The following is a 448,879-nucleotide window of genomic DNA, read 5'->3' as shown; positions in this document are numbered from 1 at the left end:
CCACCTCGGCCGCGCGGGCGGGCTCGATCGCCAGGAAGCAGAGGTCGGCCGCGCCCGAGGTCAGCGCCTCGAACGACTTCCGGGCCGCGTCGAAGCAGACGAACTCCACCGGCACGCCCAGCCGCGCGGCCGCTTCGCGGGCGATGTCGACGGTGACGCCGCCCGGCTGCTCCGGCGTGCCGTGGGCGAGGACCGGGTTGCCGAGGTTGACCGCGGCGCGCAGCGTGCCCGTGGGCGCGAGGTCGGCGGCGACGGCGGAAAGGTCTCCCATGATCGCGAGCGTATCGGGCGCGCGCTCAGGCCGCCGGTGGCTCCTCCGCCGTGGCCAGGGCGAACACCGTCTCCTGGTGGTAGACCTCGCCCGGCCGGAGCACCGTGCCGGGGAAGTCCGGCCGGTTCGGCGAGTCCGGGAAGTGCTGCGCCTCCAACGCGAATCCCGCCCCGCGGTGGTACGGGCGGCCGCTGGTGCCGGTCAGGTCCGCGGTGAGGTAGTTACCCGAATAGAACTGCAGGCCCGGTTCGGTCGTCTGCATCGTGAGCAGCCGCCCGGACGCCGGGTCCCACGCGCGGGCGGCGAACGGCGCGCCGTCGTCGAGCACCCAGTTGTGGTCGTAGCCGTGCCCGATCACCAGCTGGGGGTCGGGCTCGCCGAGCCGGGCGCCGATCGGCACCGCCCGGCGGAAGTCGAACGGCGTGCCCTCGACCGGGACCGGGGCGCCGGCCGGGATGAGGTCGTCGCCGGTGGGGCAGTACCGGCTCGCGGCGAGCTCCAGCCACTGCTCGTGGACGTCGCCGGTGCCTTCGCCGGCCAGGTTCCAGTAGGTGTGGTTGGTCAGGTTGACGACCGTCGGCGCGTCGGTGGTCGCGCGGTAGGTGATGCGCAGCCGGTCACGGGTGTCGACGCGGTAGGTCACCTCGGTGTCGAGCCGGCCGGGGTAGCCCTGGTCGCCGTCCGGGCTGACCAGGGTGAGCCGCAGCGCCACGCCGTCGGCGTCGCGGAGCTCCTCCGCCGACCACACGCGCGTGTCGAACCCGGCGGGGCCGCCGTGCAGGCTGTTCTTGCCGTTGTTGAGCGGCACCCGGTACTGGACGCCGTCGAGGGTGAAGGTGCCGCCGGCGATCCGGTTGGCGAACCGGCCGATCACCGCGCCCAGGAACACCCGGTCCACCCCCGGCCGGTTGTTGGCGACATACCCGCCGAGGTCCGGGAAGCCGAGGACGACGTTGCCCGGCCGGCCGGCGCGGTCCGGCGCGTCCAGCGACTGGATGACCCCGCCGTAGTCGAGGACGCGCACGGTCAGCCCGCCGGGACGGCCGAGGGTGTACCGGTGGACGTCCGTGCCGTCGGCGCGGCCGAAGAACTCCCGGGTCAGTTCGGGTGCGGGCATCGGCAGCTCCTCCAACCGGCTGTTAGCGCTAACAGCATCGGGAAACCCTAGGCTCGGGTGTCCCGCGCGGTCAAGCGCGGTCGGCCGGGGTGCCCAGCAGCCGGTGGGCGGTCAGCGCCATCTGGATCTCCAGCCGTTTCGCCGGGTCCGCCAGGCGGTCGCCGAACAACTCGCCCAGCTGGCTCACCCGGTAGCGGACCGTCTGCGGGTGGATCGCCAGCGCCTGGGCGATGTCCGGGGTGTTGCCGTTGTGCTCCAGCCAGCACAGCAGCGTCTCGGCCAGCCGGGTCCGCTGCTTCACCGTCAGGTTCGCGAGAGGGGCGAGCGCCTTCGCCGACAGCTCGTCCAGCAGGAACCGGTCGGCGAGCAGCCAGTGCGTCGCCAGGTGGTCGGCCGTGTGCGTGACCGGGTGGTCGCCGGCCAGGCCGCGGCGGACCAGGTCGAGCGTGCGGCGGGCCCACCGCAGCGACGTCGCCGCGTCGGCCGGGCGGACCCGGGGGCCGACCGCCGCGCGCCAGCCCGGCAGCCGGCCTTCGAGGCCGCGCAGGTCGCGGTCCGGGTTCGGGGTGAGCAGGCACGGCTCGGGACCTTCCAGGTCCAGCAGCACGTCGGCGGCGACCTGTGGGGTCGGCGGCTGCTCGCCGCGCGGATCGAGCGCGACGACCGCGACCCGGTCCGGGAGGGGCCACTGCGCCGCCTCGGCCATCGTCGCCAGCGTGGCCGGGGACGACGGCGGGGTGGCGAGCAGCAGTTCGAACAACCGGCGGCGGCGGCGCTCGAGCGTGCCCGTCGCCATCGCCTGCGCCAAGGTGTACCCCTCGACCGAGTAGGAGGAAATCTCCTCCACGTAGGCGAAAATGGCTTCGGCGCCGACGCACAGCACCGCCGCCGGGAACCGGTGGGCCTGGCCCAGCTCGGCCACGTACCGCCACGCCGCGCGGCCGCCCGCGCGGTAGGCGGCCTGCAGGGAATTGAGGCTGCCGCCGTCGTGGTGGACGCGCTTTCCCACCTCCACGAACAACTTCGGCCAGGTGTCCGGTGTGGACACCGGATCGCCGATGCTGTCGATGCAGCTGAGCACGGCCTGCTCGATCGCCAGCACGATCATCTTGCCGAACTCGCCTTCGAGGGGCTTGGCGTATTCCGGCACGGCGCGCTGGACCTCTTCGAGGATCCGCCGGGCGAGCGGGTCGGCGTGCGGCCGGAACCGCCCGGCGAGTTCCGTCGGCAGGGAGCACCACAGCTGCCGCGCCCGGCCGGTGCCCCGCGGCTGCGGGATCGCCGCCTGCGTGATCGTCCCGGTCATGGCACACACCCCTTGCCGCGCCTCGTGGGAAGTTCGCGCCGCCGTCGGCGCGGACGCCATGTACTCACACGGGATCGGGATTGGCAACCGCCACCCCTGCCCCGGGATCGGGTTCTGTCACCGCGGGACCAACGGCCGCGCCGGGAATTGTCACCTGCCCGACAAAGGCCGGAACGCTCACCGGGGAAAGGGTTTCCGCGATCCGATTTGTGAACCGGGACGGTATCTTCGCGCCCCCGCTGGTTGTTAGCGTGATCAACCGGCACGCGGGAGGAGAACACCGATGACGGCGCTCGTTTCCTGGTGCTTCCGCCGGGCCGGCGTCGTCGCCGTGCTCTGGCTGGTGGCACTCGGCGGGCTCGCGGCCGCCGCGGTGCACACCGGCGCGGCCTTCCGCGACACGGTGGAGCTGCCCGCCGCGGACAGCACCGCGGCGGCGCACCGGCTGGGCGGGGCCGGTGCCGCGGAACGGGTCGTCGTCCGTGCGCCGGACGGGCCGGTCGACACCGGCCCGGGCCGCGCCCGGCTCGACGCGCTCGCCGCCCGGCTGGCGGCCCTGCCGCACGTCGCGTCCGTCGCGCCGCCGCCCGGCGAGGTGTCGGCCGACCGGCGGACCGCGGTGCTCACCGTGCGGTTCGACGCACCCGCCGCGGACCTCGGGCAGCCGGCGGCCGACGCGTTCGCCGCCGTCGTCCGGGGCGCCGCGGGCCTGACCGCCGGGGCGTCCGGCGAGCTCGCCGCGATGACGGCCGCCGCGCCGGACCTGGGCAACGCCGGGATCGGCCTGCTCGCCGCGGCCCTCGTGCTGCTGCTGACCTTCCGCTCGGCGAGCGGCGTCCTGCTGCCGATTCTCACCGCGTCGGTCTCGGTCGGCTGCGCGCTGGCCGCGGTGACGCTGTTGTCGCACGTCATGACCGTCCCGAAGATCAGCACCGAGATCGCCGCGCTGCTCGGGCTCGGCGTCGGCGTCGACTACGCGCTGTTCGTGCTCACCCGGTTCCGGCAGAGCCGCCGGGAGGGCGCCGGGCCGGCGGCGGCGCTGGCCGTGGCGGCGGCGACGTCCGGCCGCAGCGTGGTCTTCGCCGGCGTCACCGTGTGCGTCTCGCTGGCCGGGATGGTCACCGTCGGCCTGCCGTTCCTGAACGGGATCGCGGCGGCGGCCGCGGTTTCGGTGCTGCTGACCGCGTTCGCCGCGCTCACCCTGCTGCCCGCGCTGCTGCGGCCCGCCGCCCGCCGGATGCGCCCGAGACCGGACGGCGCCGACGGCCGCTGGGCCCGGATGGCGCGTTCGGTGACCGCGCGGCCCGGCCCGTACACCCTCGCCGCGCTGGTGCTCGTGGCCGTGCTCGCGCTGCCGGCGACCGGCCTGCGGCTCGGCGTCCCGGGTGCGGCCCTCGACCCGCCCGGCAGCGTCACCCGGACCGCCGCCACCCTGCTGGCCGAGGGCTTCGGGCCGGGTGCGGACGCACCGCTGCTGGTGACCGGAACCGACGGCGCTTCGGTGGGCCTGCTGCGGGACGCCCTGCTCGCGAGCGCCGAGGTCGGGCCGCCTGCCGCCCTGCCCGGCGGCGGCTGGGTGCTCACGGTCATCCCGCGGACGGCCCCGGACGACCCGGCGACCGAGGCGCTGCTGGCCTCGACGCGGGTGATGGCCGACGTCATCGCCGGGCCGGGCACGCACGTCGGCGGCGTCGTCGCGGCCCGCGCCGACTTCTCGGCGGCCATCACCGGACGGCTGCCGCTGTTCCTCGCCTCGGTCGTCGGGATTTCCGTGCTGCTGCTCGCGTGGGTGTTCCGCAGCGTGCTGATCCCGCTGACCGCGGCGGTGATGAACCTCCTGACGGCGGCCGCGACGGCCGGCGCGGTGGTGTTCGCCTTCGGCGGTCCGATCGAGCCGTACCTGCCGGTGTTCCTGTTCGCCGGGCTGTTCGGCCTGTCGATGGACTACGAGGTGTTCCTCATCGCCCGCATCCAGGAGGCGTGGCGCCGCCACGGCGACACGCGGGCGAGCTGTAACAGCCGGGGGCTTCGCCACCCGGACCCCCTGAAAGGGGCCATCGTCGACGGCGTCGCCGCGACCGGCCGCACCATCACCGCGGCCGCGCTGATCATGGCGCTGGTGTTCGTGTCGTTCGCCTTCGTCGACGCCCGGGTGGTGCGCGAGGCCGGCGTCGGGCTGACGGTCGCCGTGCTGCTGGACGCGGTCGTGGTCCGGTGCGTGCTCGTCCCGGCGGTGATGAGCCGGCTGGGCGCGGCGAACTGGTGGTTCCCGGGACGGCGCGCGGCCGCCGTGCGCGAGCCGGTGGGGAGCGTGCGGTGACGCGGCGGACGTTGACCGTGCTCGCGCTGGGCGCGTTCGTGACCACGCTGGACAACACGATCGTCGCGGCGGGCGCGCCGTCGATCGCCCGCGACCTCGCCCTCGAACTCGGGGCCCTGCCGTGGATCGCGCTCGGCTACATGCTGCCGTTCGCCGGGTTGCTACTGGTCGCGGGCGCGCTGGTGGACCGCTGGGGCCGGCGGCGGACGCTGACCGCCGCCCTGCTCGCGTTCGGCGCCGGGGCGGCCGCGGGCGGGTTCGCCGGGACGCTGTGGCTGCTGATCGCCGCCCGCGTGCTGCAGGGCATCGCGGCCGCCTTTCTCGTGCCGGGCCTGCTGAGCCTGCTGCGCACGAATCTCGACGCGCGCGGCCGGACGCTCGGCGCGGCGGTGTGGACGGCGTGCCTCGCGGCGGCGCTGGCCCTCGGCCCGGCGCTCGGCGGGGTGCTGAGCGAATACCTCGGCTGGGGCTGGATCTTCTTCGTCAACCTCCCGTTCGTGGCGGCGATGCTCGTGCTGCTGCCCTCGACCGTGCCGCCCAGCGGGGCGGGAGGGACCCGGGCGCCGCCGCTCGGCGCGATGGCCGCGGTGACGGCGAGCCTGGTGCTGCTCACCACCGCGCTGGCCGAACCACGGTTCGCGCAGCCGCTGTTCGCTGCGGCCGTGGTGCTCGGCCTGGGGTTCGTCATCCGGGAACGGCGGGCGCGGGAGCGGCTCGTCCCGGCGGCCCTGACCGGCAACCGGGTGTTCGCAGGCTCGCTCGCGCTGCAGCTGTTGTGGGGTCTGGGGATCTCCGGGATCTTCTTCTTCACCCCGTTGCTGCACCAGGAGTTCCTGGGCCTCGGCCCGGTCGGCGCCGGGCTGCCGCTGGTGCTGGTCGCGGTCGCGGTGGCGGCCGCGACCCCGCTGGTCCCGGCGGCCGCCGCCCGCGCCGGTCCACATCGGACGGTCGCGGGCGGGCTGGCCGTGGTCGGTGCCGGGCTGCTCGCCCTCGCCGCGGTGGACCACGTGCCGCAGCTGTGGCCGCGGGTGCCGGGCATGGTCCTGATCGGGGCGGGCTCGGCCTTCACCGTCCCGATGACGTCGCACGCGCTCGACGTGGTGGCCGAGCGGTACTCCGGCACCGCGTCGGGCCTGCTCACCGCGGCGCGGGAGCTGTCGAGCGCCCTCGGCGTCGCGCTGATCGGCGCGGTGCTGACCGCGGTGCGCGGGGCCCGGCTGGAATCCGGCGCGCCGGCCGGGGCCGCGCTGGCCGGTGGCTACACCGCCGGGCTGCTCACCGCGGCCGGGCTGACGTTCGCCGGTGCCCTGCTGGCCGCCCGCGTGTTGCGGGAGCGGTCCGCGGACATCTCGTCGCCACATGACAAACACGCTGTCCCGTAACCCGTTTCCCGATGAGTATCCCGGATCGATCCGTTGACAACCGCACGGGCGCGGCTATTCACTGCGCCGGTAAACGCTCTCTGCGAGGACGCATGGAAACCATTTCCCAGCCGGTTCCCGTCACCGGCGGCGGTTCGTTCGCGACCCTGCTGGGTCACTGGGCGCGCCGGCTCGGCGACCGGACCGCCGTGACCCACCTGGACCACCGCGGCGGCGGGGACGGCCGCGCGCTCACGCTGACCTGGCGCGAGCTCGACGACCGGGTCGAGGCCGTCGCGGTGCGACTGTCCGAAGTGGCCGTTCCCGGCGAGCGGGCCGCCGTGCTGGCGGGGCAGTCCGCCGGCTACGTCGTCGCCTTCCTCGGGGCGCTGCGGGCCGGGCTGGTCGCGGTGCCGCTGTTCGCGCCCGGCCTGCCCGGGCACGCCGGGCGGCTGGCCGCGGCGCTCGCCGACTGCGGCCCGCGCGTCGTGCTGACCACGGCCGGGGAGCACGACGAAGTCACCCGGTTCCTCGCCGGTGCGCCGGTCGATCCGGTCGTGCTCGCCGTCGACACCGTGCCGCCGGCCGCCGGGGCTCGCGAGTGGCCCGAGCCCGATCCGGACTCCCCGGCCTACCTGCAGTACACGTCGGGGTCCACGCGCTCGCCGGCCGGGGTCGTGCTGACCCACCGCAACGTGCTCGCCAACGCCCGCCAGGCGTGCGCGGCCTACGGGGCCGAGAGCGGGACGACGTCGGCGGTCAGCTGGCTGCCGCTGTTCCACGACATGGGCCTGATCCTCGGCATCGGCGCGCCGATGGCCGGCGGGCTGGAGTCGGTCCTGATGGACCCGCTGGCGTTCCTCGAACGGCCCGCGCGCTGGCTGCGCGCCCTGTCCGCGAGCCCGGGCGCGATCAGCGCGGCGCCCAACTTCGCCTACGCCTACTGCGCTTCCCGTGTGACGGAGGCCGAGAAGGTCTACCTGGAGCTCAGCCGGGTCGTTTCGTTGATCAACGGCAGCGAGCCGGTGCTGCCGGCCACGATCGCCCGGTTCCACGACGCTTTCGCGGAGTGCGGGCTGCGGCCGGAGGTGCACCGGTCGTCGTACGGCCTGGCCGAGGCGACCGTGCTGGTTTCCGTGACGGACGCCGGGAAGGCGCCGCGGCAGGTGACGTTCGACCGGGACCGGCTCGCGGCCGGGTACGCCGTGCCGGCCGGACCCGGCGCGTCCGCCACGACGCTCGTCTCGTGCGGCCGTCCGGCCGGGCAGCGGGTGCGGATCGCCGACCCGGTGACCGGCGAGCCCGCCGCACCGGGGGAGGTCGGCGAAATCCGGGTCAGCGGCCCGAACGTCGGCCGCGGCTACTGGGGACGCGCCGAAGCGTCGGTGGCCACCTTCGGGCTGCCGCCGCTCGACCCGGACACCGGCGAGGGCTGGCTGGCGACCGGCGACCTCGGCGTGCTGTTCGAGGGCGAGCTGTTCGTCACCGGCCGCCTGAAGGACCTGGTCGTCGTCGACGGCCGCAACCACTACCCGCAGGACATCGAGCAGACCGTCGAGGAACACCCGGTCGTGCGGCCGCATTCGGCGGCGGCCTTCGCCGTCGACGCCGGGGACGGCGAAGCCGCGGTCGTCGTCCTGGAACGCGCGAAGGACACCGAGGCCGACATCGCCGCGGCGACGGCGGCACTGCGGGCGGCCGTGTCGGCCGGGCACGGCCTGCGCCTGCACGACGTCGTCTTCCTGCCGCCGGGCGAGGTACCGCGGACCTCCAGCGGGAAGATCAGCCGGGCGCGCTGCCGGAAGTCCTACCTGGACGGTGTGCTCACCGCCCGGCGGCTCGGATGAGCGCGCCCGACGCGGCGGCGATCCGCGCCTGGCTGACCGCCCGGATCGGTGAGGCCGACCCGGACCGGCCGCTGCACGAAGCCGGGCTGTCCTCACGGGACGCGACGAGCCTGGCGGCCGACCTCGGCCGGTTCGTCGGCCGCACCCTGGCCCCGACGCTGGTGTGGCAGTACCCGACGATCACCGCACTCGCCGACCACCTGTCCGAAGTGGACAGGGATACGGTGCACGTGCCCCTGCCGGAGGACGGGGAGCCGATCGCGATCGTCGGCCTCGGCTGCCGCCTGCCGGGCGGGATCGAGTCCCCGGAGGCGTTCTGGCGCTTCCTGGACGCCGGTGGCGACGGGATCGGCGACGTCCCCGAAGGACGTTGGGAGACGTTCGTCCCGGCCGGAGATCTCGCCGGCGTGCCCGTGCGCGGTGGTTTCCTCGCCGACGTCGCCGGGTTCGACGCGGCCTTCTTCGGCATCACGCCGGGCGAGGCCGCGGCGATGGACCCGCAGCAGCGGATCCTGCTGGAGGTCGCGTGGGCGGCGCTGGAGCACGCCGGGATCCCGCCGTCGGCCCTGCGCGGCAGCCGGACCGGGGTGTTCGTCGGGCTGTCGGCCACCGAATACGGCTCGCTGACGATGACGGACGTCGCCGGCGTCGACGTCTGGTCCGGCACGGGCGCGGCGGCCAGCATCGCCGCGAACCGGCTCTCGTACCTGCTCGACCTGCGCGGGCCCAGCCTCACCCTCGACACGGCGTGTTCGTCGTCGCTGGTCGCGGTGCACCAGGCGGTGCAGAGCCTGCGCCGCGGCGAGAGCGAGGTCGCGCTCGTGGCCGGGGTGAACGTGGTGCTCTCGCCCGGGATCACGGCCGGGTTCCAGCGGGCGGGCGTGCTCGCCGCGGACGGCCGCTGCAAGCCGTTCGACGCCGGCGCCGACGGGATCGTCCGCGGCGAGGGCTGCGGGGTGGTCGTGCTGAAGCCGCTGCGGGCGGCGCGCGGCGACCGGGTGCTGGCGGTGATCCGCGGCAGCGCGGTGAACTCCGACGGCCGCTCCAACGGCCTGACCGCCCCGAACCCGGACGCCCAGGTGGCCCTGCTGCGCGACGCGTACTCCGCGGCGGGCGTCGATCCGTCCACTGTGGACTACGTCGAGGCGCACGGGACCGGCACGCCGCTGGGCGACCCGCTGGAGGCCGGGGCCCTGGCCACGGTGCTCGGGTCGCGCGAACCCGGCCGTCCGCTGCTGCTGGGGTCGGTGAAGAGCAACCTGGGCCACCTCGAAGGGGCGGCCGGGATCACCGGGCTGCTGAAGGTGGTCCTGGCGATGACCCACCGGCGGCTGCCGCCGAGCCGGCACTTCCGCGAGCCGAACCCGCACATCGACTTCACGGACCTGCGGGTGGTCGCCACGGGCACGGACTGGCCCCGGTATTCCGGGACGGCCCGGGCCGGGGTGTCGGCCTTCGGCTTCGGGGGAACCAACGCGCACGTCGTGCTCGAGGAGTGGCCGGCGGCGTCGTTCCCGGCGCGGGGCGGGGCCGGCGGGCCACAGGTGTTCGCGCTCTCGGCCCGGTCGGCGGAGTCACTGCGTGCGCGGGCCGGGGAGCTGGCGGACTGGCTGGCGGAGAGTGACGTGCCCCTCGGCGCGGTGGCCTCGACGCTGGCCCACCGGCGGGAGCACCTGCCGGTGCGCGGCGCGGTGGTCGCCGAGGACCGCGACGACCTGGTCGCGGCCCTGCGAGAGCTGGCCGCCGGGCGGGGAATGGCGGGCGCCGACTCGGTGGGCGGACTCGCTGCCGGGCCCCAGCGCCCCGATCTGGCGTTGGGTGCGCTGGACGCACCGAACGACACATGGGGGCGTTCGGGGCCTGTCTTCGTGTTCTCCGGATACGGGTCGCAGTGGTCCGGGATGGGCCGCGAACTCCTCCGCTCCGAACCCGCCTTCCGCGCCGAAATCGATGCGCTCGACCCCGTCTTCCGGGCCGAAGCCGGGTTCTCGCTCGGCGATGCCCTCCAGCAGGACCTCCCGGACCTCGCCGCCACCCAGCTCACCCTCTTCGGGATGCAGCTCGCCCTGGCCGCGCTGTGGCGGGCGCACGGCGTCACCCCCGCCGCCGTGCTCGGGCACTCCATGGGCGAGGTGGCCGCCGCCGTCGTGGCCGGGGCGCTCGATGTGGCCTCCGGGCTGAAGGTCATGGCCGCCCGGGCGCGGCTGCTCGCCGAGGTCGATGCCCGGGGCGGTGGGGCGATGGCCGTCGTCGAACTCTCCGCCGCCGAACTGGCGGACTTCCCCGAGGTCACCATCGCCGTGTACGCCTCGCCGACCCAGTGCACCATCAGCGGGGCCGCCGGCGATGTCGAGACCGTCGTCGCGCACGCCGAGAGCCTCGGGCGCCTCGCCCGGCGGCTGCCGGTCGGCGGGGCCGGGCACTCCGCCGCCGTCGAGCCCGTGCTCGGCCGGTTCCGGGCGGCCCTCACCGGGCTCACCACCCAGCGACCCGGGATTGCCTGCTACAGCAGCGTTCTCGACGATCCCCGCGAGAGGCCCGCCTTCGACGCCGGGTACTGGGCGGCCAACCTGCGCCGTCCGGTGCGGTTCAGCCAGGCCGTCGCCGCCGCGGCCGGCGACGGGCACGCCGTCTTCGTCGAGATCTCGCCGCACCCCGTCGCCCTCGCCGCGATCGAGCAGGCCGATGTGCTCGGCCTACCCTCGGCGAGCCGCCGGGTCGACGAGCGGACCGCGTTCCTCACCAGCCTCGCCCGGCTGCACGTCCTCGGGCTCCCCGGGGTCCTGGCCGCCCGCCCGCAGACGCCGCCGGTCGAGCTGCCCGGCCCGGTGTGGCGGCACGAACGCTTCTGGCCCCGCCGGGCCGTCCGCACCGGCGGCACGCACCCCCTGCTCGGCGTGCACATCGAGGATCCGGGCGGCGGCCACCTGTGGCGCGGTGACGCCGGGACCGCGGCGCTGCCGTGGCTGGCCGATCACACCGTGGCCGGGAAGCCGGTGTTCCCGGCCACCGGTTTCCTCGAACTCGCGCTCGCCGCCGGGCCGGGCCGGCACGTCCACGACCTCCAGCTGCAGGAACTCCTCCCGCTCGGCGAGCACACCGAGGTGACGACGAGCCTGCGCGGGACCGAGCTGACCGTGCACACCAGGACCGCGCAGGGCCAGTGGGTCCGGCACGCCATTGCCTGGATCGGCTCCGGCGGCACGCCGTCGGCGCCGTTCGGGGCGACGCACGGCGAGCCGGTCGACGTCTACCGGGCGCTGGCCGGTCTGGGCCAGTCCTACGGCCCGGCCTTCCGCGGCCTGCGCCGGGTGACCGCCGCGTCCGGCCGCGCGTCGGCGTCGATCGCCCTGCCCGAGGCCGACCACCCCGCCTACGTGCTGCACCCCGCGCTCGCCGACGCCTGCCTGCACGCGCTGGCCGCCGCCGTCGGCGAGGCGGACACGCTGTACCTGCCGCTCACCGTCGGCGAGGTGGTGGTGGCCGGCGATCCGCGCCGCGGCGTGCGGGTGGACGCCGTTCTCCACGAGTCCGGCGACGGCGTGCTCGGCAGCGTCCAGCTGGTCGACGCCGGCGACGTCGTCCTGGCCGAGTTCCGCGACGTCTACTGCCGCCCGTACCGCGACGCGGCGACGACGCGGTTGCTGTACGAGGCGGCCTGGCAACCGGCGGAACTGCCGCCCGCGCCGGACCGGGCACACCGCTGGATCGTGCTGTCCGACGACGACGTCCGCGAGTTCGCGGGCGACGACGTCCGGACCGCCCGGCTCGGCGACCGGGCCGAGCTGGCGAAGCTGCTGCGCGACGGCGAACCGACCGCGGTCCTCGCGCTGCTCGGCGGGGCGGCCGGGCCGGATCCGGCACGCGGCGCGTGGCTGGTCGAGACGGTGGCCGGGATCGTCGCCGAACTCGCCGAACTGCCGGTGGCGCCGCGGTTGTGGCTGGCCGGCGACGGCGATCCCGGCCTGGCTGCGCTGCGCGGGCTCGTGCGCGTGCTGGCGTTCGAGCACCCCGAACTGCGGGTGAGCCTGGTCGAGGGCGGGGCGGACCGGCTGCGGGACGAGGTCCGCGCGGACGGGCCGGACGACGAGGTCGCCTGGCGCGACGGCGTGCGGTCCGTGCGGCGCCTGGTCCGCCCGGCCTCCGGCGACCCGGTGCGGGAGCCGGTCCGCGACGGCGCCTACGTCATCACCGGCGGCCTCGGCGGACTCGGCCTGGCCGCGGCGAGGTGGCTGGCCGAGCGGGGTGCGACGCGGCTGGTGCTCAACAGCAGGCACGCCGCCGATCCCGGGCTCGGCGACCTCGGTGCCGACATCCGGGTGGTGCCCGGCGACATCGCCGCCCCGGGCACGGCCGAAACCCTGGTCGCGGTGGCCGTCGAAGGGGGCGTGCCGCTGCGCGGGGTGCTGCACGCCGCCGGCGTCCTGGCCGACGGCGCCGCGATCAGCCTCGACGCCGAGGCGCTCGACGCCGTCTGGCGGCCGAAGGCGCTGGGCGCCTGGCGGCTGCACGAAGCGACCGCCGGGCACGACCTCGACTGGTGGCTGGTGTATTCGTCGGCGGCCGCGCTGTTCGGCTCGCCGGGCCAGTCCGCGTACGCCACGGCGAACGCGTGGACCGAGGCCCTGGTCGCGTGGCGCCGCGACCGGGGCCTCCCCGCGGCGGCGATCGGCTGGGGCGCCTGGGGCGAGGTGGGCGCGGCGGCCGGCTCGGCCAACCCGGTGCTCGACCCGCTCGGCACCGAAGAAGCGTTGTCCGCGCTGGAGTTCGTGCTGGCGCGCGACCGCGCGGCGACCGGCGTCGCCCGGGTGGACCCCGGGACCGTGCTGGAGCTGTTCCCGCGGCTGGGGGAGCGGCCGTTCTTCACGCTCTTCTCCCCGTCAGCCCCACAGTCCACATGGGACGGTATCGACGCACTGCGCGGCACCTCGCCCGGCGCCGCCCACGCCGCCATCGCCGACCACCTGGCCGGGCTCGTCGCGGACCTCCTGGGGCTGGGCGAAGTCGAGCGGACCGTGCCGCTCACCCGGCTCGGGCTCGACTCCCTGTCGGCGATGCGGGCCAGGGGCGCGGTGGAACGCGACTTCGGGCTGCCGCTGCCGATCCCGCTGCTCCTGCGCGGGGCCAGCCTGGACGAGCTCGCCGGGCACCTGGCCGAGCAGGCCGGTTTCGGGCCGGCCACGCCGGTCGCGACGGTCGTCACCGGGCCGCGGGACCCCGCCGAACGCTGGGTCGCCCGGCACTGGCGGGCCGTGCTGGGCGGCCCGGAACCGGGCGTGCACGACGACTTCTTCACCGCCGGCGGCGACGCCGGACGCGCCCGGCAGCTGGCAGCCGCGTTCGCGGAACACCTGACCGAGATTCCCGGCGGTCTGTTCGCGACCCCCACGATCGCCGCGATGGCCGACCTGCTGCGCGCGGAGCTCGAAGGGCACGGCGGCGGCCCGGTGCGGCTGCTGCGGGACGGCATCGCGGAGCCGGTGTTCCTGTTCCACCCGGCGGGCGGGACGGCCAGCGTGTACCGCGAGCTCGTCCGGCTGCTCCCGGAAGGGCCGCCGGTGTACGGGTTCGAGCGCCTCGACGACGAGGACACCGTCGAGGGCAAGGCGGCCCGCTACGCCGGGCTCATCCGGGACCTCCAGCCCCACGGCCCGTACCGGCTGGGCGGCTGGTCGTTCGGCGGCTGCCTCGCCTACGAGACCGCGCGCTGCCTCGGCGGCGCCGAGCTCGTCTTCCTGATCGACACCATCCTGCCGCTGCCCGCCCCGGGAAAGCCGGCGGACGAGCTGCTGCTGGACCGGTTCGACCGGTTCGCCGAGCACATCTCGCGCACCTACGGCGTGCCGTTCGCGGTGCCCCGCGGCGAACTGGCGGAGCTGGACGAGGACGCTCAGATCCAGTGGGTCTTCGCCAAGCTGACCGAACTGGTGCCGGACATGGGCGCCGGGGTCCTGCGGCACCAGTACGAGTCCTATGTGGACGCGCGGGTCGCCGAGCGGTACCGGCCGGCGCCCTACGACGGGCGCGTGGTGCTGCTGCGCGCCCAGGACCCGCACCCGCTCACCACGGCGCTGGACCCGCGCTACCTGCGCACCGACGACACCCTCGGCTGGGACGAGTACTGCGGCGCGCTCGAAGTCGTGCGGGTCCCGGGCGACCACGTGTCGATGATCGACCCGCCGCACGTGGCGGTGCTGGCCGAGCGGCTCGGGACGGTGGTGCGGTGATGGACGAGCTGACCCCGACCACGGCGTTCCGGATCGCCGACCTCGCCGCCCGGCAGGACGAAGCCGTGCGGATCGCCGAAAAACGGGCCGTCGACCGGCAGCACGCCAAGGGCAAGCTCACCGCGCGGGAGCGGATCGGGCTGCTGCTGGACGCCGGGTCCTTCGTGGAGCTCGACCAGTTCGCCCGGCACCGCTGCGCCGAGTTCGGGATGGACGCCAACCGGCCGTGGGGCGACGGCGTCGTCACCGGGCACGGCACCGTCGACGGGCGCCAGGTCTGCGTGTTCTCCCAGGACTTCAGCGTCTTCGGCGGCAGCCTCGGCGAGGCGTCGGGCGAGAAGGTCCTCAAGCTGATGGACCTGGCCATGACGATCGGCTGCCCGGTCGTCGGGATCAACGACTCCGGCGGCGCGCGGATCCAGGAGGGGGTCGTCTCGCTGGCGTACTACGCCGAGCTCGGCCGCCGCAACGCCCACGCCTCCGGCGTCATCCCGCAGATCTCGATGATCATGGGCCCGTGTGCCGGCGGGGCGGTCTACGCACCGGCGATCACCGACTTCACCGTCATGGTCGAGGCGACGTCGCACATGTTCGTCACCGGTCCGGACGTCGTGCAGGCCGTCACCGGCGAACGCGTCACCGCCCAGGAGCTCGGCGGCGCGGCCGTGCAGTCCGAAGTGGCCGGCAACGCCCACCACCGGGCCGTCGACGAAGAGGACGCCGTCGAGTGGGTGCAGACGCTGCTCGGCTACCTGCCCGCCAACAACCTCGACCCGGGCCCCGAGTACGCCGACGACACCAGTCCGGTGGTCACCCCGGCCGATCTCGAGCTCGACCGGCTGGTGCCCGACTCGCCGAACCAGACCTACGACATGGCCGAGCTGATCGTCCGGCTGGTCGACGACGGCGAGTACACCGAAGTCCACAGTGCCTTCGCGCCCAACATGATCTGCGCGTTCGGCCGGATCCAGGGCCGCTCGGTCGGCATCGTGGCGAACCAGCCGCGGCACCAGGCCGGCGTGCTCGACATCGACGCGTCGGAGAAGGCCGCGCGGTTCGTGCGCTTCTGCGACGCCTTCGGCATCCCGCTGCTCACCCTCGCCGACGTCCCCGGCTACCTCCCGGGCCGCGACCAGGAACGCGGCGGCATCATCCGCCGCGGCGCCAAGCTGATCTACGCCTACTCGGAGGCCACCGTGCCGAAGGTGACCGTGGTCGTCCGCAAGGCCTACGGCGGCGGGTACGCGGTGATGGGCTCCAAGCACCTCGGCGCCGACGTCTCGATGGCCTGGCCCACCGCGGAAATCGCGGTGATGGGCGCCGAAGGCGCGGTGCGGGTGCTCTACCGGCGGGAGCTGGCCGCCCTGCCGCCCGGGGAGCGGGAGGCGGCCCGCCGCCGGCTCACCGAGGAGTACCGCAAGCGCCACGGCGGCCCGTACCTGGCCGCCGAACGTGGCTACGTCGACCAGGTCGTCACGCCGTCGCAGACCCGCCTCCAGGTGGCGCGGGCACTGCGGACCCTGCGCACCAAGCGGCAGACCCTGCCGGCCAGGAAACACGGAAACATCCCCCTCTGAGGAGCTCCCATGAAGCGGATCGCCCTGCTGGCGCTGTCCGTCGTCCTGCTGGTCGCCGGGGCCGGCGTGACGCCCGCCCAGGCGAGCCCGGCCGTGGCCGACGACGGCGCGAAAGTCGTCCAGGAGACCTGGCTGGACGCCCGGACCGCCGACCTGCAGATCAGCTCGCCCGCACTGGGCACGACCGGGATGGTCCGGGTGATCGTGCCGTCCGGCTGGGCCGCGCAGCCCGCGCGGACCTGGCCCGTGCTGTACCTGCTGCACGGCTGCTGCGAGCCGGTCGACTACCGCTCGTGGGACCAGTTCACCGACGTGAAAGCGTTCACCGCGGCCAAGGACGCGCTGGTCGTGATGCCGACGGACGGCCCGGCGGGGATGTACACGAAGTGGTGGAACTTCGGGCTGAAGAACACCCCCGACTGGGACACCTTCCACACCGCCGAAGTGCGGCAGATCATCGAGCGCGGCTACCGCGGCGGGACGCGCCGGGCGGTCGCCGGGCTGTCGATCGGCGGGTACGGCGCCATGGCGTACGCGTTCAAGCACCCCGGGATGTTCGGCGCGGCCGCCTCCTACAGCGGCGTCCCGAACACGCTGTACCCGGGGATCCCGGTGTGGATCATCGGCATCCTGGCCAGGGCCGGCATCTTCAACTACCTGAACCTCTGGGGCGATTCGTTCGGGATGCAGCCGATCTGGTCGGCGAGCAACCCCTACGACCACGTCGACCAGCTGCGCGGCACCGCGCTCTACGTCTCGTGCGGCAACGGGCAGACCGGGCCGCTCGACCCGCCGGGGCAGGCGGACTTCCTGGAGTCGACGGCGGAGATGTCGTCCCGCAGCTTCACCGACCGGCTGCGGACCGCCGGCATCCCGGCGACCGTCGACTACTACGGGCCCGGCACGCACAGCTGGCCGTACTGGCAGCGGGCCCTGCACCAGTCGTGGCCGGTCCTGGCCGGCGCGCTCGGCCTCCCGGCCTGAGCGGATTCCTTTCCCCGATGGAGGTTGTGGTGAAGCACGCCCGTGTCCGCGCCGTGGTTTCGGCGCTCCTGACCTGCTGCCTGGTGGCCTTGGGGATCGCGGCCGCGAGCCCGCCCGCCGGTGCGGCGCCCCTGCTGCCCGGGCCGTTCGACGACTCCTTCTACACCCCGCCCTCTCCGCTGCCGGCCGGGAACCCGGGTGAGGTCATCCGCTGGCGGCCCGCGGTGCCGCTGCTGAACGCGCTCAACGCCGACGCCTGGCAGGTCATGTACCTGTCGACGAACGCCCTCGGCAACCGGGACGCGGTGACCGGGACGATCCTGGTGCCCAAGGGTGTCGACCCGGCCAAGGCGCCGATCGTCGGCTACGCCGTCGGCACACAGGGCCCGGCGTTCAAGTGCACGGCGTCCAAGGCGATGGAACGCGGCACGCTCTACGACCAGCCCGCCATCAACGACTCGCTGTCCAGCGGCTACGCGGTCGCGGTGACCGACTACGAGGGCTACTCGCCGTCGACCGTGCCGACCTACATCACCGGGCAGTCCATGGGGCCGGCCGTGATCGACTCGGTGCGGGCGGCGCAGGACCTTCCGTCCGCGCGGCTTTCCAAGAGCGCCAAGGTGATCTTCCAGGGCTACTCGCAGGGTGGCGGCGGTTCGATGTGGGCCGGGGAGAAGCAGCCCACGTACGCGCCGGAGCTGAACGTCGTCGGCGTGGTCGCGGGCGGCGTCCCGGCCGACCTGACCGAGGTCGCCAAGGGGCTCGACGGGTACATCGGCTTCGGGTTCCTGGCCTTCGCCGCGGTCGGGCTCGACGCCGCGTACCCGGACCTGAAGCTCGACTCGTTCCTCAACGACACCGGACGTCAGCAGCTGGCGGAAGCGAAGAAGAACGCGTGCACCGCGGAACTGCTGCTGAACTACTCGTTCAAGAAGATCAGCGACTACACGACGACCAACCCGCTGGGCACGCCGCAGTGGCAGGCGCGGCTGGCGCAGAACAAGCTGGGCGCCCACCCGCCGCGGGTGCCGGTGTTCCAGTACCACGCGAGCACCGACGAGATCGTCAACACCCCGCAGGCGGAGACGCTGCACCGGGCGTACTGCGCGGCCGGCGTCCGCGAGCAGTGGACGACCTACGTCGCCGAGCACGCCAGCGGAATCCTGGCCGGGAACGCGGACGCGCACCAGTGGATCGTGAATCGCTTCAACGGCCAGACCGCGCCGTCGAACTGCTGAGAAAACCGTGAAGGCCACCCCGGGCAATTCCGGGGTGGCCTTCACGGGAATTCAGACCTTGCTCGCGACGAAGGTGGCGGCGTCGCCGGCCTGGTTGCCGTAGCTGAGGTGGGCCAGGATGTTGAGGCCGCCCGCCTGGCAGATCGGGTCGCCGTCGGCGCAGTAGTCCTTGGTGCGGCCGGCGTAGGTGCCGGTGACCGATCGGCCGATCGCACGGATCGGGTTGCCGAACAGCACGATGGCCGCGATCCGGGGCGCCAGGTCCGCCGGGATGGTGGCGACGATCGGGCCGCCGACGATCGCGCCGTCGCTGCTGATGCCGATCGAGTTGTCGACGACGTTGGCGCCCTGCGAGTAGCCGGCCAGGACGAACCGCTGGGCGGGGCAGGCCGCAGCCTGCGACCGCACGTGGTTCACCAGGTCGGTGTTGCCGCGCTGCACCGACGCGGGCTCGCCGAGGTCGGCCGGGTAGTCGACGCGGTAGCTGCTCACCGACCGCGGGCGCAGCCGGTTCTGCACGGCCTGGAAGACCGGGTCGCCGACGATGAGGCCGAGCGTGCCGGGTTCGCCGGTGCCGCGGGCCACCGCCACGTCGATGTCGGTGCACGGGGCGGCCGACGCCGCCGGCGCGGCCGCCACGGTGAGCCCGGCGACGGCGAAGCCGACGGCGGCCACGGCGGAAAGCAGGCGTTTCTGGGGAGCGCTCATCACTGATCACACCTCGTTGTGGGAAAAGGGGGTCGGCAAGCGCTTTCCGGTCAACCGGAAAAAGGGGACGACGCTTGCGGTGAAGGCAGCGTCGCAGCGCTTGCCGACCCCGGCAAGAGGTGATTTCGATTCGGACCGGGAATTGTCCGGCCGGTGACAAACAGTCCCCAGTGGACGCTCAGGTGACGCACTGCCCGGCGGGCTGCGGGCGGTCGACGTGGTCCAGCAGCGCGGGATCCAGGCCGCGCAGGGCGGCCATCACGAACCCGGTGGCCAGTTCGCCCGAAGCGATCGGGTCGAGCCCGGGGGAGTGGGAGACGTGCATCGCGGCCCGTCCGACGAGACCCACCATCATCGCGGCGAGCAGGTCCGCGCTCGGCCCGACCGGCCGGCCGTGCGCGATCAGGTGTTCGCGGATCTGGCCGAGCACCAGGGTGGCGACGGTGTCGGCCAGCGCGCGGCGCTCGTTCGACATCTCGTCGACGGCCGAGTCGAACAGCAGCCGGAAGCTCTCCGGGTGGGCGCCGGCGTAGCTGAACATGGCCATCACCGCCTTCCGGACGCGCTCTTCCAGCGGGCGCGGGCCCGCCGTTTCGTAGGCCTTGACGACCCAGTCGCGCACGGCGGCGACTTCCCGGCTGACGGTGGCGCGGAAAAGGGCCGCTTTGTCGCCGAAATGGGCGTAGAGCGTCGGTTTGGTGGAATCGGCGCGCTCGGCGATCAGCCCCATCGTGGCCTGCGCGTAGCCCCGTTCGGCGAACACCGCGCGGGCGGCGTCGAGCAGTTCGTCGTCGGTGGGCCGGGCGGCCGGGCTGCGGCGGGGGCTGGATCGATCAGGAGGGCTGGGCCGGCTCATGGAGGTGTACTGTACGGTCTCCCTGCTTTACTGTCAGGTAAAGCACGCTCCGTGATATCCGGGGCTTCGCCCCGGGTCGGGGGCTCCGCCACCCGGATCCCCGAAAGAGTTGCGATCGCCGTCCCCGGTGGAGGAACCCTGGTGTCCCGCGACAGTGCTCGGCAAAGCGTCCCGGCTCCCCGGGACGCCGGTGAGGATGTTCTCCGGAGGAAAGAGCTGGCCGCGCTGATGCGCCCGGCGTTGCCGGGGCTGGCCGACGGGATCGTCCGCGAGGTGCTGCGGGCCGTCCCGGTCTACGCCCGGCCGGGCGACGGCGCCTACGGGCGGGTGACCCGGCACGGCGTCGAGTGCGCCGTCGCGCTCTTCGTGGACCTCGTCGAAGATCCGCAGGCCTCGCGCGAGCGGCTGTTCGAGACGTGCCGCCGGCTCGGCGCGGGCGAGGCGCGCGAAGGCCGGAGCCTCGACGACCTGCAGGCGGCCTACCGCGTCGGCACCCGCGTCGGCTGGCGCTGGATCATGCGGCTGGGCCGGCGGCACCGGCTGTCGTCGGCGGTCATGGCGCAGCTGGCCGAGATGCTGTTCGGCTACGCCGACGAGCTCGCCCGGATGTCGAGCCGGGGCCACCGCGAAGCCCGCGCGGAGATCGAGGGCACCCGGGCCGGCCTGCGACGGCGGCTGCTGCGGCTGCTGACCGGCCCGGGTGCCGTCCCGGACGCGGTCCTCGCCGAACTCGCGTCGGCGGCGGGCTGGCCGGTGCCCCGCGAGGTGGTGGCGGTGGCCGCCGAGCGGACCACCGGCACGTCGTGGGGGCCCGACGCCCTCGCCGACCTCGACCCGCCGCAGCCGTACCTGCTGCTGCCCGCGCCGGTGGACGCGCGGACCCTGACCCGGCTCGGCACCCGCGTCGCGGTCGGGCCGCCGGTGGAGCTCGGCGCGGCGGCGCACTCCCTGCGCTGGGCGCGCGCGGCGTTGCGGCTGGTCGCGGACGGCGCGCTCCCGGACACGCCGGTGACGTGGTGCACGGAGCACCTGACGGATCTGTGGCTGCTGTCCGACGCGCCGCTGGCCGAGCAGGTCGCCCTCCGGCAGCTGGCCCCGCTGGACCAGTTCCCGGAGCGCACGCGCCGCCGTCTCGGCGAGACGCTGCTGTCGTGGCTCCAGAACGGCGGGAATTCCGAAAAGATCGCGGTGGAGCTTTCGGTGCACCCCCAGACGGTCCGCTACCGCGTGCGCCAGCTGAAGCAGGCCTTCGGCGACCGCCTCGACGACCCGGACGCGCGGTTCGCCATGCAGGCCGCGCTGCGGGCGTCCGGGTTCCGCTCGTCCGGAGTGTGACCCCCGGCTGCCTTGTCCCGAGCGAGAACATGTTCTAGTTTTGGGGCGGAAGGTGGTGTGCCGGTGAAGACCGATCTCGGGTTGGCCGGCGCCGTGGTGCTGGTCACCGGCGGCGTCCGGGGCGTGGGTAAGGGGATCAGCGCGGTGTTCCTGGCCCAGGGTGCGCACGTCGTCACCTGCGCGCGGCGCGAGACCGCGACCGGGGCCGAGTTCCTCCGGTGCGACGTGCGGGACGAAGAACAGGTTTCGGCTCTGGTCGCCGGGATCGTCTCCCGGCACGGGCGCCTGGACGTGGTCGTCAACAACGCCGGTGGGGCGCCGTACGTGTCCGCGGCGGAGGCGTCGCCGCAGCTGCACGAAAAGATCGTGCAGCTGAACCTCCTGGCGCCGTTGCTGGTCGCGCAGCACGCGAACGCGGTGATGCAGCGGCAGGAGTCCGGCGGGTCGATCGTGATGATCTCCAGCGTCAGCGGGACCCGGCCCTCGCCGGGGACCGCGGCCTACGGCGCCGCGAAGGCCGGGCTGGACAACCTGACCGCCAGTCTCGCCGTCGAGTGGGCACCCAAGGTCCGGGTCAACGCCCTGGACGTGGGGATGGTGCGGACCGAGCAGTCCCACCTGCACTACGGGAGCGAGGCCGCGGTCGAGGCGGTCGGGAAGACCGTGCCGCTCGGCCGGCTCGCCGAGCCGGAGGAAATCGGGCACTGCGCCGCGTTCTTGGCTTCCCCGCTGGCTTCTTATGTGTCGGGAGCGACGTTGCGGGTGCACGGCGGGGGAGAGGTCCCGGCGTTCTTGGCGGCGGCGGATGTCAATCGGGAGGATGCGTGAGCGGGTTGTGCCAGGGCCGCGTGGTCGTCGTGACGGGCGCGGGCCGGGGGATCGGGCGGGCGCACGCGCTGGCGTTCGCGGCCGAGGGCGCGTCGGTGGTGGTGAACGACGTGGACGCCGGCGCGGCCGCGGAAGTCGTCGCGGCGGTCGGGGACCAGGCGGTCGCGAACACCTCCGACGTCGCCGATTGGGCGGGGGCGAAGGAGCTGATCGGGACGGCGCTGGAGCGGTTCGGCCGCCTGGACGTGCTGGTCAACAACGCGGGGTTCCTCCGCGACCGGATGCTGGTCAACCTGGGCGAGGACGAATGGGACGCGGTCGTCCGCGTGCACCTGAAAGGGCATTTCGCGCCCCTGCGGCACGCCGCCGAGCACTGGCGGGCCGAGGCGAAGGCGGGGCGCACACCGCAGGCGCGGGTGATCAACACCAGCTCCGGTGCCGGTCTGCTGGGCAGCGTGGGCCAGGGCAACTACTCGGCCGCGAAGGCCGGGATCGCCGGACTGACCGTGGTGGCCGCGGCCGAGTTGGCTCGTTATGGCATCACGGTGAACGCGATCGCCCCGGCCGCGCGGACGCGGATGACCGAAGGGGTCTTCGCGTCGATGGCGCGGCCGGACACCGGCTTCGACGCGATGGCGCCGGAGAATGTCTCGCCGCTGGTCGTCTGGCTGGGCAGCGAGGAGTCCGGGCACGTGACCGGCCGGGTCTTCGAAGTCGAAGGCGGGAAGGTCTCCCTCGCGCAGGGCTGGCGGCACGGCCCGGTCGTGGACAAGGGCGAGCGGTGGGAACCGGCCGAGCTCGGCCCGGTGGTGAAGGAGCTGCTCGAGCAGGCGCCCGAGCCCGAACCCGTCTACGGAGCGAGCTGATGGGCATCCTGACCAAACGCGACGGGCACATCGAGGTCGTCACCGTCGACTTCCCGCCGGTCAACGCGCTGCCGGTGCAGGGCTGGTTCGACCTCGCCGACGCGATCACCCAGGCCGGCCGTGACCCGGAGGTGCACGTGGTGATCCTCCGCGCCGAGGGGCGCGGCTTCAACGCCGGGGTCGACATCAAGGAGATCCAGCGCAGCGAGGGCTTCGACGCCTTGGTCGGGGCGAACCGGGGCTGTTATGCGGCTTTCGGCGCGGTCTACGACTGCGAGGTGCCGGTGGTCGCGGCGGTGCACGGGTTCTGCCTCGGCGGCGGCATCGGCCTGGTCGGCAACGCGGATGTGATCGTCGCCTCGGAAGACGCGACCTTCGGGGTCCCGGAGGTGGAACGCGGCGCGCTGGGCGCGGCCACGCACCTGGCGAGGCTGGTGCCGCAGCACCTGATGCGCACCCTCTACTTCACCGCCCGCAAGATCACCGCCGCCGAACTGCACACCCACGGCTCGGTGTACCGGGTCGTGCCGCGCGCGGAGCTCGACGAAGCGGCCCTGGAAGTCGCCCGGGACATCGCGAAGAAGGACCCGCGGGTCATCCGCGCGGCGAAGGAAGCCCTGAACGGCATCGACACCCAGCAGGTGCACCGCAGCTACCGGTTCGAGCAGGGGTTCACCTTCGAGCTGAACCTGCTCGGCGCGTCCGACGAAGCCCGCGAGGAGTTCTTGAATGGCCGATAAGCGCACGACCGCCGACGACGTGGCGGCCGAGCTCCGCGACGGCATGACCGTCGGCATCGGCGGCTGGGGGTCCCGCCGCAAGCCGATGGCCCTGGTCCGCGCGATCCTGCGCACCCCCGTGAAGGACCTCACCGTGGTGTCCTACGGCGGCCCGGACGTCGGCCTGCTCTGCGCGGCCGGGAAGGTGAAGCGGGTCGTCTTCGGGTTCGTCACCCTGGATTCGATCCCGTACGACCCGTGGTTCGGCCGCGCCCGCGAGACCGGGGCGATCGAGGTCACCGAGTACGACGAGGGCATGTTCGGCACGGCGTTGTCGGCGGCGATGCAGCGGCTGCCGTTCCTGCCGACGCGGGCCGGGCTGGGCTCGGAGGTGATGCGCGCCAACCCCGGCCTCCGCACCGTGCGCTCGCCGTACGACGACGGCGAGGAGCTCGTCGCGGTTCCGGCGCAGCACCTCGACGTGGCCTTGGTGCACCTCAACCGCGCGGACGCCCGCGGCAACGCCCAGTACCTCGGCCCGGACCCGTACTTCGACGAGCTGTTCGCCCTGGCCGCGGACAAGTGCTTCGTGTCGGCCGAGAAGGTCGTCGAGACGGCGGAGCTGACTTCCGCCGGGCCGGTGCAGTCGCTGCTGCTCACCCGCGGCGCCGTCGACGGGGTGGTGGAGTCGCCGCGCGGCGCGCACTTCACCACGGCGGTCCCGGACTACGGGCGGGACGAGCGGTTCCAGCGGCACTACGCCGCGTGCGCCAAGGATCCCGAGGCGTGGCCGGGGTTCGCGGACCGGTTCCTCTCCGGGGACGAGCGGCGGTATCTGTCCGAAGTGGACAAGTTCGGAGCGGAGGCGGCATGAGCGCGACCCGGGCCGAGATCGCCGTGGTGGCGGTGGCCGAGCTGTTCCGCGGCGACGGCGAGATCCTGGTCAGCCCGATGGGGCTGATCCCGCAGCTGGGCGCGAAACTGGCGCGGCTGACCTTCGAGCCGGACCTGCTGATGTCCGACGGCGAAGCGCAGCTCGTGACGCCGGACGGCGTCGTCGAGGGCTGGCAGCCGTTCCGCAGGATGCTCGACACGATCGTCCCGCACGGACGCCGGCACGTCGTGATGGGCGCGAACCAGATCGACCGGTACGGCAACCAGAACATCTCCGCCATCGGCGACCACGCCCGGCCGAAGAAACAGCTCCTCGGCGTGCGCGGTGCCCCCGGCAACACGATCAACCACCGGACGAGCTACTGGGTGCCCCGGCACTCCACCCGGGTGTTCGTGGACACCGTGGACGTCGTTTCCGGTGTGGGGTACGACAACGCGGCCAAAGCCGGCCCGTCGGCGCAGCGGTACCACGACGTGCACCGGGTCGTCTCGAACCTCGGCGTGTTCGACTTCGGCGGCCCGGACCACGCCATGCGCGCGGTGTCCCTGCATCCGGGCGTCACCCGCGACGAGGTCACCGCGGCGACGACGTTCCAGATCGACTTCACCGGCACCGGCACCAGCCGCGAACCGGACGAGGCCGAACTGCGGCTGCTGCGCGAGGTCGTCGACCCGGAAAGCCTGCGCGACAAGGAAGTCCCGGCGTGAAGACCGCCCTGACCCGGCTGGTCGGCGTCGACCACCCGGTCGTGCAGACCGGGATGGGCTGGGTGGCCGGGCCGCGGCTGGTCACGGCGACCGCGGAAGCCGGCGCCCTCGGCATCCTCGCCTCCGCCACGATGACGTTCGGCGAGCTGGAAGCGGCCATCGCGGAGGTCAAGAAGCGGACGGACAAGCCGTTCGGCGTCAACCTGCGCGCGGACGCGGTGGACGCCGGGGACCGGGTCGACCTGCTTATCCGCGAAGGGGTCAAGGTGGCGTCGTTCGCGCTCGCGCCGCGGAAGGAGATGATCGCGAAGCTGCGCGACCACGGCGTCGTCGTGATCCCGTCGATCGGCGCCGCCCGGCACGCCGAGAAGGTCGCCGCGTGGGGTGCGGACGCCGTCATCGTCCAGGGCGGCGAGGGCGGCGGGCACACCGGGGGCGTGGCCACCACGCTGCTGCTGCCTTCGGTGCTCGACGCCGTCGACATCCCGGTCGTCGCGGCCGGCGGCTTCTTCGACGGCCGCGGGCTCGCCGCCGCCCTGGCCTACGGCGCCGCGGGCGTGGCGATGGGCACCCGGTTCCTGCTGAGCAAGGAGAGCACGGTCCCCGACGAGGTCAAACGCCTCTACCTGGAGCAGGGCCTCACCGGAACGGTCGTCACCCGGCGCGTCGACGGCCTCCCGCACCGCGTGCTGCGCACCGAACTGGTCGACAGGCTCGAACGCACCGGCCGCGTCCGCGGCCTCGCCCAGGCCGCCCGCAACGCCCTGCGCTTCCGGAATATCACCGGCCTGTCCCCGGTTGCGATGTTACGGGAAGGCCTTGCGATGAAGCACGGCAACGATCTGACCTGGAGCCAGCTGGTGATGGCGGCCAACACCCCGATGCTGTTGCGGGCGGGACTGGTCGACGGCCGGACGGACGCCGGAGTGCTAGCGTCGGGACAGGTGGTGGGCATGATCCACGACCTGCCCACGGTGGCGCAGATCGTCGAGGGCGCAGTGGCCGAGGCAGGTGAGATCCTGCGGCGGCTCGGCCGGGAAACGGGAGGATGAGGACGCGGTGTTGAAGGTCGGATACAAGGCGTCGGCGGAGCAGTTCGGGCCGCGGGACCTGGTCGAGTACGCCGTGCGCGCCGAAGAGGTGGGCCTCGACTCGGTGTGGGTGTCCGATCACTTCCTGCCGTGGCGGCACGAAGGCGGCCACGCCCCGTGGGCGCTGGCCTGGATGCCGGCGGTGGCCGAACGCACGAAGCGGGTGCAGATCGGCACCAGCGTGCTGACCCCGACGTTCCGGTACAACCCGGCGGTGATCGCCCAGGCGTTCGCGACCATGTCCCTGCTGTCGAACGGCCGCGTCATCCTCGGTGTCGGCACCGGCGAGGCGCTGAACGAGATCGCCGTGTCGGGGCGGGAGTGGCCGGAGTTCAAGGAGCGCTTCGCCCGGCTGCGCGAGTCGATCAAGCTCATCCGCGAGCTGTGGACCAGCGACAACGTCAACTTCAAGGGCGACTACTACGAGCTGGTGGACGCCAAGATCTACGACCGGCCGGAACAGCCGGTGCCGGTGTACGTCGCCGCCGGCGGCCCGGTGGTGGCCAAGTACGCGGGCCGCGCCGGCGACGGGTTCATCTGCACGTCGGGCAAGGGCATGGAGCTCTACACCGACAAGCTGATGCCGGCGGTCAAGGAAGGCGCGGAGGCGGCCGGGAAGACCGTCGAGGACGTCGACCGGACCATCGAGATCAAGCTGTCCTACGACCGCGACCACGAGAAGGCCCTGGAGAACACCCGGTTCTGGGCGCCGCTGTCGCTGTCGGCGGAGCAGAAGCACAGCGTGTCCTCCGCCGAGGAGATGGAACGGCTGGCCGACGAGCTGCCGATCGACCAGGTCGCCAAGCGCTGGATCGTGGCGTCCGACCCGGACGAGGCCGTCGCCCAGATCAAGCCGTACCTGGACGCGGGCCTCAACCACCTGGTCTTCCACGGCCCCGGCCACGACCAGGAACGCTTCCTGACCCAGTTCTCCGAGGACGTGCTGCCGAAGCTGCGTGCCCTCGGCTGATCGGCGCTGCCCGGCTTCACAGCCGTTCGATGATGGTGACGTTGGCGGTGCCGCCGCCTTCGCACATCGTCTGCAGCCCGTAACGCCCGCCGCGGCGCTCCAGCTCGTGCAGGAGCGTCGCGAGGAGCTTGGTGCCGGTGGCCCCGATCGGGTGACCGAGGGCGATCCCGCCCCCGTTCACGTTGACCCGTTCGGGGTCCGCGCCGGTTTCGTCCAGCCACGCCAGCACCACGCTCGCGAACGCCTCGTTGACCTCGAACAGGTCGATGTCGTCGACGGTGAGCCCGGCGTTGCGCAGCGCGTGCGCCGTCGCCGGGATCGGGCCGGTCAGCATCCACACCGGGTCCGCCGCGCGCACCGACAGGTGGTGGATGCGGGCCCGCGGCGTCAGGCCGTGGGTTTCGACGAACGACGAGGACGCCAGCAGGGCCGCGCTCGCGCCGTCGGAGATCTGGCTGGCCACCGCCGCCGTCAGCCGCGAACCGTCGCCCAGCGGCTTCAGGCCGCGCATCCGCTCCAGGCTGGTGTCCCGGCGCGGGCCCTCGTCGTGCCGGAACTGCTCGACCGGGACGATCTCGGCGTCGAAGCGGCCTTCGTCGATGGCGGCCACGGCCCGCCGGTGGCTGCGCAGCGCGTACTCCTCCATGGCCGCGCGGCTGATGTCCCAGTGCTCGGCGATCATGTCGGCACTGCGGAACTGCGAGACCTCGACGCTGCCGTAGCGCTCCTGCCAGCCCTTCGAGCCGGAGAACGGGTCCTCGAAGCCGTGCTCGCGTCCGGCCAGCATCGCGGCGCTGATCGGGATCCGGCTCATGTTCTGCACGCCGCCGGCCAGCACCAGGTCCTGCGTGCCGGACAGGACGGCTTGCGCGGCGAAGTGCACGGCCTGCTGGCTCGACCCGCACTGCCGGTCGATCGTCACCCCCGGCACGTGGTCGGGGAACCCGGCGGCCAGCCACGCGGTGCGCGCGATGTTCCCGGACTGCGGACCGAGGGTGTCCGTGCAGCCGAAAATGACGTCGTCGACGAAGTCCGGGTCGACCCCGGCGCGCTCGACGACCGCCTTGATGACGTGCGCACCCAGGTCGGCGGAGTGCCACCCGGACAGCGCACCGCCGCGGCGCCCCACGGGTGTGCGGACCGCGTCGAGGAGGAAGGCTTCGGGCACGGGGGCTCCTAGGGGTGCTGGCTGCTGACGGAGACGACTTCGCCGGTGAGGTAGCTGGCGTAGCCGCTGGCGAGGAAGACCATGACGTTGGCGACTTCCCACGGCTCGGCGGCCCGGCCGAAGGCTTCCTTCTTCGTGAGGTCTTCGAGGAGTTCGTCGCTGGTCACCTTGGCCAGGAACGGGTGCATCGCGAGGCTCGGCGCGACGGCGTTGATCCGGACACCGTGTTCGGCGGCGTCCAGGGCCGAGCAGCGGGTCAACGCCATGACACCGGCTTTCGCGGCGGCGTAGTGCGCTTGGCCGGCCTGGGCGCGCCAGCCGATCACCGAGGCGTTGTTGACGATCGCCCCGCCGCCGCCCTGGGCGACGAACTGCTTCAGGGCCGCGCGGGTGCAGCGGAAGGTGCCGGTGAGCGTGATGTCGAGGACCTTCGACCACTCGTCGTCGGTCATGTCCAGGACGGACTTCGTGCCGCCGAGCCCGGCGTTGTTGATCATCACGTCCAGCCGGCCGAACTGCTCGACGGCGCCGTCGATCAGCGCCTGGACCTGGTCTTCCCGGGTGACGTCGCAGGGAATGGCGTGGACGTCGCCGAGTTCGGCGGCCTTCTCCTTCAACCGGCGTTCGTGCCAGTCGCTGATGACGACCTGCGCGCCCTCTTCGAGACAGCGCTTCGCGACCGCGGAGCCGATGCCGGTGCCCGCGGCGGCGGTGACCACGACGACCTTCCCCTGCAGGAGGTCGTGGCCGGGTGGGTAGGACGGGATCACGGGCGGGCCTCCCGGGGCAGGCCGAGGACGCGCTCGGCGATGATGGTGCGTTCGATTTCGTCCGACCCGCCGTAGATGGTGTCGGCGCGGGTGAACAGGAACAGCCGCTGCCACTCGTCGAGGTCGCCGCCGTCCGAGGTGAGGGAGCGTGCCCCGCGGGCGCGCATGGCGAGTTCGCCGAGCCCGCGGTGCCATTGCGCCCACAGGAGCTTGCCGACGGCGACTTCGGGTCCGGCGGCTTGGCCGAGGGTGCGTAACGCGTGGGCGCGCAGGACGCGCAGGCCGATGCGGGCGCGGGTGAGGTCGGCGCGCAGGAGCGGGTCGTCGTAGGTGCCGAGGCGCTGGGCCTCGGCGGTGATGTCGTCGAGTTCGCGGCGGAACCCGATCTGCTGGCCGAGGGTGGAGACCCCGCGTTCGAAGCCGAGGGTGGCCATGGCGATCTTCCAGCCGTCGCCCGGTTCGCCGACGACGAGGTTTCCGGCCGTTCGGGCGTCGTCGAAGAAGACTTCGTTGAACTCGGACGTGCCGGTGAGCTGCTGGATCGGCCGGATCGTCACACCGTCCTGCCGCAACGGCACGAGAAGGTAGGACAAGCCGTGGTGCCGCTGCGAACCGGGTTCGGTGCGGGCCACCACGAAACACCAGTCGGCCACATGGGCCAAGGACGTCCAGATCTTCTGGCCGTTGATCACCCACTCGCCGTCACGCAGGGCCGCCGACGTCGAGACGGCGGCGAGGTCGGAGCCGGCGCCGGGTTCGGAGTACCCCTGGCACCACAGTTCCTCGACCGCAACGATCTTGGGCAGGAACCGGGCCTGCTGCTCCGGAGTGCCGAAGGCGATCAGCGTCGGGCCGAGGAGTTGCTCGCCGATGTGGTTGACCCGCGCGGGTGCTCCGGAGGCGGCGTATTCCTCGTGGAAGGCGACCTGGTCTTCGAGGGACAAGCCGCGGCCGCCGTGCTCGGCCGGCCAGCCCACGCACGTCCAGCCCGCGGCGGCCAGGTGTCGTTCCCAGGCCAGGCGCAGCTCGAACTCCTCGTGTTCCCGCCCCGGCCCGCCCAGCCCGCGCAGGCGGGCGAACTCGCCGGTCAGGTTGTCCGCGAGCCAGTCCGCGACCTCGCGGCGGAATCGCGTCGGTCCCACGCACGCCTCCTTGCTCACCCGCCGGTCCGGCACCTAGGGTAATGAGAACACGTTCTACTTTGCCGGTCCAGAGGAGGGTGTGGTGGGACAGACCACGATCCCGGCCGTCGTCCGAGACGCCGCCGCGAAGTTCGGGTCCGCCGAGGCGCTGGTCGACGGTCCCGTGCGGCTCGGCTACGACCAGCTTCTGGAACGTGTTCGAACCGCCGCGCGGGCCTTCGCGGCGTGCGGCGTCGAGCCGGGGGACCGGGTCGCGGTCGCGCTGCCCAACACCCACCACTGGGTCACCGCGGCGCTGGGCGCGCTCTACGCGGGCGCGACCCTGATCCCGGTCAACACCCGCTTCACCGCCACCGAAACCGTGGACCTGCTCGTCCGCGGCCGGGCCCGGGCCCTCGTCGTGGCCGCCGACTTCCTCGGCGCCGACCGCCACGCCGCGATCGTGGCGACCGGGGCGGCGCTGCCGGACCTCGGCACCGTCGTCCGGGTGCCCCTCGAACAGCCGCACCGGCCGGTCGAGGGCACGCTGGGCTGGGACGAGTTCCTGGCCCTGGCCGAGCGGGTGCCGGTGGCCGACGCCGAGGCGCGCGCCGACGCCGTCCGCCCGGACGACGTCAGCGACATCCTGTTCACCTCGGGCACCAGCGGCCGCTCCAAGGGCGTGCTTTCGGCCCACCGCCAGGCCGTCGACGTCGCCGCGGCGTGGGCGGACTGCGGCCAGGTCACCGCCGAGGACCGGTACCTGGTGATCAACCCGTTCTTCCACAGCTTCGGCTACAAGGCCGGGATCCTGGTCTGCCTGCTGAGCGGCGCGACGATCGTGCCGCAGGCCGTGTTCGACGTGCGCGCGGCCCTGCGGGTGATCGAACGGGAACGGATTTCCGTGCTGCCGGGCGCGCCGGCGGTCTTCACGTCCCTGCTGCACGAGCCGCGCAAGGGCGACCTGTCGTCGCTGCGGCTCGCGGTCACCGGCGCGGCCACGGTGCCGGCCTCGCTCGTGCGCCGGATGTGGTCCGAACTCGGCTTCGAAACCGTCCTCACCGCCTACGGGCTCACCGAGGCCGTGATGGTGACGATGTGCCGGCCCGGCGACCCCGCGGACCTCATCGCCGGCACGTCCGGCCGGGCGACCGCGGGCTTCGAGGTGGCGATCCAGGGCTCGCCGGGCGAGATCGTGGTCCGCGGGCCGAACGTGATGCTCGGGTACCTCGACGACCCGGAGGCGACCGCGCAGGCCGTCGACGAGGAGGGCTGGCTGCACACCGGTGACGTCGGCGAGCTGGACGACGGCGGCAACCTGACGATCACCGGCCGGCTCAAGGACATGTACATCTCCGGCGGCTTCAACGTCTACCCGGCCGAGGTCGAGCACGCCCTGACCGAACTGGCCGGCGTGCGCGACGCCGCGGTGATCGGCGTCCCGGACGAGCGGATGGGCGAAGTCGGCAAGGCGTTCGTCGTCGGCACCGGGCTGACCGAAGAAGCGGTCATCGTCTTCTGCCGCGAACGGCTCGCCAACTACAAGACCCCGCGGTTCGTCGAGTTCCTGGACGAACTGCCCCGCAACGCTTCCGGCAAGGTGCTGAAGCGGCTGCTGAGCGAGGAGAAGGCATGAGTGAACCGGTGGTCCGCTCCGAGCGGCGCGGGCCGGTCGCGGTGGTGACGATGAACCGGCCGGAGTACCGCAACGCCCAGAATTCGGCGATGACCTACGCCCTCGACGACGCCTTCACCGACGCGGTGAACGACCCCGGGGTGAAGGTGATCGTGCTGGCGGGCGAAGGGAAGCACTTCTCCGCGGGGCACGACATCGGCACGCCGGGGCGGGACGTGGACCAGTCGTTCGACCGGCGGGCCGTGGTGTGGTGGGACCACGTCGACCGGGACGGCGGCGACCAGCGGTTCGCCCGCGAGTCCGAGGTCTACCTGGGCATGTGCCGCCGCTGGCGGGAAATCCCGAAGCCGATGATCGCCAGTGTCCAGGGCGCGTGCATCGCGGGCGGGCTGATGCTGGCCTGGGTGTGCGACCTCATCGTCGCTTCCGAGGACGCGTTCTTCGCCGATCCCGTGGTGCGGATGGGGATCCCCGGTGTCGAGTACTTCGCGCACCCGTGGGTGCTCGGCCCGCGTGCGGCGAAGGAGGTGCTGTTCACCGGTGATCGCTTCACCGCCGCGCAGGCCAGGGAATGGGGGATGATCAACCGGATCGTCCCGCGGGCGGAACTGGAACAGCACACCCTGGAGCTGGCGGAAAAGATCGCGGGGATGCCGCAGTTCGGGCTGGCGCTGGCGAAGAAGGCGGTCAACCAGGCCGAGGACCTGATGGGCCTGCGGTCCGGCATGGACTCGGTGTTCGGCCTCCACCACCTGGCCCACGCCCACAACGCGGAGACGTCGGAAGACTCCCTCGGCGGGCAGTCGGCGCGGTCCATGCGCGACGCGAACAAGGGGACGTGATGGACCTCGACATCGACGAAGCCTCCGCCGCCTTCCGCGACGAGGCACGGGACTGGCTGGCCCGGCACGTGCGGCCGTTGCCGTCGATGGACACCGCGGACGGCTTCGCGGCCCACCGCGAGTGGGAGGCCGAACTCGCCGAAGCGCGCTGGTCGGTCGTCTCGTGGCCGCGGGAATACCACGGCCGGGACGCCTCCATGCTGCAGTGGCTGCTGTTCGAGGAGGAGTACTACGCGTCGGGGGCTCCGGGCCGGGTGTCGCAGAACGGCATCTTCATGCTCGCACCGACGTTGTTCGCGCACGGCACGCCGGAGCAGCGTGACCGGATCCTGCCCGCGATGGCCACCGGCGAGCAGGTGTGGGCCCAGGCGTGGTCGGAGCCGGAGGCGGGCAGCGACATCGCCGCGTTGCGCAGCACGGCGGTGCGCACCGGCGGCGGCTGGCTGCTGTCGGGGCAGAAGACGTGGAGTTCCCGGGCCACCTTCGCCGACCGGGCGTTCGGCCTCTTCCGCACCGACCCGGACGCGCAGCGGCACCACGGCTTGACGTACTTCATGGCCGACCTGCGCGCCGAAGGCGTCACCGTGCGCCCGATCCCGCAGCTGGACGGCGAGCCGGGGTTCGCGGAGATCTTCTTCGACGACGTGTTCGTCCCGGACGAGGACGTGATCGGCGAGGTGGGCCAGGGCTGGCGGGTCGCGATGACGACGGCCAACAACGAGCGTGGCCTGTCGCTGCGCAGCCCCGGCCGGTTCCTCGCCGCGGCCGACCGCCTGGTCGCCCTCTGGCGGGAGCACGGCGAGTCACCGTCCACACGGGACAGAGTGGCCGACGCCTGGATCGGCGCGCGGGCCTACCAGCTCTACACGTTCGGGACCGTGAGCCGCCTGCAGGACGGTGGCGAGCTGGGGCCGGAGTCGAGCGTCAACAAGCTGTTCTGGTCGCACCTGGACGTCGGACTGCACGAGACCGCGCTCGACGTCCTGGGCCCGGCCGCGGAGACCGACCGGGCGTGGGTGGACGGTTACCTGTTCTCCCTCGCCGGCCCGATCTACGGCGGCACCGACCAGATCCAGCGCAACACGATCGCCGAACGGCTGCTGAAGCTCCCGAGGGAGGGCCGCCGATGAGATTCCAGCTCTCGCCGGAGCACCGCCAGTTCGCCGCGACGCTGCACGAACTGCTGGGCGGGGCCGACACCGCCACCACCGCCCGGGCCTGGGCGGCGGGGGAGCACGACCGCGGCCTCAAGCTCTGGCGCGCGCTCGCCGACGTCGGGGTCTTCGCGCTCCTGGTCGACGAAGCCCACGGCGGCCTCGGCGCCTCACCGGTCGACCTCGTGGTCGCCTTCGAGGCCCTCGGCTACCACGCCGTGCCGGGCCCGCTCGTCGAGTCGGCGGCGGTCGCCCCGGCGCTGCTGGCCGGCGACCGGCTCACCGCCCTCGCCGAAGGCGACCTGCTGGCCACCGTCGCCGCCCCGCCGGAGGTCCCGCTGGCGCTGGACGCCGACGTCGCGGGCGTGGTGCTGGACCTCACCGGCGCCGAGCTCACCGGAGCCGGAGCCGATCCGGTGCGCTCGATCGATCCGGCGCGGCGGCTGTTCCGGGTCCCCGGCGCGCGGGCGGCCGAATGCCCGGCGTTCGACCGCGGGGTGCTGGCCGTGGCCGCCCAGCTGCTCGGGGCGGGGCAATGGCTGCTGGACACGTCGGTGGCGTACGCGCGGCAACGCCGCCAGTACGGCCGGGCCATCGGCGAGTACCAGGCGGTCAAACACCTCCTGGCCGATGTCGTCACGCGGCTCGAACTCGCCCGCCCGCTCCTGCACGGCGCCGCGGTGGCCACCGGAACCTTCACCCGCGACGTCTCCGCGGCGAAGGTCATGGCCGCCGACGCCGCGTACCTGGCCGCGCGGACCGCGCTGCAGGTGCACGGCGCCATCGGCTACACCGCCGAACACGACCTCGGGCTCCGCCTGACGAAGGTGCGGGCCCTGGCCGGCGCCTGGGGGACCGGGACGTTCCACCGGGCGCGGGTGCTGCGATGACCGATCCCCTGGACACCGAGGAGGCCCGGGCGCTGCGGGACGCGGTGCGCGCGCTGCTCACCCGCCGGTCGGGCCCGGAAGCGGTGCGGGCCGCGATGGCGTCGCCGCTGGGCTACGACGACAAGCTGTGGTCGACGCTCTGCGAGCAGATCGGCGTTGCCGCCCTGGCGGTCCCGGAGCACTACGGCGGCGCGGGCGCCGGCCTCGCCGAGGCGTGCGTCGTGCTGGCCGAGCTCGGCCGGACGCTCACCCCCGCGCCGATGCTGGGCTCGGCGGTGCTGTGCGGGGAGGCCCTCCTGCGCACGGGCAACGACGAAGCCTGCGAACGGCTGCTGCCGGGCATCGCCGCGGGCACGACCGTGGCCGCCCTCGCGTGGTCCGGTGCGGACGGCCGGTGGACCCCGGCGCTCACGGCGTCGGCCGCGGGCCTCGACGGCCGCGCGCACTACGTCCTGGACGGCGACACCGCCGACGTCCTGCTCGCCGTGGCCCGCACCGACGACGGCGCCGGCCTGTTCGAAGTCCCCCTCGACGGCGTCCGCCGGGAACGCGCGACGACCCTGGACCCGACCCGCCGCCTCGCGGTCGTCGAGTGCGCGTCGGCCCCGGCCCGGCGGCTCGACACCGGCGGGTTCACCGGGCAGCTGCGGCACTTGCGCGACACGGCGGTGGTCGCCGTCGCGGCCGAGCAGACCGGGGCGGCGGCGCGAGCGCTGGAGCTGACGGTCGAGTACACGAAGCAACGCCGTCAGTTCGGCCGCGCGATCGGGTCGTTCCAGGCGCTGAAGCACCGGATGGCGGACGTGCACGTCCACGTCGAGGCGGCCCGGTCGGCCCTGTACGCGGCCCTGGTGGACGGTGACCCCGAGGCCGTCATGACGGCGAAGGTGGTGTGCGGCGAGGCCTTCGCGCACGCGGCGGCGGAGATGATCCAGCTGCACGGCGGCATCGCGATCACCTGGGAACACGACGCCCACCTGTACTTCAAGCGCGCCCACGGCACGGCCCGGCTCTTCGGCGAACCGGAGCTCACCCGGTGAGCCGCGCCGCCGAGCCGGGCAGCTCGCGGTTCGCCTCGTCCAGGCCCCGGGCGACCGCCCGGCAGGCGCGGCAGCCGGCGACGTGGTCGGCGATCACGCTCGCCCGCCGCGGCGGCAGCGCCCCGCGGACCCAGGCCCCCATCCGGCGGCGGGGTTCGCGGCAGACCGGCTCCTCCGCCTCGGGCACCTGCACCTGCAGGTAGGCCTGCCGCAGCCCTTCGCGGGCCCGCATCGCCAGCGCCGCCACGCTGTTCGGCGACAGGCCCAGCAGCGGCGCGACCTCCGTCGGGGTGCCCCCTTCGGCCGCGGTCTGCCACAGGACGGTCCGCCACCGGCCGGGCAGCGTGCGGTAGGCCGACCACACCAGCCGCACGTTCGACCGGTGCAGGGCGAGCTCGTCGGCCCCGCCGGCGCCGGGACCGGCGTCGGGCACCGTGGCCCGCAGCTCGACGCGGTTGCGCTGGCTGCTCCACCGCGACACCAGGTGGCGCATCGTCACGACGAGGTACGGCCGCAGGTCCCCGCGCGGCCCGCCGCCCGCCCGCACCACGGCGAGCACCCGGGCGAACGTCTCGGCCACCAGGTCGTCCCGTTCGGCGGGCTGCCGCACCCAAGCCCCGGCGGCCCGCCGCAGCGGCTCGGCATGCCGCCGGAAGAGACTCCCGGCGGCCTCGAGCTCGCCCTCCCGGAGCGCGGCGAGCAACACGGCGTCGGGCCGCTCGTCGTCGGCTGGTTGCATGGACTCTCCCGGGTTCGGCGCTCTGCATAGTGCCGAGTACCCACTGGGCGCGCGATAGGTGCCGCCGGCGGACGAGCGACCCGATCGAGTGTCCCTCCGAGGCGGTGCCTTCCACGGTGGTGTGCAGGGGATGGGCGGGATGTCGTCACACCGCGAAGACCTGTGAGTCGTCCGCGAAAGCCTTGAATTCGAGGGCGTTGCCGGCCGGGTCGAGCAGGAACATCGTCCACTGCTCGCCCGGCTGGCCCTCGAAACGGACGTACGGCTCGATCACGAATTCCGTGCCCGCCGCGCGCAGGCGGCCGGCGAGGGTGTGGAACTCCGGGATCGGGAGGATCAGGCCGAAGTGCGGCACCGGGACGTCGTGGCCGTCGACCGGGTTGTGGATGCGCTCCGGGGCTGCCGGGGACAGGTGCGTCACGAACTGGTGGCCGTGCAGGTTCCAGTCGATCCACGTCTCGGCGCTGCGGCCCTGGGCGAGGCCGAGGACCTCGCCGTAGAAACGGCGGGCGGCGGCCAGGTCGTCCACCGGCATCGCCAGGTGGAAGCGGGGGATGGCGGGCATCGGGTTCCCTTCGCCGGAGATCTTGTCTGAATGTTAACATTACGACATGAGCAGAGTGGTCCCCGCCCGCCGGCGCGGGCTGGCCGACGAGGTCGCCGACCGGGTCCGGGACGCCATCTTCGACGGCGGCTACGCCCTCGGCAGCCCGCTGCGCGAGGTGGAGCTGGCCGAGGCGCTCGGCGTCAGCCGCGGCCCGGTGCGGGAGGCGCTGCTCCGGCTCGAACGCGAGGGTCTCGTCCGCAGCGAGTGGCACCGGGGGACCACGGTGACCGAACTGTCCGATGTGGACGTCGACGAGCTCGGCAGCCTGCGGGCGGCCCTCGACGGGCTCGCCGTCGGGCTGGTCGTCGACCGCGCGCCCGGCTCGGCGCTGGACGCGATCGACGCCGTGGTGCGGCGCATGGAGCGGGCCGCCGACGAACACGAAATGGTCCGGTGCGACCTCGATTTCCACGACGCGGTCTACGCCGCCGCCGGCCACCGCCGGCTGCGGGAGGCGTGGCAGGCGATCCGCTCCCAGGTGCACCTGTTCCTCCTGACCCGGATCGGCGTCGCCACGGACGGCTACCTCGCGGGCATCCCCGCCGAGCACCGCCGGCTCGCGGCGGCCCTGCGGGCCCGCGACCGGGAGACGGCTTCGGCGCTGTTCGCCGAGCATCGCCGCCAGGCGTTCGATGTCCTCAGTGGACGGAAGCGGTAGCCACCGGCAGCACGATCGCCGACGGGTGGGCGGGGTCGTGGTGGACCTCCTGGTCCGCCGCGCGCAGGGTCACCGCGGTGGCGTGCGGCTCGCCCGTGCCGGGATTGCGGGCGTAGCGCGGGAAAGCGCCGCTGGAGACCTGGACCCGGATCCGGTGCCCGCGGCGGAACCGGTGCGCCGTCGGCCACAGCCGGACCGTGACCGCGGTCAGGTCGTCGAGGTCGCGGAGGCTGGTGAGGCCGTCGCAGACGTTGACCGAACGGCCGTCCGGGCCGACGTCGCAGAGGCGGACGAAGACGTCGGCGAACCGCAGGCTCGACCGGAACCAGATCTCCGCGTGCACGTCCCCGATGACTTCGACGTCTTCGCCGAGCGCGGCCGTCGTGTAGGTGAGGACGTCCGCGCGGGCTTCGAGGGCTGCGTTGTCCACGCGGCCCGCGTCGGGGGCCATGCGGACGCCGCCCGCCGCCGGGGTCGGGTCCGCCGGGTCGTAGCGGTAGCCGTCGGGGGCGGACTCGCCGGGGGCGCCGACGGCCAGCACGCCGCCCGCCTGCAGGTGGAACCGTTGCGGCGCATAGCCTTCCGGCGGCCAGGAGGCGAAGTCGCGCCAGGCTTCCTCGCCCATGACGAACAGCCGGACCGGCGCCCGCTCCGGCGGTTCCTCGCCGCGCGCGTGCGCAAGCCCGAACTCCAAGGTCTCCCGGAGCGTTTGCCCCGTGCTGCCGAGCAGGTCGGAGCGGCCGGCGTGGGTCCACGGCCCGACCGTCAGCCGCGGACGGCGGCCCGCCTCCTGCAGCGTGCGGAAGTCGCGCAGCTGGCCGGGCAGGAAGATGTCGTACCAGCCGGCGACCGAGCTGACTCCGACGGTGACGTCCGCGACGCGGTGCCGGTGGCCGATCTCCGCCCAGCGCGGGTGGTGCTCCGGGTGGGCGAGGACGTCCTGGATGTAGTCGGAACGGTGGCCGATCGCGACGACGTCGGCTTGGGCCAGCGGCAGCGTGGCGAACGCCTGCGCCAGCTTCTTCGCCTGGCCGCGCTGCCGGAACAACGCGAACCGGCGCTCCTGGACCGCCACCTGGACGCCCCACCCGAACGGCGTCTCCAGCGAAAGGCCGTCCTCGCGCAGGAACTCCAGCGTCAGCCCGGATTCGGTGACCTGCGGGATCATCGCCTTGACCTGCGGCGGCAGGCGGTCGGCCACCGCCCACTGCACGTAGCCGAGGTAGCTGGCGCCGACGAGCACGATCGCGTCGCCGGCCCACGGCTGCCGCACCAGCCACTCGAGCGTCGCCACGCCGTCTTCGCGCTCCTGCCGCAGCGGGTCGAAGACGCCGCCGGAGCCGAAGCCGCCGCGGGTGCTCTGGACCAGCACCTGGAACCCGCGCTCGGCCAGCGGCCGCGCCAGGATCGCCCCGAAGGGGCCCCGGCGGCCGTACGGGGTGCGCACCAACGCCGTCGGGAGCCCGTCCGGCCCCTCGCGCGGCGCCCAGCGGTCGGCGAGCAGCTCGACGCCGTCGGGCATCGGGACCCGCAGGTCCCGCTGGACGACGAGCCGCCGGGTGGCCGGCGCGGGCAGCTTCAGCAGGTGTTGCACGAGACGGCTGATCACCGGCCGGCCTCCTTCGTGATCATCGCGGTGACGACCGAGTGCATCCGCAGCAGCCGGCCGGCGAACTCGTCCGGGTCGAGCGGGTCCGGCCCGTCGACGACCCACGCGTTGACGACCGCCCCGGCCCCGCCGGTCAGGAAGGTGGCCAGGTCCTCGAGCTCGCCGTCGTCGAGGCGGCCGCCGAAGGCGCGGCCGAGGTTCTGCCGGTTGACCGGGAGGAACAGGCCGGTCAGCGCCTTGTTGAGGGCGAACGCGGACGCACTCGTCAGCAGCGCCCGGTAGAAGCGGCGGTACTGCGCGAAGTGCCGGCCCAACGCGAGCAGCGACGCGTGTTCGCCGTCGGGGGTCGCGAGGTCGGCGAGCTCGCCGAGCAGTTCGCGCCGGACGAGGTCGAGCGCGGCCTCCAGCAGCAGCGCGTCGCGGTCGCCGAACTGCTGGTACAGCACCTGGCGGCTGACGTCCGCGGCTTCGGCGATCTCGGAGACGGTGACGGCCGTCGAATCGCGTTCGGACACGAGCTCGACCGCGGCCCGCATCAGCGCCGCGCGGGACCGCCGCACCCGCCGGTCCTTGGCGGGTGCTTCGGTCGTCCAGTCGGCGGTCACAGCGAAGATAATGGACAGCTGTCAAGAAAATAGCAAGTGTTCGGTAATCGCCGCGTGCGAAGATGCGGCCATGTCTTCGACGATGCGGGCCTTCGTGCTCACCGGCCCGCGGGAGTGCTCGGTGCAGGAGGTGCCCGTCCCGCGGGCCGCCGCGGGCGAGGTCGTCGTCGACGTCGAGCGGGCCGGGGTGTGCGGCACCGACGTCGAGTTCTTCACCGGCGAAATGGCCTACCTGCACCAGGGGCACGCCGCGTACCCGATGCGGCTGGGCCACGAGTGGGCGGGCACGGTTTCGGAGGTCGGCGACGGCGTCGACCCCGCCTGGCTCGGGCGGCGGGTCATGGGCGACACCATGCTCGGCGACCGGACGTGCCGCCGCTGCCGCAAGGGCCACCAGCACACCTGCGAGAACCGGCAGGAGGTCGGCATCCGCGGCGGCCGTCCCGGCGCGCTGGCGGAGCGGCTCGCGGTGCCCGCGTGGTCGCTGCACGCCCTGCCCGATCCGGTGGACGCCGTGCTCGGTGCGCTGGTCGAACCGGGTGGCAACGCCCTGCGTGCGGCCCGCGCGGCCGGCACCGGCGCCGGGGACCGGGCGCTGGTCCTCGGACCGGGCACGATCGGGCTGCTCACCGCCCTGTTCCTGCGGGCGGCGGGCACCGAGGTGCACGTCATGGGGGTCGACGACGGCGTGTTCGCCCGCAGCCTCGGGTTCGCGCACGTCTGGACCCGCGCCACCCTCCCCGACCTGCCTTTCGACGCGGTCGTCGACGCCACCGGCGCGCCCGGCTCGCCCGCGCTCGCCGTGGACCTCGTGGAACCCGCGGGCCGGGTTGTCTACATCGGACTGTCCGGCCGGCGCAGCGAGCTCGACACCCGCGCCTTGGTGCTGAAGGACGTCACGGCGGTCGGTGTGCTGTCCGCGTCACCCGGGCTGGCCGACACGATCGCCGCGTACGCGAGCGGAGCCGTCGACCCCCGGCCCCTCGTGGCGGCGACCGTCGGCCTCGGCCAGGCCGGAGCGGTGCTTGCCGGGGAGCGGATCGGCGGCGCGGGCCCCAAGGTGCACATCGACCCGCGGCGCTGACTCAGCTCAGCCGCGGCGAGGCGAGGGTCGTGGGGCGGTTGCGCCCGCGCAGGGTGACGTCCTCGGTCGCCGTCCAGCGGGCCGCTTCCTCCACGGCGGCCGACTCGACGGCCGTCCACGAGGCGAGGATCCGCCCGGGAGCGTTCTTCGCCAGCTCAGTGAGCCGGGCGGCTTCGTTGACCGGGTCGCCGATCACCGTGTACTCGAAGCGGCGGGGGTCGCCGACGTTGCCCGCCACCGCGTCCCCGGTGGCCACGCCGATGCCGGCCGGGCCGTCCGGCACCTCGGCGGCCAGCCGGGCCGCGATCGCGCGGCCGGCGGCCAGCGCGCAGGTCGCGTGGTCGCCGTTCGGCGCCGGTGTGCCGAAGACGGCCAGCGCGGCGTCGCCGACGAACTTGTTGACCAGGCCGTGGTGCCGGTCGACCTCGTCGACCACCACCGCGAAGAACCGGTTGAGCAGGCCGACAACCTCCTGAGGCGGCCGGCTCGCGGCCAGCGCCGTCGACCCGACGAGGTCGACGAACAGCACCGACACCGTGCGGACCGTGCCGCCCAGCTCGGTGGCCGTCCGCATGGCCTCGACCGCGACGTCGTGGCCGACGTGCCTGCCGAACAGGTCGCGCAGCCGCTCCCGTTCGGCCAGCCCGGCCGCCATCCCGTTGAACCCGGCCTGCAGCAGGCCGAGTTCGGAACCGTCGTAGACCGGGATCCGGGCGGCGAAGTCGCCGGCGCGGACGCGGTCCAGCGCGTCCCGCACCGAGGAGATCGGGTTCACCACCGCGCGGGCGGTGAACACGGTGACCAGCAGCCCGAAGCACAGCACGACCAGCCCGAGCGCGATCACCGACCCGGCGAGCCTGGTGGTGGAGACGTCGCCGCGCACCCAGGCCAGCACCGCGGCGATGACCAGCCCGGCCACCGGCACGCCGGTGCCCAGGCACCAGAACAGCAGCATCCGCAGGTTGACGCCGCCGGTCACCGGCCGCGGCGGCGTGGTGCCGGCCAGGGCCAGCGCCGCGTACGGCCGCAGGGCGAACTCGCCGAAGAGGTAGGCGATCGCGCAGACGACGACGGCGGCGAAGGCGACGACGAGGAACTCGGTGAGCACCACCTTCGGCTGCACGAACGCCGCGAGGCCGCCGAAGAGCAGCGTCGCGATTCCCCAGAGCACGGCCTGGACGTAGGTCAGGCGCAGCGGGACACGCAGGCTCGCGGCGCGCTCGGCGTCGGTCGGGCGGCGGCCCTCGGCGGCCCAGCGCAGGGTGCGGAGGGCGCCGCGGGTGCCCCACAGCGTGCCCGCGATGACCGCCGAAACGACGTACACGGGTACTGCGACCGCGGTGACGCGGACGAGGTCACCGGACATCCCGGGCGTCGGCATGAGCAGTGCCGCGAGCCCGACCACGACCAGCGCGCCGATCACGTTGGTGGCGATCAAAGCGGCGGTGAGCAGGCGCTGGACGCGCCGGCGCAGCACGGTGGCGTCCTGGTCGAGCGGGCCGAGCAGGCCGGAACCGAACGGTCCCGCCGACGAGTCACCGGAGTTCACCCGCTGAGTGTACAGTTGTTCACCGAACTGCTCGCAGACGGCCGCCGAAGTATGTGTTACGGTTGGTAACAGTGAACTTCGGTAACACCTGACGAGGAGGTCGGTCATGACGAGCACCAGTGAATCCGGCGTGTCGGACCGGGAGACCGTGGCGCGGCGGCTGCTCGACTCGTCGGAGCAGCTGTCCTACGACCCGGTCAAGGAGGTCGACTGGGAGACGCCGCTGGACACGGACTACCACGGCGCGAGCCCGGAGTGGAGCACGCTCTACGGCACCTCCTACTGGGCGGACATGACGCCCGGGCAGCAGCGCGAGCTGACCCGCCAGGAGGCGGCGTCGGTCGCGAGCACGGGCATCTGGTTCGAAATGATCCTGCAGCAGATGGTGTTGCGCGACTTCTACGCCAAGGACCCGACCGACCCGGCGTTCCAGTGGGCGCTGACCGAGATCGCCGACGAGTGCCGCCACTCGATCATGTTCGCCCGCGGCGCGGCGAAGCTGCGCGCGCCCGCGTACCGGCCGCGCCGGTTCGTCGTCGAGCTGGGCCGGGTCTTCAAGGCGACCGCGACCGGCGAAGCCGCGTACGCGGCGATCCTCGTCGCCGAAGAGGTCCTCGACGTCATGCAGCGGGATTGGATGCGCGACGAGCGGGTGGTCCCGTTCGTGCGGACCATCAACAACATCCACGTCGTGGAGGAGTCGCGGCACATGAAGTTCGCCCGCGAGGAGACCCGCGAACGGCTGCGCGGCGCCGGGTGGCTGCGGCGGCAGGTCAACGGCCTGGTCGTCGCCATCGCGTCGTACTTCATCGTGACGAGCATGGTGAACGCGAAGGTCTACGAGAACGCGGGCCTGGACGGCAAGCGGGCGCGGCGCGAGGCGAAGGCCAACGAGCACCACAAGTCGATGCTGCGGTCGAGCTGTTCCGGGCTGATGGAGTTCCTGCACTCGGCCGGGCTGCTGACCAAGCCGTCGCTGTGGTTCTACAAGCGTGCGAACCTGATCTGACATGGCGTTCGCGATCACCCAGACCTGCTGCGCCGACGCGACGTGTGTGTCGGTCTGCCCGGTCAACTGCATCCACCCGACGCCGGACGAGCCGGACTTCGGGCGCACGGACATGCTCTATATCGACCCGGCCACCTGCATCGACTGCGGCGCGTGCGCCGACGCCTGCCCGGTCGACGCGATTTTCCCGGCCGGCGACCTGACCGGGCCGCTGCGGGTGTACGAAGAGCTCAACGCGGAGTACTACGCGGGCCGGGACGTGCTGGCGGAGGTGTCGGCGGCACCGAACTTCCACCGCTGGGCGCCGCCGACGTTCGCGCGGGTGCTGCCGAGCGACTTCGCGCCCCTGGACGTCGCCGTGGTCGGCACCGGGCCGGCCGGGATGTACGCGGTGGAGGACCTGCTGCTGCACACGAACGCCCGGGTGACGCTGGTCGACCGCCTGCCCCTGGCCGGCGGCCTGATCCGCTACGGCGTCGCACCGGACCACCCGTCGACGAAGAAGATCGGCGAGACGTTCGCCCGGTTCCACGACCACCCGCGGCTGCGCCTGCGCCTCGGCGTCTCGGCGGGCCCGGAGCTGGCCGACCGGCACGACGCGGTGATCTTCGCGGTCGGGGCCACGGAGGCGCGTTCCTTGGGCGTACCGGGCGAGAACCTCCCGGGCAGCCTGCCGGCCGCGACGGTGGTCGGCTGGTACAACGGCCACCCGGACGTCGAGCCGGACGCCGTGGACCTCTCGGCCGAGCGGGTGGTCGTGGTGGGCACCGGCAACGTGGCGCTCGACATCGCCCGCATCCTGACGGCGGACCCGGAGGAGCTGGCGGCCACGTCGATCGCCCCGGAAGCGCTGGCACGGCTGCGATCGGCCAAGGTGCGCGAGGTGGTGGTCCTGGCCCGCCGCGGCCCGGAGACGGCGGCGTACACGCGCCCGGAGCTCTTGGCCCTGGCGGCGCGCGGCTCGCTGGTGGTGGACACGCACGACCCGCGCATCGCCTCGGCGATCGAGGAAGGGGCGGGCAAGGCGGCGTGGCTGCAGGGGGTGCCGCGCGAGGAGGTGGACTGGTCGGAGCCGCCCCCGGACGGCCGCCGGATCGTGCTGCGCTTCCATTCGGCCCCGGCGGAGTTCCGCGGAGACACGGAGGTCCGCGCGGTGCTGACCTCGGACGGGATGGAGATCCCGGCGGGCCGGGTGGTCCGGGCGGCCGGGTTCCGCGGGGCGGCGGTGCCGGGGTTGCCGTTCGACGAGGGGACGGGAACGGTGCCGAACGAGGCGGGCCGCGTCGCGGGGCGGCCGGGGGTGTATGTGGCGGGGTGGATCAAGCGCGGGCCATCGGGCGGCATCGGCGCGAACAAGGCATGCGCGCGCGAGACGGTGGGGGCGTTGCTGGAGGACGCGGTGGCGGGGCGGTTGCCGGTGCGGCGCAGGGGAGTGGGGGCGTGGCTGCGCGGCCGAGCCTGAGGTGGGCGCGGGGAGTGCGGCGCAGGGGAGTGGGGCGCGACTGCGCAGCCGAGCCTGAGGTGGGCGCGGGAGTGCGGCGAGGCTGGGTGGCGGCCGGGAGGGCGGCGTGGCCGTGCGTGAGCCGAGCCCAGTGCAATGCCGGAGGTTGTGCGGGGCGCCCCTGAGCCGCTCACGGAACCTTTGCGCGACAATGCTTTCCGGCCGCGCGGTTGATTTTTCGGCGGCGTAGCCGCCGAAAAACCAATCGCCGGGGGAGCGCGGGTGCCGGGCCTTCCCCCTGAGATTGCGCGGCCGAGCCTGAGCCAGGCCCGGCCCTTCTTCCGGAAGTGCCGGGCCTTCGCCTACTCCGCCGAGCGGCACCAGTGCCGGCCCGTCGTCCAGCCGAGCAGGCGCCGGCCCGGGCCGTCCGGGGCGAAACCCTGCTCCGTGAACCGGCCGCCCGCCACCACGTGGGCCAGCCCTGCCACCGCGGGGGCGAACCGGCTCTCCGGATCCACCAGCTCGCGCAACCGGTCCACCGCCGCCCGCTGCTGGTCTCCGGTGCAGAAGCTCAAGTAGAAAATCCCCTGCCGCCAGGCGTAGGCGATGTTCTTGAGCAGCTGCCACTCCGTGTACGCGTCGCCGGCCCGCACCGCCAGGCGCCGGACCACCCAGGCGAACGTCCGCTCCGCCAGCTCCGGCGCCGCCGACCGAAGCCGCGCCTGCAGTCCCAGCGTTTCCACCAAAACCGCCAGGTTGTGCGTCGTCAGGATCTGGCTCTGCTCGATCACCATGCCATTGCCCGCCACCGACCATCCGCGGCGGCCCGCCCGCGCCTTGCACACCTCCGCGAAGTCGTCGGCCGTGCGCCGGAAGCCCCGGCGGCGGCGGGGTTCCCACGCAGCGGGCAGGTCGTAGTACCGCGCGTACAGCGTGTCCGCCATGACCCGGCTGGTGATCTCCGCCGCCGTGCGCCACTTCGCGGTGAACGTCCCCATGAAGATGTCCGCCGCCAGCTCCTCCAGCAACGGCATCGGGCGGTCCGCCTGCTTCGCCAGCGCGCCGAGTTCGCGCAGCAGCGTGTTCGGCAGGATCGCCTGCGGGAACGAGCCGAGCGCCAGCAGGACCGTCTGCGTCAACGTCTGCTGCGCGGCGGTGCCGGGACGCCGGGCCCGGAACGGCTCGAGCGCGGCGATCCACGGCAGCTCCTCGAACCGGACCTGGTGCGCCAGGTCGAGCAGCAGCAGCCCGCGGCGACGGCGGAACGCCGCGTACGTCTGCGCGTACAACGCCGCCAGCTGCTCGTCCTCGATGTTCGCCGCCATCAGCTGCGCGGTGATCTGCGGCAGCACCGTCGCCAGGACGTCGCCGGACGTGATGATGCCGCGCTCGACCAGCTCCTCGATCGGGGCCTCCAGCGCCCGGGCCGCCTTCGCGACCAGGCGCGGGGGAAAGTCTCCGCCGAGCGGGTCGGGCGAAGGCAGGCCGCCGTCGCCCGGGTAGGCGTCGAGCCGCCCGGCCAGGACCGCCGCGAGCTCCGCGTGCGTCGGGCGTGCGGCCACCGCCGCCTGCACACTGCGCAACGCGGCCCGCCGCTCCGAACCCGGCTCGCCGTGCTTGGTCACCGTGTTGGCCAGGGCCCGGCGGATCCAGCCGACGTCGCGGCCGGTGAGGGCGGCGCTGTCGTGCTCGCAGGCCAGCAGGGCGTGGTGCAGCCGGGCGAAGTTGCCCTTCGGGTGCGTGTGGGCGGCCGACGCGGTGTGCCGCGCGCTCGCCGTCGCGTAGTCCGCGAGCCACTGCGCCCGCCGGGCCGCCCACCCGTCCGGCCACGTCCGGCACGGCCAGCCGCCGGTGACGGCCGGGCCGGCCAGGCGCGGCAGCTCGCCGTCGACCGTTTCCGCCCAGAGGGCGACCAGCCGGTCGAACAGCGGGTGCCACACCCGCAGCGTCTCCAGCATCGCCGCGATCGCGGGCTTGGTGGCCGCCGACCGCAGGGTTTCGCGGACCTCGCCGACCGTGCTCAGCCGCACCAGCGCCCCGGCCGGCCGCGGCACCGCGCCGGGCAGCGGGGCCAGGCGCAGGCGGTGCAGCAGCGGCCGCAGCTCGGCCAGCAGGTCGAGTGCGGCTTCGGCGTGCCCGTGGCCGAGCAGCCAGGCGACGACCGGCAGCGCGGCGTCTTCCGGGAACTCGACGCGGTAGGACTCGGTGGCCAGCGCGGCCCGCAGGGCGGCGAGCCCGGCGTCGGTGAGGTACCAGGAGTTCAGCGACTCACGGTCGGCGCGGCCCGGCGCGAGCGCGAGCTCCTCCGGGCGCGGCGGCACCTCGGCGAGGTACCGGCCGGTGGCGAACCCGCCGTGCGCGACCTCCAGGGTCACCCACGCCGGGGTGTCCGCGACCGGCGTCCGCGAACCGATCTCCAGCGTCCCGCCGGCCATGCCGTCGAGAATCTCCTGCCACCGCCCGGCTTTCGCGCGGGCGCGGCGGCGGACCGCTGCGTCCTTTGTGGACGTGGCCGTGCGCAGCGCCCGTTCGAGCTGCCCGTAGGCGTAGCCGGGCGACACCTCCTGCGTCATGTGGAACTCCCCCTGGTGAAGAACGAGACTTGGAGGCAGGGTTCGAACCTGCGCCTTCCCGGAGACAGCCGGGTGTTCTGCCTGCTGAACTACTCCAAGCTGCGGGGGACATGGAGGCGGGACTCGAACCCGCGCCCTCCCGGTCCCGAGCCGGGCGATCCGCCGCTGATCCACTCCATGCGATTTCCCGCGGCCCCAGGGTAATCCGCCGCGGGGGAGCGGCGCGACCGGGTTTTTCAGGCGAGCACCGGCGTGGCCGCGGCGAACGCGTCCGCGGCCGCCAGGTCGAATTCGCCGTGGTCGCTGCCGAGGCCCTGCGCCACCAGGCCCGCCGCCGCGCAGCCGAGCACGGCGGCGTCCCGGAGGGACCGGCCCAGCCCGCGGCCGCGGAGGAAACCCGCCGAAAACGCGTCGCCGCAGCCGGTCGTGTCGACCACCGGGACCGCGAACGCCGGCACGGCGATCGTCTCCTCCGCCGTCACCACCAGGGCGCCGCGCGCTTCCCGCGTGACCGCGACGCAGCCGACACCGCGGGCGAGCAGCGCCCGGGCGCCCTCTTCGAGTGTGGCGGCGCCGGTCAGGCCGAGCACCTGCTCCTCGTTGGGCAGCAGGTAGTCCAAAGAGGACAGCGCGGGCGCCAGCCAGGCGAGCACCCCGGGGTCGCCGGGGGCGAGCAGGTCGGCGGAGGTGACCACGCCGGCCGCGCGCGCCGGCCTGAGGATTTCCGCCGCCTTCTCGCCGCCCATCAGCTCCGGGCCGCCCAGGTGCAGGTGGGTCGCGCGAGCGATCTCCGCGTGCGGAGCGTCCGACGGCTCGTAGGTCAGGTTCGCGCCCGGCACGTGGAAGGCGGGCCGGCTGCCGTCGGAGCGGATCGGCAGCACCGACGCCGACGTCTGGACGCCCTCGCGGCGCAGCACCAGACCCGTGTCGACGCCGTGGCGGGCGAGCATCGCCAGCAGCAGGTCGCCGACCGGATCGGCGCCGACGGCACCCGCCGTGCGGACCGCCGCGCCCAGCTTGGCCAGCGTGACCGCGGTGCCGGCCGCGGTGCCCGCCGGCCCGAAGCTGATCTGCTCCACCAAAGCCGCGCCCTGGCCCGCCGGGATCGCGTCGACCGGCCGGACCTGCACGTCGAACACGTGCGCTCCCAGGGTGACCACCGTCTGCGTCATCGGCCGTACCCCCGGCGCACGGCCGCGGCGACGACGGCTTCCTGCTGCTCGGGGTCCAGCGCCCGCGGCGCGCCCAGCGTCGCGGCCCGGACGTACAGCCCGCACGCCCATTCCAGCAGCAGGGCGTTGTCGACCGCCGCTTCGAGCGTCGGGCCGTGGGTGACCGCGCCGTGGTTGGCCAGCAGCGCGGCGGACTTGCCCTCCAGCGCCGTGAGAGTCTCGGCGGCCAGCTCCGTGGACCCGAAGACCGCGAACGGCGCGACCCGGATCGCGCCGCCCAGGGCGAGCTGCTGGTAGTGCACGCACGGCAGTTCGTCCAGCACCAGGGACACCGCGGTCGCCTGCGGCGCGTGGGTGTGCACCACCGCGCCCGCGCCGTAGCGCCGGTAGACCCCCAGGTGCAGTTCCAGTTCCGAGGTCGGGGCGCGATCACCGGCGACGACGGTGCCGCCGGAGTCGACGACGACCACGTCGTCGGCCGTGGCCCGGCCCAGCACCACCCCGGTCGCGGTCACCGCCACGTGCTCGCCCACCCGGACGCTCACGTTCCCCGCGCTCCCGATGAGCAGGCCTTCGCCCGCGAGGCCGTGACAGGCCCTTGCCACCGACCGCCGTGCCTCGTCGAGCGCTGAACTCGCGGTTGCCATGCGCCGAGGCTAGAATAAACCCGAAACAAAGTCACGTTCAGGTTTGGGGAACGGATGACCGAGGGCCGGCTGCGCCGCGTACCGCGCCAGGCGCGTTCGCGCGAGAAGCTGGCCAGGGTGCTCGCGGCCGCCGACCGCCTGCTCGCCGAGGGCGGTGTCGAAGCACTGACGACGACCCGGGTCGCCGCCGAGGCCGGTGTCTCGGTGGGGGCGCTGTACCAGTACCTGCCGGACCGCGACGCCATCACCGAGGCCCTCGCCGAGCTCTACCTCGGCCGTCTCGAAAACCTGATGGACTCGTTCGCCGAGCAGGCGGCGGGGGAGCCCTGGGCCGACCCCGTCGGCCTCCTCGTCGACGCCTTCGCGGGCCTGTACCGCGCGGAACCCGGGTTCCGCGCGCTGTGGTCCGGCCGCGGCCTCACCGACGGCACCCGGGAAGCCGACCGCGCGCACAAGCGCGTGATGGCGACCGGGGTGCACCGCGTCCTCGTCGCGCAGCACCTCCTGCGCGACGACTACGAGGCCGCGGTGGCGTGCCGGACGGCGTTCCTCGCCGCGGACGCGGTGATCCAGGAGGTGTTCCGCGGCGACGGTGCCCCCGAGCTCCTGGAACCGGTCAAGACGATGCTGCGGGCCTACCTGGCCCACCTTCCCCGGCCGTAGCGACGAGGAACTCCTCACCGGGCGCCACGCGGAGCCCGTCGGCCCGGTCCGAGAAGTAGCGTTCGTCCAGCTCGGCGGCCGGCACGTGGACAGGGTCGCGGAAGCCGGCGTCCCGGGCCATCGCCAGCAGTTCCGCGGGCGCGAAGGTGCTGACGAACGGCGTGCCCGCCGCCCGGGCCCGGTCCGCTGTGGCGCGCAGCCGCGCACGGTCGCCCTCGTCGAGCAGCTCGGGCGGCAGCAGGAACGTCATGGCCAAAGTGGACCCCGGGGCGAAGGCGGCGATCCGGCGCAGCGTGGCCGCGTTCGCCTCCTTCGTGAGGTACATGCTGACGCCGGTGGAAGCGACCACCGCCGGCTCGTCCGGCGCGAAACCCGCGTCCGCGAGCCGCTCCCACCACGACGTCGTCTCGAAGTCGACCGGCACCAGGTGCAGCCAGTCCGGGACGCCGAGGCCGAGTTCGTCCAGGCGCGCGCGTTTCCACTCCTGCGGCCCCGGCTGGTCCACTTCGAACACACGCAGCCGGGCCGCGAGGTCCGGACGGCGCTGCGCGAAAGTGTCGAGCCCGGCCCCGAGGATCACGTACTGGCCGACACCCCGGGCGGCCTGCTCGGCGACCAGGTCTTCGACGAACCGGGCTCGCGCCACCATGCCGGCCCGGTAGCGCCCGGCGGCCGCCGGGTCCATGTCGTCGCGGTTCCGCCAGTCCGCTCCCGGATCGGCCAGCCGCAGCCCGAGTTCGTCCGCGAACACGTGCGGCGGCGGATCGACCTCGACGTGCAGTGCTCGCCACAGGGCGGTCCGCACCGCCGTGCTGTCCGGCGCGGCCACCTCAGGCCTTCCCGGGCGCCGACAGCGTCCACTTCCGCCCGTCGGGGTCGCGGACGGTCATTTCCCTGGTGCCGTAATGGGTTTCCTCGAACGGCGTGACGACCTCGACGATGTCGTCGGCGCGGAAGGTGTCCGAGTCCGGGACCTTGAACACGACCTGCGTCCGCGGCTCCTGGCTCTCGGGGACTTCGGCGATGAACAGCCAGGGGCTGTCGCCGTTGCGCAGCTGCCCGGAGTTGTGGTCGGTCGCGAAGTCGATTTCGTAGCCCAGCGCCTGGAAGAACTTCGCCGCCTTGCCCCAGTTGTGCGTCTCCAGGTAGATCGCCTCGACGCCGTCGGTCGTCATGTCAGTGCTCCTCTTCGGGTTCGGTTTCGAGGTAGGCGCGCAGCGCGTCGGCGACGAGCGCCGAGAGCGACCGCCCGGTCTCGACGGCCCGGTGCTTGACCTGCCGGATCAGGCCGATCGGCAGGTACACGTTGAACTGCTTGACGTCGTCATCGCCCACGCATCGAGGCTAGCATGCTAGCAAGCTAGTTCGGCAAGTCCCGCCGTCCGCCCCTTGACGCGGCCCGATCGGACGTCAACAATCCAGGCGACATTGTTAGCGCTAACAATCCACGACGACGAAGTCGGAGCGATGCCATGAAGCTGCGCCACGCACTGTCCGCGCTCCTGTTGCTCGCCGGCGTCGTCCCGGGAGCGGGGGTGGCCGCGGCCGCCGCCGAAGTGGCCGTCCCGCCCCCGGCCATGGGCTGGGCGTCGTGGAACACCTTCGCCGCCAAGATCGACTACGCCACGATCAAGGCCCAAGCCGACGCGCTCGTCTCCGCCGGGCTGAAGGACGCCGGCTACCGCTACGTCAACATCGACGAAGGCTGGTGGCAGGGCACCCGCGACAGCGCCGGGAACATCACCGTGGACACCGCCGAGTGGCCCGGCGGCATGGCGGCGATCGCCGATTACCTGCACAGCAAGGGGTTGCAGGCCGGGATCTACACCGACGCCGGCCGCGACGGCTGCGGCTACTACTTCCCGACCGGGCGGCCGGCCGCGCCCGGGAGCGGCAGCGAAGGCCACTACCTGCAGGACATGCTGCAGTTCCAGCGCTGGGGCTTCGACTTCGTCAAGGTCGACTGGTGCGGCGGTGACGCGGAGGGCCTCGACCCGCAGAGCACCTACCGCGCGATCAGCGACGCCAACCGCGCCGCGACCGCGCAGACCGGGCGGGCGCTGACGCTGTCGATCTGCAACTGGGGCAAGAAGAACCCGTGGAACTGGGGCGCCGGCACCGGCGCGATGTGGCGCACCAGCAACGACATCATCTTCTACGGCCAGACCGCCAACCTCGGCCAGGTGCTGACCAACTTCGACCAGGCGCAGCACCCGGTTTCGCAGCACACCGGGTACGTCAACGACCCGGACATGCTGACCGTCGGCATGCCGGGCCTCACCGACGCGCAGGCGCGCACGGAGATGAGCCTGTGGTCGGTCTCGGGTGCGCCCTTGCTGGCGGGCAACAACCTGGCGACGATGAGCGCGGCGACGAAAGCGATCCTGGCGAACCGGGAGGTCATCGCCGTCGACCAGGACCCCCGTGGCCTGCAGGGCGTCAAGGTGGCCGAGGACGCCGCCGGACTCCAGGTCTACTCGAAAGTCCTCAGTGGATCCGGGCAGCGGGCGGTGGTGCTGCTCAACCGGACGTCCTCGACCGCGACGATGTCCGTGCGGTGGGCCGACCTCGGCCTGACCACCGCCCCGGCCAAGGTGCGCAACGTCTGGGCCGCCGCCGACAAAGGCAGCTTCGCCACCGGCTACAGCGTCGATGTCCCAGCAGGTGACTCCGTGCTGCTGACCGTCCAGGGCACGGACGCCGCGGCCACGCACGGCACGACGATCACCGCGGGCGCCACCGGCCTGGCTGTCGCGACCTTCACCTACAACGCGGCCACCACGCAGACCCCGGCCCTCGCGGTGAACGGCCAGCAGCCGACCGTCGTCGCCTTCCCGGCGACCGGGGGAGCGGCCGGCACCGTCTCGGCGGTGGTCTCACTGGGCAAGGGGACGAACTCCCTGACGTTCTCGGGCACCGCACCGCAGATCACCGACGTCGCCGTGCTGCCGCTCCCGGGCACCGCCGGTGTCGAGGTGGTCGGCACGCAGTCGGGCCGCTGTGCCGACGTGAACGACAACGGCATCGCCAACGGCATCCAGGCCCAGCTGTGGGACTGTGCCGCGGGCCCGAACCAGACCTGGGTGCCGGCCCGCGGCCAGCTCGTCGTCAACGGCACCAAGTGCCTCGACGCCTACGACAGCGGGACGGCCAACGGCACCGCGGTGGTCGTCTGGGACTGCAACGGCCAGCGCAACCAGCAGTGGACGTTCACCGCGAACGGGACCATCACGAACGCGGTGTCCGGGCTGTGCTTGGACGCCAGCGGCGCGGCCACCGCGAACGGCACGAAGCTCATCCTCTGGGCCTGCAGCGGCGGCGCCAACCAGCAGTGGACCCGGCGCTAGGCCGTCGAGTCCCGGATCACCAGCCGGCACGGCCGGGTGTGCCGGCCGGGGGAGGGCTCGCCGTTGATCGCCGCCAGCAGCATGCCGGCGGCGGTCCGGCCGAGCGCCTCCAGCTCCATGTCGACGCTGGTCAGCGGCGGCTGGCAGCCCAGCGCCATGACGTCCCAGTTGTCGAAGCCGACCAGGGCGACGTCGCCGGGCACGCGGCGGCCGGCCGCCTGCAGCGCGTCGGCGGCGCCGCGGGCGATCTGGTCGCTGCCGCAGAACACGGCGTCGAACGGGGTGCCGGTGCCGAGCAGCATCCGCACCGCCTGCCGGCCCCACGCCTCGCTCCACTCGCCGAACATCGGTGCTGCGGCCGGGTCCAGCCCCGCCTCGGCGAGCCGTTCGACGGCGGCGGACGCGCGCACGGTCGCCGAGTGGTGCCGCTCGGGGCCGGTGAGGTGGGCGATGCGCCGCCGTCCGGTGGCCAGGAGGTGCTCGACGGCCTTGCGCGCGCCACCCGCCTCGTCCGGGACGACGGAACAGTCGTGCGGGTCGGTCGAGCTGATGAACGCGTAGACGACCGGGATCGGCAGGTCCGCGCCGATCGGTGGCCGGGCCTGGGTCCGGCGGCCGGTGACGATGATGCCGTCGACCCGGCGGGACAGCAGCGTCCGCAGGTAGTACTGCTCGCGGATCGGGTCGTCGCGGGCGTCGCAGAGGAACACCGACATCTCGCCGGCGCCGAGGGCGTCCTCGGCGCCCATCATCAGCGGGATGCTGAACCGGCCGATCGTGTCGGTGGTGATCATGCCGACGGTGTAGGTGCGCCCGGAGTTGAGGCTCACGGCCGCCCGGTTGGGCTGGAACCCCAGCTGCTCGGCCGCCGACAGCACCCGCTGCCGGGTTTCCGCGCGGAGCGACCCGCGGCCGTTGAGCGCCTTGGACGCCGTGCCGACGGAGACGCCGGCCAGCAGCGCGACCTCGCTGATCGTGGCCGGCTTGGCGGGCGCGCCGGGAGTTTCCGAAAGTTTCCGCGGGGGCATGGTGGCACAGTACCTCCGCCCGGGCCGGGTACCCAAGGTGACCCGAGTGCTACTACGGCAAACGGCCCTTGACGGGCTGCGGGAACGGCCCTAGCTTGAGTCGGCAACCGGTTTCTGAAATTTTCCCGGTTGCTTCTCCGGCACCGTAGGCGGCGGCCTCCCGATAGGAGAGAGTCGATGACTTCGCACATCCGGTCCAGGGCACGGTGGGGGCGTGCCGCAGCCGCCGTCGCCGGCGTGCTGGTCCTCGCGGCCTGCCAGAGCGGCCCGCCGGGGGCGGCGGCGGGGGACACCGCGAGCGTGGACGACGGCACCACGATCACCATGTGGACCCGCTCGCCGACGGCGACCTTCAGCCAGACGCTGATCGACGCCTACAACGCGAGCCACAAGAACAAGGTGAAGCTGACCGTCTTCCCGGCCGACTCCTACCAGCAGAAGGTCGGCACCGCCGCGGGCGCGAAGCAGCTGCCGGACCTCCTCGCGGCCGACGTCGTCTACGCGCCCAACTACGCGGCCAAGGGCCTGTTCCTCGACCTCACCGCGCGCGTGACGCAGCTGCCGTTCAGCGGCAGCCTCGCCGCGGCGCACATGAAGGCGGCCACCGCCGGCGGCAAGCACTACGCCGTGCCGCACGACATCGACCTGTCCGCGGTGTTCTACAACAAGGTCCTGTTCACCCGCGCCGGTCTCGACCCGGAGAAGCCACCGTCCACTTTGGAGGATATCGCCGCCGACGCGCGCAAGATCGCCGCGCTCGGCGGGGACACCAAGGGCTACTTCTTCGGCGGCGCCTGCCCGGGCTGCCAGCTGTTCACCAGCTGGCCGATGATCTGGGCGTCGGGCGGCACTGTGCTCAACGAGCAGGGCACCGCGGCCACCCTCGACAGCCCCCAGGCGGGTCAGGTCTACTCCTGGCTGCGGCAGCTCTACACCGACGGCGTCGTGCCGGCGTCGGCGAAGAACGAGTCCGGGCCCACCTGGACGCAGTCCTTCCTCGACGGCAGGATCGGCATCCAGCCGATGGGCGCCACCGCGTTGCAGGGCATGAAGGAAGGGCCGGGCCTGCAGGTCGGCGTGGCCCCGATCCCCGGGCTGAAGGGCGGCAGCTCGTCGTTCGTCGGCGGGGACGTGCTCGGCATCGGCAGCAACAGCACGCACGCCGCGGCCGCGTGGGACTTCATCGCCTGGACACTGTCCGACCAGGCGCAGGTCGACGTCGTCGCGAAGAGCAAGAACATCACTGTCCGGTCCGACCTCGCGGACAACACCTACGCCAAGCAGGATCCCCGGCTGGGGGTGTTCAACCGGCTCGCGAGCCAAGGCCAGACGCCGATCTCGGTCAACTTCGGCAAGACGTTCAACGACACGAACGGGCCGTGGACGTCGACGGTGATCGACGCGGTCTTCGGCGGCGGCGACGTCGGAGCGACCCTGAAGCAGCACAACGCGGCCGTCACCGAATCGCTGTCCGGCGGCAGCTGACCATGGTCTCCCTCCTGTCCCCACGGGTGCCGGCGCCGGCACCCCGCCGCCGCGGCTCGATCGCCCGCGGGCGGCGCCGGCTCGGGATCGCCTACGCGGCCCCGATGGCCGTGCTGGTCGCCGTCTTCTTCGTCATCCCGCTCGGGTTGATGCTGTGGATGTCGGTCAGCCACTGGCCGCTGGTCGGCGCGTCCTACCCCAACGGCGTGCGGAACTACGGCGCGCTGAGCGACCCGCTGTTCCTGCGCGCGGTCTGGTTCACGCTGAAGTACACGCTGATGACGACCATCGTGCTCAGTCTCGTGGCGTTCGGGCTGGCGCTGCTGGTGCAGCACGACCGTCGTGGCACCGGCTTCGCCCGCACGGTCTTCTTCCTGCCCAGCGCTGTCGGCCTGGCGTCGACGAGCCTGCTGTTCTACGGGCTGTTCAACACCGACTCGTCGGCCCTCAACCACCTGGTGGACTTCCTCGGCCTGGGCCGGGTGGACTGGCTCGGCTCGGGTGGCAGCGCGCTCGGCTCGACGGTCGGGATGATCACCTGGCGGTTCGCCGGGTTCTACATGCTCATCCTGATGACCGGCCTGCAGGGCATCGATCCGGCGCTGTACGAGGCCGCCCGCATCGACGGCGCGAACCGGTGGCAAATCCTGTGGCGGGTCACGCTGCCGCTGCTGCGGCCGACGCTGGCCCTGGCGATGGTGCTGTCCCTGACCGGCTCGCTGCTGGCGTTCGACCAGTTCTTCATCCTCACCGGTGGCCGGCACGACACCGCCACGGTCGTCATCGACATCTACCGCGAAGCGTTCCTGTCCCAGGACCTCGGGCGCGCGGCCGCGGTTTCGGTGGCCACGCTCGCCGTGCTGATCGTCCTCAACGTCGCCCAGCTGCGGCTGATCCGCCGGGAGGGGAAGTGAACCGGCTCCGGGCCGCGGGCCTGCACGTCACGAGCGCCGCCCTGGCGGTGCTGTTCCTGCTGCCGCTGCTGTGGACGCTCTACTCGTCGCTGACCGGGCGGGAAGCAGGGGACTCCGGCACCGACAACTACCGGCGGCTCGCCGACTACGGCAGCGGCCTCGGCACCTACCTGGTCAACACGACCGTCGTCGCGCTGGTCGCGGTGACCGTCACGGTGCTGGCGACCACGCTCGGCGGCTACGCGATGGCCCGGCTCGCCTTCCCCGGGCGCACCCTGCTGTTCCTGGTCACCCTGGCCATCCTGATGGTGCCCTACACGACGATCCTGGTCCCGCTCTACATCCTGCTCGGCTGGCTCGGGCTGCAGAACTCGCTGCTCGGCCTCGGCCTGGTGATGGCCGTGCTGCAGCTGCCCTTCGGCCTGTTCATGATGCGCAACTCCTTCGAAGCACTGCCGGTGGAACTCGAGGAGGCGGCGCTGATCGACGGCTGCTCGATCGGCGGCGCGCTGCGGCGGGTGCTGCTGCGCGGGGTGCTGCCCGGCGTCGTCACCGTCGCGCTGTTTTCGTTCCTGGCGGCGTGGAACGAGTTCGTCGCCCCGCTGATCTTCCTCACCGACGGCGAGAAGTTCACCCTGCCGGTCGCGCTGTTCAACCTCCAGTCCGGCAGCCTCGGCTCGGTCGACTTCGGGGCTCTGCAAGCGGGAGTGGTGGTCTCCGCCCTGCCGTGCGTGGCGGTCTTCCTCGTCCTGCAACGGTACTACGTCCGCGGCTTCACCTCGGGAGCCCTCAAGGGCTGAGACAGGGAGCACTTCGATGACCGAACGCATCCTCGGGCCCGTCCACCCCACGTCCGCCGCGAGATCGGCGCTGCGGCCGCTCTTCCTCGGCGCGGTCGCCTTCGCCCCGGGCAGCCTCTTCGGTGACTGGCAGGAGCGCAACGCGAGCCGGACGCTGCCGCACTGCGTCGAGCAGCTCGACGCGGCGGGCGCGCTGGACAACCTCCGCCGCGTCACGGGCGAGGTCGACAGCGAGCACCGGAACATGTGGTTCGCCGACTCCGACGTCTACAAGACCCTCGAAGCGGCGGCCTGGCAGCTCGGGCGGGACCCGGGTGACGCCGAGCTGCGTGCCTTCCTCGACACGACCGCGGCGCTGGTGGCCAAGGCCCAGGAGGACGACGGCTACCTGAACTCGTACTTCACCGTGGACAAGCCGGAGCTGAAGTGGCGGGAACTGCACTGGAGTCACGAGCTGTACTGCGCGGGCCACCTGATCCAGGCGGCCGTCGCCGCCGCCCGGGCCGGGGTGGGCGCCCAGCTGGTCACCGTCGCCCGGCGCTTCGCGGACCTGATCGTCGAGCGGTTCGGCGACGTCGACGGTGTTGATGACGTCGACGGGCACCCGGAGATCGAGACGGCCCTGGTGGAGCTGTACCGGGTGACCGGGCACCGGCCGTACCTGGACCAGGCGGCCCGCTTCCTCGAGCTGCGCGGGCGCGGGCTGCTCGACGGCGAGCGGTTCGGCTCGCGCTACCTGCAGGACCACGAGCCGGTCCGGACCGCGGACGAGGTCGCCGGGCACGTCGTCCGCCAGCTCTACCTGCTGGCGGGTGTCGTCGACGTCGCCGTCGAGACCCGGGACGACTCGCTGCTGGACGCCGCTCGCCGGCTGTGGGCCGACGCGTTCGGCGCCAAGACCTACCTCACCGGCGCGCAGGGCTCCCGCCACCGCGACGAGGCGTTCGGCGACCCGTACGAGCTGCCGCCCGACCGGGCGTACGGCGAGACCTGCGCCGCGATCGCGAGCTTCCAGTGGAACTGGCGGATGCTGCTGGCGACCGGCGAAAGCCACTACGCGGACGAGATGGAACGCGCGCTGTACAACGCGATCGCCGGGTCGACCGCGCTCGACGGCACGCACTTCTTCTACTCCAACCCGCTGCACCTGCGGACCGGCCACGACGGCTCGCACGAGGACGCGCCGTCGCAGCGCCTGCCGTGGTACTCGTGCGCCTGCTGCCCGCCCAACCTGGCCCGGCTGGTCGCGTCCCTGTCCGGCTACGTGGCGACCACCGACTCCGGCGGCCTGCAGGTCCACCTGTACGCCGCCGGGTCGATCCAGACCACTGTGGACGGTGTGGACGTCCGCGTCGAAACGCGCACGGAGTACCCGTGGGACGGCCGGGTCGAGCTGACCGTGACCACCCGGGCCCCGCTGATGCTGGCCCTGCGGATCCCCGGCTGGGCCGAAGGCGCCCTGGTCGACGGCGCGCCCGCCGAGGTCCGCGACGGGTACGCCGAGGTGCGGCGGGACTGGACCGGCGGGGCGACGGTGACGCTCGACCTGCCGATGCCCGCCCGGATCGTCCGGCCGCACCCGCGGATCGACGCCGTGCGCGGCTGCGTCGCGGTGACGCGCGGGCCCCTGGTCTACTGCCTGGAGCAAGCCGACCTGCCCGGCGGCGTCACCCTCGAAGACGTGCGGATCGATCCGGCCGCGCCGCTTTCCCCGGCCTCGCCGGAAACCGTGCCCGTCGCCCTCACGGCCGCCGGCTGCGTCGAAGTCCCCGCGTCGGCCGAGCTCTACGGCCCCGGAACCAGCGTCACCGGCGAGCCGCTCGACCTCACCATGATCCCGTACTTCCTCTGGGGCAACCGGGAACCGGGCCCGATGCGGGTCTGGCTCCCGCTCGCCCTCACCTGACGGTCGTGAGTGGGAGGCGAGTTCTCACTCGCCTTCCCGCTCACGAGCACGGGAGCGCATCCGGCCGTCATTGTTAACGCTAACAAAACCGAAGATTGCGAGGACCCGATGACGCGTCCTTTGGTATTCCGGCTGGCCGCCGCCGTCGTCCTGTGCCTGCTGGCCGGGCTGCTCCCGGTGGCTACCGCGCAGGCGGCGACCGCGTTCACCAGCACGGTGGTCAACGCCTCGAGCGGCCAGTGCGCCACCGTGCCCAACGGCACCAGTGCCGTGCAGCTGACCCTGTCCGACTGCGACTCCGGCGCCGGCCAGTCGTTCCGGTTCACCCCGGTGTCCGGTGACGTCTACTCCATCAGCACCTTCACCGCCGGCAGTTGTGTGGACATCTCCGGAGCGTCCACTTCGGACAACGCCGCGGTCATCCAGTACGCCTGCCATTCCGGCACGAACCAGCAGTTCCGCCTGCAGGCTACGGGAAGCGCTTTCACGCTGGTCGCGGTCGGCTCGGGCAAGTGCGTCACCCCGGCGGGCACGGTGCTGGTCCAGCTGTCCTGCACCGCGGCGGGGTCGTGGCGGCTGCCCGGCTACTCCTCCGGCGGCGACCCGCAGGTCCCGCCGGAGAAGACCGTGCGGGTGTGGCTCCTGCGGCCGTCCGACGTGCCCTACGACCAGCGCTACCCGGACGGCATCGCGAACGTCATGCGGGAAGCGCAGCGGTACTACCGGCAGGAGCTGGGCAAGACGTTCCGGCTCACCGACCCCGTGGTCCAGGTGGTCACCGGCGAGCACGTGAAGAGCTGGTACGAGAACACGCCCAACGGCGGCGACCGCTACTGGTGGGCCGTGTTCAACATGCAGCAGGAGCTGGTGCGCCGGTTCGGCGTCCGGGACGGGGACAGCCGGTGGATCAACGTCGGCGAGGTCATCGCCGAAGGCCAGGGCGCGGGCGGCGGTGGCGGCAACGGCTGGGTGATCCTCTGCCAGCACGACGCCGACGGCGCGGCGGGCCTCAACGGCCCGATGAACCGCTGGTACGGCGGCATGGTGCACGAACTCGGCCACGCCTTCGGCCTGCCGGACTCCACCTCGACCGACGGGACGCCGATGTCGGCGTCGTTCTACGACTACCCGAACACGCACTTCAGCCAGAGTCAGAAGACCGCGATCTTCAACGGCCCGTACGGCTCCTTCCTCTTCTGAACGGGAGAACCCGATGAGACGTCCGGTATTGCTCACCACCGCCGTCCTGGTGGCCGGCTTCGCCGTGGTGGCCCCGGCCCGCGCCGCGGCCACGTTCACCAGCATGATGGTCAACCAGGCCAGTGGCAGCTGCGCCACCGTGCCCAGCGGCGACAGCGCCGTGCAGCTCACCCAGGCCGCCTGCGCCTCGGGGACTGGGCAGTCGTACACCTTCAATCCCGTTTCGGGCGACGCCTACACGATCGGCACCTTCACCTCCGGTGACTGCGTCGACATCTACGGCGCGTCCACGGCGGACAACGCCGCGGTGATCCAGTACGCCTGCCACGGCGAGACCAACCAGCAGTTCCGGCTGCAGCCGGCCGGGACGAACACGTTCAACGTCGTGGCGGTCAGCTCGGGCAAGTGCATCACCCCGGCGAACAACGCGCTCGTCCAGCTGCCGTGTTCGAGCGCGAGCGCCTGGCGCGTGCCGGGCTACAATCCCGGCACGTCCGACACCTACCAGGGCATCCCGAACCTCGCGCCGAACGCGTGCAAGAACTCCGGCCTGCCGCGGTCGTACGGCACGAACTTCCAGACGCCGGACGACCCGTACGGCCAGGGCTTCCAGAACACCACCGCGATCGGCTGGGACGGCAACTACTGGCCGGTCTTCAGCTACCTGTCCGGTTCGTTCTTCGCCCGCGGCGTGAACACGACGTACAACGGCCTGTGCGGCGGGATGTACTCGTTCAGCGCCTACACCTACGGCGGAAACCCGGGTGCGCAGTCGGTGCAGTGGACCGAGGACAACGGCTACCTGCCCGCGATGACGACGTCCCGGACCTCGGGCAGCGTCGGCATCACCATCAAGAACTTCGCCGACAAGGTCACCATCAACGGGTCCGCCGTCATGCTCGTCTACACGCGGGTGTCGATCAAGAACAACGGCTCCGGCTCGGTGACGGTTCCGCCGGGCGGGTCGGGCCCGGGTCTCGTCCGGTTGACCTCGTCCTCTTTGGACACGGTAGCGGCCGGGCGGACCAGCAACCACGACTTCGTGGTGGCGGTGGACAACTTCGGCAGCGGCGTCGCGCTGCCGACCGGCTCGACACTGTCGTCGAACGCGCCGAACTACGACACCGCCTACGGCCAGATGACGGCGTACTGGAACTCGCGGCTGGCCGAGACGAACACCTTCAGCCTGCCGAACACGACCCTGCCCAACACCGGCAACCTGGCGAACCCGGGTACCGCGATGGCCAACGCCTACCAGGCGGGCACCGTCTACAACCTGATCATGCAGGTGGGCAAGGCGCAGTTCTCCGGCGCGAACAACTACAACTGGATCCTCAACCACGACGTCCCCGGCGAGCTGACCGCCAAGTTCGAAACCGGCGACTTCCGGGACGCGCGGAACCTGCTGCTCACCGCGCGGATCGCCCAGCAGGACAACTGGGACGAGGTGGGCGCCAACTGGTACTGGGACGGCGTCTGGAAGACCATGGGCGCCTGGGCGACGTACCTGGCGAAGACGAACGACACCGCGTTCGTCAGCCAGTACTTCAACGACACCGGCTCGTGGGGACCCAGCCTCCGCACCATCGCCCGGGTGAAGTACCCCGCCCAGCTCGCCTCGGACGGGACGCTGCAGGCCAACTTCGACAACGACTCCACTGGGCGCTGGCTGTTCAGCAACTTCTCGGCGTTGCAGATGCTGGCGTCCTACAAGTACATCGCGACGAAGATCGGCCAGACCGCCGAAGCGACGTGGGCGAACACGGCCTACACGTCGCTGCTGAACAGTTTGAACACCGTCGTGGGCCGCAACCAGTCCGCCAACGGCTTCACCTACCTGCCCTGCGAGGTCGACAAGCCCAACAGCGCCAACCGCTGCAACACCTTCAACGACGCCAACTGGGCCTCACCCGGCTGGGTCGGGCAGAACCAGTGGTCGACGCTGCTGTCCGGCGGCACGCTGACCGGCATCATGGGCGACCCCGGCCAGATCGACCGGATGTACCAGTGGGGCTTCAACCGGTTGTCCGCCAACGGCTACCCGTTCCCGACCTTCGGGGCGTTCAACGGGTACTCGACGGCGTACAACACGTCGTACTCCTCCGACGGGTTGTACTCCAACAACTACCGCGACCTGCCGATCACCAGCTACGCCTGGCAGCTCAAGACGACCACCGGCGGCCCGAACGCCTGGTGGGAGGCCAACGGCAGCGGGCCGAGCCCGGCCAACCCGTGGATCGGCAGCCACGCCGGCCCGCAGTTCGGCGCGTGCCCGTACGCGTGGCCGATCGCCGGGCAGCAGCAGGGCCTGCTGGAGTCACTGGTGGCCGAAGGCCTGGCGTCGAGCGGTTCCGGGCCGTACGCGTTCACCCGGCCGCTCTACCTCGGCCGCGGCGTGCCGAACTCCTGGATCACGCCCGGCCAGACGATCTCGGTCGGCAACCTGACCAACACCTACGACGTGGCGTCGGGCAGCCGGTCCACCTACGGGGTCTCCCTGGCGGTGAGCGGCTCGAGCGGCGCGCGCGTCGTCACGGTCACGACGTCGGGCACGCTGCCCGGCGGCGCGGTCCTGATCCAGCTGCCGGTGTTCCTGTCCACCGGCGTGAACTCGGTCAGCGGCGGCAGTTACGACGCCGCAACGCACACGGTCACCGCGAGCGCGAACACGGTGACCATCACCCTCGCGAGCTGAATCCCCGGGGTGCGCCGTGCCCGCGGCGCACCCCGCCCCAGCGAAAGGCTCGATGATGCGCGAACCCACCTTCGACCGTCGCCTGCTGCTCAAAGCCGTGGGTGCTCTCTCCGCGAGCGCGGCCCTGGCGCCGGCGCTCGCCGGCACTGCCGCGGCTGCTTCCCGGCCGGACATCGGCGTCTCGGTGTTCCCGTTCCCGCTCGGCGCGGTGCGGCTGCAGCCCGGGCCGTTCCTCGACAACATGAACCGGCAGCTGGCGTACTTCCGGTTCGTCGACGCCGACCGCCTGCTGCACACGTTCCGGCTCAACGCCGGCCTGGCCAGCTCGGCCCAGCCGTGCGGCGGCTGGGAAAGCCCCACCACGGAACTGCGCGGCCACTCCACCGGCCACCTGCTCTCCGGCCTGGCCCAGGCCTACGCCAACACCGGCGACACGACGTACAAGACCAAGGGCGACTACCTGGTCAACGCCCTGGCCGCGTGCCAGGCGGCCTCGCCGGGACGCGGCTTCCACACCGGCTACCTCTCGGCGTTCCCGGAGAACTTCTTCGACCGCCTGGAGAGCGGGCAGTCGGTATGGGCGCCCTATTACACGCTGCACAAGATCATGGCCGGGCTGCTCGACCAGTACCTCCTGGCCGGCAACCAGCAGGCCCTCGACGTCCTGCTGCGCAAGGCGGCCTGGACGAAGGCCCGCACCGATCCGCTGTCCACCTCGCAGATGCAGGCGGCGCTGCGCACGGAGTTCGGCGGCATGCCCGAGGTCCTGACGAACCTCTACCAGGTCACCGGCGACGCGAACCACCTCGTGACGGCCCAGCGGTTCGACCACGCCCAGATCCTCGACCCCCTCGCGGCGAACCAGGACCGGCTCGCGGGGTTCCACGCCAACACGCAGATCCCGAAGATCCTCGGCGCGATCCGCGAGTACCACGCCACCGGGACGACCCGCTACCGCGACATCGCGGTCAACTTCTGGCGGATCGTCCTCGACCACCACACGTACGTGATCGGCGGCAACTCGAACGGCGAGTACTTCCAGACGCCGGACGCGATCGCGAGCCAGCTGTCGGACAACACGTGCGAAGTCTGCAACACCTACAACATGCTCAAGCTGACCCGGCAGCTCTTCTTCACCAACCCTGTGCCCGAATACATGGACTACTACGAGCTGGCGCTGTTCAACCAGATCCTCGGCGAGCAGGACCCGAACTCCAGCCACGGGTTCGTCACCTACTACACGCCGCTGCGCGCCGGCGGGATCAAGACCTACGCCAACGACTACGACGACTTCACCTGCGACCACGGCACCGGCATGGAGTCGCAGACGAAGTTCACCGACAGCGTCTACTTCTTCACCGGCGAGACGCTGTACGTCAACCTGTTCATCGCTTCGGTGCTGACCTGGCCGGGCCGCGGGATCACCGTCCGGCAGGACACGACGTTCCCGGCGTCGTCCGGCACGAAGCTGACGATCGGTGGATCCGGGCACATCGCGCTGAAGATCCGGATCCCTCGCTGGACGTCGGGGGCGGTGGTGAAGGTCAACGGCGTCGCCCAGGGCAGCCCGGCGCCGGGCTCCTATTTCACGATCGACCGGACCTGGGCGTCCGGCGACGTCGTCGACGTGTCGCTCCCGGCGTCGCTGACATTCCCGCGCGCCAACGACGACGCGGGCGTCGGCGCGGCGAAGTACGGCGCGATCGTGCTCGCGGGCCAGTACGGCTCGGCGAACCTGAGCGCGCTGCCGACGTTGCAGACCGGTTCCCTGACCCAGGACCCCGCGAACCCGTTGCGCTTCACCGGGACGGCGAGCACGGGCGCGGTCACCCTGCTGCCATTCTACGCCACGCACCACCAGCGGTACACGGTGTACTGGCGGCTGACCGGCACACCGCCCACCGGGACGCCGTACGAGGCGGAGGCGGCCACCCTGGCCGGGCAGGCCGCGGTGCGGAGTTCGCCGGGTGCTTCCGGTGGTGCTCTGGTGGGCTATGTCGGCGGTGGTTCGGCGAACTACCTGCAGTTCAACGGCGTGAATTCCCCTGCGGGCGCCCACCCGGTGACGATCTTCTACGCCTCGGGCGAGGCCCGTTCGCTGACGGTGAGTGTCAACGGTGGTGCCGCGGTACCGGTCGACACGCCGAGCACGGGTGGCTGGGACACGATCGGTTCGGTGCAGGTGACGCTGACACTCGCCTCGGGCGCGAACACCATCCGCATCGGGAACGCGTCGGGCTGGGCGCCGGACCTCGACCGGATCGTCGTCGGCTGAGCGGAAAACCCCATGAACAGCCGATTCCCGGTTTCGGGGATCGGCTGTCCGGTGGTGGGACCGGTCAGGGGCGTGGCCCGGAGGCCACGCCCCTTCGGGCTCAGTAGCCGTAAACGGTTTCGTAGACCCGCTGTTCGCTGTTGGTCGCGACGAGGCCGTTGGCCCACAGCTGGTTCACCCGCGAACGCTCGGTCGCGTTCGGGACCGCGTTGGTGCAGGACGGGCCGGGGCCGCCACCCGACATCAGTTCCGAGCACGGGCCCGAGTAGTGGTCGGGCAGCCCGAGGGCGTGCCCGGTCTCGTGCGCCGCGATGCGGGTCGGGTTGTACTGGCGGGCCTGGGTGTAGTCGATGAAGATGGTGCCGCTGCCGTGCCCGTTGGTCGAGGCGTAGGAGCCGCGAGGGTCGTTGCCCTCGGTGTAGCGCAGGCTGGCGCCGGAGTTGCGCTCGACGAGCCGGACGTTGGTGACGCTGCGGTTCCAGTTGGCGGCACCGGCGTTGATCACCGAGCGGAACGTCGGTGCGCTGGCGGTGCTGTAGTAGACCGTGGTGACGGCGGCTTCCTGCTCGGTGGCGGCCGACGCGGTGCCCGCGGCGAGCGGGGTCACGGTCAGGGCAAGCGCAACGGCGCCGGCCAGGGCGAACTTCCTCGACATCGGAAAGACTCCTCGTGGGGACGGGGATTTGCCGGATTTGCGCGCGCTGTCGAGAATTTACCCGGAAGACACCTTCGCCGGAGCCGACTAACGTAGGGCGGGCAATCTGGTGATTTCCCAATACCGAAGCCGGGTTGACAGCGGCCGGTCAGGTGGTCCGGGTCAGGGCGAGCAGCTGCTGCTCCAGCTTCCGCGCGGCGGCCACGTCGATGCCCACGCCCCACAGCGGGGCCGTGCTCGCGCCGTCGGCCGCCGCGACCACCAGGGTGACCACGTCGGGCGGGAGGCCGTCGTCGTGGAGGTCCCGCTCCCACCGCTGCGCGTCCGCGCGGGCCAGCTCCGCGATCTCCGGGATCGAGATCAGCAGCGCGATCAGGGCGATCGTCTCGCGGACCGCGACCTCGTCGTGGGAGGTGTCCAGCGACGCCCGGACGTACGCGCGGGTCAGCCGGCCCGGGGCGGTGTCGGCCGGGTCGAGCGCCACCTGCACTTCGGCGCGGAACTCGTCGAGCAGGTTCTGGGCGAGCGTGCGGACCAGCGCGTCCTTGGCCGGGAAGTGGTACAGCAGCCCGCCTTTCGACACCCCGGCCGCCCGGGCGATGTCGTCGAGGGAGGCCGAGACACCGCGGGTGCGGATGACCGTCGCGGCGGCGTCGAGCAGGGCCCGGCGGGTTTCCTCCGGGCTGCGTCCGGCTTTGCGCGGCATGTCAGTCCTTTCCGGACGGAATGGTACGCCAGGCGATCACCGCGGCGACGGCGGTGACGGCGGCCGCCGCGAGCGCCGTCACCTGCATGGCCCCGGTGAAGGCCTCCTGTGCGGCCCGGACGAGCTCCGGGTCGCCGTCGAGCACTGCGCCGGCGAGGGAGTCCCGGACCCCGGCGGGGAGCGGGCCCGCCGGCAGGAAGGCGCGGTAGGCCACGGTGACGACCGAGCCGAGGATCGCGATGCCCAGCGCCGCCCCGAGTTCGTAGGCGGTCTCGGAGATCGCCGACGCCGAACCGGCCTTGTCCCGCGGGACGGCGGACAGCACCGAGTCGACCGTCAGCGTCAGCGCCAGCCCGACGCCGAGCCCGACCGGCACCAGCGTCAGGCCCAGCCACCAGTACTGCGGCGCCGGTTCGGCGAGGGCGACGAGCGCCAGCCCGGCCGCGGCCACGGCGAGCCCGGCCGCGACGGCCCGTCCCCGTCCGAGCCGGGCGACGACCACGCCGACGGCGGCCACGACGACGATCGAGGCCAGCGTCGCCGGCATTTCCGCGAACCCGGCCTGCAGCGGCGAGAAGCCGCGCACGAGCTGCAGGTACTGCGAAAAGAAGAACAGCAGGCCCATCAGCGCGAAGACGGCGATGAAGCTCGCGAGGACAGCCCCGCTGAAGGCACCGTTGCGGAACAGCGTGACGTCGATCAGCGGCGCGGCCGCCCGCCGCTGCCGCCGGACGAACAGGATCCCGGCGACCAGCCCGATCCCGGCGGCGACGGCGACCTGCCCGTCGGGGCCGGAGCCGACGGCGTGCTTGACCGCGTAGACCAGTGGCACGATCGCGGCGAGCGAAAGGCCGGCCGAGAGCAGGTCGAACCGGCCCGGCGCCGGGTCGCGCGACTCGGGCAGCAGCCACGCGCCCGCGATCAGGAACAGGACGACGACCGGCACGTTGATCAGGAACACCGAGCCCCACCAGTAGTGCTCCAGCAGCGTCCCGCCGACGAGCGGGCCCAGCGCGATGCCGCCACCGGAACCGGCCGACCAGATCGCGACGGCGCGGGTCCGTTCGCGCTGGTCGGTGAAGAGCGTCCGGATGAGCGACAGCGTCGACGGCATGATCGTCGCCCCGGCGACGCCGAGCAGCAGCCGCGCGAGGATCAGCACGCCGGCGGTGGGGGAGAAGGCGGCGAGGACGGAGGCGAGCCCGAAGGCGGCCGTGCCGAGGAGCAGCACCTTCTTGCGCCCGAACCGGTCGGCGAGGTTACCGGCGGTGACGAGCAGGCCGGCCAGGGCGAGGGAGTAGACGTCGCCGATCCACAGGATTTCGGTGGCGGTCGGCGCGAGTTCGCGGGTGAGCGACGGAACGGCGAGGTAGAGCACGGTGCCGTCGATGGCGAGCAGCAGGACGGCCCCGACGAGCACGCCCAGCGCAGTCCAGCGGCGGCGCGGGCTCAACGTCCGGGCGGAAGCGGGCTGAGTGGCGGTCATGCCGGTTACTATACCGTCCAGACGGTACAGTAACGCTGCTGAGGCCGGTCACGAGTACGCTGAAGGAGCGGAAAGGGGCGCATGTGACGGCGGAAGAACTGATCATCGAGTTCGCCCTGACGCGCCTCGACCACCCGGACCTCGACTTCGAGGAGATCGCGGCCCTGCTGGTCCGCCGGGGCGGCGAGGAGCGTGAGCTGGAGTTCGCGGCCCGCAACCTGGCGGACCGCGGAGAGCTGCGCGGCCCGGCCTTCCGGACGGCGGTCGAGTACGTGCTGCGGGTGGTGCTGACCCTGCGGGGACCGTCGGACTAGCGGGCATGCGCGCCTGACCTGCCACGGCTCGCTCCCGCCGGGCAGGGACCTGAGCACAGGGCGGCCCTGAGGCGCCGCCCGCCGGGCGGCCCGGCCGTGGGGCGGCCCGGCGCCCAGCGAAGGGCGCGGCCGGAACCGCCGCTCCGTCAACCGCTCCCGGCGGCGTGCCGCAGGCCGCGGCGGTCGAACACCAGCTCCCGGGCCGTCCCCAGGGCCGTCGCGATCGCTCCCGCCAGTACCGCGTCCTCGCCCAGCTGGCCCGCCACGATGTCCGGCACCACCGGGATCGTCGCCGCCAAGGCGCGTCGCATCGGGGTGGCCAGCAGGTCCGTGTTGCCGCCGATTCCGCCGCCCAGCACGATCAGGCGCGGGTCCAGGACCGCCGTCACCGCCGAGACCACGTACGCCAGCTTCTCCGCTTCCTCCTCGACCACCCGCAACGCCCGCTCGTCGCCCGCGCGGGCCAGGCGGAACACGTCCTTCGCCGATCTCGCCTTCGCCAGCCCCAGCGCGCGGGCCGCCTCGACCACCGCCTGGCCGGCCGCCGCCGTCTCCATCGGGCCGGGGCGCCGCGCCGCCGCGCCCGCCGGCATCGGGCCGTACGGCAGGTCCGCGACTTCGCCCGCCGCGCCGTGGGCGCCGCGGAACAGCCTGCCCTCCACCAGCACGCCCAGGCCGATCCCGGTGCCGACCGTCAGGCACACCAGCACGTCGGCACCGAGCGCCGCGCCGAGGGCGTGCTCGCCGACCGCGCACAGGTTCGCGTCGTTCTCCACCACCACGTCCGAGCCCGCGGCGGCCAGCGCCGCGACGAGCTCGTGCAGCACTCCGCGCCGCTCCCAGCCCGGCAGGTTGGGCGCGCGGTGCACCGTGCCGGTCGCCGGGTCCGGGACGCCCGGCGTGCCGACCACCGTCGACACGACTTCCTGCGGCCCGAGGCCGGCCGAAGTCACCGCGCGTTCGACGGATTCGCTCACCGTGCGCACCAGCACGCTCGCCGAGCGGCAGCGGTTGGGCTCGTCGAGCCGCGCGACGATGCTGCCTTCGAGATCCGCGACGGCCACCCGGATCACGCGCCGGCCGATGTCGGCGCCCACGACGTACCCGGCGTCCGGCGCCGCCTGGTAGACCACCGCCGCGCGGCCCGGGCCGGCCATGGTCCGCCCGGTGGTCCGGACCAGTCCGTGCTGCTCCAGGTCCAGCAGAGCCTGGCTCACCGTGGGTTTCGACAACCCGGTGTCGGCCGCGATCCGGGGCCGCGTCGCTTCGCCGTGGGTCCGCAGCCGGTCCAGGACGAGCCGCTGGTTCAGGGCCCGCATGTGCGCCGGAGTTCCGGCCGGTGGCCCGTTTTGCCCCACACGTCCTCCTGAGTTGCCGCAACTTTACCGGCGGAACCCTTTCGACCCCGCTCGTTCTATGTTAAGAAACTTTACTAACTACTAGTCGGAGGCACGTCGTGAGTTCACCCACTCGGTCCGGGGAACCGCCCGCCCTTGAACGCAAGATCGGCCCGCTGCAGGCCACCGCGATCAACATGACGCAGATGTGCGGGATCGGCCCGTTCGTCACGATCCCCGCCATGGTCGCCACCATGGGTGGGCCGCAGGCGATGTTCGGCTGGATCATCGGGGCGATCGTCGCGCTGGCCGACGGGCTCATCTGGGCCGAACTCGGGGCCGCCATGCCGGGGGCCGGCGGCACCTACCTGTACCTGCGCGAGGCGTTCCAGTACCGCACCGGGCGGCTGATGCCGTTCCTGTTCGTGTGGAGCGCGGTGCTGTTCATCCCGCTGATCATGTCGACCGGCATCATCGGGCTCGTCCAGTACCTCGGCTACCTGATCCCGGGGGTCACCGACGACGCGGGCACGACCCCGCTGGGCAAGCTCATCGGCGTCGGCATCACGCTGGTGATCATCCTGGCGCTGTTCCGGAAGATCGGCCAGATCTCCAAGCTGACCACGGTGCTGTTCGTGATCATGCTCGCCGCGGTGCTGACGACGATCGTCGCGGCGTTCTCGCACTTCAGCGCGGCGCAGGCGTTCGACTTCACCCCGGGCGCGTTCAGCTCCTTCGGCGACGGCACGTTCTGGGGCGGCCTCGGCGCCGGCCTGATCATCGCCATCTACGACTACCTCGGCTACAACACCTCCGCCTACCTCGGCGGCGAGGTGCGCACCCCGGGCCGCACGCTGCCCCGCTCGATCATCTTCTCCATCCTGGGCATCATGGGCCTGTACTTCCTCCTGCAGGTCGGCGTGCTCGGCTCGATCCCGCTGGACCAGCTGAAGGACGCGAAGTCGGTGGCGTCGTCGGTGCTGGAACAGGTGTGGGGCACCGGCACGGCGAAGGCCATCACCGTGCTGATCGTGATCGCCGCCATCGGGTCGGTCTTCGCCGGGCTGCTCGGCGGCTCGCGCGTGCCGTTCGAAGCCGCGCGCGACAAGGTGTTCCTGCCCGTGTTCGGCAAGCTGCACCCGAAGCTGCACCTGCCCACCGCCGGCGTGCTCACCATGGGTGTCATCACCATCGTCGGCTCGCTGTTCACCCTGACCACGGTGATCAACGCGGCGGTCGCGACGCTCGTCATCATCCAGTCGCTGGCCCAGGTCGCCGCGATCTTCGTGCTGCGGTACCGCCAGCCCGCGCTGCGGCGGCCGTACCGGCAGTGGCTCTTCCCCGTGCCGACCCTCATCGCGCTCGTCGGCTGGGTCTACATCTACATCTCGGCCGACTGGCTCTCGATCGGGCTGTCGCTGGGCTGGATCGCCGTCGGCGCGATCGCGTACCTCGTCTACGCCAAGGCCGAGCGCACCTGGCCGTTCGGGCCCAAGGAGATCAAGGAAGCGTTCGCCACCGAACCGGAAGGGGTTCAGGCATGACCCGGAAGCTCGCGGTCCTCGCCGCGCTGCTGCTCGTGCCCGGCGTGCTGAGCGTGGCCGCACCGGCGTCCGCGCAGCAGGACTTCGCCAAGCCGCACGGGCACAGCACCATCGGCCTGCAGGGCTGGCAGGTCCTCACGACGGCGAACGTCAAGGACGGCGGCGAGAAGGTGTCCACGCCCGGGTACGCCACCCGCGGCTGGCTGCCGGTGAAGGTCGACGACGCCGGCGCGCCCGGCACCGAGATCAACGCCCTGGTCCAGAACGGCAAGTGCCCGGACGTCTTCTACTCGGACAACATGCGCAAGTGCTTCGGGTACGTCGACAAGCTGGGCCCGGTCGTCACGAAGCCGTTCTCCGACCCGTGGTGGTACCGCACCGACTTCACCCCGGACATCCGGCCGGGGCAGCACGCGAAGCTGACCATCCCCGGCATCGTCGGCGAGGGCGACGTCTGGGTGAACGGCACGCTCGTCGCCACGAAGGACGTCGTCAGCGGCGCGTTCGCGGGGCACACCTTCGACGTCTCGAAGCTGGTCAAGCCGGGCCGGAACACCCTGGCGATCAAGGTGTACCCGAACAACCCGCTGAAGATGTACACGCTCGACCAGGTCGACTGGAGCCAGATCCCGCCGGACAACGACACCGGCATCCAGTTCCCGCCGACGCTGCAGGTCTCCGACGCCCTCACCGGTGACAACGCGCACGTCGTGCAGGACAACGCGCCCGACCTGTCCAGCTCGAAGCTGACCGTGAAGGTCGACGTCACCAACAACGCGGCCACGCCGCAGACCGGCGACGTCGCCGCGACGATCACCTCGCCCTCGGGCGCGCCGGTCGTCGTGCAGCAGCGCGTCACGATCCCGGCGAACACCAAGCAGACTGTCGTGCTCGCGCCGGTCAGGATCGCCCACCCGCAGGTGTGGTGGCCGTACTCGATGGGCGCCCAGCCGCTGTACACCCTGACCACCGCGGTCTCGCAGGACGGCGTGCTCTCGACGTCGTCGAAGAGCACGTTCGGCATCCGCACGGTGACCTCGCGCCTGGTCGGGAAGTCCGCGCCGCTGCCCGAAGGCGCGCGGCAGTTCACCATCAACGGCAAGGACTTCGTGTTCCGCGGCGGCGGTTTCGCGCCGGACCTGTTCCTGCGCTACGACAAGGCCGACACCGCGCACCAGATCGCGCTGATCAAGAATCTGGGCCTGTCCGGCGTCCGCCTCGAAGGCCACGACATGCCGCAGGACTTCTACGACCAGGCCGACCGCGCCGGCCTGCTGGTCATCGGCGGGTTCCTCTGCTGTGACGCCTGGCAGCCCGACACCGCCGAGCAGCTCGGCGAACGCGACCTGCGGATCATCCACGACTCCTCGGTGAGCATCGCGCAGCGCGAACGCCACCACCCGAGCGTGTTCAACTACGGCTGGAGCGACAACGAGCCGTTCCCGAACCAGGAGCAGGCCGTCCTCAGCGCGTTCCGGCAGGAGGACTTCCAGGTCCCGGTGATCGCCTCGGCGGAGTACAAGAGCACGCCGACGCTGGGCAATTCGGGGGAGAAGGAAGGCCCGTACGACTGGGTCCCGCCGTCGTACTGGTACGACAGCACCCACTTCGACGCTTCCGACGACAGCCGCACCAACGCGGGCGGCGCCTGGGGCTTCGCGAGCGAGCAGAGCGCCGGGCACACCGTGCCGACGCTCGACTCCGTCAAGCGGTTCCTTTCGCCCGCCGAGCAGGCGAAGCTGTGGCAGGACCCGGCGTACAACCAGTACCACGCGAACTTCGAGCCGGACCACGGCGGGTACGCGTTCGGCACGCTGTACACGCTGGACCAGTCGATCCTGCAGCGGTACGGGAAGTGGACCTCGCTGAAGTCCTATGTGGACCTGGCGAACATCGCGAACTACGAGAACACCCGCTCGCAGTTCGAGGCGTTCCTGCACCACTCGACCGACAAGGCCAACCCGTCGACCGGCGTCGTCTACTGGCAGCTGAACAAGGGCTGGCCGACGCTGCTGTGGTCGCTCTACAACGACGACGGCGACCAGCCGGGCGCGTACTTCGGCGCACAGAAGGCGAACAAGCCGCTGCACGCGATCTACGGCTACGACAACGGATCCGTGACGCTGGACAACCTCGGCGCCACCACGCAGTCCGGGCTCTCGGTGCAGGCCCGCGTGCTCGACACCACGGGCAAGGTCCTCGACGACCGGACCGTGTCCGGCCTTTCCCTGGGCAGCCAGGGCGTGCGCACCGGGATCCTGAAGCCGAAGGTGCCGGCCGAGACGAAGGCACCGGCGCCCGCGCAGGTCTACTTCGTCGAGCTGCAGGTCAAGCAGGCCGGGAAGGTCGTCGACCGGAACGTCTACTGGCTGTCGACGCAGAAGGACGTCGTCGACTGGGCCAAGACGCTCGGCAACCCGCAGGCGACGCTGTCGCAGTACAGCAACCTGCAGGCGCTGCAGAACCTGCCGAAGTCGCAGGTCGGCGTGACCGCGTCGACCTGTGCGCAGGGCGGCGGCCTCGTCACCACGGTGACGGTCACGAACACGTCGAAGACGCCGGGCGCGGCGTTCTTCCTGCGGGCCGACGTCCGCCGCGGGACGCCGGACGGGCGCGAGGCGCCGGGGGACAACCAGCTCGCGAACGCGACCTGGGACGACAACGACATCACGCTGTGGCCGGGCCAGTCGCAGACGCTGACCGTCACCTACCAGGCGGCCGACCTGCGCGGGGCGGCCCCGGTGATCAGCGTCGACGGGTTCAACACCGGCCGGGTCGTGGTGCGGGGGACGGGAGGGACCCACGCGTGACAGAGGAACGGATTCTCGGGATCGACTTCGGCGGCACGAAGGTGGCGCTGGGGCTCGCCGGCCGCGACGGCACCCTGCTGGCGACGCGCCGGCTGGACACCGACGCGCAGGCGGGGGCCGAGCAGGTGGTGGTGCGCGCGCTCGCCGCGGCCAGGGCCCTCCTGGCCGACGAGGGCGCGGTGCCCGCCTGCATCGGCGTCGTCAGCCCGGGGATCGTGCTGCCGGACCGCATCCTGCTCGCGCCGAACGTGCCGGGGTGGGAGCAACTGCGCCTGGCGGAGCTGGTGGCCGCCGAGTTCCCCGCCGTGTCGATCTCGGTGGGCACGGACGCGAAGGCGGCGGCGCTGGCGGAATGGCGCTGGGGTGCGCTGGCCGGGGCCGACCCGGCGGTGTTCCTGTCCCTGGGCACCGGCATCGCGGCGGCGGTGCTGATCGGCGGCCGGGTGCTGACCGGCGCCAACGGAGCTGCCGGCGAGATCGGGTACAACCTGCTCTCGCCGCAGGACACCGAAGGTTTCGCGAGCGGAGCGGCGCCGCTCGAGGAAGCCGTCGGTGGGCGTGGGCTGGGCGGCCGGGCGAGCGAACTGCTCGGCCGCCCGGTCACCGCCGGGGAACTGTTCGCACTGGCCAAGGAGAACGTCGAGGCGAAGGAGCTGGTGACGGCGGCGCTCGACGAGCTGTCGATGCACGTGGCCAACCTGGCGATCGCGCTGGACCCGGAACGCATCGCGGTCGGCGGCGGGCTGGTGCGCTCGGCGGACGTGCTGCTGCCGGCGCTGGCGGACCGGCTCGCGCACGCGGTGCCGTTCCCGCCGCAGCTGGTGGCGGCCCGCTTCGACCAGGACGCGGCCCTGCTGGGCGCGGTGGCGCTGGCACTGGGCGGCTGAGTTTCCGGGTGGTGTGCCGGTGCCCCGACCCGGCACACCACCCGGCTTCACGCCCGGGCGGCGGCGGCCTCTTCGGCCTGCCGGAACGCGGCGGGGGAGAGGGTCAGCCAGACCAGCACCGCGCTGACGGCCTGGATGGCCGCGGCCATCACCCAGACGGCACGCAGGCCGTAGTGCGCCGCGACGAGACCGCCGGCCAGCGCGCCCAGCGGCGTCAATCCCCAGGCCAGCGTCCGGTGGCTGGTGAGCACCCGGCCCAGCAGCGGCGCCGGCGTGAAGCGCTGGCGGCTGGACTGCGAGCAGACGTTCCAGATCAGCACGGTCGCCGTCAAGGAGATCAGCACGACCCCCACCAGCGGCGGCCACGGCGGGACGAAGGCGATCAGCAGCTCCGTCACCACGCCGAAGCTCTGCGCGAACCGCATCGACCACGAGTAGCCGAGCCGGTCCACCACTTTCTGCACGACGAACGACGACGCGACCCAGCCGACGGCGAGACAGGCGAGCAGCAGGCCGTAGCCGACCGGGCCGACGTGCAGGATCTGCGTCGCGTAGAGCACGAACATCGCGTTGCCGGCGCTCGCGGCGAACGAGCCGAGGGCGACGTTGATCGTGATCGACCACAGCAGCGGCGTCCGCACGAGGTGCCGCAGCCCGCCGGAGAGGTCCCGCATCGGGTGCGTCGTCGCGGCCACCACGGACTGCGAAGGGATCCGGCGGGCGAGCAGCATCGCGAGCAGCGCACAGGCGGCGGCCAGCCAGGCGGGCGCCCCGGCCCCCACCGCGATCAGGAACCCGGTCAGCGGCGGCACGACGAACTGCACGACACCGCGGTCGATCACGGTGAGCCGCGCGTTGGCGTGGGCGAGCCGGTCGGCGTCGACGAGCTCCGGGACCAGCGCGCCGCTGGCGCCGTCCCCGAGCACTTGCGCCGAGGTGACGACGAAGGCGACCAGGAGCAGCACGGGCAGGCTGAGCAGCTGGGCCGAGGTGACGGCGGCGAGCAGCACGGCGGCCCCGGCCTGCACGGCGTAGGCCCAGGCCAGCACGGTGGTCCGGCGCACCCGGTCGATGAGCACCCCGGCGAACAGCGAAAGCAGCAGCCACGGCGCCTGCCCGGCGATGTTGACCAGCGAGACTTCGCGCGGATCGGTGGTGACGGACACCGCGAGCAGGGGAAGGGCGGCCAGCATCAGGCCTTCGGCGGACGAACCGGACACCGCGACGGCCTGCAGCCGCACCCACCTCGACGCCATGATCCCGAGCTTGCCGAAGCGATCGGTGAATTCCAACCGATTTCCCGGCCGGGGCCGGGAAAAGGTCAGCGGCGCACCCGGGTCGATTCGCGGACGACCAGCTCCGGGGTGAAGACCACGGCCTGCCGTTCCGGTTTCGTGTCCGACGTCTCCGCCAGCAGCAGCTCCGCCGCCGTGCGGCCGAGGCGGCGGGCCGGCTGGCGGACCGAGGTCAGGGGAACCGCCGCCGCGCCCGCGAACTCGATGTCGTCGTACCCCACGATCGCCATCTCCTCCGGGACGCGGACGCCCGCGCCGACCATCGCCTGCAGCACGCCCAGGGCCAGCAGGTCGTTCGCGCAGAACACCGCCGTCGGGCGGGGGCTCATGCCGAGCAGGCGCGCGCCCGCGTCGCGGCCGGAGGTGACGTCGAGGCCGATTGCCTCCAGCACGGTCAGCTCCGCCCCCGAGCCGGCCAGCGCGGTGCGGAGGCCCTGCTCGCGGTCGCGGCACTGGGCGAGGATGGCGGGGCCGTTGACGAACGCGATCCGCCGGTGGCCGGTCTCCAGGAGGTGCCGCCCGCCGAGCGCGCCGCCGGCGACGTCGTCCACCGACACCGAACTCGCCTCCGACGCCGGGGCCTTGCGGTCGACGAAGACGTACGGCGTGCCGGTGCGCCGGAACGTCCGCAGCGCCTCGCCGGAGGTCGCGACCGGGCTCAGCAGCACGCCGCGGACCCGCTGCTCGGCGAACATCGCCAGGTACGACGCCTCCAGCTCGGACCGCTGGCCGCTGTTGCAGGTGATGATGTTGAGGCCCTCGGCGTGCGCGGCCTGCTCGGCCCCGCGGGCGACGTCGACGAAGAACGGGTTGCCGAGGTCGAGCACGAGCAGCCCCATGACCCGGCTGCGGCCCGCGCGCAGCTGCCGCGCCGACTCGTCGCGGACGTAGCCCAGCTCCTCGATCACCGACAGCACCCGGCTGCGGGTGGCCGCCGCGACCACGTGCGGCCGGTTGACCACATTGGACACCGTGCCGATCGAGACGCCGGCCCGTTTTGCGACGTCCTTGATGCCGACCACGGAACCCCCTCGCTGAGAGGCCGTGAGCCTATCATGATCTGAAACGTTTCAGGCGCGCGTCACGACTGCTCGGCGAGCTTGCTGAACCGGAGCAGCGCACCGAGATCGTCGACGACGATGCGTCGATACTCGCTGCGCAGGACACCCAGCCGGTGGAGGCGCTGGGTGGTCTTCTCGAACGTGCTCAGCGCAACGCCGGTGAGGGAGGCGATCTCGGCCTGGGTGAGTGACAGGTCGAGGATCCAGCCGTGGGCGGTGTGGCGGCCGTGGCGCCGGACGATCTCCGCCAGGACGCGGCCGACGCGTATCGGTGCCGGGCAGCTGAGGATTTCGGCGCGGCGGCTGTTCGCCCAGTGGAGCCGGGTGCTCAGGGAACTGGCCACCGCCCGCCACACGTCGGGATGGCGGTCGAGGAACTCGTTGAACTGCGCCTTGCCGACCAGCTTCGCCTGGACGGGCGTGCAGGTCTGGACGTTGGCCGAACGCCGCCGCTCCTCGAAGACGGACATCTCGCCGAGGATGTCGCCCGGGCCGCGCAGCGCGAGCAGCACCGGGCGGCCGAACTCCGTGTCTACGACGACCTTGAGTGCCCCGGTCAGCGGGATCACCACGTGGTGGCTCGGCTCGCCCTGCCGGATCACCGTCTGCCGCGGGCCGTAGGCCACCGGGGTCCCGAGGTCGAGCAGGGCGTTCGCGGTGCGCGCGCCGAGCAGCCCGAGCACCGAGTCGGCCGGCCAATGTCGTTGCTGGTTCAGCGCTACCCCCGTGGTCCGAACGCTGCAGTCGCGGCGCGCGTGTGGGCTGTTACGCCAGGGAAGCCCGGACAGGCGCCGGTGAACCCGTCGTGCGATGGGGTGCGGGCGTCCGGATCGCGGAAAACTGGGTTTGGGAGACGGGAGAGGCCGATGAGCCCGAAAGCGGTGAAACGCGCGCCGGCGCCGGATGCCGGGCTGGTGCGGGAGCTCGAAACCGCGCTGAGCACCGTGACGTCGTTCCAGGGCGCGGTCCAGCACGCGGACGACAAGGTGCGGACCGTGGTCGCGGTGCAGAGCACGATCACCGCGCTCGTCGCCGCGCAGCTGGCCTTCCTGCCGGCGGTCCAGCCGGGCACCGGGCTGCGGACCGCCGTGTTCGCGATCTTGGCCTGCTTCCTCGCGGGCTACGGTTATTCGGCGTACCAGCTGTTCCAGGCGCTGCGGCCGCGGACCGAACGCCTCACCGTGCCCAACCGGTTCGCCTTCCCGACCGTCGCGGGCGGCGCCGGCCCGCCCGCACCCGTCCCGGTGCACCGGCAGTGCGCCGAAGCGCACCAGCTGTCGAGGCTGCTGGCGGACCTGGCGATGGTCAAGCACCGGCACGTCCGGCGGGCACTGGCCGGCACCGGCGTCCTGTTCCTCTGCGGCCCGTTGCTGCTGCTGGTCATCGCCTTCGGGTGAGCCTCAGCCGTCGGCGACCGCCTCCAGCCGGGCGCGGTCGACGACGGTGATCCGCCGGTAGCCGGTGCCGACGACGCCGGCGTGCCGGAACCCGGCGAGCGCGCGGTGGACCGTCGGCTCGGCGGCGCCGACGAGCGCGGCGAGCTCCGGCTGGGTGAGGTCCACGCCGATCTCGACCCCGCCGCGGCCGGGCGTGCCGTAGGCCGCGGCGAGCTCCAGGAGCACCCGCGCCAGCCGGATCCGCACCTCGCGGCTCCCGAAGTCGACGCGCCGCCGGGTCGCCCAGCGCAGCTTGCCGGCCACGCTGCTGCCGACCTCGAGCGCCACGTCGGAGTGCCCGGCGAGGAAGCGGCGGAACTCCGCCTGCGGGACGAGCCGGGCGCGCACCCGGCCGGCGCAGGTGACCGTCGCGACCCGGGGCTGCCCGTCCATGCTCGCGAGCTCGCCGATCAGCTCGCCCGCGGTGCGGATGGCCAGCAGCGCCAGCTGCCCCTCGGGCGTCGTGGCCGTCACCTTGACGAACCCGCTCACGAGCACCAGGACGTGTGCGGTCGTTTCGCCTTCCCGCAGCAGCACCTTGCCCGGCGCGTACTCGCGGAGGGTGCCCAGGCCGAGCAGGCCGGCCCTCGACGTCTCGGGCAGCTTCGCCAGGAAGCTGCCCGGGGGAAAGTCCCCGGTCAGGCTGCTCACGGCCGTCCTCCTCACCCGCCGTGCATGCTACGGACCGGCCCGGCCGCCGGCCAAGGGCGGCGAGCCGCGTGACCGGGCTTTGTCCTGTTGATGTCCAGCCGTTCGTCGGGGCGGCACCGGGATAGGGTGGCCCGCGTGCGCAGACGACTGGTGTTGATCGGTGCGGTCCTGTCCCTGCTGCTCCTCCCGGGCGTCGCTTCGGCTTCGCCGGTCGTGGAAGGCGACACCGACGATCCGGTGACCGCCGCGCCCGCCGTCTCGCGGCCGGACACCCCGCACTGCACCGTGACGCTCGCCGATGCCTTCCGCTCCAACGCCGCCGACGGCAGCCCGCGGTTCTACGAGGGCACGCTCACCCCGCCGAAGGCCTGCCCGGGGCCGTGGGCGAAGGTTGTCATGGACCAGACCGTGACGGTGAGCGGACGGCAGTACGACCGGATCGGCGACCTGCGGATCGGCGGCACCGAGGTCTGGTGGGGGACCACCGAGGAGCCCAGTGGCGAGGGCCACCGCGCGATCACCTACCACTTCGCCAAGGACCTCACGCCCTACAGCGCGCTGCTGCGCACCCCGCAGCCGTTCCACGGCGGCATCGAGAACTACAACTCGCCGATCTACACCGGTGTCTACGCCCAGACCGTGACGCTGACCTACTACCAGGCGGACCGCAAGCATCCCGCGGCCGTCACCCCCGACCACGTCGCCGGGTTCGGCCACGCCGACGCCACTCCCGCCGCGCCTGCCGTGCACTTCACCGCGCAGGGCCTGCCGCGCAACATCACCCGCGCCTACCTCGAGGTGACGCTCGAAGGCCACGCCTGCGACGAGCAGTGGTTCGACGACGTGCCCGACGCCGTCGCGGCGAAGTACCCGGCGGCCGGCCTGTGCGGGAAGGGCCCGTACCGCGAGGCGAACTTCGCGATCGACGGGGTTTCCGCCGGGAGCGCGTTCACGTTCCCGCACATCTACTCCGGCGGGATCGTGCCGCAGCTGTGGCGGCCGGTCGTCGCGATCGACACCTTCAGCCTGCACGCCGAAACCTACGACGTCACGCCCTTCGCGGGCCGGCTCGTCGACGGCGGTACCCATGACCTCTCCTTCTCCTTCCCGGACATCGGCGGCGAATTCACCGTCGTCCCGACGCTACTGCTCTACACCGACAAAAACGCCGCGCAGACGTCCGGCGCCCTGACCCAGCACGACGTCGCGGCCGCGCCGGCCAGGCAGACGACGGTCAAGGACATCCCCGACGGCGTGAACGTGACAGTGACCGCGAAACGCCACGACGTCACGGCCGGCTACGTCGACACCTCGGCCGGGCGCGTGTACACCCGTGTCGAACGCACCCGCGACTACCGCAACAGCGACGACGTCACCGGTGGTGGCTTCACCCAGCACGTCGTGCAGGCGGACTCCGGGCAGCAGACGTCGGTGTCCACAGTGGACGGACGGGTGCGATCGGCGGACCGGCACACCTGGTCCTACCCGCTGACGACCGACGCGACGGCGAACATCACCGACGACCAGAACCTGCGGATCTCCGGCGCGGTGGACATGACGAAGACCCTCGCCGACTTCACCGGGGACGGCCGGAATTGGCGGCCGGCGGGCGCGTCACGGGAGTGGCTGGCCTCCTCCGGCGTGCTCGCCCGCACGAACGGCGTGAACACCGAAGCCGACGGCCGTTCGAAGACACTCTTCACCGGCACCGACGACCTGGGCCGGCCGTACTTCCACTACATCGCCAGCGAACACGGGCGGATCACCGAGAACCGCGAGCTGCCCCGGCGCGGATAGGCTCCGGGTCCATGACCGAACCCGCCTTCGTGACCGAGACCCGGACCGCCTACGACACCGTCGCCGACTCCTACGCCGAGCAGCTGCGTGACCTGCTGGCCGAGAGTCCCTGGGACCGGGCGGTGCTGACCACGTTCGCCGAACTGGTCGGGAACAGCGGCCCGGTCGGTGACCTCGGCTGCGGCCCGGGCCGGTTGACCGGGTACCTGGCTTCGCTCGGGCTCGACGTGTTCGGCGTCGACCTCTCGCCCGGCATGGTCGACGCGGCCCGCCGGGCGCACCCCGGGCTGCGCTTCGAGGTCGGTTCGCTGGCCGCCCTCGACCTGGAAGACGGCGGCCTGGCGGGGGCGCTGGCGTGGTACTCGCTGATCCACACGCCGCCGGAGGAGCTACCGGCGGTGGTGGCGGAGCTGGCGCGGGTGCTGGCGCCGGGCGGGCGGCTGCTGACCGGATTCCAGGTCGGCGACGAGCGCCGCCGCATCACCCAGGGCTACGGCCACGACGTCGCCTTCGACGCCTACCGGTTGCAGCCGGACTTCGTGGCCGGGCTGTGCGCCGCCGCCGGGCTCGTCGTGGAAGCGCGGCTGGTCCGTGAGCCGCAGGGCCCGTACGAGAAGACGCCGCAGGCCTACCTGCTGGCCCGCAAGCCGGGGTGAACCCCGTCTCGCTTCCCGTCACCCGATCGGGCTAGTACGGTACTGTCGGGTTCATGGGGAGTCTCCGCTCACGGGTCCTGGGCTGGGTCGGCCGTCGCTACCTCGCCCGGCAGTCGAAAAAGGGCTTCGACCTCGAAAAGATGTCGGCCATCCTGCCCGATTCGGCGCTGCTGCCGCTGAAGCGCGACGGCCTCGACCCGGTCCCGGCGATGGCCGCGCAGCGAAGCGACGCGCCGATCGGCAAGCTCGACCTGCCGTTCGGGATGAACGCCTGGCTCGTCACCGGCTACGACGAGGCGAAGGCCGTGCTCGGCAAGGCGACCGGGTTCTCCAGCGACTTCGGCAACCTGGTCGGCAACGCCGGGGTGACCGCCGACCAGAACCCGGGCGGCCTCGGCTTCGCGGACCCGCCGGTGCACACGCGCCTGCGGAAGCTGCTCACCCCCGAGTTCACCATGCGCCGGCTGAGCCGGCTGGCCCCGCGCATCGACGAGATCGTCGCCGAACAGCTCGACGCGATGGCCGCCGCGGACGGCCCGGTCGACCTGTGGCAGGCGTTCGCGCTGCCGATCCCGTCGCTGACCATCTGCGAACTGCTCGGCGTGTCCTATGAGGACCGTGAGGACTTCCAGCGGCTGAGCACCGCGCGCTTCGACCTCTTCGGCGGCGCGGGCGCCTCGCTCGGCGCGATGTCGGAGTCGCTGACGTACCTGCTCGACATCGTCGAGAAGCAGCGCGAACAGCCCGGCGACGGCCTGCTCGGCATGCTGATCAAGGAGCACGGCGACGAGATCGACGACCGCGAGCTGGCCGGCCTCGCCGACGGCGTGCTCACCGGCGGCCTGGAGACGACGGCGAGCATGCTGGCCCTCGGCGCCCTGGTGCTGCTGCGCGACGAGAAGGCGATGGACGCCGTCCGCGGCGACGACGAGTCGGTGCACCGGTTCGTCGAGGAGCTGCTGCGCTACCTGACGGTGGTGCAGATGGCGTTCCCCCGGTTCGCCAAGGAGGACATGGAGATCGGCGGCGTCCGCATCGCCGAGGGTGACATCGTCCTGGTGTCGCTGTCGGCGGCGGACCGCGACCCCAAGCTGGGCCCGGACATGGAGACGTTCGACGCGACCCGCGAGCCGACGTCCCACCTGGCGTTCAGCTACGGCATCCACCGCTGCATCGGCGCCGAACTGGCCAGGATGGAGCTGCGCACGGCGTACCCGGCGCTGATCCGGCGCTTCCCGAACCTGCGGCTCGCCGTGCCGGAGGACGAGCTTTCGTTCCGCAAGGTGTCCATTGTGTACGGTCTGGACGAGCTCCCGGTCCTGGTGGACTGACGGCGTTTCAGTGCGGGATGGGCCGCCGCGGCCGGCGCGCGACGCGGTCCCGGTGCGCTTCGATGACCAGGGCGACTTCGGTGGCGGTGTTCGTCGCCGCGAGTTCCGGCAGGTAGCCGACGCCGGCGGCCAGGGCCGGCAGGTCCACGGCGAAGTAGACCCCCATCAGCGGGTTCACGAACAGTTCGCTGCCCGCGGTGCGGGTGGTGCCGTGCACGTCCCCGAACTCACCCCGCAGCGCGGCGGCGATCTGTCCCTGGACGATGCTCGGCCGCTCCGGGGTCGCGCGGTTCGCGTCCGCGACGGCGTCCAGATAGGCCGCGGCTTCCGGTGACGCCGACGGGATCGACAGCGCGCCGAGGTAGCCGCCGGCCCGGTCGAGGGCGGCGAGGTTCTCCAGCACGTGCGCGTGGCAGACGCCGTGGAAGGCGTCGATGCCGAAGCCGAGGCTGACGACGATGCGGTCGACGCCCTCGAGCGCGGCCACCGCGGCGAGGCTGGCCATGTCCTCCTCGGGCGTGCCGAGACCGGACTCGTCCCCGCGCAGCAGGATGTCGGTGCCGCCGTCGACGAGCACCACCGCGTCGACCGCGAGCTGCGCGGTCAGGGCCTCGTACGCCTCCCGCAGCGGCCAGGCGCCGACGCGCGGGAAGGCGTGGACGACCGGTGGCCACCCCTGCCCGGCCAGCCACCGGGCGAGGGTTCGCTCGGGGAAGTAGCCGTCGTCGCCCGCGCTGCCGGGCCGCACCCGGGCGACGTCCGGCGCGATCCAGTCGTCGAGGTCGAGCCGGTTCAGGTCGCTGAACGCCAGGTTCGCGAAGTGGACCTCCTTGCCCTGGGCGCGCAGGGCGAAGGCGAGCGGGAGGCCGGCGTAGACGTCGAACCCGCCGCCCGCGCCGGCGATCAGGACCCGGCGGGCCGGCCGCAGCCGGGTGAACAGCGGGGGTTCCGCGAGCGTGAACACCCGGCCATCCTACGGGGGGTGCGGTGTCTGTCCTCTGTGGATTTTCAGCGCACCCCGCGCGGCCGGAACTGGATGCTGATCCGCGGCCCGGCCGCCCGGTTCGTCTTCGGGATCGCGTGTTCCCACGTGCGCTGGCACGAGCCGCCCATCACGATCAGGTCGCCATGGCCGAGGGCGTACCGGTGCGACTCGCCGCCGCCGCGGGGGCGCAGGGCCAGCTGGCGGGCCGCGCCGACCGAGACGATCGCGACCATCGTGTCCTCGGTGCTGCCGCGGCCGATCGTGTCGCCGTGCCACGCGACGCTGTCACGGCCGTCGCGGTAGTAGCACAGGCCCGCTGTGCGGAACGGCTCGCCGAGTTCGCCGGCGTAGTGCTCGCTCAGCGCGTCACGGGCTTCCGCCAGCACGGGGTGGGGGAGGGGCGCCGACTCGCGGTAGAAGCACAGCAGCCGGGGGACGTCGACGAGCCGGTCGTACATCCGCCGCCGCTCCGCCTGCCACGGGACGCCGGTGACGAGACCGGTGAACACCTCGTCGGCGCCGTCGAGCCAGCCGGGCTGGACGTCGATCCACGCGCCGGAGCCGAGTTCGGTCCGCCGGGGTGCCAGCGCGTGCAGCGCGACGGGGCCGGATTCGCCGAACAGCGATGCCTGCCGAGCCGGGGTCGTCATGGGTCCGACCGTACACGATGTTCGAACAGATGTTCTACGTGAAACATCGGCCGGACCCGTGGCGATCAGTGCACGACGTCGTAGACCACCTTCTGGATCCCGTTGCCGTAGGACTCGCTCTCGACGAGCTTCAGGTTCTGCTTGTCCTTGTCGGTCTCGCTGAACAGCCGCTTGCCCGCGCCGAGCAGCACCGGGAAGACCAGCAGGTGGTAGCGGTCGATCAGGCCGGCGTCGGCCAGCGTGCGGTTGAGGGTGGCGCTGCCGGCGACGATGATCGGGCCGCCCTCGGTCTCCTTCAGGGCGGCGACCTCGTCCAGTGAACGCAGGATGGTCGTCTCGCCCCAGTTGTCCACCAGGTCCGCCTCGGCGAGCGTGGTCGACACCACGTACTTCGGCATCGCGTTGTACCCGGCGAACTCCTCGGTCATGCCCGGCCAGACCGGCGCGAACGCCTCGTAGCTGACCCGGCCCATCAGCAGGGCCGTGGCTTCCTCCTGTTCGCTGCCCTTGATCGCGTAGGTGGCCGGGTCGAACTCGATGTCCTTGAACGTCCAGCCCGCGTTCCGGTAGCCCGGCTCGCCGCCGGGGGCTTCGACGACGCCGTCGAGCGAGACGAACGAACTGGAGATCAGGGTGCGCATGGGGTGCTCCTCGGTGGTCGATCTTGCTTCTGCAAGTCTGTCGAACGGGGCCGGCCGGATTCGACAGCGGTCCCGAGGAAAACTTCCGACACACCCGGCGAGCGGGACGTGGGTCTTGCCCGGGCGGCCCCGGGCTCGTACAGTCACAGCCACGCCGGATAGAGGTCTGGACCTTTATCCGAGCCACCGCCGCCTCGAGTGACAGGAGGTTGACGGTGCGCAGACTTCACGGTGCGGGCGTGCTCGCGGCGGTCGTGACCGGGCTCGCGGTGGTCACCCCGGTGGCGGAGGCCCAGGTCGGGACGGGTCCGTGGATCGCGGACTCGCCGGGCTACTCCGAGCAGGAGCGGGGGTGCGGCGACATCTCCGGGCTGACCTTCAAGCTCACCTGCTCGACCGGCAGCGGTGACCAGCGCGCGGAACGCCGCTACACCACCTACACCGGCGGCACCCACCAGTTCGAGGGCTCCTTCAAGATCACCAGCATGGGCGGCAGCCGGATCAGCCTCAAGCAGACGTTCCGGGACGGCTCCAGCGCCGGGCCGTTCTTCCTGCTGGCGGTGGAGAAGGGCGGCCGGCTCTACGCCGTCCACGGCGGCGAGACGATCGCCACCGGGGCGACCGTGGGCACGAGCGTCCGGGTCAACACGATCAACCAGGTCGGCAGCACGCACAAGGTGTACATCAACGGCTCCCAGAAGGACTCGGTGTCGAGTCCGGGCGGCAGCTACTACGACAAGTTCGGCAGCTACCGCACCGCGAGCGGCAAGGGGCCGATCACGGTGGAGTGGAGCGGGATCCGGTTCTGGCACAAGTGAAGCCCGCGGCGGCGTCCCCGGTTCACGCCGGGGGCGCCGCCCAGGCGGCCGGATCGTCCCAGGCCGTCAGCCGCCGCCGGCTGGTGAAGCGGCGGTGGGCGCCGGTCAGCGGGTCGTCGAAGTCGAGGACCTTGGCCAGCAGCTGCAGGGGTTTCGTGAAGTCGCCCAGCGGCTTCTCGTGCAGCACCGGGTAGAAGTCGTCGCCGAGGATCGGCACGCCGAGGCCGCTCAGGTGCACGCGCAGCTGGTGGGTCCGGCCGGTCGACGGCACCAGCCGGTACCGGCCCAGGCCGTCGCGGTGCTCCAGCAGGTCGACGTAGGTTTCGGCGTTCGGCTCGCCTGGCACCTCCTGCGCGGCCAGCACCCCGCGGTCCTTGACGATCCGGCTCCGGACGGTCCTCGGCAGGGTCAGCTGCGGGTCGTACGGCGCGATCGCCTCGTACTCCTTGTGCACCCGGCGGTCGCGGAACAGCGTCTGGTACTTCCCGCGCAGCTCCGGCGTGATCACGAACATCACCAGGCCCGCGGTGACGCGGTCGAGGCGGTGCGCGGGGGACAGCTGCGGCAGGCCGAGGTCCCGGCGCAGCCGCACGAGCGCCGTCTCGAGGATGTGCTGCCCGCGGGGGATGGTGGCCAGGAAGTGCGGCTTGTCGACGACCAGCAGGTGCTCGTCGCGGTGGACGACGTCGATCGCGAACGGCACTGGCACCTCGTCCGGCAGGTCGCGGTGGAACCAGATGAACGAGCCGGGCGCGTAGGGCGTGTCGACGCCGAGCGGGCCGTCGGTGCCGTGGATGCGTTCTTCGCGCAGCATCTGCTCGATGCGGTCCGGGGCCACGCGCGGCAGCCGGTCGACGAGGTGCGCCAGCAGCGTCGGCCACTCGCCGTCGGGCAGTTTCAGCCGGGCGGGGTCCAGCCCGTGGCGGGGCGGGATCGGCGGGCGGAGCTTGCGTCTCATCGTCCCCCGACTGTAGCTAACCCTCCGACGGCGTCCGGTAGCGCGCGAGATAGCGGGCCGTGGCTTCGGCGTTCTTCGCCTCGGCGGCCTCGGCGCGGAGGCGGCGTCCGGTGTTGTGCGGGAAGCCCTGCCGGCCGAGCCGGTGCTCGACGCTCTCCTCCATGTACGCGCACGAATAGAAGTACGCGACGAGCGCGGCCATGAGGACCAGCGAAAGCCGCAGCCAGATCGAACCGGGCAGCAGCAGCCACACGGCGCACAGCGGCACGATGCCGACCGAGCGCTGCAGCACGTACCGGGCCCGCCAGTGCTTCGACGTCGCGTCGTGCAGCGCCCAGTCGTCGAAGCGGGCCGGCAGCTTGACCCCGACCGCGTAGCCGAACCAGCGGAGCACACCAGGTCGTTCCATGGCTCCTAGAGTACACTAATAGTTAGCGTACTAATTGTTTCGTGGGCCACGTTAGGATCGCGCCATGATCGACCTGGGTGAGGATCCCCTGAAGCTGGACCGGCAGGTGTGCTTCGCGCTGTCGGTGGCTTCGCGCAGCGTGATCGCGATCTACCGGCCGCTGCTGGAGCCGTACGGCCTGACCCACCCGCAGTACCTGGTGATGCTGGCGCTGTGGGAGCAGTCCCCGCGTTCGGTGAAGGAACTCGGCGCGGCTCTGCGCCACGAGCCGGCCACGCTGTCGCCGCTGCTCAAGCGGCTGGAGGCGCTCGGGTACATCACGCGCAGCCGCAGCCGCTCGGACGAGCGCAAGCTGACGGTGGAGCTGACCGGGACCGGCCGCGCGCTGCGGGCGGAGGCGGAGAAGATCCCGTACAAGGTGGTCGAGACGCTCGGCATGGAGGTGTCCGAGCTGGAGGCGCTGCACGGCGTGCTGAGCCGCGTCATCGCCGCGACGGCCTGAGGAATGCCCCGCCGCCGGGCGGGGTTGGACAGGACGTGCTGAAGATCAGGCTGGGCGTCGCTCCCGCGGCCGGCACCGGGCCGGCGGAGTTCGCCGGGCTGGCGCAGCGGCTGGAGGAAGCCGGCGTCGACTCGCTGTGGCTGTCCGAGCTGGTCTACTCGCCCGAGGTCGACCCGATGATCGGGATGGCGCACGCGCTGGCCCGGACGTCGAAGCTCAAGGTCGGCACCGGCGTGGCGATCCTGCCGGGCCGGCACCCGGTCCTGGTGGCGAAACAGCTGCTCACCCTGGCGGGCCTGGCGCCCGGACGGGTCCTGCCGGTGTTCGGGCTGCGCCCGGCCCGCACCGCGGAAAACGCCCTGTTCCCGGTGCCGCCGGGCCGCCGCGCGGCGGTGTTCGACGAATCGCTCGTGCTGCTGCGCCGGCTGCTGGAGGAGGACGAAGTGTCCTTCCACGGCGAGTTCTTCGACGTCGACGGCGTCCGCCTCGGCCCGCGCCCGGCGAAGCGCCTCGACGTCTGGCTGGGCGGCTCGGCGCCCGCGGCCCTGCGCCGGACGGGCCGGCTCGCGGACGGCTGGCTGGGCAGCTTCCAGACGCCCGCCCAGGCGCGGGCCGCCCGCATCGCCATCCAGGAAGCCGCGGCGGACGCGGGCCGCGAGATCGAAGAGGACCACTTCGGGCTCAGCCTGGCGGTGGCCGACCGCGGCATGCCGGACGAGCTCGCGGCCGCTGCGGGCCGCCGCAGTCCCGGGGTGCCGGTCACGGATCTGGTCGCGACGAGCTGGCCGGAAGCCCGGCGGCTGGTGGAGCAGCACATCGAGGCCGGGCTGTCGAAGTTCGTCATCCGGCCCGCGCACGGCGATTTCGCGGGCTTCCTGGAGCACTTCCAGGCAGAACTGGTGCCGTTGCAGAACTAGCCGTGGTTGAGGTTGCCGTGCACGTGGCCGACCTGGATGGCGGTCCCGTTCTGCGTGCCGCTGATGACGTTGGTCGTGCTGCCCGGCGCGGGCACCGGCTCGATCGTCGCCTTGGCCGTCGCCAGCTCTTCGGCGTAGTCGCCGGCCCCGTGGCGCAGGAGGTCCCCGCTGGGGTTCGGGACGTAGAGGTAGACGGTGCCGCGGTACTCCTTGATCGCCACGTCCGCCGGGACGACCTTCGTCGCGGGCAGCGTCGCGTATTCGCTGGCCAGCACGTCTTCGAAGACCCGCTGGGAGAGCGCCACGGCGAGGAAGGTCTGGTCGGGGTCCGAGCGTTCCAGCACGGCCCGCACCGGAGCGGCGTCGAGCAGCCGGTGGGTGGTGATGACGGCACTGCCGATGGCGGCCGCCGAGGTGGTACCGGCCGCCGGTTCGAGGACGGGACCGACGTTCAGGCTGGCCCGCATCCGCAACCGCACGGACCGCGCGGCGGCCCGCAGCCGCGCATCCCGCTCGGCGAGCACGTCCTGGAGCTCATCGAAGAACCGGCTCACGACGGCGGGCAGGAACCGCGGATCGAAGCCGAGGCCGTAGCCGTCCCCGGTGCCGTGCGGGAAGAGGGCGGTGTCCCAGACCTCCCGCAGCCCGGCCCGCTCGAAAGCCTGGGCGAGCACGTCGGGGATGGCGGCGGACACCGCGGCCTGGGTCGTGTCGGGATTGCTCCCGAACCCCTTGGTGTCGACGACGAGCAGAGCACGGTACGGCGGGAGTTCGGCGAGCACGGTGAGCCTTCCTGATCGCGGCCGCGGCCACCCGATTCTGACGGACGGGACGAGCCGGCTCGCTCAGAACTCCAGCTGTTCGGTCTTCCGCGGCATCAGCAACAGCGCCCCCACCGAAAGCACGGCCACGGCCAGCAACCCCAGAAAGACGTAGTGCGTCGCATCCGCCAGCGCGCCCCGCACGAACACCGCCGCCGGTGAGTCGTCGTGCCCGCCCAGTACCAGGCTCGTCGCGTCCACCGAAGCCGGCAGCTTGCCCACTCCCTCCGGCGGGTGAGCGAACCGGGACGCCAGCGTCGCGTTCGCGATCGCCCCGAACACCGCCGCCCCCACCGCACTTCCCAGCGACCGGCTGAACAGGTTCGTCGCCGTCACGACTCCGCGCCGGTCCCAGCCGACCACCGACTGGATCGCCACCAGCGTCGGGCTCGCCGCCAGGCCCAGCCCCACCCCGAGGACGAATGCCGCGAACGCCGCCGCCCACAGCGACGAGCCCGCGCCCAGCAACGCCACCAGCACGCCGCCCGCGATGATGAACACGCTGCCGATCAACGCCGTGTCGCGGAAGCCGATGCGCAGGTAGATCTTGCCCGCCAGGGACGCCGAAATCGGCCAGCCCACCGTCAGCGCCGCCACCGCGAACCCGGCCACCAGCGCGCCCGCGCCGAGCACCCCCTGCGCGTACGTCGGCAGGTACGACGTCAGGCCCATCAGGACCGCGCCCACCACCACCGCCACCAGGTTGCCGCCCACCAGCACGCGGCGGGTGAACACCCACAGCGGCAGCACCGGCTCGGCCGCCCGCTTCTCCACCAGCACGAACGTCACCAGCAGCACCGCGCCCGCGACGAAGATCGCCACGCTCGGCAGCGAGCCCCACGCCCACGCGACGCCGCCTTCGAGCAGGCCGAGGATCACCAGGGAGCAGCCGATCGTCAGCAGGGCCGCGCCCAGGTAGTCGACCTTGTGCGGCTTGCGCTCCACGCGCTCGCTGAAGTTGCGGTGCAGCATCAGCGCCGCGATCGCGCCCAGCGGCAGGTTGATGAAGAAGATCCAGCGCCAGTCCAGGTACTCGGCGAACAGGCCGCCGAGCGTCGGGCCGACCACCGAAGCCGCGCCCCAGACGCTGGCCACGTAGCCCTGCACCCGCGCGCGCTCCTCCACCGTGTAGAGGTCGCCGATCACCGTCATCGACATCGGCTGGATCGCGCCCGCCCCGATGCCCTGGACCGCCCGGGCCGCGATCAGCACCGGCATGCTCCACGCCGCCCCGCACAGCACCGAGCCCACCAGGAACGCCGCGATCCCGAAGAACATCACCGGGCGGCGGCCGAGGACGTCGGCGAACTTGCCGTAGAGCGGCACCGTCACGGCCTGGGTGAGCAGGTAGATCGAGAACAGCCACGGGAACTGCGCGAACCCGCCCAGGTCCCGCACCACCGACGGCACCGCGGTGGCGATGATCGTGCTGTCCAGCGCGACCAGCGCGGTGCTGAGCATGACCGCGATCAGGACCGGGCCGCGGTCCGACCGGAAACCGACCCCTCTCGCGGCGGCGGACGTCGTCATCGGCGGGGTGCTCCTCGGGACCGTCATGACCGGAGTCAACTGCTTTGCAGTCCTAAGCATTCCATCCGGGCGGCACCGGCCCCAGCGAATTTCCGCGCCGCCGTGGCGCAAGATGGGCAGGATGAGCGACTGGATCCGGCCGATCGGGCGGGGCTGGGTGGTCCGCGACGCGGTCCCCGGCCCCGACGTCGACGAGTTCGCCGAGCCCGACCGCGTGATCGCCGCGCTGGCCGCGCCCGGTGCCGCGGACACCCTGCTGGCCGTGCAGCACCCCGCCCGCACACCCGCGGCCCTGGCGCGCGGCCTCGACCTGGCGGCCGCCGTCCCGGTCGCCCGCGCCGCGCTCGAACGGCTGCGCCGGCGGTTCTACCGGCCGGTGCACGACATCGTCGCGCCCTACCGCGTGGAAGGGCCGGACGGCGTGGCGCTCGGCCTGCTCTGCCTGGTCGACCCGGCGGCGGTGACCGACGACGGCGCCGCGCGCGTGCGCCACACCGAGGACGTCTACCCCGACGTGGTCGCCGAACGGGCCGCCGTCCTCGCCGGGCTGGGCTGCGCGACCAGCGCGGCGCTGCTCGTCCCGGCGACCGGCGGCCGGGCCCTGACCGAGCAGGTCGAGCAGGCGTGCGCCGGGCTCGGCCTGCCCGATCTGTCCACTTCGGACGCGGCAGGCCGGCGCCACGACCTGTGGCTGGTGCCCGCCGGCCCCCTGCAGAGCCGCCTGCTGGCCGCGGTCGCGGACGCGGATCTGCTGGTCGCCGACGGCAACCACCGCGTGGCCGCCGCCGCGGCCGCCGGGCACGGCGCGCTGCTGGCCCTGGTCACGGCCGGGCCCGCGCTGAAGATCGGCGCGATCCACCGCGTCCTCACCGGCACCGGCCTCGGCCCGGAAGACCTGGTGGCGCGCTGGTGCGCGGCCGGCCTGGACGTCCGCTACGACGAACACGCCGTCCCGGTCACCGGCGAGGCCGTCGTGCGCGCGGGCTCGGCGGTGCTGCGCGTGCCCCTGCCGGCCCCGGACGGACCCGGCCCGGTGATCGACCACGAACTCGTCGAGCAGGTCCTGTTCGCCGGGGCCCTCGGCATCGATCCCGACGGCCCGTGCGTCCGCCCGCTCCCGGCCGGGCGCCCGCTGCCCCCGGACGCGGATGCGGTGGTCCTGCTGGCCCCGGTGCGCTACGCCGACGTCCTCGCCGTGCACGCGGCCGGCCGCCGGATGCCGCGCAAGGCGACCTACTTCACGCCGAAGCCGCGCAGCGGGCTGGTGCTGGCGGAGCTTCAGCGGGCGCCCCACCCGGGCAGCTCCCTCAGGCGCCCGTGACGCCGTCGATGGCCTCCCGCAGGAAGTCGGCGTGGCCGTTGTGCCGGGCGTACTCGTGGATCATGTGCAGCATCACCAGCCGCAGCGAGACGTCCTCGCCCCAGCGCGGCTGGTGGCCCGTGACGTCCAGGGATTCGGCCGCTTCTTCGATCTTGCGGGATTGCTCCACCTCGGCCTCCCACACCGCGAAGGCTTCCGAACGCGTCGACGAGCTCGCGTCGTAGGCGGCCTGGTAGTCGCCCTCGGCCGACCACACGAGCGGGACGTCCTCCGCGTTGATCACCCGCCGGAACCAGGTGCGCTCGACCTCGGCCATGTGCCGGACCAGGCCCAGCAGCGACAGCGTCGACGGCGGGCTCGACGCCCGGCGGAGGTCCTCGTCGGACAGTCCTTCGCACTTCATCGCGAGGGTGGCGCGGTGGAAGTCGAGGAAGGTGCGGAGCATTTCGCGCTCGCCGCCGGTCAGGGGCGGTGCGGGACGTTCGGTGGTCACGAAGGAGTGTGTATCACGCCGAGCTGAGTCTTTCTCCGGAGAATGTCGTACCCGTGTCTTAAGCTCTCGCCGTGGACTTGCCCGTCATGCCGCCGGTGCGGCCGATGCTCGCGAAAGCGGTGCACGAGGTACCTCGTGCCCCGGGGCTGCTGTACGAGCCCAAGTGGGACGGCTTCCGCTGCGTCGTGTTCCGCGACGGCGACGAGATCGAGCTCGGCTCCCGCAACGACCGCCCGCTGACCCGCTACTTCCCGGAGCTGGTGGAGCTGCTGGCCGCGGCGCTGCCGCCCCGCTGCGTCGTGGACGGCGAGATCGTCCTGGTCACCCCCGCCGGGCTCGACTTCGAGGCGCTGCAGCTGCGGCTGCACCCGGCGGCCTCGCGCGTGCGCAAGCTCGCCGAGGAGACGCCCGCCAGCTTCATCGCCTTCGACCTGCTCGCCCTGGACGACACCGACCTCACCGAGGAGCCCTTCCGCGAGCGGCGCAAGCAGCTCGAAAGCATCCTGACCACCGCGGCCGAAGGGCTGCAGCGCGTCCACCTGACCCCGCTGAGCGAGGATCCGGCGCAGGCGCAGGACTGGTTCACCCGGTTCGAGGGCGCGGGCTTCGACGGCGTCATGGCCAAGCCCGCCGACCTGCCCTACGAGCAGGACAAACGGGTCATGCTGAAGGTCAAGCACGAGCGCACGGCCGACTGCGTCGTCACCGGGTTCCGCTGGCACAAGGACGGCGCCGGCATCGGTTCGCTGCTGCTCGGCCTGTTCGACGACGACGGCGTCCTGCACCACGTCGGCGTGGCCAGCAGCTTCACCAAGGCGCGGCGGGCCGAACTGGTCGAAGAGCTGGCGCCGCTGCGCGAGAACGCCCTCGAGAACCATCCGTGGCGGTCCTGGGCCGAGTACGAGCCCGAGCCGGGGCGGCAGCCGGGCGTGAACAGCCGGTGGGCCCCGCAGAAGGACTTGTCGTGGGAGCCGCTGCGCCCGGAGTGGGTGGCGGAGGTCCGCTACGAGCATCTGCAGGGCGGCCGGTTCCGGCACGGCGGGCGGCTGGTCCGGTTCCGGCCGGACCGCACACCGGAGTCGTGCACCTACGCCCAGCTCGACGAGGCGCCGCCCGCCGAGCTCGCGAAACTGTTCGGGGAGGCGCGGTGAGCGGGGCGGTCCTGCTCGACGTCGACGGCGTCGAGGTCAAGATCAGCAGTCCGGACAAGGTCTACTTCCCGGAACGCGGGGAGACGAAGCTCGACCTCGTCGAGTACTACCGGGCGGTCTCCGGGCCGCTGCTGGACCGGCTTGGCGGCCGTCCGCTGCTGCTCGAGCGCTACCCCGACGGCGCCGGCGGCAAGAACTGGTACCAGAAACGCGTGCCGAAGGGCGCGCCGCCGTGGCTGACCACCACGGTCGTCTCGACGCCGAACGGCACGACGAGCGACGCCCTGGTGGCGAAGGACCTGGCCCACATCCTCTGGGCGGTGAACCTCGGCTGCCTCGGCTTCCACGTCTGGCCGTACCGCGCGGACACCCCCGAGGTCACCGACGAGCTGCGCGTCGACCTCGACCCCTCGCCGGGGATCGGCTTCGACGAGCTGCGCGAGGCCGCCGTGCTGACGAAGGAGTTCCTGGCCGAACACGGCATCGAAGGCCAGCTGAAGACGTCGGGCTCGCGCGGGCTGCACCTGTACGTGCTGCTCGAGCCGCGCTGGGACGGCTTCCAGGTGCGGGCCGCCGCGGTCGCGCTGGCCCGCGCGCTCGAACGCCGCCATCCGGAGAAGATCACCGCGCAGTGGTGGAAGGAAGAGCGCGGCTCGCGCGTGTTCGTCGACTTCAACCAGAACGCCCCGCACAAGACGGTGTTCGGGACGTGGTGCGTGCGGCCGCGCGTCGGCGGCCAGGTGTCCACCCCGATCGGCTGGGACGAGCTGGACACCGTGGAGCCGGACGAGCTCACCCTGACCACGGTGCCGGCGCGGCTCGCCGAGCGGGGTGATCCGTGGGCCGGGGCGGGGGAGCGGCCGCAGTCGATCGAGCCGCTGCTGGCGATGTCCGAACAGGACATGGCGAACGGGCTGATGGACGCGCCGTGGCCGCCGGTGTACCCGAAGATGCCCAACGAGCCGCCGCGGGTCGCGCCGAGCCGCGCGAAGAAGGCGTGATCACGGTGGCCCGAGGCGGTGGTGGAGCTGGCCCCACGCGGTGAGCGCGAGCAGGGCGGTCAGCCCGAACACCGCCGCGGACCCCACCCCGGCGGCCAGCGCGCCGGCCAGCGGTGAGGCCACGGTCTGGCCCACGCCGAGCCCGGCGAACGACCACGTGATGCCCCGGGCCGGCCGCTCGGGGACCAGGCGCGCGGCCCACAGGATGCACAGCCCGGTCAGGGCCATGTAGGTGCTGCCGAACAGGGCGCTGGAGAGCAGGGCGAAGGGGACACCGGGATCGGGCAGCGCGAGGAGGGCGATGCCCGCGGCCGCCAGCGTCCACGTCACGAGGTTGACCGGCCGCAGGCCCGCGCGCTCGGCCGCGCGTCCGGCCAGGCCGCCGAGCAGCCCGGCCACGCCGATCGTGGCCCAGCACCAGGTCGCGACGACCGGACTCAGCCCGGCTTCGGCGAGCCGGGAGCTGGAGAACGTCCAGTACGGCGCACTCGTCACGCCGATGAGGACGGAGTTCACCACGAGCGGCGCCACTCCGCGGACGGGACCGGAGGCCGCGGGGACGCCCGGCGATCGCGGCAACAGCCGCCAGGCGGCCACGGTCACCGCCACGCCCAAGGCGGCGAACGCCGACCAGATCACCGGCCAGCCGAGCGCGAGCAGGGGCGTGAACGCCGACGCGGCCAGCCCGAGGCCGGTGCCGGTGTTGGCCCAGGTCTGCGCCCGGGCGCGGGTGCGTGCCGCGACCGTCTCGCCGACCAGCTGGGCCACTCCGGGCGAGACGAGGCCCGCGCCGGCCCCGGCGACGACGATGCCGGCGCCGAACACCGTGACGTGCGGCGCGAGCGCCATCAGTCCCAGCCCGAGCGTCGCCGACACCGCCGCCAGCAGCACGGTGCCGCGCGCCGACCGCGCGGACGTCCTCGGCGCGAGCAGCAGCCCGGCGCCGTACCCGGCCGTGGACAGCCCGCCGAGCACGCCGACGCCGACCGGCGTCAGCCCGAACGTCTCGCTGAACCGCGGCACGAACGGCCCGTACGCGTAGCGCGCGAACCCGTAGCAGAGGGCGATCACGACCGCGCCGGCCGCGGCCGTCGCCATCCACCGGTCCGGCTTCGTCTGGATCACCACTCCACCTACCAAACAGACAGGTCTGTCTGATGTCAAGTGATGCTAGGATCACTGCAGGTGAAAAGCCATACCGATCTGTCCGGAAGGAGCGCTGTGGGCCGGACTCGTCCCGGGGACGCGGGTGCGAAGGTGCTCAAGGCCGCGTCGAGGCTGTTCTACCGCGACGGCATCCACGCCGTGGGCGTCGACACGGTGGCGGCCGAAGCCGGCGTGACGAAGGCGGCCCTCTACGGCAACTTCGGCTCCAAGAGCCGGCTCGTCGTCGCGTACCTGCGGGAACGCGACCGGCGGTGGCAGGAGGAGATCGACCGGATCACCGCCGCGCACGCCGATCCGCGGGAGCGGGTGCTGGCGGTGTTCGACGCCTACGAAGCCTGGTTGTCGGCCGACGGCTACCGCGGCTGCGCGTTCCTCAACGCGACCTCGGAGTTCCCCGATCCGGCCGACCCGGTCCGCGAGGTGGTCCGCCACCACAAGACCGCGCTGCACGGCTACCTGCGGGCGCAGCTCCGGCCCGGCGATCCCGATCGCGCCGACGAGCTGATGCTGCTGCTGGAAGGCGCCGCGGTCACGTCGGTGGTCGCGCAGAGCGCGCAGCCGTTCCACACGGCGAAGCGGCTCGCGGGGACCTTGATCTAGACCGGCAGGTCGAGGGCCAGCTGGCCGCGGTCCTCGCCGACGCCGGACAGCGTCGCGACGCACGCCGGGCACGCCGTGATCTCGGACGTGGTCAGGTCCAGGGGCTTCCAGCTGCGCGATTCCCGCTCACCGCAGGCCGAGCGCCGGTACCGGAGGTCGCCGGAGCGGGTCATCAGGTGGGCCAGGGGGACGTCTTCGGGCAGCACGCCGACCAGGTACCAGCGTGGTGCGCTCACCGCGGTGGTCGTCATGGCCGACAGTGTCCGCGGGCCGGCCGGGACCCGGGCGCATTTGCCGGTCTTCGGCGTGGCGGCGGGTCAGGCTTCGCCGGGCAGGTAGCGGAGGATGTGCAGCAGGCCGCGCTCGTCGACGGTCTCCGGGTCGTCGGCCAGGCAGCCGGCCAGGTCGGCGAGGACGGCGTCGGTGTCGAGCCCGGCGCCGATCAGCACCAGCTCGGTCCGCCGCGGCGTGCCCGGCGGCCACGCCGACCGCTCGAGCTGCACGAACCCGCCGACGGTGTGCAGGTGGAAGCGCGACTTCGGGCCGGCCGGACCGAAGTCGGCCTGGCCCTTCATCCGGTAGAGCCCGGCGGGCCGCCGTTCGAGGAAGCCGACGAAGGCGCGGGGCGCGAGCGGCGTGTCGGCGGTGAACGTGACCGTCTGGTACCCGGCGTGCAGGTGCTGCGCGTGGTCGTGCTCTTCGCGCAGGTCGTCGAACGACAGCTGGCCGACCCGCTCGCCGCGCGGTTCGGGGTCGAAGAACAGCCTCGGGTCGACGCGGCCGTGCGCGGTGACCAGCAGCGGACGGCCCGGCGCCAGCTCTTCGACGGTCGCGGTGAGCTTCGCGAGGGCCTCGGCGGTCACCCGGTCGGCCTTGTTCAGCACGACGAGGTCGGCCAGGCGCAGGTGATCGGCGAGTTCGGGATGGCGCTCGCGGGCGGCCTCGAACTCGGCGGCGTCGACGACCTCGGCCAGCCCGCCGTAGCGGATGTCGGGGTTCTCGCTGGCGATCATGAGCCGGATGAGGTCGCGCGGCTCGGCGATGCCGCTGGCTTCGACGATGATCACGTCGATGCCGGCTTCCGCGCCGGACAGCTTCGCGAGCATCGCGTCCAGCCCGCTCGCGTCGACGGCGCAGCAGAGGCAGCCGTTGCCGAGCGAGACCATCGTGTCGACCTGGCCCGCGACGGCGAGCGCGTCGACGTTCACCTGGCCGAAGTCGTTGACCACGACGCCGACCCGGGCGCCCTCGCGGTTGGCGAGCAGGTGGTTGAGCAGGGTCGTCTTGCCCGCGCCGAGGAACCCGGCGACGAGGACGACGGGGATGCGCCTGGTGCTCACGAATCGTCCCTCCCTCTGCCGATCACCGCGACTCTAACGCGGGCGCGCGTACACGGGCGGCCGCCCCCGGTGAAGGCCGTTCGCCGAATGCCCACGAAAAGACGAAGACGGCCGGGCGGGAAAGGATCACGCCGGTTTTGCCGGGCGCAGTGATCGATTGACGGGAAATGCGCAGTGCCATGTCCGGATAACGCTTGGTAGCAGTTATTTTTTCAGTCCTTCCGCTGGCGGAGAGCGAATTCCGGGGCGGCCGGGACGGCGGTCACGACCGGCGGAGTGCGTGTCGCGAAACGTGAGGTATCCTCCCCCGCCTGGCCGGAGTTCCCAGGGCAGTGGGAACTTCCGGCCGTCAGTGTCGACGGCGACCTTCGGAGGAACGGTGGATCTTTTCGTGGGGATGCGGATCGCGATTTCGGAGAGTGGGGTAACGCGGTGACTGTTACACCCGAGCGGGTGACGCCCCCGCTGCCGCTTTACCCTCAGCGTGTCTCGGGGGAGCAGAGCGTCGATTCCGCGGCGGCCGAAGAATTCCTGGACCGGATGTTCGCCGAAGGTGCCGCGGAAGAGGGCGACCGGTTCGAGACCCGGCTGGCCGAGGTCCGCGCGGAAATCATGGAAACCGGCACCTACCGGCACACCGCGGCCGAACTGGCGTACGGCGCGCGCGTCGCGTGGCGCAACTCGGCGCGCTGCATCGGCCGGCTGTACTGGCGCAGCCTCCGGATCCGGGACCGGCGCCGGGTCACCGGGCCGGCCGCGATCGCCGGCGAGTGCGTCGCGCACCTGCGTGAGGCCACCCGGGGCGGCCGGATCCGCCCGACGGTCACCGTCTTCGCCCCGGACACCCCGGACACGCCGGGGCCGCGAATCCACAACGAGCAGCTGATCCGCTACGCCGGGTACCGCCTCGACGACGGATCGGTCCTCGGTGACCCGCGGTACGCCGAGTTCACCGAGCAGGTGCGAAGACTCGGCTGGCGGCCACCGGAGCGAAGAGGGTCGTTCGACGTCCTTCCCCTGCTGATCGAGGCCGAGCCGGGCGAACCGAGGCTGTTCACCATCCCGCCGGACGCCGTCCTCGAGGTCCCGCTGACCCACCCCGACCACCGCTGGTTCGCGGGACTCGGGCTGCGCTGGCACGCCGTGCCGGCGATCAGCAACATGCCGCTGGAGATCGGCGGCGTCACCTACCCGGCGGCGCCGTTCAACGGCTGGTACCTCGGCACCGAGATCGGCGCCCGGAACCTCGCCGACGAGCAGCGCTACGACCTGCTGCCGGTCGTCGCCGAGCTGATGGGCCTGGAAACGACGTCCGAGCGCACGCTGTGGCGCGACCGGGCGCTCGTGGAGCTGACGCTGGCGGTGCAGCACTCGTTCGACGCGGCCGGCGTCACGCTGGCCGACCACCACACCGAATCGCACCGGTTCCTGTCCCACCTGGAGCGGGAGGAGCGGGCGGGCCGCCGCTGCCCGGCCGACTGGAGCTGGATCGTGCCGCCGGTGTCGGGCGGGCAGACGGCGGTGTTCCACCGCTACTACGACGAGCCCGACCCCGCGGAGCGCCCGGCTTTCCTGCCGCCGGGGTGAGGAACGGAGAGTAGCGTGGGAGCGCCCGTTCGGCGGATCGTGCGAAACCCACGGGGCGGACCGGCTCCCGAAGGCCGACAATGGACGCATGACCGCAGTCCTCGTCGCCTACGCCGGGCGTCACGGCGGAACCCGGCAGATCGCCGAGGTGATCGCCGCCGAACTCGGCGCGACGGGCCTGTCCGTCGACGTGCGCGACGCCGCCGACGTGGCCGGGGTCGAGGACTACGCGGCCGTCGTTGTCGGCAGTGCCCTGTACTACCACCGGTGGCGGCCGGAGGCCGTCCGGTTGCTGGAGCGCAACGCCCGGGCGCTCGCCGAGCGTCCGGTGTGGCTGTTCCACAGCGGACCGTGCGGTCCCGGCGCGGCCACGCACCAGGTCAGCCTGCCGGCGAACGTGGCGCTGCTGGCCGCGCGCATCGACGCGGAGCGCACCGCCACGTTCGGCGGCAAGCTCGACCCGGCGACCGTGCGCGGCCTGATCCCGCGGCTGCTGGCGTCCGGCAGGCGGGCCGGCGACTTCCGCGACTGGGACCGGATCAAGGCCTGGGCCCGCGACGTCGGCCGCCGCGTCCGCACCCGCGTCTCGCTCTGACGCTCTTGCCCGCCCGGGGCGGTGGATGCTAAACCGTGCCTGAGGTCTTCCGGTGGGAAACCGACGGAACGGGGCGAACGTGACGGAACGGCAGCCGAAGAAAGCGCTTACATCGGACCAGCGCAACGCGTTCCTCGCGGCGCTGCTCGGCTGGAGCATGGACTCGTTCGACTACTTCCTCGTCGTCTTCGTCCTGGCGGACATCGCGAAGGACAAGTCGTTCGGCGCGACGGCCACGCAGCTGGCGTTCATCACGACGGCGACGCTGGTGATGCGCCCGGTCGGCGCGCTCCTGTTCGGCCTGTGGGCCGACCGGGTGGGCCGCCGGATCCCGCTGATGGCCGACGTCCTGCTGTACTCGGCGGCCGGCCTGCTCTGCGCGTTCGCCCCGAACTACACGGTGCTGCTCCTGCTGCGGTTCGTCTACGGCATCGGCATGGGCGGCGAGTGGGGCCTCGGCGCGGCGCTGGCGATGGAGAAGATCCCGGTGGCCCGCCGCGGGTTCTTCTCGGGCCTGCTGCAGGTGGGCTATTCGATCGGCTACCTGCTGGCGGCGCTGGCGTACCTGCTGTTCCACTCGGCCCTCGGCCTGCAGTGGCGCTGGATCTTCGTGCTGAGCATCTTCCCGGCGTTGATCACCCTGCTGATCAGGGCCAGGGTCCGCGAGTCGGAGGTCTGGGAGGCGGCGCGCGAGAAGCTGCGGGTGACGCGCACGTCGGTCAAGGACATCCTGCTGAACCCGAAGGTGATCCGCCGCTTCGGCTACCTGATCCTGCTGATGACGGCGTTCAACTGGATGAGCCACGGAACCCAGGACGTCTACCCGAGTTTCCTGAAGGCCCACGAAAACGGCGGCGCGGGCTTGAGCGCCTCGACGAGCACGTGGATAGCGGTGCTGTACAACATCGGAGCGATCATCGGCGGGTTGACGTTCGGAACCCTGTCGGAGAAGCTCGGCCGCCGCCGGACGATCGTGACAGCGGCGGTGCTGGGCCTGCCGGTGATCCCGATCTTCGCGTTCGACCACGGCGCGGGAATGCTGGCGCTGGGATCGTTCCTGATGCAGATCATGGTCCAGGGAGCGTGGGGCGTGATCCCGGCGCACTTGACGGAGATGTCCCCGGACGCGATCCGCGGCTTCTACCCTGGGGTGACGTACCAGCTGGGCAATTTGCTGGCGGCGTTGAACCTGCCGATCCAGCAGGCGATCGCGGAGTCCCACGGGTACACGTCGGCTCTGGTGTGGACGGTGGTGCCGGGCTTGGTGGCGGTGGCGGTGCTGACGGCGATCGGGAAGGAGGCGAAGGGGATCAAGTTCGGCGAGTCGGCGGTGGCCACGGCGCCGGCGGGTTCGAAGTAGCTACGGCGTCACAAGGGCTGCTTCATAAGCGAAAATCGTCAACTGCACCCGGTTCGAAACATCCAGCTTCGCAAAAGCCCGCGTGATATGCGTCTTCACCGTAGCCTCGCTCAAAAACAACTCCTCGGCGATCGAAGCATTCGGCTTCCCCTGAGCAACGGCAGTGACGATCTCCCGCTCCCGCTCACTCAGCAACCCGAGCTTCACCTGAGCCCGTGCCCGCCGCGGATTCGCCCGCGCCGCCACGAACTCCCCGATCAGCTGCTTCGTCATCCGAGGCGACAACATCGCGTCGCCGTTCGCCACCACCCGGACGCCCTCGATGATCTCCTGCGGTGAGCCCTCCTTCAGCAGGAACCCGCTCGCGCCCGCCGCCAGCGCCTCGAACACGTACTCGTCCAAGTCGAACGTCGTCAGGATCAGCACCTTCGGCGGGCGGGGCTGGGCCAGGACCGCCGCCGTGGCCACCAGGCCGTTCATGCGGCGCATGCGGATGTCCATGATCACCACGTCCGGGGCGTGCCGGGCGACCTGCTGGACCGCTTCGTCGCCGTCGCCGGCTTCTGCCACCACCGAAATGTCCGGGGTGCTGCCCAGGATCATCGACAGTCCGGTGCGGACCAGCGGGTCGTCGTCGACGAGCAGTACGCGCACGCTCACCCGCCCATGCTAGGGGGCCGGTGCCACCCACGGCAGCCAGGCCCGCAGCGCGAACGTCCGCTCGTCGGCCGGGCCGGCCGTCAGGGTGCCGCCGAGCAGGGAAATGCGCTCGTTGACGCCGGTGAGCCCGGTGCCGGACCCCGGTGACGGCACCGGGTGCGGCGGCAGCGGGTTCAGCACCTCCAGCGACAGCCCCGCGCCCGGACCGCCGCGGACCAGCACCTCCGCCGGGGCTCCCGGGGCGTGCCGCAGCACGTTCGTCAGCGCCTCCTGGAGGATGCGGTACGCCGCCGTGCCCAGCGGGGCCGGAGCCGTCGACGCCTGGTCGAGCAGGATCGTCACGTTGACGGCCAGGCCGGCCTGCCGGGCGCCGGTGACCAGGTCCGGGATGTCCGCCAGCGTCGGCTGGGGCGGCTCGGCCGGGCCGCCCGGGGCGCGGTCGGCGTAGCCGGTGCTGCGCAGCACACCGATCACCTGACGCAGGTCGTCGAGCGACTGGCGGGCCGTCGTCCGCACCGTCTTGGCCGCCTCCGCCGCGTCCGGGGTGGTGGCCGCGGTGACCTCCAGCGCGCCCGCCTGCAGCGAAAGCAGCGACAGCCGGTGCCCGAGGACGTCGTGCATCTCGCGGGCGATCCGCGCCTGCTCCTCCCGGCGGGCCACCTGGTCGCGCAGCGCCGCCTGCTCGGCGACGCGGCGGCGCGTCTCGGCCAGGCTGTGCCGGATGATCCCGGTGGCGAGCGGGACCGCGGTGAACAGCATCGCGGTCAGCAGCACCCCGATGAACTCGGCCGTCGTCTCGGTCGACAACCAGGCCCGGGCGATCGACAGGTCCGGGTGCCGCCCCGCGTCGCGCCAGACCGCGAGCCCGGTCGCCGCGAGCACCAGCGTCGCCGCGCCCCACCGCCACCAGCCGGTGTACCGCGCGGTCAGGGCGGCGAGGGCGATCAGCGCCGCCATCGAGTCGCCGGGCAGCAACACCGGCGGAACCAGGGCCAGGCCGGTGACCAGCAGCGGCCAGCGGTGCCGCCAGACCAGCATCACGGCCGCGCCGATGCCGGCGAACCAGCCGAGCATGCCCAGCAGCGTGGTGTTCGTGGCGTCGCTTCCCGGCACGGAGCTGTCCAGGGCGACGTTGACCGTGCTGCTCAGCACGCCCGTCGCGACGGCCAGCACGGTGTACAGCACGCGAAGCACGGACCGTCCCATGCGGGAAGCCTACGAGGCGGCATCCGCCGGACCATCAGCCGTTCCGCTCGTCCGCCCGGACGGCGGCTCAGCCGAAAGTCGTACCGGGTCGAGGCTCGCGGATGACGCGGGGCACCCCGCGGCGCTGGTTTCCTTCTCGCCGTCAAGCAGAGGTGAAAGGACAACCCCGATGACCGACTACACCCCGATCCAGCAGTACCCCGCGCCGCAGGCCGCGCCGCCGCGCAACGGCCTGGGCACGGCCGGCTTCGTCCTCGGCCTGGTCGGGTTGGTGTTCTCGCCGATCCCGCTGGTCGGCGTGGTCGCGTGGCCGCTCGCGGTGCTCGGCCTGATCCTGTCGGCGGTCGGCATCGCCAGAGTGCGGTCCGGGAAGGCGACCAACAAGGGCCTCGCGATCGCCGGCGCCGTCGTGTCGCTGCTCGCCCTCGTCGTCAGCATCCTGTGGCTGGTGGTGATCGGCAAGGCGATCAGCGACGTCAACGAGCAGGCCACCCAGCACCACACCATCGTCTACGAGGTCAGCGGCGACGCGAAGGCCGCCGACATCGACTACAGCACCTTCGACCGGAACACCATCCTCATCAACACCGAGGCGTCGGCTCCGGTGCCGTGGACGAAGACCGTCGAAGCCACCGGGTTCCTGGCCGGCGCCCAGTTCACCGCGACCACCGGGCCGGACGGCGGCTCGGTCACCTGCAAGGTCGTGGTCGACGGCAAGGAGGCCAAGACCGCGACCGCGGCCGGCCCGTCCGCCGTCGCCAGCTGCACCGGCTTCTGAACCGCCCGTGCCACCCGGGCGAGGGGGCCGGGTGGCACGGGGAGGGGTGGGACCCGGCCCGGGGGCGGGTCCCACCCCCGCGGGGTCAGCCGCAGTGCTCGAACTCGCTGTCGTAGGCCTGGCCGCCGGCCGAGCCGCCCCACTTCACGCACTTGTCCGCCGCCGTGGCCTTGACCGGGCCGGCGAACCAGGAGAACGACCCGGAATCGGTCTGCCGGGCCGAGCCCTTGACCTCCAGGTAGGCCGAGGTCGCGGTGGCCGTCCCGGCGGAGGCGTTCTTCATCGTGCTGACGCAGTTCTGGCCGTTGGCCGCGTTGTAGGACAGGTAGACCGTGCCGGCTGCGCCGCCGGTGCCCAGCGGCGCCGAGTCGATGACGCTGTAGCCGCCACCGCAGGCCGGGGCGCCGAGCGCGGCGTCGCTGACCGCAGCGAACCGGATCGTGTCGTTCGCATGGAACTCCGGGCCCGCCTCGAACAGCACGCCGACCGACGACTGGGACAGCTGCACCATGTCGGAGTACGCCGCGTCCTGGCCCCACACGAGCACACTGCCGGCGGTCCCGGTCCAGTTGGCACCTTCGTCGAAGGACGAGTGGATCCGCAGTTCCTTGCGGCGGTCGCAGACCGACGGGGCCGCGAAGACGATCCGGTTGTACTTGCCACCGGTGTCGGTGGCGCTCATCCGGGCCGTCGAGCCCTCGACGACCGGCGTGACGAGGTCGGTGGCGAAGGCGAACTTCGAGCTGAAGGTCGCGCCGCCGTCGGAGCTGATCGCGAAGGCGCGGTTGTGCGTGCCGTCGGACAGGCACTTGTCGTCGTCGTTGGCGTCATTGCGCGCGGCGGCGTAGACCCGGCCGTCCTGCAGTTCGGTGACGCTGATCTCCTGCGGATTCATCAGGTCCGAAGTGGACGTGTCGGTCGCGCCGCGGTGCCAGGTCACGCCCTTGTCGTCGCTGTAGACCAGCGAACCGGTGTTCTTGCCGCTGAGCGTGTAGCTCATGCCGGCGACGAGCCGGCCCGCGTGCGCGCCCCGGGTCAGCACGATCCCGTGCGACGGACCGGTCGCGAGCCAGCCGGGAGCGCTCGCGAAGCCGAGCTCGGTGGTCAGCACCTTCGGTGCGCCCCACGTCTTCCCGTTGTCCTCACTGATGGACACGCGCGGGATCCGGCCGCAGGACGGGTTGGTGAAGCACTGCATCGTGGACAGCAGCACGATCCGGTTGCTGCCCGGGATGACGATCGGCGCCGGGTTGCCCTTCACGTCGCCGAACGCCTCGATGACGGTGGACAGCGCACCCCACGTCTTGCCGCCGTCGGTCGAGCGCTTCATCACCAGGTCGATCTTGCCGAGGTCGTTGCAGAACGAGGCGCCGCCGTTGCGGCCTTCGGCGAAGGCGAGCAGGTCGCCGTTGTTCGCCTTGACGATGGTCGGGATGCGGTAACAGTCGTGGCCCTCGGTGTTCTTGGTGAACACCAGGGTGCTGGCCACGTCGGCCTGGGCGGTCGCGGTGCCGATGGCGGCCGGGACGGCGACGGCGGCGCACCCCAGCAGCCCGGCGAGCAGGCCGCGGGCGAGTCGGGTGATCTTCACGGTACGAGCTCCCTACGGGTTTCTTTCACGTCGGCGACAGCGTCGACGCGGCCCGTACAAGAGGAGTACAACCTCGCGTATAACGAACTATACGTGACCGGAAGATGGATTTCAGGTGAACGCGGCCAGCGTGCCGAACCCGGTGGCCAGCACCAGCAGCGTGGACAGGAACCCCAGGAGCAGCGCCCGCCCGCCGCCGCGCAGCAACGCGCCGAGCCGGACAGCGCAGCCGAGGCCGAACAGCGCCCCCGCGAGCAGGAGCGTCGACGCGGTTTTCGCGATGTCGAGCGCGAACGCGGGGACGAGCCCGGTGCTGCGGACCGCGACCATGGCGAGGAAGCCGAGGACGAACAGCGGCACCAGCGGAGCGTGCCCGCCGCGGCGGCCGCGTTCGGTGGCGCCGACGAGCGCGACCACCGGGGCGAGCAGGACGACCCGGCTGAGCTTCACCACGACGGCGATCCCGACGGCCGCGGCGCCCGCCGGCCCGGCCGCCGCGACGACCTGGGCGACCTCGTGCACGGAGATCCCCGCCCAGCTGCCGGTCCGGGTCGCGTCCAGGCCGAGCGCGCGGGCGATCAGGGGGAGGACGGCCAGGGCGAAGCTGCCGTAGCAGGTGACGAGCGCGACGGCGGTCGCGACGTCTTCGTCGTCCCGCTCGACCACCCCTTCGACGGCGGCGATCGCGGAGGCGCCGCAGATCGAGAACCCGGTGGCGACCAGCAGGGCGAGGCTGCGCGGCACCCGGACGAGCCGGGCGAGGCCGAGCGTGCCGAGGAAGGTGACCGCGACGGTCAGCACCACGGCGGCGAGGGTGCCGGTGCCCAGCGCGAGCACCGTGGGCACGGCCAGCTGGAGCCCGAGCAGCACGACGCCCGCGCGCAACAGGCGTTTCGTGAGGCGGGCGACGGCCTGGCGCTGCTCGTCGGCCAGGACCGGTGTGCTGCCGAGGACGACGCCCAGCACCACCGCGACGGTGAGGGCGCCGGCCACCGGCCAGGCCGAGCTGAGCGCGTACGCCGCGGCGACGCCGAGCCCGGTGATCGCGAGGCCGGAGGTTTTCGCCGTCGTCAGTGCCATGCTGCCAGCGTCGCCGCTCGCGGGCGTGCGCGGTAGCCGGTGGTGTGTGCCGAGGTCATAGACTGAAGCTATGACCGGACCCGATCTGGACTCGTTGCGCCTGCTGGTGCTCGTCGACGACCTCGGCAGCATCGGCCAGGCCGCCGGAGCGCTCGGCATCGCCCAGCCGTCGGCGAGCAAGCGGTTGTCTACTTTGGAGCGTCAACTGGGACTGTCCCTGGTGGACCGGACGCGCCGCGGCTCGGCCCTGACCCCGGACGGGCGGGTGATCGCGGGCTGGGCCCACCGCGTGCTGACCGAAGTGGACGGACTGCGCACCGGCGCCGAGGCCCTGCGCACCCAGCGCGGCGCGCAGCTGCGGGTGGCGGCGAGCATGACGCTCGCCGAGCACTTCGTCCCGGCGTGGATCGGCGAGGTGAAGCGGCGAGAGCCGGACACCTACGTCGGGCTCGAGGTGGTGAACTCCGAGCAGGTGGCCGACCTGGTCGCCCGCGGCCGCGTGGACCTGGGTTTCGTCGAGTCGCCGGGGCCGTGGCCGGGCCTGGCGACACGCCGGGTTGCCGCGGACCGGCTCGTGGTCGTGGTGCCGGCCGGGCACCCCTGGGCCCGGCGCCGCCGCCCGCTCACCGCCGCGGAACTGGCTGCGACGCCGCTGGTCGTCCGGGAACCGGGGTCCGGAACGCGCGAGACGGTGGAGGCGGCGCTGCGCCGGGCCGGGGCGGGGCCGGTGCAGCCGCTGCTGGAGCTGGGTTCGGCGTCGGCGGTGCGCAACGCGGTGACGGCGGGCGCGGGGCCGGCGGTGATCAGCGACCTCGACGTCGTCCGGGAGGTGGCGGGGCGGCGGCTGGTTCCGGTGCCGGTGGACGGCGTGGAGCTGGGCCGGGTGCTGCGGGCGGTGTGGCCGGCGGGCCGCCGCCTGACCGGTCCCGCGGCGGAGCTGCTGACCCTGGCGGTGAAGTCCGGATGATGGTTGCCGCCGATCGAGCGGCGATATATCGTGTGAATGTCGCCGATACGACAGGGAGGCAGTCATGGAGATAAGCGCGGGAGCGGACCGGATCTTCGCCGGGTTCGGCGGGCCCTTCGGGCACCACCCGGGGCACGCCGTGCCGGGCCACGCCGTGCCGGGCCACGGCGTGCCGGGCCACGGCGTGCCGGGGCACGAGGACTGGCACGGTGGTCCCGAGCTGGCGCGCGGCGGGCCGCCCGGCGGATTCCCGCCGCCACCCCCGCACCCGCCGCACCCACCGGGGATGCCCGGGTTCCCGGGTGGCCCCGGCTCGTTCGGCGGCCCCGGCGGCTGGTTCGGCGGGCCGGGGGCGTTCCAGCGGGTGCGCGAGTTCCGCGGCGGCCGCCCCGCGGCGCGCCCGGTGCGCCCGGCGGTGCTGGCGCTGCTGGCGGAGGAGCCGATGCACGGCTACCAGCTGATGCAGGAGATCCGGCGCCGCACCCACGACCGGTGGCGCCCGAGCCCCGGTTCGGTGTACCCGATCCTCCAGCAGCTGGAGGACGAAGGCCTGGTCCACACGGCCGAGACGGCAGGGCGCCGCGTCGCCGAGCTGACCGACGCGGGCCGTGAGCACGTCGCCGGCCGCGAGGCGGAGTTCGCGGCGCTGTGGGAGGAGCCGGAGGAAGACCCGGGCGCGGACCGGTTCGCGGCCCTGTGGCACGCACTGGGCGAACTCTCGGGCGCGGCGGCCCAGGTGGGGTACAGCGGTACGGAAGCGCAGGTGGCGGAGGTGAAGAAGATCCTCGCCGACGCTCGCCGCCGGGTGTACGCGGTACTGGCCGACGCGGGCCTGGAGGAAGAGGACGCCTGAGGAGGGGGTGGGCCGGCCGGGGCAGGCCGCGCGCCTGCGGCCGCGGCCGGCCGACCCGCCCGCCACCCGGGCTGGCGGCCGACCCGCCCGCCACCCGGGCTGGCGGCCGACCCGCCGAACCGAACCGCCCGGGCCCGGTTGGCCGGCGAGCTCGCTGGCATCCCGGCTTCGTTGGCCGGTCGGCGGATCCCACGATCGTCCAGATGCCGGATCCACCCGGGGAAGCGAGGCGCCGAACCGCCCCGCAGCCGGCGTCCGTCCGTCCACATCGGACCGTCCCGCCGCCGGGTAAGCTTCACCCATGGAGGCCAAGGACTTCGCCGCCCACCTGACCGCGACCATGACCGGCAGCGCCCTCACCATGCTGATCGGCGTCGGGCACCGGACCGGGCTCTTCGAGGCCGCCGCCCGCGGCCCCGCCACCAGCGCCGAACTCGCCGAACGGGCCGGGCTGCAGGAGCGCTATGTCCGCGAGTGGCTCGGCGCCATGGTCACCGGCGGGATCTTCACCTACGACGACCCGCACTACACCTTCCCGCCCGAGCACGCCCGGTTCCTCCTCGGCGAGACCGCGGCGAACCTGATGCCGTCGCTGCTGACCCTGTCCGCGTTCACCGCCATCCTCCCCGACCTCGAACGCGCCTTCGAACACGGCGGCGGCGTTCCCCGCTCGGCCTACGGCCCCCACCTCGAAACCCTCGGCGCGAAAACCGGCGACAGCTGGAAGCACGTGTACCGCGAGCACCTGGTGGACGGCTTCTTCGGCGCGGTCCCCGGGCTCAAGGACCGGCTCACCGCCGGCGCCCGCGTGCTCGACCTCGGCTGCGGGACCGGCCACGCCATCGCCGTGGCCGCGCGCGCGTTCCCCGCCTCGCACTTCACCGGCCTGGACATCAACGCGGGCGTCGTCGAGCAGGCACGGGAACACCACCTCCCCAACGCCGAGTTCGCCGTCGGGGACGCCGCCGGCCTGACCGCCGATCCGCCCTACGACGTCATCACCGCCTTCGACGCCGTCCACGACCAGGACCGGCCGGACGTCGTGCTGCGCCGGGTCCACCGAGCCCTCGCGCCGGACGGGCTGTTCTTCATGGTGGACACCAACTTCTCCAGTCACCTGGAGCAGAACGTCGGCAACCCGCTGGCCGCCCTCACCTACTCGATCAGCCTGATGTACTGCACGACGACGTCGCTGGCCGAGGGCGGGGCCGCGCTCGGTGCGGTGTGGGGCCGGGAAAAGGCGGCGGAAATGCTCGCGGACGCGGGGTTCCGGCACGTCGACGTGCTGGATTCCCCGCGTCCGCAGAACTGCATCTACGTCTGCCGGCCGTGACTCACTGCTGGTACGGCGCCGCCGCGGCCTGGGCGGCGGTGACCAGCGCGCCCTTGTTCTTCGGCCAGAACGTGCTGTCCACGCAGGTGTAGCGCGGCAGGAAGCCGCCGCACGTGCCGCTCGAACCGCCGACCTCGAACGTCACGCTCGCGACGCCGAGCACGCCGTAGGTGAAGTCGTCGGTGGTACCGGTCGTGTCGTAGCCGACCGTCTCCTCGTTCGTGCCGACGAGGTAGCCGTTGGACGCCGCGTACTTCGCGCCCAGCCGGCGGTACTGCGCGTCGTTCGGCGAGGTCGCCTGGGTGAAGCCCCACGGGATGATGATGTCGTTGCCGTAGCTGTGCAGCGTGATCATCGTGCCCTTGGCCGTCGACGGCGCCGGGTCGTTGTCGCCGGTGCCGCGCTGGTCCGGGAAGATCGCGCGGGCCAGCTTCTCCAGCGCCTGCACCTCGGGCTCGGACCCCGCGCTCACGCCCTGGTAGGTCTCGGAGCACGCGGAGTTGGAGTCGCCGCCCCACTTGAACGTCGAGTTCCGGTTCAGGTCGACGCCGATGTTCGTGCCGGTGCAGCTGCCGCGGGAGTTGTTCGCGTTCTTGCGCTGCAGCTTCGGCGAGTTGCCGCCCGAAGCGACGATGTCGACGCCGTCGGGGTTGGCGATCGGCACCACCCACACCTCGGTCGTGTCCATAATGGACTTCGCGGTGGTGTCGGTGGCGTAGCCGTCGGCGAGGTAGTCGATGAAGCGCCACGCCAGCTCACCGGTCGACAGCTCGCGCGCGTGGATCTGGGCCATCAGGAAGAACTTCGGCTTCGGCGACGTCGTCGACAGCGTGCAGTCGCCGGCCTGCTTCTTCGTCAGGCAGATGGCCTGGATGTCGTGGCCGCCCTGGCCCTTCGTCTTCTTCCAGGACTGCCCGATCGTGTACTTCGTGGCCAGGTCCGGGTGCGCGGCGGCGACCTGCGTCAGGTGGTTCTCGTGCGCGGTGACGGTCCGGTACCCGCCGTAGAACGTGTCCGCCGCCAGTGCTTCGGTGCGGGCGGGCAGTTCCTTGTAGACGGTGTCGAAGAACGACGGCCGGAAGCCGAGCGCCCGCAGCTTCCCGGCGACGGCCTGGCCGCCGACGACGTTGACGGTGCCGGCGTCCCCTTCTTCGACGTCGAAGCCGGCCGCGGCCAGCGCCTGCGCCTGGGCGGCGGTGGCGGGGACGCGCCAGAACACCGGGGTGTCCGCCGGCTGCGCGCCGGCGGTGCCGCCGAGCAGGGAGGTGAGCAGGACCCCGGTCGCCGCGAGGGCGAACCGGGACAGGGACCTTGACGCCATCGGGGGATCTCCTCACGCCGCACGGATGGAGGTCCGGTCGGAACCCGTGGTCACCGTACCGGCACGCACAGTGTGTCGGCCCGGCACAAACGGGTCATACCCCCGAAAGTCGCGAGTCTGCCGCGGCCCGGTCGTGAGTGGGAAACAGGGTTCTAACCCTGTTTCCCACTCACGAGAGCCGCGGCAGACCTCGGGCGTTACTTCTTCAGGCCGTGTTCGATGGCCTCGATGATGCGCGGGCGCAGTTCCGCGGCGCTGATGATCGCGTCGACCGAGCCGACCTCGACCGCGCGCTGGATGCTGTGCACCCGGTCGAACTCCGCCGCCACCTCGCTGACCTTCTCCGCCCGGACCGCCGACTGGACCTCCGCCAGCTGGGCGCTCAGCGCCGCCCGGGACGCGCCGCTCGCCGCCGCGACCTGAGCCTGCAGGTCCGTCACGCGGGAGTCGTTCGCCGTGCGGTTGTTGACCTCGCCGGCGAAGACCACCGCCGCCGCCGGGGCGCCGCCCAGCACCGAGGCGAACGAGCCCTCCAGGGCCAGCACCGTCATGTTCGGGTTCAGCGCCTTGGAGAACACCACGAACGCGCCGCCGTGGTAGCGCGAGATCACGGTGAACACGATCGGGCCCTCGAAGTTGACGATCGCCCGGCCGATTTCCGCGCCGTACTCCAGCTGCAGCTTGCGCAGCGACTCCGGCGAGCCGTCGAAGCCGGACAGGTTCGCCAGCACCACCAGCGGCCGGTTGCCCGACGCCGCGTTGATCGCGCGCGCCGTCTTCTTCGACGACCGCGGGAACAGCGTGCCCGCGGTGTAGGTGTCCGGGCCGTCGGTGGGCGGGAAGCCGCGGCGGGGGACCGACCGCGATTCGATGCCGATCAGGCAGACCGGGCGGCCGCCGATGTGCACGTCCTGCACCGCCGCGGTCTCCGCGTCGGCCATGCCCGCCCAGCGCTCCAGCACCGGGTGGTCCTGGTCCGACAGCGCGCGCATCACCGTGCGGATGTCGAAGGGCTTCTTGCGGTCCGGGTTGTGCTCGGCCGAGAAGATCTCCCCGACGGTCGTGAAGTCGCTGCCGGCGATCGCGTGCGGGAACGACGAGACGTCCCGGTCGGCCGGGTCGCTCGTGCCCACCTTGCGCGGCCCGGCCTCACCCGGCACCACGTACGTGTGGTCGTAGTGCGCCATCAGCACTTCGCGCGCGGCCGGCAGGTTCGGCGCCCAGTACTGCGCCTGGCCGTTCGGGCCCATCACGCGGTCGTAGCCGCCGATGCCGAAGTTGTCCTCGGCCGACACGCCACCGGAGAAGTCGAGCGCCTGCTTGCCGGTGAGCACCATCGCCGAGTCCGGCGTCATCACCAGGATGCCCTTGGTGTGCATGAGCATCGTGGCTTCGGCGTTCCAGTACGGCTGGGCGCCGACGTTGATGCCGTTGACGACGATGTTGATCTCGCCGCCGTCCTGGGTGAACGTGACGATCCGCTTGAGCGCCGCGGCCACCCAGTCCATGTTCTCGGTGCCCGAGGTCATCGAGATCCGCGCGCCCGACGAAAGCGCGAACCACTCGAGCGGCACCTGCATCCGCTCGGCCAGGTCGAGCGCCGCGATCACGCGCGAGCACTCCGGTTCCGACAGCGCACCCAGCGACTTCGTCGGGTCGCCGAGCAGCACGACGCGGGTGACGCCCTCGGGGTGCCGCTCGGTCGGCGTCGTGACGACGCCCGCGATGATCGCCGCGGTGTTCTTGCCCTTCGGCCGGTCCACCGGCACCAGCACACCCGAGCCGTCGAGGTCGTGCTCGGTGAACGTGCCCTCCGGACCGGACAGCAGGCCGGTGATCTCGTACGGGTAGACCGTTCCGCGCCGCGCCGCGCGCAGCACCTTCAGGCGGTAGTCGTCGAGGGGCTTGACCGGCTCGGTCGACGGCGCCTCGACGTGCAGCCGCGCGCCGTGCCCGGGGTCGAGGGCGATCCGGACGGCGAGCTCGGTCAGCTTGCCCGCGTCCGTGCGCCGCCGCGCCAGGAACTGGACCTCCTCCAGCCCGGCACCCACCGACGTCGGCAGGATGCGCTGGACGAGGGTGTTCAGCTCCTCGGTGGTCAGGTCGGTCGGCGGCCAGACGTACATCATGATCCGGTTCGTGTCGAACCGCTTGTTCGGCGGCCGCTGCGCCTGGATGTTGCGGATCGCGTCGAGGCAGGCGGTGACCGCGTCCTCGAGCGCCGGCAGCGCGACCAGGCGGCCGTCGGCTTCGCGCAACGGCGTCAGGTCGCGGACCTGGCCCATCGCGATGAGCCGCTCGTCGGCCGGGTTGGTCTTCGCCGCGGCCTTGAACAGGTAGATCTCCTCGTCCGCCGACGGCAGCCGGGTGAGGTCGAACTCGCGCAGCCGCTGCAGCTGCAGGCGCTGGGCGATCTGCGGGTGCAGGCCGCGGATCAGCCTGTCCTCGGTGAAGCCGTCACCTTCGCGTTCGTAGGTGAAGTGGTGGTGCATCACCGCGCCGCCGGTGCCGGCCACGGTGACCACGACCCGGCGCACCCCCGCGGGCAGCGGGTGCTCGGCCAGCAGCGTGCCGAGCCGCTCGGCGGTCGCGTCGACGTCCGGCTGGTCCTCCCAGCGCAGGTACAGGTCGGCGATGACACCGTCGGTGGCGACCTCGCCGAGCGCGCGGAGGGCGCCGGGCAGCTCGGCGATGTCGACGGCCGTGGTGACCAGCGGCAGCACGCCTTCGGGGGCGTTGAGCTCGGCGGTCAGCCACCGGTGGCCACCCGCGTCGCGGACGGCGACCGCGGACAGCCGGCGGTTGCCGTAGTACCGGCGGGTCAGCACCTCCAGCAACGGCGCGTGGTCGCGGCCCGGGCGCCCGATCCGCTGGCCGATCAGCCGGACCAGGGGCTGCGAGCCGGTGATCATGGCCTGGATCCGCTCGGCGCGGTCCGGCGCGTCCGGGTGCTGGTCGAGGTAGGACAGCTCGGTGCGGACGGCGGCGTAGACGCGGGCGCGGCTGCGGCGCAGCAGCGGCTGGGCGAACCAGCGGAAGACGACGCCGCGGGCCAGGTCCGACACCACCGGGAAGCGCACCTGCGTGGCCTCGACCAGGTGCTCCAGGGTGAGCCCGGCGCGTTCGCTGAGCGCCTCCGGCGGCGGCGCCCCGGTCAGCCACTGCCGCAGCAGCTCGGAGACGACGGCGACGTCGGCCGCCATCCGCTGCTGGGCCAGGAAGATCCGGAAGACCGCGGCCTCCAGCTCCGGCGTGCGCTCCAGCTCGGTGACGCCGTAGTGCGCGAGGACGCGCTTCAGCTTCGCCTGGAACCCTTCGGTGACGCCGGCGCGTTCGACGTCGAGGCTCTGCAGGTAGCTGTGGAAGAACTCGCGCGGGCTGTGCACCGCGCCGTTCGGCACGGTGTCCTCGCCGCCCGGGGTGTTGCGGCTCAGCTCGGACAGGTCGGCGAAGACGGTGAGCAGCTCCAGCTCGCCCTCGACCGGCCGGCCGCCGAGCTCGGCGCGGGCCTCCAGGTACGCGGCCAGGACGCGCTTGCGCTCGGCCGGGTCGACGTCGAAGCCGAGCAGCAGGCTGCGCAGGTCCTGGCGGCCGCGTTCGACGCGGTCGGCCGCGGACACGCCGTCCGGCACCGACGGCAGCTCGATCTCGACGGTCTCGCCGGTGTCGGCGGCTTCCTCGGCGGCGTCGTCGGCGAGGGGTTCCAGGCGCATCAGCGGCGCACCGGTCTCGACCTGGCTGCCGACCGACACCGGGCACTCGCGGACCCGGGCGCGGAACGGCGCGCGCAGCACCGTCTCCATCTTCATGCTTTCCAGCACGAGGATCGGCGCGTTCGCCTCGACCTCGTCGCCGACGGCCAGTGGTGTCGCGACGACCAGCGCGGGCGCGGGGGAGCGGACGACGCCGCCTTCGTCGCGGCTGATGCGGTGGGTGACGCCGTCGACCTCGACGAGGTGGATCGGGCCGTGCGTGGCCGAGACGAGCCGGAAGCGGCGCCCGTTGACCAGGATCTGGCCGCTGTGGGCGTCGAAGCGATCGATCTCGATGTCGGCGTGGTGGACGTCGGACGCGCCGGCCGAGATGCCGACGCGGAAGCGGGTCCGGCCGGCCCTGGCCACGGACACGCGGTAGGCGCTGCCGCGCAGCTTGAGGTCGAGCGGGCGGCTCTCGTGCTGCACCTGCGGGCGCCCGCCGTGCGCGGTCGACAGCAGCCGCTGGACGGAGACTTCTTCTTCGTCCTGGTAGGCCTCGATGGCGGCCGCGGCGAGCGCGATCGCCGAGTGCCGGTGGGTGACCAGGCGGCCTTCGGCGCGGACGCGGTCGATCCAGCCGGTGTCGGCGCTGGCGTCGATCACCTCGGGCTGGTCGAGCAGGTCGAGCACGAAGCTCTTGTTGGTCGCGCCGCCTTCGATGATGACGGTGGTTTCGGCCATCGCGCGGCGCAGCCGGCCGAGCGCCTCGTCGCGGTCGCGGCCGTAGGCGATGATCTTGGCGATCATCGAGTCGAAGTCGGCCGGGATCGTGTCGCCCTCGCTGACGCCGGTGTCGACGCGGATGCCGGGGCCGGCGGGCAGGGCCAGCCGCGCGATGCGGCCGGGGGAGGGGGCGAAGTCGCGGTCGGGGTCTTCGGCGTTGAGGCGCGCCTCGACGGCGTGGCCGCTTTCGGCGGGCTGCTCGCCTTCGAGCTTGCCGCCGTTCGCCACGTGCAGCTGCAGCTTGACCAGGTCGGTGCCGGTGGTGATCTCGGTGATCGGGTGCTCGACCTGCAGCCGGGTGTTGACCTCGAGGAAGGCGAACAGCTTCTCGCCCGGGTGGTACAGGAACTCGACGGTGCACGCGCCGCGGTAGCCCACCGCCACCGCGAGCCGCTCGGCCGACGCCTTCAGCTCGGCGGTCTGCGCCGGCGCGAGGACCGGCGACGCCGACTCCTCGATGATCTTCTGGTTGCGCCGCTGCACCGAGCAGTCGCGGACGCCGAGCGCCCACGCCGTCGCGCCGTCGGAGATGACCTGCACCTCGACGTGCCGGGCGCCGGTGACCAGGCGCTCCAGGAACACGACGCCGGAGCCGAACGCGCGCAGCGCTTCCTGGCTGGTGCGCTCGTAGGCGTCGGCCAGCTCGTCGGCCGAGGACACCTTGCGGATGCCGCGCCCGCCGCCGCCCGCGGTGGCCTTGAGCATCAGCGGGTAGCCGATCTGCGCGCCGGCCTTCAACGCGTCGTCGAGGGTCGCGACCTCGCCGCGGCTCCACGGCGCGACCGGCACCCCGACCTCTTCGGCGATCAGCTTCGCGCCGATCTTGTCGCCGAGCTTGCGCATCGCGTCGGCACTCGGCCCGACGAAGGTGATGCCGACCTTCTCGCACAGCTCCGCGAACGCCGGGTCTTCGGCGACGAAGCCCCAGCCGACCCAGGCGGCGTCGGCCTTCGTCTCGACCAGCGCCTTCTCCAGTTTGGCCAGGTCGAGGTAGGGGCGGGCCGAGGCGGGGCCCAGGTCGTAGGCCAGGTCGGCTTCGCGGACGAACGTCGCGGTGCGGTCCGCGTCGGTGTAGAGGGCGACCGTCTCGATCCGCGTCCCGGTTTCCGCCGACAGATCCCGGACGGCGTGGATGAGCCGCATCGCGGCCTCTCCGCGGTTGACGATGGCGACACGACTGAACACCGGCTGAGCCTCCCAAGTACGCACGCGCAGAAGGCGACGCACCTGTCCTGGAACGTCGCCCGCACCTGTCTACACCCTCGCGGATTACCGCGGGGTAGACCAATGTCCGCCATGGCGCATGCCGGGGCGGCTGCGTTGTGGGGACCCCACAAAAAGCGACCCGCACCACATCGCCTCGACCGGCTCTCACGCGAGGTCTGCCACAAAACCCCTACGGCCGGAAAACAGGGGGTGACGGGCGAGCGATCAGGAGGCGAGCAGGACGTCGGACTCCAGCACCTGGCCGAGCTCACGGCGTTCGGCTTCCGACAACGGCACGGCGGCGACCTCGCACCGGCCGTCGGGCCCGGGCGCGGTGGTGACGGCCAGCACCGGCCGCCCGTCGATCTCGCGCAGCGTCACCCGGCCCCCGCAGGACAGGTCGACGGTGACGCCGGGTCGGTCACGATGCCTGCCCAGCCAGCGGCCGACGAAGTCGAAGGTCATCGCGGTCTCCCCTCGGTACAGCGTGCTCCCCTCGGAACACAGGTGGTCCTGACAGATGCCCCGGATACGGCGGGTTTACACCCGATCGGGCAACCCGGCGCCACGACCAGGGCGTCACCGCTTCGGCCCCTCCCGGTCCCGGCTTTCGAGCTCTGCCGGGTGTGCCAACGCCGGAAGCGCCGCCACCAGGGCCTCGACCTCGTCGCCGGCGAGTCCGTCGATCAGCCCGGCCTCCTCCGGCACCCGGACCACGGCGGTCATGGCGGGCTGGGTGACCCCCTCGATCGCGGCGCGGGAAGGGGTCTCACCGCCCTGGTGGCCAGCCCGTAGAGGGCCGACCCGATCAAGGTGGAAGTCTTATGCATCCAGTCGCGAACGCCGCGCGTGCATCGAGGAGGTTTCCATGGCCAAGGGCTACTGGGTCAGTGTCTACCCCGCCATCTCCGACCCGGAGACGCTGACGGCCTACAACCAGCTGGCCGGCCCGGCCGTCCGGGCCGGGGGCGGGCGGGTCCTGGCCCGTGGTGGCGGCCGGGTCGTCGCCCACGAAGCCGGCATCACCGAACGCGTCGTGCTGATCGAGTTCGACAGCTTCGAGCAGGCGGTCGCGGCCTACGAGAGCGAGGCCTACAAGAAGGCGCTGGCGGCCCTCCCCGACGGCTTCCGGCGCGACTTCCGCATCGTCGAAGGCATCGGCTGACCGACGCGGCGCGCGCCGCCGACGATCCGGAACCGGGCTGCGCGGAGTTGTCCGCCACCCATGAGGCGCGCCCGGTGCCGGTGCGCCGCCATGCTGGCCGGATGAAGCTCGGGCAGTTGGCCACCGCCGCGCGGGAGATGTTCTCCGCGCGGCTCGTCTACGGCGAACCGGTCGAACGTGACGGTGTCGTCGTCATCCCCGCCGCGACTGTCATCGGGGGCGGCGGTGGGGGTGAGGGCGACGTGCAACCCGTCCGCGAAGGCGCCGGGTTCGGCGTCCTCGCCCGGCCCGCCGGGGCCTTCGTCGTCCGCGGGGAAAGCGTCACCTGGGTGCCCGCCGTCGACGTCACGCGGCTCGGGCTCGCCGCCGCCGTCACCGTTGTCGCGCTCGCCAGGATCCTGGGGAAGCGCTGAGGCGAGAATTCACCGCCGGTTTGCTTGTCCGCGTTCGCGGGGCGCGCCTAGCGTCGGCTCCGGAGGTACGCATGAATTCTGGGGACTTCAGCCGCCGGACGCTGTTGCGCGCCGGTGGGGTGGCGGCCGCCGCGGGGATGCTCCCCGGCGTCGCGTTCGCCGCTCAGCCGGACGGCAGCCGGACCAGGACCGTCACCGGCACCCTGAAGCCGGACGTTCCGGACTGGTACTACCTGCCCGTCGACGTCCCGCGCGGCGTCCGGCAGATCGACGTCGTGTACTCCTACGACCGGCCCACCGTGCCCGCCGGTACCCGCGGGAACGCCTGCGACATCGGCATCTTCGGCCCCGAGGGCCACGAACTGGGCAACGCGCGCGGCTTCCGCGGCTGGTCCGGCGGCTTCCGCGACCGGTTCTTCATCAACGCGTCGGAGGCGACGCCGGGCTACCTCGCCGGGCCCGTCAAGCCCGGCCGGTGGCACGTCATCCTCGGCCCGTACACCGTGGCGCCGCAGGGCCTGGACTACCGCGTCGACATCACGCTCACCTTCGGCCCGGACGGTCCGCCCTTCAAGCCGGACCCCGCTCCGGAGACCGCTCCGGCGCGGGACAAGGGCCGCGCCTGGTACCGCGGTGACAGCCACCTGCACACCGTCCACTCCGACGGCCGCCGGACGCCGGAGCAGCTGGTCGCCGACGCCCGCGCCGCCGGTCTCGACTTCATCGTCTCCACCGACCACAACACGTCCAGCTCGCAGCTGCAGTGGGGCGCGCACGCCACCGGCGACCTGCTCATCCTCAACGGCGAAGAGGTGACGACCCGGTCCGGGCACTGGCCGGCGATCGGCCTGCCCGCCGGCACCTGGATCGACTGGCGCTACCGCGCGGCCGACCCGCGCGACTTCCGGCGCTTCGCCGACCAGGTGCACCGCGCCGGCGGCCTGGTCACCGCGGCGCACCCGTTCGCCAACTGCTTCGGCTGCACCTACGAATTCGCCTACGAGCTCGCCGACCTGGTCGAAGTGTGGAACGGCCCGTGGACCCAGGACGACGAGGCGAGCGTCATCCACTGGGACGGCCTGCTGCGCGGCGGCCGCTTCATCCCGGCCATCGGCGACTCCGACGCGCACAACCCGGACCAGCGCGTCGCCCTGCCGCACACCGTCGTGCTCGCCGACCGCCTGCGGCGCCAGGAGCTCCTCGCCGGGCTGAAGGCCGGGCGGTCGTGGCTGGCCGAATCGGCGTCCGTGCAGCTCGATTTCACGGTCTCCGGCGGTGGCGCGGTCGCGGGCATCGGCGACCGGCTCGCCGCGGGCACCGGGACGCCGGTGACCGTCAAGGCCGTCGTCGCCGGCGTGCCGGGCACGACGGTCACCTTCCTCGACCAGCTCGGCCCGGAGCACAGCGAGACCATCGGGGACTCGGGCGCGGCCACCGTCACCTGGACGACCTACCCGCGGTACAGCCGGTGGGTGCGGGCCGAGGTCCGCCGCCCGTCCGGCGGTCCGAACACGACGGTGCCGAACGCGATGGTCGCGATGTCCAACCCGATCTTCCTCGGTCCCGATCACTGAACCCCGCCCGGCGCACCGCGTCCTCCCATTGGGCAGACTGGTGCGAACGGGTGACGGGGAGGCAGTGTGCGCGGTTGTGGCCTGAAGGTGGCCATGGTCCTGGGTGCGGTCGTGGTGCTGACCGCGGGGATCATCGTGGTGGTGGTGCTGACGCGCAGCCCGGTCCGGACGCCGGGGTGCACGGTGGCGCTGCCGGGCGAAAACGCGACCGCGTACACGTTCACCCCGGAGCAGATGAACAACGCGGCGACGATCTCGGCCGTCGGGACCAAACTGGGCCTGCCCGCGCACGCGGCTACGGTGGCGCTCGCCACCGCGTTGCAGGAGTCGAAGCTGCGCAACCTCGAAGGCGGTGACCGCGACTCGGTCGGCCTGTTCCAGCAGCGGCCGAGCCAGGGCTGGGGCACGGTGGCGCAGCTGCGCGACCCCGTCTACGCGGCGACGGAGTTCTACGAGAAGCTCGAGAAGCTGCCGAACTGGGACACGTTGCCGATCACCGAGGCCGCCCAGGCGGTCCAGCGGTCGGGCGTCCCGGACGCGTACGCGCAGTGGGAGCCGCAGGGCCGGGCGATGGCGGCGGCCTTCAACGGCCAGTTCCCGGCCGCGCTGACCTGCCGCAACCTGACCTTGGCCGCACCCGGCGACCTGGCCGGAGCGGCCACGGAGGAGCTGGGGACGGCCGGCTTGAGCGGAGCCCACCCGGCGGCCCAGGGCTGGACGTACGCGACCTGGCTGGTGGCTCGCGCGGAAGCGCTGGGCGTGGACAAGGTGAGCTTCGCGGGCCAGACCTGGACGGCGGAGTCGGGCGCCTGGACCGCCGACCCGGCGGCCGGCCAGGACCTCTCGGTGCACCAGGCCCCGGCGGCCAAGGTCAGCGAGTAGCCGGCCGGGTGGCGGCCGCCCAGCGGACGGCCGGGCCCATCGCCCAGCCCGCCGCCAGGAACACCGCCCCCAGCAGCAGCCACCCGGGCAGGCCCCACCCGACGACCACCGTGCTCAGCAGCAGCGGGCCCACCGCGCGGGCCACCGAAATGCCGCTGCCGAAGAACCCCTGGTACTCGCCCTGCTTGTCCGCCGGGGCCAGGGCGAAGCCGATCTCCCACGAACCCGCCGACTGCAGCATCTCGCCCAGCACCTGCACCAGCGCGCCCACCACCAGCACCGCGAAGGCGACCACCGGTGACGTCCCGAGCGCCGACGAGGCGAACGCCACGCACGACGCCAGCAGCAGCACGCCCGACCGGCGCACCATCCGCGCCGCCGACCCCAGCGTCGTCAGCCGCGCCGCGACGCGGACCTGCAGCAGGACCACCACGACCGTGTTCAGCACGAACAACGCCGACACCGTCCAGCCCGGCGCCGCCGTGCGCTCGACTGTCCACAGGGGAATCGCGACGCTCAGCAGCGGCATGCGCAGCAACAGGATCGCGTTGAGCAACGTCACCAGCGCGTACGGCCGGTCACGCAGCACCGCGGACTTCCGCGCGCTGCGGGGCGAGAACGTCCGCGGACGCAGCGGAAGCGCCTGCAGCAGCGCCGCCGTCACCACGAACATCGCCGCGTCGAGCACGAAGACCGTCAGGTACGCCGACGCCGTGTCGGCCGACAACGCGAGGCCGCCCAGGCCGGCGCCGACCGCCAGCCCGGCATTGCCCGCCGACTGCAGGTGGGCCCGGATGCGCGTCCGCCGCTGCGGGTCGGCGAGGTCCGCCAGCAGCGCCTGGCGGACGGCGGCCAGCCCGGTCTGGCAGCTGCCGTAGAGGCACGCCGCGAGGACGAACAGCCCCGGGGACCGCACGAGCGGGAACGTCAGGATCGACGCGCCCGTCGCCAGGGCCAGCAGCACCGCCGAGGCGCGGGTGCCGTGGCGGTCGGCGAGCCTGCCGAGCGGCACGCCCGCGACCGAACCGGCCGCCCAGCCGAGCGTGAGCCCGAGCCCGACCTGGGCCGGCGTCAGGCCGGCGATCCGCGTGAAGAACAGCACCGAGCAGGTCAGGAACGCGCCGTCGCCGAGCGAGCCGGCCAGCTGCGCGGCCGCGAGCAGCCGGCCGGCCCGGCGGGTCCCCGGACGTTCGAGAAGCCCTGTCATGGGAAGTACGGTAAAGATGGCTTTGGCCCGATCCCAGATCCAATTCCGCGCCCGCCGATTGGGCCAATGTAGGGTCGGCCGATGGACTTCCACGTCAGCCTGGCCGGGCGCGGCGACCTCAGCGTCCGGATCTACCGGCAGCTGCGGGACGCCGTGCTGGACGGCAGGCTGCGCGCGGGGGAGCGGCTGCCGCCGACCCGTGAACTCGCGCGGCGGCTGGCCGTCTCGCGCAACACCGTCGCGGTCGCCTACGACCGCCTCACCGCCGACGGCTTCCTCGCCGGCCGCGTCGGCGCCGGAACGTACGTCTGCGCCGAGCTCCCGGCGCCGAAGCCGCGCGCCGCGCCGTCGGGCCACGGGCCGCAGCCGAAAGCGGTCTGGCGGGAGCTGCCGCCTCCGGCCGCCGACCCCGGGCCCCCGCCGGTGTTCGACTTCCGCGTCGGCATCCCCGACGCCGCCCTGTTCCCCCTGGAAACCTGGCGGCGGCTGCTCGCGCGCGAACTCCGGGACACCGCCGGGTTCGCGCACTACGCCGAACCCGGTGGCCACCCCGGGCTGCGCGCGGCGATCGCCCGGCACGCCGGCGTTTCGCGGTCGGTGCGCGCCGGCGCCGAGGACGTCCTCGTCACCCAAGGCGCGCAACAGGCCCTCGACCTGCTGTGCCGCGTGCTCCTCGAGCCGGGCGACCGGGTCGCAGTCGAGGAACCGGGCTACCGGATGGCGCGGCTGCTCTTCGCCTCGCACGGCGCCGAAGTCGTCGGCGTGCCCGTGGACGGCGAAGGTCTCGACGTCACTGCGCTGCCGCCGCGGACGAAACTCGTGTACGTCACGCCGTCACACCAGTTCCCGCTCGGCACGCCGATGTCCCTCGCCCGGCGCACGGCCCTGCTGGCGTGGGCCGGGCGCACCGGCGCGGTCGTCGTCGAGGACGACTACGACAGCGAGTTCCGGTTCTCCGACCGGCCCCTGGAACCGTTGCAGAGCCTGGATCGCGACGGCCGGGTGGCGTACGTCGGCTCGTTCTCCAAGACGCTGCTTCCCATGCTGCGCCTGGGTTTCCTGATCGCCCCGGCGTCGCTGCGGGACGCGTTGCACCACGCACGGCAGCTGTCCGGCTGGCACGGCGACCTGCCCGCGCAGGCCGCACTGGCCCGGTTCGTCGACGAAGGGCTGTTCGCCCGTCACCTCCGCCGCGCGACGAAGGTCTACGCCGAGCGCCACGAGCGCATCACGACGACCTTGGAGAAGGTCTTCGCCGGCCGGCTGACCCCGGTGCCGTCGGCGGCGGGCCTGCACCTGTGCGCCCTTGCCGGCGACGGCACGGACCTGGACCCGGTCGTGGCCCGGGCGGCCGCGGCCGGGGTGGCGGTCCAGACGCTTTCCGATCTCTGCGGCGGATTTCCCCGGCCGGGCCTGGTGCTCGGCTACGGTTCGATCGCCTCGGACAGCATCGGCGCCGGGCTCGCGGCGCTGGACGCCGCCTGGGGTTCGGCGTAGTGGTCCCTCCGGCGGCGGCCCGCGATCAGCAGCCCGCCCAGGCCGGTCGCCACCGCGGTGACCAGGACCAGCAGCCAGCCGCGGCGGAAGGCCGTCAGGTCCGGCGTCCCCGCGAACACCGCGACCAGGACCGCCGTGCCCAGCACCGTGCCGATCTGCCGCATCGTGTTGACCATCGACGACCCCGCGCCCCAGCGGGCCGGGGGCAGGACCGTGCCGACCACACCCGACAGGCTCGGCAGGATCAGCCCGACTCCGAGCCCGGTGAGCAGCTGGCCGGGCAGCATCGACGCCGCGTAGTCGGGCGTGGAACCCATGCGCAGCAACCAGACCAGCGCCCCCGCCCCGAACGAGACGCCGCCGAGGGCGACCACCGGGCCCGGGCCGAAGCGGTGCACGAACCGGCCGCCGAGGATCGACACCGGGACCACCACCAGCGGCCCCGGCGCCAGGGACAGGCCGGCGACCAGCACCGAGTCGTGCCAGACCGAGGTCAGGAACAGCACGTTGCCGAACAGCATCGCCGCGAACCCGGCGGCGAACACCCCGGTCGTCACGCAGGCCAGCCACAACGTCGGCACGCGCAGCGCCGGCAGGTCGAGCACCGGCACCGCGTGCCGCGCCGAGCGCAGCGGGACCCCGGCCAGCGCGACCGCGGCCACCGCGAACGCCAGCAGCACCGGCCCCGCGCCCCAGCCGTCGTCCGACGCCTCGACCAGCGCGTACGCCAGCGCGCCGACACCCACGAGCAGCCCGGCGGCGCCGAGGACGTCCGGGACACCGGTGGAGCTGTCGCGGGACTCGCGCAGCACCCGCGGCCCGGCCAGCAGCGTCACCGCGCAGATCGGCAGGTTCACCAGGAACACCCAGCGCCAGGACGCCTCGACGAGCAGGCCGCCGACCGGCGGGCCGAGGGCCGCGGCCGCCGCGCCCACCGACGCCCAGACCCCGACCGCCGCCGGCCGCCGGTGCGGCGGGAACGCCGTCAGCAGCAGCGCCAGCGACGTCGGCATGACGAGTGCGGCGCCGATCGCCTGCACCGCGCGGAAGGCGATCAGCACTCCGATCGTGGGCGCGGCCGCGCACGCCGCCGAGGCGAGGGTGAACACGGCGACACCGATCAGGAACAGGCGGCGGCGGCCGTACCGGTCGGCCAGCCGCCCGGCCGGGGCGAGGCAGGCGGCGAACAGCACGGTGTAGCCGTTGAGCACCCACGACAGCGTCGCCAGGCCGTCGCCGGGGAAGGCGGCCCGGATGCCGGGGAAGGCGATCGTGACGATGAACGTGTCGAGGCTCGCGAGGAACGCGGCCGTCGAGACGACGAGCAGCACGAGACCGGGCTTCGGTGGGGCGGCAGGCATGGTCCTCCTAGGTTCGATAAAACAACCTAGCTGGAAAGAGGGAGTTTTAACAAGAGACTCAGGCCGCGGCGCGCTCCTCGGCGCGAGCCTTCAGCGCCGCGAGGGTGTGCTCGATCGACCGGACGTTGTAGCCGGGCCGGTCGGCGCGGCCGGTGACGCGCGGCCCCATGAACTTCCGCACCACCCAGCTGCCGATCCGGTACCAGTTCTCGGTGACGACGCAGCCGCCCGCGGCCGGCGCCAGCACGTACTCCCACCGCGAAACCCGCGAGCCGAGCGGCGTGCGCACGTCGAAGGCGAACCGGCGGCCCGGCTCGAACGCGACCACCCGCACCCGCGTCCACCACTGCAGCTCGCCGTTGCGGTTGCGGCCGCGGAACCGCGCGCCGAGTGCGGGGCCGGTGCCGTCCAGCCAGCGCCCGCCGACGTTCTCCGGGCTGAGCTCGCCCATCCGCGGCAGGTCGGTGACCCACGACCACACCGTGCCCGGGGCGGCCGGGACGGTGACACTGCGCGAAATCGTCGGTTCCACGCCCCGACGGTGACAGCGGTTCCCGCGGCCCGGCAAGGCAATCCGGCGTTGTCCGCAGCCGAGAAGAGGCCGCCGGGGAAATCCGCCCGGCTCGGCTGGGTTGCAAAGTCCTGGATGTGGGTACTACGCGCGCGGAGGACTCCCACGACACGGAGGGTGCGGTGGTCAGCGTGATCCCGATCGAGGTGGTGGGGATGGCCGTCCCGGTGCCCGGCGAGGCGCCCCTGATGCTGCTCCGCGAGCCGGAAGGGGCCCGCCGCTGGCTGGCCATCATGATCGGCTACGGCGAAGCCGAAGCCCTGGTGCGGGCGCGCGAGCAGATCGCGCAGCCACGTCCGGGCACGATCGAGCTGCTCGGCGACGTTCTCGCCGCGTTCGGCCAGGGCGTCGCCGCGGTCGAGCTGACCGAGGTGCGGGACGGCATCTTCTACGCCGACCTCGTGCTCGCCTCGGGCACCCGCGTGTCGGCCCGCCCCAGCGACGCGGTCGCGCTCGGCCTGCGCCAGGGCGCGCCCATCCGCGTCGCCGAAGAGGTGCTCGACGTCGCGTCCGTGCAGCTCGAGGTCGAGCAGGAGACCGAAGGACCGGCCGCCGACGTGCTGGACACCGAGGCCGAGGTGGCCCGGTTCCGCGCCGAGCTCGACGGCCTGCGGCCGGAGGACTTCGGCGACCTGTGAAGAATCTTCTCCCGGACCGATGAATCCCGGCGGTGGTGCCGGTACACCCACCGCCACCGGCCGACGGGAGAACGATGCAGGACTTCGCGACGCGCACCGAGCCGCACCGGCGCGAGCTGCTCGCGCACTGCTACCGCATGCTCGGCTCGGTCCACGAAGCCGAGGACCTGGTGCAGGAGACGCTGGTGCGCGCCTGGAAGGCGTGGGCGGGCTACGACCCGGCCCGCGCGTCGGTGCGCACCTGGCTGTACCGGATCGCCACCAACGCCTGCCTCACCGCGCTGGAAGGGCGCGCCCGGCGGCCGCTGCCGTCCGGGCTCGGCGCGCCGAGCGGTGACCCGGGCGCGCCGCTGACGCCGTCGTTCGAGATCCCGTGGCTGCACCCGTTCCCGGACGTGCGCCTCGACGACCCGGGCCTGGCCCTGGCCCGCCGCGGCACGCTCCGGCTGGCGCTGCTGGCGGCGATGCAGACCCTGCCGCCGAAACAGCGTGCGGTGCTGATCCTGCGGGACGTCCTGGAGTTCAGCGCGGCGGAGGTGGCCGGCTTCCTGGACACGACCCCCGCCGCGGTCAACAGCGCCCTGCAACGCGCTCGCGCCGGGCTCGGCGGCCTGTCGGCGGAGGAGGTGCCCGAACCGGACGACCGCGCGGTGGAGGCGGTCCTGGACGCCTACGTCCGGGCGTTCGAACGGGCCGACGTCGCGGGCCTGGTCGAGCTGCTGACCGAGGACGTCGTGATGGAGATGCCGCCGGTGCCGCTGTGGTTCCGCGGCCCGGACGCCTACGGCCGGTTCCTCGAGCGCCTGTTCGCGATGCGCGGCCCGGACTGGCGGATGACCCACGCGAACGCGAACGGCCAGCCCGCGCTCGTCGCGTACTGCCGCGACGACGCCGGGGGGTACCGGCGGCACACCCTGCAGGTGTTCACCGTGCGCGGGGGACAGGTGGCGCACAACGTCGTGTTCGCCGACCCCGCCGTCCTGGCGCTGTTCGATCAGCCGGCGACGCGGGCCTCCGAAGGACGGCCGTAGCTCCCGCCGTCGTTGCTGCGCTGGAGCAGGCCGTCGTCGACCAGGTAGCGGCGCAGTGTCGCGTGGTCGTCGTGGACCATGGAGAGCTTTTCGCGGACGTCCTGCTCGGTGTAGAGGCGCCCCGGTTCGAAGCGCTCGGCGAGGGATTCGAGCAGCAGCTGCCGCCGCTTGCCCGAATGCGGGATCGAGACGAGCCGGCCGCGACGGAAGAGCGCGTCGAGCGGGTCGGCCGGGGCCTTGGTGAGCGCGTCGCGGAACACCCCGGGCACCGCGCGGTAGCGGCCGCCCTCCGCGGTGACCAGTCCCGCGTCGACGAGCCGCTTCGCGAGCTTGGCCGCGGCCGCATCGGCGGGGAGGCCGTCGTCGGCGGTGCAGACGCGGGCGAAGAACTGCAGGCGGGCGGGGTCCGCGAGGGCGGAGACCAGCGCTTCCGGTGAGGCCATGGTCTGCGACCGTACCCGCGCCCGCCCCGGCGGTGAACCGCTTTCCCGCACCGGGCGCACGCGGCCGCGGCGGTCCCAGTAGGTTGCTTTCGTGCCCCGTCCGCCGGTGACCGTGCCCGAGGCGGTGCTGCGCGTCTCGATCGTGGACCGGCTGTTCGCCCGCGCGGACGATGATCGGCCGCTGTTCACCCACCAGGACCACACACGCAACGCGGAGCACACCTGGACGTGGGCGGAGTTCGCCGCCCGGGTCCGCGTGGTGGCGGGCGAGCTGCGGCGGGTGACCGAGCCGGGGGAGCGCGTCGCGATCCTGGCCGGCCAGGAACTCGCCTACCCGCTGGCGTTCTTCGGTGCGCTGGCCGCCGGTCTCGTCGCCGTCCCGCTGATGGCGCCGTCGAGCCCGGCGCAGGCCGACCGGCTCGCCGGCGTCCTGGCCGACGCCGGCGCACGGGTGTGGCTGACGTCGGCGGCCGCGGCGGAGCGGCTGCCCGCCCACGACCCCGTCCTCGTGGCCGACGAGCTGGCCGGGCCCGGCGCCGATCCGGTGCCGGTGGCCCCGGAAAGCCCGGCGTACCTGCAGTACACGTCGGGCTCGACGCGCGAGCCGGCCGGCGCGGTGATCCCGCACCGTGCGATCGTCGCGGCCTGCTGGCAGGGCAGCCTCGCCTACGCCGTCGACGAGGGCACCACCTGCGCCGGCTGGATCCCGTTCTTCCACGACATGGGCCTGATCCAGCTGCTGTGCCTGCCCGTCTTCGGCGGCGGCCGGTCGGTGTTCATGGCCCCGGCCGAGTTCGTGCACCGGCCGATGCGGTGGCTGCGGCAGCTGGCGGCGTACCCGGCGGTGTTCACCGCCGCCCCGAACTTCGCCTACGACCTCGCCGCCGACGCCGACACCGGGGAGGAGCTCGACCTGTCGGACGTGCGGGTCGCGCTCAACGGCAGCGAACCCGTCCGGCCGCGCACGATCGAGCGCTTCCAGGAGGTGTTCGGGCCGCGCGGTTTCCGGCGCGAGGCGCAGCGGCCGTCGTACGGCCTGGCCGAAGCCACGGTGTATGTCGCGAGCGCGGGCGAGGACGGCCCGCGCAGTGCGGTGTTCGACCGCGAAACCCTGGCGCAGGGCCGGGCCGTCGAAACCGCGGGCGGGCAGGAGCTCGTCTCCGTCGGCCGCCCGGTCGGGCAGCTGGTCCGGATCGTCGAGGACGGCCGCGAACAGCCCGGCGGGCACGTCGGCGAGATCTGGGTGCACGGCCCGAACGTCGCCACCGGCTACTGGGGCCGCGGCGACGCGGCCGCGTTCGGCGGCGAGCTCGACGGGCTCGGCGGCTGGCTGCGCACCGGCGACCTCGGTGTCGTGCACCGCGGTGACCTGTACGTCACCGGCCGGCTCAAGGACCTCATCGTCGTCGACGGCCGCAACTTCCACCCCCAGGACATCGAGGCGGCGGCCGGGGAGGCCCACCCCGCGGTCCGCCGCGACCGCGTTGCCGCGTTCGGCGTCGCCGATTCCGGCGGCGAGGGCGCGGTGGTGGTGGCCGAGTGGGCCCGCGGTGCCGAGGCCGACGTCCGGGAGGTGACCCGCGCGGTGCTGCGCGCGGTGTCGCGGGAACACGGTCTCACGCTGCGCGCGGTACGTCTGGTCCCTTCCGGTGGCCTTCCGCGCACATCGAGCGGCAAGGTCGCCCGGTCGGCCGCCAAGGCACGTTATGGTGACTTCCGTGGGTGATCACCGCGCCGAGGTCACGAAGGTCGTCTGCGACACCTTCCGGCTCGACCCGGCTCTCGTCGAGCCCGACGCGCCCCTGGAGGAGCTGGGCATCGACTCGAAGGGGCGGATCAAGCTGCTGGCGGCGCTGGAGATCGAGTACGGCGTGACGATCGACCTGGACCGGCTCGACCGGTTCACCGACGTGGGATCCGTGGCTGAGGTGCTCGCGGAAACCCTGGGAACTCGCGGAACTTCAGGAGAGGCGCTGAGATGAGCGGCGGGGGGTACACCGCGACGACCGAGGCGTTGTCGACGGCGGCCAAGACCATCGGTGACCTGGCGGAACACCTGCTCGACGACAACCCGGACCTGCAGACGCCGCAGGTGACCGCGGAGAAGTTCGGCCGCGCGCACGGCGCGCACGCCACCAAGTACACCGCGGGCGCGCAGGCGTTGTGGGCCGCGGTCTCCGGCTACAGCAGCACCCTCGGCTCGTTCGGCACGAACCTGAAGACCGCCGGGACGAGCTACAGCACCAACGAAGACAACCAGGCCGGCGCGATCACGAACGCCGGAGGCTCGCTCTGATGGCCGAGAAGAAGAAGTGGTCCGACGTCAAGGCGATCCTGGACGACCCGAGCGTGCCGCCGGCGCAGAAGAGCGCGCTGATCAGCAGCTGGCTGCGGGAAAACCCGCCCCCGCCGCCGTTCCTGGCCGACCAGGAACCGGACGAGATCAAGCAGAAGCGCCAGGAAGCCGAGAAGTACGCGAACGCGTACAACGCCAACCCGTTCTTCGCCGGGCAGTCGGTCGACGAGGCCTACGACAAGGCCAAGAAGAGCGGTGACCAGAACAGCTACAACGAGGACCAGGAAAAGAAGGCCGTCGACGACGGCAAGAAGAAGCTCGACGACACGAAGCCGCCCGCGGCCGACAGCACCAGCGGCACCAAGACCTCCGACGAGATCTTCGACGCCGCCGCGCCCGCGCTGAAACTGTTCGAGACGTTCGGTTCCCTCCTGGCGAAGATCCCCGCCGACTGCCGCGGCAACACCCGCGCGCTCGACCTCGACAAGGACATCCGGGCGCCGTTCGACGAGCAGCGCGGGATCAGCTTCGCGGACTTCGTCGCCGACGCCGGGCACTTCAAGCACGGCGCGGAGACGGTGGACCGGACGCTGCAGGACACCGGCTCGCAGCTGGGCAGCCTGTACCAGAGCTGGAGCGGCGCGGGCGCGGACGCCGCGTCGGACACCTACAACGACAAGATCCAGCCGAAGGCGGCGAAGCTGTCCCAGACGCTCGGCAACGCGAGCGAGGCGACGCTGAACACCGCCACGACGGTGTTCCAGCTGTGCAAGGGCAAGGCCGACGCCGTCATCGGGATGTACACCGACCTGGTCGGCAAGGCCGACTACACGATGGCGCAGAAGGTCGTCGCCGTCGCCAACGGCGAGCACGGCAACGAGCAGGACCTGGCCCAGATCGCCGGCTGGATGGACCTCAACTTCGGCACGAACCTGGTCAAGACGCTCAACGACCAGGGCTGCTGCGACGGCGACGAGATCAAGAAGCACGGCCAGGACCTGGCCAAGCAGTGGGTGCAGAACCAGTTCAACCCCGACATGTGGGACCGGCTGTACCAGGGCTTCGCGAAGACCTGCAAGGACACGAAGGACCTGGTCGACCAGGCCTACGACGCGCTCGACAAGGTCATGGGCGGGATCCGGAACGAGTTCGAGGGCGTTTCGACGCCCGGCGGGCCGGAGACGACCGGAGGCACGGGCGGCGGCCCGGGTGGCACGGGCTCTGGTTCGGGCTCTGGTTCCGGTGCGACCGGTGGTCCGGGCGCGACGGGTGGCTCCGGCGGTGGTCCGGGTGGTTCCGGCAGCGGGTCGGGTTCGGGGGCGTCCGGCGGCGGTTCGGGCTCGGGCGGCGGTGGCGGCTCGGTGCCGCCGATTCCCGACACGACCTCGGGGTCCGGTGCGGCGGGCGGGGGCTCGGGAACCGGTGGTGGCTCCGGCGCCGACCTGCCGAGCGACGCCGGCTCCGGTTCCGGCGGTGGCTCGGGGACCGGCGGTGGTGGCTCGGTGCCGCCGATCCCGGACGGGTCCGCGGGCTCCGGGGACGGTTCCACGGGCGGTGGCTCGGGCGGCGGCTCCGGTTCTACGGGCGGCCAGGACGACCAGGCGGCCGCGGCGGAGGCGGCCAAGCAGCAGGCGGCACAGCAGGCCGAGGCGGCGAAGCAGAAGGCCGCCGACGCGCTCAAGGAGTTCAGCGGCCCGGGCATCCAGACGGACTCCGGCGCCGGCCTCGGCTCCTCCGGCGGCTCCGGTTCGGGTGCCCCGGGATCGGACAGCACGGCGCCGTCTTCCGTGCCCCCGCCGTCCGACACCGGTCAGGACTCGGCCGCGGCGGCGGCGGAGGCGGCCAAGAAGAAGGCTGCGGACGCGTTGAAGGAGTTCAGCGGTCCCGGCATTCAGACGGACTCCGGCGAGGGTGCCGGCAGCCTGGGTGGCGGCTCCGGTTCGGGTGGCGGTTCGGGCCCGGGTTCCGGCGACACCGGCCAGGACGCCGCCGCGGCGGCGGCCGAGGCGGCCAAGAAGAAGGCTGCGGACGCGTTGAAGGAGTTCAGCGGTCCCGGTATCCAGACGGACTCCGGCGGGGGAGCCGGCAGCCTGGGCGGCGGCTCCGGTTCGGGTGGCGACTCGGGCGCGGGTTCCGGCGACGACGGCAAGGGCGCGGCCGAGCAGGCCGCGGAGGACGCGAAGAAGAAGGCCGCGGATGCCCTGAAGGAGTTCAGCGGCCCCGGCATCGCCACCGACCCCGCCACCGGCGACGGCCTGCCCGGCGCGGACACCGACCACGACGGCAAGCCCGACAGCCTCCTCGGCGACGACGGCAAGCCCGGCGAGCACCACGGCGACGACGATCCCGACGTCCTCAAGGTCAAGCAGGGCGACAAGACCTTCGAGATGACCGAGCCGGACCACGACGGCAAGATGGACATCAAGGTCGGCGACGGAACCGGCGACCCGAAGGACTTCAAGCTCGACTGGTCCGCCGACGGCAAGCCCGGCGACGGTCCACAAGGGACGGACAAGGACACCTACTGCCCCGGCCCGGACGGCAAGATCCACATCAAGGACGGTGACCTCCAGATCACCGCCGAGCGGCCCGACGGCCCGGACGGGCCCACCGTCGTCACCGTCGACGACGGCAAGGGCACCCCGACGACCTACACCCTCGGCGAGGACGACAAGCCTTCGGGTGCCCTCGGCGACACCCCCGAGAAGAAGATCGACGACCTGCCCACCCACCGCGGCACCCTCGAGGACCTCAAGCCGCACGACGGCGGCGACCCGGGCGCACACCACGGCGCCGACTCCGGCTCGCACCACGGCGGCGGCGGCGCGCACCACGGCGGCCCGTCGGCGGCCGGGATCGGCGGCGGCTCGCACGGCGGGGCCGGCTTCTCGAGCGCGGGCTTCGACCCGGGCGGCGCGGGGCTGGGGGAGACGCCGATGTCCGGCGGCGCCCACACCGGTGCCGGGGCCGGGCAGCCGCAGCCCGCGCCCGCGTTCGCGGCGGCGGCCGGGGCCACCGGTGCGCCCGGCTCGTCGATGGCCGGGATGCCGGGGATGGGCGCCATGGGCGGTGCCCACGGCGGTGGCGGTGGCGGCGACACCGAACGCCGTCCCGCGTACCGGATCGAGGGCGCCGTCTTCGACAACCTCGGTGAACCCGGCCGCCGGATCATCGGCTCCCTCAACGACGACGAAGATCCGCCGTCCGCCCGGACCTGGTAGGAGGACCCGTGACCGACATCGCCGGGATGAAGGCCGAACTCGACGCCCTCGTCCGCGAACAGGCCGATCGCCGGACCCTGCGGGAACAGCAGGGCGAGGAGATCAAGGCCCGCTCGCAGGAGTACATGACCAAGCAGGTCCAGGCGGCCGAACGGTACGTGCAGCACGTCCGCGAAATGGCCCAGCGCAAGACGAAGTCGGGCTGGAGCACCGACCGCTCGCACGCCGGTCCGGCGTCGGCCTTCGACGCGGAGGAGTACCCCGGCCCGGCCGGTTTCGAGGCGGCGCCGTCCCCGCGGCCGGTGCGGGACGAGCCGCGGGCCGCCCGCCGTCCCCGTGCCGCCGCCGAAGAGGACGAGGACTTCAACAACCCCTGGTGAACCACAGGTCGACGGCGATCTCGGGCAGTGTCATGGTGAACGTCTCCGCCGGGGCCAGCCGCCGCCGCAGTTCCGCCTCGAATTCGGCCCGCCGCGCGCCGAACAGGTGCGGCGCCGAGCTCGACAGCGAGAACACCCCGGCGACGACGTCGTCGACCGTGCGGGTCACGACCCGGCCCGGCACCGCGAACCGCCGCGGGCCGTGGAAGCCCGCCGCGCGGTAGATCCCGGCCTCGCCGCCCGCCGTGCCCCCGGGCAGCCGGCTCTGTCCCGCGCGCCGCACCGGGCCCAGGTACTCGCGCACCAGCTCGGCGATCGCCGGGTGCACGGGCTCGAGCGTCGACGCGTGCACGTGGGCGCAGACCCCGTCCGGCGCCAGCATGCCGCGCACCGCGGCCGCGACCCGCGGCCGGTCGAACCAGTGGAACGACTGCGCGAAGGTGACCAGCCGGAACCGGCCCAGCCCGGCGGGCAGGTCCTCCGCCCGCCGGCGCACCCACCGGCAGTTCCCGGCGCCCGCCTCCGCCGCCAGCCGCGCCGCTTCGGCGAGCATGTCCCCGTCGGCGTCGAGCCCGGCGGCTTCCTCGAAGAAACCGGCCAGCGGCAGCGTCAGGGACCCGGGCCCGCAGCCGACGTCGAGCAGCCGCCCCGACCCGTCCAGCCCGAGTTCGGCGGCGAAGGCCGTGGCCAGCTCCGCGGGGTACGCCACCCGGCCGCGCGGGTAGTACTGCGCGCTGCCCGAATAGAGGGTCGGGTCCCATTCCCACGCGCCGGTCACGTCCCCAGCGTAGTTACGCAGGAGCCGAGCGGGGACCACCGGGTTCCCTGCCGGTCGCGAGCCCGGGTGAGCACGGCTCGCCGGGAGTTGAGCGGGCCCCACCCGGAAGAGTTCGGTGGGGCGTGTGAAACCCGGCGCGGCGGGGTACCCGGTCGCGTTCGTTCCGCCGCCGAATGAGCCCGGAGGTCTTCCGATGCCCGTGCGCACCGCCACCCCGCCCGCCACCGACGTCGTCGGTCTGGCCCTGGAAGTCCTTGCCGCGCAAGGGTTGAACCGCCCGGCGGCGAACGCCGCCCTGGTTTCGATGGCGAAGGAGAGAGGCGTGAGCGTGGCGCGCTGCGCCGCCCTGGTCGTCGCCGCCGTCGACGGGCGGGTGGGCTGATGGCCTTCACCGCGCGGGCCGGGAACGGGGACACCGCCTCGGTCGGCGGCGGTGTGCTGCTCGCCGTCGGGCTGGTCGTCGCCTTCTTCGGCTGGTGGTCGTGGTGGACCGTGGCCGGTCTCGCCGTGGCCGCCGCGGGTGCGCTCTGGCTCACCTTCGCGAACCGCGACGAGTAACCCGCCGGGGACGGGGAACGCTGCCTCCACCTGACGAACAGGAGGAGGCCGTCCATGGCGGAACACGACGAGGACGTCATCGAACTGCTGCAGCGGCAGCACCGCGAGATCCGTGAGCTGTTCGACGGGCTGGAGACCGCGGAAGGAGACCGGCGCCGGGACCTGTTCCACGACCTCGTGCGGCTGCTGGCGGTGCACGAGACGGCGGAGGAACTGGTCGTGCACCCGGAGATCCGCGACCTCGAACCGGCCGCCGCGCCGGTCGTCGACGCGCGGCTGGGCGAGGAGCACCGGGCCAAGGAACTGCTGACGAACCTGCAGAAGCTGGGCCCGGAGGCCGACGGGTTCGACACGCTGCTCGTCCAGCTGCGCGACGACGTGCTCGCGCACGCCGAGCACGAGGAACGGGAGGAGTTCCCGCTGCTGCGGGCGCACCGCCCGCCGGAGCGGCTGCGCGCGATGGCCGCGACCGCCAAGCTGGCCGAAGCGGTGGGGCCGACCCGCCCGCACCCCGGCGTCGAGAGCGCGAAGGCCAACCTGCTGCTGGGCCCGCCCGCGGCGATCATGGACCGGGCGCGCGACCTCATCCGCGGCGCGCTGGGAGGCCGAGGATGACCGAGCCCGGCGAGGACACCGACCCCGAGGAGTTCGCCGAGGAGGCGGGCACCGACCCGACCCCGCAGGAAGTCGCCGAATACGAGGAACTCGCGCGGAAGAACCCGCCCTGGTCGGCTCCGGACTGAGTGGGTACCCCCACGGCATGGCAGGAGCCCCGGCCCGCAAACTGCGGCGCTACCAGGAGATGCGCGACTTCGGCCGTACCGCGGAGCCGGCCGGCGGAGCGGCGGCCGGCCCGGACCGCCACCGGTTCGTGGTGCAGCGGCACCGGGCGCGCCGGCTGCACTACGACTTCCGCCTCGAGCTCGACGGCGTGCTGGTCAGCTGGGCGGTGCCGAAGGGACCCACGCTGGACCCGAAGGCCCGCCGGCTGGCCGTGCACGTCGAAGATCACCCGATCGAGTACGCCGACTTCGAAGGCGTGATCCCGCGCGGCGAGTACGGCGGCGGGGACGTCATCGTCTGGGACCGCGGCGTGTGGCGGCCGGTCGAGGCCGACCCGGCCCAGGCGATCGAGGCCGGGACGCTGCACTTCGACCTCGAGGGCGAGAAGCTGGCCGGGCGGTTCGTCCTGGTCCGCACCAGCCGCGGTGAGAAGGACCAGTGGTTCCTCCTGCACAAGCAGGACGAGCACGCCCAGCCCGGCTGGGACGCCGAAGACCACCCGCGGTCGGTGAAGAGCGGCCGCACCAACGACGAGGTCGCGGCCGCCCCCGACGCCCTGTGGCACGGCGACCGGCCCGCCGCCGAAGCCGAAGAATCCGTCGGCGGCTGGCCGGCGCCGACCGAAGACGAACTCGCGGCGCTCGACGCCCTGGGCGCCAAGGGCCGCTGGACGGTCGCGGGCCGCGAGCTGGCCCTGACCAACCTGGACAAGGTGCTCTTCCCGGCCGCCCGCGGCGGCCGGCCTGTCACCAAGAGGGACCTCATCCGCTACTACGTCACCGTCGCGCCGGCGATGCTGCCGTACCTGGCCGGCCGCCCGCTCAACACGCACCGGTTCCCGCAGGGCGTCACCGAGCCGGGCTTCTGGCAGAAGGAGGTCCCGCAGCACGCCCCGGACTGGCTGACCACCTGGCGCAACGAACGCGCCGATCCGGGGGAGAGCCAGCGGTACGTCGTCGCCGACAGCGTCGCCACCCTCGCGTGGCTGGCCAACTACGGCGCGCTGGAGCTGCACGCCTGGACCTCCCGCGCCGCCGACGTCGACCACCCGACGTGGGTGCTGTTCGACATCGACCCGGGCCCGGAGACGACGTTCGAGGAGGTCCTGGAGCTGGCGCGGCTGCACCGCACCGCACTGGAGCACTTCGGCCTGACCGGGCGGCCGAAGGTGACCGGCCAGCGCGGGATCCAGGTGTGGGTGCCGATCGCGCCGCGGTGCACGTTCGAGCAGACCCGCGCCTGGGCGGAGACGGTGTCCCGGACCATCGGCCGGGTGCTGCCCGACCTGGTCAGCTGGGCCTGGACGAAGGACAAGCGCCGCGGCCGGGCCCGGCTCGACTACACGCAGAACGTGCTCAACAAGACCCTCGTCGCGCCCTACAGCGTGCGTCCCCGGCCCGGCGCCCCGGTTTCGGTGCCGCTGGACTGGGACGAGCTGGACGACCCGGACCTCGCGCCGGACCGCTGGACGGTCCGGGACGTCCCGGACCGGCTGGCCGAGCGGGGCGACCCGTTCGCCGTCCTGCTGGGCCTGGAACAGAAACTGCCCGGCCTGTAGCTCTCAGGCCCGGACGGTCTCCAGCTGCCGGGGCTGCAGCCGGTCGAGCTCCGCGCGGGACAGGTGCGGGCGCCCGCCCGCGTGCTCGGTCGTCGCCGCGGCCGCCGCCACGGCCAGGCTCGCCGCCGTCTCCAGCGGCCGCCGCCGGGTCAGGGCCGCGGTGAGGGTGGCGACGAGCGCGTCGCCGGCGCCGGTGGGGTCGACGACCTCGGTCTCGACGTGCGGCACGAACCAGGTCCCCTCCGGCCCGGCGAACAGGTTCCCCTGCCCGGCCACTTCCAGCACGACCAGCGACGGCCCGCGCTGCCGGAGGTCCACGGCGGCGCGGGCGGCCGAAGCGACGTCGTCGACCGGCTGCCCGGTGAGGAGCTCGGCCTCCTGGCCGTCGGCACGCACGACGTCGGCGAGGGCGAGCAGGTCCGCGGTCAGCGTGTCGGCCTGCGGTGCCCCGTCCAGCACGACCCGGGTGCCCGCGGTGTGCGCCAGCCGCGCGGCGAGCAGGGCCACCGGGGCCGGCTGCTGCAGCTGCACGATCAGCGAGGCGGCGGCCGAAATGGGGGCGGACGCGGCGAAGACGTCGTTCTCGGTGAGCAGCGTCCCGTCCGGGACGTGCTCGAGGTACCGGCGCCGGCCCTCGTCGTCGACGACGTCGACCAGCAGCGCCGTCTCGGTGCCGGCGCGGCGGATCACGTACGAGGTGCCGATCCGGTCGGCCCGGGCCTGGGCGAGCAGCGCGTCCCCGGTGCGGTCCTGGCCGACGACGCCGACCAGTGACACCGACATCCCGAGCTGGCTCAGCGCCACGGCCTGGTTGGCGCCCTTCCCGCCGAGCAGCTCCTGCCGGTGCCGCACCGGCGCCGAAGAGTCCGCGTCGGGTGCGTCGGGGACTTCGATCACCAGGTCGCGGGCGATCTGCCCGGCGACGACGACTTCGCTGAAGGTCATCGGGTCCACCGGTGGGTCATGGCGCCTCCTCAGGTCACCGGAGGGCTACCCGGTCCCCAGCGGCGGGTAAACCGCTCGTTCGGGTCTGTGGTGGCCCCGCGCCGTCGTGAGCAGCCGTGCCGCGTGGGCGGCGACGGGAGTTCCCGCTGCCGAACGCTGCTGACCCCCGGCCGGGTGAGCCGGTTGCGCCGGACGGCGGACCCGGCCGTGTCCCGTGCGTGTCCGCTCCCACAAAGCCCCCCGCTGCCGACGGCGGGCCACCGCGTCTTGGGGTAAATCAAGAGGACCTGGAACCGGTGGAGGGTGCGGTGACCGAATCACTGATGAACGCGGCGGACCGCTGGAGACCGCTGACCGAGCTGCTGCAGGCCCTGCTCGAGCGGGTCGCCGGCGAGCTGCCCGGCTGCCTCGGCGCGGGCCTGACCGTCAGCCACGGCGGCCGGCCGCTGCAGGTGCTGGCCACCGCCGGGGTCGCCGAGCACCTGCTCCCCGCCCAGCTCCGCCACGGCGGCCCGGTCACCGTCGCGGACGCCACCGGTGAGCCGGTGACGGCGGACGAGCTCTTCGGCGACGAGCGCTGGCCCCGGTTGACCCGCGACGACGTGCCGGGCGCCGACGCGGTCCGCGGCGCTGTCGCGCTGCCCGGTTTCTGGGACGAGCACGGGGCTTTCGTGCTCTCGGCGACGCTGGACCGCCCGCCGGGCTCCACCACCCTGCCCGTCCTGCAGCGGTACGCGAAACTCACCGAAATGACCCTGGTGGTCGCCGAAACGGCCACCGCCGGCGACCCCGACCAGATGCTCGACCTGCTGGCCTCCCGCGCCGCCATCGAGCAGGCGAAAGGCGCCATCATGGCCGTCCGGCGGTGCCCGCCGGAGGAGGCGTGGCAGACGCTGCGCCGCGCCAGCCAGGAGTTCAACGTCAAGGTCCGCGAGCTGGCCATCGCCCTCGTCGAGTACCTCGGTGGCCACACGGCAACCCAGCCGGCGGGCACGCCGGCCATCCACCCCGGCGCCCAGGCCCGCCACGCCGCGGAGCGCCTCTGGAGCGCCTTCGCGGCCGTCTCGTCCTGAAGGAGGGCGTTTCCGCGCCGGGCGTTTGGGTACCAAGATCCCGTCCGTGATCACGTCACTGTGCCGCCGGCCCCGGCCGGCGCGGAAGGCCAACCGAACCCGTGTCCCCCACGTTCCCGGTCCCCACCCGGTCCGCGCCCTTGACGGCGCGCCGGACGGAGTACCGCCCCGGTCTCCTCGTGCTGACCTTCGCCGGCGAGATCGACGCGCTGACCCTGCCGATCCTCGAGCGTGAGCTGCGCGCCGCCCCACCGGGGACGACGGTGGTGAATCTGACGCAGGTGGCGTTCGTCGGCCTGGCCGGCGCCCGCGCGCTGGCGGCCGCCGCCGAGCGGGCCCGCGCCGACGGCGGGTGTTTCGGGGTGGTGGCGAACAGCCGCACGCTGGCGCGGCTGTTCCGCATCACCGGGCTGGCGGCGGTGGTGCCGATGTTCGCGTCGCTGTCGGACGCGTTGCGGGAGCTGCTTGCGGCCGGAGTCCAGGACCGCGCCTGCTGAGACCTCTCAGCGAGGGACCCAGCGGGTGATCAGCACGCCGGCATCCTTCCGGAGCTGGTCCTCGCCGTGGACCTGGACGGCGCGGGTGAGCCGGCGGGCGATTTCCGGCGGCAGCTCGCCGGCGTCGCGGCCGAGGTGGCGGGTGATCCGGGCGCGGCCGAACGCCTCCCCGGCCCGGTTCGTCGTCTCGGCCACCCCCCGGGAGTACAGCGCCAGCAGGTCGCCGGGTTCGAGCCGCACCTCGGCAGCCGGGCAACGCCCGACGGCGGCGAACCGCGTCGTGGCGGGATCCGCCGCGGGGAGCGCCTCGCCGTCGCGGACGATCAGGGGTGCGGGCCCCCCGGCGCCGAGGAAGCGCAGGAGACCGGTGTTCAGGTCCAGCTCGGCGACCACCCCGTGCACGGCCGGGGCGCCGGGCAGCTCGTCGAGCCCGGCGGCGACCGCGGCGAACTGCTCGCCGAGGGACGCGCCGCCGTGGCGGGCGGCCCGGTAGGCGGAAAGGGCGGTCACGACCGCGATGTCCGCGCCGCCGGTCCGCACGCCGGCGTCGAACAGGGCCAGCTGCACGCGGTCCTCGGAAAGGGCGTAGTCGAACACCGTGCCGCAGAGTTCGTACGCCGGCTGGACGCTCGCGCCGACGACGACGCTTTCCGTGGCCGCGGTGAGCGGCGGCAGACTTTGCCACAGCAGCTCGGCGGGGGAGCCGCGGCGCCGGTGGCGGCGCCGGCTGTCCAGGCCGTCGCCGTACTGGGTCGTGGCCGTGACGAGGTGCCCGAGCAGCGTCGCCAGCCAGCGGCACTGCTCCCGCAGCACCGGGTCGTCGGGGTCGGCGCCGTCCGGGACGATTTCCAGCACCCCGAGCCGTTCGACGCCGTCGAGCAGGATCGTCCACAGCGTGCCGTCCCGGGTGACGGTGGTGCCGGCCCGGCGGAACACGTCCCCGCCGACGGTGGTTTCGATGTCGAGCGGGGCGCCGCCGGGACGCAGCGGCACGAGCGTGCGCTGGTCGTAGTCGGCCAGGTAGACGCCGATGGTCAGGTCGAGTGCACGGCCTGCCTCGGCGACCACCGCCGGCAGCCGCTCGGGCGGGGCGCGGTGCGCGCCGTCGAGCAGGTCGACCAGGGCCTTCAGCGGGCCGTGCAACGGTTTCACGTCGCGGACCGAGTGGCTGTAGGGCGCGCGGGCGGGCCCGCATTCGTCGAGCCACTCGTTGACGGCGTGGGCGAGCATGTCGCGGTCGACGCGGGGCAGCGTGGTGAGCCCGTTCAGGTAGGCGTCCAGCTCGATCAGGCTCAGGCTGCCGCCGAGCGCGAAGTACCGCATCCACAGCTGTTCCAGCGTGAGGTCGCTGCGGGTGAAGCAGGCCGCGATCCGCCGCCGCTGTTCCTCCTCGGGCAGGAAACGCATCCGCTCAGCCTTCCCGCGCCGGGGTGACGAGCTGCGCGGCGGCCTCGGCCGGGCTGCCACCGCCAGCGCGAGCCAGCGCGAGCAGGCGGTCGAACGCGGCGTCCTCGTCGAGCCCGTCGCGGCCCATGAGGAAGCCTTTCGCCATGGTGATCAGGTCACGGTCGCGCAAGGTTTCCTTGAACCGCTCGCTGAACCGCTCGGCCCGCTCGGCGGCCTGCGCGTTGGCGACCAGCACGGCGGCGCGCTCGCTGAACTGCACCAGCGTCCGCTCGTCGGCGGCCCCGAAGGCGCGGGGAACGGTCGCGTAGAGCTTGATCGCACCGTGACAGCCGTCGCCGGTGACCATCGGCGCGGTGATGACCGACCGCAATCCCGACCCGGCCACGGCCGCACACCACCGCGTCCACCGCCGTTCGGCGGCGACGTCGTCGATCCGCTGCGGCGAACACTCCCGCAACGCGGCCATGCACGGCCCTTCGCCGAGCTCGTACTGCAGCGTGTCGGCCTCGCGCACGAGCGGGCCGGACGCACTGGTGGTGACGAACTCCCCGGTGCCGTCGATCAGCGTCACCCCGACCCCGTCCGCGGCGGTGACGGTCACGCCCGCGAGCGAAACGATCAGCTCCAGCACCGATTCGACGGTTTCCCGCGACAGCAGCAGCCCCGACATCCGGGCGGCGACGGCTGCCAGCTCACCGTCCAGCGGCAGCCTGCCCGGCGCGGCCTCATCCGAAGACATGCGTGCTGATTACCTACCCGGAGCGCCCGGCAAACCTGCCGCGGTCAGCTCCGGCCCGACGCGGGCCAGGCGAAGCGCTGCACGACGGGCAACCAGAAGAGCAGCCCGGCCATGGGCAGGTCCAGCAGGCCCTCGCCGGCCGAGAGGAAGGCGGCCACCCGCCGCGCCTCGGGCGAGCCCGGCGCGGCCGCGACGGCCCGGCGCAACCAATCGCTGAGGGCGACCTCGCCGTCCGGCGCACCGGTGTCGAAGGCACGGGGGACCAGGGTGGGCAGGCCGACTGCCAGCGCCGTCAGCGGCAGCAACCCGGCCAGGTCCCCGGCGCGGAGGTCCACGTCGGCCAGCACGCGGGCCTTGCAGATCCGGTACACGTTGACGAACCGCTTCGCGATCCGCGGCGACGAGCCGACCAGGGGTGCCACCTGGCGGAGCACCGCCAGCTCGGCGTCGTCGAGCTGCAGCGCGGCGGCTTGGCTCGCCGTGTCGGGCCCTTCCGGGGCTTCCCGTTCACCGCCGGCCTGCCGGACCGGCGCTTCTGCGGAGCCGGTCTGTTCGGGGATTCCCGGAGCCGGGCTCGCCCCGGGAGAGCTCCGGTCCGCCACCGGGCTGCCGCTGACCGCGACGTGGTGCAGCAGGCCGGCACACGCCTCCGGCGTCATGGCGGGGAGGTGGTAGGTCAGCTGGAAGATCTTGTCGAGGTAGTCGACCGGCGTGGCGGGGGCCAGGCCGGACTCCGCGGTCTCGATGAGGAGCGGCTGCCGCTGCCGGATCGACCGGACCAGCCACCGGACGTCGACGCCCACGACCACGACGAACAGCGGGAGCGCGAGCAGCAGGTGGACCGCTTCCAGCACGCGGACGACGACCTCGGGCGCGCACCGGTCCAGATCGTCGACGTACAGGACGATCCGGTCGACCTGGCCGTCTTGGCCATCCTGGTCGTCCTGGTCTGCCGGCGACGCCGCGGCCTGCAGGTGCCGGTCGAGGTCCTGCAGGTCCCGGTGCGCCAGCGCCACGACTCCGAGGTACTGGCCGTAGTCGGCGCTGCCGGCCCGCTCCGAGAGGTACCGCTCCAGCAGGCGGGGCCCGGTCAGCTGGCTGAGCTCCGCGTTGGCCGCCGCCTCGGCCGCTTCGGCTTCGGCGAGGAGCCGGTGCGCGGTCGCCAGCCTGGTTTCGGATTCGGCCAGGCGTTGCTGGGCGAGCGCGTGGTCGACCCGGTGTTGCGCCTCGATGGCGGCCAGCCGCTCGTCGATCTGCCGCTGGACGGCTTCGGCCGGCCCGAGCAGCCGGCGCGCCAGGCCCGCCTGGCGGATCAGCCAGCCGGCCGCGCCACCGGCGAGGGCGGCGAGCTGACCGGCCGCGGCCACCATCGGCGCCAGCCAGCTGTGGCTGCTCTCGATGACCGAGCCCAGCACCAGGCCGGCCGCCGACACGACCAGCCCCACGACCAGGCCGAGCACGAGCGGCGACTTCCACACGGGCCCGGTCGTCGCGAGCAGCCGCCCGCGCCGCACGGTGGCGCGCACCTCGTCCACGGCGTGGGCGACCTCCCGCGCGCTCTCGCCGACCGCGGGCAACCCGAGTTCCGTGGCGGCGTCGTTCAGCTTCTGCCGCAACCCGGCATCCACGGTCACCGCGGCCCAGACGTCCCGCCCGGTGACCTTGGCCGCGCTCTTGGTCGCCTCTTGGTACCGCTGTTCGACCCCGGCGAGATCGGTCTTGGCCTCCCGCGCCGCCTGCTCGGCGGCGGCGACGTGACCGGCCGCTTCGGCGGTGACCTGCTGGATCCCCGCCAGGTCGGCCAGCGCCCGGTCGAGCGCCTGCCCGGGGTGCGGGCCGCGGTCGCCCTGCAGGGAGTGGAAGATCTCGTGCACGAGGCTGGCCCACAGGTTCGCGTCGGCGTAGTGCCAGGCGTTGAACCAGACGCTGCGCACGTGCCGCCCGAATTCCGGTGTCCCGGACCCGGTGAGGCGGTCGATTTCCCGTTCGAGGGAGCGCATGAGGAACGTTTTGCCGCTGCCCCATTCGCCGAACATGCCCACGGCCAGGGGTGGTTTCAGGGCGGTGGAGGCGATGAGCACGGCGAGGGCGCTGGCGTCCTGGCGGACGCCGAGGAGGTCCCGGCCACGGGTGAACTCGCCATCGAAGGAAGGCACGAACCAGCGGGGCAGCATCGGCGGCGGCAGCGCTGAGATCTGGTAGGCGGCATTGCGGACCGGGGAGAGACTCCCGGCACTGTAGACGCTACCGGCTATCGGCGTTGGCATGTTGGGGGCGGTCAGCCGCTCGTGAACTTCGTGCCTGAGGATGTCGAGCGAGAGCAGCTCAGGGCCGGCGGGGATGCCCTCCACGATGACATCGAGAAGCGCTTGCGTGAAGGCTGTGTGGTGCGTCCCCACTGAAGCCATCGCAGCGCTGTCGGATTCCGCCGATGCCCAGAAGAACATATTCGGGATCATCGTCATGTCAACCCGCTCACGGACCATCGCGTCGATGCCTCGCCCGTCGAACCTGCAGTCGAGGATCAAGACCCGATTGCGAGCCGGGCTGTCGAGGAACAGCTTCCTGAGCAACGAGACCGGAAGGCCGGTGTGCCCGATCCTGTCAGGGCTCGTCGTGGTCAGGCCGAGGTACAGCTGGCCATCGGGCCCCACCAGCCCGCGGCCCACGTAGTAGATGAGGAGCATGTCGTCGGCATCGTCGACATCCCGGAGCCAAGGATCCACCGATGCCATGTCGGCCGGGTTGGCCAATGCCACGCACCTTGACGGTGACAACCCGCCGAGGCGGGGATCGGTCAGCACGTGCCGCAGATCCTCTACGTTCGCCGACGCAGCGGGGATGTCCTCGAACCGTTCCGACGCATAGCGCCCGACGCCGATCAGCAAGGCCGACGAACGTTCGGGGTCCGGGAGTCTCATCCCCTCCAAGTCGCCGCCCACCGCCCTCTCATTACGGACATGGATCCGCTCCGAACGGGGTACCCGAGGTCCCTTCGCGCCCGAGCGGGAGGAGCAGACATGGAACGGCCCGACCCCACCGCGACGGCTTCGCCGTTGTTCGACGAGGTCACCGGGGCTCTCGAAGCCCTCTCCGCGGTGCTGCGCGAGGAGGACGACTTCCGGATCCTGCTCCAGCACATCTGCCTGCAGGTGCGGCACGCCGTGCCCGGGGTCGACGAGGCCTCCGTCACCCTGGTGACCGGGGAGACGCCGCACACGGCGACCGCCACCAGCAGCGTCATCACCGAGCTCGACGGTGACCAGTACCGGATCGGGGACGGGCCCTGCCTCGCGGCGATGCGGGGCGGCAAGATCGTCCGCACCACGGTGGCCGACGCGCTCGAGCTGTGGCCCGAGTTCGGCCGCGGGGCGCGGGAGGCCGGGTTCGGGAGCTTCCTCGCCGCGCCGCTGGTCGCCGACGCGGAGTTCTCCGGAGCCGTCAACTGCTATGGGCGGCACGACGACGGCTTCGAGGAGGTCGAAGCCCAGCTGCTCGAGCTCTACACCGCCGCGGTCGAAGCGATCCTCCGCGTCTACCACCGGTACCTGCGGGCGCGGGACACCGCCGAGCACCTCCGGGCGGCGCTGACCTCGCGGGCGGTCATCGACCAGGCCAAGGGCATGCTGATGGCCATCCGCCAGGTCGGCGCCGACGACGCCTTCGCGCTGCTCGTCGAGCAGTCGCAGCGGGAGAACACGAAGCTGCGGGAGGTCGCCGAGAAGTTCGTCGAACGAGTCGTCTCGGGGCACCTGCCGCCGCGGTAACGTGGGGCCGTGGCGGGGAGCCGGATCACGGTGCAGGTCGGCGAGCGGCAGCTGACGCTCTCGAACCTCGAGAAGGTGCTCTACCCGCGGCACGGTTTCACCAAGGGCGAGGTGCTCGACTACTACACGCGGATCGCGCCGGTGCTGCTCCCGCACATCCGCGACCGGGCGATGACCTTCGTGCGCTTCCCGGACGGCGTCGGCGGTGGCTCGTTCTTCGAGAAGGACGTCTCGCGGCACGCCCCGGACTGGGTCCGCACCGCGCGGCTGGCCGTCGGCGGCCGGGGCCAGGACCCCGAGATCGTCGCCTACCCCTTGATCGACGGCCTGCCCGAGCTCGTGTGGGCGGCGAACCTGGCCGCGCTCGAGCTGCACGTCCACCAGTGGACCGTCGGGCCCGGCGACGAGCGCCGCACCCCGGACCGGCTCGTGTTCGACCTCGACCCGGGGCCCGGCGCGACGGTGGTCGACTGCGCCCGGGTCGCCGAGCGGCTCTTCGACGTGCTCACCGGGGACGGGTTCACCCCGGTCGCGAAGACGAGCGGCGCCAAGGGCATGCAGCTGTACGCGGGCGTGGTGACCACCGACGGCGGCGAGCCGTCGCGCTACGCGAAAGTGCTGGCCGAGCGGCTCGCCGCGGAGACACCGGACCTCGTCGTGGCGCGGATGACGAAGAACCTGCGCCCGGGCAAGGTGTTCATCGACTGGAGCCAGAACAACCCGTACAAGACCACGGTGGCGCCGTACTCACTGCGCGGGCGCGACGAGCCGACCGTGTCGACTCCGGTCACGTGGGACGAGGTCCGCGCCTGCCGGCACGTCACGCACCTGCGATTCACCGCCGGCGAGGTTTTGCGGCGCGTCGAGGACCTCGGAGATCTTTTCGCCGATCTGGAACGCACCCGGGTGCCGATTCCGGCGATCGGCTGAACTTCGGAAAGCGCCATTCCGCCCGCCGCGGCTGAGGTTTCGCCGGAATTGACCGGAAAACGGCGTCACCTGCGCATTTGATCGTCCACATCGGACCGTTGCACGTGCAGACGGCCGTGTGGCTGCACGGACTCGCCTGGCCGACATCCGGCGGTGGGACGAAGTCGGTGGAGTCGGTACGGTCGACGCACGAACCGCGGCGTCCGCCGTGGTGGTGAAAAGACAATGACACGGCGGCCGTCGCCGTTCTTGTCGAATGAGGCGAAGGGAAACAGGTGTCCGCCCTGATCGACACCGATCTCGAATTCTGGTTCCAGCGTGGGCTGCGCGCGTATCTGGGTGAAGTGGCGCGTGCGCTCGGCTTCGGCTTCGAGTCGTGCACCGTGGACGTCGACGTCCCGGTCTCGGCGTACGTGGCGGTGGACTGGCGCCTGCGGCGGTTCCCCGAGCGCGACGTGGCCCTGCTCTGGGACGAGGTGCACGGCTGGGCGGTCGCGGTCGAGGCGGCGTGCGGCGAGGAGATGATCGTGCTCGCCTACCTCGGCGGCGCGGACATCCTGCCCCCGGCGCAGGAGGTCGTGCGGTTCCTGACCGCGTTGCGGGCCGGCGCCGTGGACCCGCACGAGCCGGGCTCGCCGGTGCTGCGCCGTCCCGGCCGCCACCAGGAACTCCTGCCGCTGCTGCCGGCCCGCTGATCCACAGTGGACGAAGCGGTGCCGCGCCGGCCCGGCGCGGCACCGCGGTCTCCGTCACCCGGCGAAGCTCACCAGGGTGATCGACGGGCGCAGGTCCCGCAGCCCCGGCAGGTCCGCGACCCGCCGCAGGACGCCCGGCCGCCAGGCCCCGCGCCCGGGCGGCGGCTGCCGGTCTTCGACGGCGGCAACGCCGGGGATCCGCCCCAGCACCCGCGCGGCCTCGGAGACGGTCAGGCCGAACGGCATCGGCGGTACGGTGTAGCGCGCGGACAGGCGCAGGCCGGAATTGTCGGTGCCTTCGGGTAGCGTGGAAGACGGGGGGCGCCCCCGCGGCCCGCTCCGCAGCGTCCGCCGGCTGAGCCACGGCGGGATCGCGTCGAAGAACAGCTGCCCGCCCGGGAACCGCGCCGCGCAGTCGGCGATCAGGGCGAGCACGTCGTCGCGTTCGAGGTACATGAACAGCCCCTCGGCCGAGATGAACACGCCCCGCGCCGGATCGGGCCGGTCCAGCCAGCCGCGGTCCAGCGCCGAGCCCGGGATCGACGTCATCCGCGGCTCCGCCGGGAGCAGGCGGCGGCGCAGGTCGATCACCGGTGGCAGGTCCACCGAAAGCCAGTCGACATCGGGCCGGCCCAGGCGCCAGTAGGTGGTCTGCAGGCCTTCGCCGAGGGCGACGACGGTCGCGGCCGGGTGCCGCTCCAGGTAGGCGCGGAGGGCGACGTCCAGCGCGGCCGCGCGCAGCGGGTGGATCTGGCCCGGCTTGCCGAACCGCGCGTAGTCGTAGGAGATCCGCTGCTGGAGGCGCTCGGCCAGCGGGTCGGTGAACGCCGAGCCGGGGTGCCGCGACTCCTCGGCGCGGTTGCGCAGCGTCCACAGGCAGGTGGCCGCGACCCCCTCCAACGCGGCGCCGTCGACGGTCGGCCCGGTCATGCGGCGAACGAGGTCAGGAGGAACGCGAGGATGTCCGCCCGCGCCGCCTCGGCCTGCGGTGTCACGCCCGGCAGGCTGAGGAACGCGTGCCCCGCGCCGGGGTACTCGGCGAGCCGCACCGGGGTGCCCGCCGCGGCGAGCCGCTCGGCGTAGCGACGGCCGTGGTCGGCCAGCGGATCGTGGGTCGGCACCACCACCAGCGTCGGGGCCAGCCCGCCCAGGTCGTCGGCGTGCAGCGGGGAGAGGGCCCGCGTCCCGGTGCCGGCGAGCCGCTGGATCAGGCGCAGCACCGGCACGCCGAGCGTGGGGGTACTGGCGTGCTCGGCGACCGAACCGTGGTCGAGCATCGTCGCGGACACGTCGGTCGCGGGGTTGACCAGCACCTGCGCCCGCAGGGACACTCCGGCGTCCCGGGCCCGGATCGCGGCCAGCGCGCCGATCAGCCCGCCGCAGCTTTCGCCGAAGACGGCGGCCCGCGCCGGGTCGATGCCCGAGGCCCCGGCGTCGCGCACGAGGTGGCGCAGCGCGTCCCAGCCGTCGTCGACGGCGTCCGCGAGCGGCTGGTCCGGCGCGACGAGCCGGTGCTCGACCGAGACGACGACCGCGGGCAGCCGCACGGCGAGGTGGCCGTTGACCCAGTCGCTCTGCGCCGCCGTCCCCACGAACCCGCCGCCGTGCACGTGGACCACCAGCGGCAGCGTCCTGTCCCGTTTCGCCGGCCGGTACACCCGGACCGGCAGGTCGCGGCCGGGCAGCGCCAGTTCGCGCCATTCGATCACGGCGTCCGGATCCGGTTCCCCGGTGAACGCCCGGGCGGCGGCGGACGCCCGGAAGCGGTTCTCGGCCTCGCGGTAGGCGATCAGCTCGCCGGCCGTCATGGCGAGCCAGTCCGGTTCCGGCGGTCGGGTTTCCTGGATCATGAGTCGGCTCCCTGGTTTCGAAACCTGAGGTATCGAAACCTACGGTAGCGAATACCGGTAGGGTGGCGCCATGCCTTCCGCCGCAGCCCGGCCGCCGGGCCGTCCCCGCGCCGGGGTCGACGCCCAGGTGTTCGCCGCGACGCTGCGGACGGTCCACGAGCTCGGCTACGCGCGGGCCACCGTGGAGCGCATCGCCGCGGCGGCCGGCGTCGCCAAGACGACGATCTACCGGCGCTGGCCGTCCAAGGGCGAGCTGATCGTCGACGTCCTGCTGGCCGCGTTCGGCCCGGCGCCGCTGGTGGGCGGGAGCCGGGCGGAGATCCTGGCGTCGGTCATCCGCTGGGGCGCGGCGAAGATCGCCGAACCCGGGGTGGGCGACGCGTTCGCCGGCGTGTTCAGCGACGCCGTCAGCGATCCGGCCCTGCGCGTGGTGCTGTCCTCGCGGCTGCAGGACCCGTACCGGCTCGCCCTCCAGGACGCGCTCGGCGAGCCGGAGCAGCGGGTGCTGTTCTTCGTCGACGTCGTCGTCGGCTCCCTGCTGCACCGGATGGGCATGACCGGCGAGCCGATGGCCGACGCCGACGTCACCGCCCTGGTCGAGATGGTGGTGGCGCACTTCGCGGCCGAGTGACGGGCGTCACGGGCGGGGCTGTCACATCGGCGCGGACCGCGGAGTCGTGGGGGTGACGGGCTCGGCAAAGGGGCCCGCGAAGCCCGAGGAGTTCCGATGTCCACCGCTTACCTGATCGTCACCGTCGCCGCCGCGGCCTGGGTCGGTTTTTCGGCCGTCTCGATGCTGACCCGCGCGAAGTGGGTCGTCGAGCCGATCACCGAATACGGTGTGCCGGAACGGTTCTGGGCGTGGCTCGGCACGGCGAAGGCGGCCGGCGCGGCAGGGCTGCTGGCTGGGCTGTTCTGGCCGCCGATCGGCATTGCCGCGGCGATCGGCCTGGTGCTGTACTTCACCGGCGCCCTGATCACCGTGGCCCGGGCGCGGTCGTACGGGCACCTGGTGTTCCCGGCGCTCTACCTGGCGCCGGTGGTCGCTTCGCTGCTTCTGCTGCCGTGACCGGCGAGCCAGGTGAGGGCGTCCGCGGCGTGGCGCAGCACGGACAGGTGCCCGTCGCCGGGGGAGGGCCGGTACTCGGCGTCCGGGCACCGCCCGGCGAGCCACGCGCTGTGCGCGGCGGGGATCATCCGGTCCTCTTCGCCGTGCACCAGCAGGACGGGCGCGCTGATCGACGCGGGATCGCCGCCCCACGGCGTCACGTAGGCGAGGTCGTCGTCGATCAGCCCGCCGGGCCCGTCCGCGAGCGCCGCGCGGACGACCTCGTCCAGCCACGACCACGATCCCTTCAGCGCGGCGAAGTCGGCGGCGGTGAAGACATCGGGATCGAATTCGGCGGCGGCTTCGTGCTTTTCCTTGGCCACCCGCCCGTCCGCGGCGGCGCGCAGGGAGGCGGCACTCGCCGCGGCCATGCCGCCGAACCAGTCGAGCCCGGGCGCGTCGAAGGGCGCCACCGCGGCCAGCCCCGCGGCGGCGAGCACCCGGTCCGGCAGCAGCGCGGCACAGGCCAGGGCGTGCGAACTCCCGCCGGAGTGCCCGAGCACGGCGAACCGCCCGATGCCGAGCGCGTCGGCCACGGCGGCCACCCACCCGGCGACGTCCCCGACGGTCCGCCCCGGCACCGGCGTGGAGGTGCGGTAGCCGGGCCGGTCGAAGGACACGAACCGCACGCCGAGCTCCCGGGCGAGCGGCAGCAGGGGCCCGGGCGGGGCGCCGGTGTTGGGCGTGCCGTGGTGCCAGAAGACGGTGACCCGGGCGGGGCCGGTGTCGTACACGTGCAGGGAACGCCCGTCCGGCAGGACCACGTCCGTCTCCGTGACCACTACCGCGCCAGCCGTTCCGCCAGCCAGGCCAGGGAAAGCGGGTAGCGGTAGTCGATCCCGCCGTGCCCGGCGTCGAACAGTTCGAAGCGGACGCGGTCGTCCGGCAGGCCCGCCGCCGCCACTTCCGCCCGGAACGCCTCCGCGCCGAGGTCGAGGAACCACTCGTCGCTCGTGCCCGCGTCGATCCACACCGCGTGCAGCGAGCGGACCGCGTCGGTGTGGCGGGCCACCATCCGGACCGGATCCCAGTCGAGCCAGCGCTGCCACTGCTCCGGCCGCAGGGCCCCGGTCAGCGGGTCGAACGGCAGCTCCGGCGTCCCGTCCTCGCGGGCCGAGAAGCACGCCGCGACGCCGAGCAGCATCAGCAGCGTCGAGTCCTCGGGCTTGGTGAACGCCGGACGGCTGCGGAAGTCCGCCCACCACGCCTGGATGTCCTGGTCGTACTCGCGCAGCGCGCGGACCGCCTTGCCGAAGTCGGGGACGTAGCACAGTTCGTAGAGCGAGTCGCCCGCGTGCGTCGCCAGCGCGCCGAACAGGTCCGGGCGCAGCATCGGCGTGATCATCGCGCCGAACCCGCCCGAGGACTTGCCGGCGATCGCGCGGGACGCCGGCGCGGGCAGTGTCCGGTAGCGCTCGTCGACCCACGGCACGATCTCGTCGCACAGGTACGAGTGGTAGCGGCCGGTGCCCGGCGAATCGACGAACTGCGAGCCGCCGTAGGCGGTCCACGCGTCGACGTACACCACCACGCACCCCGGCGCGCCGCCGGCGAAGACGGCGTCGGCCGTCTCCACGAACGGCTGCCGGAACGGGGTCCGGTTGGCCCACATCGTCAGGTGCCCGGTGTAGCCCTGGATGACGTACACCGCCGGGTACCGCTCGTCGCCGTCGTCGTACCCCGGCGGGACGTACACCCAGAGCGGCCGGTCGTGGGGATCGCCGAGCGGATTGCCGCGCAGCAGCGTGGAGGACACCGTGTGCCGGTCGAGCCGGCCGGCGAGTTCGCCGTCCCAGGGCAGCATGCGGCCAGTCAACCACGATCCACCCGCTTGCCGTTGCTAAGCATTACCTCTTTTCCGCGCGTAGCGTTGAGCCGTTTCGGGAGATGCGGGGAAGACCATGAAACGTCCAGGACCGTTGTTCACCTTGCTCGCCGGTGTGGTGCTCGCCGGCGGGATCGGCGTCGCCGACGTGGCCTCCGGGACCGGCGCGCCGGTCGCCGGGAACGCGAGCGCGGTCGGCGCCGCGAGCACCACCGCGCCCACCTCGCCACCCCGGACGACGGCGGAGCCGCCGAAACCCGCGGTGCCCGCGCGGGCCGACTTCGCCGGGCGCGTGACCGGCGGCGGCGCGTCGATCGCAGTGTCGGCGCGCGACGGCCACGCCATCGCCTACCTCTGCGACGGCAAGAAGGTCGAAGCCTGGCTCCAGGGCGTGACCGTCGACGGGAACCTCAACCTCAGGGGCGCCCCGAACGCGAGCCTGACGGGCAGTTTCGACACGGCTTCGGCCACCGGGTCCGTGACGGCGGCCGGCAAGACCTACCGGTTCACCGTGCCGGTGGCGAAGAAACCCGCGGGCCTCTACCGGGCGGCGCCGAAGGTGAAGGGCAAGCCCGCGAAGGCGGGCTGGATCGTGCAGTCCGACGGCAGCCAGGTCGGCCTCCTCACGACGGAAGACGGCCCGGCGGCCGCCCCGGCGCTCGACCCGGCCGCCGGCACCGCGACCGTCGACGGCATCCCGGTGACGGCCGAGTCGATCAGCGGCGTGGCCGGGACGGGGGAATTCTGATGACCGCCCCGGCAGCGGGCCGCCGCACCGCGGTCGCGCTCGTAGTGCCGCTGGTGGCCGGCGCCGCCGTCTCGGTGGCGCTCGGGGTCTACGGCGGCCTGCACCCGCCGACCGGCGTCGCGGTGAACATCGCCGGCTTCTCGAGTCCGCAGTCGGTGAAGGCGTGGCTCGCCACGGTCGTCGTCGTGCTCGCCCTCGTCCAGCTCGTCTCGGCGCTGGCGATGTACGGCAAGCTCGGCCGCTCACCCGCGTGGGCCGGGCCGGTGCACCGCTGGTCGGGCCGGCTGGCCTTCCTCGCGTCGATCCCGGTCGCGATGCACTGCCTCTACGCGCTCGGGTTCCAGGCGTTCGACCTGCGCGTCCTCCTGCACTCCCTGCTCGGCTGCTTCTTCTACGGCGTGTTCGTGGCGAAGATGCTCCTGCTGCGCAAGGACGGCGCGCCCGGGTGGTCGCTCCCGCTGCTCGGCGGCCTGGTCTTCACCGCGCTGGTCGGGCTGTGGCTGAGCGCGTCGCTGTGGTTCTTCACCCGGTCCGGTCTGACCTTCTAGCCGCGGAGGACGAAAAAGTGCGCAACGACGACGTGGACCCGGCGCTGACCCGCCGGACGGCGCTGGCGGTCCTCGGCGGCGGGCTGGCGGCCGGCTGCAGCACCTACAGCGGCGGTGCGGGCGGCACGCCGTCGTCCGCGGCTCCCGGCGGCACCGAACTCGGCGCCACCGGTGACGTCCCGGTCGGCGGCGGCAAGGTGTTCGCGGACAAGCAGGTGGTGGTGACCCAGCCGGTGGCGGGGACCTTCGCGGCCTTCTCGGCGATCTGTACCCACCAGGGCTGCACGGTCGGCACCGTCGCCGGCGGCACCATCGATTGTCCCTGCCACGGCAGCAAGTTCAAGATCGCCGACGGTGCGGTGGCCAACGGCCCGGCGTCGAAGCCGCTGGAGAAGAAGGCGATCACGGTCGCCGGCGGCAAGATCACCCTGACCTAGGCGTAGGCCTTCGTGATCGTCCGGGCCTCGATCGTCCACAGCGGACCCGACGTGTCCGGCTCCTCGTGCAGGACGGTCCGGCCGTCCGAACAGGCGTACCGGACCTCCGGCGCCGCGACGGCGGCGCACTGCAAGCCGTCCGCCAGGACCAGCAGGAAAGGATCGGCCGTGCCGCCGGGCTGCGGTGGCGTCGGCAGCGCGCCGGAGTAGGTGAGCAGGACGGCCCTGGTCGCCGACGTCGGGCACGTGATCCGCGGCCGCGGTCCCGGTCCGGCGAAACACGGGTCATACGTCGTCCCGCCGGCCGAACAGCGGTAGGCGTCGTGGCGGCCGGACACCGCCGACACCGCCGCGCAGGTGCCGCTCGCCCGGACCGCCGCGGCTCGCGGGCGGTACTGGAGAACCTGCGTGAACCGCTGCGCGCGGCTGGTGGTCACCGGGATCTCGAAGGCGGGGCTCGCGCCGGCGACGCCGCTGGTCACCGCCCCGACGTCGGCGGCGACCAGCCGGCGCACGACCACGCCACCGTCCGGGTGGCACGGTTCGAGCGCGGCCCACACGTCGGCCGCGACGTCGGCGAAGGGCCGGTCCGGGGTGTACCGGGCGGCGCCGGCGTCCGCCGCGCAGGCGAGCACGCCCGCCGCCGGGCCGGAGCCGCCGGCCAGGCCGAAGAGCCCGGCCGCGCGGTGGGCGGCCGTGGCGAGCGCCGTCCCGAGGGCGGGCCCGGGGTCGGCCTGGCCGCGGATGCGCGCGGGCAGCAGGCCGAACGGGACGGTGTAGGTCACGCCGGCGCCGGGCCAGAGCAGGTCGCGCTGCCGCGGGCGGCCGAGCAGCTGCACGGCGGACGTGCTCGCCGCCGCGGTCCGGGTGGCCGGCCCGGGCCAGGCCGGCGGCGGGACGATCCGGTAGGGCACCGCCGAGTTCGAGGTCAGCGTGATGTTCGCGTGGCCGTTCCCGGCCGTCACGCAGACCCACACCGGCGCCCGCGGATCCGGCTCGCCGGCGTCGACGGTCACCCCGTCGGCACTCGCCGCGCGCCCGGCGCAGTCGGGCCGGGGCGCCGGCCCGCCTTCGCGGCCCAGCGCGGCGAGGTCGAGCAGCCCGCCCCAGAAGCCGCCCGGGTACGCGACCTGGGCGACGAGGCTGCGGGTGGCGCCGTCGTAGGCGGCGGGCACGAGCCGGGTCCCGTTCGCGGCGATGACGACGGGCGCGAACCCGGCGGGCGGCGCGCCGGGCACCGGGATCCGCACCGGCCGCGACGGGCCGTCCAGGAGCACGCCGCCGCCGAACCGGCGGGTCATCGGCGGCACGACGCCCGGCTCGGCCGCCACAGCGGTCGCCGCGGCTGTGGTGGTCGCGAGAACCTGGTGCCGGACAAGGACTCCGGTGGCGCCCAGCAGGAGCGCGACCACGGCGGCCGCCAGGGCGAGCCGGGCCGGTCGGTCGTTCGCAGCCATCGGCACCTCCTCCGAACTCCCTGCAGTTCGCGAGTCACCGGACCTGCCGTGGTCGTTAGCCGCCGTGGCCCAACCGTGACCCCGGGCCGGCAAACCGGTCGCCCGCGGCCGGGTCCCTCTGGCACGATCGGCGGGTGCGCCCGGTCGAGATCGCCTGCGACGAGTCGGGCTCGGAGGGCGAGAACCTGCTCGGCGGCGAAACGGACGTCTTCGCCCATGCGGGCGTCCGGATATCGGCCGCCGAGGCAGCCGCCTGCGTGGCGGAGATCCGCGCCCGGATCGGCTCGCCCGCCGAGGAGTACAAGGCCAACCACCTGCTCCGCGCCAAGCACCGCGCGGTGCTCGAGTGGCTGCTCGCCCCGGACGGCCCCCTGGCCGGCCGCGGCCACGTGCACCTGACCGGCAAGACGTTCTTCGCGGTCCGGGCGATGGTCGCGCTCCTGGCCGGCGACGGCACGGAGGAGATGGCCCGCACCCTGCACCGCACGGGCCCGGCCGCGTTCGGCGCCGACCGCTGGGCGTACTTCCTGACGGCGTTCACCAGCATCCTGCGCCTGCGGCCCCGCCGCGGCGTGACGACATCGCCGGAGGAGTTCTTCACGCTGGTCGACGAGCTGGCGCAGGTCCCGGGCGAAGCGGGCGAGCTCATCGGACGCTTTCGCGGCGGAGGCGAGCTCGTGGCGGCCTACCGCAGGCGGCTGGCGAGCGACCCGGGCGTGGTCCCGGCGCTGGACCCGCTGGTGCCGGCGGTGATCCACACGGTCCGCCACTGGAGCGCGGACGGCACCCCGGTGGAGCTGGTCCACGACGAGCAGCTGGCCTTGACGGCGGAGCGGGTCCTGCAGCTCAAGAGCATCCTGGGGCACCGCCTGGCGGGAGTCCGGTTCGTCGACTCCCGCACCGACGCCCGCGTCCAGCTGGCCGACTTCCTGGCCGGCGTGGCCCGCCGCATCGCCTCCGACGAGCTCAACGGCCGCGGGGACGCGCGGTTGACCGGGTTGCTGAGGTCCTTCGTGGACGCCGGGTCGGTCTGGGACGGACCCGCGGGTCCTTAGGGGGTGGGGCAGAAGGCGCGTGCCGTCTGCCCCGCCACGGCAGCGTTCTAACCGGCTGCGATGCCCAGCAGGGAGACGATCCCCTCGGGATTCCAGTACGAGGCGATGAGAGCGAATGCGGCGATGGCCGCAGCCGTCAGCGCGCCACGGAATGTAGTCGGTTTCAGCATCTTACCGGAATTGTTCCTTTCCTCGGTATTCGTTTCGGGCCGGGTCCTCGAAGGTGACTTTCGCCGATGTGTGCGGCCGGTCCTTCGAGTCCGCTGTGATCAGTTGCCCGGAACTGTAGAGGCCGCTGTCGGAGACCCCGCGCGCGGGGTGCTACTTAGCGTCGATCGGCGTCCCCCGAATGGGGTCGCTCGGAACGGGGTGGGGCAACTCTACCGAGTGAGTTACATGTCTACCGAGGGTGTATCTGCATAACAAGCACGAGTGATCGATTTACTGGACGGTAGCTACTCCGCTTACTGGATCGCCGCCAGGTCGGCTTCCATGTGTTCGGTGCGTTCGCGGTCGCCCAGGTCGGCGTAGATGGCTGTCGCGCTCAGCCAGCCTTCTTCGGCCGCGGCCATTCGTCCGGTTTCGTGCAATGCGTGCCCGAGAACGTGAAGGGCGTCGGCTTCGACTTTCGCGTTGTGGCTGAGGCGTGCCAGCCGCACGGCTTGGCGGGCGTAGCCGATCGCCGCGGTGTGCTCGCCTTGACGGTGGTGAAGGAAAGCCATCACATAGCACGCCCGGGGGCCCACCTCGAGATCGTGGATGCGCTCGACGATCGCCAGGGAACGCCGGCCGTGGTGGCGCGCGTCGGGGTATTCGTGCAGGTCGCCGAGGGTTGCTGCCAGTTCCGCCAGTGTCTCGGCCTGGCCGTGGTCGTTGCCGATGCTCTCCCGCAGGCTCAACGCCCGGCGGAACAGCGCGAGGGCCTCGTCGTGGTGTCCGCCCGTGCGCAGCGTCATCGCCAGGCGATGGAGGATCGCGGACTTGGCCCCGGCATCGTCCGTTCCTGCCAGCTGGTCCAGTGCCCGCCGGTACAGGTCGCCTGCTGCCTCCAGATTGCCGACCTCGGCTTCGTAGTTGCCCAGGTTCGACAACGAAATCGCGATTCCCATCGCGCTCTGCGTCCGCTGCGCGAGCGCCGCCGCGAGGTGGAACTGCTGCAACGCCGTATCCCGATCCCCCAAAGCAGCGGCGATTTTCCCGAAATCGCTCCTCGTCGCCCCTTCGGATTCGAGATCATGTACCGATTGAACGGAAGACACAGCGACCCGATAGGCGTCATAAAGATCGCTGTAAAAACCGTAACGACGATACAGGCCGTACAGATTATGTGGGATCCGCCAGGCGAATTCGTGATATCCCCGTTCCGCCGCCCACGGAACGAGCTGCGAGAAATTCGTGCGCTCGGTCAGCAGGAAACTCGCCGCCGCGCTCTCGGAGGCGTGCTCCACCGGCGGAGTTCCGCTCATTGCCGTCAGCATCGGCACCGGCGGCCGGAAGGGGAACAGCAGGCGGTCGGCGGCATACCCCGCGTGCAGGTAGAAACTCAGCAACCGGCGCTCGGCTTGTTCCCGGTCGGCGACCTGCTCGGCGAGTTCGCGGGCGAACGCCCGGAGCAGGTCGTGGATGCGGTAACGGCCACGGAACCCCGTGTGGGTGAGGAAGTGCGTGCCGGCGAGCACGTCCAGGGCGTGCTGGACCTCCTTGACCGGCGAACCGGCGAGCGCGGCCGCGGCGTGCGCCGTCAGTTCCCGCGTCGGGGAAAGGCCGATCAGCCGGAACAGGTCCCGCGCCTCCTGCGGGAGGGCGTGGTAGGTGACCGAGAAGGCCGCCCGCACGTTTGCGGGCGGGTCGTCCCCGTCGTCGCCGATGTCGAGCACGCGGCTCTCGTCCTGCAGTTCGTCGGCGAACTCGGTCAGCGCCGCGCCGCGGTGGCTTTCGATGTGGTGCGCGACCAGTTGCAGCGCAAGGGGAAGCCCGCCGCACAACGCGGTGATCCGGGTGAGCGCCGCCTGTTCGGCCACGCCCCGCTGCCCGATGCGGCCGGCCAGCAGCTCGGCGGCGTGCGCATCGTCGAGCGGGGTGACCGAACAGTGCCGTGCGCCGTGCCGGCTCGCCAACGCGGTCAGCCCCTGGCGGCTGGTGACGAGGACCAGCGACGGCGACAGCGGGAACAGCAGCGGCAGCACGTGAGCCGAGTTCGCCGCGTTGTCGAGCACGACCAAAGTGCGCGTCCCCGCAAGGATTTCGCGCAGCTTCGCTTCCCGCCGCGCCCGCGTGGCCAGGCGCGCGATCGGCACGTCGGCGGAGTCGAGCAGCGCGTCGACCACCTCGGCGGCTTCCAGGGGACGGCTGCCGTCGAAGCCGTGCAGGTCGAGGTACAACGCCGTGTCGACCAGGCTGCCGTACTTCCGGTGCGCCCAATGCACGGCCAGCGCCGTCTTGCCGATGCCGGCCAGCCCGTCCAGGACGACCACGCCGGGCCGGAACCGGCCCTCGGCGGTGCACGCCAGGCGATCGAGTTTCTCCAGCAGGTCCTGGTGCCCCACGAAATCCGGCGGTGACGGCGGAAGCAGCGACCGGCCCCGCGGCCGGAACGCCGGGAGCAGGCTGCCCGCCCGGTCGTGGACCGGCCGGTCGGCCGGCGGCCGCGGGCGCGGCAGGGCGGCCAGCCGTTCGGCCGCGCTGCGGGCTCCCGGGCCGCTTCGCCTGCCCGGTTCGGGTGACGCGGTCAGGGCGTTGTAGTACTTGAGCAGGTCGTCGGCCGCGGCCTCGTCGCCTTCGGCCTGGAGGAGCCGGCGGGCGGCGAGGTGGTAGGCGCCCATGTCGTCGGTCCGCCCGAGTTCGCGCAGCACCTGCAGGCGGCGGCGGGCCAGGCCGATGTCGGTCCGGTGTTCCTGCTGCAGTTCGTCGAGTTTCCGCAGTGCGGCCTCGAACCGGCCGAGGGCGATCAGTTCCCCCAGCAGCAGTTGGTTCGCCGGCAGCCACACGTTGTGCACCGCCGCATAGCGCCAGTCCCGGGCGCGCTGGGAGGTCAGGTCCGCGAGCGGTTGCCCGCGCCACAGGCCGAGTGCGGCCGTGACCGCGTCGCACGCCGCTTCGTGATCCGCTGATTTGCTGTGCCGCCGAGCCGTTTCGATCAATTCTCCGGCCGCGAAATAGTCGATTGCGGCCCGTTCGACGTCGAGGAGCAGCGCACCATCGACGGTGCGCAGGGTCGCGGGGACCCCGGCCTCGCGCAGGGCTTTGCCGATGCGCCCGGTGTAGGTGCGGAACGTGGCGACCGGATCGTGGGGTTCACGCTCGTCGGCCGACCACACCCATTCGGCCAGGGTCGTCACCCCCATGCGCACCCCGGGTTGCGTCAGCAACGCCGCCAGTACTTTCTGCAGCTTGGGTGAGCCCCATCGGGTGGTCAACTGCCCGTGCATGCGCATGGTTGTCTGCCCGAGAATTCCGAACGCGATCTCCATCCGCCAGCTTTCCCCCCTCCTGGGATTGCTGTGTAGCACCTCCTCGCGCAATTGATTCTGGCATTTCCCGTCCGCGCCGCGCAGCGCTCTGACCTGTGCTGACCTCGATTTGTCACGTTTGACAGCGGCATGTTGTGCCCCTGACTCCGGCGCGGACACGTCGTTGACAACGCGGGGTTCCATGCTGGCCGGGTCCGATCGGAAATCCGGCAGAGGAGGGTGTGGACTCATGATCGTGTTCATTGAAGTGGAACGGGAAACGACCTTCAGCCACCCGACGCAGCAGAGTTAGCGAGGAGCGGCCGTGCAGCGTCCGATGATCAAACCCGAGCACCTCCCGGTCCGCCACGGCGACGACCGCGTCCGGATCGGCGGCGTCGTGCGGGGCATCGCGGCCGACATCGCCGACCCGGACGGCTGGGTGTGGGCGCTGCTGGCGGCCCTCGACGGTTCGCGGACCACGGACCAGGTCGTCGCCGACGTGGTCCACCGCCACCGCGCCCTTTCGGAGTCCGACGTCCGGACGGCCGTCGGCGACCTCGTCCGGGCCGGGTACGTCGAAGACGCCGCGGAACCGCCCGTCACCGGGCTGACCGCGGCCGAGCGGGAGCGCTACCGCCGCAGCCGGGCGCTCTTCCGCTGGATGGACCGGACCCCGCGCCGCACGAGCTGGGACACGCAGCTGCTGCTGGCCGGCGCGCGGGTCGTGGTGGTCGGGATCGGCGGGGTCGGCTGCACCGCGGCCCAGACGCTGGTGCTGTCCGGTGTCGGGCACGTCCACTGCGTCGAGCCCGACGTCGTCGAGCTCTCCAACCTCAACCGCCAGATCCTGTTCACCGAGCACGACCTCGGCCGGCCCAAGGTGGACGCGGCGGTCGAGCGGCTGGGTGCGGCCAACCCCGGTGTCCGGGTGACCGGCGAGCGGTCGGCCGTCGACGGCCCCGCGGCCCTGCGGACGCTGGCGACCGGCTTCGACGTGCTGCTGCTGGCCGCGGACCAGCCCCCGGAGATCCGCTCCTGGGCCAACGAGGCGTGCGTGGCGACCGGGACGGCCTGGGTGCACGGCGGCTACCACGGACCGCAGGTCGGCTGCGGGGTGTACCGGCCGGGGACCGGTCCGTGCCACGAATGCGCTCGCCTGGCCGAGCGCGAGCGACGCGCCGGGTTGCCGCCGCTGACACCCTCGGCCGCCCGGACGACCCGGCCGCACGCCGCCAACGCCGTGACGGCCGGTGTCGCCGGGCAGCTGGCCGCGCACCTGGCGCTCAGCCTGATCACCGGGGTGCCCGCCGTGCGGACCAACTGCGAGTTCGGCTACAACCTCGTCACCCTGCAGGACAGCTTCGCGCTCGGCCCGGAATTCCCCCGGCCGGACTGCCCGGTCTGCGGCTGACCTCACCCGGCCCCGAGTTCGCGCGCCCGGCGGTGCAGTGCCCCGGCCCGTTCGGCGTCCAGATTTTCGAGCAGCGCGGCGGCCTCCGCCAGCGAGCGTGCCGCCCGCGCCCGGTCTCCGGACTGCTCGAGGGAGATCGCCGCCGTCTCGAGAGCCTCGGCGAGGAGCGTCTCGGTGCCGGCGAGCGTCCGGTACAGCGCGGCCGCCTGGCCGGCGTACTCGATGGCGGTGTCGTGGGCGCCCAGGCCCTGCAGCGCCACGGCCACGTCGCACAGGGCATACGCCTCGCCGACGTGGTCGGCGGCCTCGCGGCGCAGGACGAGTTCCCGTTCGGCGTGTTCGCGCGCTTGCTCGAACTCTCCCAGCCGGACGCTGATCCGGCTGAGGTTGCACTCGATGACCGCTTCGCGACGTCCGCCGCCCGCCCGCGGCAGGGCCCGCAGGTAGAACTCGCGCGCCTCGGCGTAGCGCTCCTGCAGGAACCTGACCTGGCCCAGGCCGGACAACGCCACCTGCTGCCGGGCCGGGTCGCCGAGCTCGTCCGCCAGCTCCAGCTGACGGCGGAAGTCCGCCTCGGCCGCGTCCCAGCGGCCCAGGTCGGCGAGGGTGTCGCCGCGGAACCCGAGCAGCAAAGCCTCGGCGGCCCGGTTCCCGGCCGCTCTCGCGGCCGCGAGCCCCAGCGATTCGGCCTCGAAGCGCACGGACCACGAAGCCTGCTCCCGGAGACCGAGGAACCTCGCGGTACCGGCCAGGACCACCGCGGCCGCATGGGCGTGGTGCCCGGCGGCCGCACGCAGCACCGCCGTCAGGTTCGCCTGCTCGGTGGTCAGCCACGCCAGCGCCGCGGACCGGTCGGCCATCGGGACTTTGGGACCGGACGCCGGCAGCTCGACGGCGGGGGCCTCCAGCCCGGGGAAGACCAGGCGGTCCGCGGCCCGGGCGGTCCGGGCGTACCAGGAGAACAGGCGGTCCCGGGCGGCCCGGCGGTGCTCCGGGTCGTCGTCCAGCTCGGCCCGGTGGGCGGCGTAGGCGTGCAGCAGGTCGTGGAGCCGGTAGCGCCGGCCGCCGACGGCCTCGACGAGGTGCACCTCGGCCAGGGCTTCGAGCTGCCGGTACGCCGTGGTGCCGTCGACCCCGGCCACCGCCGCGGCGGCGGGCACCCCGAATTCGGGGCCGGGGTGCAGGCCCAGCCGGCGGAACAGGCGGGCCTGCTCGCCGGCCAGCCCGGTGTACGACCAGTCGAACACGGTCCGCACGGCGCTGCCTCCGTCCCTGCTGCTGCTCAACACGTCCAGCCCGCTCTGGTCGGCGGCGATGTCCGCGACGATCTCGGCGACGCTGGTGTGGCGCCGGGTGGCGATCCGGGTGGCGGCGATCCGCAACGCCAGCGGCAGCCGGGCGCACACCTCGACGAGCGCCGCGACGGCTTCCGGTTCGGCGGCGACCCGCGCGCTCCCGAGGACCCGCCGGAGCAGGACATGGGCTTCTTCCTGGCTGAACAGGTCGAGGGTGAGCTGGCTGGCGGCTTCGGCGACGAGCAGCCCGGTCAGGCTGGCCCGGCTGGTCACCAGCACCAGGCAGCCGGCGGCGCCCGGCAGCAGCGGGCGGACCTGCTCCGCGCTGCCGGCGTTGTCCAGCAGGACGAGCACCCGGCGGCCGGCGAGCAGGGAGCGGTACAGGCTCACCTGGGCGTCCAGCGCGGCGGGGAGGCGGTCCTCCTCGATGCCCAGGACGCGCAGGAACGACGTGAGCACCGAGCTCGGGTGCACCGGCGCGCTCGGGCCGTAGCCCCGCAGGTCGGCGAACAGCGTGCCGTCGGGGAAGTGGTGTTCCACCCGGTGCGCCCACTGGACGGCCAGTGTCGTCTTCCCGACGCCGGCGGTGCCGTCGACCGCCGAGATCACCGTCGCGGCCGCCCGCGTTTCGCCGGGCAGGAGCTCGTCGAGCCGGGCGAGCTGGTCGTCGCGGCCGGCGAAGTCCCGGACCGCTGGGGGCAGCAGCCGCGGTACCGGCAGCTGTTCCCGGGGCGCGGCGAGCACCAGCTGCCGGATCGAGCCCGCCTGCACCACGGAACCCGCCACGGTGCCGGGCACCTCGTTCCGCACCGATCCCGGGCCGTGCCCGTGCTCCGGTTCGTCGGCCATCGCATCCCAGCCCGCAGCTCGACAGCAGAACTTCCGGTGTACCGCAGATCGGCGGACCCGGGAACGGGATGTGACACGGTCAACGCGCACTGTCACCTGGATGGCCACGTACCCTGGCCTGGTGCGAACCCGGCCCACCCTGTCCTGGACGTCGGCGGACGCGCCGCTGCCGCGGACGTCCAGCCTCGACGAGCTGACCAGCGTCGTCGCGCGCGGCGGGGTGGCCGTGCTCAGCGGGGCCGGGCTGTCCACCGAGTCCGGGATCCCCGACTACCGCGGCGAAAGCGGCAGCCTGCGCCGGCACACGCCGATGACCTACGACGAGTTCGTCTCCAGCGCCGAAGGGCGGCAGCGGTACTGGGCGCGCAGTCACCTCGGCTGGCGCACGATCGCCCGCGCCGACCCCAACGACGGCCACCGCGCGGTGACCGCCCTGCGCGACGGCGGGTACGTGTCCGGCGTCATCACGCAGAACGTCGACGGCCTCCACCAGGCGGCGGGCACCGCGGACGCCGTCGAGCTGCACGGCAGCCTGGACCGGGTGATCTGCCTGGACTGCCGCCGCACCGGCCCGCGCGCGGAGCTGGACCGGCGGCTGCGGGCGGCCAATCCCGGTTTCGCCGGCGCGGCCACCCGCCTCAACCCGGACGGCGACGCCGAGCTGCCCGCCGACGTCGTGCGCGGCTTCCGGACGGTGCCGTGCGAGGCGTGCGGCGGCGTCCTCAAACCGGACGTCGTCTTCTTCGGCGAAAACGTGCCCCGGCCGCGGGTCGAGCAGTGCTACCGGCTGGTCGACGCGGCCGCGGCGCTGCTCGTGCTGGGCTCCTCCCTGACGGTGATGTCCGGGCTCCGGTTCGTCCGCCACGCGGCCGGCGCGGGCAAGCCGGTGGTGATCGTCAACCGCGGCGAAACCCGCGGGGACCGCTACGCCTCGGTGCGGGTCGACCGGCCGCTGGGCGACGCGCTCACCGAGCTGGTCGGCCGCCTCGGCGCGGGTCGCGGCCGAACCGCGTGAGCAGCCGGTCCTGGCGGGACGCGCCGGGCGCCACGGGTGGCGGGCCGGCGAAGACCCGCGAGTTCAGGGCCAGTCCCGCGAAGATCGCGTCGTAGTCCTCGTCGATCCACGCGACCAGGCCCGGGTCGAGGGTCTCGTCGGCGCCGAGGGCGCGGGCGAGGTCCCAGGTGTGCACGGTGCTGTCCGTGGTGCGCACGGCCAAGGCCCGCCGTCCGGTGAGCTTGCCGAGCGGGTAGTCGATGACGCGGTCCAGCGCGCCTTCCCCGGCGAAGGCGGCCGCGCAGGCCCGGACCGAGCCGGTGAACGCGGCGACGGGGTCGTCCCCGAGCGCGTCTTCCTCGCGCAACGCGAGGAATTCTTCCCGGGTGGCCCCGCGCAGCAGGCCGACGTAGTTGAGGTTGCCGCGGGTCATGTGGTTGACCAGGGCCCGGACGTCCCATTCGGGGCACGGCGTCGGCGCGTGCCACCCGTCCGGCGGCACCGCGCGGAGATGGTGTTCGAAGCCCCGGGAGGCGAGGAGGAAACGGTCGAGGAGCATGGCAGCCAGTCTGGCCCGGCCCGCCGCGCCGGCGCTCGCGGAGATCGGACCTCGTGGACGAGCCGGCCCGGGCGAGTGGGGGGAACCCGCCCGGACCGGCTCTGGCGACGGACCTCCACAGCCGGTCGTCGCCTGCAAGACGCGGGGACCGCCCCGGTCGTTACAGCGGCTGCAACCCGTTCCACGACCAGCGCGGCACGGCCAGCCCGGCGGGCACCCCGGCCGGCGGTCCCGGGTAGGTCAGCACTTCCGCCACCGCCCACTCCATGTAGGCCCGCAGGGCGGCGCGGAACTCCGGATCGGCCGGCAGCCCGGCGTCGTCGGCGGCCTGGACGAAGCAGGCGACGAACCGGCGGCCGAGGTCGCTCATGTCGCCGTTGCCGGCGTGCATCCGCAGCACCGCCGAGTGGTCGCTGCACTCGGTGGAGAACCGCGGCGGCCCGCCCAGCACCTCGGCCCAGTACCAGGCGAGCCGGTCGACGTGCTGCGGGTGCTGATCGAGTTTCGAGAACGGGTGGTTCAGCTCCGGGTCGGACAGGCAGCGCCCGTGGTGGGCGGCGGCCAGCGCGCGGAACGCGGGGTCGCCGCCGGCGAATTCGTAGAGCGTCGGGCGCATCCGCGAAGCGTGGCACGCGGGGGCGCCGGACGCCAGGAGGTCAGCGCGCCCCGGCCGCCGCGCGTTCCGCGGCGGGGGAGAAGCCGCCGAGCGCGGCGACCGCGTGCCGGGTGTCCTCGGCGACGAGGTCGTGGTTCAGCGCCCCGGCGGCGGCCGCGCCCTGGGCCGCGGCGATGATCACGGTCGCCCGCGCGTCGGCGACGTTCCCGGCGGCCCACACCCCCGGCACGCTCGTCTTCCCGGACGGGTCGACTTCGCCCTCGACGTAGCCGAGATCCCTCAGGAGCTCGTCGTGCGGGACGGTCCGGGTGCGGAGGAACAGCGCCGTCCGCGGCACGAACCGGCCCCCGAGCTCGACGCCGGTGAGGCGGCCGCCTTCGCGCCGGAGGGCGGTCACCACCCCGTCGACCACCCGGATCCCGCGCGCGTCCAGCCGTTCCCGGTCCTCTTCGGACACCTCGGTGGTGTGCGCGAAGTAGACGACGTCCGGCGACCACTGGCGGACCAGCAGGGCGTGTTCGACGCTGTCGGCGTTGGTGCCGAGGACGCCGAGGGGCTGGTCGCGCACCTCGTAGCCGTGGCAGTAGGGGCAGGTGACGGCGTCGGTGCCCCAGCTTTCCCGCAGGCCGGGCAGGTCCGGCAGGTCGTCGTGGACCCCGGTGGCGACCAGGACGCGCCGGGCGGTCAGCACGCGGCCGCCCGCCAGCTCGGCGGTGAAGCCCGGCACCAGCCGCGTCACCCGGTCTTCGAGGAGTTCCACGCCGTAGCCGCGGAGTTCTTCGCGGCCGATTTCCAGGAGTTCGGACGGCGGCAGGCCGTCGCGGGAGAGGAAGCCGTGCATGTGGGCCGCCGGCGCGTTGCGCGGGGCACGGGCGTCCACCACCGCGACGCGCCGCCGCGCCCGGCCCAGCATCAGGGCGGCGCTGAGTCCCGCGGCGCCGCCACCCACCACCAGTACGTCGAAGCTGTTGTTGTCGGTCATGCCGCCACCATGGCTGCGGCCTCGCGAATCCGACAACTAATGTTGCCGTTTCCGGGACAAGGCGGTTTCCTGGGGAGCATGACGGACGCGATCACCCAGGCCCTGGCCGAGGTCGGCCCCCGGCTCAAGCGGGTCCGCACGCAGCGGCGGGTCACGCTGGCCGACCTGTCGGCGGCGACGGGCATTTCGAAGAGCACGCTGTCCCGGCTGGAGTCCGGCCAGCGCAAGCCCAGCCTGGAGCTGCTGCTGCCGATCGCCCAGGCCCACCAGGTGCCGCTGGACGAGCTGGTGGGTGCGCCCGAGGTCGGCGACCCGCGGGTCCGCCTCACCGCGCGGCGCATCCCGCGCCACAACGGCGCGACGATGACCGTACTGCCGCTGACCCGCCAGCCGGGTGCGCCGCAGGCGTTCAAGATGATCCTCGAGCCGGAGACCGGCGAGCCCGACCCGCAGGTCCACGAGGGGTACGAGTGGCTGTACGTCCTGTCGGGCCGGCTGCGGCTGATCCTCGCCGACCGGGACATGACGCTGGGCCCGGGCGAGGCGGCGGAGTTCGACACGCGGCTCCCGCACTGGTTCGGCGCGGTCGGCGGCCGTCCGGCGGAGATCCTCAGCCTGTTCGGCAAGCAGGGGGAGCGGCTGCACCTGCGGGCGAAGTCCCGTTAGCCCAGCTCGCGCTGCAGCAGCAGGGTGTCGAGCCAGCGGCCGTGCTTGAAGCCGACGCGGCGCAGCACGCCGGCGTCGGTGAATCCCGCCGCGCGGTGCAGGTTCCGCGACGCCGGGTTGCCGGAGTCGACGACGACCGCGATCGCCTGCCGCGCCCCGGCTTCTCGGCACCGCTTCAGCAGCTCGTCGAGCAGCCGGCGTCCGTGGCCGCGGCCTGAGGCCGCAGCGGCGAGGTAAATCGTCGTCTCCACCGAGTAGCGGTACGCCGGCTTCGGCCGCCACGGCGTCGCCAGGGCGTAGCCGAGGATCTCGCCTTCTTCGGCGAGGACGAGGAAGGGCCAGCTGCGGTCGCGGATCTTCGCGCGCCACTGCTCCGCGGTCGGGGGCGTGGTTTCGAACGTGACGACGGAATCGGTGACGTACGGCGCGAAGACGGCCGCGATGCCTTCGGCGTCGGCCTCCGTCGCTTCCGCTATAGTGGACATAGCCGCTATTATAGAGGAATGATCGATCCGGGGGCGCTCGGCCGCCGTCTGCACGAGCTGCGCGCCGACCGCGGCCTCGCGCTGACGGCTTTGGCCCGGCAGGCAGGCGTCAGCGTGAGCATGCTGTCGGCCATCGAGCGCGGCGAGAAGACGCCGACGGTCGTGGTGCTGTCCCGGATCGCCGACGGGCTCGGGCTGTCGGTCTCCCGGCTGCTGGCCGGCCTGGAGAACGACCGCGTGATCGTCCGCCGCGCGGCGGAGCAGGACCACGTCGCCGAACCCGGCGGCTGGCACCGCACGGTCCTGACGCCGGTCGTCCCCGGCGTCAACTTCGAGTGGATCCGCACCACCCTCCCGCCGGGCTGCGACGCGGGCGGGTTCCCGGCGTACGCCCCGGGTTCCCACGAGTTCGTCGCCGTCGAGTCGGGGGAGCTGTGCCTCGGCGTCGGCGACGCCGGCTACGTCCTGACGGCGGGCGATTCGGTGTACTTTCCCGCCGACGTCGGGCATTCCTACGCCAACCGTGGCGAGCACCCGTGCGTGTACTCCGTCGCCGCGTTGATCATGCGCCCGCGCACGGCTTGACTCATCCGATCATTTGCCCTTAGCTGAAGACGCATTCCCGATCCGCCGTCGGAGGCACCTTGACGTGCCTTCGCCGTTGCGAAGTAGGGAGCTGGAGTGGGAAGAGCGTTGAGCCGCCGCCGTGTCGTCGCCTGGGGAGCCGCGGGTGCGGCGGGTGCCGCCCTGCCATGGGCCGGACCTCCGGCCGCCGGCGCCGAGGAACTGTCCGGCGCGCCGGGCAGCTTCTTCGACGTCATGAAGTTCGGCGCGAAGGGCGACGGGCACACGATCGACACCGCCGCGATCAACCGCGCGATCGACGCGGCCGCGGTCCGCGGCGGAACCGTGTACTTCCCGGCCGGGACGTACGCGAGCTATTCGATCCACCTGAAGAGCAACATCGCGCTGTACCTCGGGGCGAACGCGACGATCCTGGCCGCCGCCCCGGCCGGCGGCCGCGGGTACGACCCCGCCGAGCCGGGCGCGGGCAACCCGTACCAGGACTTCGGGCACAGCCACTGGCACAACAGCCTGATCTGGGGCGAGAACCTGGAGAACGTCACCATCGAGGGGCCCGGCAAGATCGACGGCCAGGGCCTGGTCGCCGGTGGCAGCGCGGAATCCGCGCCGCTCAACGGGAACAAGGCGATCGCGCTCAAGCTGTGCCGCAACGTCGCGATCCGCGACATCACCATCGTCAACGGCGGGCACTTCGGCATCCTGCCCACCGGCGTCGACAACTTCCGCATCGACGGGCTGGTGATCGACACCAACCGCGACGGCATCAACATCGACTGCTGCAAGAACGTCCGGATCGCCAACACCACGGTGAACTCGCCGAACGACGACGCCATCGTGCTGAAGAGCACCTACGCGCTGAACCAGGTGCGCGACACCGAAAACGTCACCATCGACAACTGTTTCGTCAGCGGCTACGACCTCGGCACCCTCGTCGGCGGCACGTACAAGACAGCGTCGTCCTACGGCCGCACCGGCCGCGTCAAGTTCGGGACCGAGTCCAACGGCGGGTTCCGCAACATCGCGATCTCGAACGTGGTCTTCGAGCACTGCCGCGGCCTGGCGCTGGAGACGGTCGACGGCGGGTGGCTGGAGGACGTCACGATCAGCAACCTGACCATGCGCAACGTCCAGATGCCGCTGTTCCTCCGGCTCGGCGCGCGGATGCGTGGCCCGGCGGGCATCCCGGTCGGGTTCCTGCGGCGGGTGAGCATCAGCGACGTCACGACGGTCGACGCGGACCCGCGGTACCCGTCGTGCCTGGCCGGCATCCCGGGCCACCCGATCGAGGACGTCAAGCTGAGCAACATCCGCCACCACCTGGCGGGCGGCCTGACCCCGGGCGACGCGGTACCGGACCCGCCGGAGCTGGAAACCGCTTACCCGGAGCCGTCGATGTTCGGCACGCTGCCCGCGTACGGCTTCTTCGTCCGGCACGCGCGCGGGATCAGCTGGGACAACGTGGACGTGCGGTTCGGCAGGCCGGACACGCGTCCGGCGTACGTGCTGCGGGACGTCGCCGACGCCGACGTCCACCACGGCCGCGCGGACCAGGTGGCGGGAACGCCGACGTTCGTCCTCGACGGGGTCGACGACTTCCGGGTGAGCGACGGCCGCCCGGTGCCGGAAGCGCGGGTGGACCACGCGGATCACCGGGAACTGTAGGAACTTCCGGCCGGGCCCCGCCGCCGCCGCGGGACCCGGCCGGGGCCGGCTCAGCGGCCGCGGAGCTTCGGGCGGGCCAGGCCGACCACGGAAATCGCCATCAGCGCCACCGCCGCCACGGCGGCGATCACGGTGAGCACCGGCGCCCGGCCGTTCGTGCCGGTCAGGGTGAGGATGCTGGAGACGAGAAGGACCGCCCCCACGCCCAGGTACAACCAGCACAGCGAAGCCGTGGTCGGGATGATGTGCCAACGCCGTTCGGCCATCGAAACCTCCTCGATCGGGTTGCTTTTCGGGAACTGCCCCGATCCGGAGTCGATCAAACCGGCGGGAATCCGACGTGACCCCGCGCGGCGACGGAGCTGTCGCAAACCTGCCAGCCCGCGCGCTCCGCCCCCGGTTCACTGGGGCACCATGAACGCCTCCCCGCCCCGATGGTCCGCCGTTTTCGCGGTCACCACCGGCATTTTCCTCATCGTCACCACCGAAATCCTGCCGATCGGGCTGCTGACGCCGATCGCGACGGCGTTCGGTGTCCCGGACGGCACCGCCGGCTGGACGATGACCGTGCCCGGTTTCACCGCCGCGGTGGCCGCGCCGGTGGTCACCGTCGCGACCGGCCGGCTCGACCGGCGGCCGATGCTGGCCGGCCTGCTGGTGCTGCTCGCGGTGGCCGGTGTGCTGGCCGCCGCCGCGCCCGCGTTCTGGGTGCTGCTGCTCGCCCGGTTCCTCGTCGGCGTGGTGATCGGTGGCTTCTGGTCGATCGGAGCCGGCCTGGCGCCCCGGCTCGCCGGGAAGGCGGCCGCCGCGCGGGCGACCGCGGTGACCTTCGCGGCCGTGCCCCTCGGCTCGGTGCTGGGCGTGCCGCTCGGCACCCTCGTCGGGCAGCTCGCGGGCTGGCGGACGGCGTTCCTCCTGCTGGGCCTGCTGAGTTTCGGGACCGCCGCCGCGCTCCTGCTCGTGACGCCGTCGTTGCCGGCGGTGCAGGTCACGCGCCTGAGTGTCCTGAGTGGACTTCTACGGCGTCGCCGTGTCCGAAGTGGACTCCTGGTGACGTTCCTCGTCGTCCTGGCCCACTTCGGCACCTACACCTACGTCACCCCGCTGCTGCGGGACGTCGTCCGGCCGGAGATGCTCAGCGCCTACCTGCTCGGGTACGGCGTCGCCGGGATCGCGGGCACCTTCCTGGCCGGGCGGCACCGGGCGGGCTTCGCCGTCGCGGCGGTCCTGATCGCGGCGTCGGTCTTCGTCCTGCCCCACACCGGGCCGGCCGGTGCGCTGGTGACCCTCGTGGTCTGGGGCGTGGCCTACGGCGCCGTGCCGGTCTGCTCCCAGGCCTGGTTCGCGCGCGAAGCGCCCGATGCCCCCGAGGCGGCCACCGTGCTGTTCACAGCGTCCTTCCAGGCCACGATCTCGGCCGGAGCGCTGGCCGGCGGGTTCGTCGTCGACGCCGTGTCGGTCCCGGCCGTCATGACGTGCGGGGGAGTGGCCGCCCTCCTGGCCGCGGCGGTGATCCAGGGCGCACGCCGCACCGCCGGCCTGGCCCGCAGCGTCGTCGAACCGCGCAGCTGACGTTCCGCTGGCCGGAACGCCAGGCTGTCCCGAGGAGACGGCGCGGTGCGACGGTCGGGGCATGGCTCCCGTGATGGCGGCGATCGTCGGCCCCGGCAACATCGGTACCGATTTGCTGGCGAAGCTGCGGCGCAGTGACGTGCTCGAAGTCGGTTACGTGGTCGGGGTGGTCGAGTCGGACGGTCTCGAACGCGCCCGGGCGCAGGGGATCGCGGCGTCGGCCGAGGGCGTCGACTGGCTGCTGCGCCAGGATCCCCTGCCGGAGCTGGTGTTCGAGGCGACGTCGGCGAAGGCGCACGCCGCGAACGCCCCGCGGTACGAAGAAGCCGGCATCCAGGCGATCGACCTGACCCCGGCGCACCTCGGCCCGATGGTGTGCCCGCCGGTGAACCTCGGTGCGCACCTGGACGCCCCGAACGTCTCGATGATCACCTGCGGGGGACAGGCCACGATCCCCATGGTGTACGCGGTTTCGCGGGTGACACCGGTGCCGTACGCGGAGATCGTCGCGTCGGTGGCTTCGCGCGGAGCCGGCCCGGGGACGCGGGCGAACATCGACGAGTTCACGCGGACGACGTCGCAGGCGGTGGCCGAGATCGGCGGCGCCGGGCGGGGCAAGGCGATCATCATCCTGAACCCGGTCGAGCCGCCGATGATCATGCGGGACACGGTGTTCTGCGCGATCGGCCTCGACGCCGACCGCGACGCCGTCACCGCGTCGATTCACGAAATGGTGGCCGAAGTGCAGACGTACGTGCCCGGTTACACGCTGCGGGCGGATCCGCAGTTCGACGACGCGCGCGAAGACTGGGACGGGAACGCGCGGGTCGGCATCTTCCTCGAGGTCCGCGGCAACGGCGACTACCTGCCCGAGTACGCCGGGAACCTGGACATCATGACGGCCGCGGCCGCCCGCGTCGGCGAGCTGATGGCGCGCGCGAAGCAGGAGGTTTCCGCATGAGTGAGCCGGCGAACGAATCGAATGTCACCGCTCGGCCGGAATTGCGCCACGACGTCCGGATCGTCGACACGACCCTGCGCGACGGCAGCCACGCGATGGCCCACCGCTTCACCGAGCAGCAGGTGCGGGACACGGTGCGCGCCCTCGACCGCGCGGGGGTCGAGGTGATCGAGGTGACCCACGGCGACGGCCTCGGCGGTTCGTCGTTCACCTACGGCTTCTCCGCCGTCGACGAGCTCCGGCTGATCGCGGCGGCGCGCGAAGAGGCGAAGCAGGCGAAGATCGCCGTGCTGCTCGTCCCGGGCATCGGCACGGCGGAGGACCTGCAGCGCGCGTTCGACGCGGGCGCGGAGATGGTCCGCGTGGCGACGCACTGCACCGAGGCCGACGTCTCGCCGCAGCACTTCGGCCTGGCGCGTGAGCTCGGGATGGAGACGGCCGGGTTCCTGATGATGGCGCACCGGACACCGCCGGAGGACCTGGCGAAGCAGGCGCGGATCATGGTGGACGCGGGCTGCCAGGCGGCGTACGTGACGGACTCGGCGGGGGCGCTGCTGATGCACGAGGCCCGCGCCCGCTTCGAAGCGCTGGTCGCGGAGGTCGGCGACACGGCGTGGGTCGGCTATCACGGGCACCAGAACCTGTCGCTCGGCGTCGCGAACTCGGTCCTGGCGTACGAGGCCGGCGTCCGGTACATCGACGGGTCGCTGTGCGCGCTCGGCGCGGGTGCGGGCAACTCCCCGACGGAGGTCCTGGCGGCGGTGTTCGACCGCCTGGAGATCGACACGGGCCTCGACGTCGGCGCGTTGCTGGACGCGGCCGAGGAGGTCGTCCGCCCGTACCTGCACCGCTGGCCGAAGATGGACCGCAACGCGATCGTCCAGGGCTGGGCCGGGGTGTATTCGAGTTTCCTCCTCCACGCGGAGCGGGCGGCGGAGCGCTACGGCGTCCCGGCGCAGGCGATCCTGCGCCGCTGCGGCGAACTCGCGCTGGTCGGCGGCCAGGAGGACATGATCATCGACGTCGCGGTGCAGCTGGCAGCGGAGAAATCGGGTTAGATTGGCGGGATGGGGAGATTCGGGGGCGCGTTCGCGGTAGTCGTGGCGGGGGTCTGCCTCGCCGGTTGCTCGACGCTCGTGGCCGGGGTGGCGTCCCCCGCCGTCGTCACGCCGGTCGCGGCTTCGCCGACCACGGCGAAACCCGCCACCAGTTCGGCGAAGCCGCCGCCGTTCACGCCTCCGGCGTCGCCCGCGAAGATCACGGCCGCGTGTCCGTTCCTCGGCCCGGCGGAGCTGCAGGAGCTCCTGCAGACCAGCGAAGACCTGATGGCGACGGAACAGCCGCCCGACCGGACGTACGTCGAGGGCACCGAATTCCAGTGCCGGTACGAGGGGAAGTACGTGCACCCCTGGCTGCTCGACCTGTGGATCATCGCCGCCGCCGACTCGTACCGGCCGGCGAAGGCGTTGGAGAACTACAAAAAGGACTGCAGCGGACCGGCCACCGCGGTCTCCGGAGCCGGCGAAGGCGCGTACTTCTGCGACCGCACCGGCACCGACGACGTGGAGATGGTGATCACCGGCAAGCGCAGCCAGGGCCAGAACCGGCTCGCGATCGCGTACGTGGTCAAGCACCGCAGCGACGTCTACACCCGCTTGGCGACGACGCTCGCCGCACGGCTGTAGGGCGCGCCGGAAGCCCGGCGCGCCCAGCGCGTCACGCGGGTTCGCCGAACCACCGGCGCAGCGCGCCTTCCAGGCCGTCGGCGGAACCGTCGTCGCGGGCCCAGGCGATGTGACCGTCGGGGCGCACGAGCACGCCCGTCGGCGCCGTGTCGCTCACGCACTTCGCCGTCAGCACCTTCACGCGTCCGGCCCAGCCCGCCGCCGTCTCGGCGAGCTCGGTGTTCTCGGCCAGGTCCAGCAGGAGTGCCCGGCCGTCGTGGAGGTGCTCGCCCAGGCGGGTGCCGTCGGCGAAGGCGAAGTCGGGAGCCGCCCGGCCGGTGAGGTCGTGCTCGCCCTCGATCGGGTACCGGTGCAGCACGCCGGAAAGCTTCTTCGCCAGGTAGGTCGCGCCGTCGCCGGTGTGCAGCAGGTCGTCGACGACCCGGCGCAGCGCCTTCGTCCGGACGTCGCTGCGCATCAGCGCGACCTGCGCCCGGGTCCATTCGAGCACCCACTCGCCGATCGGGTGACGCTCGGTCGTGTAGCTGTCGAGCAGGCCTTCGGGTGCCCAGCCGTGGATCGTCGCGGCGAGCTTCCAGCCCAGGTTGACGGCGTCACCGATGCCGAGGTTGAGGCCCTGGCCGCCGAAGGGTGAGTGGACGTGCGCCGCGTCGCCGGCCAGGAGCACGCGGCCCTGGCGGTAGGTGCTCGCCTGGCGCGCGTTGTCGGTGAAGCGCGTCGCGCTGTGGACCTTCGTCACCCGGACGTCCGCGCCGGAGACACGCCGGAAGCTGTCTTCGAGCTCCTGCGCGGTGATCGGCGCGTCCCGGTCCGCGGGCGGCCCGTCGAACTCGACGGTGAGGAACCGGCCGGGCGTCGGCCCGTAGACGTAGAGGCCGCCGTCGCCGTGCTGCCAGCCGCCGGGCAGCACTTCCGCGCCGGTGAGTTCGGCCACCGCCTGCCGCCCGGTGATGGCGGGGTCGGTCCCGGGGAACTCGAAGCCCGCGAGCTTGCGGACCCGGCTCCGCCCGCCGTCGGCCCCGACGAGCCAGCCGGCGCGCACGGATCCGCCGTCGCCGAGGTGCACGGTCACGCCGCCGTCGTCGGCGTCGAACCCGGTGAGCTCGGCGCCCCGCCGGATCTCGACCCCCAGTTCGGCGGCCCGTCCGGCCAGGATCGCCTCGATGGCCTGCTGCTGGATGACGACCACCCGCGCCGCGGGCCCGACGTCCCGGAAATCGGGATCTTCGAAGTCGACACCGGTGGAGGAGACCATGATCCCCGCGAAGTGCCCGACCGGCATCGCGCCCTTCGGCCCGCCCGCCCCGCGCGACTCGAGGAACTTCTGGATCTGCGCGAAGTTCTGCTGGACGACCTCGTCCATGGCGGGCAGCAGCCCGCGCCGGTAGAAGGCTTCGGCCGTGGTCAGGTTGACCGACCCGGCCTTGATCGTCTGGTCCGGCTCGGGCAGCCGTTCGACGACGAGCACGTCCACGCCCGCCAGCCGCAGTTCGCAGGCCAGCATCAAGCCGACCGGTCCGCCCCCGGAGATCACCACATCCCTGTTCATGGCCCCGATGATGCCGCGAAACTTTTACCGAGTCAAACTTTTGGCTCGGTCTATACTCTCGGTTCATGGCGGATCACGGACTGCGCGAGCGGAAGAAGCAGGCAACCCGCCTGCTGATCTCGAACGTGGCCACGGGCCTCTTCATCGAACGAGGCTTCGAGGAGGTGACGGTGGCGGAGATCGCGGAGGCGGCGGGCGTGTCCAAGATGACGGTGTTCAACTACTTCCCGCGCAAGGAGGACCTGTTCCTCGACCGCCACGCGGAGCGCCTGGCGCGGCTGACGGCGGTGATCCGCACACGGCCTCCCGGGATGTCCCCGTGCGAGGCGTTGCGCCGCGACCAGCACGCCTTGCTGGAGTCGGGCAACCCCCTGTCCGGAGCCATCGCGGGCGGACCGGGCTTCTGGTGGGTGCTGACCTCGAGCCCGGCGCTGACGGCCCGCTGGTACGAGCAGGAACGCGAGATCGCGGCGGCGTTCGCCGAGGTGCTGACGGAGGAATCGGGCGAGGCGTTCCGCTCCCGGCTGGTGGCAGGCCTGCTGACAACGGCGATCACGACGATTTTCGCGCACGCGATAGCCCGGATCGCCGCGGGGGACGACGCGGAGGTGGTCCGCCGCGAACAAGCGGCGGTCGTCGACGAGGCTTTCGACCTCGTGGAACACGGCGTGGGCGACTTCCCCGGCTGAGCGACCTGGAATCCGCGCCGGTGCGCCGCTAGGTTTGACCGCATGCCTGCGCCGAGCCCCGCGTTCCCGCTTCTGAGCCAGTGATGGCCGAACACCGGAACGAAATCAAGGACGGCACTTTTTCCGGGCCGGTGGTGCAGGCGGGGAGCATCGGGCGGCTGGACATCCACCTGAGCGGCGAGACGCCACCACCGCCGCCGCTGACGTCCTGGGACGATCGGTCGGAGCTGACGCCCCAGCTCCGGGATCTCCTGACCGCACAGCAGGGTGCGACCGAATCGTTGCCCTACACGCTGCTCGGCGTCCGGCAGCCGGACCTCGTCGACGTCTACGTGCAGCAGACGATGCGAGCGCAGGCCACCGACCGGTCGTCCGAGTCCGAACGGGGATCAGCGGATGCCGAGCGCCGGACCGGTGAGGTGGGCGAGCGCACCCTCACCATGACCGAGGCGCTCAACCGTGGCGGGCACCTCCTGATCACCGGCGAGCCCGGAGCGGGAAAGTCGACCGTCGGCTACATGTACGTGCAGCAGATCTCGAGGTACTGGCTCGGCACCGACCGAGGTGGGCCCCCGATCGACGAGCCGATGCTCCCGGTGCGGATTCCCGCGCGTGCGCTGGCCGAGAACGCGGCTTGGGGTGAACTGCTGGCGTCCGGGCTGCAGGCCGTGCTGGGGCAGCGACTGGACGAAAAGCCCCGGCCCGAGCTGCTGGCGCACCGGGCGCTGGGGGCTCGCTGGCTCGTGTTCATCGACGGCCTGGACGAAATCGTCGAACCACAGACCCGCGCCCAGGTGATCGCGGCCCTCGCCGACCGTAGCCGGCGAAGCATGGATCACCGGCTGGTCATCACCACCCGGCCGCTGCCCCACAACGAACTGCTGCCGCTCGAGCACGCCGACATCGACGCCTTCCAGATCCAGCCGTTCAGCCCGGTCGACCTCGAAGAGTTCGCCCGTGTCTGGTTCCGGGACCAGAACCCGCTCGAGCCGATCGAGCAGGCGAAGCAGGCCGCCGAGTTCGTGCGGCAGATCCGGGACAGCCGGCTGCGCGAACTCGTCCGGAACCCCCTTCAGGCCACCATCGCCGCGATCACCTACACGCTCGAGCCGGGCCGGCCCCTTCCGAACGGCAGAATCGACCTCTACGGCCGCTTCATGGCCTATCTGCTGGACGACGGAGCGAGCCGTCGCGACACCTTCGCCGAGTTGCGACGCGGGGCCCGTGATCACCCGGCCCGGCTGGCCTTGCTGGACTGGCTGCAGGGCCAGCGCGTCGACATCGTCGAACACCTTGCCGTCCACCGACTCGAGACCGAGTCGCCGCTGATCGAAGCCGCTACGCAGTGGGTGACCGACCGGCGCGCCGACCTGCCGGACGGGTGGCAGAACGACCTCCGCGCGATCTTGACCGCAACCGGTGTTTTCGCGCCCCGCGAGGGCGATCTGGAGTTCCGGCACCACTCCTTCGCCGAGTTCCTGGCCGCCCGGTCCCGGGCGGGAGAGATCCCGGCTGATTTCCCCGATCTCGAGGAGTGGATCGAACGCGGGCTGAGCGGCACGAAACGCGTCTTCGCGCTTTTCACCTTTGTGCTGTGGGGACGCGAGAACCACGATGTCGGACGCGTCCTGCAGTCGCTCCTGCAAGGCACCGGCGAGCGAGTACTGCTCGCCGGGCGGCTCGTCGGCGAGGGGATCGACGTCGACGACGAGCTCACCGCGGCGGTCGTCGACCGGCTCCTGGATCTCCTGGTCTGCCAAGGCGTGCGTGACGATCCATGGGACGAAGTGGAATCGGTCGGCGAGGTCCTGCGCTTGCTGATGCCTCAGATGCTGGGGTCTCATGGTCTCGACCGCCTGCGCGCGCTGCGGGACGGCGCCGATCTGGCCGAGGCCACCCGGATCGAAGCTGCCGCCGTGCTCGGCCGCCTCACCGATGCGCAGGCCGCGGCCGACTGGCTCGAAGGCTTTGTCCGGCACGCCGGTCTGGCCGGCGTCAGACGCGGTGTCGAGGTGCTGCGGGACGTAATGCCGGACGGTGCTCGGCGCGTCGACGACGTGGTTGCCCGGATCGCCGCGACGAACGAACAAGACCGTGTGCTCACCATGGCGCTGATCTCGCTGCTCCTGGAGATCGACCGTACGGCATCGGCCGCGAAGATGGTCCGCGAGCTGGTCGGCAATCTGCGGGCCGGTGCTGACGTCGGGGGTGCCGATTTCCAGTACACCGAGAATGACAGCCGCTTGGCGGACTCCTGGGACGAGGGTGCCGCGAGCTGGGGGGTGCTGGCCGATCTCGCCGCTCGGGCAGGCTGCCACGACGAAGCACTGTGGGCCGCTCGCCGAGCCTTTGCTTCGGCCGATCCCCGTGTCGCGGAGTTCCGGGACGCGGTGAACGCGGTGCTTTCGGTGGGACGGCCGGACGCGGTCGCCGAGGTCGTCGGCGCCGCGGCCGGACGGTCGATCCGTCACCTGGTGGAAGCCGCCGTGGCGTTGCAGGCGAAACTGCATTCGGCGGCCGCGCTCGACCTTGCCGGCCGAGCCCTCACCAATCCGCACGCCGGAGAGGTCGAACTGATGGTGGCCGCCGGAGTGTTCAACGCCTGCAACGACGTGGCCAGTCTGCTGAAGCACGTGGAAAAGCTGCCGCGTCAGAGGGCGCACCGGCTGATCAAGGCCGTTTCGCCGTTTTTTCATGAGAAGAGCCATCCGATGGTCCGCGAAACGGCGCGGCTCACACTCACCGACGGCTCGTTCGGATACGCGGATTACGACAACGCTTGCCGTGTCCTGCTCGACGGGGCAGACGAGGAGGATGCCCGGTTCGTCTATGAAACCAGCGTCAACCGTGGGCCCGATTCCTGGGTGAGCGCGGCCATCTCCCTCCGTTCATCCGGCCATCAGGCGCTCGGTGACGAACTCATCGCCAAGGTGCGGGCGGAGGCGGCCGTGAGCAGCTGGATCGATCTCGCTGTCGAGCTCGACGGCAACGAGCACTCCGACCTGGTGACTGAACTGCTCACCGCCGCGGTCGACCAGGGCGCGGAATTACCGGAATACGGGCAGCGCCGCTTCGCCCGTGCCCTGAATGGAGTGGGCCTGAAAACTGAGGCGATCCGTGTGGTGAAGGGCGGTTTCGACAACAGCTTCGGAAATATCGGGCCGGCGGGGTGGGTCGAGCCGTGGATCGAGATCGGCGGTGCAGCCGAGGCGGAAAGCATCTTGACGGAGGTGCTGACGCGCGACGTCAGGGCAGAACAGCGCATGAAGGTCGCGGACGAATTCGCGAAAGCCGGCTTGCTGGTCCCGGCGATCAGGGTCTGGCAGGACGTTCTCCGTCGCCACGGTGAGGCTGTCGATCAGGGCGTACTCGCGGCCGCCAGCCTGGTGAAATGCGGACACCGAGCCGATGCCGCCGCGCTGTTGACCGACACCCTGGCCGGCAAACGGCTTCCTGCCCCGATCCGTGACCGCCTGCGGTCCCTGCACGCCTGGGTCACGGCCGGCCGGCCGTGACCGCCTGGCACCGAACGTGCTCAGCGCAGAGACTGTTTCGCACCCTTGGCAACGGCTTCGGCGACGGCGGCCAGGGCTGGGCTGTCCAGTTTCCACTGCTGCCAGTGCAGCGGGACGTCCAGCGGCTTCTCCGGGGCCAAATCCACCAAGGCGTCTCCGCGGGTGACCGCTTGGAGTTCCGGGACCATTCCCCAGCCCAGGCCGGCTGCTACTGCGTCCACGAACGACTCCGAGGCCGGGATGTGGTGGCGGGTCATGGTGAACGTGCGGCGGCGGGTCAGGCCGCGCAGGAAGCGGTCCTGGAGGTCGTCCTTGCGGTCGAACACGATCACCGGGGCCGCGGGGAGCGCGGAAGGCAGGGGCTCGCCGGACAGCCAGCGGGTGACGAACGCCGGGGAGGCCATCGCCCGGTAGCGCATGCGGCCCAGGCGGTGGGAGGTGCAGCCCTGGACCGGTTGCGGGGAGGCCGTGACCGCGGCCATCACCAGGCCCTCGCGCAGGAGGGCCGCCGTGTGGTCCTGGTCCTCGCGTTGGAGGTCGAAGGCGAGTGCGAGGTCTTCCGGTACTCCGGCCAGGGCCGGGAGGAACCACGTCGCCAGGGAATCCGCGTTCACGGCGATCGTCATCGTGCGGGCGGATGAGCCGAGGCCCAGTTCGGACAGCGCGTCCCGCTCCAGCTGGGCCAGCGAACGGGCGAAGCGGACCAGGACCTGGCCGGATGCGGTCAGGCGGATCGGCTTGGTGCGCAGGAGGAGGACGCGGCCGGTGCGCTGCTCCAGCGCCTTGATGCGCTGGCTGACCGCCGACGGCGTCACGTGCAGCACCGCCGCCGCGGCGTCGAAACTCTGCTCGTCCACCACGGCCAGCAGCGTTCTGACCTGGTCCAGCGGCAAATCGGACATCACGAGCGCTAATGTTACGTAAGAATCTTTAGCTGGAGTAATTCAGCAGGACGGTCATACCGTGAAGAGCGTGGTCACGCTCCTCCTGACTTGACTCAAATTAGTGCGCACCGCGGTCGTGGATGTTGATGGTGCGGTAGCGGCGGGTGGTGCGCACGAACTTCTTGATCGACCAGCCGGTGGTCTGCTCGATCCACCTGCTGACGACCGGTTGCGTTTGACCGCGGTCTTGCCGGCGGCGGCCTGCTCGGCCTTGGCGACCTGTTCGTCGATGCCGTGCAGGGTGCGCCGAGCCCGGTCCGCCCGGTACTGGTTGGCCGCAGAGATCATGCCAGCGTCGGCCACGACCGTGACATCAGCCAGCTGGTGGGCATCCATGAACGCACGGATGGTCGGCAGCATCGTGGTGGTCTCGCCCCGGTTGCCCTCGAATGCGTTAACCATCAACGGAAACCCGCTTGCGTCGGTGAGCAGCCCGATCGTGATCTGCGGCTCCAGGCGGCGTTCTTTGGAGAACCCGGGCTCACGGAACCCGTCCCCGGCATCGGTCTCGGGTCGAAACCTGTTTCCTCGACCACCCGCAGACTGTCCAGCTTGCTGGTCGGCTCGACGATCCGTCCACCAGTACCACTGCCGGCCTGCAACGCCGCGAAGTCCGGGCCAAAGCCGAGCTCGGGCTGCCCCACAGCCGGACGCTGCCTCGCCACCGCCTTGAGCGCCTCCGACGCCGCATCGTCATGCGCCGAGCCGATGTGGTCGATGTCCCGCGACCCGCGACGCGAGGAGTGCACGATCTGCACCGCCCTGGCCCGCGACGCCGTCTTCACCGTGCGCACATACGCCCGAGAGACGGCCTGGAACCGGCCGCTTAATGCGCAGATTTTCGCCGTTCACACGACGAAACCGCAGCTCAACAGCCAGCACCTACCAAGATCAGCGATCTTGAGCCAAAGTCGGGTAAGGTGACGGAATGGTCATGCGGGTGGCAATTCCCGTGCTGCCGTGCCGAGATGTGCAGGCAGCGCGGTCGTACTTCACGGACGCGCTCGGATTCGACACCATATTCACCTGGGAGACCCCACCTAGCTACGCGGCCGTGATCCGCGACACCGCCGAGTTCCACCTGTACGCCGAAAGCAGCGTCGGCCCGGCCAGGGTGACGGTTATCGTCGACGACGTCGATTCCTGCCACGACGAGCTGCGCGCCCGCGGCGCCGACATCGTCGAGCCACCGGCTGACCGGCCCTACGGGATGCGCGACTTCAACGTACGGACACCCGATGGGCACTTGTTGATCTTTAGCCAGCCGCTTACCGAGTCCGGGTGACCATCAGCGGACCAGCCGGAAGAATGACCGGACCTCGTCGACGAACAACGCCGGCTGCTCGAACGCCGCGAAGTGGCCGCCCTTGCCGGGCTCGTTCCAGTACCGGATGTTCGGGAACCGGCGCTCCGCCCACCGCCGAGACGGGCGCTGCAGCTCCTTGGGGAAGACCGAACAGCCGGTGGGTACGGTCACCGGCGCGCCGGCCGACCCGGAGATCCATTCGTTGACCTGCCGGAGGCTTTCCCAGTACAGCCGGGCGGATGAGGCACCGGTGGCCGGCAGCGAGTAGAGCATCAGGTTGTCGAGCAGCTCATCCCGGGTAATAACCCGATGCAGGTCGCCACCGGAGTCGGTCCACGACCAGAACTTCTCGACGATCCAGGCGCAGAGGGCGGCCGGCGGGTCGACCGGCCCGTAGCCGACCGTCTGCGGCCGGGTCGACTGCTGCGCCGAGTATCCGGAGCCCCATTCGTCCGCCTCCCGCAGTGTCGCGAGCGCCGCCCGCTCGGCACCGGTGAGGTCGTCCAACGTGGCCGGATCGGGCGGTGCGAGCGGCGGCATGAGATGGATGCCGGCGACCCGATCGGGTTGCCGTTGACCGATGCTCGTGGCGATGCCGGTGCCCTGGGCGCCGAACCGCCGATAGCCGAGCCGGGCCATCAGCTCGCACCACGCGTCGGATGTCCGCTCGATCCCCCCCCCCGGCGCGGCCGGCTTGTCGCTGAAGCCGTAACCGGGAAGCGATGGGCGGACCCCTGGAACCGGCCGCTTAGTGCGCAGATTTTCGCCGTTCACACGACGAAACCGCAGCTTGACAGCCAGCACCCTGCCCAAGATCAGCGATCTTGAGCCGAGTCAGGCCACGGCCAGCAGCGTCCTGACCTGGTCCAGTGGCAAATCGGACATCACGAGCGCTAATGTTACGTAAGAATCTTTAGCTGGAGTAATCCAACAGGACGGTCATACCGTGAGGAACGTGGTCACGCTCCTCGTCGCCGGGTTCGGTACCGGCCTTTCGCTCATCGTCGCCATCGGATCGCAGAACGCCTTCCTGTTGCAGCAGGGCCTGCGCGGGGGCACCGTCGCTCCGCTCGTCGTCATCTGCGCCGTCTCCGATCTGGTGCTCATCGGGCTGGGGGTCAGCGGGGTCGGGGCGGTGCTGAAGCAGTGGCCCACGGCCATCGGCGTCATCGCCGTCGGGGGCGGGCTGTTCCTGGTCGGCTACGGCGTCTTGGCCGCGCGGCGAGCCTTCCGGCCGTCCGTCATGACCGTCGGTGCGGAACGGACGCCGCTGCGGAAGGCCGTTCTCGCTTGTGTGGCCTTCACCTGGCTCAACCCGCACGTCTACCTCGACACCGTCCTGCTGCTCGGGTCGGTCGCCGTCGCCCACGGTGATGGGCGGTGGCTGTTCGGCCTCGGTGCCGGGGTCGCCAGCGCCGTCTGGTTCAGTGCGCTCGGGTTCGGCGCCAAACGGCTCGCCGGGGTGTTCGCCAAGCCCGTCGCCTGGCGGGTGCTGGACGTCGTGATCGCCGTGACGATGACCGGGCTGGGCGCGACGATGCTGCTCGCCCACGCGTGACTCACCAAAGCTGCCCTCGTTCCGCAGCCGGTGGGCGTTCCAGTTCCAGCAGGAACTCCTTGCGTTCCAGCCCGCCCGCGTAGCCGGTCAGCTTGCCGTTCTTGCCGACCACGCGGTGGCACGCCACCAGGATGCTCAGCGGGTTGCGCCCCACCGCCGCCCCGACCTCGTGCGGCAGGCCGCCGACGGCTCGCGCGAGGTCGCCGTAGGTGGCGGTGGCCCCATAGGGGATCTTGGCGATCTCGGCCCACACCGCGCGGTCGGCATCGGGGCCGGCCGCCTGCATCGGGACGTCGAACGCGGTGCGCCGGCCGGCGAAGTATTCCTCCAGCTGACGGACGGCCTCGGGGAACGCCGTGTCGTCACGCTCGCCGAACGCGCTGCGGTCCGGGCGGGTCCAGTGGTTCGGGAAGTACACGCCGGTCACGGTGTTTCCGGTGCCGACCAGGGTGAGCGGGCCGATCGGGGAATCCGCCACGAGGTGTTTCATCGGGTCTCCCAGGTGGTGCCGTCCGCGCGGGTCCCGCGCAGGCCGGGGACGGGGAAATTCGCCAGTGCCGAGGTGAGAAGAGTCCGGTGCGGACTCCAGGACGTCGAAAGCCGCAGCCGCCGCGCCATTCCGGCCCAGCCCGCCGGGGTGGCGCTGACCACCCAGACGTCCGGCTCCGGCGCCGCGAACCGCCGCGCCTGGCGCAGCCACGACGCCGCCGTCTCCGGCCACGTCACCGTCGCCAGGACGAGGCCGCCCCACGCCGCGGCGATCCGCTCGCCGTCCGCCCGCGCCGCCGGGGATGCCGCCGTGCCGAGCACGATGTGCCGGGCACGGCCGATCAGCTCCACCAGTGCCTCGAGTTCGGCGGAAGTCATGCCGCATCGTGGAAGACGAGGCCGAGGGTGTGCCGCCGTCCCGAGCGGACCACCGAAACGCCGTGGCGCACCGGCGCCGCCGACCAGCCGCGGGCCGAGCGGACCGGCCGGTCGCGGGTGGTGAACACCAGGCCGTGACCCTGCGGGATGAGCGTAGCGGTGCCGCGCGACTGCGCGCGTGGCCGCTGCTCGACCAGCAGGAACTCGCCGCCGGTGTGGTCGGTGCCCGGGTCGTTGAGGTTGATCACGACCTGCAGCGGGAACACCTTGTCGCCGTAGAGGTCCCGGTGCAGGGCGTTCCAGCCGCCCGTCTCGTAGCGCAGCAGGATCGGCGTGGGCCGCCGCTGGCCCGCCGCGTGGCAGACGGCCAGCCACTCGTCCAATGTGGACGGCCAACGGTCCTCCCGGCCCAGCCGCGCCGACCAGTCGCGGGCGATCGGCAGCAGCCGCGGGTAGAGCGCCTGCCGCAGCCGCTGCACCGGTTCCGGGAACGGCGCGGCGAAGTAGTGGTAGTCGCCGTTGTCCCCGAAGCGGTGACGGCGCAGGTTCACCGTCGCCCGGAAGTGCGCCGACTCGTCCCAGAGCGCCACCAGCCGCGCGCATTCGGCCGGGGTGAGCAGCTGCGGCAGGAGCGCGCAGCCGTAGTCGTCGACCTCGGCGGCCACCGTGGCCCAGTCCGCCACGGCCACGCGTTGTTCGAACGTGGTCATGCCGTCTCCAGGGTGAGCAGGGTCCGTTTGGCTTCCTCGCCGCCGGCGTACTGGCCGTACGATCCGTCGGACCGCACCACCCGGTGGCACGGCACCACCACCGGCAGGGGGTTGCGGGCGCACGCCGTGCCGACTGCGCGGACCGCCTTCGGGCTGCCCGCGGCCGCCGCCACCTGGGCGTAGCTTTCCGTGTGCCCGTACGAGATCTCCGGCAGGTGCTCCAGCACCGACAGGCGGAACCCGCGGGCCAGCCGGAAGTCCAGCGGGACGTCGAAGGCCCGCCGCTCACCGGTGAAGTACTCGTCGAGCTGCCGGCTCACCGCGTCGAGGCGGCTCGGGGCGCGCAGGATGCGCGGGCTGATCTCCGCGGCCAGCGCCGCCAGCACCGCGTCGTGGTCCTGGCGGTCGAAGGCCACCTTGACCAGGCCCCGCTCGGTGGCCGCCAGCAGGAGCGAGCCGACGGGGGTGTCGAGGGTGCGGTAGGCGACGTCCAGCAGGCCGCTGCGCTCGGCCGCGGCGGCCAGCCGCTCGTGGCGGACTTCCGGATCGAGCTGGAATTCGAACGGCGGGAAGACGATGTCCGTCATGCGTGCGCTCCTTCCAAGGGGTAGGTGGCCCGCAGGGCCTTGACGCCGTCGGCGGCCGCGCGGCGTGCGGCGTCGGCGGTGCCCCCGGTGATCTCCGCGATTTCGCGGTACGGCAGCCCGGCCAGGTAGTGGTAGGCGACGGCGAGGCGCTGCTTGTCCGGCAGCCGCGCCAGCGCGTCCCACACGTCGCCGGTGAACGGCTCCGCGCGCCCGGGCCGGTCCGGGACCTCGCCGACCGGCAGCGGACGGCGGGCCCGGTCCCGCGTGACGTCGACGGCCTTGCGGTGCGCGATCGTGACCAGCCACGCCTGGACGTTCGCGTCCGCGGGCAGCTCCGGGTACGCCTTCAACGCCGACAGGAACGTTTCCGACCAGGCGTCTTCGGCGTCGGCCGGACCGACCACGGCCCGGCACACCCGGAGGACCATCGGCCCGTGCTCGGTCACGATCTGCTCGAACGGTTTCACGATCACACCTAGTAGACGTCCGGGACCGCCGGAACGTGAGATCAGCTTTGCGCGGTGCCGGTGACGACGGTCGCGCCCAGGTCGGCGGACTCGCGGACGGCCGGCTTCAGCCCGGCCGCGGCGAAGATGCCCGCGAGCACCGGCGCCTGCCGTCCGCTCGATTCCACCAGCACGGTCCCGCCCGGGGTCAGCCACTGCGGCGCACCGGCGGCGACCCGGCGGGCGAGGTCGAGGCCGTCCGCGCCGCCGTCGAGCGCCACCAGCGGCTCGTGCAGGCGGGCCTCCGGCGGCATCGTCGCGACGGCGTCCGAAGGCACGTAGGGCACGTTGGCCAGCAGCACGTCGACGCGGCCGCGCAGCGAGCCGGGCAACGCGTCGTAGAGATCGCCCAGGTGCACCCGGGACACGTTCAGCCGCGCGCACTCGACCGCGGCCGGTTCGACGTCGGCGGCGTGCAGCTCACGCGGCGGCCGCGCCGCGGCGAACGCGGCGCCCAGCGCCCCGGATCCGCAGCACAGGTCGAGCACCACCGGGTCCGGCGGGGCCAGGGAGACGGCGACGTCGACGAGGAACTCGGTGCGCTTCCGCGGCACGAACACCCCGGGCCGCACGGCGATCCGCAGCCCGTGGAACTCCGCCCAGCCGAGCAGGTGCTCCAGCGGCAGCCCGGAGACCCGGCGCGCCACCAGCGACTCGAGCTCGGCGGCGGTCGTCGCGGCCTCGGTCAGCAGCGCCGCTTCGTCCTCGGCGAACACGCAGCCGGCGGCGCGCAGCCGGGAAATGACCGTTGGGGTGTCCACCGGGACGAAGGCTACAAGACCTGCACCGCGTCACCGACGTTCAGCCCGTCGAAGAACGCCGCCGAGTCGGCGTCGGTGAGGTGGACGCAGCCGTGTGACGGCGCGTCCAGCGGACCGGCGTGGAAGGCGATGCCGCCGGCGGCGAAGAACACCGAGTTCGGCATGTCGGTGCCGTACACGCTGCTGCGGTGTTCGCGGTCCTTCCACACGACGCGGAACGACCCGGCGGGCGTCGCCTGGTCCGGCGGCCCGAACCCGGCCGGGACCGGCCCGCGCACCACCGCGCCGTCCCGCACCAGCCACGCCAGCCGCTGCGCCAGGCTCACGCAGGCGCCCGTCGTGACCGCGCACGGCGGGGCGGGCGGCGGAGGCGTGGTCGTCGTGGTGGCGGGAACGGACGTGCTCACGGGCACCGGCTCCGCGAGGGGGGCCGGCGTCGTGGTGCGCGGGGCCGAACAGGCCGCCATGACCAGCGTCGACCCCAGCAGGGCCAGCGCCCCGGTTCTGCCCATCCGTGTCCCCTTCTCGCAGGTGCACCCGCCGGCAGTACGGGTGAGCGGCCCCGAAGGTTGAGCCGCGTGTGCACGCGGGTTGTCCCTGCGTGCAGCGCGGCTGTCCACCGGGGTACCCCACCGGTCAAGGTCGAACCATGACCAAGCTGAGCGCCGGGGAGATCGCCCGGCACGCCTACGCGGCCGGCTTCCGCGGCCAGGGCCTCACCACCGCGGTCGCGGTGGCGCTGGCCGAGTCCGGCGGCCGGACGACCGCGCACAACGCGACCCCGCCGGACGACTCGTACGGCCTGTGGCAGATCAACATGCTGGGCGCGCTCGGCCCCGAACGGCGGCACCAGTACCACCTGAAGTCCGACGACCAACTGTTCGACCCGGACACGAACGCGCGGGTCGCGAACCGCATCTCGGGCGACGGCCACGACTTCACGCCCTGGTCGACGTACACGAACGGCGCCTACAAGCACCACTTGGCCGCCGCGCGCGAGGCTGCCAAGGACGTCACCGCGCACCACGGCAAGCCGCACGCGCACGGAGGCGGCGAGCCGTTGCGGGTGGACGATGCCGTGCTGCACGCGTACGTCCGGCGGACCCGGCACGTCGCGGACACCCTGGACGGCGCGACCGGGCAGCTGCGGGACGTCCGGGACATCGCCGAAGACAGCTTCGGCCGGATCGGCCGGGAATCCGGGTTCGCCACCGCCCTGGCCGGCTTCGGCCTGGCGCTGCAGCGGCAGGTCAAGGGCGTCGGCGCACACGCCGACGGGCTGGCGTCCGCCGCGCAGAAGGCCGCGAAGTCCTATCGCGACCACGAGACGGCCACCGCGGCCGCCCTGAACGGGCGGAGCTGACGTGGACACCGCCGCGCTCGCGCGCTCGTTCGCGCAGGACCTGATCGCCCACCGGAACAAGCTCGCCGGGAAGGCCGAGGACGCCGTCCGCGCCGAATACGCCCTGCACCGGGTGGCGGCCGCGCTCGACGACCAGCACGAGGCGTACCACAAGGAAAGCACCACGGTCCTCGAACACTGGCACGGCCGCGGTGCCGAGGGTTTCCGGCGCGGCAGCGCAAAGCTGACGAAGGAACTGCGGACCACGGGCACGGCCGGCGCGGCGGCGGAGAAGATCGTCGCGCACGCGGCGTCCACAGTGGACAGCGGGCACACGGCCGTGCAGCGGCTGGTCGACGAGTACACCGCCAAGGCCAAGCAGGTCCTCGACGCCGGGGTCGCCGCGGGGACGCAGGCGGCGCTGATGCGAGCCGTCGGGCACGTCGCCGACCTGGTGCCGCACTACACGCGCCAGTCGGCGTCGACGCTGCGGCAAGTGCACGCGGAACTCGAGGCGTCGGCGAAGAAGCTGGACGCGCTGCGGAAGGACCTGACCCACGACAGCGCCGCCGACAAGCCGACGCATCCCGTGTCCACCAAAGGCCAAGAGATCGTGCACGCCGCGCGCAAGGAGCTCGGCACCCGCGAAAACCCGCCGGGCAGCAACCGCAACCCGTACGGGCCGACCGCCGCGTGGTGCTCGTCGTTCGCCACCGCGATGTGGCGCAAGGCCGGAGTGAAGATCCCGGTCCTGCCGTTCAGCGGCGACGTCTTCCACTGGGGACAGCGCAACGGGCACGCGTACGGGAAGAACTCGCTGCACGAGGCCCGGCCGGGGGACGTGCTGATCTTCGGCACCGGCCCGCAGAACACGGCGACCAGCACGCACATCGGCATCGTCGAGAAGGTCGAAGGCCACCGCGTCACGCTGATCGAGGGCAACTCCGGGGACGCCGTCCGCCGGAACACGCACCCGCTTTCGGCGTCGACGTTCTACGGAGGGGTGCACCCGTGATCACCGGAAAAGCCGCCGACCGGACGGTCGCCGTGGAGGTCGCGCCCGGCGGGGCGCTGCAGGAGCTGACCCTGGAAGCCGCGGCGCTGCGGCTGGACCCGGACGAGCTCGCCCGGCGGATCCTGCTGCTCACGGCGGCGGCCTCGGCCCGCGCGACCGCGTCGCTATGGCACACCCTGGACGGCGAGGTCGACGGGCTCGGCCTGCCGGCGCCGGGGGAGGCCGCGGAAGAGACGACGCCGGAAAGCTGGCGGGCGCAATGACGGGCTACGGCGAACGGCTGGCGGCGATCCGCGCTTCGGCAACGGACGCCGGGGTGTCGGTGGTGGTCGACCTGCACGGGGCCCTGGTGGACCTGCGCTTCGAGCGGCGGGCCCTGACCCGGTCGCCGCGCGCACTGGCGGAGCTGATCCGGCGGCTGGCGGGGGATGCCGGGGCGGATGCGCTGCAGCAGGGCCAGGAGGTACTGGGAGACCTGCTGCCGGCCGAGCTCCCGGGCGGCTCGGCCAGGCAGCCGGACTCGTTCGTCCCCGCCACCTGGGCCACCTGAGGTGGCTCAGCGGGCCGCGTCGACGAGCCCGGCGATGCGGCCGGCGAGGCCGTCCACCGGGGTGACGCTCACCCAGGGTTCGCCGCCCGCGTCCTCCGGGGTCACCGCGTACCGGCCCGCCGCGGTGTCGAACCAGGCCAGCACCGGCGTCCGGCCCGCCGGACCGGTCGCCGCCAGCTGGCCCCCCGTGTGGCGCCCCGCCGTCACCAGCGTCGCCAATGGGCGGACCGCCCGGCCGGTGATCCCCGCCGCGGCCAACGCCCGCTCGAACGCGTCGTACCCGGTGCGCGCGTAGGCGTCCATCGCCGCCGCGTACGCCGCTCGCGGAAGCCGCAGCTGCTCGCCGGGGCCGGGTGGCTGGTCGCCGAGCATGCGGGCCACCGACGGCACCAGGTCCGCCGGCCGCAGCGGTTCGAGCACCAGGTCGCGTTCGTCGAGGACGGCGAGCACGCCCGCGGTGTCCCGGACGGCGGCGAGCAGCCGCCACGGCGCTTCCCCGAGCACCAGCGCGTCGACGCTCAGCGACGGCGAACCCAGCAGCGTGACCAGGTCCGCCAGGGCCGGGTCGACGTCGTCGCCGTCGGTCAGCCCGGCCTCGGCGAGCCCGGCGAACACGCGCACGCCCAGGTCGTCGCGCTCGGCGTGGGTGCGGCCGTGCGCCGGCACGTCGAACGGGTACGGCGGTGGCCCGCCCGGCCCCAGATCCTCCCAGAGGAGGTCGAACTCCAGATGCGACAGGATCACTCCCGCCGCCGTCGCGGTGCGGCGCGCCATGGTCCCCCTTCCCGTCGTGGGCGGCCGGCGTCGGGCACGATGGTGCCGATGGCCGAGCCGTACCCGGTGGACGTACCCGCGAGCGGGTACCTCGTCGTCCGCGCTTCGGGCGCCGCGGCGGCGCGCGCGGCGATCCTCGGTGGTGCGGCAAGCGATCCCGAGAGCATCCAGCTGGTGCTGCGCTGCCCGGTGCCGCGCGCGGTGGCCGAGTCCGGCGCGAAGCTGACCTTCGCCGACGCGACGCTGCACCTGCAGGCCTCCGGCGTCGTGATGCTCACCGTCGCGGCCGCGAAGCTGTCGATCGCGTTCGCCGAGCTGCGGCCGCTGATGTTCCGGCCGGTCGAGGTCGACGCGCCGCTGCGGGCCCTGTTCGCCGGCGCGGTGGCGCACGTCCTGGCGGCCGGGCCGCGGCTCGACCCGCACGGACTCGCCCACCACCTGCTGGGCCTGGCCGAGCTGGTGCTGCGAAGCGCGCTTCGCAGCGAGCTCGACCGTGTCGACGCGCTCGCGGCCCGGCGGCGCGAAGCGCTGGAGTACATGCGGGCCCACCTGGCCGACCAGTCGCTCACCGCGGACCGCATCGCCGAAGCGCTGTACATCTCGCGACGGCGGCTGTACCAGCTGTTCGACGACGGACAGGGTGTCTCGGAACGGCTCAAGGGCCTGCGGATCGAGCGGGCGAAGGCGCTGCTGGCCGACCCGGCCAAGGCGGGCCGGGGCATCGCGGAGATCGCGCGTGACTGCGGGTTCACCAGCGCCCCGCACTTCTCGCGGACGTTCCGCCGGGCGACCGGCCGGACCCCGCGCGAATACCGGGAGCGGGCGCTGCGGGGGTGAGGTCGACGCCGGCGACGAGCGTCCCGGCCAGTCCGGCGACCTCCAGCCAGCCCCGGCCGCCGGGGGAGTGCAGGGTGAACACCGCCGCGCGCGGGCGGTCCGGGTCGAGCACGACCGCCTGCAGCTGCGCGCCGGACAGGCCGATCCGTTCGACGATCACCACCGGGTAGCCACGCCGGGTCTGCGCGTGGCTCACCTCGCGCAGGCCGGGCGTGGTGTCGGCGACGAAGTGCCGGAGGTCCGCGGCGTCGCCGGGCGGGCCGGAAAGGGGGACCACCCCGGCGATGAGCAGCGCCGGGTCGGCGTCGCGGTGCTCGACCAGGGCGAGCAGGCCGGCGTGCTGGTCGTGGGCGATTTCCGCGGACTGCACGGCGGCCGCTTCCAGGCCGACGTCCCGGGCGGCGTCGGGTCCGCGCAGGCGTGCCATGTGGGCGTGCAGCTCCGCCGTGGTGCGCTCGACGGAGGCCAGGCTGACCGGGGTGATCCCCGGGACGGCGGGCAGTTTCACCGGCCACCCAGCGCCGCGGTGAACGCGCCCACGGCGCCGGAGGGCGGCGTCACCGGCGCGACGGGGGTGCGCGCGACCGTCACGCCCAGCTCGCGCCCGGCGGCGGAGAAGGTCTCCAGGGCGGTGGTGAGCTGCCGGAAGCCGGGCGCGCCGGGCAGGGGGTCGCCGTCGCCGAGGGCCCGCAGCCGCCCGGCGACGCGCGCGGCCTCGGCGGTGTGGGCGCGTTCGAGGTCGCGGGCTTCGCGGCGGACGCGGTCGAGTTCGTCTTGCCGGGCGGCGAGCCGGGCCCGGGCCGCGGCGGCTTCGGGGGCGGCGGCGGGGGAGAACTGCGCGGTCGTTTCGGCCTGTTCGACGGCATCTTCGGCCTCGACGACGGCCCGCTGGGCTTGCTTGGCCCGGCGGTCGAGGTCTTCGGCCTGCCGGCGGTGGGCGAGGAGGGTCCCGGCCCAGTTTTCGAGGACGGCGGCGGCTTCGCGGAGGGAGTCCGGCAGGGTGGCGACGCCGGCTGCGGACTGCCGGGCGCGCTCGGCCAGCGCCTGCGCGGACGGGCCGGCCCAGCCGGGGATGTCCCCGGGCAGGGGGATTTCGCCGAGCCGCGCGGCGGCCGCGGAACACCGGCGCGCCGCTTCGGCGACGGCATCCGGGCTGCCCGGGGCGGGGTCGAAGCCGAGGCCGCGGAACTCAGCCATCGGCCCGCCCGGGGTGGGGTGGGATCAGCGCCCGCTGCCGCGCGATGCGCTGGCGATCGAGCCGCCCGAGGTGGCGCACGGTGGCTGGGTGGCGCAGGTCCGGCCGCTCTGCGCTGTGGTGGTGATTGGGCTGCGCGGGGTGGTGCACGGTGGCTGGGCAGCGGTGGTCCGGCTGTCTTGCGCTGTGGTGGCGATCGGGCTGGGCGGGGTGGTGCGGCTCGGTATTGGTGGCCGGGTGGCGGTGGTCCGGCTGCCTTGCGCTGTGGCAGCCATCGGCCCGCCCGAGCTGGCGTCCCCGAATCCGCTCGCCTGCGCCGCGCTCAGCCATCGGCCCGCCTCAGCTCCTCCACAACGCCCGCGTCGCCGGTCCGGTAAACCTGCGCCGCCGTCCGGACGCTCGCCGCCGTCGCCGCGATTTCCCGCTGTACCGCGCGGATCCGGTCCGCCCACTCGTCCGTGACCGCCCGGAGCGCGTCCGGCACCAAAGGCCCGAGGTCGCCCGGCCCGCTCGTCTCGTCCGCCGCCGCTCCGTACTCCTCGGCCGCGTCCTCCAGGCGGCGGGCCAGCTCCTCCAGGGCCGCCGGGTCGGCGTGGAAGCCCGTCATTCGCCGAACACCGGCGGGTACGCGGGCGGCAGGTCGTCCATCAGGTCGTAGCCCGACGCGTACTTGTCGTGGTGCTCGGTGTCCTCCTCGCGGCGCGTGCCCTGGCCCTGCGGGTACATGCCGTACCCGCCCGCCGGGCCGCGCCCGCCTCCCGCGCCGGGGCCCGAGCCCGGCGGCGAGCCGCCGAACCGGCCCGCCCCGGCCCGTCCGCCCTCGCCGAGGGCGCCCGGGCCCGCGACGCCGGCCGCCGGAATCCCGCCCCACCCGTACCCCGAAGCGCCGGTGCCCCCGAGCACCCCGCCGCCCGCGCCGATCACCCCGTCGGCGCCGACAGGCAGCCCTGTGCCGGTCAGTGCTCCGGGCACCACCGAAGCGGTCGATGTCGAGTCGTCCTGCGGAGAGCGCGGAGAGTGCGGAGCGTGCGGAGGCCGCGGGACCGGGTCGAACGGCGGGTCGAAACCCGGGCCGGGATCCCGCGCGGGCGGCGCGACCGCGACCCCCGGCTCCGACGCACTCACCGCCGGCGCGGTGTCGAACGCCGGCGGCAGCCGGTGCCGGACGTCGTGGCTCGCGCTCTCGTACTGCTCCATGACGCGGACGGCTTCGGCCTTCGCGTCGTCCGCCTGCTTCTTGGTCGGCAGCTTGTCGTCGAGCAGGTCGTCCAGCATGTAGGTGCCCTCGGGCCCGTCGAGCCGCTTGACCGCGTAGCCCTCCCGGAACCACCGCTCGGCCCAGTAGTGCACGGGTTCCGGCATCTTCCGGCGGGCCTCGCCGATCGCCGCGGTGTAGGTGTCGAGGCCGTCGCCGATCTGCCGGGCGTTCTCGCTCGCCGTGCTCGCCCAGGTGGTCAGCCGCCGCACCGAATCGGCGGCCTGCGCCGCGGACGGGCCGCGCCACGACAGCAGCAGCTTCTGCACCAGCGCGTGGACGTCGCCGGTCGCCGTGTCGACGCCCTTCGCGAGCTCGGCCCACCGGTGCGCCTGCTCGCCGAGCTTCGGCGGCTCGGCCGACTGCACCATGTCCCACAGCTCGCGGTGCTCATAGCTGTCCCAGTGGATCCGGCCGAACGCGGCTTCGCGGGCGTTGGCCGCCTTCTCTCGGCGGACGCGCCGCGTTTTCGCCTGCCCGCGCGCGGTCGGACGGTGGTGCGTGGAGTGGAACTCAGGCACGGCCCTCACCCGCCCGCAGCGCCGCGGCGGCCTCGTCGTCGTTCCTCGCGTGCGTCGCGGCGACGGTTTCGAGCGCCTGCCGCAGCGAGGCGAGTTCGGCCAGGTACGACGTCAGGGCCGCTTGCACACCACCGGCGTCCGCGCCGCCGCGCAGGCCGAACGAGCGGCGCATCCAGTGGGACACCGGCCCCTTGCCGTCGGCGAGCGGGGTGCCCAGCTCGCGCGCGTTCGCGAGGTGCCCGGAAAGCTCCTGGTAGCGCTCGTCGAGGGCCTTCTTGGCCGCTTCGACCTCGGCGTAGTCCAGGGCGAGGACGTCGGTGTCGGCGACCAGCGCGGCCGAACCGGCTCCCTGCGGCTTCTCGACGTCCGACGCTCCGGTACCCGGCTCGTCGGGTCCTTCGCGCCGGCGCTCCGCCTTCAGCTGCTGCCGTGCGTCGGCTTCGTCGCGCACTGTCGCCATGGACGTCCTTCCCTCGCCACCCAGGCGTCCATCCTCGCCAATGCGCGCCGCGATGAGAAGCGGCCCCGCCGCGGCTGCACGGGTGGACACGAAGACTGCACGGGCGGATAGGGCAGGATGTCCGGATGATCCCGCGCCGTTCCTTCGGAGCCGTTCTCGCCGCGCTCATCGGGCTGGTCGTGCTCGCCGGGCCCGCGTCGGCGCACACCGAGCTCGAGTCCAGCTCACCCGCGGAGGGCGCTTCGCTCGCGACGGCGCCGACGCAGGTCCGGCTGACCTTCGGCGAGCCCGTGACGCTGCCGCCGGACCCGGTCAAGATCACCGGCCGCGACGGCACCGCCTGGGCGGTCGGCGCCCCGGCCGTCGACGGCGGCGTCGTGACGGTGCCGGTCACGCCGTCCGGCACCGCCCAGGCCTACACGCTGACCTGGCAGGTGGTCGCGAAGGACGGCGACAACGTCACCGGCACCGTGCACTTCACCATCACCGGGGCTTCCGCCACGACGCTCGACTCCGTCGGCGTCCCGACCTGGATCTGGGCGCTGGTCGCGATCGCCGGGCTGCTCGCGGTGATCGTCGTCGGCGTGCGGCAGCTCCGCGGCCGCCGCTAGTCCTGCGGGACCGTGACGACCCAGCGCCCGGGACGGCGGCGCAGGTAGCCCCACCAGTACAGCGCCGACACCACCAGCACGCCGGCGGTGATCCCCAGGTCGAGCGCGCTCTGCTCGACCAGGACGTAGGCCAGCGCGGCGACGGCGAGCACCGGCAGGAGCGGCCACAGCGGCATCCGCCACACGTCCGGTTTCCGGTGCGCCGCCCGGCGCGCCCGGAGCGTGGCGGCCGCGACGCTGAGGTACAGCGCGACGACGGCGACCCCGGTGACGCCGCTGAGCGTGTCGACCGGCACGAAGCACAGGACGGCCTCGGACAGCCCGGTCACCAGCGTCGCCACCCACGGCGAACCGAACCGCTTGCCCACCACGCTCATCGCGCGGTTCACCGGCGCCGGCCACGCATGGTCGCGGGCGGAGGCGAAGAGCACCCGCGAGTTCTGGATGACCATGACGATGACCGCGTTGACGATCGCGGCCGCGATGCAGAGGCTGATCGCCACCCCGACGGCGCTGCTGCTCCAGCCGGTGACCAGGGCGGACAGGTCGACCCCGGCGAGCGCGGCGGTGTCCGGCACGGCCAGGGTGACGGCCACGACCGGCACCAGGATGACCACGGCGCTGATGCCGAGCGTCCAGAACACCGTGCGCGCGACGGTCCGGCGCGGCTCGCGCATCTCCTCCGCGAGGTAGACGGCGGTGCTGAACCCCTGCACCACGAACAACGCGACGGCGAGCCCGGAGACGACGGCGATCAGCCCGATCCCGCTCGTGCCGAGGGCCGGCTTCAGCAGCACGGCCGGGCTCTGCGTGGTGTGCGTGAAGCCGAGCAGGGACACGACGAAGATCGCGACGATCTCGATGACCAGGAAGATCCCGGTGATCCAGGCGTTGGACCGCAGGTTCAGCAGGCCCATCACGGTGGAGGCGAGCATGACGAGCGCGCCCGCGACCGACGGGCTGACGTCGGCGACGACGGCCAGGTAGTCCGCGACCCCGATGGCGATGATCGGCGGCACGACGAGGATGACGACGAACGACAGCATGAACGTCAGCCAGCCGGCGAACCGGTTGGCCACCGTCGTCACCATCGCGTACTCGCCGCCGGCACTCGGCACCAGCGTGCCGAGTTCGGAGTAGCAGAAGGCGATCCCGACGCAGAGCAGCACCGCGAGCGCGATGGCGAGCGCGGTGCCGGTGCCGAGGTCGGCGAACAGCGGGGGCACGAGGACGAACAGCGACGACGCCGGTGTCACGCAGCTGAGCGTGAGGAGCGTGCCGCCGCCGACGCCGATGGACCGGGTGAGCGTGCGGGGCTGCTTCGTGGCGGCGGCCGCGGCGACGTCGGGCGGGGCGGGAGTGCGGGGCATGGGCGTTCCCTCCGGCCGGGGGCAGGGTGCGACGGATGGAACAGCACCGATTCGGCGTTGTCAACGGCCCGAAGACGACTAAATCCGTTGTTGATCCGGGGCGCGGTGTTCGGATTTAGTTACCTACCGTCACGGCGTGCCGGGTTTGCCTGGCGTTGCCCGCGTCGGGGATGATCCCGGGCGTGAGCAGCCAGGACACTCCGAGCCGACCCGCCCCGCCGGTGCTCGACGACATTTCGCGGCAGATCATCGCGCAGCTGCAGGAGGACGGGCGGCGCGCGTACGCGACCATCGGCAAGGCGGTCGGCCTGTCGGAAGCGGCGGTCCGGCAGCGGGTCCAGCGGCTGTCGGACTCCGGGGTCATCCAGATCGTCGCCGTGTCGGATCCGTTGCAGGTCGGGCTGTTCCGGCAGGCGATGATCGCGATCACCGTCGACGGCCCGCTGGAACCGGTCGGCGACGCACTGGCCGAAATGGACGAAATCGCGTACGTGATCCTCTGCGCCGGGCGCTACGACCTGCTGTGCGAAGCCGTCTGCGCGGACGACGAGGCGTTGCTGCGGCTGATCTCGACGCGGATCCGCGCGCTGCCGGGTGTCCGGCACGCGGAGGCGATGGTCTACCTCAAGCTGCGGAAGCAGACCTACCAGTGGGGCACACGCGGAACGTGACGACTGAATCCGAAGGTGTAGAGCGATAGATGACCATGAATTAGTCGTCCAAGTTCGGCTGGACGACTGAATCGCTTGCGTCATCGGGTCGGCGCGTGCGATAACCGAGGCATGACCACTACCGCCGACCGCGCCGCCGCCGACGCCCCGAGCCTCGCGCAGGTGGCCCGCAGCAACCTCTGGATGCACTTCACCCGCCACTCGGCCTACGACGAGACCGACGTCCCGGTGATCGTGCGCGGCGAAGGCCCGTACATCTGGGACGCCCGCGGGAAGCGCTACCTGGACGGGCTCGCCGGGCTGTTCGCGGTCCAGGTCGGCCACGGCCGCGAGGAACTCGCGGAGGCTGCCGCGCGCCAGACGAAGCAGCTCGCCTACTTCCCGCTGTGGGGCCACGCGCACCCGGCGGCGATCGAGCTGGCTTCGCGGCTCGCCGCCGCGGCGCCGGGCGACCTGAACCGCGTGTTCTTCACCGTGAGCGGCGGCGAATCCGTCGAGACGGCGTGGAAGCTGGCGAAGCAGTACTTCAAGCTGGCCGGGAAACCGGGCAAGCACAAGGTGATCAGCCGCGCGCTGGCCTACCACGGGACGTCGCAGGGCGCGCTGTCGATCACCGGCATCCCCGGCGCGAAAGCGGACTTCGAGCCGCTGGTGCCGAGCACGCTGCGCGTCCCGAACACGAACTTCTACCGGGCGACCGAGCACGCCGACGACTACGAGGCGTACGGCCGCTGGGCGGCGGACCGGATCGAGCAGGCGATCGAATTCGAGGGCGCGGACACCGTCGCGGCGGTGTTCCTGGAGCCGGTGCAGAACACCGGCGGCTGTTTCGTGCCGCCGCCGGGGTACTTCGCGCGGGTGCGGGAGATCTGCGACAAGCACGACGTCCTGCTGGTGTCCGACGAGGTCATCTGCGCGTTCGGCCGGGTCGGGTACGACTTCGCGGCCAAGCGGTACGGCTACCAGCCGGACATCATCACGACGGCCAAGGGCCTGACGTCGGGGTACGCGCCGCTGGGCGCGGTGCTGGCTTCGGAGCGGCTGATGGAGCCGTTCACCCGCGGCGAGACGACGTTCATGCACGGCTCGACCTACGGCGGCCACCCGGTGTCGTGCGCGGTGGCGCTGGCGAACCTCGACCTGATGGAGCGGGAGGACCTGTACGGCCACGTCCTGCGCCGGGAATCCGCCTTCCGGTCCACTTTGGACAACTTGCTCGACCTGCCGATCGTGGGGGACGTCCGCGGCGCCGGGTTCTTCTACGGGATCGAGCTGGTGAAGGACAAGGCGACCAAGGAGACGTTCACGGCGGCGGAGTCCGAGCGGGTGCTGCGCGGGTTCCTGTCGGAGGCGCTGTTCGAGGCGGGGCTGTACTGCCGGGCGGACGACCGGGCCGAGCCGGTCGTGCAGCTGTCGCCGCCGCTGGTTTGCGATCAGCGGGAGTTCGACGAGATGGAGCAGATCCTGCGGGACACGCTGACGCGGGCCTGGCAGCTGCTGTAGGCCGGGTGGGGCGGCCTCGGTGGGGGTGGCCTCCGGCCCCCGGTATCCACGATACCGGCACACACCGACAATTCCGGCCCGCCCGGGCAGGCTCGCTGGCCCGATCGGGCGGGGAATCCGCCTTCCCCGCCCGATCGGCGGCTTCCTGAGTACCGTGGAACGCGGGGGACCGGGGGGAGCGGCCGGTGACCGGCCCGCCCGTGTTCGCGCCGGCCGTGCGCGCTTCCGGGAGGAGACCCGATGACCGCCGCTGCTCCGCGCCTTCCGTTCGATCGGCCCAGTGTCCTGGAGATCGCTCCGCTCTTCGAGGTCCTTCGCCGGCAGGGGCCCGTTGTCCCGGTCACCACGCCCGCCGGGGATCCCGCCTGGCTCGTCACCGGGTTCGACCAGGTGCGGGCCGTTTTCACCGATCCGCGGTTCGGCCGGTCGCACCCCGCGCCGGAGGAAGCTTCCCTGCTTTCGGATGCCGCCTTCCTCAGCCGGCCGCAGGGGGACCACGACACCGAGCACACCGAGCACGCCCGGATGCGGCGGCTGCTCGTGCCCGCCTTCTCCGCCAACCGGATCCGGCGGCTCGCCGGGCACGTGCAGGAGCTCGCCGACGGCTGCTTCGACGCCATGGAACGCGCGCGGCGCGAGCACGACGTCGTCGACCTGCACGAACACCTCTCCTTCCCGCTGCCCGTGCTCGTCATCTGCGAGCTGCTCGGCGTCCCCTACGACGACCGCGAGACCTTCCGGGTGCTCTCGGACCGGATCGGGCGGATGGACATCGGCGCCGCCTCGGATGCGGCGCTCGAGGAGTTCGCCGCCTACATGAGCCGGCTCGCCGACAGCAAGCGGCGGGAGCCGGGGCAGGACGTCGTCTCGGACCTGGTGCGGGCGCAGGCCGACGATCCGGCCTTCGGGGACGACGACCTCGCGCGGCTCGCCGCCGGACTGTTGTTCGCCGGCCACGAGACCACCTCCAACCGGATCGACCTCGGCGTCCTCTACCTGCTCGCCGACCTCACCCGGCGGGACGAGCTGGCCGCCGACCCCGAAGGCCGCGTGCACGGCGTCGTCGAAGAGATCCTGCGGCTGTCCGCGCCGAGCGGGCTCGGGGTGCTGCGATACGCCCACGACGACGTCGAACTCGGCGGGGTGACGATCCCGCGGGGCGACGCGGTCCTCCTGTCCATCGCCGCCGCCAACCGGGACGAGACCGTGTTCCCCGACCCCGGCGCGTTCGACCCCGGCCGCAAGCCGAATTCGCACGTTTCCTTCGCCTACGGCGGCTGGTTCTGCATCGGGGCGAGCCTGGCCCGCACCGAACTGCGGGTCGTTTTCGGCTCGCTGTTCCGGCGGTTCCCCGGGCTGCGCCTGGCCGTCGGCGTCGATGAACTCCAGGTCCGGACCAACCGTGTCACCGGGGGAGTGGACCGCGTGCCGGTCCTCTGGTAGACCAACGGCGGCCGCATGTGGAGGAAAAGACGTGACCCTGTGGGACAAGCTCAAGATGGACGACAAGCTCGTCAAGGTGCTGCAGGAGATCCCGCCGGGCCCGGACGCCGAGGAGTTCGGGCGCGCCTACGTCACCATCCACCAGCTGGCCGTCGAGCTGGACCAGCGGTTCCCCGAGGTCCGCGCGCAGCTGGACGTGCCGCTCGGCGGCGGCGCGACCCGGCACGCGGGCCTCGTCGAGCTGCTCGGCAAGGAACTGGTCGACAAGATCCGCCGCTACGGCGACGTCTACCCGATCGAGGCCGCGCAGCTTTCGTCGGTGCGCTTCCGCGAGCTGCGGCTGCGCGGCCCCGGTGGCCGTGACCTGGTCGGCGCGTCGAAGGCCGACCTGCCGCTGATCCGCCTGCGGGCCAAGGACTGACCGGGTGCCCGCACCGCCGGTCCGGGTCCTGGTGGCCGAGCGCGACCCGGCGGTGCGCGCCCGCCTGAGCGGGATCCTCGACGCGGCGGACGGCATCGAGGTCGTCGGCTCGGCCCCCGACGCGACGGCCGCCCGCGTCACCCTCCGGCGCCGGCTGCCGGACGTGCTGCTGCTGGACCTGCGCCTGACCTGGCCGGACGCGCTGCCCCGGCGCCCGGCGGTGGTGGCGCTGGCCACCTTCGACTCGGACGCGGGCATCCTCCGCGCCCTGCGCGACGGCGCCTCGGGCTTCCTGCTGCGGTCGGCCCGGCGCAACGACCTGGTCAAGGTGGTCCGGCTGGCCGCCGACGGGCACGTGGTGCTGTCCCCGGACGCCTCCCGCCGCCTGCTGTCGGCGGCCACCCGCCTGTCCGGCCCCCGCGACGACCGGCTCGCGCAGGTGGACCGCCTGTCGGCCCGCGAGACCGACGTGCTCGCCGGCGTCGGGGCGGCCCTGACGAACGCCGAGATCGCGCACCGGCTGGGGCTGCCGGAGCCGATCGTGCGGGACTGCGTGGCGCGGGTGGTGCGGAAGCTGGGCTGCGCGCACCGGACCGGCGCCGGGCTGCTGGCGTACGAACGCGGGCTCTGCCGCCCCGGCCTGAGCTGAGGGTGCCCGGCTCCCCGGGAGCCGGGCACCCTCAGGTCGTCAGAAGCCGCTCAGGCCGTTCGGCACCCCCACCCCCGTGGGAGCGTCGTAGCCCGGGCCCGCGACGCACAGGTAGTCGCCGCCGCACTTCTTGCCGCCGCCGCTCGGGTCGTTGTCGCCCGCGGCGATGTCCACGAACTTCGCCGCGTTGGCGTACACGCCGGCCGGCTGGGCCGTGCCCGCCCGGCCCGAACGGCCGTACAGGCCCGCCACGAACGGCGCCGAGGCACTCGTGCCGCTCACCGGGAGCCAGCCGCCCACGTCCGTGTTGTACACCGCCACGCCGTCCGCGACCGCCGACACGTCGGCGACCGTCCGCTTGCCGCAGTGGGTGTCCTGCTGCCACTTCGGTTTGGCGATGTAGGCCGAGCAGCCGCTGCCGCCGTACTGCCACGCCGATTCCGCCCAGCCGCGCGGCGAATCCGGGTCCCGGGCCAGCGTCGTCCCGCCGACCGCGACCGTCGAGGCCAGCACCGCCGGGTAGCTCGCCGCGGTGAAACCGCTGTCGCCCGACGAGGCCACCACCGTCACGCCCGGGTGCTGGTAGTGGCTCGCGTACGCCAGCGGCGCGCCGCTTTCCCGGGCACCGTAGCTGTTCGACACGACCTTCGCGCCCAGCCGCACCGCGGTGTCCTCCGTCGCCGCGAGGTCGGCGAAACCCGGGGAATCGCCTTCCACGACGAGAATCCGGCAGGACGGGCACGCCGCCGACACCATCGACACGTCCAAAGTGGACTCAAGGGCCCAGCCGAAGGAGCTCGGCGGCAGCGGAGCCGCCGCGCCCTGCTGGTTCACCTTGCGGAAGCAGCCGTTCGCCGTCGTGCACGGCGGCAGGCCGTACTGCGCCCGGTACGCGGCCAGGTCGGCTTCCAGGTTCGGCGCGTCGAAGGCGATCGAGATGCCGACGACGGTGTCCGGCCCCGCCTGGTCCGGCAGCCGGTACGCCGACGCCAGGTCGGCGGCGCCCCAGCCCGCCGGCCCGTCGGCGAGCGCGCGGACCGCGCGCGGGGTGTAGGTGGTGAGGCAGCGCGCCTGGCCCGGAGCCGGTTCGGGGCACGCCGGGCGGGACACCGGGGTGGCGGCCGCGGCGGGGGTGACCAGGCCGGCCGCCGCCACCACGGCGGCCAGCGCGCCGATCCATCTTCTGTTCACAGTGGACCTTCCCCTCAGGACACGTAGACGTGGTAAGCGGCCGTGACGCTCTCGGCGATCGTCGCCCCGGCGGCGTCGGACGCGGTGACCCGCAGCGAGACGTCCGTGCCGCGGAACGCCTCCGTGGTCACCGGGAATTCGGCGTGGAAGACGCCGTCGCCGCGGGCGGTGACGGTCGCGTCCAGCCAGGTCACGCCGTCGGTCGAGTACTGCACGGTCGCGCCGGCGATGGGCGACGGGGTGCTCTGCTGCAGGTGCCCGACGGTGAGGTCCAGGCTCTGCGGCCCGCTCGGGGTGGACCCGTCCGGCCGGAGCCCGCCGACGGCGTACTGCAGCGTCAGCAGCGGCTCCACCGCACAGGCGCGGTCCGGGCCGTTGTCGCCGCGGGCGCAGTACAACGCGGGCGGCAGCTGGGCGCCTTCGACGTGCTGCGACTTCCACGTCCACTCGGTGTGGCTCGCGGTGCTCTGGTGGTACATCGGCCCGGTGCGCCCGGCGTCGACCGTGAGGCCGAGCGTCGAGGGACCCGGGCCGGCCTCGTGCTCGAAGGCGGCTTCGAAGCCGCCGCCCGTCGGCGTGCCCTCGGTGAGGGTGGTGCCGTCCTGGGTGAGGCGGTAGTGCCCGGTGACGGTGTCCCGCGACTCGCCGTAGTAGCCGAACCCCGTGTGACCCGGCTGGTTGTCGCTGAACGGCGTGAGCGAGAACCGCAGCAGGTCACCGGCGCGCGTCGCGGCCGGCAAGGTGTAGACGGTGGGATCGGCCTGCAGCGCCACCGCGCCCGCCGGGTGCAGCGGGAAGCGGTTCCAGTCTTCGGTGACCGACGAGCCGCCCCGGTAGCCGTGGAAGGCCTCGTACTGGCCGCCGGCCCAGCCGGGGAACGGACCGGGCAGCACGTACTTCGAAACACCGCCGAACCACACCAGGTCCGGCGCCGCCGAGACGTACTCGGTCTGCTTGCGCGGCAGGTCGATCAGGTGCGACGGCCGGCCGCCGCCGTCCTCGAAGGTGAACATGCCGCTGCGCTGCCGCCGGCCCACCGAGCTGTATTCGCTGTAGTAGGTGGCGTCCACCGTGGCGACGTCCTTCGCCGTGATCACGTACCGCTGCTGCGGAATCGTGCCGATCGTGGCCTTCTGCAGCACGTATTCGTACGGCGTGCCGGGCCCGGGCGGGGACACCAGCCTGCTGTACGGGTACGTCTGCAGCGCCCCGGTGCGCACCGGGACGGCGGTCGGCGACACCGAGATCGGCACCCCCGGCCCGGCGTCGAAGTCGACGAGCAGGGCCGGCCCGGTCTTCGCGGCCCGGCGGAAGAGGAACCCGGTGTCGTCGAGCAGCGCCGGCCGCGGGGTCACCCAGGTCAGCTTGCTGGACGCGCGTTTCGCGTCGACACGGACGGTCGCGTCCGCCCGCACCGCGAACTCCGGCTGCGCGGAGAACCGCAGGTCGGTCGGGTTGCCGTCGGCGTCGGCCGTCCAGAGCACGCCGAGCGCGCTGTAGTTGCCGTCCGGCACGCTGAACTTGGCCGTGCCGCCGGAGAAGTAGTTGAAGTTCTCGTCGGGGGCGAGGGTGTTGCCGTCGTCGGTGTTGTAGAGGAACGCGATGCCCGTGTTCGCGGGTTTGCCGGCGACGTCGGTGGCGTCGACCGACACCGTCCGCATCACCGACCGCGGCTGGACGGCCTGCCGCTTCGGCGCGCCGGCGAGGGCGTACCGCGCCCCGTTCGCGAACAGGCCCTGCCCGCCGAAGCGACCCCGCGCACTGTCCTCTTTGAACTGTTTCGCCAGCGCGGCACCGAACGTGGCGGTGTCGGCCGGGTTCTTCGCGCCCGCCAGCAACGCCTTGACGTCGAACAGGCTCAGGTCGAGCCCGCGCCCGAGGTAGGGGAGCGCGGTGCCGGGGACCTCGTAGTCCCGGCCGCCGAGCCGCAGGTGCACCAGCGCCCGCGCCATGCCCTTGGCCGCGGCGGGCTGGATTTCGAAACTGTCCCGGCCGTCCGGGGCGGTCCGGACGGTGACCCGGTCGCCGGTGATCAGGGTGGCGGTCGGCGACGGCCCCGCGGCGAGCGCCGCCGGCGGGGCGAGCCCGGCCGGCCCGGCCGAACCGGCGAGCAGCACCGCGAACACCGTGAGACTTCTTCGCACTGGCACCTCCGTGTGGTGGTTGATCACCACTTCCGACGAGCCAGGCGGCAAGACCGTTGAGAGCGGGGCGCGATCTCTCGCGAATTGCCCTGATCGGCCCAGCGACGGAGAGTCAGAGCGTCCGGCAGGTGAGGGCCGGGCGGGCGTCGCCGCTGCCGTTCTGCGTCAGGGCGATCAACCCGAACGTCGTCGTCCCGTCCGCGTCGAGTTTCGCGTTCCAGGCGGCGTTTTCGACCGTCACCGTGGACCCGTCGACAGTGAAGGTCCCGTTCCACAGGCCGGTGATGCGGTGACCGGCCGGCAACGTCCAGCGGACGCGCCAGCCGGACAGGCCGGCCGCGCGGTCGTTGCGGACCGTCACCAGCACCTGGTAGCCGCCCGGCCACGAGTTCGTCACCTCGTACCGCGCCGCGCAGCCCAGGTCGGCCGGGGTCGTGGGCGCGGGCACCGGCGGGGTCGAGGACGGCGCGGCCGACGGCACCGGCGTGGCCACCGGCGTGCCGTCCGGGACGATCACCGTGCCGATCACCACGCCCAGCGCCAGCAGCACCGCGCCGGCGGCGCCCGCGAGGACCAGCCGGCGTCGCGGACGGCGGACGCGCAGCAGCCGGGTCCCGGCCCGCGGCCGGGGACGCGGCGGGGGCAGCGGACGGCCGCCGGTGACCGCTTCGAACAGCTCCTGGACCTCCGCCATCGCCGGGCGCGCGGCCGGATCCCGCTGCAGCATCCGGCTCAGCACCTCGGCGAGCGGGCCGCTGTGGCGCGGCGGGACGACCTCCTCTTTCGCGATGCGCAGGAGGAGGGTGATCGCGTTGTCGTCGTTGCCGAACGGCGGCGCGCCTTCCAGCGCCCGGTAGAGCGTGGCACCGAGGGAAAAGACGTCGGCGGGGAACTCGGCGTCGCGGCCGGCGGCGACCTCGGGCGCCAGGTAGGCGGGCGTGCCCGCGATGAAGCCGCCGCCGGTCACCGTGCCTTCGCCGGTCGCCCGGGAGATGCCGAAGTCGGCGATCTTGGCGACCCCCTCCTCGCCGAGCAGGACGTTGGCGGGCGTGACGTCGCGGTGCACCACGCCCTCGGCGTGCGCGGCGGCGAGCGCCGACGCGACCTGCACGCCGATGCGCGCCACCTCCTCGGCGGGCAGCGTCTCCCGGTCGAGCAGGATCTCCGCCAGGCTGCGCGACGGCAGGTACTCCATGACCAGGTAAGGCCCGCCGGGCGCCTCGACGACGTCGTGCACCGTGATCGCGTGCGGGTGCCGCAGGCGCGCGGTGAGCCGGGCCTCGCGCAGGGCGCGTTGCGCCGCCTGCGCACCGGCGGCCGGCCCGATGGCCGCGTCGTAGTCCAGCTGCTTGACCGCGACGACCCGGTCCAGCCGCTCGTCACGGGCGCGCCAGACCACGCCCATCGACCCCTGGCCGATTCTCTCCGACAGCCGGTAGCGCCCGGCGACCAGCTCTCCTGCGTCGGTCACGACGACCTCCCGGCTTCCCCCGGAACACACGGATGCGGGCGACGTTCGGTTCGAGCCTAACGGCCTGCCCGCCGGTGTGCCGACGGACAGGCCGCGCTCACGCGCCGAGCCGGTGCAGCTGGTCCCAGGCCGGGACGTACGGGGTGAACCGCAGCTTCATCCCCGCCTCGGCCGGCAGCTTGTCGGCCTTCCGCGCGTTGCAGCTGCGGGCCGTGCCGCCGCACGCGGCGACCGTGTTCAACCACGACGTCCGCTCGCCGCCGCGGCTCAGCGGCGTCACGTGGTCGATCGTCGTCGCCTTCGCGCCGCAGTACGCGCAGCGGTGGCCGTCGCGGGTCAGCACCCCGCGGCGGGACCAGCGCGGCGGCTGCGTATATCGCCACTTCATGACGACGTAACGCAGTAACCGCACGATCTTCGGGCGCGGGAACAACCCGTACGCGAGACCGTCTTCGGCCTCGTGGATCTCGGCGACGTGCCGCACGAGCATGCGGATCGCGTGCGGCACCGAAACGGTCTGCAGCGGTTCGTAACCGGCGTTCAGGACCAGGACCTTCACAACGCACCTCTTTCCTCTCGGCGAAATGGTCGCCGAGGGGAAAGAGGTGCGTCAATCGTGTTTCACCACAGTGGATGCGCGCGGAAGAACCGCCAGATGACCGGCGTCGCGTCGATCACCGTGGGCGTCGCGGAATCGTTGTTCGGCCGGGTGCTGGGCCAGACGTGCCCGGCACCTTCGACGCGGTAGTGCTCCAGGGCGCCACGGCCTTCGCAGCCTAGCCACTTCGCGGCGACGACCCCGGCGACCGGCGTCCACGTCACCGGATCCGGGCGGCAACCGTCCCTTGTGGACCATCCGGCCAGCCAGCCCGGGATCGGCGGGAGGCCCTTCGCCGGGTTGCCGTCGTAGGGGATGGTCGTGTCGGCGGTGCCGTGGAAGTCGAGGACCGGCACCGGCCGGCGCGGCAGGCAGGCGCCACCCTGCGGATAGAACGCGCCCGACACCGGCGCGAACGCCGCGATCCGGCCGCCCAGCCGGCACGCCAGCACGCCGACGAACCCGCCGCCGTTGGACTTGCCGGCGGCGTAGATCCGTCCCGGGTCGACGCACAGGGTGCGCTGCAGCGCCGTCAGCAGGTCGCTGGTGAACAGCACGTCGTCGGCGGCGGCCGAGTAGGGCGCCCCGGTCCAGGCCGACTCGCCGTCGGTGCCGGTCAGGCCCTGCGGGTAGACCGCGATGGCGTCCAGCGCGGAGAAGCCGGACAGCTCCTCCTGGTACTGGGACGTCCGCTTGTGCCCGTGGAACGACAGGACCAGCGGGTACGGCCGGTACGGGTGGTACCGGGCGGGCAGGTGAACGGTGTACTCGCGGTCGAGGCCGCCCGAGGTGACGTGCCGGGTGGTCGTCACGCCGGCGGGGAAGCCCGCGGGGCGCCCGCAGCCGGTGGTGGCGACGGGATGGTCGGCGACGCCCGCCGCGGCGGCGGGCGCGGCGAAGGCGGTGGTCAGGGCACCGGCCGCGGCGAACGCGGCCGCCCACCGGGTGAAGCGTCCGGGCACTCGATCCTCCTTGATCGGCAGCGGGGCGTGGCCAGCATCACACCTGTAGCGGCCGGCTCCGAGATTGCGTTCATAAAGTGCGCGGTCACGAACTGTCGGACCCGCTCGGTAGGATCGACCCAACGACGGCCACCGGACACGCGGAAGGGAATGGAAGTGACTGCCCCGATCGAGACGCTGGAGTTCCAGTCGGAAGCGCGTCAGCTGCTCCAGCTGATGATCCATTCGATCTATTCGAACAAGGACACGTTCCTGCGGGAGCTCGTGTCCAACGCCTCCGACGCCCTCGACAAGCTGCGGCTGGAGTCGTACCGCGACAAGGACCTCGAGGCGGACACGTCCGACCTGCACATCGCGATCGAGACCGACCCGGAGGCGCGGACCCTGACGGTCCGGGACAACGGCATCGGCATGACCCGCGACGAGGTCGTCGCCCTGATCGGGACGATCGCCAAGTCCGGCACCGCCGACTTCCTGACCAAGCTGAAGGAGGCGAAGGACGCGGCGGCGTCGCAGGACCTGATCGGGCAGTTCGGCGTCGGGTTCTACGCGAGCTTCATGGTCGCGGACAAGGTCACCCTCGTGACCCGCCGCGCGGGCAGCGCCGAAGGCGTTCGCTGGGAGTCGACCGGCGAAGGCACGTACACGATCCAGCCGGTCGAGGACGCGCCGCAGGGCACCGCGGTCACCCTGCACCTCAAGCCGGAGGACACCGAGGACCACCTCTACGACTACACGTCCGCGGCGAAGATCCGCGAGATCGTCAAGAAGTACTCCGACTTCATCACCTGGCCCATCCGCATGAAGGGCGAGGGCGAGGACGCCGAGACCGAGACGGTCAACTCGATGAAGGCGCTGTGGGCGCGCTCGTCGAGCGAGGTCACCGAGGACGAGTACCACGAGTTCTACAAGCACGTCAGCCACGACTGGCAGGACCCCCTGGAGACGATCCGGCTGCAGGCCGAGGGGACGTTCGAGTACCAGGCGCTGCTGTTCCTGCCCTCGCACGCGCCGATGGACCTGTTCCTGCGCGAGCGCAAGCGGGGCGTGCAGCTCTACGTCAAGCGCGTCTTCATCATGGACGACTGCGAGTCGCTGGTCCCCGAGTACCTGCGGTTCGTCAAGGGCGTCGTCGACGCGCAGGACCTCTCGCTCAACGTGTCGCGGGAGATCCTGCAGCAGGACCGGCAGATTCAGCTGATCCGCCGCCGGCTGGTGAAGAAGGTCCTGTCGACGGTCAAGACGATGATGACCGCCGACGCCGAGAAGTACGCGACGTTCTGGCGCGAGTTCGGCCGGGCGGTCAAGGAGGGCCTGCTCGACGACTTCGAGAACCGCGAAGCCATCCTGGAGATCTCCTCGTTCGCTTCGACGCACGACGCGGAGAAGCCGACTTCGCTGCGCGACTACGTCTCGCGGATGAAGGACGGCCAGGAGCACATCTACTTCATGACCGGCGAGTCGCGGTCGGCGATCGAGAACTCGCCGCACATGGAGGCGTTCCGCGCCAAGGGTTACGAGGTGCTGGTGCTGACCGACCCGATCGACGAGATGTGGGTCGACGCGGTGCCGGGCTTCGACGGGAAGCAGTTCCAGTCGATCGCCAAGGGCCAGGTCGACCTCGAGTCGGAGGAGGACAAGAAGGCCACCGAGGTCGCCCGCGAACAGCAGAACAAGGACTTCGAGGGCCTGCTGACGTGGATGGGCACGGCGCTGGGCGACACGGTCAAGGAGGTGCGCCTGTCGTCGCGGCTGACGACGTCGCCGGCCTGCATCGTCGGCGACACCCACGACCTGACTCCGACCCTGGAGAAGATGTACCGGGCGATGGGGCAGGAGCTGCCGCCGATCAAGCGCATCCTCGAGCTCAACCCGGAGCACGCGCTGGTGACGGGCCTGCGCGAGGCCCACACCGCCCGGCCGGACGACGAGGGTCTCGCCGAGACGGCCGAGCTGCTGTACGGCATGGCCCTGCTGGCCGAGGGCGGTGAGCTGGCGGACCCGTCCCGGTTCATCAAGCTGCTGGCCGGCCGCCTGGAGAAGACGCTCTGAGCCGAGCTCGTGAGTGGTAAGGCGAGTTCTGACTCGCCTTACCACTCACGACCCGGTCAGGGGGCGGCGTTCATCAGGTCCAGGGCGCTCTGCTGGCGGGCCGCGTCGGGCTGGTCGAAGGGGCCGGCCCACATCAGGCCGTACGCTTCCGCGCTGTTCCGGTCGTTCGCGTACGCCGAGTTCGCCTGGCGCTGCAGGTAGGCCGTGTACGGGTGGTCGGAGAGCGCCGCGTTGAACACGGCCAGGTCCCGGACGTACACGCCCTTGAAGCTCGGGCCGTCGGCACCGCCGCCGCCCGCCGTCTCGCCCGGGTCGCGGAGGATGCCGCCCGGGTTCAGGGACCCGCTGGTCGTCGACGCGTTCGCCATCGTGCGGGCCTTCGCCGGCAGGGCCGCGTCGCCGGTCGCGCGGTACAGCTCGGTCAGCGCCGCCAGGGGCACGCCCTGGTTGTACGACCAGGTCGGCTGGCCGTTGTTCGCGCAGGTCGACGTGGTCAGGCCGTCGTTGACCAGGTTCGAGCCGTTGATCATGCCGCTGCCGGAGAACCAGGCCCACCCGGCGCGGGCGCGCGCCAGGTACGCCGTGTCGCCGGGGATCCGGTTGTGCAGGGCCGCGTTCAGCTGGATGTACAGCGAGTTCGGGATCGCGTTCTTGTAGGTGCGGCTCGTGCTCCACCAGACCCCGCCGCCGCAGACGCCGTCCCAGTACGCGTACATGTGGTCCGCGTCCGCCCGGGCGGTGTTCAGGTACTTGCTGTCGCCCGTCAGGTCGTAGGCGTCCACCCACGCCAGGCCCCACCAGCCGGTGTCGTCGAGGTAGTCGTTGCGGAACTGGCCGCCCTGAGCCGCGAGGTTCTTCGTGTACGTCGTGTCGATCGCGTAGCGGTAGCTGCCCATGCCGCTGATCCGGGCGTTGTCGATGATCGCGGTCAGCGCGTTGGCCGAGTTCCACCACCCGGTCGTGTCGAAGAGGCCGGTGCCGAGGTTGTAGCGCTCCATCAGCGCCGTGGCGGCCGCGGTGCGGCGGTCCCAGGCGTTCCACGTCGGACGGGCCCAGCCGGTGCAGGCGATGCTCCCCGAACCCACGGGCTGCCCGCACGCGCGCAGCAGGCCGACGCCCCGGTTCGCCCAGTCGTCGGTGTTGTACATCAGGGTCCGCCAGCCGGTCGCCCCCGCGGGGGTGGCGGTGTCGCCGAGCTTGCTGCCCGACGCCCACGTGCGGCCGGCGTCGAACGAGCGGTCCAGCCAGACGTGGTCGCCGGCCGCGCCGCCGGTGATCGCCGCCCAGCCCATGGCGTCACCGTCGTCGAGGTGCAGGGAGATTCTTCGCCCGCTGACGCCGGCCGAAGCGCCTTCGCGGTCGCCGGGCGACGACGCGGGATCCCGCGCGTCGCAGTACTTGTTGCAAATCGTCGCCAGCGGCGCGGCGGCCGGTGCCGGCGTCGGAGTGGCCGCCATGACGAAGGTCAGCAGGGGCACAAGGAAGTTCATCGGTCACCTTCCGCGCTGAAGGACGATGCTTCCATTGTGAACGGCTGATATTATTGGTCCAGTCCTTTGCTGGGACAGGTTTCCGGACAGGAATTCACGCCTGGCGCGAACCGAGCAGCAGCAGGCACAGCACCGCGACCCCGGTGACGAGCCCGGCGACCAGCAGCATCGGGTTCAGCGACGGCGGGGTCGCCGCGGCCGCCTGCTGGACCGGCTCCGGGGCCGGAGCAGCGGCCGGAGCGGCCGCGGACGTGGTGGCCGGCGGCGTGGCGGCGGGCACCACGGCAGCCGAGGTGGCCGAGGACGCGGTGGTGTGTGGCACTGGTGTGGTCCGGGGCACCGTGGCCACCGGCTTCGGCGGCGCCGTCGTGGGCGCGGGCAGAACCGTCACCGAGGCCCGCATGTCCGGGTGCACCGAGCAGTAGTACTGGTAGGTCCCCGGCTGCCGGAACGTGTAGCTCCAGCTTTGCCCGGCCGACAGCTGCGGGCTGCGGAACGCGACCGGCGCGCTCGTCGTGACGACGTCGTGCGGGGCTTCGTCGTGCTGCATCCACGTGACGGTGTCGCCGGCGCGCACGGTCAGCGCGGCGGGGGAGAAGGCGTAGTCCTGCATCATCACCTGCTGCGTCGCCGCGGCGGCCGGGCCGGCGAGCGGCAGGCTCAGGAACAGCAGCAGGCCGGCGACGGCCAGGGCGGCCCGCCTCATCGGACGAACTCGATCGCGATCTCCACGCGCAGCCGCCGCCGGGCGAGCAGCCGCACGAGCCGGCCGGCGCGCCGTGGCTTGCGGCGGGCCGGCGGGACGATCCCGGCGGCCCAGACGACGGCACTGTGGTCGTCCCGGTACCGGACGTCGCCGCGCAGGCGCACGTCACGGCCGGCCACGCGCCCCTCGGCGACGAAGGGGTCCTCGGCCACTTCATCGGCGGTGAAGGTGATTTCCCCGCCGCGGAACGCGCGGTGCAGGAACGGGATCGGCGTCCGCAGGGAGCCGGGGCCGAGGGTGACCGTGAGCGCCGAGCCGGGCGTCCAGTGCCCGCCGGTCGCGGTCAGCCGGGCGCGGGCCAGCGGCGGGCGCGGGGAAAGCTCGATGACGCAGCGGTCGCGGCGCAGGGTGTAGCGGGTCGCCGGCAGGACGGCGGTGTCGGACATGGGGGAGGGCCTCCGGGGAGAGAGAGCGGGTGGCCGGGAAGTCCCGGCCACCCGCGTGATCAGCAGCTCGCCTGGTTCAGCAACGGCGTGAGCACGGTTTCGAGCCACACCGTGTGCGTCTTGATGTACTGGTCGAGGTTCAGCAGGTCGGTCACCTGCTGAACCGGCGACTCCTCGAGGTGCGCGCTCTTGATGTGCGCGAGGATCGGCGCCAGCGTGTCGGTGACGACCTTGTCCGCCGACCCGTCGAACGCCGGGGCGAGCACGGTTTCCAGCCACACCGTGTGGGTCTTGATGTACTGGTCCAGGTTGAGGATGTCCTGCACCTGCTGACCCGGTGAGGTCTCCAGGTGCGCGCTCTTGACGTGGTCGAAGATCGGCTGCAGGACCGCCTTCGGCACGCAGGAGCCGCCGGCCGGGGTGGTCGGTGCCGGCATCGGGTGGCCCGGGGTCGTGGCCGGGGCGGACGTCGGGGTCGTGGCCGGCGGAGTGCTGGTCGGGGCCGCGCCGGTCACGGTGACGGTCGCCTTCATGTCCGGGTGGATCGAGCAGTAGTACGAGTACTTGCCCGCCTTGGTGAAGGTGTGGCTGAAGGTCTGGCCGGTCTGCAGGGTCGGGGAGGTGAACTTCTCCGGCCCGTCGGTGACCACGATGTTGTGCGGCGCGGTGTCGTGGTTGGTCCACGTCACGGTGTCGCCGACGGCGATGGTCAGGTCGGCCGGCGAGAACTTGTAGCCCATCGCTTCGACGGCCTTCGCCGAAGGCGCCGCGGCCGCCGCGGCCCCGCCGGCCTGTTCCTGCGCGAGCCCCTGGTAGAGCGGGACGGCCAGCGGGCTCTGCCGGGCCAAGGCGGCGAGGTCGACGTTCGCGGCCTGGCTGGGTGCGGCCTGCCCGGCCGTCCCGCCGCGCAGCGTGGCGAGGCTGACCAGCGCCGCCGCCAGGGCGAGGACCGCCACGGCGACCGGCCAGTTCCGCCGTCGGCGCACCACCTCCGGCTGCTCGGGGGCGGTGGGGGTGGGGTTGTCCATCGAGGGACTCCTTTCGCGGGGCGATCAGCGGCCGGGACTGGCCGTGACGAGGAAGCTCGCCGCGAGGAGGACCACGAGCACGAGCGTGGTCTCCGCGGCGACGGAGTGGACGAACGGGCGGACGGTCCCGGCGTCGCCGCGCAGGACGACGGCGAAGTCGAGACGGCGGCCGACCCAGCTCCGGCTGACCTGGGCGGCGAGCAGCACGACGGCGAGCACGGCGAGCTTGACCAGCAGCGTCCGTCCGTAGGCCGTGCCGAACACCCGGCTGACGCTGCCGACGGTCTGCCACGCGAGCACCACGCCCGCGGCGATGACGACCGACACGGACGTCATCGCCAGTTTCGAGTAGCGCGGGACCACCGTGGCGAGCTCCTCGGGGTCACGCCGGGCCAGGACGCCGAACAGCAGCACGGCGAGGCCGCCGATCCAGGCCGAGGCGCCCGCGAGGTGCGCCAGGTCCGCCAGCTGGGTCAGCCACGGCCGGGTGCTCTCGGCGGCGTGCCCGGTGAGCCCGGTCGTGCGGAACAGCCCGAGCAGCACCGCCCCGGCCCCGGCGCGCCAGGGCAACGCCGTGGCGGCGGCGCGGCCCCGCTGCAGCAGCCAGGCCAGCACGACCCCGGCGAGCAGCCACAACAGGGCCCTGGCGAACCAGATCCGGCCGAACTGGCTGTCCAGCGCCGGACCGAGCAGGTCCCAGGCCAGGAAATCGCCGGGCGGGCGCTGCGCGGCCCACGCCGCCTGCAGGCCGAGCCCGGCGAGCGTGCCGAGCAGGCCCAGCACCCAGGCGGTGACCAGGACCGAACGAGCGCCGCGGTAGCCGGCGCCGGCGGGCCAGAGCACGGCCAGGAACAGCAGCCCGCCCGCGAACAGCGTGAGACCGGCGTAGTCGACGGTGCGGGCGAGCACGTACCACGCCTTGGTGGCTTCCACGGCTCACTGTCCACTGGGGACGGTGGGGGCGGGCACCATGGCCGGCTCCAGTCCGCCGTCGTCCGTGCGGCAGTAGCCGAGGACGAGGGCGCCGACTCCGGCCTCTCCGGTCACCCCGAGCCCGGTGGTGACGGTACCCAGCAGGGGCAGGCCGCCGACGGTGTCCAGGACCTGTTGGGCCACACCGGGTTGGCACGCGGGCGGGTCCGTCCCGGGCGGGACCGGCGTGGTCGGCGGCGGCGACGGCGGCGACGGTGGAGGCGGTGGCGGCGGGGTGGCGGGCCCGGGGGATTCCGGCACCGGTGTCACGTCGATGCCGCCGGGCGGCATCGGGGCCGGCGGCTGGTCGGCGACCGGGATCGCGGGCAGCGGGGACGCCGGGCCGCCGATGGGCAGCTGGCCGGCCGGAAGTGGCTGCGGGGCGGGCGTTTCCGGCGTGCCGGGGCGTCCGCCGTCCGCGACCGCGGGCGGGGCCGCCGCCGCGGTGCCCGGGTGCAGGCCGATGCCGGACGCGTAGCCGACGACGACCACGACCGCGCCGGCCAGGCTCGCGGCGATGACGTGGTCACGGCGCAAGGTGGGTCCTCGCACGGTTTCGTCCTCCAAATAACGGGAATCAGCTCGCGGGAAACGGCAATTCCGGAGTGGCGGGGAAGAACGGGATGTGGGAGCAATAAACCAGCCGGCACGTTTCGCGGGGTGATCTTCACGTGAAGGCCGGGTAAAGTCGGGTAGCCCGCAAACGCCCTGCCGCGGTGAGATGTTGGACCGAAAGCCGGTTCCGCTGCGCTGTTCGGGTGTTCTGCAGCGCCGACCGTCGGAGTAGTCGTCCGATTTGCCCGATTGTCGGCGTGTGGCGGTGAGAATTGCTTAACACAGCCGTTTCACGGCCTTCCGCCGTGGCGCCGGATCTGCTCGTTACGGTTCCGCCATCGTCCGAATTCTCCAGAAGGCGAGAAACCATGACTTCCCGCTGGTCTTTCCCGGCCCGGTTCGCCGCCGCGCTGGCGGCCGCCGGCGCGGTTCTGCTCGGCGCGCCTGCGGCGGACGCGCACAGCGTCCTGGTCGCCAGTTCTCCGGCCGCGGGCGCGTCGGTCGCCACGGGCCCGGCCGAGGCGGTGCTCGAGTTCGACGAGCCGGTGGAGAACCGCTTCACCGAACTCGCGGTGCTCGGCCCCGACGGCACTTCGCACTGGGAGGCCGGCGCGGCGTCCGTTGTGGACGCCCGGGTCTCGGCGCCGCTGCGTCCCCTCGGGCCGGCCGGGGCCTACACGATCCGGTACCGCGTCACCTCCGCCGACGGCCACCCGGTCTCCGGCACCGTTCCGTTCCGGCTCACCGTGGCGGGCCCCGGAGCGGCGGCGCCGGCCGTGGTGGCAGTGGCGCGGCCCGGCGGTGACGGCCCGGTGCCGCTGTGGCCGTGGATCACCGGCGGCGCCGTCCTGCTCGGCACCGGGTACGCGGTCGCCCGGCGCCTGAGCCGCGCGCACGCTTGAGGCGGTGGCCGGGCGGGTATCCCGCGCCCATGACGAATCTCGACGACACCACGACCGCGAAGCTCGACGAATTCGTGCTCGCCCGGCTCGCGGAGGACGAAGAGCGCGTCCGGGCGGGGGAACTGCCGCTGATCGACGAGGCCGAACGGCGCGGACGGCTGCGGATCATGTACGCCGACGACGGTGACGGGCTGCTGCTGGCCGGCGGGCCGGTCGAAGCGATGGAGGACCGGCACCCGGTGCCGTTCGCCGAGAAGGCCGAGTTCCTGCGCCGGGAGATCCGCGACATCCACGACGATGCGTCCGTCAAGCTGATCGCGTCCGTGTACGAGGCCCACCCCGACTGGCGCGACGAGTGGCGCCCGTGAGCGGGCCGCCGCCGCGGTGATGGCCGCGCGGGTCTTCGCCGACCGGGCCGACGGCGGCCGCTGCCTCGCGGACGAGCTGCGGCACCGCCGCTGGACCGACCCGCTCGTGCTCGGGCTGGCCCGCGGCGGGGTGCCGGTCGCCGCCGTCGTCGCCCGGCGGCTCGGGGCCGGCCTGGACGTCGCCGTCGCGCGCAAGATCGGCGCCCCGGGCCGCCGCGAGTACGGCGTCGGCGCGGTGACCCCGGACGGCCCGGCGATCTACGACGAGGCCGCCCTGCACACGCTCGGGCTGACGGCCGCGCGGCTGGCCCGGGCCGAAGCCCGGGAGCGGGCGGAGGCGCGCCGCCGCCTCGGGCGGTACCGCGCCGGCCGGGCACCCGCGATCCTGGCCGGCCGCGACGTCATCCTCGTCGACGACGGGTTGGCGACCGGCGTGACGGCGACAGCGGCGCTGCGTGAGGTCCGGGCGGCCCGGCCCCGCACGCTCGTCTTCGCCACCCCCGTCGCCGCCCCGGGTGCGGCCGACCGCGTGCGCTCCGAAGCCGACGACGTCGTCTGCGTGGCGGAACCGCCGGGCTTTCGCGCGGTCGGCCAGTGGTATGCCGATTTCCGCCAGACGGGTGACGACGAGGTGCTGGACCTGCTCTTCCGGTGACCGTCGGCCATCCACAGAGGACGGCCGGTGACGTGCTGCGCCACCCGGGTCGGAGCGGATTGACCGGGTGGGTGACGGGGTATCACCCGTCGGGGGCACCGACCGGAGAAGCGGGTGCGGGATGATCGAACGGGACGGGCTCGGCGCGGCCGCGCGCGGGCTGCGGCAGTACCTGCTGGCCGTGGCGGCCAAGCTGGACGCGCCCGCCTGGTTCTGCGAGGTCGACGTCCCGGCCGGCGCGTACCTCGCGCTGGAACAACGGCTCACCCGGTTCCCGGACCACGAGACGGCGTTGCTGTGGGACGAGGGCGACGGCTGGTCCGCGGCGGTCGAATCGCCGAGCGGCGACGAAGTCATCGTGCTCGCGTACCTCGGTGAGGACGTCCTGCCGGCGCCCGAAGCCGTCGAGGCGTTCGTGAAGGACCTCTACCGCGAGGAGTACCCGGGCCGGCCCGATCCCCCGGACTTCCGCAGACCCGGCGCCGCGGACGGCTTCGACGACCGGCTGGCCGCCTACGCCGGCGACCCCGTCGGCCACCCCTGAGCCACCGCGCCCGCAGCCCGGACACGTCGCCGAATCCCTTGGTGAGTTGTTTGTCTGTTTCATCCACCGCCATTCGGGTGTATGGCCGGCCGTGCGGGGGCCCTTCGGTGTGAACCGTGCTAGACAGGGGCCGGGGGAGTGAACTCATCACGGGCATGGGGCACGTCCCGGGGTTTATTCACGGCCGGATCGGAATCGGATCTTGCGTCGACCGATCGGGCTTACCGATAACGGGGGAGGTCGTGCACGACCTATCGTGCAGATGCCCGCTCGGCAGGCGAGTTCCGGGCAGTTTTGAGGGGGAATGGTGAAAGGTAAGCCTGGTTTCCACTTCCTTTTTGTCGCGGTGATTCTTGCTGGCATAACGAGTGCGAGCTTCAACTGGTCATGGTTCCCACCCATTGCGGGGTGGCTACTGGCCGCGGCCGCCACGGTCGCCTGGGGTGTCTACGCGGGTAAGAACTACAAGCGCGCCACGACGGATCGCCCAGCCGGGAAAGAGTAACCCGCGTCTGAGGTAAAAAATTCTCAATGGGGTTGCGTTGAAATGCTGGGGACCCGTAGTGCTGCGAGCACAATGGGGAGTTCGTGAACATGAATGTAAAGCCAACCGGCCGTAGGCGTCGGCTGACAAACAGTCTTGCGTTGTTGCTGCTGGCCATGACCACGCTGGTCGCCACGGGCGTGTCCGCCGAGGCGGCACCGGCGCCATCGCAGGGTTCAGACGTGCTGGCTGCGATCAGGACGATGCCGGCGAAGATGCAGGGGAACTACCGCAAGATCTACGACACGCAGCAGGAGTTCGGAAAGTCGTACACCGCACTGCCGCGTGCCGAAGCGACCGCGTCCGTATCGGCGGTCAAGGCAAATCTGGCGTCCGGCAAGCTCGTGATCCACCTGCCTGCCGGAGCGGTTTTCGACCAGAACAATGCCAAGGCATACGTCAATGCGCGCAACGGTGCCACTCTGCTGTACCTGCCCATAGTGGGCGGTGGCCTCGTCGGGCCGAGCAGCCTTACCGTCGGTTTCGATCGTGATGGTGGGCTGGCCGACTACGCCGAGCAGGACTTCGCTGTGTTGAGCCCTGCCAGTGCGCATGTCTCCGTGTGGGCCAACGGAGAACTGAAAGCCGATGCCACCGGCTACAACGATGGTACGGTGCAGTTCTCCGGCCAATCCGCCACGCCGCCGCCGCAGGCCCAGCCCAACGCCGATGTGGGGAAGTTCTTCAGCGTGTTGAACTCGTGCCTCAGCAGCGCCGGTATCCCGCAGTCCGTGGTCACGCTGATCACCATCGGCTGTGGCATCGCCTGCCTGGGCACCGTCGGTGCGGGCTGCGTCGTTTGCATCGTCGCCGCCGCGGCCGCCGAAGGCGGCATCATCGGCTACTGCGCGGGAAAGGCAGCCAAGGAAGCCGGATTCTAGATTGCCGACCCGGTAATGGACAAGAATCCTCAGCCGAATAGCTGACGAGGGTCGGAGAGGGGTGTCTTATTACCCGATCGGGCAATAAGACACCCCTGGACCGGCATCACGGAACCGGAGCGAGGCCGCGCAACGCGCTGAGCTGAGGTTGTGGTCGACCAGTCGAACTGCTGGCGAATCACCGCGGCGGGAGCACGCAGAATTCGTTGCCCTCCGGGTCGGCGAGCACGACCCACGGGTCGTCGGCCGGGTCGTCGAGGACCTTCGCCCCCAGCATGACCAGGCGTTCCACCTCGGCCCGCTGGTCCCGCTCCACCGGTGCGAGGTCCAGGTGCAGCCGGTTCTTGCCCGCCTTGTCCTCCGGCACCGGCTGGAACAGCAGCGCCGGGCCGTCCTCGAAGTCGACTTGCCGGTAAACCGTGCCGTGGGAGTCGGTCCACGTCCGGGTCTTGCCGTTGCCGATCGCCGCCGCCCAGAACTCGGCCAGCAGGTCCGGCTGGTGGCAGTCGACCGCCACCGCCAGGATGCGGGCCGCCGTCACGACGCCGCCACGATCTTGGTGATCGCCTCGGCGACCAGCTCCGGTTCGGCGACCGTGACCGTCAGGCCCGGGTGGCGGATCCGGCCCCACGGGTCGATCCCCGCGACCGGTTCACGGAACCGCAGGCACACCCCGCCCCGTGTCGTCGTGCCGAACGTCAGGCCGTGGTCGGCGAGGGAAAGGCGGACGCCGAGGCCGCGCAGCGCGCTGTACGGGCCGGTCGCCTCCGCGCCGGCGAGGTTGCTCAGCGGCGTCTCGACCAGCCAGGGCCCGAACCGGACGCGCAGCCCGCCGGTGTCGAGTTCCAGGCCGCTGCGGGGGCCCAGCAGGCGCCGCAGCCAGGGGAACGGCACGGCGAACTCCGCGTGGAGCCGGTGGTGCACGACGACGGTGCGCCGCTCCACGCCCGCGGTCATGCGCCGCCGCCCAGGGGTGGGGTCTCCGGCTCGTCGTCGGCCGGGAGTTCGGGGTCGCGCCAGTCTTCGGCGTGGGCCGGGCCGTTGCCCTGCAGGACCCCGCGCAGCTCGGCCTTCTGCGCGTCGTCCTCCCGCGGTGAGTGCTGGTCGCTTTCGCGGTGCATGAGTACCTCCTTCACGCGGTGTTCCCCCTCGGCTACCCGGTGACCGGCCGCCGAAACGATCTAGCGCGCGGCGGCCCGGTTGACCGCCCGCGCGGCGACGATGCCGAGCACCAGCCCGGCGACGGCGGTCAGCCCGTGCAGCCAGTTGTCGGCCCAGTTCAGGTTGATCGGGTCTTCGGGGTTGACGATCGCGGTCGCCAGGATCCCGTAGGCGGTCATCCCGGTGAAGCCGACGAACAGCACCCAGCAGTAGATGATCGCTCCGGTGCGCCGGGTCGCGGCGAGCAACCCGAGCACGCCGACCGCCGTGTGGACCAGGTTGAGCAGCGGGGTCACGCTGAAGATCCACACGGCTCGGCTGGTCTCGTGCCCGACCGCGGCGGTTTCCGGCGTCAGGAACCCGGCGATCCCCAGCGCGAGGTAGAGCAGCCCGAGCACGGCGACAACCGGCCGCAGCCAGCTCGCCGCGGTCCGGGGACGGGCTTCGGCGGACGTCATGGGTGCCTCCTTCTCTCCCAGCCGCGCGGATACCCGCGGTACCGGGCGAGAAACAGCGGAGTGGAAAGGGCCGGACGGCGGGCTGGGGGAGCCGCCGTCCGGCCCGTGGCCGGGACCCGCGCCGGTCCCTGCAGCCAGGACGCGGGCCCCTGGTCTCAGGGGGATCGCCAGTCGTGCCCGCGGTACGCGGTGCCGTGCTGGGCGCCCATCAGCAGCAGCCCACCGTCGACGACGAGGGACGTGCCGGTGATGTACCCGGCCGCCGGGGTGGCCAGGAACGCGACCGCGGCCGCCACCTCTGCGGCGTGGCCGGGGCGGCCGAGCGGGATGCCGGGCCGGTCCTGTTCGCGCGGGTCGGCGTCGGTCTGGCCGGTCATCGGCGTGGAGATTTCCCCGGGCGCCACCGAGTTCACGGTGATGCCGTGCCCGGCCAGCTCCAGCGCGAGCACCTGGGTCAGCGCGCCCGCTCCGGCCTTCGCGGCGCAGTAGGGTGCGGCGCCGACCCGCGGGACGTGCTCGTGGACGCTGGTGATGGTGATGATCCGGCCGCCGCGGCCGGCGTCGATCATGTGCCGGGCCGCCCGTTGCGAAAGCAGGAAGACGCCGTCGAGGTCGACGTCGAGGACCTGGCGCCATTTCTCGTAGTCGAGGTCCATGGCGAGCTGGCTGCTGCCGGTGCCGGAGCAGTTGACCAGGACGTCGAGGCCGTCGAGGTCTTCGGCGAACGCGTCGACGACGTCGGCGGCGCCGGGCAGCCGGGTCAGGTCGAGCTTCCGGACGTGCGCGGCGACCCCGCGCGATCGGACCTCGGCGGCGGTTTCCTCCGCGCCGTCGGCGTCGGAGTGGTAGGTGATGCCCACGTCCAGGCCGCCGCCGGCGAGGGCGACGGCGACCGCGCGGCCGATGCCGGAGTCGGCGCCGGTGACGACGGCGCGCCGCGGCGAAGCGGCTTCGGCGGGCAGGGGCGCCGGAAGCGACACGGGCAGCTCCTTTCGTTCCCCGTCGGCTACCACCGCCTCCGTGGACTAAACGCGACGGCCGCGGGGTATCCCGTCCTGATGAGACTCGCCGTGCTGGACATCGGGTCGAATTCGGCCCAGCTGCAGGTGGTGGACGTGTCCGCCGGGGCGCCGCCGCTCCCGGCGCACGCGGTGAAGGAGCCGACGCTGCTCGCCGAGGAGCTGCTGCCGGACGGAACGCTCAGCGAGACCGGGATCGAGCGGGTCACCGCCGCCGTGGGCCGGGCCGTGGACGCCGCGGTGCGGCTCGGCGTCGACCACCTGTACCCGTTCGTCACCGCGGCCGTGCGCGACGCGGTGAACCGCGACGAGGTCATCGACCGCATCCAGGCGGGATCCGGGATCCGGCCGCAGTTCCTCTCCGGCGAGGAAGAGGCGCGGCTGACGTACTTCGCCGCCCGGCGCTGGTACGGCTGGTCGGCCGGGCGGCTGCTGCTCGTCGACATCGGCGGCGGCTCGATGGAACTGGTCCTCGGCCGGGACGTCGAACCGGAGCTGGCGGTGTCGCTCCCCTTGGGCGCCGGCCGGCTCACCCGCGAGTTCCTCACCGCCGACCCGCCGACGCGCAAGCAGCTGAAGGCCCTGCGCCGGCACGTCCGCGACACGCTGTCCGAGGTCCTGGACCGGCTGCGCTGGGAAGGCCCGCCGCGCCGGGTGGTCGCGACGTCCAAGACGTTCAAGCAGCTGGCCCGCCTCACCGGCGCCCCGCCGCAGCGCAAGGGCCCGTTCGTCACCCGGGAGCTGGTCGTCGCGGACCTGCGCGGCTGGATCCCGCGGCTGGCGCGCGTCCCGGCCGCCGAACGGGCCGGGCTGCGCGGGATTTCGAAACCGCGGGCCCGGCAGGTGGTGGCGGGCGCGGTGGCGGCCGAGGTGACGTTGTCGGCGCTGGACGTCCCGAGCGTCGAGGTCTGCCCGTGGGCGTTGCGCGAGGGCATCCTGCTGCGGCACCTGGAACAGCTCGCCGACACGACGGCGTTGCCGCTGCAGCCGTTGACGCGGCACCCGGACGCCACGGTCCGGCCGCTTCATCCCGTGGGGGAACAGCCGGTGCCGTCCTGAACGTGTGTGCCGGGCCGGGCCGGGTAATCGCGCGGTTCCCCGAACGGAAGGAGAGCTCCCGTGAGCAAGCCGAACCCGATCGAACTGCAGAAGTACCTGTCCGGCGTCGACTACCCGGCGCAGCGCGACGACCTGGTGCGGGCGGCGGAGAAGAACGGCGCCGACTCGGACACCCTGGACATCGTGCGCGGCCTGCCGGACCGGACCTACGAAGGCCCCAGTGGCGTGAGCAAGGAGATCGGCGGCTGACCGGCGCCGTGGCCCGGGCGGCTTTCGCCCGGGCCTAGCGCGGTGACGTCATCGCGATGTCCTCCGGCGCCACCGCGCCGGGCTGCGCGAGCGCCGTCACCGCGCGGCAGACGTCGGCGGGGTCGATCGTTTCGAGGCACGGGTGGCCGGGGACCGGGCAGACCCGGGCGCGGCTGGCGCGGCAGGGCGCCTGCTGGTCGCCGAGCACGATCGTGGGCACGCCGTAGGGGGCCCACCGCTCGGCCGGCACCACCGGCGCGAACAGCGACACCACCGGGGTGCCCGCCGCCGCGGCGAGGTGGGCCGGGCCCGTGTTGGGCGCCACCACGACCTGCGCGCCGGTCAGCACCGCCGCCAGTTCCGCCAGCGACGTCCGGCCGCCGAGGTTCACCCCCGCCGTGCCGGCGACCTCCTGGGTCAGCAGCCGCTCCGACGGCGCGCCGGTCACGAGCACCCGGTGCCCGTCGGCGGCCAGGGCGCGCACGGTCTCGCGGCTCCAGGACGCCGAAGGCTGGCGGGCGGGAACCGATGCCGCCGGGTGCACGACGACGTACCGCCCGCCGCCGGTGAGCTTGCCGACGTCCGGCAGCGGCCGCCGCAGGGCCAGGGCGCCGTGGTCGTCCGGCGGCAGCGTGAACCCGGCCGCTTCCGCGAGCGACAGCATGCGCACCGGCTCCGGCGGATCGCCGTCGACGCGGTGGCGCAGGTCGAGCAGGCTGCCCGGGTAGTCCTCGGAGATCGCGCCGATCCACGGCACCCCGGCCTGCCGCAGCAGCAGGGCCAGCGGCAGCGGCGACTGGTGGAACGACGTCAGGATCAGCGCCCGGTCGAACGACCGCGCCCGGACCGACGCGACGAACGCCCCGGTGTCCTCGGCGGTCACCGGCGGTGGCTCGGGGTCGATCCACGGCGCGGTCCAGGTGAACAGGTCGGCCACCCCCGGCAGCAGTTCGCCGGCGGCCCGGCCGTGCGGGCCGGTCAGCAGCGTCACGTGCGCCCCGGACGCGGCGACCGCGCGGACGCAGGGCCCGGCGAGCAGGACGTCCCCCAGATTGTCCTGGCGGGCGACGAGCACCCGGGTCATCCGGCGACCCCGGCGACGCGCAGCGCCTCGGACAGGTCGCGGGCGACCGCGGCGTGCCGGCGGGCCCGGGCGATCTCCGGTTCGAGCGTGCGGGCGGTCGGCACCAGCACCGCGCGGGCGCCGGCCGCGAGCGCGGCGTCGACGTCGGCGCCGGTGTCGCCGATGACCACGCAGGACGCGGGGTCGACGCCGAGTTCCCCGGCGGCCTTCAGCACCATGCCGGGCGCGGGTTTGCGGCACGCGCAGCCGTCACCGTCGTCGTGGACGCAGACCTGCCAGGTGCCGAACGGGCCGAAGAGCTCCTTGACGCGGGCGTTCACCGCGGCGAGCTGGTCCGGGGTGATCAGTCCTTTCGCGACACCGGACTGGTTGCTCACCACCCCGACCGGGATGCCGCGGTCCCGCAGCCCGCGGACGAGCTCGACCGCGCCGGGGACCGGCCGGACGCCGTCCGGGTCGTTCAGGTAGGGCACGTCGACGATCAGCGTGTCGTCCCGGTCGAACAGCACCGCGACCGGCGGCCGGGGCCGCCGGGCCGCGATTTCACCGCGCAGCCGGTGGTAGCACGCGGCGGGCGGGATCAGGGCGCTGGTGACGACCATGCGCGCCACCTCACCGGGCGTGCGCGGGCCCGGCAGGATCCGGCGGCCGGCGAACTCCGCGGTCAGCCCGGCCCACAGCCCGGCCGCGAGCAGGGCTTTGCCGCGCTGTTTGACCAGCGGCAGCGTGAGCGCGGCCAGACCGGCCACTGTGGACAGTGCGTGCAGGCCGAGCCGGCCGGACCCGGCGCCGGTGCGCTGCCGCCAGAGCACGCCGTGCTTGGCCCGCATCAGCGCGTTGTCGGCGTTGCCGCGCTGGGCTTTCAGGCTGTAGAAGAACCCGGCCCGCCGGGCCGGGTGGGTGGTCAGCCGCTCGCCCTGGTCGATCCGGTGGCCGGCTTCGGCGACGCGCAGCGCGAGGTCGGAGTCTTCGCGGAAGGCGCGCGGGAACCGTTCGTCGAAGCCGCCGGCCTCGACGAGGGCGCGGCGCCGGTAGGCCATGTCCGCGGTGATCCACCGCGCGTTTTCCAGGCCCGCGGTGCCGCGTTCGTCGTCGGTGGGCCGCCGGTCCGCGGGCAGCGGAACGGTGATGCGGCCTTGGGACGCGGCGACGTCCGGGGGCAGCCCTTCGAGGTCGTCGGCGAGCTGCTGCGGCCAGTCGGGGGCGAGCACGACGTCGTCGTCGACGAAGGCGATCCACTCGCTCTTCGCGGTGCGCCAGCCGAGGTTCCGGGCCGCCGCCGGGCCGCGCCCGCCGGAGCGGAGCACGCGGACCCCTTCGGGGACGGCGAGTTCGCCGCCGGCCGGGCGGTCGTCGACGACGAGGATTTCCGCCGGCCGCGGGCCGTGCCCGCCGAGCAGGGTGTCGAGCAGTGGCCGAAGCGTCTCCCGGCCCGTCGTGGGGATCACCACGGTGTAGTCGAGCGAAGCAGTCACCGGAGGCGGATACCCCCGGCGGAGGTGATCAAACGGCGTGTCGAAGTCCCCGCGCCCGGGTAACCGGCGGGCGACACGGAGGAGGTGCGGATGACCGCGGGCACGATCGAAATCCGGAACCCGGCCGACGGCAGCGTGGTGGGCAGTGTGCCGACCGCGGGCGAAGACGAGATCGCCGCGGCGCTCGAGCTGGCGAACCGGACGAAGGCGCAGTGGGCGCGGACGCCGGCCGCCGAGCGCGGCGCGCTGCTGCACACCGCTGCCGAACGGCTGCGCGCCCACGCCGACGAGCTGGCGAAGGCGAACGAAGCGGAGACCGGGCGGCCCCGGGACGAAGCGCGCGAAGGAGTGCTCGCCGGTGCGGGCACCTTGGACCAGTACGCCGAGCTCGGCCCGGTCCACCGGGGCCGCAGCCTGCTCGGCGGCGTGGGCGCGACGGACCTGATGGTGCCCGAGCCGCGGGGCGTGGTCGTGGCGCTCACCCCCTGGAACGACCCGGTCGCGGTCGCCTGCGGGCTGCTCGGCGCGGCCCTGGTCACCGGGAACACGGTGGTGCACAAGCCGAGCGAGCGCGCACCGCACACCGGACAGCTGCTCGGCGAGGTCATCGGCGGCGTCTTCCCGGGCGGCGTGCTGCAGACCCTCCACGGCGACGGCGGTGTCGGCGCGATCCTGGCGATGCGCGACGACGTCGACGTGCTCGCCCACGTCGGCAGCACGGCGACCGGCCGGTCGATCGCGGCGAGCGCGGCCGCGACGGGCGCGAAGACGTTGCTGGAGAACGGCGGCAACGACCCGCTGGTGATCGACGAGGACGTCGACCCGGCGTGGGCGGCCGGGCAGGCGGCGCTGGGCGCGTTCGCCAACTCGGGCCAGATCTGCGTCGCGGTGGAGCGGATCTACGTGTGTTCGGCGATCGCGGAGCCGTTCCTGGCGGCGCTGGTGAAGGAAGCCGAGTCGCGGACGCTCGCGCCGCTGGTGGACCGCCGCCACCGCGACCACGTGCACTCGCACGTGTCCGACGCGGTTTCCCGGGGGGCCCGGCTGCTGACGGGCGGTTCGGTGCCGGACGGGCCGGGCGCGCACTACCCGGCGACGGTGCTGACGGAGTGCACGCCGCAGCTGCGGGTGATGGCGGAGGAGACGTTCGGCCCGGTGGCACCGGTGCAGGTGGTCCCGGACTTCGACGCGGGCCTTTCGGAGGCGGCGAAGGGCGAGTACGGCCTGGCGGCGACGGTGCTGACGGCATCGATGACGAACGCCCAGCGGGCGTGGCGCGAGCTGCCGGCGGGAACGGTGAAGGTGAACAACGTGTTCGGCGGCGCCCCGGGCGGGGCGGCGCACCCGCGCGGCCGGAGCGGGAACGGGTACGGGTACGGGCCGGAGCTGCTGGACGAGATGACCCAGACGAAGCTCGTGCACATCGCCCCGCCGGCATGACGCAGCCGGAGAGACGCGAGGGGCCCGCGCCGGAGGAGGACGAGGAGAGCCGGCCGGGCCCGCGGGAAGGGGAGCGGCACTCGCAGACCGGGCGGCCTATCGGCGGCGGTGGTGAGCGGCGGGGCACGGGTGCTTCGGATCAGCCGGGTGAGGCTGGCTGGCTCCGGTCCGCCGAGGGGGACCGGCAGGGCACGGGTAATTCGGATCAGCCGGATGACCCCGGCCGGTCCCGGCGCTCCGTCGGCAGCCGGCGGGACACGAGCTCCCCGGCGGACGGCGATCGGCGCAACCAGACCGCGCTCGGCCGTGTCGTCCAAGCCCTCCGGCCGGACCCCGGCAGCTCCCCGTCGGAGGCCGAAGAGCACGACCGCTCGCCGTTCGGCTGGTTTGCGCGGGCCTTCCGCGTTCCCGGGCGGGAACGGCGGGTTCTCGTCCAGAGTGCCAAAGCCACCCTCGCCGCGTCCGCCGCCTGGTTGCTCGCCACTCTCGTCCTGCGGCTCCCGCAGCCCTTCCTCGCGCCCTACGCCGCCGTCTTCCTCGTCGAAGCCACCGTCTACCGGTCCCTCCGGGGGTGGCTCCAGCAGGTCGGGTCGGTCGCCACCGGCGTGCTGCTCGCCGCCGTGGCCGCTCAGCTCATTCCCTGGCAGGCCGTGGCGCTCGCCGCCGTGGTCTTCGTCGGGTTGCTGGCCGGGAGCTGGCGGCGGTTCGGGTCGGCCGGGGTCTGGGTCGGGGTCACCGGGATGCTGCTGATCTCCTACGGCACCGCCCGCGAACCCGTCCTGCTCGGCGACCGCCTCCTCGAAACCGCACTGGGCGCGGCCATCGGTGTCGCCGTCAACACCCTGATCTTCCCGCCGCTCTACGGGGAACGGCTGGCCGCCGCGGCCGGGCGGCTCGCCACCGCGCTGGCCGGGCTGCTCGAGTCCCTCTCCGACGTCGTCCGGCGTGACGAACCGCCCGAAGACCTCGACGGGCTGCTGTCCCAGGCCAAGGACGCGCGCAGCCAGGTGCTGGCCGCCGAAGAAGCCGTCGGGCTCACGCGGGAAGGGCGGCGGCTCAACCTGCGCCGTGGCCGGCCGACCGCCGGTGTGCACCACGAACGTCCGCTGCGGACGCTGCTCGGGCTGTGGCCCGCCGTGTCGCAGCTGATCGCCGCCGTGCGGACCACCTCGGGAAGCCGGGAACACCCCTTCGAGTACCCCTGGCCCGACGCGCGGGACATGCTGGCCGACCTGATGCACCACCTGTCCGGCGCCGTGCAGGCGGTGGCGCTCGTCGGGGAGCCCGTCGAGCTCGACGAGTGCCGCGCGCTGCTCGGGCAGCTGGAGAAGCGGCTGGTGACCGCCGAGGAAGACGGCGTGCCCGCCCGGCTGGGCCTCGGCACCATGACCCTGCCCGCCCGGCTGCTGCTGGAACAGCTGGAACAGCGGTGAAGGCCGCCGGCACCGCTACTGGATCGAGACCGCTTCGGCTTCCGAGCGGTGCCGGCGGCAGGCCGTGCACACCATCGTCTGGCCCAGCAGGGTGCCGTCGCCGGACACCAGGCGGGCGACGTGCAACGCCGGCAGGCCGCACTCTTCGCACGGAATCGGCTTGCTGTCGCGGCTGATCATGACTCGGTTCGGCATTCGTGAAGCCCCCTGACGAGGATGGAAGGTGCCCGGGTAGTACCCAGTGGCCTGCACCACACTCGTCCGGAGCAACGATGTCACTCGAAAAGAGTAATCACTCGGCCGGGTACTGCTGTTCGCGCAGCAGGCCGGCCAGGTGGACGGCGTTGCGGACGAGGGTCGCGTTCGTCGAAGCCACGGCCTTGGGCGTCTCGTCGAGGTCCTGGTAGTCCCCGCCCTGCATGGCTTCGCCGTTCCAGTACGTGGCGCCTTGCGCGGGCACGGTGAACCCGGTGTCGTTCAGCGCCTGGAACAGGTCGGCGATGATCTTGTGGGCGCCGTCCTCGTTGCCGACGACCGCGGCCACGGCCACCTTGCCGAACATCGCCGGCCGGCCCTGGTCGTCCGTTTCGGACAGCTCGGCGTCGAGGCGCTCCAGGACCCGCTGCGCCACGCTCGACATGTGGCCCACCCACGTCGGGGTCGCGACCAGCAGGATGTCCGCGGCGGCGATCTTCCGGCGGATGTCCGGCCACGCGTCGCCCTCGCCCATGTCCGCCTCGACCCCCGGGCGGACGTCGTGGTCGACCACGCGGACCAGCTCGCCGGTCGCGCCGCGTTCGGCGAACAGGTCGAGCAGCTGACGCGCGATGAGGTCGCTGCTCGACTTCGCCGGCGACGGCTTGAGCGTGCAGGTCAGCGCGAGGACGCGCAGGGTCATGAGAGCCTCCTGGGATGGGTGCCGACGCCGATGTGGGTGAACCCCGCCCCGGCGAGGGCGTCGGGATCGAGCAGGTTGCGCGTGTCGACGACGACCGCCCGGTCGGCCGACGCGGCCAGCCGGGCCCAGTCGAGGTCCCGGAACTCCGGCCACTCGGTGAGCACGACGAGCGCCGCGGCGTCCTTGGCCACCAGGTACGGGTCGTCGACGACCTGGACCGAGCCCATCCCCGGCACGCACGCGACGGCCGGGTCGTGCGCGGTCAGCTCGGCCCCCGCGCGGGCCAGGTCGTCGGCCACCGCCAGCGCGGGGGAGTCGCGCAGGTCGCCGGTGCCCGCCTTGAAGGCCAGGCCCAGCAGGCCGATGCGGGCCCCGGCGAGGGAGCCCGCCGTCGAGCCGGTCACCGCCTGCCGCACCGCGCGGACCACCCGGGCGCGCTGCCGGGCGTTGACGCGGACCGCGTCACGCAGGATGCCGAAGTCGACGCCGGCCGACTCGGCCGCGTGCAGCAGGGCCGAGGTGTCCTTCGGCAGGCACGAACCGCCCCAGCCGGGGCCCGGGGCGAGGAACTCCGGGCCGATCCGCGCGTCGAGGCCCATCGTGCGCGAGACCTCGCGGACGTCCGCGCCGAACCGTTCGCACAGTTCGGCCAGGACGTTCACATAGGACAGTTTCACCGCGAGGAACGCGTTGCTGGCGTACTTCGCGAGTTCGGCGCTGGCCGAATCGGTGGCCACCACGGGAGCGCCGGTCGGCTGGTACAGGCGCGCAACCCGTTGCGCCGCGGGTGAATCCGCCGGATCGGTGCCGACCACCACCCGGTCCGGGTGCAGGAAGTCCTCGACGGCGTGCCCTTCGCGGAGGAACTCCGGGTTGGCCACCACCGGCAGGTCGTCGCGCCCCAGCAGGTGCGGCAGCCGGGCCGCGGTGCCGACCGGCACCGTCGACTTGGTGACGAGCACGCAGCCGGGCCGCAGCAGCCGGCCGAGCTGCGGCACGACGTGTTCGAGGACGCCGAGGTCCGGGCGCCCGTCTTCGCCCGGCGGCGTGGGCAGGCACAGGAAAACCAGGTCGGCGCCGTAGAGTTCCGCCTGGGCGGTGGTGAAGGTCAGGGTCCGGTCGCCGAGGCCCTGGGCGACCAGGTCGGCCAGTCCGGGCTCGGCGATCGAGACGACCCCGCGGCGCAACTCGTCCACTTTGGACTCGTCGGCGTCGACGCAGGTGACGCGGTGCCCGAGCCGGGCGAAGCAGGCGGCACTGGTCAGGCCGACGTAGCCCGCGCCGACGATCCCGATGTGCTCAGCCATGCGCCACCCTCGCTTCGAGCGCCGATTGCGCGGCCGCGAGCACGCGCTCCTCGCGCAGCAGGAGCAGCCCGCCGTCGGGCTCCTCGCCGTGCGGGTCGCCGACGTTTCCGGCCCACAGCACGACATGCTGGCGCGCCGACAGCGGCGGGCCCCACAGCCGAGGCGGGGTCGGGCCGAACAGCAGCACCGACGGCGTGCCGAACGCCGTGGCCAGGTGCCCGACGCCGGTGTCGCCGCAGACGACCAGGGCCGCCCCGGCCACCAGCGCGGCCAGGTCCGCCAGGCCGGTGCGCCCGGCCAGCACGGCGTCCTCGCCGAGCCCGGCCGCCTCGGCGATCGACCGGGCCAGGTCGCGCTCGCCGGCACTGCCGGTGAGCACCACGCGGTGGCCGGCCGCGGCCAGCTCCCGGACCACGCGTGCGAACCGCTCGGGCGGCCACCGCCGGGCGGGGAACGCCGCGCCCGGGTGCACCACGACGGCGTCCGGGACGGGGTTCGGGCCCGGCGGCACCGGCAGGTGCAGGGCCGAGCGGTCCGCCTCCAGGTGGGCGAACTCGATGAGCCGGCACCAGCGGTCCACCTCGTGCACGTCGTCGCGCCACTCCAGCCCGGGCACCTCGGGGAAGTCGGGGTGGCGGTGGGTCAGCAGCTCGGCGGGCTCGGTGTTCAGCAGGTCGTGGATGCTCTCCGGGCCGCTGCCGTGGAGGTTCACCGCGAGCCGCGGCGGCTCGCCCGGCCAGGCGAGGTCCCCGAGCCCGGACGTCGGCAGCAGCTCGTCGACCGCGTCGATCAGCTCCACCAGGTCGCGCAGCTGCTCCGGCGCGGCCAGCACCAGCCGCTCGCCCGGATACGCCGCCCGGAGGGCGCGCAACGCGGGGACCGCCGTCAGCAGGTCCCCGACGCCGAGCGCGCGCAGCACGAGGATCGCGGCACTCACGGCCACGACCCCTCCTCCGACGCGCACACGACCAGTTCTCGGACCTCGGCGCCCGGCGGCTGCTGCAGCGCGAACACCACCGTGCTCGCCACGTGCTCGGGCTGGTTGAGCTTCGCGTCCGGCGGCGGCTTGTACTGGTCGGTGCGGTCGTCGAAGAAGTGCGTCCACATCCCGCCGGGGACGAGCAGCGTGACGCCGACGCGGCCGGCCAGCTCGGCGGCGAGGGCGCGGGTGAAGCCGACGACGCCGAACTTCGAGGCGCAGTAGGCGGTGGCATCGCTCACCGCCTTGATGCCCAGGGTGGACGCCACGGTGACGACCGTGCCGTGCGAGCGTTCGAGGTAGGGGAGCGCGGCGCGGATCACCGCCGCCGTGCCGAACAGGTTCACCTTGACGACCCGCTCCCAGTCCTCTGTGGACACTTCGCCGAGCGGGCCGCAGGCGTCGGTGCCGGCGGCGGTGAAGACGCCGTCCAGGCCCCCGGCGCGCTCGGCGAGCTCACGCACCGCGGCTTCGGTCGCGGCGGTGTCGGTCAGGTCGGCTTCGACGTATTCGGCCGGGTCCTCGGGGCGGACGCGGTCGAGGATGTACGGGGTGCCGCCGGCCTTGCGGACGGCGTCGACGGTGGCGGCGCCGAGTCCGGACGCGCCACCGGTGATCAGGACGTTGCCGAGGGGTCGCATCGCACTCCTTCGGAGTCGGAGGGGGTCAGGCACTGGCCGCCGCGGCGACCAGGCGGGAGGTCGAGTAACCGGGCACGGTCGGGACGAGCACTACCTCACCGCCGTGCCGTTCGACGACCGCGCGTTCGGGCAGGTCGGCGGCCGCGTAGTCGCCGCCCTTCACCCACACGTGCGGGCGGAGCTTCTCGAGCACGGCGGCGGGGGAGTCTTCGTCGAAGACGGCGACGGCGTCCACAAAGGACAAGGCGCTCAGGAGCCGGGCCCGGTCGCGGTCCCGCACCAGCGGACGGCCGGGTCCCTTGAGGGCCCGCACCGACGCGTCGGAATTGAGGCAGACGACGAGCGCGTCGCCGAGGGCACGGGCCTGCCGCAGCAGGCTGACGTGCCCGGGGTGCAGCAGGTCGAAGCAGCCACCGGTGGCGATCAGCCGGCCACCGCCCTCGCGGACCCGTTCGGCGAGGCCGAAGGCGTCGGTCGCCGGCTGGGGATCGGGAATCGGGCCGTCGTTCGTGGACAGCGCGGTCGCGCCGCCGGCGGCGACGAACCGGGCGGCCGCCTCGACCGCCGTCGCGACGGCTTCGGTGACGTCCGCGCCGCCCAGCAGGGCCGCGGTGGCCGCGGCGGCGAACCGGTCGCCCGCGCCGCAGGTGTCGGGCGCGGTGTGCCCCGGGGTCCGCGCCGCGGCGGGCACCGGGATCGCCGTTTCGCCGAGACCGTCTGCCAGCACCGCGCCGCGGGCGCCGACGGTGACCGCGACCGCGTCGGCGTGCCAGTGGCCGCGCAGCAGCTTGGCGAGCTCGGCCGGTTCCTCGTGCCCGGCCAGCACCGCGCGGGCCTCGGCGAGGTTCGGCGTGACGAGGTCGGTGCCGGGCACCGGCTGCGCGCCGCGGGGGTGCGGGTCCCAGACCACCGGGATCCGCTCGGCGAGGTCACGCAGGAGCCGGCGGACGTCGGAGTTGCGGGTCAGGCCGCGGCCGTAGTCGGCGACCAGGATCGCGCCCGCGTCTTCCAGGACCTCGTGCACCCGCGCGGGCAGCGGATCGGCGGTCGCCGTGCCGTCGCCGGAATCCAGGCGCAGCAACGACTGCCCGCCCGCGCGGATCCGGGTCTTGCACACCGTCGTGCCGCGCAGCGGCAGCGGCAGCACGGTGACGTCGGGCTCGAGCAGCCCGGTGAGCGCGTGGCCGCCTTCGTCGTCGCCGAGGGGCGTGACCAGCACGACCTCGGCCGCGGACCGCGCGGCGAGCAGCGCGGCCAAGCCGGCGCCGCCGGGGCGGCGGCGCCGGGCCGTCAGGTCGACCACCGGCACCGGCGCCTCCGGGCACAGCCGTTCGGCGGTGCCTTCGGCGTCGACGTCCAGCAGCGTGTCGCCCAGGACGACCAGCGGCTTCACGCGGTTACCCCGAGCGCGTCGTCGAGCGCCGCGCAGAGGCCGTGCACCAGCGCCAGGTGCATTTCCTGGACCGTCGCGACGGTGGGCGCTTCGACCGTCACCGCGTCGTCGCACAGGGCGGCGAGGGGGTTCGGGGCGGGCCCGGTCAGCGCCCACGTCGTCACACCGAGTTCGTGCGCGGCCTTCGCCGCGGCGACGACGTTCTGGCTGGTACCACTGGTGGACAGGCAGACCAGGACGTCGCCCGGCCGCCCGTGCGCGCGCACCTGGCGGGCGAAGACCTCGTGGTCGCCGTAGTCGTTGACGATGGCCGTGGTCGCGGAGGTGTCCGCGTGCAGCGCGATGGCCGAGAGCGGCTGCCGTTCGTGGCGGAACCGGCCGACGAGCTCGCCGGTGAGGTGCTGGGCCTCGGCGGCGCTGCCGCCGTTGCCGCAGGCGAGCAGCCGGCCGCCGGCCTCGAACACGCCGGCGAGGTGCCGTCCCCACGCGACTATCTTGGGGGCGGATTCGCGGGTCCGGCTGGCGGCTTCGGCCAGCGCGGCGAGATGGTCTTCCATCACGGCACCTCCTTCTCCTCCGGCGACGCCGCGCCGGTCCGGGTGGGGCGGGGACGCCGGAGCACGAACGGCCCCAGCGCGAGCAGGTCGATCGGGGCGGAACCGAAGCATTCGAGCGCGTCGCGGGGCGAGTCGACCATCGGGCGGCCCGCGGTGTTGAGGCTCGTGTTGATCACGACGGGCAGGCCGGTCCGGCGCTCGAAGGCGGCCAGCATCCGGGCCAGCACCGGGTTTTCGCGTTCCTCGACGGTCTGCACGCGGGCCGTGCCGTCGACGTGCGTGACGGCCGGGATGCGGTCGCGCCAGGCTTCGGCGACGTCGTGCACGAACAGCATGTACGGGCTGGGCAGCGGGCCGCGGGTGAAGATCTCGGCCGCACGCTCGGCCCGCACCATCGGCGCCACCGGCCGGAACTGCTCCCGGCCCTTGACGTCGTTGAGGCGCTCCAGGTTCGCCTTGCGGCCCGGGTGGGCCAGCAGCGACCGGTGCCCGAGCGCCCGCGGCCCGAATTCGGCGCGGCCCTGGAACCAGGCGATCACTTCGTCGTTCGCCAGCGCCTCGGCGACGGTTTCGGCGAGGTCGTCCGGTCGTTCGTAGGGCAGCTTCGCCTTGATCAGGATTTCCTCGAGCTCGTTGTCGGTCCAGCCGCGCCCGAGACCGGCGTCGCCCATCGGCGCACCGCGTTCCCCGGCTTCCGCGGCCAGCTGCAACGCCGCGCCGAGTGCGGTACCCGCGTCCCCGGCGGCGGGCTGCACCCAGATGCGGTCGAACGGGCCTTCGGCGTGCAGCCGGCTGTTGGCCACGCAGTTGAGCGCGATCCCGCCCGCCATCGCCAGATCGCGCTGGCCGGTGGCGTCGTGCAGCCAGTCCGCGAGTTCCAGCAGGATGTCTTCGAGGACTTTCTGGACACTCGCCGCGAGATCCGCGTGGCGCTGGGTGAGTTCTTCGCCGGGGCCGCGGCGCGGGGCCAGCGCGGCGAGGTCGACGCCCGACGCGTGGAAGCCGCCGTCGCCGGTGACGTGGACGTGCTCGCAGAGTTCGTCGAGGAACTCCGGCTTGCCGTAGGAGGCGAGCGCCATCACCTTGTACTCGTCGCTGGACCGCGCGAACCCGCAGTGCTCGGTGAGGTCTTCGTAGAGCAGCCCGAGCGAGTGCGGGAGCCGTTGCGCCGCCAGCTCTTTGAACCGGCCGTCGCGGTATTCGCCGGCCAGGTAGGACGTGCTCTCGCCGCGGCCGTCGGCCACGAGCACGGCGCAGTCGCCGAACGGCGCGGCGAGGGCGGCCGACGCGGCGTGCGCGACGTGGTGCCGGACGAACTTCACGATGCCCGGGTCGAGACCCGGCAAAGCGGACTTCAGGAACAAGGGGGCCCGCTGGGCGAACTCCGTCCGCAGCTCCTCGCCGCTCGGGTCGTGGCCGGGCAGGCCCGGTTCGACCAGCGCGGGGTCGTAGGAATAGCCGACGGCGTCGAGGTCCTTGGCGGACAAACCCGCCTGCGCCAGGCACCAGGCGGCGGCCTGGGCGGGCTGCTCCCAGGTGGAGAACGGCACTGCCTGCTTGCCGTGCTTGCGGCGGCTGAAGCGTTCTTCTTCCGCCGCGGCCACGATCTCTCCGTCCACCACCAGCGCTGCGGCCGGGTCGTGGAAGACGGCGTTGATCCCGAGTATGCGCATCGACCTGCCTCTGGCGTTCCGGTGCGGACTCGTGAGGCCCGCTCTCGCCTATAGCGCTACCCGCCGAAGTCGTTGATAAACGATCGCGCGCAAAAGCCCTGGGCGTCGCTACTCAGCGCGACGGCGCGCGGCGGAACCACGCCGCAGTGCGACGGAGACCGTCGTCGGCGTCGATCTTCGGTTCCCAGCCGAGGACGTCGCGGGCGAGGGTGATGTCGGGGCAGCGGCGCTGCGGGTCGTCGACGACGGCGTCGACGTATTCGATCGGCGAGTCCGACCCGGTGATGTCCTTGATCCGTTCCGCCACCTGGCGGACGGTCAGCTCGTGCGGATTGCCGATGTTCACCGGCCCCGGGTGACCGGACCGGGCCAGGGCCAGCAGGCCGCGGACGGTGTCCTCGACGTAGCAGATGGACCGCGTCTGCTCTCCGGTGCCGGTGACCGTGAGGGGTTCGCCGCCCAGCGCCTGGTCGAGGAACGCCGGGATCATCCGGCCGTCGTGGGCCCGCATGCCGGGTCCGTAGGTGTTGAAGATGCGCGCGATGCCCGTGTTCACGCCGTATTCGCGGCGGTAGGCCGACGTCAGCGCCTCGGCGTAGCGCTTGGCTTCGTCGTAGACGCTGCGCGGCCCGATCGGGTTGACGTTGCCCCAGTACCCTTCGCGCTGCGGGTGTTCCAGCGGGTCGCCGTAGACCTCGCTGGTCGAAGCGAGCACGAACCGGGCGCCGTCGCGGCGGGCCAGGTCGAGCGCGTTCTCGGTGCCGTACGAGCCGGCGCGCAGGGTTTCGAGCGGCAGGGCCAGGTAATCGCGGGGCGAAGCGGCCGATGCCAGGTGGAACACGACGTCGGCCCGGCAGTTCAGCGGCATCGGCTGGGTGACGTCGTGGCGCACGAACCGGAACCGGTCGTGGCGGCGCAGGTGTTCCAGGGTCTCCGCCGAGGACGTCGCGAGGTTGTCCACGGCGATCACCTCGATGTCCTCTTCGAGCAGCAGCTCGCACAGGTGCGCGCCGACGAAGCCGGCACCCCCGGTCACCACCGCACGCTCGAACCGCCTGGTCATTCCCGGATCCGTCATGCCGTGGCGGCTACCCGGCCCCGGTGGGCGCAAACCCGTGTAAGGGGGTGGCGAGCGGGTACGCGACCGGCATGCGAGTTCTGCTCACGGGTTGGGCCAGCTTTCTGCACGGCGAAGCGACAGCAGGTGACGTCTTGAGCCTGAGCGCGGTCGCGGCCGTGCTGGCGGACGCGAAGATCGACCACGACGTCGCGTGGAGCCCCGGGTTCCGCCCCGGCACGCTGCACCTGCCGGACGCCCCGGCCGGGGACTACACGCACGTGGTGTTCGCCTGCGGCCCGCTGCACGGGCCGCAGGTGCGGTGGCTGCACGAGCGGTACGCGGCCTGCCGCCGGATCGCCGTCGGCGTGTCCGTGCCGGACGCGGGCGATCCGGCCGTCACCGGGTTCCACCGCGTGCTGGCGCGCGACGACCACGGCACCTCGGAACCGGACCTGTCGCTGGCCGGCGCGGTGTCGGCGACGCCGGTGCTCGGTGTCGTCCTGGCGCCGCACCAGCCGGAATACGGCGGCGCGGGCCGCCACGACGAGGTCCACGCGGGTCTGACCGGCTGGCTCGCCGGCCTCGACTGCGCCCGCGTGCCCCTGGACACCCGGCTGGCGCACGAAGACTGGCAGCGGTGCGCCACCCCGGACCAGTTCGTCTCCGCTCTGTCCAAAATGGACGCCGTGGTGACCACCCGGCTGCACGGGCTGGTGCTCGGGCTCAAGGCCGGCGTCCCGGTGGTGGCGGTCGACCCGGTGGCCGGCGGCGGGAAGGTGACCGCGCAGGGCACGGCACTGGGCTGGCCGGTCGTCGCGGCCGAGGACGCGGCGGACACCGGGGTGCTGGACGCGCGGCTGAAGTGGTGCCTGTCCCCGGACGCCGCGGCCGGTCCGCCGGTCCCGCGCCTGTCCGCGCTGGTCGACGAGCTGGCGGGGACCCGGTGACCGCGCGCACGACCGTCGTCATCGCCACCCGCAACCGCGCCGCCGAGCTGGCGCGCACCCTCCGTCAACTGTCCTCCCTGGACCCGCAGCCCCCGGTCGTGGTGCTGGACAACGCCTCCGAGGACGATACCGCCGCGGTCGCGGGCCGGCACGCGAACGTGCGGGTCATCCGCCTGCCGCACAACCTCGGTGCCGCCGCCCGCACCCTCGGCGTCGTCGTGGCCGAAACCCCGTACGTCGCCTTCAGCGACGACGACTCCTGGTGGGCGCCGGACGCCCTGGCCGAGGCGGAACGCATCTTCGACGAGCACCCGCGGACCGGCCTGCTCGCCGCGCGCACCCTCGTCGGCCCGGAGTGCCGCGACGACCCGGTGACGCCCGAAATGCAGCGCAGCCCGCTCGGCCACCCCGACGGCGCGCCCGGGCCGCTGGTGCTCGGCTTCCTCGCCTGCTCCGCGATCGTGCGGCGCACGGCGTACCTGCAGGTGGGCGGCTTCAGCCCGCTGCTCCACTTCGGTGCGGAAGAGCAGCTGCTGGCCTACGACCTGGCCGCGCGCGGCTGGGAGGTCTGCTACGTCGAGCGCCTGCGGGCCCACCATCACCCGTCCCGGTCGCGGCCGCCGTCGTCGTGGCGCCGCCGGGCGGAGCTGCGCAACCGGCTGCTGATCGCCGTGCTGCGCCGGCCGCCGCGCGTTTGCCGGCGGGAGGTGGCCCGGACGCTGGTGCGCGCCCCCGGCGCGGTCCTCGGGGCGGTGCCGCGGCTGCCGCGCGCGCTCAGCTCGCGGCGTGTCCTGCCCGCCCACGTCGAACACCAGGCCCGGACTTTGGAAAGGACCGCCGAATGGCGCGAATCTCGGTCGTGATCATCACCTGCAACCGCCGCGAGCAGCTGCGGGAGACCCTGGCGCACATGACTTCCTTACCGGAAGACCCGCCGATCTTCGTCGCGGACAACGGGTCCGCGGACGGCACGGCCGACATGGTCGCCCGCGAGTTCCCCGGGGTCCGCCTGTTCCGCCTGGCGGAGAACCTCGGCGCGGTGGCCCGCAACGTCGCCGTCGAGGAGGTGACGACACCGTACGTCGCCTTCTGCGACGACGACACCACGTGGCAGCCGGGCGCGCTCACCCGCGCTGCCGACCTCCTCGACGAGTTCCCCGCGCTCGGCTCGGTGACCGGCCGCTGCCTGGTCGAGCCCGGCCTGGCCGAGGACCCGATCACCCCGGAGCTGCGCGATTCGCCGGTGCCCGGGCCGGACTGGCTGCCGGGGCCGGCGCTGCTCGGCATCATGGCGGGCCTGACGGCGGTCCGGGTCAGCGCGTTCCGCGAGGTCGGCGGCTTCTCGACCCGGATGTGGCTCGGCGGGGAAGAGGAGCTGTTCGCCCTCGACCTGGCCGCCCGCGGCTGGTGGATGTGCTGGGTGGAGGACATGGTGATCCACCACGCGCCCTCGAAGCTGCGCGACCCGCGCCACCGCCGTCGTCTCGGTATCCGCAACACGTTGTGGACGCTCCTGCTGCGCCGCCCCTGGCCGGCGGTCCTCCGCCGCGGCCGCGACGTCCTGCGCACGGCTCCCCGCGACGCCGCCACGGCGGCGGCCCTGCTGGACGTGGCCCGCGGCCTCCCGTGGGTGCTGCGCGGCCGCCGCGTGGTCCCGCCCCACGTCGAGCACGGCCTCCGCCTCCTGGAAGCCCCCCAACGGGAGTCGAAGGCCCGCCGTTACGTCGGCTGACGCGCTCGTGAGTGAGAAACAGTGTTCTAACACTGTTTCTCACTCACGAGGCGATCAGCGGGCTTCGGCGGTGGCGGCGGTCTGGGGGACCAGCTTGTGGTACGCGCGCAGTGTGTCCGCGGCGACGCGGTCCCACGAGTAGCGGGCGACCGCGCGGTCGTGGCCCGCGGTGCCGTAGGCGTGGCACAACGCCGGGTCGTCGATCAGCCGGCGCACCCGGGACGCGAGTTCCTTCGGCTGGTGCGGGCGGACCAGCAGCCCGGTGACGCCGTCGACGACGGTGTCGGTCAGGCCGCCGACCGCGGCCGCGACCACCGGGACGCCGCAGGCCATCGCCTCCAGGGGCACGATCCCGAACGGCTCGTACCACGGCGTGCACACCACGGCGTCGGCCGAGCGCAGCAGTGCCGGCATGTCCTCCCGCGAAACCTGGCCGGGCCAGCGGACGCGGTCGCCGACGCCGAGCCGGTCCGCGAGCTGCCGCAGCCGCTGGGCCTCCGGGTCCTGGGACAGCTTGCCGCGTTCGGGGCCGCCGGCGATGACGAGCTCGGTGTCCGGCAGCTGGGCGAGCGCGGTGATCGCGATGTCGAACCCCTTGCGCGGCACCAGCCGGCCGACGGCGACCAGCCGGTGGGCCAGCCGGCGGCGGGCGACCGGCCCGTCGGGGGAGAACCGGCCGAGGTCGACGCCACAGGGGACGATCGAGATCCGGGATCGCGGCACGCCGAGGCGGGACAGCTCGAAGACCTCGTCGGAGCAGGTCGCGATCACGCGCCCGGCCTGGCGGCCGATGATCCGCTCCAGCCGGATCCGGTCGGCCGGACTGGTGTCCTGGTCACCCTGGTAGCGCTTCTTGACCACGCCGAGGGCGTGGAAGGTCTGGGCCACCGGGGTGCCGGTCGCGCTCGCGGCGAGCGACGTCGCCAGGCCCGACATCCAGAAGTGCGCGTGCGCCACGTCGGGGCGGTCGAGCGCCCATTGGTCCCGCAGGAAGCTGCCGAACTCGCCCATGTAGGGCAGGAGGTGGTCCTTCGGCTCCTTGCGCGGCGGTCCGGCGGGGACGTGCACGACGCGGAACCCCTGCGGCGTCCGGACCTCGGGCGGCTCGTCGCGGCTCTCCCGGCGCGTGTAGACAGTGACCTCGTGGCCGGCGCGCGCCAGGGCGGCCGAGAGCTCGGCCACGTGCACGTTCTGGCCGCCGGCGTCGGCTTCGCCGAGGGCGGCGAGGGGGTTGGCGTGCTCGGACACCATCGCGATCTTCATCGGTGAGGCGTTCCCTTCCCAGTTCAACGGGCCGTCTCGGCGAGGAGGTGGTCCCAAGCGGTCAAGAAGGCGTCGAGGCCGTAGTGCTTCAGAGCGTGCTCGCGGGCGTTCTTGCCGGCGAGCACGGCGAAGTCGGGCTCGTGCAGCAGCTCGCGGAAGCCGCGCGCCAGCACGGAGACGTCGGTGGAGAGCACGCCCGCGTCGTCCGGCACCGCGTCGACCGCCTCGGTGGCGGCGAAGACGACGACCGGCATCGCCAGGTGCATGGCCTCCAAAAGGGACAGTCCCAGCGACGTCCACCGGGCGGTGTGCAGGTAGACGCGGCGCCGGGCGATCTCGTCGTGCAGCTTCGGCGCCGGGACGTCGCCCAGCCCGCGCAGCGGCGCGCCGAGTTCCTCGGTCCCCATGCCGAACACGTCGACCGGGGCGGCTTCGGCGAGCGTGCCGAGCAGGTCGGCGCCGGTGACGCGCTGCCGCCGCACCGGCTCGTTGATCATCGACACGCCGGCCGCGAGCTCACCGGTGTACCGCGGCCCCGGATCGGGGATGCCGTGCGGCACCACGGTCGTGGGCGCGCGGCCGCAGTCCCACATGGCCTGGTTGAAGTGGGTCACGTGCGCGACGGTGATGTCCGAGCGGCCGGCGAGCGGGTGCTCGCTCGACGCGGCGTACGGCCGGGGCGCGTTGTGTTCCACGTAGACGGACGGCACGCCCAGCCGCGCGGCGAGGTCGAGTTCCTCGGGGCGCTGCAGGACGACGACGTCGGGCTCGGCTTCGGCGAGGCGGTCGAGCGGTACCTCGGTCACCGACGGCCAGTCGCGCCCGGCCTTGCCGAGGCCCCAGGGCCCGCCGTCGGGTGACACCGGCAGGAAGTAGTCGTGGCGGCCGCGGACGAAGGCGTCGGTCCACGAGCCGTGCACGTGCCAGAGCAGTACTCTCAGGCGCCGGGATCCGGGATCGGTCATGTTTCCTGGTTTCCCGGAGATCGCGCGTTAAACGTGCGGCCGGAGGGGGTACCCGGCTCCCGACGCCCGTGCGCCGACGAAGGGACATCCATGCGGTTCACCCCACGGGGCACCCGGTTCTTCGACCTGCTCGCCGACGCGGCGAAGAACCTCGTCACCGCGACCGCGCTGCTGAGAGACCTCGTGGCCGCCGACCCGGCCGAACGGGAACCGATCGCCAAGCGCCTGCACGAGGTCGAGCACCAGGGCGACGAGCTGATCCACACGATCATGGTCGAGCTCAACAGCTCCTTCGTGACGCCGTTCGACCGCGAGGACATCCAGGCCCTCGCCGCCAAGATCGACGACGTGCTGGACTTCATGGACACCGCGGCGGACCTGGCCGTGCTGTACCGCATCGGCGCGTTCCCGCCCGGGACGGACATCCTGGTCCGGGTGCTCTGCCGGTCCGCCGAACTGACCGCCTCCGCGATGCCCGGCCTGGCCAAGGTGGGGGAGCTCGAGCCGTTCTGGATCGAGATCAACGAGCTGGAGAACGAGGCCGACCGCGTCTACCGGCGGATACTGGCCCACCTGTTCGAGCCGGGCGGCGACGCCCTCGAGGTGCTCAAGACCAAGGAGGTCGTCGAGCAGTTCGAGCTGGCCGCCGACGCGTTCGAGCACGTGGCCGACGTGGTGCAGACCATCGCGGTCAAGGAGTCCTGAGTGACGGGGACCGCCGCCCTGGTCACCGTGATCGTGCTGACGCTCGTCTTCGACTACACCAACGGGTTCCACGACGCGGCCAACGCCATCGCCAGCGCGGTGTCGACCCGGGCGCTGACGCTGCGGGCCGCCCTGGTGCTGGCGGCGGTGATGAACCTGGCCGGTGCGCTGCTGTCCACCGGGATCGCGGCGACGGTGGCCAAGGGGATCATCGACGTCCCGGCCGGCCCGGACGCGCTCACCGTGGTCTTCGCGGCCCTGCTCGGGGCGATCACCTGGAACCTGATCACCTGGTACTTCGGGCTCCCGTCGTCGTCCTCGCACTCGCTGATCGGCGGCATGGTCGGCGCGGCGCTGGCCGCCGCGAGCACCGTGCACTGGGCCGGCATCGCGGAGAAGGTGCTGATCCCGATGGTGGCGTCGCCGCTGCTCGGGCTGGTGCTGGGCTACCTGGCGATGGTCGGCGCGTTGTGGCTGCTGCGCCGGGCGAACCCGCACCGCAGCGGCCGGGTGTTCCGCCGGTTCCAGATCCTCTCGGCGTCGGCGCTCGCGCTCGGCCACGGGCTGCAGGACGCCCAGAAGGGCATGGGCGTGATCGTGCTGGCCCTGGTGGCCGCGGGCGAGCAGTCGACGTTCGCGGTACCGCTGTGGGTGACCCTGGTGTGCGCCGCGGCCTTGTCGCTGGGCACCTATTCGGGTGGCCTGCGGATCATGCGGACCCTCGGCCGCCGGGTGTTCCCGCTGGACCCGCCGCACGGTTTCGTCGCGGAGTCCGTGGCGTCGTCGGTGTTGTACGTGACGGCGTTCGCGGTGAAGGCCCCGATCTCGACGACGCACGTGATCACCGCGGCGATCATGGGTGTCGGCGCGACCCGGCGGCTTTCCGCGGTGCGGTGGGGGATCGCGCGGGACATCGTGCTCGGCTGGGTGCTGACCTTCCCGGCCGCGGCGACGGTGGCCGCGGCCGTGTACCTGGTGGCCGATCTGCTCACCTGACGCCGCGGGTTTGTCCGCCGCCGCCCGCGGGAAGCCGGGGCGGAGACAACGCCCGCGGAAAGGGAGAGCCATGAAGGCAGTGACCTGGCACGGCAAACGCGACGTCCGCGTGGACGAGGTGCCGGATCCGAAGATCGAGGAGGCGACCGACGCGGTCATCCGGGTCACCTCCACCGGCATCTGCGGCTCGGACCTGCACCTTTACGAGGTGCTGGGTGCGTTCATGACCGAGGGGGACATCCTCGGCCACGAGCCGATGGGCGTGGTCGAGGAGGTCGGCCCGGAGGTGACGCACATCAAGCCGGGCGACCGCGTCGTGATCCCGTTCAACATCTCCTGCGGCCACTGCTGGATGTGCGAACGCGGCCTGCAGTCGCAGTGCGAAACGACGCAGGTCCGGGAGCAGGGCAAGGGCGCGGCCCTGCTGGGCTACACCAAGCTCTACGGCCAGGTCCCCGGCGGCCAGGCCGAGTACCTGCGCGTGCCGCAGGCCCACTACGGCCCGATCAAGGTCCCGGACGGCCCGCCGGACGAGCGGTTCGTCTACCTCTCCGACGTCGTCCCGACCGCCTGGCAGGCCGTCGAGTACGCGAACGTTCCGAAGGACGGCACCGTCGTCGTCTTCGGCCTCGGCCCGATCGGGCAGATGTCCTGCCGGATCGCGCGCCACCGCGGAGCCGGTCAGGTCATCGGCGTCGACCTGGTGCCCGAGCGCCTCGCCCGCGCCCGCGAACACGGCGCCACCGCGCTGGACACGCGTGACCACAAGGAAATCGGCGAGGCCATCCGCCAGCTGACCCACGGCCGCGGCGCGGACTCGGTGATCGACGCGGTCGGCATGGAGGCGCACGGCGCCCCGGTCGGCAAGCTGGCGCACACCCTCGTCGGCCTGCTGCCGCAGCCGCTCGGCGAGAAGATCACCGAGAAGGCCGGGATCGACCGGCTGAGCGTGCTCTACGCCGCCATCGACAGCGTCCGCCGCGGCGGCACGATCTCGCTGTCCGGCGTCTACGGCGGGATGGTCGACCCGATGCCGATGATGGAGCTGTTCGACAAGCAGGTGCAGCTGCGGATGGGCCAGGCCAACGTCCGGCACTGGCTGGACGACATCATGCCGGTGCTCATCGGCGACGGCGACCCCCTCGGCGTCGAGGGCTTCGCCACGCACAAGCTGCCGCTGGACGACGCGCCGCGCGCGTACGACATCTTCCAGAAGAAGCTGGACGGTGCCCAGAAGATCCTGCTGCAGCCGTAACCCCTGGGAGGGAACTGACTCTTGCGAGCCGTCACCTCGCTGCCGCACGAAATCACCGAGGAAGACCACGTCCGGATCCCGGTGTCCGACGGGACCGTGCTGTCCGCCCGCATCTGGCGGCCGGTCTCGTCGGACACCGAGCCGGTGCCGGCGATCCTGGAATACATCCCCTACCGCAAGCGGGACCTGACCGCGCCGCGCGACTCCATCCACCACCCCTACCTCGCCGGGCACGGGTACGCCTGCGTGCGCGTGGACATCCGCGGCACCGGCGAGTCCGAGGGGGTCCTGGAAGACGAGTACCTCGAACGCGAGCAGCTCGACGCCGAGGACGTCCTGGAGTGGATCGCCGCGCAGCCGTGGTGCACCGGCGACACCGGGATGATGGGGATCTCCTGGGGCGCGTTCGCCGCGCTGCAGGTCGCGGCGCGGAAGCCGCCGAGCCTGCGTGCGATCGTGATCTCGTCGTTCACCGACGACCGGTTCGCCGACGACATGCACTACATGGGCGGTTGCCTGCTCTCGGACAACGTCGCCGAGTCCGGCACGATGTTCTCCTACGCCACGCTGCCGCCGGACCCGGCCGTCGTCGGTGAGCGGTGGCGCGAGATGTGGCGGGAGCGCCTGGAGAACTGCAGCCTGTGGATCGGCAACTGGCTCGGCCACCAGCGTCGCGACGACTACTGGCGGCACGCCTCGGTCTCGGAGAACTACAGCGACATCCAGGTCCCGGTGCTCGCCTCGAGCGGCTGGGCGGACGGTTACTCCAACGCCGTCACCCGGCTGCTGGCCCACCTCGACGTGCCGCGGCGCGGGCTGATCGGCCCGTGGTCGCACAAGTACCCGCACCTCGGGGAGCCCGGCCCGGCCATCGGCTACCTGCAGGAAGTCGTCCGCTGGTGGGACCACTGGCTGCGCGGCGAGGAGAACGGCGCCATGGACGGGCCGATGCTGAGCACGTGGATGCAGGAGAGCGTGCCGCCGTCGACGTCCTACGAAGACCGGCCCGGCCGGTGGGTGGGCGAGGCGACCTGGCCGTCGCCGCACGTCGAGCCGGCCGTCCTGCCGCTGGCCCGGCACCGCCTCGGGCGGCCGGGGGAGACCTTCGAAGACGAAGCTCTGACGCTGTCGTCGCCGTTGTCGGTCGGGCAGTTCGCCGGGAAGTGGGCGTCCTACAGCGCCCCGCCCGACCTGCCCTACGACCAGCGCGAAGAGGACGGCGGGTCGCTCGTGTTCGACACCGACGTGCTCACCGAGCGCTGCGAGATCCTCGGTGCGCCGAAGGTACGGCTGGAGGTCTCGGCCGACCAGCCGGTCGCGATGGTCGCGGTGCGCCTGTCCGACGTCGCCCCGGACGGGCGGGCCACCCGCGTCACCTACGGGCTGCTCAACCTGACCCACCGCGACGGGCACGACGAGCCGGCGCCGATGGTCCCCGGTGAGCGGTGCGCCGTCGAAGTCGAGATGAACGCCGTCGCGCAGGCTTTCCCGGCCGGGCACCGGATCCGGCTGTCGGTGTCCACCTCGTACTGGCCGCTGGCCTGGCCGCCGCCGAAGCCCGTGCTGCTGAGTGTCCACACCGGACAGAGCGGGCTGGAGCTGCCGGTGCGCCCGGTCGCCGAGCCGGACGAGCTGCCGTCGCGGCCGTTCGGCGAACCCGAAGGGACGCCGCCGATCCCGGTCACTCGGGTGACGCCGGGAGAGCAGCGGTGGCGCGTTTCGCGTGACCTCGTCGGCTACGAGTCGGCGCTGGAGATCGTGAAGGACGAGGGCACCCGGCGGTTCGACGACCTCGACCTGGAGGTCACCCGGGACGTCCGGGAACGCTACAGCTGGGTCGCCGACGACTTCTGCTCGCCGGTCGCGGAAACCGAATGGGTCGTGACGTTCGCCCGCGGTGAGTGGCAGGCGCGCAGCGAGACCCGGACGCGGGTGTCCTGCACCGAGACCGAGTTCGTCGTCGACGCGCAGCTCGACGGCTACGAGGGCGCCCGGCGGATCGTTTCCCGGAACTGGCACGAACGGATCCCGCGGGACCTGGTCTGAGTTTCACCTTCGCGACACGGGGTAAGCCTTCCGGGTGCGGATCGTGATCACCGGGGCCACCGGCAACGTCGGGACGGCGCTGCTGGCCGCCCTCGACCCCGTCCACGACGTCGTCGGCCTGGCGCGCCGGCTGCCCGACACGACGGCCGAGCCGTACCGCCGGGCCGGCTGGCGCGCCGCCGACATCGGCGTCACCGGTGCGGAAGAGGAGCTGGCCGCGCTGTTCGCCGGTGCGGACGCCGTCGTCCACCTCGCGTGGGCGATCTCGCCCCTGCGCGGCGACCCGCCGATGTGGCGCACGAACGACCACGGCACCCGGCACGTGCTCGCCGCGGCGGCGGCCGCCGGGGTACCGCACGTGGTCGTCGCGTCTTCCGTGGCTGCCTACGGGCCGGCGCCCCGCTGGGCGAAGGTCACCGAGGACTGGCCGTGCGACGGCATCGCGGGCAGCGCCTACAGCCGCGGCAAGGCCGCGCTGGAAACCCTGCTCGACCGGTTCGAAGAACAGCACCCGGAGGTCCGGGTGGCCCGGATCCGGCCGTGCGCGATCCTGCACCGGCGCGCGGCCGGCCAGTTCGCGCGCTGGCTGCTCGGCCCGGCGGTGCCCGCCGGTGTCGTCGGCGGCCGCCGGCTGCCGGTTCCGCTGTGGACGGATCTGCGGGCCCAGGCGGTGCACACCTCCGACGTCGCCACCGCGATCCGGCTGATCCTCGACCAGGGGTTCACCGGACCGGTCAACCTGGCCGCGCCCGAGGTGCTCGACGCCGACGCGCTGGCCGGTGTCCTCGGCGGAAGCCGGCTGCCGGTGCCGAAGCCGCTGGCGCAGGTCGCGGCCCGGGCGGCATGGCTGGGCGGCGCGCTGCCGGCCCATCCGGGCTGGCTCGAACTCGCCGACCGCGCGGCGCTCGGGGACACGACGCTGGCGGAGACCGCGCTGGGCTGGCAACCTCGGTATGACGCCGCGTCCGCGGTCGCCGACCTGGTCGCCGGGCTCCGGTCGGGCGCGGGGGCGGCGAGCGCGCCGCTGGCCCCGCCGCGCCGCGACGGGGTCCTGGGCCGGCTCCGCTCGCTCACCCGGGTCGGGCCGAGTCACCAGTCGCAAGCCTGACCAACCGGGAGGCCGGAGTGAGTACGGAAGCCGTCGACGCGGTGGTGATCGGCGCCGGCCACAACGGCCTGGTGGCGGCGAACCTGCTGGCCGACGCGGGCTGGTCGGTGCTGGTGCTGGAGGCGACGGACCACGCCGGCGGCTCGGTGCGGACCGCCGAGGTGACCGAGCCGGGCTTCCGCAACGACCTGTTCAGCGCCTTCTACCCGCTCTCGGCGGTGTCGCCGGTGATCAAGGGCCTGCGGCTGGAGGAGCACGGCCTCCGCTGGCGGCACGCGCCCGAGGTGCTGGCGCACGTGCTGCCCGACGACCGGTGCGCGGTGCTTTCGCGCGACATCGACCGCACGGCGGCGTCGGCCGACGAGTTCGCCCCCGGCGACGGCGACGCGTGGCGGCGGCTGTTCGACCAGTGGCGGGAGATCCGCGAGCCGCTGCTGAACGCGTTGTTCACGCCGTTCCCGCCCGTCCGCCCGGCGCTGAAGCTGCTGCGCCGCACCGGCACCGGCGACGCGCTGAGGCTGGCGCGCATGCTGACGCTGCCCGCGCGCCGCTTCGGCGACGAGCTGTTCACCGGCGAAGGCGCGAAGCTGCTCGTGGCCGGGAATTCGGCGCACAGCGACCTTTCCGTGGACAACGCGGGCAGCGCGGTGTTCGGCTGGCTGCTGGCGATGATCGGCCAGGACGCGGGCTTCCCGGTGCCCGAAGGCGGCGCGGGCGAGCTGGTCGCGGCCCTGGTCCGCCGCCTCGAGTCCCGGGGCGGTCGAATCCACTGTGGACGCCCGGTGCGTTCGGTGCTCGTCGGGGACGGGCGGGCGCTGGGGGTGCGGGACGCCGACGGCGAGCCGGTGCGGGCGCGCAAGGCCGTGCTGGCCGACGTCCCCGCGCCGGTGCTGTACCGCGAGCTGGTGGGGGAGGAGTGGCTGCCGTCGCGGCTGGTCGCCGACCTCGGCAAGTTCGAGTGGGACAGCGGGACGGTGAAGGTGGACTGGGCGCTGTCGGGCCCGATCCCGTGGCGGGCGGAGGCGGCCCGCGGCGCGGGCACGATCCACCTCGGAGCGGACCTCGACGGGCTCTCGGCGTTCGGCGGCGAACTGGCCCGCGGCCGGACCCCACGCCGCCCGTTCCTGCTGCTGGGCCAGATGACGACGAGTGATCCTTCGCGCTCGCCGGCGGGCACGGAAGCGGCGTGGGCGTACACGCACGTCCCGCGCGGCACGATGGAGAACCGGGCGGCCCTGGATCGGCGGGTGAAGCGGATCGAGGAGACGGTCGAGGCGAACGCACCGGGGTTCACCGGCCTGATCAAGGCCCGCTACGCGCAGGGACCGGCCGAACTGGGCGACCACAACCCGGGTCTGGTCGGCGGCGCGATCAACGCGGGCACGACGGCGATCCACCAGCAGCTGTTCTTCCGCCCGGTCCCGGGCACGGGCCGCGCGGACACCCCGGTGGACAGGTTGTATTTGGCGGGAGCCTCGGCCCACCCGGGCGGAGCGGTCCACGGCGGCCCGGGAGCGAACGCGGCCCGCGCGGCGATGGCCAGAGCGGGCATGCTGGGCGGTGGTTACGCGGCGGTGATCCGGGCGGCTCACCGGGCGATCTACGGGTGATTCGCGGGGTCGTGCGGGCTACCGCGGTCGGCCGGGTTCGCTGAACGGCGGCCCGGCTCACGAATATGTGGCGCGCGCTCCGCGCTGTTCGTGGCGGCTGTGCCATCCGCGCCGCTCGCGGTGCCCGTGCTGTTCGCGCCACTCGGAGTGGCCGCACCACTCGGGGTGGCGGCGCCGCCCGCGGTGCCGCGGTCGCGCTCGTGCGATCGCGCTGCGGCGGCTCGAGTTCTGCGTCGCGGGGTGCGGATCGCGGTGCTGCCGCCGGCCGGGGTCACCGGAAGCGCGGCCCCGCCGGCCGCCGCCATCCGCGGGTCAAGCCGCGCCGATGTCCTTGCGCAGCAGGCAGAACTCGTTGCCCTCGGGGTCCTGCAGCACCACCCACGACTCCTCGCCGGTCTGGCCGACGTCCGCCGGGCGGGCGCCGAGGGCCGTCAAGCGGGCCAGCTCGGCTTCCTGGTCGCTTCCCGCCGGGTTCACGTCGATGTGCAGCGGCAGCTTGCCCCGGCGGGGGTCTTCGCTCTGGGCGAGGACGAGCGTCGGCGGGCCGTCGCCCAGGCGGGATCCCGGTACACCCAGCTCGAGGCCGTCCGGCTCGTGGCCGATGACCTCGTACCCCAGTACCGCGCACCAGAACTCCGCCAGGCGGTCCGGGTCGCGGCAGTCCAGCACCAGGCCGGTGATGCGGCAGGCCATCCGCTCACTCCCGTTCCGACTTCGCCACCGCCGCGGCCTCGTCTGCGTCCATCGCCTTCGTGTCCCGCGGCGGCAGGAACGGTTCCTCCTGGTCCTCCTCGTGGCCGGCTTCGAGCGAACGGCCGCGGGCCAGTTCCGCGTCCAGTTCGGCCCCCAGCAGGATCGCGAGGTTGGAGATCCACAACCATACAAGGAACACGATCACCCCGGCCAGGGAACCGTAGGTTTTGTTGTAGGAACCGAAGTTCGCGACGTACAGCGCGAACCCCGCCGACGCGAGCACCCACAGCACGACCGCCAGCAGGCCGCCCGGCGTCAGCCACCGGAACCCCGGCTGCCGGACGTTCGGCCCCACCCAGTACAGCAGCGCGAACGCCACGCTCACCAGCGCCGCGATCACCGGCCACTTCGCGATCTCCCACACCAGGATCCCGGTCGACCCGAGCCCGATCAGGTCCCCGATCCGCCGCGCGACCGAGCCCGTGGCGACGACCCCGACCGCGCACAGCGCCAGCAGCACGACGATGCCGACGGTCAGGGCGACCCGCAGCGGCACGACCTTCCAGATCGGCCGGCCTTCCGGCATGCCGTAGATCGCGTTCGACGCCCGCATGAACGCGCCGATGTAGCCGGACGCCGTCCAGAGCGCGCCGAGCAGGCCGAGGATGGCGAGGGGGCCGGCGAGGCTGCGCGAGCCGGCCAGTTCCTTGATCGCGCCGACGAGGATGTCCTTGCCCTGGCCGGGGACGACCTGGTTGATGTTGTCGATCACGGTCTGGATCTTGTCCGGGCCCAGCAGGCCCAGGATCGCCGTGAGCACGATGATGCCGGGGAAGAGCGACAGGACGCCGTAGTAGGTGAGTGCGGCGGCCCAGTCGGTGAGGTTGTCCCGGTTGAACTGCTTGAACGTCCGTTTGAGCACCGCGCCCCACGACCGCTTCGACAGCTCGCTGGGGCCTTCGGGTTCGGGTTGTCTTTTCGTCATCGCCACCTCCGCTCGGTAGGAGCGGGCATACCCCGTGCGGGAGTGGGTATGCCTGTTCCGTCACCGGAAGCAGGAGGAAGCCGTGCCCGAGGTAAGCCGCGTGATCGACGTACCACCCGACGCCGTGTTCGCCGTGCTCGCCGACGGCTGGCTGTACTCGGGCTGGGTGGTCGGCAGCAGCCACATCCGCGACGTCGACGGCGACTGGCCGGAGGTGGGGTCCCGGATCCACCACAGCGTGGGCCCGTGGCCCCTGCACATCCAGGACGTGACGGTGGTCCGGGCGGTCGAGCCGGGCCTGTCGATGTCCCTGGAAGCCCACGGCTGGCCCCTGGGAGCAGCGGCGGTCGGCCTGACCCTGGTCCCGCACGGCACCGGGCAGACGCTGGTCCGCATGACGGAGCACATCGTCCGGGGACCGGGAAAGCTCCTGCCGGAGGCGCTGCAGGCGCTGATCATCAAGCCCCGCAACACCGAGTCCTTGTCCCGCTTGGCCGACCTGGCGACGGGTAAGCACGCCCGCGCGAAGAGCGGCCACCCTCGCCCGTAGCGGGACGGGCCCGAGGTCGCGGACGACTGGTTCGCGACCTCGATGAGGAGGAGGGTGCGGCGATCGGTTGCCGCTCTCCGGCGGGCGCGCGGCAACCCGCTCGATTCCGCGCTGGTTTGATCTGCCTGCCCCTTGGCCGGCTCAGTTCGCCCGCCCGGCCCCGGCTCGGCTCTCGCCCACCAGCGGCTGCCCGGCTCGGCCTTGCCCGCCAGCGGCCCGCCTACTCCCGGCGCCCGTTGCCCGCCTGCAGCCAACTCGGCCCACCGCCGCCGGCCTTCCTGCCTCCGGCCGGCTGACTACCGATCCTCGACCCCACACCGCCGCCACTGAACCCGATCCCCAGCCCGGTCGGCATGCCAAACCGGCGTCGCCTCACCCTCCCAAACGGGCACCAGCCGGTCCGTGACCACCCGTCCCCGGGCCACGCGGCCGAACAACTCCACCCCGTCCGCGCGCCGGGCCGCGGGGACCCACGCCGGGAACCGTGTTCGTGGCAGCTTTCGCTCGATCCACTCGCGCGCCGATCCCTCGCTGCCGTGATCGGACTCGACGATGCTCGACACCGGCCCGCCGCCGCCGACGGTCAGGCCGATCGACGCGCGCCAGCGGACCGGGGAGGCTTCGGATGTCATCCTCTCCAGGTTCCCCGACGACGGCGGTCGGCGGCCAGTACACGTTAGGATGGATCGACGCTCACTCACCGTGCCTCCTCGCGAAGAACCGTCATGACGCGTTGAGCAACCTCGCGCACGCCCGCTCCAAGACTTCCCGTGCCTCGTCGCCGTCCAGCCGGGCCGCGCGCTTCAGTGCCGGGGCGATCGTGCGTTCCGCCCGGTAGGCCTCGACCAGCCGGGGGTCCACATAGGACGAACGGCAGACCGCCGGGGTGTTGCCCAGCGCCGTCGAGACCTCCTTCATCACCTTCGCCTCCGCGCGCTTGCGGGCGGTCTCCGACGTCGGCGGGTCCGCCGCGGCGAACGCGGCCGCCGCCAGCACCGTCGCGTTCCACGTGCGCATGTCCTTGGCCGTGCAGTCCTCGCCCGCCAGTTCCTTGAACCGCTCGTTGATGTCGGCCGCGTGCACCTCGTGCCACGTGCCGCCCTCGCGGTAGACGAGCAGCCGGTCGCTGCCGGACCGGCTGCGCAAGAGCGACTTCATCACCGACGCCAGCTCCGCGTCGCAGATGGCCACCTCGCGGTCCAGGCCGCCCTTGGCGACGTAGCAGAACCGGCACTCGTCGCCCCGGACCGCCGCGTGCGAACGCAGCAGCGTCGCGACGCCGTGGGTGCCGTTCTCCTCCGCGTACTCCTCGCCGCCGGTGCGGAAGATCCCCCGGTCGAGCATGCGCAACGCGGCCGCGAGCACCCGCTTGCGGGTCAGGCCGCGCCCGGCGAGGTCGTCGGCCACCGAAGCACGCCAAGCCGGCAGCCGGCGGGCCATCTGCAGCACGCGGTCGTGCTTCTCCTCGTCGCGGTCCCGGCGCCACTGCTCGTGGTAGAGGTACTGGCGCCGCCCGGCGTCGTCGGTGCCGACCGCCTGGACGTGCCCGTTCGGGTACGGGCAGATCCACACGTTCCGCCAGGCCGGCGGGATGACGAGGTCCTTGATCCTGGCCAGGACCTCGGGGTCGGTCACCGGCGAGCCGTCGGGCATGGCGTAGGAGAACCCGCGGCCGCGGCGGATGCGCTTGATGCCCGGGCCGCGCAGGTCACTGCGCCGGAGTCTGGTGCGTCCCACCGCCGCGAAATACCCACCCGGCGTACCGGGAAACCATGATTGCCGGCCGCCGCGGCGGGTAGCCGACGGCGAAGTACCGAAAGGAGCACGGATGACCACCGCAACCAAGCCGCTCGCCGTCGTCACCGGCGCGTCGAGCGGGATCGGGCTGGAGCTGGCCAAACAGTTCGCCCGGCACGACTTCGACGTCGTCCTGGCCGCCGAAGACGCCGAGCTCGCCGCGGCCGCCGACGAGGTCCGTGCGTGCGGCGCGCAGGTCGAGGCGGTCCGCACCGACCTCGCCGCCCCGGACGGCGTGGAAGAGCTGGTCCGGCACCTCGGCGGCCGCCCGGTCGAGGCACTGGCCGTCAACGCCGGTGTCGGCATCAACGGCGAGTTCGCCGGGGACACCCGGCTGGAGGACCAGCTGACGGTCGTCGACCTGAACGTCCGCTCGGCCGTGCACCTGACCAAGCGGGTCGTGCCCGGCATGGTCGGCCGCGGCCACGGCCGGGTGCTGTTCACCTCGTCGATCGCCGGCACGTCGCCCGCGCCCTACCAGGCCGTCTACGCCGCCTCGAAGGCGTTCCTGACGTCGTTCTCCGAGGGGCTGCGGGCCGAGGTCAAGGACAAGGGCGTCACCGTCACCGCGATGCTGCCCGGCCCGGTCGACACCGAGTTCTTCGAGCGCGCCGACATGGAGGACACCAAGATCGCCGCCGGGGACAAGGACACCCCGGCCGAGATCGCCGAGGCCGGCTACGAAGCACTGATGGCCGGGAAGGACAAGATCGTCCCCGGTGCACTGAAGAACAAGCTCCAGGCGGCCGGCTCGCGCTTCCTGCCGGACGAGGCCAAGGCGAAGCAGCAGGGCAAGATGATGGAACCCGGATCGGCGGATTCATGAGCGTGCTCGAAGACGTCACCGCGAAGGCGAAGCGGGTCCAGCGCCGCTACGCCGGCGACGAGGACCGGCCGCTCGGCGGGTACGTCGCCGCGATGGGGGCCTACAGCGCCCTGGTGGGCGGCCTGACGCTGCTCGGCCGCGCCGTCGGGGCCCGGTTGCCGCAGCGCTTCGGCGTCGGCGACACGCTCCTGCTGGGCGCGGCGACCTTCAAGGCCAGCCGCCTGCTGGCCAAGGACGCCGTGACCAGCCCGCTGCGCGCGCCGTTCACCCGCTACGAAGAACCGGCCGGTGACGACGAGCTGAACGAGTCCGTGCCCGGGAAGGGCCACGTCGAGCACGCGGTGGGCGAGCTCGTGTCGTGCCCGTTCTGCCTCGACGTCTGGGTCGGCACGGGACTGGCCGCGGGCCTGGTGATCGCCCCGCGGCCGGCCCGCCTGGCGGCCACGGTGCTCACGGCCGTGGGCGTGGCGGACGCCCTGCACCTGCTCTACGACGCGGGCAAGAAACTCGCGTCCGGTTAGCCGGACGAGCCGGCGGGGCAGGACCTCCGCCGGCTCATCCCGGGCCGCGGCGCAGCGGCCGGACTGCCGGGCCCTGCACGACGTCGCCGTCCACGCCGAACCGCGAGCCGTGGCAGGGGCAGTCCCACGTCTTTTCGGCGTCGTTGAACGAAACCAGGCAGCCCAGGTGCGTGCAGTGGGCGCCCACCGTGTGCAGCTTGCCGGCTTCGTCGCGGTGGGCGGCGACGAGTTCGCCGCCCACGCGCACGACCTGGGCTTCGCCGGGCTGCAGGTCGTCGAGCTTCTCCGACCGCCACAGCGCGGCGACGTGGTCGCCGACCAGGTACTTCGCCACCGTCAGGTTGTCCTGGGCCACCTCGAGCACCGAGCGCGCGTCGAAGCGGTTGGGGTCGAACAGGTCCGCGGCCGGGTGCGGCTCGCCGAGGATCCGGGCCGCCAGGACGTGTCCCGCGGCCGTGCCGCCGGTCATGCCCCACTGGCCGAACCCGGTCGCCACCCAGAGGTTCTTCGTCCCCGGCAGGTACCGGCCGACGTAGGGCAGCAGGTCGGGCGTGGACATGTCGTGGGCGGACCAGCGGTGGGTGACGCGGTGCAGGCCCGCGTGCGCGTCCGCCCAGCTCGCGAGCCGCGCGTACCGGCGTTCGACGTTGACGTGCGCGCCCACCCGGTAGTGCTCGCCGCCGGCGATCACCATCGGCGTGCCCTGCTCGGTGTACCCGCGCACGGAGTGGTGCGTGTCGGCGTCGAGGAACATGCCGGCCGGCGGGGTGTTCCCGGCGGCCGGGCCCGCGACGACGAGGTCGCGCACCGGGTCGAGCCGGGCGAAGTACAGGCCGCGGTCGAGCACCGGGTAGTGGGTCGCGACGACGACCTCGCCGGCCACGACGTCGCCGCGCGAAGTGCGGACGGTCTGCCCGTTGACCGCGGTCGCCCGGGCGTGCTCGACGACGGTGCCGCCGAGCCGTTCGATCTCGGCGGCCAGCCCGAGCAGCCACCGGCGCGGGTGGAAGTGCGCCTGGCCGGTGGTCCGCACCGCCCCGAGCGCGGGCACGTCGAGGGCGACGTCTTCGGTGAAGGAGGCGGGCAGGCCCGCCGCGGCGGCCGCGTCCGCCTCCCGCTTCAGGGAATCGACGGTGCTTTCGCGGGTCGTGTAGACGTAGCTGTCCGCGCGGGTGAACCCGCAGTCGATGCCCAGCTCGGCCGCGGTGGCGGCGATCCATTCGGTCGCCGCCGCCTGCGTTGCGGCGTAGGTCTTCGCGGCGCCGTCGCCGTGGCGGGACGTCAGGTCCGCGTACTTCGCCCCGTGCTGGGCGCTGACCTTCGCGGTGGTGTGGCCGGACACCCCGGCCGCGACCTGCTCGGCCTCCAGCACGACGACCGAACGGCCACCGCGGGCGAGCAGCAGGGCGGTGGTGAGCCCGGCGATGCCGGCGCCGAGCACCGCGACGTCGGCGGACTCCGGCACCGGCACCCCGGTGCGGTCCGGGGCGGGGGCGGTCTCGACCCACAGGGAAAGCGGTTCGGGCAGGGCTGTCATGCCTGCGGATGCCCGCTGACGGGCGGGTCAAACCGGCCATCCGGCCCCGTTTGGCCTGTTCGGAGGCCCGGGTAGCCCTTCGGCATGAGTACGGACATCTTCGTGATCGGCCTGGACGAGGAGAACCGGCGGGTCCTGGAACGCCTGCCGCTGGCGGGGAACTACTCGTTCCACGGCCTGCTGACCCCCGAAGAGCTGCAGCACGGCGAGATCGACTTCGAAGCCCTCCTGAAGACGGCCCAGCACGAGCTCGACGCGTTCGGCGGCGGCGTCGCCGCGATCGTCAGCTACTGGGACTTCCCGGCCGCGACGCTGGTCCCCATCCTGTGCGCCCGGTACGGCCTGCCCAGCGTGTCGCTGGAGGCGGTGCTCAAGTGCGAGCACAAGTACTGGAGCCGGCTGGAGCAGAGAAAGGCGATCGACGAGCTGCCGAACTTCGGCATCGTCGACCTCGACCACCCCGCCCCGCCGGACGGCGTCGGCTATCCGATGTGGCTCAAGCCGGTGAAGTCGTTCTCCTCCGAGCTGGCCTTCAAGGCCGGGAACGACGCCGAGTTCGCCGAAGCCGTGACGAAGATCCGGGCCGGCGTCGGCCGGGTGGGGGAGCCGTTCGGCTCCGTGCTCGAACAGGTCCGGCTCCCGCCGGAGATCGCCCGCGTCGGCGGCGCGGCGTGCCTGGCCGAAGAAGCGCTGCACGGCGTCCAGGCGGCCATCGAAGGCTACGTCTACCAGGGCGAAGTCACCGTGTACGGCGCCCTCGACTCGATCAACTACCCGGACAGCTCGTCCTTCCTGCGCCACCAGTACCCGTCGCAGCTGGGGGAGGAGCCGGTCCAGCGGATGCGGGACGTCGCCGAGCGGGTGATGAAGCAGATCGGCTTCGACAACGGCACCTTCAGCATCGAGTTCTTCTGCGACCCCGAGTCCGGCCAGGTGTGCCTGCTGGAGATCAACCCGCGGCACTCGCAGTCGCACGCCGAGCTGTTCGAGTTCGTCGACGGCGTCGCGAACCACGAAATCATGGTCCGGCTCGGCTTGGGCCAGGACCCCGCCCGGCGCCCGGCGAAGGGCACCTACCAGATCGCCGGCAAGTGGTACCTGCGCCGCTTCGAAGACGGCGTCGTGACGCGCGTGCCGACCCGCGAGGAGATCGAGGCCGTGCAGGAGCGCATCGACGGCACCCAGATCGAGATCATCCCCCAGGCCGGGCAGCGGCTTTCCGACCTGCCGGAGCAGGACAGCTACAGCTTCGAACTGGCGCACCTGTTCGTGGCCGGGCACACCGAGCACGAAATGGTGCAGAAGTACCAGGCATGCGTGGACGCCCTGCCCTTCGAGTTCGCCGAGGCGTGAAAACGGGGGTCGCGTTCGGACTGTCCGAACGCGACCCCCGTGCTCTCGCGCGGTCAGCCCGACTGCGGGTCGCTGTCGTCGTGCTGATCCCCGCCCGACGTGCCCTGCTCGCCGCGGAGGGTTTCGCGCTGGGCCTCCGGCGTGTCACCGTGCGGGTCGTCGCCGCGGGCGCCTTCGGCCGGCTCGGTCGGGTGCTGCGTGCGCTCTTCGGACGTCATCTCCGTCCTCCTTTTCCGGTCCTTTCCGCACCGGATACCCCGCGGCCGGCGGCTCAACCGCGGCGTTTGCCGCGGTGATCGCCGGGTAAGCCGGGAGGCGACGCGGTTGTCTCACCGGCGATCGCGCCGGAGACCGCGGCGAGTGGAGGAGACCCAGATGACCACGTCGGCGGAACCCGTCCGCCCGGGCCCCTTGGCCGCCCGGTCCGTCGTGCCCGCGCCCGTGCCGCCCGCCCCGCGGATGCTGCGGCTGCCCGGCGTCTACCGTCCGCAGGAGGACACCGCCCTGCTCGCCGCGGCGATCGCCGACCTCGCGATCCCGGACGGCGCACGGGCCCTGGACCTGTGCACCGGCACCGGCGCGCAGGCCGTCACCCTGGCCCGCCGCGGCGCGGGAACCGTGTTCGCTCTTGACCTTTCGCGCCGGGCGCTGGCTTCGGCGCGGCTCAACGCGCTGGTCCGCCAGCTCGCGGTGCGCCCGTGCCGGGGCGGCCTGAGCCGGGCGCTGCGCGAAGGTCCGTTCGACGTCGTCGTCGCGAACCCGCCGTACGTGCCGTCCCCGGTGCCGGCGGTCCGGTCCACCCGGGGCTGGGACGCGGGCCCGGACGGCCGCGCGGTGCTCGACCCGCTGTGCGCCGCCGCGGGCACGCTCCTGCGTCCCGGCGGGACGATGCTGCTCGTGCAGTCCGCGTTGTCCGATGTGGACAAGTCGCGGGAACTGCTGGCCGCGCAGGGACTCCGGACGTCGGTCGCGCGCCGCGCGTGGATCCCGTTCGGGCCGGTCCTTTCCGGACGGTCGGCGTTCCTGGAGGCGGCCGGGCTGATCGAGCCGGGGCAGCGGGTGGAAGAGCTGGTGGTGCTCCGTGCCGACCGCTGAGCGCGGCCCCCGCCGGGTGACCGTCGTCCCGGGCGGGCCGGTCCTGGTGGAGGGACCGGTCGAACTGTGCACCCCCGAGGGCGAAACCGTGCGCTCGGACCGGTTCCTCGTCGCGGTGTGCGCGTGCCGGCGCAGCAAGCGGTTCCCCTTCTGCGACACCAGCCACCGCAAACGGGTCCGCACCCAGACCGGTGATTGACGTGATGGCCTCCCGGCGAACCGGGAGGCCATCGGCACGTCAGCCCAGGGGAAGCCGCAGCGACGATTCCCCGGCCTGCCAGCGGCTCAGCACCTGCTGACCGAAGCGTCCTTCGAGGAACTCCGTGGCCTGGATGCCGAACACGACGTCGGCGGCCAGCGCCGGCTCCTGTTCCAGCAGGTCGCCGAGGACGTCGTGGCGCATCACCTGTTCGTGGACCGCGTCCGCCTCGATGTGCTCGGTGTAGAAGAACCGGCACGCCTCCGGCGCGTCGAGGCGCTGCAGGGCCTGGTCCATCCGCTGCGCCGACGGCGCCGTCGTGATTTCCGCCGCCGCGAAGTGCCCGCACAGCGCGCCCCGCAGGGACCGGTGCAGGCCGAACAGCGACATCATGTTGACCACCGCCAGCATCGCGGCGGGAACGTGGTCGATGAGCTCGAGGTAACCGTCCGGCAGGCCCGCCGCGCGCAGCAGATCCACGTACAGCTGCGCGTGCACGAATTCCGCGCGGCCGCCGCCGAACTCGTCGAACTCCACGGCCACCAGCGCGGCCTTGGCGCGCCCGCGCAGCCGCGGGATCACCCACGCGTGCGGGTCGGCTTCCTTGTGGTGGTAGATCGAGCGGTGCGTGAAGTACTCCCGCACCTGCGCCCAGTCGCCGTGGTCGCGCAGGAAGTGCGAAACCCCTTCGACGTCGATCGGCTCGACCAGCAGGCCGTCGAGCTCGCCCGCCACGTCGTCGCCGCCGGCCACGTTCTCCCGGAGCGCGGCGAGGAACCGCGCCTCCAGCGCGCCGCGCAGCCGCAGCAGTTCCGGGTCCCATTCCCAGTCGGCCGACACCCCGGGCAGGCCCTGGTAGTGCAGCTCGTAGCACAGGTGCAGGGCGAGCTGGAGGTCGTCGCCGAGCGGGTCGGCGTCGGCGAGCCCGTCGAAGTCCAGGTCCGCCCGCGGTTGCTCACGCAGCAACGTCCCGAGCACGGACGCCGACAGCGGACCCCGGGCGGCGGGCAGGGTGGCCGCGCCGGGGGTGATGGAGGTCGTCATGACCGCTGGCTACCCCGTCAGCAGCGTTCCATGCCCCGCCGGCACGGTGGCCGCGGTGAGCCACCGCACCGCGGCGGCCGTCCCGTGGACGGCCGCCGCGCGCTGCTGCCCGGCCCCCGTGCCCTCGGTGCGCAACGCGTCGACGAGTTCTTCGACCTCGGCCAGGTCGCCGCTTTCTTCCAGCGGCGTCCGGACGTGCGCCAGCAGGGCTTCGACCAGCGTCCACGCGGGCCGCCGCGTCGCCTCGGCGGCGTCGACGAGCTCCCCGGAGAGCCCGTGGCGCGCCGCGGTCCAGACCGCCGCCGCGGCGACCTGCGGTGACAGCGGCGCGGCTTCCCGGCCCTCGCCCAGGTCGGTCAGGGCGCACTGGACCAGCGCCCGGCTCAGCAGGGCCTGCAGCACGGCGTGGTCGACGGTCAGCGCGGTGTCGGCGACCCGGAACTCGACCGTGGGGAACCGGCCGGACGGGCGGGCCAGCCAGAACGTCTGGTCCGGGTCGACGAGCGCGCCGCAGTCCACCAGCGTCTCGACGGCCCGGCGGTATTCGCCGTGGTCACGCAGGTGCGGGGCGACGCCGGAGCCGGGGAAGCGGGACTGCAGGACCATCCGCCAGCTGTGGTAGCCGGTGTCGCGGCCCTGGTCGAAGGGCGAGTTGGCGGACAGCGCGAGCAGCGTGGGCAGCCACCGGCCCAGGTGGTTGACGACGGCGACCGCGGTGTCGGGGTCGGGCACGCCGACGTGGACGTGGCACCCGCAGGCTTCGTAGTCGGCGACGACCGCGCCGTAACGGGCGTCGATCTCGGCGTAGCGGCCGGTGCTCGCCGGCGGCGGCCCGGCCGGCCCCGGCCCGACCGGGGTGCCGGTGGCCAGGAGCGCGCAGTCCTCCGCCGCCGCGGCCCCGGCCAGCACCCGCCGGGCCGCGGTCAGCTGGTGGCGGAGCTCGCCGGCGGTGGTGCAGATGCCGCTGGCCGCTTCGAGCTGGGTGAGCCGCAGTTCGCGGTGGATCTTCACCCCGTCGGGCAGCGGGCCGTGGTGGCGGTAGCGGGCCAGCACCGGTTCCGCGCACGGCGACGCGTGCCCGGTGCGGGGGTTCACGAGGAGGAACTCCTCTTCGACACCCATCGTGGGCGGGCCGTCGGACATGGGCGGGCTCCTTCCGGACGGGCGTGCGCCGGGGATACCCGCTCCGGTCGCGGAAATGCACCGGCACCCGGCGCTTGTTTCGCCGTGCGCCCGCGGCGGGTACCTCGCCGAGATGACACCTCACGAATGGCCGCGCGCGGGCGGGGTGGAATCCCCGCCGTCGGACCGCCTGCCCGCGCCCCGCGCCCCGTCCGACGACCCGGGGAGCCGGCTGCGGTGGAAGAGCGCCGACGCGGTCGTCGTGGAGGTCACCGGCGAAGTCGACCTGTGCACGGTGGCGCGGCTCGCGGCCGTCCTGGACGAGCACGTCCGTGCCCGTCCCGGCGTCCTGCGGGTCGACCTCGGGCAGGTCGGGTTCCTCGGCGCCGCCGGCATCCGCGTGCTGCTGCGGGCCGGGCGGCACGCCGAAGCCGCGGGCGTCCACCTCGTCGTCGACCCGGGCGGCTCGCGGGCCGCGATCCGCGCCCTCGAACTGCTCGACCGCCTCCAGGGGCGCTAGTCCCCGGTGAGCAGGTCGACCACGTCCTCGGCGCGGTTCCGCTCGGCGAACCGGCGCCGCTGCCGGTCGGCGCCCCCGCCTTCGGCCACCAGCCGGGCCGTTCCTTCCCGCGCGAAGTCGAGGTCGCCGGCCGCCTCCAGCGCGGGCGCGGTCAGGTCGACCAGGGCGTCGAGGACCACCTTCGCCGGCTCCAGGTCGCCGCTCTTCGGGTGCGGGCAGCAGCCGGTGACCCCTTCCCGCGACGCCCGCCAGAGCTGGGCGCGCAGCACCTCGTTGGACAGGTGCGGCAGGGGAGCGTCGCCGGCCAGCGCGGTGGCGACCAGACCGCGGGCCAGCACGGCCAGCAGCACCGCGTCCTGCGGGGTCGCGGCGACGTCGGCGATGCGGAATTCCAGCGTGGGCTGGTTCTCCGAGAGCCGGACGTCCCAGTAGATCATCCCGCGGTCGAGGATCGAGCCGGCGCGCAGCCAGCCGTCGACGATGCTTTCGTACTCGTCCAGCGACGCGAACCGCGGCGGCGGCCCGGCCGACGGCCACCGGCTCCACTGCTGGTAGCGCCAGCTGCAGTAACCGGTGTCGTAGCCGTCGGAGATCGCCGAGTTCGCCGTCAGGGTGAGCAGCGCGGGCAGCCACGGCCGCACGTGGTTGAGCACCTGGACGCCGGTTTCCTTGTCCGGGATGGCGACGTGCACGTGGCAACCGCAGGTGAGGGAAGTCCGCGCGGTGGCGCCGAAGTGCTCGGCCATCCGCTCGTAACGCGGGTTCGGCGTGATGACCGGCGGGTTCTCTTCGAACAGCAGCGGGGACGCGGCGGGCAGCAGCCGGCACCCGCGCCGCCGCGCGGCCTGGATCAGATCGCCACGCAGGCCCTGCAGCTGGCGCAGGGCTTCACCGTGGGTCCGGCACACGTCGGTGGCCGCTTCGGCCTGGGACCGGGTCAGTTCGTGCTGCAGTTCGCCCTGGTCGTCGCCGGCCGCTTCGGCGGCGTCGACGACGTCGTCGCCGGCCTGGGACAGGTGGCCTCGGCGGTCGACGACGAAGAACTCCTCTTCGACGCCGAACGTCAGCACATCGCCCGTCGGTTCGTTCACCGGTGTTCTCCTGGAGGTCGGGGGCCCGCTGAATACCCGGACGGGCGATCCGGCAAACGGCGTTTTCGCCCGCGGGGAACGGGTATCCGGCCGCTCATGAACCCGAGCGCCGCCGCTTCGCCTTCGCTCCTGGCCGCCGATGCGGGCGCCATCGTGCGCCGGCTGTCCCGTTGCGTGGGTGACGGCGAGCTCGACTCCCCGGCCGAGATGTACCGGGTCCTGGGGGCCCTGCGCCTGCTGGCCGACGACCTCACCCAGCTGCTGCCCGCCCTGCAGGGGCGGCTGGAGGACGGCCTGCTGGCCGGCCGGGTCGTCTGTCCCGGCGCCGACGCGGTCGCCGCGACCTGGGCCACGGTGGGGGAGGTCGGCCGGGCACTGGCGCACGCCAGGACCGTGGCCCTGCTGATGACGAAGGAACTGGAGAACTCCCAGGTCGCCCTGCGGGACCTGGCCACACCGTGAGGACACCGATGTCGACCGACGCGATCGTGCTGCTCAAGAACGACCACAAGACCGTGGAGAAGCTGTTCAAACAGTTCGAAAAGGCGGGGGAGGACGCCTACGACGAGAAGCGCCGGATCGCCGACTCGATCATCGAGGAGCTGACCGTCCACGCCTACATCGAGGAAGAGATCTTCTACCCGGCCGCGCGCGAAGCCGTGCCGGAGACGAAGGACCACGTCCTGGAAAGCGTGGAGGAGCACCACGTCGTCGTGTGGATGCTGTCGGAGCTGCTCGGGATGGACCCGAAGGAGGAGACCTTCGACGCGAAGGTCACCGTCCTCACCGAGAACGTCCGCCACCACGTCGAAGAGGAAGAGGACGAGTGGTTCCCCGAGGTCCGCTCGGCGATGGGCCGCAAGCAGCTGCAGGAACTGGGGCAGCGGATGATCGACGCCCGCTCGAAGGCGCCCAAGAACCCCCTGGAACTCAAGAGCGCCAAAGCCTGATCACCCGCGAAGAGGGCGGTACTTCCCCGGGGAAGTACCGCCCTCTTCGCGTGCGTCAGTGCTTGGCGACGACCCGGATCGACTCGAGCTCGGAGTCGGCGGGGTCCGGCAGCAGCATGCCCGCACCCAGCCCGCTGCGCAGGTAGTCGACGACCGGCCGGGTGAGCACCTCGCCGGGCAGCACCCCGGGTGCCCCCGGCGGGTAGGGCGTGATCATCTCGGCCGCGATCCGGCCGACGGCCTCCGCCGCGGGCACCTGCTCGGCCGGGCCGAAGAAGGCGTCGCGCGGCAGCATCGCCGTCTTCAGTTCCAGCTCCCGCGGCGAGGGCAGGTCCACCTGCGGCGGTTTCTCGAACGAGGGCGCGGCCTTGACCAGGGCGTCGACCGCGTCGATCAGCGTGCCGGCCGTCTTCTCGTCGTCGGAGTGGTTGAACTGGGCCACGATCCGGCGGTGGTCGGCCAGGCCGACGGTGACCCGCCGGTGCTCGCGCAGCCAGTCGGCGGCCTGGTAGCCGCTGATGCCGAGCGGGACGAGGTCGAGCACGACCTTCAGCGAGTCGACGGAGTGGGCCAGGTCCGGGCCCAGGAACTCGTCGTGCATCACCGTCACGCCGAGCTCGGCCAGCCGGCCGCGGACGGACTTCACGAGCGTCAGCGCGCCGTCGATGAGTTCCTTGCCCTGTTCGGCCATCTGCCGCCGCCAGCCGTCGAGGGCCGCGTAGACCAAAGAGCTCGCGCTGGTCGTGCCGAGCAGGTCTTCCCGCGCCTTCAGCACCTTGGGGTCGACGCGGTCGCCCTGGAGGTGGAAGACCGAGCTCTGCTCGACCGCGGCACCCATCTTGTGCACGCTCGTGACGCACACGTCGGCACCCGCGTCCATGCCCCACGGCGGCAGGCCGTCGTGGAAGGGCAGGTGCGCACCCCACGCCTCGTCGACGATCAGCGGCAGGTCGTGGTCGTGGCACCACTCGGCGATCGCGGCGAGGTCGCCGCAGGTGCCGTAGTCGGTGGGCGTCACGACCAGGGCGCCCTTGACTTCGGGGTCGCTTTCGTAGGCTTCCGCGAACTCCCGCACGCCCGGCGGGTGGCTCAGGTGCCGTTCGGCGTCCCAGTGCGGGTGCACCCACACCGGCTGGACGCCGCTGACGATCAGGCCGGAGATCACCGACTTGTGGACGTGCCGGGGCACCAGCAGCTTTTCGTGCGGGCCGGCGACGGCGAGCATCGCGCTCTTCACCGACAGGGAACTGCCGCACGTCGAGAAGAACGTGTGCTCGGCGCCGACCGCGTCGGCCATCAGCGCCTGCGCTTCGGCGAGCACGCCCTTGCGCATCAGCCGGTCGTCCAGGCCGTTGAGCGAGATGACGTCGGACTTGAACACGTCGGCGCCGACGATGTCCAGCACCCGCGGGTCGATGCCGCGGCCCTGCTTGTGGCCGGGCGCGTTGAACGGGACGTAGCCGGCGCTGTGGTAGTCGCGCAGCGCCTCGAGCACCGGTGCCTTGCTGTGGTCCATGGCGCCGGAGTAGCCGGAGGCGGCTCGCGGGAAACACCCCGGTGGCATGACCGTCGGTGGTTGGGGTATCCCGGAGGGCATGGAGTGGCACGATGAGCTGCACGAGCGGGCCGACGAGCGGATCGAGCACCTGGACGAGCGGCTGTGGGCCGTCGCCACCGCGCTGCACGAGCGCCCGGAACTGTCCTATGAGGAGCACGCCGCCGCGGACCGGCTCACCACCGAGCTGGCCGCGGACGGCTTCGACGTCGAGACGGGGATCGCCGGGCTTCCCACGGCGTTCGTCGCGCGCGCCGGGGAGGGCCGCCCGTGCGTCGCGCTGCTGCTCGAATACGACGCCCTGCCCGGCCTCGGGCACGCGTGCGGGCACAACCTGATCGCCGCGGCCGGCCTCGGCGCCGCGCTGGCCGCGAAGGAGGTGCTGGGGGACACCCCGGGGTCCCTGCTCGCGGTGGGCACCCCGGCGGAGGAACGCGGCGGCGGCAAGGTCGCCATGGCCGAGGCCGGCGTCTTCGACGACGTCGACGCGGCCCTGATGGTCCACCCCGGCGTCCACTCGTGGTCGTGGGCGCCGCTGACCGCGCAGGTGGAGCTGAAGGTGACCTTCCACGGCCGCGCCGCCCACCCGACCGGCGACCCGGAGGCCGGCATCGACGCGCTCGCCGCGCTGATCCAGGCGTTCGGTGCGGTTTCGGCCCTGCGCCAGCGGTTGCCCTCGGGCTCGCACGTCCAGGGCATCATCACCCACGGCGGCGAGGCGACGAACATCGTCCCGGACCACGCCGAGGGCCGCTTCGGGCTGCGCGCGCTGACGACGGACGCGCTGGACCGGCTGGTCGAAGACGTCACGACGTGCGCGGAGGGCGCGGCGCTGGCGACCGGCGCGAAGGCCGAGGTCGAACGCCTCGGCCGCGGGTACTCGCACTTCCGCGACAACCCGGTGCTCTCGGAGCGGTTCACCGAGCACCTCGCGGCGTGCGGGATCCACGCGACCCCGCCGGCGCCGGGGGTCTACCTGGGATCGTCGGACATCGGCGACGTCAGCGTCCGCGTCCCGGCGATCCACCCGTTCGTGGCGATCGCGGCGGAGGAGTACTCGGACCACACGCCGGAGTTCGCCGCCGCGGCGGCGAGCCCGCGGGGCCGGGCGGCGATGCTGGCCTCGGCGGCGGCGCTGGCCCGCACGGCGATCGACCTGCGGACCCACCCGGCGCTGGTCAGCCGCGCGTGGGACTGCTTCCGGGACCTGGCGCGGACAGGCTGGTGACCGGGCCGCCCTGCCGCGGGTCGTGAGTGGGAAACAGTGTTCCAACGCTGTTTCCCACTCACGACCCGAGTACCGGCGCTACGCGACCGAGGTGTAGTGCGACGCGTCGCCTTCGAGCGACTCGCTGGGCCGCCCGTCGATGCCGGTGGGGATGTCCCCGGCCACAGTGACCCGGTTGAGGCGCCGGGGCAGGCCGTCGTAGTTGTCGATGGCGTAGTGCTGGGTGATCCGGTTGTCGAACAGCACCAGCTGGTCCGGCTCCCACGCCACCCGCACGACGTTCTCCGGCCGCGTGACGTAGGACTGCAGCAGCCGCAGCAGATCCCGCGACTCGGTCACCGAAAGCCCTTCGATCCGCTGGGCGAACCCGCCGAGGAACAGGCCGCGCTCGCCGGTCACCGGGTGCACCCGCACCACCGGGTGCACGGTCCGGTACTTCCGCGAGACGAACTGCGCGCGGCGCTCCCGCTCCTGCTCGTCCACCGTCTCCGGAGGCTGGACGTAGTCGTAGTCGTTGGTGTGCACCGCCCGCAGCGTGTCGGCGAAGGCCCGCAACGGTTCCGGCAGGTCGCGGTAGGCCGCGGCGGCGTTCGCGATCAGCGTCTCCCCGCCGTAGGGCGGCACCACCAGGCTGCGCAGGGTGCTGGCCTTCGGCGGGTTGAGGACGAAGGTGACGTCGGTGTGCCAGTGGTTGGCGCGGCCGCGTTCGCTGTCGACGGGCAGGATCGTCGGCGCCCCTTCGACGGCGGGGACGGTCGGGTGGGCCTTGGTGAGCTCGCCGAAGTGCGCCGCGAACCGCTGCTGGCCCTCGTCGTCGAGCCGGACGTTCCGGAACACCAGCGCCTTGTGCTCGTGCAGCGCGTCGGTCAGGAACGCCACCTGCGCGGCGTCGAGGTCGCCGGCAGGATCGAAGCCGACGATCTCGGCGCCGATCCTGCCGGTCAGCTTGCGGACGTCGGTACCGATCGTGGTCATGCGGGCTCCTTCACTCGGTTGCGGTTGACGGGCCGCGCGAGGCCGTAGTGCTCGCGCAAGGTGGTGCCGGAGTACTCGGTGCGGAACAGCCCGCGCCGCTGCAGCTCCGGGACGACGAGGTCGACGAAGTCGTCGAGCCCGCCGGGCAGGGTGGGCGGCATGACGTTGAACCCGTCGGCGGCACCGCCGCGGAACCACGCCTCCAGCTCGTCGGCGACCTGGACCGGCGTCCCGGCGAAGACCCGGTGCCCGCGCCCGCCCGCCAGCCGCTCCAGGAGCTGCCGGATGGTCAGGTCCTCGCGCCGGGCCAGGCCGACGACCAGGTCGAACCGGCTCTGGCCGCCTTCGGTGAAGCTGCCGACCTCCGGCAGCGGACCGTCCAGGGGGTAGCCGGTGACGTCGTGGTCGAGCATCTTCGACAGCTGCTGCAGCCCGTAGTCCGGCGTGATCAGCGCGTTCAGCTCGGCCTCCCGCGCACGGGCCTCGGCTTCGTTACGGCCGAGGATCGGGGAGATGCCCGGCAGGATCTTGATCTCGTCCGGGGCCCGGCCGTACTTGGCGAGCCGGCCCTTGACGTCGTCGTAGAACGCCTTGCCTTCGGCGAAAGTCTGCTGCGCGGTGAAGACGGCCTCGGCGTGGCGGGCCGCGTACTCCTTGCCGGTTTCCGACGAACCGGCCTGCACGAGCAGCGGGTAGCCCTGGGGTGGGCGTTCGATGTTGAGCGGCCCGCGCACCTGGAAGTGCCGCCCGTCGTGGGAGATCGCGCGAATCCGGTCGGTGTCCGCGTAGACGCCGCTCGCCCGGTCGACCACCGCGGCGTCGTCGTCCCAGCTGTCCCACAGCTTCTTGACGACCTCGACGAACTCCTCGGCCCGGTCGTACCGCGCGTCGTGCGACGGGCGCTTGGCCAGGTTGAAGTTCCGGGCCTCGTCGATGCCCGCCGAGGTGACGATGTTCCAGCCCGCGCGGCCGCCGGAGAGGTGGTCGAGCGAGGCGAACTTCCGGGCGAGGTGGTAGGGCTCGTTGTAGGTCGTCGACGCCGTCGCGATCAGTCCGATGTGGACCGTGGACGCGGCCAGCGCGGACAACAGCGTCAGCGGTTCGAAGTGGCTGTGCGAGTTGTGCTTGACGTTGCCCCACAGGGCGACGCCGTCGGCGAGGAAGATCGAGTCGAGCCGCCCGCGCTCGGCCGTGCGGGCGATGTCGGCGTAGTGCTGCAGCGTCCGGGCCCGGTGCGGGTCGGTCGACGGGTGCCGCCACGCGGCTTCGTGGTGGCCGTTCGGCATCACGAACGCGTTGAGGTGCATCATGGCTTCTCCTTCGGGCGCCAGGTGGAAAACCGCCGTTCGAGGCCGACGAAACCGGCGTTGACGAGCACGCCGAGCAGCGAGACCGCGATGATCCCGGCGTACATCTGTTGGATCTGGAAGTTCACCTGGCTCGTGTTGATCAGGTAGCCGAGCCCGGCCTTCGCGCCGACCATCTCCGCGGCCACCAGCACCAGGATCGAGTAGGACGCGGCCATCCGGATGCCGGTGAACACCGTCGGCACCGCCGAGGGCAGGATCACCTTCCGGAACAGCCGCGGGCTGGACAGCCCGAGCGAGCGGGCCGCCTTGACCAGCAGCGGATCGACGGTGTTGACGCCGGCGATCGTGTTGAGCAGCACCGGCCACACGCAGGCGTACACCACCAGGCTGACCTTCGACAGCTCGCCGATGCCCAGCAGCAGCGTGAACACCGGCAGCAGCGCCAGCGCGGCGGTGTTGCGGGCGAGTTCCAGCAGCGGCTGCAGGAACCGCGCCACCGGCCGGTACCAGCCGATCAGCAGCCCGAGCGGCACCGCCACCGCGACGGCCACGGCGAACCCGGCGGCGGAGCGCCCGACGCTGGCCAGCAGGTGGTCGGCGAGCTCACCGTCGAGGGCCAGATCCCAGAGAGCCTGCAGGTCCTCCGACAGCGGCGGCAGGAACGTCCGGGTGCTCTCGTCGAGGACGAACCGGGGGACGAACTCCCAGAGCAGGACGAACAGCACGACCGCGGCGGAGGCGTGCGCCGCCCGGGTGAGCTTCTTCCGGAACCGGCGCGGGTTTGACGGTGGGTCCGCGGGTCTGGTGTGGACAGTGGGCGCTTCGAGGGTGGCGGTCATCGGGCCGCGCTCCGTTCGTGTTCGGCCGCCTTGCGGACCTCGTCGTGCAGCAGTTCCCAGAGCCGGTGGCGCTGCCGCCCGAACTCCGGGCCGGAGCGCACGTCACCGGTGCGGTCGCCCAGGTCGACATCGACGACGGCCTTGAGCCGCCCGGGCCGCGACGTCAGCACCGCGACCTGCTGTCCCAAGTAGACGGCTTCGTCGATGCCGTGCGTGATGAAGACGATCGTCTTGCCGGTGCGCCGCCAGATCCGCAGCAGCTCCTCCTGCAGCTGCTCGCGGGTCTGCGCGTCCAGCGCGGCGAACGGCTCGTCCATCAGCAGCACCGCCGGGTCGTAGGCCAGGCTGCGGGCGATCGCGACGCGCTGTTTCATCCCGCCGGACAGCTCGTGCGGGTAGCGGTCCTCGAAGCCGGACAACCCGACCAGGGCGAGGTATTCGCGGGCCCGGTCCGCCCGCTGCCGCTTCCCGAGCGGCCCGCCTTCGAGGCCGAACTCGACGTTGGCGCGGGCGGTGCGCCACGGGAACAGCGCGTACTGCTGGAAGACGACCCCGCGGTCGAGGCCGGGACCGCGCACCGGCTCGCCGTCGATGCGCACCTCGCCGGACGTCGGGGTGGTCAGGCCGCCCAGCAGGTCGAGCAGCGTCGACTTGCCCGAGCCGCTGGGGCCGACCAGGGACAGGAACGTGCCGTCGGCGATGTCGAGGGAGACGTCGTCGAGGGCGGTGAGCTCGCCGAAGGTCTTGGTCACCGAGCGGATGCTGATCACTTGGTCACCGCCGGCGCGCCGTCGCGGTAGGGGTTGAACTCGTTGGTGTAGAGCTTCGAGGTGTCGATCTTGTCGTGCTTGAGGTAGCCCTCCTGCTTCAGCCACGGCTCCCACCGGGTGTAGTCGGCGTCGGAGATGAGGCCGCCGTGGGTGATGCCGACGCTCTTCCAGTACTTGAGCGTGTCGGTGCTTTCGTTGCGGCCGCGGCCTTTGATGATCTTCGTGAAGCGCGCGATCACCTCGTCGCGCGGAGTCGTGCGTTCCCACTCGATCGCCCGGGCCACCGCGGAGACGAAGATCTTCGTCGTCTCCGGGTACTTCTTGATGAAGTCGGTGCGCAGGACGTACGGGCCGCCGTTGTAGGGCCCGAACGCGCCGACGTCGGTGAACAGCGGCCGGATGCCGCCGGCCGCGAGGGCGTGGTCCTGCAGGATCCCCTGCAGCGCGGCGACGTCGAGCTGGCCGTTGCGCAGCGCCTGTTCGGCGTTCACCGGCGGGATGACGACGAGCTGCACCTGCTTGATCTCGTCGTCGGAGAGGCCCTGGCCCTTGAGCCAGGTGTCGAGCGCGGCTTCGAGGTTCGCACCGGCGGTGTTGACGCCGACCTTTTTGCCGATCAGGTCGCGGGCCGTCCGGATCGGGCTGTCCTCTCCGGTGTAGAAGCCGATGAAGGCCTTGTCGTCGGAGCCGTAGTAGTTGACGACCGCCTTGACCGGCGCGCCGGCTTCGACGAGCTTGACGACCGCGCCGGTGAAGGCGCCGCCGAAGTCGGTCTGGTCGGTGGCCGCGGACTGGATGTCCTGCGGGCCGCTGATCGTGTTGCCGACCCACTTCAGCTTGACCGGGCCGAAGTAGCCGAGGTCTTCGGCGAGTTCGGGCAGGGTGACGGCGTTCGCGCTGCCTTGGTAGCGCAGTTCCGGCTTCTCCGGTTGCCCGGGCGCACCGGTGGCCGTCGCCGAAGCGCAGCCGGCCAGCAGCAGCACGGCGGCGGCGAACAGGGGCAGGGTTTTCTTCACGGTTTCGTCCGTTCCGGGAGTCGGTGGGGATGGGAGCAATTGTTCGCAGCACCCGGACGGACGGTCAATTTTGCGAGTTCGTGAAATAACTCCGCCGGTTCACGAAGCGTTCGGCCACCGGGTGAGAAGGGGACCGAGCGGGTCCTCGTACACCACGTCCAGGAGCACCGCGCCCCCGGCGGTCGCCAGCTCGGTGCCCGGGAAGCTCGTGCCCACAACGGTTTCCGCCGGATCCGGGCAGCGGGTCCGGTCGCGGACCTCCTCCCGGATGGTGGGAAGGCAGCCGGGCACCCGGGGTATGCTCCGGTCGACCACCACGAGCACGGCCGGGTTGAGCACGTCGAGCAGAAGGGCCGCCGCCTGGCCGATGAGCCGCGCCCGGTCGAGGAACATCGTCACGGCCGCGGAATCGCCACCGGCGGCGAGCGCGAGCAATTCCGGAAAGTCCGGTCGCGCGATCAATCCCGTTTCCGCGGCTTTGCGCGCGAGCGTTCCTTCCGAAACGGCCGCTTCGAGACAGCCGGTGCGCCCGCACCGGCACGGCTCGCTGCTGCCGTCGACCCGCAGGTGCGCGACAGCGCCGGCGGCCGAGCGCGGCCCGTGGTGCACTCCCGTGCCGGTGGCGAACGCGGCGTCGACGACGTTGCCGGTGAACAACTGCACGACGCTGTCCCGGGCGCGTGGGTGCCCGAAGAGCCGTTCGGCGTGCACCAGGGCCCGCGCGTGCCCGTCGACCTCGACGGCCAGTCCGGTACTGCCGGCGAGGAGGTCGCGGACCGGGACGTTCCGCCAGCCGAGCAGCGGGTGTTCGACGACGGTCCCGGATTCCCGGTCGACCCAGCCGCCGGTGGCGACGCCGAGGCCGAGCGGCTCGCGGTCCGGGGCGTGCCCGAGCAGCAGGTCGTCGAAGATCTCGGCGGCGCGCGCCAGCAGGTCTTCGGCGGCCAGCCCGTCGTGCGGTTCTTCGTGCTGCACCAGCACTTTCCCGCGCAGGTCGAGCAGTGCGACGGTGGCGTGGTGCACGGCGAGGTGCAGCGCGCCGGCCACGTGCCGCCCGGTGTCGAGGTCGACCGGCACGTGCGGCCGGCCGACGCTCTTGCGCGGCTCGGCTTCCGGGAGTTCCCGCAGCAGCCCCAGCCTGGCCAGTTCGGCGGTGTGCCCGGTGACCGCGGCGGCGGACAGCCCGGTCCGCCGCGCGATGGTGCTGCGCGCAATCGGTCCTTCGTCGAGGACGGCCCGCAGCACGGCGCTCGCGCTCGCGCTGCGCCGGGCGCCGCGCGCGTCCGTCCTCAGTGGACTCCTCGCCCGGCTGGTCATGGCCCGATCGTCGCAGATGGAGCGGCGCCCGCCCAGCGTGCCCAGGATGCGGGCACGAGCAGCGACGACGGCGGACGCTCCGCCGCGTGCGGCAGCAGCCGGCGATCATCCAGGAGCCGGCGGACTCCCTGCGCCGGCGGCCCGCAGGAACCGTTCGCCCGTCTTCGCCAGCGCCTCGGCGAGCTCCGGCGCGTCGAGCACCTCGAAATCCACTTCGAGCAGGCCGAGGTACAGCGCGAGCATCGGCGCGTGGTCGGACCCGACCTCGGCGACGCAGCGGTCCGGGCCCTCGGGCGTGACGCCGACCGCGATCGGCAGCCGGGCCCGGACGTGCTCGACCGGCGCGTGTAGCCGGACCCGGGCGTGGAACCGCCAGGTCGCCGCGCCCGCGCTGCGCTGGACGAACTGCACGACGTCACCCTCCGGCGGCTCGCGCGGCGCGAAGCGCGGGCCGGTCGGCACCTTCGGCGTCATCCGGTCGACGCGGAAGGTGCGCCAGCCGTCGCGGGCGGTGTCCCAGGCGACGAGGTACCAGCGCCGTCCCCAGCTGACCAGCCGGTGCGGCTCGACGTCGCGGCGGCTCGGCGTCCGCTGGTGGCTCGTGTAGTCGAACCGCAGCCGCTCGCTCGCCCGGATCGCCGCCGCGATCGCGGTCAGGACGTCGGCGTCGACGACCGGACCGGCGCCGGGCACCGCGACCGTCGCGGTCTGCAGCGCCCGCACGCGGTGGCGCAGCCGAGACGGCAGCACCTGCTCCAGCTTGGCCAGCGCGCGCACCGACGTCTCGCCGATGTCGGCGACACCCGCCGCCGTCCGCAGCCCGACCGCGACGGCCACGGCTTCGTCGTCGTCCAGCAGCAGCGGCGGGAGCTGCGCGCCCGCGCCCAGCCGGTAGCCGCCCTGGACCCCGGGGGCGGCCTCGACCGGGTAGCCGAGCTCCCGCAGCTTGCCGATGTCGGTGCGGACCGTGCGCGCGGAGACGCCGAGCCGGCCGGCCAGGTCGGCGCCGGTCCAGTCGCGCCGCGTTTCGAGCAGCGACAGCAGCCGGAGGAGGCGGGCGGAGGTCTGCAGCATTTTCCGAGCATCGCACGAATCGCGGAAGGAAGTCTTCCGCAATGGTTCCTAACGTGCTGGTCATGACGAACGAAATCCGCCCCTTCCGCATCGAGATCCCCGAGGCCGAGCTGGACGACCTGCACCGGCGCCTGGCCGCGGCCCGGTTCGCCGACCCGGTGCCCGGCGACGAGCCGGACTGGTCCCGCGGCATCCCCGCCGAGGTCGTCCGGGAGCTGGCCGAGTACTGGCGAGACGGCTACGACTGGCGCGCCCAGGAAGCGGCGATCAACGCGTTTCCGCAGTTCACGACGGTGATCGACGGCCAGGCCATCCACTTCCTGCACGTCCGCTCGCCGCAGGCCGACGCGGTGCCGCTGCTGCTCACCCACGGCTACCCGAGCTCGATCGCCGAGTTCCTCGACGTCATCGGCCCCCTGACCGAACCCGGCCCGGACGCGTTCCACGTCGTCGTGCCGTCGCTGCCGGGGTTCGGGTTCTCGACACCGTTGAGCGGCGCCGGCTGGGAGCTGGCCCGGACGACCGGCGCGTTCGCCGAGCTGATGACCCGGCTCGGGTACGACCGGTTCGCGGCGCAGGGCGGCGACATCGGCGCGGGCGTCACCGGGCGGCTCGCCGCGGTGCACCCGGACCGGGTCATCGGCACCCACGTCAACAGCGACCGCGGCACCATCGCGCTGGCCGGCGAGCAGCTTCCCCTGCCGGAGGGCCTGTCCGAGGCCGAACAGTCCGAACTGGACGCGGCGCGCGAAGCGTGGAAGGCGGGCCGCGGCTACCTGGATCTGCAGTCGCACAAGCCCGAGACGATCGCGGCCGCGCTCACCGACTCCCCGGTGGGGCAGCTGGCCTGGATCGCGGAGAAGTTCGAGGCGTGGACGGGCACGCAAGGCGTCGACCGCGACCGGCTGCTGACGAACGTGAGCCTCTACTGGTTCACCCGCAGCGGCGCGAGCGCGGCCCGGTTCCTGTACGAGGCCGCGCACGCGGCCCACGGCTGGCTGGCGCCCTCGGCCGTCCCGGCAGGCTGGGCGGTGTTCAACACCTCGCCGGTGGTCCGCCGGATCATGGACCCGGAGGAGAAGATCGCGCACTGGTCGGACTTCGCCTCCGGCGGCCACTTCGCGGCGATGGAGGAGCCCGAGCTGCTGGTGGCCGACATCCGCACGTTCTTCCGCGGCCTGCGGCGGTGAGCCTGCCGGTGCGTGGGCCAGAATCGTCGGCGTGCAGTTCGCCATCCTCGGGCCGGTCGAAGCCCGCCGTCCCGACGGGACCCCGGTCGCCTTGGGCGGCCCGCAGCTGCGGGGGCTGCTCGCCCTGCTGGCCCTCGACGCCGGACGCGTTGTCAGCGCCGGACGGCTCATCGACGGCCTGCACGGCGAGCACCCGCCCGAGGGCGCAGCCGAGGCCCTGCAGTCCCAGGTCTCGCGGCTCCGGCGGCGCTTGCGCGACGGCGGTGCCCCCGACGGTCTCGTCGAGTTCACCCCCGCCGGGTACCGGCTGGCCGTCGACCCCCAGGACGTCGACGTCCACCGGTTCGAACGGCTCACCGCCCAGGCGCGGGAGACCGCCGATCCGGCGCTGAAGCTGGAGCTGTTCACCGAAGCCCTCGCGCTGTGGCGGGGTCCGGCGCTCGACGGGCTCGCCGACCCGCCGCGCGCGGCCCGGCTGGCGGAACTGCGGCTGGCCGCGACCGAGGACCGCGTCGACGCCGGGCTCGCCCTCGGCCACCACGACCCGCTCGTCGCCGAACTGCGCGAGCTCGCCCGCGAACACCCGCTGCGCGAACGGCTCACCGCCCAGCTCGTGCGTGCCCTGCACGGCGCCGGCCGGTCCGCCGAAGCCCTCGCCGTGTTCGCCGAGATGCGGGAACGCCTGGCCGACGACCTCGGCGCCGACCCGTCGCCCGAACTCGCCGACGCGCACCTCGCGGTGCTCCAGGCCGCGCCGGAGCGCCGGGTGCCCGTGCCGCTCACCCCGTTCGTCGGCCGCGCCGAGCTCGACCGGCTCACCACGGCCCTGCGCGACGCCCGGCTGGTCACGCTCACCGGGCCGGGCGGCGCGGGCAAGACCCGGCTCGCCGTCGAAGCCGCGGCGCGGGTGGCGGGCGAGGTTTGCTTCGTCGAACTCGCGACGGCCACCGACGTCCCGCGTGCCGTCCTCGCCGCGCTGGGCCTGCGGGAACAGGGCGTCCTGACGCCGGGCGCGGCCGCCGGCCCCGCCGACCGCCTGGCCGCCGGGCTGGCCGACCGGCCGCTGCTGCTGGTCCTCGACAACTGCGAACACGTCGTCGCCGACGTCGCCCGGCTGGTGCGGCGCCTGCTGGGGGAGTGCGCCGGCCTGCGCGTCCTGGCCACCAGCCGGGAAGCACTGGGCCTGACCGGCGAGACGCTGGTGCCGGTCGGCGCGCTGCCCGCCGGCGCCGCGGCACGCCTGTTCACCGACCGGGCCGCGGCCGTCGCGCCCGGCGAGGCCCCGGATCCCGGCGCGGTGACCCGGATCTGCGCCGCCCTCGACGGCCTCCCGCTGGCCATCGAGCTCGCCGCCGCCCGCCTGCGGTCATTGTCCGCGGACGACGTCGCCGCCCGGCTCGGCGACCGCTTCGCCCTGCTGTCCCGCGGCGACCGGACCGCCGAACCCCGGCACCGGACCCTGCGCGGCGTCGTCGAGTGGAGCTGGGACCTGCTCGACGCGGACGAACGACGCCTCGCGGGCCGGTTCGCCGTGTTCGCGGGCGGTGCCCGGCCGGCCGCCGTCGAACGGGTCTGCGATGGCTCCGACGCCGTGCTCACCGGGCTGGTCGAGAAGTCGTTCGTCGAGTTCGCCGGCGGCCGGTACCGGATGCTGGAGACGATCCGCGCGTTCTGCGCCGAGCACGGCGACGACCGGCGTGCGGCGCACGCGCAGTACTTCCTCGGTTTCGCCTGCGCTCACGAGCCGCAACTGCGCGGCGCCGGCCAGCTGACGGCCCTGGCCGAGCTGACCGCCGAACACGCCGACCTGCACGCGGCCCTGCGCTGGAGCGCCACCGCGGAGCCGGAAACCGCGTTGCGGCTCATCGCGGTCCTGTCTTGGTACTGGTGGCTGCGCGGCCTGCGGAGCGAGGTGCCGCCGATCGCGGACACCGTCCTGGCCGCGATCGGTCCCGAACCGCCGCCGGGACTGGCCGAGGAATACGTCCTGTGCGCCATCCAGGCGTCGGCCGCCGAGGTCGCGATCGAGCCGATCCTGCGGCGGCTCGACGGGCCGCTGCGGTATCCGTACCTGTTCCTGCTGTGGGCGTTTTCCCCGCACACCAAGGCCGAAGACGGCGAACGGCTGGCCGCGCTGATCGGCCCGGACGCGTGGTCCCGGGCGTTCGCGGGGATCGGCGACGGCCTCGGCGCCCAGTACCGCGGCCGGATCGCCGAAGCCGAAAGGCACTTTTCGGCGTCCCTGGACGCGTTCCGCACCTTGGGCGACCGGTGGGGTGCGGCGAGCGCACTGGAGAAGCTCGCCGAGTTCGCGGACTGGCGCGGCGACCACGCGCGGTTCCGCGAGCTGATGGACGAGTCCGTGCGGCTGGCCGGCGAGCTCGGCGCCACCGAGGACGCGGCCGACCTCCTCTGCCGCCGCGCCGACGGCGTGCTGCGCGCCGGTGACGCGGAGGCGGCGCGGGCCGACTACGAAGCTGCCGCCGAGCGGGCGCGCGCCGCCGGAACGCCGCTGACCCTCGCCCGCGCCCGCGGCGGCTTGGGGGAGATCGCGCGGCGCGCGGGCGACCTGGCGGCGGCCCGGCGCTGGTACTCCGCGGCCCTCGCCCTGGCCGCCGACCCGGTGACCGGCGGCGAGACCCGGATCCGGCTCCACACCGGCTTCGGCTGGACGGCGGCCGCCGAGGGCCGCCTGGACGAGGCGACCGAGCTGTACCAGGAGGCCCTGGCCACGGCGCTGGAACACGCGAACCTGCCCGGCGCGGCCCAGGCGATCGAGGGGCTGGCCGGCGTTCTCGCGGGGCGGGCGGAGGACGAGCGGGCGGCGTTCCTGCTCGGCGTGGCCGTCGGGCTGCGCGGCGCCCCTGTCAGCGGAGACGCCGACGTCGCCGGGGTGGCGGACCGCGTCCGGGCTCGCCTCGGCGCCGCCGCCTACGCCGAGGCGTTCGCCCGCGGCCGGGAAATGCCGCCCGAGCAGGCCGTCGAGGAGGCCGGTCAGCGGCGGTTCGCGCTCGGTTCGTGAGCGGTCAGCGGCCGCGCCGATCCTTCGGGGCATGACGAAGCACATCCTGATCTCCGGCGCGAGCGTCGCCGGCCCCGCCCTCGCCTGGTGGCTGCACCACCACGGTTTCCGGGCCACCGTCGTCGAGCGCGCGCCGAGCCTGCGCGAAGGCGGCTACAAGGTCGACATCCGCGGCGTCGCGGTCGACGTCGTCCGCCGGATGGGTCTCCTGGACCAGGTGCACGCGGCGAGCACCGACATGCGGGGCGCGGCGTTCGTGGACAAGCGCGGCAAGGAGCTGGCGACGCTCGACGCGGACACGTTCGGCTTCCGCCACGGCGACGACACGGAGATCCTCCGCGGCGACCTGTCCCGCATCCTGTACGACGCCACGCGCTCGGACACCGAGTACGTCTTCGGCGACTGGATCACCGGCCTGGACCAGCGTCCCGACGGCGTCGAGGTGACGTTCGCCCACGGCGCACCCCGCCGCTTCGACCTGGTGGTCGGCGCCGACGGCCTGCACTCGGGCGTCCGCGCGCTGGCGTTCGGCCCGGAGGAGGACCACCTGCGCCGGTTCGACGCCTACATCTCCATCGCGACGGTGCCGAACAGCTTCCAGCTCGACCGCTGGGAACTGCTGCACTCGGCGGCGCCGGGCCGGATGGTGAACGTGTACAGCACGGCCTGGGCGGAAGACGCGAAGGCGGCGTTCTGGTTCACGGCCCCGCCGTTGTCCTACGACCGCCGCGACGTCGACGGCCAGAAGGCCATCGTGGCGGACCGCTTCGCCGGCCTGGGCTGGGAAATCCCGCCGCTGCTTTCGGCCATGCGCGAAGCGGACGACTTCTACTTCGACCCGGTGTGCCAGATCGTGATGGCCAGCTGGTCGACCGGCCGGGTGACCTTGCTGGGCGACGCGGGCTACTGCGCGTCACCGGCATCGGGCCAGGGAACGAGCTTGGCCCTGGCGGGCGCGTACGTCCTGGCGGGCGAGCTGGCGGCGGACTTCGCGTCGGCGTTGCCCCGGTACGAAGCCTTGATGCGGCCGTACGTCGAGAAGAACCAGGCGCTGGCGAAGACGGCGTTGCGCGGGATCATCCCGCAGTCGCGGGCGTTCGCGTGGTTCAACACCCGGATGATCCGCCTGATGCCGTACCTCCCGGGCCGCAACCGCGTCCTGGAGCAGATGTCCCGCCCGATCCGCGAAGCGGCGAACGCCTTGGAGCTGAAGGATTACTCGAGTCAGTCTTGCTGATCGGCGCGGTCTCGGTTCGCGAGCGACTCCCAGGCTTTGCGGAAGGCGGTGATGAGCTCCCGGGCACCGTAGGGATTGGCGCCGAGATAGCGCCGGGCCCGCGCCAGCGTCTCGAACCCACCGGGACCGCGGACCGCGCCGACGGCCATCCGCGGCTCGTCGAGCCGGTTGTCGAAGACGTCGAGCAGGACGGCCAGATACTCGGCCATCACCGCGACGTCGAGCCGGATGCCGGCCACGAAGCCGGGCTCCTCGTCGTCGGTGCCGGTGGCAGCGATCCTCGCCGCGAAGGTGCGGAGGAGCTCACCGGTCAGCTCGTCGACCGGGTCCTCGTCGAGCACGGGGATCAGGGCGGCCCCCGCCCGGCGGTCGGGCGACCGGCTCAGCCGATCCATGGCCGCCCGTGTGGTGCGGCCGAGCTGGCGGCGCACCAGCCGTGCCGCGGCCATGGCCAATTCAAGCTTCTCGGACGGCTTGTGATCGATGATCACCTCACTGAGCCGGATCAGTTCTCGCGCCAGGCCGCCGGAAACGACGTACGCCAGCGCCGAGAACTGTTCCGGCAGATCGACCACGCGGCGGTTGAGCAGCAGTTTCGCCTGGTCGAACGTCAGGTAATCGACGCGGACGATCGTGTCGAAGGCGCTGTCGAACACCGTCCGCATCCCCATGGCCGACAGCTCGAAGTCGGCCAGCGCGTCTTCGGACACCGAGACGAGGAAGTAGCAGTTGGGCAGGTTGAACACGGCCTTGAGCTCGTTGAGGAACTGCTGTGCCCCTTCACCGTCGCTGATCCGGTCGAGTTCGTCGATGCCGATGAGCACCTTGCCGTCCAGGTCGCGGACGACCTCGGCGGCGAGGCCCAGGAACGCGCGGAACCGGTCGACCAGCTGGGGGTGGTTGAGCGGGACGTCATCCCGTTTCACGGAACTCTTGCGTTTGAGTGCCGTCCCGGACAGGGAAGGGACGCCGAGGGAAAGTTCTCCCTCGGTCGTGTGGCTTTGCAGGAAGCGCAGCTTGTCCCGTTCACCCCTGGCCAGGTGGCGAAGATCGGCGGCGGTCAGGACGCGCTGACCGGGACTGTGCCGGCTGTCGGAGCCGGTTCCGCCACGGAACACCTGCCGGAGTACGGATCGCTTCGCTCTTCCGGCGGATCGATGCCTCCGGGTGCTGATCGCCAGGTCGTGGGTCGTGGCGTACTCCTCGACCTCGTCGCACAACCGGCCGAACAGGTGGGTCAGGAAGTCCTTGGATTGGTATCCGACGGGGGCCTCCACCCGCACGGTCAGATCCATGCGTGCCTCCTGCGCGCCGGTTTCGCGCAGCAGTTGCCCGGCGCACCACCGTCCGAGCAGCGTGGACTTACCGGCACCACGCGGCCCGGCGAGCGCGAAGCTGCCCTTGCTGCGCTGCCGGAGCAGTTGGCGAAGCTCTTTGGTCGCCTGCGTGTCGATGTCGACGACCGCCTCGGACACGGTTTTGCTGCTCGACGGCAGAACGGTTCCGTAGGGTGAGGAGAGTTCCCCGCCGACTTCTGCCGCAAGGGGCAGGATTCCGGCGCCGTAAAGATATTCCAGCCATTCGTCGAAAGCGTGCTGCGTCATCGACTGCTCAAATTGAATGTCGAGGCTCAGTCGTCTTCCGATCTTGTAGGATGCTGCGAATACTGCTGATACGGAAGATCCAAGGATGATTCCCGGCAAAGGTCCGTTCCAGGCAATACATTGCCAAACCGCGGCCGATGGCACGCACAGCACGAAGACGGTGACGGCCAGCTCGGGGACGTCCATGTGCAAAATCGGGATATCGACGATCAACAGGTAGGTTTCGATGATCGCGACAAGCGCGAGCAGTGCTACCGGAACACCTATGGCCAATGTCCATCGCCAGCCATCCGGAAGACCTGCAGCCTCGGTGATCAGCCAAATGAGCCAGGGCATCGCTGCGACAACCGTGCTGGCGCTGAGCCAGGTCAGCAAGTAGCCCAGTCCTCGCCAAAGTTTACCTGTCAGCCTTCGTGTGGCGACTGCCTGATAGGAGTTGCGACGGTACAGGTAGTAACTTTCGTACGTGAACGCCTGTTCCAGCAAGGCGTCCTGTTTCGCTTCGACGCGATCGCGAAGCCGTTCGGTCGCTGTGCGGGGAAGCTGCCACTGTTGGGCGACTTCGCCGGCCAAGTGGTCTAGGACGCGTTCGGGTTTGTCTCGCTCTTCGAGCCATGGACGATCGATTCTCGTCCGGATCTTGGAGCGTTCGGGCATGCGCCACGGCTCCTCCAACAGGTTCGATGCGTGGACGGCATCGGGATGGTGCGGATACTGTCGCTGGAAGGCGGCGATGACCTCCTGTGCTTCGGTTCGCCGGTTCAGGTCCACCAGCGTGCCGGCGAGCTGCAGGTGCGCCCCGAACATCCGGGGGTCCGCGTCGAGCACGCGCCGGTACGCCTCGATGGTCTTCGGCGGTGGCGCCTCCTCGGCCTCCAGCACCCGGGCGCGGCAAAGGTTCAGTTGCGGGCTCATCGGGTCGCGTCGAAGTGCCGTCTCGGTCAGTTCCCTCGCCGCGGTGAAGTCTCGCTGCGCCACCATGGTGGTCACCATGCCCAGTACGGATCCCGGTCGTGAGCTGTCGATCGCCATCGATTTCCGGAACACTTCACCTGCTGCCCCGTACGATTGGCGGGCGGTCAAGGCCCAGCCATGGGCTTCGAGTGCTCCGGCATGCCCCGGGAACTGCCGCCGGAGATCATCGGCCGATGCCGCTGCATCCGCGGAGGTGATCGTACCGATCTGCAGCAACTTGGCACGGACGATACTTCTTCGGACATCGGCCCGGTCGAAGTCGAAGCCCCGGCCGACTGAGCGGAGTGCGGCGCTGACCTCGCCACGTTCGGCCAGGCAGAGGGCACGCTCCACCCGGACCGCCGGTGACGTCGTCCACGCCACGTCCGTGTGGTCGAGCAGCCGGAGGGCCTCGTCGACTTGCCCCGACATGCGCAACGCTGTCGCTTGTCCGGCCAGGGCTTCCGCGTTCCCCAGGGCCAGTTCACCCGCAGCCCGGAAGGCAGCCAGCGCCCGATCGGCATCCCGCAGCGCGGCTCCGTGATCGAGTGCCATGAACATCGGATCATCCGGCTGCCCGAGTGCCACAATCCCGCGTGCGAGCTCGACGTGCACGGACTCCTGCACCGCGGAAAGCTTCGCCAGTTCGGCGCGCCCCTCGTCCCAGCGGCGCAGCAACCACAGCGCGCGTACCCTACCGGCCTCGGCGCACGGGTCGAGATCACCGCCGTCCGCGCGCAGTGCTTCGCAGGCGGTCAGCGCGGCGGCTCCGTCGAATTGCCCGAGGGCCGACTCGAGTGCGACTAGCGAATCACCCATGACGGTAGGTACTTCGCCGATGCTGACCTGTTACCCCCGGCGTGCGAAATCAGCCGTATGGAGCACCGGCTACCGGTGCAGGGGATCGTGCCCCCAGTTCATCAGCGAGTGCCGCCACGTCGTGTCCTTGACGTCCCCCGAAGGCCGCTGCGCGAGGTGCCGGTGCACGTAACCCACCACCTTTCGCATGTGGGCGAAGTCGTCCTCCGTCAGGTCGTCCTTCTTCTTCCGCAGGATCTCGACGATGCGCCGCCCGGACTTGTGCCCGGTCGACTCGCCGCTGTCCTCGTGCTGCCCGGCCGCCTTCGACTCGTCGGTCTCCAGCCAGTCGCCGAGCTGCTTGGCGGTCATGTTGACGCTGCTGCCGAATTCGCGGCGGGTTTCCTCGTCGTCCATCCGGGACAGGTACCCGCGTCGGCCGCGCAGCACGCAGGTCAGCATCGGAAGGGTGAATTCGCCGCGCGCCGTTTCCGGTTCACGCGTGAGGAAAGCGCGGAGCCGGGCGAGGGTGTCCGCTCGTTCCCGTGGGGGCATGACCAGCACGCCCGCCCGGGTGGCCAGAGCCGCCACCAGGGAATCGGCCGTGCGGTGCTGCCCGTGCGGGAACTCGGCCCGCTCCGGTGCGCCGAACCGGGAGGCCGGCCACAGCCGCGCTGTTTCGGCGCGCCAGCCGGCCGGCGTGTCCCGTGGGCCGATCACCGCGGGCCCGCCGGCGCGCGCCAGCCCGGCCACCCAGCCGGTCCGGTCGTCCACGACGTTCCACAACCCGGCCAGGACGCCGCCCGGCGCCAGGACCCGGGCGATCTCCGGGCCCGCGACGGCCATGTCGAACCAGTGCAGGGCGTTGCCGGCCAGCACCGCGTCGACGGACGCGTCCGGCAGCGGGATCGACTCGGCGCTGCCCGGCCGGGCCCGGACGTCCGGCAGGGTACGGCGCAGCTCGGCCAGCATCGCCGGGTCGGGCTCGACCGCCGTCACGTCGAAGCCGAGGGCCACCAGCGTGGCGGTGAGCTTGCCCGTTCCGGCGCCGAGGTCGAGCACGCGCCGGCCGGGCGAGGGACCGAGTGCCCAGCGCACCGCCGCGGGTGCGTAGTCCGGGCGGTGCTCGGTATAGGCGGCCGCCGCCGTGCCGAACGACGAGGAGAGCTCCACACCATCACCGTATCGGTGCCCGCCGCCGGAAGCCGGTGAAGATCGGGCGGATCCGGGTACCCGCGCGGCATGAGCAAGGAATTCAAGAAGGGCGACCGCGTCAAGTGGGACGCCGGCAACCAGAGCTCCGTCGGCACCGTCGAAGAGAAGATCACCCAGGACACCCACGCCGGCAAACGGGATGTCAAGGCGTCCCCCGACAACCCCCAGTACCTGGTCAAAAGCGAGAAATCCGGGAAGACCGCCGTCCACCACCCCGACAAGCTCCACAAAGCCTAGCGCGCCGCGCGGACCTTCGCCGCGACCTCCGCCAGCTCCTCCCGCGACCGCACCCGCCAATCGGCGCTCAACACGAAACCGTCCCCGGGGAACCGCGGGATCACGTGCAGGTGGACGTGGGGGATCTCCTGGCCTGCCGCCTCTCCGTCGGCCAGGAACAAGTTGATCGCCTCGCAACGCAGGTCCGTACGCCGCACCGCCGCCGCCAGCTCGTGGGCGATGGTGAACATCCGGGCGCCGGCCGCGGCCGGCAGGGAGGCCAGGTCCGGGTGGTGCGGCCGGGGGAGCACCAGCAGGTGGCCGGTCGTCACCGGGCGCAGGTCGACGATCGCCACGAACTCGTCGTCCTCGTGCACGAACGCCGCCGGCGCACGGCCCGAGGCGATCGCGCAGAAAACGCATTCTCCGGTCGGTGTGGTCGCCGGCAGTCGGGGAGGCTCAGCCATGCCGGCGACCTTATCGGCCGCCGAGCCAGTGGTGCAGGGCCCACCACGACCGGACCGTGTCGAGGACGCGGCCGCCGCTGTTCTCCGCCAGGGCCACCGGGGTCAGCTCGGCCAGCCGGTCCAGGCGGTAGCGGACCGTGTTCGGGTGCAGGTGCAGCGCGTCGGCCGTCGGGCGGAGGCGCTGGCCGTGGTCGAGGTAGGCCAGCGCCGTCGCGGCCAGCTCGCGGTGGAACGCGTTGGCCGGGTCGAGCGCGCCGAGCAGGCCGGTCGTGAGCAGGTCGCCGAGCAGCGGCTGGGCCGCCAGCGCGAGCTCGCCCGCCAGCCCGGTCAGGTCGTGGTGGCCGGGCCCGGTGAGCCGCGCCGCCGCCGCGCAGAGCCGGTGCACCTCCCGCAGCTCGGGCAGCGCCGCCGGCGGCGCCACCACCAGCAGGACGCCGTCCGCGAGCGCGATCCCGGCGGGCGGCCGGGCCGCGAGGCCGGTGAGCCTGCCTTCGACCAGCCCGTACACCCCGCCGAACTCCAGCAGCGCCTGTTCGAGCGTCCGGGCCCGCGCCGGGTCGCTGACGTCGGACACCACGCAGCAGTACCGGCCGTCCGGGCGCAGTCCCGCGTGCCGGAGCTCCTCCGGCGTCGGCGGGTGGCCGGCGACCAGCAGGGTGCGCAGCACCTGCGTCCGGGCGTCCCGCACCGTGCGGGACAGCTGGAGCTCGGCGGCGTGGTAGCCCTTGACGATGTGCCGTTCCAGCGCGCCGGTGTAGCGCTCGGCCTCGAGGATGGTCTCCAGGATGACGTCGTCCGGCAAGCCCGCGGCCCGCGCGCGTTCGACGGCGAAGCGGGCGGCGAGCGTCCGCCCGGCCTGGACCCCGCGCAGCAGGTCGGTGAGCGGGACACCCTGGGCGGCCCGGTCGGCCCCCAGCGCCTCGGCGGTGGTGTAGTCGGCACTGTCGGGGTTCGTGGTGGCGCGCAGCGCGGCCGAGAGCAGGAACCGGACGTGCCGCCGGTTCTCCGCCTCCGGCAGCCGCGCCACCTCGGGTGACTGGCTCCGCGCGGCCTTCACCAGCTCGTCGACGACGGCGTCGTCGGCGGCCATCGCGTCGAGCACCTGCCGGAGCAGCGGCGAGGCCGGCACGGCACCCTCCCGTTGTGGCAGGGCCACAACACCGCGTCCGCGATGTTGGGCGAGCGGCCCTACCGGAGCGGCTCCGGTGGCCGGTTATCGTGACGATACCGGACAGTAACCTCGTTTCCCCGCCAAATCCACCGCACCTCTTCAGTGTCGAAAGGTGTCTCCCCGTGCGCGATTCCCGTCGAAAGCGGTCGTACCTCTCACGGCTGGCCTGCCTCACCGCCTCGGCCGCCCTCCTGGCGACCGGCGCCGCGGTGCCGGCCACCGGCGCCCCCGCGGCCCTGCGGGAGGTGATGTTCGTCGGCAACAACTGGGACGGCACGGCGGACGTCATCCAGTCCCGCGGCTCCTTCGCCCGGATCGCGCGGGTGAACATCATCCCGGACAAGGACCAGCGCCTCCAGGAGATCTACCTCAACCCGGTCAAGCTCGCCTTCTTCCTCGGCATCCGCAACGGGCCCGGGGAAGGGCACGACCAGTTCGTCGACGACATGTACACCACGCCGGACGGCGGTTCGGTGGTGGCGTCGCGGCCGAGTTTCGCCGACGTCGTCTCGATCAACCTGACCACCGGCCGGATCAACTGGCGCTTCCCGGTTTCGGGCTTCCGGTCCGACCACATGGCGGTGTCGCCGGACGGCCGCCGGGTCGCCGTTTCCGCGTCGACGTCCAACACCGTGCACGTGCTCGACATCGTGACCGGGCAGCAGGTGGGTTCCTTCGCCACCGGCGACAAGCCGCACGAGAACGTGTTCACCGACGGCGGCCGTTACCTGTGGAACATGTCGATCGGCGAGGTCAACACCGACCTCGACGACCCGGGCTGGGACTTCACCAAGGGGGACCGGCACATCACGGTCGTCGACGCCGCGACGTTCCGCCAGGTCAAGGTGATCGACATGCGCCAGCGGCTGGACGCGTTCGGCCGCAGCGACCTTTCGGACGCCGTGCGCCCGGTCGCGTTCACCCCCGACGAGTCGAAGCTGTACTTCCAGGTGTCGTTCTTCAACGGTTTCGCCGAGTACGACGTCGCCACCGACAAGATCACCCGGATCAAGGAACTGCCGAAGAACCCGGCGACCAGCGACGACCGCAAGACCTTCGTCAACGACTCCCGCCACCACGGCATGTCGATGAACCCGGCCGGCACCAAGCTCTGCGTCGCCGGCACGATGGACGACTACGCCACGGTCGTCGACCGCGCGTCCCTGCAGCAGGGCACGCTGGTGCCGGCGGTGAAGCCGTACTGGGCCACGGTCAGCGGCGACGGCAACGCGTGCATCATCTCCGAAGCCGGCGCCGACCAGGTCACGGCGATCGACTTCGCCACGGGCCGCAAGCTCCTCTCGGTGCCGGTCGGCGACCACCCGCAGCGGGTCCGCCTCGGCCACGTCCCCGAAGGCTGGACGGGACCCAGCGGTTCCTGAACCCGAGCGCGGTGCCCGCACGGGGATCCCTGTGCGGGCACCACGCGTTCGTCGGGGCTCAGGAGGTCTCGAACGCGACCGTCAGCCAGCCGCGGACCTCGTCGTCCACATCGGACACCGCACGGAGGCTCAGCTTGTGCCCGACCCGTGGCCCGCTCGCCCAGCTCGCCGGCGCGATGCGGGTCGTTTCCACCGGCCGCGGCAGCCACAGGTACACCAGCACGTCCCGCGACCGCGGGCGCAGCTCGGCCAGCTTCCGGTCGCGCTTGAGGAACACCCCGACCTTGACGGCGTCCTCGTGAACGTCGCCGAGGGTCTGCAGGTGCGCGAGGACGGTGTCATAGACCGCGCGCTGCCACGGCGGCTTGCCCGCGAACGTCTCGTCGACGGTGCAGCCCGGCACGCAGGTGTGGCCCTGGCCGGTGCGCGCGAACTCGCGGTCGCAGCGCGGGCACGTCCACCGGGTCGGCATGCCGTCCAGGATGGCACTCACAGCGGGGCGGGGCCGAGCGCCGGGAGGGTGGCGGCCGCGTGCACCAGCCGCCGGGCCGCGGTGGCCGCGGCCTCGCGCTGGGCCGGTGGCAGCTGGTCCAGCAACGCACCCAGTGCGGCGTGCCGCCGGTCGAGCATCCGCCCGACGATCTCCTGGCCGGCCTCGGTCACCTCCAGCGTCACGACGCTGCGGTTGCCGGCGCTGCGGCCGCGGGCCACGTAGCCGAGGGCTTCGAGCCGGTCGGCCAGCCGCGTCACCGAGGACGCGCTGACGCCCATCGCCGCCGCCAGCTGCGAGCTCGGGACCCGGCCGAGGCGGTCGAGGACGAGCAGCAGCCGCGTCTGCGGGAACGACACCTCGGGTGGCGCCGCGTGCGCGCACTCCCAGGCGATCCCGACCAGGACCACGGTGAGGCCGTCGAGGGCGGCCACGTCCGGGTCGGTGCCCGGGGCTGCGTCGTCGAGGGATTGCATGCCGCAATACTTGCCAACCACAAGAGCATCGGTCAAGATGGACATCCCCGGCGCTCGCCGGCGGTGTCCGGCCGGGTCGGCTGTCTCTCATTTTTCGTTGTCTAAAGCGTGTCCGTGCGCTGAATCCGTTGGCCCGCAAGGAAATTTCTTCGGATTTCGCTGAACCTCCGCCCGACGGCGTCCGTGTACCCCGTACCCGAACTGTCGTCAGAGGAGGAACCATGCCGGATCACCGAGGCATGACGGGCCGCGCCAAAGCCCGGACCGCGCTGGTCGTCGTGGCCACGCTCGCCGTGGTCGGCGTGGGCTCGGTGATGGTGCTGAACGCCAGTGCCCAGACCGCGCCCGGCTCGACGCAGGCGCAGGTCCCGGCGCACACCATGGCCGACATGCAGCTCGGGTCGGCGGCCCAGGCCGGCACCGGGGACAACGTGGCAGGCGCCGGTCCGGTGACCGAGCTCGACAAGACGTTCCTGGTCAAGGTCCGCCAGGCCGGGCTCTGGGAGATCCCCTCGGGCGACCTCGCGCAGACGCACGCCAGCAGCGAACAGGTGAAACGCGCCGGGCTGCACCTGCTGGACGGGCACTCGCACCTCGACCAGCTCGTCCGCGAGGACGCCAGGATGCTCGGCGTGACGCTGCCGGACCAGGCCACCGCCGAACAGCAGGGCTGGGTCCGCCAGCTGACCGACGCCCAGGGCCTGGAGTTCGACAAGCTGTTCGCGAACCTGCTCCGCGCGTCGCACGGCAAGATCTTCGCGACCATCGCCGAGGTCCGCGCCGGCACGCAGAACGATGTCATCCGGCGGCACGCGACGCAGGCGAACCAGACCGTCCTGGACCACATGACGGTCCTGGAGGACACCGGGCTGGTCGACGCGAAGACGATCGCCGACGTCGCCGCGGCGGTGAACCCGCCGGCGAAGTGACGCTACCGGGCCGGCGGCACGATGCCGTACTCGTGGATCTTGCGGTAGATCGTCGCCCGTGAGATGCCTAGCAGCTTCGCCGCGCGGACCTTGTTGCCGTCCGCGTCTTCGAGGCACCGCACGATGGCGTCCCGCTCGATCGACTCGAAGCGGTTGAGCGGCCGCCGGGTCACCGCGTGGAACTCCGCCGGGAGGTCGCCGGGGCGGATGGTGCCGGCCCGGCGGCGCTGGGCCACCTTGCGCAGCACCTGGTGGAGCTGGCCGGTGTTGCCCGGCCACTCCGCCCGCATCAGCAGGTGCAGCGCGGCCGCCGAACACGTCAGCCGCCCGCCGTAGCCGAGCTTGCTCAGCACCAGCGGGACGAGTTCCGCGAGGTCCTCGACGTGGTGGCGCAGCGGCGGCACCCGGACCGTCCGGGGGAAGGACTTCAGCAGCTCGGCCAGCGCCGGCTCGGTCTCGGCTTCCGGCACGAGCGTGACGACCACCCACGGCGCGTCCGGGGCCTCGCGCAGCTGCCGCAGGACCACGGCCAGCGCGTTGGCGGCCGGGGCCGTCAGGCGCTCGGCGTGCCGGATCACCAGCGTGCGGACCGGGGAACCGGCGTGTTCGCGCCGCAGCGCGTCCCAGTCCGCGCCGGGCGCCGCGTCGACGGCCAGCAGCCGGGCCGCCGGGTGGTGCCGCTGGTGCACGCCCTTGGCGAGGGCCAGCTTCCCGGTGCCCGGCTCGCCTTCCAGCGCGACCCATTCGCCGCGCTGGTGGCCCGTGTCGAGGTCGTGCCCGCAGCGCAGCCACAGCGGCGCCGAACCGACGACCCCCGGCAGGTACAGCGGCACCGTCGGCGTCGACATCGCGAGCGTGTCGTCCGCTTCGATGAGCTTCACCGACAGGACGCCGCCCGCGGTGTCGGCCGGCCGCTGCGCCGGGACGCGGCGGCAGAACACGCGGACCCGCAGGCCACTGGACAGCGCGAGGGTCGCCGGTGTCCGCCGGTCCTCGGCCAGCACCTCGGTGGCGTGGCCGAGCAGCACCGACTGGTCGGCCGGGTCGAGCAGCTGCCGGGCGCGGTCGTTCATCATCACGATGTCCTCGTTGAACGCCAGCACGATGCCCGTCCAGCGCCGGCAGGTCTGCAGGTAGGCCTGGAAGAGGATCATCTCCCGCAGGTCGCTGTGCCGCAGCAGGGCCTGGCGGATCTGCTCGGCCGTCGAGCGGGCCAGCGCGACGAGCAGGCCGCCCGCGTCCTTGTACCAGCAGGTGAGGTCGACGGCACCGATCTTCTTGCCCGAGATCGGGTGGTGGATCGGCACCCCCGCGCACGCCAGGTTCTCCAGGTGCTCGGCGTAGTGCTCGTGGCCGAACACCGTCGTCGGACGGCCGTCCTCCAGTGCGGTGCCGATGCCGTTCGTCCCGACGGACTGCTCGCCGTAGCTGAACCCGGGCACCAGCTCGACGCGCTCCAGGTGCCGGGCCAGATCGGCGTCCCCGGTCCGCTGGGTGAGCACGACGCCGCTCGCGTCGGTGAGGATGAGGCTGATCGGCTGGCCCTCGAACTGCTCGCCGAGCTTGTGCAGCACCGGCTCGGCGCCGCGGACCAGCGGGCTGTCGGGGTTATGGTCGCCGAGGTAGAGCGGGTCGATCCGGTCGGCCTCGACCCGGAACTCCCGCGACCGCCGCCAGGAGGCGAGGATCGTCTGCCGGACCGCGCCCTCCGGCACCGGTTCGGCGGTCAGGAACCGCACCCGGCTGCGGGCGAGCGCGTCGTCGGCGATCAGGATGCCGGGCGCCGTCTCGTCCACGTGACCTCCCGTAGTGCCTCGCCCGTCCAGCGTAAGCGCGCGATGCCCGCGCCGGTGTCTCAAATTGAGACGTTCCCGGCCGCGCACCGGCGGTGCGATGGGGGCATGGCCGCCGAAACGTACAACCCCTGGACGATCGTCAACCTGGTCTTCGCGCACCTGGCCGAGCAGGGCCTGCACCCGGCGCTCGGCGCGGCGGGGCACCCCGGCGAACCCGCCGCCGCGCTGCTGCGCGCGTTCGGGATCGTGCCCACCGTCGAGGGCGACGCGCGCGTGCAGGCGGGGATCCACGACGAGCTGGCCGGGCTGCGCGCCCGCCTGCTCGACAACCCCTGAGCAGCGGTTCTGTCTCAGATTGAGACCCGCGTCCGGCGATCGCGCCCCTTCAATGGGGAACGCAGGACGCCCCGGGCGGCGAGCTCAGGAGAGAAGGAGTTGATCCATGAGTCGCCAGAGTGTGGCGAAAGCCCACCAGAAGATCCAGGAACTGTCGTGGGAACCGGCGTACCACACCCCGGTCTCGCACTACGGCACCGACTACACCTTCCGCAAGGCCAAGAAGAAGGACCCGCTGAAGCAGGTCCTCCGCTCGTACTTCCCGATGCAGGAGGAAAAGGACCACCGGGTCTACGGCGCCGAGGACGGCGCGATCCGCGGCAACATGTTCCGCCAGGTCCAGGAACGCTGGCTGGAGTGGCAGAAGCTGTTCCTGTCGATCATCCCGCTGCCGGAGATCTCCGCGGCGCGGGCGATGCCGCTGCTGTTCCGCACCGTCCCCAACCCGGAACTGCACAACGGCCAGGCGATCCAGATGATCGACGAGGTCCGGCACTCGACGATCCAGCAGAACCTCAAGCGCCTGTACATGCAGAACTACATCGACCCGGCGGGCTTCAACTCGAGCCTGCGCAACTTCCAGAACGACTACTGCGGCACCATCGGCCGCCAGTTCGCCGAAGGCTTCATCACCGGCGACGCCATCACCGCGGCGAGCATCTACCTGACGATCGTCGCCGAAACGGCGTTCACGAACACGCTGTTCGTCGCCATGCCGGCCGAGGCCGCCGCGAACGGCGACTACCTGCTGCCCACGGTCTTCCACTCGGTCCAGTCCGACGAATCCCGCCACATCAGCAACGGCTACGCGACCCTGCTGATGGCGTTGTCCGACGAAAGCAACCACCAGCTCCTCGAACGCGACCTGCGGTACGCGTGGTGGAACAACCACGCCGTCGTCGACGCCGCCATCGGCACGTTCATCGAGTACGGCACCAAGGACCGCCGCAAGGACCGCGAAAGCTACGCGGAAATGTGGCGCCGCTGGATCTACGACGACTACTACCGCTCCTACCTCGTCCCGCTCGAGAAGTACGGCCTGGTGATCCCGCACGACCTCATCGAAGAGGCGTGGAACCGGATCTGGAACAAGGGCTACGTCCACGAAGTCGCGCAGTTCTTCGCCACCGGGTGGCTCGCCAACTACTGGCGCATCGACCCGATGACCGACGAGGACTTCGAGTGGTTCGAGTACAAGTACCCGGGCTGGTACGACAAGTACGGCAAGTGGTGGGAGAACTACAACCGCCTCGCGACGCCGAACGGGCACCACCCGATCGTCGCCGAGGACGTCGACTACGTGTACCCGCACCGCTGCTGGACCTGCATGGTGCCCTGCCTGATCCGCGAGGACATGGTCGTCGACGAGGTCGACGGCCAGCACCGGACGTACTGCTCGGAGACGTGCCGCTGGACCGACGCCGAGGCGTTCCGGCCCACCTACCAGGGCCGCAACACCCCGAACATGGGGCAGCTGGTCGGCGCCCGCGAGTGGGAGACGCTCTACCACGGCTGGAACTGGGCCGACGTCGTCTCCGACATGGGCTTCGTCCGCGACGACGGCAAGACCATGGTCGCCCAGCCGCACCTGGACCTCGACCCGAAGAAGATGTGGACCCTCGACCACCTGCGCCGGATGCCCGAGGTGCAGTCGCCGAACGTGCTGCTCAACCAGATGACCGACGAGCAGCGCGCCGCGTTCGTGGCCGACTACAACCGCCAGGGCCCGGCCGGGCGCCCGGCGCCGCAGGCCTGACGAGGAAGGGCCCGGCATGGCGGAAAAGCACCGCGTCCGGTTCGAGCCGGTCGGGATCGAGATCGACGTCGCCGAGGACCAGACGATCCTGCGGGCCGCCGCCGAGCAGGGCGTCATGCTCATGCACGGCTGCAAGGAAGGGCAGTGCGCGGCCTGCAAGTCGTTCCTCCTCGACGGCGACGACGTCGAACACGACCGGTACTCGACCTTCGCGCTCCCCGACTACGAAAAGGAGGAAGGCTTCACGCTGCTGTGCCGGGCCCACGCCTACGAAGACCTGACGATCGAGCTGCTCAACTACGACGAGGAGATGATCCAGTCCGGCCTGCCGATCCAGGAGGCCGAGGTCGAGGTCGTCGCGAACGACCCGGTCACGCACGACCTGCGCCACCTGGTGGTCCGGCTGGACGGTGACCTCAAGTTCTTTCCCGGGCAGTACCTGGACTTCGCGGTCCCGGGCACCGAGGAGACGCGGTCGTTCTCGATGGCCAACACCTCGGCCCGGGACGGGCTCCTGGAGTTCGTCATCAAGATCTACCCCGACGGGCTGTTCTCCCGGTTCCTGGCCGCCGGAGTCGCGGTCGGCGACCGGATCCGGGTGACCGGCCCGTTCGGGGTGTTCACCCTCCGGGACAACCCCGGCGCGGACCTCGTCTTCGTCGGGGGCGGGGCCGGGATGGCGCCGATCCTGTCGCTCCTGCGTTCGATGGCCGAGCGCGGGATCGACCGGAAGGCGACCTTCTACTACGGCGCCCGCCGACGGCGTGACCTCTGCTTCGAGGACGAACTGCGGGCGCTGGACGAGAAGCTGCCGAACTTCCGTTACGTGCCTGCGCTTTCCGAGCCGGGTGACGACGACTGGACCGGCGAAACCGGCTTCGTCACCGACGTCCTGCGCCGGGCCGGCGCCGACCTGACCGGCGCGGACGCCTACGTCTGCGGGCCGCCGCCGATGGTCGAGGCCGCGCTGGAGCTGCTGCCCGCGCTCGGCGTCGACGGCAAGCGCGTCTTCTACGACAAGTTCACCACCACGGGCGAAGGGTAAGGAACCCATGACAGCCACCCAAGAACGCAGCGTGCCCAAGCCGACGTTCACCGACGCCGAGGCGGGCGCCAAGGTCTTCCCGGACTCCACCGCCCGCCGGTACAACTACTTCACCCCGGCCAAGCGCAAGCAGAGCCACTACGAGGACGTCACCGTCGAGGTCCAGCCCGACCCGCGGCACTACCTGTCCCAGGGCTGGCTCTACGCCTTCGCCGACGGCCAGGGCGGCTACCCGCTGGAGTGGACCGCCCTGAAGGCGTGGGGCTCGGACCGGCCGCTGCCCGAGCGTGGCCCGGGCTCCGGCGGGAAGGGCTACGACTGGCCCGCGCACGGCTGGCACGAGTTCCGCGACCCCAACGAGGAGTGGGAACTCACGCTCTACCGCTACAACGCGAACGTCGTGCGCCAGCTGAACCAGAACATCGACGCCGCGCGCCAGGCCAAGGCGTTCGAGCAGTGGAACCGCAACTGGGTCGACTTCGTCGCCAAGCACGTCGGCGCGTGGATGCACGTCGACCACGGCCTGGGGTTGTACTTGTTCGCCAACGCCAACCGCCGCGCCCCGACGAACATGCACAACAACGCGATCTCGGTGAACAGCATGCACCGGATCCGCGCGGCGCAGGACCTGGCGCTGTACAACCTCACGCTCACCGAGGAGATCGAGGGCTTCGACGGCACGGCCCACCTGTCCACGTGGAACGAAGACCCGGCGTGGCAGGGCGTGCGGGAGACCGCCGAGCAGCTGACCGGGATCTGGGACTGGGCCGAAGCGATCTTCGCCGCGAACGTCGTCTTCGAGCCCCTCGTGGGCGAGTTGTTCCGCAGCAACCTGGTCCAGCAGGCCGCACCCGCGAACGGCGACTTCGTCACCCCGACGCTGATCGGCGCCGAGGAGTTCGACTTCTCCGAACGCGACCTCCGCTACACGAAACCGCTGTTCCACCTGCTGATCAACGACAAGGAGTTCGCCGGCCACAACAAGGCGCTGCTGCAGAAGTGGCTCGAGGACTGGGTGCCGCGGTGCATCGCCGCCGCCCGCACGCTGCAGCCGCTGTGGTCGCAGCCCGACGCCAAGCCGATCCGGTTCGAGGACGGTCTCGACCGCGTGAAGAGCCGGTTCGCCGGAATCCTGTCCGAACTGGGCCTCAAGGCACCCGAGGAGCTGGGCCAGTGACTGTCTTCAAGACCGCGGAAAGCCCGTTCAAGGCCGACAACACCGCGTCCAACATGTGCGGGTTCACCCTGATGAACAACCAGGTCGGCGCGATCGTCGCCGAGGTGATGGGCACGAAGGACAACGTCACCATCACGCCTTTGCCCTCGATGATCCGGGTCGACGCCGTCGGCCGGATGGAGGTCGTCTACGCCGAGGTCGACGAGGCCGCCGGCGAAGAGGAGGGCTGGTTCAACGCCGCCGAGTTCGAGGAGAGCATGTCCACCCACTACGGGCGGATGATCCACGAAGACGACCGCACGATCATGTTCGCCAACCCCGAGGACGCGGCGGAGTACCTCGACTTCGACCTCAAGCCCATCAAGTAGCTGAAGGCACTCGATCCCGCTCAGGAGGATCAACCATGTACGAAAAAGACGGCGAAAAATACTTCGTGGTGGACGCCCACACCCACTTCTGGGACGCGAGCCCGGAGAACTGGGTGGAGGGCCAGGAGGAATACGCCAAGGGCTGGATCGAGTGCTTCCACGCCTACCAGGGGCTCGGCCCGAAGGAGACGCACTGGCCGCTCGACCGGTTCCAGAAGTACTCCGAGGAACTGATGATGCACGACCTGTTCGAGGTGGGGCACGTCGACAGGGCCATCTTCCAGCCGACCAACCTGCGGCAGTGGTACAAGACGGGCTTCAACACCACCGAGAACGACGGCGCGCTGGCCGAAAAGCACCCCGACAAGTTCCTCGTCAACACCACCTTCGACCCGCGTGAAGGCGACGAGGGCATGAAGGCGTTCTCCGAACGCGTCAAGCGCTACAACTGCAAGGGCGTCAAACTCTACACGGCCGAGTGGCGGGGTGACTCCCGCGGCTGGAGCCTGAAGGATCCGGAAGCCGCGCGCTACCTGGAGAAGTGCGAGGAACTCGGCGTCAAGAACGTCCACATCCACAAGGGACCGACGATCTGGCCCCTCGACAAGGACGCCTTCGACGTGTCCGATGTGGACTACGCGGCGACGAACTTCCAGGGCCTCAACTTCATCGTCGAGCACGTCGGCCTGCCGCGCATCGAGGACTTCTGCTTCATGGCCACCCAGGAGCGCAACGTCTACGCGGGGCTCGCCGTCGTGGTCGGCGGCCTGATGCACGCCCGGCCGAAGTTCTTCGCCAAGGTCATGGGCGAGCTGATGTTCTGGCTCGGCGAAGACAAGCTGATCTTCGGCGCGGACTACGCCATCTGGGAACCGAAGTGGCAGGTCGAGGGCTTCGTCGACTGGAACATGCCGTCCGACGACGAGCTGTCGGACTTCCCGCCGCTGACCGTCGACCAGAAGAAGAAGATCCTCGGCCTGAACGCTGCCCGGCTGTACGACATCGACGTCCCGGAGGAACTGAAGCTCGCGAATCCGAAGGACGTCGAGCCCGTCGGCGTGCCGAACCCGTGACCGCCGTGGTGACCGGGGCCCGCGCCGCCGTGTGGGCGGCGCTGGGCACCGTCCGGGATCCCGAACTGGACGAACCCCTCACCGATCTCGGGTTCGTGGCCCGCTGCGAGGTGAGCGACGCGGGCCACGCCGTCGTCCGGCTGCGGCTGCCGACGTACTTCTGCGCGCCGAACTTCGCGTTCCTGATGGTCGCGGACGCCTACGACGCCGTCGCCGGGGTGCCGGGCCTGACCGGCCTGGACATCCGGCTCGACGACCACTTCGCGTCCGACGTCATCAACCGCGGGGTGGCCGCGCGGCGGGGGTTCGTGGCGTCGTTCGACGGCGAGGCCGCCGACGAGCTCGACACGCTGCGGTACGACTTCGTCCGCAAGGCCGTGCTGGCCGGCACCGACCGCGTCTGCCGGTCCCTGGGCCGCGATCCGGCGTCGCTGACCCTCGGCGACGTCCCGCGGGGCCCCGATCTGGACCGGCTCCGCGCCCGCCGTCGCGAGCTCGGCCTGCCCGCCGAGGACGGCGACCCGCTGCTGCTCGACCCGGCTACCGGTACGACCCCAGCCGACGCGAAGCGGTATCTCGCTTTTGCGCGGCTGACCCGCACGAGCATGGAGGCCAATTCGGGCGTCTGCCGCGGCATGCTGCGCGCACGGTACTCGCTCGACGCAGAAGAGGAGGGCACGGGATGAAGGCCGTGCGGCTGCACAAGTACCACCAGCACCCGGTGATCGAGGACGTCCCGGAGCCGCGCGCCACCGGCCCCTTCGACGTCGTGGTGAAGATCGGCGGCGCCGGCGTCTGCCGCACCGACCTGCACATCATCGAGGAGCAGTGGGCCGAGAAGTCCGGCGTCGAGCTGCCGTACACGATCGGCCACGAGAACGCCGGCTGGGTGCACGAGGTCGGCCCGGCGGTGACGAACGTCGAGGTCGGCGACACGGTCATCCTGCACCCGACGCCGACGTGCGGGCTGTGCCACGCCTGCCGCGCGGGCGACGACATGCACTGCCCGAACGGGAGTTTCCCGGGCATCAGCAGCGACGGCGGGATGGCGGAGTACCTGCTGACGTCGGCGCGGGCGTGCATCAAGCTCGATCCCTCGACGCAACCGGAAGACGTCGCCGCGCTGGCGGACGCGGGCATCACCGCCTACCACGCGGTGCGCAAGGCCGTCCCGCAGCTGTACCCGGGCACGACGTGCGTGGTCAACGGCGCCGGCGGCCTCGGGCACATCGGCATCCAGTCGCTGCGCGCGCTGACCGCCGCCCGCGTGATCGTGGTCGACCGCAACGCCGACGCCCTCGAACTGGCGTCGACCCTGGGCGCCGACGAGACCGTGCTCGCCGACGGCAAGCAGGTCGAAGCCGTGCTCGACCTGACCGGCGGCAACGGCGCCGAGGTCGTGCTCGACTTCGTCGCCGAGCAGGGCGCCCAGCAGGACGCCTTCGCGATGACCCGGCGCGCCGGGTCGCACTTCGTCATCGGCTACGGCTCGAACATCGAGATCCCGACGATCGACATCATCTCCACCGAACGCAACATCATCGGCAACCTCGTGGGCACCTACAACGACCTGGCCGAGCTGATGGTGCTGGCCCAGGCCGGGAAGGTCACGCTCCACACGAAGAAGTACCCCCTGGACGCGGCGCTGGACGCGCTGGCCGACCTCGACGCCGGGCGCGTGCGCGGCCGCGCGATCCTCACCCCCTAGGAGCAGCCAGATGGCGAAGGAACTGCGGTTCGGCCCGGACGCCCGCGACCTGCTGCTGGCGGGCGTCGACAAGCTGGCCGAGGCGGTCAAGTCCACGCTGGGGCCCAAGGGCCGCAACGTGATCATCGAGAAGATCACCGGCTCGCCGGTGGTCACCAACGACGGCGTCACCATCGCCCGCGAAATCCACCTGAAGAACCAGTTCGAGAACATGGGCGCGCAGCTGGTCAAGGAAGCGGCGATCAAGACCAACGACGTCGTCGGCGACGGCACCACCACGGCCACCGTGCTCGCCCAGGCGATCGTCCGCGAAGGCATGCGGGCCATCTCGGCCGGCGGCAACCCGGTGCTCGTCAAACGCGGGATCGACCACGCCGTCGGGCTTCTGGTGGCGCACCTGGAGAAGCAGGCGCACCCGGTGGTGTCCGAACAGGACTACGCGCGGGTCGCGGCGATCTCGGCCAACGACGACGACGCCGTCGGCGCGGTGATCGCCAAGGCCCTGCACACCGTCGGCGACGGCGGGGTGGTGACGGTCGAGGAGTCGCCGTCGATCGGGATGAGCGTCGAGTTCGTCGAAGGGTTCGAGTTCGACAACGGCTACCTCTCGCCGTACCTGGTCACCGACCCGGGCCGGCTGGAAGCGGTGCTCGACGACCCGTACATCCTCATGTGCGCGGAGAAGATCACCAAGGTGCAGCAGCTGATGCCGTTGCTGGACAAGGTGATGCGGGCGCCGAGGCCACTGGTGGTGATCGGCGAGACGGTCGAGGGCACGGCGCTGTCCATGCTGGTGCACAACCACATGAACGGCACGTTCCAGTCGGTCGCGGTCCGCGCGCCCGGCTTCGGCGACCGGCGGCTGCACAAGCTGGAGGACCTCGCCGCCATCGTCGGCGGCGCGGTGCTGTCGCGGCAGTCCGGGTTCACGATGGAGACGATGACGCTGGAGCACCTCGGCCGCGCCAAGCAGGTCCGGGTCACCGAGAACCGCACGACGATCGTGGGCGGCGCGGGTTCTTCAGCCGCGGTCGATTTCCGGGTCGGGCAGCTGCGGGCGGAGCTGGAGCGCGCGCAGTTCGGCGTCGACGAGGACGTCCTGACCGAACGGATCGGCGCCCTGACCGGCAAGGTCGCGGTGGTGCGGGTCGGCGCGGCGACGCCGGCCGAGCTCAAGGAACTGCAGCACCGGGTGGAGGACGCCCTGTCGGCGACCCGGGCGGCGATGGCCGAGGGCATCGTGGCCGGCGGGGGAGCGGCGCTACTGCACGCCGAGAAGGCCCTGGAAGACCTGGGTCTTTCGGGGGACCAGGCGATCGGCGTCGAGATCGTCCGGCGGGCCCTGGCCGAACCGGCGTTCCTCATCGCGCACAACGCGGGCCACCCGGCGCACGAGATCGTCGCGCGCACCCGCGAACTCGGCGCCGACGAAGGGTTCGACGCCCTGCACGACCGCTACGGCGACATGATCGCCCTCGGCGTCGTGGACCCGCTGCGAGTGTGCCGGTCCGCCGTCCAGAACGGGGCCTCGGTCGCGGGTCTGCTGCTCACGACGAACTCGCTGATCGCCGAGGAGCAGACCCCGTGGGGCGGCAGCCCGGCCCTGATGACCGAGTTCGGGCCCCTGGACGAGGGGCTGCACCAGCCCTCGCCCGACGCGAGCACCCCGCAGTCCCTCGGGATGGGCCCCTCCGTCGGCTGAGCCGGCGGAGTGCGGAGGTCTCCCCGCCGGTGTCCTGAGCCCCGGCGGGGACCTCCGGCTCACCGGGCCAGGCCGTGGCGGGCCAGCTCGTGCCCGGCGAGCTTCTCGATGACGTCCCGGTCCCGTTCCCGCCACCCGGTGGCCACCTCGCCCGCCGAAGTCAGCCGGTGCAGCGGTTGCGTCACCAGGGCGCGCAGGGCCAGCAGGTCCAGGCCTTCGTCGCCGAGGGCCCGCAGCCGGGCGGCCGCCGTGGCCCGGCGCGTGAAGTGCCACCGCAGCGGCAACCACGTCACCAGCAGCGTCAGCACCGGCAGGGCGATGATGATCGCCGCCAGCCACCAGGCCAGGTTTTCGACGGCCTCGATCTGCCAGTGGCCCGCGTCCGTGAGCTTGGTGCCGACGTCCGAACCGCCGTGCAGGGCCTTGGCCAGTGCGTCCCCGACGAGCGGGATCCGGTCGGCGGAGTTCGCGGCGGAGTCGAAGGTGCCGCGCAGGCCGGTGCCGGCGTCGACCAGGCCGTCGCCGGGCGCCCGCAGCTTCATGACCTGGTCGTACACCGAGGTCCCCAGCCACACCGCGAGGACGACGAGCAGCACGGCCAGGAGATCGCTGACGAGCTGGGCGGTGCGGCGGACCGGCCGTTCGGCGTAGAGCTGCATCGGGGGCGCCTTTCGCGGTGGGGGAGCGCGGCCACGGCAACGTACCCGCGGCCCGTCCGGCCGAACCGCGCGGTCGTTCTATGACGGCGGTCATAGTGTGTTCGGCCCCGGAATGTGGTCTCCTGTGACTATGACCACTGTCATAGAGGCCGGGGACCGCGCCGGTGTGGCCGCCCTCGTCGCGGCGTGCTCGCCGGACAGTCTCCGGAGCCGGTTCATGATGGGCGGCCCCGCGGAACCGGCTGACGTCTTCCGGCGCTATCAGCGGTTCCTGCTCGCCGGGCCGCCGGCCGGGGTCGCACTGCTCGCCTGGCGCGGCGGCACTCCGGTGGGGCTGCTCAACTTCGTGTCGGAGACGCCGGGGGAGGCCGAGGTCGGGATCCTGGTCGCCGACGCGTGGCAGCGGCAGGGCATCGGCAGCGCGCTGAGCCGGTGGCTGTGGGCGTCGGGGCGCTGGCCGGGCTGGACCGTGCGCGCCACCGTGCAGGCCGGGAACACCGGCGTCGAGGCCCTGCTGCGGAGCCAGGGTTTCCGGCCGGTGCCGGCGTACGAGCGCGGTGAACGGGACTTCGCGCTGGTCGTGCCGGAGCGGGTTACCATGACGGACGTCATGAAGGAGGCAGCCGATGACGAGGACGCCGCGCGAGCGGATGGTGCTCAGCGCCGCGCAGCTGGTGCGGATCCACGGTGTCGGGGCGACCGGCATGCGGGACGTGGTCGCCCACGCCGAAGCGCCCCGGGGATCCCTGCAGCACTACTTCCCGGGCGGTAAGGACCAGCTGATCGCCGAAGCTGTCACCTGGGCCGGCGACTACGCCGCCCGCCGCGTCGCACGCATGGCCGCGAAGCTGGCGGATCCGACGCCCGGCCAGCTGTTCGCGGCGATGGCGGCACAGTGGCGTGACGAGTTCACGACGTCCGGCTTCGACGCCGGCTGCCCGTTGGTCGCGACGGTCGCCGACACGGCCGCGACGAGCGACAGCCTGCGCGAAGCGGTCGGCAAGGCGTTCGACGGCTGGCAGCGCCCGGTCGCGGCCACCCTCGAGGAGTTCGGGGTGCCGCCGGCCCGCAGCACGTCGCTGGCCGTGCTGATGCTCAGCGCGCTGGAGGGCGCGATCGTCCTGGCGCGGGCGCACCGGGACGTCGCTCCGCTCGACACGGTGGTCGCGGAACTGCGGCCGCTGCTCGACGGCGCCGTGGGCAAACGCCGCCGCCGGGCCTAAAGCTCGCGGAAGAACTCCCGGATGTCGCGGACGAGCACGTCCGGCGCCTGCAGGGACGCGAAGTGCCCGCCGGTGTCGTACTCGGACCAGCGCGTGACGGTGTTGGACAGTGCGGCCAGCCCGCGGAGGGCGTGGTCACCCCGGAAGTTCGCGACGGCGGTCGGCACGCCGGAGGGTGCCGGTCGCTCACCCCAGCCGTCCCGGGCTGCTTCCCGGTAGAGCCGCGCGGCCGAGCCGGCGGTGCCGGTGAGCCAGAAGATCGTGACGTTCGTCAGGATCGCGTCCCGGTCCACGGGGGTCTGGTCCGTGGTGGTGGGATCCCAGCCGACGAACCATTCGAGGTTCCACGCGAGCTGGCCGGCGGGGGAGTCGTTGAGCGCGTAGGCGAGGGTCTGCGGACGGGTGGCCATCTGCGTGGCGTAGCCGGAGTGGGCGTACCACCAGGCCCGGTTCTCCTCCGCTCGCTTGCGGTCCTCTTCGGACAGTCTTTCGGTGTCACCGGGTGCGGTCGGGACGCCGGCGTTCGCCACGGCGTTCACGTGCACCCCGATGACCGCTTCCGGCGCGATGCGGCCGAGTTCGGGGGAGACGATGCTGCCGAAGTCGCCGCCTTGGGCGCCGTAGCGTTCGTAACCGAGCCGTCGCATCAGCTCGGCCCAGGCCCGGGCGGTCCGCCGCGTGTTCCAGCCGGGTTCGGTGGTGGGGCCGGAGAAGGCGAACCCGGGCACGGACGGCGCGACGACGTGGAAGGCGTCGGCCGGGTCGCCGCCGTGGGCGCGCGGGTCGGTGAGGGGGCCGAGGACGTGCCGGAAGTCGGCGACCGTGCTGGGCCAGCCGTGCGTGATGATCAGGGGGGTGGCGCCGGGTTCGGGGGAGCGGACGTGGAGGAAGTGGATCCGCTGGCCGTCTATCGTGGTGGTGAACTGGGGGAGCGCGTTGAGGCGGGCCTCCTCGGCGCGCCAGTCGAAGTCGTTCTGCCAGTGGGCGACCAGGTCGGCCAGGTAGGTCTGGTTGACGCCGTAGGTCCAGCCCACGTGGGGGAGTTCGCCGGGCCAGCGGGTGTGGGCGAGGCGGTGGCGGAGGTCGTCGAGGTCTTCTCGGGGGACCTCGATGCGGAAGGGTTCCATGGGGGCCAGGCTGGCCCGGATATAGGACTGATCTCGTCCTGGATGCCCGGTCTCCGGATCTCCACCCGTCCGAGTGACAACCCCTTTGCCCCGCCAGTCCCGGAGATCGTGGTCTTTCGGGCATCGGGGTGGCGGTCCCGGCGCCGCCTGCTCAGGCACTGATACTGTTCGTGGAGAACTTGCTTGAAGGCTTGACGAAAAGGATCCGGCGAGGGGAAATGGCGGAGCGGTTCGAGTTCGTCCTCGAGGTCTTCGAAGCCCTCGTTGTCGGCCGGGCGACCGGGGGCGATGTGCAGCGTTACCCCCTGCGGGCCGGTCACCTGCCCAGTGATCCCGTGCGGTTCGTGCGGGTGGCCCGGCAGGTCTACGACGCCCTTGAAGAACGGCGGCTTTCCGTCTCCGGTGAACTCCACCCCGGGGTCCGGACCGCCTTCGAGCTGCTCGCCGAGCCCCGCGTGTCGGTGGCCGTCAGCGGGATCGACGGGCTCGGGGCCGACGTGGCCGTCCTCGTCGTCACCGACGGGGCGCAGGCGCTCGGGATCACCCAGGCTCCCGACACCGATGACCTGCTGTTCTCGCTCTTCGCCGACGAGGACCTCGTCGAGGTGGTCACCGGGGTGCTCCCGCCGGCTCCGGCCGCCACCACCGGGCGGCACGTCGTGCACCGGGCCGCCGGGCGGGAGGTGTCGGCGATGACCGCCAAGCGGATCGCCGAGGCCGAATTCGACGAGGAAGAGACCGACGCCTTCGGGATGATCGAGGTCAAGGCCGTCGTCCGGCCCGGACGGCGGCCCCCGGCGCCCAAACCCGCCGATGTCGCCGTGCTGGAACGGGTGCTGGCCGAACCCCGGCTCGGGGGCGGGCACATCGCCGTCACCGCGCAGGGACGGCGGGGGGAGCGGCTGGCCGGTGAGCCGCTGAGCTGGCTCGACACCGCCGACGGCCGCTACCTCGTGCACACCCGGACCGGCGAAGCCGGGGAGCTGACCGCCGAATACGTGCCGGCCGGGCGGGCCGATCTCGCGCGGGCCATCCGCGACGCGATCGCGGCCGTCTACTGATCGGGGAGGACCAGATGACGACGGAAGAGACCGCGGCGACGGTCCAGGCTGTCCAGGCCACCATGCAGCTGCAGGCCGCCACGACCCCCGAGACGAAGGCCGTGGCCGCGCTCCGGGTCGGGCTCGCAGGGGCCCAGCTGAAGCGGCTCGCCCAGAGCGGTGGCTTCGCCATCGACGACACCACCGGCAACCAGCTGATCGAGGCGCTCGAAGGCGTGCTCGAGTCGCTCGAGGCGCGGTGGGCCGCGCTGCAGCGGCTGCACGACGCCCCGGCCATGAGCCGGACCGCCACCGGGCAGTGGGTCTCCGCGCACATGGTGAGCACCGCCGCCGACGAGAACGGGCTGGTCACCCAGCTGCAGGCCGCGCGGCAGGAGTTCCCGACCTACATCGAAGCCATCAAGCTGGCGAAGAAGAACTACAAGTCCCGGGAAGAGACGACGCAGCAGACGTTGACCTCGCTCCCGACCGCCGACCAGAGCTGAGGGAGACCGTGGCACCCACCGCCGAGTCCGTCTCGGACCCGTCGTCGCCGGACTACGACCCGCGCAGTCCGCTCTACGACGTGACCGCCGATTCGTCGTCGAAGTACTACGTCGGGCCGCTGACCACGGACCAGTCGCCGTCGGGCGACCAGATCCGCGAGATGGCCACCAGGCAGATCGACGACGAGATCCGGCGCGGCTGGCTCGGGCCGGTCGTCGACCCGGTGCTGCGCGACAAGAAGATCCAGGAGCTCTACCAGCAGCACCTCGACGACGCCAAGCACGGCCTCGACGAGGGGCTCACCATGCGCGAGACCGGCGGGGCGCCGCGCACGCTGTGGAACAACGCCAGCCACGAGCAGATGAACGAAGCCATCACGCTGGACGCCAACCCGGCGACCGTCGCGGAAACTTCGGAGGAATGGGTGCGCGTCGGCAACGACCTCGGCACCCACCAGAAAACCCTCGCCGACGCGATCAACGCCAGCACCAGCAACTGGCAGGGCGGCGCCGGCGACGCCGTCCGCGAGCACCTCGCCGGGGTCGGCAAGTGGCTGGGCGCGACCGCGCAGGGCGCCACCCTCGCCGGCCGGCAGCAGGAGATCCACTCCCAGGCGCTCAACGAGACCCAGCGGCAGATGGCCGCCAACCCGCCGGTGCAGTTCGACCTGCAGTCGACCAACCAGCGCCTGATGTCGATGACCGACCCGGTGCAGTACGCGGCCGCCGCGGGCGAGGCCATGCAGACCTACCGGGCGCAGCAGGCCGCGCGGGAGCACGCCGCGCAGATCATGACGCAGTACGACGAGACCATCGGCGCCGCGGTCGCCACGCCGCGGTTCCCGGCCCCGCCGAAGCTGCCGACGGCCACCGCGACCAGGCAGAGCGTGGCCGCGGGCGGCGGCGCCGGGGCGGGCACCGACGCGCAGCCGCTGTTGGCGCGGACCGCGATGGACCGCGTGACCCCGCAGACCCCGGCCGACGTGAACGCGGCGGCCCTGGACGGCACCGGTGCGGGCGCCGGCGGTGCGGGCGCCGGCGGCGCGGGCGGGGCCGGTATCCCCGGCGGCGGCGCGGGCAGCGGGGCCGGCTTCTCCGGCAGCGGCATCCCGGGCGACGGCAGCGGTTCCGGCATCCCGGGTTCCGGTGGTTCCGGCAGCGGGTTCCCGGGCAGCGGCATCCCCGGCAGCGGCTTCTCCGGCGCCGGCATCCCCGGCGGCGGCAGTGGCGGCGCGGGCGGCGGTGGCGGTGCGGGCTTCACCCCGCCGAACTTCGACGCCCCCGGCGGCCCCTCCGGCGGCAACTTCAGCGGCGCCGGGATCCCCGGCTCGTCACTGCCGCACTTCGACGACTCGACGACGTCGTCCGGTTTCACCCCGTCCGGCATCCCGGGCGGCGGGGGCACCGGCGGCGGCAGCGGGTTCACGCCGCCGACGATCCCGAACATCCCGGACGTCTCCGGCGGCGGTGGCACCGTCCGCGGCGGCGGCCCGATCCCCGGGTTCACCCCGCCCGGCATCGACCCGATCACCGGCCTGCCCACCGGCACCGGCCCCGGGGGCATCCCCGGTGGCGGCACCGGGACCGGCAAGATGCCGACCATCGGGCGCCTCGGCGGGATCAACGGCGAAAGCATCGCGAGCCGGCTCGGTGGCATCGGCGGCGGTGGTGGCGCCGGGGGCGGGTCCCTCGGCGGGATCGGCGGCGGCGGTGGCGGTGCGGCCGGTGGCGGTGCGGCCGGTGGGGGCGTGCGCGGCACCGGCGCGGGCAGCCTGAGCGGCGGTGCCGCCTCCGGCGCGGCCGCGGAAGCCGAAGCGGCGGCGGCGCGCAACGCGATGTCGGGCCGTGGCGCACCCGGTGCGGCCGGGTCCCCGGGCATGGGCGGCATGGGTGCCGGTGCCCGCGGCGGCAAGAAGGACGACGACAAGGAACACAAGTCGGCCGACTACCTCGAGAGCGACGACCCGAACTTCTTCGCCGGAGAGCAGGTCGTGGCACCGCCGGTGATCGGCGACTGGAAGAACCAGGATTGGAAGTGAGCACATGACGGCCGCCGGCTTCGAGGTCGAACCGGACGACTTGGTCGCGCACGCGAGCCACGTCGAGAGCCTGGTCGAACGGCTCACCACGGCCTCGCAGGCGGCCGACACGGCGATGTCCGACCACGCCTACGGGCTGCTTTGCGCGTTCCTGCCGCCGATCATCCGGCCGACGAACGAGAAGGCGAAGGAGTCGCTGACGGCGTCGGCCGAAGGCGTGCGCGGGCTGGCCGACAACGTCAGGACCGCCGCACAGTCCTACCGGGAGGGCGAGGAAGGCAACGCGCAGCCGTTCGAACGTCAGCTCGCGGCGTCGTCGCCCCGCGCGGTGGAAGCGAGGACGAACGCATGACCGGCCCGAACGGCCTGGGGGACCTGATCCGGGACCCCGACGAGGCGATCCGCCGGATGGACGACTGGGCGGCCGGGTTCGCGGCGAAGGCGCAGCGGTACCAGGCGGCGCAGGAGCAGACCGAGCGGCTGCGGCTGACCGCGACCAGCTCCGACGGCGCGGTCAGCGTCACCGTCGGCGCGGACGGCACCGTCACGGACCTGACGTTCTCGAACAAGGTCAAGTCGTTCCCGCTCGAAGAGCTGTCGCGGCAGATCCTGACGACGATGCGGCGGGCGCAGGCCGGTATCGCCGACAAAGTCGCCGGGGTGATGGCCGAGCAGCTCGGCGACGAGGACCGCGAGACGCGGGGAGCGCTGCTGGACAACCTGCGCGGCCGCTTCCCGAACCCGGACGAACCGGACGAGCAGCCGCCCGTGCCGCCGGCTCCGGTGCCGCCGTCCCCGGCGGGTGGCGCGGCGGCCCCGCCCGCCCCCGGTACCCCCCAGGCGCCGCCGCGGCGGCGCACCGACTCCGACGATGAGGACAACAATCCGTGGTGAACCCGTTGGTCGCCGAGACCAAGGATTCCACGAAGGCGTATTCGGGTGTTTCGCTGCTGGAGTCGGCGAACGACCTGAAGTCGGCCATCGAAAGCGGCGACTGGGCGTCGGTGGCCCTCGGCGCGGTCGGGACGGCCCTGGACGCGCTGTCGATGGCGATGGATCCGTTCGGCGCGATCCTGGCGGCCGGCGTGGGGTGGCTGATCGAGCACGTCGGCCCGCTGAAGGAGGCCCTCAACGGCCTGACCGGCAACGCCGACGAAATCGCCGCGCAGTCGGAGACGTGGAAGAACGTCGCGACCGAGCTGGGCAGTGTCGGCGAGGATCTGACCGGGATGGTCAAGTCCGACACCGTCTCCTGGACCGGGAACGCGGCGGACACCTACCGGCAGCGGGCGCAGGACACGGTGACGCTGCTGGAGACCGCGCAGAAGGGCTGCGAAGGCGCTTCCAGCGGGGTCAAGACCGCCGGCGAGGTCGTCGCGGCGGTGCGGGCGCTGGTCCGCGACATCATCGCGGAGCTGGTCGGGCACCTGATCAGCTGGGCCCTGCAGGTCGTGTTCACCCTGGGCATCGGGATGACGTGGGTCGTCCCGCAGGTGATCAACGCGGTGGCGAAGACCGCGTCGAAGATCGCCGATCTGGTGAAGCGGCTGGTGACGGCGTTGAAGGCGCTGATCCCGCTGCTCAAGCGGGCCGGTGACCTGTTCGCGGACGCGGCGAAGGCGTTGAAGAACATCAAGCCGGGCAAGGCCGCGCCGCCGCCGAAGCACGCCGACATCAAGAGCGGCCCGAAGGACATCGGCGGCCCGAAGGGCAAGGGCGGCCCGGACGCGCCCCCGCCGAAGACCGACCCGCCACCGAAGGGCGGCGGCGACGGCAACACGACTCCGTCGGGCGCGCACGGCGACGGCAACACCACGCCCTCCGGGGCCAAGGGCGGCCCGGACACGCCGCCGAAGACGGACCCGCCGCCCGTCTCGAAGGGACCGGACGAGACCCCGAAGGCCCCGGACCCGACGCCGCCCCCGGCGTCGAAGGGCCCGGGCGGCGGCACCACGCCGTCCGGGGCGGGCAAGGGACCCCAGGCCCCGCCGAAGATCAAGGACAGCAACCCGAAGCCGGACGAGCACACGACCCCCGCCACGGACCGGTCGCTGTGCGGCGACCCGATCGACGTCGCCACCGGAGCCGTGCTGCTCGAGCAGACGGACGTCGAGCTGCCCGGTGCGCTGCCGCTGGAGTTCGGCCGGACGCACCTGTCGAGCTACCGCGCGGGCCGCAGCTTCGGTCCCACTTGGACGTCCACAGTGGACGAACGGATCGAGGTGGAGCCGGACGGCCTGCACCTCGCCCTGTCCGACGGGACGATCCTGCGTTACCCGGTGCCCCGCGGCATCGAGCCCGTGCTGCCCGAGCACGGCCCGTACCTGGCGCTGCGCCGGGTGCGCCACGGCTTCGTCGTCGGTGCCCCGCAGCACGACCGGATGCGCTACTTCGCCGCCAAGCCCGGGGAGACCACCCTGCCGCTGCGCGCGCTCGTCGACGGCGCGGGCAACCGGGTCGTCGTCCGGCACCGCGACGGCGTGCCCGTGGGGATCGAGCACTCCGGCGGGTACCGCCTCGAACTCGACTCCTCCGACGGGCTGATCACCGCCGTGCGCGTGGCGGGGGAGCCCGTCCCGCTGGCCGAATACCGCTACGACGAGCGCCGGCGGCTGGTCGAGGTCACCGACGCGGCCGGGACCCCGCAACGGTTCACCTACGACGCCGACGGCCGGATCGTCCGCTGGGAGGACGTCAACGGCCGCTGGTACGGCTACCAGTACGACTCCGAAGGCCGGTGCGTGCAGGCCCGCGGCGCCGAGGGCTACCTCGACGCCACGCTGTCCTACGAGCCCGGGCTGACCACGGTCACCGACTCGCTCGGCGCCGTCACCCGCTACCGCCTCGACGAGCGGCTGCGGGTGATCGGCCGCACCGACCCGCTCGGCGGCACCACCAGCACCGAACTGGACCGCTTCGGCCGGGAGATCGCGCGCACCGACGAGCTCGGGCACGTCACCCGCTGGGAGCGGGACGCGGCGGGCAACGTGACCACCGTGGTCCGCGCCGACGGCACCCGGATGGTCACCGAGTACGACGAGGGTGGCCGCCCCGTCTCGGTCACCGGGCCCGACGGCGCCGTCTGGCGCTACGAGCACGACGAGCGCGGCCGCCTGGTCCGCGACATCGACCCGACCGGGGCCGCGACGAGCTACACCTACGACGAGGCCACCGGCACGATGGCCACGGTGACCGACGCCCTCGGCGGCGTCACCCGGTTCGAGGCGAACGCGGCCGGGCTGCCGGTCGCGATCACCGCGCCGGACGGTGCGGTGACCCGCTACACCTACGACTCGCTCGGCCGGCTCGCGAGCGTCACCGATCCCACCGGCGCGACGACCCGCACGGTCCACAACGCGGCCGGCGACCTGGTCGAGCAGGTGGACCCGGACGGCGCCGTGCACCGCTTCGGGTCGACGGCGGTGGGGCACACCGACGAGCGGACCGACCCGCGCGGCGGCGTCAGCCGGATCGCCTACGCCCAGTTCGACCTGCCGGTCAGCGAGCAGCGCCCGGACGGCGGCGTCCTGCGTTACGGCTACGACACCGAGCTGCGGCTGACGTCGGTGACCAACGAGGCCGGGCTGGTCTGGCGCTACGAGTACGACCCGGCGGGCCGGCTCGTCCGCGAGGTCGACTACAACGGCCGGTCCCTGCACTACGCCTACGACGCCGCGGGGCGGCTGGTCCTGCGCGGCAACGGCGCGGGGCAGACGATCGCGCTGGAGCGGGACGCCCTCGGGCGGGTGGTCCGGCGCCGCAGCGGCGACGAGGTCGCCGAATTCGCCTACGACGCGGCCGACCGCGTCGTCCTGGCCCGCAACGCGCACAGCGAGCTCCGGTTCGCCTACGACGCGCTGGGGCGGGTGGTCAGCGAGTCGGTGAACGGCCGGGCCGTGCTGTCGGCCTACGACGCGCTCGGCCGCCGGACCCACCGGCGCACCCCGACCGGTGCGGAAGCGGTGTTCGCCTACGACGCGCGCGGCCGCGCCACGTCCCTGGCCACCGGCGGCCGCACGCTGCAGTTCGGCTACGACGCCGCCGGTCACGAGACCGCGCGCCGGCTGGTCACCCGGTACGGCGTGGCCGCCGAGCTGCACCAGGCGTGGACCCCGGCCGGCCAGCTCGCGGTCCAGACCGTGCGGCGCGGCGAGGCCACCGTGCAGCGCCGCGAATACGGCTACCTGCCCGACGGGTACCTGGCCACGGTCACCGACCTGATTTCCGGGCCCCGCACGCTCGAGGTCGGTCCCTCCGGCCGGGTGCTGGCCGTCCGCGGCGCCCGCTGGCAGGAGAGCTACGGCTACGACCCGGCGGGCGCGATCACCGCGGCCGACTGGCCGGGCGCGCCGGAGGCGAGCGGCCCGCGCAGTTACCAGGGCACGCTGCTGACCGCGGCCGGCGCGACCCGCTACACCCACGACGCCGAAGGCCGCGTCGTGGCGCGGGAGCGGGGTGGCCGGCGCTGGGAGTACCGCTGGAGCGCGGAAAACCGGCTCACCGCCGTCCGCACGCCCGAAGGGGTGATCTGGCAGTACCGCTACGACGCCGTGGGCCGCCGGATCGCCAAGCAGCGGCTGGACGCGGCCGGTTCCGTCGCCGAGCAGGTCGAGTTCTCCTGGGACGGCACCCTGCTCGCCGAACAGGTCCACGGCGTGCCCGGCGGGCCGCTCGTGGCCACCGTCTGGGACTGGGCGCCGGACGCCGAGCGCCCGCTCGCGCAGACCGAACGCGTGCTCGGCGACGGCACCGACCGGTTCCACGCCGTGCTGACCGACCTCGTCGGCTCGCCGGCGGAACTGCTGGACGAAACCGGCGCGCTGGCCGGGCACCAGCACACGGCCCTGTGGGGCGCGCTGGTCAACGCGGGCGGCCACGCGGGCACGCCGCTGCGGTTCCCCGGCCAGTACCACGACGCGGAAACCGGGCTGCACTACAACCTGCACCGCTACTACGACCCGGAAACCGGGCGGTTCGTCTCGCACGACCCGCTCGGGCTGGCCCCGGACCCGGACTCGCTGGCCTACGTCGGCAACCCGACGGCGTCGATCGACCCGCTCGGCCTGGGCAAGGTGACCCCGTGCGCCGCGTCGGGCTCGGGCGGCGGTGGCGGCGGAGGCAAGAAGCCGGACCGCTTCCACCCGTACAGCAAGCCGAACTCGGCTCCGAACAAGGGCAAGCGCCGGGCGCACAAGTACCCCGAAGGCAGCTACGGCGACAAGGACTTCGAGCGCAAGCGGCTCGAGGACAAGTTCGGCTCCAAGATCGACGGCAACAAGACCCACCAGTCCGAGCACACCGCGGGCTTCGACGTGCTGAACGACAACGGCGCCCCCGGCAAGGTGCCCCGCAAGGAGGGCCGGGACCTCGAGAACAACGCGTGGGCGTACTACGAGGAACACGGTGCCCACCGCAACCACCCCGGCACCGGCACCAGCCACGCCACGCACGATTCGGGCTGGAACGCGCCGACCTACCGGCGTGACCAGCGGGCCGCGATCGAGAACAACGACCCCAACACCGCGGTCCAGCTCAACCAGCTCGGGTACGCGCACCAGCCGGGCTTCCAGGGCAACCACGCCGATCCGGTGATCCGGAACCGGATGGACATGGCCGACGACTCGTACCACCGGATGGTGAACGACGTCCACGCCGGCGGCGAAGGGATGCGGTACAACCCGCGGCCCGGTGCGGCGGTGCCGGACGGGGGCGCGACGGTGCCGGGCACCAACCACGTCACGACCCGCCCGCTGAGCGACGCCGACGCCTTCGAACTGCACGAAGCCCGCAACGCGGCCCGCACCGGCAACTGGCCCGGCGACGACGCCTGGCAGCGGTACTACCCGGACCCCACACCGGAAGACTGGGCGCGGCTGGAACGGGGCGACTTCGACCCGCCGCAGCTGCCGCCGATCAAGCCGGGCAGCCCGATGAACCTCGACTGAGGCGCCCCGGCGCCCGCGTCACGACCCCTGAGCAGTCCTTTCGGGGTCTCGACAGCGGGCGCCCGGGCGGCGACACTGGGCCGATGACCGGCCTGATCACCGGAAGCCGTGTCCGGCTGCGGCCTGCCGCCGCCCCGGACGCCGCCCGGTTCGAGGAGATCCTGTCGCACCCCGAAGTCGCCCGCTGGTGGGCCGACGCCGAGGAGCCGGTGGCCGCCCAGGTGTCCTATCTGCTGGACCCCGACGAAGGCACCACGACCTACGCCATCGAGTACGACGACGACGTAATCGGCATCGAACTGGCTTTCGAGGAGGCCGACCCGCAGTACCGCCACGCCGGGATCGACATCGCCGTGCACCCGGACTTCCAGGGGCGCGGGCTCGGCTCGGACGCCATCCGCACGCTGGCCGAGCACCTGTTCACGGTGCGGGGCCACCACCGGGTGGTGATCGACCCGGCGGCCGGCAACGAAGCGGCGATCCGGCTCTACTCCTCGCTCGGCTTCCGGCCGGTCGGCACGATGCGCTCCTACGAACGCGGCCCGGACGGCAGCTGGCACGACGGGCTGCTGATGGACCTGCTCGTGGACGACCTGGTCCCGGCAGCCGCACTGACGGGTTCGTGAGCGGCCGCGCGGTCGCGGCCCGGCCCTTGCGGCGGGTCGCCGTGGCGAGCGCGGTGGGGACCACCATCGAGTGGTACGACTACTTCATCTACAGCACGGCGACGGCGCTGGTGTTCGGCAAGCTGTTCTTCACGACGCTGTCGCCCGCCTCCGGCACCCTCGCCGCCTTCGCGACGCTCGGGGTCGGGTTCCTGGCCCGCCCGGTCGGCGGGATCCTCTGGGGGCACTTCGGCGACCGCGTCGGCCGCAAGGCGATGCTGGTGCTGTCGCTGCTGCTGATGGGCGTGGCGACCGTCGGCGTCGGGCTGCTGCCGACGTACTCCGCGATCGGGGTCTGGGCGCCGATCCTGCTGCTGGTCCTGCGGTTGCTGCAGGGCCTGAGCGCGGGCGGCGAATGGGGTGGTGCCGCGCTGATGGCGGTCGAGCACGCGCCCGAGGGCCGTCGCGGGCGGTACGGCGCGTTCTCGCAGATCGGCGTCCCGGCCGGGCTGATCCTGGCGCAGCTGATGTTCTTCGTCCTCGGCCGCGCGCTCACCGACGCGCAGTTCGCCTCGTGGGGGTGGCGGGTGCCGTTCCTGGCGAGCATCGTGCTCGTCGGCGTCGGCCTGGTGATCCGGCTGCGGGTCGAGGAAAGCCCGGTGTTCTCGCAGCTGCGGGCGGCCGAAGAACGCAGCAGCCGCCCGATGGCCGAGGTGCTGCGCGAGCGGCCCCGGGCGCTGCTGGTGGCGTCCGGCAGCTTCGTCGCCAACACCGCGATCGGCTACATCTTCCTGGCCTACCTGCTGTCCTACGGCACTTCGGTGCTGAAGATCAACCGCACCACGCTCCTGGTCGTGGTGATCGTGGGCAGCGTGACGTGGCTGGTGAGCATCCTCGTCACGGCGGCGTGGTCGGACCGGGTGGGGCGGAAACCGGTGTACCTGGCCGGATCGGTGCTGCTGGTGGTCTGGCCGATCCCGTTCTTCCTGCTGGTCGACACGAAGGCCACGGTGTGGCTGATCGTGGCGGTGGTCGTGCTCAACATCGGCCTCGGCGCCACCTACGGGCCGCAGTCGGCGTTGTTCGCGGAGCTGTTCGAGCCGCGCTACCGCTACAGCGGGGCGTCGTTCTCCTACGCCGTGGGCGCGGTGCTCGGCGGCGGTTTCGCGCCGCTGATCGCGACGGCGCTGCAGACCGCCACCGGCACCTCGCTTTCGGTGTCGCTCTACCTGGTGGCGGTGGCGGTGCTGAGCCTGGTCGCGGTGCTGTTCATCCCGCGGGATCAGAGCCGGTCGAGCCGGACGGCGGCGGCCATCCGCTCGTAACCGGCGTCGCCCGGGTGGAGGTGGTCGCCGGAGTCGTAGGCCGGCCGCATCCGGAGCGGGTCGGCCGGGTCGCGGACCGCCGCGTCGAAGTCGACGACGCCGTCGAAGACCCCGCCGGTGCGGATGAAGGTGTTCACCGCCTGGCGGGTCGCTTCGAGGGTGTCGTCGTAGACGCGCCAGCCCTTGAACGGCGTCAGCGTGCCGCCGAGGACCCGGATGCCGCGCGCGTGGGCCTGCGCCACCAGCTGGCGGTACGCGGAGGTGATCGCGTCCGGGTCGGTCTGGTGCGGGGTCTGCTGGATGTCGTTGATGCCCTCCAGCACGATCAGCGTCCGCACCCCGCCGACGCCGAGGACGTCCCGGTCGAAACGGGAAAGCGCGTTCTGGCCGGCCCCGGAGCCGGGCACGTCGAGCAGCAGCCGGTTGGCGCTGATGCCCGCGTTGAGCACGCCGAAGCGGCCGTGCAGCCGGTCGGCCAGGTAGTCCGGCCAGCGGTGGTTGGCCCCGGCGGCCGAGCCGACGCCATCGGTGATCGAGTCGCCGAGCGTCACGATCGACGCTTCCGCGCCGCCCTGGACGTCGACGCCGGAGACGTAGTGCCACACGGACGTCTGCTCGGTGTAGGGCGCCCCGGACTCGCTGGCGGCGAAGTCGCCGTTGCGGGTGAAGTACGACGTCTGCGCCGCGGCCGGGTGGTAGGTCACCGGCCCGGACTTCTCCGGCACGTAGGTCGTCACGAGCAGGTTCGTGTCGGCCGGGATCCGGAGGTTGACCGGGTCGCTCAGCGCTTCGGCGCCGGCGGGCACGACGACGCTCGGGGCGCCGCCGAAGGTCAGGGACCGCAGGGTCCCCGGGACGGCGTCCGGGCCGGTGCCCTGGACCGCGACGGTGACGTGCCCGAAGGTCAGGGGAGCGGCGCCGAAGGCGTTCGAAAGGTGGACGCGGGCGCGGCCACCGCCGGCGCTGGTGTGCACCACGTTGCGGATCGAGTAGCCGGGGTAGCCGTCCGGGGTGTTCGGCACGGCGGCCGCGGGGGCCGCGGCCCACGTGCCGGTCCAGCCGCCCACCGCGTGCTGGGCGAGGTCCGGGACAGCGCTTTCCGGGTTCGCGCTCCCGGACGTCGTGAGGAGACCGATGCCCGCCAGGACGGCCGCGCTCACGGCCACGAAACGTCGCATGTCCCCACCGTCGCGTGCGGCGCCCGGAGACGGCGACCGCTGATCAGGTGAGGGTGCCGGACAGGATCCGCGACAGCTGGGGCGGGCCCGTCCGGGATTCTGGGGATGCCGGACGGGCCCGCGCGAGGTGGCCGTTGCCGCGACGGCCGCTCGCCGGGGTACCCGGTCCCGATCGGGCGGAGGCTGGCCCGGATCGTTGCGTCGTGGCGACCCCGGAGGGCGTGTGCGAGACGCCCTCACCCAGAGCACGGCCCCCGGCCCGCCCCGGTTCAGCCCGGCCCCACCTTTCTCACCCCGTTCTCGCACAAAGCCCTCGTGAGTGGGAAACAGTGTTCTAACACTGTTTCCCACTCACGAGGGCTTTGGCCGGGGATCAGGCTGCGGCGGCGGGTGTGCCCTGGGCCAGGGCGCGGTGACCCGCCTCGGTGAGTTCGGCGGGGGCCCACTGGCCGGGCGCGACGAGCCGGGTGGCTCTCACCAGGCCGGCGTGGGCGAGTTCGTGGGCGGTGGACTGGTCACAGCAGGACAGCCCGTCCACGCGGAGGTCGGGTTCGCAGCTGCAGCGGAGCTCGGCGCGCCCGTCGGCGATCGCCTTGAGCATGGCGATCGCGCGGCGGCTCAGCGCGTTCGGGTCGGTGGACATCGGTCGGGCCTTTCGTGCGGCTGGGTTCTGACGGCGAGTGCTGCAGCTCGTTACCCAGTGATACGCGGCGAACACGAGCCTGGTTCACCACGATCGGGCCACTTGGCCCCTTGACACGGCAGGAGTCAGCAAGCAGGCTCATTCATCGGATGAATCAGCTCCGCCAGCGGCAGATAGGTCTCCTGGGGACGAATCCTGCCGTCATTCCGCCGTAGTCATCCGATCCCTGGAGGCTCAGTGCCGACCTTCCCCCGCCGTCAAGCCCTCGGTATCGCCCTCGGTGGTGCCGTCGCCCTCACCGCCACCGGCCTGACCCCCGCCGGTGCCGCCGTGCCCGTGGACGCGGAAACCGACCGCGCCGACACCCCGATCGTCCCGCCCCCGCCACCCGTGCCCGTCGCCCTCGACCCCTGGTTCTCCTGCGACGGCATCGACAGCGCGTCCGCCCCCGGCGGCGACTTCGACGGCTCCGGCTACACCTTCCCGGCCGAGCACGTCCCCGCCGGGCAGACCGTCACCGCGGGCGGTGTCCCGTTCCGGCTCGGCTCCGCGGCCGCCGGGGCCAAGAACAACATCGCCGCCACCGGCCAGCGCATCGACCTGCCGAAGGGCCGCTACTTCGTCGCGTACTTCCTGGTCGCCGCCAGCTACGGCGCGGCGGGCGGCGCGGCGACCGTGCACTACGCCGACGGCAGCACGAGCACCGGATCGCTGTCCGGCCCGGACTGGTACACCGGCAGCGGCGCGCTCGTCTCGCCGTTCCGCTACGCACCCGGCGGTGTCGTCGACAACAACCCGGTTTCGCTGGCCACCGGCCAGGTCTGGGTCGACCCGGCGCGCGAGGCCGTCGCGCTGACCCTGCCGACGACGGCGAACCCGGCGCCGAACGTCGCCAGCCTGCACGTCTTCGCCCTCACCCTGCAGCCGGTGGCCGTGGGCCGCTCGGCGCTGGTCCTGGACGGCCGCTCGACGGCGAACCTGCTGACCGACGGCGGGCCGCAGGCCGCCGAAGCGACCATCGTCAACGCCGGAACCACGTGGCTCGGCGCGGGCGACCGGGTCAGCGTCACCGTCGACGTCCCGGGCGGCCGGACGACGGTTCCCGCGCAGATCCGCGCCCTGGCGCCGGGGGAGCAGGCCACGGTCCGGCTCGGGCTCGCCCCGAACGCGTCGGTGCCGCCCGGGACCACGACGAACGGCCAGATCCGCGTGACCGCCGGCCGCGGCACGCTCGCGACGCAGCAGGTGCCGATCACCCTGGGCGTCCCCGACTTCCGGCCCACCGACGCGTCCCTCTCGACCCATCGCGCGCCCTACTGGTTCACCGACAGCAAATTCGGCATCTTCATCCACTGGGGTGTCTACGCCGTGCCCGCGTGGGCGCCGGTGGGGCAGCAGTACGCGGAGTGGTACTGGCAGAACCAGCAGGACCCGAACGGGCCCACTTACGCCTACCACCGGCAGAAGTACGGCGAGAACTTCACCTACGACGACTTCATCCCGCAGTTCACCGCGGCGAAGTTCGACCCGCGCGCCTGGCTGAAGCTGATCGCGGACGCGGGCGCGGAGTACTACGTCCTGACGTCCAAGCACCACGACGGTTTCGCGTTGTGGGACACGAAAGTCAGCGACCGCAACGCCGTGAAGCTCGGGCCGAAGCGGAACATCGTCGCGGAGCTGTTCGCCGCCTCGCGCAGGTACACCCCGCAGCTGCGCAACGGCCTGTACTTCTCGCTGCCGGAGTGGTTCAACCCGGACAACCCGTGGATGGGGCACGCGCCGCGCAACCCCTACACCGGCGCGCCGCTGCCCTACACCGGCTACACCGCGGGCAAGGACTTCGTCCGCGACTACCAGGCCCCGCAGGTGCTCGAGCTGATCTCGGAGTTCGACCCGGACGTCCTCTGGTTCGACATCGGCGGCGTCAACGACAGCCGGACGGTGCTCACCGAGTACTTCAACCGCGCAAAGAACCGCAAGCGCCCCAAGGACGTCACCTACAACGACCGCGGCGGCATTCCCGACCACGACTTCACGACCCCGGAGTACACGACCTACCCGAACACCGTGGTGGCGAAATGGGAGGCGAGCCGCGGCCTCGACCCGTTCTCCTACGGCTACAACCGCGCGACTCCCGACGAGAAGTACATGACGGCGGCGGAGGTCGTCCGCACACTGGTCGACATCGTCTCGAAGAACGGCAACTTCCTGCTCGACATCGGCCCGGACTTCGACGGCACGATCCCGGACGTCATGCAGCGGCACCTGCGCGACGCGGGCGCGTGGCTGAAGGTCAACGGCGAGGCCATCTACGACACGACGTACTGGTCGCGGATGGCTCAGCTCGGCGACCTGCGGTTCACGGTCAAGCAGAACGAGGCGTTCTACGTGCATTCGCTGACGGCGCCGGGCAGCAGGCTGGCGGTCGACGCCCCGGTGCCGATCCGCCGCGGTGACCGGGTGACGCTGCTGGGCCACCGCGCAAGCCTGCACTGGACCGTCGAAAACGGCGCGCTGGTGATCGACGTCCCGGCCGCGGCCCGCGAGGCCGGGCGCTACACGTGGGTGTTCAAGATCGCCTGGAGCTGACCGGCCGTTCCGCCAGCGAGGCCAGTTCCGGCGGGACCGGCCCGCGGTGGACGACCCCGAGCGACCGGGTGGCCCGCGTCATCGCCACGTAGAGGTCGTTGGCGCCGTGCGGGCCGGCCGCGAGGACGGCGGCGGGGTCGGCGATCACCACCGAGTCGAACTCCAGTCCCTTGGCTTCGGCCGGGGTCAGCAGGACGACTTCGTCCGCCGGGTCCGGCGGCCGCCGCAGCGCGAGGGCGGCCGCCAGCTCGCCGGCCGCGGGCGCGATGATCGCCAGCTTCCCCCCGGTGTGCTCGCCGGCGAGCTCGGCGAGCACACCGGGGACGTCGTCGGCGGCCTGCCGCCACGGCGGCTCTCCGCTCGACCGCACCGACGTCGGCGGCCGCAGCGCCGGGTGGTGGGTGGCCAGCACCTTCGCCGCCGCGTCCATGATTTCCCGCGGGGTGCGGTAGCCGACGGTCAGCTCCGCGACCCGGTGCGGCCGCGGCGCCCGGTCCCACGACGTGGCCCCCGCCGGGCTCCCGGTCTGGGCCAGGTCCCCGACGACGGTCATCGACCGGGACGGGCAGCGGCGCAGCAGCATCCGCCAGTCCATTTCGGACAGTTCCTGGGCCTCGTCGGCCACCACGTGCCCGAACACCGGCACGCTCGCCCCGACCAGCGCGGCGGCCTCGTCGAGCAGCGGGACGTCCGCGGCGCTCCACGGCCCCGCGACCACGTCCGCCGGGGTCAGCGGCGGCCACAGGCCGTCGAGCACGTCCCGGACGCCGGTGTCGGCGAGCAGAGCCGTCCGCAGCGCTTCCCGGTCCACGTCGTCCAGCAGCGTGCGCGGGCCGTCGTCGTCCTCCGGGCCGAGCACCACGCCTGCTGCGGCCAGCGCCCGCAGTTCCGCCTCGCCGAGGCGGCCGTCCGCACTGCCCCCGTCGAGGGCCTCGCCGGTCTCGGTGAACACCACCGCCTCCATCCGGGCGGCCAGCTCCCCGGTCAGCGTCGCGACGACCTCCCGGTGGAACACGTGGCGCGCCTGGTTGTGCGGCAGCCCGGTCTCCCTGGCCGTCCGCACCGCCCGGCGGAGCGCCGCCGGGTCCAGCCGCAGCACCTGCTGCTCGAACTCCACGTCCACGGCGTGCCCGGGAACGGCCACCGCGGCGCGGACCCGTTCGGCCAGCCGGGCCGCCATGTCCGCCCGGCCCTTGCGCGCGGCTTCCGCGGGGGAGTCCACCCGGGTGACCACGACGCCGGGGACGAGGTCGGGCAGCGTCGCCGTCACCACCCGGTGCTCGCCGAGGCCGGGCAGCACCTGGCCGATGTAGTCCAGGAACACCCGGCTGGGACCGAGGACGAGCACCCCGCGGTCGCGGAGGTGTTCGTGGGTGTAGAGCAGGTACGCGACCCGGTGCAGGGCGACGGCGGTCTTGCCGGTGCCCGGCCCGCCCTGCACGACCAGGACGCCCCGGGCGTCGTCGCGGACGATCCGGTCCTGCTCGGCCTGCAGCGTCGTGACGATGTCCCGCATGCGCCCGGTGCGCCCGGCCGTCACCGCGGCGAGCAGCGCGGCCTCGCCGACCAGCCCCTCGGCCGGCGCGTCGGGATCGAGCAGCTCGTCGTCGAGGGCGACGACGGTCCGGCCCCGGGTGGTGATCCGCCGCCGTCGGACGACTTCGCCGGGCTCGGCGGCGGTCGCGGTGTAGAAGGGCCGGGCGGCGGGCGCGCGCCAGTCCACCAGCAGGGGTTCGTCGTCGCCGGTGAACAGCCCGAGCCGTCCGATGTGGAGGCGCCGGCCGCCGGTCAGGTCCAGCCGGCCGAAGCACAGCCCGTCCTCGGCCGCCGCCAGCCGCGTCACCTCGGCCTGCCACACATCCGGCGCGTGGCCGCGGGCGAGCGCGGCGGCAGCCTCCTCCCGGAGCGCGTCGAGGCGGGCGTAGAGGACGTTCAGGTGATCCTGCTCGGCGGTGAGTTCCTGCATGCCCGAGAGCGTGCCCGCGATTCCGCGGAAAGTGCAGTCTTGTTCTTCTTGACAGCCTCAGCCGTGCCTCAGAAGCCGGCGTTCTTGCCGATGTACAGCTCCGCGAACGCCGTCGCGGCCGCGGGCGAAGCCAGCAGGCGGCGCATCCGGGCCTCCGCGATGCGCGCGGCGAACGGGTTCTCGCCCGCGGCCGCGGTGTGGTGGAAGACGTCCGACAGCCACAGCGAAAACTCCTGGTACTGCCACACCAGCGGCAGGCACGCGGCGGAGTAGCCGGCCAGCGGCGCCGGATCGCCCGCGTAGTACGCCTGAAGTGCCTCGGTGAGCAGGAACGCGTCGTGCAGCGCCAGGTTCATGCCCTTCGCCGCGATCGGCGCGACCAGGTGCGCCGACTCGCCCGCGAGGTGCAGGCGGCCGTGGGACATCGGCTCCACGACGTAGTTGTGCATGTCGAGGACGCGCTTCTCGAACAGCTTGCCCTCGATGATGTCGCCGCCGGGCACGGTGAGCCGCGCGTGCAGTTCCTGCCACACGCGCTCGTCGGGCCAGTCCGCTTCGGTCTCGCCGGGTGCGGTCTGCAGGTAGAACCGCGTCACCGTGGGCGTGCGGGCCATGTGCGCGGCGAATCCGCGCGGGTGGATGCCGAACAGCACGCCGTCGGCCGACGGCGGTGCTTCCGCGAGCAGCGCCAGCCAGCCGATTCCGTAGTCGTGGTGGGCTTTCACGGTCGATTCCGCCGGCAGGTACCCCTGGCAGACGCCGCGGGCGCCGTCGCAGCCGGCGACGAAGTCGCACTCGAGCCGGTGCTCGCCTCCGCCCGCCCGGAACGTGACGGCGGGGGAGCCCGACGTCAGGCCGTGCAGCTCGACGCCGGAGACCCCGAAGACCGCCTCGCCGCCGGCGCCGGTGTACTGCGCGACCAGGTCGGTGACCAGAAGCTGTTGCGGGTACACGAAATGCCGCTGCCCGGTGACGTCGCCGTAGCGGAAGACGTGCCGCTGCCCGGCGAACCGGAACTCGAACTGCTCGTGCTGCGGTGCCCGCGCGACGAGCCGCTCGCCGAGCCCGCGGCGTTCGAGCCCGCGGACCGCCCACTCCTCGATGAACCCGGCGCGCGGCCGCTGTTCGATGAACGCCCGGCTCTCCTGTTCCAGCAGCACGCACGGGATTCCCGCGCGCTGCAGGAGGTTCGCCACCGTCAGTCCGGCCGGGCCCGCCCCCACCACGGCCACCGCCGTGCGCGTCGCCACCATGCGCCGAGGGTAGCGCGGACCGCTCAGTAGTAGTGCCGAAGCTGCGGCCACGCCACGGACCAGGGCCGCGTCAGCGTGCAGAGGGAAAGCACAACGCCCTCCTCGTCGTTGTCGACGCCGTCGGCGTTGTGGTGCTTGGCGACCGCGCGGCAGCCGGTGATCAGGCGGGCCGCGGGCGAGCCGGGCCGGAGCCGCCCGACGAGCAGCACCGGGCCGACCAGCCGGTCCGGCGGCGGCCCCCAGTCCGCGTACGACATGTGGGGCGAATACGCCTGCGGCAGGCCGCGTTCGGGTCCGTAGTGCTCCAGCGCCCCGGCCTCGCCGTAGTTGCCGGCGAGGATCACCGCGGTGTCGCGTTCGGTGGCCGGGATGCGGGCCCAGGCGCCCGCGACCGTGCCGGCGAAGTCCGGCCAGCCGACCTGCTCGCCCGGTTCCTTGTTCAGCGCCAGCAGCGGGCCGTTCAGCGCGGGCGCCGGCACCACCGGGAGTCCGATGAGGACGGACACGGCCACGCACACCGCGGTGGCCACGCCGGTGAGCGCCCGCCGGACCGTCCCGCCCCGGCCCAGCCACCGCAGGACCGGTTCGGCGCCGAGCGCGACCAGCGGCAGCAGCAACGGCACCGAGTAGTACGGCTTGCCGCCCACGACCAGGAGCTCGGCGCAGACCACCGGGTAGGCGACCGCCAGGGCGCGGGCCCAGTGCAGACCGGGGTCGCGCCACGGCCGCACGAGCCCCGCCACCCACACCGGCACCAGCACCGGCGAGAGCAGGATCAGCTGCATCGGCACGAACAACAGCCGGTTTTCGCCGCCGTCATCCTCGCTGATCCCGCCGGCCACGGTGAGCATCGGCCAGCCGTGCGCCGCCTGCCAGAGCACCACCGGGGCCGCGCACACGACGGCGATCCCGATCCCGGCCGCGAGCCACCACGTCCGCAGCACCCGGCGCGGCCCGGCGACGGCCACGCCGATGCCGAGCCCGGACAGCAGGAGCAGCACCAGCCACTTGTTCGCCAGGCCGAGCCCGGCGGCCGCGCCGACGGCGAGCCACCACCGGCCGTCGCCGGTGCGCAGCAGCCGCAGGCCGAAGAGCGCGATCACCGACCACAGCAGCACGTCCGCGGAGTTGGTGGCGAGCATGTGCGACACCACCAGCACGTACGAGGACAACGCCGTCGCGATGGCGGTGAACAGCTGGACACCGCGGCCGCCGCCGAACTCGCGCGCGATGAGCGCGACGACCACGACGGTCGCCATGCCCAGCAGGGTCGCCACCACCCGCAGGCCCGCCGGGGTTTCGCCGAACAGCGCCGTCGACGCCCGGGCGAGCCACGGGGTGATGGGCGGGTTGTCGACGTATCCCCAGTCCGGCCGGCGGCCCGCGGCGACGAAGTACAGCTCGTCGCGGTGGAAGCCGTAACGCCCCGACAACGCCGTCAGCACGACGGCTTGGACGGCGACGACGATTCCCACTGGCAGCGCGGCAAACCGCGGCAGGTCCCGGCCGGCCCCCATGGCAGTCTCCCCTCGGCGTGCCCGGATCGTACGCCGGTGATCAACGCCGGGGGAGCGTTCCGACGAATTCACCACCGGCGTCGGCGACCAGTTCGGCGAGCGTCTGCGCGCGGCGCAGCGGCGTGAACTCGACGTCACCGCGTGGCGACACGGTGAAGCCGTGCACCGCCGGGCGCGGCAGCGTGTTGTAGGCGTAGTGCGCGCCGAAGTAATACGCGCCGGTGTCGTGGGCGACGACGAGATCGCCGGGTTCCAGCAGCGGCAGCGGCCGTTCCCGGGCGAGGAGGTCGCCGGCGAAACACAGCGGTCCCGCGATGTCCTGCGGCACTTCGGGGCCGGTCTTCGGGATCCCGGCGGCGTCGAACGCGCCGATGCGCAGCGGCCAGTGCTCCGGCTGGAGCACCGTGCGCGCCGCCACCTGGGCGCCCGCGTGCGTCACCGCGATGTGCCGGCCGCCGGCGACCTTGGTGTACTCCACCGCGCTGACGAGGAAGCCGCTCTTCGCCAGCAGGGACCGGCCGAACTCGGTGACGAACGCGTAGCGGCCGTCACCGAGGGATGGGACCCGGGCCAGCAGCGTCGCGACGTAGTCCGCGTAAGCCGTGCGCGGCTCGTCGGAGGTGAAGTCCACCGGCAGCCCGCCGCCGAGGTCGAGGCTGGTGACCTGCCGGTAGCCGGCTCCGGCGTTGATTTCCCCGGCGAGTTCGTGCACCGCGGCGATCCCTTCGGCCATCAGCTCCGGCGGGCAGCCCTGCGAGCCGACGTGGACGTGCAGCCGCGTCAGCCACGGCCGGCGCGCGAACGCCTCCCGCAGCCGCGCGCGGTTTCCCTTGTCCCGCAAGGGGATCCCGAACTTCGACGCCGCGGTGGCGGTGCTGGTGTCACCGATCCGGCCCGCGCCGACCTGCGGGTTGATCCGCAGGCCCAGCACGGACCGCGGCGGTGTCGCGCCCACCAGCGCGTCGAGGCGGGCCAGCTCCTGGAAGTTGTCGGCGTTGACCGCCGTGCCCTCGGCGAGGGCGTGGGCGAGTTCGGCGGTGGTCTTGGCCGGGGAGTCGAGCACCAGCCGCGGACCCCGGAGACCGGCGGCCTCCGCCACCGCGGTCTCGCCCGGGCTGGCCACTTCGGCGTCGACCCCCAGGTCGCCGAGGAAGCGCAGCAGGGGCGCGAGGCCGCACGCCTTGGCGGCGACGGTGTGCTGGACGCGGCCGAGGGGCGCGAACGCCGTCGTGAGGTCCTCGACGGCTTCCCGGACGCCGGCGAGGTCGACGAACCCGGCCATCGGGGTGGCGAGCCCCCGGTCCGCCGCGGCGGCGACGGCGAGCAGCTTCCGGTCGGTGCGGGTGCGGGGTGCGCTGGTCGTGGTCACCGGTCCAGGACAGCAGCGGGCCGGACGGCCGGTCCAAGACTTCGTCCCGATGAAGTCATAGGCGCGTCCTATGATCGCTGCGTGGACCTGCGCCGTTGGCACTACTTCGCCGTGCTCGCCGAGGAGATGCACTTCACGAAGGCGGCCGCCCGGCTGTTCGTCTCGCAGCCGTCGCTGAGCCAGCAGATCCGCGCCTTCGAGGCGGAACTCGGCGTCGCCCTGCTCGACCGCACGGGCCCGCGCTTCGCGTTGACCGAGGCCGGCCGCGTCGCGGCCGAGCAGGCGCGCGAGCTGCTCGGCCACCTGGAGCGGGCCCGCGGCGCCGTCACCGCGGCCGGCCGGGGCGACGCCGGCCGGCTGCGGATCGCCTACACGCGGTCGGCGCCGGGCCCACTGGCGGGAGACCTGGTCGCGGCCTACCGCGAGCGGTATCCGGGCGTCGAGCTCGCCCTGGAGACGGGCTGGACGAGCCTGAACCTGGCCCGGCTGGCGGCGGGCGAGATCGACGCCGGGTTCGTGCGGCCCCCGGTGACCGCCCCGGGCCTCGAGGTCGCGGTGGTCGGGTCCGAGGAGGTCCTGCTCGCGCTGCCGTCGGCGCACGCCCTCGCCCGCCGTCGCGGCCGGGTGCGGCGGGCCTGGATCGCCGCCGAGCCGGTCGTGTTCTGGCCGCGCGAAAACGGCCCCGGCCAGTACGACGCGATCAGCGGCCAGGTCTGGCCGGGCGGGCTGCCGCCGATCGTCCGCGAGGAACCCGAGGACGAGCAGCTGATGCGGGCGGTGGCCGAGGGCGCGGGCATCGCGGCGGTCCCGGAACACCGGGCGCGGGCGCTGCGGCGCCGCGGGGTGGTGCTGCGCCGGCTGGAGGACCCCGCCCCGCGGATCGACCTGGGCCTGGCCTGGCGGGCCGGCCCGGTGTCCCCGGTGGTGCGGGCGTTCGTGGACCTGGCCGTCAGCCCGCGCCGAGGGCCGAGCGCACCGCCGTGACGACGTCGGGGTGACCGAGCGGCAGCGGCGGCGGGACGCGATCCTCCGGACCCTCGGTGCTCGACGCGATCACCCGCACGTCCGTGCCCGCCTCACGCAGCTTCGCGACGACGTCGTCGTGCTCGGCCAGCCAGGCGTCGTTGGCCGCCGCGGCGTCGCCGGAGGGCAGGAACGCGTCCGACGCCGGATCGACCAGCAGCAGGTGCCGGGCCGCGCCCGGGTGCCGCTCGACGAGCTGCAGCGCCTCCGCCGCGAACGGGCCGCTCGCCACCACGGCGATCTCCGGATCGCCGGGACCGGCGTCACCGAGGACGTCGTCGGCTTCGGAGAGGGCGCCACCGGCGGGCACCCGGCACCAGAAGACGGCTCGCTTTTCGGTCAGCGGCCGCCAGGTCGCGGGCAGTTCGTCGTGCTTCGCGGCGCCGGCCGGGTCGAGCACGATCACCTTGGGGCCCGACGCGTCGCCCGCGGTCACCACGGACGGGCCTTCGGAGCGGGCCGGATCGGATTCGGCGGACATGCGTTCTCCTCACGGGAAAGGGGATTCAGCGGCGGGGGAGTTCCGGGGCGTCGGTGTCGAGCGGGACCGCGCCGGAGCGGACCAGCCCCAGCTGGACGGTCTGGCGGCCGGTCAGCGCCTCGAGGACCCAGTCGGCGGCCGTGCGGACCCGGTTGCCGGGCATCGCCATGAGGTGATAGCCGCGCGTCACGGCCTTCGCCGGCCGCCCGGACAGCGGCACGTGCAGCGGGTTCGCCGCGGCGGCGCCGGCCCCGAGGTCGACGACGAAACCGAGGTCGTGGTGCCGGTAGGTGCCGGGACGGCCGTGGCCGAGGGACGCCGCCACGTTGCGCCCGGCGAGCTTGCCCTGCCGCTCGGCGTGCTGCGCGGTCATCGCGGTGTACTGGCCGGGGCGGGTGAGGTCGGGCACCGCGGCCGCGTCGCCGCAGGCGAAGACGTCGTCGCGGCCCGGCACGTTCAGCTGCTCGGTGACCACCAGCCTGCCCTTCGCGGTCTCGAGCCCGAGCCCGGCCACCAGCGGGTCCGGGCGCACGCCCACGCACCACACGAGGGTCCGGGACGGCACGGCCTCGCCGTTGGTCAGGGTGACGCCCTTGGCGTCGGCGTGGTCCACCGAAGTCTTCATGAGCACCTCGACCCCGCGCGAGCGCAGCACCTCGCCGGCGGTACGCGCGAGCCGTTCGTCGAGCTCGGGCAGCAGTCGCTCGGCGACGTCGAGCAGCAGCCAGCGGATCTTCTGCCCGGCCAGCTCGGGGTGCCGTTTGGCCAGCGCCGCGGTGAACGCGGGACCCTGTGCGGCCACCTCGGTGCCGGTGTAGCCGGCGCCGACCACCACGAACGTGCAGCGGGCGGCGCACTCGGCCGGGTCGTCGGCCGCGGCGGCCAGTTCGATCTGCCGCGTGATGTGGTCACGCAGGTACAGCGCCTCCGGCACGCCGCGGAACCCGTGCGCGTGCTCGGGGACGCCGGGGATCGGCAACAGCTTGTTGACGCTGCCCGCGGCCAGGACCAGCCGGTCGTACCCGATCCGGTGCTCTCGGTCTTCCGGGTCGGTGTAGCTGACGCTGCGGGCGGCGAAGTCCACGCCGGTGGCCGACCCGAGCACCAGGCGGACGCCGGGGAGCGTCTCGGGGATCGAAACCGTGACCCGCCGCGGGTCGAGGATCCCGGCGGCCACCTCCGGCAGCAACGGCAGGTAGAGGAAATAATCCGTCGGGTTCAGCACGACGATTTCGACGTCTTCCCCCACCTCTTTCCGCAGGCTCTTCGCCGCGTGGTAACCGGCGAAACCACCGCCCACGATCACGACACGCATGGATCCCCTTCCCGGGCCGGACATTCGTCCCGAACGGATTACCCGAGGCCGGAGCGGGGAAACCCGCGGGGTTGACCTCACAGCACAGGGGCGTACGGTCATGGGTGTTGGCTGTTGTTCAGACACGTGCTCCGGTCAGCGCCCCCGCACTCTGAGAAAGGGAGCGCCATGGACGACTGTTTCCGCACGATCTACGAACCTTCCGGCCTGACCGTCACCACGACCGAACGCCCCGGTGGGATCCGCGTCCTCACCCTGGTGGGCGACATCGACGCCGCCACCGTCCGCATCCTCGACGAAGCCCTCGCCCCCGGCGGGCGGCTGGTCGTCGACCTGACGCGGGTGGCCTTCCTCAGCTGCGCCGGTGTCCGGTCGCTGCTGGAGGCGAACGCCCGCACCGAACTCGCCGTCGTGCTCGGCGGCCACGCGGTCACCCGGTCGCTGGAGGCCACCGGGGCCGACGTGCTGCTGACGATCCACCCCGGCGTCGGCGCCGCGCTCGTCGGCATGGGCCCCGGGCTCGGCGGGAAGGCCTGATCACCCGCCTCCCCGCCGTCCACTGTGGTCAGTCGTCGCCGGGCCAGTCGCCGGTCGCCTTGCGGTAACCGACGGCACCGGCGCGTTCGGTGGCGGCCTTGACCGCACCGAAGATCGCCCCCTGCACCGCCGCCGCGATGACCACCTGCCGCCAGGTGTAGTCGCGGTCGGTGGCGTCGGGGGCGTCTTCTTCGCCGGCCACCCGGCTCCAGACCTGCTTGAACACCTGGCCGGCGAGGATGCCGCCGAGGGCACCCACCACCCAGCTCAACGGCTTGTAGAGCGCTTTGTTCACGAATTCCTCCGGCGCAGGATCAGGCGGATCAGGATCAGCAGGCCCAGCACGCCGGCGAAGACCGGCACCGGGTTCGCGCGCACGGCGTCGGCGCCCTGGCGGAACTTGACCGCGGTCGGTTCGTTCGTCACCCCGGCGACCTTCGCGGTCGCCTGGTCGAGCTTTTCGTCGACGTTCTCCTTGACCCGGGCCTTGACGTCGAGCTTGTGCCCGAGCGCCTCCAGGGTCTCGGTGAGCTCCTCCCGGGTGGTGTCCCGGTCGAGCCGCGCCTCCTCGGCGTTCTTGGGGAAGTCCCCGCTCATGTCCGCACTCCCTGCTTCACCGTGTCGACGTCTTCGCGGACGCCGGTGATCGCTTCCTCCGGCAGCGGCGGCACTCCCTGCGACACTTCCTTCTTGCCGACCAGCGCCGCGATCCCGGCGATCACGAACAGCGCGACCGCGACGAGCACCGCCGCCAGCCAGCCCGGCACCACCAGCGCCAGCGCCAGCACGGCCGCCGCGACCAGCGTGCCGGCCCCGAGGAACGCGAACAGGCCCGCCGCGCCGAACAACCCGGCGCCCAGGCCCATCTTCTTGCCCTTGCGCTGCAGTTCGAAGGCCGCGAGCCGCATCTCGTCCCGGACCAGCCGCTTGACCTCGTCGGTCAGGTCGGTCACCAGTTCGCCGACCGAGCGCTCGGCCGCCGGCTTCTTGTTCGCTTCTTCGATCACGGAACACCTCCTTGCCTGGCCGCCGGGTACCCGGCCCGGTCCGGGATCAACCGCGCCGGGTTTGGCCGCCGTCGCACCGGGTAGCCGAATTGCGTCGACCCCCGACGAGGAGGAGTGCATGAGCACGATCACCGAAATCGTGGACGTGGAAGTCCCCGTTTCCACCGCCTACAACCAGTGGACGCAGTTCGAGGAATTCCCGCAGTTCATGGAAGGCGTCGAAGAGATCCGCCAGCTCGACGCCACCCACACCCACTGGGTGACGCGGTTCGGTGGCGTGACGCGCGAATTCGACGCGACGATCACCGAACAGCACCCCGACGAGCGGGTCGCGTGGACGTCGGACTCCGGTCCGGACCACGCCGGCGTCATCACCTTCCACCGGCTCGACGACTCGCGCACGCGGGTGACCGCCCAGATGGACATCGACCCGGAGGGCTTCGCCGAGAACGTCGCCGACAAGCTCGGCGTTCTCGACCGGCGGGTGAAGGGCGATCTCAAGCGGTTCAAGGAGTTCATCGAGCAGCGCGGCCGCGAGACCGGCGGCTGGCGCGGCGATGTGGAGCGCCCGGGGCAGTAACCCGTTCCGGGTGAGATCCGGCGGCGGGGCGGGTGGATCCCGCCCCGCCGCGTTTCGCGTCCGGGCGGCCTCGGGTACGCGGCGGGCATGACGACCACCACAGCCGGAGTTCCCGCGCTGGAACTGAACAACGGCGTGTGCATCCCGCAGTTCGGCTTCGGGGTGGCCGGAATCCCGCCCGAGGACACCACCCGCGCCGTGCGGGCGGCGCTGGAGCTGGGCTACCGCCACATCGACACGGCGCAGCTGTACCGCAACGAGGCCGCCGTCGGTGCCGCGATCGCCGAATCCGGCCTGGCCCGCGAAGACGTGTTCGTCACCACGAAACTGGCGAACGACGCGCACGGCCACGACAACGCGATCACCGCGCTGGAAGGCAGTTTGCGCCGCTTCGGGTTCGACTACGTCGACCTCTACCTGATCCACTGGCCGTTGCCGGCCCGGGACAACTACGTCCGGACCTGGCTGGGTTTCGACGACCTCCTGCGGGCGGGCAAGGCCCGTGCCATCGGCGTGGCGAACTTCCAGCCCGCCCACCTCGACCGCCTCGCCGCGGAAACAGCCACCGTCCCGGCGGTGAACCAGATCGAGCTGCACCCGGCGTTGCAGCAGGCCGGGCTGCGCGAATATCACCGGGCGCACGGCATCGCCACGCAGGCGTGGAGCCCGCTGGCCCGGGCCGGCGTCCTCGGCGACAGCGTGCTCGCGGGCCTGGCGGAGAAGCACGGGCGGACCGTCGCGCAGGTGGTGCTGCGCTGGCACGTCCAGCTCGGGAACATCGTGTTCCCCAAGTCGGTCTCGCCCCGGCGGATGCGGGAGAACCTCGGCGTGTTCGGCTTCACCCTCGACGACGCGGACATGGCCGCGATCGGCCGGCTCGACGAAGGCCGCCGCACCGGACCGGACCCGGACACCTTCACCGCGTGACCGCGGCGTTTCCCTGCGCGACCTGCCGGGTATTCCTCCGGCAAGGTCCCCCAGGAAGGAGCGTCCGCATGACCACGAACGCGTATCTGTCGTTCCTCGCGATCGGCATCGCGCTGGTCCTGATCGACGGGCAAGTCATCTACCGCAGCGGCCGCCGGTACCTGGAAAACTCCTACGGCGACCCGGCGGCGGGCGCTTCGATGACGCGCCTGGTCACGGTGCTGTTCCACCTCGCGACGCTGGGTGTGCTGGCCCTGATCTCGACCATCGAGATGGGCGGCAGCGACCTGCCCGGCGTGGTCGGGCGGATCGGCGTGCTGCTGCTGATCCTCGCCCTGGCCCACGCGATCACCCTCGGTGTGCTGGCCCGCATCCGCGGCGAGCAGGAGGTCGAGGCGGTCGTCCAGCGCGGCCCCCGGCCGCGGGTGGAGGCGGAGCAGCAGGGCACCACGGTGACGCCGGTGCCGGGTCAGGACGGCCGCTACCCGGCTGCCAGCCCGTCGCTGGAGAACCGGTCCCCGTACACCGCGCAGTAATCCCGTAACGGACGCCGAGGGCGGCACCTCCCATCGGAGGTGCCGCCCTCGGCATGCGGTCAGGCTTCGGAGGCCGGCAGATCGACCTCGCTGTGGTGCGCTGCGAGCGTCTTCGCCAGATCGGCGAGCTTGACGTTGAGGTCCTGCGACGCGCGGCGCAGCACGTCGAAGGCTTCGTCGGCGGTGATGCCGCGGCGCTGCATCAGGATGCCCTTCGCCTGGCCGATCACGTCGCGGCTGTCGACCGCCCGGCGCAGGTGCGCCGCCTCCAGTTCGGCGGAGACCACGGCCTGGGTGTGGGCGAGGGCGAGCGACGCGTGCGTCGCCAGCAGCAGCGCGGTGTCGATCGCGGGGCCGCCGAACGCGCCCGGCGTGCGCGAGTAGATGTTGAGCGCGCCCGAAAGCCGGGGCGGCCGGGCGTCCGGCAGCAGGGCGGTGGCCAGCACCGAGTGGTAGCCGTGCCGGGCGGCGGCCGGGCCGAACGCCGGCCAGCGCGGGTCACGCCCGAGGTCCTGGGACCAGCCGAGGGCCGGCCCGTCCGGGCGGGCCGATTCGACGCACGGGCCTTCGCGGTGGTCGTACTGCACCTGGTCGAGCTGGTCGGCGACCGGATCGGTGCCGACCGGCGTGTGGTACGTGCCGTCGGCGTCACGCAGGGTGACGCTGACCAGGTCGGCGCCCGGGACGAGCGCCGCGGCGGCCCCCACGACGAGCTTGAGGACCCCGCCGACGGTCGGCGTCGCGTCGAGCAGGGTCCGCGTCAGGTCGGCGATCTGCCGCGCCAGCGGACCCGGCGCCGGTTCGCCGTCCTGCCCGAACCAAGCCCGTTCTCGGGCCCACTCCTCTTCACCGACGCTCATCCGTCTTCGCTGCCTTCCGCCGGGGTGCCGGCTGTCCATTCAACCCGATGCCGGGGGGTTCAGGGCAGCCCGGGCCCGGTCGACGAAGCCGGGGCCCGGCCAGAGCTGGTCGGCCTGGGGCACCCGGTCGGCGAGGTCCGGGTGCGGGAGCGTCGGCGCGGCGTCCCGGGCCTCGAGCACCTCCCGGCCCAGTTCGGCCTGCCGGCCGGGGGAGCAGGTGCGCCCGATCTTCCGCACCGCCGCGGGCCCTTCGTCGCGGACGTGCCGGCGGACGGCGCGGATCAGCCCGCCCAGCAGCCGCTCGAACCGGGTTTCCTGCGGCCCGATGCCCTCCAGCTGTCGCATCAGGCGGTCCGCCTCGGCCAGGTCGCCGCCGCCGTCGAGGTACGGCTCTTCGGCGACGGCGTGCCGGACCACCTCGGCGATCAGGTGGTCGGCGAGGTCCTTGCGGTTTTCCGGGCTGCCCTGGCCGAGTTCGAGCTCGGTGCAGAGCCGGTCGAGCTCGCGGTGGTCGCCGTCGAGGACGGTCGTCAGGTCGGTTGCGGGTGGGCTGCCGTTCATGCACTCTCCTGGTCCGGATCCGGGTTTTCCGCAGGGATACCCGCTGCTGGAGCACCGAATCCCGTGTCGGTGCCGGGGCGGCCGGGTACTCCTCGAGGTGAACCCGGATCCTGAGGAGGACGACCATGGCCGCGCCGTCACCGGTGCCCGAACGCGAACGCAAGTACGAAATCGTCGCGGGCAGTGGCGTCCCGCGCCTGGTCGGCGTCGGGGGCGTCGCCACCCAGGACGACCCGGTGGAGCACGTGCTCGACGCGTCCTACTACGACACCGCGACCTACCGGCTGGCCCGCGGCGGCATCACGCTGAGGCGGCGCGTCGGCGGCCCCGACGCCGGCTGGCACCTCAAGCTGCCGGTCTCGGCGGACGAGCGGCAGGAGATCCAGCTCCCGCTGGGCAGCGACCCCCACAAGGTGCCCGGCCGGCTGCGGCGCCTGGTGCTGGCCTACACGCTGGGGGAGAAGCTGGTGCCGGCCGCGCACCTGCGCACCGACCGGTTCGCCCACCGGCTCGCCGACGCCGGCGGGCACACGATCGCCACCCTGACCGACGACCACGTCACCGGCGAAGCGGGCGGCAAGACCGCGCGCCTCGACGAATGGCGCGAACTGGAACTGGAGCTCGACCCCGGAACCGACCCGGGCAGCCTTCGCGAGTTCGACCGCGCCCTGCGGAAGGCCGGGGTGACGGCGGCGCCGTGGCCGTCGAAACTGCGCCGCCTGCTCGGCGACCGGCTGCCGGCCCCGCCCGGCACCGGCAAGAAGCCGTCGGCGGGCGACGTCGTGCTGGCGTCCCTGCGCGAGCACTACGGCCGGTTGCGCCGGGCGGACGTCGGGGTGCGGCTGGACGTCGACGACTCCGTGCATCAGATGCGCGTCGCGATCCGGAAGCTGCGGAGCACGCTTCGCACCTTCGGGTCCGTCATCGACAAGGAGGCGACGGCGCCGCTCGTGGCCGAGCTCAAGTGGCTCGGCGGGCAGCTTTCGCCGGCGCGGGACACCGAGGTCACCGAGGAGCGGCTGCGCACGCAGCTCGACGGCGTGCCCTCGGAGCTGGTGTTCGGGCCGGTCCGCCAGTTCCTCACGCGGTATTTCGCCCGCGAAGCCGAGGAAGGCCGGACCCGCGCGATGGCGGCGCTGACCGGCAAGCGTTACCTGGAGCTGCTGCGCACGCTGGACGCCGTGCTGGAGGAGCCGCCGCTGACCGCGAAGGCGCGCAAGCCCGCGAAGGCCGGCCTGCGCAAGCCGCTGCGCAAGGTGGCGAAGAAGCTGAGCCGCGCCGAAGCGGCGGCTCGCGGTCTGGCGGGCGACGAACTCGGGACGGCCCTGCACGCCGTCCGCAAGAAGGCGAAGCAGGCCCGCTACGCCGCCGACACCGTGAAGCCGGTGTACGGGAAGAAGCTGGAGAAGTGGCGCAAGAACGTCAAGGCCGTCCAGCAGACCCTGGGTGCGCACCAGGACACCGTGGTCGGCCGGGACGTCCTGCACCACCTCGCCATCGCCGGCCACGGCGAAGGGCAGAACACGTTCGTCTTCGGGCTGCTGCACGCCCAGGACGCCGGCCGGGCGGCGGAGCTGCGGGGGACGTTCGCGCGCGAGTGGCGGCGGCTGCGGAAGGGCGGCCGTCCCGGCTGGCTCGGCTGAGCGGGAAGCGCCCCAATGTGGCGTTGGTTGCGCTCGACGCACCGAACGCCACATTGGGTGCGCTGGACGCACCGAACGCCACATCGGGGCGCTTGCGGCGGGTGGGCTCAGCCTTCGCCGGTGAGCTTCCCGCGCAGCTGCTCCAGCGTCTGCGACAGCAGCCGGGAGACGTGCATCTGGGAAATGCCGACGCGGTCCGCGATCTGGGTCTGGGTCAGCCCGCCGAAGAACCGCATCACCAGGATCGCGCGCTCGCGCTTCGGCAGTTCCTGCAGCAGGGGCTGGAGGGCCTCGTGGTTCTCCACCATGGCCATCTCGTGGTCCGGTTCCCCCATGGTGTCCGCCAGCGACAGCGCCTCGGCGTCGTCGTGGACCGGCTTGTCGACCGACAGCGCCTGGTAGGCGTTGCCCGCGAGGAGGCCTTCGCGCACCTCGTCGACGTCCAGGTTCAGGTGCTCGGCCAGCTCGGTCGGTGTCGGGGCGCGGCCGAGGCGCTGCGAGAGCACCGCCGAGCCCTGGCTCAGCGACAGGTGCAGCTCCTTGAGCCGCCGCGGGACCCGGACGGACCAGCCGGTGTCCCGGAAGTGCCGCCGGACTTCGCCCATGATCGTCGGCACGGCGAAGGACAGGAAATCGTGGCCCCGGGTGGGGTCGAAGCGGTCGACGGCGTTGATCAGGCCGATCCGCGCCACCTGGACCAGGTCCTCCCGGGGCTCGCCGCGGCCGGAGAACCGGGTCGCGATGTGCTCGGCCAGCGGCAGCAGCTCGGTCACGAGCTTGCTCCGCACGACCTCCCGCCGCGGGTCGTCGGGGCCGAGCTCGCCCAGTTCCTCGAACAGCGGTTCGCAGTGGGCGTATTCGTCCGGGCGGTGGAGGAGGGTTTTGCGCTCGCTGCTCACGCGCTCGTTCCCGGGTTCAGCACCAGCTCGATCGTGACGATGCCCGCGCCACCACCCGGCAGGACGTCGCAGTACGCGGTGACCGACCGGCTGAGGGTGGTCAGGACGTGCCAGCCGAACGTGCGGTCGCTCGGCGGCCGCGGGTCGGTCGAGCGCGTGGAGACGATGACGTGCAGCCCGTCCGGCGCGAGCCGGAAGCGGCACTGCAGCTGGGACCCGAGTTCGGCCAGCTGGACGAGCTGCGCGCACGCCTCGTCTACGGCCATCTTGGCGTCGGCGATGGCGTCCAGCCCGAAGTCCGCGCGCGACACCACGCCGTGCGTGAGCATCCGGACCAGGGGGATCTGCTCCGCCATCGCGGGGAGCCGCAGCTCGACGAGTTCGTCGAGCAGCTCGTCGACGGTCGGCTTGCCACCGAACGAGCTGTCGCTTCGAGTTTCTTCCATGCGGGAGGTACTACCCATCTGGGGGAATGCGGACACTTCGTGATCAGGGATTTCGGGTTTGGTCACCGGCCCAGCGCCCGTTCGAGTTCCTTCTTGGTCATCGTCGAGCGGCCGTCGATGTTGCGCTTCTTGGCTTCGTTGTACAGCTGGGCCTTCGTCGGTCCGCCGGGCCCCTTCCGGTTGCCGGACCGCTCGCCGCCGCGCTGCTGCGGCGACTTGTCCTTGAGCGACGTCTTGCTGGCCTGCCGCGACTCGCCCGACTGCGCGCGGTTCTTGTTCACCGTCCGGGCCGCGATCTCCTTGGCCCGTTTCGTGCTCGCGCCGCGGTCCTCGGCCGAGTCCTTGATGTGCTCGTACTGGCGTTCGCGCTTGCCGCTCCACGACTGAGGCATGCCCGCTCCCTTCGTCTCGCGCGGTGAGTACCCGCTCGGCCATCGGGTAAACGTCCGCGCCCGGGCGGTTACCGACCGCAGCGCCCGGGTACGCGAGGGGCCGACGGAGAGGAGGCGCCGATGCGGATCGGCTACACCCTGATGACCGAGCAGGCCGGGCCGAACGACCTGGTCCGGTACGCCGCCGGGGCCGAACAGGCCGGCTTCGACTTCGAGGTGATGAGTGACCACTACTCGCCCTGGCTGGCCGAGCAGGGCCACGCGCCGTACGCCTGGAGCGTGCTGGGCGCGGTGACGCAGGTGACCGAGCGCGCCGAGCTGATGACCTACGTGACCTGCCCGACCATGCGGTACCACCCGGCGGTGGTGGCCCAGAAGGCGGCGACCGTCCAGGCGCTCTCGGGCGGCCGGTTCACCCTGGGCCTCGGCGCGGGGGAAAACCTCAACGAGCACGTGGTCGGCCGCGGCTGGCCCGGGGCGAACGTCCGGCACGACATGCTCGCCGAGGCCGTCCAGATCATCGGCGGCCTGTTCGACGGCGGGTACTTCGACTACGAGGGCAAGCACTTCCGCGTCGACTCGGCGAAGCTGTGGGACCTGCCGGAGACCCGGGTGCCGATCGGGGTTGCGGTGTCCGGCTCGCAGTCGGTCCAGCGGTTCGCCCCGGTGGCCGACCTGATGATCGCCGTCGAGCCGAAGAAGGAGCTGTCCCAGGAGTGGGACGCGACCCGGCTCGGGCCGCCGACCCGCAAGGTCGGGCAGCTTCCGGTGTCCTGGGGCACCGACCGGGAAGCCGCGGTGCGGCGCGCGCACGAGCAGTTCCGCTGGTTCGCCGGCGGCTGGAAGGTCAACGCCGAGCTGCCGGGACCGGCGGGGTTCGCCGGGGCGACGCAGTTCGTCCGCGAGGACGACGTCGCCGGATCCATCCCGTGCGGCCCGGACGTCGAGCCGATCGCCGAGGCGGTGCGGGAGTTCGCCGAGGCGGGCTTCACCGACGTCGCCCTGGTCCAGATCGGGGGCGACCAGCAGGAAGGCTTCCTCGACTTCGCCGAGAAGGAACTGCTTCCGGCGCTGCGCGGCTAGGACCGCACCGCCGGCGGTCACGCCGGCGCGGGGGCGGGCCGGCGTTCGGTCACCGTGAGCTGCCGGTCCGCCCCGGTCACCTGCAGCGCCCGCCGGACGACCGGGTTCGGCCCGGTCACCACGAGCAGCTCGGTCCCGCCCTGAGCCGCCTGGAGCGCGGCGTGCCGGAGCACCGCGACGCCCGCCACGCCCAGGAAGTCCACTTCGGACAGATCGACGGTCAGCCGTCCGGGCGTCGCCCACAGGCGGTCGGAGAGCAGCGTGGCCAGGTCGCCGGCCGTCACGCTGTCGAGGTCGCCGCGCGCGGTCACCAGTACCGCGTGCGGGGCCGGCCACGTCGTGCGCAGCCGCAAGCCCGGGTGCCGGGCTCGGGGGAGGTTCATGGCGGTTCGCCACCGTCCTGGTGCGGCGCGGGGCCCGCGGCGCCGCGCTCCGGGGGAGATCGAGGCGGCTGCTGGTTGAACCGTCCACCGAGCCTAGCTGCGCGTGCACGGCCCGCAACCGTCGTTGCTCCGAACGGGCGCGTGGCACGCCACGGCGGTGACCGCTCGTGCCCGGGCTCGCCGGGATGCAGTAATCTCGCGCTGGACCCGTTAAAGCGCTAGCGGCCCACTAGTGGCGCGCGCCCGGGTCCTCCCTGGTCCACCAGCGCCCTGAGGAAAGAAGAAGGGGCGTCACCAGGATGACGGGCGGCGATGAGCGGCTCACCGCACGGCTGGACGAAGTCACGCTCGCGATGGGGTCGCTGACCGCGATGCTGGACAGCGAACTCGATCTCGGCCAGATGCTGCAGGCGGTGTGCGACCACGCCGTGCAGGTGGTGCCGGGAGCCGACATGGCGAGCATCACCCTGGTGCGCGACGGGGTGCCGGAGACGGTGGCCAGCACCGACCAGCGGGCGGTGAACTTCGACCGCGAGCAGTACCGGATCGGGGACGGGCCGTGCCTGCGCGCGGCCGAGACCGGGCAGCCGGTCCGGGTCGGCGTCGGCGCGGTGGGGGACCTGTGGCCGCAGTTCGTGTCGGCGGCCGAACAGCTCGGCGTGGCCAGCTTCCTCGCCGCGCCGCTGACGGTGGACGAGGACATGTCGGGCGCGGTCAACCTGTTCGGCTTCGGCGAGCACGGGTTCAGCGAGCTGGGCACCAAGATCCTGGAGCTGTACACCGCGACCGTGGTGATCGGCCTGCGCAGCGCCCGGCGGTACTTCGCGGCCCGCGAGCTGGTCGACCAGCTCAACCGGGCGCTGGAGACGCGGGCGGTGATCGACCAGGCCAAGGGCATCCTGATGGCCGCGCACCGGATCACGGCGGAGGAAGCGTTCCAGCGGCTGGTGAAGCGCTCCCAGGACGGCAACCGGAAGCTGCACGAGGTGGCGGCGGAGTTCGTGACGGTGGTGGCGGCGACGACGTCGTGAGCGCTAGCCGGCGGCCACCTCGTCTGGGGGCACCTCCGCGGCGGGCGGCTCCGGCTGGTGCTTGCTGCGCTGGCACGTCGTGCAGACGAGGGTGCGGCCGAGCACGGTGCCGTCGTCGGCGACGACCTTGGCCACGTGCATCGTCGGGAAGCCGCACACCTCGCAGGGCAGTGACCCGTCTTCGCGGCTGATGCGGAGCTGGGTGCCCATCCGGCCTCCTGTGTGACGTGGGTCTCACCACCTTGCCCGCGTCCGGGCCGAGAGCCCGGCAGATTCACTCGTTCGGCCTAGTGTGGGGCGTCTCCGGTGCCTCCTTCGGTGACACCTGTGTCGCGTGAGGTGATCCGGGGTAACCCGCCCGCGAACTGTCCCGGAGATCCGGAGGGGAGCGAACATGCGAGACAAGCGCAACGACCTGCGGCCGGTGGCGGACCTCCTGCTCGACGGCGGGGATTCGCCCGACCAGGTGCGCCTGCGGCGCAAGGCGGCCCGGGCCGTCGCCGCGCGGGCCAAGGACCCCGAGGACTGCGCGCGGCTGCTGGAGATGCTGGGGCTGCACCGCAGCGGCACCCGCGCCAGCGACGTCGCCTGACGCAGGCGGGAGGACGACATGGCCCGACCGGTGTGGAGCGGCGCGCTGAGCCTGGGACTGGTCACCGTGCCGGTGGAGCTGTACCCGGCGGTGGCGGACCACACGATCCACTTCCACCAGTTCGAACGCGGGACGTCGGACCGGATCCGCAACCGCCGCGTCAACGAGCGGACCGGCGAGGAGGTCACCCAGGACGAGATCGTCAAGGGCTACGACCTCGGCGGCGGCGACCACGTGCTCGTCGAACCGGACGAGCTGGACGAGATCGCGCCCGAGCGGTCCCGCCGGATCGACATCGAGCAGTTCGTCGAGCTCGACGAGATCGACCCGTGGTTCTTCGACAAGACGTACTGGCTCAAGCCGGCGAAGGAGGACTTCGCCAAGGCGTACGGCCTGCTGCTGCAGGCGATGGACCGCAGCGAGAAGGCCGGTGTCGCGAAGTTCGTGCTGCGCGGCAAGGAATACCTCGCCGCCGTCCGCGCCGGCGAGGACGTCATGGTGCTCAACACGCTGCACTTCGTCGCCGACCTGCGGAAGCCGAAGGACGTCATGGGCAAGCTGCCGGAGCTGCCGAAGCCGCGGCCGAAGGAGCTCGACATGGCGCTCGCCCTGGTCGACGAGATGACCGCGCCGTGGAAGCCCGAGGACTACCGCGACGAGTACTCGAAACGCGTCGAAGAGCTGATCAAGGCGAAGGAAGCGGGCAAGGAGATCGCCCACGAGGAGGAGCCGGAGCCTTCCGCCGACGTCGTCGACCTGTTCGAGGCGCTGTCGCGCAGTGTCAAGAACCGCAAGAGCGGCGGCAAGGAACCGAAGAAGAAGGCCGCGAAGCAGCCGAAGCAGCCCGAGTTGTCCGAGCTGTCGAAGTCCGATCTGGACAAGCTGGCCCGCGAGCAGGGCGTGAAGGGGCGGTCCAAGATGACGCGCGCCGAGCTCGAAAAGGCGCTGAAGGCGTCGTGAGCGCCCCGGGCTGGCGCGAGCCGACCCTGGCCACGCTCACCGATCGCCGGTTCTCCGACGCGGGCTGGATCTTCGAACGCAAGCTGGACGGCGTCCGCGCGATCTGCGTGCGCGACTCCGGCCGGCCGACGCTCTTCTCGCGTAACCACAAGGTGATGGACAACGCCTACCCGGAACTCGTCGAGGCGCTCGCGGACCAGGGTGGCCCGCGGTTCGTCGCGGACGGCGAGATCGTGGCGTTCGACGGGCCCACCACGAGCTTCGCCGCCCTGCAGCCGCGGATCCACGTCTCCGACCCGGAGCGCGCCCGCGCGACCGGGGTCAAGGTCTACTACTACCTGTTCGACCTGCTGTACTACGACGGCCACGACACGACCGGCCTGCCGCTGCGGCAGCGGAAGGCGTTGCTGCGGGACGCCTTCGACTTCGCCGACCCGCTGCGGCTGTCCGCGCACCGCAACACCGAGGGCGAGAAGTTCTACGCGGAAGCGTGCCGGCGCGGCTGGGAAGGCGTCATCGCCAAGCGGGCGGACGCGCCGTACCACCACGGGCGCTCACCCGACTGGCTGAAGTTCAAGTGCGCGCAGGGCCAGGAGCTCGTCATCGGCGGCTTCACCGACCCGCAGGGCGCCCGCCACGGCTTCGGCGCGCTCCTGCTGGGCTACCACGAGGACGGCGGGCTCAAGTACGCCGGCAAGGTCGGCACCGGCTTCGACGAGAGGCTGCTGACGTCGCTGCACGCGCAGCTGAAGGAGCGGGAGACCGCGCGGTCGCCGTTCGCCGCGCCGGTCAAGGAGCCCGGCGCGCACTGGGTGCGGCCGGAGCTGGTGGCGCAGATCGGCTTTTCGGAGTGGACGCGCGACGGGCGGCTGCGGCACCCGCGGTTCGCCGGGCTGCGCGAGGACAAGAAAGCGGCGGACGTCGTACGGGAGCGCGCGTGAAGATTTCCCACCCGGACAAGGTGTTCTACCCCGAGGACGGCCTGACCAAGGGCGACGTCGCCGAGTACTACCGGGCGGTGGCCGACGTCATGGTGCCCCACCTGCGCGGCCGTCCGCTGACCCTGCGGCGCTACCCCGACGGCATCGGGAAGCAAGGCTGGTTCCAGAAGCACCCGGGGGAGCACTTCCCGGACTCGATCCGGACCGAGCGCGTGCCCCGCCGCGACGGCGGCACGGACGAGTACGTGCTGTGCGAAGACGCCGGAACGCTCGAATACCTGGTGAACCAGGGCACCCTGGAATTCCACGTCTGGTTGTCCACAGTGGACGCACCGGAGCGGCCCGACCGGCTGGTGCTCGACCTCGACCCGCCGGACGGCACCCCGGTCGCCGAGCTGCGCGCGGTCGCCCGGCGCATCCGCGACCACTACGAACGCGCGGGCCTGACGGCGTTCGTCCAGGCCACCGGCGGCCGCGGCTTCCACGTGCTCGCGCCGCTCGACGCGAAATCGGACACCGAAACCGTGCTGGAGCTCGCCCGCGTCCTCGCCGAGCGGGTCGCCGAGGACGACCCGGAACGGCTGACGACGGCCCAGCGCAAGGAGAAGCGCGGCGACCGGATCTTCCTGGACGCCAACCGCAACGGGTACGCCCAGACGTTCGTCGCCCCCTACTCGCTGCGGGCCCGCCCGGGCGCGGCGGCCGCGACGCCGCTGGACTGGCGGGAGCTGGGCGGCGCCGACCCGGACGGGTGGTCCCCGGCGAAGGAGAAGCGCCGGCTGGCGCGCAAGGAAGACCCCTGGCGGGATCTGGACGAGCACGCCGCCTCGGCCGAAGCGGCCCTGAAGGACCTCACTTGAGCAGCTTGCCCGCGGCCTTCAGGTCGGCGACGAAGGCCGCGTAGGCGTCGTCGCGGTCCGGGGCCCGCAGCACGGCCGACGGGTGGACCGTCGCCACCGCCGACGGCACCAGCTCGGCCACGTCCGCCGGCGCTTCCACCGGCTCCCCGCGGTGGGCGGTGAGCCGGAACTTCGGGCCCAGCAACGACTGCGCGGCCGTCGCGCCCAGCAGCAGCACCAGATCGGGGCGCACCGCGCGCAGCTCGGCCAGCAGCCACGGGCGGCAGGCGACCACCTCGGTGCGGCCCGGCTTCTGGTGGATCCGGCGTTTCCCGCGCTCGTCGCGCTTGAACTTGAAGTGCTTGACCGCGTTGGTGACGTACAGCGACTGCCGGTCGATCCCGGCTTCCTCGAAGGCGCGGTCCAGCAGCTTCCCGGCGGGCCCGACGAACGGTTCGCCCGCGAGGTCCTCCTTGTCGCCCGGCTGCTCGCCGACGACGAGGACCTTCGCCCCGGTCGGCCCTTCGCCGAACACGGTCTGCGTGGCGTCCTGGTACAGGGGGCACCCGGTGCAGCCGGACGCCGCCGACCGCAGGCGTGCGAGGTCGGTGGTGTCCGGCGGCTCGGCGCCGCGGGAATCCGGCATGTGCCGGGAAATTCCCCGGCCGGCCCGCGGGTAAACCTGCCGTACCCGGGTAGCCGGAAGACAACGGCACGACAGGAAGGAGTTCACGATGACCACCGCACGCGACATCATGACGTCGGACGCGACCTGCGCCCGCGAGTCGGACACCGTGCACGACGCCGCGGTCACCATGGCGCAGAAGGGTGTCGGTGCCCTGCCGATCTGCGGTGAAGACAACCGCCTGAAGGGCATGATCACCGACCGTGACATCGTGGTGAAGGTGCTGGCCGAGGGCAAGGACCCGCGCGCGGTCCACGTCGGCGAGCTGGCCCAGGGCGAGGTCGTGACGATCGGCGCGGACGACGACGCCCAGGAGATCCTGCGGACGATGTCCGAGCACCGCGTCCGCCGGCTGCCGGTGATCGACGGGCACGACCTGGTCGGCATCGTCGCACAGGCCGACGTGGCCCGGGCGCTGTCGAACCCGACCGCCGGCGAGCTCGTCGAGGCGCTGTCCTACGACTGAGCCGACGGCGTACGAGACGGCCGCCCGCGGGCACGCGGGCGGCCGTCGGCGTGTGGGGGGTCAGGCGGACCCGGCCGTCGCCGCATCGTCCTCAGTGGACTCGCGGGTCGACTCGGCGCGGGCGATGTGCCAGGCCACGAGCGCTCCCGCGCTCACCGTGCCCCAGAGCACGAGCGCGGCGTCCCTGGCGAAGAGGCCGACCACGAGCATCACCACCGCCGTGATGTCGCAGAGCACCAGCAGCAGGTTCCACCGCCTCGGCGCGCGCAGCTTCGGGCCACTGAAGGCGGCGGCGAACGCGGGATCGCTCGCTGTCAGCTCCGCCTCGATTTCCCGCAGGGCGTGGCGTTCACGATCCGGGAGCATGGGGGACCTCCTCGCCTCGGCTACCGGGCTGGATACCCGTTTTCCCCGCTTCCGAAGCGGCAAACTCAGTGGTTGTCGCGCGGAATTCCCTTCGTCGCCGCGATGCGCTGGTACGCCACCGCCGGGCGCAGCACCATGCCGTCGCACAGCTGGTCGACCATCGACCGCTGGATCTCCTGCCACGGCGTCTGCGATTCCGGCACCGGGTAGCCGCCGGCCTCGGCCAGCTCCTGGTGCCGCAGCGCCAGCTCCTCGTCGGAGATGAGGACGTCGGCGGTGCCGGCCCGCAGGTCGATCCGCACCCGGTCGCCGGTGCGCAGCACGGCGAGCCCGCCGCCGGCCGCGGCTTCGGGGGAGGCGTTGAGGATCGACGGCGACCCGGAGGTGCCCGACTGGCGGCCGTCGCCGAGGCAGGGCAGCTCGTGCACGCCCCGCTTGATCAGCTCCGCCGGCGGCCGCATGTTGACCACCTCCGCCGAGCCCGGGTAGCCGAGCGGGCCGGTGCCGCGCATGACCAGCAGCGAGTGCTCGTCCACGCCGAGGTCCTCCTCGTCGATGCGGGCGTGGTAGTCCTCGGGGCCGTCGAACACGACCGCGGTGCCTTCGTAGACACCGCCGGCCAGGTACCGCTGCCGGAATTCCGGCGAGATGACGCTCGACTTCATGATCGCCGCCTCGAAGAGGTTGCCCTTGAGCACCAGGAACCCGGCGTCGGGGGTGAGGGCGGTGTCGAAGGTCCGGATGACGTCCCGGTCGCCGGCTTCGGCGTCGCGGCAGTTGTCGCCGAGCGTGCGGCCGTTGACCGTGCGAGCGTCCTCGTGGACCAGCCCGTGCCGCATCAGCTCGTGCACGACGGCGGGGACCCCGCCGGCGCGGTGGAACTCCTCGCCGAGGTACTTGCCCGCGGGCTGCAGGTCGACCAGCAGCGGGACGGCGTGGCCGAGCCGCTGCCAGTCGTCCAGGGGCAGGTCGACGCCGATGTGCCGGGCGATGGCGCCGACGTGGATGGGGGCGTTGGTGGAGCCGCCGATCGCGGAGCTCACCACGATGGCGTTCTCGAACGCCTCGCGCGTCAGGATGTCCGACGGCTTGAGGTCCTCGCGGACCATCTCGACGATCCGCAGCCCGGTCCGGTAGGCCATCCGCGCCCGGTCGCGGTGCGGCGCCGGGATGGCCGCGCAGCCGGGCAGGCTCATCCCGAGGGCCTCGGCGAGCGCGTTCATCGTGGACGCGGTGCCCATCGTGTTGCAGTGCCCCGGCGACGGCGCGGACGACGCGACGAGCTCCATGAACCCGGCGTCGTCGATCTCGCCCGCGGCGAGCAGCTCCCGCGCCTTCCAGATGATCGTGCCGGAGCCGGTGCGCTCGCCGTTGAACCAGCCGTTGAGCATCGGGCCACCGGACAGCACGATCGCCGGGAGGTCGACGGTCGCGGCGGCCATCAGGCACGCCGGCGTCGTCTTGTCGCAGCCGGTGGTGAGCACGACGCCGTCGATGGGGTACCCGTAGAGCGTCTCGACCAGGCCCAGGTAGGCGAGGTTGCGGTCCAGCGCGGCGGTCGGGCGCTTGCCCGTCTCCTGGATCGGGTGGACGGGGAACTCGATCGCGATCCCGCCCGCCTCGCGGATCCCTTCCCGCGTCCGGTCGGCCAGCTGCAGGTGGTGGCGGTTGCACGGGGTGAGGTCCGAGCCGGTCTGCGCGATCCCGATGACCGGTTTGCCGGACTGCAGCTCTTCGCGGGTGATCCCCCAGTTCATGTACCGCTCGAGGTAGAGCGCGGTCATCCCGGGGTCGGCGGGGTTGTCGAACCAAGCTTCGCTGCGCAGTCCCATACCGGCCAGTCTGGCAACCACACTCCCGGAATGCACGCCCCCGGAGGGCCGTGGCGGGCACCCGCGCCGGTGCCCGCCACGAACTTCCCCCTCAGCCCAGCCCGTTGAGGCCGATCACCCGGGAGTACCAGTGCGCACTCTGCTTCGGCGTCCGCCGCTGGGTCTCGTAGTCGACGTGGACCAGGCCGAACCGCTTCGCGTACCCCTCGGCCCACTCGAAGTTGTCCAGCAGCGACCAGTAGAAGTAGCCGCGCAGGTCGACGCCGGCCTGGATGGCGTCGTGGCACGCCCGCAGGTGGGAGTCCAGGAACGCGACGCGGTCGGTGTCGACGATGTCGCCGCCGTCGCCGACGACGTCGGGGTAGGCCGCGCCGTTCTCCGTGATGTACAGCGGCACCGGCCGGTAGCCGCGGTGCACCTGCAGCAGCGACTCGGTCAGCCCGGCCGGCTGGACCTCCCAGCCGGAGTCGGTGCGCGGCGCCGCCGGGTCCGGGACGAAGTGCACGTCGGCGGCGCCGGGCCACTCCGGGCCCGCCGGCTCGCTGCCCGGCACCGGGCGGCCCGCGACGCGGTAGTCGCGGTAGTAGTTCACGCCGAGCCAGTCGACGTGGGCGGCGATGACGGCGGCGTCTTCGTCGCGCACGACCGAGCCGAGCCCGAACGGCTCGAGGTCGGCGACCAGGTCGTCGGGGTAACCGCCGCGCAGCACCGGGTCGAGGAACAGCCGGTTCTGCAGGCCGTCGATCCGCCGGGCCGCGGCCACGTCGGCCACGTTCGCCGGGTCGTGCGGGGCCACCGGGTACAGGTTCAGCGTGATGCCGGCCTGGGTGCCCGGGGCGTGCCGTCGGATGATGTCCATCGCCAGCCCGTGGCCCAGCAGCAGGTGGTGCGTGGCGGCGACGGCCGCGGGGTGGTCGGTGCGGCCGGGGGCGTGGATGCCGCCCGCGTAGCCGAGCATGGCCGCGCACCAGGGCTCGTTGAGCGTCGACCAGCTGGCGACCCGGTCGCCCAGCCGCTCCAGCACGGTCTCGGCGTACTCGGCGAACCGGTACGCGGTGTCCCGGTTCGCCCAGCCGCCCTGCTCCTCCAGCGTCTGCGGGAGGTCCCAGTGGTAGAGGGTCGCCCACGGCTGGACCCCGGACTCGAGCAGGCAGTCGACCAGCCGGTCGTAGAAGGCGAGCCCGGCGGCGTTGGGCGCACCGCCGTCCGGCCGCACCCGCGGCCACGCCAGCGAGAAGCGGTAGGCACCGAGGTTGAGCCGGCGCATCAGGCCGACGTCTTCGGAATACCGCCGGTAGTGGTCGGCGGCCGGTTCGCCGTTGTCGCCGCCGCGGACCGCGCCCGGACGGCGGGCGAAGACGTCCCAGACCGAGTCGGTGCGCCCGTCGGCCGTCGTGGCCCCTTCGACCTGGAACGCCGCGGTGGCGGCACCCCAGACGAAGCCGGGCGGGAACATCAGCGCGGCGTCTTCCCGGACCTCGGTCGCCCGAACGCTGTCGGGTTCTACGGACATGTTCACCCTTTCACGGCACCTTGCATGATCCCGGCCACGATCTGGCGGCCGAGGAGGACGAAGACGATGAGGATGGGGATGGTGGCCAGGGTCGTGCCGGCCAGGACGAGCGAGTAGTCGACGTAGTAGCCGCTCTGCAGCTTTTCCAGGGCCACCTGGACGGTGGGGTTGCCGGCGTCCAGCACGACGAGCGGCCACAGGAAGTCGTTCCACGACATCATGAACGTGAACATCGCGAGGATCGCCGCGGCCGGGCGCACGGCGGGCAGGCAGACGTTCCAGAAGATCCGGATCATGCTGCAGCCGTCGACGCGCGCGGCCTCGATGAGCTCGTACGGCAGAGCGTCCACTGTGTACTGCCGCATCCAGAACACCCCGAACGCGGTGACCAGGTTGGGCACGATCACCGACTCGAGGTGCCCGGCCCAGCCCAGCTCCGACATCGCGATGAACAGGGGGATGATGCCGAGCTGGGTCGGCACGGCCAGCGTGACGACGATGAACACGAACAGCCCGTTCCGGCCGCGGAACCGCAGCTTGGCGAAGGCGAACCCGGCCAGCGACGAGAACAGCACGGTGGTGAGGGTGACCGTGCCGGACACGATGACGCTGTTGCCCAGCGCCTTCCAGAACGGCACCGTGTCGAACACCCGCTGGGCGTTCGCGAAGAAGTTCCCGCCGGGGATGAACGGCGGGATGCGTTCGCTCAGCATCCCGTTGTCGCGGCTGGCCACCAGGAACGACCAGTAGAACGGGAACAGCGAGCCGAGCACGAAGATCGCCAGCACGACGTAGGTCGCCTTGCGCGGCTTGCCCAGCGTGGCCACGCTTCTGCGCAGCCCGGTCTGCAGGGTCGTCATTTCTTCTTCACCGCCGGAGTACGGGCGAGCCGGCCGGTGAGGAAGAAGTTCACCAGCGCGATGAGCACGATGATCACGAACAGCACCCAGGCGATCGCCGAGGCGTAGCCCAGGTTGTAGTTCTCGAACGCGGATTGGTACAGGTAGAGCGTCACGGTCTGGAACTGGTTGCTCGAGCCGCCGTTGTTGGACCCCGGCATGGCGTCGAACAGCTTGGGCTCGGTGAAGATCTGCAGGCCGCCGATCGTCGAGGTGATGGTGACGAAGATCAGCGTCGGCCGCAGCAGCGGCAGCGTGACGTTGAAGAACCGGCGCCACGTGCCCGCCCCGTCGATCAGCGCCGCCTCGTGCAGTTCCTTGGGAATGGCCTGCATGGCCGCCAGCACGATCAGGGCGTTGTACCCGGTCCAGCGCCAGTTCACCATGATCGCGATCGCGACGTGGCTGCCGAACCGGCTGGCCTGCCAGTCGACCGGGTCCAGCCCGATGGTCTGCAGCACGCCGTTGACCAGCCCGTACTTCGGGCCGAACAGGTTGGCGAAGATGATGCCGATCGCGACCAGGCTGGCCGCGTACGGCAGCAGGATGCCGATGCGCCAGCCGGTCGCCCCGCGCAGCCGGGCGCCGAGCAGGGCCGCCAGCAGCACCGCGATGATGATCTGCGGGACGCTGGAGAGCAGGAAGATGCTGACCGTGTTGGTCAGCGCGTTCCAGAACTGCCCGTCGCCGAACAGCTCCTTGTAGTTGTCGAACCCGATGAAGTCGGGGTCGTCGCTCCCGGCCTTCCACTTGAACAGCGAGACGTACGCGGTGTAGAGCAGCGGGAACAGGCCGACGATCCCGAACACGATGAAGAACGGCGCGACGTACAGGTACGGCGAAACCTTGACGTCCCACCGGCTCAACCGGTGACGGAAGGTGGGCCGGGGAGACACTCGCTCCCCGGCCTTACTCCCTTCTGGCGCGACCTTGTCGAGGACGGTCATCGGTTCAGCGCGTGATCTTCTTCGCGGCGTCGACCATCTGGTTCCAGCCGTCCGCCGCCGACTTGCCCTGTTCGACCGCCTGCAGGGCCGGGCTCGACGCGTTTTCCTGGATCTGGCCGTCACCGGGGCCCTTGTACTGCGGCTTCTGGACCTTCTTGGCCTGCTCGGCGAACAGCTCGCCGGCCTTCACGCCGCCGAAGTAGGCGTCGGTGTAGCTCAGCAGCGCCGGGTCCGAAAGCGCCTTGACCTGGCTGGGGAAGGTGCCCTTGGCCTGGAACGCCTTGATCTGCTGCTCCGGGGCGGTCAGCCACGCGGCCAGCTCGGCGGCCTCCTTCGGGTGCTTCGACTGCGTCGGCACGGTGAGGTACGAGCCACCCCAGTTGCCGCCGCCGCCGGGGAAGGCCGCGGTGACGGCCCACTTGTTCGCGTTCTCCGGGCCGGCCTGCTCCTTGATCACGCCGAGCATCCACGCCGGGCACACCTTCGTGGCGAACGCGCCCTGCTTGAAGCCGGTGTTCCACTCGTTGCTGAACGCGGTGAGCTTGGCCGATTCGCCCTTGGCGACCGCGTCGGTCACCTTGGTCCAGGCGTCCTTGATGCCCTGGTTGGTCTCGACCGCGAGCTTGTCGTCGGTGCTGATGTAGCCCTCGGGGAGCTGGTTGACCATGGCGTTGAAGTTCTGCGCGGCCGAGTCGAACCAGGCCTTGCCGCCGGAGTTCTTCACGTAGTCGGCGCCGGCCTGGAAGTAGCTGTCCCAGGTGGCGAACAGCGGCTTGACGGCTTCGGGGTCGTCCGGCAGGCCGGCGGCCTTGAACAGGTCCTTGCGGTAGCACATGGCGAGCGGGCCGATGTCGGTCCCGTAGCCGATGACCTTGCCGTCCTTGGTCTTGGCGGCGTCGTACTTCCAGCTCAGCCAGCGGTCGGGGGAGGCGTCGGCCGGGCCGATCTTGCTCAGGTCGTTGAACTTCGAGCCCTTGTCGAGGACGTCGGAGAGGTGCCCCTCTTCGACCGCCGCGACGTCGGCGAGTCCGGAACCCGCGGCCAGCTTCGTGATGAGGTCCTGGTGGTAGGGGCCACCCTGGCCGACCTTGCGGGGCGTGATCTTGATGTTGGGGTGCAGCCGCTCGTACTCCGGGATGAGGCCCTCGTAGCCGAACTCGTTGAACGTCGACAGCGTCAGTTCGACGTGCTCGTTCGGCGCCGCCGCGGCCGGGGTCTGCTGGTCACCACCGCCCCCGTTGCAGGCCGTGGCGCCGAGCGCCGTCATCGTGATGCCCAGTGCCAGGACCAGGCCGTTCCGGATCGTTCTCACGTGTCCAACCACCTTGTTGACGGGAATGAGCGCTCTCACTGCTGGGAGCCGATCTGGGAGCGCTCCCAGGTGTGGCAGAGTCTGCTGGGGGCGTTCACCGGTGTCAAGAGGTCGTAACCGGAGTGTTTCCTGCGAGGAGCGCTCCCGGACGCTCGCCTTGCGTGAACGTTAAGCTGAGTCGGTCCGGGTGGTTGTGGTGAGCGAGGGCGGTGCCGTGGGGCCTCGAGCAGGGGATGAAGAACGGCCGACACTGGAGGACGTCGCGGCGTTCGCCGGCGTTTCGCGGTCGACGGCGTCGCGGGCGCTGAACGACGACGCGTACGTCAGTGCGGCGGCGCGCGAGAAGGTGCTCGCCGCCGCCCGTGACCTGGGCTATTCCCCGAACCAGGCGGCGCGGTCGCTGGTCACCCGCCGCACCGGCGCGATCGCCGTGGTGCTGTCCGAGCCGGAGGCCCGGCTGCTCGACGACCCCTACCGCACCGCGGTCATGCGCGCCGGCTACCGCGAGCTCGCCGACGTCGGCCGCCAGATGGTGCTCATCTTCAGCGACACGCGCGAGGACCTGAGCAAGACCGTGCGGTTCCTGGAGGGCGGGCACGTCGACGGGGCGCTCGTCTTCGCCCCGCACCGCGCCGACCCGCTGCCCAAGGCCCTGCGGCTGCTGCGCATCCCGATCGTGTTCGGCGGCCAGGCGGCCGGCATTCGCCGGGGCGTCCACGTCGTCGACTTCGACAACGAGGGCGGCGCCCGGCTGGCGGTCCAGCACCTGGTCGCGGCCGGGCGGCGGCGGATCGCCACGATCGCCGGCCCGCAGGACCAGAGCGCCCCGATCGACCGGCTGGCCGGCTGGCGCAAGACCCTGCTCGACGCCGGCCTCGACCCCGCCGAACTGGCCGAAGAGGCCGACTTCACGCTGGCCGGCGGCGCGAACGCGATGTCCGCGCTGCTGGCCAAGCACCCGGACCTCGACGCGGTGTTCGTCGCCAGCGACATGATGGCGGTGGGCGCCCTGCGCACCCTCGACGCGGCCGGCCGCCGCATCCCGGACGACGTCGCGGTGGTCAGCTTCGACGACAACGCCACCCTCGCCCCGGCCATGGACCCGCCCCTGACCTCGGTCCACCAGGACCCCCGCGAGCAGGTCCACGCGATGGTCGAGATCCTGCTGCGGCTGCTCGACGACCAGGACCTCAAGCCGCGCCAGCACGTCCTCCCGGTCTCCCTGGCGGTCCGCGCCTCCAGCTGACCGCCGTGTCGACCCGCCCATCACGCGTGTCGTCCCTCCGATCACGCGTGTCGTCCATCCGGACACGCGTGTCGTCCACCTGGGCGCGGGTCCGCTTGCCCCGTCCCGCTCAACTCCCCGTGTGCTCGGCGAGTCGACGTTGCCCGCTCGGTGGGAGCCTTCGCGTCCAGGTGTACACGTTTGGCGCTAAATAACGTTTCACTGAACGCAGCGTCACCGCTTCGCTGGGCCGACCGGGTGACAAGCCGACGATCGATGGGGGCTGTTCAGGAGCGTTCAGCGGGCCGGAGTTCGCCCGGCGCGCAAGTGTGACGTCCGGGCCCGCGGTGTCCTTCTGACTCGATTCTTTACATCCAGGTTTCCGGCTGGCTACCGTCTGCGCCTGGAAGCGCTCCCAGATCGCTGGCTCCCTACGGACAAAGGAGTTCCGCAGCCATGCGTTCCTCCCCTCGAAAGCGCGCCCGTGCGCTGGCACTGGCCTCGGCCGTGCTGGCGGTCACGGGTGCGGTGGTCGCCCCACCACCGGCGCTCGGCGCCGACATCGCCTGTTCGGTCACCTACACCACCAACGACTGGGACACCGGGTTCACCGCCAACGTCTCGCTGCGCAACGACGGCGCCCCGCTCGACAGCTGGAAGGTCGGCTGGACGTTCCTCGACGGCCAGAAGGTCCAGCAGGGCTGGAGCGCCACGTTCGCCCAGTCCGGCGCCGCGGTCACCGCCACGAACATGTCCTACAACGGCCACCTCGACACCGGGGCCAGCACGTCGTTCGGGTTCAACGGCTCGAAGGGCTCGGCCAACCGCCCGCCCACCGACTTCTCGGTGAACGGCACCTCGTGCACCGGCGCGAACAAGGCACCGACGGTCACCCTGACCTCGCCGAGTTCAACCGGCACGTACTACGCCCCGGCGACGATCCCGCTGGCCGCGACCGCCGCCGACAGCGACGGCACGGTGAGCAAGGTCGAGTTCTACGCCGGTGACACGCTGCTGGCCACCGACACGGCGGCGCCGTTCGAGGGCAACTGGGGCAACGTCCCGGCCGGGACCTACTCGATCACGGCGAAGGCCTACGACAACAAGAACGCGAGCACGACGTCGAGCCCGGTCAGCGTGAAGGTCCTCTCCGGGCCGACGATCGTCGCCTCCCCGGCGACCGCGCAGGTCAAGCAGGGCGGGACGACGACGTTCGCGGTCAGCCTCGCCGGCGCCCCGACGGCCCCGGTCACCGTCGCCGTCGCGCGGACGGCCGGCAGCACCGACCTCACGGCGAGCCCGGCGAGCCTCACCTTCTCGACGACGAACTGGAACACCCCGCAGAACGTCACGGTGACCAGCGCCGACAACGGCGGAGACCTGGGCAGCGCGACCTTCACCGCGAGCAGCAGCGGCTACACCGCGGCCACCGTGACGGTCAACGAGATCTCGTCGTCCACTTCGGACTACCAGCTCGCGTTCCTCACCCAGTACAACAAGATCAAGGACCCGAACAACGGCTACTTCCGCAAGTTCGGGAACATCCTGGTGCCCTACCACTCGATCGAGACGCTGATCGTCGAGGCACCGGACCACGGCCACGAGACGACGTCGGAGGCGTTCAGCTACTACCTCTGGCTCGAAGCGGCGTACGGCCGGGTGACCGGTGACTGGGCCCCGTTCAACCAGGCGTGGACGTCGATCGAGACGTACGCGATCCCGTCGGCGGCGGACCAGCCGGGCAACAGCGGCTACAACGCGAGCAAGCCCGCCACCTACGCGGCCGAGTACCCGAGCCCGAAGTCCTACCCGTCGCAGCTGCAGAGCAACGTCTCGGTCGGGTCCGACCCGATCGCGGCCGAGCTCAAGGCGGCCTACGGCTCCCCGGACGTCTACGGCATGCACTGGCTGCTCGACGTGGACAACATCTACAAGTTCGGGCACTGCGAGGACGGCACGAACACCGCGCCGGCGTTCATCAACACCTTCCAGCGCGGCTCGCAGGAGTCGGTGTGGGAGACGGTCACCCAGCCCAGCTGCGACCTGTTGAAGTTCGGCGGCAAGAACGGCTACCTCGACCTGTTCACCGGCGACTCGTCCTACGCCAAGCAGTGGAAGTACACCGACGCGCCCGACGCGGACGCCCGCGCCGTGCAGGTGGCCTTCCAGGCCGAGAAGTGGGCGGCCGCGCAGGGCAAGAGCGCCGACGTCTCGGCGGTGGTGAAGAAGGCGTCGAAGATGGGCGACTACCTCCGGTATTCGCTGTTCGACAAGTACTTCAAGAAGATCGGCAACTGCGTCGGCGCGTCGAGCTGTGCGGCCGGCACCGGCAAGGACAGCGAGCACTACCTGATCTCGTGGTACTACGCCTGGGGCGGTTCGATGGACTCCTCCAGCGCCTGGGCGTGGCGGATCGGTGACGGCGCGGCGCACCAGGGCTACCAGAACCCGCTGGCCGCCTACGCGTTGTCCACCGACCCGGGCCTGAAGGTCACCTCGGCGACCGGCTCCCAGGACTGGGCGACCAGCCTCAACCGGCAGCTGGAGTTCCTGCAGTGGCTGCAGTCCTCCGAAGGCGGTCTCGCCGGCGGCGCGACCAACAGCTGGGACGGCCAGTACGGCACCCCGCCGGCGGGCACGCCGACGTTCTACGGGATGTTCTACGACTACCAGCCGGTCTGGCACGACCCGCCGAGCAACCAGTGGTTCGGCTTCCAGACCTGGGGCATGGAGCGGATCGCCGAGTACTACCAGGCGACCGGTGACGCCCGGGCGAAGAAGATCCTCGACAAGTGGGTTCCGTGGGCCATCGCCAACACCACGGTCGGCGCGGGCGGCAGCTTCCAGATCCCGTCCGACCTGACCTGGAGCGGCGCGCCGGACACCTGGAACGCCACCAGCCCGGGTGCGAACACCGGCCTGCACGTCACGGTGAAGAACTTCAGCCAGGACGTGGGTGTCGCGGCTTCGCTGGCCAAGACGCTGCTGTACTACGCGTCGGGGTCGAGCAACGCCCAGGCGAAGACGGTCGGGGAGCAGCTGCTCAACGCGCTGACGGCGAACGCCGACAGCAAGGGCATCGCGGTGCCGGAGACCCGGTCGGACTACGACCGGTTCGACGACAAGTACAACGCCACCACGGACCAGGGGCTGTACGTGCCCTCGGGCTGGACCGGCACGATGCCGAACGGCGACCCGATCAACGCGAACTCCACGTTCCTGTCGATCCGCTCGTTCTACAAGAGCGACCCGCAGTGGCCGAAGGTCCAGTCCTACCTGGACGGTGGCGCCGCACCGACGTTCACCTACCACCGGTTCTGGGCCCAGTCGGAGATCGCCACGGCGTTCGCCGCGCACGTCGCCCTGTTCGGCTGAAAGGTTCTTGATGAAGCGACTGCTCTCACTGGTGGTCGCCGCACTGGTCGGGGGCGCCGTTCTCACGGCGTCCCCGGCCGCCGCGGCCCTTCGGACCACCGCGGCGGCCGGCACGGGCACCGGGTTCTGGCACGCCAGCGGCTCCCAGCTGGTCGACTCGACCGGCGCGCCGGTCCGGATGACCGGGATCAACTGGTTCGGCGCCGAGACGGCCAACTACTCGCCGCACGGCCTGTGGAGCCGCAACTACAAGGACATGCTCGACCAGATGGCCGGGCTGGGGTACAACACGCTGCGGCTGCCGTACTCGAACCAGCTGTTCGACAGCGGTTCGAAGCCGGTCAGCATCGACCAGGTGCAGAACCCGGACCTGCAGGGCCTGACCGGGCTGCAGGTGCTCGACAAGATCGTCGCGTACGCCGGGGTCAAGGGCATGCGCGTGCTGCTGGACCGGCACCGGCCGGACTCCGGCGCGCAGTCCCCGCTCTGGTACACCGCCGCGTACTCCGAAAGCCGCTGGATCTCCGACTGGACGATGCTGGCCCAGCACTACAAGGGCAACCCGACGGTGATCGGCGCGGACCTGCACAACGAACCGCACTCCATCCAGGGTGGCGGGGGAGCGTGCTGGGGCTGCGGCGACACCGCGACCGACTGGCGGCTCGCCGCCGAACGGGCCGGCAACGCCGTCCTCGCGGCGAACCCGGACTGGCTGATCGTGGTCGAGGGCGTGGACTGCGTCAGCGGCACCGGTGACCCGCAGTGCGGCTGGTGGGGCGGCAACCTCTCCGGCGCGAAGCAGTTCCCGGTGCGGCTGTCCAAGCCGGACAAGCTGGTGTACTCGGCGCACGAGTACGCGACGTCGGTGTTCGCCCAGACGTGGTTCTCCGACCCGGCGTTCCCGGCGAACCTGCCGGCCCTGTGGGACCACTTCTTCGGCTACCTGCAGAAGCAGAACATCGCCCCGGTGCTCCTGGGTGAGTTCGGCTCGACGCTCGCCGACCCGCGCGACAAGGTCTGGCTGCAGGAACTGATGAAGTACGCGGGCACCGGACCGTCCGGGATGAGCTTCACGTACTGGTCGTGGAACCCGAACTCCGGGGACACCGGCGGCATCCTCAACGACGACTGGACCACGGTCAACCAGACCAAGCAAGCGATCCTGCAGCCGTACCTGATCCCGCCGGTCGGCTCCGGCGGCAACCCGGGCGGCGACCCGCAGCCCGCGGCGAGCTGCGCGGTCACCTACCACGTCGACAACACGTGGCAGGGCGGGTTCATCGCCACCGTGACGCTGAAGAACACCGGGTCGTCGGCGCTGAAGAACTGGGCGCTCGGCTGGACCGTGCCGTCCGGCACGCAGATCACCGGCGGCTGGAACGCCACGGTGTCGCAGACCGGGCAGCAGGCGAGCGCCAAGGCCCCCACGTGGGCACCCGACCTGGCCGGCGGCGCGTCCGTGTCGATCGGCATCCAGGCCACCGGCCCTTCGACCGGCGCACCGGGCGGCTTCGCCGTCGGCGCGACCGCCTGCACCACCTGACCCACCTGACCCACCCACCGAAGAACTAAGGAGCGCACTCGATGAAGAGTGAATTCTGGTCCGCGAAGAGGAAGTCACGGTTCGCCGTGGCGTCCTCGGTGACGGCGGCGGCGATGACCGCCGGATTGCTGGTGGCCGGGGGCAGTCCGGCGGGCGCCGCCACCGGCTGCAAGGTCACCTACACGGTCAACCAGTGGGACACCGGCTTCACCGCGAACGTCGCCGTGACCAACCTGGGCGACTCCGTCTCCTCCTGGAACGTCGAATGGGACTTCGGCGGCAACCAGCAGGTGCAGCAGGGCTGGAGCGCCACGTTCAGCCAGAGCGGCAAGCACGTGAGCGCGAAGAACCCGTCGTGGGGCGGGAACCTGGGCAACAACGCCACGGCCAGCTTCGGCTTCAACGGCTCGTACTCGGGCACCAACGACATCCCGACGTCGTTCTCGCTCAACGGTGCCCACTGCGACGGCACGCCGGGCGGGACCTCGACGACGCCGACCACGCCGACGACCCCCACGACCCCGACCACGCCGACGACCCCGACCACGCCCACCACCCCGACGACGGTCACCACGACGCCGCAGCCGGGGACCCACGTGGACAACCCGTACGCCGGGGCCAAGGGGTACGTGAACCCGGACTGGTCGGGCGAGGTGAGCGCGGCGGCCGCGGCCAAGGGCGGCACCCTGGGTGCCCAGATGGCCAAGGTGGCCAACACCTCGACCGCGGTCTGGCTGGACCGGATCGCCGCGATCGCCGGCACCACGGACTCGCGGGGCCTGCGCGGGCACCTCGACGCGGCGCTGGCCCAGGCGAGCGGCGGCACCCCGGTGACGATCCAGGTCGTCGTCTACGACCTGCCCAACCGCGACTGCGCGGCGCTGGCGTCCAACGGTGAGCTGAAGGCCGCCCAGAACGGCCTGGCCCGCTACAAGAGCGAGTACATCGACCCGATCGCCTCGATCATGGCCGACCCGAAGTACGCGCCGCTGCGGATCGTGGCGATCGTCGAGCCGGACTCGCTGCCCAACCTCATCACGAACACCTCGATGGCGACCTGCGCGGAAGCGCAGTCCACCGGCGTGTACACGCAGGGCATCCAGTACGCGCTGAACAAGCTGCACGCGATCTCCAACGTCTACAACTACCTGGACATCGCGCACTCGGCGTGGCTGGGCTGGGACAGCAACTTCGGTCCGTTCGTCAACCTGGTCAAGCAGACGCTGCAGGGCACCACGGCCGGCGTGAACAGCATCGACGGCTTCATCAGCGACACGGCCAACTACACGCCGCTGACCGAGCCGAACCTGCCGGACCCGAACCTGACCGTCGGCGGCCAGCAGCTGAAGTCGGCGACCTTCTACCAGTGGAACCCGTACTTCGCCGAGGTGCCCTTCGCCACGGCGATGTACAACGCGTTCGTCTCGGCGGGCCTGCCCAGCGGGATCGGCATGCTGATCGACACCTCGCGCAACGGCTGGGGCGGCGCGGCCCGGCCCAGCGGGGCGTCGGGGTCCACTGTGGACTCGTACGTGAACTCGGGCCGGATCGACCGGCGGCTGCACCGCGGCAACTGGTGCAACCAGAGCGGGGCGGGGCTGGGCGTGCGGCCCACGGCGTCCCCCGCGGCGCACTTCGACGCCTACGTCTGGATCAAGCCGCCGGGTGAGTCCGACGGCGCGAGCGCGCAGATCCCGAACGACGAAGGCAAGGGCGCGGACCCGATGTGCGACCCGACCTTCCACGGCAGCCAGCAGGCCAACGGCGGCAACCTGACCGGCGCCCTGCCGAACGCCCCGCTGTCGGGCAAGTGGTTCGAGGCCCAGTTCGAGGAACTGGTCCAGAACGCCTACCCGGCGGTGCAGTAAACCGGCTCCGGGCCGGGCGGTGCCGCGCAGCCGCCGTCCGGCCCGGTCTCCACCCCGGCGACCGCGGCCCGTCCCGCCGGGCCCGCTCGCCGCTGTCCCGCCCGGCCGCCTGACCGGCCGGGCGGGACCGCGGGACCCGGCCTGCCGTCGACGGTGACCCCGGCCGGGTCCCGCGGCGCTCTTCAGCCGAGGTCCTTGCGGAAGCTGAGCCGGTCCAGGCCCGGCCCGTCGTAGTCGGGCTGGACCGGCACCCCCTCGAACTCCTTCGGCCCTGGTTCGGTGACGAACCCCATCCGGGTGTGGAACGCGTGCGAACCCTTGTTCACCGGCGACGTGATCGCCCGTACCACCGAGCGCCCGTGCGCGCGGCTGTAGGCGAAGAAGCGCTCGTACAGCGCGGCGCCCAGCCCGCGCCCGCGCTCGGCGGGATCGACCCCGACGAAGTGGATGTAGCTCTCGGCCGGGCGCGCCGGCGAGAGGAACCCGATCAGGAACGCGACGATCCGGTCGCCCGAGGTCACCAGGGAACTGCTGTCGGTGAAGTGCTGGAACATCAGCTTCGGCAGCAGCAGGGCCCGCTGACGGGAGCCTTCTTCCCCGCCGAGGCCGCCCCACCACCCGTCCAGCAGCGCGAGGACGGGCAGGTGGTCGTCGGGCGTGGGCGGGCGCACCGCGAAGTCCTGCCACGGTGCCGGCAGGGGAGTGGTCGTCATGGTGGCCACCCTGCCCGGTCCGCCGGGCGGCGGCCAGCGGGTTTCCGCCGCTCAGGGGACGAGCCGGTGCACCCCGATCAGCACCTGCTGCCAGACCGCGGCCGGATCGGCGCCCTGCTCGACCGACTGGAGCGCCGGGGCGATCACCGTCTCCTGGATCTTGCCGTCGCCCGGGCCCTTGTACTGCGGCTTCCCGACCTTGCGCGCCTGCGCGACGAAGACCTGGCCGCTCAGCGCCCCGCCGAAGTAGCCGTTCATCTCGCTGAGCAGGTCCGGGGAGGTGAAGGCGTCGACCTGGCTGGGGAAGTTGCCGCTCACCCGGAACGCGTGCAGCTGCTGCTCCGGCGCGGTCAGCCAGGCGGCGAGCGCGGCCGCCTCCTTCTGGTGCGGGCTCGAGGCCGGCACGGTGAGGAAGGACCCGCCCCAGTTGCCGCCGCCGTCCGGGAAGGCGTCGGTGAGCGCCCACTTGCCCGCGTTGCCGACCCCGGCCTGCTGCTCGATGACGCCGAGCATCCACGAGGGACAGACCTTCGTCGCGAAGGCGCCGGTCCGCAGCCCGTTGTTGCCGTCGGCGGCGAAGGCGGTGAGACCGGCCGACTGCCCCTGCTGCACCGCGGCGGTGACCTGGTTCCAGGCGTCCCGCAGCGCGGTGTTCGTCTCCAGCGTCGAACGGTCCTCGCGGTCGAGGTAGCCGACCGGGAGCTGGTTGACCTTGGCGTTGAAGACCTGGGCCGCGGAGTCGAACCAGGCCTTGCCGTGCGAGCGTTTGACGTACTTCTCGCCGGCCGCGAAGAAGCTTTCCCAGCTCGCGAACATCGTCTTCACCGAGCCCGGGTCGGTGGGCAGGCCGGCGTTCTCGAGCAGGTCCTTGCGGTAGCACATGGCCAGCGGGCCGATGTCGGTGCCGTAGCCGACGAGCTTGCCGTCCTTGCTGCGGCCTGCCTCGTACTTCCACTCCAGCCACCGGCCGGGTTTCACGTCGGGCGGCCCGACCTTGGCCAGGTCGGCGAACTTCGCCGACTGCGCGAGCACGTCGGCCAGGTGGCCTTCCTCGACCGCCTGGACGTCGGCGAGCTCGCCGCCCTTCTGCAGCTTGTCCAGCAGGTCCTGGTGGTACGGCCCGCCCTGTTCGGTCCGGACCTGACGGATGGTCAGCCCGGGGTGGGTGAACTCGTAGCCGGGGATGAGGTCGTCGTAGCCGAACTCCCCGAACGTCGCGATGGTGAGCGTGATGCGGTCCGGCGTGTCCGGCCCGCACCCGCCGGTCAGGACGAGCAGGACGGCGGCGGTGGCGAACGCCAGCTGTCTTCGGATCTGCCTCATGCGCGCGTGCTCCCCGGTCGCGGCCCGCTCCCGGCCTCCGTTGGCTGGGAGCGCTCCCGGATCGAGTCTTGTTTCCCGAGGTGGCGGGTGTCAAGGTCGGCGACGGCCGGTGTCCGGGCGGACACGGTCCGCGGGCCGCGGCTCTTGTGGTGCAACGAAGGGGTGCGATGAAGCGTCCGACGATCACCGACATCGCGCGGGAGGCCGGCGTCTCCAAGGGCGCGGTGTCCTACGCCCTCAACGGCCGCCCCGGCGTCTCCGAGGCCACCCGGCAGCGGATCACCGAGATCGCCCGCGAGCTCGGCTGGGCACCCAGCAGCACCGCCCGGGCGCTGTCCGGCGGCCGCACCGGGGCGACCGGCCTGGTCCTCGACCGGTCCCTGGAGGCGTTCGTGCCGGCCCTGCTCGACGGGTTCGAGGGCGAGCTGCTGCTGCAGGTCGCCGCCGGCCGCGACGCCGCGCTGGCCATCTACCGCCGCTGGCGGGCCGAGCGCAAGGTCGACGGCGTGCTGCTCACCGAGCCGGGGTGCGCGGCGGAACTGGTGCGGATCGGCCTGCCGGCGGTGGTGCTCGGCGGCCCGGGCGGGGTGCCGGGCGTCCCGTCGGTGCTGGTGGACGACGTCACCGGCGCGCTCGAGGCGCTGGAGTACCTCGCCGCGCTGGGGCACCGGCGGGTCGTCCGCATCGCGGGCGCGGCGGCGTTCGCCGACCCCGCGGCCCGGAAGCGGGCCTTCACGACGGCGGCGACCGGGCTCCCGCACCCGGGCACCGTCCACCCGGAACCCTCGGCCGACGCGATCCGGCGGGTGCTGGCCGCGCGGCCCCGGCCGACCGCGCTGCTGTGCGACACCGACGACCTCGCGGTGGCCGCGCTCGCCGCCGCGCGCGAGCTCGGCCTCGCGGTGCCCCGCGACCTTTCGATCGTCTCGTGGGACGACACCCCGCTGTGCCGGCTGGTGCGCCCCGCGCTCACCGCGATCCGGCGCCCGCTGGCCGAGCTCGGCGCGCTCGCCGCCGCCGTCCTGCACGACGTGCTGGCCGGGGAGCGGGTGAGCGACGTGTGCGCGTCCCGGCCGCGGCTGATCACCCGCGGCAGCACCGGGCCCGCGAACGGGTGAAGGCCGCCCCGCGCGGCGGAGCGGCCTTCCCGGTGTCCACTGAGGACGATCAGCTGCCCTGGCAGGTCGGCGAGGGCGCGGCGGCACCGCCGGTCGTGTTGACCACCAGCCCGAAGGTGGTCTGGCCGTCGGCGGGGATCGCGCCGTTCCAGTCGGCGTTGCGGACCGTCACCGCCGAGCCGGACTGGCTCAGCGTGCCGTTCCACACCGAGGCGACCGTCTGGCCGGCGGGCAGCGTCCAGCCCACCTGCCAGTGCGAGTACGCCGAGGTGCCGTGGTTCATCACGGTCACCGTGGCCTGGTAACCGCCGCTCCAGGGGTTGGTGATCTCGAACATCGCCATGCACGAGCCCGGCGGGTTCGTCGGGGTGGTCGGCGTGGTCGGGGTCGTCGGCGTGGTGGGGGTGGTGGGCGTGGTCGGGGTGGTGGTGGGGCCGGTCGGCGTCGTCGGGGTGGTGGTCGGGCCGCCGCCCTGGTCCTTCACGCCGGTGACCTCGCCGTGCCCGCCGTCGAACACGACGTCCGAGCAGCCGTAGAACGTCTCGGCGCTGTCCGAGCGCTTCCACACCGAGTAGATGATGTGCCGGCCGGACTTGTTCGACGGCAGCGCGCCGCTCCACTTGTACTGGCCCTCCACCGTGCCGACCTGGCCGGTCACCGGCGGGTGGTCGACCGTCAGGAACGGCTGGTCCTCCAGCGAGTCCCAGGTCAGCGGCTGGTTCGGGTTCCAGCCGTCCTTCGTCACGTACGTGTAGAACCAGCCCGGGTGGGCGGCCCACGCGTTGTAGGAGAAGTCGAACTGGGCGCCGGCGGTGAGGTGGGTCAGCGGCCACGCGCCGACGCCGTCGAAGCCCGCGTAGTTCGGGTTCCCGCCCGAGCACAGCTTCCCGTCCGGGATGAACCCGCGCGTGCGCCCGGCGCCGTCGGACCGCAGCACGCCGAACCAGTTGTACAGCGAGTTGGCGCCGCTGACGGCCACCGCGGCCGCGCAGGCCGGGTTGATGGGCTTGATCTCGCCGGTCGAGCTGAGGCCGTCCTGCCAGCACAGGAAGGTCCGGCTGCTCGGTTTCATCATCGCGCCGTGCGCCTCGGCCGTGCCGGTGTTGAGCAGGATGGCGGTCAGGCTCGCCAGCAGCACGGTGACGGCGGCGAGGATCGTACTTCGTCTCCTGGTCACGTCAGTCCCTTCATTGGGTAGCGTGCGTCGAAGACTGGGAGCGCTCTCACGATCAGGATACGCGGCGGCGGTCACTTCCGGAACAGCCCGCGGTGACCGGGGCGGCCGCCTTGGCCTACCTTGGCGCAGGGCGGGCGAACCGGGCCGGCCGTGGCGAAAGGCAGAGAGTGGACAGTCCGTCATCGGTTCCCGCCTGGGTGCGTGCCGAACCCGCCCGGCTCCTCGGGTTCGCCCGCGGCGCGGTGCACCCCGGCGGCGGGTTCGCCTGGCTCGACGACGCCGGGCGCCCGGTGCCCGGGCGGCCGGTCGAGACCTGGATCACCTGCCGGATGACGCACGTCTTCGCGCTCGCGTCCCTGCAGGGGGCCGGCACCGGCGAGCTGGTCGCCCACGGCGTCGACGCGTTGACGGGCCTGCTGCGGGACCCGGAGCACGGCGGCTGGTACGCCTCGACGGCGGTGACCGAGAAGCGGGCTTACGAGCACGCCTTCGTCGTGCTGGCCGCCGCGAGCGCGGCCGCTGCCGGCGCCGGCGGCGCGGAAGCGCTGCTCGCCGAGGCCCTGGAGGTCGTCGAACGCCGCTTCTGGGAGCCGGGCCCCGGCCGCGTCGCCGACGTCTGGGACCGCGGGTGGACGCAGCGGGAGGACTACCGCGGCGCGAACGCCAACATGCACACCGTCGAGGCGTTCCTGGCCGCCGCCGACGTCACCGGGGACGCGGTGTGGACCGCCCGCGCACTGTCCATTGTGGAGCACTTGGTGCACGGCGAAGCCCGCGCGCACGGGTGGCTGCTCCCGGAGCACTACGACGCCGGGTGGCGCGTGCGCCCGGACTTCAACCGCGACGACCCCGCCGACCGGTTCCGCCCGTTCGGTGCGACGATCGGGCACCTCTTCGAGTGGGCGCGGCTGGCCGTCCACCTCGGACGCGCGCTCGGCGACGGCGCCCCGGCGTGGCTGCGGACCGACGCCGCCGCCCTGTTCGAGACGGCGGCCCGGTACGGCTGGGCCGCCGACGGGCGGCCGGGCTTCGTCTACACCACCGACTTCGCCGGGACGCCGGTCGTGCGCACCCGGCTGCACTGGGTGGTGGCCGAGGCGATCGCCGCCGCGTGGACCCTGCACCAGGAAACCGGTGATCCGGCGTACCTCGCCCGGTTCCGGGAGTGGTGCGAGCACGCCGAAACCTGCTTCGTCGACGGCGAACTCGGGTCCTGGCACCACGAACTCGACCCGGAGAACCGGCCCGCCGCGTCGGTGTGGGCCGGCAAGCCGGACGTCTACCACGCCTACCAGGCGACGCTGCTGCCCGCCCTGCCGGCCGCGGCGTCGTTCGCGGGCGCGCTCCGGCCCCGCCGATAGACTGCGCGAGTCGTCCCTTCTCGGCAAGGAGAACCATGTCGCCTTTCGTCGCGGCCGCGGACCGGTACGCGGGCATGCCGTACCGGCGGGCCGGGCGCAGCGGGCTGAAGCTGCCCGCCGTGTCCCTCGGCCTGTGGCACAACTTCGGGGACGACAAGCCCCTCGACGTCCAGCGCGCGGTGCTGCGCCGCGCGTTCGACCTCGGGGTGACGCACTTCGACCTGGCCAACAACTACGGCCCGCCGCCCGGCGCGGCCGAGGCGAACTTCGGGCGCCACTTCGCCGCCGACTTCCGCCCCTACCGCGACGAGATCCTGGTGTCGTCCAAGGCCGGCTACCTGATGTGGGACGGCCCGTACGGCGAGTGGGGCTCGCGCAAGAACCTGCTGGCCAGCCTGGACCAGAGCCTCACCCGGACCGGCCTGGACCACTTCGACGTCTTCTACTCCCACCGCCCGGACCCCGAGACGCCGATCGAAGAGACGATGGGGGCGCTCGACACCGCCGTCCGCTCGGGCAAGGCGCTGTACGCGGGCATCTCCAACTACTCGCCGGAGCAGACGACGGCCGCGCTGGCCGCGCTGGCGGAGCTCGGCACGCCGCTGCTGATCCACCAGCCGTCCTACTCGATCCTCAACCGGTGGGTCGAGGACGGCCTCCTCGACACCCTCGACGAGCACGGCGTCGGCTCGATCGCGTACTCGCCGCTGAGCCAGGGCCTGCTGACCGACCGCTACCTCGACGGCGTCCCCGCCGGCTCGCGGGCGGCCGGCGCCAGCCCGTTCCTCACCCGCGACCGCCTCACCGAGGACACGCTGACCACCGTCCGCGCGCTGAACGACGTGGCCAAGCGGCGCGGGCAGACGCTGGCGCAGCTGGCCATCGCCTGGGTGCTGCGCGGCGGCCGCGTCACCTCCGCGCTGATCGGGGCCAGCAGCGTCGCCCAGCTCGAGAACACCGTCGCGGCCACCGCGAACCTCGAGTTCACCGACGACGAGCTGGCGGAGATCGACCGGATCGTCCGCGGGTAGCCGCCGGCTCAGCAGCCGATCCGCGAGGAGCCGACGGCGACGTCGTCGAACCACAGCGTGTCGGCGTCGCCGGCGTAGCTCTCCCAGCCGAGCCGCAGGTCGGTGAGCGCCGGGTGCCAGGCCCGGGCGAGCCACTGCTGGTCGATGTCGGCGGTCGGGACGCCGTCGACGACCAGGCCGGGCACCTCGGCCGAGTTCAGCCAGGTCCGCAGCTGACCGGCGGCGCCGTCGACCTCGAACTCGAAGCAGGACCAGGTGCCGGTGGCCAGCGGGACGCTCTGGGCGACCCCGGCCGGGCTCTGCGCGGGCAGTGTCGCGTCGTCGGACTCGCGGTTCCACTGCAGCGCCCGGTTCTGGCCGCCGGCGCGCAGGTCGCGGCCGCCGTCGGCGGTGTCGCGCAGGGCCATGAACGCGACGTGGCCGGTGGGCAGCGCGGTGGTGTGCCGCACCCAGAACCGGCCGAACAGCTTGCCCGAGCCGAGGCCGGACAGGCTGGTGCCGAGGAAGGCGTGGTTGCAGTAGCCGCCCTGGCCGGTCACCTTGACCGAACGGCTGCCCGAGTGCGCGACCGTGCCGTCGACGGCGACCGTGCCGGTGCCGGTGCAGTTGGCCGCGCCGACGGTCCAGCGGCCGCCCGGGGTGCCGCCGGTCTGCTGCTCGAAGTCGTCGCAGATCGTCGCGGCCGCGCAGCCGGCGGGCGGTGGCCCGGACGTCGTCGTGGTCGGGGTGGTGGTGGTCGTCGTGGGCGTGGTCGGCGTGGTCGATGTCGGGGGAGCGGGGTCGCCGCACGAGACGCCGTTCAGGGCGAAGTCCGTGGGCGTGTCGTTCGTCCCGCTGTAGGTGCCCTGCAGGCCGAAGGAAACCGAGCCGCCGGCCGGCACCGAGCCGTTGTACGACAGGCTCTCGGCGGTGACCGCGGTGCCGGACTGCCGGACGGTGGCGTTCCACGCCACCGTCACGGACTGGTTCCCGGTGTAGTGCCAGGTGAGCGTCCAGGAGGAGAGCGCGGTGGCGCCGTTGGTCACCGCGATGTCGGCGGTGTAGCCGGTCTGCCACTGGTTGACGCGGTAGGCGACCGAGCACGCGGGCGCGGCGGCGGCCGGCCCGGCCACGACGACCGCGGTGGTCCCCGCCGCGGCGAGGCAGAGCGCGGCGAGGGCGCCGGCGAACCTGTTCATCGGGTCCTCCCGGGACGCGGACAGGGGCGCCGTGGCCTGCACCACGGCGCCCCTGGGTGGTGGCCGCGTTCTGGCGAGGCGACCTGGCATGGGAGCGCTTCCAGCCGCGGTGAAGGTAACCCCCGTGTGTCGCTCTTGTAAAGCGCGACCCGGACGCGGCGCCATCCGGTGGTCCGTTTTCCGGAACCGGGCCGGGCGGAGTGTCCACTGAACACTCCTGAACGGCCGAATCCGTTGTGGCGTAGGCCCGATCCGCGGTAGCGCTGTGCCACCGGCCGACGGCACCGGACACCGCCGTTGGAGTGGTTTCCGGAAATCCTGCCCATGATCACGTCCGGAGCGCTGCGGCCCCTCGTATTGGGAGCGCTCTCAGTCGGATTCTTGTTGCCTCCTCAACCTCTCGGGAAACTCCACGGTTCCCACCCGTGACGTCCTGGGCTCCTGCCGTCACGCTGCGGTACTGTCGTCGGGGTGCACCCGTACTCCGGAAACCGCTGGATGAACGATGAGTCGACAGGCCAAACCAGGGAGTAAGCCGTACCGTGCACAACTGCGCGAACGCCTGGTCGCCTTGGGCTTCCCCGAAGCGGCGATCCCGGCCCGGGTGGCGCACAACCTGATCGTCGAGTGCCGGATCCCGCCGCGCACCGCGTGGCGGCTGGCGTCCGAGCTCTCGCTGGACGTCGCCGCGCACCAGTACAACGCCGTCACCGGCGACCCCCGCGCGGGGATGCGCGGCACGCGGATCTGGGAGTACGAGCAGTGGCCCGACCGCGGCGTCCGGCCCACCGTCGCCGCGCTGCGCGTGCTGGCGCAGGTCTACGGCACCGGCTGGAAGTGCCTGCTTGGGCTGCGCGACCTCGAGCAGCTGCCGGCCAAGGACCTCGCCGAGTACCACGCCGAGGCGGAGCCCGCGGCCGTCGTGGCGGCCGAGCCCGAGCCACCGCCCGCGCGGATCCTCACGCGCGCCGAAGCCCGGCCCGACGAGGAGATCGGGACGGGCGCCCTCGACGACGCCATCCTGCTCACGAAGACGAACGTGGACGACGTCCAGATCGACGACCTGTGGTCCGACCTCGACTTCCTCGGCGGCGCCTACACCCGGACCGCCCCCGACTCCATCCTCGGCCAGATCGCCGTGATCGAGGAGCGGACATCGGCGCTGCTGAAGGGCCGTCAGAGGCCGAAGCAGACCCAGGAACTCCTGCTCATCGGGGCGAAATCGAGCGCGATGATGGCGTGGATCGCGGGCGACCTCGGCCGGTACCGGCTCTCGCGCCAACTCAACTCCGCGGCCTGGCTCTACACCCAGTACGCCGACGACTTCCTCGCCCGGCGCTGGGTGCGCACCTCCCAGGCGCGCGTCGCGTTCTGGGCCGGCAACGGCATCGAGTCGGCGAAGCTCGCCGCCGACGGGCTCAACTACCACGTCGGCGGCCGGCTCACGGACGCGCCGCTGATCCTCGCCGAGGCGCGCGGCTGGTCGTCGGTGCAGGCCGAGCAGCAGGTGCTGGACGCGATCGCGCGCTGGTCGTCCATCGAGAACCCGGACCTCGGTGCCGGCGGCGAAGACCGGTTCTTCAACATCACGAAGGACCGGCGGCACTACGTGGCCGGCAACTCGCTGCTGTCGGTCGGCCAGGCGTCCGCCGCGCTGCGCGAGTTCACCACCGCCCGCGAGGCCTTCGAGAAGCTGCCGCTGGAGAACCGCTGGGAAGCGATGGACCCGATGATCCGGATCGACATGGGCCGCGCGCACCTGCGGCTCGACGATCTCGACGCCGCCGCCGCGCAGGTCGAACCCCTCCTGGACGCGGGGGTGGGCAAACAGCCGGACATGGTGCACGCCATGCTGAAGCTGATGGCCACCGAACTGTCCGCACCGCGCTGGCGCTCGGCCTCGACGGCCCGCACCCTCGCCGAGGCCCTCCTGGACGCCCAGTCCTCGGCGCGGCCGTGACTGTGACCACCGGGGCTTCGCCCCGAGCCGGGGGCTTCGCCACCCGGAACCCCCGAGAAGCTGTGACAACCGGGGCTTCGCCCCAGGCCGGGGGCTTCGCCACCCGGAACCCCCGAGAAGCTGTGACAACCGGGGCTTCGCCCCAGGCCGGGGGCTTCGCCACCCGGAACCCCCGAAAACGATCGCCCCACCCGACCCGGACGGAGGCTGCCCACGTGGCACCCGACGATGTCTCGTGCCCGCACAGCCCGCGAAAGGAGATCCCGGAACCCGCCGGCCACACCCGGCGGGACGTGGTGGTGGTCGCCGACCGCTTCGCGCGGTTCGCCCGCGGGGACCGCGTGCTCACCCTGTCGGGCCTGCTCGGCCTGCTCGACTCGGGGGCGCTGCAGGCGTCGGGCTGCCACTGGGTCGTCCACCTGGGCCAGGGCATCGACGGCACCGACGGCGACCTGCTGGAGGCCGCCTGCGACAAGACCGAAGGCGCCGTGTGCCTGGCGGACCCGCAGGCGTTCCGGCGGCCGCCCGAACGGCCGGCGGTCGTCCACAAGGACCGGCCGGAGAACGTCCTGCTGGCCGGCGTGCACAGCCCGGTGCCCGAGCAGTGCCGGGCCGAGCTGCGGATCCACCGCGACAACGAACTGGTCCTCGACCACCACACCGGCGAGCACGTGCAGGGCATCGTCATCGTCGAGGCGATGCGGCAGATCTGCATCGCCCAGTTCGAGACCGCCGTCCGCCCCGCACTGGCCTCGGCCGCCTACACCGGGGTGTGGCAGCGGATCGACCTGTCCTTCCAAGACTTCCTGTTCCCGCTGCCGGCCACGGTCGAGTCGCTGATCGTCGAGTCCGACCTCGGCCGCGACACCAACCTGAAGTTCCGCGCCTCCACGGCGGTGCGCCAGCAGGGCCGCACCGTGGCCACCGCGGGCATCGAGTACTCGATGATCGCGCAGAGACGCATCGACGCCCTCGAACGGCGCAAGGCCGACCAGGCCACCCGCGCCTACCTCGGCTGAGCCGGATCCCCCCACACCGAAGGGAAACCACCGCACGATGTCCGACGTCCAGGAGCAGAACCGCTCCGCGTCCTTCGCCCAGGGCCTGAAACTGATCCAGCAGCTCGGCGGCGTGGAACGCCCCGCCGTGCTCGACCTGTTCGCGAGCATCGGGGAGGCCGAGTTCGGCGAGCAGTGCGTCGGGTTCATCTACGGCGACGTCTACCACCGGCCCGGGCTGCCGCTGCCGGAGCGGCAGCTGGCGACGGTCGCCGCGCTCACCGCGCTCGGCTACGCGGGCTCGCAGCTGCAGTTCCACGCCAAGGCCGCGCTCAACGTCGGCTGCACCCGCCGCCAGCTGGTCGAAGCGGTCATCCACGTCAGCTCGTTCGCCGGCTTCCCAGCCACCTTGAACGCGCTGACCGCCCTCAAGGCCGCCTTCGAGGGCCTGCCGGAGGACGAGCCGGCGGCGGAGACGCCGGAAGACGTGCCGTGGGCCGGCATCGAGGACCGCTACCAGCGCGGCCTGGCCGCGATGCGGGCCGTCGACGGCGAGGCGGGGGAGAAGGTCGCCGCGGCACTGGCGGACATCGCCCCGGACCTGGCCACCTACATCATCGAATTCACCTTCGGCGAGGTCTACACCCGGCCGCACCTGAGCCTGCGCCACCGCGAGATCGTCACGATCGCCGCGTGCGTCGCGCTGGGCACCGCGCTGCCGCAGCTGAAGGTGCACATCCACGGCCTGCTCAACGTCGGCGGCACCGAGCAGGAAGTCGTGGAAACCGTGCTGCACCTGGCGTTCTACTGCGGCTTCCCGGCCGCGCTCAACGCCATCGCGGCCGCACGGGAAGTGTTCGCACAGCGGTGACCCGGCTGGAGAAACTGCGCGTGGTCGCGCTCGACTGCGACGGCGTGCTCATCGACGACACCTACCTGGCCATGATCGCGCGGTTCGTCGCCGAGCACGGCGGGGTGTACGACGCCGCGGCCGAGCGGGACGTGATCGGCCTGCGCGACATCGTCGTCGCGGAGAAGATCACCGCCCTGTGCGGCCTGGACCAGCCGGCCGAGGAGACGCTGAAGCAGCTGTGGGCGGCACGGCAGGAATACCTCGCCGAGCACCCGATCCGGGTCGCCGAAGGCGCGCGGGACTGCCTGGAGGCGTTGGCGAAGCTCCCGGTGCGCCTGGTCTGCTACGGCGGGCGGACCCGCGAGCACACCTTCGACCACTACCTCGGCGACTACGTGGACCTGCTCGACCCCGAGGTGCCGTACGTGAGCATCAACGAGCACCGGCCGGGTGTCGACCACATCGCCCGGACCGTGTTCGGCGTCGGCTTCGACGAGATCGTGTTCGTCGACGACGTCAGCCGGGTCGCCGAGGACGCCCGCGCGCACGGCGCCGGGTTCGTCGGCTTCCCGTCGAGCCCCGCCCACGCGCGGCAGCGGGAGTTCATGGTTTCCTGCGGTGTCCGGCACTTCGCCGCTTCGCTCGGCGAACTGACCCCGGAACTCCTGGCGATCGTCGACGGGGAGCTCGCGACTTCGACACACTGGGCTCGTTGAGGAGTTCCCGCATCCCTTGGAGCCGCTGTGAAGTACTTTTCCCTGCCCCGTCCCGGCGCCGGGCTCGTCCTGGGCGAGCGTGACGTCCCCGAACCCGGCCCCGGGCAGGTCCTCGTCCGGTTGCGCGGCTGGGCGCTCAACGCCCGCGACCTGATGATCCTCAAGGGGTTCTACCCGAAGCCGGTGAAGCCGGACGTGATCCCGCTGTCCGACGGCGCGGGCGAGGTCGTCGCGGTCGGCGACGGGGTGCGCACCTGGACCGCGGGCGACCGGGTCGCGGCGACGTACTTCCCGTACTGGCTGTCCGGGCCGGGCACGCCGGAGAAGACCGCGGACGACCTGGGCGGCACGCTCGACGGCGTGCTCGCGGAGTACGCCGTGTTCGCCGAGGACGCCCTGGTCGCCGTGCCCGCGCACCTCGACTACGCCGAGGCCGCCACGCTGCCCAGCGCCGGCGTGACGGCGTGGCGGGCCGTCGTCGAGGAAGGCCGCCTGACGCCCGGCCAGACCGTCCTCACCCTGGGCAGTGGCGGTCTGTCGACCTTCGCACTGCAGTTCGCCGCGCTCGGCGGCGCCCACGTCGTCGCGACGTCGAGCTCGGACGCCAAACTGGCGCGGCTGCGCGAGCTGGGGGCCGCCGAGACGCTCAACCACGAGACCACCCCGGAGTGGGGCGCGGCCGTGGCGGAGCTGACCGGCGGCGGCGTGGACCACGTCGTCGACGTGGGCGGCGGTGGCACGATCGGCCAGTCGATGCTCGCCGCCCGGTACGGCGGGCACGTCACCGTGGCCGGCGTGCTGACCCACGAGGGCGGCGCCGATCCGATCCTGGTGCTGGTCAAGCAGCTGACGCTGCGCGGGCTCACCAACGCCTCCCGCGAGACGTTCCAGGCGATGAACCGGGCCGTCGAACGGACCGGCCTGAAGCCGGTCATCGACCGCCGGTTCGGCTTCGACGAGGTCGACGACGCCGTCAAGCACCTGGAGTCCGGGACCCACATCGGGAAGGTCGTGCTGGAGATCGCCTGAGCGCCGCTGTCCGCCGGGTAAGTTTTGCCCGCCCCGATGGGTATTTTCGGCACCCCCGGATGGGGTTTCCGCAGTTCAGGTGGGGTGTGGGCGGGCGAAAAAGTCCCCTTTGGGCAGGAATGGCGGCTACCGGCGGCACCAGGGAGAGTGGTGGTTACCGGGACATCGCCCGAGCAGGCTGCGGCTGCTCGGGCCGGGCTCCCGGACTGGGGGCGCGGGGAGGGGGTTTCAACCGCCTGGGGGTGGGTTGAAACCTCCTTCCCGCCCGGGTCCGGAACGGCTCACCCGGGGACCGGGGCCGGCTGAGCCGTTCCGGACGTGCGTCAGGACGTCGTGCAGGCCCGCCCGTTGAGCGAGATCGAGCCCGGCCGGGAGTTCACCATCCCCGAACTCCCGGTGAAGCCGAACTCGGCGCTCCCGCCGGCGGGGATGGTCCGGTTCCAGCCCGCGTCCAGGGCCGTCACCGCCGCCCCGGTCTGGGTGACCTGCGCGTTCCACCCCTGCGTCACCTTCTGGCCGTCGGCGAACGTCCACGTCGCCGTCCAGCCGGTCACCGCGGTGGTCCCGGTGTTGCCCAGCTTCACCGAAGCCTGGAACCCGCCCTGCCACTGGTTGGTGACCGTGTAGGCGGCCGTGCAGGACCCCGAGGGCACCGGCGTGGTGGTCGTCGTGGGAGTGGTGGTCGTCGTCGGTGTGTTAGGGGTGGTCGGGGTGGTCGTCGTCGGGGGCGGCTGGCTGCCGCCGGACTCGCCCACGATCACGCCCCGGCCGTTGGTGCCCACGTAGACCCGGCCGTACACCCGCGGATCCCCGGTCAAGGCGGCCCCGATGTTGCCGTACTGGTGCTGGTCGTCGTTGATCCGCGTCCACGAGCTCCCGGCGTCGTCCGACCGGAAGATCCCGCGCACCCCGCCGATCTTCGCGATGGTGTACAACGCCGGGTACGTCCGGCCGGTGGCGGCCTTGCCGAACCCGACGTTGTCGGCTTCGGCGACGTTCGCCAGTTTCGTGAACGACGCTCCGGAATCGGTGGAGTGCCAGAGGCCGTACGCCGTGCCGGAGCCGCCGGCCAGCCAGATGTCCCCGGTCACCCCCGGCAGCGCCTTGAAATGCGCGGAGCCGGACGGCAGCCCGGTGGCCGCGGTCGCGGTGAACGTCGCGCCGCCGTCGGTGCTGAGGTAGAACCTGCCGTTGGCGAACCCGTAGAACCGCTTCGGGTCGACGCGGTCGGACTCGACCACCGCGCCGGCCGGGATGCCGGTGGACGCCGTCCACGACGAGCCGAAGCCCACCGAGTAGCTGACGTTCGCGCCGTCGGGGCTCCAGACGAAGCGGCTGCCGTCGGCGGCCGCGGCCACCGTGCCGCCGGCCGCGTTCCCGCCCGGCTCGGCACCCTGGAACCAGTTCTTCCCGCCGTCGGTGGAGAAGGCGATCCGGTTGTCGTTCGGCCGGGCCGAGCGGTCCAGCGTGCCCACGCGCACGATGGTCGCCGGGTTCAGCTCGGCGTAGTCCAGGCTGGTGGTCGTGGTGAACACCGGCTGCGTGTACATGGTGGCCGGCACCGCGTCGAGGCTGTCGTGCCGGAACCCGCCGATGTCGCCGAGCCCGGACAGCAGGGGAGCGCCCGACGGCGGGCTGATCAGGTCGAGCACCGCGGTCTCCTCGAGGCCGCCGACGACCGGCTTGATCGTGATCTTCCCGCCGCTGTCCCACTTCGTGAGGTCGGACGTGCCGTAGATCGTCGCGCCGGTGCCGTAGAGCAGGTGGTTCGAGTCGAACGGGTCGATCTCCACCGACTCCGTCATCCAGCCCAGCTTCGGCGACGGCACCGGGGGAGCGGGCTGGGCGCCGAAGGTCAGCCACGGCACCGAGGAGATGTCCTGGGTGTAGCGCAGCGACCGGTCGGGGTAGCCGGCGAAGTCCCAGATCCGGGTCCAGGTGGCGCCGCCGTCGGTGCTGCGGAAGAAGATGACGTCCGGCCACCACGACACCTGCGTCGCGACCATCAGCGTATTGGGGTGCTGCCGGTCGATCGTCAGGCCGCTGTAGCCGAAGTAGTCGTCGCTGCTGTCGGAGGGGATCGGGCTGATCCGCGTCCAGGTACCGGTCTTCGTGGCGTACTTCCAGACGTCGCCCTTCGCACCGTCGTACGGGCCGCCGGTGTCGCTGGTCGCCAGGTAGAGGTAACCGCCCACCGGATCGACGACGCCCTTGTGCGCCAGGTACCCGGTGGGCTGGCCGGCCAGCCGCGCCCACGTCGTGCCGCCGTCGGTGCTGCGGTAGACGGTGTTCTGCTTGTCCGCGACGCCGACGTAGATCGTCTGCGTGGTGCTGCCGCGGGTGCCGGTCGACGGGTCGAACGTCACCCACGTGACGCCCTGGTTGTCGCTGGAGTAGCCCGTCGTGTCGTTCGGGTCGGCGACGTAGTTGCCGGGGTTGGGGAAGGCGGTCACCTTCGCCCACGTGACGCCGGAATCCGTGCTGCGCCACAGCCCGTTGCCGCTGGGGGCGCCGAGGTAGAGGACGCTGTTGCGGTTCGGGTCGATCGCGAGCCGCTCGCCCATGCCGCGGCCGGGCATGTTGCCGCCGAGCTTGAACGGCAGCGCGGCCGCCTGCCAGGTGGCCCCGCGGTCGGCCGACCGCAGGATGGCGCCGTTGTTCGGGTCCCAGCTGTTGGTGTACATCCCGGCCGCGACGTAGACGCGGTTCGGGTCGATCGCGTCGGTGGCCAGGCTGACGACGCCGTTGTGGCCCCAGTCGGTCCAGCCGACCGAGTCCAGCAGCGGGAGCCAGCGTCCGGTGGCGGTGTTCCACCGGTACGCGCCGCCGATGTCCGTGCGGGCGTAGACCAGCCCGGGTTCGGTCTGGTTGAAGACGATCCCGGGGACGAAGCCGCCGCCGGCGATCTCCGCGTTGCGCCACGTCGTGGCGGCCGCGGCCGGAGCCGCCGGGGAGGCCGGCGCGCCGACGGTGACCGCGAGCGCGGCGGGCAGCAGCACGGCGAGCGCGGAGCCGAGAAGCCGTCTCGCTGACCGGGACCTGGACGGGGAATCAGTTCTCTGCACGACGGTGTGCACCTCTGCCTCCACATTCTGGGAGCGCTTCCAGAGGGAAGGTAAACCAGCGTTCCGAGCGTTGTAAAGTTTCGACGATTTCGGTGGTCTGGACTGTCCACAATGGAATTCGGTTCAGGCGGTGCCGGGTTTGTCGGAATCACATACGTGAACGTCGATCAGGTGTCTGAATTGTTACCACCGATCTTCTTGCCCGCCATTTTCCGGCGTGTGAGTGTGGTGGCCGCTGGCTGGACTGGACCTACGAAAGAGGCGACCCGGCAATGACGCAGACAGCACCGGCACGGCACATCAGCCGGACCACGTTGTACTTCTTCGGCGCCCTCGGCGGCATCCTCTTCGGTTACGACCTGGGCGTGATCTCCGGGGTGCTCCCGTTCATCGGGAAACTCTGGGCGCTGACCAGCTGGGACAAGGGCGTGATCACCGCCAGCCTGTCGGTCGGCGCGATCGTCGGCGCGCTGTTCTCCAGCCGTACCAACGAAGCGCTCGGCCGCCGCCGCACGATCATGGTCGCCGCGGGCATCGTCATCGTCGGCACGCTGGCGGCGAGCTTCTCGCCGACGTTCGTGCTGCTGGTGCTTTCCCGCCTGGTGATCGGCCTGGGGATCGGCCTTTCGTCGTCGACCGTCCCGACCTACCTGTCCGAACTGGCGCCGGCCCGGTTGCGGGGCGCGATGGGTGCGCTCAACCAGATCTTCATCGTGCTGGGCATCCTGATCGCGTTCCTGGTGAGCTACTGGCTCGGCCCGATCTCGGCGTGGCGGTGGATGTTCGCCGGCGCGATCGTGCCGGCGGTGATCCTGCTCGTCGGGCTGGTGTTCCTGCCGGAGACGCCGCGGTGGCTGGTGAAGAACGGCCAGGAGGACGAGGCCCGGCGGGTGCTGGCGAGCGCGCACGGCAACACCGTGAACCTCGACGAGGAGATCGCCACGATCCACGAGGTGATCCGGCTGGACACCGAGGAGAAGCCGCGGATCCGCGACCTGTTCTCCGGCTTCGTGCGGCCGATGCTCGTGGTGGCGCTGCTGCTCGCGATCGGCCAGCAGTTCAGCGGGGTCAACGCCATCAACGCGTACTTCCCGACGATGCTGATCGGTCTCGGCTTCGCCACGCAGGCCGCGCTGCTTTCCGGTGTGCTGCTGGGGGTCACGAAGTTCCTGTTCACCGCGTGGGTCGTGTTCGTGGTGGACCGCTGGGGCCGCAAGCCGCTGCTGCTCATCGGCAACGTCATCATGGTGCTCACGCTGGTGGCGGCCGGGCTGGTGGTGCTGAACGTCCACGACACCGGCACGCGCGGCATCCTGATGCTGGTCATGATGGTGCTGTACCTGGTGGGCTACGAGCTCGGCTGGGGCGCGGTGGTGTGGGTGATGATGTCCGAGGTGTTCCCGCTGAAGTACCGGGCGACCGGGATGGGCGTCAGCAGCGTCGTCCTGTGGGCGGCGACGGGCATCGTGAGCGCGGTGTTCCCGATCATCTCCGACCCGAAGTCCCTCGGCATCGGTGGCTCGATGTTCCTGTTCGCCGGGGTGAACGTGGTGCTGTTCGTGCTGACCAAGTGGCTGGTCCCGGAGACCAAGGGCCGCACGCTGGAGCAGATCGAGCTCGACCTGCGCGCGCGGCAGGGTGTCGCGGCCAAGAGCTGACCCCGGGGGGTCGATCGCCGGCGGGGCACGGATTCGTCCGTGTCCCGCCGGTTTTCAGCGTGCGGGCACGAGGGTGAGCTTGCCGGCCAGCCGCCCGATCCACGCTTCGACCTCGGCCGGCTCGCGGTCGGGAAGGCCGAAGATCGTCTCGGTCACGCCCAGGGAATCCAGGTGCGCCAGGCGTTCCGGGTCCGGCCGCTCGCCGAGGGCGCAGATCTGCGGAGCCCCCACGCGGCCTTCGGCGTGCCAGATTTCCTTCAGCAGGGCCACGTGCCCGTCGAGATCGGTGTCGGCCGGCGTGGTGATCCAGCCGTCGGCGTGGCGCGCGATCCAGCGGAACGTCTTTTCGGTGGGACCGGCCCCGAGCAGCACCGGGATGTGTGCCTGCACCGGCTTCGGCCACGCCCAGCTGGGCCCGAAGGAGACGAATTCCCCGGCGTAGGAAGCCTCTTCCTCGGTCCACAGGGCATTCATCGCCTCGAGGTACTCGCGCAGCGCGGTGCGGCGCCGGTTCCCGGGCACCCCGTGGTCGTTCAGTTCGTCGACGTTCCACCCGAAGCCGGTCCCGAGCGTGACCCGGCCCCCGGAGAGGTGGTCGAGGCTCGCGATCGTCTTGGCGAGCGTGATCGGATCGCTCTCGACGGGCAGCGCCACGGCGGTGGAGAGCCGGATCCGCTCGGTGACCGCGGCTGCGGTCGCCAGCGCGACCCAGGGGTCCAGTGTCCGGCTGTAGCGGTCGTCGGGCAGGGACGCGTCGCCGGTGCGCGGGTGCGGCGACTCGCGCTTGACCGGGATGTGGGTGTGCTCGGGGACGTAGAAGGTCGCGAACCCCGCCGCCTCGGCGGCGCGCGCCGCGGAAGCCGGGGTGATGCCCCGGTCGCTGGTGAACAGCACGATTCCGTAGTCCACGCCGGGAGCGTATTAGAACGTGTTTCAGTTTTCAACCCGGGCCGTCCGGGCGGCCGTCGCATCGGCCGCCCGGACTTGGCAGGGGGTGTCAGCAGGCCATCTCGACGGCGTCCGCGATGTTGTCCACGGTCGGGTTGAGCGTCATCTGCACGCCCGCGCCGATGCCCTGGATCAGGGAGAACTCCTTGATGTTGGCCAGCCAGTTGTACAGGCGGAGCGGGTGCCCGGTGGTGTTCCACACGGATGTCGTCCGGTCCCCGTAGCCCGAGAGTCCGAAATTGATCAAGTGGTTGCACGTGGGATCCGCGTAGGTCACGAGGTGGTTCGTGCCGTTGGCGCCGTCGTAGAGGCAGATTTCGTTGCCTTGGCACCATTCCCAGTTCTCGGTCGTCGCCGAGGCCGGGGTGACGGAGATGTCGATCAGAGCGATCACGCCCGCGACGACACCTGACAACTTACCCAAATGCGACATGAGATCCCCTCATCGACGGATGTGATTTGCGTGGCCGAGCGCCTCCAGCTGTACGGCATCCGGGATGTCCGGTGCCGACGACGTGGCGCCGGAAAACCCAGTGCCGGAAAACGCGTGCGATGGGCCCGTGGGTCGCTGCACCCCGCCACCGCTGACTGCGGAGAGTAACGTCGAGCGTCGCTCGAACGACACTCGATGCAGCTCCACGTGCGCAGGCTGGAAGCAGAGCGCCGCCGCCTGCCGCGGCATGGTGGACGGATTCGAAACGATCGTGACGCGGAGGCAGGGTGGCTCGGGTGATCCATTGTGGACAGACGGTGTCCCAGTCCGTGGACGCTCCGGCGAGGCGGGATGGCGGGCCCGGGCCCGGTTCCGATACCGTGGACCACAGGCCGAGAGGCGCTGCAACGGACCACCGGGTCCGCCACGCTCGGCCGGGACTGACCACCCAAGGGCGCCTCCCGACCGAGGGAGGCTGCCGGTGAACACCCCCGAAGCTAGGTTGCGTGAGCTGCTCGCCCAGCGGGTCGCCGTGCTCGACGGTGCCTGGGGCACCATGCTGCAGGGCGCCGGGCTGACCCCGGCCGACTACCGCGGCGACCGCTTCGGCGAGCACACCCACGACGTCACCGGCGACCCGGACCTGCTCAACCTCACCCGCCCGGACGTCATCCTCGACGTCCACCGCCAGTACCTGGCCGCGGGCGCGGACATCACCACGACGAACACCTTCACCGCCACCAGCATCGGCCAGGCCGACTACGGCCTGCAGGACCACGTCCACGAGATGAACGTCCGCGGCGCGCAGATCGCCCGCCAGGCCGCCGACGAGGCAGGCGGCCGGTTCGTCGCCGGGTCGATCGGGCCGCTGAACGTCACGCTCAGCCTGTCGCCCAAGGTCGAGGACCCGGCGTACCGGGCCGTCACGTTCCAGCAGGTCAAGGCCGCGTACGCCGAGCAGATCGCCGGGCTCGCCGAAGGCGGCGTCGACCTGCTGCTGATCGAGACGATCTTCGACACGCTGAACTGCAAGGCCGCGATCGCCGCCGCCCGCGAGGTCGCCCCGCACCTGCCGCTGTGGATCTCCGTCACGATCGTCGACCTGAGCGGCCGGACGCTGTCCGGGCAGACCGTCGAGGCGTTCTGGAGCTCGATCGAGCACGCGAAACCGCTGGTCGTCGGCGTGAACTGCTCGCTGGGGGCGCAAGAGATGCGCCCGCACGTCGAGGAGCTCGCGCGGATCGCCGACGCCTACGTCGCCTGCCACCCCAACGCCGGCCTGCCGAACGCGTTCGGCGGCTACGACGAGACGCCCGAGCAGACCGCCGGGCTGGTCGGCGGGTTCGTCCGGGAGGGCCTGGTCAACCTGGTCGGCGGCTGCTGCGGCACCAGCCCGGCGCACATCGCGAAGATCGCCGAAGCCGCGAAGGGTGTCACGCCGCGTGAAGTGCCCGCGCCGCGCACCCACATGCGCTTCAGCGGCCTCGAGCCGTTCGGCATCGGCGCCGACACCGGGTTCGTGATGATCGGCGAGCGCACCAACGTCACCGGCTCCAAGCGGTTCCGGCGGCTGATCGAATCCGGCGACCACCAGGGCGCGGTCGACGTCGCCCTGGAGCAGGTCCGCGGCGGCGCGAACCTGCTCGACGTCAACATGGACGCCGACCTGCTCGAATCCGAGCAGGCGATGACGACGTTCCTCAACCTCATCGCCACCGAGCCCGAGGTGGCCCGGATCCCGGTGATGGTCGACAGCTCCAAGTGGAGCGTGCTGGAAGCCGGCCTGCGCTGCCTGCAGGGCAAGGGCGTGGTCAACTCGATCAGCCTGAAGGAGGGCGAGGAGCCGTTCCTCGCCCAGGCCCGCACCATCCGCGACTACGGCGCCGGCGTCGTCGTGATGGCCTTCGACGAGCAGGGCCAGGCCGACACCGCCGACCGCAAGGTCGAGATCTGCGCCCGCGCGTACGACCTGCTCACGCAGCAGGCGGGCTTCGCGGGCGAGGACATCATCTTCGACCCGAACGTCCTCGCCGTCGCCACCGGCATCGCCGAGCACAACGGCTACGCGAAGGCGTTCATCGAGGCCCTGCCGCGGATCAAGGAGCGCTGCCCCGGCGCGCGCACCAGCGGCGGCATCTCGAACCTCTCGTTCTCCTTCCGCGGCAACGACGTGGTGCGCGAGGCGATGCACTCGGCGTTCCTCTTCCACGCGGTCAAGGCCGGGCTGGACATGGGCATCGTCAACGCCGGCCAGCTCGCGGTCTACGAGGACATCCCGAAGGACCTGCTCGAACTGGTCGAGGACGTGCTCTTCGACCGCCGCGAAGACGCCACCGACCGGCTGGTGAGCTTCGCCGAGAACGTCAAGGGCAGCGGCACCAAGCGCGTCGTCGACCTCTCGTGGCGCGAAGGCACGGTCGGCGAACGGCTGTCCCACGCGCTGGTCCACGGCATCGTCGACTACATCGAGGACGACACCGAAGAGGCGCGGCAGCAGATGGCGCGGCCCCTCGACGTCATCGAGGGCCCGCTGATGGACGGCATGAAGGTCGTCGGCGACCTGTTCGGCTCCGGAAAGATGTTCCTGCCGCAGGTGGTCAAGAGCGCGCGCGTGATGAAGCGGTCGGTCGCCTACCTCGAGCCGTTCATGGAGGCGGAGAAGGAGAAGGCGCGCCAGGAGGGCCGGCTCACCTCGGCCGGCGGCCAGGGCAAGATCGTGCTGGCCACGGTGAAGGGTGACGTACACGACATCGGCAAGAACATCGTCGGTGTCGTCCTCGGCTGCAACAACTACGAGGTCATCGACCTCGGCGTGATGGTGCCGGCGGGCAAGATCCTCGACACGGCGGTCACCGAGGGCGCCGACGCGGTCGGGCTGTCCGGGCTGATCACGCCGTCGCTGGACGAGATGGTCGCGGTCGCGACCGAGATGCAGCGGCGCGGGCTGAAGATGCCGCTGCTCATCGGCGGCGCGACGACGTCCAAGCAGCACACCGCGGTCAAGATCGCGCCGGCCTACGACAACGCGACCGTGCACGTCCTGGACGCCTCGCGCGTGGTCGGCGTCGTCTCCGACCTGCTCGACCCGGACCGCTCGATCGTGCTGGCCGAGAAGAACCGGGCCGATCAGGAGGTGCTGCGCGAGCAGCACGCGAGCAAGCAGCGCCGCCCGATGCTCAGCCTCGCCCAGGCCCGCGCGAACCCCGAGAAGGTGGCCTTCGACGGCCTGCCGACCCCGGCGTTCACCGGCCTGCGCGTGGTCGAGCCGGGCATCGCCGAGCTGCGCGAGATGATCGACTGGCAGTTCCTGTTCCTGGCCTGGGAGCTCAAGGGCAAGTACCCGGCCATCCTGGAGCAGCCGGTCGCCCGCGAGCTGTTCGACGACGCGAACACGCTGCTCGACCAGATCATCGCCGACGGCAGCTTCACCGCGAAGGGCGCGTACGCGTTCTGGCCGGCGCACAGCGAAGGCGACGACATCCTGCTCGAAGGCGACTACGCGCACGTCAAGTTCCCGATGCTGCGGCAGCAGACGGCCAAGCCGGAGGACCGCGCGAACCGCTGCCTGGCCGACTACATCGCGCCGATCGGCGACCACCTCGGCGGCTTCGCGGTCGCCATCCACGGCGCCGAGACGCTGGCCGCGCGCTACGAGGCCGAGCAGGACGACTACCGCGCGATCATGGTCAAGGCGCTGGCCGACCGGCTCGCGGAGGCGTTCGCCGAGCACATCCACCTGCGGGCCCGCCGCGACTGGTTCGAGCCGGACGCGCAGCCGAAGCTGGCGGACCTGCACGCGGAGCGGTTCCGCGGCATCCGCCCGGCGCTCGGCTACCCGGCCAGCCCCGACCACAGCCAGAAGCGCGAGCTGTTCGAGCTGCTGGAAGCCGGCGAGCTGGGCATGGACCTGACCGAGTCGTACGCGATGACGCCGGCGGCGAGCGTGTCCGGGCTGATCTTCGCCCACCCGGATTCCCGCTACTTCACCGTCGGGAGGCTCGGCCGCGACCAGGTCGAGGACTACGCCCGCCGCAAGGGCGTGGAGGTCGCCGAGGTCGAGCAGTGGCTGCGGCCGAACCTGGCCTACGACCCCGAGGGGTAGTCCGGCAGGTCGATGTCCGTGGCGAACCTGTCGGTCGCCTTGAGCAGCAGGCCGAGCAGGAAGCGGGACTTGAACGTCCAGTCCCGCAGCTTGATCCGCAGCGGTGACGGCGGCGCGAGGAACGGGCCCGCGCTGCCGCGCTGCGAGACCTTCGCGTAGCCCCGCATCAGCTCCTCGTAGCGGGCGAACGCGACCCGGTGGTCGCCGTCGGCGGCGCGGAGCTCGCCCGCGAGCACGTACGCGCCGACAACGGCCAAGCCGGTCCCGAAGCCGCCGAGGGTGTTGCCGTAGGCGGCGTCGCCGAGCAGGACGACCCGGCCGCGGGAGTAGCGGTCGATCGTGACGCGGCTGAGGGTGTCCAGGTAGAACTCGCGGGCCTGTGGGATCCGGGCCATCAGCTCCGGCACCCGCCAGCCGGCGCCCTGGTAGGCGTCCATCAGCAGCTGCCGCTGCTTGCCGGTGTCGGTGCGGTCGTAGTCGAGCTCGGGTGAGGCGAAGACGAAGAACGCCGGCGCCTTCGGCCCGCCGACGGCGGCCATCCGGCCCGGTTCGTTGTACATCTCGGCCTCGCCGCCGAGGTCGTCGCCGAGTTCGGCGAGCGCGTAGTGGTAGCCGAGGTACTGCACGTGGTCGCGCTCCGGGCCGAAGGCCAGCCGCCGGACGTTCGAGTGGATGCCGTCGGCGCCCACGACCAGGTCGAATCGGCGAGGTGCCGCGTGGGCGAAGGTGACGTCGACGCCGCCGCCGGTTTCGGTCAGGGTCGTGATGGTGTCGCCGAAGAGATATTCGCAGTCCGCGTGGGCGCAGAGGATTTCCGACAGGTCGCCGCGGCGGATTTCGATGTCGCCGCCGGTGAATTCGCCGGGGATCACGGCCTGCGGTTTCCCGGTCGCGTCGACGATCGTCTGGTCGTGCCCGCCCGTCTGCCGGCGAAGGACCTCGCCGAGGACGCCCATCCGGTCGAGGACGGTCCGGTGGGTGGCGCCCTTGAAGTCGACGGCCTGCCCGCCGGCCCGCAGCGCGGGGGCGCGTTCGACGACGGTGACGGTGTGGCCGGAGCGGGTGAGCAGGCAGGCGAGCGCGGGGCCGGCGATGCCGGCGCCGGAGATGAGGACGGTGCGGTTCTTCATGCCGCCGAGCTTCGCCAGGGCCGCTTACCGGTCCCTGGCGAAGCACTGACAGCCACCGTCAGCCGCGGGGCGTCAAGGGGCTGGACGACGCACCGGCGGCGGCCGGCTCGAACGCGCAGTTTTTCCCCGCCGCGGGGGCGCCCCCCGTTTTCCACGCTACCGGAGGGCACCGACAATTCCGGGGCGCCCGCTACTCGACGGCGCCGTTCTGCGTCAGCAGCGTCTGGTACCAAGCGTCGTACGGGTGGTTCGTCGCCGGGTAGTTCGCCAAGGGGGTCGTCGCCTCGCTCGCCGAATCGAAGTCCCAGCCGCGGACCAGGCGCCCCGCCTGGCGGGCCGCGGTGATGAACGCCGACTCCGTCGCGGGCGCCCCGTAGAACAGCGCGCCCTGCTGGAGCTCGGCGCTGTCGCCCTGCTGGAACTCGTCGAAGGCGACCTGGCGGTAGCGGATCCGGTCGCCGGCGACCCGGTCGGTGTCCGCGCGCAGCGTCTGCGCGGAGGTCGGGCCGTCCGCTCCCGTCCACACGGACACCGTGCGGCCGGCGGCGGCCGACGTCGCCTTGGCGAACCGCGCGTCCGAGGTCTTGGCGTTGCCCGTCCACGACACCGTGGTGCCCGCGAGCACGCCGTCCCAGTCCCAGTTCTGGCTGTTGTTCTGGCTCTTGTGGATTTCCCGCAGGTGCGCCGCGTCGGTGAAGGCGACCGTCGGCAGCACGCCGTTGTCGTACTGGTGGCTGGCCTGCCAGGTGATCTCGCCGTCCGCGCCGAGCTTGCCGACGTGGTACCAGAGGGTGGACGCGCCCTGCGACTGGTGGACCTCGACCAGGTCGCCGTTGTCGTTGAGCGCGACGGCCGGTGTCTGCCCGCTGTCGTACCGGCCGTGCCGCAGCCAGGTGACCCGGCCGTCGGCGCCGTAGGTTCCCGTCCAGTACCAGAGCGCGCCGGCCCCGGAGTCGTGCACCTCGACGACCTGGCCGCGGCCGTTCAGCGCGACCGCGGGGTGGTAGCCGACGTCCCGCTTGTATTCGGTGCGCGACCCGCCGTCGCCGGACAGCAGCGGCAGCACGCGCCCGCGCAGCGCGTCGACGTCCGGCGCCGCCGGGTAGTCCTGCGCCCGCAGCAGCCGGCCGCCGAACACCGACTCCAGCTCCTGGTTCAGCGCGGTCAGGTTGCCCGCGGCGAAGGACGGGTTGTCGGTCAGGTCGTCCTTCAGGTCCAGCATGACGACGACCGGGGCGGCGGCCGGGTGCTGCGCCGACCAGGTGTTCACCACCGCCAGCCAGTCGCGGAGGTTGTTCGACGCCGGGTTGCCGCCGCTGTGGTCCACGAGGTTGCCGGGCGAGTCGTGCCCGACGGCGTAGTCGTGCGAAGTGGCGTAGCCGTTGTCGTGAACATCGAGTTCCAGGAACCGCACGCCGTGGTCGAGCTGGTAGGCGAGGGAGTTCTTCGCCCCGTCGACGTTCCCCGAGTAACTGTTGTGCGTGGCGCGGAACACCGACGCGGTGAACGGCGGGCTCGCGGCGTGCGCCGTGGCGGGGGTCAGGACCGCGGCGGTCACCAGTGCGGAGACGGCCAGCGCGGGCAAGCGGGTCATCCTCGGATCCTCACTTCGGGGAACGGGCGCACCCATCCTGGCCGCCGAAGGGTTGCGCTGTCTCGAACTCCGCGTGAAACTCCGCGCCGGTAACCTCGCGCCATGGCGGCAGAACACGTGATCGTGACGTCCACGACGGACTCGGAAGCGGCGGCGCGGGAGCTGGCCGCGCAGGCGGTCGAAGCCCGGCTGGGGGCCTGCGCCCAGGTCGTCGGCCCGATCACCAGCGTCTACCGGTGGGAGGGCGCGGTGCAGACGGACCAGGAGTGGCGGGTGGAGATCAAGACGACCGCCGGCCGGGTGGCCGCGCTGACCGAACGCCTGCGGCAGCTGCACGGCTACGACCTGCCGGAGGTGATCGCCACCCCGATCGTCGGCGGCAGCGCGGAATACCTGGCGTGGCTGGAAACCGAGACCGCTGGCTAGATTCGGCGCATGGAGCATGAAGCACTCAGGCCGCGTTTCGCGACGCTGACCACTGCCCACCTGGCCGACGCCTGCATCCGGGCCGGGCTCCCGGTGCGCTGCGCCCCGGCGGGGACACGCGCGGTGGTGCCCGGCACCCGCCTGTTCGGCCCGGCGGTCCCGGCCCGGCACGTCGGCAGCGTCGACGTCTTCCTGGAGGCGTTCGAGACCGCCCCCGAGGGCGGGGTGCTCGTCGTGGACAACGGCGGCCGGCTCGACGAAAGCTGCGTCGGCGACCTCGTGGTCCTCGAGGCGCGCGCCGCCGGGGTCGCCGGGGTGGTGATCTGGGGCCTGCACCGCGACACCGCGGACATCCGGGCCATCGGGCTGCCGGTGTTCAGCCTGGGTTCGCTGCCCACCGGGCCGCTCAGCCTGGGCCCGCGCGTCGACGGCGGCCTGGCCGAAGCGGTCGTCGGCACCTGGCGCATCGGCCCGTCGGACCTCGTGCTGGGCGACGACGACGGCGTCCTCTTCGTCCCGCTCGCCCGGGCGGGTGAATTGTTCACGCTCGCGGAAGGGATCCGCGACACCGAACGCCGGCAGGCCGACCGGATCCGCGGCGGCGAACCGTTGCGCCGTCAGGTGCGATTCGGTGAATTCCTGGCGGCGCGGGAAACGAATCCGGGCTTGACTTTCCGCGCGCATCTGCGGGCCGTGGGCGGCGCTATCGAGGAATAGCCACGAAAGTGTGATCGTCGCCCTGATCGGGTACTCCTGCCGTGCAGCGGGTGCGGGAGGCGGAACCATGAACACACTCATCGGCTTCGGCCGGGACATCGAATACCACTTCGCCCGGGGACTGCGTGCCTACCTCGGCCGCGTCGCGAGGGCGGCCGGCGTCGGCTTCGAGTCGTGTTCGATCGACCTCGACGTCCCGGCCTCCGGGTACGTGGCCCTCGACCGCACGCTCCCGGACCTGCCGGGGCACGATCTGGCGCTGATCTGGGACGAGGTGCACGGCTGGTCGGCGGTGGTCGAACCCGCGGGCGGGGGAGCGGCGAAGCTGCTCGCCTACCTCGGCGGCCCGGAAGTCCTGCCGGCACCGCGCGCGGTCGTCCGGTTCCTGGAGGTGCTGCGGGTCACCGGACCGCCGGCTGGCTCGTTCCGCCCGCCGGTGCTCCGGGCGCCGGGCCACCACGAGGACCTCGTCGACTGGCTGCCGGTCACCGGACCCGAAGGGCTGCTGCGGCCGAGTTCCCCGGCCTGGTGATGCTTCGCCCGGAGGACGGACGGGGCCCGGGCGCCTAGGATGGGCGGGCAGCCACCGCCGGAGTGAGGGAACACCGTGAGCAGCGCCGATGAACCCCGTCCCGTCCGGGTCCTGCTCGTGGAGGACCACGACATGGTCGCCGAGGCGCTGCAGCTGGCCCTCGACCGGGCCGACGGGATCACCGTGGTCGGCCGGTCGCGATCCCGGGCGGAGGCCGTCGCCGACGCGCGCGAGCACCGCCCGGACGTCGTGGTGCTGGACCGGCGGCTCGCCGACGGCGACGCGCTCGGCGTCGTCGCGGAACTCGGCTCGGACGGGGCGCGGGTGCTGGTGCTGACCGGGGACGCGACCCCGGCGGTCGCCGTGCAGGTGGCCAAGGCGGGCGGGGCCGGCCTGCTGCTCAAGTCCTCCCAGCTCGGCGTGCTGGAGTCCGCCGTGCGGGACGTCGCCGCCGGTGGCGTGGTCTTCGACCCGGAGCTGCTGCCCGGCGTTTTCGACCGGCTCACCGGCCGGGCGCCGGGCGGGGGTGCGGCGCTGACCGCGCGGGAGCGCGAAACCCTCGACCTGCTCGCCGAGGGCGCGACCACCGACGAGATCGGCCGCCGGCTGGGCGTTTCCCGCAACACCACGCGCAACCACGTCCAGCGGGTGCTGGAAAAGCTCGGGGCGCGGTCGAAGCTCGAAGCCGTCGCGGTGGCCCGCCGGGAGGGCCTCATCGTCTGATGCAGCTGCACCAGACGGAGAGGGGCGTTTGCCTCTCGCCCCCGGCCGGTGCCCTCGGCCACGCTTGACGCTGTGAACACCCCTGCCCCGCTCACCGCGGAGTGCGTGCTGACCGACCTCGCGGGCGGCCTGGCCGCCGCCCGCCGGTTCACCCGTCTCACCCTGCTGGCCTGGGCCGCCGGGGTCGCCGTCGACGACGCGCTGCTCGTCGTCACCGAGCTCGCGACGAACGCCCTGCGCCACGGGGCGGGCGACCCGGTCCTGCGGCTGAGCGTGGACGGCGCGGACGTCCGCGTCGAGGTCTTCGACGACGACCCGGCACCCCCGGTGCGGCGTCCCGCGGGGCCCGACGGCGGCTGGGGGCTCGCCCTCGTCGACCGCCTGTCCACGGTGCGGGGAACCGCGCCGAACGGCCGCGGGAAGGTCGTCTGGTGCATCCTGCCCGTCCCGTCCGCCGAGCTCGCGAGCTGACACCGCCGTGCCCGATCGGCGGCGATCCGGCAGAGTTGCCGCATGGACGACGACCGGTTCCGGCTGCTGGTGCAGGGCGTGCTCGACTACGGGATCTTCATGCTGGACACCGGGGGGCGCATCGCGAGCTGGAACGCCGGTGCGGAGCGGATCAAGGGGTACGCGGCGGAGGAGATCATCGGGGAGCATTTTTCGGTGTTCTACCCGGCGGAGGACGTGGCGGCCGGGAAACCCGCGCGGGAGCTGGAGGTCGCGGTCGCGCAGGGCCGGCTGGAGGACGAGGGGTGGCGGCTGCGCAAGGACGGCTCCCGGTTCTGGGCCAACGTCGTGATCACCGCCCTGTACGACGAACGGGGTGAGTTGCAAGGCTTCGGGAAGGTGACCCGGGACGTGACCGAGCGCCGCGCGGCCGAAGCCGCCCTGCGCGAGAGCGAGGAGCGGTTCCGGCTGCTGGTGCAGAGCGTCCAGGACTACGCCATCTTCATGCTGGACACCGGCGGTCGGATCGCGAGCTGGAACGCCGGTGCGGAGCGGATCAAGGGGTATGCCGCGGAGGAGATCATCGGGGAGCATTTTTCGGTGTTCTACCCGGCGGAGGACGTGGCGGCCGGGAAACCCGCGCGGGAGCTGGAGGTCGCGGTCGCGCAGGGCCGGCTGGAGGACGAGGGGTGGCGGCTGCGCAAGGACGGCTCCCGGTTCTGGGCCAACGTCGTGATCACCGCGCTGTACGACGATCAGGGGCGCTTGCACGGCTTCGGCAAGGTCACCCGCGACATGACCGAGCGCCGCAACGCCGAGCAGGCGCTGCGCGAACGCCGCCGGCTGGTCGGGCACCTCGTGGAGGCCCAGGAGGTGGAGCGGCGCCGGATCGCCTGGGACGTCCACGACGAGTCGATCCAGTCCATGGTGGCCGTCGGGATGCGCCTGCAGCTGCTCGCCGCCCGGCTGCCGGAGCCGCACGCGAGCGCCGTCAGCGGCCTCGACGAGTCGGTGAGCGCCGCGATCGCCCGGCTGCGCGGCCTGGTGTCCCGGCTGCGGCCGCCGGAACTCGACCGGCACGGCCTGGTGGAGGCGGTGTCGGCCTACGTCGACGACGTCGCCGGCCGCTGGGGGCTGGCGCACTCGGTGCGGGACGACCTCACCGCCGAGCCGTCGCCCGAAGCGGCGATCACGGTGTACCGGATCTGCCAGGAGGCGCTCAGCAACGTCCACCGGCACGCGCGGGCCACCCGGGTGGCGATCACGCTGTCCACAGTGGACAACGGAACCCTGGTGCGGATCACCGACGACGGCGTCGGCACGGCGGGCGGCGACGCCGGCGCGGGCCACTTCGGGCTGGTCGAGATGCAAGAACGCGCCGAAGCGGCGCACGGCTGGCTCTCGGTGCGCAGCACGCCCGGCGAGGGCACGGTCGTCGAGTTCTGGCTGCCCCTGCTGCCCGACGTGCCGGAGCTCGAACCGTGACCGAACTGCGGGTGCTGATTTCCGACGACGACGTGATGATCCGCGACGTCCTGCGGGAGGTGCTGGACTCCGAGTCCGACATCGCTGTGGTGGCGGTGGCCGGCGACGCCGACGAGGCGATCCGGCTCGCCGAGCGGCACCGGCCCGCGGTCGCCGTCCTCGACGTCCGGATGCCGGGCGGCGGCGGGGCGCGCGCGGCCCGCGAGATCGCCCGGCTCAGCCCGGGTACCGCGATCCTGGCCTTTTCCGCCTACGCCGACCGGGCTTCGATCGCCGGGCTCACCGCGGCCGGCGTCACCGAGTACCTGGTGAAGGGCGCGCCGAACCGGGAGATCGTCGAGGCCGTCCGGCGGCTGGGCCGTCAGGCCGGGTGAGCGGTCACCGGACCGGCCGGACGTTCACGGCGCTGTCGAGGTCCGTCGGGATCAGGGTGAACAGCCGCCGCACCGCACGAGACCGCCCGGCCTCCACGGTGAGGCGCGCCCCGGCGGCGTCGGCGAGCAGCCGGGCGCGCAACAGCGAGTTCAGCCCGGCGACGGAGAAGAACGTGACGCCGGAGAGGTCGATGACGAGCTCGTCGAGCCGGCCGGGGACCCGGGCCTGCAGGACCGCGTCCAGCCGGCGGGCGGTGCCGAGGTCGAGTTCGCCGGTCACCTCGACGTGGACGGTGCCGGGTGCGGGCTCGAGCACGCGAACCGACATCTGGCCGCCGGCGGTCAGCCAGCCGGGGGTGGTGAGGACCTGCTCGGCCGGGCGGGGTTGAGGAACCATCGCGGCACACCCTTTCGTCGGGCAGCGGGGGCGGACCGGACGTTTTCGGGACGGGATCGCCGCACGGGGCAGCCTGCCGGCCCGGGCGCGGAACGTCCGGCAGCGGCTGACGGCTCAACCGTGAACCATCAGCATAGTGCATCTGCACTAGGTGAACCACCACGCGTAGCCACGGACCAGCCGGGTGGCGGATTGCGCGGCACCGGAGTTAGGTTGCCGACCGTGAGGAGGGCGCCATGCCGACCACCGTGGTCAACCTGAAGGGGCACCGGGACGATCCCGAGTACGCCGACGTCGTCTACGTCGGGCGGGCCATGCACCGCGGCGGCTGGCACCTGGCCGGATCGAAGCTCGCCAGCCCCTTCCGGCCCGGCCCGGACGGCTCGCGCGAAGAAGTCGTCGCGAAGTACCGGGCGTACCTCCTGGCCCGGCCGGACCTGCTCGCCCTCCTCCCGGAGCTGCGCGGCCGCCGGCTCGGGTGCTGGTGCGTGCCCGAGCCCTGCCACGCCCAGGTCATCGCCGAGCTCGCGGATCACCGCCCGTAACGAATCGCACCGCTGTGACAAGCGAGGCTCCGCCTCGCGCCGGGGGCTTCGCCACCCGGACCCCCCAAAGCGGTAATGAGTAGTCTGACACCAGGGGGGTGATCGATGTGCGCGCTCGTCGGCTCGGCGGTTTCGACCAGGCCGAGCTGCCCGAAGCCCACCGGATCCGGTGGTGGTTCGCGGCGGTGACGGCCGGGCTCGTCGCGGCGGGCTTCGCCGTCGTGCCCTACCTGCCGTTCTTCCAGGACCTGACCTTCGTGAAGGACCCGAAGGTCGCCAGCGTCATCACCTGGACCGTGCTCCAGACCTCCGTCGTGATCGTCTCCGCGGTCATGACGCTGTACTTCGTCGGCAAGGCGCGCCTCGAAACCGCCGCCTACCGGGCCAACCAGATCGACATCCGGGTGTTCGTCGACGAACGGCCCGAAGGCAGCCACGACCGCGAGATCGACTCCGCCGTCGAGCTGACCGCCACCTTCAAGCGGTTCCTCAACGACTCGCGCCTCTACACTCCCACCCCGGTCCCGGGCGCGGGGAGCTCGTACGACTTCATCCAGATCGTCGAGCACGCCGGCGACTCCGCGGACGGCTGGTGGAAGGCGGCGACCAAGCTGATCCGGCTCGCCCAGCCACCCGCCGCGTTCACCGTCACCGGCACCGTCCGGCCCGGCAACACCCCCGGCCGCTACCAGCTCATCCTCGAACTCGTCCGCGTCCCGCGGTTCGCCGCCAGCCCGCTGGTGATCGAGGACGAGAACTGGCCGCGCGTGCTGCACCGCGCCGCCAACGCCGTGGCCGCGCTGGTCATCCCGCGCAGCGCGTACGTCCGCTCGAACATCCACTGGGCCGCCTGGCGCGGCGCGAAGATCCCGTACGAGCTCTTCGACGCCTACCAGCGGGCCAACCACTTCATCGCCTACCGCCGCTACGACGAAGCACTGGCCGAGTACTACCGCGCGGTCAGCCTCGACCCGGCGAACGTCTACATCAGGCTCGAAATCGCCGCCCTGCAGGAACAGCTCGACCTGCACCTGGACGCGCTCGCCACCTACGACGACGTCATCACCGTGTGCAGCCGCGGCCACCCCGGCCTGGCCCGGTGGTGGATCGGGCCGGACTTCGCGCGCCAGCCCCGCCGCGACGCCCGCGACCGCGAGGTCGCCCTGCTCATCGCCCGCTACCGGCACGCGCTCGTCCTCGGCCACGGCGACTCCGTGGCCGGTTCCTGGTGGGTCCGGCGGACCACCGCGGGCGTCCCCGGCGACGCGCGGGCCCAGCGCCGCGCCGAACTGCGGACCGCGGTGGAGCTGCGGTTCCGCCGGTACGTCGACCTGGACGTCCGGACGCAGCCGCACGAACTCCCGCGCGAGCAGCGGCTCGAACTGCACCGGCGCGTCCTGCGCGTGCCGGTCGAGGAACTCCTCGTCCACCAGGCGACCCCGGCGCAGCTGGCCGAGTACAACCAGCGCGCGGCGGAGATGCGGTCGTACTTCTGCGCGCTGTCGCAGTACGAGATCGAACGGCTCGTCGAGGACTACCGCCGGTTCGGCAGGCGCTGGCGGCGCAGCTGGCGGCAGCTCACCAACCGGGCCCTCGACCTCTCGCTGGTCTGGGCGGTGCTGCGGCGGGCGATGGCGGACGTCGAGCCGGAGACCGGAGCCGTCCCCGCGCCCCGGCCGGCCTACCCCGGCAGCCGGGTGCGGCTGGCCGACGTCTGCCCGGACCGCAGCTGGCCGCCGGACCCGCAGGCCCTCGACGACACCGTCGAAGCCGCCGGGCCGCGCCGGTCGTGGGAGGAGTGCTACAACGCGGCGAGCGTGTACGCCGTCGCGATGCTCGAAGTCGGCCCGCGCGGCGAGCGCGACCTGCGCGACCGCGCCTGCAACCCCCGTCTCGAGGGCGACGCGCGCGACGAGGTGGCCCGCCGGGCGGTCCGCGAGCTGTACCACGCCGCGACGATCAGCCACAGCGGACGGCTGCCCGAGCGCCGCTCCTGGGTGATGGGGGAGGACCCCGACCTGGCCGCCCTGCGCGGCCACGAGCTGTTCCGCGTCTTCGAGATGGTGACGTTCTCGCCGGACCGCGCCGCCCCGCTGCGCCCGCAGCGCGCCCACGTCTGGGAGCAGGTCAGCTACGTCCGGCAGCTGGTCGCCGAGATCGCGGGCTGCCGGGCGCACTTCTGGCGGGCCCGCGCGCTCGACACCGGGGCGGCCCCGGACAGCCGCACCCTCGACCGCTGGCGCGCGGCCGACCGCGACGCCTGGCGGAAACTCGCGCGGCTGGCCGAGGGGAAGCAGGACTGGTACACGCGTTACCAGGCGATCTGCGCCTTCCGCGCGTGGTCGGCCGAGTGCGGCTACCCGGGCTCGATCTCCGGGTTCCCGCTGTACTGCGAGGAAAGCCTGCACGCCCAGCTGCGCGGAGCGGCGGGCCCGCGCGCGAAGACCGGCTTCGACGCGAACATCGTCGTCCGGGAGTACGTGCGGCTCTGCGACCGCCGGCTCGACCACCTGGTCGCCGACATCGGCGAGCTCGCCGAGCAGTCCACGATCGAAGACTTCGCCGGCCGCGCGGAACTGTGGACAGCGCTCGGCTCGTGGTTCGACGACGACATCGCGGACGCCTCGTCGGCCGACGAACGCCGTGAGCGGTTCCGCAAACTGGCCCGGCCGTAGGCCGGCCGGTCCTCCGGGCGTCCGGACCCTAGGAGGGCCGCGTGTACCGGTGCTTCACGCCCACCGGGAAGTACTCGGGATCCCCGGCCGGGCGCAGGACGACGTCGGGCAGCTGCCGCTCCGGCGGCACGTAGTGCGCGAACTCGCTGTTGAGCCGCACCAGCTGCGCACGCACGGCCGCCGCGATCCCGGCGGCGTCGGCGGTCGCGCCCGGGGCCGTTTCGACCGTGATCCGCAGCCGCCGGTCGCGGTCGGCGTCCTCGACCGCTTCGATGACGAACTTGCCGGTCACGGTGTCGCTGATGCCGGGCTGTTCCAGGCCGACGGTGACGTTCTCCGGGTAGACGTTCGCGCCGAAGAACGACACCGTGAACAGCGACCGGCCGAACACGTACACGAACGGCAGTTCCGGGCCGGCCGGCGGCGTGAAGCCGTGGCGGGCGCAGAACCCGAGCAGCTCGGCGTGCGGCAGGACCCCGCCGTCGTCGGCGATGTGGTAGCGGACGAGCGGGATGCCGCCGTCGCCGGTGAAGACCAGCGTGCCCTCGTGCACCTCGAAGAAGCGGCTGGCCGGGTCGTACTGCACCAGCGTCGGCAGCCGCGCGTCGCCGAACACCTCCCGCGCCAGGTCCGGCCGCCCGGCGAAGAACCGGCGGATCCCCGCCGACAGCGGGGTTTCGGTGCCGAGCACGCCCGCGTCGGCCGTGCCGTACAGCGACGCGATGTCGCGGACCGGGTCGGCGATCCCGGCGCGCCCGGCCACCAGGTCGCGCCACTGCTCGCTGAACACTTCGCCGGCCAGCACCAGCTTGATCGCGTACGCGGGCCAGTCGACGCCCTCGGCGAGCCCGGTGTCGACGACGTCCTTGACGAACGGCGGGTACCCGAGCAGCACGACCTGGTCGAAGTGCGGCGCGAGCTCGGGCAGCACCCGCAGGATTTCCGCCTTGTTGTTGCCCGGCGCGACCACGGTGATCGGGCAGCCCTTGGCGGCGAGATGGCGCACGCACGCGGTGGTGAACAGGCCGCCCACCCAGGTGCCGAGCGGGAAGCAGACGACCGCGAGCGTGCGCCGCCGTCCGGCGTCGAAGGCGTCCACGAGCACCTGCTCGAACCGCCGGGCCACGTGCAGTTCGTCCTCGAGCGACCGCGGCCAGACGGTGGGCCGGCCACTGGAGCCGGAGGAGACGGCGATCATGTCGAGCCCGTCGAAGCTGCCGCCGCGGCACAGTTCGGGCAGCGGGTACTTCCGGTGGTAGGACGCCTTGCCGGTGAGCGGCAACTCCCGGAAGGCGGCCATCGTCGTGACGCCGGCCGGCTCGATCCCGTGCTCCCGGAGGAACTTCCGGTAGGCGGGCACGGTTTCGGCGGTGCGGTGGAACAGGTCCAGGACGTGGTCCGGTTCCGGTGGCCGGGGCGGACCGAAGAAGGTGTCGAGCGCCTGCCGCACGCGGGTCTGCCGGCCGAGGTCCATGATCGGAGCATAGCGGTGGGCGCGTGTCATGATGGGCGCCGTGAGCACCTCCGCGGAGCAGCAGCCCGCCGGCCCGCCGCTGACCCTCTACCTGGTCAAACGGCTCGAGCTGGTGATCAGGGCGCTGCTCGACGACGCCCTGCGGCCGCTCGGGCTCACGACCCTGCAGTACACGGCGCTGACGGTCCTCGAAGCCAGCGGCGCGCTTTCCTCGGCGCAGCTGGCCCGCCGGTCGTTCCTGCGCCCGCAGACCATGCACGAAATGGTGCTGACGCTGGAAAAGCGCGGCCTGATCGCCCGCACCCCGAAGCCGGACAACAAGCGCGTCCTGCTGGCCGGCTTGACGGACGCGGGCCGCGACCTGCTGGCCGGCTGCGCCCCGGCGGTCGCGGAGCTGGAGCACGCGCTGCTGGCGGACATGAGCCCGGGCCAGCGGGCGACGTTCCGCGAGGGCCTGCAGCACGGCGTCACGGCCCTCGGCGCCCGGCGTGCCCAGGAGGCGTGAGAGGAACGGAGGAACGGCCGAGCGGCCCAGCACCCTCATCCGACTGGAGCCGCGGGTGCGGGGGAAGCGCTAGGCCGGACGAGTGGAAGCGCCGAGCGGCCCGTTGCAGGGGTGTCATGCGGGGCGTTGAGGGGTAAAGACCCAGTCCCCATCCTGTGGAGGTTCACCGAAGTGTCCAGGGCCAGCAAGGTGGGCGACGCAGCAGTCGCCGCCCGGCGGTTGCTGGTACTGGCGGGAGCGGTGGCGGGCCTGTGGCTGCTGTCGTGGCTGTGCTCCGGAACCGCGAACGCGGCGACGCCCGACGACAGCGCCGGTGCGGCGGTCTCGGCCCGGGCGGAGGCGCTGGCGGTGCCGGGAGGGGCTGCGAGCCTGGCGGGGAATGTGACCCGGGCGGCGGAGCCTGGTGCGGTGCCGAGCGCGGTGGCTGCGGCCTCGCGGACGATTCGTTCCGCAGAGCCGGTATCACGCGCGGCTGAGGCAGTTGCGGCGCCGGTGGCGCGGGCTGCTGGGGCGCCGGCGGCCGAGAGCGCTGCTGTGGTGGTTGAGCCGGTGGCCAAGAGCGCCGCCGCTGTTGTGGAGCCGGTGGCGCACGCAGCCGCGGGTGCTGTGGCCCCGATCGCTGGGGATGTCGGTGCGGTTGCGGCGCCGGTGGCGCGGTCGGTTGGAGACGCTGCCTCGCCGGGGGCGCGAAGCGTGGGCGCGGTTGTGGAGCCGGTGGCGCATGCGGCGGCGAGCGCGGTGGCGCCGGTGGCCGGGAGCGCTGCCGTGGTGGTTGAGCCGGTGGCCCGTGCCGTGACCAGCGCTGTGGCGCCGGTGGCCAAGAGCGGCGCCGCCGTTGTCGAGCCGGTGGCGCACGCGACCGCGAGCGCTGTGGCGCCGGTGGCTGGAGATGCTGGCGCGCTCGGCAGCGCTGTGTCGCCTGTGGTCAGGGGCGTCTCCGCCGCTGTCGGGCCGGTGGCGCGCGCGGCCGCGAATGCCGTCTCGCCCGTGACCCGAGGCGCCGCTCCCGTGGTGGCCGGCCTCGCTCCCGTGGTCCGGAGCGTCGGTGCGCCGGCCGGACCGGTCTCGCAGATCGTCGGGCCGCTGGCGCAGGTGGTCGCTCCGATTGCCAAGACCGTCGAACCCATCGTGCGGTCCGTCGACCCGATCGTCTCGCCCGTCACCCGGCCGGTCGCCGGTGTCGTGCAGCCCGTGACCGCGCCCGTCCCCGGTGCCCCTCCGCCCGCGCGTGGCCATCACCTCCCGCTCCTCGTCAGTCACGCCGCGCAGCCCGTCCTCGCGGAGGTCGCCGGCCTGCCCGCCGCCGAACCCGTGAACCCGCCCGGCCCGGCGGCGGTGACCCTCCGGCCACAGCCTGCGTCGTCGGCCCGGTCCGGCCGCATCTGTGCCGGCGAAGCCGCCCCGCGCCCCCGCGTCGTCCGCGCCGAGCTGCAGTCTCGGCGCGATGCTCCCGGGGACACTCCCGCGCCGGTGCGTCCCGCGCCGTCCGATGTGGCGTCCGGGTCCGGGTCGACCGTTCCGGCCGCCTTCCTGGCCGCCGGTCACCGGATCCACGGTTTTCCGGCGTCCACGTGGGAACACGGGGACTTCGTGCCGCTGTGGCGGCCGTGCGAACCGGGTACCGGTCCCGGCTAGTCCGTTCCGATCTGCCGCCCGTCGTGTGCTTCGCGGCGTGTTCCGCGCTGCCCGCGACCGCCAACCCGGAACGAAACTTCATGCGTGGAAGAGGGACGAAATGGAACCGAGCGTGTTCGACCTCGGGAAAGTGCGAAGAGACGCGGTGGTCACCGTCCGCCTGGACGCGATGGCCAACGTCAGGCTGCTGACGGCGGTCAACTTCCAGGCCTACCGGCGCCGGCAGTACTACCGGATGCACGGAGGGGTGGCCACCGCGCCGATGTTCAAGATCCACATCCCGGCCAACGCCCACTGGTTCCTGGTGATCGACGTCGAGGGCCTCGAAGCCCGGCCCCTGCGCCCCAGGGTGAGCGTCGAACCGGAAGCAGCTGTCGCGTCCCGCGGGCGCACCGGCCCCCGGTGACCACCGGCGGCCCCGGCTTCGCGGCCGGGGCCGCCGCGACGGTCCACAGTGGCCGGTGGTTTCCGGCGGCGCGCCGGGGTACCCGCCCGGAATGCAGACGTTCCTGCCGTGCGCCGACTTCACCGCCAGCGCCCGCACGCTCGACCGCCGCCGGCTCGGCAAGCAGCGCGTGGAGGCGCTGCAGGTGCTGCGCGCCCTGGTGATCCCCGGCTACGGCTGGCGCCACCACCCGGCGGCGAAGATGTGGACGGGCTACGAGGAGGCGTTGACGCGCTACGGCCTCGAGGTGTGCTCGGTGTGGTGCGCCCTGGGCGCGGCGGACACGTGCGCGGTCAAACTGACCGGCGAGTTCGAACGCTCGGTGCGCGGCGCGACGATCCGGACCCAGCCGGAGCTCACGGCCGCGGGCGAGATGCCGCCGTGGCTGGGCGACGAGGCGCTCCACCGCAGCCACCAGTCGGCGCTGGTGCGGAAGGACCCGGACCACTACGGGAGGCAGTTCCCGGGAGTGCCGCCGGACCTGCCGTACGTGTGGCCGCCCTCGGACCGGCCGAGCCGCACGGCGTGAGCCGGCGGGTGCGCCCGCACCCCGGCACCCGGCCCCGGCTGGGGCTGTAGTGGTGGGTTGCTTGAGCCGCAGCCGCAGCCGCAGCCGCAGCCGCAGCCGCAGCCGCACCGCTCGCGCCGGCTGGTGCGCCGCATCCGCGCGGGCCGCTGGGGTGCGCGTGGGTCGGCTGCGCCGGATCGCTTGACCTCGCGGCCTGGTCACCACCACCGCCCGCGCCCACCGCCTCCGAAAACCGCACCGGACCTGCGGCTCCAGTGGTCCGCATCCCCACCCCGCCCCGACCTTCGGCGGATTTACAACGTTGTACCAACGATGTAAAACGAACCCTGCGCCGTTCGCCGCTCGCCGTGGAAGGGGCCACCGATGTCCTCCCGAGAACGCGATCACCTCACCCGACGGGATCTGCTCCGGCTCGCCGGGGCTTCCGCCGCCGCCGTTGCCGCCGCTGTCTGGCTTCCCGGGACCGCCTCCGCCGGGACCTTCAGCCCGATCCGGCCGCCCGCCACTCCGCTGATCGTCCGCTCGCCCTACCTGTCCACCTGGCAGGCCGCCGACAACCTGGCCGGGACCTGGTCGAGCTTCTGGACCGGGCACATCACCGCCCTCTGCGGCCTCGCCCGCATCGACGGTGCCGCCTACCTCTTCGCCGGTGCGCCCGGCAGCCCGTCCGCGACGCCGATGACGCAGGTCAGCCTGCAGGTCACCGGCACGCGCTCGACCTACGTCCTCACCGGCGGCGGGGTGAACCTCACCGTCACCTTCTTCTCGCCCGTCGACCCCGCCAACCTGCAGCGCCAGTGCGTGCCGTTCGGGTACGTCACCCTCCAGGCGGCCAGCGCCGACGGCCGCGCGCACACCGTCGACCTGCACTTCGACACCTCCGCCGAGTGGGTGCACGGCAACACCGCCACCCCGGTCACCTGGGCCCAGCAGCAGGCAGGCGGCTACACGCTCCTCAGCTGCACCCCGGCCAGCCCCGGCGTGCTGCAGGAAAACGGCGACCAGGCCAGCTGGGGCTCCCTGGTCCTCGCCGCACCGACGTCCGGCACCACCTGGCAGATCGGGCAGGACACCGTCGTGCGCGCCGCCTCGGCCGGCCAGGGCACGCTGAACAACACCAGCGACACCGCCCAGCCCCGGGCGATCAGCGACCGCTGGCCCGTCCTCGCCTTCAACAAGAACCTCGGGACGATCCCGGCCGGTGGCAGTTCGGCCCCGTTCACGCTCTCGATCGGGCACGTCCGCACCCCCGCCGTCCGCTACCTCGGCACCGAACTGCGGCCCTGGTGGACGCACTACTGGGGCAGCTGGCCGGACATGGCCGTCTGGTTCGCCAACGACTACGCCCCGGCTTTGGCCGCCGCGACCGCGATCGACCAGCGCCTGCACGACGACGCCGTCGCCGCGGCCGGCGGCGGCAGCACCGGTGAGCACTACGCCGGGATCTGCGCGCTCGCGCTGCGGCAGGCGTTCGGCGGGACCGAACTGGTCGACCGGGGCGGCTCGCCCTGGGCGTTCCTCAAGGAGATCTCCTCCAACGGCAACATGTCCACAGTGGACGTCACGTATCCGGCGTTCCCCGCCTACCTCTACCTTTCGCCCGCCTATCTCCGGCTGCTGCTGGAGCCGCTGCTCGACTACGCCGAACGCGGCGGCTGGCCGATGCAGTTCGCCGAACACGATCTCGGCACCCACTACCCGGACGCGACCGGGCACAACGACGGCAACGAAGAAAGCATGCCCGTCGAGGAATCGGCCAACCTGCTGATCATGGCCGCCGCGCTGGTGCAGCGGCTCCCGGCCGCGGAAGCGGCCGCGTTCGCGAACACCCACTACCGGATCCTGCGGCAGTGGGCCGAATACCTCATCGCCAACACCCTCGACCCCGGCTTCCAGAACCAGACCGACGACTTCACCGGCTTCATCGCCCACAGCGCGAACCTGGCGTTGAAGGGGATCATCGGCGTCGGCGCGATGGGGATCATCGCCACCACGACCGGCAACGCGGCCGACGCCCAGCGGTACCGCTCGACCTCGCGCAGCTACGTCAGCCAGTGGGTGACGCTCGCCGAGGACGGCCAGCACCTGCGCCTGGCCTACGACCAGCCCGGCACCTGGAGCCTCAAGTACAACGGCTTCGCCGACCGCGTGCTCGGCCTCGACCTCGTCCCGCTCGGCGTCGCCGCCCAGGAGGCCGCCTGGTACCAGGCCCGGGCCGGCGCCCACGGCGTCCTGCTCGACCCGCGCAACAACTACACGAAGGCCGACTGGGAACTGTGGACCGCGGCCTGGCTCGCCGACCAGCCGAACATCCGCACCACCCTGGTCGAAGGCGTTTACAGCTACGCGAACACCACGCCGCAGCGGGTGCCGTTCAGCGACTGGTACGTGGTCGCCGACGCCACCCAGCGCGGCTTCCAGGCCCGCCCGGTCGCCGGTGGCTACCTCGCGCTGCTGACCCGCCCGGCCGCGTCGGCCACGGTCTGGCGGAAGCTGCAGAACCAGCGCTCCGGCAAGGTGCTCGCCGTCTCGAACATGTCGCTGGACGACATGGCCGAGGTGACGCAGTGGTCGGACAACGGCACCGCCGACCACCTCTGGGCCGTCGTGGACAACGGCGACGGCACCGTCCGGATCGTCAACCGCAACAGCGGCAAGGTCCTCGCCGTGCACGACCAGAGCCTCGACAACGGCGCCCACGTGCAGCAGTACCGCGACAACGGCACGCCCGACCACAACTGGCGGATCGTCGACGCCGGCGGTGGCTGGTCGAAGCTGGTCAACGTCCGCAGCGGCAAGGTGATGGCGGTCGACCAGCAGTCCACGGCGGACGGTGCCCAGGTGACCCAGTGGGACGACAACGGCACACCGGACCACCTGTGGCGGTTCGCCTGACCCCCGTTTGCGACACTGGCGCCCGTGTGCGCCGACTTCACCCGGATCCGCCGGTTCCTCGACGAGCGGGACCCGCCGACGCCGTGCCTGGTCGTCGACACCGACGTCGTCGCGGCCCGGGCGCGGGAGTTGCGCGGGGCGTTCCCGGGCGCGCTGGTCCGGTACGCGGTCAAGGCCAACCCGGCGCCGCCGGTGCTCGACGCGCTGGTGGCGGCCGGGTTCGGCTTCGACGTCGCCGGGCCCGGGGAGATCGCGCTCTGCCTGGCCCGCGGCGCCGATCCGGCCGGGCTCGCCTACGGCAACCCGATCAAGAAGCCGCGGGACATCGCCTTCGCGTTCGGACGCGGCGTCCGGGAGTTCACCTCGGACGCCGCCGACGACGTCGACCACCTGGGCCGGCACGCGCCGGGCTCGGCCGTGTCGATCCGCGTCGTGCTCGACGCGCCGGACTCGGTGACGCCGTTCGGCCGGAAGTTCGGCTGCGCCCCGGCCGAGGCCCTCGACCTGGTGCTGCGCGCGGCCGCGCGGGGGCTGCGGCCCGGCATCGCCTTCCACGTCGGCTCGCAGCAGCCCGACGTCACCGCCTGGGAGACCGGCATCGCGACGGCGGCGAAACTTTTCGCCGAGGCCGCGGCGCAGGGGGTCGCGATGACGCGGCTCAACCTCGGTGGCGGCTTCGCGACCGCCCACCGCACCCCCGTCCCGCCGCTGACCGCGTATGCGGCGACGATCGAGGACGCGCTCGATGCGTACTTCCCCGAAGCCCGGCCGGAGCTGCTGCTCGAGCCGGGCCGGGTGCTCGTCGCGGACGCCGGCCTGCTGCGGACCGAGGTCGTGCTGGTCGCACCCCGGGACGGGCGGCGCTGGGTGTACCTCGACATCGGCCGCTACAACGGCCTCGCCGAGGCCGAAAACGAAGCGATCGCCTACCGCTTCGAGCCGGTCGGCGCGCACGACGGCCCGGACGGCCCGGTGGTGCTCGCCGGGCCCACCTGCGACGGCGACGACGTGCTCTACCAGCGGACGCCGTACGAGCTGCCGCTTTCGCTGCGGACCGGCGACCGGCTCGACCTGCCGGGTACCGGCGCCTACACCGCCAGCTACGCGTCGGTCGGGTTCAACGGGATCGAGCCGCTGCGCACGCACTGCATCGGGCGGTGGGGCGATGCCTGACGTCGGCCGGTTCACCGGGCGGCACGTGCTCGCCGAGCTGCACGGCGTCGACCCGGCCCTGCTCGACGACCCGGTTCGGCTCGGGGAGCTGCTGCGGGCCGCGGTGACGGAGGCGGGCGCGACGGTCCTCGACGTGGTGGCGCAGCGGTTCGCGCCCCAGGGTGCCACGGTGATCGCGCTGCTGGCCGAGTCGCACGCGTCCGTGCACACCTACCCCGAGCACGGGTCGCTCTTCGCCGACGTGTTCACCTGCGGGGACCGCGCCGATCCCGAGCACGCCCTGCGGCTGCTGGCCGAGTCGCTGCACGCCGCGCCGGTCCACCTGTCGGTCCTCCACCGGGGAGAACGCTGATGCCGCTGATCCACGAGCCGGTCGGCGACGGCCTCACCCGCGTCTGGGAGGTCGGCGAGGTGCGGTTCCACGCGCGCACGCCGTACCAGGAGGTCCTGATCGGCACGACCGCGCAAGGGGTTTCGCTGTTCTGCGACGGCGAGCGCCAGAGCACCGAGGCGAGCCAGCTGGTGTACCACGAAGCGCTGATGGTGCCCGCCCTGCTGCTGGCGGAGCAGGTACAGCGGGTGCTCGTCATCGGGTCGAGCGAGGGGGTCGCGTGCGAGCTGGCGGTCGCCGCGGGTGCCTCGGTGGTCGACCACGTCGACATCGACGAACAGGCCGTCCGCGCCTGCGCCGGGCACCTGCCCTACGGCTACACCCCGGCGGACCTCGCCCGGGCCGAGCGCGGGGACGGCCCGGTCCGGGTGTCCTATGCGGACGGCTGGGCGTTCCTGGCTGCGGCCGCGGACCGGGGCGACACCTACGACGTGGTCGTGATCGACCTGCCGGACGAGAACACCGATCCGGCCGCGCAGCACAACCGCCTGTACGGCACGGACTTCCTCGCCCGGTGTGCCCGGCTGCTGGCGCCCGGGGGAGTGGTGACCTGCCAGGCGGGCTGCCCGACGCTGTGGCGCAACGAGACGCTGCGCGCGTCGTGGCGGCGGTTCCGCGAGGTGTTCGGCACGGTGCTGTACTTCGGCTCGGACGAGCACGAGTGGGCCTTCCTGTCCGGCCGCGCGGACGCCGTGGCGGAACCGGGCGCGCTGGTGGCGCGGCGGTTCGCGGAGCGGGGGAGCCGGGCGGCGACGCTGGACGCCGAAGCGCTGCTCGCCGGCGCCACCCCGCCGTATTCCCTCCGGCACGGTCCTGGTCCGGACCAGTCTTGACCTTCGATTCCCCGAATATTGCACCCCGCGAAAGGGGAAATAGCGGGAAATGGATTTCCCGTGCCGTCACGCCTGCACGTGTTACTCCGTTCAGTGGCCGTCGAAAAGGTTGCGATCGCGCTACGATCCTCTCCGCGCGCGATCATCATGACCACTTGGCACCGTGGCCCGTTTGGAGGAGCGTCATGCTCGGTATGTCGGTCGTTGCCGCATTGATTCTGTCCGCTCTCGCCGCCCCCGTCGTTTCCGCGGCGGACTCGGTTCCGTCCGAAAAGATCACGCTCGACATCAAGACCATCAACGGGTCGGGCTGCCCGGCGGGCACGGCCACCGCCTCGGCCGACGTCGCGTCGGACAACACGTCGTTCACGGTGCACTACACGAACTTCACCGCGAAGGCCGGAGGTGGCACATCGGCCCTCGAAGGCCGCAAGAACTGCCAGATCAACGTGCTCGTCCATGTGCCGCAAGGGTTCACGTACGCGATCGCCGAGGCCGACTACCGGGGCTACGCGCACATCGAGAGCGGGGCGAGCGCGCTCGAGCAAGCCAACTACTACTTCACCGGGACGGCGCCGACCGCTCGCGTGCGCCACACCTTCCCCGGCCCGTTCCACGGCGTGTGGCGGGCCGCCGACGTGACCGACGTCGACGAACTGGTGTTCGCGCCGTGCGGCGAGAGCCGCAACCTGAACATCAATGCGGAACTGCGGGCGGACGCCGGCAGCTCTTCCGGCGCCAGTTTCATCGAAATGGATTCCGAACACGCGAGCGTGGACACGATTTACCACTTCGCGTGGAAGACCTGCTGAATTCGGTCGCCATTGTGGTGACGGGCCCGCTCGCCGGAACCCCGGCCGGTGAGCGGGCCCGCCGCTGTTCAGACGTGGGTGACCAGCAGGGTCACGCCCGCTTCGCCGCCGCAGTCGACGAACACCGGCCCGACGCCGTTGCCGATGTGCTCGGCGACGTTCGCCTTGGCCACGAACCGGTCCGGGCCGGTTTCGAGGATGCGGATGTTCTCCAGGGCCGGGTGCTCGGGGAACCCGCCCAGCACGGACTTCAGCCCGGTGCCGCCGCCGCAGTTCCCCGTGATGGTCACTTCCTGGCCGCGGTGGGTGGTGGGGTTCGGGCTCACCTGCACGGTCGCCCGGGCCCCCTTCGGTGGTTGCTGCATGGTCGGCTTCCCCTCGGTGGATCCCGGATCCGCCGACGCACCGCCGGCGATCCCGATGCTCGCCGCCGTGACGAGGCCGGCCGCGAGGGTCAGCCCGGCGGCCGTGCGCGTTTTCCTGGTACCACGCATGGTGTTTCTCCTCCCTTGAACCCGGAACACGGACGTCCGGATCTGTCCGGTCAGTCGCCGGCCGGGGTGGCCGGGGTTCTCGGAGGAGGAGAATGAGACGTGGATCACACCGAAGGGGTCAGACGCGGGCTCGCCGGTGCTTGGTTTCGGCGGAGGGCAGCAGGCGGCATCGCCGCTCGAACCGCTCCATCAGGACGGTAGCGATCAGGAGGGCCACTGGGGTGCTCACCGCGATCCACATGTAGGAATAGCTACCCAGCCCCGGCTGCGGTCAATCGCCCGCCGGCGGGCGGGTGATGAGGTTCGGCAGGCCGGTGCGGAAGTGTTTTCGTCACCTGGGCTGCTGAGCAGGGCGGCCCGCGCGTGAAACCTGTTCATGGTCATTCACTCGTGGAAAGCCGGGTGATGAGGTTGAGCAGGCCGGCGCGGAGTGTTTTCGTTCCCGGGCCCCCACAGCAGGGCGGGCCGCGCGTGAAACCTGTTCATGGTCGATCGCCCGCGGACAGCCGGGTGATCAGGTTCAGCAGGCCGGTGCGGAAGGCGTCGTCGTCCCCGAGGCCGCCGAGCAGGGCGGGCTCGGCTCGCACGGCTTCCTTGTGCACCGCCCGGCCGCGTGCGGTCAGCTGCGTGAGGTGTCGCCGGCCGTCCGCCGGGTCCGCCGTCCGGGTGATGAACCCCGCCCGGGCCAGGCGGTCGAGCGTCCGGCTCATCGTCTGGTCGGTGACCTGGCAGCGCTGGGCCAGCGTCCGCTGGGGGAGGGGCCCGTCGCGCAGCGTGTGCAGGGCGATGAGCCCCGCGTGGGTGAGCCCCATGCCGTCGAGCACGGCCACCCAGCGTTGTTCCACCAGCCGGGCGGCGGCGGCCAGCAGCCGCCCCGTGGGCCAGGTGCTCCAGTCGGGTTCGGGGGCTGTGCTCACCGTCACTCCGGGTCGTCGTGCAGAATGTTCAGCTTGCTGAACAATCGGTCGTGTTCGCGCTCGAAAGGACCTTAGCGACCATGAACGAGAGTCCGCGCCGCCTCCGGTGGCTGATCCCCGCGCTGCTGGTCGTGGCCTGGCTCGCGCTGGGCGGCTTCGGCGGCCCGTTCGCCGGGAAGCTCGGCGAGGTCGCGAAAAACGACAACGCCGCGTTCCTGCCGCGCTCGGCCGAAGCCACCGAGGTGTCCGACGAGCAGAAGGCCTTCACCCCGCGTCAGGTGCTGCCCGCCACGGTCGTGGCCGAGCGCACGAGCGGCCTGACCGCCGACGACCGGCGGTTCGTCGACACCAAGGCCCAGGAGCTGGGCAGGGTGCCGGGCGTCGCCGGCCCGCTCGGCAAGCCGCAGCCGGCCCCGCGGGACGACCAGGCCGTGCAGCTCGCCGTGCCGGTCTTCGCCGACGGCAACCCCGCGGACGTCGTCAAGGAGGTCCGGGCCCGGCTCGCCGGCGCTCCCGAAGGGCTGACCGTGCTGGTCACCGGGCCGGCCGGGCAGATCGCCGACCTGGTGAAGGCGTTCGGCGGCATCGACGGCATCCTGCTGCTCGTCGCCGGCGGCGTCGTCGCACTGATCCTGGTCGTGGTCTACCGCAGCCCGCTGCTGCCGTTCCTCGTGCTGCTGTCGGCGGTGTTCGCGCTGGGGCTGGCCAGCCTCGTCGTCTACCTGCTGGCCGAGCACGACGTCCTCGCGCTCAACGGCCAGAGCCAGGGCATCCTCTCGATCCTCGTCTTCGGCGCGGCGACCGACTACGCGCTCCTGCTGGTCGCGCGGTTCCGCGAGCAGCTGCGCGACACGCCGAGCCGCTTCGACGCGCTGAAGCTCGCCTGGCGCGCGACGCTCGAACCGATCGCGGCGTCCGCGGGCACGGTCGTGCTCGGCGTGCTGTGCTTGCTGTTCAGCGACCTCAACTCGAACAAGGGGCTGGGCCCGGTCGCGGCGATCGGCATCGGCGCGGCGCTGCTGGCGTCCACGACGTTCCTGCCCGCCGCGCTGGCGCTGTGCGGACGCGGCGCGTTCTGGCCGTTCAAGCCGGCGCTGGGCTCGCCGCACCCGGAGACCGCGGGGATCTGGGGCCGCGTGTCACGCCTTGTCGGCCGCCGCCCGCGTGCGGTGTGGGTGGTGACGGCGTTGGTGCTCGGCGTCGGCGTCGCGTTCCTGCCGCAGCTGAAGGCGTCCGGCACCGCGCAGTCCGACGTCTTCCTGACCCAGGTCGAATCGGGGACAGGGCAGGAGATCCTCGGCCGGCACTTCCCGGGCGGCCTCGGTGCGCCCGCGATCACGATCGCCGACGCCGGCGCGCTGCCCGCCGTCCTGAAAGCGTCCACAATAGACGGTGTGGCGCAGTCGTTCCCGTTGCCGGGCAACGACGGCCGCCCCAAGGTGGCCGGCGGCCGGGTGCAGGTCCTGTCGGTGCTGACCGACCCGGCGGACTCGGAAGCAGCGGTCGCCACGGTCGGCAGGCTGCGCGACGCGGTGCACGCGGTCCCCGGCGCGAACGCGAAGGTGGGGGGCCCGACCGCGATCCAGCTGGACACGCAGCAGACGTCGAAGCGCGACCGCGCGCTGATCATCCCGATCGTGCTGCTGGTGATCTTCCTGGTGCTGGCCCTGCTGCTGCGCTCGCCGCTGGCGCCCCTGCTGCTCATCGCCACGGTGGTCCTGTCGTTCGCGGCGACGATGGGCGTGTCGGCGCTGGTGTTCAACCACCTGCTGGACTTCCCGGGCGCGGATCCGGTGGTGCCGCTGTTCGGCTTCGTTTTCCTGGTGGCCCTGGGCATCGACTACAACATCTTCCTGATGACCCGCGTCCGGGAGGAGGCGCTGACGCGGGGAACGCGGGAAGGCACGCTGCGCGGGCTGTCCCTGACCGGCGGCGTGATCACCTCCGCCGGTGTCGTGCTCGCGGCGACGTTCTCGGCGCTGGCGGTGATCCCGATCCTGTTCCTGGCGCAGATCGCGTTCATCGTCGCGTTCGGGGTGCTGCTGGACACGCTGCTGGTGCGATCCCTGCTGGTCCCGGCCCTGACAGTCGACGTCGGGCGGCGCATCTGGTGGCCGTCGAAGCTGGCGAAAAGCGGAGCGAACGGCTGAGCCGGGCGGTAGTCCGCTGCACCCCGCGTTCGGTGAGGTAGTGGTCGCCGATCTTGACGTAGAGTGCGGTGAGAAGGGTGTTCAGGTCTGTCGTCAAAAACGGATCTTGGACACCCTTCGTCCGTCTCCGGTCACCACCCGGACTTACGCATTGCTCGTCTAGCTCTCGTCGGCTGTTCCGGGTTTCTCTTCCGGCGCCTTGCCGCTTTTGTTCCGAACTCCTTCGGTACCGGTGTCTTGGGCCGATCGACCGGTCGGGTTGTTGCCTTCCACGCCGGTGGCGCTGGCCACGATGGTCGAACCGAAGTAGAAGGCGGAGATCGCGATGACGAGCGTGCCGACCGTGGTGACGACCTGCTTCGCGAGTTCCTGGCTGGACTGCGTGGGTGGCACGATTCTGATCACGCTGAAGGTTCCGTCGGCGGTCCGCGTCGAAGACTTGATCTGATCAAGGGGTATGGCGGCGAGCTGGGCTGCCGATATGCCGTCGATCTGACCACTCTCCGTCGTTGCGTGTTCGGAGAAGTAGATAGTGAGCACGAGAATGGCGAAGAGGAGTATCAAGCCGAGTGCGATGATCGCGCGGACGCTGCCCTCGGGTAACGCCAGTGCGAAGCGGGAGTCGGTGAGCCCCAGGGTTCTGAACAGGAGGACCAGGAAGGCGAGAATGACGAGGAACGTGGACAGACCGCCGATGAGGAGAAGGGTCAAGCTCTGGTCGCCGAATGCGTTGTTCCTGACCAGGTAGGCGGTCAACGTGAACAGCGCGCCGACCAGCAGGGCAAGGAGGAGGAACAGGAGTCCGTTTTGCGGTCTGCGTTTACTTTGCTGCTCACCTTCCGGTTGTGGCTCGCTCATGCCTGCATTTTCTGGCGACGCGCCGCACCCGGCAAGACTGGAGCTGTGATCGCCGTCGAAGCGAAACATTCGGAGGAAGCCGGTTATCGGGCACTCTGAACAAGAAACAGATCACTCAACTGATCATCGGTTTGAAGTCCGGGCATTCGACCAGCGGCGCGTGGGTGCAGGTTGCCGCGTGGTGCAGGCTGTTGCGCATGCGCGTCAGGCGCTCGATCGTCTCCGCCAGCTCGGCCGCCTTCTCCGCCATCCGCTCGCGCAGGGCCGCGTCGCTCGGCGTGGCCACCAGGAACCGGGCTATCTCCGCGATCGTGAAGCCCGCTCCGCGGGCGCAGGCCACCAACTCGAGGCGAGCCAGGACGTCCGGGTCGTACGTGCGCCGGAGGCCGTTGCGGCCGGCCGGCTCGACCAGACCGCGCTTTTCGTAGAACCGCAGGGCCGAGGGCGCCAAGCCGGACTTCTCCGCGACTTCGGCGATGTCGAGCAGGGTCATCGCGGCTCGCCGAAGCCTAGACCGCCGTCCGGCAGGTCGCCCGGCTCGGCTACGACGCCGCCGACGTGCGGCACGTCGTCGTCAGCCACCTCGACGTCGACCACTGCGGCGGGCTTCCCGACTTCCCGGACGGCCGGGTCCACGTGCTCGCCGCGGAACTCGACGCGGTGCTGGCCGAGGCGCCGAGCTTCCAGTACCGGCCCGCGCACTGGGCGCACGGCCCGAAGTGGGAGACCTACGACGCCCCGGCAGGCGACGACCGATTCGGCTTCGCCTCGGCTCCCCTGACCGGGCTGGCGGCGGACGTCCGGCTGGTGCCGCTCGGCGGCCACACCGCGGGACACGCCGGGATCGCCGTCCACGACGGCACCCGCTGGCTCCTGCACTGCGGCGACGCCTACTACTACCACGGCGAACTCGCCGCCGACCCGGAACCGCACCCCGTCCTCGACGTCGTCCAGACCCGCTCGGAGATCCACCACGACCTGCGCCTGGGCACCCAGGCCCGGTTGCGCGAGCTCGTCCGGCGGCACGGGGGCGAGGTGACGGTCTTCGGCGCTCACGACCCGTGGGAACTGGCGGAGCTGCAGTCCTAGGAGTCGCGGCGGGCGCGGGAGGCCGCGGTCTCGCCGGTCAGGTACCGCGCCGTGCCGGTCAGGAGGAGCAGGCGGTCGAGCGCCGGCTGCCGGTTGTCCAGGTGGAGGCGGACGCCCGCGGCGGTGACCACGCGGTACACCTGCAGCAGCTCCGACAGCCCGGACGAGTCGCAGAAGCCGAGGGCGCCGCAGTCCAGGCGGACCTCGTGGAGGCCCGGGTGGCCGACCAGCCGGTCGGTGACCAGCCGGGGCAGCAGCCCGGCCGTGGCGAACTCGAGGTCACCCTCGATCGTCACCCGGGCGGTCGTCGCGTCCGTGGTGTTCCACGTGCACATCAGGGCGGGCTTCACGCCGGCTGCTCCGATCCGGCGGTCTGCCCCGCCAGTTCCGTGCGCGCGGTGCGAAGCAGGCCCGTCGCCCGCGGGAAGTCCCGCAGCTCCGCCTCGAGCAGCTCGAGGGCGGGCACGAGGGAGCCGGCCGGGACGCCGCGTGCAGTGAGGATCCCGGCGGTCCAGGTCAGGAAGCCGGTGAACAATTCGGGGTCGCCGACGTACAGGGCGGTGGCCAGGAACTCGACGATGTGGGCGAGGTCCTCGGCGGTGTACTGACGCTGCTGGTCGGTGTAGGACCGCATCGCCGGGATCCGCTCTTCCAGGCCGGCCAGGACCGCCTTCACCAGCCGGCCCGAGCTGCGCGTGACCAGGGTGTACTCCTGGTCGGCCAGGTGCGGCAGGTCGTCGAGCGGCTGGTGGGCCGTGTGCGGGCGGCGGAGCGGCCGGGCCAGCCGGTCGGCGGCCGCCCGCGCGTCCGGCGCCCACGCCTCGGCGCCCAGCAACCTTGCGTAGCGGCCGTCGGGCCCGAAGGCGGCGCCGCCCGCGATGACCGGGGTCGCCGCCGCCTGGCACGCGGTGATCGTCGCGTGCGCCGTCGGCAGCCGGGTCGCGATCGAGCCGGACAGCGCGACCGCGTCCGGGCCGGTGCGGTGCAGGTGGGCCACCAGGTGCGGGGCCGGCACCTGCGCGCCGAGGTAGTCGACCCGGAACCCGCGCAGGCGCAGCACCTCGGCCAGCAGCCGGGCCGGCATCGCGTGCCATTCGCCGTCGACGCACGCGACGGTGATCCGGCCCAGGTGCGGCTCGGGACGGCGCAGCACGTAGCCGAAGGTGGCGATGACGCGGTCGTTGATCGCGGTGGCCGCGTGCTCCTGCGCGACGGTGAGCCGGTTCGCCGCCCACTCGAGGCCGACCCGCCGCTGCACCGCGCCGATCACGTCGAGCAGCACGCTCTCCGGGTCGGTCCCGTCGCCGAGGGCCTGGACCACCACGTCGCCCGCGGCGTACTCGTCGCCGGTCGTGACGGCGGCCCAGAGCCGTTCGGCCTGCTCGGCCACCCCGGTGCTGCGGGTGGCGGCGGTGCTCATGCGGTGTACCTCCCGCGGCCGTGGCCGCCGACCGCGGCCAGGTGCTGGCCGCGCGGCGCGGTGATCGCCAGGACGGCCATGTCGTCGTGGGTGCCACGCCCGATCCACTGCGAGGCGAGCATCTGCACACGCTCGACCACGGCGTCGGCCGGCATGTTGGCGCACTCGGCGACGGCCTGCTTGAGCCGGTCTTCGCCGAACATGGCGTCCCCGAGCGGGCCGCCCCGCGCCTCGATGATCCCGTCGGTGTAGAGCAGGCAGGTCTCGCCGGGGTGCAGGGTGATCTCCGCGCTCACCGACTCGATCTCGGGCAGCACGCCGATCAGGCTGCCCTGGCTCTCGGCCTCTTCGACGCGGCCGTCGGCCCGCACGATCAGCGGCGGCGGGTGCCCGGCGCAGGTCACCCGCAGCCGGACGTTCGCGCCTTCGCGCCGCGCGGAGGCCAGCACCAGGGTGACGTACCGGGCGTCGTTGTTGTCGCCGAGCGTGCGGTTCAGCAGGTCCAGCAGCCGGTGGTGGTCGCCGGCCATCGGCAGCAGCGCCCGCAGCGTGGTGCGGATCTTCCCGGTCAGCACGGCCGCGTCGAGGCCCTTGCCGCAGACGTCGCCGAGCACGGCGAGGGACTCGTCGCCCTCGGCGGTGATCGCCGAGTGGACGTCGTAGAAGTCGCCGCCGATCCGCTCGCCGTCGCGGGCCGGGCGGTACCGGCCGGCGAACTCGACGCCGCCGAGCTGTTCGAGGGTGGGCGGGAGCAGCTCGCGCATGAGCGTGTCGGTGATCGACGCCTGCAGCGCGAACACCCGCGCCGCCGACATCGCCGCGCCCGCCCGCGCCGCGAACAGCCGGGCGAAGAGCTCTTCGGAAGCGGTGAACGACGCCCGGTCGCCGCGGCGCAGCAGCACCAGCGCGCCGGCCGGGACGCCGTGGCCGGGCAGCGGCGTCACGACGATCGAGCCGACCGGCCCGAAGCCCGCCGGCAGCACCCAGCGGGGTGCGGCGTCCGGGTCGAGCCAGCGCGACGGCACCGGCGGGAAGCCCTGCAGAGCTTCGCCGAGGCCGGGCAGCTCGTCCGGGTCGATCTCCATGCTCGACCGGACCGGCTCGCCGCCGCGCACGCAGGTGACGGCCGGGAAGCTGCCGCCGGTGGTCGGCGCCAGCACGAGCGCGGCGTCGGCGAGGTGCTGCGCGGCCAGCCGGGCGGCGACCTCCATGCAGCGGTCGAGGTTGAGCGAGCCCAGCAGGGCCGCGGAGGCGTCGCTGAGGAACGTGGTCCGCTCCTGCTCGCGGACCAGCGCGTCGCGGGCCGAGCGGACGTCGGTCTCGTCGAGCAGCCACCAGGTCACGGCGTCGCCATGCGGGATCGGGTGCGCCGCGAAGCACCGCTCGCCGACCTGGCCGCGGACGACCCCGGCCGAGCCGCCTTCGTGGGCCCTGACCAGCCAGTCCGCGACCGTGCCCGCCACCGGGCGGCCGGGGGCGGCCTCGGGGAAGAGCAGGGCGGCGGCCTCGTTCAGCGACCGGAGCACCCCGGTGTCGTCGGCCACCAGGGCGGCGACGGGCGCGGCGGCCCAGCCGCGGGAGCCGTCGGCCGCGACGGCGGGCGCGGTGCGCGCCGCGTCAGCCACGGGCCCCGGCCGGGTCCGGGTCGGTGGTGAGCTCGGCCCACAGCGTCTTGCCGCCGGGCCCGCGCAGCTGCCCCCAGGCGGCGGCGCAGCGTTCGACCAGCAGGAGCCCGCGCCCGCCGTGGTCGGACGGCGCCCGCCGGCGGGCGGGCTCGCCGCCGCTGTCGTCGACCTCGATGCGCAGCTTGGCGGCGCCGGGCAGCAGCCGGACGTGGTAGGGCGCGCGGCCGTGGCGCAGGGCGTTCGACGTCAGCTCGTCGACCACCATGACCGCGGTGCTGACGAAGTTCGCCGGGAAGCCGCGCAGGACGCTGCGGACCCAGTGGCGGACCCGCGCCAGTTCGGCGAGCTCGGGGGAGATGCCGAGTTCGTGCCGGACAGATCGGAGTTTCACGTCCGCCTCCTTCGCCGTGCCTGACCCCCCGGGGAGGCCCTCCCCTTCTTCATGCCCGGAACCGGGCCCGCCGACACGGGTCTCCGAGGCGGTCATGCCGCACCCCAGGAGGTTTCGACCGCTTCGAGGGCGGGGTGCACCGGCATGACGTCGCCGAGACCCAGCAGCGTGATGGGCCGGGACACGGCCGGTTCGGTCGTCACGACGGCGAACCGGCCGCCCGCCGCGCGCAGCCGCCGGGCCAGCCGGAGCAGGACCTGCAGGCAGCTGGAGTCGCAGTACCGCACGTCGGTCATGTCGGCGACGACCTGCGTGACGCCGTCTTCCGGCGCGAGCAGCTCCGCGAGCTTGGCCGAAACCGCGAAGTCGAACTCACCGCGCAGGGTGTAGACGCCCAGGTCTCCGTCGGCGTGCGCTTCGAGCGACCAGCCGTCACCGGAGAACCGCTGCCGGGGCCGCGCTGCGTCGGTGGTCATCAACAAGCTCCAGAGTGGGGATCGGGACGCGGGCTGGCGGCTCAACCCGTTCCGGACGCAATCTACCAGCGCTGTCGACCCCGGGCAGCGCGGTGTCACCGTCCTTTAAGGACTTTCTCCGGGCGGGCGGGTTCGGCGGCCGGCGCCGGCTCCGCGGCGGCCGGGGGCACGACGGCGGTGTTGACGGTGCGGGTCAGCCGTTCGTAGGGCGCCCGGTGCTCGTCGTCGAGCAGCACGGCCAGCGGCGTCCAGACCCCGACCACGAACACCGACGCGGCCAGCGCGACCGGCAGCAGCAGCCGCTCGGGGTGGTTTCCGAGGTCCCAGTGGTCCAGGTCCAGCAGCAGCCAGGTGAGCCACAGCGGCGAGAGCAGGACGCCGTTGCGGACCAGCAGCGCGACCGGTCCGGCCCGGCGGCCGCCGCGGCGGGTCACCCGCAGCAGCATGGCCCGCTTGCCGGGCGTCGACCCGGTCACGGCGGGCAACACCACGAACCAGACGAGGGCGAGGATGAGCACCGGCGTGTCGCGGTGGCGCAGGTCCTCGCCGAACAGCGTCAGCAGGCCGAAGAGGAACCCGAGCAGCGCGGCAAACCCGAGCAGGTCGGTGGCCAGCGCGAACAGCCGCCGGGTGAAGGTGACCTTCGCGGCGTACCGGCGCCGGTCGTGCTCGGGTTCCGGCGACGGGAGCAGCCGGCCGAGCGGCCCGGCCAGCAGCCAGCCCGCGACGACCCCGGCGGTGTTGAGGATCAGGTCGTCGACGCTGAACAGCCGGTACGGGCACGGGTAGACGAACCACAGCCCGGTCAGCTGCGTCAGCTCGAAGAACAGCGACACGCCGAAGCCGACGAGGGTCGCGGGCAGCAGCCGCATCCGCTGCGCGTACCGCACGTAGAACCCGAGCGGGGCGAGCATCACGACGTTGAGCGCCGTGGTCCAGACCGCCGGGTTGTGCAGCAGCGCGCCGGGGCTCCAGTGGCCGCGTGCCCGCTGGGACACCACTTCGACGAAGTAGAACGGCCGCAGCTGCGGGGAACTCGCGTAGGTGTGCCCGGTGCAGTAGCCGGGGTCGGCCGGCAGCGGCAGGACCGTCTGCATCGCGATCGCCAGCAGGTAGAAGAGGAACGCGTAGAAGACGAACGTCGGCCAGCCGCCGGCCCGCCCGCGGCGGCGGTAGCTGACGAAGGCGGCCGGCAGCATGACGGCCAGCGCGACGAACGGGAACAACAGGAGGGCGGTGCGAACGGGGACGAGGTAGGTGGCGACCACGGAGCCGGTGGTACCCAGCCGCGGGAGGGGTGAAGCGTGGTTCCCCCGGACGGCTGGGCGATCACCGGCGCCGCCTCACTGCGGGGGCGCGTCCTGCTGCCCCCCGCCCTGCCGGTGCAGGAACTCCTTCGCCTTGTCCGAGCCCTGGTCGATCTTGTCGGCGTGGTCGCCGAACCGCTGCTTGGCGGCGTCGGCCGCCTTGTCGATGCCCTGGTCGGCCTGGTCCGGGTGGTTCCCGAGCGTTTCCTTCGCCTTGTCGAACAGATTCATCGGTTCGCCTTCGTTCGGAATCGATCTTCGGACATCCCGAGGAGAACACCGGTGGCCCCGGCCCGCAATGCTCCCTCACCTGTACCGGGGGTTCTCGGCGTTTCCGCGGGTGAAAGGCGGGGGAAGCGGGTTTGCGACGGGGGTGCGCGGGTAGGAACGGCCGTTTTCGGTGTTTGCCGCGAATGCGCGGATCGTCCTCGCCGGAATCCGGCCCGCGTGAACCGCAGCGCGCCGCGGCCCGTATACCGGGTGAGGATCGCCGGCCCCGCCGCACGGGCCGGGCGGTCGCCGCCGCGAACCACCACCACGTGAGGCCCGCATGCTCCGACTGACCGGCCCGATCACCCCGGCCGCGCCCCTGCCCGACTTCGGCCTGCCCCGCGGTGCGCGGCGGCACGCCGTGGCCGGCCGGATCCTCACCGGGCTGGCCGCCCTGCTCGTGCTGTTCGCGCTGCTCGCGCCGGACGACCTCACCTCCCTCTCCGCCGCATCCTTCGTGCGCGTGCCCGTGGAGGGCCTGCTCGTCGCCGCGCTGGTGCTGGTCCTGCCGCCGCGTCCCCGGCGCGTCCTCGCCGTCGCCGTCGGCCTCGTCCTCGGGCTGCTCGTCGTGCTGAAGGCCCTCGACACGGGGTTCTACGCCACCCTCGAGAAGCCGTTCGACCCGATCTACGACTGGAGCTTCTTCCACGCCGGCGTCGAATTCCTCGCCGGGCAGATCGGGGACGCCGCCGCCGTCGCCGCGCTCGCCGGGGCCGGGCTGCTCGCCGTGGCCGTCGTCGTGCTGATGGTGCTCGCCATGCTGCGGCTGAGCCGGGTCGCCGCCGGGCGGCGGAGCGGGGCGACCCGGGTCGTGGCCGTGCTCGGGGTGATCTGGATCGCCTGCTCGGTCTTCGGGGTGGAGATCGCGCCGGGCCAGCCCGTCGCCGCGCAGAGTGCGGCGGCGCTGGCCTACGGCGACCTCCGTCAGGTGGGCGCCGACCTGCGGGAACAGCGGCCGTTCGGCGAGGTCGCCGCGGAAGACGCGTTCCGGGCCACGGCGGGGCCGCAGCTGCTGAACGGGTTGCGCGGCAAGAACGTCGTGCTCACCTTCGTCGAAAGCTACGGCCGGGTCGCGCTCGACGACCCGGGTTTCGCCCCGAAGATCGGCGCCACGCTCGACGCGGGCACCGCCCAGCTGCGCGCCGCGGGCATCGGCGCACGCAGCGCTTTCCTTTCCTCCTCGACGTTCGGCGGCGGCAGCTGGCTGGCGCACTCGACCGTGCAGTCGGGGATGTGGATCGACAACCAGCAGCGCTACAACGACCTGCTCGCCAGTGACCGGCTGACCCTCGGCGGGGCGTTCCAGCGGGCGGGCTGGCGGACCGTCTGGGACGTGCCCGCGCACACGAAGGACTGGCCGGAAGGGCAGCGGTTCTACCACCCGGACGGCTACTACGACGCCCACCACGTCGGCTACCAGGGGCCGGGGTTCGCCTACGCCACCATGCCCGACCAGTTCACGCTTTCGGTGCTGCAGCGCACCGAGCTCGCGAAGGCGACGCCGCAGCGGCCGGTGATGGCCGAGGTCGACCTCGTCTCCAGCCACGCGCCGTGGTCGCCGCGGCCCTGGCTGGTCGACTGGAACCAGGTCGGGGACGGCTCGGTGTTCGGCCCCATGCCCGGGGCGGGGGAAGCGCCGGAGTCGGTCTGGAAGGACCCCGCGAAAATTCGCGACGCCTACCGGGACGCCACCGACTACTCCCTGAAAACGCTGATTTCGTTCGTGCAGCACTACGGCAGTGACGATCTCGTACTGGTTTTCCTCGGCGACCACCAGCCGCCGGTGGTCACCCCGCAGGGCGCGGTGCACGACGTGCCGGTCACCATCGTGGCCAAGGATCCGAAGGTGCTGGACCGGATCGCCGGCTGGGGGTGGACGGACGGCCTGCACCCGGCCGCGCAGGCGCCGGTCTGGAAGATGGACTCCTTCCGCGACCGGTTCCTCACCACTTTCGCGCACTGACCGTCCACTGAGGACGCAGTACCCGTCCGTGTGCCCGGGCTTCCGCCTGCCGCCCGGGGCGCCTATCGTGGGAGGTGCCGGGCGGGGGAGCCCGGCCGATCCACGGACACGGGAGGGTAAGTGGATCCGCAGGGGGAATTCACGGCCGCACACCCGTCCGCAGGCACCCGGCTGCGCACCGCGCCGCCCGGCGTCCTGCCGTACTACCTGGCGCTGGAGGCCGCCGCCGTCGTGCTGCCGTTCGCCGTGCCGTCCACGGCACCGACGGCCCGGGAATGGCTGTTCTTCGCGATCCTGCTGGGCTCGGCGCTCGCACAGGCGGAGCTGTCGGCCCAGGCCGAGCGGATGCAGCGGTTCCTGGCGCGCAACCCGCACGTCAGCCTGAGCTCGGTCTGGATCTTCGCCGCGGCACTGGTGATGCCGCCCGGGCTCGCCGCGGTGCTGACCGTGCTCATCTACGCGCACGCGTGGCTGCGCACGGCGGACGTGCCCGGCGTGCGGCCGTACCGGGTGACCTGCTCGGTGGCGACGTGCGTGGTGACCGCCTTCGCCGCCTGGGCCGTCGCGGGCCTCTTCGGCACCACCTCCGGCGCGCCGGAGGTGGCCGCGACGTTCGCCGCCGGCCTGACGTTCTTCCTGGTCAACACGGTGCTGGTGATGATCGGGTTCAAGCTCCACGACCCGTCGCGCCCGTGGCTGTCGCTCGCCGGGTCGGTGCCGGAGAACGTGCTCGACGCGGCCACGCTGTGCTTCGGGGCGGTCGCCGCGGTCCTGCTCACCGCGCGGCCGGAGCTGGTGGCGCTGCTGGTGCTGCCGCTCGTGCTGCTGCGCCGCGGTGAGCTCGGGCGGCAGCTGGCGCTGCGGAGCCGCGACCACACGACCGGGCTGCTCACCATCGCGGAGTGGCGGGCGCGCGCGGAGGCCGAGCTGGAACGGGCCCGGCGCACCGGGGTCGCCTGCGGGATCCTGATGATCGACCTGGACCACTTCAAGCGCGTCAACGACACCCACGGCCACCTGGCGGGCGACGACGTCCTGCGCGCGGTCGCCCGGGCCGTCCGCGGCGAGGTGCGGATCTACGACGCGGTCGGCCGGTTCGGCGGCGAGGAGTTCGTCGTGCTGCTGCCGGGTATCGGCCGGGGCCACTCGGCGGCGGTCGCCGAACGGATCCGCGACGCGGTGGCGGGCCTGGTCGTCGAGACGGCCGACGGCCGCCGGATCGACGGGTTGTCGGTGTCGATCGGGGTGGCGGTGCACCCGGCGGCGGGCAGCGGGGTGGACCAGGTGCTCGGCGCCGCGGACAAGGCCGTGTACGAGGCGAAGAACACCGGGCGGAACCGGGTGTGCGTGCGCCGCTGAAGCCGGAGCCGCCCGCGGGGGGACGGACGGGCACCTCCGCTGCCCGGCAGACTCCCGTCCGGCTCGCCGCGCGCGAGGCCGTGTTGTACTTGGTCCAGACCTTTGGCAGCGCTGCCCGGGAACGGGTGGCGGCACGGCGCGGGTGAGCCGGGTGCGGCCCGCGCTCCTCGTTCGCGCGCGAAAACCCTTGTGCCCGAACAGGTCTCCGTAGATCCTCCACAGTGGACACCAAGGCCGGGAATCCGGACAGAAGACCGGACAAACCTGGACCGCCCGGGTTCGGCGCCGCACACTCGGCGGACGGTGTGTTTCTTTCCCCCGGCCTTGGAGGAGTTCCCATGCGTCGAAGAATCGCCCTGGCCCTCGGCGGCGCCGCCGTCCTCACGGCTTCGCTGGCCTCCGCGGCGCTCAGCCCCGCCGCCGCGCAGGCGTCACCCGGGCTGATCGCCGCCATGCAACGGGACTTCGGGCTGACCGCCGCCCAGGCGTCGACCCGGCTGACCCAGGAAATGAGCGCCACCAGGGTGCTGCCGGCCGCCCAGCGGGCCGCCGGTGCGGCCTTCGGCGGCGCGTGGTTCGACCCGGCGCTCGGCAAGCTCGTCGTCGGCGTCACCGATCCGGCCGCGGCCGCCGCCGTCCGGCAGGCCGGCGCCGAACCCACCGCCGCCCGGATCAGCGCGGCGAAGCTCGACGCCGTGAAGGCCGCCATCGACACCTCCGCCAAGGCGGCTCCGGCGCCCGCCGCGGTCAGCGGCTGGCGGGCCGACCCGCGGGCCGGCAGCGTGGTGGTCACCCTGCGGCCCGGCGCGCACGGTGCCGACGTCGACGCGTTCCTCGCGAAAGCCCGCAAAGCCGGCCCGGTCACGGTGGCGACCGCGCCGGCCGCCGAGCCGTTCTCGGCCGGCACCGTCGGCGGCGACCCGTACTACATCAACGGCAACGTCCGCTGCTCGATCGGCTTCTCCGTGCAGGGCGGATTCGTCAGCGCCGGGCACTGCGGCGGGGCTGGCAGCTCGGTCGCCGGCTGGGACGGCTCGTGGATGGGCACCTTCGCCGGATCTTCCTTCCCCGGCAACGACTATTCGTTCATCCGCATCGGCGGCGGCTGGTGGACCGCGCCGGTCGTGCTCGGCTGGGGCACGGTGAGCGACGCGCTCGTCCGCGGGTCCTGGGTCGCGCCGGTCGGCACGTCGGTGTGCCGCTCGGGGTCGACCACCCACTGGCACTGCGGTGTCGTCGAAGGGCAGAACGAGACCGTCAACTACTCCCAGGGCGCGGTCTACCAGATGACCCGGACGAACGTCTGCGCCGAGCCCGGCGACTCCGGCGGCTCGTTCATCACCGGTGACCAGGCCCAGGGCGTCACCTCCGGCGGCTGGGGCAACTGCAGCTCCGGCGGGGAGACGTGGTTCCAGCCGGTGAACGAGATCCTGCAGACCTACGGCCTCTCGCTCGTCACGGCGTGAGCCGATCCGGCGGCGGTCGATGAATCCGGCGGCCGCCGCCGGTAGGTACCGGTGCTCACCGCGCCACCGGGGCGCGGTGGCAGGACACCGGGAGCGGACATGAGCGTGATCGTGGTCGAGTTCATCACCCTGGACGGCGTCGTGGACGACCCCGACGGGTCGGCGGGTACCGCGTTCGGCGGCTGGGCGTTCCGGCACGGGCCGGAGTCGGTCGGCGGGGACAAGTTCCGGCTCGGGTCGCTGCTGGAGACCGGGACGCTGCTGTTCGGCCGGACCACCTGGGAGCTGTTCGCGAAGCTGTGGCCCGGCCGGACGGGCGACTTCGCCGACCGGCTCAACGCGGCGTCGAAGCTGGTCGCTTCGCGGACCCTCACCGACGTCGGTGCGTGGCAGAACTCGTCGTTGCTGCAGGGCGACCTCGCCGAGACGGTGAAGGCGCAGAAGCGGGATGTCGTCGTCATCGGCTCGATCGGGATCGCCCGGACGCTGGCCGGGCACGACCTGGTCGACGAGTACCGCCTGCTCGTGTTCCCGAGCGTGGCGGGCGGGGGACGGCGGCTCTTCGACGGCGTGGCCGCCGACCTGCGGCTCGTGTCGAGCACGCAGGTCGGGGCCGCGGTGCTGAGCACCTACCGGACGCGCCCGGCGTAGGCCGTCACGACCGGAGGACGAACGCGGCCACGTCGTGGCCCAGCTGCCGGCCGGCCTCGTGGTCGAGCCGGGTGTGGACGCCGGCCACGATCCGGCTGAGGCCGGCTTCGTCGGCGGCGGCCTGGAACGCGGAGAACCGGCGGACCACGCCCGGCAGCACCTCGGAACCGACTTCCAGGGGCCACCGCGGCCCGTACTCCTGGCGCAGGACCAGCGCGCCCGCCTGCGAGATGACGCTGTGCGCGCCGGGGTACGCCGGGTCGGCCGGGGTGGTGGCGAGGCTCGACCAGTCCGGGACGGCGCCGGTGGCCGGGTTCCCGTCCTCGCCGGCCAGCCGGATCGCGGTGACCGGCCGCCAGATCCGGTAGTGGTATTTGGCGTCGTAGAAGGCGATCACGGCGTCGGCGAAGCTCAGGTTGAGCCGCGCGAACACCCGGGCCGCGACCAGCAGGCTGCTGCGCGAACCGCCCACGACCGACTGGGCGATCTCGTTCCAGTAGTTCCAGATCGGCGCGGCCCAGAACCGCGCCTGCCCGGTCTCGTCGGCGGTGCGGGTGGTGCTGGTGTCGCGGCCGGCCGCGGCCACCTCGTGCAGGGCGGTCGCGTACCGCGCGCTGCTCAGCGCAGGGTACGGCCTCGGCCGGAACTGCCCGGGCCGGTCGAGCACGAACGGCGTCACGGCGGCCCAGTGGGTGAACACGGCGGGGGCGAACGCGGGTGGCGTCGGCCGGTACTGCCCGGGCGCGGTGCCCGGCGGCAGCGCGGGCGGGGTCGCGGCCGAGCCGTCGTTCGCGCGCAGCCCGAGCAGCAGCCGGGCGACCAGCCGCCCGGCCCGGACGCCGGCGTCCCGCGCGGCCGGGGGCGTCACCCCGGCCAGCTGCCCGGCCAGCAGGCTCGCGAGGTCGCCCGCCCGGGTGGGGTAGAGGGCGGCCAGCACGTCGTGGGCGGCCTGCGCCGCGGCGGCCTCCGGCGCCGCCCGTCCCGGGGCGTCGACGGTGAACAGGTAGGGCCGCCCGGTGCCGGTCACCGCCACGACGGCGTCGTGGATCGCCGCGTGCAGCAGGGCGAAACTGCGCGTCGGGTGCACGGTCGGCGGCTGCAGCCCGGCGGTGCGCACGATGGCCAGCAGCTCCCGGTTCCAGGCGAGGACGACGTCCGCGCCGCCCGGCCGCACCGGGGCCGCGGCGGCGGGACCGGGCAGGCCGGTGGTGGCGAGCACGGCGGCGGCCGCGCCGCCGGTGGCGAGCAGCGTCCGGCGCGACATCGATGTGGTCATTTCGCTTCCCCAGGGTCGTCGGAGGGTTCGCCAGCCGATACGGTCCCCGGTTACAGGTGTAACCCGGGCGCGTACCTCTCACTGGCGGGAAGAGTCGTGGGGAGAAGGCGGGCGGTGCCGGTGGCACAGCGGTTCCGGCGCAGGCGCGCCGAACAGGACGAGGCGGGCGCGGCACCGCGCCCGCGGCTGCACGCGGTCGGGGCGGACGTCTACCCGGACTGGGAGGCGGTCTACCGCGACAACGTCGACCGCGTGTACCGGCTGATGTTCTCGAAGGTGGGCAACCGGCCGGACGCCGAAGACCTCACGACCGAGGTCTTCCTGACCGCGTTGCGGCCGCTGCGCGTGTCGGCGAGCGTGGGTGAGGTCCGGGCGTACCTGCTGGCCACCGCGCGGACCGTGCTGGCCGGGCACTGGCGGCGCACGCTCGGCCGGGAGATCACCACGTTGGACGAGGAGCACGACGTCGCCGGATTTGAAGCGGGCACAGTCGAGGACGGCACCGTGGATCCGGGCATCTCGGCCCGCGCCGAGGCGATCCTCGCGCTCCTGCCGGAGCGGTACGGGCGGATCCTGCGGCTGCGGTTCCTGCAGGCTTGTTCGCTGAAGGAAGCGGCGGAACAGCTGGGCACCACCGTCGGCAACGCGAAGGTGCTGCAGCACCGGGCGCTGCGCCAGGCGGCCCAGCTGGCGGAAGGGATGGAGACGTGAGCACTCGAGGCGTCCGCCGGTTCGTCAAGGACCTCCTGCGGCGGCGACGGCCGCGCCCGTTCGCGGCCGGCCCCGAGGACGAGGCCGAGCTGCGGACCGCGGTGCTGCTGCGCGCGGCCCGGCCCGGCGGCGGCGCGGCGAGCGAGGAGTTCGTGGCCGGGCTGCACCGCCGGCTCGCCCAGGAACTCGGCGAGCCGGCGCCCGCGCGTGGCGGCAACCGCCGCCGGTTCATCCAGGTGTCCTCGGCCGCGGCGGTGGCGGCCGCCGCGGGCGCGGGCGTCGAGTACCTGGTGACGCCGGGGGGCGAATCCGCCGCGACGCCACCCCCGCCGGAAGAAACGCTGCGGCCGGAGAACGGTCAGTGGCGGGCCGTCGTCGCGGCGCACGACCTGCCCGAGGGCGGGGTGCTGCCGTTCGACTTCGGGGCGGTGGCCGGGTTCGTGCACCGGTCCGGCGGCCAGGTGCGGGCGGTCTCGGCGACCTGCACGCACCTCGGGTGCCGGCTGAACCTGGACGCCCCGGCCCGGCGGCTGAACTGCCCGTGCCACCGGACGTCGTTCGCCGTCGACGGCGTGGTGCTCGTGCACCAGCTGCCGGTGACGCCGCCGCCGTTGCCGCACCTGGTGGTGCGCGAAGCCGGGGGAGTGGTCGAGGTGCTGGTGCCACCCGAAGGGGCGTAACCCGCGCGCGTATCCCTGGCATGAGGATTTCCGTTGGGGTGAAACACTTCCTGCTCGCGGCCGCGGCGGCGCTGGCGCTCACGGCCTGCGCCGCGGCACCGCCGCCCGCGGCACCACCGCCGTCGATGCCCGGCATGACGAGCACGCCGTCGCCGTCCGCGGCCGGAAACGCCACCGCGAATGCCATCGCCATCAAGGACTTCGCGTTCGCGCCCGCGTCGACGACGGTGAAGAAGGGCACCACCGTCACCTGGACCAATTCCGACCAGGACCCGCACACCGTCACCAGCACCGGTTCCGGTGGCCCGCTGCGGTCGCCGACCCTCCGAACCGGACAGTCCTATCAGTACACGTTCAGCACCCCGGGCACGTTCGAGTACCTGTGCACGATCCACCCGTTCATGACCGCGACCGTGACGGTGACGCCGTGACCGAAGCGCACGACCCCGAAGGCATGACCCGGCGCCAGCTGCTGCGCCACACGGCGTGGTTCGGCGCCGCGGTGGTCCTGACCGTCACCGGCGGCGAGGTGATCAGCCGGATCGCCGCGCCCGGTGAGGCCGTCGCGGTCGACGACCCGAACGCCCTGCGGTTCGTCCAGATCAGCGACAGCCACCTCGGGTTCACCGGCCCGGCCAACACCGCCGTCGAGCAGTCGTTCTCCCGCGCGCTCACGCAGATCAACGGTCTCGGCCACCGGCCCGACTTCGTCATGCACACCGGCGACCTGACCCACCTGTCCACGCCCGCCCAGTTCGACCAGGTCAAGCAGATGCTGGGCACGCTGGACGCCGGGCACGTGGCCACCGTGCCCGGCGAGCACGACTCGGTCGACGACGCCGGGCAGAAGTACCGGCAGGCGTTCGGGGCCGGCACCGCGGGCGACGGCTGGTACAGCTTCGACGTCAAGGGGGTCCACTTCATCGCGCTGGTGAACACCCTCAGCCTGGAGAAGCTCGGCCACCTGGGGCCGGACCAGCTGGAGTTCGTCCGCAAGGACGTCGCGAAGCTCGGCTCGGACACCCCGATCGTGGTGTTCAGCCACATCCCGCTGTTCGCGATGTACCCGGCGTGGGGGTGGGGCACCGACGACGCCGCCCAGGCGCTGTCGTACCTGCGGCGGTTCTCGTCGGTGACCTGCCTCAACGGGCACGTGCACCAGCTGTTCACCAAGACCGAAGGGAACATCACCTTCCACAGCGCGACGACGACGGCGTACCCGCTGCCGCAGCCGGGCACCCGGCCGGCGCCGGCGCCGGTGACGCTGCCCGCCGGCAAGCTCGCCGACGCGCTGGGCATCCGCGAGGTGGCCTACCGGCCGGGGCAGCCGGGCCTGGCGGTGAAGGACGTGAAGCTGGCATGAACTTCGTCCTCCGGATCGCGACGGCGGTGTGCCTCGCGCTGAGCGGGTTCCTCCACGCACAGCTGTACGCCGGCGGCTACCGGGTGATCCCGGTGATCGGCCCGGCGTTCCTGGTGCAGGCGGCCGCGTCGATGGCGGTGGCGCTCCTGCTGCTGGCGGGCGGCCCGGTGCTGCTGCGGCTCGCCGCGGCGGCCTTGGCCGCGGGCGCGCTGGCGGGGTTCGCGTTGTCGCGGACGACCGGGCTGTTCGGGTTTTCCGAGCGGGGCTTCCAGCCCGCGCCCCAGGCGTTGCTCAGCGTCCTGGCCGAGGCGGCGGTCCTGGTGCTGGTCGCGGTCGTGCTCTACCGGGCCAGGGCGGCGAGACGCTGACCGCGGTCAGGCGGGGTCGTCGAACTTCCCGTGCCGTCCGGCGCCGGCGGCGAACCGGGCGGCGCCGGAGACGCCCTCGCGCTCGACGATCGGCACCCCGGCCGCCCCCTCGGCGCGCAACGCCTCGGCCAGCGGGAGGTCGAGCCCCGCGTACGCCGACGCCCGGTCGGCGAGGACGCACTCGAAGGGGAACGCGGCGATCTGCGCGGCGAGTCCCCGCGCGGCGGGTACGGCCTGGCCGGGCTCGACGACGCGGTTGGCCAAGCCGATCTGCAGGGCCTCCGCGGCGTCGACCGGCCGGCCGGTGAGGATCAGGTCGAGGGCCCGGCCGAGGCCGATCACCCGGGGCAGCCGGACGGTGCCGCCGTCGATCAGCGGCACGCCCCACCGGCGGCAGAACACGCCGAACACCGCGTCCCGCTCGACCACCCGCAGGTCGGCGAGCAGGGCCAGCTCGAGCCCGCCCGCGACGGCGTACCCGCTGACGGCCGCGATCAGCGGCTTGCTCAGCGCCAGCCGGGTCGGCCCCATCGGCCCCGCCCCGCTGCCGTCGCGGGTCAGCTCGTTGCGGCGGTCCGGGTCGCCGGTCGCGGTCAGGTCCGCCCCGGCGCAGAAGGTGCCGCCCGCCCCGGCCAGCACGGCCACGCGCTGGCCGGGGTCGGCCTCGAACGCCAGGAACGCGTCCCGGAGCTCGGCGGCCATCCGCCCGTCGACCGCGTTGCGGCGGTCCGGCCGGTTCATCCAGACCACCGTGACGGGGCCGTCCGTCTCGACACGCACGTCGTCCATCGGTCCTCCACGACTCGTCCTGGGGGGCAACGTATCGCGTCTTGACAGGAACGCGCCGAGGCTCCATGGTTAGTTACATGACTAATGAACCGATGAACCGCGGTGCGCCGGCGTGAAGGACGACGGGCGGCCGCTGTTCCTGCAGATCGCCGAGCAGATCGAGAACTCGATCGTCGACGGGAGCCTGGCCGCGGACACGCAGGTGCCCTCCACCAACGAGCTCGCGGCCTTCCACCGGATCAACCCGGCGACCGCGGCCAAGGGCATCAACCAGCTCGTCGCCGACGGGATCCTCTACAAGAGACGAGGCATCGGCATGTTCGTCGCCACCGACGCCCGCGCGCAGCTGCTGGAGCGGCGGCGCCGGGACTTCACCCGGCAGTTCGTCGCCCCGCTGATGGCGGAGGCGGCCAAGCTCGGCATGGACGCCGAGGAGATCAAGAAGCTGATCGACGTCTGGGAGCCGCAGGGATGAACGTGGTGCGCACCACCGGGTTGACCAAGCGCTACGGCCCGCTCGCCGCGCTCGACGGGGTGAGCGTGGAGCTCGCGGAGAACACGATCCACGGGCTGCTGGGCCGCAACGGCGCCGGCAAGACCACGCTGATGAAGATCCTGACCGGGCAGGCCCGCGAAACCGGTGGCACGGCCGAGGTCTTCGGGCAGCACCCGTACGAGAACGCCGGCGTGCTCTCGCGGATCTGCTTCGTCAAGGAAAGCCAGCACTACCCGGAGAAGTTCCGGGTGAAGCACGCGTTGCGGGCCGCGGAACTGCTCTACCGGAACTGGGACGGCGCGTATGCCGCGGCGCTGCTGGCGGACTTCGCCGTCCCGGAAGGACAGCTGCTGGGCAAGCTTTCGCGCGGCCAGCTTTCCGCGGTCGGGGTCACCATCGGGCTGGCTTCGCGCGCGCCGCTGACCCTGTTCGACGAGCCGTACCTCGGCCTCGACGCCGCCGCGCGCCAGCTGTTCTACGACCGGCTGCTCGCCGACTACGCCGAGCACCCGCGCACGATCGTGCTCTCCACGCACCTGATCGACGAGGTCGGCGACCTGATCGAACACGTGGTGCTGCTCGACCGCGGCCGGGTGCTCATCGACGCCGACGCCGAGTCGCTGCGGGGTGACGCGGTCGCGGTCACCGGACCCGCCGACGCCGTGGAGCGCTTCGCCGCCGGGTGCGACGAACTGCACCGCGAACGCGTGGGCGGCTCGCTGCGCGTCACCCTCACCGGCGCCCCGGACCGGCTCGCACCGGGGCTGGACTTCGAGCCGGTTTCGCTGCAGCAGCTGGTCGTCCGCACCACCCAACGGCACGGTGGCGCGGTCGCCGCCGGGAAGGAAACCCGATGACACGCGTGCGCGACGTCGCTCGGATCCAGCTGGTCCACTGGCCGGCGCTGCTGGCCTACCCGCTGGGCTTCGTGGCCGCGATGCCCCTGCTGGGCCTGGCCATCGACGTCTCCAACGGCGAGACGGCCGGCGGGCCGCACGAGATCTACCTGCTGCCGGCGCTGTGGGGGATGGCCGCGGCCGGGCACCTGCAGTCGATGACCCAGGTGTTCCCGTTCGCGCTCGGCCTCGGCGTGACGCGCCGGACGTTCGCCGCGGCCACGGCGCTGGTCGTCACGGCGCAGGCGTTGTTCCTGGGGCTGGTGCTGGTGGCCTTCGGCGCCGTCGAGCGGGCCACCGGGGGCTGGGGGCGGGAAGCCCGCCTGTTCGGGCTCGGCGTGGTGCGCCAGGACGGCCCGGTCACGCAGTGGCTCGCCTACACCGGGCCGATCGTGGCCGTGTCGGCGATCTGCGTGCTGGCCGGTGTGGTGTTCCAGCGCTGGCGGCAGACCGGGATGTACTTGGCGGTCCTCGGCAGCGCGGCGGTGCTGGCCGGGTTCGGTGCCCTGGCGAAGGCCCAGCGCTGGTGGCCGTCGATCGGCGCCTTCCTCGGCGCCCAGCCGTCGCTGACGCTGTTCGCGGCCGGCCCGCTGGCGATCGCGGTGGCCCTCGGCGGCCTGGCGTGGCTGGTCCTGCGGCGCGCGACGGTGTGAGTGGCGCGGCGGAGACCTTCTGTCCGATGAGGACAGTCGCTTGTGGTCACTCAGGTGCCACCCGGCCCGGCCGGAATGCCTCGGTGGTCGGCGCCGCCGGTCACGCCGTGGAGCCGGCCGCCTGGCGGGCGCGGTAGGCGCGCATCTTGTGCCGGGCGCCGCAGACGGACGTCTCGCACCAGCGGCTCACCACGTTGGGGGACCGGTCGTAGAACGCCCACCGGCAGTCCTCCGCCGCGCAGGTCTTCAGCCGGCGCAGGGAGCCGTCGAGGCCGGTGGTGATCACCGCCGCGAGCACCCGGGTGATCGCCGCGTCCAGGGCGGTCGCGTCGTCGCCGGTGAACGCCACGTGCGGGCCCGCCTGCAGGAGGGGGCGGGTGCCGGTGCGGGCCAGTTCGCCGTTGAGCGCGTCCAGCCCGCCCGCGGTGCCGCCCAGCAGCTGCCGCAACGCCTCCCGGAACCGGCGGACGCGGGTCAGGTCCGCCTGGGTCGGCCGCGCCGGGCACGGCAGGCCCTCGGCCGCCGCCCACGCCACCAGGCCCGCCGGGGTGGTCAGATCGTCCCGGTCCTCCAGCAGTTCGCTGGTGTTGACCAGGCTCTGGACCACGGCGAGCGGAGGGGGTGCTGCCGGACGCGGTGCCATGCCCGTCAGGTTACCAGTACTCGCGTCTGCTGGTTACGAGGTCGGGAAACAAGGGTTTGAGAAAGGAATTTCCCGGGTATCGGTGGGCTGCCGGGTTACCAACGTACGCGGCTGTTGGTAACGTCGAGCTCAAGGAGGTGGATCTCGTGACCGAAACCACCGCTGAGCCGGCCCGGACCCTGCGCCCGGTGCTGCCGGTGGCCGCCGCCGACCTGGCGGACGGCATGGCGTTCGGGGCGCTCGCGGCCTCGGTCGGGATGGGCGTGCTGGCCCCGGTGGCCATGTCGCTGCTGGTGTTCTCCGGCAGCGCCCAGTACGGCGCCGTCGCCGTCATCGCGCAGCACGGCTCGGTCTGGGCCGTGGTCGGTGCGGCGGCCGCGCTCAACGCCCGCTACCTGCTGATGGGCACCACGATCGCCCCCGCGCTGACCGGGTCCGCCTGGTCGCGGGCGGGGACGGCGATGCTGATCACCGACGGCTCGTGGGCGGTCGCCCACCGCGGCGACGGGAAGTACGACCTGCAGACCCTGCGGCTGGCCGGCGCCCTGTGCCTGTGCGGCTGGACGGCGGGGACCGCGCTGGGTGCCGTTCTCGGTGACGCCATCGGCGATCCGGGACGGCTCGGGCTGGACGCTGCCTACCCGGTGTTCTTCCTCGGCCTGCTGCGCTCGCACCTCAAGGACGCCCGGTCGTGGGGCCTGGCGGTCCTCGGTGTCGTCACCGCGGCCGCGCTGGTCTTCTGGGCACCGCCGGGGATCCCGGTGCTGGTGGCCGGGGCCGTCGGCGGCGTGACGGGAGCAGTGCTGGGGGTGCGGCGATGACGTACCAGTGGATCATCGTGCTGGCCCTCGGCGTCACCGCGCTCACGCTGCGGGTCGTGGTGCCGCTGGCCGCGGGCGGCCGGGAGCTGCCCAGGTGGCTGCGCAACGCGCTCACGTGCGCGACCCCGGCGCTCATCGCCGGGCTGGTGGTCACCCTGCTCTGGCCGGCCTCGGGCACCGTGTCGCCGGTGCGGACGCTCACCGCGCTGGCGGGCGTCGGCGCCGGGATCCTCCTGCTGGCCGGAAAGCGGTCGATCCTGACCGCGATGGTCGGCGCCGCGGTGGTGACCGCCCTGCTGCGCCTGCTGTTCGGCTGATTTCGTCACGCCGCGCGGAAAACGGATCGGAAAACGCACAGCGAAATCCCGGAAATCGGGGAATGGGCGCTCCTCCAGTGGAAGGATGGATCCGGGTGACAACGGAGACAATGGTCTTTTGGAGTGAAGGGCCGTGCGGCTCCGACCACGGCCGGTGAAACGGAAAGCGTTTCCCGGCCGCCCGATGGGCGTAGTTTGTCGAAGGCAAACGGGTGGTAAACCGCAAGAAGCCACCCTTGAGGGTGATGGCCGGCCGGGGTTGACCACTGCAGCTCCGCCCGGAAGCGCCGACGGAAAACCAGAGTTCACCCGCGGGCGGGAACGAGCTGCGGGTCCCGATTGGGGGAAGGACGTCGTGAACAGTGCCGTGCCGGCCGTGATCAGCCGGCCGCAGGGAGGGTTCCGGTCCGGGCCCGAATGGTGCCACGATCGTGGCGAAGCGGCTGCCACGGCCGTTCGGAGCGCCCGACGGCCGACCGCCGCCTCCTCCTGCCGGATCCTCGGTGCCCACGCGGAAACCGTCCCGCGAAAATCCACCCCGCTCAGCGAAAGGAACACCCGCGTGGGGGCCGGCCCCCGCGCCGCGCGCCCGGTCCGGCGGTGATCCGAGCCGTGGACACCGCATCCCTCACCACGTTCCTCAGCGTGGCCGAGCAGTCGAGTTTCACCAAGGCCGCCAACGACCTGAGCGTGGCCCAGCCGACGGTCACCGCCCGGATCAAGAAACTGGAACGCGACCTCGCCTGCGACCTGTTCAACCGTACCGGCGCGCTCATCCGGCTGACCACCGCCGGCCAGCGGTTCCGCCGCTACGCCCACAAGATCGTGAAGCTGAGCCGGCTGGCGGAGGAGACCGTCCTCGCGGGCACCGCGCCCGGCGACGCGCTGACCGTCGGCGCCGACAGCGGGCTCACCTCCTACCGGCTGGTGCCGATCGTCGAGTACCTGTACCGCCGGCACCCCGAACTGGCCCTGGAGATCCGGCCCCTGGAGGAGGATCCGTGGAGCCGGATCGGGGACTCCGACGTCGACTGCGCGTTCTTCATCGACGTCTGCGAGTCCTCGCCGAAGGCGGATTCGACGTTGCTGTGCCCGGAGCCGCTGGTGGTGGTGGCCGGCCAGGACGGGCCGCTCGGCCCGGAGCCGGTGCCGACGCAGCGGCTGGCGAGGCAGCCCCTGCTCTGCGCGCACCGCGGCAGCGGCTACCAGCGCCTGTTCGAGCGAACACTCGACGGCGCCGGCGACAACACCCGGATCCGGGCATTGTCCTTCGGGTCGATCGACGCGGTGAAGCGCGCCCTGACCGCGGGGCTGGGCATTTCCCTGCTGCCCCGGCTCAGCGTCGCCACCGAACTGGCCGAGGGCCGGCTGGTCGAGGTGCCGTGGACCGCGCCGTTCCAGGTCTTCACGCAGGTGGCCTGGCACCGCGAACTCCGCACCGACCCCCGGTTCTCGGTGCTGCTCGACGCGGCGGCCCGCGCGACCGCCGAGCAGGTCGCGGACGCGGGCCAGCGCCCGGCTCGCCGTTCCGCCCTCTGACCCGACAAGAAAGCGCCCGGCCCGCCTCCCGAGGGAGGCGGGCCGGGCGCTGGTGTTTCTCACGCCCCGAGCGGGTACTGCTCCCGTCCATAGAGGACGGTCGGGGCCGCGTTCGTGTCGCGCAGCCAGACCACCTGGCCGACGACGACGGTGTGGTCCAGCAGGGTCGCCGTGTCGCCGACGTCGCAGACCAGCGCCACGCCCGCCGCGGACAGCACCGGGATCCGGCGCTCCGGCCGCCACGGCACGCCGGCGAACCGCTCGGCCGGGCTGCCGACGGCGAACTTGCGGGTCAGCGCCCGCTGTGCCCACGACAGCGTGTTCACCGCGAAGCGCCCCGTTTCCAGGATCGCCGCGAGCGTCCGGCTGCGGCTGCCCAGCGACACGAGCACGCTCGGCGTGTCGGCCGACAGCGACATCACGGCGTTGGCCGTGCACCCGACGGGGGAGTCGCCGGTGACGGTCGTGAGGACCGTCACGCCCGTCGGCAGCTTCGCGATCGCCTGGCGGAACCCGTCCTGAGGCACCAGCACTGATGGGGTTTCCATGGTGTTCCCTTCCGGGGCGGCGGCGGTCATCCGCGCTGCCCGATCGCGTCCGCGGTGAGCGCCGAGCGGTCGATCTTGCCGTTGACGTTGAGCGGCAGCGCGTCCAGCACGCCGAGCCGCCGGGGCACCATGTACCCGGGCAGCCGGTCCGCCACGGCGGCCAGCAGCCGGCCGGGGTCGAGCTCCCGGCCGGTGCACACCGCTTCCAGTTCGGTGGTGCCGCCGCTGCCGGGCAGGGCGAGCACGATCGCGTCGCGCACGCCGTCCTGGTCGCGCAGCGCGGCTTCGATCTCGCCGAGCTCGACGCGGTAGCCCTGCACCTTCACCTGCTGGTCCGACCGTCCCAAGTGGACGAGCGCGCCGTCCTGCCAGCACACCCGGTCCCCGGTGCGGTACCAGGCGGAGTCGTCGAGTTCGTCGCCCGGGCCGTGCGGCCGCGCGGCCTCGTCGCCCGGGCCGAAGTGGTAGAACCGGCCTTCGTTCGCGGCCGGGTCGAGGTAGCCGGGGAACCGCTGCGGCCCGCGCGCGCAGAGCTCCCCTTCGACGGCCGGGCGCCCCTCGTCGTTGAGCACGACGTGGCTGACGCTCGGGTGGGGCTGCCCGATCGGCACGGTCCCGTTGGCCGTCGCCGGCCAGTCGTCCGGGTCGGCGGGCAGCCGGAACTGCGCGCAGCTGATGGTCAGTTCCGTCGGGCCGTAGAGGTTCTCCACGACGCCGCCGGGCGCCGCCCGCTGCCAGGCCCGGGCTTGGTGCGTGGTCAGCGGTTCGCCGCAGAACAGGCTCCAGCGCAGCGAAGGCATGCTGCCCGGCCGCAGGCTGCGCAGCCGCTGGGCGTAGGACACCATCGACGGCACGGCGAACCAGTGCGTGAGTTCCTTTTCCGCGACGAACCGGACCGGGGCCAGCAGGTCTTCACGGCTGGGGACGACGAGGGTCGCGCCGCTGCTCCAGGCGGTGAACATGTCGAACACCGACAGGTCGAAGGTCAGGTCGAAGGTCTGGGAGACACGGCTGCCCGGTGCCATGCCGTACCGCGGCACGACGTGGGCGAGGTAGGCTCCGACGTTGCGGTGCCGGATCGGGACGCCCTTGGGCCGCCCGGTCGAGCCCGAGGTGAACAGGATGTAGGCCAGGTCGCCGGGCTCGGCCGCGGGCGGCGTGCGCGGGACGCCGGCGGGTTCGGCCATGACCAGTTCCGGCACGCCGAGGCCGGCGGGTGCTTCGGTGAGCACCAGGTCGAGACCGGCCGCTTCGGCGATCATCCGGTTGCGCTCCCCGGGGAACGCGGGGTTGAGCGGCACGACGGTGCTGCCCAGCCGTTGCCCGGCGAGGTAGCCGGCGTAGGTGAGCACACTGCGCTCGGCCAGCACGCCGATCCGGGCGGGCACGGCGCCCAGCGCGTCGACGGCTTCGGCCGCGACGTGGCCGGCGAGGTCGTCCAGTTCGGTGTAGGTGAGGGTGCGCGTCCCGGCTTCGAGCGCGGGCGCGCCGGAGTGCTTGGCGGCCGACGCCGCGAACCACTGGTACAGGGTTTTCATCGTTCTCAGGCCTCCCTTTGCGGGCACGTTTTGTCGTTGGTGCGCAGCAGGTCTTCGAAGGTCCGCTGCAGCAGCCCGGCGCGGGGTTTGCCCCGGGCGGCGGACGCCGCGGCGAACCGGACGACCTTGGGCAGTTCGGTCCAGCTCACCGCGGCCGCGGCGGCTTCGTCCGCGCCGATCTCGCCGGTCGCGGCCAGCACGTCGAGGCGGTAGGTGTAGTGCCGGCTCGCCGCCCACAGGTCGTCGCCGTAGCGGGCGGCGGCGGTTTCGTCCTCGGCCAGCACCCCGCTGACGCGCTCGATCACCTCGGGCAGGCCGCAGCTCCAGCCGCCCGGATCGGGGCCGGCCGGGACACCGCCCCGCGCCAGCCAGCGGAACAGCTCCGGGTGCACCGGTTCGACGGCGGCGCCGAGCGCGTACCGGTCGCGGTGGGCGATTTCCGCCGGCCACGGGCCGTGCGGGGCCAGCGCGAGTTCCAGCGCGGTGTCGTCCAGCCAGCCGAGGAACGGTTCCTGCGCGCCGAGCGGGGTCAGCGCGCGGAAGTGGTCGGCGACCAGCCACCGGTCGTCGCGCCGCCCGAGCAGCAGCAGCCAGTGCGGCGAGTGCGCGGTCTCGAAGGCGGGCGACCAGGGCAGGCGGAAGGTGTCGGCGACGGCCAGCACGCGTCCCGAGCGGGCGAGCTCGGCCTCAAGGTGGCCGGCGGCCTCCGCCCAGTTCGCGGCGCCGCGGTAGCCCAGCGGTCCGGGCGGCCCGGTGTCGTCGACGCGGGTGTGCTGCGAGAACACGAGGCCGCAGTCGTCGGACCGGACGGCCAGCCGCACGGCGTGCGCCAGCCGGGTCTTCACGCTCGGGTCGCCGGGTTCGAGGTAGGCCACCAGGTTGGTGGTGTAGCAGCTGAGTTCCGGGACTACGTCCGGAGCGTCGATCAGGTGCATGGGGGCCTCCGTGGTCGTGGAAGGTCTGGGGGGTGGAAGGCGCAGCTCAGCGGCACCGCGGAGCGGTGGCGCAGGCTCAGCCAGGTGAATCCGCCCCAGTGCCCGGACACCGCGCCGGGCGGGACGTCGATCGCCCAGGGCCGCCCGGCCAGCCCGGTGCCGGCGGCCTTGACGCACGCCTCCTGCACGGTCCACACCCAGGCGAACTCACGCGCCCGGCGGCCCCGCGGCAGCGCGGCGACGGCCGGGGCGTGCCGGCCGAGGCACCGGCGGACGGTCGAGTCGGCCAGTTCGGCCGGGGGCAGCTGGACGTCGACGCCGACATCCCCGTGCGCGCACACGGCCGCGGCGATCCGGTCGCCGTCGTGGGAGACAGTGATGCCGGGCAGGTCTCCCGCCCCGGCCAGCCGCGGCTTCCCGGCCGGATCGGCGCGGAGGGGGAGGGCGGCCAGTTCCGGCCGGACGCGCCGGAGCAGCCACCGGAGCAGCTGCCGCCCGGCGAGGAACTCCGCCCGGCGCCAGCGCGGCCGGGTACGCGCATCGGCGAGGTCGGCGGCAAGGGCGGCCGGCTCGCCCAAGTACTCCGTGCGGCCCCGGCGGGGCTCGGCGAGGTCGGCGGCGAGGGTGGCCGGCTCGCCCAGGTACTCCGTGCGGCGCCGGCGGGGCTCGGCGAGGTCGGCGGCGAGGGCGGGCAGCCCACCCCGGACCTCCGCGAAGGCCCCTGCGGCCCCCGTCCCCAAACGCCCCAATGTGGCGTTCGGTGCGTCCAGCGCACCCAATGTGGCATTCGGTGCGTTGGGTGCACCCGACGGCACGTTGGGGCGATCGTCGGCCAGGGTGGCCGAAGCGAGCCAGACGCCGGGCGCGATTTCGGCGATGTCGGGGCTCATGCGCGCAGCTCCGCCAGGAGTGCCTCGGCGCCGTCCGCGACCGTGCCGAGCATCAGCTCGGTCACGCCGCCGCCGATGCCGAACACCGCCGCCTCCGCGCGCAGCAGCTGGAGGCCGTCGTCGGCGAAGCCGTCCGCTCCCTGCCACCGCGCGCAGCGCGACAGCACGTCGTCGGCCGTCAGACCGACCGCGGCCTTCAGGACGGCCCCGCTCGTCAGGTCGTGCTCCTCGACCACCCGCTCGCCCAGCGCCTCGTACAGCGCGCGCAGTTCGCGCACCCGCACCAGGCAGCCCGCGAACTCCTGGCGGACGGTGTCGTGGTCCCACAGCGCGCGGCCGTCGATCGCCCGCCGGCTCAGCCGGGTCCTGGTCTGTGCCAGGACGCGGCTGGTGAGCGCGGTCGCCCACTGGGCACCCGCGAGCCGTTCGGTGCCCATGTGCCGGGCGAACAGGGCCAGCCCGCGGCCCGGCCGGCCGAGCACGGCCGACGACGGCAGCCGCACGCCGGAGAACTCGACGTGACCGGTGCCCGCGCCCGCGAGCAGGGTCGTCGCCGCGCGAGTGACCCGCACGCCCGCCGTGTCCGCCGGGACCAGCACCCAGGTGAACGCGGTGAAGTGGCGGCCGGGCCGGTGCCGGGCCAGCACCAGGAAGTACTCGGCGCGGGTCGCCGTCGTCACCCAGCGCTTCGCGCCCTCGAGCCGGACGACGTCCCCGTCGAGCTCGACCTCCGTGCCCAGCCCGGTGAGATCGGAGCCGGCCGCCGCGGCGTCCGTGGCGGCCAGCGCCACCTCGGCTTCGCCGTCGGCGACCCGGTCGAACGCCGGGCCGGTCGCGGTGGCCAGGATCGGCAGCGCGCTCGCCGACTGCACCAGCACGCTCAGCGTGACGCCGTTGTCGCCGCGGGCGTCGACCGCGCGCAGGGTGGCGGCGAGCCGCGCCGGGTCGGCGACCAGCCCGGTGGCGGTGCGCCGCCGGTACTGCTCCCGCAGCACCCCGGCCGCGCCGAGCTCCCGCCACACCCGGGCACCGCCGGCTTCGGCGTCCGCAGTGGACAGCAGGGTGCCGTCCAGGAGGGCTGCGTCAGGCAAAACGCACCTCCTGGTCGAGCAGGGTGAGCCGGCCGTCGGCCAGGTGCAGCCGGTCGTTGCTGTAGTTCAGCACCGCCGAGCGCAGGTCCCGCAGCGACTGCTCCAGCCGTGTCGGGGAGTCGCGCAGGTAGCCGTGGCGCATCCCGACGCTGTCGACGAGCTCGTCGACAGCGCGGTAGCACTCCTCGGCGGCGGTGATCTTCACGGCGTTGACCAGCAGCTGCACCTTCGGCGTGCTGAGGTCCTCAGTGGACTCGACCACCTCGCGGGCGTGCCCGATCAGCGCGTGCACGGTGTCCAGCCGCTGGCGCGCCCGCGAAAGCCGGGTCAGCAGCAGTTCCGAGCTCAGGTCGGTCCGGCCGCGGCTGCCCCGCAGCGAGCGGATGACGCGGGAGAGCGCCCCGGCCGCCGTGCCCAGCCAGCAGGACGCCCAGCCGAGGTGGGCCAGGGGGCCGAACACCGTGGTGACGATGGTGTGGAAGTCGCCGTGCCGCCCGACGACCTGGTGGGCGGGCAGCCGCCCGCGCAGCCGCAGGGCGCCGCTGTCGCTGGCGCGCATGCCCAGCGGGTCCCACCCGCCCGCCTCTTCGATCTCCAGCTGGTCGCGGGCGGCGTAGACGAGCGAGACCTGGTTGTCCGCTTCCGCGTCGGGCGCGCGCATCGTGATCAGGAATCCGTCGGCGTGCTTGCCGCCGGTGACGATCGGGGCGAAGCGGTCGACGAGCAGCTCGCCGTCGCGCCAGGCCGCGGCGGACTCCGCGGTCAGCAGGTGACCGCCCTTGCCCGCCTCGGTGGTGACCGAGCCGAGGTAGAGCCGGCCCGCGGCGATCTCGGGCAGCAGTTCCGCGCGCAGCCGGCCTTCGGCGTGCGCCAGCACGGCGGCGACCTGCTGGCAGTGCATGGCGAAGACCATCGCCAGCGACATGTCGACCCGGCCCAGCTCGGTGCTGGTCGTCAGCACGTCGGCCAGCGAGCCGCCGAGGCCGCCGTCTCCGGAGGGCACCAGCAGGCCCAGCAGCCCGGTGGCGCGCAGTTCGTCCAGGGCCTGCACCGGGAACGCGGCGGCGGAGTCGGTCTCGCGGACGTGCTCCTCGGCGACCTTGGTGACGCGCGCGGTGAGCTCGGCGAGCGGGGCGGTGGTCACGACATCACCCCCTCGCGCTCCAGCTGGGCGTGCACCGCGTTCCACAGGGTGGCGCCGGTGGCGAAGGTGGCGTCGGTGATGTCCTCGTCCGGCAGGGAGATGCCGAACACGTCCTCGATCTCGAACAGCACGTTGATCGACTGCATCGAGTCGAGCCCGCGCTCGCGCAGCGAGTCGTCCGGGCCGAGCTCGCGGCCGTTGAGGAACTTGAGGTACGGGGTCAGCAGTTCCGCCATGCGGGGGTCCATCGGTTCACTCCTCATCGTTTCGGTCAGTGGTCCTGACCAGTTCCACGCGGGAGGTCCGCGCGGGGGTGCCGGGCCGGTCGCCGTCGACGACGACCTCGGCCGGCAGGGGGTGGCCCAGGAAGGCGACGAGGCTGGCGCACAGCCCGTAGGCGCCGACGTTCGGCACCGTCACCAGGTCGCCGGGGCTCAGCTCGGGCAGTTTTGCGTTGCGGTGCCACGTGTCCAGCGGCGTGCACAGCGGGCCGGCGACGAGCGCGTCCAGCACCGGCGGGCCGGCCGGGCCGAGCACGCGCGGCGAGAGCGGGGGCAGCCGCCGCATCCCCGACATGCCGCCGAGGTGGTTGATGCCGGACTCGAGCACGACGATGTCCTTGCCCTGCGACTTCTTGACGTCCAGGACCGCGGTGACGAGCGTGCCCGCCGTGCCGACCAGGTAGCGGCCGGACTCGAACACCACCTCCGGGCCCTGCTCGCGCCAGCCCGGCAGCTTCTCGGCGAGTAGCGTTTCGAGCCCTTCGCGCAGGCCGGGCAGCTCGCCCGCGGTGCCCTCCGTCGCGAAGGGGGCACCGAAGCCGCCACCGAGGTCGAACGTCCGGAGGCGGACGCCGTGCGGCGCGAGGGCGGCCCGCAGCCGGGCGGCGGTGTCCAGCGCCCGGCCGAACTGCCCGAGCAGGTCGTCGACCTCGGTCAGGTTGGTGCCCATGTACAGGTGCAGCCCGGACGCCTCGGCGTGCTCGCCTCCGGCGAACCGCCCGGGCTCGGCGAGGATCCAGCCGGTGTCGGCGCCGAACTGCGAGGGCACGCCGGTCATCGCCAGGCCCTGGCCCGGCACCGGCTGGTCGTCGTTGACGCGCAGCAGGTAGCGGGCCCGGACGCCGGCCTCGCCGGCGAGCCGGTCGAGCTGGGTGACGGCGTGCGGGGAGTCCACGGAGAACTCGCGCACCCCGGCCCGCAGCGCGGCCGCGATCTCGGCGTCCCGCTTGGCCGGGCCGGTGTAGAGCACCCGGTCGCCGCTCCAGCCGGCGTCGAGCGCGGCCCGCAGCTCGCCGGAGGAGCAGACCTCCGGGCGGGCGCCGGCTTCGCGCAGCGCACCCAGCACGTCCGGGTGCGGGTTGGCCTTGAGCGAGTACAGCAGCCCGGTACCGCCGGGCAGCGCGCTGTCGAGCCGCCGGTGGTTGCGGCGGACCTCGGCGAGGTCGTAGACGTAGGCCGGGGTGGGAATTCCGGCGAGGTCCGCGACCGCCACCGGGCGTTCAGCGAGCGCTTCCACCGGACGCCTCCTCCGCGATCGAGGCCAGCGCCTTGCGGTCGACCTTTCCGTTGCCCGTCAACGGAAGCGCCTCCACGCGCAGGCAGCTCGCCGGGATCTTGAACTCCTCGATCCGGGTGCGCATCCCGTCCAGCACGCCTTCCGCGGCCAGCTCGCCGGTGACGAACAGCCAGGCCGGGCGGGTGTCCTTCGGCACCAGCACGGCGGCTTCGCGGACGCCGGGCACGCCGCGGGCGGCGGTCTCGACTTCCGTGGCGCTGACGCGGAACCCGCGCTCCTTGTAGATGTCGTCGCGGCGGCCGTCGAAGTAGAGGTAGCCCTCCTCGTCGAGCCGGCCGTAGTCGCCGGTGCGCAGCTCGGGGAACAGCCCGTCCACGCGCGGGAACTTCTGCGCGGTCAGCTCCGGGCGGCGCCAGTACCCGGCCATCACGTTCGGGCCGCGCACCACGATCTCGCCGATCTCCCCGGCGGGCAGCCGCGCACCGTCCTCGCCGATGACGAAGACCTCGGTCCCGGGCAGCGCGCGGCCGCTGGAGCCGGGCCGGTCCAGGTCGCCGTCGACCGGCATGATCGTGGCGCGCTTGCATTCGGTCAGCCCGAACATCAGCTGGACGTGCAGGGCCGGCATGGCCGCGCGGAGGGATTCCAGCGTGCCGGTGGGCATCGCCGCGCCGGTGTTGGTGAGCAGCCGCAGCGCCGGAGCCGGCTTCGGGCGGCGCCGCAGCAGCGCGCTGAGCGCCTCGGCGACGGCCGGGACGGCGGGCAGCACGGTCGCGTTCGCGCGGACCAGGTTGCGCACCAGCGACGGCCCCACCTCGGTGGGCGCGCCCAGTACCAGGTTCGAGCCCGCCGTGACGGACAGGAACACCTGGTACAGCCCGTAGTCGAAGGACAGCGGCAGCGGGCTGTAGACCACGTCTTCGGTGCGGTACTCCAGCACCGACGCGATCGCCCCGGTGGCGAACAGCAGCTGCTGGTGGGTGCTGACCACGGCCTTGGGCAGCGACGTCGTGCCCGAGGTGTAGATCAGGCACACCGGGTCCACCGGCAGCGGGGGAGCGGGCAGCGTGACGTCGGTACCGGGTCCGGCGGCGAGGTCTGCCACCGAGGCCGACGGGACGCCGGCCGCGTCGGCCGAGCGCCGCACGTCCTCGTCGCCGGTCACCACCAGCACCGGCTCGGAATCCGCCAGCACGTGGTCCAGGCTGCTGCCGCGGACCTGTTCGTGCAGCAGGGAAAACGCGACGCCGGCGCGGGCGGCGCCGAAGACCACGGCGGGCAGCAGCGTGCTCGCCGGGGCGTTGATCAGCAGCCGGTCCCCGCGGCGGGCGCCGCGGGCGGCCAGCGACCCGGCCACGCGCCGGGCGGCGGCGGCGAGCTCGCCGTAGGTCACCGAAGTGTCCCGGCAGGTCAGCGCGGTCCGGTTCGGCCACAGCCGGGCGGCGTGGTCGAGCAGTTCGTGGAGCACCCGGGGGGAGTAGGTCATCGTGATCCTCCTGCGTCCAGGACGGCACGGCAGAGGCCGTCGACGTGGGTGAGTTTTTCCGGGACCAGGTCCTCGGCGGCGAACTCGACGCCGAGGTCGCTTTCGAGCCGCTCGACGATCTCCATCATGCGGAAGGAGCTGAAGCCGGGGATGTCGCCGAGCGTGCGGTCGCCTTCGGCGGGCCCGGCGCCCAGCACGGTCCGGATCACCGCGGTGACCGACTCGCGCACGTCCGGCGGCACCGTCCCGGAGTCCACTGTGGACTCGGTGGGGGTGGCGGTGGTGTCGAACGCCGTGTGGTCCGCGGCGAGGCAGTCGGCGAGCCGGCCGAACACCGAGCGCGGCTCCTCCCGGCCCGCGGAGACCCGGCGGCTCGCCAGGTAGACCTGCTTGGCGAGGGCGTCCCACTCGGCCAGGTGCGCCCGGACCGCTTCGGTGTCCGTGCCCATCGCGGCGGCGTGCAGGCGGCGGCTGCGGGTGAGCAGCCAGGTCTGCAGCGTCAGGCCCCGCAACGCCCGCACCCGGTCCGGGAAGTCGGCGTACGCCGCGACGTACTTGTCCCCGTCGGCCAGCTGCACGAGCGGCGTCCGCTCGGCCGGGCGGTCCGCGGCGGCGATGCCGTACGTCAGAGCGCCTTCGGGCAGGGCTTCGGCGAGTTCCGCGTGGCCGAGCGTCCACCGGCCCGGCCGGGCCGCACCCCACTGGGTGTCGTTGTGGTAGCCGTCGACGACGGTGACGCCGTCGCCGTCCGGCTCGGCCAGGAAGCTGTGCTGCAGGTGCTCCTTGCGGTGGTAGGGGACCCAGGGCAGGTGGTAGGCGTCCGCCACCGCGTAGCAGCCGGGGCCGGGCTCGAGCTCCTCCGCGGCGCCGATCCGCGCCCGCCGGGTGACGCGCAGGCCCAGCAGGTCGGCGGATTCGGCGACCTGCGAGTCGACCGTCGGCTCGACGGTGGGCAGCCCGTCCGCGCCCGGCCGGGGCCAGAAGCGCAGGACGCGGCCCATCGCGAGGTGGGTGCCGTCACCGTGCAGGCGATCGGCGAGTTCGGCCAGGTTGACCTGGACGCAGTCGAAGAGGCGGTGGTCCAGTGCTTCAGGCATGACGACCACTCCCCGCCACCACGAGCCCGGACACCGGCTCCAGCCGGTCCATCGCCGTCACCAGTGCCTCTTCGGCGGGCGGCTCGGTGCTGAGCTCGCCGTCGAGCAGCTGCTGGTAGGCGACCAGGTCCAGGTAGCCGTGCCCGCTCACGCAGGCGACGACACCGCGGGAAGACCCGCCGCCGGCGGCCAGGCGCGCGGCCACGGCCAGCGCGTGCCCGGACTCCGGCGCGGGCAGCACCATCTCCGAGCGGGTGAAGGCCTGCCCGGCCTCCAGGGCCTCGACCTGCCCGACCGCCTGGGCGGTGACCTGGTCCCGGTGCCGCATGGCGGAAATGAGCTTCGCGGCGCCGTGGAAGCGCAGGCCCGCCGAGTGCGAGTCGGGGATCGGGTAGGAGCTGCCGATCGTGTACATCGCCTCCATCGGGCTGACCCCGGTGGCGTCGGTCTTGTCGTAGGCGTAGACGCCGCGGGTGAGCTTCGGGGTGGTGCTGGACTCCGCGGCCATCAGCCGCGGGCCCTCCACACCCGTCGCGGCGGCCTCGGCGAAGAACGGCAGCGCGATGCCGCCGAAGTTCGAGCCGGCGCCGACGCAGCCGACCACACTGTCCACAGTGGCCTCCAGCCCGGCGAGCTGCTCGATCGCCTCCAGGCCGATGACGGACTGGTGCAGGATGCTGTAGGTCTCGCCGCTGCCGATGCAGAACGCGGCCCCTTCGGTGCGCCCGGCGTACTCGACGGCTTCGCCGATGGCCAGGGCGAGGCTGTTCACCCCGCCGCCGGTGCGGGCGGCCACCTCGGTCAGCTCGCTCGGGCTGGCGTGCACGGTGGCGCCGAGGCTGCGCATCAGCGTGCCCCGGTAGGGCTTCTTCTGCAGGCTCGTGCCGACCATGAACACCCGGCAGCGCAGCCCGAACATCGCGCAGGCGGCGGCGAGCGCGGTGCCCCACTGCCCGGCCCCGGTGCCGGTCACCAGTTCCTTCACCCCGGCCTTGGCGTAGTAGTACGCCTGCGCCAGCGCGGTGTTCAGCTTGTGGCTGCCGGAGATGTTGCCGCCCTCGTACTTGACGTAGATCGGCACCCGCGCGCCGACGGCGTCCTCGAACCGGCGTGCCCGCCACAGCGGGGTGGGCCGGAAGCTGCGGTAGGCGTCGAGCACCTCGGCGGGGATGTCCCAGAACTCGCGGTTCTGCGAGGACTGGCGCACCAGGGCGAACGGCAGGTTCACCGACACGCCGGAGTCCGAGCCGCCGGCGGCGACCTCGGGGCTGCGGTCGGGCGGCAGCGGCTCGTCCAGGTGCGGCAGCACGCTGCGCCAGCTCGTCGGCAGGGACACGGTGCTCATCGCGCCTCCTCCGTCTCGCCGGCACCCTCGGCGACGACGTCGACGAGGTCGTCGACCGTCCGGAAGGTGCGCCCGACGAACAGGTCGTCGGGCAGGGTGACGTCGAGGGCGTCCTCGAGGTGCACCAGCATGCCGACGAAGCCGAGCGAGTTGAGGCGCAGCAGGTCGCCGTTGAGCGGTTCGTCGCCGGGGATCTCCTCCGGCGTCAGGGAAAGCCGGGATTCGGCGATCACCACGCGTTTGACCGAGTCGGAGACCGTCGGGCGGTCGGGTCCGGTCGTCATCGTTTCCCTCCAAGGGGTTTCGGGGATTCCGGGTCGTTCAGGAATTCGTCGAGGTGGGCCAGCACGGCCGGAAGCGCTTTCCGGCCGAACACGTCGAAGTGGCCGCAGTCCAGTTCGCGGGTCCGCAGCCGGGCCGACAGCCGGGTCCAGTTCTCGACCTGCGTGTGCCGGTGCGGGCTCGCACAGGCCATCAGCAGCGCGGGGCCGGGGTGGGCGGTGGTCACCCGGTGCCGCCCGGACGCGGTGACGTGGGCGTGCGCGGTGGCCTCGGCCCACGGCTGGTCGCGGCGGGCGACCCGGGCGTGCACCGACCGCATGATCCGGTCGACGACGTCGTCGCGCCGGGCGGCGGTGCGGAACTCGTCCCGGCGGGTGAAGCTGTCGATCATCACCACCGCGGGGGCCGGGCCGGTCGCGGCGAGCCGTGCGCCGAGTTCCCAGGCGAGGACCCCGCCCATGGACCAGCCCACCAGCAGGTCCGGGCGGTGCGGCAGGGTGTCCAGCAGCGGCAGGTACCGCCGGGCCATCACGTCGATCGCCGTGTCGGGCCGCTCGCCGGCGAACAGGCCGCGGGCGCGGATCCCGCTCACCCCGCCGCGACGGGAAAGCCGGACGGCCAACGGCGTGTACGGGCTCAGGCCGCCACCGCCGGGGTGCACCAGCACCGCCTGCGGGGCCTGCCGGCGCCGGCTGAGCGGCAGCAGCAGCGGCGGCCGGGCGGGGGCGGTCATCAGCTCGCCTCGCGCAGCCGGCCGTGCGCCTCGACGACCCAGCAGTAGTTCACCAGCGCGGCGAGGGTGATCGGCCCGCGGGCGTGCAGCCTGCTGGTGCTGATCGCGATCTCCGAGCCCAGTTCGAGGGTGGGGCCGTCGTTGAGCCGCAGGGATCCGTTGACGACGATGGTGGCCGCGTCCACCCGGTCGGTGAACGCCGCGGTGACGGCCGGGTCGGTGGCGGCGATCGCCTCGCTGTGCCCGGAGCCGTGGCGCCGGATGAACGCCACCGCTTCTTCGGGCGAGTCGACGGCCACGACGCCGATCGTGCTGTCGAGGAACTCCCGGCCGAAGTCGTGCTCGCCCAGGGCCTCCACCCGCCACGGCCCGGTGGTCTCCGGCCGGCGGATGCCCTCGCCGACCCGCACGGTCAGCGGCCGCCCGTCGCGGCGGGCGCCGTCGAGCAGCGCGGCGACGAACCCGTCGGCGACCGGCCGGTCGACCAGCGCGATCTCCAGCGACGTGCACCCGGCCGGGGCGGGCAGCTTGCTGTCCAGCGCGATCGCGACCGCCTGGGCCGGGTCGGCGCTCGAGTGCACGTACAGGTGGTTGACCCCGCCGCCGCTGGCCAGCACCGGGATGGTGCTCGCCCGGTGGCAGTAGTCGACCAGCGACGGGCTGCCGCGGGGGATGAGCACGTCGATCGCGTCGGGACGGCGCAGCAGTTCCCGCAGCAGCGCGCGGCCGGGGTCGTCCAGCACGGTGACCAGGCCGCCGGGCAGCCCGGCGTCCTCCAGCGCGGCGGTGACGACGGCACCGAGCTCGGCGTTGGTCCGCGCGATCTCCTTGCCACCGCGCAGGATCACCGCGTTCCCGGCCGCGACGTTGAGCAGGGCACCCTCGACGGTGACCGTCGGGCGGGCCTCGAAGATCATCAGCACCACGCCCAGCGGGCGCGGTACGCGGTGCCGCACGCCCCAGTCGCCGATCGGCGTGCCCGGTGGGCGGCGGGTCAGCTCCCGCAGTTCGCCGTCGACCGTCGAGGTCAGCGTCACCAGATCGGCGAGGTGGTCGCGGGTCAGCCGGAGCCGGTCGACGAGCACGTCCGGCAGGCCCTGGTCCCGGGCCCGTCGGACGTCGGCGTCGTTCGCCGCGCCGATCCGCGGCCACGCCGCGGCCAGCCGACGGGCCAGCCCGGTGCAGAACCGCCCGTAGGCCTCGTCGCCCAGCGGCGGGGCCGCGGCGGTCGCCGCCCGTGCGGCGTCGATGATCTTGTCAGTCATTGTTGTCCCCGTCCGATTTCCCCCGGCAGATACTTCACGCTCTCAGCGGAAAATGATCGTGGCAAACGTGATCATGGCCCGGTTGATGGGCTCATCAACACTTTCTATGACCCGATCACCGGCCCCTTGTATCGCGATTCCAAACGTTGACTGTGCGGAAATTTTTCCGGAGTGTCATAGGGCATGGAACATCGTCGATTGGGCCGCAGCGGCCTCTCAGTGAGCAGGATTTCCTACGGGAACTGGATCACCCACGGATCCCAGGTGGCCGAGGAACAGGCGAAGAAATGCGTGGCAGCGGCGCTCGACGCCGGGATCACCACGTTCGACACCGCCGACATGTACGCGAACACCCGCGCCGAAGAAGTGCTGGGACGCGCGCTGGCGGGCCTTCGCCGGGAGAGCCTGGAGATCTGCACCAAGGTGTACTGGCCGACCGGCCCCGGCGGCCCCAACGACCAGGGCCTGGGCCGCAAGCACATCATGGAGTCGGCGCACGGTTCCCTGCGCCGGCTCGGGACCGACTACCTCGACCTCTACCAGGCCCACCAGTTCGACCCGACGGTCGAGCTGGAGGAGACCATGCTGGCCTTCGCCGACCTGGTCCGGCAGGGCAAAGTGCTCTACGTCGGGGTCTCGGAGTGGACCGCCGAGCAGATCACCCGCGGCGCCGCGCTGGCCCGAGAGCTGCGCGTGCCGCTGATCTCCAGCCAGACGCAGTATTCGATGCTGTGGCGGGTGATCGAGGCCCAGGTCATCCCGGCCTGCGAGCGCGAGGGCATGGGGCAGCTCGTCTGGTCGCCGATGGCCCAGGGCGTGCTGACCGGCAAGTACCTGCCCGGCAAGCAGCCGCCGCCCGGCTCCCGCGCCACCGACGGCGAGGGCAGCGGGTACATGGTCCGCTGGCTGCAGGACGACGTCCTGCGCCGCGTGCAGGAACTGCGCCCGGTCGCCGAGCAGCTCGGCCTGACCATGGCGCAGCTGGCGCTGGCCTGGGTGCTGCAGAACCCCAACGTCGCCACGGCGATCACCGGCGCCTCGCGCCCGGAGCAGCTCACGGACAACATCAAGGCGGCCGACGTCGTGCTCGACCCCGCCGTCATGACGAAGATCGACGAGCTGCTGGACGGCGTCAGCCGGTTCGATCCGACCCTGATCGGGGTCCCGCTGACCGCCCTCGTCTGATGCCGGGCACCGAATGGGCCTACGACGGCAAGCGGTACCGGACGCACCGCTTCCCCGCCGGAGTGCGGGCCCGGATGAAACCCCTCAACCGCAGCGACAACTGGCACGCCGGACTGGCCTGGCTGGCGGACGCCGCCTGGATCGCCGGGTGCGTGACGCTGTGCGTCGCGGTGTCGTGGTGGTTCTACCCGCTGGCGGTGCTGGTGATCGGCGCCCGCCAGCGGGGGCTGTCCACGATCCTGCACGACTGCGCCCACGGCGTCGGCGCGGCCGACCACCGGCTGCGGATGCTGCTGGGCACGGTGCTGACCGCGTACCCGATCTTCCAGCAGTTCCACGCCTACCGGGTCTCCCACGTGTTCACCCACCACCCGCGGCTGGGCGACCCGGACCGCGATCCGGACCTGCGGTTCTTCATCGAGCAGGGCGCCTACCGGGCCGCCTCGCCGCGGGCCTACGTCCGCCGGGTGGTGCTGGTGCCGCTGCTCGGCAGCCAGACCTGGGCGTACCTGCGGTACCTGGTCCGCAACCGGTACCGGGTGCTGCGCGGCGGCCGCGCCGAGCAGGGGCCGCAGGGCCGGCGCCGCGGGCGGGCGCTCGACCGCGCCGGCTTCTGGCTGTTCTGGGCGGCCGTGTTCGGCGTCTGCTGGTCCCAGGGCTGGACGACGGAACTGCTGCTGTTCTGGTTCGTGCCCTACCTGACCAGTTTCCAGATCCTGGGCTGGTACATCGAGCTCTCCGAGCACACCCCGCTCGTCCGCGACGCCCGCGTCGACCTGTACATGACGCGCAACCGCAAGAGCCGCGGCTGGGAGAAGTTCCTCACCGGCATCCACAACGACAACTACCACCTGGAACACCACCTCGACCCGCGCACGCCGTTCTGGAACCTCGGCAAGGCGCGGCGGGTGCGGCTGGCCGATCCGGAGTACGCCGCGGTGGACGCCGCACTGGGCGGGCTGTTCACGCGCGGGCCGCAGGGGCAGCCCAGCGCCGTCAGCGCGATCGTCACGTCCATGTCCGAACCGAGGGAGCCCGCCCATGCCGGCCGCTGACCGACCCGCGCCGAAGCAGTACCGGCACCCGGAGTCCGCGGTGCTGCACGCCGGCGCCGAACTGCGCACCGGGCCGACCGCCCCGGTGGTCACGCCGATCTTCCAGACCGCCGCCTACGAACTGCCCGGCACCGCGGCCGCGGCGGCCATCTTCGACCTCACCGAGGACGGCCACGCCTACACCCGCCTCAACAACCCCACCTGCGACGTCCTCGAAGCGCGGATCGCCGCGGCCGACGGCGCTCCGGCGGCGCTGGCCGTCGGCTCCGGCCAGGCCGCGACCACCATCGCGCTGCTCAACCTGTGCCGGGCCGGGGACAACATCGTCAGTTCCGACGAGCTCTACGGCGGCACGTGGAACCTGCTCGCCAACACCTTCGCCCGGTTCGGCGTCGAGACCCGGTTCGTCAGCCCGGAGGACCCGAAGAACTTCGCCGCCGCCACCGACGACCGCACCCGCTGCTATTTCGGCGAAACGCTGCCCAACCCGAAGCTGCGCATCTTCCCCATCGAGGACGTCGCCGGGCTCGCGCACGAGGCCGGGGTGCCGCTGGTGCTGGACAACACGCTGCTGCCGATGGTGTGCCGCCCGCTGGCGTTCGGCGCGGACATCCTGGTGTACTCGGCGACGAAGTACATCGGCGGGCACGGCAGCGCACTGGGCGGGCTCATCGTGGACGGCGGGACGTTCGACTGGGCCCGCCACGCCGCCCGCCACCCGCTGCTGACCGAACCCGATCCCGCGCACGGCGGCGTCGTCTGGACGGAGACCGGCGCCGGGCTCGGCAGCGCGCTGGGCCGAAGCCCGTACCTGCTCAAGGCGCGGGAGACGCTGCTGCGCGATCTCGGGTCGTGCCTGAGCCCGTTCA

Annotated in this window: 429 protein-coding genes, 2 tRNA genes, 4 pseudogenes and 1 riboswitch (2 of these 436 cut by a window edge); of the genes and pseudogenes, 227 read left to right on the top strand and 208 right to left on the bottom strand. The window is 72.6% G+C overall.

Translation table 11 applies throughout. The annotated features are described in order from the left end of the window. The 3 genes from AB0J55_RS15005 to AB0J55_RS14995 form a co-directional block, all read right to left on the bottom strand. Nucleotides 1-271, bottom strand: the start of a protein-coding gene (locus AB0J55_RS15005) for a transporter substrate-binding domain-containing protein (protein WP_364248053.1). The gene continues 449 nt to the left of window position 1, outside the view; 271 of the gene's 720 nt are visible here — the first part of the coding sequence; the start codon lies at nt 269-271; its stop codon lies beyond the left edge, outside the window. A 25-nt stretch (nt 272-296) separates the two neighbouring features. Further along, a complete protein-coding gene (locus AB0J55_RS15000) occupies nt 297-1,388 on the bottom strand; it encodes an aldose epimerase family protein (protein WP_364248051.1) in 1,092 nt (363 codons plus the stop codon). A 70-nt stretch (nt 1,389-1,458) separates the two neighbouring features. After that, entirely contained in the window at nt 1,459-2,694 is a 1,236-nt protein-coding gene (locus AB0J55_RS14995) for a helix-turn-helix domain-containing protein (protein ID WP_364248049.1), read from the bottom strand. Between the two features lie 283 nt (nt 2,695-2,977). On the opposite strand from AB0J55_RS14995, the gene AB0J55_RS14990 reads away from it, so the two are divergent. The 7 genes from AB0J55_RS14990 (at nt 2,978) to AB0J55_RS14960 (ending at nt 18,248) form a co-directional block, all read left to right on the top strand. Beyond that, complete coding sequence (locus AB0J55_RS14990) at nt 2,978-5,014, top strand: MMPL family transporter (protein WP_364248047.1); 2,037 nt, start codon at nt 2,978-2,980, stop codon at nt 5,012-5,014. Then, nucleotides 5,011-6,396 (top strand): MFS transporter, encoded by a 1,386-nt coding sequence (locus tag AB0J55_RS14985; RefSeq protein WP_364248045.1) that lies wholly within the window; start codon nt 5,011-5,013, stop codon nt 6,394-6,396. Before AB0J55_RS14990 ends, AB0J55_RS14985 begins: the two co-directional genes overlap by 4 nt. A 92-nt stretch (nt 6,397-6,488) precedes the next feature. Then, on the top strand, nt 6,489-8,222 hold the full coding sequence (locus AB0J55_RS14980) for a fatty acyl-AMP ligase (protein ID WP_364248043.1): 1,734 nt from the start codon (nt 6,489-6,491) through the stop codon (nt 8,220-8,222). Next, on the top strand, nt 8,219-14,449 hold the full coding sequence (locus tag AB0J55_RS14975) for an SDR family NAD(P)-dependent oxidoreductase (protein ID WP_364248041.1): 6,231 nt from the start codon (nt 8,219-8,221) through the stop codon (nt 14,447-14,449). The genes AB0J55_RS14980 and AB0J55_RS14975 overlap by 4 nt, the downstream gene beginning before the upstream one ends. Beyond that, nucleotides 14,449-16,026, top strand: a complete 1,578-nt coding sequence (locus AB0J55_RS14970; protein WP_364248039.1) for an acyl-CoA carboxylase subunit beta — start codon at nt 14,449-14,451, stop codon at nt 16,024-16,026. The genes AB0J55_RS14975 and AB0J55_RS14970 overlap by 1 nt, the downstream gene beginning before the upstream one ends. A 9-nt stretch (nt 16,027-16,035) precedes the next feature. Next, nucleotides 16,036-17,010 (top strand): alpha/beta hydrolase family protein, encoded by a 975-nt coding sequence (locus AB0J55_RS14965; protein ID WP_364248037.1) that lies wholly within the window; start codon nt 16,036-16,038, stop codon nt 17,008-17,010. 29 nt (nt 17,011-17,039) lie between these two features. Next, entirely contained in the window at nt 17,040-18,248 is a 1,209-nt protein-coding gene (locus AB0J55_RS14960; RefSeq protein ID WP_364248035.1) for a lipase family protein, read from the top strand. Nucleotides 18,249-18,299: 51 nt separating this feature from the next. Here the strand turns inward: AB0J55_RS14960 and AB0J55_RS14955 are convergent, their stop codons facing one another. Both AB0J55_RS14955 and AB0J55_RS14950 read right to left on the bottom strand, forming a co-directional pair. Continuing rightward, entirely contained in the window at nt 18,300-18,956 is a 657-nt protein-coding gene (locus tag AB0J55_RS14955; protein WP_364248033.1) for a cutinase family protein, read from the bottom strand. 178 nt (nt 18,957-19,134) lie between these two features. Further along, nucleotides 19,135-19,812 (bottom strand): TetR/AcrR family transcriptional regulator, encoded by a 678-nt coding sequence (locus AB0J55_RS14950; protein WP_364248031.1) that lies wholly within the window; start codon nt 19,810-19,812, stop codon nt 19,135-19,137. 141 nt (nt 19,813-19,953) lie between these two features. On the opposite strand from AB0J55_RS14950, the gene AB0J55_RS14945 reads away from it, so the two are divergent. From AB0J55_RS14945 to fgd, 8 genes are all read left to right on the top strand, one after another. Next, entirely contained in the window at nt 19,954-21,147 is a 1,194-nt protein-coding gene (locus AB0J55_RS14945) for a helix-turn-helix domain-containing protein (RefSeq protein WP_364248029.1), read from the top strand. Between the two features lie 63 nt (nt 21,148-21,210). Further along, nucleotides 21,211-21,975, top strand: coding sequence for an SDR family oxidoreductase (locus tag AB0J55_RS14940; RefSeq protein ID WP_364248027.1), 765 nt, complete (start codon nt 21,211-21,213; stop codon nt 21,973-21,975). After that, nucleotides 21,972-22,841 carry an SDR family oxidoreductase gene (locus AB0J55_RS14935; protein WP_364248024.1) on the top strand — a complete coding sequence of 290 codons (870 nt, stop codon included), beginning with the start codon at nt 21,972-21,974 and terminating at the stop codon, nt 22,839-22,841. Before AB0J55_RS14940 ends, AB0J55_RS14935 begins: the two co-directional genes overlap by 4 nt. Then, a complete protein-coding gene (locus AB0J55_RS14930; RefSeq protein WP_364248022.1) occupies nt 22,841-23,581 on the top strand; it encodes an enoyl-CoA hydratase family protein in 741 nt (246 codons plus the stop codon). Before AB0J55_RS14935 ends, AB0J55_RS14930 begins: the two co-directional genes overlap by 1 nt. Then, nucleotides 23,571-24,434, top strand: coding sequence for a CoA-transferase (locus AB0J55_RS14925; protein WP_364248020.1), 864 nt, complete (start codon nt 23,571-23,573; stop codon nt 24,432-24,434). Before AB0J55_RS14930 ends, AB0J55_RS14925 begins: the two co-directional genes overlap by 11 nt. Further along, nucleotides 24,431-25,162: a CoA-transferase gene (locus AB0J55_RS14920; protein WP_364248018.1), complete on the top strand. Its 732-nt coding sequence runs from the start codon at nt 24,431-24,433 to the stop codon at nt 25,160-25,162. The genes AB0J55_RS14925 and AB0J55_RS14920 overlap by 4 nt, the downstream gene beginning before the upstream one ends. Beyond that, entirely contained in the window at nt 25,159-26,214 is a 1,056-nt protein-coding gene (locus AB0J55_RS14915) for a nitronate monooxygenase (RefSeq protein WP_364248016.1), read from the top strand. The genes AB0J55_RS14920 and AB0J55_RS14915 overlap by 4 nt, the downstream gene beginning before the upstream one ends. A 7-nt stretch (nt 26,215-26,221) precedes the next feature. After that, a complete protein-coding gene (gene fgd, locus AB0J55_RS14910) occupies nt 26,222-27,223 on the top strand; it encodes a glucose-6-phosphate dehydrogenase (coenzyme-F420) (RefSeq protein WP_364248014.1) in 1,002 nt (333 codons plus the stop codon). A gap of 16 nt (nt 27,224-27,239) precedes the next feature. Here fgd and AB0J55_RS14905 read toward each other — a convergent pair whose 3' ends face one another. The 3 genes from AB0J55_RS14905 to AB0J55_RS14895 are packed head-to-tail and all read right to left on the bottom strand — an operon-like array spanning nt 27,240 to nt 30,303. Then, complete coding sequence (locus AB0J55_RS14905) at nt 27,240-28,391, bottom strand: acetyl-CoA C-acetyltransferase (RefSeq protein ID WP_364248012.1); 1,152 nt, start codon at nt 28,389-28,391, stop codon at nt 27,240-27,242. Between the two features lie 8 nt (nt 28,392-28,399). Continuing rightward, nucleotides 28,400-29,161, bottom strand: coding sequence for an SDR family oxidoreductase (locus AB0J55_RS14900; protein ID WP_364248010.1), 762 nt, complete (start codon nt 29,159-29,161; stop codon nt 28,400-28,402). Further along, the gene (locus AB0J55_RS14895; protein ID WP_364248008.1) at nt 29,158-30,303 is read right to left on the bottom strand and encodes an acyl-CoA dehydrogenase family protein; all 1,146 of its coding nucleotides are present in this window, start codon (nt 30,301-30,303) and stop codon (nt 29,158-29,160) included. The genes AB0J55_RS14900 and AB0J55_RS14895 overlap by 4 nt, the downstream gene beginning before the upstream one ends. Nucleotides 30,304-30,385: 82 nt before the next feature. On the opposite strand from AB0J55_RS14895, the gene AB0J55_RS14890 reads away from it, so the two are divergent. The 5 genes from AB0J55_RS14890 to AB0J55_RS14870 are packed head-to-tail and all read left to right on the top strand — an operon-like array spanning nt 30,386 to nt 35,844. Next, nucleotides 30,386-31,918, top strand: a complete 1,533-nt coding sequence (locus tag AB0J55_RS14890) for a FadD3 family acyl-CoA ligase (RefSeq protein ID WP_364248006.1) — start codon at nt 30,386-30,388, stop codon at nt 31,916-31,918. Continuing rightward, entirely contained in the window at nt 31,915-32,760 is an 846-nt protein-coding gene (locus AB0J55_RS14885; protein ID WP_364248004.1) for an enoyl-CoA hydratase, read from the top strand. The genes AB0J55_RS14890 and AB0J55_RS14885 overlap by 4 nt, the downstream gene beginning before the upstream one ends. Next, on the top strand, nt 32,760-33,890 hold the full coding sequence (locus tag AB0J55_RS14880) for an acyl-CoA dehydrogenase family protein (RefSeq protein ID WP_364248002.1): 1,131 nt from the start codon (nt 32,760-32,762) through the stop codon (nt 33,888-33,890). Before AB0J55_RS14885 ends, AB0J55_RS14880 begins: the two co-directional genes overlap by 1 nt. Beyond that, nucleotides 33,887-34,804, top strand: a complete 918-nt coding sequence (locus AB0J55_RS14875; protein WP_364248000.1) for an acyl-CoA dehydrogenase family protein — start codon at nt 33,887-33,889, stop codon at nt 34,802-34,804. Before AB0J55_RS14880 ends, AB0J55_RS14875 begins: the two co-directional genes overlap by 4 nt. Further along, nucleotides 34,801-35,844 (top strand): acyl-CoA dehydrogenase family protein, encoded by a 1,044-nt coding sequence (locus AB0J55_RS14870; protein ID WP_364247998.1) that lies wholly within the window; start codon nt 34,801-34,803, stop codon nt 35,842-35,844. Before AB0J55_RS14875 ends, AB0J55_RS14870 begins: the two co-directional genes overlap by 4 nt. Here AB0J55_RS14870 and AB0J55_RS14865 read toward each other — a convergent pair. Both AB0J55_RS14865 and AB0J55_RS14860 read right to left on the bottom strand, forming a co-directional pair. Further along, a complete protein-coding gene (locus AB0J55_RS14865) occupies nt 35,834-36,583 on the bottom strand; it encodes a sigma-70 family RNA polymerase sigma factor (RefSeq protein WP_364247996.1) in 750 nt (249 codons plus the stop codon). The genes AB0J55_RS14870 and AB0J55_RS14865 overlap by 11 nt on opposite strands. 145 nt (nt 36,584-36,728) lie before the next feature. Then, on the bottom strand, nt 36,729-37,148 hold the full coding sequence (locus AB0J55_RS14860; protein ID WP_364247994.1) for a VOC family protein: 420 nt from the start codon (nt 37,146-37,148) through the stop codon (nt 36,729-36,731). A gap of 46 nt (nt 37,149-37,194) precedes the next feature. On the opposite strand from AB0J55_RS14860, the gene AB0J55_RS14855 reads away from it, so the two are divergent. Next, the gene (locus tag AB0J55_RS14855; protein ID WP_364247992.1) at nt 37,195-37,848 is read left to right on the top strand and encodes a GntR family transcriptional regulator; all 654 of its coding nucleotides are present in this window, start codon (nt 37,195-37,197) and stop codon (nt 37,846-37,848) included. On the opposite strand, the gene AB0J55_RS14850 is transcribed toward AB0J55_RS14855, so the two are convergent. Further along, nucleotides 37,829-39,457 carry a CocE/NonD family hydrolase gene (locus AB0J55_RS14850; protein ID WP_364247990.1) on the bottom strand — a complete coding sequence of 543 codons (1,629 nt, stop codon included), beginning with the start codon at nt 39,455-39,457 and terminating at the stop codon, nt 37,829-37,831. The genes AB0J55_RS14855 and AB0J55_RS14850 overlap by 20 nt on opposite strands. Continuing rightward, nucleotides 39,454-40,062, bottom strand: a complete 609-nt coding sequence (locus AB0J55_RS14845; protein WP_364247988.1) for a TetR/AcrR family transcriptional regulator — start codon at nt 40,060-40,062, stop codon at nt 39,454-39,456. Before AB0J55_RS14845 ends, AB0J55_RS14850 begins: the two co-directional genes overlap by 4 nt. Before the next feature lie 70 nt (nt 40,063-40,132). Here AB0J55_RS14845 and AB0J55_RS14840 point away from each other — a divergent pair, with 70 nt between their 5' ends. Then, a complete protein-coding gene (locus AB0J55_RS14840) occupies nt 40,133-41,146 on the top strand; it encodes an alcohol dehydrogenase catalytic domain-containing protein (RefSeq protein WP_364247986.1) in 1,014 nt (337 codons plus the stop codon). 1 nt (nt 41,147) lies between these two features. Here AB0J55_RS14840 and AB0J55_RS14835 read toward each other — a convergent pair whose 3' ends face one another. Further along, nucleotides 41,148-42,695 (bottom strand): adenylate/guanylate cyclase domain-containing protein, encoded by a 1,548-nt coding sequence (locus AB0J55_RS14835; RefSeq protein ID WP_364247984.1) that lies wholly within the window; start codon nt 42,693-42,695, stop codon nt 41,148-41,150. Between the two features lie 106 nt (nt 42,696-42,801). Between AB0J55_RS14835 and AB0J55_RS14830 the strand changes: the two genes are divergently transcribed. Both AB0J55_RS14830 and AB0J55_RS14825 read left to right on the top strand, forming a co-directional pair. Next, complete coding sequence (locus AB0J55_RS14830; RefSeq protein WP_364247982.1) at nt 42,802-43,704, top strand: diiron oxygenase; 903 nt, start codon at nt 42,802-42,804, stop codon at nt 43,702-43,704. A gap of 1 nt (nt 43,705) precedes the next feature. Continuing rightward, nucleotides 43,706-45,166, top strand: coding sequence for an FAD-dependent oxidoreductase (locus AB0J55_RS14825; protein WP_364247980.1), 1,461 nt, complete (start codon nt 43,706-43,708; stop codon nt 45,164-45,166). 341 nt (nt 45,167-45,507) lie between these two features. On the opposite strand, the gene AB0J55_RS14820 is transcribed toward AB0J55_RS14825, so the two are convergent. The 5 genes from AB0J55_RS14820 to AB0J55_RS14800 form a co-directional block, all read right to left on the bottom strand. Continuing rightward, the gene (locus AB0J55_RS14820; RefSeq protein WP_364247978.1) at nt 45,508-47,718 is read right to left on the bottom strand and encodes a hypothetical protein; all 2,211 of its coding nucleotides are present in this window, start codon (nt 47,716-47,718) and stop codon (nt 45,508-45,510) included. Between the two features lie 27 nt (nt 47,719-47,745). Continuing rightward, nucleotides 47,746-47,817, bottom strand: a tRNA-OTHER gene (locus AB0J55_RS14815). A gap of 9 nt (nt 47,818-47,826) precedes the next feature. Beyond that, nucleotides 47,827-47,898: transfer RNA gene (locus AB0J55_RS14810), tRNA-Pro, on the bottom strand. 56 nt (nt 47,899-47,954) lie between these two features. Beyond that, entirely contained in the window at nt 47,955-48,890 is a 936-nt protein-coding gene (locus AB0J55_RS14805; RefSeq protein WP_364247976.1) for a sugar kinase, read from the bottom strand. Further along, nucleotides 48,887-49,537, bottom strand: a complete 651-nt coding sequence (locus AB0J55_RS14800) for a class II aldolase/adducin family protein (RefSeq protein WP_364247974.1) — start codon at nt 49,535-49,537, stop codon at nt 48,887-48,889. Before AB0J55_RS14800 ends, AB0J55_RS14805 begins: the two co-directional genes overlap by 4 nt. A gap of 54 nt (nt 49,538-49,591) precedes the next feature. On the opposite strand from AB0J55_RS14800, the gene AB0J55_RS14795 reads away from it, so the two are divergent. Beyond that, nucleotides 49,592-50,200 (top strand): TetR/AcrR family transcriptional regulator, encoded by a 609-nt coding sequence (locus AB0J55_RS14795; RefSeq protein WP_364247972.1) that lies wholly within the window; start codon nt 49,592-49,594, stop codon nt 50,198-50,200. On the opposite strand, the gene AB0J55_RS14790 is transcribed toward AB0J55_RS14795, so the two are convergent. From AB0J55_RS14790 to AB0J55_RS14780, 3 genes are read right to left on the bottom strand one after another with little or no spacing between them, the layout of a single operon-like run. Beyond that, the gene (locus AB0J55_RS14790) at nt 50,154-51,029 is read right to left on the bottom strand and encodes a class I SAM-dependent methyltransferase (protein WP_364247970.1); all 876 of its coding nucleotides are present in this window, start codon (nt 51,027-51,029) and stop codon (nt 50,154-50,156) included. The two genes, AB0J55_RS14795 and AB0J55_RS14790, sit on opposite strands and share 47 nt — an antisense overlap. Before the next feature lies 1 nt (nt 51,030). Beyond that, complete coding sequence (locus AB0J55_RS14785) at nt 51,031-51,375, bottom strand: VOC family protein (RefSeq protein WP_364247968.1); 345 nt, start codon at nt 51,373-51,375, stop codon at nt 51,031-51,033. Between the two features lies 1 nt (nt 51,376). Continuing rightward, nucleotides 51,377-51,535: an Arc family DNA-binding protein gene (locus AB0J55_RS14780; protein WP_364247966.1), complete on the bottom strand. Its 159-nt coding sequence runs from the start codon at nt 51,533-51,535 to the stop codon at nt 51,377-51,379. A 137-nt stretch (nt 51,536-51,672) separates the two neighbouring features. On the opposite strand from AB0J55_RS14780, the gene AB0J55_RS14775 reads away from it, so the two are divergent. Beyond that, nucleotides 51,673-53,547: a ricin-type beta-trefoil lectin domain protein gene (locus AB0J55_RS14775; RefSeq protein WP_364247964.1), complete on the top strand. Its 1,875-nt coding sequence runs from the start codon at nt 51,673-51,675 to the stop codon at nt 53,545-53,547. Here the strand turns inward: AB0J55_RS14775 and AB0J55_RS14770 are convergent. Next, nucleotides 53,544-54,575, bottom strand: a complete 1,032-nt coding sequence (locus AB0J55_RS14770; RefSeq protein ID WP_364247962.1) for a LacI family DNA-binding transcriptional regulator — start codon at nt 54,573-54,575, stop codon at nt 53,544-53,546. The two genes, AB0J55_RS14775 and AB0J55_RS14770, sit on opposite strands and share 4 nt — an antisense overlap. A gap of 177 nt (nt 54,576-54,752) precedes the next feature. On the opposite strand from AB0J55_RS14770, the gene AB0J55_RS14765 reads away from it, so the two are divergent. From AB0J55_RS14765 to AB0J55_RS14735, 7 genes are all read left to right on the top strand, one after another. Next, nucleotides 54,753-56,060, top strand: coding sequence for a sugar ABC transporter substrate-binding protein (locus AB0J55_RS14765; protein WP_364247960.1), 1,308 nt, complete (start codon nt 54,753-54,755; stop codon nt 56,058-56,060). A gap of 2 nt (nt 56,061-56,062) precedes the next feature. After that, complete coding sequence (locus AB0J55_RS14760; protein ID WP_364247958.1) at nt 56,063-56,974, top strand: sugar ABC transporter permease; 912 nt, start codon at nt 56,063-56,065, stop codon at nt 56,972-56,974. Further along, the gene (locus AB0J55_RS14755) at nt 56,971-57,774 is read left to right on the top strand and encodes a carbohydrate ABC transporter permease (protein ID WP_364247956.1); all 804 of its coding nucleotides are present in this window, start codon (nt 56,971-56,973) and stop codon (nt 57,772-57,774) included. Before AB0J55_RS14760 ends, AB0J55_RS14755 begins: the two co-directional genes overlap by 4 nt. Before the next feature lie 16 nt (nt 57,775-57,790). Further along, nucleotides 57,791-59,680: a beta-L-arabinofuranosidase domain-containing protein gene (locus AB0J55_RS14750; RefSeq protein ID WP_364247954.1), complete on the top strand. Its 1,890-nt coding sequence runs from the start codon at nt 57,791-57,793 to the stop codon at nt 59,678-59,680. 108 nt (nt 59,681-59,788) lie between these two features. Continuing rightward, nucleotides 59,789-60,880, top strand: coding sequence for an RICIN domain-containing protein (locus AB0J55_RS14745; RefSeq protein WP_364247952.1), 1,092 nt, complete (start codon nt 59,789-59,791; stop codon nt 60,878-60,880). A gap of 13 nt (nt 60,881-60,893) precedes the next feature. After that, nucleotides 60,894-63,575 carry an RICIN domain-containing protein gene (locus AB0J55_RS14740; RefSeq protein WP_364247950.1) on the top strand — a complete coding sequence of 894 codons (2,682 nt, stop codon included), beginning with the start codon at nt 60,894-60,896 and terminating at the stop codon, nt 63,573-63,575. Nucleotides 63,576-63,630: 55 nt separating this feature from the next. Then, nucleotides 63,631-65,850, top strand: coding sequence for a beta-L-arabinofuranosidase domain-containing protein (locus AB0J55_RS14735; protein ID WP_364247948.1), 2,220 nt, complete (start codon nt 63,631-63,633; stop codon nt 65,848-65,850). Between the two features lie 100 nt (nt 65,851-65,950). Here AB0J55_RS14735 and AB0J55_RS14730 read toward each other — a convergent pair whose 3' ends face one another. From AB0J55_RS14730 to AB0J55_RS14720, 3 genes are all read right to left on the bottom strand, one after another. Further along, nucleotides 65,951-66,505 (bottom strand): snapalysin family zinc-dependent metalloprotease, encoded by a 555-nt coding sequence (locus tag AB0J55_RS14730; RefSeq protein ID WP_364247946.1) that lies wholly within the window; start codon nt 66,503-66,505, stop codon nt 65,951-65,953. A gap of 148 nt (nt 66,506-66,653) precedes the next feature. Further along, complete coding sequence (locus AB0J55_RS14725) at nt 66,654-67,211, bottom strand: TetR family transcriptional regulator (RefSeq protein ID WP_364247943.1); 558 nt, start codon at nt 67,209-67,211, stop codon at nt 66,654-66,656. A gap of 1 nt (nt 67,212) precedes the next feature. Then, nucleotides 67,213-68,697, bottom strand: coding sequence for an MFS transporter (locus tag AB0J55_RS14720; RefSeq protein ID WP_364247940.1), 1,485 nt, complete (start codon nt 68,695-68,697; stop codon nt 67,213-67,215). A gap of 83 nt (nt 68,698-68,780) precedes the next feature. Between AB0J55_RS14720 and AB0J55_RS14715 the strand changes: the two genes are divergently transcribed. Next, a complete protein-coding gene (locus tag AB0J55_RS14715; RefSeq protein ID WP_364247937.1) occupies nt 68,781-69,011 on the top strand; it encodes a hypothetical protein in 231 nt (76 codons plus the stop codon). Between the two features lie 146 nt (nt 69,012-69,157). On the opposite strand, the gene AB0J55_RS14710 is transcribed toward AB0J55_RS14715, so the two are convergent. Further along, on the bottom strand, nt 69,158-70,330 hold the full coding sequence (locus AB0J55_RS14710; protein ID WP_364247934.1) for an ROK family protein: 1,173 nt from the start codon (nt 70,328-70,330) through the stop codon (nt 69,158-69,160). A 137-nt stretch (nt 70,331-70,467) separates the two neighbouring features. Between AB0J55_RS14710 and AB0J55_RS14705 the strand changes: the two genes are divergently transcribed. Genes AB0J55_RS14705 through AB0J55_RS14695 form a run of 3 tightly spaced genes read left to right on the top strand, consistent with a single transcriptional unit; the run spans nt 70,468 to nt 75,589 of the window. Continuing rightward, entirely contained in the window at nt 70,468-71,892 is a 1,425-nt protein-coding gene (locus AB0J55_RS14705; protein ID WP_364247931.1) for an APC family permease, read from the top strand. Beyond that, entirely contained in the window at nt 71,889-74,702 is a 2,814-nt protein-coding gene (locus tag AB0J55_RS14700) for a beta-mannosidase (RefSeq protein WP_364247928.1), read from the top strand. The genes AB0J55_RS14705 and AB0J55_RS14700 overlap by 4 nt, the downstream gene beginning before the upstream one ends. Further along, a complete protein-coding gene (locus AB0J55_RS14695; protein WP_364247923.1) occupies nt 74,699-75,589 on the top strand; it encodes an ROK family protein in 891 nt (296 codons plus the stop codon). Before AB0J55_RS14700 ends, AB0J55_RS14695 begins: the two co-directional genes overlap by 4 nt. A gap of 47 nt (nt 75,590-75,636) precedes the next feature. On the opposite strand, the gene AB0J55_RS14690 is transcribed toward AB0J55_RS14695, so the two are convergent. From AB0J55_RS14690 to AB0J55_RS14680, 3 genes are all read right to left on the bottom strand, one after another. Then, entirely contained in the window at nt 75,637-76,845 is a 1,209-nt protein-coding gene (locus AB0J55_RS14690; protein ID WP_364248197.1) for an MFS transporter, read from the bottom strand. A 65-nt stretch (nt 76,846-76,910) separates the two neighbouring features. Next, entirely contained in the window at nt 76,911-77,906 is a 996-nt protein-coding gene (locus AB0J55_RS14685; protein WP_364247918.1) for a LacI family DNA-binding transcriptional regulator, read from the bottom strand. A 59-nt stretch (nt 77,907-77,965) separates the two neighbouring features. Continuing rightward, a complete protein-coding gene (locus AB0J55_RS14680) occupies nt 77,966-78,628 on the bottom strand; it encodes a Crp/Fnr family transcriptional regulator (RefSeq protein ID WP_364247915.1) in 663 nt (220 codons plus the stop codon). 183 nt (nt 78,629-78,811) lie between these two features. Here AB0J55_RS14680 and AB0J55_RS14675 point away from each other — a divergent pair, with 183 nt between their 5' ends. Next, nucleotides 78,812-79,342, top strand: a complete 531-nt coding sequence (locus tag AB0J55_RS14675) for a hypothetical protein (protein WP_364247912.1) — start codon at nt 78,812-78,814, stop codon at nt 79,340-79,342. A gap of 3 nt (nt 79,343-79,345) precedes the next feature. On the opposite strand, the gene AB0J55_RS14670 is transcribed toward AB0J55_RS14675, so the two are convergent. After that, a complete protein-coding gene (locus tag AB0J55_RS14670) occupies nt 79,346-80,032 on the bottom strand; it encodes a Crp/Fnr family transcriptional regulator (protein ID WP_364247910.1) in 687 nt (228 codons plus the stop codon). A gap of 135 nt (nt 80,033-80,167) precedes the next feature. Between AB0J55_RS14670 and AB0J55_RS14665 the strand changes: the two genes are divergently transcribed. The 3 genes from AB0J55_RS14665 to AB0J55_RS14655 are packed head-to-tail and all read left to right on the top strand — an operon-like array spanning nt 80,168 to nt 83,816. Continuing rightward, nucleotides 80,168-81,829, top strand: coding sequence for a peptide-N4-asparagine amidase (locus tag AB0J55_RS14665; RefSeq protein ID WP_364247908.1), 1,662 nt, complete (start codon nt 80,168-80,170; stop codon nt 81,827-81,829). An 11-nt stretch (nt 81,830-81,840) separates the two neighbouring features. Next, complete coding sequence (locus AB0J55_RS14660) at nt 81,841-82,485, top strand: class I SAM-dependent methyltransferase (RefSeq protein ID WP_364247905.1); 645 nt, start codon at nt 81,841-81,843, stop codon at nt 82,483-82,485. Between the two features lie 53 nt (nt 82,486-82,538). Then, nucleotides 82,539-83,816 (top strand): cytochrome P450, encoded by a 1,278-nt coding sequence (locus AB0J55_RS14655; protein ID WP_364247903.1) that lies wholly within the window; start codon nt 82,539-82,541, stop codon nt 83,814-83,816. 7 nt (nt 83,817-83,823) lie between these two features. Here the strand turns inward: AB0J55_RS14655 and AB0J55_RS14650 are convergent, their stop codons facing one another. The 3 genes from AB0J55_RS14650 to AB0J55_RS14640 all read right to left on the bottom strand — a co-directional run bounded on the left by AB0J55_RS14650 (nt 83,824) and on the right by AB0J55_RS14640 (nt 86,092). After that, the gene (locus AB0J55_RS14650) at nt 83,824-84,780 is read right to left on the bottom strand and encodes a DUF1152 domain-containing protein (RefSeq protein WP_364247900.1); all 957 of its coding nucleotides are present in this window, start codon (nt 84,778-84,780) and stop codon (nt 83,824-83,826) included. Between the two features lie 44 nt (nt 84,781-84,824). After that, nucleotides 84,825-85,451: an alpha-ketoglutarate-dependent dioxygenase AlkB gene (locus AB0J55_RS14645; protein ID WP_364247897.1), complete on the bottom strand. Its 627-nt coding sequence runs from the start codon at nt 85,449-85,451 to the stop codon at nt 84,825-84,827. Between the two features lie 65 nt (nt 85,452-85,516). Continuing rightward, a complete protein-coding gene (locus AB0J55_RS14640) occupies nt 85,517-86,092 on the bottom strand; it encodes a dihydrofolate reductase family protein (protein ID WP_364247895.1) in 576 nt (191 codons plus the stop codon). Nucleotides 86,093-86,331: 239 nt separating this feature from the next. Between AB0J55_RS14640 and AB0J55_RS14635 the strand changes: the two genes are divergently transcribed. Further along, on the top strand, nt 86,332-86,910 hold the full coding sequence (locus AB0J55_RS14635; RefSeq protein WP_364248195.1) for a hypothetical protein: 579 nt from the start codon (nt 86,332-86,334) through the stop codon (nt 86,908-86,910). A gap of 22 nt (nt 86,911-86,932) precedes the next feature. Here the strand turns inward: AB0J55_RS14635 and AB0J55_RS14630 are convergent, their stop codons facing one another. Together AB0J55_RS14630 and AB0J55_RS14625 are read right to left on the bottom strand one after the other, a co-directional pair. Then, nucleotides 86,933-87,868: an RluA family pseudouridine synthase gene (locus AB0J55_RS14630; protein ID WP_364247892.1), complete on the bottom strand. Its 936-nt coding sequence runs from the start codon at nt 87,866-87,868 to the stop codon at nt 86,933-86,935. A gap of 16 nt (nt 87,869-87,884) precedes the next feature. Further along, nucleotides 87,885-88,262 (bottom strand): DUF5313 domain-containing protein, encoded by a 378-nt coding sequence (locus tag AB0J55_RS14625; protein ID WP_364248193.1) that lies wholly within the window; start codon nt 88,260-88,262, stop codon nt 87,885-87,887. 79 nt (nt 88,263-88,341) lie between these two features. Between AB0J55_RS14625 and AB0J55_RS14620 the strand changes: the two genes are divergently transcribed. Both AB0J55_RS14620 and AB0J55_RS14615 read left to right on the top strand, forming a co-directional pair. Then, nucleotides 88,342-88,779 (top strand): MarR family transcriptional regulator, encoded by a 438-nt coding sequence (locus AB0J55_RS14620; RefSeq protein WP_364247890.1) that lies wholly within the window; start codon nt 88,342-88,344, stop codon nt 88,777-88,779. A 35-nt stretch (nt 88,780-88,814) separates the two neighbouring features. Then, on the top strand, nt 88,815-89,696 hold the full coding sequence (locus AB0J55_RS14615) for a TIGR03854 family LLM class F420-dependent oxidoreductase (RefSeq protein WP_364247887.1): 882 nt from the start codon (nt 88,815-88,817) through the stop codon (nt 89,694-89,696). Here the strand turns inward: AB0J55_RS14615 and AB0J55_RS14610 are convergent. Both AB0J55_RS14610 and AB0J55_RS14605 read right to left on the bottom strand, forming a co-directional pair. Beyond that, nucleotides 89,693-90,478, bottom strand: coding sequence for a hypothetical protein (locus tag AB0J55_RS14610; RefSeq protein ID WP_364247884.1), 786 nt, complete (start codon nt 90,476-90,478; stop codon nt 89,693-89,695). The two genes, AB0J55_RS14615 and AB0J55_RS14610, sit on opposite strands and share 4 nt — an antisense overlap. Before the next feature lie 63 nt (nt 90,479-90,541). After that, a complete protein-coding gene (locus AB0J55_RS14605; protein WP_364248191.1) occupies nt 90,542-92,047 on the bottom strand; it encodes an MDR family MFS transporter in 1,506 nt (501 codons plus the stop codon). A gap of 121 nt (nt 92,048-92,168) precedes the next feature. Here AB0J55_RS14605 and AB0J55_RS14600 point away from each other — a divergent pair, with 121 nt between their 5' ends. Continuing rightward, nucleotides 92,169-93,368 (top strand): DUF1015 family protein, encoded by a 1,200-nt coding sequence (locus AB0J55_RS14600; protein WP_364247882.1) that lies wholly within the window; start codon nt 92,169-92,171, stop codon nt 93,366-93,368. Here the strand turns inward: AB0J55_RS14600 and AB0J55_RS14595 are convergent. Next, a complete protein-coding gene (locus AB0J55_RS14595; protein ID WP_364247879.1) occupies nt 93,355-93,861 on the bottom strand; it encodes a DinB family protein in 507 nt (168 codons plus the stop codon). The genes AB0J55_RS14600 and AB0J55_RS14595 overlap by 14 nt on opposite strands. Nucleotides 93,862-93,932: 71 nt before the next feature. Between AB0J55_RS14595 and AB0J55_RS14590 the strand changes: the two genes are divergently transcribed. Together AB0J55_RS14590 and ligD (AB0J55_RS14585) are read left to right on the top strand one after the other, a co-directional pair. Continuing rightward, nucleotides 93,933-95,012, top strand: coding sequence for an ATP-dependent DNA ligase (locus AB0J55_RS14590; protein ID WP_364247876.1), 1,080 nt, complete (start codon nt 93,933-93,935; stop codon nt 95,010-95,012). After that, nucleotides 95,009-96,013 (top strand): non-homologous end-joining DNA ligase, encoded by a 1,005-nt coding sequence (gene ligD / locus AB0J55_RS14585; protein ID WP_364247873.1) that lies wholly within the window; start codon nt 95,009-95,011, stop codon nt 96,011-96,013. The genes AB0J55_RS14590 and ligD (AB0J55_RS14585) overlap by 4 nt, the downstream gene beginning before the upstream one ends. Here ligD (AB0J55_RS14585) and AB0J55_RS14580 read toward each other — a convergent pair whose 3' ends face one another. Then, nucleotides 96,014-97,138, bottom strand: a complete 1,125-nt coding sequence (locus AB0J55_RS14580; protein WP_364247871.1) for an MFS transporter — start codon at nt 97,136-97,138, stop codon at nt 96,014-96,016. Nucleotides 97,139-97,234: 96 nt separating this feature from the next. On the opposite strand from AB0J55_RS14580, the gene AB0J55_RS14575 reads away from it, so the two are divergent. After that, the gene (locus AB0J55_RS14575) at nt 97,235-97,780 is read left to right on the top strand and encodes a TetR/AcrR family transcriptional regulator (RefSeq protein WP_364247868.1); all 546 of its coding nucleotides are present in this window, start codon (nt 97,235-97,237) and stop codon (nt 97,778-97,780) included. Here the strand turns inward: AB0J55_RS14575 and AB0J55_RS14570 are convergent. Further along, nucleotides 97,777-98,031, bottom strand: coding sequence for a hypothetical protein (locus AB0J55_RS14570; protein ID WP_364247865.1), 255 nt, complete (start codon nt 98,029-98,031; stop codon nt 97,777-97,779). The two genes, AB0J55_RS14575 and AB0J55_RS14570, sit on opposite strands and share 4 nt — an antisense overlap. A 66-nt stretch (nt 98,032-98,097) precedes the next feature. After that, nucleotides 98,098-99,120 carry a GTP-binding protein gene (locus tag AB0J55_RS14565; protein ID WP_364247863.1) on the bottom strand — a complete coding sequence of 341 codons (1,023 nt, stop codon included), beginning with the start codon at nt 99,118-99,120 and terminating at the stop codon, nt 98,098-98,100. A 453-nt stretch (nt 99,121-99,573) separates the two neighbouring features. On the opposite strand from AB0J55_RS14565, the gene AB0J55_RS14560 reads away from it, so the two are divergent. From AB0J55_RS14560 to AB0J55_RS14550, 3 genes are all read left to right on the top strand, one after another. After that, nucleotides 99,574-100,707 (top strand): nitric oxide synthase oxygenase, encoded by a 1,134-nt coding sequence (locus tag AB0J55_RS14560; RefSeq protein WP_364247860.1) that lies wholly within the window; start codon nt 99,574-99,576, stop codon nt 100,705-100,707. 88 nt (nt 100,708-100,795) lie between these two features. Continuing rightward, nucleotides 100,796-101,302, top strand: coding sequence for a flavodoxin domain-containing protein (locus AB0J55_RS14555; RefSeq protein ID WP_364247857.1), 507 nt, complete (start codon nt 100,796-100,798; stop codon nt 101,300-101,302). 79 nt (nt 101,303-101,381) lie between these two features. Then, entirely contained in the window at nt 101,382-102,662 is a 1,281-nt protein-coding gene (locus tag AB0J55_RS14550; RefSeq protein ID WP_364247855.1) for an MFS transporter, read from the top strand. Here AB0J55_RS14550 and AB0J55_RS14545 read toward each other — a convergent pair whose 3' ends face one another. Together AB0J55_RS14545 and AB0J55_RS14540 are read right to left on the bottom strand one after the other, a co-directional pair. Next, on the bottom strand, nt 102,663-103,322 hold the full coding sequence (locus AB0J55_RS14545) for a response regulator transcription factor (protein WP_364247852.1): 660 nt from the start codon (nt 103,320-103,322) through the stop codon (nt 102,663-102,665). It abuts the gene before it with no gap. Nucleotides 103,323-103,331: 9 nt separating this feature from the next. Continuing rightward, nucleotides 103,332-104,528, bottom strand: a complete 1,197-nt coding sequence (locus AB0J55_RS14540) for a histidine kinase (RefSeq protein ID WP_364247849.1) — start codon at nt 104,526-104,528, stop codon at nt 103,332-103,334. A gap of 169 nt (nt 104,529-104,697) precedes the next feature. On the opposite strand from AB0J55_RS14540, the gene AB0J55_RS14535 reads away from it, so the two are divergent. Next, nucleotides 104,698-105,306 (top strand): MmpS family transport accessory protein, encoded by a 609-nt coding sequence (locus AB0J55_RS14535; RefSeq protein ID WP_364247846.1) that lies wholly within the window; start codon nt 104,698-104,700, stop codon nt 105,304-105,306. 85 nt (nt 105,307-105,391) lie between these two features. Here the strand turns inward: AB0J55_RS14535 and AB0J55_RS14530 are convergent, their stop codons facing one another. Continuing rightward, nucleotides 105,392-106,897 (bottom strand): sialidase family protein, encoded by a 1,506-nt coding sequence (locus AB0J55_RS14530; RefSeq protein WP_364247843.1) that lies wholly within the window; start codon nt 106,895-106,897, stop codon nt 105,392-105,394. A 111-nt stretch (nt 106,898-107,008) separates the two neighbouring features. Further along, complete coding sequence (locus AB0J55_RS14525) at nt 107,009-107,977, bottom strand: putative sulfate exporter family transporter (RefSeq protein WP_364247840.1); 969 nt, start codon at nt 107,975-107,977, stop codon at nt 107,009-107,011. A 70-nt stretch (nt 107,978-108,047) separates the two neighbouring features. Between AB0J55_RS14525 and AB0J55_RS14520 the strand changes: the two genes are divergently transcribed. The 3 genes from AB0J55_RS14520 (at nt 108,048) to AB0J55_RS14510 (ending at nt 111,130) form a co-directional block, all read left to right on the top strand. Further along, complete coding sequence (locus AB0J55_RS14520) at nt 108,048-108,944, top strand: LysR family transcriptional regulator (RefSeq protein ID WP_364247837.1); 897 nt, start codon at nt 108,048-108,050, stop codon at nt 108,942-108,944. Nucleotides 108,945-109,008: 64 nt separating this feature from the next. Beyond that, nucleotides 109,009-109,797, top strand: coding sequence for a PadR family transcriptional regulator (locus AB0J55_RS14515; protein WP_364247834.1), 789 nt, complete (start codon nt 109,009-109,011; stop codon nt 109,795-109,797). A 301-nt stretch (nt 109,798-110,098) separates the two neighbouring features. Continuing rightward, on the top strand, nt 110,099-111,130 hold the full coding sequence (locus tag AB0J55_RS14510; protein ID WP_364247831.1) for a methyltransferase domain-containing protein: 1,032 nt from the start codon (nt 110,099-110,101) through the stop codon (nt 111,128-111,130). A gap of 1 nt (nt 111,131) precedes the next feature. Here the strand turns inward: AB0J55_RS14510 and AB0J55_RS14505 are convergent, their stop codons facing one another. The 4 genes from AB0J55_RS14505 to AB0J55_RS14490 all read right to left on the bottom strand — a co-directional run bounded on the left by AB0J55_RS14505 (nt 111,132) and on the right by AB0J55_RS14490 (nt 118,861). Next, nucleotides 111,132-112,451, bottom strand: coding sequence for a M14 family zinc carboxypeptidase (locus AB0J55_RS14505; RefSeq protein ID WP_364247829.1), 1,320 nt, complete (start codon nt 112,449-112,451; stop codon nt 111,132-111,134). 197 nt (nt 112,452-112,648) lie between these two features. Further along, nucleotides 112,649-118,114 (bottom strand): biotin carboxylase N-terminal domain-containing protein, encoded by a 5,466-nt coding sequence (locus tag AB0J55_RS14500; RefSeq protein WP_364247827.1) that lies wholly within the window; start codon nt 118,112-118,114, stop codon nt 112,649-112,651. A 246-nt stretch (nt 118,115-118,360) separates the two neighbouring features. Next, on the bottom strand, nt 118,361-118,600 hold the full coding sequence (locus AB0J55_RS14495) for a hypothetical protein (RefSeq protein WP_103353552.1): 240 nt from the start codon (nt 118,598-118,600) through the stop codon (nt 118,361-118,363). Between the two features lie 114 nt (nt 118,601-118,714). Continuing rightward, nucleotides 118,715-118,861 (bottom strand): hypothetical protein, encoded by a 147-nt coding sequence (locus AB0J55_RS14490; RefSeq protein ID WP_364247824.1) that lies wholly within the window; start codon nt 118,859-118,861, stop codon nt 118,715-118,717. 142 nt (nt 118,862-119,003) lie between these two features. Between AB0J55_RS14490 and AB0J55_RS14485 the strand changes: the two genes are divergently transcribed. The 4 genes from AB0J55_RS14485 to AB0J55_RS14470 all read left to right on the top strand — a co-directional run bounded on the left by AB0J55_RS14485 (nt 119,004) and on the right by AB0J55_RS14470 (nt 122,169). Next, on the top strand, nt 119,004-119,300 hold the full coding sequence (locus AB0J55_RS14485) for a DUF1330 domain-containing protein (RefSeq protein WP_364247821.1): 297 nt from the start codon (nt 119,004-119,006) through the stop codon (nt 119,298-119,300). Nucleotides 119,301-119,401: 101 nt separating this feature from the next. Then, nucleotides 119,402-119,713, top strand: coding sequence for a hypothetical protein (locus AB0J55_RS14480; protein ID WP_364247819.1), 312 nt, complete (start codon nt 119,402-119,404; stop codon nt 119,711-119,713). Nucleotides 119,714-119,784: 71 nt separating this feature from the next. Continuing rightward, nucleotides 119,785-121,287 carry a CehA/McbA family metallohydrolase gene (locus AB0J55_RS14475; RefSeq protein ID WP_364247816.1) on the top strand — a complete coding sequence of 501 codons (1,503 nt, stop codon included), beginning with the start codon at nt 119,785-119,787 and terminating at the stop codon, nt 121,285-121,287. Nucleotides 121,288-121,380: 93 nt separating this feature from the next. Further along, entirely contained in the window at nt 121,381-122,169 is a 789-nt protein-coding gene (locus tag AB0J55_RS14470; RefSeq protein ID WP_364247813.1) for a hypothetical protein, read from the top strand. On the opposite strand, the gene AB0J55_RS14465 is transcribed toward AB0J55_RS14470, so the two are convergent. After that, nucleotides 122,159-123,376 (bottom strand): MFS transporter, encoded by a 1,218-nt coding sequence (locus AB0J55_RS14465; RefSeq protein ID WP_364247810.1) that lies wholly within the window; start codon nt 123,374-123,376, stop codon nt 122,159-122,161. The genes AB0J55_RS14470 and AB0J55_RS14465 overlap by 11 nt on opposite strands. 81 nt (nt 123,377-123,457) lie before the next feature. On the opposite strand from AB0J55_RS14465, the gene AB0J55_RS14460 reads away from it, so the two are divergent. Continuing rightward, complete coding sequence (locus AB0J55_RS14460) at nt 123,458-124,873, top strand: PLP-dependent aminotransferase family protein (protein WP_364247807.1); 1,416 nt, start codon at nt 123,458-123,460, stop codon at nt 124,871-124,873. On the opposite strand, the gene AB0J55_RS14455 is transcribed toward AB0J55_RS14460, so the two are convergent. Beyond that, entirely contained in the window at nt 124,801-126,234 is a 1,434-nt protein-coding gene (locus AB0J55_RS14455) for an MFS transporter (protein ID WP_364247805.1), read from the bottom strand. The two genes, AB0J55_RS14460 and AB0J55_RS14455, sit on opposite strands and share 73 nt — an antisense overlap. A 58-nt stretch (nt 126,235-126,292) precedes the next feature. After that, nucleotides 126,293-126,766 carry an SRPBCC family protein gene (locus AB0J55_RS14450; RefSeq protein WP_364247802.1) on the bottom strand — a complete coding sequence of 158 codons (474 nt, stop codon included), beginning with the start codon at nt 126,764-126,766 and terminating at the stop codon, nt 126,293-126,295. 161 nt (nt 126,767-126,927) lie between these two features. On the opposite strand from AB0J55_RS14450, the gene AB0J55_RS14445 reads away from it, so the two are divergent. Next, nucleotides 126,928-127,443 (top strand): bifunctional nuclease family protein, encoded by a 516-nt coding sequence (locus AB0J55_RS14445; RefSeq protein WP_364248189.1) that lies wholly within the window; start codon nt 126,928-126,930, stop codon nt 127,441-127,443. 74 nt (nt 127,444-127,517) lie between these two features. Further along, nucleotides 127,518-128,474: a sigma-70 family RNA polymerase sigma factor gene (locus AB0J55_RS14440; RefSeq protein ID WP_364247799.1), complete on the top strand. Its 957-nt coding sequence runs from the start codon at nt 127,518-127,520 to the stop codon at nt 128,472-128,474. On the opposite strand, the gene AB0J55_RS14435 is transcribed toward AB0J55_RS14440, so the two are convergent. Then, nucleotides 128,438-128,917 (bottom strand): DUF2087 domain-containing protein, encoded by a 480-nt coding sequence (locus tag AB0J55_RS14435; protein WP_364247796.1) that lies wholly within the window; start codon nt 128,915-128,917, stop codon nt 128,438-128,440. The genes AB0J55_RS14440 and AB0J55_RS14435 overlap by 37 nt on opposite strands. 91 nt (nt 128,918-129,008) lie before the next feature. Between AB0J55_RS14435 and AB0J55_RS14430 the strand changes: the two genes are divergently transcribed. From AB0J55_RS14430 to AB0J55_RS14410, 5 genes are read left to right on the top strand one after another with little or no spacing between them, the layout of a single operon-like run. Continuing rightward, the gene (locus tag AB0J55_RS14430; protein ID WP_364247793.1) at nt 129,009-130,643 is read left to right on the top strand and encodes a fatty acyl-AMP ligase; all 1,635 of its coding nucleotides are present in this window, start codon (nt 129,009-129,011) and stop codon (nt 130,641-130,643) included. Then, on the top strand, nt 130,636-130,899 hold the full coding sequence (locus tag AB0J55_RS14425; protein ID WP_364247791.1) for an acyl carrier protein: 264 nt from the start codon (nt 130,636-130,638) through the stop codon (nt 130,897-130,899). Before AB0J55_RS14430 ends, AB0J55_RS14425 begins: the two co-directional genes overlap by 8 nt. Then, nucleotides 130,896-131,213: a hypothetical protein gene (locus AB0J55_RS14420; protein ID WP_364247788.1), complete on the top strand. Its 318-nt coding sequence runs from the start codon at nt 130,896-130,898 to the stop codon at nt 131,211-131,213. The genes AB0J55_RS14425 and AB0J55_RS14420 overlap by 4 nt, the downstream gene beginning before the upstream one ends. Further along, entirely contained in the window at nt 131,213-134,434 is a 3,222-nt protein-coding gene (locus tag AB0J55_RS14415) for a WXG100 family type VII secretion target (RefSeq protein WP_364247785.1), read from the top strand. Before AB0J55_RS14420 ends, AB0J55_RS14415 begins: the two co-directional genes overlap by 1 nt. A gap of 8 nt (nt 134,435-134,442) precedes the next feature. Beyond that, nucleotides 134,443-134,814, top strand: coding sequence for a hypothetical protein (locus AB0J55_RS14410; RefSeq protein WP_364247782.1), 372 nt, complete (start codon nt 134,443-134,445; stop codon nt 134,812-134,814). Here AB0J55_RS14410 and AB0J55_RS14405 read toward each other — a convergent pair. Beyond that, nucleotides 134,798-135,592, bottom strand: coding sequence for a methyltransferase domain-containing protein (locus AB0J55_RS14405; RefSeq protein WP_364247779.1), 795 nt, complete (start codon nt 135,590-135,592; stop codon nt 134,798-134,800). The two genes, AB0J55_RS14410 and AB0J55_RS14405, sit on opposite strands and share 17 nt — an antisense overlap. A 193-nt stretch (nt 135,593-135,785) precedes the next feature. On the opposite strand from AB0J55_RS14405, the gene AB0J55_RS14400 reads away from it, so the two are divergent. Genes AB0J55_RS14400 through ligD (AB0J55_RS14380) form a run of 5 tightly spaced genes read left to right on the top strand, consistent with a single transcriptional unit; the run spans nt 135,786 to nt 138,491 of the window. Then, nucleotides 135,786-135,974 (top strand): hypothetical protein, encoded by a 189-nt coding sequence (locus AB0J55_RS14400; RefSeq protein WP_364247776.1) that lies wholly within the window; start codon nt 135,786-135,788, stop codon nt 135,972-135,974. Then, a complete protein-coding gene (locus AB0J55_RS14395; protein WP_364247774.1) occupies nt 135,974-136,150 on the top strand; it encodes a hypothetical protein in 177 nt (58 codons plus the stop codon). The genes AB0J55_RS14400 and AB0J55_RS14395 overlap by 1 nt, the downstream gene beginning before the upstream one ends. Before the next feature lie 54 nt (nt 136,151-136,204). Further along, nucleotides 136,205-136,765 (top strand): hemerythrin domain-containing protein, encoded by a 561-nt coding sequence (locus AB0J55_RS14390; RefSeq protein WP_364247771.1) that lies wholly within the window; start codon nt 136,205-136,207, stop codon nt 136,763-136,765. Continuing rightward, nucleotides 136,762-136,893: a hypothetical protein gene (locus AB0J55_RS14385; RefSeq protein WP_364247769.1), complete on the top strand. Its 132-nt coding sequence runs from the start codon at nt 136,762-136,764 to the stop codon at nt 136,891-136,893. The genes AB0J55_RS14390 and AB0J55_RS14385 overlap by 4 nt, the downstream gene beginning before the upstream one ends. A 17-nt stretch (nt 136,894-136,910) precedes the next feature. After that, a complete protein-coding gene (gene ligD, locus AB0J55_RS14380; RefSeq protein WP_364247766.1) occupies nt 136,911-138,491 on the top strand; it encodes a non-homologous end-joining DNA ligase in 1,581 nt (526 codons plus the stop codon). Nucleotides 138,492-138,494: 3 nt separating this feature from the next. Here the strand turns inward: ligD (AB0J55_RS14380) and AB0J55_RS14375 are convergent, their stop codons facing one another. After that, on the bottom strand, nt 138,495-139,436 hold the full coding sequence (locus AB0J55_RS14375; RefSeq protein WP_364247763.1) for a PfkB family carbohydrate kinase: 942 nt from the start codon (nt 139,434-139,436) through the stop codon (nt 138,495-138,497). A 308-nt stretch (nt 139,437-139,744) separates the two neighbouring features. On the opposite strand from AB0J55_RS14375, the gene AB0J55_RS14370 reads away from it, so the two are divergent. Next, entirely contained in the window at nt 139,745-140,509 is a 765-nt protein-coding gene (locus AB0J55_RS14370) for an ANTAR domain-containing protein (protein WP_364247760.1), read from the top strand. Between the two features lie 101 nt (nt 140,510-140,610). Then, complete coding sequence (locus AB0J55_RS14365; RefSeq protein WP_364247757.1) at nt 140,611-141,006, top strand: STAS domain-containing protein; 396 nt, start codon at nt 140,611-140,613, stop codon at nt 141,004-141,006. Between the two features lie 6 nt (nt 141,007-141,012). Here AB0J55_RS14365 and AB0J55_RS14360 read toward each other — a convergent pair whose 3' ends face one another. The 3 genes from AB0J55_RS14360 to AB0J55_RS14350 are packed head-to-tail and all read right to left on the bottom strand — an operon-like array spanning nt 141,013 to nt 145,308. Next, entirely contained in the window at nt 141,013-142,413 is a 1,401-nt protein-coding gene (locus AB0J55_RS14360) for a PP2C family protein-serine/threonine phosphatase (RefSeq protein WP_364247754.1), read from the bottom strand. Between the two features lie 4 nt (nt 142,414-142,417). Continuing rightward, on the bottom strand, nt 142,418-143,152 hold the full coding sequence (locus AB0J55_RS14355) for a GAF and ANTAR domain-containing protein (protein WP_364247751.1): 735 nt from the start codon (nt 143,150-143,152) through the stop codon (nt 142,418-142,420). A gap of 44 nt (nt 143,153-143,196) precedes the next feature. Further along, a complete protein-coding gene (locus AB0J55_RS14350; RefSeq protein ID WP_364247749.1) occupies nt 143,197-145,308 on the bottom strand; it encodes a P-loop NTPase fold protein in 2,112 nt (703 codons plus the stop codon). 864 nt (nt 145,309-146,172) lie between these two features. Between AB0J55_RS14350 and AB0J55_RS14345 the strand changes: the two genes are divergently transcribed. The 3 genes from AB0J55_RS14345 to AB0J55_RS14335 all read left to right on the top strand — a co-directional run bounded on the left by AB0J55_RS14345 (nt 146,173) and on the right by AB0J55_RS14335 (nt 148,544). Further along, entirely contained in the window at nt 146,173-146,919 is a 747-nt protein-coding gene (locus AB0J55_RS14345; RefSeq protein WP_364247747.1) for a GAF and ANTAR domain-containing protein, read from the top strand. Nucleotides 146,920-146,928: 9 nt separating this feature from the next. Further along, complete coding sequence (gene ligD, locus AB0J55_RS14340) at nt 146,929-147,849, top strand: non-homologous end-joining DNA ligase (RefSeq protein WP_364247744.1); 921 nt, start codon at nt 146,929-146,931, stop codon at nt 147,847-147,849. 275 nt (nt 147,850-148,124) lie between these two features. Continuing rightward, nucleotides 148,125-148,544 carry a DUF6292 family protein gene (locus tag AB0J55_RS14335; RefSeq protein ID WP_364247741.1) on the top strand — a complete coding sequence of 140 codons (420 nt, stop codon included), beginning with the start codon at nt 148,125-148,127 and terminating at the stop codon, nt 148,542-148,544. Nucleotides 148,545-148,598: 54 nt separating this feature from the next. Here AB0J55_RS14335 and AB0J55_RS14330 read toward each other — a convergent pair whose 3' ends face one another. Together AB0J55_RS14330 and AB0J55_RS14325 are read right to left on the bottom strand one after the other, a co-directional pair. After that, nucleotides 148,599-149,474: a class I SAM-dependent methyltransferase gene (locus tag AB0J55_RS14330; RefSeq protein WP_364247738.1), complete on the bottom strand. Its 876-nt coding sequence runs from the start codon at nt 149,472-149,474 to the stop codon at nt 148,599-148,601. Then, the gene (locus tag AB0J55_RS14325; RefSeq protein ID WP_364247735.1) at nt 149,471-150,394 is read right to left on the bottom strand and encodes an alpha/beta hydrolase; all 924 of its coding nucleotides are present in this window, start codon (nt 150,392-150,394) and stop codon (nt 149,471-149,473) included. Before AB0J55_RS14325 ends, AB0J55_RS14330 begins: the two co-directional genes overlap by 4 nt. A gap of 70 nt (nt 150,395-150,464) precedes the next feature. On the opposite strand from AB0J55_RS14325, the gene AB0J55_RS14320 reads away from it, so the two are divergent. Together AB0J55_RS14320 and AB0J55_RS14315 are read left to right on the top strand one after the other, a co-directional pair. Beyond that, nucleotides 150,465-151,025 (top strand): TetR/AcrR family transcriptional regulator, encoded by a 561-nt coding sequence (locus AB0J55_RS14320; protein ID WP_364247732.1) that lies wholly within the window; start codon nt 150,465-150,467, stop codon nt 151,023-151,025. A 96-nt stretch (nt 151,026-151,121) separates the two neighbouring features. Further along, on the top strand, nt 151,122-151,463 hold the full coding sequence (locus AB0J55_RS14315) for a DoxX family protein (protein ID WP_364247729.1): 342 nt from the start codon (nt 151,122-151,124) through the stop codon (nt 151,461-151,463). On the opposite strand, the gene AB0J55_RS14310 is transcribed toward AB0J55_RS14315, so the two are convergent. Then, on the bottom strand, nt 151,421-152,284 hold the full coding sequence (locus AB0J55_RS14310) for an alpha/beta hydrolase (RefSeq protein WP_364247727.1): 864 nt from the start codon (nt 152,282-152,284) through the stop codon (nt 151,421-151,423). The genes AB0J55_RS14315 and AB0J55_RS14310 overlap by 43 nt on opposite strands. After that, nucleotides 152,284-153,306, bottom strand: coding sequence for an alpha/beta hydrolase-fold protein (locus tag AB0J55_RS14305; protein ID WP_364247724.1), 1,023 nt, complete (start codon nt 153,304-153,306; stop codon nt 152,284-152,286). The genes AB0J55_RS14310 and AB0J55_RS14305 overlap by 1 nt, the downstream gene beginning before the upstream one ends. Before the next feature lie 97 nt (nt 153,307-153,403). Here AB0J55_RS14305 and AB0J55_RS14300 point away from each other — a divergent pair, with 97 nt between their 5' ends. The 3 genes from AB0J55_RS14300 to AB0J55_RS14290 are packed head-to-tail and all read left to right on the top strand — an operon-like array spanning nt 153,404 to nt 155,060. Then, a complete protein-coding gene (locus AB0J55_RS14300) occupies nt 153,404-154,075 on the top strand; it encodes a hypothetical protein (protein ID WP_364247721.1) in 672 nt (223 codons plus the stop codon). Then, complete coding sequence (locus tag AB0J55_RS14295) at nt 154,075-154,623, top strand: DUF6529 family protein (protein WP_364247718.1); 549 nt, start codon at nt 154,075-154,077, stop codon at nt 154,621-154,623. Before AB0J55_RS14300 ends, AB0J55_RS14295 begins: the two co-directional genes overlap by 1 nt. 17 nt (nt 154,624-154,640) lie before the next feature. Beyond that, nucleotides 154,641-155,060, top strand: a complete 420-nt coding sequence (locus AB0J55_RS14290; protein WP_364247715.1) for a Rieske (2Fe-2S) protein — start codon at nt 154,641-154,643, stop codon at nt 155,058-155,060. Here the strand turns inward: AB0J55_RS14290 and AB0J55_RS14285 are convergent. Beyond that, nucleotides 155,057-156,517: a hypothetical protein gene (locus AB0J55_RS14285; protein WP_364247713.1), complete on the bottom strand. Its 1,461-nt coding sequence runs from the start codon at nt 156,515-156,517 to the stop codon at nt 155,057-155,059. The two genes, AB0J55_RS14290 and AB0J55_RS14285, sit on opposite strands and share 4 nt — an antisense overlap. A gap of 134 nt (nt 156,518-156,651) precedes the next feature. On the opposite strand from AB0J55_RS14285, the gene AB0J55_RS14280 reads away from it, so the two are divergent. Further along, the gene (locus AB0J55_RS14280; RefSeq protein ID WP_364247710.1) at nt 156,652-157,572 is read left to right on the top strand and encodes a DUF3800 domain-containing protein; all 921 of its coding nucleotides are present in this window, start codon (nt 156,652-156,654) and stop codon (nt 157,570-157,572) included. Between the two features lie 464 nt (nt 157,573-158,036). On the opposite strand, the gene AB0J55_RS14275 is transcribed toward AB0J55_RS14280, so the two are convergent. Beyond that, entirely contained in the window at nt 158,037-161,285 is a 3,249-nt protein-coding gene (locus tag AB0J55_RS14275; RefSeq protein ID WP_364247708.1) for a tetratricopeptide repeat protein, read from the bottom strand. Nucleotides 161,286-161,346: 61 nt separating this feature from the next. On the opposite strand from AB0J55_RS14275, the gene AB0J55_RS14270 reads away from it, so the two are divergent. Then, nucleotides 161,347-162,435 (top strand): ThiF family adenylyltransferase, encoded by a 1,089-nt coding sequence (locus AB0J55_RS14270; protein ID WP_364247705.1) that lies wholly within the window; start codon nt 161,347-161,349, stop codon nt 162,433-162,435. 2 nt (nt 162,436-162,437) lie between these two features. Here AB0J55_RS14270 and AB0J55_RS14265 read toward each other — a convergent pair whose 3' ends face one another. Then, nucleotides 162,438-164,579 (bottom strand): tetratricopeptide repeat protein, encoded by a 2,142-nt coding sequence (locus AB0J55_RS14265; protein WP_364247702.1) that lies wholly within the window; start codon nt 164,577-164,579, stop codon nt 162,438-162,440. Between the two features lie 121 nt (nt 164,580-164,700). Here AB0J55_RS14265 and AB0J55_RS14260 point away from each other — a divergent pair, with 121 nt between their 5' ends. Further along, nucleotides 164,701-165,594, top strand: coding sequence for an NAD-dependent protein deacetylase (locus tag AB0J55_RS14260; protein WP_364247699.1), 894 nt, complete (start codon nt 164,701-164,703; stop codon nt 165,592-165,594). Here the strand turns inward: AB0J55_RS14260 and AB0J55_RS14255 are convergent. The 3 genes from AB0J55_RS14255 to AB0J55_RS14245 all read right to left on the bottom strand — a co-directional run bounded on the left by AB0J55_RS14255 (nt 165,545) and on the right by AB0J55_RS14245 (nt 167,730). Further along, nucleotides 165,545-166,132, bottom strand: coding sequence for a TIGR03086 family metal-binding protein (locus AB0J55_RS14255; protein ID WP_364247696.1), 588 nt, complete (start codon nt 166,130-166,132; stop codon nt 165,545-165,547). The two genes, AB0J55_RS14260 and AB0J55_RS14255, sit on opposite strands and share 50 nt — an antisense overlap. A gap of 160 nt (nt 166,133-166,292) precedes the next feature. After that, nucleotides 166,293-166,748: a group II truncated hemoglobin gene (locus AB0J55_RS14250; RefSeq protein WP_364247694.1), complete on the bottom strand. Its 456-nt coding sequence runs from the start codon at nt 166,746-166,748 to the stop codon at nt 166,293-166,295. 40 nt (nt 166,749-166,788) lie between these two features. Further along, nucleotides 166,789-167,730 (bottom strand): NAD(P)/FAD-dependent oxidoreductase, encoded by a 942-nt coding sequence (locus tag AB0J55_RS14245; RefSeq protein ID WP_364247691.1) that lies wholly within the window; start codon nt 167,728-167,730, stop codon nt 166,789-166,791. 78 nt (nt 167,731-167,808) lie between these two features. Between AB0J55_RS14245 and AB0J55_RS14240 the strand changes: the two genes are divergently transcribed. Further along, nucleotides 167,809-168,396 (top strand): XRE family transcriptional regulator, encoded by a 588-nt coding sequence (locus AB0J55_RS14240; protein WP_191306572.1) that lies wholly within the window; start codon nt 167,809-167,811, stop codon nt 168,394-168,396. Here the strand turns inward: AB0J55_RS14240 and AB0J55_RS14235 are convergent. Further along, on the bottom strand, nt 168,393-168,881 hold the full coding sequence (locus AB0J55_RS14235; protein WP_364247688.1) for an N-acetyltransferase family protein: 489 nt from the start codon (nt 168,879-168,881) through the stop codon (nt 168,393-168,395). The two genes, AB0J55_RS14240 and AB0J55_RS14235, sit on opposite strands and share 4 nt — an antisense overlap. An 18-nt stretch (nt 168,882-168,899) precedes the next feature. Between AB0J55_RS14235 and AB0J55_RS14230 the strand changes: the two genes are divergently transcribed. Together AB0J55_RS14230 and AB0J55_RS14225 are read left to right on the top strand one after the other, a co-directional pair. Beyond that, nucleotides 168,900-169,466 (top strand): XRE family transcriptional regulator, encoded by a 567-nt coding sequence (locus tag AB0J55_RS14230; protein ID WP_364247685.1) that lies wholly within the window; start codon nt 168,900-168,902, stop codon nt 169,464-169,466. A gap of 234 nt (nt 169,467-169,700) precedes the next feature. Continuing rightward, the gene (locus tag AB0J55_RS14225) at nt 169,701-171,128 is read left to right on the top strand and encodes a glycoside hydrolase family 28 protein (protein WP_364248187.1); all 1,428 of its coding nucleotides are present in this window, start codon (nt 169,701-169,703) and stop codon (nt 171,126-171,128) included. 50 nt (nt 171,129-171,178) lie between these two features. Here AB0J55_RS14225 and AB0J55_RS14220 read toward each other — a convergent pair whose 3' ends face one another. Next, nucleotides 171,179-171,394 carry a hypothetical protein gene (locus AB0J55_RS14220; protein WP_364247682.1) on the bottom strand — a complete coding sequence of 72 codons (216 nt, stop codon included), beginning with the start codon at nt 171,392-171,394 and terminating at the stop codon, nt 171,179-171,181. A 148-nt stretch (nt 171,395-171,542) separates the two neighbouring features. On the opposite strand from AB0J55_RS14220, the gene AB0J55_RS14215 reads away from it, so the two are divergent. The 4 genes from AB0J55_RS14215 to AB0J55_RS14200 all read left to right on the top strand — a co-directional run bounded on the left by AB0J55_RS14215 (nt 171,543) and on the right by AB0J55_RS14200 (nt 175,346). Beyond that, nucleotides 171,543-172,700: an MFS transporter gene (locus AB0J55_RS14215; RefSeq protein ID WP_364247679.1), complete on the top strand. Its 1,158-nt coding sequence runs from the start codon at nt 171,543-171,545 to the stop codon at nt 172,698-172,700. Nucleotides 172,701-172,761: 61 nt separating this feature from the next. Continuing rightward, nucleotides 172,762-173,661, top strand: coding sequence for an acetaldehyde dehydrogenase (acetylating) (locus AB0J55_RS14210; RefSeq protein WP_364247676.1), 900 nt, complete (start codon nt 172,762-172,764; stop codon nt 173,659-173,661). Next, nucleotides 173,658-174,719 (top strand): 4-hydroxy-2-oxovalerate aldolase, encoded by a 1,062-nt coding sequence (dmpG, locus tag AB0J55_RS14205; RefSeq protein ID WP_364247673.1) that lies wholly within the window; start codon nt 173,658-173,660, stop codon nt 174,717-174,719. Before AB0J55_RS14210 ends, dmpG begins: the two co-directional genes overlap by 4 nt. 9 nt (nt 174,720-174,728) lie before the next feature. Further along, a complete protein-coding gene (locus tag AB0J55_RS14200; protein ID WP_364247670.1) occupies nt 174,729-175,346 on the top strand; it encodes a hypothetical protein in 618 nt (205 codons plus the stop codon). Between the two features lie 31 nt (nt 175,347-175,377). On the opposite strand, the gene AB0J55_RS14195 is transcribed toward AB0J55_RS14200, so the two are convergent. Beyond that, nucleotides 175,378-176,895, bottom strand: coding sequence for an FAD-dependent monooxygenase (locus tag AB0J55_RS14195; RefSeq protein WP_364247668.1), 1,518 nt, complete (start codon nt 176,893-176,895; stop codon nt 175,378-175,380). Nucleotides 176,896-176,960: 65 nt separating this feature from the next. Here AB0J55_RS14195 and AB0J55_RS14190 point away from each other — a divergent pair, with 65 nt between their 5' ends. Both AB0J55_RS14190 and AB0J55_RS14185 read left to right on the top strand, forming a co-directional pair. Beyond that, the gene (locus AB0J55_RS14190; protein ID WP_364247665.1) at nt 176,961-177,584 is read left to right on the top strand and encodes a TetR family transcriptional regulator; all 624 of its coding nucleotides are present in this window, start codon (nt 176,961-176,963) and stop codon (nt 177,582-177,584) included. 83 nt (nt 177,585-177,667) lie between these two features. Further along, entirely contained in the window at nt 177,668-181,099 is a 3,432-nt protein-coding gene (locus tag AB0J55_RS14185) for a hypothetical protein (protein ID WP_364247662.1), read from the top strand. A gap of 20 nt (nt 181,100-181,119) precedes the next feature. Here AB0J55_RS14185 and AB0J55_RS14180 read toward each other — a convergent pair whose 3' ends face one another. The 3 genes and pseudogenes from AB0J55_RS14180 to AB0J55_RS14170 form a co-directional block, all read right to left on the bottom strand. Beyond that, on the bottom strand, nt 181,120-182,004 hold the full coding sequence (locus AB0J55_RS14180; protein ID WP_364247660.1) for a LysR family transcriptional regulator ArgP: 885 nt from the start codon (nt 182,002-182,004) through the stop codon (nt 181,120-181,122). Nucleotides 182,005-182,208: 204 nt separating this feature from the next. Further along, nucleotides 182,209-182,553: pseudogene (locus AB0J55_RS14175) on the bottom strand (IS1634 family transposase); the annotation flags it as partial. Beyond that, a complete protein-coding gene (locus AB0J55_RS14170; protein ID WP_364248201.1) occupies nt 182,445-182,828 on the bottom strand; it encodes a hypothetical protein in 384 nt (127 codons plus the stop codon). The pseudogene AB0J55_RS14175 and the gene AB0J55_RS14170, both read right to left, overlap by 109 nt. A gap of 143 nt (nt 182,829-182,971) precedes the next feature. Here AB0J55_RS14170 and AB0J55_RS14165 point away from each other — a divergent pair, with 143 nt between their 5' ends. Next, on the top strand, nt 182,972-183,328 hold the full coding sequence (locus AB0J55_RS14165) for a VOC family protein (protein ID WP_364247657.1): 357 nt from the start codon (nt 182,972-182,974) through the stop codon (nt 183,326-183,328). Between the two features lie 3 nt (nt 183,329-183,331). On the opposite strand, the gene AB0J55_RS14160 is transcribed toward AB0J55_RS14165, so the two are convergent. Beyond that, entirely contained in the window at nt 183,332-184,153 is an 822-nt protein-coding gene (locus tag AB0J55_RS14160) for an alpha/beta hydrolase (RefSeq protein ID WP_364247654.1), read from the bottom strand. Nucleotides 184,154-184,304: 151 nt separating this feature from the next. Between AB0J55_RS14160 and AB0J55_RS14155 the strand changes: the two genes are divergently transcribed. After that, a complete protein-coding gene (locus tag AB0J55_RS14155) occupies nt 184,305-184,907 on the top strand; it encodes a LysE/ArgO family amino acid transporter (protein WP_364247651.1) in 603 nt (200 codons plus the stop codon). A gap of 1 nt (nt 184,908) precedes the next feature. Here the strand turns inward: AB0J55_RS14155 and AB0J55_RS14150 are convergent, their stop codons facing one another. From AB0J55_RS14150 to AB0J55_RS14120, 7 genes are read right to left on the bottom strand one after another with little or no spacing between them, the layout of a single operon-like run. Next, entirely contained in the window at nt 184,909-185,397 is a 489-nt protein-coding gene (locus AB0J55_RS14150; RefSeq protein WP_364247648.1) for a methylated-DNA--[protein]-cysteine S-methyltransferase, read from the bottom strand. Next, a complete protein-coding gene (locus AB0J55_RS14145) occupies nt 185,394-185,774 on the bottom strand; it encodes a hypothetical protein (protein ID WP_364247645.1) in 381 nt (126 codons plus the stop codon). The genes AB0J55_RS14150 and AB0J55_RS14145 overlap by 4 nt, the downstream gene beginning before the upstream one ends. Beyond that, nucleotides 185,771-186,484, bottom strand: coding sequence for a 2OG-Fe(II) oxygenase (locus AB0J55_RS14140; protein ID WP_364247643.1), 714 nt, complete (start codon nt 186,482-186,484; stop codon nt 185,771-185,773). Before AB0J55_RS14140 ends, AB0J55_RS14145 begins: the two co-directional genes overlap by 4 nt. Beyond that, nucleotides 186,481-187,071, bottom strand: a complete 591-nt coding sequence (locus AB0J55_RS14135) for a methylated-DNA--[protein]-cysteine S-methyltransferase (RefSeq protein WP_364247640.1) — start codon at nt 187,069-187,071, stop codon at nt 186,481-186,483. Before AB0J55_RS14135 ends, AB0J55_RS14140 begins: the two co-directional genes overlap by 4 nt. Next, complete coding sequence (locus AB0J55_RS14130) at nt 187,068-187,544, bottom strand: sigma-70 family RNA polymerase sigma factor (RefSeq protein ID WP_364247637.1); 477 nt, start codon at nt 187,542-187,544, stop codon at nt 187,068-187,070. The genes AB0J55_RS14135 and AB0J55_RS14130 overlap by 4 nt, the downstream gene beginning before the upstream one ends. Before the next feature lie 35 nt (nt 187,545-187,579). Further along, complete coding sequence (locus tag AB0J55_RS14125; protein WP_364247634.1) at nt 187,580-188,338, bottom strand: putative protein N(5)-glutamine methyltransferase; 759 nt, start codon at nt 188,336-188,338, stop codon at nt 187,580-187,582. Nucleotides 188,339-188,349: 11 nt separating this feature from the next. Next, on the bottom strand, nt 188,350-188,850 hold the full coding sequence (locus AB0J55_RS14120; protein WP_364247631.1) for a L,D-transpeptidase: 501 nt from the start codon (nt 188,848-188,850) through the stop codon (nt 188,350-188,352). A 137-nt stretch (nt 188,851-188,987) separates the two neighbouring features. On the opposite strand from AB0J55_RS14120, the gene AB0J55_RS14115 reads away from it, so the two are divergent. The 4 genes from AB0J55_RS14115 to AB0J55_RS14100 are packed head-to-tail and all read left to right on the top strand — an operon-like array spanning nt 188,988 to nt 191,245. Further along, nucleotides 188,988-189,701: a transglycosylase SLT domain-containing protein gene (locus tag AB0J55_RS14115; RefSeq protein ID WP_364247628.1), complete on the top strand. Its 714-nt coding sequence runs from the start codon at nt 188,988-188,990 to the stop codon at nt 189,699-189,701. A gap of 1 nt (nt 189,702) precedes the next feature. Continuing rightward, the gene (locus tag AB0J55_RS14110; RefSeq protein WP_364247625.1) at nt 189,703-190,695 is read left to right on the top strand and encodes a CHAP domain-containing protein; all 993 of its coding nucleotides are present in this window, start codon (nt 189,703-189,705) and stop codon (nt 190,693-190,695) included. After that, the gene (locus tag AB0J55_RS14105) at nt 190,692-190,958 is read left to right on the top strand and encodes a YbaB/EbfC family DNA-binding protein (RefSeq protein WP_364247622.1); all 267 of its coding nucleotides are present in this window, start codon (nt 190,692-190,694) and stop codon (nt 190,956-190,958) included. Before AB0J55_RS14110 ends, AB0J55_RS14105 begins: the two co-directional genes overlap by 4 nt. Next, on the top strand, nt 190,955-191,245 hold the full coding sequence (locus AB0J55_RS14100) for a YbaB/EbfC family nucleoid-associated protein (protein ID WP_364247619.1): 291 nt from the start codon (nt 190,955-190,957) through the stop codon (nt 191,243-191,245). The genes AB0J55_RS14105 and AB0J55_RS14100 overlap by 4 nt, the downstream gene beginning before the upstream one ends. A gap of 6 nt (nt 191,246-191,251) precedes the next feature. Here the strand turns inward: AB0J55_RS14100 and AB0J55_RS14095 are convergent, their stop codons facing one another. Then, on the bottom strand, nt 191,252-192,019 hold the full coding sequence (locus AB0J55_RS14095; RefSeq protein ID WP_364247617.1) for an ESX secretion-associated protein EspG: 768 nt from the start codon (nt 192,017-192,019) through the stop codon (nt 191,252-191,254). Between the two features lie 48 nt (nt 192,020-192,067). Here AB0J55_RS14095 and AB0J55_RS14090 point away from each other — a divergent pair, with 48 nt between their 5' ends. Further along, nucleotides 192,068-192,856: a helix-turn-helix transcriptional regulator gene (locus AB0J55_RS14090; protein WP_364247614.1), complete on the top strand. Its 789-nt coding sequence runs from the start codon at nt 192,068-192,070 to the stop codon at nt 192,854-192,856. Here the strand turns inward: AB0J55_RS14090 and AB0J55_RS14085 are convergent. From AB0J55_RS14085 to AB0J55_RS14065, 5 genes are all read right to left on the bottom strand, one after another. Further along, entirely contained in the window at nt 192,768-193,364 is a 597-nt protein-coding gene (locus AB0J55_RS14085; protein WP_364247611.1) for a hypothetical protein, read from the bottom strand. The two genes, AB0J55_RS14090 and AB0J55_RS14085, sit on opposite strands and share 89 nt — an antisense overlap. After that, nucleotides 193,361-194,053, bottom strand: coding sequence for a hypothetical protein (locus AB0J55_RS14080; RefSeq protein WP_364247608.1), 693 nt, complete (start codon nt 194,051-194,053; stop codon nt 193,361-193,363). The genes AB0J55_RS14085 and AB0J55_RS14080 overlap by 4 nt, the downstream gene beginning before the upstream one ends. A 320-nt stretch (nt 194,054-194,373) precedes the next feature. Next, a complete protein-coding gene (locus AB0J55_RS14075; RefSeq protein WP_364247605.1) occupies nt 194,374-194,658 on the bottom strand; it encodes a hypothetical protein in 285 nt (94 codons plus the stop codon). Continuing rightward, nucleotides 194,655-195,827 carry a PPE domain-containing protein gene (locus tag AB0J55_RS14070; protein ID WP_364247602.1) on the bottom strand — a complete coding sequence of 391 codons (1,173 nt, stop codon included), beginning with the start codon at nt 195,825-195,827 and terminating at the stop codon, nt 194,655-194,657. The genes AB0J55_RS14075 and AB0J55_RS14070 overlap by 4 nt, the downstream gene beginning before the upstream one ends. Further along, complete coding sequence (locus AB0J55_RS14065) at nt 195,820-196,287, bottom strand: hypothetical protein (RefSeq protein WP_364247599.1); 468 nt, start codon at nt 196,285-196,287, stop codon at nt 195,820-195,822. Before AB0J55_RS14065 ends, AB0J55_RS14070 begins: the two co-directional genes overlap by 8 nt. 125 nt (nt 196,288-196,412) lie before the next feature. Between AB0J55_RS14065 and AB0J55_RS14060 the strand changes: the two genes are divergently transcribed. Beyond that, nucleotides 196,413-196,898: a copper resistance CopC family protein gene (locus AB0J55_RS14060; RefSeq protein WP_364247596.1), complete on the top strand. Its 486-nt coding sequence runs from the start codon at nt 196,413-196,415 to the stop codon at nt 196,896-196,898. Here the strand turns inward: AB0J55_RS14060 and AB0J55_RS14055 are convergent. Further along, entirely contained in the window at nt 196,895-198,268 is a 1,374-nt protein-coding gene (locus tag AB0J55_RS14055; RefSeq protein ID WP_364247593.1) for an APC family permease, read from the bottom strand. The two genes, AB0J55_RS14060 and AB0J55_RS14055, sit on opposite strands and share 4 nt — an antisense overlap. Before the next feature lie 170 nt (nt 198,269-198,438). Between AB0J55_RS14055 and AB0J55_RS14050 the strand changes: the two genes are divergently transcribed. The 5 genes from AB0J55_RS14050 to AB0J55_RS14030 all read left to right on the top strand — a co-directional run bounded on the left by AB0J55_RS14050 (nt 198,439) and on the right by AB0J55_RS14030 (nt 202,955). Next, entirely contained in the window at nt 198,439-198,939 is a 501-nt protein-coding gene (locus AB0J55_RS14050; RefSeq protein WP_364247590.1) for an Lrp/AsnC family transcriptional regulator, read from the top strand. A 111-nt stretch (nt 198,940-199,050) separates the two neighbouring features. Then, nucleotides 199,051-200,442: an aspartate aminotransferase family protein gene (locus AB0J55_RS14045; RefSeq protein WP_364247587.1), complete on the top strand. Its 1,392-nt coding sequence runs from the start codon at nt 199,051-199,053 to the stop codon at nt 200,440-200,442. Nucleotides 200,443-200,682: 240 nt separating this feature from the next. Next, nucleotides 200,683-201,885 carry a cytochrome P450 gene (locus AB0J55_RS14040; RefSeq protein ID WP_364247584.1) on the top strand — a complete coding sequence of 401 codons (1,203 nt, stop codon included), beginning with the start codon at nt 200,683-200,685 and terminating at the stop codon, nt 201,883-201,885. Between the two features lie 31 nt (nt 201,886-201,916). Then, complete coding sequence (locus tag AB0J55_RS14035) at nt 201,917-202,306, top strand: hypothetical protein (RefSeq protein WP_364247582.1); 390 nt, start codon at nt 201,917-201,919, stop codon at nt 202,304-202,306. A gap of 4 nt (nt 202,307-202,310) precedes the next feature. After that, the gene (locus AB0J55_RS14030) at nt 202,311-202,955 is read left to right on the top strand and encodes a response regulator transcription factor (protein ID WP_364247579.1); all 645 of its coding nucleotides are present in this window, start codon (nt 202,311-202,313) and stop codon (nt 202,953-202,955) included. A 39-nt stretch (nt 202,956-202,994) separates the two neighbouring features. Here the strand turns inward: AB0J55_RS14030 and AB0J55_RS14025 are convergent, their stop codons facing one another. The 5 genes from AB0J55_RS14025 to AB0J55_RS14005 all read right to left on the bottom strand — a co-directional run bounded on the left by AB0J55_RS14025 (nt 202,995) and on the right by AB0J55_RS14005 (nt 209,321). Beyond that, on the bottom strand, nt 202,995-204,146 hold the full coding sequence (locus AB0J55_RS14025) for a S8 family serine peptidase (protein ID WP_364247576.1): 1,152 nt from the start codon (nt 204,144-204,146) through the stop codon (nt 202,995-202,997). Nucleotides 204,147-204,160: 14 nt separating this feature from the next. Next, nucleotides 204,161-206,290: a hypothetical protein gene (locus AB0J55_RS14020; protein ID WP_364247573.1), complete on the bottom strand. Its 2,130-nt coding sequence runs from the start codon at nt 206,288-206,290 to the stop codon at nt 204,161-204,163. 112 nt (nt 206,291-206,402) lie between these two features. After that, nucleotides 206,403-207,761, bottom strand: a complete 1,359-nt coding sequence (locus AB0J55_RS14015) for a protein kinase (RefSeq protein ID WP_364247570.1) — start codon at nt 207,759-207,761, stop codon at nt 206,403-206,405. Between the two features lie 97 nt (nt 207,762-207,858). After that, nucleotides 207,859-208,320, bottom strand: a complete 462-nt coding sequence (locus AB0J55_RS14010; RefSeq protein WP_004561222.1) for an HNH endonuclease — start codon at nt 208,318-208,320, stop codon at nt 207,859-207,861. Between the two features lie 62 nt (nt 208,321-208,382). After that, nucleotides 208,383-209,321, bottom strand: coding sequence for a ferulic acid esterase (locus AB0J55_RS14005; RefSeq protein ID WP_364247567.1), 939 nt, complete (start codon nt 209,319-209,321; stop codon nt 208,383-208,385). Between the two features lie 156 nt (nt 209,322-209,477). On the opposite strand from AB0J55_RS14005, the gene htpG reads away from it, so the two are divergent. Beyond that, nucleotides 209,478-211,373, top strand: coding sequence for a molecular chaperone HtpG (htpG, locus tag AB0J55_RS14000; protein WP_364247564.1), 1,896 nt, complete (start codon nt 209,478-209,480; stop codon nt 211,371-211,373). Between the two features lie 56 nt (nt 211,374-211,429). Here htpG and AB0J55_RS13995 read toward each other — a convergent pair whose 3' ends face one another. From AB0J55_RS13995 to AB0J55_RS13970, 6 genes are all read right to left on the bottom strand, one after another. Then, nucleotides 211,430-212,863, bottom strand: coding sequence for a glycoside hydrolase family 76 protein (locus AB0J55_RS13995; protein ID WP_364247561.1), 1,434 nt, complete (start codon nt 212,861-212,863; stop codon nt 211,430-211,432). A 94-nt stretch (nt 212,864-212,957) separates the two neighbouring features. Next, nucleotides 212,958-213,569 (bottom strand): cupredoxin family copper-binding protein, encoded by a 612-nt coding sequence (locus tag AB0J55_RS13990; RefSeq protein WP_364247558.1) that lies wholly within the window; start codon nt 213,567-213,569, stop codon nt 212,958-212,960. Beyond that, nucleotides 213,566-214,015, bottom strand: a complete 450-nt coding sequence (locus tag AB0J55_RS13985) for a hypothetical protein (protein WP_364247555.1) — start codon at nt 214,013-214,015, stop codon at nt 213,566-213,568. The genes AB0J55_RS13990 and AB0J55_RS13985 overlap by 4 nt, the downstream gene beginning before the upstream one ends. Before the next feature lie 59 nt (nt 214,016-214,074). Then, nucleotides 214,075-215,043, bottom strand: a complete 969-nt coding sequence (locus tag AB0J55_RS13980) for a cupredoxin family copper-binding protein (RefSeq protein WP_364247552.1) — start codon at nt 215,041-215,043, stop codon at nt 214,075-214,077. 24 nt (nt 215,044-215,067) lie between these two features. Next, nucleotides 215,068-215,976, bottom strand: a complete 909-nt coding sequence (locus AB0J55_RS13975) for a CopD family protein (protein WP_364247549.1) — start codon at nt 215,974-215,976, stop codon at nt 215,068-215,070. 3 nt (nt 215,977-215,979) lie between these two features. Further along, a complete protein-coding gene (locus AB0J55_RS13970) occupies nt 215,980-216,567 on the bottom strand; it encodes a hypothetical protein (RefSeq protein ID WP_364247547.1) in 588 nt (195 codons plus the stop codon). A gap of 371 nt (nt 216,568-216,938) precedes the next feature. On the opposite strand from AB0J55_RS13970, the gene AB0J55_RS13965 reads away from it, so the two are divergent. The 5 genes from AB0J55_RS13965 (at nt 216,939) to AB0J55_RS13945 (ending at nt 220,464) form a co-directional block, all read left to right on the top strand. Further along, a complete protein-coding gene (locus AB0J55_RS13965) occupies nt 216,939-217,472 on the top strand; it encodes a copper resistance CopC family protein (protein WP_364247544.1) in 534 nt (177 codons plus the stop codon). A gap of 29 nt (nt 217,473-217,501) precedes the next feature. Continuing rightward, complete coding sequence (locus tag AB0J55_RS13960) at nt 217,502-217,840, top strand: hypothetical protein (protein WP_364247541.1); 339 nt, start codon at nt 217,502-217,504, stop codon at nt 217,838-217,840. A 19-nt stretch (nt 217,841-217,859) separates the two neighbouring features. Further along, on the top strand, nt 217,860-218,495 hold the full coding sequence (locus tag AB0J55_RS13955; protein WP_364247538.1) for a phosphoribosyltransferase family protein: 636 nt from the start codon (nt 217,860-217,862) through the stop codon (nt 218,493-218,495). Nucleotides 218,496-218,616: 121 nt separating this feature from the next. Further along, complete coding sequence (locus tag AB0J55_RS13950) at nt 218,617-219,039, top strand: DUF6292 family protein (RefSeq protein ID WP_364247535.1); 423 nt, start codon at nt 218,617-218,619, stop codon at nt 219,037-219,039. Nucleotides 219,040-219,684: 645 nt separating this feature from the next. Then, nucleotides 219,685-220,464 (top strand): hypothetical protein, encoded by a 780-nt coding sequence (locus AB0J55_RS13945; protein ID WP_364247532.1) that lies wholly within the window; start codon nt 219,685-219,687, stop codon nt 220,462-220,464. Nucleotides 220,465-220,642: 178 nt separating this feature from the next. On the opposite strand, the gene AB0J55_RS13940 is transcribed toward AB0J55_RS13945, so the two are convergent. The 5 genes from AB0J55_RS13940 to AB0J55_RS13920 form a co-directional block, all read right to left on the bottom strand. Then, nucleotides 220,643-221,005 (bottom strand): VOC family protein, encoded by a 363-nt coding sequence (locus AB0J55_RS13940; protein ID WP_364247529.1) that lies wholly within the window; start codon nt 221,003-221,005, stop codon nt 220,643-220,645. After that, a complete protein-coding gene (locus AB0J55_RS13935) occupies nt 221,002-221,421 on the bottom strand; it encodes a hypothetical protein (RefSeq protein ID WP_364247526.1) in 420 nt (139 codons plus the stop codon). Before AB0J55_RS13935 ends, AB0J55_RS13940 begins: the two co-directional genes overlap by 4 nt. Further along, on the bottom strand, nt 221,418-221,585 hold the full coding sequence (locus tag AB0J55_RS13930; RefSeq protein ID WP_364247523.1) for a hypothetical protein: 168 nt from the start codon (nt 221,583-221,585) through the stop codon (nt 221,418-221,420). The genes AB0J55_RS13935 and AB0J55_RS13930 overlap by 4 nt, the downstream gene beginning before the upstream one ends. A 60-nt stretch (nt 221,586-221,645) precedes the next feature. Continuing rightward, on the bottom strand, nt 221,646-222,083 hold the full coding sequence (locus AB0J55_RS13925) for a DUF4383 domain-containing protein (RefSeq protein WP_364247520.1): 438 nt from the start codon (nt 222,081-222,083) through the stop codon (nt 221,646-221,648). Between the two features lie 155 nt (nt 222,084-222,238). Then, entirely contained in the window at nt 222,239-223,063 is an 825-nt protein-coding gene (locus AB0J55_RS13920) for an SDR family oxidoreductase (RefSeq protein ID WP_364247517.1), read from the bottom strand. A 78-nt stretch (nt 223,064-223,141) separates the two neighbouring features. Here AB0J55_RS13920 and AB0J55_RS13915 point away from each other — a divergent pair, with 78 nt between their 5' ends. Continuing rightward, nucleotides 223,142-224,161 carry a hypothetical protein gene (locus AB0J55_RS13915; RefSeq protein ID WP_364247514.1) on the top strand — a complete coding sequence of 340 codons (1,020 nt, stop codon included), beginning with the start codon at nt 223,142-223,144 and terminating at the stop codon, nt 224,159-224,161. A gap of 60 nt (nt 224,162-224,221) precedes the next feature. Continuing rightward, nucleotides 224,222-224,410 carry a DUF2795 domain-containing protein gene (locus AB0J55_RS13910; protein ID WP_364247511.1) on the top strand — a complete coding sequence of 63 codons (189 nt, stop codon included), beginning with the start codon at nt 224,222-224,224 and terminating at the stop codon, nt 224,408-224,410. A 34-nt stretch (nt 224,411-224,444) separates the two neighbouring features. Here AB0J55_RS13910 and AB0J55_RS13905 read toward each other — a convergent pair whose 3' ends face one another. Further along, complete coding sequence (locus tag AB0J55_RS13905; RefSeq protein ID WP_364247508.1) at nt 224,445-225,494, bottom strand: glycosyltransferase family 9 protein; 1,050 nt, start codon at nt 225,492-225,494, stop codon at nt 224,445-224,447. Continuing rightward, on the bottom strand, nt 225,491-226,969 hold the full coding sequence (locus AB0J55_RS13900) for an HAD-IIIA family hydrolase (RefSeq protein WP_364247505.1): 1,479 nt from the start codon (nt 226,967-226,969) through the stop codon (nt 225,491-225,493). Before AB0J55_RS13900 ends, AB0J55_RS13905 begins: the two co-directional genes overlap by 4 nt. A 90-nt stretch (nt 226,970-227,059) precedes the next feature. Between AB0J55_RS13900 and AB0J55_RS13895 the strand changes: the two genes are divergently transcribed. After that, complete coding sequence (locus AB0J55_RS13895) at nt 227,060-228,409, top strand: aldehyde dehydrogenase family protein (protein WP_364247503.1); 1,350 nt, start codon at nt 227,060-227,062, stop codon at nt 228,407-228,409. Nucleotides 228,410-228,756: 347 nt separating this feature from the next. Further along, a pseudogene (locus AB0J55_RS13890) lies at nt 228,757-229,842 on the top strand (FUSC family protein); the annotation flags it as partial. 15 nt (nt 229,843-229,857) lie between these two features. Here AB0J55_RS13890 and AB0J55_RS13885 read toward each other — a convergent pair. The 9 genes from AB0J55_RS13885 to AB0J55_RS13845 form a co-directional block, all read right to left on the bottom strand. Next, entirely contained in the window at nt 229,858-230,037 is a 180-nt protein-coding gene (locus tag AB0J55_RS13885) for a hypothetical protein (RefSeq protein ID WP_364247501.1), read from the bottom strand. Between the two features lie 97 nt (nt 230,038-230,134). Continuing rightward, the gene (locus tag AB0J55_RS13880) at nt 230,135-230,740 is read right to left on the bottom strand and encodes an NAD(P)H-dependent oxidoreductase (RefSeq protein WP_364247499.1); all 606 of its coding nucleotides are present in this window, start codon (nt 230,738-230,740) and stop codon (nt 230,135-230,137) included. Then, on the bottom strand, nt 230,737-232,047 hold the full coding sequence (locus tag AB0J55_RS13875) for a UDP-glucose/GDP-mannose dehydrogenase family protein (protein ID WP_364247497.1): 1,311 nt from the start codon (nt 232,045-232,047) through the stop codon (nt 230,737-230,739). Before AB0J55_RS13875 ends, AB0J55_RS13880 begins: the two co-directional genes overlap by 4 nt. Beyond that, entirely contained in the window at nt 232,040-232,990 is a 951-nt protein-coding gene (locus tag AB0J55_RS13870; RefSeq protein WP_364247494.1) for a glycosyltransferase family 9 protein, read from the bottom strand. The genes AB0J55_RS13875 and AB0J55_RS13870 overlap by 8 nt, the downstream gene beginning before the upstream one ends. Beyond that, complete coding sequence (locus AB0J55_RS13865) at nt 232,981-233,667, bottom strand: SDR family oxidoreductase (protein ID WP_364247491.1); 687 nt, start codon at nt 233,665-233,667, stop codon at nt 232,981-232,983. The genes AB0J55_RS13870 and AB0J55_RS13865 overlap by 10 nt, the downstream gene beginning before the upstream one ends. A gap of 25 nt (nt 233,668-233,692) precedes the next feature. Beyond that, nucleotides 233,693-235,060: a PfkB family carbohydrate kinase gene (locus tag AB0J55_RS13860; protein WP_364247488.1), complete on the bottom strand. Its 1,368-nt coding sequence runs from the start codon at nt 235,058-235,060 to the stop codon at nt 233,693-233,695. Beyond that, on the bottom strand, nt 235,057-235,617 hold the full coding sequence (locus tag AB0J55_RS13855) for an SIS domain-containing protein (protein WP_364247485.1): 561 nt from the start codon (nt 235,615-235,617) through the stop codon (nt 235,057-235,059). The genes AB0J55_RS13860 and AB0J55_RS13855 overlap by 4 nt, the downstream gene beginning before the upstream one ends. Beyond that, nucleotides 235,617-237,290, bottom strand: coding sequence for a carbamoyltransferase C-terminal domain-containing protein (locus AB0J55_RS13850; protein WP_364247482.1), 1,674 nt, complete (start codon nt 237,288-237,290; stop codon nt 235,617-235,619). The genes AB0J55_RS13855 and AB0J55_RS13850 overlap by 1 nt, the downstream gene beginning before the upstream one ends. 112 nt (nt 237,291-237,402) lie before the next feature. After that, nucleotides 237,403-238,353, bottom strand: coding sequence for a UDP-glucuronic acid decarboxylase family protein (locus AB0J55_RS13845; protein ID WP_364247479.1), 951 nt, complete (start codon nt 238,351-238,353; stop codon nt 237,403-237,405). Between the two features lie 86 nt (nt 238,354-238,439). On the opposite strand from AB0J55_RS13845, the gene AB0J55_RS13840 reads away from it, so the two are divergent. Genes AB0J55_RS13840 through AB0J55_RS13830 form a run of 3 tightly spaced genes read left to right on the top strand, consistent with a single transcriptional unit; the run spans nt 238,440 to nt 241,029 of the window. Continuing rightward, complete coding sequence (locus AB0J55_RS13840) at nt 238,440-239,297, top strand: polysaccharide pyruvyl transferase family protein (protein ID WP_364247476.1); 858 nt, start codon at nt 238,440-238,442, stop codon at nt 239,295-239,297. Further along, nucleotides 239,294-240,160: a glycosyltransferase gene (locus tag AB0J55_RS13835; protein ID WP_364247474.1), complete on the top strand. Its 867-nt coding sequence runs from the start codon at nt 239,294-239,296 to the stop codon at nt 240,158-240,160. Before AB0J55_RS13840 ends, AB0J55_RS13835 begins: the two co-directional genes overlap by 4 nt. Continuing rightward, nucleotides 240,139-241,029 carry a glycosyltransferase gene (locus AB0J55_RS13830; protein ID WP_364247472.1) on the top strand — a complete coding sequence of 297 codons (891 nt, stop codon included), beginning with the start codon at nt 240,139-240,141 and terminating at the stop codon, nt 241,027-241,029. Before AB0J55_RS13835 ends, AB0J55_RS13830 begins: the two co-directional genes overlap by 22 nt. A 54-nt stretch (nt 241,030-241,083) precedes the next feature. Here the strand turns inward: AB0J55_RS13830 and AB0J55_RS13825 are convergent, their stop codons facing one another. Both AB0J55_RS13825 and AB0J55_RS13820 read right to left on the bottom strand, forming a co-directional pair. Continuing rightward, nucleotides 241,084-242,292 carry a glycosyltransferase family 1 protein gene (locus AB0J55_RS13825; RefSeq protein WP_364247470.1) on the bottom strand — a complete coding sequence of 403 codons (1,209 nt, stop codon included), beginning with the start codon at nt 242,290-242,292 and terminating at the stop codon, nt 241,084-241,086. A gap of 23 nt (nt 242,293-242,315) precedes the next feature. After that, entirely contained in the window at nt 242,316-243,257 is a 942-nt protein-coding gene (locus AB0J55_RS13820) for a glycosyltransferase (RefSeq protein ID WP_364247467.1), read from the bottom strand. A 90-nt stretch (nt 243,258-243,347) separates the two neighbouring features. Here AB0J55_RS13820 and AB0J55_RS13815 point away from each other — a divergent pair, with 90 nt between their 5' ends. From AB0J55_RS13815 to AB0J55_RS13790, 6 genes are all read left to right on the top strand, one after another. After that, complete coding sequence (locus AB0J55_RS13815; protein WP_364247465.1) at nt 243,348-243,962, top strand: DUF47 family protein; 615 nt, start codon at nt 243,348-243,350, stop codon at nt 243,960-243,962. Beyond that, nucleotides 243,963-244,958 (top strand): inorganic phosphate transporter, encoded by a 996-nt coding sequence (locus AB0J55_RS13810; protein ID WP_364247462.1) that lies wholly within the window; start codon nt 243,963-243,965, stop codon nt 244,956-244,958. A 70-nt stretch (nt 244,959-245,028) separates the two neighbouring features. Beyond that, complete coding sequence (locus tag AB0J55_RS13805; protein ID WP_364247459.1) at nt 245,029-246,213, top strand: zinc-dependent alcohol dehydrogenase; 1,185 nt, start codon at nt 245,029-245,031, stop codon at nt 246,211-246,213. Between the two features lie 21 nt (nt 246,214-246,234). Then, entirely contained in the window at nt 246,235-248,259 is a 2,025-nt protein-coding gene (locus AB0J55_RS13800; protein ID WP_364247456.1) for a CocE/NonD family hydrolase, read from the top strand. A gap of 34 nt (nt 248,260-248,293) precedes the next feature. Further along, nucleotides 248,294-249,367 (top strand): NAD-dependent epimerase/dehydratase family protein, encoded by a 1,074-nt coding sequence (locus tag AB0J55_RS13795; RefSeq protein ID WP_364247453.1) that lies wholly within the window; start codon nt 248,294-248,296, stop codon nt 249,365-249,367. Between the two features lie 17 nt (nt 249,368-249,384). Next, nucleotides 249,385-250,977, top strand: a complete 1,593-nt coding sequence (locus AB0J55_RS13790) for an NAD(P)/FAD-dependent oxidoreductase (protein ID WP_364247450.1) — start codon at nt 249,385-249,387, stop codon at nt 250,975-250,977. Nucleotides 250,978-251,289: 312 nt separating this feature from the next. Here AB0J55_RS13790 and AB0J55_RS13785 read toward each other — a convergent pair whose 3' ends face one another. Continuing rightward, nucleotides 251,290-251,670: a VOC family protein gene (locus AB0J55_RS13785; protein ID WP_364247447.1), complete on the bottom strand. Its 381-nt coding sequence runs from the start codon at nt 251,668-251,670 to the stop codon at nt 251,290-251,292. Between the two features lie 4 nt (nt 251,671-251,674). Continuing rightward, on the bottom strand, nt 251,675-252,655 hold the full coding sequence (locus tag AB0J55_RS13780; RefSeq protein ID WP_364247444.1) for a YihY/virulence factor BrkB family protein: 981 nt from the start codon (nt 252,653-252,655) through the stop codon (nt 251,675-251,677). A gap of 82 nt (nt 252,656-252,737) precedes the next feature. Here AB0J55_RS13780 and AB0J55_RS13775 point away from each other — a divergent pair, with 82 nt between their 5' ends. After that, entirely contained in the window at nt 252,738-253,205 is a 468-nt protein-coding gene (locus tag AB0J55_RS13775) for an SRPBCC family protein (protein WP_364247441.1), read from the top strand. A gap of 723 nt (nt 253,206-253,928) precedes the next feature. On the opposite strand, the gene AB0J55_RS13770 is transcribed toward AB0J55_RS13775, so the two are convergent. Further along, entirely contained in the window at nt 253,929-254,942 is a 1,014-nt protein-coding gene (locus AB0J55_RS13770) for a DNA topoisomerase IB (protein ID WP_364247439.1), read from the bottom strand. Nucleotides 254,943-255,033: 91 nt separating this feature from the next. Between AB0J55_RS13770 and AB0J55_RS13765 the strand changes: the two genes are divergently transcribed. Both AB0J55_RS13765 and AB0J55_RS13760 read left to right on the top strand, forming a co-directional pair. Beyond that, complete coding sequence (locus tag AB0J55_RS13765) at nt 255,034-255,828, top strand: SDR family NAD(P)-dependent oxidoreductase (RefSeq protein WP_364247436.1); 795 nt, start codon at nt 255,034-255,036, stop codon at nt 255,826-255,828. Next, complete coding sequence (locus tag AB0J55_RS13760) at nt 255,825-256,349, top strand: DUF1360 domain-containing protein (protein WP_364247433.1); 525 nt, start codon at nt 255,825-255,827, stop codon at nt 256,347-256,349. The genes AB0J55_RS13765 and AB0J55_RS13760 overlap by 4 nt, the downstream gene beginning before the upstream one ends. Before the next feature lie 34 nt (nt 256,350-256,383). Here AB0J55_RS13760 and AB0J55_RS13755 read toward each other — a convergent pair whose 3' ends face one another. After that, nucleotides 256,384-257,886, bottom strand: a complete 1,503-nt coding sequence (locus AB0J55_RS13755; RefSeq protein ID WP_364247431.1) for an FAD-dependent oxidoreductase — start codon at nt 257,884-257,886, stop codon at nt 256,384-256,386. An 84-nt stretch (nt 257,887-257,970) separates the two neighbouring features. Here AB0J55_RS13755 and AB0J55_RS13750 point away from each other — a divergent pair, with 84 nt between their 5' ends. Further along, on the top strand, nt 257,971-259,239 hold the full coding sequence (locus AB0J55_RS13750) for an ATP-grasp domain-containing protein (RefSeq protein ID WP_364247429.1): 1,269 nt from the start codon (nt 257,971-257,973) through the stop codon (nt 259,237-259,239). A 53-nt stretch (nt 259,240-259,292) separates the two neighbouring features. On the opposite strand, the gene AB0J55_RS13745 is transcribed toward AB0J55_RS13750, so the two are convergent. Next, nucleotides 259,293-259,457 (bottom strand): hypothetical protein, encoded by a 165-nt coding sequence (locus AB0J55_RS13745; protein WP_364247426.1) that lies wholly within the window; start codon nt 259,455-259,457, stop codon nt 259,293-259,295. Nucleotides 259,458-259,614: 157 nt separating this feature from the next. Between AB0J55_RS13745 and AB0J55_RS13740 the strand changes: the two genes are divergently transcribed. Beyond that, nucleotides 259,615-260,334: a methyltransferase gene (locus tag AB0J55_RS13740; protein ID WP_364247423.1), complete on the top strand. Its 720-nt coding sequence runs from the start codon at nt 259,615-259,617 to the stop codon at nt 260,332-260,334. After that, a complete protein-coding gene (locus tag AB0J55_RS13735) occupies nt 260,321-260,533 on the top strand; it encodes a CDGSH iron-sulfur domain-containing protein (protein ID WP_364247420.1) in 213 nt (70 codons plus the stop codon). Before AB0J55_RS13740 ends, AB0J55_RS13735 begins: the two co-directional genes overlap by 14 nt. Before the next feature lie 39 nt (nt 260,534-260,572). On the opposite strand, the gene AB0J55_RS13730 is transcribed toward AB0J55_RS13735, so the two are convergent. After that, a complete protein-coding gene (locus tag AB0J55_RS13730) occupies nt 260,573-261,577 on the bottom strand; it encodes an iron-containing redox enzyme family protein (RefSeq protein WP_364247417.1) in 1,005 nt (334 codons plus the stop codon). Between the two features lie 9 nt (nt 261,578-261,586). After that, nucleotides 261,587-262,720 (bottom strand): glutamate--cysteine ligase, encoded by a 1,134-nt coding sequence (locus AB0J55_RS13725; RefSeq protein ID WP_364247414.1) that lies wholly within the window; start codon nt 262,718-262,720, stop codon nt 261,587-261,589. Nucleotides 262,721-262,832: 112 nt separating this feature from the next. Between AB0J55_RS13725 and AB0J55_RS13720 the strand changes: the two genes are divergently transcribed. Further along, a complete protein-coding gene (locus tag AB0J55_RS13720; protein WP_364247412.1) occupies nt 262,833-263,219 on the top strand; it encodes an STAS domain-containing protein in 387 nt (128 codons plus the stop codon). Here AB0J55_RS13720 and AB0J55_RS13715 read toward each other — a convergent pair. Beyond that, nucleotides 263,216-264,310 (bottom strand): glutamate--cysteine ligase, encoded by a 1,095-nt coding sequence (locus AB0J55_RS13715; RefSeq protein ID WP_364247410.1) that lies wholly within the window; start codon nt 264,308-264,310, stop codon nt 263,216-263,218. The genes AB0J55_RS13720 and AB0J55_RS13715 overlap by 4 nt on opposite strands. A gap of 96 nt (nt 264,311-264,406) precedes the next feature. On the opposite strand from AB0J55_RS13715, the gene AB0J55_RS13710 reads away from it, so the two are divergent. Both AB0J55_RS13710 and AB0J55_RS13705 read left to right on the top strand, forming a co-directional pair. Further along, the gene (locus tag AB0J55_RS13710; protein WP_364247407.1) at nt 264,407-264,772 is read left to right on the top strand and encodes a hypothetical protein; all 366 of its coding nucleotides are present in this window, start codon (nt 264,407-264,409) and stop codon (nt 264,770-264,772) included. 8 nt (nt 264,773-264,780) lie between these two features. Continuing rightward, nucleotides 264,781-265,260, top strand: a complete 480-nt coding sequence (locus AB0J55_RS13705) for a hemerythrin domain-containing protein (RefSeq protein WP_364247404.1) — start codon at nt 264,781-264,783, stop codon at nt 265,258-265,260. 55 nt (nt 265,261-265,315) lie between these two features. Here the strand turns inward: AB0J55_RS13705 and AB0J55_RS13700 are convergent, their stop codons facing one another. Further along, complete coding sequence (locus AB0J55_RS13700; protein ID WP_364247401.1) at nt 265,316-266,824, bottom strand: ornithine decarboxylase; 1,509 nt, start codon at nt 266,822-266,824, stop codon at nt 265,316-265,318. A gap of 31 nt (nt 266,825-266,855) precedes the next feature. Between AB0J55_RS13700 and AB0J55_RS13695 the strand changes: the two genes are divergently transcribed. After that, entirely contained in the window at nt 266,856-268,043 is a 1,188-nt protein-coding gene (locus tag AB0J55_RS13695; RefSeq protein WP_364247398.1) for an amidohydrolase, read from the top strand. Between the two features lie 78 nt (nt 268,044-268,121). Here the strand turns inward: AB0J55_RS13695 and AB0J55_RS13690 are convergent, their stop codons facing one another. The 7 genes from AB0J55_RS13690 to AB0J55_RS13660 all read right to left on the bottom strand — a co-directional run bounded on the left by AB0J55_RS13690 (nt 268,122) and on the right by AB0J55_RS13660 (nt 275,344). Continuing rightward, nucleotides 268,122-269,018, bottom strand: coding sequence for a TauD/TfdA family dioxygenase (locus AB0J55_RS13690; RefSeq protein ID WP_364247395.1), 897 nt, complete (start codon nt 269,016-269,018; stop codon nt 268,122-268,124). Then, nucleotides 269,015-270,328 carry an LLM class flavin-dependent oxidoreductase gene (locus tag AB0J55_RS13685; RefSeq protein ID WP_364247392.1) on the bottom strand — a complete coding sequence of 438 codons (1,314 nt, stop codon included), beginning with the start codon at nt 270,326-270,328 and terminating at the stop codon, nt 269,015-269,017. The genes AB0J55_RS13690 and AB0J55_RS13685 overlap by 4 nt, the downstream gene beginning before the upstream one ends. Continuing rightward, on the bottom strand, nt 270,325-271,167 hold the full coding sequence (locus AB0J55_RS13680; RefSeq protein WP_364247389.1) for an ABC transporter permease: 843 nt from the start codon (nt 271,165-271,167) through the stop codon (nt 270,325-270,327). The genes AB0J55_RS13685 and AB0J55_RS13680 overlap by 4 nt, the downstream gene beginning before the upstream one ends. Beyond that, on the bottom strand, nt 271,164-271,937 hold the full coding sequence (locus AB0J55_RS13675; protein WP_364247382.1) for an ABC transporter ATP-binding protein: 774 nt from the start codon (nt 271,935-271,937) through the stop codon (nt 271,164-271,166). The genes AB0J55_RS13680 and AB0J55_RS13675 overlap by 4 nt, the downstream gene beginning before the upstream one ends. Further along, nucleotides 271,934-272,953 carry an ABC transporter substrate-binding protein gene (locus AB0J55_RS13670; RefSeq protein WP_364247380.1) on the bottom strand — a complete coding sequence of 340 codons (1,020 nt, stop codon included), beginning with the start codon at nt 272,951-272,953 and terminating at the stop codon, nt 271,934-271,936. Before AB0J55_RS13670 ends, AB0J55_RS13675 begins: the two co-directional genes overlap by 4 nt. 99 nt (nt 272,954-273,052) lie before the next feature. Further along, nucleotides 273,053-274,270, bottom strand: a complete 1,218-nt coding sequence (locus AB0J55_RS13665) for an ROK family transcriptional regulator (protein WP_364247377.1) — start codon at nt 274,268-274,270, stop codon at nt 273,053-273,055. Nucleotides 274,271-274,375: 105 nt separating this feature from the next. Continuing rightward, nucleotides 274,376-275,344: a YafY family protein gene (locus AB0J55_RS13660; RefSeq protein WP_364247374.1), complete on the bottom strand. Its 969-nt coding sequence runs from the start codon at nt 275,342-275,344 to the stop codon at nt 274,376-274,378. A 62-nt stretch (nt 275,345-275,406) separates the two neighbouring features. Here AB0J55_RS13660 and AB0J55_RS13655 point away from each other — a divergent pair, with 62 nt between their 5' ends. From AB0J55_RS13655 to AB0J55_RS13645, 3 genes are read left to right on the top strand one after another with little or no spacing between them, the layout of a single operon-like run. Continuing rightward, on the top strand, nt 275,407-276,534 hold the full coding sequence (locus AB0J55_RS13655) for an epoxide hydrolase family protein (RefSeq protein ID WP_364247371.1): 1,128 nt from the start codon (nt 275,407-275,409) through the stop codon (nt 276,532-276,534). A gap of 31 nt (nt 276,535-276,565) precedes the next feature. Beyond that, a complete protein-coding gene (locus tag AB0J55_RS13650; protein ID WP_364247368.1) occupies nt 276,566-279,556 on the top strand; it encodes a BTAD domain-containing putative transcriptional regulator in 2,991 nt (996 codons plus the stop codon). 31 nt (nt 279,557-279,587) lie between these two features. Beyond that, a complete protein-coding gene (locus AB0J55_RS13645; protein WP_364247365.1) occupies nt 279,588-280,793 on the top strand; it encodes an FAD-dependent monooxygenase in 1,206 nt (401 codons plus the stop codon). On the opposite strand, the gene AB0J55_RS13640 is transcribed toward AB0J55_RS13645, so the two are convergent. From AB0J55_RS13640 to AB0J55_RS13630, 3 genes and pseudogenes are all read right to left on the bottom strand, one after another. Then, nucleotides 280,781-284,170 carry a tetratricopeptide repeat protein gene (locus tag AB0J55_RS13640; RefSeq protein ID WP_364247357.1) on the bottom strand — a complete coding sequence of 1,130 codons (3,390 nt, stop codon included), beginning with the start codon at nt 284,168-284,170 and terminating at the stop codon, nt 280,781-280,783. The two genes, AB0J55_RS13645 and AB0J55_RS13640, sit on opposite strands and share 13 nt — an antisense overlap. A gap of 69 nt (nt 284,171-284,239) precedes the next feature. Continuing rightward, nucleotides 284,240-284,566: a DUF3140 domain-containing protein gene (locus tag AB0J55_RS13635; RefSeq protein ID WP_364248185.1), complete on the bottom strand. Its 327-nt coding sequence runs from the start codon at nt 284,564-284,566 to the stop codon at nt 284,240-284,242. Nucleotides 284,567-284,950: 384 nt separating this feature from the next. Next, nucleotides 284,951-285,322: pseudogene (locus AB0J55_RS13630) on the bottom strand (class I SAM-dependent methyltransferase); the annotation flags it as partial. 69 nt (nt 285,323-285,391) lie between these two features. On the opposite strand from AB0J55_RS13630, the gene AB0J55_RS13625 reads away from it, so the two are divergent. Next, the gene (locus tag AB0J55_RS13625) at nt 285,392-285,601 is read left to right on the top strand and encodes a DUF2945 domain-containing protein (RefSeq protein ID WP_364247350.1); all 210 of its coding nucleotides are present in this window, start codon (nt 285,392-285,394) and stop codon (nt 285,599-285,601) included. On the opposite strand, the gene AB0J55_RS13620 is transcribed toward AB0J55_RS13625, so the two are convergent. Both AB0J55_RS13620 and AB0J55_RS13615 read right to left on the bottom strand, forming a co-directional pair. Continuing rightward, nucleotides 285,598-286,047: an HIT family protein gene (locus AB0J55_RS13620; RefSeq protein ID WP_364247344.1), complete on the bottom strand. Its 450-nt coding sequence runs from the start codon at nt 286,045-286,047 to the stop codon at nt 285,598-285,600. The genes AB0J55_RS13625 and AB0J55_RS13620 overlap by 4 nt on opposite strands. Before the next feature lie 10 nt (nt 286,048-286,057). Next, nucleotides 286,058-287,176 (bottom strand): helix-turn-helix domain-containing protein, encoded by a 1,119-nt coding sequence (locus AB0J55_RS13615; protein ID WP_364247341.1) that lies wholly within the window; start codon nt 287,174-287,176, stop codon nt 286,058-286,060. Nucleotides 287,177-287,466: 290 nt separating this feature from the next. Between AB0J55_RS13615 and AB0J55_RS13610 the strand changes: the two genes are divergently transcribed. Beyond that, nucleotides 287,467-288,600 carry a YncE family protein gene (locus tag AB0J55_RS13610; protein ID WP_364248183.1) on the top strand — a complete coding sequence of 378 codons (1,134 nt, stop codon included), beginning with the start codon at nt 287,467-287,469 and terminating at the stop codon, nt 288,598-288,600. Between the two features lie 58 nt (nt 288,601-288,658). On the opposite strand, the gene AB0J55_RS13605 is transcribed toward AB0J55_RS13610, so the two are convergent. Together AB0J55_RS13605 and AB0J55_RS13600 are read right to left on the bottom strand one after the other, a co-directional pair. Further along, nucleotides 288,659-289,072 (bottom strand): DUF5655 domain-containing protein, encoded by a 414-nt coding sequence (locus AB0J55_RS13605; RefSeq protein WP_364247338.1) that lies wholly within the window; start codon nt 289,070-289,072, stop codon nt 288,659-288,661. 17 nt (nt 289,073-289,089) lie between these two features. Further along, nucleotides 289,090-289,566 (bottom strand): MarR family transcriptional regulator, encoded by a 477-nt coding sequence (locus AB0J55_RS13600; protein WP_364247335.1) that lies wholly within the window; start codon nt 289,564-289,566, stop codon nt 289,090-289,092. 221 nt (nt 289,567-289,787) lie between these two features. On the opposite strand from AB0J55_RS13600, the gene AB0J55_RS13595 reads away from it, so the two are divergent. Then, nucleotides 289,788-290,495 (top strand): DUF4142 domain-containing protein, encoded by a 708-nt coding sequence (locus tag AB0J55_RS13595; protein WP_364247332.1) that lies wholly within the window; start codon nt 289,788-289,790, stop codon nt 290,493-290,495. Between the two features lie 2 nt (nt 290,496-290,497). On the opposite strand, the gene AB0J55_RS13590 is transcribed toward AB0J55_RS13595, so the two are convergent. Further along, a complete protein-coding gene (locus AB0J55_RS13590; RefSeq protein WP_364247325.1) occupies nt 290,498-292,291 on the bottom strand; it encodes a helix-turn-helix domain-containing protein in 1,794 nt (597 codons plus the stop codon). A gap of 105 nt (nt 292,292-292,396) precedes the next feature. Between AB0J55_RS13590 and AB0J55_RS13585 the strand changes: the two genes are divergently transcribed. The 9 genes from AB0J55_RS13585 (at nt 292,397) to groL (ending at nt 301,456) form a co-directional block, all read left to right on the top strand. Continuing rightward, the gene (locus AB0J55_RS13585; RefSeq protein ID WP_364247315.1) at nt 292,397-292,627 is read left to right on the top strand and encodes a hypothetical protein; all 231 of its coding nucleotides are present in this window, start codon (nt 292,397-292,399) and stop codon (nt 292,625-292,627) included. Nucleotides 292,628-292,733: 106 nt separating this feature from the next. Continuing rightward, on the top strand, nt 292,734-294,383 hold the full coding sequence (locus AB0J55_RS13580) for a methane monooxygenase (RefSeq protein WP_364247312.1): 1,650 nt from the start codon (nt 292,734-292,736) through the stop codon (nt 294,381-294,383). 16 nt (nt 294,384-294,399) lie between these two features. Beyond that, the gene (locus AB0J55_RS13575) at nt 294,400-295,428 is read left to right on the top strand and encodes a 2Fe-2S iron-sulfur cluster binding domain-containing protein (protein ID WP_364247308.1); all 1,029 of its coding nucleotides are present in this window, start codon (nt 294,400-294,402) and stop codon (nt 295,426-295,428) included. A gap of 7 nt (nt 295,429-295,435) precedes the next feature. Beyond that, entirely contained in the window at nt 295,436-296,605 is a 1,170-nt protein-coding gene (locus AB0J55_RS13570) for a toluene hydroxylase (protein WP_364247301.1), read from the top strand. Next, complete coding sequence (gene mimD / locus AB0J55_RS13565) at nt 296,602-296,973, top strand: propane 2-monooxygenase effector subunit MimD (protein ID WP_364247296.1); 372 nt, start codon at nt 296,602-296,604, stop codon at nt 296,971-296,973. Before AB0J55_RS13570 ends, mimD begins: the two co-directional genes overlap by 4 nt. 35 nt (nt 296,974-297,008) lie before the next feature. After that, complete coding sequence (locus tag AB0J55_RS13560; RefSeq protein WP_364247293.1) at nt 297,009-298,046, top strand: amidohydrolase family protein; 1,038 nt, start codon at nt 297,009-297,011, stop codon at nt 298,044-298,046. Beyond that, on the top strand, nt 298,043-298,732 hold the full coding sequence (locus AB0J55_RS13555) for an iron-sulfur cluster assembly protein (RefSeq protein WP_364247289.1): 690 nt from the start codon (nt 298,043-298,045) through the stop codon (nt 298,730-298,732). Before AB0J55_RS13560 ends, AB0J55_RS13555 begins: the two co-directional genes overlap by 4 nt. Continuing rightward, nucleotides 298,729-299,754: an NAD(P)-dependent alcohol dehydrogenase gene (locus AB0J55_RS13550; protein ID WP_364247281.1), complete on the top strand. Its 1,026-nt coding sequence runs from the start codon at nt 298,729-298,731 to the stop codon at nt 299,752-299,754. Before AB0J55_RS13555 ends, AB0J55_RS13550 begins: the two co-directional genes overlap by 4 nt. 10 nt (nt 299,755-299,764) lie before the next feature. Beyond that, nucleotides 299,765-301,456, top strand: coding sequence for a chaperonin GroEL (gene groL, locus AB0J55_RS13545; RefSeq protein WP_364247274.1), 1,692 nt, complete (start codon nt 299,765-299,767; stop codon nt 301,454-301,456). Nucleotides 301,457-301,515: 59 nt separating this feature from the next. Here the strand turns inward: groL and AB0J55_RS13540 are convergent, their stop codons facing one another. After that, entirely contained in the window at nt 301,516-302,115 is a 600-nt protein-coding gene (locus AB0J55_RS13540) for a hypothetical protein (RefSeq protein ID WP_364247268.1), read from the bottom strand. A gap of 112 nt (nt 302,116-302,227) precedes the next feature. Between AB0J55_RS13540 and AB0J55_RS13535 the strand changes: the two genes are divergently transcribed. Further along, nucleotides 302,228-302,887, top strand: coding sequence for a GNAT family N-acetyltransferase (locus AB0J55_RS13535; protein ID WP_364247261.1), 660 nt, complete (start codon nt 302,228-302,230; stop codon nt 302,885-302,887). Next, nucleotides 302,829-303,338: a TetR/AcrR family transcriptional regulator gene (locus tag AB0J55_RS13530; RefSeq protein ID WP_364248181.1), complete on the top strand. Its 510-nt coding sequence runs from the start codon at nt 302,829-302,831 to the stop codon at nt 303,336-303,338. The genes AB0J55_RS13535 and AB0J55_RS13530 overlap by 59 nt, the downstream gene beginning before the upstream one ends. Here AB0J55_RS13530 and AB0J55_RS13525 read toward each other — a convergent pair. Continuing rightward, nucleotides 303,335-304,465, bottom strand: coding sequence for an epoxide hydrolase family protein (locus AB0J55_RS13525; RefSeq protein WP_364247254.1), 1,131 nt, complete (start codon nt 304,463-304,465; stop codon nt 303,335-303,337). The two genes, AB0J55_RS13530 and AB0J55_RS13525, sit on opposite strands and share 4 nt — an antisense overlap. Before the next feature lie 218 nt (nt 304,466-304,683). Here AB0J55_RS13525 and AB0J55_RS13520 point away from each other — a divergent pair, with 218 nt between their 5' ends. From AB0J55_RS13520 to AB0J55_RS13485, 8 genes are all read left to right on the top strand, one after another. Continuing rightward, nucleotides 304,684-305,526 carry an ESX secretion-associated protein EspG gene (locus tag AB0J55_RS13520; RefSeq protein ID WP_364247250.1) on the top strand — a complete coding sequence of 281 codons (843 nt, stop codon included), beginning with the start codon at nt 304,684-304,686 and terminating at the stop codon, nt 305,524-305,526. Nucleotides 305,527-305,540: 14 nt separating this feature from the next. Then, nucleotides 305,541-306,011, top strand: a complete 471-nt coding sequence (locus tag AB0J55_RS13515) for a hypothetical protein (protein ID WP_364247244.1) — start codon at nt 305,541-305,543, stop codon at nt 306,009-306,011. A gap of 8 nt (nt 306,012-306,019) precedes the next feature. Further along, nucleotides 306,020-308,050, top strand: a complete 2,031-nt coding sequence (locus AB0J55_RS13510; protein ID WP_364247241.1) for a hypothetical protein — start codon at nt 306,020-306,022, stop codon at nt 308,048-308,050. A gap of 4 nt (nt 308,051-308,054) precedes the next feature. Beyond that, on the top strand, nt 308,055-308,402 hold the full coding sequence (locus AB0J55_RS13505) for a type VII secretion target (protein ID WP_364247237.1): 348 nt from the start codon (nt 308,055-308,057) through the stop codon (nt 308,400-308,402). Continuing rightward, a complete protein-coding gene (locus tag AB0J55_RS13500; RefSeq protein WP_364247234.1) occupies nt 308,399-308,944 on the top strand; it encodes a YbaB/EbfC family nucleoid-associated protein in 546 nt (181 codons plus the stop codon). Before AB0J55_RS13505 ends, AB0J55_RS13500 begins: the two co-directional genes overlap by 4 nt. Then, nucleotides 308,938-313,995: an RHS repeat-associated core domain-containing protein gene (locus AB0J55_RS13495; protein WP_364247231.1), complete on the top strand. Its 5,058-nt coding sequence runs from the start codon at nt 308,938-308,940 to the stop codon at nt 313,993-313,995. Before AB0J55_RS13500 ends, AB0J55_RS13495 begins: the two co-directional genes overlap by 7 nt. A gap of 83 nt (nt 313,996-314,078) precedes the next feature. Then, nucleotides 314,079-314,621, top strand: coding sequence for a GNAT family protein (locus tag AB0J55_RS13490; RefSeq protein WP_364247228.1), 543 nt, complete (start codon nt 314,079-314,081; stop codon nt 314,619-314,621). Continuing rightward, the gene (locus AB0J55_RS13485; protein ID WP_364247225.1) at nt 314,618-315,925 is read left to right on the top strand and encodes an MFS transporter; all 1,308 of its coding nucleotides are present in this window, start codon (nt 314,618-314,620) and stop codon (nt 315,923-315,925) included. Before AB0J55_RS13490 ends, AB0J55_RS13485 begins: the two co-directional genes overlap by 4 nt. On the opposite strand, the gene AB0J55_RS13480 is transcribed toward AB0J55_RS13485, so the two are convergent. Together AB0J55_RS13480 and AB0J55_RS13475 are read right to left on the bottom strand one after the other, a co-directional pair. After that, on the bottom strand, nt 315,883-317,103 hold the full coding sequence (locus AB0J55_RS13480; RefSeq protein ID WP_364247223.1) for an SGNH/GDSL hydrolase family protein: 1,221 nt from the start codon (nt 317,101-317,103) through the stop codon (nt 315,883-315,885). The genes AB0J55_RS13485 and AB0J55_RS13480 overlap by 43 nt on opposite strands. Nucleotides 317,104-317,476: 373 nt before the next feature. After that, nucleotides 317,477-317,746 (bottom strand): hypothetical protein, encoded by a 270-nt coding sequence (locus AB0J55_RS13475; protein ID WP_364247220.1) that lies wholly within the window; start codon nt 317,744-317,746, stop codon nt 317,477-317,479. 237 nt (nt 317,747-317,983) lie between these two features. On the opposite strand from AB0J55_RS13475, the gene AB0J55_RS13470 reads away from it, so the two are divergent. Further along, the gene (locus AB0J55_RS13470) at nt 317,984-320,335 is read left to right on the top strand and encodes an alpha-L-fucosidase (RefSeq protein WP_364247217.1); all 2,352 of its coding nucleotides are present in this window, start codon (nt 317,984-317,986) and stop codon (nt 320,333-320,335) included. On the opposite strand, the gene AB0J55_RS13465 is transcribed toward AB0J55_RS13470, so the two are convergent. From AB0J55_RS13465 to AB0J55_RS13450, 4 genes are all read right to left on the bottom strand, one after another. Next, nucleotides 320,316-322,301 (bottom strand): UvrD-helicase domain-containing protein, encoded by a 1,986-nt coding sequence (locus AB0J55_RS13465; protein ID WP_364247213.1) that lies wholly within the window; start codon nt 322,299-322,301, stop codon nt 320,316-320,318. The two genes, AB0J55_RS13470 and AB0J55_RS13465, sit on opposite strands and share 20 nt — an antisense overlap. Nucleotides 322,302-322,369: 68 nt before the next feature. Beyond that, nucleotides 322,370-323,554: a 4-hydroxybenzoate 3-monooxygenase gene (locus tag AB0J55_RS13460; protein ID WP_364247207.1), complete on the bottom strand. Its 1,185-nt coding sequence runs from the start codon at nt 323,552-323,554 to the stop codon at nt 322,370-322,372. A gap of 23 nt (nt 323,555-323,577) precedes the next feature. After that, complete coding sequence (locus tag AB0J55_RS13455; protein ID WP_364247205.1) at nt 323,578-325,071, bottom strand: glycosyltransferase family 39 protein; 1,494 nt, start codon at nt 325,069-325,071, stop codon at nt 323,578-323,580. A gap of 40 nt (nt 325,072-325,111) precedes the next feature. Continuing rightward, complete coding sequence (locus tag AB0J55_RS13450; protein WP_364247202.1) at nt 325,112-326,440, bottom strand: diaminopimelate decarboxylase; 1,329 nt, start codon at nt 326,438-326,440, stop codon at nt 325,112-325,114. Nucleotides 326,441-326,521: 81 nt separating this feature from the next. On the opposite strand from AB0J55_RS13450, the gene AB0J55_RS13445 reads away from it, so the two are divergent. Next, nucleotides 326,522-327,424, top strand: coding sequence for a LysR substrate-binding domain-containing protein (locus tag AB0J55_RS13445; protein ID WP_364247199.1), 903 nt, complete (start codon nt 326,522-326,524; stop codon nt 327,422-327,424). On the opposite strand, the gene AB0J55_RS13440 is transcribed toward AB0J55_RS13445, so the two are convergent. Both AB0J55_RS13440 and AB0J55_RS13435 read right to left on the bottom strand, forming a co-directional pair. After that, nucleotides 327,390-327,944, bottom strand: a complete 555-nt coding sequence (locus AB0J55_RS13440) for a hypothetical protein (RefSeq protein WP_364247196.1) — start codon at nt 327,942-327,944, stop codon at nt 327,390-327,392. The genes AB0J55_RS13445 and AB0J55_RS13440 overlap by 35 nt on opposite strands. Nucleotides 327,945-327,969: 25 nt before the next feature. Continuing rightward, complete coding sequence (locus tag AB0J55_RS13435; protein WP_364247193.1) at nt 327,970-329,259, bottom strand: NAD(P)/FAD-dependent oxidoreductase; 1,290 nt, start codon at nt 329,257-329,259, stop codon at nt 327,970-327,972. Between the two features lie 168 nt (nt 329,260-329,427). On the opposite strand from AB0J55_RS13435, the gene AB0J55_RS13430 reads away from it, so the two are divergent. Next, on the top strand, nt 329,428-329,796 hold the full coding sequence (locus tag AB0J55_RS13430) for an STAS domain-containing protein (protein WP_364247191.1): 369 nt from the start codon (nt 329,428-329,430) through the stop codon (nt 329,794-329,796). A gap of 28 nt (nt 329,797-329,824) precedes the next feature. Here AB0J55_RS13430 and AB0J55_RS13425 read toward each other — a convergent pair whose 3' ends face one another. The 3 genes from AB0J55_RS13425 to AB0J55_RS13415 are packed head-to-tail and all read right to left on the bottom strand — an operon-like array spanning nt 329,825 to nt 330,803. After that, on the bottom strand, nt 329,825-330,091 hold the full coding sequence (locus tag AB0J55_RS13425; RefSeq protein ID WP_364247189.1) for a DUF4235 domain-containing protein: 267 nt from the start codon (nt 330,089-330,091) through the stop codon (nt 329,825-329,827). Continuing rightward, nucleotides 330,088-330,393: a DUF3618 domain-containing protein gene (locus tag AB0J55_RS13420; RefSeq protein WP_364247187.1), complete on the bottom strand. Its 306-nt coding sequence runs from the start codon at nt 330,391-330,393 to the stop codon at nt 330,088-330,090. The genes AB0J55_RS13425 and AB0J55_RS13420 overlap by 4 nt, the downstream gene beginning before the upstream one ends. After that, nucleotides 330,390-330,803, bottom strand: coding sequence for a phage holin family protein (locus AB0J55_RS13415; protein WP_364247184.1), 414 nt, complete (start codon nt 330,801-330,803; stop codon nt 330,390-330,392). The genes AB0J55_RS13420 and AB0J55_RS13415 overlap by 4 nt, the downstream gene beginning before the upstream one ends. A gap of 118 nt (nt 330,804-330,921) precedes the next feature. Here AB0J55_RS13415 and AB0J55_RS13410 point away from each other — a divergent pair, with 118 nt between their 5' ends. From AB0J55_RS13410 to AB0J55_RS13400, 3 genes are all read left to right on the top strand, one after another. Next, complete coding sequence (locus tag AB0J55_RS13410; RefSeq protein WP_364247181.1) at nt 330,922-331,383, top strand: SRPBCC family protein; 462 nt, start codon at nt 330,922-330,924, stop codon at nt 331,381-331,383. Nucleotides 331,384-331,470: 87 nt separating this feature from the next. Next, complete coding sequence (locus AB0J55_RS13405) at nt 331,471-332,310, top strand: aldo/keto reductase (protein WP_364247178.1); 840 nt, start codon at nt 331,471-331,473, stop codon at nt 332,308-332,310. Nucleotides 332,311-332,378: 68 nt separating this feature from the next. Further along, nucleotides 332,379-332,846, top strand: coding sequence for a hypothetical protein (locus tag AB0J55_RS13400; RefSeq protein WP_364247175.1), 468 nt, complete (start codon nt 332,379-332,381; stop codon nt 332,844-332,846). 59 nt (nt 332,847-332,905) lie between these two features. On the opposite strand, the gene AB0J55_RS13395 is transcribed toward AB0J55_RS13400, so the two are convergent. Beyond that, complete coding sequence (locus AB0J55_RS13395) at nt 332,906-333,706, bottom strand: GAF and ANTAR domain-containing protein (RefSeq protein ID WP_364247173.1); 801 nt, start codon at nt 333,704-333,706, stop codon at nt 332,906-332,908. A 39-nt stretch (nt 333,707-333,745) separates the two neighbouring features. Further along, nucleotides 333,746-334,267: a hemerythrin domain-containing protein gene (locus AB0J55_RS13390; RefSeq protein ID WP_364247170.1), complete on the bottom strand. Its 522-nt coding sequence runs from the start codon at nt 334,265-334,267 to the stop codon at nt 333,746-333,748. A gap of 125 nt (nt 334,268-334,392) precedes the next feature. Here AB0J55_RS13390 and AB0J55_RS13385 point away from each other — a divergent pair, with 125 nt between their 5' ends. Next, nucleotides 334,393-335,910, top strand: coding sequence for a CYTH and CHAD domain-containing protein (locus tag AB0J55_RS13385; protein ID WP_364247168.1), 1,518 nt, complete (start codon nt 334,393-334,395; stop codon nt 335,908-335,910). 107 nt (nt 335,911-336,017) lie between these two features. On the opposite strand, the gene AB0J55_RS13380 is transcribed toward AB0J55_RS13385, so the two are convergent. The 3 genes from AB0J55_RS13380 to AB0J55_RS13370 all read right to left on the bottom strand — a co-directional run bounded on the left by AB0J55_RS13380 (nt 336,018) and on the right by AB0J55_RS13370 (nt 337,647). Further along, nucleotides 336,018-336,809, bottom strand: a complete 792-nt coding sequence (locus AB0J55_RS13380) for a SigB/SigF/SigG family RNA polymerase sigma factor (RefSeq protein ID WP_364247164.1) — start codon at nt 336,807-336,809, stop codon at nt 336,018-336,020. After that, nucleotides 336,806-337,255: an anti-sigma factor gene (locus AB0J55_RS13375; protein ID WP_364247161.1), complete on the bottom strand. Its 450-nt coding sequence runs from the start codon at nt 337,253-337,255 to the stop codon at nt 336,806-336,808. Before AB0J55_RS13375 ends, AB0J55_RS13380 begins: the two co-directional genes overlap by 4 nt. A gap of 62 nt (nt 337,256-337,317) precedes the next feature. Then, the gene (locus tag AB0J55_RS13370) at nt 337,318-337,647 is read right to left on the bottom strand and encodes a plasmid stabilization protein (RefSeq protein ID WP_364247158.1); all 330 of its coding nucleotides are present in this window, start codon (nt 337,645-337,647) and stop codon (nt 337,318-337,320) included. Between the two features lie 120 nt (nt 337,648-337,767). Here AB0J55_RS13370 and AB0J55_RS13365 point away from each other — a divergent pair, with 120 nt between their 5' ends. Continuing rightward, nucleotides 337,768-338,730, top strand: coding sequence for an LLM class F420-dependent oxidoreductase (locus AB0J55_RS13365; RefSeq protein WP_364247156.1), 963 nt, complete (start codon nt 337,768-337,770; stop codon nt 338,728-338,730). Nucleotides 338,731-338,747: 17 nt separating this feature from the next. Here the strand turns inward: AB0J55_RS13365 and AB0J55_RS13360 are convergent, their stop codons facing one another. Continuing rightward, on the bottom strand, nt 338,748-339,113 hold the full coding sequence (locus AB0J55_RS13360; RefSeq protein WP_364247154.1) for an STAS domain-containing protein: 366 nt from the start codon (nt 339,111-339,113) through the stop codon (nt 338,748-338,750). A 299-nt stretch (nt 339,114-339,412) separates the two neighbouring features. Between AB0J55_RS13360 and AB0J55_RS13355 the strand changes: the two genes are divergently transcribed. Beyond that, nucleotides 339,413-340,144: a GAF and ANTAR domain-containing protein gene (locus AB0J55_RS13355; protein WP_364247151.1), complete on the top strand. Its 732-nt coding sequence runs from the start codon at nt 339,413-339,415 to the stop codon at nt 340,142-340,144. A 3-nt stretch (nt 340,145-340,147) separates the two neighbouring features. Here AB0J55_RS13355 and AB0J55_RS13350 read toward each other — a convergent pair whose 3' ends face one another. Beyond that, nucleotides 340,148-340,354 (bottom strand): hypothetical protein, encoded by a 207-nt coding sequence (locus tag AB0J55_RS13350; RefSeq protein ID WP_364247148.1) that lies wholly within the window; start codon nt 340,352-340,354, stop codon nt 340,148-340,150. A gap of 184 nt (nt 340,355-340,538) precedes the next feature. Between AB0J55_RS13350 and AB0J55_RS13345 the strand changes: the two genes are divergently transcribed. Genes AB0J55_RS13345 through ligD (AB0J55_RS13330) form a run of 4 tightly spaced genes read left to right on the top strand, consistent with a single transcriptional unit; the run spans nt 340,539 to nt 343,497 of the window. Continuing rightward, the gene (locus AB0J55_RS13345) at nt 340,539-340,736 is read left to right on the top strand and encodes a hypothetical protein (RefSeq protein ID WP_364247145.1); all 198 of its coding nucleotides are present in this window, start codon (nt 340,539-340,541) and stop codon (nt 340,734-340,736) included. 18 nt (nt 340,737-340,754) lie between these two features. Next, nucleotides 340,755-341,696 (top strand): Ku protein, encoded by a 942-nt coding sequence (locus AB0J55_RS13340; protein ID WP_364247142.1) that lies wholly within the window; start codon nt 340,755-340,757, stop codon nt 341,694-341,696. Continuing rightward, entirely contained in the window at nt 341,693-342,637 is a 945-nt protein-coding gene (gene ligD / locus AB0J55_RS13335; protein WP_364247139.1) for a non-homologous end-joining DNA ligase, read from the top strand. The genes AB0J55_RS13340 and ligD (AB0J55_RS13335) overlap by 4 nt, the downstream gene beginning before the upstream one ends. Then, nucleotides 342,634-343,497 (top strand): non-homologous end-joining DNA ligase, encoded by an 864-nt coding sequence (gene ligD / locus AB0J55_RS13330; RefSeq protein ID WP_364247137.1) that lies wholly within the window; start codon nt 342,634-342,636, stop codon nt 343,495-343,497. Before ligD (AB0J55_RS13335) ends, ligD (AB0J55_RS13330) begins: the two co-directional genes overlap by 4 nt. Here ligD (AB0J55_RS13330) and AB0J55_RS13325 read toward each other — a convergent pair. Beyond that, the gene (locus AB0J55_RS13325) at nt 343,490-344,122 is read right to left on the bottom strand and encodes a UdgX family uracil-DNA binding protein (protein WP_364247135.1); all 633 of its coding nucleotides are present in this window, start codon (nt 344,120-344,122) and stop codon (nt 343,490-343,492) included. The genes ligD (AB0J55_RS13330) and AB0J55_RS13325 overlap by 8 nt on opposite strands. Before the next feature lie 88 nt (nt 344,123-344,210). Here AB0J55_RS13325 and AB0J55_RS13320 point away from each other — a divergent pair, with 88 nt between their 5' ends. Continuing rightward, a complete protein-coding gene (locus AB0J55_RS13320) occupies nt 344,211-344,627 on the top strand; it encodes a CBS domain-containing protein (protein WP_364247132.1) in 417 nt (138 codons plus the stop codon). Nucleotides 344,628-344,687: 60 nt separating this feature from the next. Here AB0J55_RS13320 and AB0J55_RS13315 read toward each other — a convergent pair whose 3' ends face one another. The 6 genes from AB0J55_RS13315 to AB0J55_RS13290 form a co-directional block, all read right to left on the bottom strand. After that, nucleotides 344,688-344,993 (bottom strand): DUF3040 domain-containing protein, encoded by a 306-nt coding sequence (locus AB0J55_RS13315; RefSeq protein WP_364247129.1) that lies wholly within the window; start codon nt 344,991-344,993, stop codon nt 344,688-344,690. A gap of 65 nt (nt 344,994-345,058) precedes the next feature. Next, on the bottom strand, nt 345,059-346,825 hold the full coding sequence (locus AB0J55_RS13310) for an IlvD/Edd family dehydratase (protein ID WP_364247127.1): 1,767 nt from the start codon (nt 346,823-346,825) through the stop codon (nt 345,059-345,061). A gap of 91 nt (nt 346,826-346,916) precedes the next feature. After that, complete coding sequence (locus AB0J55_RS13305; RefSeq protein ID WP_364247124.1) at nt 346,917-348,338, bottom strand: GH1 family beta-glucosidase; 1,422 nt, start codon at nt 348,336-348,338, stop codon at nt 346,917-346,919. Nucleotides 348,339-348,340: 2 nt separating this feature from the next. After that, nucleotides 348,341-349,198: a carbohydrate ABC transporter permease gene (locus AB0J55_RS13300; RefSeq protein ID WP_364247121.1), complete on the bottom strand. Its 858-nt coding sequence runs from the start codon at nt 349,196-349,198 to the stop codon at nt 348,341-348,343. Further along, the gene (locus AB0J55_RS13295; protein ID WP_364247119.1) at nt 349,195-350,184 is read right to left on the bottom strand and encodes a sugar ABC transporter permease; all 990 of its coding nucleotides are present in this window, start codon (nt 350,182-350,184) and stop codon (nt 349,195-349,197) included. The genes AB0J55_RS13300 and AB0J55_RS13295 overlap by 4 nt, the downstream gene beginning before the upstream one ends. Nucleotides 350,185-350,188: 4 nt before the next feature. After that, on the bottom strand, nt 350,189-351,496 hold the full coding sequence (locus AB0J55_RS13290; RefSeq protein ID WP_364247117.1) for an extracellular solute-binding protein: 1,308 nt from the start codon (nt 351,494-351,496) through the stop codon (nt 350,189-350,191). Between the two features lie 250 nt (nt 351,497-351,746). Here AB0J55_RS13290 and AB0J55_RS13285 point away from each other — a divergent pair, with 250 nt between their 5' ends. The 4 genes from AB0J55_RS13285 (at nt 351,747) to AB0J55_RS13270 (ending at nt 359,507) form a co-directional block, all read left to right on the top strand. Beyond that, on the top strand, nt 351,747-352,742 hold the full coding sequence (locus AB0J55_RS13285) for a LacI family DNA-binding transcriptional regulator (RefSeq protein ID WP_364248179.1): 996 nt from the start codon (nt 351,747-351,749) through the stop codon (nt 352,740-352,742). A 435-nt stretch (nt 352,743-353,177) separates the two neighbouring features. Continuing rightward, nucleotides 353,178-356,096: a glycoside hydrolase family 48 protein gene (locus tag AB0J55_RS13280; protein ID WP_364247115.1), complete on the top strand. Its 2,919-nt coding sequence runs from the start codon at nt 353,178-353,180 to the stop codon at nt 356,094-356,096. 10 nt (nt 356,097-356,106) lie between these two features. After that, nucleotides 356,107-357,639: a cellulase family glycosylhydrolase gene (locus AB0J55_RS13275; protein ID WP_364247112.1), complete on the top strand. Its 1,533-nt coding sequence runs from the start codon at nt 356,107-356,109 to the stop codon at nt 357,637-357,639. A 41-nt stretch (nt 357,640-357,680) separates the two neighbouring features. Continuing rightward, the gene (locus tag AB0J55_RS13270; RefSeq protein ID WP_364247110.1) at nt 357,681-359,507 is read left to right on the top strand and encodes a glycoside hydrolase family 6 protein; all 1,827 of its coding nucleotides are present in this window, start codon (nt 357,681-357,683) and stop codon (nt 359,505-359,507) included. A gap of 182 nt (nt 359,508-359,689) precedes the next feature. Here the strand turns inward: AB0J55_RS13270 and AB0J55_RS13265 are convergent, their stop codons facing one another. Together AB0J55_RS13265 and AB0J55_RS13260 are read right to left on the bottom strand one after the other, a co-directional pair. Further along, nucleotides 359,690-360,220, bottom strand: a complete 531-nt coding sequence (locus tag AB0J55_RS13265) for a GNAT family N-acetyltransferase (RefSeq protein WP_364247108.1) — start codon at nt 360,218-360,220, stop codon at nt 359,690-359,692. Between the two features lie 51 nt (nt 360,221-360,271). Next, nucleotides 360,272-361,543 (bottom strand): ABC transporter substrate-binding protein, encoded by a 1,272-nt coding sequence (locus tag AB0J55_RS13260; protein ID WP_364247106.1) that lies wholly within the window; start codon nt 361,541-361,543, stop codon nt 360,272-360,274. Nucleotides 361,544-361,710: 167 nt separating this feature from the next. Between AB0J55_RS13260 and AB0J55_RS13255 the strand changes: the two genes are divergently transcribed. Then, complete coding sequence (locus AB0J55_RS13255) at nt 361,711-362,661, top strand: LacI family DNA-binding transcriptional regulator (RefSeq protein WP_364247104.1); 951 nt, start codon at nt 361,711-361,713, stop codon at nt 362,659-362,661. A 49-nt stretch (nt 362,662-362,710) separates the two neighbouring features. Here AB0J55_RS13255 and AB0J55_RS13250 read toward each other — a convergent pair whose 3' ends face one another. Then, nucleotides 362,711-363,838 carry a lytic polysaccharide monooxygenase gene (locus AB0J55_RS13250; protein ID WP_364247101.1) on the bottom strand — a complete coding sequence of 376 codons (1,128 nt, stop codon included), beginning with the start codon at nt 363,836-363,838 and terminating at the stop codon, nt 362,711-362,713. Between the two features lie 167 nt (nt 363,839-364,005). Here AB0J55_RS13250 and AB0J55_RS13245 point away from each other — a divergent pair, with 167 nt between their 5' ends. Both AB0J55_RS13245 and mgrA read left to right on the top strand, forming a co-directional pair. Beyond that, nucleotides 364,006-365,199 carry an AGE family epimerase/isomerase gene (locus AB0J55_RS13245; RefSeq protein ID WP_364247098.1) on the top strand — a complete coding sequence of 398 codons (1,194 nt, stop codon included), beginning with the start codon at nt 364,006-364,008 and terminating at the stop codon, nt 365,197-365,199. 35 nt (nt 365,200-365,234) lie between these two features. Further along, nucleotides 365,235-366,230, top strand: a complete 996-nt coding sequence (gene mgrA, locus AB0J55_RS13240; RefSeq protein ID WP_364247095.1) for an L-glyceraldehyde 3-phosphate reductase — start codon at nt 365,235-365,237, stop codon at nt 366,228-366,230. Between the two features lie 8 nt (nt 366,231-366,238). On the opposite strand, the gene AB0J55_RS13235 is transcribed toward mgrA, so the two are convergent. Beyond that, entirely contained in the window at nt 366,239-367,408 is a 1,170-nt protein-coding gene (locus tag AB0J55_RS13235) for a cellulose-binding domain-containing protein (protein WP_364247092.1), read from the bottom strand. Nucleotides 367,409-367,913: 505 nt separating this feature from the next. Between AB0J55_RS13235 and AB0J55_RS13230 the strand changes: the two genes are divergently transcribed. The 5 genes from AB0J55_RS13230 to AB0J55_RS13210 all read left to right on the top strand — a co-directional run bounded on the left by AB0J55_RS13230 (nt 367,914) and on the right by AB0J55_RS13210 (nt 372,964). After that, nucleotides 367,914-369,368, top strand: a complete 1,455-nt coding sequence (locus tag AB0J55_RS13230; RefSeq protein ID WP_364247089.1) for a hypothetical protein — start codon at nt 367,914-367,916, stop codon at nt 369,366-369,368. A 215-nt stretch (nt 369,369-369,583) separates the two neighbouring features. Next, nucleotides 369,584-370,387, top strand: a complete 804-nt coding sequence (locus AB0J55_RS13225) for an AfsA-related hotdog domain-containing protein (protein WP_364247086.1) — start codon at nt 369,584-369,586, stop codon at nt 370,385-370,387. Nucleotides 370,388-370,424: 37 nt separating this feature from the next. Continuing rightward, nucleotides 370,425-371,237: a carboxymuconolactone decarboxylase family protein gene (locus tag AB0J55_RS13220; RefSeq protein ID WP_364247084.1), complete on the top strand. Its 813-nt coding sequence runs from the start codon at nt 370,425-370,427 to the stop codon at nt 371,235-371,237. Next, complete coding sequence (locus AB0J55_RS13215; RefSeq protein WP_364247081.1) at nt 371,234-371,935, top strand: HAD family hydrolase; 702 nt, start codon at nt 371,234-371,236, stop codon at nt 371,933-371,935. Before AB0J55_RS13220 ends, AB0J55_RS13215 begins: the two co-directional genes overlap by 4 nt. Before the next feature lie 27 nt (nt 371,936-371,962). Continuing rightward, entirely contained in the window at nt 371,963-372,964 is a 1,002-nt protein-coding gene (locus AB0J55_RS13210) for an NAD(P)-dependent alcohol dehydrogenase (protein ID WP_364247078.1), read from the top strand. 323 nt (nt 372,965-373,287) lie between these two features. On the opposite strand, the gene AB0J55_RS13205 is transcribed toward AB0J55_RS13210, so the two are convergent. Further along, a complete protein-coding gene (locus AB0J55_RS13205) occupies nt 373,288-376,041 on the bottom strand; it encodes a cellulose binding domain-containing protein (protein WP_364247075.1) in 2,754 nt (917 codons plus the stop codon). 260 nt (nt 376,042-376,301) lie between these two features. Here AB0J55_RS13205 and AB0J55_RS13200 point away from each other — a divergent pair, with 260 nt between their 5' ends. Beyond that, on the top strand, nt 376,302-377,687 hold the full coding sequence (locus AB0J55_RS13200) for a sugar porter family MFS transporter (protein WP_364247073.1): 1,386 nt from the start codon (nt 376,302-376,304) through the stop codon (nt 377,685-377,687). A gap of 54 nt (nt 377,688-377,741) precedes the next feature. Here the strand turns inward: AB0J55_RS13200 and AB0J55_RS13195 are convergent, their stop codons facing one another. Both AB0J55_RS13195 and AB0J55_RS13190 read right to left on the bottom strand, forming a co-directional pair. After that, complete coding sequence (locus AB0J55_RS13195) at nt 377,742-378,596, bottom strand: TIGR03619 family F420-dependent LLM class oxidoreductase (protein ID WP_364247070.1); 855 nt, start codon at nt 378,594-378,596, stop codon at nt 377,742-377,744. Between the two features lie 88 nt (nt 378,597-378,684). After that, nucleotides 378,685-379,029 (bottom strand): peptidase inhibitor family I36 protein, encoded by a 345-nt coding sequence (locus AB0J55_RS13190; protein ID WP_364247067.1) that lies wholly within the window; start codon nt 379,027-379,029, stop codon nt 378,685-378,687. 427 nt (nt 379,030-379,456) lie between these two features. After that, a riboswitch (S-adenosyl-L-homocysteine riboswitch) is annotated at nt 379,457-379,535 on the top strand. 14 nt (nt 379,536-379,549) lie between these two features. Between AB0J55_RS13190 and metH the strand changes: the two genes are divergently transcribed. Continuing rightward, nucleotides 379,550-383,170: a methionine synthase gene (metH, locus tag AB0J55_RS13185; protein ID WP_364247064.1), complete on the top strand. Its 3,621-nt coding sequence runs from the start codon at nt 379,550-379,552 to the stop codon at nt 383,168-383,170. Here the strand turns inward: metH and AB0J55_RS13180 are convergent. Further along, nucleotides 383,152-384,300: an FAD-dependent monooxygenase gene (locus tag AB0J55_RS13180; RefSeq protein ID WP_364247062.1), complete on the bottom strand. Its 1,149-nt coding sequence runs from the start codon at nt 384,298-384,300 to the stop codon at nt 383,152-383,154. The two genes, metH and AB0J55_RS13180, sit on opposite strands and share 19 nt — an antisense overlap. A gap of 190 nt (nt 384,301-384,490) precedes the next feature. Next, nucleotides 384,491-385,894 (bottom strand): hypothetical protein, encoded by a 1,404-nt coding sequence (locus AB0J55_RS13175; protein WP_364247060.1) that lies wholly within the window; start codon nt 385,892-385,894, stop codon nt 384,491-384,493. Nucleotides 385,895-385,996: 102 nt separating this feature from the next. On the opposite strand from AB0J55_RS13175, the gene cutA reads away from it, so the two are divergent. The 7 genes from cutA (at nt 385,997) to AB0J55_RS13140 (ending at nt 390,601) form a co-directional block, all read left to right on the top strand. Continuing rightward, on the top strand, nt 385,997-386,320 hold the full coding sequence (gene cutA, locus AB0J55_RS13170; protein WP_364247057.1) for a divalent-cation tolerance protein CutA: 324 nt from the start codon (nt 385,997-385,999) through the stop codon (nt 386,318-386,320). 9 nt (nt 386,321-386,329) lie between these two features. Continuing rightward, nucleotides 386,330-387,037, top strand: a complete 708-nt coding sequence (locus AB0J55_RS13165) for an RraA family protein (protein ID WP_364247054.1) — start codon at nt 386,330-386,332, stop codon at nt 387,035-387,037. 67 nt (nt 387,038-387,104) lie between these two features. Next, nucleotides 387,105-387,569 carry a DUF6292 family protein gene (locus AB0J55_RS13160; RefSeq protein ID WP_364247051.1) on the top strand — a complete coding sequence of 155 codons (465 nt, stop codon included), beginning with the start codon at nt 387,105-387,107 and terminating at the stop codon, nt 387,567-387,569. A 75-nt stretch (nt 387,570-387,644) separates the two neighbouring features. Then, nucleotides 387,645-388,292, top strand: a complete 648-nt coding sequence (locus AB0J55_RS13155; protein ID WP_364247048.1) for a response regulator transcription factor — start codon at nt 387,645-387,647, stop codon at nt 388,290-388,292. Between the two features lie 72 nt (nt 388,293-388,364). Continuing rightward, entirely contained in the window at nt 388,365-388,763 is a 399-nt protein-coding gene (locus tag AB0J55_RS13150) for an ATP-binding protein (protein ID WP_364247045.1), read from the top strand. Nucleotides 388,764-388,805: 42 nt separating this feature from the next. Further along, nucleotides 388,806-390,227 (top strand): PAS domain S-box protein, encoded by a 1,422-nt coding sequence (locus tag AB0J55_RS13145; RefSeq protein ID WP_364247042.1) that lies wholly within the window; start codon nt 388,806-388,808, stop codon nt 390,225-390,227. Next, complete coding sequence (locus AB0J55_RS13140) at nt 390,224-390,601, top strand: response regulator transcription factor (protein WP_364247040.1); 378 nt, start codon at nt 390,224-390,226, stop codon at nt 390,599-390,601. Before AB0J55_RS13145 ends, AB0J55_RS13140 begins: the two co-directional genes overlap by 4 nt. Nucleotides 390,602-390,605: 4 nt before the next feature. On the opposite strand, the gene AB0J55_RS13135 is transcribed toward AB0J55_RS13140, so the two are convergent. Further along, nucleotides 390,606-390,998: an STAS domain-containing protein gene (locus AB0J55_RS13135; protein ID WP_364247038.1), complete on the bottom strand. Its 393-nt coding sequence runs from the start codon at nt 390,996-390,998 to the stop codon at nt 390,606-390,608. 236 nt (nt 390,999-391,234) lie between these two features. Here AB0J55_RS13135 and AB0J55_RS13130 point away from each other — a divergent pair, with 236 nt between their 5' ends. Both AB0J55_RS13130 and AB0J55_RS13125 read left to right on the top strand, forming a co-directional pair. After that, a complete protein-coding gene (locus AB0J55_RS13130; protein WP_364247035.1) occupies nt 391,235-391,543 on the top strand; it encodes a DUF4326 domain-containing protein in 309 nt (102 codons plus the stop codon). A 107-nt stretch (nt 391,544-391,650) separates the two neighbouring features. Then, nucleotides 391,651-394,218 (top strand): hypothetical protein, encoded by a 2,568-nt coding sequence (locus AB0J55_RS13125; RefSeq protein ID WP_364247032.1) that lies wholly within the window; start codon nt 391,651-391,653, stop codon nt 394,216-394,218. Nucleotides 394,219-394,246: 28 nt separating this feature from the next. On the opposite strand, the gene AB0J55_RS13120 is transcribed toward AB0J55_RS13125, so the two are convergent. Then, nucleotides 394,247-395,692 carry a phenylacetate--CoA ligase family protein gene (locus AB0J55_RS13120; RefSeq protein ID WP_364247029.1) on the bottom strand — a complete coding sequence of 482 codons (1,446 nt, stop codon included), beginning with the start codon at nt 395,690-395,692 and terminating at the stop codon, nt 394,247-394,249. 28 nt (nt 395,693-395,720) lie between these two features. Here AB0J55_RS13120 and AB0J55_RS13115 point away from each other — a divergent pair, with 28 nt between their 5' ends. The 9 genes from AB0J55_RS13115 to AB0J55_RS13075 all read left to right on the top strand — a co-directional run bounded on the left by AB0J55_RS13115 (nt 395,721) and on the right by AB0J55_RS13075 (nt 404,910). Further along, complete coding sequence (locus tag AB0J55_RS13115; protein WP_364247027.1) at nt 395,721-396,197, top strand: MarR family transcriptional regulator; 477 nt, start codon at nt 395,721-395,723, stop codon at nt 396,195-396,197. Between the two features lie 171 nt (nt 396,198-396,368). After that, complete coding sequence (locus AB0J55_RS13110) at nt 396,369-397,832, top strand: hypothetical protein (RefSeq protein WP_364247025.1); 1,464 nt, start codon at nt 396,369-396,371, stop codon at nt 397,830-397,832. A 100-nt stretch (nt 397,833-397,932) separates the two neighbouring features. Further along, nucleotides 397,933-398,238, top strand: a complete 306-nt coding sequence (locus AB0J55_RS13105) for a DUF1883 domain-containing protein (RefSeq protein WP_354811784.1) — start codon at nt 397,933-397,935, stop codon at nt 398,236-398,238. Nucleotides 398,239-398,329: 91 nt separating this feature from the next. Next, nucleotides 398,330-398,806, top strand: a complete 477-nt coding sequence (locus AB0J55_RS13100; protein WP_364247022.1) for an MSMEG_6728 family protein — start codon at nt 398,330-398,332, stop codon at nt 398,804-398,806. A gap of 363 nt (nt 398,807-399,169) precedes the next feature. After that, nucleotides 399,170-401,701: a DUF5127 domain-containing protein gene (locus AB0J55_RS13095; protein WP_364247019.1), complete on the top strand. Its 2,532-nt coding sequence runs from the start codon at nt 399,170-399,172 to the stop codon at nt 401,699-401,701. A gap of 24 nt (nt 401,702-401,725) precedes the next feature. Beyond that, nucleotides 401,726-402,874: a type III PLP-dependent enzyme gene (locus AB0J55_RS13090; RefSeq protein WP_364247017.1), complete on the top strand. Its 1,149-nt coding sequence runs from the start codon at nt 401,726-401,728 to the stop codon at nt 402,872-402,874. Beyond that, a complete protein-coding gene (gene speD / locus AB0J55_RS13085) occupies nt 402,867-403,226 on the top strand; it encodes an adenosylmethionine decarboxylase (protein ID WP_364247015.1) in 360 nt (119 codons plus the stop codon). Before AB0J55_RS13090 ends, speD begins: the two co-directional genes overlap by 8 nt. Continuing rightward, entirely contained in the window at nt 403,226-404,098 is an 873-nt protein-coding gene (locus tag AB0J55_RS13080; protein WP_364247012.1) for a spermidine synthase, read from the top strand. Before speD ends, AB0J55_RS13080 begins: the two co-directional genes overlap by 1 nt. Before the next feature lie 185 nt (nt 404,099-404,283). Then, nucleotides 404,284-404,910: a DUF4360 domain-containing protein gene (locus tag AB0J55_RS13075; protein ID WP_364247009.1), complete on the top strand. Its 627-nt coding sequence runs from the start codon at nt 404,284-404,286 to the stop codon at nt 404,908-404,910. A 68-nt stretch (nt 404,911-404,978) separates the two neighbouring features. Here the strand turns inward: AB0J55_RS13075 and AB0J55_RS13070 are convergent, their stop codons facing one another. Further along, a complete protein-coding gene (locus AB0J55_RS13070; RefSeq protein WP_364247006.1) occupies nt 404,979-405,404 on the bottom strand; it encodes a hypothetical protein in 426 nt (141 codons plus the stop codon). Between the two features lie 482 nt (nt 405,405-405,886). Then, nucleotides 405,887-406,327, bottom strand: a complete 441-nt coding sequence (locus tag AB0J55_RS13065; RefSeq protein ID WP_364247003.1) for a MarR family transcriptional regulator — start codon at nt 406,325-406,327, stop codon at nt 405,887-405,889. 74 nt (nt 406,328-406,401) lie between these two features. Between AB0J55_RS13065 and AB0J55_RS13060 the strand changes: the two genes are divergently transcribed. After that, entirely contained in the window at nt 406,402-408,471 is a 2,070-nt protein-coding gene (locus AB0J55_RS13060; RefSeq protein ID WP_364247000.1) for an MMPL family transporter, read from the top strand. 159 nt (nt 408,472-408,630) lie between these two features. On the opposite strand, the gene AB0J55_RS13055 is transcribed toward AB0J55_RS13060, so the two are convergent. Continuing rightward, nucleotides 408,631-409,329, bottom strand: a complete 699-nt coding sequence (locus tag AB0J55_RS13055; protein ID WP_364246998.1) for a hypothetical protein — start codon at nt 409,327-409,329, stop codon at nt 408,631-408,633. 115 nt (nt 409,330-409,444) lie between these two features. Further along, the gene (locus tag AB0J55_RS13050; RefSeq protein ID WP_364246995.1) at nt 409,445-409,822 is read right to left on the bottom strand and encodes a MerR family transcriptional regulator; all 378 of its coding nucleotides are present in this window, start codon (nt 409,820-409,822) and stop codon (nt 409,445-409,447) included. A gap of 50 nt (nt 409,823-409,872) precedes the next feature. On the opposite strand from AB0J55_RS13050, the pseudogene AB0J55_RS13045 reads away from it, so the two are divergent. Further along, nucleotides 409,873-410,418 (top strand): annotated as a pseudogene (locus AB0J55_RS13045) (MBL fold metallo-hydrolase); the annotation flags it as partial. On the opposite strand, the gene AB0J55_RS13040 reads toward AB0J55_RS13045, so the two are convergent. The 7 genes from AB0J55_RS13040 to AB0J55_RS13010 all read right to left on the bottom strand — a co-directional run bounded on the left by AB0J55_RS13040 (nt 410,415) and on the right by AB0J55_RS13010 (nt 415,868). Continuing rightward, complete coding sequence (locus AB0J55_RS13040) at nt 410,415-410,768, bottom strand: STAS domain-containing protein (protein ID WP_364246993.1); 354 nt, start codon at nt 410,766-410,768, stop codon at nt 410,415-410,417. The pseudogene AB0J55_RS13045 and the gene AB0J55_RS13040 sit on opposite strands and share 4 nt — an antisense overlap. Further along, on the bottom strand, nt 410,765-411,838 hold the full coding sequence (locus AB0J55_RS13035) for a cobalamin-dependent protein (RefSeq protein ID WP_364246990.1): 1,074 nt from the start codon (nt 411,836-411,838) through the stop codon (nt 410,765-410,767). The genes AB0J55_RS13040 and AB0J55_RS13035 overlap by 4 nt, the downstream gene beginning before the upstream one ends. Then, the gene (locus AB0J55_RS13030) at nt 411,835-413,463 is read right to left on the bottom strand and encodes a PP2C family protein-serine/threonine phosphatase (RefSeq protein WP_364246987.1); all 1,629 of its coding nucleotides are present in this window, start codon (nt 413,461-413,463) and stop codon (nt 411,835-411,837) included. Before AB0J55_RS13030 ends, AB0J55_RS13035 begins: the two co-directional genes overlap by 4 nt. Next, nucleotides 413,456-413,854 carry an ATP-binding protein gene (locus tag AB0J55_RS13025; RefSeq protein WP_364246985.1) on the bottom strand — a complete coding sequence of 133 codons (399 nt, stop codon included), beginning with the start codon at nt 413,852-413,854 and terminating at the stop codon, nt 413,456-413,458. Before AB0J55_RS13025 ends, AB0J55_RS13030 begins: the two co-directional genes overlap by 8 nt. Before the next feature lie 92 nt (nt 413,855-413,946). Further along, nucleotides 413,947-414,330: an STAS domain-containing protein gene (locus AB0J55_RS13020; protein WP_364246983.1), complete on the bottom strand. Its 384-nt coding sequence runs from the start codon at nt 414,328-414,330 to the stop codon at nt 413,947-413,949. Between the two features lie 95 nt (nt 414,331-414,425). Further along, on the bottom strand, nt 414,426-415,598 hold the full coding sequence (locus AB0J55_RS13015) for a VanZ family protein (RefSeq protein WP_364246980.1): 1,173 nt from the start codon (nt 415,596-415,598) through the stop codon (nt 414,426-414,428). Between the two features lie 75 nt (nt 415,599-415,673). Next, nucleotides 415,674-415,868, bottom strand: a complete 195-nt coding sequence (locus tag AB0J55_RS13010; RefSeq protein ID WP_364246977.1) for an antitoxin — start codon at nt 415,866-415,868, stop codon at nt 415,674-415,676. A 319-nt stretch (nt 415,869-416,187) separates the two neighbouring features. Between AB0J55_RS13010 and AB0J55_RS13005 the strand changes: the two genes are divergently transcribed. From AB0J55_RS13005 to AB0J55_RS12990, 4 genes are all read left to right on the top strand, one after another. After that, nucleotides 416,188-417,870, top strand: coding sequence for a sulfatase (locus AB0J55_RS13005; RefSeq protein ID WP_364246974.1), 1,683 nt, complete (start codon nt 416,188-416,190; stop codon nt 417,868-417,870). Between the two features lie 120 nt (nt 417,871-417,990). Next, a complete protein-coding gene (locus AB0J55_RS13000; protein ID WP_364246971.1) occupies nt 417,991-419,229 on the top strand; it encodes a diguanylate cyclase in 1,239 nt (412 codons plus the stop codon). A 338-nt stretch (nt 419,230-419,567) separates the two neighbouring features. After that, nucleotides 419,568-420,695: a S1 family peptidase gene (locus AB0J55_RS12995; protein WP_364246968.1), complete on the top strand. Its 1,128-nt coding sequence runs from the start codon at nt 419,568-419,570 to the stop codon at nt 420,693-420,695. Nucleotides 420,696-420,794: 99 nt separating this feature from the next. After that, nucleotides 420,795-421,346 carry a dihydrofolate reductase family protein gene (locus AB0J55_RS12990; protein WP_364246965.1) on the top strand — a complete coding sequence of 184 codons (552 nt, stop codon included), beginning with the start codon at nt 420,795-420,797 and terminating at the stop codon, nt 421,344-421,346. A 4-nt stretch (nt 421,347-421,350) separates the two neighbouring features. On the opposite strand, the gene AB0J55_RS12985 is transcribed toward AB0J55_RS12990, so the two are convergent. Beyond that, complete coding sequence (locus tag AB0J55_RS12985; RefSeq protein ID WP_364246963.1) at nt 421,351-422,622, bottom strand: vanadium-dependent haloperoxidase; 1,272 nt, start codon at nt 422,620-422,622, stop codon at nt 421,351-421,353. A gap of 114 nt (nt 422,623-422,736) precedes the next feature. Here AB0J55_RS12985 and AB0J55_RS12980 point away from each other — a divergent pair, with 114 nt between their 5' ends. Genes AB0J55_RS12980 through AB0J55_RS12960 form a run of 5 tightly spaced genes read left to right on the top strand, consistent with a single transcriptional unit; the run spans nt 422,737 to nt 425,744 of the window. Further along, on the top strand, nt 422,737-423,333 hold the full coding sequence (locus AB0J55_RS12980) for a sigma-70 family RNA polymerase sigma factor (protein ID WP_364246960.1): 597 nt from the start codon (nt 422,737-422,739) through the stop codon (nt 423,331-423,333). Further along, nucleotides 423,330-424,013 carry a Rieske (2Fe-2S) protein gene (locus AB0J55_RS12975; protein WP_364246957.1) on the top strand — a complete coding sequence of 228 codons (684 nt, stop codon included), beginning with the start codon at nt 423,330-423,332 and terminating at the stop codon, nt 424,011-424,013. The genes AB0J55_RS12980 and AB0J55_RS12975 overlap by 4 nt, the downstream gene beginning before the upstream one ends. 38 nt (nt 424,014-424,051) lie before the next feature. After that, nucleotides 424,052-424,444, top strand: a complete 393-nt coding sequence (locus tag AB0J55_RS12970) for a plastocyanin/azurin family copper-binding protein (protein ID WP_364246954.1) — start codon at nt 424,052-424,054, stop codon at nt 424,442-424,444. Then, nucleotides 424,441-425,376 (top strand): metallophosphoesterase, encoded by a 936-nt coding sequence (locus AB0J55_RS12965; RefSeq protein WP_364246951.1) that lies wholly within the window; start codon nt 424,441-424,443, stop codon nt 425,374-425,376. Before AB0J55_RS12970 ends, AB0J55_RS12965 begins: the two co-directional genes overlap by 4 nt. After that, a complete protein-coding gene (locus AB0J55_RS12960) occupies nt 425,373-425,744 on the top strand; it encodes a hypothetical protein (protein ID WP_364246948.1) in 372 nt (123 codons plus the stop codon). The genes AB0J55_RS12965 and AB0J55_RS12960 overlap by 4 nt, the downstream gene beginning before the upstream one ends. 6 nt (nt 425,745-425,750) lie before the next feature. Here the strand turns inward: AB0J55_RS12960 and AB0J55_RS12955 are convergent, their stop codons facing one another. Then, complete coding sequence (locus tag AB0J55_RS12955; protein WP_364246945.1) at nt 425,751-426,533, bottom strand: crotonase/enoyl-CoA hydratase family protein; 783 nt, start codon at nt 426,531-426,533, stop codon at nt 425,751-425,753. 112 nt (nt 426,534-426,645) lie between these two features. On the opposite strand from AB0J55_RS12955, the gene AB0J55_RS12950 reads away from it, so the two are divergent. From AB0J55_RS12950 to AB0J55_RS12940, 3 genes are read left to right on the top strand one after another with little or no spacing between them, the layout of a single operon-like run. Beyond that, nucleotides 426,646-427,008, top strand: coding sequence for a GntR family transcriptional regulator (locus AB0J55_RS12950; protein ID WP_364246943.1), 363 nt, complete (start codon nt 426,646-426,648; stop codon nt 427,006-427,008). Next, on the top strand, nt 427,005-427,886 hold the full coding sequence (locus tag AB0J55_RS12945) for an ABC transporter ATP-binding protein (protein WP_364246940.1): 882 nt from the start codon (nt 427,005-427,007) through the stop codon (nt 427,884-427,886). The genes AB0J55_RS12950 and AB0J55_RS12945 overlap by 4 nt, the downstream gene beginning before the upstream one ends. Then, on the top strand, nt 427,883-428,578 hold the full coding sequence (locus tag AB0J55_RS12940) for a hypothetical protein (RefSeq protein ID WP_364246937.1): 696 nt from the start codon (nt 427,883-427,885) through the stop codon (nt 428,576-428,578). The genes AB0J55_RS12945 and AB0J55_RS12940 overlap by 4 nt, the downstream gene beginning before the upstream one ends. A gap of 100 nt (nt 428,579-428,678) precedes the next feature. Here AB0J55_RS12940 and AB0J55_RS12935 read toward each other — a convergent pair whose 3' ends face one another. Next, entirely contained in the window at nt 428,679-429,221 is a 543-nt protein-coding gene (locus AB0J55_RS12935; protein ID WP_364246934.1) for a CGNR zinc finger domain-containing protein, read from the bottom strand. A gap of 146 nt (nt 429,222-429,367) precedes the next feature. Here AB0J55_RS12935 and AB0J55_RS12930 point away from each other — a divergent pair, with 146 nt between their 5' ends. From AB0J55_RS12930 to AB0J55_RS12920, 3 genes are all read left to right on the top strand, one after another. Further along, entirely contained in the window at nt 429,368-430,042 is a 675-nt protein-coding gene (locus AB0J55_RS12930) for an AzlC family ABC transporter permease (RefSeq protein WP_364246931.1), read from the top strand. Continuing rightward, nucleotides 430,039-430,359 carry an AzlD domain-containing protein gene (locus AB0J55_RS12925; RefSeq protein WP_364246928.1) on the top strand — a complete coding sequence of 107 codons (321 nt, stop codon included), beginning with the start codon at nt 430,039-430,041 and terminating at the stop codon, nt 430,357-430,359. The genes AB0J55_RS12930 and AB0J55_RS12925 overlap by 4 nt, the downstream gene beginning before the upstream one ends. Nucleotides 430,360-430,971: 612 nt before the next feature. Beyond that, nucleotides 430,972-431,898, top strand: a complete 927-nt coding sequence (locus tag AB0J55_RS12920) for a LysR family transcriptional regulator (protein ID WP_364246926.1) — start codon at nt 430,972-430,974, stop codon at nt 431,896-431,898. A 59-nt stretch (nt 431,899-431,957) separates the two neighbouring features. Here AB0J55_RS12920 and AB0J55_RS12915 read toward each other — a convergent pair whose 3' ends face one another. Genes AB0J55_RS12915 through AB0J55_RS12850 form a run of 14 tightly spaced genes read right to left on the bottom strand, consistent with a single transcriptional unit; the run spans nt 431,958 to nt 445,770 of the window. Then, nucleotides 431,958-432,446 (bottom strand): flavin reductase family protein, encoded by a 489-nt coding sequence (locus AB0J55_RS12915; RefSeq protein ID WP_364246923.1) that lies wholly within the window; start codon nt 432,444-432,446, stop codon nt 431,958-431,960. Between the two features lie 26 nt (nt 432,447-432,472). Next, nucleotides 432,473-433,984 (bottom strand): AMP-binding protein, encoded by a 1,512-nt coding sequence (locus AB0J55_RS12910; RefSeq protein WP_364246921.1) that lies wholly within the window; start codon nt 433,982-433,984, stop codon nt 432,473-432,475. A gap of 5 nt (nt 433,985-433,989) precedes the next feature. Continuing rightward, nucleotides 433,990-434,919, bottom strand: a complete 930-nt coding sequence (locus tag AB0J55_RS12905) for a hypothetical protein (RefSeq protein WP_364246918.1) — start codon at nt 434,917-434,919, stop codon at nt 433,990-433,992. Beyond that, nucleotides 434,910-435,809 carry a 4'-phosphopantetheinyl transferase superfamily protein gene (locus AB0J55_RS12900; protein ID WP_364246916.1) on the bottom strand — a complete coding sequence of 300 codons (900 nt, stop codon included), beginning with the start codon at nt 435,807-435,809 and terminating at the stop codon, nt 434,910-434,912. Before AB0J55_RS12900 ends, AB0J55_RS12905 begins: the two co-directional genes overlap by 10 nt. After that, nucleotides 435,806-436,900, bottom strand: a complete 1,095-nt coding sequence (locus AB0J55_RS12895; protein ID WP_364246913.1) for an acyl-CoA dehydrogenase family protein — start codon at nt 436,898-436,900, stop codon at nt 435,806-435,808. Before AB0J55_RS12895 ends, AB0J55_RS12900 begins: the two co-directional genes overlap by 4 nt. Continuing rightward, complete coding sequence (locus tag AB0J55_RS12890; RefSeq protein WP_364246910.1) at nt 436,893-438,044, bottom strand: acyl-CoA dehydrogenase family protein; 1,152 nt, start codon at nt 438,042-438,044, stop codon at nt 436,893-436,895. Before AB0J55_RS12890 ends, AB0J55_RS12895 begins: the two co-directional genes overlap by 8 nt. Then, nucleotides 438,041-438,292 (bottom strand): phosphopantetheine-binding protein, encoded by a 252-nt coding sequence (locus tag AB0J55_RS12885; RefSeq protein ID WP_364246908.1) that lies wholly within the window; start codon nt 438,290-438,292, stop codon nt 438,041-438,043. The genes AB0J55_RS12890 and AB0J55_RS12885 overlap by 4 nt, the downstream gene beginning before the upstream one ends. A 4-nt stretch (nt 438,293-438,296) precedes the next feature. Next, nucleotides 438,297-439,562, bottom strand: a complete 1,266-nt coding sequence (locus AB0J55_RS12880) for a type III PLP-dependent enzyme (protein WP_364246905.1) — start codon at nt 439,560-439,562, stop codon at nt 438,297-438,299. Then, complete coding sequence (locus tag AB0J55_RS12875; RefSeq protein ID WP_364246902.1) at nt 439,546-441,048, bottom strand: class I adenylate-forming enzyme family protein; 1,503 nt, start codon at nt 441,046-441,048, stop codon at nt 439,546-439,548. The genes AB0J55_RS12880 and AB0J55_RS12875 overlap by 17 nt, the downstream gene beginning before the upstream one ends. Next, nucleotides 441,045-442,145, bottom strand: a complete 1,101-nt coding sequence (locus AB0J55_RS12870; RefSeq protein WP_364246900.1) for an acyl carrier protein — start codon at nt 442,143-442,145, stop codon at nt 441,045-441,047. Before AB0J55_RS12870 ends, AB0J55_RS12875 begins: the two co-directional genes overlap by 4 nt. Then, nucleotides 442,138-443,490 (bottom strand): TrpB-like pyridoxal phosphate-dependent enzyme, encoded by a 1,353-nt coding sequence (locus AB0J55_RS12865; RefSeq protein ID WP_364246898.1) that lies wholly within the window; start codon nt 443,488-443,490, stop codon nt 442,138-442,140. Before AB0J55_RS12865 ends, AB0J55_RS12870 begins: the two co-directional genes overlap by 8 nt. Then, nucleotides 443,487-443,774, bottom strand: coding sequence for an acyl carrier protein (locus AB0J55_RS12860; RefSeq protein ID WP_364246895.1), 288 nt, complete (start codon nt 443,772-443,774; stop codon nt 443,487-443,489). The genes AB0J55_RS12865 and AB0J55_RS12860 overlap by 4 nt, the downstream gene beginning before the upstream one ends. After that, the gene (locus AB0J55_RS12855) at nt 443,771-444,505 is read right to left on the bottom strand and encodes an alpha/beta fold hydrolase (RefSeq protein ID WP_364246894.1); all 735 of its coding nucleotides are present in this window, start codon (nt 444,503-444,505) and stop codon (nt 443,771-443,773) included. Before AB0J55_RS12855 ends, AB0J55_RS12860 begins: the two co-directional genes overlap by 4 nt. Continuing rightward, on the bottom strand, nt 444,505-445,770 hold the full coding sequence (locus AB0J55_RS12850; protein ID WP_364246892.1) for a glutamate-5-semialdehyde dehydrogenase: 1,266 nt from the start codon (nt 445,768-445,770) through the stop codon (nt 444,505-444,507). Before AB0J55_RS12850 ends, AB0J55_RS12855 begins: the two co-directional genes overlap by 1 nt. Nucleotides 445,771-445,953: 183 nt before the next feature. Here AB0J55_RS12850 and AB0J55_RS12845 point away from each other — a divergent pair, with 183 nt between their 5' ends. The 3 genes in view from AB0J55_RS12845 to AB0J55_RS12835 are tightly spaced (each overlapping or abutting the next) and all read left to right on the top strand, a layout consistent with a single transcriptional unit that may run on beyond the window. Then, on the top strand, nt 445,954-446,955 hold the full coding sequence (locus AB0J55_RS12845; RefSeq protein ID WP_364246889.1) for an aldo/keto reductase family protein: 1,002 nt from the start codon (nt 445,954-445,956) through the stop codon (nt 446,953-446,955). Next, nucleotides 446,955-448,010, top strand: coding sequence for a fatty acid desaturase family protein (locus tag AB0J55_RS12840; RefSeq protein ID WP_364246886.1), 1,056 nt, complete (start codon nt 446,955-446,957; stop codon nt 448,008-448,010). Before AB0J55_RS12845 ends, AB0J55_RS12840 begins: the two co-directional genes overlap by 1 nt. Further along, nucleotides 447,997-448,879, top strand: the 5' portion of a protein-coding gene (locus AB0J55_RS12835; RefSeq protein WP_364246883.1) for a PLP-dependent transferase. 443 nt of this gene lie beyond the right edge of the window; 883 of the gene's 1,326 nt are visible here — the first part of the coding sequence; its start codon is at nt 447,997-447,999; its stop codon lies beyond the right edge, outside the window. The genes AB0J55_RS12840 and AB0J55_RS12835 overlap by 14 nt, the downstream gene beginning before the upstream one ends.

This window comes from Amycolatopsis sp. NPDC049688 (assembly GCF_040674975.1).
Classification (GTDB): Bacteria; Actinomycetota; Actinomycetes; order Mycobacteriales; family Pseudonocardiaceae; genus Amycolatopsis.
The sequence above is the reverse complement of the archived record's forward strand: the minus strand, read 5'-3'. Positions and strand labels throughout refer to the sequence as shown.

Bases quoted from the DNA above. Each gene is read 5' to 3' on its own strand.
- AB0J55_RS13455 (WP_364247205.1), bottom strand. From the start codon at position 325,071: ATGGGGGCCGGCCGGGACCTGCCGCGGTTTGCCGCGCTGCCAGTGGGA.
- groL (WP_364247274.1), top strand. From the start codon at position 299,765: ATGGCGAAGGAACTGCGGTTCGGCCCGGACGCCCGCGACCTGCTGCTG.
- AB0J55_RS13585 (WP_364247315.1), top strand. From the start codon at position 292,397: ATGGCCGCCGAAACGTACAACCCCTGGACGATCGTCAACCTGGTCTTC.
- AB0J55_RS13300 (WP_364247121.1), bottom strand. From the start codon at position 349,198: ATGACGACCCTGCAGACCGGGCTGCGCAGAAGCGTGGCCACGCTGGGC.
- AB0J55_RS13760 (WP_364247433.1), top strand. From the start codon at position 255,825: ATGAGCGTGCTCGAAGACGTCACCGCGAAGGCGAAGCGGGTCCAGCGC.
- AB0J55_RS14455 (WP_364247805.1), bottom strand. From the start codon at position 126,234: ATGCCTGCCGCCCCACCGAAGCCCGGTCTCGTGCTGCTCGTCGTCTCG.
- AB0J55_RS13725 (WP_364247414.1), bottom strand. From the start codon at position 262,720: ATGTCCGACGGCCCGCCCACGATGGGTGTCGAAGAGGAGTTCCTCCTC.
- AB0J55_RS14995 (WP_364248049.1), bottom strand. From the start codon at position 2,694: ATGACCGGGACGATCACGCAGGCGGCGATCCCGCAGCCGCGGGGCACC.
- AB0J55_RS14165 (WP_364247657.1), top strand. From the start codon at position 182,972: ATGGTCATGCGGGTGGCAATTCCCGTGCTGCCGTGCCGAGATGTGCAG.
- mgrA (WP_364247095.1), top strand. From the start codon at position 365,235: ATGTCGCCTTTCGTCGCGGCCGCGGACCGGTACGCGGGCATGCCGTAC.
- AB0J55_RS13080 (WP_364247012.1), top strand. From the start codon at position 403,226: ATGCCGCTGATCCACGAGCCGGTCGGCGACGGCCTCACCCGCGTCTGG.
- AB0J55_RS14090 (WP_364247614.1), top strand. From the start codon at position 192,068: ATGGCCGAGCCGTACCCGGTGGACGTACCCGCGAGCGGGTACCTCGTC.
- AB0J55_RS14735 (WP_364247948.1), top strand. From the start codon at position 63,631: ATGCGCGAACCCACCTTCGACCGTCGCCTGCTGCTCAAAGCCGTGGGT.
- AB0J55_RS14620 (WP_364247890.1), top strand. From the start codon at position 88,342: ATGATCGACCTGGGTGAGGATCCCCTGAAGCTGGACCGGCAGGTGTGC.
- AB0J55_RS13505 (WP_364247237.1), top strand. From the start codon at position 308,055: ATGACGGCCGCCGGCTTCGAGGTCGAACCGGACGACTTGGTCGCGCAC.
- AB0J55_RS13165 (WP_364247054.1), top strand. From the start codon at position 386,330: ATGGAGCATGAAGCACTCAGGCCGCGTTTCGCGACGCTGACCACTGCC.
- AB0J55_RS13605 (WP_364247338.1), bottom strand. From the start codon at position 289,072: ATGCCGACCCGGTGGACGTGCCCGCGCTGCGACCGCGAGTTCGCGCGC.
- AB0J55_RS13685 (WP_364247392.1), bottom strand. From the start codon at position 270,328: ATGATGCACCTCAACGCGTTCGTGATGCCGAACGGCCACCACGAAGCC.
- AB0J55_RS14515 (WP_364247834.1), top strand. From the start codon at position 109,009: ATGGAGATAAGCGCGGGAGCGGACCGGATCTTCGCCGGGTTCGGCGGG.
- AB0J55_RS12865 (WP_364246898.1), bottom strand. From the start codon at position 443,490: ATGAGCACCGTGTCCCTGCCGACGAGCTGGCGCAGCGTGCTGCCGCAC.
- AB0J55_RS14525 (WP_364247840.1), bottom strand. From the start codon at position 107,977: ATGGCACTGACGACGGCGAAAACCTCCGGCCTCGCGATCACCGGGCTC.
- AB0J55_RS15000 (WP_364248051.1), bottom strand. From the start codon at position 1,388: ATGCCCGCACCCGAACTGACCCGGGAGTTCTTCGGCCGCGCCGACGGC.
- AB0J55_RS12935 (WP_364246934.1), bottom strand. From the start codon at position 429,221: ATGGCACCGCGTCCGGCAGCACCCCCTCCGCTCGCCGTGGTCCAGAGC.
- AB0J55_RS12855 (WP_364246894.1), bottom strand. From the start codon at position 444,505: ATGACCGCCCCCGCCCGGCCGCCGCTGCTGCTGCCGCTCAGCCGGCGC.
- AB0J55_RS14825 (WP_364247980.1), top strand. From the start codon at position 43,706: ATGGCGTTCGCGATCACCCAGACCTGCTGCGCCGACGCGACGTGTGTG.
- AB0J55_RS13875 (WP_364247497.1), bottom strand. From the start codon at position 232,047: ATGGCTGAGCACATCGGGATCGTCGGCGCGGGCTACGTCGGCCTGACC.
- AB0J55_RS13345 (WP_364247145.1), top strand. From the start codon at position 340,539: ATGCGAGACAAGCGCAACGACCTGCGGCCGGTGGCGGACCTCCTGCTC.
- AB0J55_RS13560 (WP_364247293.1), top strand. From the start codon at position 297,009: ATGTACGAAAAAGACGGCGAAAAATACTTCGTGGTGGACGCCCACACC.
- AB0J55_RS13965 (WP_364247544.1), top strand. From the start codon at position 216,939: ATGACTTCCCGCTGGTCTTTCCCGGCCCGGTTCGCCGCCGCGCTGGCG.
- AB0J55_RS14980 (WP_364248043.1), top strand. From the start codon at position 6,489: ATGGAAACCATTTCCCAGCCGGTTCCCGTCACCGGCGGCGGTTCGTTC.
- AB0J55_RS13350 (WP_364247148.1), bottom strand. From the start codon at position 340,354: ATGGGCACCCAGCTCCGCATCAGCCGCGAAGACGGGTCACTGCCCTGC.
- AB0J55_RS14690 (WP_364248197.1), bottom strand. From the start codon at position 76,845: ATGGCGTCGAGGTGGGTGCGGCTGCAGGCCGTCGCGGTGTCCGGTTCG.
- AB0J55_RS14485 (WP_364247821.1), top strand. From the start codon at position 119,004: ATGGCCAAGGGCTACTGGGTCAGTGTCTACCCCGCCATCTCCGACCCG.
- AB0J55_RS13095 (WP_364247019.1), top strand. From the start codon at position 399,170: ATGTCCTCCCGAGAACGCGATCACCTCACCCGACGGGATCTGCTCCGG.
- AB0J55_RS14725 (WP_364247943.1), bottom strand. From the start codon at position 67,211: ATGCCGCGCAAAGCCGGACGCAGCCCGGAGGAAACCCGCCGGGCCCTG.
- AB0J55_RS12955 (WP_364246945.1), bottom strand. From the start codon at position 426,533: ATGGACGACGTGCGTGTCGAGACGGACGGCCCCGTCACGGTGGTCTGG.
- AB0J55_RS13430 (WP_364247191.1), top strand. From the start codon at position 329,428: ATGGACGACTGTTTCCGCACGATCTACGAACCTTCCGGCCTGACCGTC.
- AB0J55_RS13365 (WP_364247156.1), top strand. From the start codon at position 337,768: ATGCGGATCGGCTACACCCTGATGACCGAGCAGGCCGGGCCGAACGAC.
- AB0J55_RS13060 (WP_364247000.1), top strand. From the start codon at position 406,402: ATGAACGAGAGTCCGCGCCGCCTCCGGTGGCTGATCCCCGCGCTGCTG.
- AB0J55_RS14140 (WP_364247643.1), bottom strand. From the start codon at position 186,484: ATGACCACGTTCGAACAACGCGTGGCCGTGGCGGACTGGGCCACGGTG.
- AB0J55_RS14740 (WP_364247950.1), top strand. From the start codon at position 60,894: ATGAGACGTCCGGTATTGCTCACCACCGCCGTCCTGGTGGCCGGCTTC.
- AB0J55_RS14975 (WP_364248041.1), top strand. From the start codon at position 8,219: ATGAGCGCGCCCGACGCGGCGGCGATCCGCGCCTGGCTGACCGCCCGG.
- AB0J55_RS12990 (WP_364246965.1), top strand. From the start codon at position 420,795: ATGAGCGTGATCGTGGTCGAGTTCATCACCCTGGACGGCGTCGTGGAC.
- AB0J55_RS13730 (WP_364247417.1), bottom strand. From the start codon at position 261,577: ATGACGACCTCCATCACCCCCGGCGCGGCCACCCTGCCCGCCGCCCGG.
- AB0J55_RS14990 (WP_364248047.1), top strand. From the start codon at position 2,978: ATGACGGCGCTCGTTTCCTGGTGCTTCCGCCGGGCCGGCGTCGTCGCC.
- AB0J55_RS13050 (WP_364246995.1), bottom strand. From the start codon at position 409,822: ATGACCCTGCTCGACATCGCCGAAGTCGCGGAGAAGTCCGGCTTGGCG.
- AB0J55_RS14265 (WP_364247702.1), bottom strand. From the start codon at position 164,579: ATGGCCGACGAACCGGAGCACGGGCACGGCCCGGGATCGGTGCGGAAC.
- AB0J55_RS14750 (WP_364247954.1), top strand. From the start codon at position 57,791: ATGACCGAACGCATCCTCGGGCCCGTCCACCCCACGTCCGCCGCGAGA.
- AB0J55_RS14760 (WP_364247958.1), top strand. From the start codon at position 56,063: ATGGTCTCCCTCCTGTCCCCACGGGTGCCGGCGCCGGCACCCCGCCGC.
- AB0J55_RS14840 (WP_364247986.1), top strand. From the start codon at position 40,133: ATGTCTTCGACGATGCGGGCCTTCGTGCTCACCGGCCCGCGGGAGTGC.
- AB0J55_RS13780 (WP_364247444.1), bottom strand. From the start codon at position 252,655: ATGACGAAAAGACAACCCGAACCCGAAGGCCCCAGCGAGCTGTCGAAG.
- AB0J55_RS13265 (WP_364247108.1), bottom strand. From the start codon at position 360,220: ATGACGACCACTCCCCTGCCGGCACCGTGGCAGGACTTCGCGGTGCGC.
- AB0J55_RS14700 (WP_364247928.1), top strand. From the start codon at position 71,889: ATGACCCGGAAGCTCGCGGTCCTCGCCGCGCTGCTGCTCGTGCCCGGC.
- AB0J55_RS14520 (WP_364247837.1), top strand. From the start codon at position 108,048: ATGACCGGACCCGATCTGGACTCGTTGCGCCTGCTGGTGCTCGTCGAC.
- AB0J55_RS14385 (WP_364247769.1), top strand. From the start codon at position 136,762: ATGACCGAGCCCGGCGAGGACACCGACCCCGAGGAGTTCGCCGAGGAG.
- AB0J55_RS13475 (WP_364247220.1), bottom strand. From the start codon at position 317,746: ATGTCCACCGACCCGAACGCGCTGAGCCGCCGCGCGATCGCCATGCTC.
- AB0J55_RS13640 (WP_364247357.1), bottom strand. From the start codon at position 284,170: ATGGGTGATTCGCTAGTCGCACTCGAGTCGGCCCTCGGGCAATTCGAC.
- AB0J55_RS14225 (WP_364248187.1), top strand. From the start codon at position 169,701: ATGAAGTTCGGCGCGAAGGGCGACGGGCACACGATCGACACCGCCGCG.
- AB0J55_RS14355 (WP_364247751.1), bottom strand. From the start codon at position 143,152: ATGTCTTCGGATGAGGCCGCGCCGGGCAGGCTGCCGCTGGACGGTGAG.
- AB0J55_RS13055 (WP_364246998.1), bottom strand. From the start codon at position 409,329: ATGAGCGAGCCACAACCGGAAGGTGAGCAGCAAAGTAAACGCAGACCG.
- AB0J55_RS13400 (WP_364247175.1), top strand. From the start codon at position 332,379: ATGACCACGAACGCGTATCTGTCGTTCCTCGCGATCGGCATCGCGCTG.
- AB0J55_RS14820 (WP_364247978.1), bottom strand. From the start codon at position 47,718: ATGACGCAGGAGGTGTCGCCCGGCTACGCCTACGGGCAGCTCGAACGG.
- AB0J55_RS14215 (WP_364247679.1), top strand. From the start codon at position 171,543: ATGAACGCCTCCCCGCCCCGATGGTCCGCCGTTTTCGCGGTCACCACC.
- AB0J55_RS14855 (WP_364247992.1), top strand. From the start codon at position 37,195: ATGAGCAGAGTGGTCCCCGCCCGCCGGCGCGGGCTGGCCGACGAGGTC.
- AB0J55_RS13535 (WP_364247261.1), top strand. From the start codon at position 302,228: ATGTGGTCTCCTGTGACTATGACCACTGTCATAGAGGCCGGGGACCGC.
- AB0J55_RS14400 (WP_364247776.1), top strand. From the start codon at position 135,786: ATGCCCGTGCGCACCGCCACCCCGCCCGCCACCGACGTCGTCGGTCTG.
- AB0J55_RS13260 (WP_364247106.1), bottom strand. From the start codon at position 361,543: ATGAGGCAGATCCGAAGACAGCTGGCGTTCGCCACCGCCGCCGTCCTG.
- AB0J55_RS13915 (WP_364247514.1), top strand. From the start codon at position 223,142: ATGAGACTCGCCGTGCTGGACATCGGGTCGAATTCGGCCCAGCTGCAG.
- AB0J55_RS13550 (WP_364247281.1), top strand. From the start codon at position 298,729: ATGAAGGCCGTGCGGCTGCACAAGTACCACCAGCACCCGGTGATCGAG.
- AB0J55_RS13830 (WP_364247472.1), top strand. From the start codon at position 240,139: ATGGCGCGAATCTCGGTCGTGATCATCACCTGCAACCGCCGCGAGCAG.
- AB0J55_RS13340 (WP_364247142.1), top strand. From the start codon at position 340,755: ATGGCCCGACCGGTGTGGAGCGGCGCGCTGAGCCTGGGACTGGTCACC.
- AB0J55_RS14190 (WP_364247665.1), top strand. From the start codon at position 176,961: ATGGCGGATCACGGACTGCGCGAGCGGAAGAAGCAGGCAACCCGCCTG.
- AB0J55_RS13765 (WP_364247436.1), top strand. From the start codon at position 255,034: ATGACCACCGCAACCAAGCCGCTCGCCGTCGTCACCGGCGCGTCGAGC.
- AB0J55_RS14375 (WP_364247763.1), bottom strand. From the start codon at position 139,436: ATGACCTTCAGCGAAGTCGTCGTCGCCGGGCAGATCGCCCGCGACCTG.
- AB0J55_RS12985 (WP_364246963.1), bottom strand. From the start codon at position 422,622: ATGACCACATCGATGTCGCGCCGGACGCTGCTCGCCACCGGCGGCGCG.
- AB0J55_RS12995 (WP_364246968.1), top strand. From the start codon at position 419,568: ATGCGTCGAAGAATCGCCCTGGCCCTCGGCGGCGCCGCCGTCCTCACG.
- AB0J55_RS13635 (WP_364248185.1), bottom strand. From the start codon at position 284,566: ATGGACGACGAGGAAACCCGCCGCGAATTCGGCAGCAGCGTCAACATG.
- AB0J55_RS13850 (WP_364247482.1), bottom strand. From the start codon at position 237,290: ATGCGCATACTCGGGATCAACGCCGTCTTCCACGACCCGGCCGCAGCG.
- AB0J55_RS12885 (WP_364246908.1), bottom strand. From the start codon at position 438,292: ATGGACCCCCGCATGGCGGAACTGCTGACCCCGTACCTCAAGTTCCTC.
- AB0J55_RS14800 (WP_364247974.1), bottom strand. From the start codon at position 49,537: ATGGCAACCGCGAGTTCAGCGCTCGACGAGGCACGGCGGTCGGTGGCA.
- AB0J55_RS12845 (WP_364246889.1), top strand. From the start codon at position 445,954: ATGGAACATCGTCGATTGGGCCGCAGCGGCCTCTCAGTGAGCAGGATT.
- AB0J55_RS13160 (WP_364247051.1), top strand. From the start codon at position 387,105: ATGAACACACTCATCGGCTTCGGCCGGGACATCGAATACCACTTCGCC.
- AB0J55_RS12840 (WP_364246886.1), top strand. From the start codon at position 446,955: ATGCCGGGCACCGAATGGGCCTACGACGGCAAGCGGTACCGGACGCAC.
- AB0J55_RS13405 (WP_364247178.1), top strand. From the start codon at position 331,471: ATGACGACCACCACAGCCGGAGTTCCCGCGCTGGAACTGAACAACGGC.
- AB0J55_RS14145 (WP_364247645.1), bottom strand. From the start codon at position 185,774: ATGACTTCCGCCGAACTCGAGGCACTGGTGGAGCTGATCGGCCGTGCC.
- AB0J55_RS13440 (WP_364247196.1), bottom strand. From the start codon at position 327,944: ATGTCCGCCGAATCCGATCCGGCCCGCTCCGAAGGCCCGTCCGTGGTG.
- AB0J55_RS13230 (WP_364247089.1), top strand. From the start codon at position 367,914: ATGAGTCGACAGGCCAAACCAGGGAGTAAGCCGTACCGTGCACAACTG.
- AB0J55_RS14870 (WP_364247998.1), top strand. From the start codon at position 34,801: ATGACCGATCCCCTGGACACCGAGGAGGCCCGGGCGCTGCGGGACGCG.
- AB0J55_RS14730 (WP_364247946.1), bottom strand. From the start codon at position 66,505: ATGTCGAGGAAGTTCGCCCTGGCCGGCGCCGTTGCGCTTGCCCTGACC.
- AB0J55_RS13710 (WP_364247407.1), top strand. From the start codon at position 264,407: ATGAACCCGAGCGCCGCCGCTTCGCCTTCGCTCCTGGCCGCCGATGCG.
- AB0J55_RS14305 (WP_364247724.1), bottom strand. From the start codon at position 153,306: ATGCTGCCCTGGGACGGCGAACTCGCCGGCCGGCTCGACCGGCACACG.
- AB0J55_RS14745 (WP_364247952.1), top strand. From the start codon at position 59,789: ATGACGCGTCCTTTGGTATTCCGGCTGGCCGCCGCCGTCGTCCTGTGC.
- AB0J55_RS13075 (WP_364247009.1), top strand. From the start codon at position 404,284: ATGCTCGGTATGTCGGTCGTTGCCGCATTGATTCTGTCCGCTCTCGCC.
- AB0J55_RS13235 (WP_364247092.1), bottom strand. From the start codon at position 367,408: ATGAACAGGTTCGCCGGCGCCCTCGCCGCGCTCTGCCTCGCCGCGGCG.
- AB0J55_RS14080 (WP_364247608.1), bottom strand. From the start codon at position 194,053: ATGGCTGAGTTCCGCGGCCTCGGCTTCGACCCCGCCCCGGGCAGCCCG.
- AB0J55_RS14440 (WP_364247799.1), top strand. From the start codon at position 127,518: ATGCAGGACTTCGCGACGCGCACCGAGCCGCACCGGCGCGAGCTGCTC.
- AB0J55_RS13595 (WP_364247332.1), top strand. From the start codon at position 289,788: ATGCCGGATCACCGAGGCATGACGGGCCGCGCCAAAGCCCGGACCGCG.
- AB0J55_RS13990 (WP_364247558.1), bottom strand. From the start codon at position 213,569: ATGAGGCGGGCCGCCCTGGCCGTCGCCGGCCTGCTGCTGTTCCTGAGC.
- AB0J55_RS14555 (WP_364247857.1), top strand. From the start codon at position 100,796: ATGACCGCAGTCCTCGTCGCCTACGCCGGGCGTCACGGCGGAACCCGG.
- AB0J55_RS13705 (WP_364247404.1), top strand. From the start codon at position 264,781: ATGTCGACCGACGCGATCGTGCTGCTCAAGAACGACCACAAGACCGTG.
- AB0J55_RS13820 (WP_364247467.1), bottom strand. From the start codon at position 243,257: ATGACCGATCCCGGATCCCGGCGCCTGAGAGTACTGCTCTGGCACGTG.
- AB0J55_RS13805 (WP_364247459.1), top strand. From the start codon at position 245,029: ATGAAGGCAGTGACCTGGCACGGCAAACGCGACGTCCGCGTGGACGAG.
- AB0J55_RS14325 (WP_364247735.1), bottom strand. From the start codon at position 150,394: ATGATCCAGGAAACCCGACCGCCGGAACCGGACTGGCTCGCCATGACG.
- AB0J55_RS14950 (WP_364248031.1), bottom strand. From the start codon at position 19,812: ATGAGCCGGCCCAGCCCTCCTGATCGATCCAGCCCCCGCCGCAGCCCG.
- AB0J55_RS14605 (WP_364248191.1), bottom strand. From the start codon at position 92,047: ATGACGACGTCCGCCGCCGCGAGAGGGGTCGGTTTCCGGTCGGACCGC.
- AB0J55_RS13355 (WP_364247151.1), top strand. From the start codon at position 339,413: ATGACGGGCGGCGATGAGCGGCTCACCGCACGGCTGGACGAAGTCACG.
- AB0J55_RS13695 (WP_364247398.1), top strand. From the start codon at position 266,856: ATGGAGTGGCACGATGAGCTGCACGAGCGGGCCGACGAGCGGATCGAG.
- AB0J55_RS14675 (WP_364247912.1), top strand. From the start codon at position 78,812: ATGAGCCCGAAAGCGGTGAAACGCGCGCCGGCGCCGGATGCCGGGCTG.
- AB0J55_RS13755 (WP_364247431.1), bottom strand. From the start codon at position 257,886: ATGACAGCCCTGCCCGAACCGCTTTCCCTGTGGGTCGAGACCGCCCCC.
- AB0J55_RS14645 (WP_364247897.1), bottom strand. From the start codon at position 85,451: ATGACGACCCCGGCTCGGCAGGCATCGCTGTTCGGCGAATCCGGCCCC.
- AB0J55_RS13645 (WP_364247365.1), top strand. From the start codon at position 279,588: ATGACGAAGCACATCCTGATCTCCGGCGCGAGCGTCGCCGGCCCCGCC.
- AB0J55_RS14320 (WP_364247732.1), top strand. From the start codon at position 150,465: ATGCCTTCCGCCGCAGCCCGGCCGCCGGGCCGTCCCCGCGCCGGGGTC.
- AB0J55_RS14710 (WP_364247934.1), bottom strand. From the start codon at position 70,330: ATGCGGGCCCTGAACCAGCGGCTCGTCCTGGACCGGCTGCGGACCCAC.
- AB0J55_RS14460 (WP_364247807.1), top strand. From the start codon at position 123,458: ATGGACTTCCACGTCAGCCTGGCCGGGCGCGGCGACCTCAGCGTCCGG.
- AB0J55_RS13305 (WP_364247124.1), bottom strand. From the start codon at position 348,338: ATGTCCGTAGAACCCGACAGCGTTCGGGCGACCGAGGTCCGGGAAGAC.
- AB0J55_RS14200 (WP_364247670.1), top strand. From the start codon at position 174,729: ATGGGGAGATTCGGGGGCGCGTTCGCGGTAGTCGTGGCGGGGGTCTGC.
- AB0J55_RS14100 (WP_364247619.1), top strand. From the start codon at position 190,955: ATGACGGGCTACGGCGAACGGCTGGCGGCGATCCGCGCTTCGGCAACG.
- AB0J55_RS13310 (WP_364247127.1), bottom strand. From the start codon at position 346,825: ATGGGACTGCGCAGCGAAGCTTGGTTCGACAACCCCGCCGACCCCGGG.
- AB0J55_RS14195 (WP_364247668.1), bottom strand. From the start codon at position 176,895: ATGAACAGGGATGTGGTGATCTCCGGGGGCGGACCGGTCGGCTTGATG.
- AB0J55_RS13745 (WP_364247426.1), bottom strand. From the start codon at position 259,457: ATGACGTCCGAAGAGCGCACGCAGCACCCGACCGAGCCGGCCGAAGGC.
- AB0J55_RS14865 (WP_364247996.1), bottom strand. From the start codon at position 36,583: ATGCAACCAGCCGACGACGAGCGGCCCGACGCCGTGTTGCTCGCCGCG.
- AB0J55_RS14655 (WP_364247903.1), top strand. From the start codon at position 82,539: ATGGGGAGTCTCCGCTCACGGGTCCTGGGCTGGGTCGGCCGTCGCTAC.
- AB0J55_RS14830 (WP_364247982.1), top strand. From the start codon at position 42,802: ATGACGAGCACCAGTGAATCCGGCGTGTCGGACCGGGAGACCGTGGCG.
- AB0J55_RS12870 (WP_364246900.1), bottom strand. From the start codon at position 442,145: ATGCCTGAAGCACTGGACCACCGCCTCTTCGACTGCGTCCAGGTCAAC.
- AB0J55_RS14235 (WP_364247688.1), bottom strand. From the start codon at position 168,881: ATGTCCACTATAGCGGAAGCGACGGAGGCCGACGCCGAAGGCATCGCG.
- AB0J55_RS14415 (WP_364247785.1), top strand. From the start codon at position 131,213: ATGGCCGAGAAGAAGAAGTGGTCCGACGTCAAGGCGATCCTGGACGAC.
- AB0J55_RS14495 (WP_103353552.1), bottom strand. From the start codon at position 118,600: ATGACCTTCGACTTCGTCGGCCGCTGGCTGGGCAGGCATCGTGACCGA.
- AB0J55_RS13655 (WP_364247371.1), top strand. From the start codon at position 275,407: ATGACGAACGAAATCCGCCCCTTCCGCATCGAGATCCCCGAGGCCGAG.
- AB0J55_RS13690 (WP_364247395.1), bottom strand. From the start codon at position 269,018: ATGACCACGATCGGTACCGACGTCCGCAAGCTGACCGGCAGGATCGGC.
- AB0J55_RS13905 (WP_364247508.1), bottom strand. From the start codon at position 225,494: ATGACCCGGGTGCTCGTCGCCCGCCAGGACAATCTGGGGGACGTCCTG.
- AB0J55_RS14470 (WP_364247813.1), top strand. From the start codon at position 121,381: ATGGTCCTGGGTGCGGTCGTGGTGCTGACCGCGGGGATCATCGTGGTG.
- AB0J55_RS14210 (WP_364247676.1), top strand. From the start codon at position 172,762: ATGGCTCCCGTGATGGCGGCGATCGTCGGCCCCGGCAACATCGGTACC.
- AB0J55_RS14570 (WP_364247865.1), bottom strand. From the start codon at position 98,031: ATGACGACCACCGCGGTGAGCGCACCACGCTGGTACCTGGTCGGCGTG.
- AB0J55_RS13895 (WP_364247503.1), top strand. From the start codon at position 227,060: ATGACCGCGGGCACGATCGAAATCCGGAACCCGGCCGACGGCAGCGTG.
- AB0J55_RS13925 (WP_364247520.1), bottom strand. From the start codon at position 222,083: ATGACGTCCGCCGAAGCCCGTCCCCGGACCGCGGCGAGCTGGCTGCGG.
- AB0J55_RS12860 (WP_364246895.1), bottom strand. From the start codon at position 443,774: ATGACGACCGGACCCGACCGCCCGACGGTCTCCGACTCGGTCAAACGC.
- AB0J55_RS14345 (WP_364247747.1), top strand. From the start codon at position 146,173: ATGGAACGGCCCGACCCCACCGCGACGGCTTCGCCGTTGTTCGACGAG.
- AB0J55_RS14630 (WP_364247892.1), bottom strand. From the start codon at position 87,868: ATGAGACGCAAGCTCCGCCCGCCGATCCCGCCCCGCCACGGGCTGGAC.
- AB0J55_RS14185 (WP_364247662.1), top strand. From the start codon at position 177,668: ATGGCCGAACACCGGAACGAAATCAAGGACGGCACTTTTTCCGGGCCG.
- AB0J55_RS12910 (WP_364246921.1), bottom strand. From the start codon at position 433,984: ATGAAAACCCTGTACCAGTGGTTCGCGGCGTCGGCCGCCAAGCACTCC.
- AB0J55_RS13280 (WP_364247115.1), top strand. From the start codon at position 353,178: ATGCGTTCCTCCCCTCGAAAGCGCGCCCGTGCGCTGGCACTGGCCTCG.
- AB0J55_RS13815 (WP_364247465.1), top strand. From the start codon at position 243,348: ATGCGGTTCACCCCACGGGGCACCCGGTTCTTCGACCTGCTCGCCGAC.
- AB0J55_RS13320 (WP_364247132.1), top strand. From the start codon at position 344,211: ATGACCACCGCACGCGACATCATGACGTCGGACGCGACCTGCGCCCGC.
- AB0J55_RS14660 (WP_364247905.1), top strand. From the start codon at position 81,841: ATGACCGAACCCGCCTTCGTGACCGAGACCCGGACCGCCTACGACACC.
- AB0J55_RS14285 (WP_364247713.1), bottom strand. From the start codon at position 156,517: ATGGCTGCGAACGACCGACCGGCCCGGCTCGCCCTGGCGGCCGCCGTG.
- AB0J55_RS13660 (WP_364247374.1), bottom strand. From the start codon at position 275,344: ATGCTGCAGACCTCCGCCCGCCTCCTCCGGCTGCTGTCGCTGCTCGAA.
- AB0J55_RS14055 (WP_364247593.1), bottom strand. From the start codon at position 198,268: ATGCCCCGCACTCCCGCCCCGCCCGACGTCGCCGCGGCCGCCGCCACG.
- AB0J55_RS12850 (WP_364246892.1), bottom strand. From the start codon at position 445,770: ATGACTGACAAGATCATCGACGCCGCACGGGCGGCGACCGCCGCGGCC.
- AB0J55_RS13575 (WP_364247308.1), top strand. From the start codon at position 294,400: ATGGCGGAAAAGCACCGCGTCCGGTTCGAGCCGGTCGGGATCGAGATC.
- AB0J55_RS14880 (WP_364248002.1), top strand. From the start codon at position 32,760: ATGGACCTCGACATCGACGAAGCCTCCGCCGCCTTCCGCGACGAGGCA.
- AB0J55_RS13175 (WP_364247060.1), bottom strand. From the start codon at position 385,894: ATGACCCGCTTGCCCGCGCTGGCCGTCTCCGCACTGGTGACCGCCGCG.
- AB0J55_RS14300 (WP_364247721.1), top strand. From the start codon at position 153,404: ATGAAACGTCCAGGACCGTTGTTCACCTTGCTCGCCGGTGTGGTGCTC.
- AB0J55_RS13465 (WP_364247213.1), bottom strand. From the start codon at position 322,301: ATGCAGGAACTCACCGCCGAGCAGGATCACCTGAACGTCCTCTACGCC.
- AB0J55_RS13395 (WP_364247173.1), bottom strand. From the start codon at position 333,706: ATGAGCGTCGGTGAAGAGGAGTGGGCCCGAGAACGGGCTTGGTTCGGG.
- AB0J55_RS14050 (WP_364247590.1), top strand. From the start codon at position 198,439: ATGATCCCGGGCGTGAGCAGCCAGGACACTCCGAGCCGACCCGCCCCG.
- AB0J55_RS13885 (WP_364247501.1), bottom strand. From the start codon at position 230,037: ATGCCGAACCGAGTCATGATCAGCCGCGACAGCAAGCCGATTCCGTGC.
- AB0J55_RS13865 (WP_364247491.1), bottom strand. From the start codon at position 233,667: ATGCGACCCCTCGGCAACGTCCTGATCACCGGTGGCGCGTCCGGACTC.
- AB0J55_RS13070 (WP_364247006.1), bottom strand. From the start codon at position 405,404: ATGCGTGGTACCAGGAAAACGCGCACGGCCGCCGGGCTGACCCTCGCG.
- AB0J55_RS13120 (WP_364247029.1), bottom strand. From the start codon at position 395,692: ATGGACCTCGGCCGGCAGACCCGCGTGCGGCAGGCGCTCGACACCTTC.
- AB0J55_RS12945 (WP_364246940.1), top strand. From the start codon at position 427,005: ATGAACGTGGTGCGCACCACCGGGTTGACCAAGCGCTACGGCCCGCTC.
- cutA (WP_364247057.1), top strand. From the start codon at position 385,997: ATGGCGGCAGAACACGTGATCGTGACGTCCACGACGGACTCGGAAGCG.
- AB0J55_RS13255 (WP_364247104.1), top strand. From the start codon at position 361,711: ATGAAGCGTCCGACGATCACCGACATCGCGCGGGAGGCCGGCGTCTCC.
- AB0J55_RS13700 (WP_364247401.1), bottom strand. From the start codon at position 266,824: ATGCCACCGGGGTGTTTCCCGCGAGCCGCCTCCGGCTACTCCGGCGCC.
- AB0J55_RS13960 (WP_364247541.1), top strand. From the start codon at position 217,502: ATGACGAATCTCGACGACACCACGACCGCGAAGCTCGACGAATTCGTG.
- AB0J55_RS13270 (WP_364247110.1), top strand. From the start codon at position 357,681: ATGAAGAGTGAATTCTGGTCCGCGAAGAGGAAGTCACGGTTCGCCGTG.
- AB0J55_RS13985 (WP_364247555.1), bottom strand. From the start codon at position 214,015: ATGTCCGACACCGCCGTCCTGCCGGCGACCCGCTACACCCTGCGCCGC.
- AB0J55_RS12915 (WP_364246923.1), bottom strand. From the start codon at position 432,446: ATGGAAACCCCATCAGTGCTGGTGCCTCAGGACGGGTTCCGCCAGGCG.
- AB0J55_RS14475 (WP_364247816.1), top strand. From the start codon at position 119,785: ATGAATTCTGGGGACTTCAGCCGCCGGACGCTGTTGCGCGCCGGTGGG.
- AB0J55_RS14535 (WP_364247846.1), top strand. From the start codon at position 104,698: ATGACCGACTACACCCCGATCCAGCAGTACCCCGCGCCGCAGGCCGCG.
- AB0J55_RS13385 (WP_364247168.1), top strand. From the start codon at position 334,393: ATGGCCGCGCCGTCACCGGTGCCCGAACGCGAACGCAAGTACGAAATC.
- AB0J55_RS13540 (WP_364247268.1), bottom strand. From the start codon at position 302,115: ATGCAGCTCTACGCCGAACGGCCGGTCCGCCGCACCGCCCAGCTCGTC.
- AB0J55_RS13500 (WP_364247234.1), top strand. From the start codon at position 308,399: ATGACCGGCCCGAACGGCCTGGGGGACCTGATCCGGGACCCCGACGAG.
- AB0J55_RS13740 (WP_364247423.1), top strand. From the start codon at position 259,615: ATGACCACGTCGGCGGAACCCGTCCGCCCGGGCCCCTTGGCCGCCCGG.
- AB0J55_RS14390 (WP_364247771.1), top strand. From the start codon at position 136,205: ATGGCGGAACACGACGAGGACGTCATCGAACTGCTGCAGCGGCAGCAC.
- AB0J55_RS13580 (WP_364247312.1), top strand. From the start codon at position 292,734: ATGAGTCGCCAGAGTGTGGCGAAAGCCCACCAGAAGATCCAGGAACTG.
- AB0J55_RS13100 (WP_364247022.1), top strand. From the start codon at position 398,330: ATGCAGACGTTCCTGCCGTGCGCCGACTTCACCGCCAGCGCCCGCACG.
- AB0J55_RS14045 (WP_364247587.1), top strand. From the start codon at position 199,051: ATGACCACTACCGCCGACCGCGCCGCCGCCGACGCCCCGAGCCTCGCG.
- AB0J55_RS14315 (WP_364247729.1), top strand. From the start codon at position 151,122: ATGTCCACCGCTTACCTGATCGTCACCGTCGCCGCCGCGGCCTGGGTC.
- AB0J55_RS13010 (WP_364246977.1), bottom strand. From the start codon at position 415,868: ATGAATCTGTTCGACAAGGCGAAGGAAACGCTCGGGAACCACCCGGAC.
- AB0J55_RS13035 (WP_364246990.1), bottom strand. From the start codon at position 411,838: ATGAGCACCGCCGCCACCCGCAGCACCGGGGTGGCCGAGCAGGCCGAA.
- AB0J55_RS14600 (WP_364247882.1), top strand. From the start codon at position 92,169: ATGAGCGACTGGATCCGGCCGATCGGGCGGGGCTGGGTGGTCCGCGAC.
- AB0J55_RS14245 (WP_364247691.1), bottom strand. From the start codon at position 167,730: ATGACCGACAACAACAGCTTCGACGTACTGGTGGTGGGTGGCGGCGCC.
- AB0J55_RS13855 (WP_364247485.1), bottom strand. From the start codon at position 235,617: ATGGAAGACCATCTCGCCGCGCTGGCCGAAGCCGCCAGCCGGACCCGC.
- AB0J55_RS13490 (WP_364247228.1), top strand. From the start codon at position 314,079: ATGACCGGCCTGATCACCGGAAGCCGTGTCCGGCTGCGGCCTGCCGCC.
- AB0J55_RS13180 (WP_364247062.1), bottom strand. From the start codon at position 384,300: ATGAAGAACCGCACCGTCCTCATCTCCGGCGCCGGCATCGCCGGCCCC.
- AB0J55_RS13525 (WP_364247254.1), bottom strand. From the start codon at position 304,465: ATGGAACCCTTCCGCATCGAGGTCCCCCGAGAAGACCTCGACGACCTC.
- AB0J55_RS14255 (WP_364247696.1), bottom strand. From the start codon at position 166,132: ATGCTCCTCGACCGTTTCCTCCTCGCCTCCCGGGGCTTCGAACACCAT.
- AB0J55_RS13480 (WP_364247223.1), bottom strand. From the start codon at position 317,103: ATGCGACGTTTCGTGGCCGTGAGCGCGGCCGTCCTGGCGGGCATCGGT.
- AB0J55_RS14115 (WP_364247628.1), top strand. From the start codon at position 188,988: ATGACCAAGCTGAGCGCCGGGGAGATCGCCCGGCACGCCTACGCGGCC.
- AB0J55_RS13600 (WP_364247335.1), bottom strand. From the start codon at position 289,566: ATGCAATCCCTCGACGACGCAGCCCCGGGCACCGACCCGGACGTGGCC.
- AB0J55_RS13620 (WP_364247344.1), bottom strand. From the start codon at position 286,047: ATGGCTGAGCCTCCCCGACTGCCGGCGACCACACCGACCGGAGAATGC.
- AB0J55_RS12900 (WP_364246916.1), bottom strand. From the start codon at position 435,809: ATGAGCCCCGACATCGCCGAAATCGCGCCCGGCGTCTGGCTCGCTTCG.
- AB0J55_RS13105 (WP_354811784.1), top strand. From the start codon at position 397,933: ATGGAACCGAGCGTGTTCGACCTCGGGAAAGTGCGAAGAGACGCGGTG.
- AB0J55_RS13390 (WP_364247170.1), bottom strand. From the start codon at position 334,267: ATGAACGGCAGCCCACCCGCAACCGACCTGACGACCGTCCTCGACGGC.
- AB0J55_RS13995 (WP_364247561.1), bottom strand. From the start codon at position 212,863: ATGAACTTCCTTGTGCCCCTGCTGACCTTCGTCATGGCGGCCACTCCG.
- AB0J55_RS14240 (WP_191306572.1), top strand. From the start codon at position 167,809: ATGACGGACGCGATCACCCAGGCCCTGGCCGAGGTCGGCCCCCGGCTC.
- AB0J55_RS14360 (WP_364247754.1), bottom strand. From the start codon at position 142,413: ATGCGTTTCCTGCCCGAGGAGGAACAGCGGCGGCGGATCGCGGCCTGC.
- AB0J55_RS13115 (WP_364247027.1), top strand. From the start codon at position 395,721: ATGATGGGCGCCGTGAGCACCTCCGCGGAGCAGCAGCCCGCCGGCCCG.
- AB0J55_RS13750 (WP_364247429.1), top strand. From the start codon at position 257,971: ATGAGTACGGACATCTTCGTGATCGGCCTGGACGAGGAGAACCGGCGG.
- AB0J55_RS13825 (WP_364247470.1), bottom strand. From the start codon at position 242,292: ATGAAGATCGCGATGGTGTCCGAGCACGCCAACCCCCTCGCCGCCCTC.
- AB0J55_RS13610 (WP_364248183.1), top strand. From the start codon at position 287,467: ATGTTCGTCGGCAACAACTGGGACGGCACGGCGGACGTCATCCAGTCC.
- AB0J55_RS14885 (WP_364248004.1), top strand. From the start codon at position 31,915: ATGAGTGAACCGGTGGTCCGCTCCGAGCGGCGCGGGCCGGTCGCGGTG.
- AB0J55_RS13360 (WP_364247154.1), bottom strand. From the start codon at position 339,113: ATGAACCTCCCCCGAGCCCGGCACCCGGGCTTGCGGCTGCGCACGACG.
- AB0J55_RS13680 (WP_364247389.1), bottom strand. From the start codon at position 271,167: ATGACCGCCACCCTCGAAGCGCCCACTGTCCACACCAGACCCGCGGAC.
- AB0J55_RS14395 (WP_364247774.1), top strand. From the start codon at position 135,974: ATGGCCTTCACCGCGCGGGCCGGGAACGGGGACACCGCCTCGGTCGGC.
- AB0J55_RS13220 (WP_364247084.1), top strand. From the start codon at position 370,425: ATGTCCGACGTCCAGGAGCAGAACCGCTCCGCGTCCTTCGCCCAGGGC.
- AB0J55_RS14075 (WP_364247605.1), bottom strand. From the start codon at position 194,658: ATGACGGGCTTCCACGCCGACCCGGCGGCCCTGGAGGAGCTGGCCCGC.
- AB0J55_RS13315 (WP_364247129.1), bottom strand. From the start codon at position 344,993: ATGCTCCCGGATCGTGAACGCCACGCCCTGCGGGAAATCGAGGCGGAG.
- AB0J55_RS13375 (WP_364247161.1), bottom strand. From the start codon at position 337,255: ATGGAAGAAACTCGAAGCGACAGCTCGTTCGGTGGCAAGCCGACCGTC.
- AB0J55_RS13325 (WP_364247135.1), bottom strand. From the start codon at position 344,122: ATGCCGGATTCCCGCGGCGCCGAGCCGCCGGACACCACCGACCTCGCA.
- AB0J55_RS14120 (WP_364247631.1), bottom strand. From the start codon at position 188,850: ATGGGCAGAACCGGGGCGCTGGCCCTGCTGGGGTCGACGCTGGTCATG.
- AB0J55_RS13145 (WP_364247042.1), top strand. From the start codon at position 388,806: ATGGACGACGACCGGTTCCGGCTGCTGGTGCAGGGCGTGCTCGACTAC.
- AB0J55_RS13515 (WP_364247244.1), top strand. From the start codon at position 305,541: ATGACGACGGAAGAGACCGCGGCGACGGTCCAGGCTGTCCAGGCCACC.
- AB0J55_RS13275 (WP_364247112.1), top strand. From the start codon at position 356,107: ATGAAGCGACTGCTCTCACTGGTGGTCGCCGCACTGGTCGGGGGCGCC.
- AB0J55_RS14330 (WP_364247738.1), bottom strand. From the start codon at position 149,474: ATGACCGGGCCGACCGTCGACGGCGCCGCGTTGGAGGGGGTCGCGGCC.
- AB0J55_RS14860 (WP_364247994.1), bottom strand. From the start codon at position 37,148: ATGCCCGCCATCCCCCGCTTCCACCTGGCGATGCCGGTGGACGACCTG.
- AB0J55_RS13840 (WP_364247476.1), top strand. From the start codon at position 238,440: ATGCGAGTTCTGCTCACGGGTTGGGCCAGCTTTCTGCACGGCGAAGCG.
- AB0J55_RS13950 (WP_364247535.1), top strand. From the start codon at position 218,617: ATGATCGAACGGGACGGGCTCGGCGCGGCCGCGCGCGGGCTGCGGCAG.
- AB0J55_RS14480 (WP_364247819.1), top strand. From the start codon at position 119,402: ATGAAGCTCGGGCAGTTGGCCACCGCCGCGCGGGAGATGTTCTCCGCG.
- AB0J55_RS14065 (WP_364247599.1), bottom strand. From the start codon at position 196,287: ATGGCGACAGTGCGCGACGAAGCCGACGCACGGCAGCAGCTGAAGGCG.
- AB0J55_RS14510 (WP_364247831.1), top strand. From the start codon at position 110,099: ATGGAGGCCAAGGACTTCGCCGCCCACCTGACCGCGACCATGACCGGC.
- AB0J55_RS13020 (WP_364246983.1), bottom strand. From the start codon at position 414,330: ATGACCACCGACGCAGCGCGGCCCCGGCAGCGGTTCTCCGGTGACGGC.
- AB0J55_RS14040 (WP_364247584.1), top strand. From the start codon at position 200,683: ATGACCGCCGCTGCTCCGCGCCTTCCGTTCGATCGGCCCAGTGTCCTG.
- AB0J55_RS14775 (WP_364247964.1), top strand. From the start codon at position 51,673: ATGAAGCTGCGCCACGCACTGTCCGCGCTCCTGTTGCTCGCCGGCGTC.
- AB0J55_RS14490 (WP_364247824.1), bottom strand. From the start codon at position 118,861: ATGACCGCCGTGGTCCGGGTGCCGGAGGAGGCCGGGCTGATCGACGGA.
- AB0J55_RS13625 (WP_364247350.1), top strand. From the start codon at position 285,392: ATGAGCAAGGAATTCAAGAAGGGCGACCGCGTCAAGTGGGACGCCGGC.
- AB0J55_RS14220 (WP_364247682.1), bottom strand. From the start codon at position 171,394: ATGGCCGAACGGCGTTGGCACATCATCCCGACCACGGCTTCGCTGTGC.
- AB0J55_RS13520 (WP_364247250.1), top strand. From the start codon at position 304,684: ATGGCGGAGCGGTTCGAGTTCGTCCTCGAGGTCTTCGAAGCCCTCGTT.
- AB0J55_RS13935 (WP_364247526.1), bottom strand. From the start codon at position 221,421: ATGACCGCGGGCGTGGAGCGGCGCACCGTCGTCGTGCACCACCGGCTC.
- AB0J55_RS14720 (WP_364247940.1), bottom strand. From the start codon at position 68,697: ATGACCGCCACTCAGCCCGCTTCCGCCCGGACGTTGAGCCCGCGCCGC.
- AB0J55_RS13410 (WP_364247181.1), top strand. From the start codon at position 330,922: ATGAGCACGATCACCGAAATCGTGGACGTGGAAGTCCCCGTTTCCACC.
- dmpG (WP_364247673.1), top strand. From the start codon at position 173,658: ATGAGTGAGCCGGCGAACGAATCGAATGTCACCGCTCGGCCGGAATTG.
- AB0J55_RS13435 (WP_364247193.1), bottom strand. From the start codon at position 329,259: ATGCGTGTCGTGATCGTGGGCGGTGGTTTCGCCGGTTACCACGCGGCG.
- AB0J55_RS14465 (WP_364247810.1), bottom strand. From the start codon at position 123,376: ATGACAGGGCTTCTCGAACGTCCGGGGACCCGCCGGGCCGGCCGGCTG.
- AB0J55_RS14250 (WP_364247694.1), bottom strand. From the start codon at position 166,748: ATGCGCCCGACGCTCTACGAATTCGCCGGCGGCGACCCCGCGTTCCGC.
- AB0J55_RS12925 (WP_364246928.1), top strand. From the start codon at position 430,039: ATGACGTACCAGTGGATCATCGTGCTGGCCCTCGGCGTCACCGCGCTC.
- AB0J55_RS14970 (WP_364248039.1), top strand. From the start codon at position 14,449: ATGGACGAGCTGACCCCGACCACGGCGTTCCGGATCGCCGACCTCGCC.
- AB0J55_RS14805 (WP_364247976.1), bottom strand. From the start codon at position 48,890: ATGACGCAGACGGTGGTCACCCTGGGAGCGCACGTGTTCGACGTGCAG.
- AB0J55_RS14765 (WP_364247960.1), top strand. From the start codon at position 54,753: ATGACTTCGCACATCCGGTCCAGGGCACGGTGGGGGCGTGCCGCAGCC.
- AB0J55_RS13785 (WP_364247447.1), bottom strand. From the start codon at position 251,670: ATGGCCTGCCGCATCACCGGCCTGGTGCTGGACTGCCGCGACCCGGAC.
- AB0J55_RS14770 (WP_364247962.1), bottom strand. From the start codon at position 54,575: ATGCCCCCGCGGAAACTTTCGGAAACTCCCGGCGCGCCCGCCAAGCCG.
- AB0J55_RS13460 (WP_364247207.1), bottom strand. From the start codon at position 323,554: ATGGTGGCGACGCGCACGGCGGTGGCCGTGGTGGGGGCGGGCCCGGCC.
- AB0J55_RS14435 (WP_364247796.1), bottom strand. From the start codon at position 128,917: ATGGCCTCACCGGAAGCGCTGGTCTCCGCCCTCGCGGACCCCGCCCGC.
- AB0J55_RS14295 (WP_364247718.1), top strand. From the start codon at position 154,075: ATGACCGCCCCGGCAGCGGGCCGCCGCACCGCGGTCGCGCTCGTAGTG.
- AB0J55_RS13665 (WP_364247377.1), bottom strand. From the start codon at position 274,270: ATGACCAGCCGGGCGAGGAGTCCACTGAGGACGGACGCGCGCGGCGCC.
- speD (WP_364247015.1), top strand. From the start codon at position 402,867: ATGCCTGACGTCGGCCGGTTCACCGGGCGGCACGTGCTCGCCGAGCTG.
- AB0J55_RS13955 (WP_364247538.1), top strand. From the start codon at position 217,860: ATGGCCGCGCGGGTCTTCGCCGACCGGGCCGACGGCGGCCGCTGCCTC.
- AB0J55_RS14795 (WP_364247972.1), top strand. From the start codon at position 49,592: ATGACCGAGGGCCGGCTGCGCCGCGTACCGCGCCAGGCGCGTTCGCGC.
- AB0J55_RS12960 (WP_364246948.1), top strand. From the start codon at position 425,373: ATGAACTTCGTCCTCCGGATCGCGACGGCGGTGTGCCTCGCGCTGAGC.
- AB0J55_RS13880 (WP_364247499.1), bottom strand. From the start codon at position 230,740: ATGACCCTGCGCGTCCTCGCGCTGACCTGCACGCTCAAGCCGTCGCCG.
- ligD (WP_364247766.1), top strand. From the start codon at position 136,911: ATGGCAGGAGCCCCGGCCCGCAAACTGCGGCGCTACCAGGAGATGCGC.
- AB0J55_RS14420 (WP_364247788.1), top strand. From the start codon at position 130,896: ATGAGCGGCGGGGGGTACACCGCGACGACCGAGGCGTTGTCGACGGCG.
- AB0J55_RS13845 (WP_364247479.1), bottom strand. From the start codon at position 238,353: ATGACCAGGCGGTTCGAGCGTGCGGTGGTGACCGGGGGTGCCGGCTTC.
- AB0J55_RS13370 (WP_364247158.1), bottom strand. From the start codon at position 337,647: ATGCCTCAGTCGTGGAGCGGCAAGCGCGAACGCCAGTACGAGCACATC.
- AB0J55_RS14540 (WP_364247849.1), bottom strand. From the start codon at position 104,528: ATGGGACGGTCCGTGCTTCGCGTGCTGTACACCGTGCTGGCCGTCGCG.
- AB0J55_RS14060 (WP_364247596.1), top strand. From the start codon at position 196,413: ATGATCCCGCGCCGTTCCTTCGGAGCCGTTCTCGCCGCGCTCATCGGG.
- AB0J55_RS12875 (WP_364246902.1), bottom strand. From the start codon at position 441,048: ATGACCTACTCCCCCCGGGTGCTCCACGAACTGCTCGACCACGCCGCC.
- AB0J55_RS13980 (WP_364247552.1), bottom strand. From the start codon at position 215,043: ATGGACAACCCCACCCCCACCGCCCCCGAGCAGCCGGAGGTGGTGCGC.
- AB0J55_RS14930 (WP_364248022.1), top strand. From the start codon at position 22,841: ATGGGCATCCTGACCAAACGCGACGGGCACATCGAGGTCGTCACCGTC.
- AB0J55_RS14230 (WP_364247685.1), top strand. From the start codon at position 168,900: ATGATCGATCCGGGGGCGCTCGGCCGCCGTCTGCACGAGCTGCGCGCC.
- AB0J55_RS13930 (WP_364247523.1), bottom strand. From the start codon at position 221,585: ATGCACCGCGAAAGCGACCAGCACTCACCGCGGGAGGACGACGCGCAG.
- AB0J55_RS13720 (WP_364247412.1), top strand. From the start codon at position 262,833: ATGACACCTCACGAATGGCCGCGCGCGGGCGGGGTGGAATCCCCGCCG.
- AB0J55_RS12940 (WP_364246937.1), top strand. From the start codon at position 427,883: ATGACACGCGTGCGCGACGTCGCTCGGATCCAGCTGGTCCACTGGCCG.
- AB0J55_RS13130 (WP_364247035.1), top strand. From the start codon at position 391,235: ATGCCGACCACCGTGGTCAACCTGAAGGGGCACCGGGACGATCCCGAG.
- AB0J55_RS14785 (WP_364247968.1), bottom strand. From the start codon at position 51,375: ATGACGACCGACGGCGTCGAGGCGATCTACCTGGAGACGCACAACTGG.
- AB0J55_RS13200 (WP_364247073.1), top strand. From the start codon at position 376,302: ATGACGCAGACAGCACCGGCACGGCACATCAGCCGGACCACGTTGTAC.
- AB0J55_RS13295 (WP_364247119.1), bottom strand. From the start codon at position 350,184: ATGACCGTCCTCGACAAGGTCGCGCCAGAAGGGAGTAAGGCCGGGGAG.
- AB0J55_RS14640 (WP_364247895.1), bottom strand. From the start codon at position 86,092: ATGCGCACCCTGATCTCCAGTTCGTTCGTCTCGCTCGACGGCGTCGTC.
- AB0J55_RS14275 (WP_364247708.1), bottom strand. From the start codon at position 161,285: ATGAACACGATCATGAGTCCACACCCTCCTCTGCCGGATTTCCGATCG.
- AB0J55_RS14095 (WP_364247617.1), bottom strand. From the start codon at position 192,019: ATGGCGCGCCGCACCGCGACGGCGGCGGGAGTGATCCTGTCGCATCTG.
- AB0J55_RS13570 (WP_364247301.1), top strand. From the start codon at position 295,436: ATGACAGCCACCCAAGAACGCAGCGTGCCCAAGCCGACGTTCACCGAC.
- AB0J55_RS13420 (WP_364247187.1), bottom strand. From the start codon at position 330,393: ATGAGCGGGGACTTCCCCAAGAACGCCGAGGAGGCGCGGCTCGACCGG.
- AB0J55_RS14955 (WP_364248033.1), bottom strand. From the start codon at position 18,956: ATGAGCGCTCCCCAGAAACGCCTGCTTTCCGCCGTGGCCGCCGTCGGC.
- AB0J55_RS14920 (WP_364248018.1), top strand. From the start codon at position 24,431: ATGAGCGCGACCCGGGCCGAGATCGCCGTGGTGGCGGTGGCCGAGCTG.
- AB0J55_RS14505 (WP_364247829.1), bottom strand. From the start codon at position 112,451: ATGGCGTCAAGGTCCCTGTCCCGGTTCGCCCTCGCGGCGACCGGGGTC.
- AB0J55_RS12905 (WP_364246918.1), bottom strand. From the start codon at position 434,919: ATGCACCTGATCGACGCTCCGGACGTAGTCCCGGAACTCAGCTGCTAC.
- AB0J55_RS14965 (WP_364248037.1), top strand. From the start codon at position 16,036: ATGAAGCGGATCGCCCTGCTGGCGCTGTCCGTCGTCCTGCTGGTCGCC.
- AB0J55_RS14135 (WP_364247640.1), bottom strand. From the start codon at position 187,071: ATGACGGACATCGTCTTCCCGCCGTTCGAATTCCAGCTCGATCCGGAA.
- AB0J55_RS13135 (WP_364247038.1), bottom strand. From the start codon at position 390,998: ATGGTTCCTCAACCCCGCCCGGCCGAGCAGGTCCTCACCACCCCCGGC.
- AB0J55_RS13005 (WP_364246974.1), top strand. From the start codon at position 416,188: ATGCTCCGACTGACCGGCCCGATCACCCCGGCCGCGCCCCTGCCCGAC.
- AB0J55_RS14150 (WP_364247648.1), bottom strand. From the start codon at position 185,397: ATGAAACACCTCGTGGCGGATTCCCCGATCGGCCCGCTCACCCTGGTC.
- AB0J55_RS14875 (WP_364248000.1), top strand. From the start codon at position 33,887: ATGAGATTCCAGCTCTCGCCGGAGCACCGCCAGTTCGCCGCGACGCTG.
- AB0J55_RS14925 (WP_364248020.1), top strand. From the start codon at position 23,571: ATGGCCGATAAGCGCACGACCGCCGACGACGTGGCGGCCGAGCTCCGC.